390 protein-coding genes, 12 pseudogenes and 1 riboswitch (2 of these 403 cut by a window edge) are annotated in these 461,373 nt (G+C 70.6%); of the genes and pseudogenes, 189 read left to right on the top strand and 213 right to left on the bottom strand.

Annotation, left to right across the window (positions count from 1 at the left end; all coding sequences use genetic code 11):
• The 5 genes from OHT57_RS44815 to OHT57_RS44795 form a co-directional block, all read left to right on the top strand.
• Window positions 1-922: the 3' portion of a GDSL-type esterase/lipase family protein gene (locus OHT57_RS44815; protein ID WP_328752732.1), read on the top strand. The gene continues 1,265 nt to the left of window position 1, outside the view; only the last 922 of its 2,187 coding nucleotides appear in the window; the start codon falls outside the window, past its left edge; the stop codon is at window positions 920-922.
• 11 nt (window positions 923-933) lie between these two features.
• Window positions 934-2,358 (top strand): alpha-L-fucosidase, encoded by a 1,425-nt coding sequence (locus tag OHT57_RS44810; protein ID WP_328752731.1) that lies wholly within the window; start codon window positions 934-936, stop codon window positions 2,356-2,358.
• 5 nt (window positions 2,359-2,363) lie between these two features.
• Window positions 2,364-3,305 carry a hypothetical protein gene (locus OHT57_RS44805; RefSeq protein WP_328753508.1) on the top strand — a complete coding sequence of 314 codons (942 nt, stop codon included), beginning with the start codon at window positions 2,364-2,366 and terminating at the stop codon, window positions 3,303-3,305.
• Window positions 3,302-4,198: a beta-glucosidase gene (locus OHT57_RS44800; RefSeq protein WP_328752730.1), complete on the top strand. Its 897-nt coding sequence runs from the start codon at window positions 3,302-3,304 to the stop codon at window positions 4,196-4,198. Before OHT57_RS44805 ends, OHT57_RS44800 begins: the two co-directional genes overlap by 4 nt.
• A 67-nt stretch (window positions 4,199-4,265) precedes the next feature.
• Window positions 4,266-7,400 (top strand): alpha-N-acetylglucosaminidase, encoded by a 3,135-nt coding sequence (locus tag OHT57_RS44795; RefSeq protein WP_328752729.1) that lies wholly within the window; start codon window positions 4,266-4,268, stop codon window positions 7,398-7,400.
• A gap of 64 nt (window positions 7,401-7,464) precedes the next feature.
• Here the strand turns inward: OHT57_RS44795 and OHT57_RS44790 are convergent, their stop codons facing one another.
• The 4 genes from OHT57_RS44790 to OHT57_RS44775 form a co-directional block, all read right to left on the bottom strand.
• Window positions 7,465-10,263: a helix-turn-helix transcriptional regulator gene (locus tag OHT57_RS44790; protein ID WP_328752728.1), complete on the bottom strand. Its 2,799-nt coding sequence runs from the start codon at window positions 10,261-10,263 to the stop codon at window positions 7,465-7,467.
• A gap of 87 nt (window positions 10,264-10,350) precedes the next feature.
• Window positions 10,351-13,065, bottom strand: a complete 2,715-nt coding sequence (locus OHT57_RS44785) for an AAA family ATPase (protein WP_328752727.1) — start codon at window positions 13,063-13,065, stop codon at window positions 10,351-10,353.
• Between the two features lie 206 nt (window positions 13,066-13,271).
• Complete coding sequence (locus tag OHT57_RS44780) at window positions 13,272-14,093, bottom strand: SDR family NAD(P)-dependent oxidoreductase (RefSeq protein WP_328752726.1); 822 nt, start codon at window positions 14,091-14,093, stop codon at window positions 13,272-13,274.
• Window positions 14,090-14,899 (bottom strand): alpha/beta hydrolase, encoded by an 810-nt coding sequence (locus tag OHT57_RS44775; RefSeq protein WP_328752725.1) that lies wholly within the window; start codon window positions 14,897-14,899, stop codon window positions 14,090-14,092. The genes OHT57_RS44780 and OHT57_RS44775 overlap by 4 nt, the downstream gene beginning before the upstream one ends.
• A gap of 702 nt (window positions 14,900-15,601) precedes the next feature.
• Between OHT57_RS44775 and OHT57_RS44770 the strand changes: the two genes are divergently transcribed.
• The gene (locus OHT57_RS44770) at window positions 15,602-16,120 is read left to right on the top strand and encodes a hypothetical protein (RefSeq protein WP_328752724.1); all 519 of its coding nucleotides are present in this window, start codon (window positions 15,602-15,604) and stop codon (window positions 16,118-16,120) included.
• 353 nt (window positions 16,121-16,473) lie between these two features.
• On the opposite strand, the gene OHT57_RS44765 is transcribed toward OHT57_RS44770, so the two are convergent.
• Window positions 16,474-16,629, bottom strand: a complete 156-nt coding sequence (locus OHT57_RS44765) for a DUF6131 family protein (RefSeq protein WP_328752723.1) — start codon at window positions 16,627-16,629, stop codon at window positions 16,474-16,476.
• Between the two features lie 212 nt (window positions 16,630-16,841).
• Window positions 16,842-17,888 carry an Lrp/AsnC family transcriptional regulator gene (locus OHT57_RS44760; protein ID WP_328752722.1) on the bottom strand — a complete coding sequence of 349 codons (1,047 nt, stop codon included), beginning with the start codon at window positions 17,886-17,888 and terminating at the stop codon, window positions 16,842-16,844.
• 142 nt (window positions 17,889-18,030) lie between these two features.
• Here OHT57_RS44760 and OHT57_RS44755 point away from each other — a divergent pair, with 142 nt between their 5' ends.
• Window positions 18,031-19,575, top strand: coding sequence for an MFS transporter (locus OHT57_RS44755; protein WP_328752721.1), 1,545 nt, complete (start codon window positions 18,031-18,033; stop codon window positions 19,573-19,575).
• Window positions 19,576-19,698: 123 nt separating this feature from the next.
• Here the strand turns inward: OHT57_RS44755 and OHT57_RS44750 are convergent, their stop codons facing one another.
• The 4 genes from OHT57_RS44750 to OHT57_RS44735 all read right to left on the bottom strand — a co-directional run bounded on the left by OHT57_RS44750 (window position 19,699) and on the right by OHT57_RS44735 (window position 22,504).
• Window positions 19,699-20,379, bottom strand: a complete 681-nt coding sequence (locus OHT57_RS44750) for an alpha-glucosidase C-terminal domain-containing protein (protein WP_328752720.1) — start codon at window positions 20,377-20,379, stop codon at window positions 19,699-19,701.
• 143 nt (window positions 20,380-20,522) lie between these two features.
• Window positions 20,523-21,452: a sensor histidine kinase gene (locus tag OHT57_RS44745; RefSeq protein ID WP_328752719.1), complete on the bottom strand. Its 930-nt coding sequence runs from the start codon at window positions 21,450-21,452 to the stop codon at window positions 20,523-20,525.
• Window positions 21,449-21,745, bottom strand: coding sequence for an STAS domain-containing protein (locus OHT57_RS44740; RefSeq protein WP_328752718.1), 297 nt, complete (start codon window positions 21,743-21,745; stop codon window positions 21,449-21,451). Before OHT57_RS44740 ends, OHT57_RS44745 begins: the two co-directional genes overlap by 4 nt.
• Before the next feature lie 444 nt (window positions 21,746-22,189).
• Complete coding sequence (locus OHT57_RS44735; protein WP_328752717.1) at window positions 22,190-22,504, bottom strand: ATP-binding protein; 315 nt, start codon at window positions 22,502-22,504, stop codon at window positions 22,190-22,192.
• A gap of 321 nt (window positions 22,505-22,825) precedes the next feature.
• Between OHT57_RS44735 and OHT57_RS44730 the strand changes: the two genes are divergently transcribed.
• Together OHT57_RS44730 and OHT57_RS44725 are read left to right on the top strand one after the other, a co-directional pair.
• Window positions 22,826-23,191, top strand: a complete 366-nt coding sequence (locus OHT57_RS44730; protein WP_328752716.1) for an STAS domain-containing protein — start codon at window positions 22,826-22,828, stop codon at window positions 23,189-23,191.
• A 234-nt stretch (window positions 23,192-23,425) separates the two neighbouring features.
• Window positions 23,426-24,397, top strand: coding sequence for an aldo/keto reductase (locus OHT57_RS44725; RefSeq protein WP_328752715.1), 972 nt, complete (start codon window positions 23,426-23,428; stop codon window positions 24,395-24,397).
• A 76-nt stretch (window positions 24,398-24,473) separates the two neighbouring features.
• Here the strand turns inward: OHT57_RS44725 and OHT57_RS44720 are convergent, their stop codons facing one another.
• The 5 genes from OHT57_RS44720 to OHT57_RS44700 all read right to left on the bottom strand — a co-directional run bounded on the left by OHT57_RS44720 (window position 24,474) and on the right by OHT57_RS44700 (window position 31,679).
• Window positions 24,474-26,243, bottom strand: coding sequence for an RICIN domain-containing protein (locus OHT57_RS44720; RefSeq protein ID WP_328752714.1), 1,770 nt, complete (start codon window positions 26,241-26,243; stop codon window positions 24,474-24,476).
• Window positions 26,244-26,436: 193 nt separating this feature from the next.
• Window positions 26,437-27,258, bottom strand: a complete 822-nt coding sequence (locus tag OHT57_RS44715; protein WP_328752713.1) for a carbohydrate ABC transporter permease — start codon at window positions 27,256-27,258, stop codon at window positions 26,437-26,439.
• On the bottom strand, window positions 27,255-28,238 hold the full coding sequence (locus OHT57_RS44710; RefSeq protein ID WP_328752712.1) for a carbohydrate ABC transporter permease: 984 nt from the start codon (window positions 28,236-28,238) through the stop codon (window positions 27,255-27,257). The genes OHT57_RS44715 and OHT57_RS44710 overlap by 4 nt, the downstream gene beginning before the upstream one ends.
• A gap of 114 nt (window positions 28,239-28,352) precedes the next feature.
• A complete protein-coding gene (locus OHT57_RS44705) occupies window positions 28,353-29,600 on the bottom strand; it encodes a sugar ABC transporter substrate-binding protein (protein ID WP_328752711.1) in 1,248 nt (415 codons plus the stop codon).
• A gap of 93 nt (window positions 29,601-29,693) precedes the next feature.
• Complete coding sequence (locus OHT57_RS44700; RefSeq protein WP_328752710.1) at window positions 29,694-31,679, bottom strand: glycoside hydrolase family 127 protein; 1,986 nt, start codon at window positions 31,677-31,679, stop codon at window positions 29,694-29,696.
• A gap of 263 nt (window positions 31,680-31,942) precedes the next feature.
• Here OHT57_RS44700 and OHT57_RS44695 point away from each other — a divergent pair, with 263 nt between their 5' ends.
• Window positions 31,943-32,962: a LacI family DNA-binding transcriptional regulator gene (locus OHT57_RS44695; protein ID WP_328752709.1), complete on the top strand. Its 1,020-nt coding sequence runs from the start codon at window positions 31,943-31,945 to the stop codon at window positions 32,960-32,962.
• A 103-nt stretch (window positions 32,963-33,065) separates the two neighbouring features.
• Here OHT57_RS44695 and OHT57_RS44690 read toward each other — a convergent pair whose 3' ends face one another.
• From OHT57_RS44690 to OHT57_RS44670, 5 genes are all read right to left on the bottom strand, one after another.
• A complete protein-coding gene (locus OHT57_RS44690; RefSeq protein WP_328752708.1) occupies window positions 33,066-33,239 on the bottom strand; it encodes a hypothetical protein in 174 nt (57 codons plus the stop codon).
• A 111-nt stretch (window positions 33,240-33,350) separates the two neighbouring features.
• On the bottom strand, window positions 33,351-34,022 hold the full coding sequence (locus OHT57_RS44685) for a hypothetical protein (protein ID WP_328752707.1): 672 nt from the start codon (window positions 34,020-34,022) through the stop codon (window positions 33,351-33,353).
• Window positions 34,019-34,639, bottom strand: coding sequence for an RNA polymerase sigma factor (locus OHT57_RS44680; RefSeq protein ID WP_328752706.1), 621 nt, complete (start codon window positions 34,637-34,639; stop codon window positions 34,019-34,021). The genes OHT57_RS44685 and OHT57_RS44680 overlap by 4 nt, the downstream gene beginning before the upstream one ends.
• A 620-nt stretch (window positions 34,640-35,259) precedes the next feature.
• Window positions 35,260-36,297, bottom strand: coding sequence for a M56 family metallopeptidase (locus tag OHT57_RS44675; protein WP_328752705.1), 1,038 nt, complete (start codon window positions 36,295-36,297; stop codon window positions 35,260-35,262).
• Between the two features lie 4 nt (window positions 36,298-36,301).
• Window positions 36,302-36,727 (bottom strand): BlaI/MecI/CopY family transcriptional regulator, encoded by a 426-nt coding sequence (locus OHT57_RS44670; protein ID WP_328752704.1) that lies wholly within the window; start codon window positions 36,725-36,727, stop codon window positions 36,302-36,304.
• Between the two features lie 142 nt (window positions 36,728-36,869).
• Between OHT57_RS44670 and OHT57_RS44665 the strand changes: the two genes are divergently transcribed.
• Both OHT57_RS44665 and OHT57_RS44660 read left to right on the top strand, forming a co-directional pair.
• Window positions 36,870-38,258, top strand: coding sequence for an MGDG synthase family glycosyltransferase (locus OHT57_RS44665; protein ID WP_328752703.1), 1,389 nt, complete (start codon window positions 36,870-36,872; stop codon window positions 38,256-38,258).
• The gene (locus tag OHT57_RS44660; RefSeq protein WP_328752702.1) at window positions 38,255-39,037 is read left to right on the top strand and encodes a polysaccharide deacetylase family protein; all 783 of its coding nucleotides are present in this window, start codon (window positions 38,255-38,257) and stop codon (window positions 39,035-39,037) included. The genes OHT57_RS44665 and OHT57_RS44660 overlap by 4 nt, the downstream gene beginning before the upstream one ends.
• 5 nt (window positions 39,038-39,042) lie before the next feature.
• Here the strand turns inward: OHT57_RS44660 and OHT57_RS44655 are convergent, their stop codons facing one another.
• Window positions 39,043-40,290 carry an MFS transporter gene (locus OHT57_RS44655; RefSeq protein WP_328752701.1) on the bottom strand — a complete coding sequence of 416 codons (1,248 nt, stop codon included), beginning with the start codon at window positions 40,288-40,290 and terminating at the stop codon, window positions 39,043-39,045.
• A 132-nt stretch (window positions 40,291-40,422) separates the two neighbouring features.
• On the opposite strand from OHT57_RS44655, the gene OHT57_RS44650 reads away from it, so the two are divergent.
• On the top strand, window positions 40,423-41,091 hold the full coding sequence (locus OHT57_RS44650; protein ID WP_328752700.1) for a DedA family protein: 669 nt from the start codon (window positions 40,423-40,425) through the stop codon (window positions 41,089-41,091).
• Between the two features lie 283 nt (window positions 41,092-41,374).
• Here OHT57_RS44650 and OHT57_RS44645 read toward each other — a convergent pair whose 3' ends face one another.
• The gene (locus OHT57_RS44645; protein WP_328752699.1) at window positions 41,375-42,265 is read right to left on the bottom strand and encodes a COG4705 family protein; all 891 of its coding nucleotides are present in this window, start codon (window positions 42,263-42,265) and stop codon (window positions 41,375-41,377) included.
• Between the two features lie 298 nt (window positions 42,266-42,563).
• On the opposite strand from OHT57_RS44645, the gene OHT57_RS44640 reads away from it, so the two are divergent.
• The 4 genes from OHT57_RS44640 to OHT57_RS44625 all read left to right on the top strand — a co-directional run bounded on the left by OHT57_RS44640 (window position 42,564) and on the right by OHT57_RS44625 (window position 48,566).
• Complete coding sequence (locus OHT57_RS44640; RefSeq protein ID WP_328752698.1) at window positions 42,564-43,136, top strand: PadR family transcriptional regulator; 573 nt, start codon at window positions 42,564-42,566, stop codon at window positions 43,134-43,136.
• Window positions 43,137-43,234: 98 nt separating this feature from the next.
• Window positions 43,235-44,959: an acyl-CoA dehydrogenase family protein gene (locus OHT57_RS44635; protein ID WP_328752697.1), complete on the top strand. Its 1,725-nt coding sequence runs from the start codon at window positions 43,235-43,237 to the stop codon at window positions 44,957-44,959.
• A gap of 353 nt (window positions 44,960-45,312) precedes the next feature.
• The gene (ligA, locus tag OHT57_RS44630; RefSeq protein ID WP_328752696.1) at window positions 45,313-47,400 is read left to right on the top strand and encodes an NAD-dependent DNA ligase LigA; all 2,088 of its coding nucleotides are present in this window, start codon (window positions 45,313-45,315) and stop codon (window positions 47,398-47,400) included.
• A 314-nt stretch (window positions 47,401-47,714) separates the two neighbouring features.
• Window positions 47,715-48,566, top strand: a complete 852-nt coding sequence (locus OHT57_RS44625; RefSeq protein WP_328752695.1) for a hypothetical protein — start codon at window positions 47,715-47,717, stop codon at window positions 48,564-48,566.
• Between the two features lie 208 nt (window positions 48,567-48,774).
• Here the strand turns inward: OHT57_RS44625 and OHT57_RS44620 are convergent, their stop codons facing one another.
• Window positions 48,775-49,269: an NUDIX domain-containing protein gene (locus tag OHT57_RS44620; protein ID WP_328752694.1), complete on the bottom strand. Its 495-nt coding sequence runs from the start codon at window positions 49,267-49,269 to the stop codon at window positions 48,775-48,777.
• A gap of 162 nt (window positions 49,270-49,431) precedes the next feature.
• Between OHT57_RS44620 and OHT57_RS44615 the strand changes: the two genes are divergently transcribed.
• Together OHT57_RS44615 and OHT57_RS44610 are read left to right on the top strand one after the other, a co-directional pair.
• Complete coding sequence (locus OHT57_RS44615) at window positions 49,432-50,238, top strand: MEDS domain-containing protein (protein ID WP_328752693.1); 807 nt, start codon at window positions 49,432-49,434, stop codon at window positions 50,236-50,238.
• Complete coding sequence (locus tag OHT57_RS44610) at window positions 50,235-51,203, top strand: sensor histidine kinase (RefSeq protein WP_328752692.1); 969 nt, start codon at window positions 50,235-50,237, stop codon at window positions 51,201-51,203. The genes OHT57_RS44615 and OHT57_RS44610 overlap by 4 nt, the downstream gene beginning before the upstream one ends.
• Here OHT57_RS44610 and secD read toward each other — a convergent pair.
• The 4 genes from secD to OHT57_RS44590 all read right to left on the bottom strand — a co-directional run bounded on the left by secD (window position 51,181) and on the right by OHT57_RS44590 (window position 55,624).
• The gene (gene secD / locus OHT57_RS44605) at window positions 51,181-53,466 is read right to left on the bottom strand and encodes a protein translocase subunit SecD (protein ID WP_328752691.1); all 2,286 of its coding nucleotides are present in this window, start codon (window positions 53,464-53,466) and stop codon (window positions 51,181-51,183) included. The genes OHT57_RS44610 and secD overlap by 23 nt on opposite strands.
• Before the next feature lie 69 nt (window positions 53,467-53,535).
• Complete coding sequence (locus tag OHT57_RS44600) at window positions 53,536-53,940, bottom strand: hypothetical protein (protein WP_328752690.1); 405 nt, start codon at window positions 53,938-53,940, stop codon at window positions 53,536-53,538.
• Between the two features lie 68 nt (window positions 53,941-54,008).
• A complete protein-coding gene (locus OHT57_RS44595) occupies window positions 54,009-54,674 on the bottom strand; it encodes a response regulator transcription factor (protein WP_328752689.1) in 666 nt (221 codons plus the stop codon).
• Window positions 54,671-55,624, bottom strand: coding sequence for a HAMP domain-containing sensor histidine kinase (locus tag OHT57_RS44590; protein ID WP_328753507.1), 954 nt, complete (start codon window positions 55,622-55,624; stop codon window positions 54,671-54,673). The genes OHT57_RS44595 and OHT57_RS44590 overlap by 4 nt, the downstream gene beginning before the upstream one ends.
• A 343-nt stretch (window positions 55,625-55,967) precedes the next feature.
• Here OHT57_RS44590 and OHT57_RS44585 point away from each other — a divergent pair, with 343 nt between their 5' ends.
• The 6 genes from OHT57_RS44585 (at window position 55,968) to OHT57_RS44560 (ending at window position 61,160) form a co-directional block, all read left to right on the top strand.
• A complete protein-coding gene (locus OHT57_RS44585; RefSeq protein ID WP_328752688.1) occupies window positions 55,968-56,294 on the top strand; it encodes a TraR/DksA family transcriptional regulator in 327 nt (108 codons plus the stop codon).
• Between the two features lie 46 nt (window positions 56,295-56,340).
• Window positions 56,341-56,715, top strand: coding sequence for a TraR/DksA family transcriptional regulator (locus tag OHT57_RS44580; RefSeq protein ID WP_328752687.1), 375 nt, complete (start codon window positions 56,341-56,343; stop codon window positions 56,713-56,715).
• Window positions 56,716-56,738: 23 nt separating this feature from the next.
• Window positions 56,739-57,521, top strand: a complete 783-nt coding sequence (locus OHT57_RS44575) for a rod shape-determining protein (protein ID WP_328752686.1) — start codon at window positions 56,739-56,741, stop codon at window positions 57,519-57,521.
• Window positions 57,522-57,595: 74 nt separating this feature from the next.
• Window positions 57,596-58,219 (top strand): Rv1733c family protein, encoded by a 624-nt coding sequence (locus OHT57_RS44570; RefSeq protein WP_328752685.1) that lies wholly within the window; start codon window positions 57,596-57,598, stop codon window positions 58,217-58,219.
• A gap of 209 nt (window positions 58,220-58,428) precedes the next feature.
• Window positions 58,429-59,637, top strand: a complete 1,209-nt coding sequence (locus tag OHT57_RS44565) for a phospholipase D-like domain-containing protein (protein ID WP_328752684.1) — start codon at window positions 58,429-58,431, stop codon at window positions 59,635-59,637.
• A gap of 671 nt (window positions 59,638-60,308) precedes the next feature.
• Window positions 60,309-61,160 (top strand): YihY/virulence factor BrkB family protein, encoded by an 852-nt coding sequence (locus tag OHT57_RS44560; RefSeq protein WP_328752683.1) that lies wholly within the window; start codon window positions 60,309-60,311, stop codon window positions 61,158-61,160.
• A 177-nt stretch (window positions 61,161-61,337) separates the two neighbouring features.
• Here the strand turns inward: OHT57_RS44560 and OHT57_RS44555 are convergent, their stop codons facing one another.
• On the bottom strand, window positions 61,338-62,180 hold the full coding sequence (locus tag OHT57_RS44555) for an RNA polymerase sigma factor SigF (RefSeq protein WP_328752682.1): 843 nt from the start codon (window positions 62,178-62,180) through the stop codon (window positions 61,338-61,340).
• A 449-nt stretch (window positions 62,181-62,629) separates the two neighbouring features.
• Window positions 62,630-64,339 carry a glycosyltransferase gene (locus tag OHT57_RS44550; protein WP_328752681.1) on the bottom strand — a complete coding sequence of 570 codons (1,710 nt, stop codon included), beginning with the start codon at window positions 64,337-64,339 and terminating at the stop codon, window positions 62,630-62,632.
• Window positions 64,340-64,681: 342 nt separating this feature from the next.
• Between OHT57_RS44550 and OHT57_RS44545 the strand changes: the two genes are divergently transcribed.
• The 3 genes from OHT57_RS44545 to OHT57_RS44535 are packed head-to-tail and all read left to right on the top strand — an operon-like array spanning window position 64,682 to window position 67,318.
• Window positions 64,682-65,188 carry a SigE family RNA polymerase sigma factor gene (locus OHT57_RS44545; RefSeq protein ID WP_328752680.1) on the top strand — a complete coding sequence of 169 codons (507 nt, stop codon included), beginning with the start codon at window positions 64,682-64,684 and terminating at the stop codon, window positions 65,186-65,188.
• A 10-nt stretch (window positions 65,189-65,198) separates the two neighbouring features.
• On the top strand, window positions 65,199-65,576 hold the full coding sequence (locus OHT57_RS44540; RefSeq protein ID WP_328752679.1) for a hypothetical protein: 378 nt from the start codon (window positions 65,199-65,201) through the stop codon (window positions 65,574-65,576).
• Between the two features lie 41 nt (window positions 65,577-65,617).
• On the top strand, window positions 65,618-67,318 hold the full coding sequence (locus OHT57_RS44535) for a dolichyl-phosphate-mannose--protein mannosyltransferase (protein ID WP_443053653.1): 1,701 nt from the start codon (window positions 65,618-65,620) through the stop codon (window positions 67,316-67,318).
• Window positions 67,319-67,616: 298 nt separating this feature from the next.
• Here the strand turns inward: OHT57_RS44535 and OHT57_RS44530 are convergent, their stop codons facing one another.
• On the bottom strand, window positions 67,617-68,471 hold the full coding sequence (locus tag OHT57_RS44530; RefSeq protein ID WP_328752678.1) for a class I SAM-dependent methyltransferase: 855 nt from the start codon (window positions 68,469-68,471) through the stop codon (window positions 67,617-67,619).
• A 310-nt stretch (window positions 68,472-68,781) separates the two neighbouring features.
• Here OHT57_RS44530 and OHT57_RS44525 point away from each other — a divergent pair, with 310 nt between their 5' ends.
• Window positions 68,782-69,282, top strand: coding sequence for a hypothetical protein (locus OHT57_RS44525; RefSeq protein WP_328752677.1), 501 nt, complete (start codon window positions 68,782-68,784; stop codon window positions 69,280-69,282).
• 192 nt (window positions 69,283-69,474) lie between these two features.
• On the opposite strand, the gene OHT57_RS44520 is transcribed toward OHT57_RS44525, so the two are convergent.
• Window positions 69,475-70,392 carry a GNAT family N-acetyltransferase gene (locus OHT57_RS44520; protein WP_328752676.1) on the bottom strand — a complete coding sequence of 306 codons (918 nt, stop codon included), beginning with the start codon at window positions 70,390-70,392 and terminating at the stop codon, window positions 69,475-69,477.
• Window positions 70,393-71,076: 684 nt separating this feature from the next.
• On the opposite strand from OHT57_RS44520, the gene OHT57_RS44515 reads away from it, so the two are divergent.
• From OHT57_RS44515 to OHT57_RS44495, 5 genes are all read left to right on the top strand, one after another.
• Window positions 71,077-71,697, top strand: a complete 621-nt coding sequence (locus OHT57_RS44515) for an SRPBCC family protein (protein WP_328753505.1) — start codon at window positions 71,077-71,079, stop codon at window positions 71,695-71,697.
• Between the two features lie 36 nt (window positions 71,698-71,733).
• Window positions 71,734-74,046, top strand: a complete 2,313-nt coding sequence (locus OHT57_RS44510; RefSeq protein ID WP_328752675.1) for an FdhF/YdeP family oxidoreductase — start codon at window positions 71,734-71,736, stop codon at window positions 74,044-74,046.
• Window positions 74,047-74,448: 402 nt separating this feature from the next.
• On the top strand, window positions 74,449-75,522 hold the full coding sequence (locus OHT57_RS44505; RefSeq protein WP_328752674.1) for a hypothetical protein: 1,074 nt from the start codon (window positions 74,449-74,451) through the stop codon (window positions 75,520-75,522).
• A 2-nt stretch (window positions 75,523-75,524) separates the two neighbouring features.
• Window positions 75,525-76,634: a hypothetical protein gene (locus OHT57_RS44500; RefSeq protein WP_328752673.1), complete on the top strand. Its 1,110-nt coding sequence runs from the start codon at window positions 75,525-75,527 to the stop codon at window positions 76,632-76,634.
• A gap of 269 nt (window positions 76,635-76,903) precedes the next feature.
• Entirely contained in the window at window positions 76,904-77,272 is a 369-nt protein-coding gene (locus OHT57_RS44495; RefSeq protein ID WP_328752672.1) for a signal peptidase I, read from the top strand.
• 279 nt (window positions 77,273-77,551) lie between these two features.
• On the opposite strand, the gene araA (OHT57_RS44490) is transcribed toward OHT57_RS44495, so the two are convergent.
• The 13 genes from araA (OHT57_RS44490) to OHT57_RS44430 all read right to left on the bottom strand — a co-directional run bounded on the left by araA (OHT57_RS44490) (window position 77,552) and on the right by OHT57_RS44430 (window position 97,207).
• Window positions 77,552-79,072 (bottom strand): L-arabinose isomerase, encoded by a 1,521-nt coding sequence (gene araA, locus OHT57_RS44490; protein ID WP_328752671.1) that lies wholly within the window; start codon window positions 79,070-79,072, stop codon window positions 77,552-77,554.
• A gap of 51 nt (window positions 79,073-79,123) precedes the next feature.
• A complete protein-coding gene (araB, locus tag OHT57_RS44485; protein WP_328752670.1) occupies window positions 79,124-80,806 on the bottom strand; it encodes a ribulokinase in 1,683 nt (560 codons plus the stop codon).
• 153 nt (window positions 80,807-80,959) lie between these two features.
• Window positions 80,960-82,765 (bottom strand): RICIN domain-containing protein, encoded by a 1,806-nt coding sequence (locus OHT57_RS44480; RefSeq protein WP_328752669.1) that lies wholly within the window; start codon window positions 82,763-82,765, stop codon window positions 80,960-80,962.
• A gap of 107 nt (window positions 82,766-82,872) precedes the next feature.
• Window positions 82,873-85,020 carry a beta-galactosidase gene (locus OHT57_RS44475; protein WP_328752668.1) on the bottom strand — a complete coding sequence of 716 codons (2,148 nt, stop codon included), beginning with the start codon at window positions 85,018-85,020 and terminating at the stop codon, window positions 82,873-82,875.
• Between the two features lie 67 nt (window positions 85,021-85,087).
• Window positions 85,088-86,035: a carbohydrate ABC transporter permease gene (locus OHT57_RS44470; protein ID WP_328752667.1), complete on the bottom strand. Its 948-nt coding sequence runs from the start codon at window positions 86,033-86,035 to the stop codon at window positions 85,088-85,090.
• Window positions 86,032-86,970 (bottom strand): carbohydrate ABC transporter permease, encoded by a 939-nt coding sequence (locus OHT57_RS44465; protein WP_328753504.1) that lies wholly within the window; start codon window positions 86,968-86,970, stop codon window positions 86,032-86,034. Before OHT57_RS44465 ends, OHT57_RS44470 begins: the two co-directional genes overlap by 4 nt.
• An 86-nt stretch (window positions 86,971-87,056) precedes the next feature.
• On the bottom strand, window positions 87,057-88,418 hold the full coding sequence (locus tag OHT57_RS44460) for an ABC transporter substrate-binding protein (protein WP_443053559.1): 1,362 nt from the start codon (window positions 88,416-88,418) through the stop codon (window positions 87,057-87,059).
• Window positions 88,419-88,863: 445 nt separating this feature from the next.
• Complete coding sequence (locus tag OHT57_RS44455) at window positions 88,864-90,000, bottom strand: LacI family DNA-binding transcriptional regulator (protein WP_328752665.1); 1,137 nt, start codon at window positions 89,998-90,000, stop codon at window positions 88,864-88,866.
• Between the two features lie 551 nt (window positions 90,001-90,551).
• A complete protein-coding gene (locus OHT57_RS44450; protein ID WP_328752664.1) occupies window positions 90,552-92,756 on the bottom strand; it encodes a S9 family peptidase in 2,205 nt (734 codons plus the stop codon).
• Entirely contained in the window at window positions 92,729-94,513 is a 1,785-nt protein-coding gene (locus OHT57_RS44445) for an N-acetylglutaminylglutamine amidotransferase (protein ID WP_328752663.1), read from the bottom strand. Before OHT57_RS44445 ends, OHT57_RS44450 begins: the two co-directional genes overlap by 28 nt.
• A gap of 170 nt (window positions 94,514-94,683) precedes the next feature.
• Window positions 94,684-95,862, bottom strand: coding sequence for a carboxylate-amine ligase (locus OHT57_RS44440; protein ID WP_328752662.1), 1,179 nt, complete (start codon window positions 95,860-95,862; stop codon window positions 94,684-94,686).
• 335 nt (window positions 95,863-96,197) lie between these two features.
• Window positions 96,198-96,536 carry a DUF1360 domain-containing protein gene (locus tag OHT57_RS44435; RefSeq protein WP_328752661.1) on the bottom strand — a complete coding sequence of 113 codons (339 nt, stop codon included), beginning with the start codon at window positions 96,534-96,536 and terminating at the stop codon, window positions 96,198-96,200.
• A 368-nt stretch (window positions 96,537-96,904) separates the two neighbouring features.
• The gene (locus OHT57_RS44430; RefSeq protein WP_328752660.1) at window positions 96,905-97,207 is read right to left on the bottom strand and encodes a hypothetical protein; all 303 of its coding nucleotides are present in this window, start codon (window positions 97,205-97,207) and stop codon (window positions 96,905-96,907) included.
• Between the two features lie 276 nt (window positions 97,208-97,483).
• On the opposite strand from OHT57_RS44430, the gene OHT57_RS44425 reads away from it, so the two are divergent.
• Window positions 97,484-97,699 carry a DUF4177 domain-containing protein gene (locus tag OHT57_RS44425; RefSeq protein ID WP_328752659.1) on the top strand — a complete coding sequence of 72 codons (216 nt, stop codon included), beginning with the start codon at window positions 97,484-97,486 and terminating at the stop codon, window positions 97,697-97,699.
• Between the two features lie 172 nt (window positions 97,700-97,871).
• On the opposite strand, the gene OHT57_RS44420 is transcribed toward OHT57_RS44425, so the two are convergent.
• The gene (locus OHT57_RS44420; RefSeq protein ID WP_328752658.1) at window positions 97,872-98,834 is read right to left on the bottom strand and encodes a phosphotransferase family protein; all 963 of its coding nucleotides are present in this window, start codon (window positions 98,832-98,834) and stop codon (window positions 97,872-97,874) included.
• A 380-nt stretch (window positions 98,835-99,214) separates the two neighbouring features.
• Window positions 99,215-99,649: an ATP-binding protein gene (locus OHT57_RS44415; RefSeq protein WP_328752657.1), complete on the bottom strand. Its 435-nt coding sequence runs from the start codon at window positions 99,647-99,649 to the stop codon at window positions 99,215-99,217.
• A gap of 206 nt (window positions 99,650-99,855) precedes the next feature.
• Between OHT57_RS44415 and OHT57_RS44410 the strand changes: the two genes are divergently transcribed.
• The 8 genes from OHT57_RS44410 (at window position 99,856) to OHT57_RS44375 (ending at window position 113,892) form a co-directional block, all read left to right on the top strand.
• Window positions 99,856-100,221 carry an STAS domain-containing protein gene (locus tag OHT57_RS44410; RefSeq protein ID WP_328752656.1) on the top strand — a complete coding sequence of 122 codons (366 nt, stop codon included), beginning with the start codon at window positions 99,856-99,858 and terminating at the stop codon, window positions 100,219-100,221.
• 1,057 nt (window positions 100,222-101,278) lie between these two features.
• Window positions 101,279-105,550 (top strand): HAMP domain-containing protein, encoded by a 4,272-nt coding sequence (locus tag OHT57_RS44405; RefSeq protein WP_328752655.1) that lies wholly within the window; start codon window positions 101,279-101,281, stop codon window positions 105,548-105,550.
• Window positions 105,551-105,603: 53 nt separating this feature from the next.
• Window positions 105,604-108,045 (top strand): SpoIIE family protein phosphatase, encoded by a 2,442-nt coding sequence (locus tag OHT57_RS44400; protein WP_328752654.1) that lies wholly within the window; start codon window positions 105,604-105,606, stop codon window positions 108,043-108,045.
• Window positions 108,046-108,682: 637 nt separating this feature from the next.
• The gene (locus OHT57_RS44395) at window positions 108,683-110,368 is read left to right on the top strand and encodes a ribonuclease J (protein WP_328752653.1); all 1,686 of its coding nucleotides are present in this window, start codon (window positions 108,683-108,685) and stop codon (window positions 110,366-110,368) included.
• A gap of 188 nt (window positions 110,369-110,556) precedes the next feature.
• Entirely contained in the window at window positions 110,557-111,621 is a 1,065-nt protein-coding gene (locus OHT57_RS44390; RefSeq protein WP_328752652.1) for a LacI family DNA-binding transcriptional regulator, read from the top strand.
• A gap of 70 nt (window positions 111,622-111,691) precedes the next feature.
• Window positions 111,692-111,922: a hypothetical protein gene (locus tag OHT57_RS44385; RefSeq protein ID WP_328752651.1), complete on the top strand. Its 231-nt coding sequence runs from the start codon at window positions 111,692-111,694 to the stop codon at window positions 111,920-111,922.
• A 231-nt stretch (window positions 111,923-112,153) separates the two neighbouring features.
• The gene (locus tag OHT57_RS44380) at window positions 112,154-112,357 is read left to right on the top strand and encodes a hypothetical protein (RefSeq protein ID WP_328752650.1); all 204 of its coding nucleotides are present in this window, start codon (window positions 112,154-112,156) and stop codon (window positions 112,355-112,357) included.
• 296 nt (window positions 112,358-112,653) lie between these two features.
• Complete coding sequence (locus OHT57_RS44375; RefSeq protein WP_328753503.1) at window positions 112,654-113,892, top strand: PP2C family protein-serine/threonine phosphatase; 1,239 nt, start codon at window positions 112,654-112,656, stop codon at window positions 113,890-113,892.
• 177 nt (window positions 113,893-114,069) lie between these two features.
• On the opposite strand, the gene OHT57_RS44370 is transcribed toward OHT57_RS44375, so the two are convergent.
• Entirely contained in the window at window positions 114,070-114,273 is a 204-nt protein-coding gene (locus OHT57_RS44370) for a cold-shock protein (protein WP_053751759.1), read from the bottom strand.
• A gap of 502 nt (window positions 114,274-114,775) precedes the next feature.
• Between OHT57_RS44370 and OHT57_RS44365 the strand changes: the two genes are divergently transcribed.
• Window positions 114,776-115,135 (top strand): hypothetical protein, encoded by a 360-nt coding sequence (locus OHT57_RS44365; RefSeq protein ID WP_328752649.1) that lies wholly within the window; start codon window positions 114,776-114,778, stop codon window positions 115,133-115,135.
• A gap of 212 nt (window positions 115,136-115,347) precedes the next feature.
• Here the strand turns inward: OHT57_RS44365 and OHT57_RS44360 are convergent, their stop codons facing one another.
• Window positions 115,348-115,950: a TetR/AcrR family transcriptional regulator gene (locus OHT57_RS44360; RefSeq protein ID WP_328752648.1), complete on the bottom strand. Its 603-nt coding sequence runs from the start codon at window positions 115,948-115,950 to the stop codon at window positions 115,348-115,350.
• 89 nt (window positions 115,951-116,039) lie between these two features.
• Between OHT57_RS44360 and OHT57_RS44355 the strand changes: the two genes are divergently transcribed.
• Entirely contained in the window at window positions 116,040-117,179 is a 1,140-nt protein-coding gene (locus OHT57_RS44355) for an acyl-CoA dehydrogenase family protein (RefSeq protein ID WP_328752647.1), read from the top strand.
• Between the two features lie 326 nt (window positions 117,180-117,505).
• Here OHT57_RS44355 and OHT57_RS44350 read toward each other — a convergent pair whose 3' ends face one another.
• The gene (locus tag OHT57_RS44350; RefSeq protein ID WP_328752645.1) at window positions 117,506-117,955 is read right to left on the bottom strand and encodes a hypothetical protein; all 450 of its coding nucleotides are present in this window, start codon (window positions 117,953-117,955) and stop codon (window positions 117,506-117,508) included.
• 223 nt (window positions 117,956-118,178) lie between these two features.
• Complete coding sequence (locus tag OHT57_RS44345) at window positions 118,179-118,478, bottom strand: hypothetical protein (RefSeq protein ID WP_328752644.1); 300 nt, start codon at window positions 118,476-118,478, stop codon at window positions 118,179-118,181.
• A gap of 794 nt (window positions 118,479-119,272) precedes the next feature.
• Between OHT57_RS44345 and rph the strand changes: the two genes are divergently transcribed.
• Window positions 119,273-121,867: a rifamycin-inactivating phosphotransferase gene (rph, locus tag OHT57_RS44340; RefSeq protein ID WP_328752643.1), complete on the top strand. Its 2,595-nt coding sequence runs from the start codon at window positions 119,273-119,275 to the stop codon at window positions 121,865-121,867.
• Window positions 121,868-122,100: 233 nt separating this feature from the next.
• On the opposite strand, the gene OHT57_RS44335 is transcribed toward rph, so the two are convergent.
• A complete protein-coding gene (locus tag OHT57_RS44335) occupies window positions 122,101-123,018 on the bottom strand; it encodes a LysR family transcriptional regulator (RefSeq protein WP_443053558.1) in 918 nt (305 codons plus the stop codon).
• Between the two features lie 96 nt (window positions 123,019-123,114).
• Here OHT57_RS44335 and OHT57_RS44330 point away from each other — a divergent pair, with 96 nt between their 5' ends.
• The 3 genes from OHT57_RS44330 to OHT57_RS44320 are packed head-to-tail and all read left to right on the top strand — an operon-like array spanning window position 123,115 to window position 125,562.
• Window positions 123,115-123,969 carry an alpha/beta fold hydrolase gene (locus tag OHT57_RS44330; protein WP_328752641.1) on the top strand — a complete coding sequence of 285 codons (855 nt, stop codon included), beginning with the start codon at window positions 123,115-123,117 and terminating at the stop codon, window positions 123,967-123,969.
• Complete coding sequence (locus tag OHT57_RS44325; RefSeq protein WP_328752640.1) at window positions 123,966-124,778, top strand: LLM class flavin-dependent oxidoreductase; 813 nt, start codon at window positions 123,966-123,968, stop codon at window positions 124,776-124,778. The genes OHT57_RS44330 and OHT57_RS44325 overlap by 4 nt, the downstream gene beginning before the upstream one ends.
• Entirely contained in the window at window positions 124,759-125,562 is an 804-nt protein-coding gene (locus OHT57_RS44320) for a class I SAM-dependent methyltransferase (RefSeq protein WP_328752639.1), read from the top strand. The genes OHT57_RS44325 and OHT57_RS44320 overlap by 20 nt, the downstream gene beginning before the upstream one ends.
• Window positions 125,563-125,655: 93 nt before the next feature.
• Here OHT57_RS44320 and OHT57_RS44315 read toward each other — a convergent pair whose 3' ends face one another.
• The 7 genes from OHT57_RS44315 to OHT57_RS44285 form a co-directional block, all read right to left on the bottom strand.
• Window positions 125,656-126,459 carry a FadR/GntR family transcriptional regulator gene (locus OHT57_RS44315; protein ID WP_328752638.1) on the bottom strand — a complete coding sequence of 268 codons (804 nt, stop codon included), beginning with the start codon at window positions 126,457-126,459 and terminating at the stop codon, window positions 125,656-125,658.
• A 401-nt stretch (window positions 126,460-126,860) separates the two neighbouring features.
• Window positions 126,861-127,679 carry an ATP-dependent sacrificial sulfur transferase LarE gene (gene larE, locus OHT57_RS44310; protein WP_328752637.1) on the bottom strand — a complete coding sequence of 273 codons (819 nt, stop codon included), beginning with the start codon at window positions 127,677-127,679 and terminating at the stop codon, window positions 126,861-126,863.
• Entirely contained in the window at window positions 127,676-128,854 is a 1,179-nt protein-coding gene (larC, locus tag OHT57_RS44305; protein WP_328752636.1) for a nickel pincer cofactor biosynthesis protein LarC, read from the bottom strand. The genes larE and larC overlap by 4 nt, the downstream gene beginning before the upstream one ends.
• Window positions 128,851-129,525 carry a nickel pincer cofactor biosynthesis protein LarB gene (gene larB, locus OHT57_RS44300; RefSeq protein ID WP_328752635.1) on the bottom strand — a complete coding sequence of 225 codons (675 nt, stop codon included), beginning with the start codon at window positions 129,523-129,525 and terminating at the stop codon, window positions 128,851-128,853. Before larB ends, larC begins: the two co-directional genes overlap by 4 nt.
• Window positions 129,522-130,802, bottom strand: a complete 1,281-nt coding sequence (gene larA, locus OHT57_RS44295) for a nickel-dependent lactate racemase (protein WP_328752634.1) — start codon at window positions 130,800-130,802, stop codon at window positions 129,522-129,524. The genes larB and larA overlap by 4 nt, the downstream gene beginning before the upstream one ends.
• A 186-nt stretch (window positions 130,803-130,988) precedes the next feature.
• Window positions 130,989-131,843 (bottom strand): fumarylacetoacetate hydrolase family protein, encoded by an 855-nt coding sequence (locus OHT57_RS44290; protein WP_328752633.1) that lies wholly within the window; start codon window positions 131,841-131,843, stop codon window positions 130,989-130,991.
• A gap of 81 nt (window positions 131,844-131,924) precedes the next feature.
• Window positions 131,925-132,647, bottom strand: a complete 723-nt coding sequence (locus tag OHT57_RS44285; protein ID WP_328752632.1) for a FadR/GntR family transcriptional regulator — start codon at window positions 132,645-132,647, stop codon at window positions 131,925-131,927.
• 306 nt (window positions 132,648-132,953) lie between these two features.
• Between OHT57_RS44285 and OHT57_RS44280 the strand changes: the two genes are divergently transcribed.
• From OHT57_RS44280 to OHT57_RS44255, 6 genes are all read left to right on the top strand, one after another.
• Window positions 132,954-134,261: an enolase C-terminal domain-like protein gene (locus OHT57_RS44280; protein WP_328752631.1), complete on the top strand. Its 1,308-nt coding sequence runs from the start codon at window positions 132,954-132,956 to the stop codon at window positions 134,259-134,261.
• Window positions 134,258-135,016, top strand: a complete 759-nt coding sequence (locus tag OHT57_RS44275; RefSeq protein ID WP_328752629.1) for an SDR family NAD(P)-dependent oxidoreductase — start codon at window positions 134,258-134,260, stop codon at window positions 135,014-135,016. The genes OHT57_RS44280 and OHT57_RS44275 overlap by 4 nt, the downstream gene beginning before the upstream one ends.
• A gap of 69 nt (window positions 135,017-135,085) precedes the next feature.
• Window positions 135,086-136,156 (top strand): sugar ABC transporter substrate-binding protein, encoded by a 1,071-nt coding sequence (locus OHT57_RS44270; protein ID WP_328752628.1) that lies wholly within the window; start codon window positions 135,086-135,088, stop codon window positions 136,154-136,156.
• A 20-nt stretch (window positions 136,157-136,176) separates the two neighbouring features.
• Complete coding sequence (locus tag OHT57_RS44265) at window positions 136,177-137,682, top strand: sugar ABC transporter ATP-binding protein (protein ID WP_328752626.1); 1,506 nt, start codon at window positions 136,177-136,179, stop codon at window positions 137,680-137,682.
• On the top strand, window positions 137,675-138,715 hold the full coding sequence (locus tag OHT57_RS44260; RefSeq protein WP_328752625.1) for an ABC transporter permease: 1,041 nt from the start codon (window positions 137,675-137,677) through the stop codon (window positions 138,713-138,715). The genes OHT57_RS44265 and OHT57_RS44260 overlap by 8 nt, the downstream gene beginning before the upstream one ends.
• A gap of 365 nt (window positions 138,716-139,080) precedes the next feature.
• Window positions 139,081-141,774, top strand: coding sequence for an RICIN domain-containing protein (locus tag OHT57_RS44255; protein WP_328752624.1), 2,694 nt, complete (start codon window positions 139,081-139,083; stop codon window positions 141,772-141,774).
• Between the two features lie 190 nt (window positions 141,775-141,964).
• On the opposite strand, the pseudogene OHT57_RS44250 reads toward OHT57_RS44255, so the two are convergent.
• Window positions 141,965-142,258: pseudogene (locus OHT57_RS44250) on the bottom strand (helix-turn-helix domain-containing protein); the annotation flags it as partial.
• Window positions 142,259-142,667: 409 nt separating this feature from the next.
• Here OHT57_RS44250 and OHT57_RS44245 point away from each other — a divergent pair.
• Window positions 142,668-144,209: an RICIN domain-containing protein gene (locus OHT57_RS44245; protein WP_328752623.1), complete on the top strand. Its 1,542-nt coding sequence runs from the start codon at window positions 142,668-142,670 to the stop codon at window positions 144,207-144,209.
• A gap of 77 nt (window positions 144,210-144,286) precedes the next feature.
• Here OHT57_RS44245 and OHT57_RS44240 read toward each other — a convergent pair whose 3' ends face one another.
• A complete protein-coding gene (locus OHT57_RS44240) occupies window positions 144,287-146,470 on the bottom strand; it encodes an alpha-L-fucosidase (protein WP_328752622.1) in 2,184 nt (727 codons plus the stop codon).
• A 1,164-nt stretch (window positions 146,471-147,634) separates the two neighbouring features.
• On the opposite strand from OHT57_RS44240, the gene OHT57_RS44235 reads away from it, so the two are divergent.
• The 5 genes from OHT57_RS44235 (at window position 147,635) to araD (ending at window position 155,042) form a co-directional block, all read left to right on the top strand.
• Entirely contained in the window at window positions 147,635-148,171 is a 537-nt protein-coding gene (locus OHT57_RS44235; protein ID WP_328752621.1) for a hypothetical protein, read from the top strand.
• A 170-nt stretch (window positions 148,172-148,341) separates the two neighbouring features.
• On the top strand, window positions 148,342-150,894 hold the full coding sequence (locus OHT57_RS44230; RefSeq protein ID WP_328752620.1) for a CBM35 domain-containing protein: 2,553 nt from the start codon (window positions 148,342-148,344) through the stop codon (window positions 150,892-150,894).
• A 124-nt stretch (window positions 150,895-151,018) separates the two neighbouring features.
• Complete coding sequence (araB, locus tag OHT57_RS44225) at window positions 151,019-152,698, top strand: ribulokinase (RefSeq protein WP_328752619.1); 1,680 nt, start codon at window positions 151,019-151,021, stop codon at window positions 152,696-152,698.
• A 75-nt stretch (window positions 152,699-152,773) separates the two neighbouring features.
• A complete protein-coding gene (gene araA / locus OHT57_RS44220) occupies window positions 152,774-154,291 on the top strand; it encodes an L-arabinose isomerase (protein WP_328752618.1) in 1,518 nt (505 codons plus the stop codon).
• Between the two features lie 34 nt (window positions 154,292-154,325).
• On the top strand, window positions 154,326-155,042 hold the full coding sequence (gene araD, locus OHT57_RS44215; protein ID WP_328752617.1) for an L-ribulose-5-phosphate 4-epimerase AraD: 717 nt from the start codon (window positions 154,326-154,328) through the stop codon (window positions 155,040-155,042).
• Window positions 155,043-155,250: 208 nt separating this feature from the next.
• Here araD and OHT57_RS44210 read toward each other — a convergent pair whose 3' ends face one another.
• The 15 genes and pseudogenes from OHT57_RS44210 to OHT57_RS44145 all read right to left on the bottom strand — a co-directional run bounded on the left by OHT57_RS44210 (window position 155,251) and on the right by OHT57_RS44145 (window position 169,618).
• The gene (locus tag OHT57_RS44210; RefSeq protein ID WP_443053652.1) at window positions 155,251-156,474 is read right to left on the bottom strand and encodes a 4-hydroxybenzoate 3-monooxygenase; all 1,224 of its coding nucleotides are present in this window, start codon (window positions 156,472-156,474) and stop codon (window positions 155,251-155,253) included.
• A 175-nt stretch (window positions 156,475-156,649) separates the two neighbouring features.
• Complete coding sequence (locus OHT57_RS44205) at window positions 156,650-158,560, bottom strand: glycoside hydrolase family 97 protein (RefSeq protein ID WP_328752615.1); 1,911 nt, start codon at window positions 158,558-158,560, stop codon at window positions 156,650-156,652.
• A gap of 26 nt (window positions 158,561-158,586) precedes the next feature.
• Window positions 158,587-160,896, bottom strand: a complete 2,310-nt coding sequence (locus OHT57_RS44200; protein ID WP_328752614.1) for a glycosyl hydrolase family 95 catalytic domain-containing protein — start codon at window positions 160,894-160,896, stop codon at window positions 158,587-158,589.
• 415 nt (window positions 160,897-161,311) lie between these two features.
• Window positions 161,312-161,848 carry a GNAT family N-acetyltransferase gene (locus tag OHT57_RS44195; RefSeq protein ID WP_328752613.1) on the bottom strand — a complete coding sequence of 179 codons (537 nt, stop codon included), beginning with the start codon at window positions 161,846-161,848 and terminating at the stop codon, window positions 161,312-161,314.
• Between the two features lie 35 nt (window positions 161,849-161,883).
• Window positions 161,884-162,108 (bottom strand): hypothetical protein, encoded by a 225-nt coding sequence (locus OHT57_RS44190; protein WP_328752612.1) that lies wholly within the window; start codon window positions 162,106-162,108, stop codon window positions 161,884-161,886.
• Window positions 162,105-162,335 (bottom strand): DUF6980 family protein, encoded by a 231-nt coding sequence (locus tag OHT57_RS47585; RefSeq protein WP_443053651.1) that lies wholly within the window; start codon window positions 162,333-162,335, stop codon window positions 162,105-162,107. The genes OHT57_RS44190 and OHT57_RS47585 overlap by 4 nt, the downstream gene beginning before the upstream one ends.
• A gap of 375 nt (window positions 162,336-162,710) precedes the next feature.
• Window positions 162,711-163,709 (bottom strand): type I glyceraldehyde-3-phosphate dehydrogenase, encoded by a 999-nt coding sequence (gene gap, locus OHT57_RS44185; RefSeq protein WP_328752611.1) that lies wholly within the window; start codon window positions 163,707-163,709, stop codon window positions 162,711-162,713.
• Window positions 163,710-163,819: 110 nt separating this feature from the next.
• On the bottom strand, window positions 163,820-164,776 hold the full coding sequence (locus tag OHT57_RS44180) for a GlxA family transcriptional regulator (protein ID WP_328752610.1): 957 nt from the start codon (window positions 164,774-164,776) through the stop codon (window positions 163,820-163,822).
• Window positions 164,777-164,817: 41 nt separating this feature from the next.
• Window positions 164,818-165,246, bottom strand: a complete 429-nt coding sequence (locus OHT57_RS44175) for an OsmC family protein (RefSeq protein ID WP_328752609.1) — start codon at window positions 165,244-165,246, stop codon at window positions 164,818-164,820.
• A gap of 246 nt (window positions 165,247-165,492) precedes the next feature.
• Window positions 165,493-166,461, bottom strand: a complete 969-nt coding sequence (locus tag OHT57_RS44170) for a phosphotransferase enzyme family protein (protein WP_328752608.1) — start codon at window positions 166,459-166,461, stop codon at window positions 165,493-165,495.
• A gap of 355 nt (window positions 166,462-166,816) precedes the next feature.
• A pseudogene (locus OHT57_RS44165) lies at window positions 166,817-167,022 on the bottom strand (cytochrome P450); the annotation flags it as partial.
• Window positions 167,023-167,075: 53 nt separating this feature from the next.
• Entirely contained in the window at window positions 167,076-167,684 is a 609-nt protein-coding gene (locus OHT57_RS44160; RefSeq protein WP_328752607.1) for a GTP-binding protein, read from the bottom strand.
• Entirely contained in the window at window positions 167,656-168,036 is a 381-nt protein-coding gene (locus OHT57_RS44155) for a DUF742 domain-containing protein (RefSeq protein ID WP_328752606.1), read from the bottom strand. Before OHT57_RS44155 ends, OHT57_RS44160 begins: the two co-directional genes overlap by 29 nt.
• On the bottom strand, window positions 168,033-168,434 hold the full coding sequence (locus OHT57_RS44150) for a roadblock/LC7 domain-containing protein (RefSeq protein WP_328752605.1): 402 nt from the start codon (window positions 168,432-168,434) through the stop codon (window positions 168,033-168,035). Before OHT57_RS44150 ends, OHT57_RS44155 begins: the two co-directional genes overlap by 4 nt.
• Window positions 168,431-169,618, bottom strand: coding sequence for an ATP-binding protein (locus OHT57_RS44145; protein WP_328752604.1), 1,188 nt, complete (start codon window positions 169,616-169,618; stop codon window positions 168,431-168,433). The genes OHT57_RS44150 and OHT57_RS44145 overlap by 4 nt, the downstream gene beginning before the upstream one ends.
• Window positions 169,619-170,137: 519 nt before the next feature.
• On the opposite strand from OHT57_RS44145, the gene OHT57_RS44140 reads away from it, so the two are divergent.
• Complete coding sequence (locus OHT57_RS44140) at window positions 170,138-171,064, top strand: GNAT family N-acetyltransferase (protein ID WP_328752603.1); 927 nt, start codon at window positions 170,138-170,140, stop codon at window positions 171,062-171,064.
• 22 nt (window positions 171,065-171,086) lie between these two features.
• Here the strand turns inward: OHT57_RS44140 and OHT57_RS44135 are convergent, their stop codons facing one another.
• Window positions 171,087-172,259 (bottom strand): serine hydrolase domain-containing protein, encoded by a 1,173-nt coding sequence (locus OHT57_RS44135; RefSeq protein WP_328752602.1) that lies wholly within the window; start codon window positions 172,257-172,259, stop codon window positions 171,087-171,089.
• Window positions 172,260-172,663: 404 nt separating this feature from the next.
• Entirely contained in the window at window positions 172,664-174,712 is a 2,049-nt protein-coding gene (locus OHT57_RS44130; RefSeq protein WP_328752601.1) for a DUF1996 domain-containing protein, read from the bottom strand.
• A 264-nt stretch (window positions 174,713-174,976) separates the two neighbouring features.
• Between OHT57_RS44130 and OHT57_RS44125 the strand changes: the two genes are divergently transcribed.
• The 4 genes from OHT57_RS44125 (at window position 174,977) to OHT57_RS44110 (ending at window position 177,673) form a co-directional block, all read left to right on the top strand.
• Complete coding sequence (locus OHT57_RS44125) at window positions 174,977-175,546, top strand: 3'-5' exonuclease (protein ID WP_328752600.1); 570 nt, start codon at window positions 174,977-174,979, stop codon at window positions 175,544-175,546.
• 458 nt (window positions 175,547-176,004) lie between these two features.
• A complete protein-coding gene (locus OHT57_RS44120; protein WP_328752599.1) occupies window positions 176,005-176,682 on the top strand; it encodes a nucleotidyltransferase domain-containing protein in 678 nt (225 codons plus the stop codon).
• Window positions 176,679-176,951 (top strand): BON domain-containing protein, encoded by a 273-nt coding sequence (locus OHT57_RS44115; RefSeq protein ID WP_328752598.1) that lies wholly within the window; start codon window positions 176,679-176,681, stop codon window positions 176,949-176,951. The genes OHT57_RS44120 and OHT57_RS44115 overlap by 4 nt, the downstream gene beginning before the upstream one ends.
• Window positions 176,948-177,673, top strand: a complete 726-nt coding sequence (locus OHT57_RS44110) for a metallophosphoesterase family protein (protein WP_328752597.1) — start codon at window positions 176,948-176,950, stop codon at window positions 177,671-177,673. The genes OHT57_RS44115 and OHT57_RS44110 overlap by 4 nt, the downstream gene beginning before the upstream one ends.
• 39 nt (window positions 177,674-177,712) lie before the next feature.
• Here the strand turns inward: OHT57_RS44110 and OHT57_RS44105 are convergent, their stop codons facing one another.
• Complete coding sequence (locus OHT57_RS44105) at window positions 177,713-178,903, bottom strand: amidohydrolase (protein ID WP_328752596.1); 1,191 nt, start codon at window positions 178,901-178,903, stop codon at window positions 177,713-177,715.
• Between the two features lie 327 nt (window positions 178,904-179,230).
• On the opposite strand from OHT57_RS44105, the gene OHT57_RS44100 reads away from it, so the two are divergent.
• Window positions 179,231-179,794 carry a hemerythrin domain-containing protein gene (locus OHT57_RS44100; RefSeq protein ID WP_328752595.1) on the top strand — a complete coding sequence of 188 codons (564 nt, stop codon included), beginning with the start codon at window positions 179,231-179,233 and terminating at the stop codon, window positions 179,792-179,794.
• A gap of 48 nt (window positions 179,795-179,842) precedes the next feature.
• On the opposite strand, the gene OHT57_RS44095 is transcribed toward OHT57_RS44100, so the two are convergent.
• Together OHT57_RS44095 and OHT57_RS44090 are read right to left on the bottom strand one after the other, a co-directional pair.
• On the bottom strand, window positions 179,843-180,370 hold the full coding sequence (locus tag OHT57_RS44095) for a hypothetical protein (protein WP_328752594.1): 528 nt from the start codon (window positions 180,368-180,370) through the stop codon (window positions 179,843-179,845).
• A 127-nt stretch (window positions 180,371-180,497) separates the two neighbouring features.
• The gene (locus OHT57_RS44090) at window positions 180,498-181,292 is read right to left on the bottom strand and encodes a maleylpyruvate isomerase family mycothiol-dependent enzyme (protein ID WP_328752593.1); all 795 of its coding nucleotides are present in this window, start codon (window positions 181,290-181,292) and stop codon (window positions 180,498-180,500) included.
• A 76-nt stretch (window positions 181,293-181,368) separates the two neighbouring features.
• Between OHT57_RS44090 and OHT57_RS44085 the strand changes: the two genes are divergently transcribed.
• Window positions 181,369-182,016, top strand: coding sequence for a lipoprotein (locus OHT57_RS44085; RefSeq protein WP_328752592.1), 648 nt, complete (start codon window positions 181,369-181,371; stop codon window positions 182,014-182,016).
• Between the two features lie 234 nt (window positions 182,017-182,250).
• Here OHT57_RS44085 and OHT57_RS44080 read toward each other — a convergent pair whose 3' ends face one another.
• The 6 genes and pseudogenes from OHT57_RS44080 to OHT57_RS44055 form a co-directional block, all read right to left on the bottom strand.
• A complete protein-coding gene (locus OHT57_RS44080) occupies window positions 182,251-184,830 on the bottom strand; it encodes a tryptophanase (protein WP_328752591.1) in 2,580 nt (859 codons plus the stop codon).
• 325 nt (window positions 184,831-185,155) lie between these two features.
• Entirely contained in the window at window positions 185,156-186,520 is a 1,365-nt protein-coding gene (locus tag OHT57_RS44075) for a cytochrome P450 (protein ID WP_328752590.1), read from the bottom strand.
• A gap of 147 nt (window positions 186,521-186,667) precedes the next feature.
• On the bottom strand, window positions 186,668-187,048 hold the full coding sequence (locus OHT57_RS44070; RefSeq protein WP_328752589.1) for a DUF742 domain-containing protein: 381 nt from the start codon (window positions 187,046-187,048) through the stop codon (window positions 186,668-186,670).
• A 1,019-nt stretch (window positions 187,049-188,067) separates the two neighbouring features.
• Window positions 188,068-188,426 (bottom strand): annotated as a pseudogene (locus OHT57_RS47580) (transposase); the annotation flags it as partial.
• Between the two features lie 5 nt (window positions 188,427-188,431).
• Entirely contained in the window at window positions 188,432-189,610 is a 1,179-nt protein-coding gene (locus tag OHT57_RS44060; RefSeq protein ID WP_328752587.1) for a DSD1 family PLP-dependent enzyme, read from the bottom strand.
• Between the two features lie 58 nt (window positions 189,611-189,668).
• Complete coding sequence (locus OHT57_RS44055; protein ID WP_328752586.1) at window positions 189,669-190,307, bottom strand: helix-turn-helix transcriptional regulator; 639 nt, start codon at window positions 190,305-190,307, stop codon at window positions 189,669-189,671.
• A 190-nt stretch (window positions 190,308-190,497) separates the two neighbouring features.
• On the opposite strand from OHT57_RS44055, the gene OHT57_RS44050 reads away from it, so the two are divergent.
• From OHT57_RS44050 to OHT57_RS44035, 5 genes and pseudogenes are all read left to right on the top strand, one after another.
• A complete protein-coding gene (locus OHT57_RS44050) occupies window positions 190,498-193,203 on the top strand; it encodes a SpoIIE family protein phosphatase (RefSeq protein ID WP_328752585.1) in 2,706 nt (901 codons plus the stop codon).
• A 305-nt stretch (window positions 193,204-193,508) separates the two neighbouring features.
• Window positions 193,509-195,857 (top strand): annotated as a pseudogene (locus tag OHT57_RS44045) (SpoIIE family protein phosphatase); the annotation flags it as partial.
• Between the two features lie 51 nt (window positions 195,858-195,908).
• Window positions 195,909-196,301, top strand: a pseudogene (locus OHT57_RS47575) (ATP-binding protein); the annotation flags it as partial.
• 134 nt (window positions 196,302-196,435) lie between these two features.
• The gene (locus tag OHT57_RS44040; protein WP_328752583.1) at window positions 196,436-197,800 is read left to right on the top strand and encodes an FAD-dependent oxidoreductase; all 1,365 of its coding nucleotides are present in this window, start codon (window positions 196,436-196,438) and stop codon (window positions 197,798-197,800) included.
• A 140-nt stretch (window positions 197,801-197,940) separates the two neighbouring features.
• Window positions 197,941-199,095 (top strand): FAD-dependent oxidoreductase, encoded by a 1,155-nt coding sequence (locus tag OHT57_RS44035; RefSeq protein WP_328752582.1) that lies wholly within the window; start codon window positions 197,941-197,943, stop codon window positions 199,093-199,095.
• A 215-nt stretch (window positions 199,096-199,310) separates the two neighbouring features.
• Here the strand turns inward: OHT57_RS44035 and OHT57_RS44030 are convergent.
• The 3 genes and pseudogenes from OHT57_RS44030 to OHT57_RS44020 form a co-directional block, all read right to left on the bottom strand.
• Window positions 199,311-199,880 (bottom strand): annotated as a pseudogene (locus tag OHT57_RS44030) (ABC transporter substrate-binding protein); the annotation flags it as partial.
• Window positions 199,881-199,894: 14 nt separating this feature from the next.
• The gene (locus OHT57_RS44025) at window positions 199,895-201,085 is read right to left on the bottom strand and encodes an IS110 family transposase (protein ID WP_328743927.1); all 1,191 of its coding nucleotides are present in this window, start codon (window positions 201,083-201,085) and stop codon (window positions 199,895-199,897) included.
• Between the two features lie 228 nt (window positions 201,086-201,313).
• A pseudogene (locus OHT57_RS44020) lies at window positions 201,314-201,727 on the bottom strand (ABC transporter substrate-binding protein); the annotation flags it as partial.
• A gap of 163 nt (window positions 201,728-201,890) precedes the next feature.
• Here OHT57_RS44020 and OHT57_RS44015 point away from each other — a divergent pair.
• Window positions 201,891-202,208 (top strand): annotated as a pseudogene (locus tag OHT57_RS44015) (hypothetical protein); the annotation flags it as partial.
• Between the two features lie 250 nt (window positions 202,209-202,458).
• On the opposite strand, the gene OHT57_RS44010 reads toward OHT57_RS44015, so the two are convergent.
• Window positions 202,459-203,379, bottom strand: coding sequence for a peptidoglycan-binding domain-containing protein (locus tag OHT57_RS44010; protein WP_328752581.1), 921 nt, complete (start codon window positions 203,377-203,379; stop codon window positions 202,459-202,461).
• Window positions 203,380-203,663: 284 nt separating this feature from the next.
• Between OHT57_RS44010 and OHT57_RS44005 the strand changes: the two genes are divergently transcribed.
• The 3 genes from OHT57_RS44005 to OHT57_RS43995 all read left to right on the top strand — a co-directional run bounded on the left by OHT57_RS44005 (window position 203,664) and on the right by OHT57_RS43995 (window position 207,127).
• Complete coding sequence (locus OHT57_RS44005; protein ID WP_328752580.1) at window positions 203,664-205,004, top strand: jacalin-like lectin; 1,341 nt, start codon at window positions 203,664-203,666, stop codon at window positions 205,002-205,004.
• Window positions 205,005-205,173: 169 nt separating this feature from the next.
• Window positions 205,174-206,550, top strand: a complete 1,377-nt coding sequence (locus OHT57_RS44000) for a glycoside hydrolase family 43 protein (RefSeq protein WP_328752579.1) — start codon at window positions 205,174-205,176, stop codon at window positions 206,548-206,550.
• Between the two features lie 82 nt (window positions 206,551-206,632).
• Window positions 206,633-207,127, top strand: coding sequence for a lamin tail domain-containing protein (locus OHT57_RS43995; protein WP_328752578.1), 495 nt, complete (start codon window positions 206,633-206,635; stop codon window positions 207,125-207,127).
• Here the strand turns inward: OHT57_RS43995 and OHT57_RS43990 are convergent.
• Both OHT57_RS43990 and OHT57_RS43985 read right to left on the bottom strand, forming a co-directional pair.
• Entirely contained in the window at window positions 207,111-208,118 is a 1,008-nt protein-coding gene (locus OHT57_RS43990; protein WP_328752577.1) for a hypothetical protein, read from the bottom strand. The genes OHT57_RS43995 and OHT57_RS43990 overlap by 17 nt on opposite strands.
• Window positions 208,115-208,474 (bottom strand): PadR family transcriptional regulator, encoded by a 360-nt coding sequence (locus OHT57_RS43985; protein ID WP_328753502.1) that lies wholly within the window; start codon window positions 208,472-208,474, stop codon window positions 208,115-208,117. The genes OHT57_RS43990 and OHT57_RS43985 overlap by 4 nt, the downstream gene beginning before the upstream one ends.
• A gap of 375 nt (window positions 208,475-208,849) precedes the next feature.
• On the opposite strand from OHT57_RS43985, the gene OHT57_RS43980 reads away from it, so the two are divergent.
• Window positions 208,850-209,965 (top strand): hypothetical protein, encoded by a 1,116-nt coding sequence (locus OHT57_RS43980; RefSeq protein WP_328752576.1) that lies wholly within the window; start codon window positions 208,850-208,852, stop codon window positions 209,963-209,965.
• A 206-nt stretch (window positions 209,966-210,171) separates the two neighbouring features.
• Here the strand turns inward: OHT57_RS43980 and OHT57_RS43975 are convergent, their stop codons facing one another.
• On the bottom strand, window positions 210,172-211,167 hold the full coding sequence (locus OHT57_RS43975) for a hypothetical protein (RefSeq protein ID WP_328752575.1): 996 nt from the start codon (window positions 211,165-211,167) through the stop codon (window positions 210,172-210,174).
• A gap of 214 nt (window positions 211,168-211,381) precedes the next feature.
• Between OHT57_RS43975 and OHT57_RS43970 the strand changes: the two genes are divergently transcribed.
• The 3 genes from OHT57_RS43970 to tgmB all read left to right on the top strand — a co-directional run bounded on the left by OHT57_RS43970 (window position 211,382) and on the right by tgmB (window position 213,015).
• The gene (locus OHT57_RS43970) at window positions 211,382-211,699 is read left to right on the top strand and encodes a YkvA family protein (protein ID WP_328752574.1); all 318 of its coding nucleotides are present in this window, start codon (window positions 211,382-211,384) and stop codon (window positions 211,697-211,699) included.
• Window positions 211,700-211,831: 132 nt separating this feature from the next.
• Window positions 211,832-212,023, top strand: coding sequence for a putative ATP-grasp-modified RiPP (tgmA, locus tag OHT57_RS43965; protein ID WP_020134687.1), 192 nt, complete (start codon window positions 211,832-211,834; stop codon window positions 212,021-212,023).
• Between the two features lie 17 nt (window positions 212,024-212,040).
• Window positions 212,041-213,015: an ATP-grasp ribosomal peptide maturase gene (gene tgmB, locus OHT57_RS43960; RefSeq protein WP_328752573.1), complete on the top strand. Its 975-nt coding sequence runs from the start codon at window positions 212,041-212,043 to the stop codon at window positions 213,013-213,015.
• A 7-nt stretch (window positions 213,016-213,022) separates the two neighbouring features.
• On the opposite strand, the gene OHT57_RS43955 is transcribed toward tgmB, so the two are convergent.
• A complete protein-coding gene (locus OHT57_RS43955; RefSeq protein WP_328752572.1) occupies window positions 213,023-213,238 on the bottom strand; it encodes a hypothetical protein in 216 nt (71 codons plus the stop codon).
• A 115-nt stretch (window positions 213,239-213,353) separates the two neighbouring features.
• Entirely contained in the window at window positions 213,354-213,809 is a 456-nt protein-coding gene (locus OHT57_RS43950) for a hypothetical protein (protein WP_328752571.1), read from the bottom strand.
• A gap of 182 nt (window positions 213,810-213,991) precedes the next feature.
• Between OHT57_RS43950 and OHT57_RS43945 the strand changes: the two genes are divergently transcribed.
• Window positions 213,992-214,963 carry a GlxA family transcriptional regulator gene (locus OHT57_RS43945; protein ID WP_328752570.1) on the top strand — a complete coding sequence of 324 codons (972 nt, stop codon included), beginning with the start codon at window positions 213,992-213,994 and terminating at the stop codon, window positions 214,961-214,963.
• A gap of 38 nt (window positions 214,964-215,001) precedes the next feature.
• On the opposite strand, the gene OHT57_RS43940 is transcribed toward OHT57_RS43945, so the two are convergent.
• On the bottom strand, window positions 215,002-215,244 hold the full coding sequence (locus OHT57_RS43940; protein ID WP_328752568.1) for a DUF5133 domain-containing protein: 243 nt from the start codon (window positions 215,242-215,244) through the stop codon (window positions 215,002-215,004).
• Window positions 215,245-215,417: 173 nt separating this feature from the next.
• Between OHT57_RS43940 and OHT57_RS43935 the strand changes: the two genes are divergently transcribed.
• Complete coding sequence (locus OHT57_RS43935) at window positions 215,418-215,765, top strand: hypothetical protein (RefSeq protein ID WP_328752567.1); 348 nt, start codon at window positions 215,418-215,420, stop codon at window positions 215,763-215,765.
• A gap of 130 nt (window positions 215,766-215,895) precedes the next feature.
• On the opposite strand, the gene OHT57_RS43930 is transcribed toward OHT57_RS43935, so the two are convergent.
• Together OHT57_RS43930 and OHT57_RS43925 are read right to left on the bottom strand one after the other, a co-directional pair.
• Window positions 215,896-216,438: a hypothetical protein gene (locus OHT57_RS43930; RefSeq protein ID WP_328752566.1), complete on the bottom strand. Its 543-nt coding sequence runs from the start codon at window positions 216,436-216,438 to the stop codon at window positions 215,896-215,898.
• 28 nt (window positions 216,439-216,466) lie between these two features.
• A complete protein-coding gene (locus OHT57_RS43925; RefSeq protein WP_328752564.1) occupies window positions 216,467-217,018 on the bottom strand; it encodes an ATP-binding protein in 552 nt (183 codons plus the stop codon).
• Window positions 217,019-217,229: 211 nt separating this feature from the next.
• Here OHT57_RS43925 and OHT57_RS43920 point away from each other — a divergent pair, with 211 nt between their 5' ends.
• Together OHT57_RS43920 and OHT57_RS43915 are read left to right on the top strand one after the other, a co-directional pair.
• Entirely contained in the window at window positions 217,230-217,460 is a 231-nt protein-coding gene (locus OHT57_RS43920; RefSeq protein ID WP_328752563.1) for a DUF397 domain-containing protein, read from the top strand.
• Window positions 217,461-217,595: 135 nt separating this feature from the next.
• Window positions 217,596-218,513, top strand: coding sequence for a helix-turn-helix domain-containing protein (locus OHT57_RS43915; protein ID WP_328752562.1), 918 nt, complete (start codon window positions 217,596-217,598; stop codon window positions 218,511-218,513).
• Here the strand turns inward: OHT57_RS43915 and OHT57_RS43910 are convergent.
• From OHT57_RS43910 to OHT57_RS43900, 3 genes are all read right to left on the bottom strand, one after another.
• Complete coding sequence (locus tag OHT57_RS43910) at window positions 218,501-219,244, bottom strand: class I SAM-dependent methyltransferase (protein WP_328752561.1); 744 nt, start codon at window positions 219,242-219,244, stop codon at window positions 218,501-218,503. The two genes, OHT57_RS43915 and OHT57_RS43910, sit on opposite strands and share 13 nt — an antisense overlap.
• A gap of 297 nt (window positions 219,245-219,541) precedes the next feature.
• Window positions 219,542-220,360, bottom strand: coding sequence for an SAM-dependent methyltransferase (locus OHT57_RS43905; protein ID WP_328752560.1), 819 nt, complete (start codon window positions 220,358-220,360; stop codon window positions 219,542-219,544).
• 133 nt (window positions 220,361-220,493) lie between these two features.
• Entirely contained in the window at window positions 220,494-221,351 is an 858-nt protein-coding gene (locus OHT57_RS43900; protein ID WP_328752559.1) for an aldo/keto reductase, read from the bottom strand.
• A gap of 259 nt (window positions 221,352-221,610) precedes the next feature.
• On the opposite strand from OHT57_RS43900, the gene OHT57_RS43895 reads away from it, so the two are divergent.
• Complete coding sequence (locus tag OHT57_RS43895) at window positions 221,611-222,507, top strand: Gfo/Idh/MocA family protein (protein WP_328752558.1); 897 nt, start codon at window positions 221,611-221,613, stop codon at window positions 222,505-222,507.
• 9 nt (window positions 222,508-222,516) lie between these two features.
• Here the strand turns inward: OHT57_RS43895 and OHT57_RS43890 are convergent, their stop codons facing one another.
• Both OHT57_RS43890 and OHT57_RS43885 read right to left on the bottom strand, forming a co-directional pair.
• Entirely contained in the window at window positions 222,517-222,855 is a 339-nt protein-coding gene (locus OHT57_RS43890; RefSeq protein ID WP_328753501.1) for a hypothetical protein, read from the bottom strand.
• 109 nt (window positions 222,856-222,964) lie between these two features.
• A complete protein-coding gene (locus tag OHT57_RS43885; RefSeq protein WP_328752557.1) occupies window positions 222,965-223,861 on the bottom strand; it encodes a GNAT family N-acetyltransferase in 897 nt (298 codons plus the stop codon).
• Between the two features lie 337 nt (window positions 223,862-224,198).
• On the opposite strand from OHT57_RS43885, the gene OHT57_RS43880 reads away from it, so the two are divergent.
• Window positions 224,199-225,389 (top strand): beta-1,3-glucanase family protein, encoded by a 1,191-nt coding sequence (locus OHT57_RS43880; RefSeq protein WP_328752556.1) that lies wholly within the window; start codon window positions 224,199-224,201, stop codon window positions 225,387-225,389.
• Between the two features lie 44 nt (window positions 225,390-225,433).
• A complete protein-coding gene (locus OHT57_RS43875) occupies window positions 225,434-226,522 on the top strand; it encodes a PP2C family protein-serine/threonine phosphatase (RefSeq protein WP_328752555.1) in 1,089 nt (362 codons plus the stop codon).
• Here the strand turns inward: OHT57_RS43875 and OHT57_RS43870 are convergent.
• Window positions 226,479-228,728, bottom strand: coding sequence for an MMPL family transporter (locus OHT57_RS43870; RefSeq protein WP_328752554.1), 2,250 nt, complete (start codon window positions 228,726-228,728; stop codon window positions 226,479-226,481). The two genes, OHT57_RS43875 and OHT57_RS43870, sit on opposite strands and share 44 nt — an antisense overlap.
• 187 nt (window positions 228,729-228,915) lie before the next feature.
• On the opposite strand from OHT57_RS43870, the gene OHT57_RS43865 reads away from it, so the two are divergent.
• The gene (locus OHT57_RS43865; RefSeq protein ID WP_328752553.1) at window positions 228,916-229,122 is read left to right on the top strand and encodes a hypothetical protein; all 207 of its coding nucleotides are present in this window, start codon (window positions 228,916-228,918) and stop codon (window positions 229,120-229,122) included.
• A 51-nt stretch (window positions 229,123-229,173) separates the two neighbouring features.
• Here the strand turns inward: OHT57_RS43865 and OHT57_RS43860 are convergent, their stop codons facing one another.
• On the bottom strand, window positions 229,174-230,316 hold the full coding sequence (locus tag OHT57_RS43860; protein WP_328752552.1) for a sulfite oxidase: 1,143 nt from the start codon (window positions 230,314-230,316) through the stop codon (window positions 229,174-229,176).
• A 156-nt stretch (window positions 230,317-230,472) separates the two neighbouring features.
• Between OHT57_RS43860 and sthA the strand changes: the two genes are divergently transcribed.
• A complete protein-coding gene (gene sthA / locus OHT57_RS43855; RefSeq protein WP_328752551.1) occupies window positions 230,473-231,876 on the top strand; it encodes a Si-specific NAD(P)(+) transhydrogenase in 1,404 nt (467 codons plus the stop codon).
• A gap of 19 nt (window positions 231,877-231,895) precedes the next feature.
• Here sthA and OHT57_RS43850 read toward each other — a convergent pair whose 3' ends face one another.
• The gene (locus OHT57_RS43850; RefSeq protein ID WP_328752550.1) at window positions 231,896-232,381 is read right to left on the bottom strand and encodes a DUF5709 domain-containing protein; all 486 of its coding nucleotides are present in this window, start codon (window positions 232,379-232,381) and stop codon (window positions 231,896-231,898) included.
• Between the two features lie 354 nt (window positions 232,382-232,735).
• Here OHT57_RS43850 and OHT57_RS43845 point away from each other — a divergent pair, with 354 nt between their 5' ends.
• Both OHT57_RS43845 and OHT57_RS43840 read left to right on the top strand, forming a co-directional pair.
• Window positions 232,736-234,208, top strand: a complete 1,473-nt coding sequence (locus OHT57_RS43845) for an APC family permease (RefSeq protein ID WP_328752549.1) — start codon at window positions 232,736-232,738, stop codon at window positions 234,206-234,208.
• Between the two features lie 11 nt (window positions 234,209-234,219).
• Window positions 234,220-235,182, top strand: coding sequence for a hypothetical protein (locus OHT57_RS43840; RefSeq protein WP_328752548.1), 963 nt, complete (start codon window positions 234,220-234,222; stop codon window positions 235,180-235,182).
• Between the two features lie 164 nt (window positions 235,183-235,346).
• On the opposite strand, the gene OHT57_RS43835 is transcribed toward OHT57_RS43840, so the two are convergent.
• The 5 genes from OHT57_RS43835 to OHT57_RS43815 form a co-directional block, all read right to left on the bottom strand.
• Window positions 235,347-236,504: a HoxN/HupN/NixA family nickel/cobalt transporter gene (locus tag OHT57_RS43835; RefSeq protein ID WP_328752547.1), complete on the bottom strand. Its 1,158-nt coding sequence runs from the start codon at window positions 236,502-236,504 to the stop codon at window positions 235,347-235,349.
• 176 nt (window positions 236,505-236,680) lie between these two features.
• Entirely contained in the window at window positions 236,681-237,622 is a 942-nt protein-coding gene (locus OHT57_RS43830; protein ID WP_328752546.1) for a lysylphosphatidylglycerol synthase domain-containing protein, read from the bottom strand.
• A 174-nt stretch (window positions 237,623-237,796) separates the two neighbouring features.
• The gene (locus OHT57_RS43825) at window positions 237,797-240,154 is read right to left on the bottom strand and encodes a glycoside hydrolase family 65 protein (RefSeq protein WP_328752545.1); all 2,358 of its coding nucleotides are present in this window, start codon (window positions 240,152-240,154) and stop codon (window positions 237,797-237,799) included.
• Entirely contained in the window at window positions 240,151-240,888 is a 738-nt protein-coding gene (locus OHT57_RS43820) for a beta-phosphoglucomutase family hydrolase (RefSeq protein ID WP_328752544.1), read from the bottom strand. The genes OHT57_RS43825 and OHT57_RS43820 overlap by 4 nt, the downstream gene beginning before the upstream one ends.
• 43 nt (window positions 240,889-240,931) lie before the next feature.
• Window positions 240,932-241,363 (bottom strand): YybH family protein, encoded by a 432-nt coding sequence (locus OHT57_RS43815; RefSeq protein WP_328752543.1) that lies wholly within the window; start codon window positions 241,361-241,363, stop codon window positions 240,932-240,934.
• Between the two features lie 77 nt (window positions 241,364-241,440).
• Between OHT57_RS43815 and OHT57_RS43810 the strand changes: the two genes are divergently transcribed.
• Window positions 241,441-242,103 (top strand): nucleoside/nucleotide kinase family protein, encoded by a 663-nt coding sequence (locus OHT57_RS43810; protein WP_328752542.1) that lies wholly within the window; start codon window positions 241,441-241,443, stop codon window positions 242,101-242,103.
• 22 nt (window positions 242,104-242,125) lie between these two features.
• On the opposite strand, the gene OHT57_RS43805 is transcribed toward OHT57_RS43810, so the two are convergent.
• The 6 genes from OHT57_RS43805 to OHT57_RS43780 form a co-directional block, all read right to left on the bottom strand.
• Window positions 242,126-243,961: a hypothetical protein gene (locus tag OHT57_RS43805; RefSeq protein WP_328752541.1), complete on the bottom strand. Its 1,836-nt coding sequence runs from the start codon at window positions 243,959-243,961 to the stop codon at window positions 242,126-242,128.
• A 13-nt stretch (window positions 243,962-243,974) separates the two neighbouring features.
• The gene (locus OHT57_RS43800) at window positions 243,975-245,684 is read right to left on the bottom strand and encodes a hypothetical protein (protein WP_328752540.1); all 1,710 of its coding nucleotides are present in this window, start codon (window positions 245,682-245,684) and stop codon (window positions 243,975-243,977) included.
• A 2-nt stretch (window positions 245,685-245,686) separates the two neighbouring features.
• The gene (locus OHT57_RS43795; protein ID WP_328752539.1) at window positions 245,687-246,589 is read right to left on the bottom strand and encodes a carbohydrate ABC transporter permease; all 903 of its coding nucleotides are present in this window, start codon (window positions 246,587-246,589) and stop codon (window positions 245,687-245,689) included.
• Complete coding sequence (locus OHT57_RS43790) at window positions 246,586-247,506, bottom strand: carbohydrate ABC transporter permease (RefSeq protein WP_328752538.1); 921 nt, start codon at window positions 247,504-247,506, stop codon at window positions 246,586-246,588. The genes OHT57_RS43795 and OHT57_RS43790 overlap by 4 nt, the downstream gene beginning before the upstream one ends.
• Window positions 247,507-247,627: 121 nt before the next feature.
• Window positions 247,628-248,935, bottom strand: a complete 1,308-nt coding sequence (locus OHT57_RS43785; protein WP_328752537.1) for an extracellular solute-binding protein — start codon at window positions 248,933-248,935, stop codon at window positions 247,628-247,630.
• 275 nt (window positions 248,936-249,210) lie between these two features.
• Window positions 249,211-250,332, bottom strand: a complete 1,122-nt coding sequence (locus OHT57_RS43780) for an ROK family protein (protein WP_328752536.1) — start codon at window positions 250,330-250,332, stop codon at window positions 249,211-249,213.
• A gap of 309 nt (window positions 250,333-250,641) precedes the next feature.
• Here OHT57_RS43780 and OHT57_RS43775 point away from each other — a divergent pair, with 309 nt between their 5' ends.
• The 3 genes from OHT57_RS43775 (at window position 250,642) to OHT57_RS43765 (ending at window position 255,415) form a co-directional block, all read left to right on the top strand.
• Complete coding sequence (locus OHT57_RS43775; protein WP_328752535.1) at window positions 250,642-251,541, top strand: N-acetylglucosamine kinase; 900 nt, start codon at window positions 250,642-250,644, stop codon at window positions 251,539-251,541.
• Window positions 251,542-251,711: 170 nt separating this feature from the next.
• On the top strand, window positions 251,712-253,643 hold the full coding sequence (locus tag OHT57_RS43770; protein ID WP_328752534.1) for a phosphatase PAP2 family protein: 1,932 nt from the start codon (window positions 251,712-251,714) through the stop codon (window positions 253,641-253,643).
• Window positions 253,644-253,738: 95 nt separating this feature from the next.
• Window positions 253,739-255,415 carry a phospholipid carrier-dependent glycosyltransferase gene (locus OHT57_RS43765; RefSeq protein ID WP_443053650.1) on the top strand — a complete coding sequence of 559 codons (1,677 nt, stop codon included), beginning with the start codon at window positions 253,739-253,741 and terminating at the stop codon, window positions 255,413-255,415.
• Between the two features lie 29 nt (window positions 255,416-255,444).
• Here OHT57_RS43765 and OHT57_RS43760 read toward each other — a convergent pair whose 3' ends face one another.
• Window positions 255,445-255,846: a DUF3662 domain-containing protein gene (locus OHT57_RS43760; protein ID WP_328752532.1), complete on the bottom strand. Its 402-nt coding sequence runs from the start codon at window positions 255,844-255,846 to the stop codon at window positions 255,445-255,447.
• Window positions 255,847-256,044: 198 nt separating this feature from the next.
• On the opposite strand from OHT57_RS43760, the gene OHT57_RS43755 reads away from it, so the two are divergent.
• From OHT57_RS43755 to OHT57_RS43740, 4 genes are all read left to right on the top strand, one after another.
• Complete coding sequence (locus OHT57_RS43755; RefSeq protein ID WP_328752531.1) at window positions 256,045-256,968, top strand: MurR/RpiR family transcriptional regulator; 924 nt, start codon at window positions 256,045-256,047, stop codon at window positions 256,966-256,968.
• A 406-nt stretch (window positions 256,969-257,374) separates the two neighbouring features.
• Window positions 257,375-257,767, top strand: coding sequence for a hypothetical protein (locus OHT57_RS43750; protein ID WP_328752530.1), 393 nt, complete (start codon window positions 257,375-257,377; stop codon window positions 257,765-257,767).
• 47 nt (window positions 257,768-257,814) lie between these two features.
• Window positions 257,815-258,381 carry an antibiotic biosynthesis monooxygenase gene (locus OHT57_RS43745; RefSeq protein ID WP_328752529.1) on the top strand — a complete coding sequence of 189 codons (567 nt, stop codon included), beginning with the start codon at window positions 257,815-257,817 and terminating at the stop codon, window positions 258,379-258,381.
• 160 nt (window positions 258,382-258,541) lie between these two features.
• Window positions 258,542-260,905, top strand: a complete 2,364-nt coding sequence (locus OHT57_RS43740; RefSeq protein ID WP_328753500.1) for a SpoIIE family protein phosphatase — start codon at window positions 258,542-258,544, stop codon at window positions 260,903-260,905.
• Between the two features lie 35 nt (window positions 260,906-260,940).
• Here the strand turns inward: OHT57_RS43740 and OHT57_RS43735 are convergent, their stop codons facing one another.
• The 3 genes from OHT57_RS43735 to OHT57_RS43725 form a co-directional block, all read right to left on the bottom strand.
• The gene (locus tag OHT57_RS43735) at window positions 260,941-261,426 is read right to left on the bottom strand and encodes a flavin reductase family protein (RefSeq protein ID WP_328752528.1); all 486 of its coding nucleotides are present in this window, start codon (window positions 261,424-261,426) and stop codon (window positions 260,941-260,943) included.
• Between the two features lie 17 nt (window positions 261,427-261,443).
• The gene (locus OHT57_RS43730) at window positions 261,444-262,118 is read right to left on the bottom strand and encodes a peptidoglycan-binding domain-containing protein (RefSeq protein ID WP_328752527.1); all 675 of its coding nucleotides are present in this window, start codon (window positions 262,116-262,118) and stop codon (window positions 261,444-261,446) included.
• A gap of 77 nt (window positions 262,119-262,195) precedes the next feature.
• Complete coding sequence (locus OHT57_RS43725; protein ID WP_328752526.1) at window positions 262,196-263,059, bottom strand: hypothetical protein; 864 nt, start codon at window positions 263,057-263,059, stop codon at window positions 262,196-262,198.
• 136 nt (window positions 263,060-263,195) lie between these two features.
• Between OHT57_RS43725 and OHT57_RS43720 the strand changes: the two genes are divergently transcribed.
• Both OHT57_RS43720 and OHT57_RS43715 read left to right on the top strand, forming a co-directional pair.
• Window positions 263,196-263,885, top strand: coding sequence for a TetR family transcriptional regulator (locus OHT57_RS43720; protein WP_328752525.1), 690 nt, complete (start codon window positions 263,196-263,198; stop codon window positions 263,883-263,885).
• Between the two features lie 189 nt (window positions 263,886-264,074).
• Window positions 264,075-264,488 (top strand): Zn-ribbon domain-containing OB-fold protein, encoded by a 414-nt coding sequence (locus tag OHT57_RS43715; RefSeq protein WP_328752524.1) that lies wholly within the window; start codon window positions 264,075-264,077, stop codon window positions 264,486-264,488.
• Between the two features lie 54 nt (window positions 264,489-264,542).
• On the opposite strand, the gene OHT57_RS43710 is transcribed toward OHT57_RS43715, so the two are convergent.
• The gene (locus OHT57_RS43710) at window positions 264,543-265,895 is read right to left on the bottom strand and encodes a Gfo/Idh/MocA family protein (protein ID WP_328752523.1); all 1,353 of its coding nucleotides are present in this window, start codon (window positions 265,893-265,895) and stop codon (window positions 264,543-264,545) included.
• A 210-nt stretch (window positions 265,896-266,105) separates the two neighbouring features.
• Between OHT57_RS43710 and OHT57_RS43705 the strand changes: the two genes are divergently transcribed.
• Complete coding sequence (locus OHT57_RS43705; protein WP_328752522.1) at window positions 266,106-268,850, top strand: hypothetical protein; 2,745 nt, start codon at window positions 266,106-266,108, stop codon at window positions 268,848-268,850.
• Between the two features lie 93 nt (window positions 268,851-268,943).
• Here OHT57_RS43705 and OHT57_RS43700 read toward each other — a convergent pair whose 3' ends face one another.
• Window positions 268,944-269,324 (bottom strand): PPOX class F420-dependent oxidoreductase, encoded by a 381-nt coding sequence (locus tag OHT57_RS43700; protein WP_328752521.1) that lies wholly within the window; start codon window positions 269,322-269,324, stop codon window positions 268,944-268,946.
• Window positions 269,325-269,614: 290 nt separating this feature from the next.
• Here OHT57_RS43700 and OHT57_RS43695 point away from each other — a divergent pair, with 290 nt between their 5' ends.
• Window positions 269,615-270,982, top strand: coding sequence for a S1 family peptidase (locus OHT57_RS43695; RefSeq protein ID WP_328752520.1), 1,368 nt, complete (start codon window positions 269,615-269,617; stop codon window positions 270,980-270,982).
• Window positions 270,983-271,085: 103 nt separating this feature from the next.
• Here the strand turns inward: OHT57_RS43695 and OHT57_RS47570 are convergent.
• The 3 genes and pseudogenes from OHT57_RS47570 to OHT57_RS43680 all read right to left on the bottom strand — a co-directional run.
• Window positions 271,086-271,313 (bottom strand): annotated as a pseudogene (locus tag OHT57_RS47570) (multidrug DMT transporter permease); the annotation flags it as partial.
• Between the two features lie 356 nt (window positions 271,314-271,669).
• Window positions 271,670-271,855, bottom strand: coding sequence for a hypothetical protein (locus OHT57_RS43685; RefSeq protein ID WP_328752519.1), 186 nt, complete (start codon window positions 271,853-271,855; stop codon window positions 271,670-271,672).
• A gap of 100 nt (window positions 271,856-271,955) precedes the next feature.
• On the bottom strand, window positions 271,956-273,116 hold the full coding sequence (locus OHT57_RS43680; protein WP_328752518.1) for an ROK family transcriptional regulator: 1,161 nt from the start codon (window positions 273,114-273,116) through the stop codon (window positions 271,956-271,958).
• A 167-nt stretch (window positions 273,117-273,283) separates the two neighbouring features.
• Between OHT57_RS43680 and OHT57_RS43675 the strand changes: the two genes are divergently transcribed.
• Genes OHT57_RS43675 through OHT57_RS43660 form a run of 4 tightly spaced genes read left to right on the top strand, consistent with a single transcriptional unit; the run spans window position 273,284 to window position 277,796 of the window.
• Window positions 273,284-274,249, top strand: coding sequence for a carbohydrate ABC transporter permease (locus tag OHT57_RS43675; RefSeq protein WP_328752517.1), 966 nt, complete (start codon window positions 273,284-273,286; stop codon window positions 274,247-274,249).
• Between the two features lie 16 nt (window positions 274,250-274,265).
• Window positions 274,266-275,195, top strand: coding sequence for a carbohydrate ABC transporter permease (locus OHT57_RS43670; protein WP_328752516.1), 930 nt, complete (start codon window positions 274,266-274,268; stop codon window positions 275,193-275,195).
• A gap of 10 nt (window positions 275,196-275,205) precedes the next feature.
• Window positions 275,206-276,570: an ABC transporter substrate-binding protein gene (locus OHT57_RS43665; protein ID WP_328752515.1), complete on the top strand. Its 1,365-nt coding sequence runs from the start codon at window positions 275,206-275,208 to the stop codon at window positions 276,568-276,570.
• Between the two features lie 26 nt (window positions 276,571-276,596).
• Window positions 276,597-277,796: a Gfo/Idh/MocA family protein gene (locus OHT57_RS43660; RefSeq protein ID WP_328752514.1), complete on the top strand. Its 1,200-nt coding sequence runs from the start codon at window positions 276,597-276,599 to the stop codon at window positions 277,794-277,796.
• Between the two features lie 23 nt (window positions 277,797-277,819).
• Here the strand turns inward: OHT57_RS43660 and OHT57_RS43655 are convergent, their stop codons facing one another.
• Both OHT57_RS43655 and OHT57_RS43650 read right to left on the bottom strand, forming a co-directional pair.
• Entirely contained in the window at window positions 277,820-278,515 is a 696-nt protein-coding gene (locus OHT57_RS43655) for a L,D-transpeptidase family protein (RefSeq protein WP_328752513.1), read from the bottom strand.
• A gap of 218 nt (window positions 278,516-278,733) precedes the next feature.
• Entirely contained in the window at window positions 278,734-280,008 is a 1,275-nt protein-coding gene (locus OHT57_RS43650) for an MFS transporter (protein WP_328752512.1), read from the bottom strand.
• 121 nt (window positions 280,009-280,129) lie between these two features.
• On the opposite strand from OHT57_RS43650, the gene OHT57_RS43645 reads away from it, so the two are divergent.
• Window positions 280,130-280,675 (top strand): hypothetical protein, encoded by a 546-nt coding sequence (locus OHT57_RS43645; RefSeq protein WP_328752511.1) that lies wholly within the window; start codon window positions 280,130-280,132, stop codon window positions 280,673-280,675.
• On the opposite strand, the gene OHT57_RS43640 is transcribed toward OHT57_RS43645, so the two are convergent.
• The 3 genes from OHT57_RS43640 to OHT57_RS43630 all read right to left on the bottom strand — a co-directional run bounded on the left by OHT57_RS43640 (window position 280,666) and on the right by OHT57_RS43630 (window position 283,407).
• Entirely contained in the window at window positions 280,666-281,580 is a 915-nt protein-coding gene (locus tag OHT57_RS43640) for an SDR family oxidoreductase (RefSeq protein WP_328752510.1), read from the bottom strand. The two genes, OHT57_RS43645 and OHT57_RS43640, sit on opposite strands and share 10 nt — an antisense overlap.
• A 109-nt stretch (window positions 281,581-281,689) precedes the next feature.
• Entirely contained in the window at window positions 281,690-282,319 is a 630-nt protein-coding gene (locus OHT57_RS43635; protein WP_328752509.1) for an MBL fold metallo-hydrolase, read from the bottom strand.
• Window positions 282,319-283,407, bottom strand: a complete 1,089-nt coding sequence (locus OHT57_RS43630) for an S-(hydroxymethyl)mycothiol dehydrogenase (RefSeq protein ID WP_328752508.1) — start codon at window positions 283,405-283,407, stop codon at window positions 282,319-282,321. The genes OHT57_RS43635 and OHT57_RS43630 overlap by 1 nt, the downstream gene beginning before the upstream one ends.
• 163 nt (window positions 283,408-283,570) lie before the next feature.
• On the opposite strand from OHT57_RS43630, the gene OHT57_RS43625 reads away from it, so the two are divergent.
• Window positions 283,571-285,325 (top strand): ABC transporter ATP-binding protein, encoded by a 1,755-nt coding sequence (locus OHT57_RS43625; protein ID WP_328752507.1) that lies wholly within the window; start codon window positions 283,571-283,573, stop codon window positions 285,323-285,325.
• 312 nt (window positions 285,326-285,637) lie between these two features.
• On the opposite strand, the gene OHT57_RS43620 is transcribed toward OHT57_RS43625, so the two are convergent.
• Window positions 285,638-285,934 carry a hypothetical protein gene (locus OHT57_RS43620; protein WP_328752506.1) on the bottom strand — a complete coding sequence of 99 codons (297 nt, stop codon included), beginning with the start codon at window positions 285,932-285,934 and terminating at the stop codon, window positions 285,638-285,640.
• 174 nt (window positions 285,935-286,108) lie between these two features.
• Between OHT57_RS43620 and OHT57_RS43615 the strand changes: the two genes are divergently transcribed.
• From OHT57_RS43615 to OHT57_RS43605, 3 genes are all read left to right on the top strand, one after another.
• Window positions 286,109-286,474: a nuclear transport factor 2 family protein gene (locus tag OHT57_RS43615; RefSeq protein ID WP_328752505.1), complete on the top strand. Its 366-nt coding sequence runs from the start codon at window positions 286,109-286,111 to the stop codon at window positions 286,472-286,474.
• A 276-nt stretch (window positions 286,475-286,750) separates the two neighbouring features.
• Window positions 286,751-286,833, top strand: a riboswitch (ZMP/ZTP riboswitch).
• 22 nt (window positions 286,834-286,855) lie between these two features.
• Window positions 286,856-287,707: a bifunctional 5,10-methylenetetrahydrofolate dehydrogenase/5,10-methenyltetrahydrofolate cyclohydrolase gene (locus tag OHT57_RS43610; RefSeq protein WP_328752504.1), complete on the top strand. Its 852-nt coding sequence runs from the start codon at window positions 286,856-286,858 to the stop codon at window positions 287,705-287,707.
• Between the two features lie 92 nt (window positions 287,708-287,799).
• Window positions 287,800-287,967, top strand: a complete 168-nt coding sequence (locus tag OHT57_RS43605) for a hypothetical protein (protein WP_328753550.1) — start codon at window positions 287,800-287,802, stop codon at window positions 287,965-287,967.
• Between the two features lie 20 nt (window positions 287,968-287,987).
• Here the strand turns inward: OHT57_RS43605 and OHT57_RS43600 are convergent, their stop codons facing one another.
• A complete protein-coding gene (locus tag OHT57_RS43600; protein WP_328752503.1) occupies window positions 287,988-288,662 on the bottom strand; it encodes a TetR/AcrR family transcriptional regulator in 675 nt (224 codons plus the stop codon).
• 182 nt (window positions 288,663-288,844) lie between these two features.
• Between OHT57_RS43600 and OHT57_RS43595 the strand changes: the two genes are divergently transcribed.
• Entirely contained in the window at window positions 288,845-290,089 is a 1,245-nt protein-coding gene (locus OHT57_RS43595; RefSeq protein WP_328752502.1) for a YncE family protein, read from the top strand.
• A 149-nt stretch (window positions 290,090-290,238) separates the two neighbouring features.
• A complete protein-coding gene (locus tag OHT57_RS43585) occupies window positions 290,239-290,490 on the top strand; it encodes a hypothetical protein (protein ID WP_328753549.1) in 252 nt (83 codons plus the stop codon).
• Between the two features lie 56 nt (window positions 290,491-290,546).
• Here OHT57_RS43585 and OHT57_RS43580 read toward each other — a convergent pair whose 3' ends face one another.
• From OHT57_RS43580 to OHT57_RS43570, 3 genes are all read right to left on the bottom strand, one after another.
• A complete protein-coding gene (locus tag OHT57_RS43580; RefSeq protein WP_328752501.1) occupies window positions 290,547-292,400 on the bottom strand; it encodes a cellulase family glycosylhydrolase in 1,854 nt (617 codons plus the stop codon).
• 59 nt (window positions 292,401-292,459) lie between these two features.
• Window positions 292,460-294,436 carry a translation factor GTPase family protein gene (locus OHT57_RS43575; protein WP_328752500.1) on the bottom strand — a complete coding sequence of 659 codons (1,977 nt, stop codon included), beginning with the start codon at window positions 294,434-294,436 and terminating at the stop codon, window positions 292,460-292,462.
• 157 nt (window positions 294,437-294,593) lie between these two features.
• Entirely contained in the window at window positions 294,594-295,094 is a 501-nt protein-coding gene (locus tag OHT57_RS43570; RefSeq protein WP_328752499.1) for a metallophosphoesterase family protein, read from the bottom strand.
• Window positions 295,095-295,261: 167 nt separating this feature from the next.
• On the opposite strand from OHT57_RS43570, the gene OHT57_RS43565 reads away from it, so the two are divergent.
• On the top strand, window positions 295,262-297,208 hold the full coding sequence (locus OHT57_RS43565) for a glycosyltransferase family 2 protein (RefSeq protein WP_328752498.1): 1,947 nt from the start codon (window positions 295,262-295,264) through the stop codon (window positions 297,206-297,208).
• Between the two features lie 63 nt (window positions 297,209-297,271).
• Here OHT57_RS43565 and OHT57_RS43560 read toward each other — a convergent pair whose 3' ends face one another.
• From OHT57_RS43560 to OHT57_RS43540, 5 genes and pseudogenes are all read right to left on the bottom strand, one after another.
• On the bottom strand, window positions 297,272-298,075 hold the full coding sequence (locus OHT57_RS43560; protein ID WP_328752497.1) for a class I SAM-dependent methyltransferase: 804 nt from the start codon (window positions 298,073-298,075) through the stop codon (window positions 297,272-297,274).
• A 382-nt stretch (window positions 298,076-298,457) separates the two neighbouring features.
• Complete coding sequence (locus OHT57_RS43555; protein WP_328752496.1) at window positions 298,458-298,823, bottom strand: sugar phosphate nucleotidyltransferase; 366 nt, start codon at window positions 298,821-298,823, stop codon at window positions 298,458-298,460.
• A 74-nt stretch (window positions 298,824-298,897) separates the two neighbouring features.
• Window positions 298,898-299,074, bottom strand: a complete 177-nt coding sequence (locus tag OHT57_RS43550; RefSeq protein ID WP_328752495.1) for a hypothetical protein — start codon at window positions 299,072-299,074, stop codon at window positions 298,898-298,900.
• A gap of 249 nt (window positions 299,075-299,323) precedes the next feature.
• Window positions 299,324-299,428 (bottom strand): annotated as a pseudogene (locus tag OHT57_RS47565) (CBS domain-containing protein); the annotation flags it as partial.
• Between the two features lie 45 nt (window positions 299,429-299,473).
• The gene (locus tag OHT57_RS43540; RefSeq protein ID WP_328753499.1) at window positions 299,474-301,921 is read right to left on the bottom strand and encodes a SpoIIE family protein phosphatase; all 2,448 of its coding nucleotides are present in this window, start codon (window positions 301,919-301,921) and stop codon (window positions 299,474-299,476) included.
• Window positions 301,922-302,118: 197 nt separating this feature from the next.
• Here OHT57_RS43540 and lanKC point away from each other — a divergent pair, with 197 nt between their 5' ends.
• The 4 genes and pseudogenes from lanKC to OHT57_RS43520 all read left to right on the top strand — a co-directional run.
• Window positions 302,119-304,782: a class III lanthionine synthetase LanKC gene (gene lanKC, locus OHT57_RS43535; protein ID WP_328752493.1), complete on the top strand. Its 2,664-nt coding sequence runs from the start codon at window positions 302,119-302,121 to the stop codon at window positions 304,780-304,782.
• Window positions 304,783-304,841: 59 nt separating this feature from the next.
• Window positions 304,842-304,958, top strand: coding sequence for a SapB/AmfS family lanthipeptide (locus OHT57_RS43530; protein WP_328752492.1), 117 nt, complete (start codon window positions 304,842-304,844; stop codon window positions 304,956-304,958).
• Between the two features lie 88 nt (window positions 304,959-305,046).
• The gene (locus tag OHT57_RS43525; RefSeq protein WP_328752491.1) at window positions 305,047-306,756 is read left to right on the top strand and encodes an ABC transporter ATP-binding protein; all 1,710 of its coding nucleotides are present in this window, start codon (window positions 305,047-305,049) and stop codon (window positions 306,754-306,756) included.
• A pseudogene (locus OHT57_RS43520) lies at window positions 306,753-308,408 on the top strand (ATP-binding cassette domain-containing protein); the annotation flags it as partial. The gene OHT57_RS43525 and the pseudogene OHT57_RS43520, both read left to right, overlap by 4 nt.
• A 306-nt stretch (window positions 308,409-308,714) precedes the next feature.
• Here the strand turns inward: OHT57_RS43520 and OHT57_RS43515 are convergent.
• Window positions 308,715-309,323, bottom strand: a complete 609-nt coding sequence (locus OHT57_RS43515) for a response regulator transcription factor (RefSeq protein ID WP_328752490.1) — start codon at window positions 309,321-309,323, stop codon at window positions 308,715-308,717.
• Window positions 309,324-309,670: 347 nt separating this feature from the next.
• On the opposite strand from OHT57_RS43515, the gene OHT57_RS43510 reads away from it, so the two are divergent.
• A complete protein-coding gene (locus OHT57_RS43510) occupies window positions 309,671-311,818 on the top strand; it encodes a SpoIIE family protein phosphatase (RefSeq protein WP_443053556.1) in 2,148 nt (715 codons plus the stop codon).
• Between the two features lie 219 nt (window positions 311,819-312,037).
• On the opposite strand, the gene OHT57_RS43505 is transcribed toward OHT57_RS43510, so the two are convergent.
• Window positions 312,038-313,465 carry a S1 family peptidase gene (locus tag OHT57_RS43505; protein ID WP_328752489.1) on the bottom strand — a complete coding sequence of 476 codons (1,428 nt, stop codon included), beginning with the start codon at window positions 313,463-313,465 and terminating at the stop codon, window positions 312,038-312,040.
• A 186-nt stretch (window positions 313,466-313,651) separates the two neighbouring features.
• Here OHT57_RS43505 and OHT57_RS43500 point away from each other — a divergent pair, with 186 nt between their 5' ends.
• The 13 genes from OHT57_RS43500 to OHT57_RS43440 all read left to right on the top strand — a co-directional run bounded on the left by OHT57_RS43500 (window position 313,652) and on the right by OHT57_RS43440 (window position 326,906).
• A complete protein-coding gene (locus OHT57_RS43500) occupies window positions 313,652-314,065 on the top strand; it encodes a PaaI family thioesterase (RefSeq protein WP_328752488.1) in 414 nt (137 codons plus the stop codon).
• Between the two features lie 469 nt (window positions 314,066-314,534).
• A complete protein-coding gene (locus OHT57_RS43495; RefSeq protein ID WP_328752487.1) occupies window positions 314,535-314,750 on the top strand; it encodes a type A2 lantipeptide in 216 nt (71 codons plus the stop codon).
• 170 nt (window positions 314,751-314,920) lie between these two features.
• Window positions 314,921-315,727: an HlyD family efflux transporter periplasmic adaptor subunit gene (locus tag OHT57_RS43490; RefSeq protein ID WP_328752485.1), complete on the top strand. Its 807-nt coding sequence runs from the start codon at window positions 314,921-314,923 to the stop codon at window positions 315,725-315,727.
• The gene (locus OHT57_RS43485; protein WP_328752484.1) at window positions 315,724-317,946 is read left to right on the top strand and encodes an NHLP family bacteriocin export ABC transporter peptidase/permease/ATPase subunit; all 2,223 of its coding nucleotides are present in this window, start codon (window positions 315,724-315,726) and stop codon (window positions 317,944-317,946) included. The genes OHT57_RS43490 and OHT57_RS43485 overlap by 4 nt, the downstream gene beginning before the upstream one ends.
• Window position 317,947: 1 nt before the next feature.
• A complete protein-coding gene (locus OHT57_RS43480; protein WP_328752483.1) occupies window positions 317,948-320,761 on the top strand; it encodes an NHLP bacteriocin export ABC transporter permease/ATPase subunit in 2,814 nt (937 codons plus the stop codon).
• Window positions 320,762-320,856: 95 nt separating this feature from the next.
• Window positions 320,857-321,276 carry a GNAT family N-acetyltransferase gene (locus OHT57_RS43475; protein ID WP_328752482.1) on the top strand — a complete coding sequence of 140 codons (420 nt, stop codon included), beginning with the start codon at window positions 320,857-320,859 and terminating at the stop codon, window positions 321,274-321,276.
• A gap of 152 nt (window positions 321,277-321,428) precedes the next feature.
• Window positions 321,429-322,931, top strand: a complete 1,503-nt coding sequence (locus OHT57_RS43470; protein ID WP_328752481.1) for an MFS transporter — start codon at window positions 321,429-321,431, stop codon at window positions 322,929-322,931.
• 164 nt (window positions 322,932-323,095) lie between these two features.
• Window positions 323,096-324,103, top strand: coding sequence for a Ppx/GppA phosphatase family protein (locus tag OHT57_RS43465; protein WP_328752480.1), 1,008 nt, complete (start codon window positions 323,096-323,098; stop codon window positions 324,101-324,103).
• A gap of 74 nt (window positions 324,104-324,177) precedes the next feature.
• The gene (locus OHT57_RS43460) at window positions 324,178-324,348 is read left to right on the top strand and encodes a hypothetical protein (RefSeq protein ID WP_328752479.1); all 171 of its coding nucleotides are present in this window, start codon (window positions 324,178-324,180) and stop codon (window positions 324,346-324,348) included.
• A 116-nt stretch (window positions 324,349-324,464) separates the two neighbouring features.
• Window positions 324,465-325,478, top strand: a complete 1,014-nt coding sequence (locus OHT57_RS43455) for an iron-containing redox enzyme family protein (RefSeq protein ID WP_328752478.1) — start codon at window positions 324,465-324,467, stop codon at window positions 325,476-325,478.
• Window positions 325,479-326,177, top strand: coding sequence for a HemK2/MTQ2 family protein methyltransferase (locus OHT57_RS43450; protein WP_328752477.1), 699 nt, complete (start codon window positions 325,479-325,481; stop codon window positions 326,175-326,177).
• Window positions 326,158-326,361 (top strand): CDGSH iron-sulfur domain-containing protein, encoded by a 204-nt coding sequence (locus OHT57_RS43445; protein WP_328752476.1) that lies wholly within the window; start codon window positions 326,158-326,160, stop codon window positions 326,359-326,361. Before OHT57_RS43450 ends, OHT57_RS43445 begins: the two co-directional genes overlap by 20 nt.
• Before the next feature lie 137 nt (window positions 326,362-326,498).
• Window positions 326,499-326,906: an STAS domain-containing protein gene (locus tag OHT57_RS43440; protein ID WP_328752475.1), complete on the top strand. Its 408-nt coding sequence runs from the start codon at window positions 326,499-326,501 to the stop codon at window positions 326,904-326,906.
• A 131-nt stretch (window positions 326,907-327,037) separates the two neighbouring features.
• Here OHT57_RS43440 and OHT57_RS43435 read toward each other — a convergent pair whose 3' ends face one another.
• Window positions 327,038-327,472, bottom strand: a complete 435-nt coding sequence (locus OHT57_RS43435; protein ID WP_328752474.1) for a protease inhibitor — start codon at window positions 327,470-327,472, stop codon at window positions 327,038-327,040.
• 320 nt (window positions 327,473-327,792) lie between these two features.
• On the opposite strand from OHT57_RS43435, the gene OHT57_RS43430 reads away from it, so the two are divergent.
• Entirely contained in the window at window positions 327,793-328,356 is a 564-nt protein-coding gene (locus tag OHT57_RS43430) for a hypothetical protein (protein ID WP_328752473.1), read from the top strand.
• Between the two features lie 72 nt (window positions 328,357-328,428).
• Here the strand turns inward: OHT57_RS43430 and OHT57_RS43425 are convergent, their stop codons facing one another.
• Complete coding sequence (locus OHT57_RS43425) at window positions 328,429-328,605, bottom strand: hypothetical protein (protein WP_328753548.1); 177 nt, start codon at window positions 328,603-328,605, stop codon at window positions 328,429-328,431.
• Window positions 328,606-328,647: 42 nt separating this feature from the next.
• On the opposite strand from OHT57_RS43425, the gene OHT57_RS43420 reads away from it, so the two are divergent.
• Window positions 328,648-329,349: an alpha/beta fold hydrolase gene (locus OHT57_RS43420; protein WP_328752472.1), complete on the top strand. Its 702-nt coding sequence runs from the start codon at window positions 328,648-328,650 to the stop codon at window positions 329,347-329,349.
• 58 nt (window positions 329,350-329,407) lie between these two features.
• Window positions 329,408-330,595 (top strand): lactate 2-monooxygenase, encoded by a 1,188-nt coding sequence (locus OHT57_RS43415; protein ID WP_328752471.1) that lies wholly within the window; start codon window positions 329,408-329,410, stop codon window positions 330,593-330,595.
• A gap of 19 nt (window positions 330,596-330,614) precedes the next feature.
• Here the strand turns inward: OHT57_RS43415 and OHT57_RS43410 are convergent, their stop codons facing one another.
• The 3 genes from OHT57_RS43410 to OHT57_RS43400 all read right to left on the bottom strand — a co-directional run bounded on the left by OHT57_RS43410 (window position 330,615) and on the right by OHT57_RS43400 (window position 333,381).
• Window positions 330,615-332,228, bottom strand: coding sequence for an RICIN domain-containing protein (locus tag OHT57_RS43410; RefSeq protein WP_328752470.1), 1,614 nt, complete (start codon window positions 332,226-332,228; stop codon window positions 330,615-330,617).
• A 526-nt stretch (window positions 332,229-332,754) separates the two neighbouring features.
• The gene (locus OHT57_RS43405; RefSeq protein WP_328752469.1) at window positions 332,755-333,132 is read right to left on the bottom strand and encodes a toxin Doc; all 378 of its coding nucleotides are present in this window, start codon (window positions 333,130-333,132) and stop codon (window positions 332,755-332,757) included.
• A 3-nt stretch (window positions 333,133-333,135) separates the two neighbouring features.
• Entirely contained in the window at window positions 333,136-333,381 is a 246-nt protein-coding gene (locus OHT57_RS43400) for a hypothetical protein (RefSeq protein ID WP_328752467.1), read from the bottom strand.
• 270 nt (window positions 333,382-333,651) lie between these two features.
• Here OHT57_RS43400 and sigJ point away from each other — a divergent pair, with 270 nt between their 5' ends.
• Window positions 333,652-334,563 carry an RNA polymerase sigma factor SigJ gene (sigJ, locus tag OHT57_RS43395; protein WP_328752466.1) on the top strand — a complete coding sequence of 304 codons (912 nt, stop codon included), beginning with the start codon at window positions 333,652-333,654 and terminating at the stop codon, window positions 334,561-334,563.
• Entirely contained in the window at window positions 334,560-336,089 is a 1,530-nt protein-coding gene (qcrB, locus tag OHT57_RS43390) for a cytochrome bc1 complex cytochrome b subunit (RefSeq protein WP_328752465.1), read from the top strand. The genes sigJ and qcrB overlap by 4 nt, the downstream gene beginning before the upstream one ends.
• Here qcrB and OHT57_RS43385 read toward each other — a convergent pair.
• Together OHT57_RS43385 and OHT57_RS43380 are read right to left on the bottom strand one after the other, a co-directional pair.
• On the bottom strand, window positions 336,034-338,277 hold the full coding sequence (locus tag OHT57_RS43385) for a glycoside hydrolase family 9 protein (RefSeq protein WP_328752464.1): 2,244 nt from the start codon (window positions 338,275-338,277) through the stop codon (window positions 336,034-336,036). The two genes, qcrB and OHT57_RS43385, sit on opposite strands and share 56 nt — an antisense overlap.
• Before the next feature lie 148 nt (window positions 338,278-338,425).
• Window positions 338,426-341,524: a glycoside hydrolase family 2 TIM barrel-domain containing protein gene (locus OHT57_RS43380; RefSeq protein WP_328752463.1), complete on the bottom strand. Its 3,099-nt coding sequence runs from the start codon at window positions 341,522-341,524 to the stop codon at window positions 338,426-338,428.
• Window positions 341,525-341,792: 268 nt separating this feature from the next.
• Between OHT57_RS43380 and OHT57_RS43375 the strand changes: the two genes are divergently transcribed.
• The 3 genes from OHT57_RS43375 (at window position 341,793) to OHT57_RS43365 (ending at window position 346,411) form a co-directional block, all read left to right on the top strand.
• Window positions 341,793-344,174 carry a SpoIIE family protein phosphatase gene (locus tag OHT57_RS43375; RefSeq protein ID WP_328752462.1) on the top strand — a complete coding sequence of 794 codons (2,382 nt, stop codon included), beginning with the start codon at window positions 341,793-341,795 and terminating at the stop codon, window positions 344,172-344,174.
• A 232-nt stretch (window positions 344,175-344,406) separates the two neighbouring features.
• Entirely contained in the window at window positions 344,407-345,066 is a 660-nt protein-coding gene (locus OHT57_RS43370; RefSeq protein ID WP_328752461.1) for a DUF4232 domain-containing protein, read from the top strand.
• Window positions 345,067-345,154: 88 nt separating this feature from the next.
• Window positions 345,155-346,411 (top strand): arsenic transporter, encoded by a 1,257-nt coding sequence (locus OHT57_RS43365; protein ID WP_328753497.1) that lies wholly within the window; start codon window positions 345,155-345,157, stop codon window positions 346,409-346,411.
• A gap of 61 nt (window positions 346,412-346,472) precedes the next feature.
• On the opposite strand, the gene OHT57_RS43360 is transcribed toward OHT57_RS43365, so the two are convergent.
• A complete protein-coding gene (locus OHT57_RS43360; RefSeq protein ID WP_328752460.1) occupies window positions 346,473-348,383 on the bottom strand; it encodes an RICIN domain-containing protein in 1,911 nt (636 codons plus the stop codon).
• Between the two features lie 369 nt (window positions 348,384-348,752).
• Window positions 348,753-349,748, bottom strand: coding sequence for a helix-turn-helix domain-containing protein (locus tag OHT57_RS43355; RefSeq protein WP_328752459.1), 996 nt, complete (start codon window positions 349,746-349,748; stop codon window positions 348,753-348,755).
• Between the two features lie 63 nt (window positions 349,749-349,811).
• Here OHT57_RS43355 and OHT57_RS43350 point away from each other — a divergent pair, with 63 nt between their 5' ends.
• Window positions 349,812-350,603 carry a phytanoyl-CoA dioxygenase family protein gene (locus OHT57_RS43350; protein WP_328752458.1) on the top strand — a complete coding sequence of 264 codons (792 nt, stop codon included), beginning with the start codon at window positions 349,812-349,814 and terminating at the stop codon, window positions 350,601-350,603.
• Here OHT57_RS43350 and OHT57_RS43345 read toward each other — a convergent pair whose 3' ends face one another.
• On the bottom strand, window positions 350,604-351,575 hold the full coding sequence (locus tag OHT57_RS43345) for an aldo/keto reductase (RefSeq protein WP_328752457.1): 972 nt from the start codon (window positions 351,573-351,575) through the stop codon (window positions 350,604-350,606). It lies immediately after the preceding gene.
• A 52-nt stretch (window positions 351,576-351,627) separates the two neighbouring features.
• On the opposite strand from OHT57_RS43345, the gene OHT57_RS43340 reads away from it, so the two are divergent.
• Window positions 351,628-351,999: a hypothetical protein gene (locus OHT57_RS43340; RefSeq protein WP_328752456.1), complete on the top strand. Its 372-nt coding sequence runs from the start codon at window positions 351,628-351,630 to the stop codon at window positions 351,997-351,999.
• A 111-nt stretch (window positions 352,000-352,110) separates the two neighbouring features.
• On the opposite strand, the gene OHT57_RS43335 is transcribed toward OHT57_RS43340, so the two are convergent.
• The 3 genes from OHT57_RS43335 to OHT57_RS43325 form a co-directional block, all read right to left on the bottom strand.
• Window positions 352,111-352,626, bottom strand: a complete 516-nt coding sequence (locus tag OHT57_RS43335; RefSeq protein ID WP_328752455.1) for a flavoprotein — start codon at window positions 352,624-352,626, stop codon at window positions 352,111-352,113.
• Window positions 352,627-352,917: 291 nt separating this feature from the next.
• Window positions 352,918-353,130, bottom strand: a complete 213-nt coding sequence (locus OHT57_RS43330; protein ID WP_443053554.1) for a ferredoxin — start codon at window positions 353,128-353,130, stop codon at window positions 352,918-352,920.
• 12 nt (window positions 353,131-353,142) lie between these two features.
• Window positions 353,143-354,342 carry a cytochrome P450 gene (locus tag OHT57_RS43325; RefSeq protein ID WP_328752454.1) on the bottom strand — a complete coding sequence of 400 codons (1,200 nt, stop codon included), beginning with the start codon at window positions 354,340-354,342 and terminating at the stop codon, window positions 353,143-353,145.
• 318 nt (window positions 354,343-354,660) lie between these two features.
• On the opposite strand from OHT57_RS43325, the gene OHT57_RS43320 reads away from it, so the two are divergent.
• Together OHT57_RS43320 and OHT57_RS43315 are read left to right on the top strand one after the other, a co-directional pair.
• A complete protein-coding gene (locus OHT57_RS43320) occupies window positions 354,661-355,287 on the top strand; it encodes a LysE family transporter (RefSeq protein ID WP_328752453.1) in 627 nt (208 codons plus the stop codon).
• 102 nt (window positions 355,288-355,389) lie between these two features.
• A complete protein-coding gene (locus OHT57_RS43315) occupies window positions 355,390-355,839 on the top strand; it encodes a nitroreductase family deazaflavin-dependent oxidoreductase (protein WP_328752452.1) in 450 nt (149 codons plus the stop codon).
• 61 nt (window positions 355,840-355,900) lie between these two features.
• On the opposite strand, the gene OHT57_RS43310 is transcribed toward OHT57_RS43315, so the two are convergent.
• Window positions 355,901-356,896 carry a cation diffusion facilitator family transporter gene (locus tag OHT57_RS43310; protein ID WP_328752451.1) on the bottom strand — a complete coding sequence of 332 codons (996 nt, stop codon included), beginning with the start codon at window positions 356,894-356,896 and terminating at the stop codon, window positions 355,901-355,903.
• Window positions 356,897-356,988: 92 nt separating this feature from the next.
• On the opposite strand from OHT57_RS43310, the gene OHT57_RS43305 reads away from it, so the two are divergent.
• Together OHT57_RS43305 and OHT57_RS43300 are read left to right on the top strand one after the other, a co-directional pair.
• Entirely contained in the window at window positions 356,989-358,008 is a 1,020-nt protein-coding gene (locus OHT57_RS43305) for a glutathione S-transferase family protein (RefSeq protein WP_328752450.1), read from the top strand.
• A gap of 60 nt (window positions 358,009-358,068) precedes the next feature.
• Window positions 358,069-358,371: a DUF4235 domain-containing protein gene (locus OHT57_RS43300; protein WP_328752449.1), complete on the top strand. Its 303-nt coding sequence runs from the start codon at window positions 358,069-358,071 to the stop codon at window positions 358,369-358,371.
• 1 nt (window position 358,372) lies between these two features.
• Here OHT57_RS43300 and OHT57_RS43295 read toward each other — a convergent pair whose 3' ends face one another.
• From OHT57_RS43295 to OHT57_RS43285, 3 genes are all read right to left on the bottom strand, one after another.
• Window positions 358,373-358,765: a VOC family protein gene (locus tag OHT57_RS43295; RefSeq protein WP_328752448.1), complete on the bottom strand. Its 393-nt coding sequence runs from the start codon at window positions 358,763-358,765 to the stop codon at window positions 358,373-358,375.
• A 78-nt stretch (window positions 358,766-358,843) separates the two neighbouring features.
• Entirely contained in the window at window positions 358,844-359,311 is a 468-nt protein-coding gene (locus tag OHT57_RS43290; RefSeq protein ID WP_328752447.1) for a pyridoxamine 5'-phosphate oxidase family protein, read from the bottom strand.
• 25 nt (window positions 359,312-359,336) lie between these two features.
• Window positions 359,337-359,879, bottom strand: a complete 543-nt coding sequence (locus OHT57_RS43285) for a GNAT family N-acetyltransferase (protein ID WP_328752446.1) — start codon at window positions 359,877-359,879, stop codon at window positions 359,337-359,339.
• Window positions 359,880-359,971: 92 nt separating this feature from the next.
• On the opposite strand from OHT57_RS43285, the gene OHT57_RS43280 reads away from it, so the two are divergent.
• Window positions 359,972-360,334, top strand: a complete 363-nt coding sequence (locus OHT57_RS43280; RefSeq protein WP_328752445.1) for a DUF1304 domain-containing protein — start codon at window positions 359,972-359,974, stop codon at window positions 360,332-360,334.
• Entirely contained in the window at window positions 360,331-360,894 is a 564-nt protein-coding gene (locus tag OHT57_RS47560) for a TetR/AcrR family transcriptional regulator (protein ID WP_443053553.1), read from the top strand. The genes OHT57_RS43280 and OHT57_RS47560 overlap by 4 nt, the downstream gene beginning before the upstream one ends.
• 7 nt (window positions 360,895-360,901) lie before the next feature.
• Here the strand turns inward: OHT57_RS47560 and OHT57_RS43270 are convergent, their stop codons facing one another.
• Together OHT57_RS43270 and OHT57_RS43265 are read right to left on the bottom strand one after the other, a co-directional pair.
• Window positions 360,902-361,741, bottom strand: a complete 840-nt coding sequence (locus OHT57_RS43270; protein WP_328752444.1) for a hypothetical protein — start codon at window positions 361,739-361,741, stop codon at window positions 360,902-360,904.
• Between the two features lie 67 nt (window positions 361,742-361,808).
• Window positions 361,809-362,777: a GlxA family transcriptional regulator gene (locus OHT57_RS43265; RefSeq protein WP_328752443.1), complete on the bottom strand. Its 969-nt coding sequence runs from the start codon at window positions 362,775-362,777 to the stop codon at window positions 361,809-361,811.
• A gap of 71 nt (window positions 362,778-362,848) precedes the next feature.
• Between OHT57_RS43265 and OHT57_RS43260 the strand changes: the two genes are divergently transcribed.
• On the top strand, window positions 362,849-363,799 hold the full coding sequence (locus OHT57_RS43260) for an NADP-dependent oxidoreductase (protein WP_328752442.1): 951 nt from the start codon (window positions 362,849-362,851) through the stop codon (window positions 363,797-363,799).
• A 10-nt stretch (window positions 363,800-363,809) separates the two neighbouring features.
• Here OHT57_RS43260 and OHT57_RS43255 read toward each other — a convergent pair whose 3' ends face one another.
• Entirely contained in the window at window positions 363,810-364,916 is a 1,107-nt protein-coding gene (locus OHT57_RS43255) for an NAD(P)-dependent alcohol dehydrogenase (protein ID WP_328752441.1), read from the bottom strand.
• Window positions 364,917-364,938: 22 nt separating this feature from the next.
• Window positions 364,939-366,393 (bottom strand): aldehyde dehydrogenase family protein, encoded by a 1,455-nt coding sequence (locus OHT57_RS43250; protein ID WP_328752440.1) that lies wholly within the window; start codon window positions 366,391-366,393, stop codon window positions 364,939-364,941.
• A gap of 103 nt (window positions 366,394-366,496) precedes the next feature.
• Here OHT57_RS43250 and OHT57_RS43245 point away from each other — a divergent pair, with 103 nt between their 5' ends.
• The gene (locus OHT57_RS43245; protein WP_328752439.1) at window positions 366,497-366,934 is read left to right on the top strand and encodes a MarR family winged helix-turn-helix transcriptional regulator; all 438 of its coding nucleotides are present in this window, start codon (window positions 366,497-366,499) and stop codon (window positions 366,932-366,934) included.
• A 233-nt stretch (window positions 366,935-367,167) separates the two neighbouring features.
• Window positions 367,168-367,548 (top strand): anti-sigma factor antagonist, encoded by a 381-nt coding sequence (locus tag OHT57_RS43240; protein WP_328752438.1) that lies wholly within the window; start codon window positions 367,168-367,170, stop codon window positions 367,546-367,548.
• A 54-nt stretch (window positions 367,549-367,602) separates the two neighbouring features.
• Here the strand turns inward: OHT57_RS43240 and OHT57_RS43235 are convergent, their stop codons facing one another.
• On the bottom strand, window positions 367,603-368,556 hold the full coding sequence (locus tag OHT57_RS43235; RefSeq protein WP_328752437.1) for a ribose-phosphate diphosphokinase: 954 nt from the start codon (window positions 368,554-368,556) through the stop codon (window positions 367,603-367,605).
• A gap of 205 nt (window positions 368,557-368,761) precedes the next feature.
• Here OHT57_RS43235 and otr(A) point away from each other — a divergent pair, with 205 nt between their 5' ends.
• Window positions 368,762-370,615 (top strand): tetracycline resistance ribosomal protection protein Otr(A), encoded by a 1,854-nt coding sequence (gene otr(A) / locus OHT57_RS43230; RefSeq protein WP_328752436.1) that lies wholly within the window; start codon window positions 368,762-368,764, stop codon window positions 370,613-370,615.
• Window positions 370,616-370,660: 45 nt separating this feature from the next.
• On the opposite strand, the gene OHT57_RS43225 is transcribed toward otr(A), so the two are convergent.
• Window positions 370,661-371,854, bottom strand: a complete 1,194-nt coding sequence (locus OHT57_RS43225; RefSeq protein ID WP_328752435.1) for a cytochrome P450 — start codon at window positions 371,852-371,854, stop codon at window positions 370,661-370,663.
• 151 nt (window positions 371,855-372,005) lie between these two features.
• Here OHT57_RS43225 and OHT57_RS43220 point away from each other — a divergent pair, with 151 nt between their 5' ends.
• The 3 genes from OHT57_RS43220 (at window position 372,006) to OHT57_RS43210 (ending at window position 374,834) form a co-directional block, all read left to right on the top strand.
• Complete coding sequence (locus OHT57_RS43220; protein WP_328752434.1) at window positions 372,006-372,668, top strand: DUF4230 domain-containing protein; 663 nt, start codon at window positions 372,006-372,008, stop codon at window positions 372,666-372,668.
• Window positions 372,669-372,922: 254 nt separating this feature from the next.
• Entirely contained in the window at window positions 372,923-373,471 is a 549-nt protein-coding gene (locus OHT57_RS43215; RefSeq protein WP_328752433.1) for a VanZ family protein, read from the top strand.
• 142 nt (window positions 373,472-373,613) lie between these two features.
• Window positions 373,614-374,834: a ricin-type beta-trefoil lectin domain protein gene (locus OHT57_RS43210; protein ID WP_328752432.1), complete on the top strand. Its 1,221-nt coding sequence runs from the start codon at window positions 373,614-373,616 to the stop codon at window positions 374,832-374,834.
• Between the two features lie 9 nt (window positions 374,835-374,843).
• Here the strand turns inward: OHT57_RS43210 and OHT57_RS43205 are convergent, their stop codons facing one another.
• Window positions 374,844-375,080: a hypothetical protein gene (locus OHT57_RS43205; protein WP_328752431.1), complete on the bottom strand. Its 237-nt coding sequence runs from the start codon at window positions 375,078-375,080 to the stop codon at window positions 374,844-374,846.
• 262 nt (window positions 375,081-375,342) lie between these two features.
• Here OHT57_RS43205 and OHT57_RS43200 point away from each other — a divergent pair, with 262 nt between their 5' ends.
• The 4 genes from OHT57_RS43200 to OHT57_RS43185 all read left to right on the top strand — a co-directional run bounded on the left by OHT57_RS43200 (window position 375,343) and on the right by OHT57_RS43185 (window position 379,519).
• Complete coding sequence (locus OHT57_RS43200) at window positions 375,343-376,380, top strand: PHP domain-containing protein (RefSeq protein ID WP_328752430.1); 1,038 nt, start codon at window positions 375,343-375,345, stop codon at window positions 376,378-376,380.
• A gap of 38 nt (window positions 376,381-376,418) precedes the next feature.
• The gene (locus tag OHT57_RS43195; RefSeq protein WP_328752429.1) at window positions 376,419-377,075 is read left to right on the top strand and encodes an HAD family hydrolase; all 657 of its coding nucleotides are present in this window, start codon (window positions 376,419-376,421) and stop codon (window positions 377,073-377,075) included.
• A gap of 17 nt (window positions 377,076-377,092) precedes the next feature.
• A complete protein-coding gene (locus OHT57_RS43190; RefSeq protein ID WP_328752427.1) occupies window positions 377,093-378,262 on the top strand; it encodes an FUSC family protein in 1,170 nt (389 codons plus the stop codon).
• 297 nt (window positions 378,263-378,559) lie between these two features.
• Complete coding sequence (locus OHT57_RS43185) at window positions 378,560-379,519, top strand: SDR family NAD(P)-dependent oxidoreductase (RefSeq protein ID WP_328752426.1); 960 nt, start codon at window positions 378,560-378,562, stop codon at window positions 379,517-379,519.
• Between the two features lie 19 nt (window positions 379,520-379,538).
• Here OHT57_RS43185 and OHT57_RS43180 read toward each other — a convergent pair whose 3' ends face one another.
• The 6 genes from OHT57_RS43180 to OHT57_RS43155 form a co-directional block, all read right to left on the bottom strand.
• A complete protein-coding gene (locus OHT57_RS43180) occupies window positions 379,539-380,195 on the bottom strand; it encodes a M15 family metallopeptidase (RefSeq protein ID WP_328752425.1) in 657 nt (218 codons plus the stop codon).
• 218 nt (window positions 380,196-380,413) lie between these two features.
• Window positions 380,414-380,674 carry a hypothetical protein gene (locus tag OHT57_RS43175; protein WP_328752424.1) on the bottom strand — a complete coding sequence of 87 codons (261 nt, stop codon included), beginning with the start codon at window positions 380,672-380,674 and terminating at the stop codon, window positions 380,414-380,416.
• Window positions 380,675-380,732: 58 nt separating this feature from the next.
• The gene (locus tag OHT57_RS43170; RefSeq protein ID WP_328752423.1) at window positions 380,733-381,998 is read right to left on the bottom strand and encodes an ROK family transcriptional regulator; all 1,266 of its coding nucleotides are present in this window, start codon (window positions 381,996-381,998) and stop codon (window positions 380,733-380,735) included.
• A gap of 6 nt (window positions 381,999-382,004) precedes the next feature.
• Window positions 382,005-382,997, bottom strand: a complete 993-nt coding sequence (locus tag OHT57_RS43165; RefSeq protein ID WP_328752421.1) for a phosphotransferase family protein — start codon at window positions 382,995-382,997, stop codon at window positions 382,005-382,007.
• Between the two features lie 133 nt (window positions 382,998-383,130).
• Entirely contained in the window at window positions 383,131-384,042 is a 912-nt protein-coding gene (locus OHT57_RS43160) for a DUF3626 domain-containing protein (RefSeq protein ID WP_328752420.1), read from the bottom strand.
• Between the two features lie 70 nt (window positions 384,043-384,112).
• On the bottom strand, window positions 384,113-385,111 hold the full coding sequence (locus OHT57_RS43155) for a quinone oxidoreductase family protein (RefSeq protein WP_328752419.1): 999 nt from the start codon (window positions 385,109-385,111) through the stop codon (window positions 384,113-384,115).
• Window positions 385,112-385,251: 140 nt separating this feature from the next.
• On the opposite strand from OHT57_RS43155, the gene OHT57_RS43150 reads away from it, so the two are divergent.
• From OHT57_RS43150 to OHT57_RS43135, 4 genes are all read left to right on the top strand, one after another.
• Window positions 385,252-385,839 (top strand): CGNR zinc finger domain-containing protein, encoded by a 588-nt coding sequence (locus OHT57_RS43150; protein ID WP_328752418.1) that lies wholly within the window; start codon window positions 385,252-385,254, stop codon window positions 385,837-385,839.
• A 181-nt stretch (window positions 385,840-386,020) separates the two neighbouring features.
• Complete coding sequence (locus OHT57_RS43145) at window positions 386,021-387,298, top strand: FUSC family protein (RefSeq protein ID WP_328752417.1); 1,278 nt, start codon at window positions 386,021-386,023, stop codon at window positions 387,296-387,298.
• Window positions 387,299-387,328: 30 nt separating this feature from the next.
• Window positions 387,329-388,348, top strand: a complete 1,020-nt coding sequence (locus tag OHT57_RS43140; RefSeq protein WP_328752416.1) for a hypothetical protein — start codon at window positions 387,329-387,331, stop codon at window positions 388,346-388,348.
• Window positions 388,349-388,441: 93 nt separating this feature from the next.
• A complete protein-coding gene (locus tag OHT57_RS43135) occupies window positions 388,442-389,680 on the top strand; it encodes a lactonase family protein (RefSeq protein ID WP_328753493.1) in 1,239 nt (412 codons plus the stop codon).
• On the opposite strand, the gene OHT57_RS43130 is transcribed toward OHT57_RS43135, so the two are convergent.
• Both OHT57_RS43130 and OHT57_RS43125 read right to left on the bottom strand, forming a co-directional pair.
• Window positions 389,648-390,379: a DUF2470 domain-containing protein gene (locus OHT57_RS43130; RefSeq protein ID WP_328752415.1), complete on the bottom strand. Its 732-nt coding sequence runs from the start codon at window positions 390,377-390,379 to the stop codon at window positions 389,648-389,650. The two genes, OHT57_RS43135 and OHT57_RS43130, sit on opposite strands and share 33 nt — an antisense overlap.
• A 95-nt stretch (window positions 390,380-390,474) precedes the next feature.
• Window positions 390,475-391,083 (bottom strand): TetR/AcrR family transcriptional regulator, encoded by a 609-nt coding sequence (locus OHT57_RS43125; protein WP_328752414.1) that lies wholly within the window; start codon window positions 391,081-391,083, stop codon window positions 390,475-390,477.
• A gap of 106 nt (window positions 391,084-391,189) precedes the next feature.
• Between OHT57_RS43125 and OHT57_RS43120 the strand changes: the two genes are divergently transcribed.
• A complete protein-coding gene (locus OHT57_RS43120) occupies window positions 391,190-392,701 on the top strand; it encodes a cytochrome P450 (protein WP_328752413.1) in 1,512 nt (503 codons plus the stop codon).
• Here OHT57_RS43120 and OHT57_RS43115 read toward each other — a convergent pair.
• Window positions 392,663-393,484 (bottom strand): pentapeptide repeat-containing protein, encoded by an 822-nt coding sequence (locus OHT57_RS43115; RefSeq protein ID WP_328752412.1) that lies wholly within the window; start codon window positions 393,482-393,484, stop codon window positions 392,663-392,665. The genes OHT57_RS43120 and OHT57_RS43115 overlap by 39 nt on opposite strands.
• A 160-nt stretch (window positions 393,485-393,644) precedes the next feature.
• Here OHT57_RS43115 and OHT57_RS43110 point away from each other — a divergent pair, with 160 nt between their 5' ends.
• On the top strand, window positions 393,645-393,845 hold the full coding sequence (locus OHT57_RS43110) for a DUF5999 family protein (protein ID WP_328752411.1): 201 nt from the start codon (window positions 393,645-393,647) through the stop codon (window positions 393,843-393,845).
• 160 nt (window positions 393,846-394,005) lie between these two features.
• Here the strand turns inward: OHT57_RS43110 and OHT57_RS43105 are convergent, their stop codons facing one another.
• From OHT57_RS43105 to OHT57_RS43070, 8 genes are all read right to left on the bottom strand, one after another.
• Window positions 394,006-395,307, bottom strand: a complete 1,302-nt coding sequence (locus tag OHT57_RS43105) for an alpha/beta fold hydrolase (RefSeq protein ID WP_328752410.1) — start codon at window positions 395,305-395,307, stop codon at window positions 394,006-394,008.
• A 104-nt stretch (window positions 395,308-395,411) separates the two neighbouring features.
• The gene (locus OHT57_RS43100) at window positions 395,412-396,437 is read right to left on the bottom strand and encodes a LacI family DNA-binding transcriptional regulator (RefSeq protein WP_328752409.1); all 1,026 of its coding nucleotides are present in this window, start codon (window positions 396,435-396,437) and stop codon (window positions 395,412-395,414) included.
• Window positions 396,438-396,516: 79 nt separating this feature from the next.
• Window positions 396,517-397,944 (bottom strand): BNR repeat-containing protein, encoded by a 1,428-nt coding sequence (locus OHT57_RS43095; protein WP_328752408.1) that lies wholly within the window; start codon window positions 397,942-397,944, stop codon window positions 396,517-396,519.
• A gap of 43 nt (window positions 397,945-397,987) precedes the next feature.
• Window positions 397,988-398,308, bottom strand: a complete 321-nt coding sequence (locus OHT57_RS43090) for an L-rhamnose mutarotase (protein ID WP_328752407.1) — start codon at window positions 398,306-398,308, stop codon at window positions 397,988-397,990.
• A 34-nt stretch (window positions 398,309-398,342) separates the two neighbouring features.
• Window positions 398,343-399,422, bottom strand: coding sequence for a rhamnose ABC transporter substrate-binding protein (gene rhaS / locus OHT57_RS43085; RefSeq protein ID WP_328752406.1), 1,080 nt, complete (start codon window positions 399,420-399,422; stop codon window positions 398,343-398,345).
• A gap of 54 nt (window positions 399,423-399,476) precedes the next feature.
• A complete protein-coding gene (locus OHT57_RS43080) occupies window positions 399,477-400,478 on the bottom strand; it encodes an ABC transporter permease (protein WP_328752405.1) in 1,002 nt (333 codons plus the stop codon).
• Complete coding sequence (locus OHT57_RS43075; RefSeq protein WP_328752404.1) at window positions 400,471-401,511, bottom strand: ABC transporter permease; 1,041 nt, start codon at window positions 401,509-401,511, stop codon at window positions 400,471-400,473. Before OHT57_RS43075 ends, OHT57_RS43080 begins: the two co-directional genes overlap by 8 nt.
• On the bottom strand, window positions 401,508-403,025 hold the full coding sequence (locus OHT57_RS43070) for a sugar ABC transporter ATP-binding protein (RefSeq protein ID WP_328752403.1): 1,518 nt from the start codon (window positions 403,023-403,025) through the stop codon (window positions 401,508-401,510). Before OHT57_RS43070 ends, OHT57_RS43075 begins: the two co-directional genes overlap by 4 nt.
• 274 nt (window positions 403,026-403,299) lie before the next feature.
• On the opposite strand from OHT57_RS43070, the gene rhaI reads away from it, so the two are divergent.
• From rhaI to OHT57_RS43040, 6 genes are all read left to right on the top strand, one after another.
• Window positions 403,300-404,460, top strand: coding sequence for an L-rhamnose isomerase (gene rhaI / locus OHT57_RS43065; RefSeq protein ID WP_328752402.1), 1,161 nt, complete (start codon window positions 403,300-403,302; stop codon window positions 404,458-404,460).
• A 114-nt stretch (window positions 404,461-404,574) separates the two neighbouring features.
• Window positions 404,575-406,614, top strand: coding sequence for a bifunctional aldolase/short-chain dehydrogenase (locus OHT57_RS43060; protein ID WP_328752401.1), 2,040 nt, complete (start codon window positions 404,575-404,577; stop codon window positions 406,612-406,614).
• Window positions 406,611-408,047 carry a rhamnulokinase gene (locus OHT57_RS43055; RefSeq protein WP_328752400.1) on the top strand — a complete coding sequence of 479 codons (1,437 nt, stop codon included), beginning with the start codon at window positions 406,611-406,613 and terminating at the stop codon, window positions 408,045-408,047. The genes OHT57_RS43060 and OHT57_RS43055 overlap by 4 nt, the downstream gene beginning before the upstream one ends.
• Window positions 408,048-408,151: 104 nt before the next feature.
• A complete protein-coding gene (locus tag OHT57_RS43050; RefSeq protein WP_328752399.1) occupies window positions 408,152-408,907 on the top strand; it encodes a (Fe-S)-binding protein in 756 nt (251 codons plus the stop codon).
• Window positions 408,904-410,382: a LutB/LldF family L-lactate oxidation iron-sulfur protein gene (locus tag OHT57_RS43045; protein ID WP_328752398.1), complete on the top strand. Its 1,479-nt coding sequence runs from the start codon at window positions 408,904-408,906 to the stop codon at window positions 410,380-410,382. The genes OHT57_RS43050 and OHT57_RS43045 overlap by 4 nt, the downstream gene beginning before the upstream one ends.
• A complete protein-coding gene (locus tag OHT57_RS43040) occupies window positions 410,379-411,035 on the top strand; it encodes a LutC/YkgG family protein (protein WP_328752397.1) in 657 nt (218 codons plus the stop codon). The genes OHT57_RS43045 and OHT57_RS43040 overlap by 4 nt, the downstream gene beginning before the upstream one ends.
• Here OHT57_RS43040 and OHT57_RS43035 read toward each other — a convergent pair.
• From OHT57_RS43035 to OHT57_RS43025, 3 genes are all read right to left on the bottom strand, one after another.
• Window positions 411,008-413,983, bottom strand: a complete 2,976-nt coding sequence (locus OHT57_RS43035; RefSeq protein WP_328752396.1) for a family 78 glycoside hydrolase catalytic domain — start codon at window positions 413,981-413,983, stop codon at window positions 411,008-411,010. The genes OHT57_RS43040 and OHT57_RS43035 overlap by 28 nt on opposite strands.
• 184 nt (window positions 413,984-414,167) lie before the next feature.
• Window positions 414,168-414,785, bottom strand: coding sequence for a hypothetical protein (locus tag OHT57_RS43030; RefSeq protein ID WP_328752395.1), 618 nt, complete (start codon window positions 414,783-414,785; stop codon window positions 414,168-414,170).
• A gap of 40 nt (window positions 414,786-414,825) precedes the next feature.
• Window positions 414,826-415,470 carry a hypothetical protein gene (locus tag OHT57_RS43025; protein WP_328752394.1) on the bottom strand — a complete coding sequence of 215 codons (645 nt, stop codon included), beginning with the start codon at window positions 415,468-415,470 and terminating at the stop codon, window positions 414,826-414,828.
• 134 nt (window positions 415,471-415,604) lie between these two features.
• Between OHT57_RS43025 and OHT57_RS43020 the strand changes: the two genes are divergently transcribed.
• The 4 genes from OHT57_RS43020 to OHT57_RS43005 all read left to right on the top strand — a co-directional run bounded on the left by OHT57_RS43020 (window position 415,605) and on the right by OHT57_RS43005 (window position 420,090).
• Window positions 415,605-416,396 carry an ABC transporter ATP-binding protein gene (locus OHT57_RS43020; protein ID WP_443053552.1) on the top strand — a complete coding sequence of 264 codons (792 nt, stop codon included), beginning with the start codon at window positions 415,605-415,607 and terminating at the stop codon, window positions 416,394-416,396.
• Between the two features lie 3 nt (window positions 416,397-416,399).
• Window positions 416,400-417,710 (top strand): FtsX-like permease family protein, encoded by a 1,311-nt coding sequence (locus OHT57_RS43015; RefSeq protein ID WP_328752392.1) that lies wholly within the window; start codon window positions 416,400-416,402, stop codon window positions 417,708-417,710.
• A 179-nt stretch (window positions 417,711-417,889) separates the two neighbouring features.
• Window positions 417,890-418,747: an AAA family ATPase gene (locus tag OHT57_RS43010; protein WP_328753492.1), complete on the top strand. Its 858-nt coding sequence runs from the start codon at window positions 417,890-417,892 to the stop codon at window positions 418,745-418,747.
• Between the two features lie 50 nt (window positions 418,748-418,797).
• Entirely contained in the window at window positions 418,798-420,090 is a 1,293-nt protein-coding gene (locus tag OHT57_RS43005) for a vWA domain-containing protein (RefSeq protein ID WP_328753491.1), read from the top strand.
• A gap of 217 nt (window positions 420,091-420,307) precedes the next feature.
• On the opposite strand, the gene OHT57_RS43000 is transcribed toward OHT57_RS43005, so the two are convergent.
• The 3 genes from OHT57_RS43000 to OHT57_RS42990 form a co-directional block, all read right to left on the bottom strand.
• Complete coding sequence (locus OHT57_RS43000; RefSeq protein ID WP_328752391.1) at window positions 420,308-420,667, bottom strand: cupin domain-containing protein; 360 nt, start codon at window positions 420,665-420,667, stop codon at window positions 420,308-420,310.
• Between the two features lie 142 nt (window positions 420,668-420,809).
• Entirely contained in the window at window positions 420,810-421,787 is a 978-nt protein-coding gene (locus tag OHT57_RS42995) for a threo-3-hydroxy-L-aspartate ammonia-lyase (protein ID WP_328752390.1), read from the bottom strand.
• The gene (locus OHT57_RS42990) at window positions 421,784-422,497 is read right to left on the bottom strand and encodes a helix-turn-helix transcriptional regulator (RefSeq protein ID WP_328752389.1); all 714 of its coding nucleotides are present in this window, start codon (window positions 422,495-422,497) and stop codon (window positions 421,784-421,786) included. Before OHT57_RS42990 ends, OHT57_RS42995 begins: the two co-directional genes overlap by 4 nt.
• A gap of 143 nt (window positions 422,498-422,640) precedes the next feature.
• On the opposite strand from OHT57_RS42990, the gene OHT57_RS42985 reads away from it, so the two are divergent.
• The 4 genes from OHT57_RS42985 to OHT57_RS42970 all read left to right on the top strand — a co-directional run bounded on the left by OHT57_RS42985 (window position 422,641) and on the right by OHT57_RS42970 (window position 429,173).
• Entirely contained in the window at window positions 422,641-423,798 is a 1,158-nt protein-coding gene (locus tag OHT57_RS42985; protein WP_443053648.1) for an MFS transporter, read from the top strand.
• Window positions 423,799-423,829: 31 nt separating this feature from the next.
• Complete coding sequence (locus OHT57_RS42980) at window positions 423,830-425,587, top strand: glycoside hydrolase family 35 protein (RefSeq protein WP_328752387.1); 1,758 nt, start codon at window positions 423,830-423,832, stop codon at window positions 425,585-425,587.
• A complete protein-coding gene (locus OHT57_RS42975) occupies window positions 425,587-427,974 on the top strand; it encodes a beta-galactosidase (RefSeq protein ID WP_328752386.1) in 2,388 nt (795 codons plus the stop codon). The genes OHT57_RS42980 and OHT57_RS42975 overlap by 1 nt, the downstream gene beginning before the upstream one ends.
• A 131-nt stretch (window positions 427,975-428,105) precedes the next feature.
• Window positions 428,106-429,173, top strand: coding sequence for a LacI family DNA-binding transcriptional regulator (locus OHT57_RS42970; RefSeq protein WP_328752385.1), 1,068 nt, complete (start codon window positions 428,106-428,108; stop codon window positions 429,171-429,173).
• 10 nt (window positions 429,174-429,183) lie between these two features.
• Here the strand turns inward: OHT57_RS42970 and pdxR are convergent, their stop codons facing one another.
• Window positions 429,184-430,713, bottom strand: coding sequence for a MocR-like pyridoxine biosynthesis transcription factor PdxR (gene pdxR / locus OHT57_RS42965; RefSeq protein WP_443053551.1), 1,530 nt, complete (start codon window positions 430,711-430,713; stop codon window positions 429,184-429,186).
• Window positions 430,714-430,734: 21 nt separating this feature from the next.
• Between pdxR and OHT57_RS42960 the strand changes: the two genes are divergently transcribed.
• A complete protein-coding gene (locus OHT57_RS42960; protein WP_328752383.1) occupies window positions 430,735-431,691 on the top strand; it encodes a DMT family transporter in 957 nt (318 codons plus the stop codon).
• 5 nt (window positions 431,692-431,696) lie between these two features.
• Here OHT57_RS42960 and OHT57_RS42955 read toward each other — a convergent pair whose 3' ends face one another.
• From OHT57_RS42955 to OHT57_RS42940, 4 genes and pseudogenes are all read right to left on the bottom strand, one after another.
• A complete protein-coding gene (locus tag OHT57_RS42955; RefSeq protein WP_328752382.1) occupies window positions 431,697-433,097 on the bottom strand; it encodes an acyl-CoA reductase in 1,401 nt (466 codons plus the stop codon).
• Window positions 433,094-434,446, bottom strand: a complete 1,353-nt coding sequence (locus OHT57_RS42950) for a hypothetical protein (protein ID WP_328752381.1) — start codon at window positions 434,444-434,446, stop codon at window positions 433,094-433,096. Before OHT57_RS42950 ends, OHT57_RS42955 begins: the two co-directional genes overlap by 4 nt.
• A gap of 1 nt (window position 434,447) precedes the next feature.
• A pseudogene (locus tag OHT57_RS42945) lies at window positions 434,448-435,152 on the bottom strand (ABC transporter ATP-binding protein); the annotation flags it as partial.
• A 100-nt stretch (window positions 435,153-435,252) separates the two neighbouring features.
• Window positions 435,253-436,491, bottom strand: coding sequence for an ABC transporter substrate-binding protein (locus OHT57_RS42940; RefSeq protein WP_328752379.1), 1,239 nt, complete (start codon window positions 436,489-436,491; stop codon window positions 435,253-435,255).
• Between the two features lie 126 nt (window positions 436,492-436,617).
• On the opposite strand from OHT57_RS42940, the gene OHT57_RS42935 reads away from it, so the two are divergent.
• Entirely contained in the window at window positions 436,618-439,362 is a 2,745-nt protein-coding gene (locus OHT57_RS42935; RefSeq protein WP_328752378.1) for a branched-chain amino acid ABC transporter permease/ATP-binding protein, read from the top strand.
• A 52-nt stretch (window positions 439,363-439,414) separates the two neighbouring features.
• Here OHT57_RS42935 and OHT57_RS42930 read toward each other — a convergent pair whose 3' ends face one another.
• The 5 genes from OHT57_RS42930 to fabG form a co-directional block, all read right to left on the bottom strand.
• Window positions 439,415-440,209: an SDR family NAD(P)-dependent oxidoreductase gene (locus OHT57_RS42930; RefSeq protein WP_328752377.1), complete on the bottom strand. Its 795-nt coding sequence runs from the start codon at window positions 440,207-440,209 to the stop codon at window positions 439,415-439,417.
• A 16-nt stretch (window positions 440,210-440,225) separates the two neighbouring features.
• Window positions 440,226-441,434 carry an acetyl-CoA acetyltransferase gene (locus OHT57_RS42925; protein ID WP_328752376.1) on the bottom strand — a complete coding sequence of 403 codons (1,209 nt, stop codon included), beginning with the start codon at window positions 441,432-441,434 and terminating at the stop codon, window positions 440,226-440,228.
• The gene (locus OHT57_RS42920) at window positions 441,431-442,873 is read right to left on the bottom strand and encodes an OB-fold domain-containing protein (protein WP_328752375.1); all 1,443 of its coding nucleotides are present in this window, start codon (window positions 442,871-442,873) and stop codon (window positions 441,431-441,433) included. Before OHT57_RS42920 ends, OHT57_RS42925 begins: the two co-directional genes overlap by 4 nt.
• On the bottom strand, window positions 442,873-444,117 hold the full coding sequence (locus OHT57_RS42915; protein ID WP_328752374.1) for an acetyl-CoA C-acetyltransferase: 1,245 nt from the start codon (window positions 444,115-444,117) through the stop codon (window positions 442,873-442,875). Before OHT57_RS42915 ends, OHT57_RS42920 begins: the two co-directional genes overlap by 1 nt.
• A 70-nt stretch (window positions 444,118-444,187) precedes the next feature.
• Window positions 444,188-444,934, bottom strand: coding sequence for a 3-oxoacyl-ACP reductase FabG (gene fabG, locus OHT57_RS42910; protein ID WP_328752373.1), 747 nt, complete (start codon window positions 444,932-444,934; stop codon window positions 444,188-444,190).
• Between the two features lie 115 nt (window positions 444,935-445,049).
• Between fabG and OHT57_RS42905 the strand changes: the two genes are divergently transcribed.
• Window positions 445,050-446,276, top strand: coding sequence for an acyl-CoA dehydrogenase family protein (locus OHT57_RS42905; RefSeq protein WP_328752372.1), 1,227 nt, complete (start codon window positions 445,050-445,052; stop codon window positions 446,274-446,276).
• On the opposite strand, the gene OHT57_RS42900 is transcribed toward OHT57_RS42905, so the two are convergent.
• Together OHT57_RS42900 and OHT57_RS42895 are read right to left on the bottom strand one after the other, a co-directional pair.
• A complete protein-coding gene (locus tag OHT57_RS42900; RefSeq protein ID WP_328752371.1) occupies window positions 446,263-446,841 on the bottom strand; it encodes a DUF2889 domain-containing protein in 579 nt (192 codons plus the stop codon). The two genes, OHT57_RS42905 and OHT57_RS42900, sit on opposite strands and share 14 nt — an antisense overlap.
• Window positions 446,838-447,656, bottom strand: a complete 819-nt coding sequence (locus tag OHT57_RS42895) for an enoyl-CoA hydratase-related protein (RefSeq protein WP_328752370.1) — start codon at window positions 447,654-447,656, stop codon at window positions 446,838-446,840. Before OHT57_RS42895 ends, OHT57_RS42900 begins: the two co-directional genes overlap by 4 nt.
• A 168-nt stretch (window positions 447,657-447,824) precedes the next feature.
• Between OHT57_RS42895 and OHT57_RS42890 the strand changes: the two genes are divergently transcribed.
• Window positions 447,825-448,628, top strand: coding sequence for a FadR/GntR family transcriptional regulator (locus OHT57_RS42890; RefSeq protein ID WP_328752369.1), 804 nt, complete (start codon window positions 447,825-447,827; stop codon window positions 448,626-448,628).
• A gap of 126 nt (window positions 448,629-448,754) precedes the next feature.
• A complete protein-coding gene (locus tag OHT57_RS42885) occupies window positions 448,755-449,936 on the top strand; it encodes an amidohydrolase family protein (protein WP_328752367.1) in 1,182 nt (393 codons plus the stop codon).
• A gap of 34 nt (window positions 449,937-449,970) precedes the next feature.
• Here the strand turns inward: OHT57_RS42885 and OHT57_RS42880 are convergent, their stop codons facing one another.
• From OHT57_RS42880 to OHT57_RS42855, 6 genes are read right to left on the bottom strand one after another with little or no spacing between them, the layout of a single operon-like run.
• A complete protein-coding gene (locus tag OHT57_RS42880; protein ID WP_328752366.1) occupies window positions 449,971-451,068 on the bottom strand; it encodes a serine hydrolase domain-containing protein in 1,098 nt (365 codons plus the stop codon).
• On the bottom strand, window positions 451,061-452,524 hold the full coding sequence (locus OHT57_RS42875) for a class I adenylate-forming enzyme family protein (RefSeq protein ID WP_328752365.1): 1,464 nt from the start codon (window positions 452,522-452,524) through the stop codon (window positions 451,061-451,063). The genes OHT57_RS42880 and OHT57_RS42875 overlap by 8 nt, the downstream gene beginning before the upstream one ends.
• Before the next feature lie 5 nt (window positions 452,525-452,529).
• Window positions 452,530-452,952, bottom strand: coding sequence for a MaoC family dehydratase (locus tag OHT57_RS42870; RefSeq protein WP_328752364.1), 423 nt, complete (start codon window positions 452,950-452,952; stop codon window positions 452,530-452,532).
• Window positions 452,949-453,401 (bottom strand): FAS1-like dehydratase domain-containing protein, encoded by a 453-nt coding sequence (locus OHT57_RS42865; RefSeq protein ID WP_328752363.1) that lies wholly within the window; start codon window positions 453,399-453,401, stop codon window positions 452,949-452,951. The genes OHT57_RS42870 and OHT57_RS42865 overlap by 4 nt, the downstream gene beginning before the upstream one ends.
• 28 nt (window positions 453,402-453,429) lie before the next feature.
• The gene (locus tag OHT57_RS42860) at window positions 453,430-454,281 is read right to left on the bottom strand and encodes an enoyl-CoA hydratase-related protein (RefSeq protein ID WP_328752362.1); all 852 of its coding nucleotides are present in this window, start codon (window positions 454,279-454,281) and stop codon (window positions 453,430-453,432) included.
• On the bottom strand, window positions 454,274-454,795 hold the full coding sequence (locus OHT57_RS42855) for a PaaI family thioesterase (RefSeq protein ID WP_328752361.1): 522 nt from the start codon (window positions 454,793-454,795) through the stop codon (window positions 454,274-454,276). Before OHT57_RS42855 ends, OHT57_RS42860 begins: the two co-directional genes overlap by 8 nt.
• A 145-nt stretch (window positions 454,796-454,940) precedes the next feature.
• Here OHT57_RS42855 and OHT57_RS42850 point away from each other — a divergent pair, with 145 nt between their 5' ends.
• A complete protein-coding gene (locus OHT57_RS42850) occupies window positions 454,941-456,137 on the top strand; it encodes a CaiB/BaiF CoA transferase family protein (protein WP_328752360.1) in 1,197 nt (398 codons plus the stop codon).
• A gap of 84 nt (window positions 456,138-456,221) precedes the next feature.
• On the opposite strand, the gene OHT57_RS42845 is transcribed toward OHT57_RS42850, so the two are convergent.
• Genes OHT57_RS42845 through OHT57_RS42830 form a run of 4 tightly spaced genes read right to left on the bottom strand, consistent with a single transcriptional unit; the run spans window position 456,222 to window position 459,805 of the window.
• Complete coding sequence (locus tag OHT57_RS42845; RefSeq protein ID WP_328752359.1) at window positions 456,222-456,977, bottom strand: SDR family NAD(P)-dependent oxidoreductase; 756 nt, start codon at window positions 456,975-456,977, stop codon at window positions 456,222-456,224.
• Complete coding sequence (locus OHT57_RS42840) at window positions 456,977-457,480, bottom strand: nuclear transport factor 2 family protein (protein ID WP_328753490.1); 504 nt, start codon at window positions 457,478-457,480, stop codon at window positions 456,977-456,979. The genes OHT57_RS42845 and OHT57_RS42840 overlap by 1 nt, the downstream gene beginning before the upstream one ends.
• A 5-nt stretch (window positions 457,481-457,485) precedes the next feature.
• On the bottom strand, window positions 457,486-458,664 hold the full coding sequence (locus OHT57_RS42835; protein WP_328752358.1) for an acyl-CoA dehydrogenase family protein: 1,179 nt from the start codon (window positions 458,662-458,664) through the stop codon (window positions 457,486-457,488).
• Window positions 458,665-458,683: 19 nt separating this feature from the next.
• Complete coding sequence (locus tag OHT57_RS42830; RefSeq protein ID WP_328752357.1) at window positions 458,684-459,805, bottom strand: acyl-CoA dehydrogenase family protein; 1,122 nt, start codon at window positions 459,803-459,805, stop codon at window positions 458,684-458,686.
• A gap of 108 nt (window positions 459,806-459,913) precedes the next feature.
• Here OHT57_RS42830 and OHT57_RS42825 point away from each other — a divergent pair, with 108 nt between their 5' ends.
• Both OHT57_RS42825 and OHT57_RS42820 read left to right on the top strand, forming a co-directional pair.
• On the top strand, window positions 459,914-460,735 hold the full coding sequence (locus OHT57_RS42825; RefSeq protein ID WP_328752356.1) for an enoyl-CoA hydratase/isomerase family protein: 822 nt from the start codon (window positions 459,914-459,916) through the stop codon (window positions 460,733-460,735).
• A 26-nt stretch (window positions 460,736-460,761) separates the two neighbouring features.
• Window positions 460,762-461,262 (top strand): MaoC family dehydratase, encoded by a 501-nt coding sequence (locus tag OHT57_RS42820; protein WP_328752355.1) that lies wholly within the window; start codon window positions 460,762-460,764, stop codon window positions 461,260-461,262.
• Here OHT57_RS42820 and OHT57_RS42815 read toward each other — a convergent pair.
• Window positions 461,241-461,373 carry the 3' portion of a glycoside hydrolase family 1 protein gene (locus tag OHT57_RS42815; protein WP_328752354.1) on the bottom strand. Its footprint extends 1,268 nt past the window's final position, so the window shows 133 of its 1,401 coding nt (coding positions 1,269-1,401); its start codon lies beyond the right edge, outside the window — the gene reads right to left on this strand; its stop codon occupies window positions 461,241-461,243. The two genes, OHT57_RS42820 and OHT57_RS42815, sit on opposite strands and share 22 nt — an antisense overlap.

Here is a 461,373-nt window from a genome sequence, read left to right as displayed (position 1 = left end):
ACGCGACTGCCCCTCGACCCGCGTCCGCCTCACCCCGTACCGGCCGAGTCTGGGGACCGGCGGCCAGGGCACGAAGATCACGGCGACGCTGACCAACGACGGCTCCACGGTCGCCACCAGCCTCCGCACCCGGCTGGAGCTCCCGGCCGGCTGGTCCGCCGAATCGGCGGGCGGCGCGCCCCTGCGCACCCTCGGCCCCGGGCAGAGCACCACCGTCGCCTGGACCGTCTCCCCCGGCTCCGACACCGCCTGGGGCACCCACCCGTTGGGGGTCCGCAGCTCCTACCGCCAAAGCGGGCGCCAACGGTTCGACGCCGACGAGGTGGACGCCACGGTCATCCCCGTCCCCTCCGGCGTGCGAGCGCCGTACCGGACGACCGCGACCACCGACGACGCCCAATACGCGCAGAACGGCGACCAGTTCGCCATCTGGGCGGGCGGCCAGGACCTGTCCGGGTGGAAGGACGAGAAGGCCGCCGTCTATCTGCCCGGCGCCGCGCCCGCCGTCGGCTCCGTGACGGCCCGCGTCGTCGGGCAGAGCGGCAGCGGGCCCTCCGCCAAGGCCGGGATCGCCGTCGCCAACGACCTGACCGCGCCCGAGAAGGGCGGCTACGCCGTGCTGACCATGTCCGCGCAGTTCGGCCTGGAGTTCCTGACCGACAGCGACGGCGACGGCCGCCTGGACACCTGGGCCGGTGGCGGCTCCTCCTACCACCCCGCCTGGCTGAGACTCGTCCGCGACGGGACCACGTACACGGCCTACGCCAGTGCCGACGGAGCCGCCTGGCAGCAGGTCGCCGCCGCCACCGTGCCGTCCGCGAGCGGCGACGGCGACGCGGGTCTGGTCGCGAGCGCCGTCAACCTCAACTACCCCGGCCAGAGCACCACCGCGGTCTTCGACTCCTTCTCCACGACCAAGTGAGAGGCACCGAAATGGCAGTCAATCGCAGGGACTTCATGACCACGGCTGCCGCCGTCGGCGGCGCCGTACTCCTCGCCCCGCCCGGCACCGCCCAGGCCCTCACCGGCATTGCCGACTACCAGCCGACCAGGACGTCGCTCGACACCCACCCGGTGCCGCGCTGGTACAAGGACGCCAAGTTCGGCATCTTCGTCCACTGGGGCATCTACTCGGCCATCGCCGGCGCGACACCGAGAAGCGCCTCCGAGTGGTACCTGTGGTACCAGAGCACCAAGGACACCGCTGAGTGGAAGTACCACCGCGACACCTACGGCGAGAACGTCACCTACGACGACCTCATCCCGCAGTTCACCGCGCACGACTACGACCCGGACGCCTGGGTGCGGCTGTTCGAGCAGGCGGGCGCCGAGTACTTCGCGCTGACCAGCAAGCACCACGACGGATTCGCCCTCTACCCCAGCAAGGTGACGAACCGTCACTCCATGGCGTACGGCCCGAAGCGTGACCTCGTCGGCGAACTGATGACGGCGGCCCGCAAGCGCGGCACCGTACGGCCCGGTCTGTACTACTCGCTCGGCGAGTTCTTCAACCCGGCGATCGGCCGGCCCATGCGCAACTTCTACACCGACCAGGACATCCCGATGACCGGCTACAAGCCGGTGACGGACTACGTCGGCGACTACGAGCTCAAGCAGCTGTACGAGATCATCGACCGCTACGACCCGGAACTGCTGTGGGCGGACGGACAGTGGTTCCGCCCCACCGGCAACCCGCCCTGGCGCAGCGAAGAACCCATGGCCCACTACTACAACCGGGCCAAGAACCGTAAGCACCCCAAGGGTGTCGTGATCAACGACCGGTTCGACACCCACTTCGACTTCGCGACGTACGAGCAGCGCACCAACCCCACGATGGACCCGCAGAAGTGGGAGTGCTGCATGACCATCGGCTACTCCTGGGGTTACAACAAGCACGAGCCGGACGAGGACTACAAGACCTCCGAGTTCCTGATCCAGCTGCTCGCCGACGTGGTCAGCAAGAACGGCAACCTGCTGCTCAACATCGGCCCCAAGGCGGACGGCACGATCCCCGCCATCATGCAGGAGCGCCTGCGGGACATCGGCGCCTGGCTGAAGGTCAACGGCCCCGCGATCTACGGATCGGCGCCCTGGGTGCGGGCGGAGGAGGAAGGCAGCCCGCTCGGCATCCGGTACACCGTCTCGCCCGGCACGTTCAACATCATCGTCCTGGGCGCGCCCAGCGGCACCCTGTCCATACCCGGGGACATCCCGATCAGCGCCACCTCGCGGATCAGGCTCCTCGGCACGAGCGGCACCCTGAGGTGGACCCGCCGCGACGGAAAGATCCACATCGCCGTCCCGTCGTCCCTTCCCAGCCGTATCGCCAACGTCTTCACCGTCGACTGGAACCGGTGAGCCGCATGGGAGTCCGAGGCGGAACCGCGTTCGACACCCTGGGGCCCACGCTCACCGTCACCACCGAGCCGGCCGAGCCCACCGGCGGCGGCACGGTGACCGCGACGGCGGTCCTCACCAACGACTGCCCCTTCCCGCTCCGCAACGCCGTGCTCCATCTGATCGGCCCCGGCGCCGTCACCGCGGCGCAGACCATCCCGCTCGGCGACCTGCGGCGCGGCGCGCGGACCGTCCGCCGCTGGGAGACGACGATGCCGGCCGACGTGGCCGGGGACGTCGCGTTCACCGCCCACGTCGTCTTCGACGTCGACGGACGCAGCACCGACTGCGCGCGGTCCTCGAAGACGTTCACGGTGCCCTACGAGCCCAACGGGGTGCGGGACCCGTACCGCACGTTCACCACCGCGGACGACACCGGATTCGGCCAGTACGGCAGCCAGTTGGTGATCTGGGCGGGCGGCCGGGACCTGTCCGGCGGCACCGACGAGAAGGGCGTCATCCACCTCCCCGGCTCCTTCACCGAGTCGGGTGTGGTGCAGGTCGAGGCGGTCGGCCTCACCGGGACCGACAACCCCACCGCGAAGTACGGCATCGCCGTCGCCAACGACCTGACCGCACCCGAGAAGGGCGGCTACGCCGTCCTGACGATGTCGCTGCGGTACGGCCTGGAGTTCATGACCGACAGCGACGGCGACGGGCGTCTCGACACCTGGGCAGGCGGCGGCGGTTCGGCCCACCCATCCTGGCTGCGGCTGGTCCGCTCCGGCACCACGTACACGGCGTACAGCACCACCAACCTGCTGTCGTGGACCGAGGTCGCGAGCGTCACGGTGCCCTCGGCGAGCGGGGCCATGGACGCCGGCGTGGTCGCCAGCGCGGTCAACACCAACTATCCCGGTACGACCGTCCGCGCGGTCTTCGACCGTTTCACCGTGGAGGAAGCATGAGCCGCTACCGCCCCCAGGAGGACTTCCTCACCCCGCCCGTCTCGCTCACCTTCGAGCCGGCCGCCCCCGGTCCCGGTCAGCCGGTGACCCTGACGGCCGAACTCACCAACACCACGCGGATCGCGCTGCGCGGCACGGCACTGTGTTTCTCCGCCGACGGCGGCACCGGCCGGACGGTCTCCCTCGGCACGGTGGCGCCCGGCCGCTCGGTGACCCGGACCTGGCAGACCCGGCTGTCCGACGACGCCGAGGGCGTCGTCCCGCTCATCGCCCACGCGGTCTTCGACGTGCACGAGCACGGATCCGACTGCGCCCGCGTGACCTCGCTGCTCCACCTGCCCTACCGGTCACTGGCCGGCGCCTTCGACAACGCCGGGATCTCCTCCGACACCGCCACCTCCACCGCCGACATCGACGGCTCGCGCTCCAGCCTGTCCGCCGAGGCGCTCGCCTCGGCCGGCCTCACCCCCGGCGCCACGGTCACCCACGACGGAACCGCCTTCACCTGGCCGGACACCGAGCCGGGCGGCAAGGACAACGTGGTGTCGCTCGGCCAGAGCGTACGGCTGTCCGGCACGGGCCGACGGCTGGCCTTCCTCGGCACCAGCACCTGGGGCGCGGGCCAGGGCACCGGCAAGGTCGTGTACGCGGACGGCACCGAGCAGGACTTCTTGGTCGACGTCCCCGACTGGTACGGGGCGTACGCCTCGGCCGCGGTGGTGCTGCCCTACCGCAACCTCCCGTCGGGCCGCGACGACAACCCGGTCAGCCTCTTCACCTTCGGCGTCGACCTGCAGGACAGGGAGCTGTACTCCGTCGTGCTGCCGAAGGTCGGCGACGGCGTGGGCAGCAGTGGTCCCGCCCTGCACATCTTCGCGATGACCGTCACCTGATCCGAGCCGCGGTTCGGCCGCGCCGACCTGAGCTCGAAAGATCCGCAGAGTCCTGAGAGGAACGTCCATGACAGGCAATCAACCCCTCAGCCGCAGAGGTCTGCTGACGGGAGCGGCCGCGTTCGGCGGTGTGGTGCTGCTGTCCCCACCACAGGGCGCCCACGCGGCTCCGGGGCCGGCCGGCCAGGCCGCGAAGCCGTTCGACACGACCCCCGCGTCGGTGGCGCTGCGCCGCCTGCTGCCCGGTCACCACCGGCAGGTCACGCTCTGTGCGCTGGCCCCCGGCGGCGCCGACCGGTTCCGCGTCACGGGCCGGCCCGGTGCAATCACCGTGCAGGGCACCAGCCCCGCGGTGCTGCTCACCGGTCTCAACACCTATCTCGCGCGGGCGGCGCAGGCCGACATCTCCTGGAACGGCGAACAGCTGGACCTGCCCCGGCTGCTGCCCGCCCCCGACGGCGAGATCGCCGCGACGGCCAACGTCCCGCACCGGTTCGCCCTCAACGACACCAACGACGGCTACACCGGCCCCTACCGCGACTGGGACGCATGGCAGCGGGAACTGGACGTCCTCGCCCTGCACGGCGTCAACGAGGTCCTCGTCTACACCGGCGCCGACGCCGTCTACTACGACACCTTTCGCGCATTCGGCTACTCCGACGCGGAGTTGCGGGCCTGGATCCCGGCCCCCGCACATCAGCCGTGGTGGCTCCTGCAGAACATGTCGGGGTTCGGCGGCCCGGTGTCCCGGCGGCTCATCGAGAGGCGCGCCGACCTCGCCGCGAAGATCACCGATCGGCTGCGGGACCTGGGCATGACCCCGGTGCTGCCCGGCTACTTCGGAACCGTGCCCGACGGGTTCGTGGCGAGGAACGGCGGAGACGCGCGGGTCGTGCCCCAGGGCGACTGGGGCGCCTTCAAGCGGCCCGACTGGCTCGACCCTCGGACGACCGTGTTCGCAGAGGTCGCAGCCACCTTCTACCGCGCCCAGTCGGAACGCTTCGGCGACAGCTCGATGTACAAGATGGACCTGCTGCACGAAGGCGGAAACCCGGGCGACGTACCCGTGGGACAGGCCGCCAAGGCCGTGGAGGCATCACTGCGCAAAGCCCACCCCGGCGCCGTCTGGGCCATCCTCGGCTGGCAGAACAACCCGAGCAAGGACATCCTCGACGCCGTCGACAAGGCCCGGATGTTCGTCGTCGACGGCCTCTCCGACCGCTACACTACGGTCACCGACCGGGAGAGCGACTGGGGCGGCACCCCCTACGCGTTCGGCAGCATCTGGAACTTCGGCGGCCACACCCCGATGGGCGCCAACGCCCCCGACTGGGTGGAGCAGTACCCGAAGTGGCGGGACAAGGACAACAGCGCCCTGGCCGGCATCGCCGCCATGCCGGAGGGCGCCGACAACAACCACGCCGCGCTCGCCCTGCTCACCGACCTGGCCTGGACACCCGGCACGATCGACCTCGACGACTGGTTCGCCTCGTATGCCGTGTCCCGCTACGGCGCAGCGGACCCGCACGCCCTCGCCGCCTGGCAGACCATCCGCGACACGGCGTACGGCATGAGCCGCGCCGACGCCTGGAGCGAGGCACCCGACGGACTGTTCGGGGCCCGCCCGAGCCTCGGCGCGAACAAGGCCGCCGCCTGGGGCCCGGAGGCGGACCGCTACGACACCACCGTCTTCGACCGGGCGCTGACCGAACTGCTGCAGGTGGCGCCCGCGTTGCGCGACAGCTCCGCCTACCGGTACGACCTGGCAGACGTGACCCGGCAGGTGCTGTCCAACCGGAGCCGGATGCTGCTGCCACAGATCAAGGCCGCCTACGACACGGCCGACCGCGCCCGTTTCGATGAACTCACCACTATCTGGCTGGACTGGATGCGGCTCATGGACAAGGTGCTGGCCACCAGCGGGCAGCACCTGCTCGGCCGGTGGCTGGCCGACGCCCGCTCCTGGGGCGGCACGAGGGCCGAGAAGGACCAACTGGAGTACGACGCACGGTCGATCATCACCACCTGGGGCGGCCGGGTCAGCAGCGAGGAGGGGTTGCACGACTACGCCAACCGGGAGTGGTCCGGACTGGTCGCAGGCCTGTATCTGACCCGTTGGAAGACGTACTTCCAGGAACTGTCCCGGGCCCTGAAGGAGCACCGCGCCCCGAAGGCCTTCGACTGGTTCGCGCTGGAGGACGACTGGGCGCACCGGCACGACACCTACCCGACGAGGACCACCGGTGACGTCCACAAGCTGGCGCGGCGGGTCCACGACACCTTGGCCGCCGACCCGCACCAGGCCACGCTGACCGCTTCCTCCCCCAAGGGCGCGGTGACGGAGGGCGGTGCGGTCACCGTCACGGTGGCCTTCACCAACCGCAACGGGTTCGCGCCGGCCACCGGGGTGACGCTGTCCGTCCAGGCGCCCGCGGGGATGACCGCGAAGCCGGTCGGGACGGTGACCTCCGCCTCGGTCGCACCGGGCCGGACGTTCTCGGCGGACTTCGAGCTGACGCTCACCGGCACCGTTGCCGACCTGGTGACCCGCGTCCCGGCCACCGCCGCCTACCGCAGCGGCGCCTCGGCGGCCTCGCCCAGGGGGACGGCCACGGCGTCGGTGCGGCTCATGGCGGCGACGGGAGTGCGGGACCCGTACCGGACCGTGAGCTTCAACGACGCCGTCTTCGGCCAGTCGGGCACTGCGCTGGCCATCGAGGGCGCGGGCGCCGACCTGTGGGCCGGCACCAACCAGTTCGGTGCCATCCACCGTGCGGGCGCGTTCGGGACCGCTTCCACCGCCACGGTGAAGGTCGTCTCGCAGGACAGCACCGGCGGCTGGGCCCGCGCCGGGCTGATCGTGCGCAACGACCTGTCCGCCGACGGCTCGCCCGGGTACGTCAACCTGGCCGTGACGCCGTCCAACGGATGCGTGCTGTCCTGGGACTCCGGCCAGGACGGAACGTTCGACTCGATCAAGACGGCCGGTTCCTTCGCCGCACCGGTGTTCCTGCGCCTGACCCGTGCCGGCTCCGCCTACACGGGTGAGGCGAGCACCGACGGCACGACGTGGACCACCATCGGCACGGCCACACCGGGCGGCGCCGCCGGCACCCAGGACGTGGGGGTCTTCATGACGGCGGCGAACGGCTGGACCGGCACCCGCGGGATCGCGGAGTTCCAGGACTTCACGCTCTCCTGACCCCGGCCCCGACCCGGCTCGCTCACGGCCCGGCGTACGACGCGTGCTGAACGGTGCTGACCGCTCAACCGTCGGCCGCCGGGTCCGGTTCGCCGATCGCGCGAGGTATCTGCCTCCGGGAGGTGATGCCGAGCTTGCGGAACACCTTGTTCATGTGAAACTCGACGGTCGAGGTGGTGATGAACAACCGCGTCGCGATCTCGGCGTTGGTCAGCCCCGAGGCGGCCATGGAGCCCACCTGCCGTTCCCGCGGCGTGAGATCGAACCTGGTCTCCTCCGTCCGCCTGCGGGCCGTCTCGCCGGTGGCCAGCAACTCGACCCGGGCCCGCTCGGCGTACGGCACCGCACCGAAGGCGTCGAAGCTCTCATACGCGGCACGCAACTGCGTCCTGGCATCGGAACGCCGCTTGCGGCGACGCAGCCATTCGCCGAACAGCAGTCGCGCCCGGGCCTGCTCCAGGGCCGTCGGAACCGTTCCCAGCACATCGACCGACTCCTGGTAGAACCGTTCGGCCTCGTCGCCCTCGGCTGTCAACGCCCGGCCCAGAGCCAGGGTGCCCAGGGCCCAGGGCGTATCCGCGAGCGGGGCGCGCACCTCCAGCCGGGCCAGGGCCTCGGCTGCGCCGACTCGGTCGCCGACCCGTACACCGGCCTCGATGAGCAGAGGAAGAACGAGGTTGCCGCAGGCCGGGGGGTCGGCCACGAAAACCGCTCGGGCGTGCCGCAACGCCTGCCGGTAACGTCCCTGCCCCAGCTCGAACAGGGTCAGCGCGTGCTGCGCCAGCAACTGGAGCAGGCCGTGGCCGCTGCCCCTCATCTCCGCGGTCCGCCGCACCGCTGCCCGCAGTTCGGCCTCCCGGCCGGTCAGGGCGAACAGGTGGAGCCGGTTGATGTCCCCGCCGCCGGGAAAGCCGGTGTCCTCCGCAATGTCGTCGAACTCGGCGTAGCGGACCTCCGCCTGCGTGAACCGCCCGTCCCAGAGTTCACAGCGCGCTTCGACGAGCAACGTCATGCTCAGCGCGTACAGTGCGCCGGCGTCGCGGTCCGCCGCCGCCAGGCGATCGGTGAGTTCGCGCCCGGCCTCGATGTCCCACAGATCGTCACAGCCCATGGCCACCATCACCGCCAGCGGACTGTTCGTGTCCCCGAACTCGCCACCGGTGCGCAACCGTTCCAGGGCGGTGCGCAGCACGGGCGCGCCGTGCTCGTAGCCCTCGGCCACCCGACGGGCCAGACCCTCCATCAGCAGGTCACGGCCGGGCGTGGCAGTGTCCGAGGCTCGTTGCACTGCGACGACGGCCGCCGCGACCTCGGCCAACGACGTGCCGTGCGTGCGGCCATGGGCGACCAGCGCGGCGTGCAGCGCCTCACAGAGCAGTTCCCAGGTCAGCCGCGGATCCTGCGGACCGAGCCTGGCCACGGCGTCCATCAGCATGGCGGGGACGTCGGCGACGAGGATCTGGAACATCTGTGAGGTGGCCCGCATGCGCAGCTCACGAGTGCGCATGACCGGGCCACGGATGTCGGCTCCGGCCAGGTCGAGCGCGGTCCGTGCCGCCGATGCGTCGCCGGACATCAGATGGGCCTGCGCCGCGTCGAGCAGCCGCTCTGTCCGTTTGGCCGGGTCGCTGGTGAAATCAGCGGCGCGCGACAGGAACAGGGCCTGCTGGGAGTAGCCGCCGCGGGACCGGGCGCGTTCGGAGGCGGCCTCCAGGTCGGCGGCGACCTTCTCGTCCACTCCCTCGGACGCCTCGGCCCGGTGCCAGGCACGGCGGTCGGTGTCCCGCACGGAGTCGCAGGCGGCGGCGAGCGCCGCGTGCATCCGGCGGCGCTCGCCGGGATCGGCGCCGGAGTACACCGCGGAGCGGATCAGAGGATGCCGGAAGGCCGTCGGCACGCCACGGCCGAGGATGCCCGCGGCGACCGCCGGCTCGACAGCGCGGGGCGACAGGCCCAGCGTGCCTGCGGCGCGCCACATCATCGCCGCCTCGCCCGACGGGGCCGCCGCGAGCAGCAACAACAGGGTTCCGGTCTCCGGCGGCAGGGCTCGCACCCGGCGCTGGAAATGCTCTTCCAGCAGACGGCCCACCGGCAGTGGATCTGGCAAGGGGGCGATACCGGACAACTGCTCGGCCGTCAGGGCATCGGCGAGTTCCAGCAGTGCGAGCGGATTGCCGCCGGTCCCGATGACGATCCGGTCGGCCACGGCCGGGTCCACCCGCCGGGTGCCGAAGGAGAGCAGGACCTTGGCCTCCGCCTCGGGCAAGCCGGTGACCGAATGCACGCTCAGTGCGTCGAACAGGCCCGTGCCCGCGAGCCCTTCGCGGACGGCGATGATCAGGCCGAGGGAGTCGGCATGCAGCCGGCGGGCGGCGAAAGCGAGCGCCTCGGCCGACTCCCGGTCCAGCCATTGCGCATCGTCCACCAACAGCAGCAGTGGCTGATCGGCGGCCACCTCGGACAACAGTGTCAGTGTTGCCAGGCCGACCAGGTAACGGTCCGAGGGCAGCCTCGCCGCCAGACCCAGAGCCGCGTCCAGTGCGGCTCGCTGCGGGTCGGGCAGCCGGGCCACCCGGTTCAGGAACGGCCGCAGGAGCCGGTGCAGCGCGCCGAAGCCAAGACCGGTCTCCTGCTCGACCGCGGTCAGCCGGACCACGCGCAGTTCCGCGGCCCGGGTCGCGGCGTACTCCAGCAGCCGGGTCTTGCCGATTCCGGGTTCGCCGGTCAGGACCAGGGCGCCGCTCAGGCCGTCGCGCACCGCGTCGAGCAGCTGTCCGACGGCTGCCCGCTCGGCGTGACGGCCGACCATGGCGAACGTGGCCACAGGTCGGACGGATGCCTGCCGAGCCGCGTTCCACACCATGGGACCGCTCCCCCACTCGTCGATGCCCTCTACCTGGGGAACGCTAGGAGCGCCGCGCACACGTCGGCGAGCGTCATGTGACGGTGGTCAGCGCAGTGCGCTGACCACGGTCCGCAGCTCGGTGCGCGAGACCACGCCCAACTTGGGGAAGATCCGATGCAGATGCGAGCTGACGGTGCGGTGCGACAGGTAGAGCCGCTGGCCTATCTCGCGGTTGGTCAGCCCGTCAGCGGCGAGCCGGACGATCTGCAGCTCGTGGGCGGTCAACTGGTCACGGGCGTCCGGGGTCCGGCGGCGGCTGGTCTCACCCGAGGCACGCAGCTCCTGCCGGGCTCTCTCCCCCCAGGGGATCGCGCCGAGCGCGTCGAACATGTCACGGGCCGCCCGGAGATGGTCGCGGGACTCGACGCTGCGCCGCCGACGCCGTAGCCATTCGCCGTAGAGCAGGTGGGTCCGGGCCCTGATCAGCGGCCAGGCAGTGAGATCGGCACCCAGCGCAGCCGTGAAGAGGAGGTCGGCGTCCTCGTCGGCGGCCAGCAGGGCCCGGACCAGACGCAGGTCGGCGTGCAGCACCGGCGCGGTGGTCACCGTGGCGACCTCTTCCAACTCCATGACGATCGGAAGCGCGGCTTCCAGCTGCCCGCAGTGGGTCGCGGCGTCGACGAGGTCACCCACTGCGGTCAGCCGCAGGGCGACCTGGAAGGCGGGATCCGCCGGATCGTGAAGCCGTCGCAGATGACCGAAGGCCTCCTCGAACCGTCCGGCGCCCAACGCGGCCAGTCCACGTGCCATCGATGCGGTGGCCAACACCGGCCGCGCCCCGGCCGGAAGGCCGATCTCCTCCGCTTCCTCGGCCAGCCTCAGGGCGGAATCCACCTCGCCGCGCAGTGCGGCCAGTTTGGCCGCGGTGGCGGTCATCAGCCCGTACATCATCGTCTGGCTGGTCTCGCGCGCCAGCCTTCGTGACTCCTCGGTGGCGGCGATCGCCGCACCCAGGTCGCCGACCACCAGGGCGCTCCACGCGTCCGCGCCGACCGTACGGGCCAACAGTCCCAGGCGTCCCTGGGCGCGCAGCGGCGCGCCGCCTGCCGCCGAGAACACCCGGGCCAGGTCGAAGCCTCCGGCGAGCAGTGATGCGGTGCTGAGCATGCGGTAGGTGCGGCCGTCGTCGCCCTCCTTCGGCTCAACGTGTCGGGCGCGGTGCAGAAGGAAGGAGCCGCGGTCGATGGGGGCGGCGTAGGCGCAGATGGCCAGCCGCCACGGATCGCGCTCGTCCAGCTCCAACCGTTCCGCGGCCTCAAGGACCTTACGGCGGCCGCCTGGGCCGGGGTCGGACCAGAAGCACAACTGCGCGGCACTCCACAGGATCCGCAGCGCCAGCGCGTGGTCTTCCGCGGCCACCTCCTCGGCCAGTGCCGTCAGGGAGACGGCGCCGGACGCGTGGCTGTGGAGTCCCTCGTCGAAGCTGCCGCGCAGCCAGACCACGGTGGCGTGCTGCCGCCGCGACAGCGGCCCGGTGAGCGCCTGGTCCAGCAGTCGGGTCACGGTCTCGGGGCGACCGAGTTCGACGGCGAAGTCGGCCGCACGCAACAGGCGTTCCGCCCGGCGGCCGGCGTCCTCGCTGAGCACGGCGGCCTGTTCGAGGGCTGCGACGGCCGCCGCGATACCGCCGCGGCGTGCGGCCCGGTGAGCGGCGTCCTCCAAAGCGGCGGCGACCGACTCTTCCGGCTTGTCGGCCGCGGCGGCCCGGTGACGTAGCTGCCGGTCCGGATCTTCGTCGAGCACGGCGGCGAGGGCGGCGTGCGCGCCATGGCGGATGCCGGTGGGCATGGTCTGGTGGATCGCCGACCGCATCAGCGGATGCCCGAACCGCAGTTCGGTGCCGATGACTTGGACGAGCTGAACGCGCACTGCCGGGTCGACGTCATCGGGTCCGGCCGCCATACCCGTGAACTCCCGCGTCGCACGGTAGATCTCGGGCAGCGACCCGCTGTCGCTGAGGGCAGCGATCCGCAGCAGACCTCTGGTGAGGTCGGGCAGGGTCTCCAGGCGGTCGGTGAAGGCCCGTTCGAGCCGCTCGGTGAGGGGCAGTTGGGAGATGTGCGGATCGGCCGACGCACCGAGTGTGCGCGACAGCTCGGTCAGTGCCAACGGGTTGCCGGCCGCCTCGGCAAGGAGACGACGATGCGCGGTGGGACGCAGGTCGGGGGCGCGGTCCGCAAGCAGCTCCGTGGCCTGGCCGTCCGTGAGCGGGTCCAGGATCACGGAGGTGAGCTCGTCGGAGTTCAGCCGTGACCGGTATCCCTCCCGGGCCGCTCCCACCATGACCACCGGCTCGGTGCCGACTCTGCGCGCCACGAAGGCCAGGACGTCGGCAGTGGCGTCGTCGAGCCACTGGACGTCGTCGGCCAGGACCAGCACCGGTGCGACCGCAGCCGCGTCGGCCAGGAGGTTGAGGACCGCCAGAGCGACCAGGAAGATGTCGCGGACACCGGCCCCGGCGTGCCCGAGGGCGGTGTCCAGAGCCAGCTGGTGTGAGGCGGCGAGCCCGGCGCGTCCTGCGCCCAACGGACGGAGGACACGCTGCAGACCGGCGTAAGGGATCTCGCTCTCGGCCTCGACGCCACTGGTGCGCAGCACCTGATAGCCGAGCCCTTCGGCGACATGGGCGGTCGCGGCGAGCAGCGCCGTCTTCCCGATGCCGGGCGCGCCGCGGACGAGCACCGCGCTCCCGTAGCTCAGTGGCTCGGCCAGCAGCCGGCGTAACAGATCCAGCTGATCATCCCGGCCGACGAGTTCCACGGTCCCCCCATCAGCCGGGCCCCCACGCGGTCTGCCTGGAAGGTCAGGGTACTGCGCCGCGGCCGACGATCTGAGAGGGGAACGAGGATTCGGGTCGGGGTTGCTCCCTCCTTCGGTCGGGGCTGAAGCCTCAGCACCGGGCGGGAAGTCCACCGGCGGGCCCTGAGGCCGGCCGGTGATCAGGATGCCTATGTCACAGGCGCACGTCAGAGGGCGTCGATCATGCCGCCGTCGATCACGAAGTCCGCGCCGGTGATGTTCCCGGAGCGCCGGCTTGCCAGGTAGAGCACGACGTCGGCGACCTCGGCCGGGGTCGTGAACCGGCCGGTCGCCGCTGCTCCTGCGGCGTTGCGGGCCACCTCGCCCGGATCGACTCCCAGCGACTGCCCGACGGTGGCTGCGACGCCACCGGCTCCCTTCCACAGCGCGGTCTCGACCGGCCCGGGACTCACCGTGTTGACGCGGACTCCCTCCGACCCGACCTGCTTGGACAGGGCTTTGCAGAAGTTCGTCAAGGCCGCTTTGGCGGCGCTGTAGTCGATGACCAGCGGATCGGGCAGTCGGGCGTTGACCGAGGAGACGGTGACGATCCGTCCGTCGCCGCTCGTGATCAGGTGGGGCAGCGCGGCACGGGTGGCCCGCACGGCGGCCATGAAGTTGATGGTGAGGGCCCACTCCCAGTCGGCGTCGGACACGGCCTGGAAGCCGTCCACGCGGGGGCGGACCGCGCCGACGTTGTTCACCAGCACGTCGACGCCGCCGTATACGGCGACCGCCTCCGCGACCAGCGCGGCCGGGGCCTCGCGATCGGCCAGGTCCAGCTCCACGACGGTGAGTTCAGCACCTCCCTTGACCAGGGAGTCGAGGGCATCGGTGCGGCTCCTGGACCCTGCGACGACGCGGGTGCCGGCTCCGAGGAGGCCCTCGACGACCGCCAGACCGATCCCGCGCCCCGCGCCGGTGACCACGGCGCTCCGCCCGGCCAGACCGAGGTCGAAGGCGGAGGGCCGGAACGTGCTCGACGTCATCGCGCGACCTCCAGGTTCTGCCGTCCCAGCCAGGTCAGCACCGTTTCGGCGACTTCACGCCAGCCCCCGTCGATGGTCAGGGAGTGCCCCCGATCGGGAAAGCCGATGATGTCGGTGACCGCGTCGGAGTGCCGGTACTGCTTGAGGGTGGCGCGGGTGACGGTCTCGGGAACGGTGTGGTCCTTGCCGCCCGAGATCAGCAGCAGCGGGCCCCGTCCGGAGTTCTCGGTGGCGACCTTCGCCGGAGAGTGCGGGTTGAAGTTGGCCGACGCCGCCTCGTAGAGCGGCTTGCCCGGGGCGGGGATGGTCCAGCGTTCGTACAAGGCCGCGGATTCCTCCTCCGAGACCGCGTTGCCGAAGGCGAACCGGAACTGCTCGGCACTCAAGGACACCGCACGACGCTTGTTGGCGGGGTTCCGGAACACCGGAAGCGTCGCCTTGAGCGCCGACAGGGGCAGCGGCAGGACTCCCTTGATCTGCGCGGCGTCGATCGCTACGGCCGCCGCGGCGCGGTTCTGGCCGAGCAGCTTCTGCGCGATCATGCCGCCGAACGAGTGGCCGATCAGGACCGGCGGCGCGGGCAGCTCGGCGATCAGTGCCGCGTAGTGCTCCACGACGTCGTCGATGCCGTGGTCGGCGATGCTCTCCGGGTTCGCGCGGGCTTCCGCGACAGTGTCGGGGTCGCCGGGCCAGCCCGGGGCGGACGGCTCGTAACCCTCCTGACGGAACAGGTCGACCCACGGCTGCCAGGAGGTGCTGTGCAGCCACAGCCCGTGGATGAAGTAGACGGGGATCGGCGCGGTCATGGCTCAGCCCTCCGACGTGGCGACGTGTCGTTCCTGCAGTGGTCCACGCAACCCGGTTCCCGGCCCGCTCGCACCGTGGTGACACCCCAGTCCTTCGCGGCCGAACGCGGAACGGCGGCGGGCTCCCGGCGAGGCCACCGAAGCGACTCCAGCAGGGCCTCGTGCTGCCGACACAGGCGACGGAGCTCCGAGTCGGCTCGGCGTGCCGGCGGCCTGCTGCTCGGAACCAACCGTCCGGCGGGAGTCCGCGGGTACGGGAATCGTGCACCGCCCGCGGTCTGTGCCACGAAGGAAGCGTCTTCGGTGTCGCCGCATCCAGGTTCGGACCGTCTCCACAGCAACGCCGCCCCGGCCTGAACCGCGCACCCTGACGGGCCATCAGGGTTGGATGGGGGTTGGGGCAGGGACATCACGGATAGCGGTTGGCCGGTCCTGGCCAGCAGGCTGTTGGTCATGTCGAACACCACAGCGGATGTCTCCCGCCCGACTCTTGGCCGCCGCGCAGCGGTAACCCTCGCCGGGGCCGCAGCCCTGGCGGGCCTTGCAGGGGTGTGCACTGCGGGTCCCGCGTACGCCGGATCGAGTGCCGGCACCGCCGCTGCCCGGCCCGCGGCGGACTTCAGTGACTGCCCGCCACTTCCCGCCGGGGTCGATCCGGTCCGGTGGAGATGTGAAGTGCACACCGCGGAACCGAAGTTGACGATGGGCAAGGTCACCGTAGCTCTCGCCCCGATCACCATGACGCATGCCGAGGGGCCGATGCCGGACGGCGCCAGGGGGCAGGTGTGGGGTGCGATGCATACGGCGCCCACCGCCGTTCCGGGCGGACTGACCGGCACCGCGGCAGGTGAGTACCCGCGGCAGCTCCGACTGGCGATCAAGGCGGAGTACGGTGGCCGGTCCGACTTCTACACCGGGCAGTTCAGTCTGCGCTTCCGGCTGTTGAGCCCGCTGCTGGCGAAGGAATGCACTATCGGGGCGAACGCGCCGATCGACTTCCAGCTGAAGCGATCAGGTCCTTCGCAGTGGGTCTCCCAGGACCCGCCCCTGATCAAGTTCTCGGCGTATGACGACACCTTCGCCGCCCCCACCGCTGAAGGCTGCGGGCCGCTGTCAGCGCCGCTCAACCGGCGGCTCGGTCTGCCGGCATCGAGCGGAAATCTGATGGCCTACGACGCCACCTACACATTCCGGACGTATGACCAGTTGCCGGCGCTCTGAGGAGTAACGCAGGGCGCAATTGTCTGCGCAGCTGTCACGGGCGTCGGGACAACACCGCTGATGTTCCTGTGTACGTGCGGTGGATCCATAGCGCCGGTTGACCTCAGGGACGTGCGGGGCTTGGCGCTCGACAGCCACACCTTCGCGAAGGTCACCGTCCCGTGCAGGGTGAGGTCCGTGCCGGATCGAGCCGGGATCCAACCGTCCGCCGATGATCAGTGCCCCACGAGAAAAGGCGACAGCGTCCGGGCCGCCCGCCGGACTTCGCTGCGGGGGCCTCTGCGAAGAGGCCCCCACGGCAGGAAGCAGCGCGACGGCCGTCTTGGCACCGTCGGCGTTCGGGGGCTGCTGCGTCACCAATAGTGGCGTCGGCCGGCGACCGCGTGGCCCATGGACCCCATGATCCAGAACGCGGCGCCGATCACGGCGAGGATGATGCCGAGGGTCCACAGGATCGATATGCCGGTCAGGAAACCGATGACAAGCAGGATGATGCCGAGGGCGATCATTACGTACCTCCAGGCGTGGTCTGATGCGATGTCTGTCGAGTGCCCCGAAACCGCGATGCAACCCCACCCAGAGCATCGAGAAACAAGCGCTGCTGGACCCTCGCTGGATCTCGCCCCAGTCGCCCCAGTCGCCCGGGATCTTGCAGCTGTTGCCGATCCTGCTCGGCGACTCGACCGACCCGTGGGTGCCACCGCGCCGGGTGCGGCCCTGCTCAGCCGGTCCGCAACGTGGCAGCGGCCTTGTACGTGCGCAGCACCGGCGCGGTCTCGATCCGTGTGATCGCGTCCAACGCCACCTTCCGGGTCAGGTAGTGGTGCAGTTCCTCAGCATCACGGCACAGCGCGTGCGCGACCAGGTTCGTCGGACCGGTCGTCGCCGCGACCACCGCCAGCTCCTCGTGCCCGGCCAGCGCGGTGGCGACATCGTCCAGGCGGGATGGCGCCACCTGCATCCACAGCAGCGCTGAGACGGTGATGCCCAGCAGCGCCGGGTCGATGTCCACGTCGAAGAACAGCGCGCCGCGCGCACGCAGTTCGGTGAGCCTGCGGGCCACCGTGGGCGCGGTCGAGCCGGTCGCGGCAGCGAGGTCGGCGTAGCTGATACGGGCGTCGTCGCGCAGTGCGTCGAGCAGCCGCCGATCGGCGTCGGTGAGCAGGTACACGGGCGCCTCCGGTTCCGGCCCGGATCCTGCCGTCTGCTCGCCTCGGGCCACCGCGGTGACGTGCGCGGGAGCGGCGTCCGGTCCGGGACCTGCGCCGCTCTCGGCCCGCAGCCGCGCCTGCTGTACGGCGTCGAGGGCGTGGACACGGCCGCGCCACGCGGTCGGCCCGCCGAAGTAGGTGTGCAGCAGGTAGTGCGCGGAGACCGCGGTGATCCCTGCGGTGCGCGGGATGTCGCGCAGCAGCAACGCGTGGGCGTCCGGGCCTGCGGGCGTGGTGTGGATGATCGCCACGATTTCAGTGCCGCCGGAGGTCAGCCGTACCCACGAGGTGTCGGGGCGGCGCGCGAGCGCGACCGCGATGTCGTGCGCGGAACGCGTCGCGGCGGTCAGCCGCACGAACCACTGGTGGCTGCCGGAGCTGCGCGGCGCGGGCAGCGCGACCACGCGAAGGCCGCCCTCCGCGTACAGGCGGCGATAGCGGCGCACCACGGTCTGCGTGGAGGAGCCGAGCACGTCGGCGACGAGCGTGAACGGCGCCCGCCCGTCCACCTGCAGCGCGTGGATCAGGCCACGGTCCAGATCATCCAGTACGAGCATATTCACCGAACCAGCCGAGCTGTATGGAAGTAATCGCTCATCTACGGTTCAAGGATAGAAGCTGATGCGGGATGAGCGGCACGGTGGTCACCGGACGCCTCACCGGGGCGGCCACCGTCCCGGACACCGCAGGGGAGAGAGCATGTCCCGCGCCACGCACAGCAGCACACCCGCCGACCCGCGCCGGAATCGGGGTCCGGATGTGCGCCACGCACCGCCCTTCTCCGGGGCCCCGCGCGCGACCGAGCCGTCGGCTGAGTCCGTGCCCGGGCCGTCGGGGGCGGAGCCCGTGTACCGGTGGCGGTGGCTCGCCCTGGCCGCGGTGCTGGTCGCCGAGGCCATGAACCTCCTCGACGCGACGATCGTCCAGGTCGCCGGCCCGGTCATCCACACCGACCTCGGCGGCGCGAGCGCCGCCATCCCGTGGTTCAGCGCCTCGTACACACTCGCGTTCGCGCTCGGGCTGCTGACCGGCGCCCGGCTGGGCGACATCGCCGGCCGTCGCCGTGTCTTCCGTGTCGGCGTCGCCGCGTTCGCCGCCACCTCGCTCGCGTGCGCGCTCACCCCGGACGCCGAGGCGCTGATCGGACTGCGCGCACTGCAGGGCGCCGCAGCGGCACTGATCATCCCGCAGACGTTCGGGCTGATCCGCGCGATGTTCGACGGCGACGAACTGCCCAAGGCACTCGGCGCCATCGGCCCGGTCATGGGCCTGTCCGCGGTGCTCGGGCCGGTGCTGGGCGGAGTCCTGACGCACGCCGACGTGTTCGGGTCGTCGTGGCGCGCGGTGTTCCTCGTCAATCTTCCCCTTGCCGTCGCCGTGCTGGCGATCGCGCCGCGACTGCGTGAGGACCGCGCCCCGTCCCGCCCGCGCCTCGACCCCGCCGGGACCGTGCTGGCGATGACGGGCACCGCCCTGATGGTCTGCCCGCTGGCCACCGGCACCCCGGGCCCGGTGGCATGGGCCGTCGCCGCGGCGGGCACTGTCGTCCTCGCACTGTTCGTCGCCCATCAGCGCCGTACCGCCCGCCTGGGCCGGGCCCCGTTGATCGAACCGGCACTGCTGCGGGGCCGCGCGTTCCCGGCGGCGCTGGCCACCTCAACGCTGTTCTTCGCCGTCATGAACGCCGTCATGATCACCGTGGTGCTGCACCTGGAACTGGGCCTCGGCCGCGGCCCGCTCACCGCGGGTCTGACACTGCTGCCGTGGTCGACCGGCCTGGCCGTCGGGTCATGGGCCGCGGGGTCCTGTCTGGTCCCGCGCCACGGAACCCGCGTCATGCACGCCGGCATAGCCACCCTCGCCACCGGCCTGGCCGGGGCCGTCCTCGCCTACCGGGCGAGTGCGCCCGACGCGTACCCCGTGGCCCTGCCGTTCGCCCTTGCCGTCGCGGGCCTGGGCACCGGGTTGTTCACGCCACCGTTCTTCACCACTGCGCTGCGCGGTGTCGGGCCGCAGGAGACCGGCTCCGCCGCGGGGCTCCTCAACGCCGTCCAACAACTCGGCGGCACGCTGGGCGTCGCGGTCGTCGGCGGCATCTACCTCGCCGGCGCGGACGCGCCGCGCGCCGCCGCGCAGGCGGCCCTGGCCACAGCCGGGGCGATCCTGGCGGCGACCGCGATCGCCGCCGCCGTGATGACCTCCCGCCGCGCCACCGGTCCCGCGACGTCGCCGCCGCACTCCTGAGGGTGGGCCGTACCGCCGGCACCGACGGGGCAATGGGGCAATGGGGCAATGGGGCAATCGATGATCTCGAAGGAAGATCTCCTGCGCGTCGGCACGAGAGCCGACGCCGGTACGACGGGCAGGTCAGCCGCAAGCAACCCTTTCGGGGTCGTCCGCCGGGGTGCCGACACGGAGCCACCGGTAACCGTAGGCAGGCAGGTCGACGCGGAACAGATCGTCCTCGGACGCCTTGAGAGCGGTGTGTTTCTCGTCGAGCAGGTCCGTCAACTGCTCGCCCGCTCCGGCCTCGTGGATCTCCAGCCGTACGGTGAGGGGCCGGTCCGCGAAGTTGTGCACGGCCAGTACCGTGCCGTCGCCTGCACGGCAGACGTGTGCCAGCACCGCTTGCTCCCCCGTCTCCACCAGGCGGTAGCCACCCCAGGCCAGTTCGGGGCTCCCCCGGTAGCGTTCGATGAAGGAACGCATGCGGCTGAGCAGTGAGTCGGGGTCACGGCTCTGCTCGTACACGTTGATCTTCCGGGGACCGAACGCCCCGTCCACCAGCGGATTGGGCAACGTGTCCGGCGATGCGGTGGAAAACCCCGCGCCCTTCTCCGGGGTCCATTGCATGGGAGTGCGTACGGCTTGACGTCCCTCGGCGGCAAGGTTCTCGCCCATGCCGAGTTCCTCGCCGTAGAAGAGGACGGGGGTGCCCGGCAGGGTGAACAGCACCGCGCGCTCGCCCTGTTCGACGCAGGCGTCCGGCGGGATGTTCGGGGCGCGGAAGCCCTCAGGGGTCAGCCGCCGGCTGCTCGGCGTGCGCACCGCCCGGTCCACGAGCTCGGACAGCGGAGTCGTCCCGTCACCGTAGGTACTTCCTGCCCGCCCGACACGTCGTACCCCGCGATCCGAGGACCCGGCAGTGCGCCGAGAAGCCGGCCGCCGGCCCCCCACCTGCCGAGGCGGGGTCAGTGTTGGCTGATGTAGCAGCGAACGATGGTGCCGTCGGGGCCGGTGTGGATGCGCACGAGGTGGGCGAGGGAGTTCACCAGCAGCAGGCCCCGGCCGCCGAGTTGGTCCCGTGCGGGTGGGCGACGGCCGGCCAGCGGATCGTTCAGGTGCCCGTGGTCGCGCACCTCGCACACCACCTGGCCGCCGTCGGCCCACATCCGCAGGGTGCCAGAGCCGCCGCCGTGCACGACGCTGTTGGTGGTCAGCTCGGCCACGACGAGGGCCACGTCCTCCAGGCTGACAGCGGACAGACCGAACCGCGTGGCCTGTTCGACCGCGAAGTGCCTGGCGCCCGGCAGCCGGTCGGCGTCGAAGACGAGTTCCGTGGCCTGCGCCGGCTGCTCCAGAGGCTGGTTGTAGCGTGCGACCACGTGTTCGGGGTCGTAGGCGGAGCTGGTCCGTTCCTTGCCTCCGGAGATGACCAGGGGATGCGTCGCGTACGCGTCGGTGAGTACCTGCTCTTCGAGCCGGTCGGCGTCGTAGGGGCACAGGATGGTGACGTCCCGGCCTTGGAATGCCGGGTTGATCAGTGCCTCGTGCTGCACGCACGCCGGGTATTCCACGGTGCTGCGGCCGGCCCAGATCGGTTCACCGATGATCCGCACCCGCGTCTGGCGATGTGCGTCCGCGAAGGCGCGCAGCACCTTCGGGATGATCCGTCCGGGATTGCGTCCCGCCTCGGTCATGTCGAGGAACGTCACGTGTGCGGCGTCCTCGCCCAGGGCGGTCCTGAGGATGGCGAGGTTCGGTCCCGGCACGGCCACCGCCACCGGCTCCCCGGCCTTCAGACCGGCGCGGACGAAAGGCACCGTGCCGTGCAGGTACTCCCCCTCGCCCGAGTAGAACAAGGCGGGGTGGACGAACAGCTCGGCGCTGAGGGCCGTCATCGGGTCATCACCTCGACAGTGGGCAGGTCCGGCCAGAACATGTCCAGAACGCGCCGCAGGGTGGCGGGCGGCTCTTCGAGCACGATGCGCCGCCCCTGCCGAAGGCCCTGGGCGGTCACCGCCAGGGCCGAGACGCCTGCCACGTCGACGAAGGTGACCGCGGAAAGTTCCAAGTGGCACGCCTCTTCGTCGCTCACTGCAAGGTGATGCAGCGTCTGTTCCCAGGCCGGGCGGGTGAGCAGACCGACCTCGCCGACCGCTTGCCAGCCCGGCCGGTCCGTCAGCGGGAGCACACGCAGGGCACCTGCGGACGGGGCCGTCGATGCCGACGGCGCGTCGGCCTCCCCTGGACTGTCCACGCCGCCGCCCCTGGCTGTTCCGCTTGTCCCGCTTCACGGTCTCTCTACCGGTGAAGTGTAGGCGGCGGCAGCACGGTGGAGGCGACGTCCACGATCCGCTCCGGCGTCGGCGGCAGACCGGCGTACGGTCGCGCCTGGGCCCTGCTGTGGGTGGGCGCCAGGGCTTGGCCCGGGATGCGTTCCTGCGGACGTCGGCTCGGGAGCCGGCGACGTCGACGGAATCGGTGATCGGTCCGGTGGGCCGGGCAGGGATACCCGGATCGACGGGATGTACCTCAGGGCGCTCGGCGTGAACCGCCCTCCTCGGAGCCGAGGACTCACGGGAGCCCAAGCCGACGCTCTCGCCCGATGAGGCAGCGGTCGGCAGGGCTATTTCGCTCAGCGGCGTTCGGTGTCGTCGCCGAGCGGGTCGGACAGAGCGATGCGGGCCGTGACGCGTTTGCCGACCGGCTCCTGCTCGGTGAAGAGGTCCTGGGTGACGGCTCTGACGATCTCCAGGCCGTGCTGGCCGATCCTGGCAGGATCGGCAGGCAGGACAGCGGGAACAGTGGGGTCGCTGTCCCACACGACGACGTCCAGGGCGTGGGCGGCGATGCGCAGTTCCATCAGGACGGGGCCGGGGGCGTACTTGAGCGCGTTGGTGACGAGCTCGCTGACCACCAGCCGGGTGTGGTCCGTGGCGCGCTCGGACACCGGTAGGTGACAGCCGGTGCGGGCCCGGTCGAGGAAAGCGACAGCATGTTGTCGGACTTCGGCGATACAGCCGACGTCTCCTTTCAGTGCATAGTCGGCTCGCATCAGGTACTGATCTCCGGCACAGCGGTTACGGTCGCCCTGGGATCCCACGTATCTCGCCCTCACTCCCCCCGTGACGTGCGCAGGTACCCGCGCCGGCGCCATACATGTCACCAGGAAAGATGTCCGGCAGCTGTTCGGGCGCGTGCCGCCGCGGCGGTGGGGCAGAATCGTACGGGCAAGCCCTGGGTGGACAAGCCCGGGCCCGGTCGGAAAGACGTGAGCGACATCCACCAGGAAAACTGGCCGGGGCGGCTCTCCACCCAGCACGCAGTGGTCGACGGCGTCCTCGTCGTGAGCGTGCGCGGCGAGATCGACCACGACGTCAAGGACGTCCTCAGCCAGGCGCTGCTGTCCCAGGACGGCACGCCACCGCCACGGATCGTGGCGGATCTCAGCGGCGTGACCTTCATGGACTCCAGCGGCATCAACACCTTCGTCACCGTCCACCGACGCGTGAGCGGTGCTCAGGGATGGCTGCGCATCGCGGGCGCCCAGGACTCCGTCGGGTATCTGCTGCGCCTGGTCGGAATCGACGAGATCATCTCCTGCTTCCCCACCGTCGAGCAGGCCCTGAGCACCTGACCTCGGCCCCGCGCGGCCACCGCGCGTCCGGCGCCCGTGCCGTGCGACAGCCCCAGGGCCCTCGCCTCCTGCTCGCGCGTTACCCGGAGATACGGTGGTCCTGCCGAGCGGGCCTTCACACGCCGCCGTCTGCAGCGTTCCTCGGTCAGGTCGGTCAGATCGGTCATGGCGGCGGAAGGCGCACCGATCGGTACCTCCGTCGTCGGCGTGTCATCCAGGGGAGCTGAACAGCACATGCGTCATCGGGACCTCGGCCGCACCGGACTGTCCGTGTCAGAGATCGGGTACGGCGCCTGGGGGCTGGGCCAGGGAGCCTGGGTCGGCGCGGACGACGACTCCGGTGTCAGAGCCCTGCACCATGCCCTCGACCTGGGCCTCACCTTCATCGACACCGCCCGGGCGTACGACCGCAGTGAGCGTGTCGTGGGCCGTGCGCTGCGGGAGCGCCCTGGGGGCGGTGACGGGGTGCTCGTGGCGACCAAGGTCGGGCCGAAGGTCCCGGTCTCCCTGGCCTCCAGCGGGCTCCACCCCGACGAGGTCTTCCCCGGCTCGCACCTGCGGGAGAGCCTCGAGACGAGTCTGCGTGAACTGGGCCGCGACCACGTCGACCTCCTTCAGCTGCACACCTGGGAGGACGAGTGGACCGGCCGCGGTGACTGGCTGGAGACGGTGGGCGCCCTCAAGCAGGAGGGCAAGATCAGGGCCTTCGGGATCTCGGTCAAGGATCATCAGCCCGAGAACGTGCTCACGCTGCTGCGCACCGGGGTACTGGACGCGGTCCAGGTCATCTACAACATCTTCGAGCAGGCCCCGTCCGACGCCCTGTTGCCGGCCTGCGAGGAGTACGGCGTCGGCGTGATCGGGCGGGTCGCTCTCGACGAGGGAGCCCTGACGGGCTCGGTCCGGGCGAGTGTCGCCTTCCCCGAAGGTGACTGGCGCAACTGGTACTTCAGGGACGACCGGCCTGCCCAGGTCGAGGAGCACGTGGACGCGCTCATCACCGACCTGGGGATCGGCATCGACGAACTCGCTTCCACAGCGCTGCGGTTCGCGCTCGCCGGGCAGGCGCTCTCCACAGTGATTGTCGGGATGCGGTCCCTGACGAACGTGGAACGCAACGCCGCCGTCGCCGACGCGCCGCCCCTGACCGGCCACGAGCTGGAGCTGCTGGCCAAGCACCGCTGGCCGAAGAACTTCTACAGCTGATCGGGGCTTTGTCAGAGACCTGGGGGCCCCGCGCCCGCCGCACGGGCGGCGGGCGCGGGGCACTGGTGGCCGAGGGTCAGCGGGCGGTCAGTTTCCAGAGGTGGTCGTCGGTGCCGTTGTCGGACCACTGCAGGACCTGCGCACCGGAGGACGTGCTCATCTGGTCCACGCCGAGCAGACGGCCGCTGTTGTAGTTGGCGATCTTGTAGTAGCCGTTGCGGGCCGGGATGAGCTGCCAGAGATGGTCTGCGGTGCCGTTGTCACCCCAGATCAGGGCGGTGCCGCCGTCGGCGGTGCCCGCGTTGGTGATGCCGAGCAGCAGCCCGCTCTTCTGGTTGACGATCTTGTACAGGCCCGAACCCGCGGCTACGAGGGTCCAGTTCTGGTCGGTACCTGTGGTGGACGTGGCCTGCACGACCGAAGTGCCCTGGGCGGTGCCCGCGCCGCTGGTGTCCAGGGCGAGGCCGCTGTTCTTGTTGGTGATCTGGTAGCGGCCGGCCAGCGAGGTGTTGGTGCCGCTGGGGGTGACGACCAGGTGGTAGCCGTCGGTGGCGTTCATGGCCACCGGCACGGTGATGGAGCCGCCCGAGACCGTGTAGTCGGCGTCGGAGACGGTGATCGGGCCGGAGGAGGCGGTGGTGCGGCCGGTGTTGGGGCTGTACTCCAGCTTCACGTGGACCGTGGAGCCGAAGGCCGACAGGGAGGAGAGGCCGTTGACGGTGACCGCGCAGGAGCCGCTGCAGCCGCCCGCTATGACGCTGATCTGATTGCCGGAGCCGTTGAGGGAGGCGAGCCCGTCGATGCCGGTCTGGGCGGGAGGGGTGGTGGTGAGCATGTTCCCGGACATGTCGCCGTACCACTTGTACGTCCAGTACGAGCCGTTGGGCGAGCCGCCGGTGTCGGTGAGGGTGTCGCCGAGGGTGCCGTAGTGGTTCCAGAAGGCGAGTTCGGCGTTGCGGACGCCGCCGCGCTCGAACTTGGCGGCGTAGCCGATGAGGGCGCCGGAGTTGCCCATCTCGGCGGGTGTGCCGTACTCCTCGATGTCGATCGGCCGCGGGCTGATGCCGAGGCTGGTCTCCAGGGCGCGGTAGTCGGCGATGTGCGCGGCGATGGTCGAGCTGGTCTGCAGTTCGTGCCAGGCGATGACGTCGGGGACGGCATTGTTGGCGATGGCGTCCTGGAGGAACGTCTGCATCTTGGCCCGGGTGTACGTCGCGAAGCTCGGGCCCTGGATCGGGGTGGTGGTGTCCTTGGAGCGGATCTCCTTGTACGTCGTGTTCCAGGCGGCGTCGAAGGGGCCGGCCTTGGCGGTGTCCCAGTTCCCGTCCGGTTCGTTCCAGATGGCCCAGGCCGAGATGTTGGTGGCGCTGGAGGCCTTCACGGCGGCGATCTGCTTGTCCACGGCGGACAGCCAGTCGCTCATGCTGACCCACTTGTAGGGGAAGTCGGGGTACCAGTCCGGCATACGGGCGACGACCTTCGCCCCGGCGCGGGCGGCCTTGGGCGCCACGACCAGGGCGTCACCGGCGGGCTTGGGTTCGCCGTTGGGCAGTTGGGAACCGCCCGGTGCCATCTGCACGAAGGTGTTCGGCTTCAGCGCCTTGGTCAGGCTGTCGGAGGGGGTGCTGTCGTCGGCGAGGCCGTAGAGGCTGCCCGTGCCGACATGGGTGACGGACCGCAGGGTCTGCGCGGCGTTGACGACCAGGGTGGTGGAGGAGGAGGGGGTGGCCTGGGCCGACGGGCCCGACAGGGCGACGGCCGTGGCGGCCAGGGTCGTGGCGAGGGCGGCGGCGCTCACGCGGCCGAGGGTTCCTCTGAGGCGGTGGCGGGAGCTCAGGTATGACATCAGCGGCTCTCCTGGGCTGGAGGGGATCTTGCCGTGGCGCGGTGCGCCGGGGAAGGCGACGGCTCGGGGCCGGCCGGTTACGCGGGACGTGGGCCCTCGTGACGAAAGACAGCTCTACGGGGTGTGCCGAAGGGACGGGGGCGAAGCGCGGTCCCGGCGGGTCGGTGGACCGCGGGCGGCGGGCATCCGCGGATCAGTCCTTGACCGCGCCCGCGGTGACGCCCGCGGCCACATAGCGCTGGGCGAGGACCAGCAGGACCGCTGCGGGCAGGGACGCGACGACGGCGGTGGCCATGATCGCGTTCCACTCCTGGTTGTTGTTGCCGATGTAGTGGTAGATGCCGAGTGTGATCGGCCGCCAGTCGCCGCCGCCGTCGAGGGTGTTGGCGAAGACGAAGTCGGACCAGGCCCACAGGAAGCTGAACAGCGAGACCGTGACGATCGCGTTGCGGCTCACCGGCAGGACGACGGAGCGGAAGGTACGGAAGGTGCCGGCGCCGTCGATCCGGGCCGCGGCGATGAGTTCGCCGGGGATCCCGGACATGAAGGCCGTGAAGATCATGACGCCGAACGGCACGGCGATGGTGGAGTCCGCGACGATCAGGCCCCACCAGGAGTTCAGCAGCCCGAGGTCGAGGAAGATGCCGTAGAAGCCCATCGCCATGACGATTCCGGGGATCATCTGGGCCACCAGCAGGACCAGGCCGAGCGAACTCCCGCCCCAGGGGCGGAGCTTGGCCAGTGCGAAGCCGGCCGGGGCGGCAAGTACCAGGGTGAGGACGACCGTGCCCGCGCCGATGAGCAGGCTGGTGCCGAGGTAGGGCATCTGGTCGTTCAGGACGGCGCGGTAGCCCTCGAAGGTGGGGTGCAGGGGCAGCAGGTCGGGTGGACTCTTGCGCATGTCCTGCTGGGGGGTGAGGGAGACGTTCACCATCCAGTACACCGGGAACAGCATCACGGCGGTGAGGACGAGGCCGATGACGGTGTAACGGCGCTTTCCCGTGGGGGACTTCACGCTTCCTGCCTCCTCTGGACACGGATGTAGAGCAGTCCGAAGACAAGGGCGATGAGGATGAGGACGTTGCCGACCGCGGCACCGGGGCCGAACTTCGGCAGCAGGGTGCCGAATCCGAGCTGGTAGGACCAGGTCGCCAGGGTGGCGGAGGCGTCGCCCGGGCCGCCCTTCGTCATGATCCAGATCAGGTCGAACACCTTGAGGGTGTAGACGAGGCCAAGGAGCAGGGTGATCGCCGAGACCGGGCGCAGCAGCGGGAAGGTGATCCGCCGGAACTGCTGCCAGGCGCTCGCCCCGTCCAGGGAGGCGGCCTCGTACAGCTCGCCGGGGATGTTCTGCAGCCCGCTGTAGAGGATGACCAGGTTGAACGGGATGCCGATCCAGATGTTCGCGATGATGACCGACGCCAGCGCCCAGTGCGGCGAGTTGAGCCAGTCGACCGGTGCCACGCCCACCGTGTGGAGGGCGTAGTTGAGAACGCCGGACTCGCTGTTGAACATCCACGACCAGGTCGACGCCGACACGATCAGCGGCAGCAGCCAGGGGATCAGGAAGAGCGCCCTGAGGGTGCCGGCCAGCCGGAAGTGGCGGTTGAAGAAGACCGCGAGCGCGAGCCCTGCGGCGTACTGGAAGGCGATCGACACGAAGGTGAAGATCATGGTGTGGCGCATCGCCGGACCGAACGTGGGGTCGTCCAGGACGGTCCGGAAGTTGTCGAGCCCGGAGAACGGCGCGTCGCCCGCGACGAAGGAGCGGACCGTGTAGTCGCGCAGGCTCAGGTCCAGGTTGCGGTAGAGGGGATAGACGTAGAACGCGACGAGGTAGAGGGCCAGCGGCGCGAGGAACGCCAGTGCGGTCAGCCGGCTCCTGAGGCGCTGGCGGCGCCGCAGTGCCGGCCCGGCCGCCGGGGCGGCGGTGCCGGCCGCCCCGGGCTTGGCCGGGGACCGCTGTGCGCGGCGGTCGACGCGGGCGATGGTCATACGGACTCCTGGAGAGGGTGGCCCGCCCGGGACCGGCGATGGTGTCCGGGCGGTTGCGGGTGCCGTGCGGCTGCCGGAGACGTGGCTCCGGCACGTGCCGCGAGGGCGTCGAGGTCAGCCCTTGCCGGCGGCCGTCTGGGCGGCGTCGAGAGCGGCCTGCGGGCTCTGGCCGCCGGACAGGGCGCTCTGCACCGCGGTCCACATCGGCTGCGAGATGGTCGGGTACTTGGTGCCCAGACCACCGCTGGTGCGACCGCGGGCCACGGCCACCGCGTCGACCCACGGCTTGAGCCCGGGGGTGGCCCTGACCTGCTCGGCCTGCACCGCGGCGGTGGGAGCGACGTAGGCCAGGGTGGTGTCCGTGGCCAGCAGGTTGGTGGAGCTGGTCAGGCAGGTGACGATCTTCTTGGTGACGTCGTACCGGCCGCTGTCCTTCTGGACCGGCATGGTGACGAACTCGCCGCCGGTCGGCACCGGCGCCGATCCGCCGCTCTGGCCGGGGATGCTGATGACGCCGTAGTCGAAGCCGGCCTTGTCGGCGTTGCCGAGCTGCCAGGTGCCGTTCTCGCTGAACGCGTAGTCGCCGGTGGCGAACTCCTGCCAGCTGGTGGTCTGGGTGTTCTGCAGGACGTCCTTGGGGGCCAGTCCGTCGTCCACCCAGCCCTTCCACAGGGACAGTGCGGCCACGCCCTTCGCCGAGTTGAGCTTGGTCAGGTCACCGCCGGCGCCCCAGAACCACGGCAGGAACTGGAAGCTGCCCTCTTCGGTGTTGATCGCGGAGAACGTGATGCCCTTCTTGCCGGCCGCCTTGACCTTCTTCAGGGCCGCGGTGAGGGAGTTCCAGTCCTTGATCGAGGCGGGGTCGACGTTCGCGGCCGTAAGGACCTTCTTGTTGTAGTACAGCGCGAGGGTGTTGGCGCCGATCGGCACACCGTAGGAGGAGCCGTCGATCGTGCCCGCGCCGAGGATGTTCTGCTGGATGGACTTCGTGTCCAGACCGAGGTCGCTCGTCTTGTTGAGGATGCCCGCCTCCACCAGCGTGGAGACGACCGGGTTGTCCACGAGCATCACGTCGGGGGCGTTGCCCTGCTGGGCGGCGAGCAGGGCCTTGTTGCCGAGGTCCGTGGTGTCCATGGCGGTGCGCTTGACCTTGACCCCGGCATCGGTGCCGCACTTGCTGACGAGCTTGCCCCACGCGGAGGAGGCGTCGAACTGCGGGTACGGGTCCCAGAAGGTGTACGTCCCGCCGGTGCTGTCGGATCCGGAGGCGGAGGAGCTGGAGCCGCCTCCGCAGGCGGCGACGGAGAGAAGTGCGCCGACAGTGGCGACGGCGGCGATCAGGGTGTGACGGGTGTTTCTCACGGCGACCTCGTTGTCTTGGGGCGGCTCATAGGGAGGGCAGGACGCGGGGGGAGGTGGGGACTGCAAAAGGCCCTGGGGGAAGGCCGAGGGGGCTCAGGAGATGGGCAACCAGACCCGCATGCTGCCGTCCTGGCGGTTGGCCCAGGCGTAGTACGGGACGGCGGTGAGTTCGACGGGGGCGGGGTCCGCTGCGGGGGCCCGGCCGCCGGTGGGGGTGTACGGCCACCAGCCCGCGTCGGGACCGGGGCGGCGGTGGCCGGCGGCCGTCACGGTGGTCACGCCGCCCAGCAGGTCGGGGCGGTGCGTCACGGCGAGCGGGCCGGTGACGTCGAGGACGATGTCGTCCAGGCCGCCGCCGGGGTGGTCGACGCCTTCCAGGCAGTAGACGAGCGGTCCGCGTTCGATGGCGACGCAGCCGCGTACGGCGTCCACCCGGGGGTCGGCGGCGGTGAGGCGGGGTGCCAGCGAGAGCTCGAGGACGACCCGGTCGCCCGGTGCCCAGGTGCGCTCCAGGCGCAGCCAGCCGTCGGTGACGGGCGCGTCGCTCTGGTCGTACACCGTGTCCTGGCACCGGACCCGGTACGCGTCGCACCACTGCGGGATCCGCAGCGAGAGGGTCCAGGGCCGGTCGGCCGGGGACTCCTCGACGGTCAGGCCGATCGTGCCCTGCCAGGGGTAGTCGGTCTCCGCGCGCACCGCGACCGGGGTCCCGTCCAGGTCGCCCGCGTAACGGCCGGTGACGTACTGGTGGATCTGGAGGCCGCTGCCGTCGCCGGAGGCGAGGTAGTGCTCCAGGGAGGCCAGCAGCCGCATCACGTTGGGCGGGCAGCAGGCACAGCGGAACCAACGGGTACGGCGGGCCGACTGGTCGCCACCGGGGTCGGTGTGGCCGTCGCGGACCTGGAGCGGATTGACGTACAGCCAGCTCTCGCCGTCCAGGGACACTCCGGCCAGGAAGCCGTTGAACAGGGTGCGTTCGATCAGGTCGCTGTAGCGGGCCTCGCCGGTGAGCAGGGCCATGCGCCAGCTCCACTGGATTGAGGCGATGGCGGCGCAGGTCTCGCAGTAGGCGCGCTCGTTGGGCAGTTCGTAGGGGTCGCCGAAGTCCTCCTCGTCGTGGTGTGCGCCCAGGCCGCCCGTGAGGTGGGTCTTGGTGGCGGTCATCGCGGACCACAACCGCTCCGTGACGGCACGCAGCCCGGCGTCCCCGTTCTCGGTCGCGAGGTCGGTCGCGCCCGCCAGCAGGTACAACTGGCGTACGGCGTGCCCCTCGACGTGGGTCGCGTCGCGCAGCGGGACGCGGTCCTGGCAGTAGGCCTCGCCGCCCAGCAGGCCGTGGCCGAAGCGGTCGACGAAGTAGCCGGCCAGGTCCAGGTAGCGGCCCTCCCCCGTCTCCCGGTAGAGCTCCACCAGGGCCGTCTCGATCTCGGGGTGACCGTCGATGCCGTCGATCGGCTTGCCGCTGCCGGGCAGACCGAAGACCGAGTCGACGTGGTCGGCGAACTTCACGGCCACGTCGAGGAGTTCACGCCGTCCGGTGGCCCGGTGGTGGGCGACGGCGGCCTGGATGAGGTGGCCCGCGCAGTACAGCTCGTGGCCCCAGCGCAGATCCTGGTAGCGCTCGCCGCCCTTGAGAAGCTGGAACCACGTGTTCAGGTAGCCGTCGGGCTGCTGGGCGTCGGCGACGAGGGAGACCAGCCGCTCCACCTCGGCCGCGAGCGGGCTGTCCTCGCCGGGCGTCTGCCGGGCGAGCTGCCAGGAGGCGGCCTCCAGCCACTTGTAGACGTCGGAGTCCACGAACGGGTAAGCCCCCTGGAACTCGCCCTCCGCGAGACCGGCCACCACCCGCAGGTTGCTCAGGTTTCCCGCGGACTCCAGCAGCGCGGGGCCCTGGGGGATGGAGGTCCGCTCGTTCACCTGGCGCCGGGTGCTCCAGAAACCGCCCCGCACGTCGACCGTGGCGGGAGCGAGCGTGGTCTTGGCGCCCGGGCCCGGGCGGACCGGGCCCACGGGGCTGACCGGCTGTTCGGACAGGGTCGGGGACTCGGAGGAGGGCACGGCGGAACGGGGGTGGGGCATGGCTCTCCGAACAGTTGGATGAGGAGCGGGTCCGGGGATACCGGTGCGCTCACGGCGTCACGGTGTCCCGGACTTCGGGCAGGCGGTGGCCCACCTCTCGAACCCGTTTGGGAAAACGTTTTTCTGCCGGAAAAGTAGAGAGATGGGGAGCCTAAGTCAAGAGGTACGCCGAATGTAATCTCCGCATCCCCCGCAGACTGGTCAGTCGGCGCGAACGATGTCAGGATGTGCAGCGCCTCCATCACCAAGGAAAAGGGTTGCGCGTGTCCGATGTTCCAGGTTCTCCCCCCGCCGGACGGGCAAAGCTCGCCGATGTGGCCAAGCTGGCCGGCGTCAGTGTCGGGACGGCCTCGAAAGCACTCACCGGGAACGGCAGGATGCGGCCCGAGACGCGACAGCGGGTCCTGGCCGCCGTCGAAGAACTCGACTTCCGCCCCAACCAGCACGCGCAGAGCCTGCACACCGGCCGCAGCTGGACCGTCGGCCTGATGACCACCGACGGCATCGGCCGCTTCAGCACACCCGTGCTGCTGGGCGCCGAGGACGCGCTCGGCGCCGGAAAGATCTCGGTGCTGCTGTGCGACACCCGCGGCGACGCCATCCGCGAGCAGCATCATCTGCGCAACCTCATGGACCGGCGGGTGGACGGGATCATCGTGACCGGCCGCCGCACCGACCCGAGGCCGCCCCTCAAGGGCATAGAGCCGATCCCGACGGTCTACGCACTCTCGCCCTCCACGGACCCGGACGACATCTCCGTGGTCTCGGACGACCGCAGCGGAGCGCAGCTGGCCGTCGAACACCTGCTGGCGACCGGCCGTACCCGCATCGCGCACATCACCGGCCCCGCCCACCACGCGGCCGCCCAGGACCGGGCCCGCCACACCGTCGAACTGCTGGAACGCTCCTCACTCGAACTCGCCACCGGCCGCGTCCACTTCGGCGAATGGAGCGAGGCGTGGGGACGCCGCGCGGCGGAAGCGGTCCTGCGCATCACGTCCGACACGGACGCCTTCTTCTGCGGCAACGACCAGATCGCCAGGGGGGTCGCCGACACCCTGCGCGAGAGAGGACTGGACGTGCCCGGCAAGGTCGCGATCGTGGGCTACGACAACTGGGACATCATGGCGCTGGCCTGTCGCCCGCCGCTCACCACGATCGACACGAACCTCTCCGAGATCGGCCGCCAGGCCGCCCTGCGCCTGCTCGACGCCATCGGCTCCCGACCGGAGCCCGGCCGGCACACCGTCCCCTGCCGCCTCGTGGTGCGCGAGTCGTCCTGAGCCGCCCGACTCCCACGGGGCAGGACGCGCCGGCCGTCCGCCGGCGGACGGATCTCGAGGTCTCCGAGGTCGGCGGCCGGGGCAGTTCGGGTTCTCCCGTCGCTCACATCCGGTGTTCGGCCCACATGAAGAGCAAACCGACGGCCCCGGTGCCGGCGCCGTAGCAGGCGCCGCGCAGCAGCTGGGCGAGGGCGGTGCGCCTGCGTCGTGCGAGCCACGTCCAGGCGGCGGTGAGTCGTTCGCGTCCCGCGCGGGGCGGGCGGGGGTCGGCGTGCATGGCTGAGGTCCCTTTCTGATGGCGTCCTGACGGGGAGTCCGTCCGGCCGCGGCCCGAGAACCGGCGGCCGGCGGAGGACTCCCCTTCGCTGGGTCCTGCTGGGCCCGAGGGTCAGCGGCCCTCGGCGAACTCCGAGAGCCGGTCCACGAGTTGGCGGTCGGGACGGGCGACGATGACGGAGGAGTGCGGGGTGCGGGCGGCGAGCCGGTCGACCTCGCTCTCCAGGCGGCCGGTCGGCGCGTGCGCGCCGCAGCCGTTGGCGCGCACGTACCGGGCGAAGATCTCCAGGCCGTCGAGGAAGGCGGCGTCCGGCGGGTCGGTGTCGGCCATGGAGTGGGTGAGCTGGTGGAACCAGTGCCGTGCCCGCCTGGACTCGCCCTCGCAGAGGTGGTGCAGATGCAGGCAGTAGGCGGCGGCGCGGCTGCCGGCGCCGGCGGCGAGCTGCCACCAGAACTGTGCGGATTCGGGGTGTCCGGTCAGGGAGAGCAGACAGGCGAAGACGAGTGCGCCGTCGACGTCGAGTTCGTCCTCGGTCAGCGCCCCGCGGTCGGGGCCTTCGGCGATCTTCGCGACGTGGGCGGCGGCGTCGGGTTCGTTGAGGACCCACCGGGACACCACCGCGAGACGTTGTCCGGCCTGGGCGGCGCGGGTGACCTCGGTGGCGGGGGTGCGGCGGGAGGCGTCGGCGGCCAGGCGTCGCAGGCCCGCGGCGACGTCGGTGCCGCGACGCGGGGTGACCGGGAGGCTGGCGCCTTCCAGGAGGGTGTCGATGGTGGCGGTCATGCTCCGGCTCCCTTCTGTTTGGGCTTCTTGGGGGTGTCGGGCAGGCCCAGCTTGACGCGTAGGCGTTCCTTCGCGCGGCGCAGGTGGTGGCCGACCGTGCGGTCGTCGATGCCGATGTACCAGGCGACCTTCGCGGTCGGGTAGCCCAGCACGTAGCGCAGCACGATCACCTCGAACTGGCGGTCGGGCAGCTCGGCGATCGCCTCGTACAGGCCGCTGCTCGACTCCATCTTGTGCAGCTTGTCGCGGGCCGTGACCAGCGCCGTGTCGAGGGCCTGAGCGATGGGTCCGTTGATGACGAACGCCGGTCCCCGTCCCTCCCGGTCCAGGCGGTTGTGGACGACCCGTCGCACGATCGCCCACGCGCCCTGTTCGAGATTGCCCGCGCTCAGCAGTTGCGACCAGCCGGCGTGGATCTCCAGGAAGACCTCGTGTATGACCTCCTCCGCGGTCTCCCGGACACCGAAGTGCACCTCCGCATAGGCGTGGAAGGCTTCCTGGTGTCCGAGGTAGAAGCCCTCGAAGTCCAGCGGCAGGTCCAGGGGCACGAACATCGACTGTGTCAGCCCGGCGCCGTACTCCGCCGAGGCGCCCTCGGGAGAGTCGTCGTACCTCACGTGCGGCTCCTGTCGGCAGGGGACATGAGCAAAGTTCCTCTCCATCGAGGCATTCAGGGACCCGGCGCCAACTCGCATGCGCCGAAAGGCCGTTGGGCCTGACCCCTAGCTAAGTGATGTGCGGGGCGGAACACTCACGTCCCTTTGAAAAATTCACGGGGCGTGCCCCCGGGGCGGCGCTGTGCAAGCTTCAACAAGCACCGCTAGTCACCCTCCGTAGCCCTCTGGCCAGGCGTAACCCACCCGAGCGACACGGCGAACACGCCTGCGTATCCGGTTCGTGTTCTGCGTCACACCACCCGCGCCACCCGCCACATGCGCCGGGCGCATTCCCGCACCTTCGTCGCCGCGCGCACCCCTCTCACCTGCACCGCACCGGTGCCGCCGGAGGGCCTGCCGGTCGCACGAGGAAGGGGACGGCTACTCAGCAATCGGCCTGAAGACCCGCCCCCGTCGCTGCGGGACGGGGCATCACGATCGTTCGGGTCTCCTTTTCGGAAGGCCCACACCGCACTGCCGAACCAACACACGGTCACCGACAGGCATGGCCTGCGGGGTCGCTCAGCCGGGGGAGGACGACCGGTATCCCTCCGGCGGCCGTGTCCGCGCACAGACCCCGGTCACTTCCTGGCGGCCTCGGCGGGAGGTGCCGGGCGCTCCCCGCCCGGGTGGGACGAGCCGGGCGGACCGCAGCAGATCTCGGGGCCGCCCCACCGGTGGTCTGTCACCGTCCTACCCGTGGAGGTCTCGGCCTGCCGCGCGCACTGGGCACTGTCGACCATGTGGTCGCTGTCCGATGCCGCATGGGCGAGGCTCGTGCAGCACGCGGCGAGCAGGACGCCGCCCGCCACCAGGGGCAGGGTCCGGCGCCGGGGCGGCGGGCCCAGCAGGGCGCGCACCCGCTGCGGCACCACGCCGCCGGTCGCGGCCAGGGCGACAGGACGTGCCACGCCGGCGGATGCCAGGGCGGCGCGACCGACGGCGCGGGCGACGACCGTGCGATCGCCGACCTGGGCCGCGGCCTCCTCGTCGGCCCAGCGTTCCAGGACGAAGTCTCCGGCGACGGCCAGTGGCCGCAGCAGCGGGTTCAAGGCCGCGGTGAGGCGCCACAGGCTCTGGAAGAGGTGATGGCGACCGCGCAGATGCGCGCGCTCGTGCGCGAGCAGGGCGACGCGCTCCTGGCCGCCGAGGCAGTGCAGCATCCCGCGGGACACCACGATGCGTCCCGGGTTCCCGGGCAACGCGAAGGCGATCGGGGCGTCGTCGTCCAGGACCGCCAGTTCCGTCTCCGCCGGCAGCCGGGCGCACTCCCGCCACGCCCGGGCCAGGTGGCGTGTCTGCCGTACGGCGGCCACGCCCAGCGATACGACACCCGCGGCCAACATCAGGGCACTGGCGGCCGCGACGACCACATACACCGGGTCCTGGGCGCGCAGTGCGGCCACCGACCAACTGCCTTCCTCCGCGACCTCCGGGATCTGCGCGACGCCGGTGAAGGCCAGCAGCGCCAACGAGCCTGCCCAGCCGGCCGCCGTCACGAGCGCGGCACAGGCCAGCGCCCAGGCAGCGGGGCGCGGGGGCAGCATGGGCGCGAGTCGGGGTGCGAGTACGGCGAGGACGGCCGTGACGGCGAGCGGGACGTAGACGCTGATCAGCACGGAGCTACGACCTCCGGCCCGGGCGGCCGTCCTCGGGTCGGGCGTCGTGCCCGGACAGCAGCTGCTGCAGCACGTGCTCGTCCTGTGGGGAGAGCTCCGACACGAAGCGGGCCAGCACCGCCTCTCGGTCGGAGCCGCCCTCCAGCAGGGAGTGCATGCATTGGGCGGTGTGGGACGCCTCGTCGCGGGCGGGCTCGTAGGCGTAGCCCCGGCCCTCGCGCCGGCGGACGAGCATGCCCTTGTCGTGCAGCCGGGTCAGGATGGTCAGGACGGTCGTGTAGGCCAGGTCGCCCGGCAGCGTTTCCCGGACCTGGCCGGCGGTCAGGGGGCCGTCGGCAGCCCAGAGCGCGGCGAGCACATCGCTCTCCAGTTCGCCGCGCGCCCGCCTGCCGGACGCTTCGCGGGCGCCCCCGTCCCCTCGTTCGTCCACCAGATGCCTCCGTTCGCCGTCCGTTCGCACAGACTACCCAGCCATCTCCTACTAGTCGTAGGAGGTATGCTCCGGGCTTCGAAGCGCGAACTACTACAACTCGTAGAGTTCCGTCGCTCCCGTCACCCGCGGAGGATGACCCATGCCCCACGCCGCACCCACGGCGCCCGGACCCGCGCACCCGGTCGCCGTTCCTGCGCAGCGCCCCGCGACGCCCGGCCAGGGGCGGGTCGCGATCGTCTCCGCGAGTGTCGGAGCCGGTCATGACGGCGCCGCCACCGAGCTCGCCCGGCGCCTGGGCGCGCAGGGCTACGCCGTGGACCGCTTCGACCTCCTGGACCTGCTCCCCGCCCATCTGGGCCGCACGGTCCAGGAGGGGTATCACCGGATGCTGGTGCGCGCCCCGTGGGCCTACCAGCGGATCTACTCCAGCACCGAGCGCGCCGGGGGCGGCGGCACGGTGGCGCGGACCTTGCTGCGCTCGGCGCAGGACCGGGTGCTGCGCGCCCTGCCGCCGGGCACCGGAGCAGTCGTCTCCACCTACCCGGGAGCCAGCCGGGTGCTGGGGAACCTGCGCCTGGACGGGCGGTTGGCCGTGCCCGTCCTCACCTATCTGACCGACTTCTCCGTGCATCCGCTGTGGGTCGCACCGGGTGTGGACGTCCACCTCGCCGCCCACGCCGTGCCCGCCGCACAGGCGCGAGCCGTCGGGGCGCGGGACGTGCGGGTGCGCGGGCCGGTGACCGACCCGCGCTTCGGTCCCTGCGACGCACGGCAGCGCGCCGACGCACGGGACCGGTTCGGGCTGCCGCGCAACGCCCCGCTGGCGTTGCTGGTCGCCGGGTCCTGGGGGGTGGGGCCGGTGCGCACCGTGGCCCGGGAGCTGCGTGACTGCGGTGCCGCCGTGCCCGTCGTCGTGTGCGGGCACAACGACACCCTGGCCGAGCAGCTGCGCGCGGACGGTATCGAGCACGCCTTCGGCTGGGTCGACGACATGTCCTCCCTGATGCACGCCGCCGATGTCCTCGTCCAGAACGCCGGCGGGCTCACCTCGCTGGAAGCGTGCGCCTCCGGCCTGCCCGTGGCCAGTTACCGTTGCATACCGGGCCACGGGCTGACCAACGCCGCCGCCCTGGACGAGGCCGGCACGGCCGTGTGGATACGCGAGCCGGCCGACCTCAAGGCGGTACTCCACGATCTGATCGACGGACCGCTCGGGCATCGGCAACGGGCAACCGGGCTCGCCCTGTTCGCCCGGACCCCGGACGGCGGCCCGGCGGCCGAGATAGCCCGCGTGCACCGTGCGGGGCTCCCCGCCCCGGAGGGGCGTACCGCCGCACGGCGCCCTCGTGTCCCGCTCCGGCTCGCCGCCACCGCCGCCCTCGCGTCCGCCGTGTGGGCGGGCACCGCCGCCACAGGGATCGCCACGACACACGACGCTCCGGACCTCTTCCACGCCGTCAGTCACCGCCTCGACCCGGACGGCCCCGCGCCGGGCCGCACCTCCCCGCGAGGAGGCCGCCACTCGTGAACACAGCCCGCACGCTGCGCACGGCTGCCCTCGCCGCCCTGCCTGCGCTCGCCGCCGTCCATGCCGCGCCGGTCCTCTCCACCTTCGGACCGCTGCGCAACCGGGTCATGCCCCGCCTCGCGGGCCGGGGCCGCCCGGACCACGTCGCCCTGACCTTCGACGACGGTCCCGACCCCCGCTCCACCCCGCAATTCCTGCGTCTGCTCGCCGGGCGCCGGGTGCACGCCACGTTCTTCCTGCTCGGCAGCGAGGCACACCGCTCCCCCGGCCTGGTCCGCGAGATCGCCGCGGCCGGCCACGAGATCGGCGTCCACGGCTGGCAGCACCGCCCCCTGCTGCTGCGCGGCCCGCGCGCCACCTACGACGACCTGCGCCGGGCCCGCGACACCGTCGCCGAGATCACCGGGCGGCAGCCGACACTGTTCCGACCGCCGTACGGCGTCATGTCGACGGCGGCTCACCTGGCGGCCGGCCGTCTCGGCCTCGACCCGGTGCTGTGGACCTGCTGGGGAGAGGACTGGACGGCACGCGCCACCCCGCGGTCCGTCCACCGCACCGTCACCGCCGACCTAGACGGCGGCGGCACGATTCTGCTCCATGACTCCGACTGCACCTCCGCGCCCGAAGCGTGGCGCTCGGCGCTGGGCGCCCTCCCCCGGATCCTGGACACCTGCGCCCAACGGGGCTACGGGGTAGGCCCGTTGAGCGACCACGGACGCCCTCCGCTCCGCTCCCCCTCGCGTATGCTTCTCGCTCTTCGAACGCCCGCGACTCTGTGAGCTCTCTACCTCCCTGGAGTCGTGTGCGCGGCCCGAGTGCTCCACAGCAGGACGAGCGCGGCGGCCTGGATCCCGGCGACGGTGAAGACCAGAGCGGGAACGGAGACGTCGTACAGGGCTCCGGTCAGTGCCCCGCCGACCAGCGCGGCCGCGCCCAGGATCCCGGCGAACAGGCCATACGCGGTGGCCCGTCGGCCACTCGGCACCAAGTCGGCGACGGTCGCGCGCAGCGTGGATTCCTGTACACCGACGGCGGCGCCCCACACCAGGGAACCGGCCATGGCGATCCACAGCGTGGAGGTGAAGGCAAGGGCCGGAACGACGGCGGACAGCAGTGGCAGCACGATCAGAACACGGGCGCCGAACCGGTCGTACAGCCAGCCCGTCGCCAGGGCCGCCAGGGCGTCCGCGGCCATGGCCGCCGCGTACAGCACGGGCACCGCCGCGGCGGACATGAGATGGCGGGTCACCAGGTGGTAGGAGAGGACTCCGAAGGTGGCGAACCCCGTCAGCGTCGCCGCCGTGAAGGCCGCGTACGCCCAGAAGGCGCGCGGCAGCCGTACGTCCTCGGGCGGGACGGAGTACGGGACGTCGGACACCGGGACAGGGACGCCGGCGGCCCGCTCGTAGTCGATCGGGTCGGGGACCCTGGCACGCAGCCACACGAGCAGGGCGATCGCGGCCGCGCCGGGCAGTGCGAGCACGCCGAGTGCGGGCGCGTAGTCGTCACCGGTGAGGGCGAGGATGCCGGCCACCGTGAGCGGACCGAGCAGCGCACCGACCTGGTCCATCGCCTCGTGGACGGCGAAGCCACGCCCGCGGCCCGTGGCGGCGGTGGCGTGCGAGAGCAGCGTGTCCTTCGCCGGGGAGCGCACCGCCTTCCCGACCCGTTCGGCGACCACCAGAGTGCACGCCACCCACAGGATGCCCGCCAGGCCGAGCACCGGGACGCTGACCGCGGTCAGGACGTAGCCGGCGATCGTCCACGCCCAGAACCGGCGGCTTCGGTCGGTCAGCGGTCCGGACACCAACCGCAGTCCCAGCGCGGCGGCCTCCCCCGCCCCCGTGACCACGCCCACCACGGCCGCCGAGGCGCCCAGATGGGCGAGCAACGGACCGGTGACGGAGCGCGCGCCTTCGTAGGCGAAGTCCATCAGGAGGCTGACGCTCCCGAACACCACGACGAAGCGCCACGGCGACAGGCGCGGGGCGGGTCGGCCAAGCGGTGCGGACGCGGAGGGGGTGGGTCTCACGTCTTCTCCTTGGGGCTGTCCTCGTCGACCCGGGAAACATCTACTACATCATGTAGAGGTAGGCTCGGTGGGGAAGTTCCAGCAGAACCGTGGGTTCGTGGGAAATTTCGTCTGCCGGAAAGGCCTCTGTCCATGTCCGCACCGCTCCATCCGGCGTCGTACCTGGCCGTGAACGTACTCGACGCCCACTCGCTGCTGGCGGCATTCGGCGTGCTGGGGGTCGGGGTGGTGCTGTTCGCCGAGACGGGCCTGCTGGTCGGGTTCTTCCTGCCGGGCGACTCGCTGCTGTTCACGGCCGGACTGCTGTGCACGGGGTCCGCCGACAAGAGTGTGCACCTGTCCCTGGGGCCGTTGCTGGTCGCGGCCGCGGCGGGTGCGCTGGCCGGCGCCCAGTGCGGCTATCTGCTCGGCCGCAAGGCGGGCGGAGCACTGCTGGCCCGCAGCCGCTCAGGGCGTCTGCACGACGGCGCGAGACGGGCCGAGGAGTTGCTGGAGCGGTACGGGCACGCCAAGGCCATCGTGCTGGCCCGGTTCGTGCCGGTGGTGCGGACCGTGCTCAACCCGATGGCCGGCGCTCTGGAAGTGCCGGTGCGGACGTTCACGCTGTGGCAGGTCGTCGGCGGACTCGCATGGAGCATCGGACTCACGCTCGCGGGGTATGCGCTGGGCTCTTCGATCCCGAATGTCGACCGCTATCTGCTGCCGCTGGTGGCGCTGGTCGTTGTCGTGTCGCTGATTCCTCTCCTGGTCGAGGTGTACCGGGCCCATCGGGGCGCCAAGCCCGAGGGAGGCGACAGGTGATCATGTCCTTCGACGGGGCGTAGACCGACGGCTGGACGTGTCTGGACGTGGCGCGTCCGGCCCGGCATGGGCCGGACGGCACGTTTCTTTTGGTTGACGTACTGCCTGCCGGTCGGTCGCCACGCGCCTCAGACCGTTGCTGTACGCCCACGGACACGACGGCGCGGGCCCGCTGCCTCTCGCGCGAAGCCTGCCCCTCGTCGTCGACGGCGAGGTGTCCCGCGATAGCGGGCACACCCCAGGCGTACGCCCCCCGGTCGATCCGCCTGCCGGGTGACCCGACTCAGCCGACCTGCCGGGCGACCGGCTTCCGCTCCGCCGTACGCGAGGCGACGTTCCGGCGCTCCCGCAGCTGCGCGTAGCCCGTCAAGCCGAGCAGGAGGGCGAGCAGTACGGCCGACGAGCCCGCGGTACCAAGGTCCAGACCCCCCTTGACCACCGGCTTGGTCAGGAAGTCTCCCGCGGTGGCTCCCAAGGGGCGGGTGAGGACGAACGCGGCCCAGAACAGCAGCACGTTCGGCACCGCGGCCACCTTCATCAGGACGACGAGGACGGCCAGCGACCCGGCCACGAGCAGTGCGCCACCGGCGTAGCCGAGGCCGGAGCTGTCGGAAAGGAAGTCACCCATGGAGGTGCCCAGGGTGTTGGAGACGAGGATCGCCGACCAGAACAGCGCCTCGCCGCGGAAGGTGACGATGTCACGAATCCGGAAGGTCATGCCGGTCGCCCTCCAGACGGCGAAGACCGCCAGCAGGATCGAGAAGAGGATCGCGGCTCCTGCCGGGTAGCCCAGCCCCAGACCCTGCGGACCCCAGCCGAGCGAACCAGCCCCGCTCGAGAGGTACTTCGCGCCGGCGTCACGGTTCATGAAGTCGGACATCGTGGTACCGGCCATGCTGGTCGAAAGGATCACGGTCCAGTAGAGGTACGGCCTGTAATGACCGGACCTGAGCTGGACGACCAGAGTCACCACGAAGATGAGGAACAGCACGATCGTGGTGAGGAAGTAGCCGAGCCCGAGGGTCTGCGAGAAGAGGTCGCCGGCGGTCTCGCCCAGGGTGGTCGCGGCGATCTTCATGATCCAGAAGGCAAGCGTCACTTCCGGGAGTTTCTTCATCACCGACTTGGTCGTGCTCGCGACGTCGAGGCCGGTGAGGAATTCGGATTGCTGCAAGGTGGGGGCTCCTGTGCGGTCGTACGGCAGGACGCGGCCCCGCGAGAGGCAGCAGCCCTGTGAGCAGCAGCGACCGCGCAGCGGCCATCGCCACGAGGGACTTTGCCAGCGCCGGGATGAACGCATCCTGAACGTCGCCAGCGTGTCCCCTGCGCCCCCCGGTCGGGTGACAAAGCCGCAGGGCGCGCATCGAGCAAGGTCGTGACGGCGACGCAGGGTTCACGTCCGGGCGTGAGCCATGTCGCATCGGGGTGCGTGACACTTGCTATGCAACGAGTTGCATAGCACGATCGTCGCCATGGCGCTCGAACACGCGATCCTGGTATCGCTCTTGGAGAAGCCCGGATCCGGCTATGAGCTGGCCCGGCGTTTCGAGCGGTCGATCGGCTATTTCTGGACCGCGACCCACCAGCAGATCTATCGCGTACTCAAGCGCATGGAGAACGACGGCTGGGTCGACGCCCATGACGTCCCGCAGCAAGGCCGGCCGGACAAGAAGGAGTACTCCGTCGCCGGCCTCGGCCGGACCGCGCTCTCCTCGTGGTTGCACGCCCCGATCGAACCGGAGAGCGTCCGTCACGACCTGGCGGTGAAGATCCGCGGCGCCGCCTTCGACGACCCGGCCGCCCTGATCCGCGAGGTGGAACGGCACCGGCAGGCCCACCAGGACCGACTGGCGCACTATCTCGCGGGCCAGAAGCGGGACTTCACGGGCCCCGAGGCGTCCGCGGCCGCCGCGGACGCACCCCTTGACGCCGAGCGAGAACTCCAGCACGCCGTACTGCGCGGCGGCATCGCCTACGAGCAGATGATGGCCGGCTGGCTGGACGACGTGCTCGCGACGCTGACCCGGTTCGATCCGGCCCACTGACCGCCACCGCACCGGCCGGCCACTCCTCCCCTACGGCTGCCGCAGCCGCCGCACCTCCCGATCCCCCTCCGTCCACCAGCCGAAAGGGACCCCTCACCATGGCGGACCAACTGCTCTTCAACCCGCGCACCTACGACCCCGCGCACTTCGACCCCGAGACGCGCCGCTTGTTGCGTGCCACCGTCGACTGGTTCGAGGAGCGTGGGAAGCGGCAGTTGATCGAGGACTACCGCACCCGCGCGTGGCTCGGCGACTTCCTGGCCTTCGCCGCTAAGGAGAACCTCTTCGCCACCTTCCTGACACCTTCCTCGGCCGCCGGGGAGGGGGAGCCGGACAAGCGGTGGGACACCGCCCGTATCGCCGCGCTCAACGAGATCCTCGGCTTCTACGGCCTGGACTACTGGTACGCCTGGCAGGTCACCATCCTCGGCCTCGGCCCGGTCTGGCAGAGCGACAACGCCGCCGCCCGCGCCCGCACCGCGGAACTCCTCGCCCAGGGTGAGGTGTTCGCGTTCGGACTGTCCGAGAAGACCCACGGCGCCGACATCTACTCCACCGACATGCTGTTGGAGCCCGACAGCGACGGCGGCTTCCGCGCCACCGGTTCCAAGTACTACATCGGCAACGGCAACGCCGCCGGACTCGTCTCCGTCTTCGGCCGCCGTACCGACGTCGAGGGCCCCGACGGCTACGTGTTCTTCGCCGCCGACAGCCGTCACCCGGCCTACCACCTGGTCAAGAACGTCGTGGACTCGTCCAAGTTCGTCAGCGAGTTCAGCCTGGAGAACTACCCCGTAGCCTCCGAGGACGTCCTGCACACCGGCCGCGCAGCCTTCGACGCCGCCCTCAACACGGTCAACGTCGGCAAGTTCAACCTGTGCACCGCCTCGATCGGCATCTGCGAACACGCGATGTACGAGGCCGTCACCCACGCCCACAACCGCATCCTGTACGGCCGCCCCGTCACTGCCTTCCCGCACGTACGACGCGAGCTGACCGACGCATACGTCAGGCTCGTCGGCATGAAGCTGTTCAGCGCCCGCGCTGTCGACTACTTCCGCTCCGCCGGCCCCGACGACCGCCGCTACCTGCTCTTCAACCCGATGACGAAGATGAAGGTGACCACGGAGGGCGAGAAGGTCATCGACCTGATGTGGGACGTGATCGCCGCCAAGGGCTTCGAGAAGGACAACTACTTCAGCCAGGCGGCCGTGGAAATCCGCGGTCTGCCGAAGCTGGAGGGCACGGTCCACGTCAACCTGGCCCTGATCCTGAAGTTCCTGCGCAACCATCTCCTCGACCCGGCCGACTACCCCGGGGTGCCGGCCCGCCTCGACGCGGCCGACGACGACTTCCTCTTCCGTCAGGGGCCGGCCCGCGGCCTGGGCTCGGTGCGCTTCCACGACTGGCGCCCGGCCTTCGAGGCGTACGCACATCTGCCCAACGTCGCCCGCCTGCGCGAACAGGCCGACGCGCTCTGCGAGTTCGTCGCCACGGCCGCCCCCGACGCGGAGCAGAGCCGCGACCTCGACCTGCTCCTCGCGATCGGCCAGCTCTTCGCGCTCGTCGTACACGGTCAACTCGTCCTGGAACAGGCAGAGTTGACCGGACTCGACGAGGACGTACTGGACGAACTCTTCGGCGTCCTCGTACGGGACTTCTGCGTGCACGCCGTCGAACTGCACGGCAAGGACTCGGCGACCGAACAACAGCAGGCCTGGGCGATCGCTTCACTCCGACGACCGGTCATCGACGAGGCACGCACAGAGCGGGTCTGGCAACAGGTCGAAGCGCTGTCCGGCGCGTACGAGATGGCCCCGTAGGAACGCCGCGCGCTTGCACCGGCGGCTGCGCCCCCACGGGCCCGGCCACCGGTCCGACGGGCCCTTTGCTGAAGCGCCTCCGTTCATGTTCGTCCGCAGGGCCCGCCGCCAGGGCGGTCCGTGAGGCCGAACAGAATCGCTGACCGCACTCTCCGCTCATGAGCGGCCTCGACGGCATTCCGAAGGCCGCCTCGTCGCGAGCGGGGAAGCCGCCAGGAGTGGGGGCATGCCCGTGTTTGCTCTGCCGTCGTCTCGCGGACCGGTGGTACCGGTTCTCCGACTCTCGAAGCACTGCTGCCACCGGCTCGCAGGTCGGCGGGCCGTTGTCAGTGGTGGCAGGCAGGATGACGGACATGACCACACCCACTGCTCAGATCGTGGACGCCGCCGCCTACGCCCAGGCGGTCGAGGATGCCGTGAAGGCCGCAGCCGCCTACTACACGGGCGGCACCTCACCGCTCGGCGACGACGCCTACGACCAGTTGGTGCGCGGCATCGCAGCGTGGGAGGCCGACCGTCCGGACGAGGTCCTGCCCGGCTCGCCGACCGGGAAGGTGGCCGGCGGGGCCGTGGAGGGCGATGTCCCGCACACGGTGGCGATGCTGAGCCTGGACAACGTGTTCTCCCCGGAGGAGTTCACCGCCTGGACCACGTCGCTGTCCCGCCGCATCGGTCACGAGGTCGAGCAGTTCAGTGTCGAGGCGAAGCTGGACGGCCTCGCGGTCGCCGCCCGCTACACCCGCGGCCGGCTCACCCGGCTGATCACCCGCGGCGACGGCACAGCCGGGGAGGACGTCAGCCATGCGATCGGCACCATCGAAGGACTGCCCCTCGAGCTGACCGAGCCGGTCACGGTGGAGCTGCGCGGCGAGATCCTCATGACCACCACCCAGTTCGAGCACGCCAACGAGGTGCGCACCGAGCACGGCGGTCAGCCGTTCGCGAATCCCCGGGGCGCCTCGGCGGGCACCCTACGGGCCAAGGACCGTGACTACACGGTGCCGATGACGTTCTTCGGCTACGGCCTGCTGCCCCTGCCGGAGACCGAGAAGGGGCTCGCCGTACAGCTGGGCGAGGCCGCGCACAGCGAACTGATGGACCAAGCTGCCACCTACGGCGTGAACACCACCGCCACCACCGCGGTGCCCGGCATCACCACCACCGGCGTCGAGGAGACCCTGGCCCGGGTGCAGGAGATCGCCGCACTGCGCGCGGACCTGCCGTTCGGCATCGACGGAGTCGTCATCAAAGCCGACCTGGCCGCCGACCAACAGGCGGCCGGAGCGGGGTCGCGGGCCCCTCGCTGGGCTGTCGCCTACAAGCTTCCGGCCGTCGAGAAGATCACCCGGCTGCTCGCAGTGGAGTGGAACGTGGGCCGGACCGGAATCATCGCCCCGCGCGCCGTCCTTGAGCCGGTCATCATCGACGGCGCCACCATCACCTACGCCACCCTGCACAACCCGGCCGACATCACCCGCCGCGACCTTCGCCTGGGCGACCACGTCATGGTGCATCGGGCCGGCGACGTCATCCCCCGCGTCGAGGCCCCTGTGGCGCACCTGCGCACCGGTGAGGAGCAGCCGATCGTCTTCCCGGAATCATGCCCGCACTGCGGGTCCGGCATCGACACCAGTGAGCAGCGCTGGCGGTGCGAGAACGGTCGCAACTGCCACCTGGTCGCCGCCCTCTCCTACGCCGCCGGCCGCGACCAGCTCGACATCGAAGGCCTTGGCGCCACGCGCGTCGTCCAGCTCGTCGACGCCGGCCTGGTCACCGACCTCGCGGACCTGTTCACCCTCACCCGCGAGCAGCTCCTGGATCTGGAGCGGATGGGCGCAACCAGCACCGACAACCTCCTGGCCGCGATCGCAGCGGCCCGGAGCCGGCCGCTGTCCCGGGTGCTGTGCGCGCTCGGCGTACGGGGCACCGGCCGCTCCATGTCCCGCCGGATCGCGCGGTACTTCGCCACCATGGACAACATCCGGGCCGCGGATGCGGAAGCGATGCAGCAGGTCGAGGGCATCGGCACCGAGAAGGCCCCTTCCATCGTCGCCGAACTCGCCGAACTCGCCCCGCTCATCGACAAGCTCGCCGCCGCCGGGGTCAACATGACCGAACCCGGCGCCACGCCCCCTGCCGTCACGGTTGTCGATGCCGACAGCGGCGCGGGAAGTGCGGAGACAGCGGACGGGCCGCTGGCCGGAATGACGGTGGTCGTGACCGGCGCAATGACCGGCGCCCTGGAAAAGCTCAGCCGCAATCAGATGAACGAACTCATCGAACGGGCCGGGGGTCGTTCTTCCTCCAGTGTCTCCCGCAAAACCACCCTGGTTGTCGCAGGCGAAGGCGCCGGATCCAAGCGCGCCAAAGCGGAAGACCTCGGTGTCCGGCTGGCCTCGCCGGACGAATTCGCCACCCTCATCGCCGCCTTCCTCGAGTAACTACGCGAGGTCGCCTCGGGGCGCTCAGACAGGTGACGTGCATACGGGGCGGTACTTGCGTGGCGAAGTGCGTGGTTTCACGGATGCCGCACCATGCCCTGTGGCACGTACTGTCCCGATGTGGTTCACGCCCTTCAACCAGCTGCTCGGCCTGGGATTTCTCGACGGCCGCAGCAGTGTGTCGCGGGGCGCGCCTGCGCCCGACGGCGGAAGTGCATCATTGCCGATTTTCCACAGGCTTTACGTACATACCACGTCAACAGGCCCGACCGGGAAGGCAGTTCGGCGGGTCCCTTCGTACCAAAGGTAGTCACATGCGTATACGTGTCACAGCCGCCATGTTCTCCGCTGCCGTCGTTGTGTCCGCACTCGCTCTTCCGGCAACCGCTCAGGCGGCGGAGCGTCCGGGTGCACCGGCAGGCCTCGGCGTCTTCGCCGCGAAGTCAGTCCATCCGTACGACTCGTTGGGCAGCATGAAGTTCTCGAAGGCTGTCATCAACGGCGGCAAGGACATCGTCCTGGGCGTCACGACCAAGAAGAACGTCACCGTCACGTATGTCGCCACCAGTTCGAGCGGGGTCGCGCTCACGGAAGCCTTCCTCTGGCAGGGCACGGACAGCTCCAGTACGGACACCATCACCGGTTCCCTGGGCACCGACGACGATCCCGCCTGCGTCGAGTCCACGTCCCAGACCGGCGTCTACGCCTGCACAGCCGTCTTCCACATCAACGCCGCCTCGGACTTCAAGGACAACGGTGCGGCCGGGACCTGGAAGCTGTTCCTCGGCGGTTACGACCTCTACGCGAATGCCAGTTACGACGACAACGTCGCCACCACCAAAATCAAGAGAGCCTCGCAGCTGACCGTCAACGCCAGCCCGGAGCCGGTGAAGAAGGGCAAGACCATCACCGTCGTCGGCAGCCTGAAGCGGGCCAACTGGACCAACGGCACCACCGCCGGCTATGCGGGGCAGAAGGTGTTGCTGCAGTACCGCAAGAAGACCAGCCAGACCTACACCACCCTCAAGTCCGTTACCAGCGGCACCGGCGGCGCCCTCAAGTCGACCACCAAGGCCACGGCCGACGGCTACTACCGCTACTCGTTCCCGACCAACACCACGACCGGCGCGTCCTCGGCGGCCGGCGACTACGTCGACGTCAAGTAACGTCCGGCGCACACCCTTTGGCACAGGCTCCACGCGTTCACTGCAGCCGTCGGCCGGCGTCAACGCGTGGAGTGCGCCACGGCGATCGCGCTGCACACGGGGCCGGAAGCTGGGCAGGCTGCCAGGCGAGCAGGTGCACGACACCGTCGTCGCGCATCCGCGTGGGGGGGGCAAGGTCGACGGCCTCAAACGCCGCCCGGACACGGCGTCAGAGCCCGAGCAGGACCGGCTCGGCCGGAACACCGGAGGTGATCAGGGCCGTCAACGGAGTCGCGAGGTCGCGGGGCGAGAACAGGTCGGGACCGTCGTAGCCGGCGATCTCACGCGGGTGCCACCACTTCAGGCCGCTGATGTTCTCGGCGGCGAGCTCGTCGTCGGACAGCGTTCCGCGAGGACTGAACCGGGCCGTGCGTACGAGGAAGTAGTCGTTCACGACGCCGTCGTAGCCCGCGGCGTGTCCCGGTGCCACGACTTCCTGGTGCCACACGTGGGGTGGAGGGGTCGTGACCGTGAGTCCCACCTCCTCCTGCAGTTCGCGGTGCAGTGCGGCGAGGAGGGTCTCCTGCGGCTCGACGCCTCCGCCGGGAGCTGCCCACACGACCGTTCCCACAGGTTCGGGAATCGCGAACCGGCAGAGAAGGATGCAGTTGTCCGCATCGAGGATGATCGCGCGCACTGCGTGGCGCAGACTCACGGACGGCATTCGGACACGCTATCCGACTGGGCTACGGAACAGGCGAGGGACAGATTTTCTGCACCGGCGCAGGCCCGTGACCTGCCCGATCTCCGTACTGCTTAACGATCTTCTGTTCGGACCAGTATTCTCGGTGTCCCAGGACGGGTTGGAAGGTCGGAAGGGGACCAGGTGAGATCGGCGCGGACGTTGGCCACGTTCGACGACGTCGAGCTCGGCGACCATGTCTGCTGGCACACGGACCCAGCCGCCGCGGCCCCGGCCGACGTACTCGCCTACGTGGCCGACGGCGCCCTGTACGGCGACAAGATCGTGGTGGTCGGATCCGCCGGTGCCGTCTCCGGTCTGGCCCGTGACGCGGTGCCGTCCGCCTCGGTGATTCTCGACTTTCCCCGCGTTGCGGATCTCGACTCCGTCCTGGCCGCGGTGCGCCGGGAAGCCCGTACCGCGGCCCGCGAGGGCTACCGGTCGGTGCGCGTGCTGACGGAGCGGGTGCCTGCGACAGCGCCCAGCGGGACCGAGGACCTGCTGGCCCAGGAACTGAAGCTCGACGAGTTCGCCTCGGAGAGCAACGCCATCGTGCTCTGCGCCTTCCAGCCGTCACAGTGGGACGCGCCTACTCTGGAACATGTGGCAGGTGTGCACCCGCACGAGATGGGCAGGCGCGCTGCACGTCCGGCTTTCCGGATGTACAGCACGGGTGCCGACAGCTGGAGCGTTGACGGAGTGATCGATTCGGAGTGCGCGGACACCTTCAACCTCGCGGTACGCGCGGCGGTCCGGTTCTCACCCAAGATGACGCTGCGCTTCGACACTCTGGACATGATCGACGCCGCTGGTATGCACGCCCTGGTCGACGCCGCGCGTCACCTGCCGGACCGCCGGATCGTCGTGGAGGGCGCCAACGAGACCGTACGGCTGTGCTGGGACCTCGCCGGCTACGCGACACCCGGACTGCCGGTGGTGATGGCCGCATGACCTCGATCTCGCCGTCAATGCCGCCCGGGGAGGCCGAGCCGTTCTTCCGCCACGAGCTCTACCCCTATCGCGGGGACGCGCAGTTCCTGTCCGGGACGCTGGGATACATCCACGAGGCCCTGGAAGGCGGCGAGGCCGTGGTCGTCGCCGTCCCTTCGGACAAGGTGTCGCTCCTGCGCGGCGAACTCGCCGAGGAGTCCGCCGTCACCTTCGTCGACACCACGGCGCTCGGACCCAACCCCGGCCGGCTCGTCGGCGCCTGGGTGGCGTGGATGGAGGAGCGCGGCGCGGGCAACAGGCCGGTGCGGGGCATCGGGGAGACGGCCTGGCGCGAGGCCCGCAGCGCCGCGCACCTCTCTGAACTGCGCTACCACGAGTGGCTCTTGAACCGGGCCTTCGCCCGCAGCTCCGCCTGGTCGATGCTGTGCCCTTACGACAATGCCGACGACGACCAGAGCGCTCTGCAGTCCTTGTCCCGCTGCCACCCGCTGATCCGCCAGGACAGCCACTACGTCCGCAACGAGGGCTACCTCACGGCCGGCGAGTATCCCTTCGACGCCCTGAATCCCCCGTGCGATCCCTTCCAGGAACTGAGCTACACACATGGCGACCTGGCCGCGATCCGCTCGAAGGTCGCCCAGTGCGCGGCGGACGCGGGCGTCCGGGAGGATAAGCAGCACAAGCTGGCCGTCGCCGTCACAGAGATCGCCACGAACAGCATCCGGCACGGTGGGGGCGGCGGGACCCTGCGCACCTGGACCCAGGACTCGACGTTCCTGTGTGAGTTCCGCGACGCCGGCTACATCGCCGACGTGATGGCCGGCCGTGCCCGCCCCACCGTCGACCAGATCGGCGGCCGCGGCCTGTGGCTGGTCCACCAGCTGTGCGACCTGGTCGAGATCCGCTCCACCCGGGACCACGGCACCACCATCCGCATCCACATCAACGTGCCCCACCACAGCTGACGATCCCGGACTCCGGATGCGGTGAACGCGCCACCTGGGTGCGGTGCCTGTGCAGTTCTATGGCCAGTGGTGTGGCTGTGAACATCGAGGAGTAGGTGCCCACCACGAGGCCGATGAGGAGGGCGAGAGCGAAGTCGGTCAGGGTGTCGCCGCCGAGGACGGCCAGTGCGCTGAGGATGAACGCGGCACCCATGCCGGTGTTGACGGTGCGGGGAAGGGTCTGCACAAGAGCCTGGTTGGCGTTGCGCGCGAATGACCTCTTCTTCTCGCTCCGGCCCAGTTCCCTGAGCCGGTCGAAGACGACGACGGAGTCATTGACGGAGTAGCCGATGACCGTCAGCAGCGCGGCCAGGAAGACGCCGTCGACGGACTTGCCGAGCCAGGCGAAGACGCCGATGAGGATCACGACGTCATGGGCGAGGGCGGCGACCGCGGAGGTTCCCAGCAGCCAGCGGAAGCGTGCCGCGAGATAGACGAGCTGGGCGATGAGGGCGACGACGAGGGCGGTCAGGGCGCCGTGCCGCAGTTCCTTGCCGAGGCTGGGCCCGATGGCCTCGTCGCGGATCTTGTCGGCTCGCGGCGCCAGGTCGGTGACGGTGTCGGTGATGGCCACTGCTTGGGCGTTGGTCAACTGGTGGGTGCGGACGGTGAGTTGGTTGTCGCCGGAGCTCTGCACGACGGCCCGGGGGAACCCTGCGTCGGCGAGCGCGCTGCGGGCCCGGTCGGCGTCGACGGGGGTGGCCGTGGTGTATTCGATGAGGCGGCCGCCGGTGAATTCGACACCGAGGTCGAGGCCGCGCGCCACGATGCCCGAAGCAGCGAGGACGAGGACGCCGGCTGACACGGCCAGCCATCGCCGCGGATGGCGCATCAGGTTCGGGTCGGCGCGGCTCAGGCGGTCGCGGACGGTGCCGGTGTGCGCGATGCCGGTGAGGCGGGGGCGGCGTCGCAGACGGGGACGGGCGACGACGTACTCGGCGAGGGCACGGGTGACGACCAGAGCGCTCAGCATGGAGGCGAGGACGCCGATACCCAGCGTGACACCGAACCCGCGTACGGGGCCCGAGCCGAGGAAGAACAACAGGCCGGCGGCGATCAAGGTGGTGATGTTGGAGTCGGCGATCGCGCTGAAGGCCCTGCGGAACCCGGCGGCCAACGACGACCTCGGGGTGGGCCGGCCGTGGGAGGCGTACTCCTCGCGAGCGCGTTCGAAGACGAGCACGTTGGCGTCGACCGCCATGCCGATGGCCAGCACGAAGCCGGCGAGGCCAGGCAGGGTGAGGGTGGCGCCGAGGGCTGCGAGGGCCGCGTAGGAGATGAGGCCGTAACAGGCCAGGGCCACCGTCGCCAGGACGCCCATGATCCGGTAGACGGCGATGATGAACAGCGAGGTCAGCACGGTGCCGATGACGGCGGCCCAGGCGCTGGCGGTGATGGCTTCGGCGCCCAGCGTGGGGCCGACGGTGCGCTGCTCGATCGTCTCGACCGGCACCGGGAGGGCGCCTCCGTTGATGAGCAGCGCCAGGTCCTTGGCTTCGCGGTCGTCGAAGGTTCCGGTGATCCGGGTGGAACCGCCGCTGATGCCGGACCCGCAGGCGATGGACGGGTCGACCTGCGGCGAAGAGATGATTGTGTCGTCCAGGACGATGGCGACCCGGCGGGACGGATCCCCGGCCGCGTGGCATGCGGCCTCGCCGGTCAGGCGGGCCCAGCCCCTTTCACCCGCTCCTTCGAAGTCGACGGTGACGTGCCATCCGCCGCCCTGCTGGTCGAAGCGGGCGGCTGCCTTCTCGACGTCCTTGCCGGTCAGCGCGGCCGTCCCAAGGCGCAGGTGTCGGCCGGACTCGTCGGCCAGCACCTGCTCGCGGGGCCGTTCGGGCAGCGGTTCGGGCAGGCTGTCCGGGCCGGCGGCCGCACCGAGTACCTGGTGGAAGGTGAGCTGGGCGGTGCGGCCGAGCACGTCGGCCGCCTCACGGGGATCCTGCAGGCCGGGCAGTTCGACGACAATCCGGTCGTTGCCGGAGCGCGCGATGGTGGGTTCGGCGACACCGAGCGCGTCGATACGGCCGCGCAGCACCTCCACGGTGCGGTCCGTCGCCTCTTCGCCGGCGTCGGCAGCGGCGGTGGGGCGGGTTTCCAGCACGATCTGGGTGCCGCCCCGCAGATCGAGTCCGAGGTGGACGGGCACGGTGAGGGCGACGTACAGGGACAGGGCTACGGCAGCGAGGGCGATCAGTCCTCTGATGTGCGGGGATCGGTTCACTGGGGGCCTCCGGCAGGCACACCTCGGCCGGGAGAAGAGTGGCCGAGGTCGGGAAGGAGAGGGAAGGGTTCAGATGCCGGAGGACAGGGGTGGTGCGCGCACCCCGTGACGGTGTGCCGGTGGCTCCGGCACGGGTGGGCCTGCTGCCGCGACCGGAGACCGTGCGGGCGGGAGCGGGGCCGTCCCTGTGGCGGGCGACGCACCCGGGGCGGAGACCGGCGGAGCATGACGCTCACCGGCGGCATCCCGGTGGCTCCGAACGGCCGCGGCGGAGACGGCCGGGTCAGCGTTGTCCGCGTAAGACTCGCCGTGCACGGAGTCGGCCACGACCACCGCGCCGCCCCGGACACCGGAGGGCTCACCGCCCGGGACGCATGGGCCGAGCAGGGTGATGAGGACGGCGAGCAGGACCACCCACACCGCTGCCGCGCCCGGGCCGCGCGTACGCGGAACGGAGTGCGTGAAGCGGGCCATCCCCTCTCTCCCTTCCCTCCTCGATACCGGTGGCGGCCCCGCCCGCAGCTCTGCGGCAGCCGTTCGGTTCAGGCTTCGATCAGGCCGGCGCGGATCGCGTATCGGGTGAGTTCCAGCCGGTCACGCAGCCCGAGTTTGTGCAGCAGGTTCTCCCGGTGCCGGTGGACGGTCTTGATGCTGATGAAGAGCATCTCGGCGATCTCCTTGGAGGAGTGGCCCTCGGCCACGAGTTTGAGGACCTCTTCCTCGCGCGCGGTCAGGATCTGCTCGGGCGGCTCCTCACCGTGGCGGACCCGGTCGAGGTAGTTGCGGATGAGCGCCGTGACCGCACCCGGATACAGGAAGGGCTCGTCCCGCATGGCGGCCCTGCACGCCGCCACCAGGTCGCGGTCGGCCACCGACTTCAGCACATATCCGCCCGCACCGGCCTTCAACGCCTGGAAGAAGTACTGCTCGTTGTCGTGCATCGTCAGCATCAGCACCCGCACTCCGGGTTTCAGCGCGAGAAGTTCCCGGGTGGCCTGCAGTCCGGTCATCCGGGGCATGGCGATGTCCATCACCGCCAGGTCGATCTCGTGGGTGCGGGCCAGGTCGATGGCCTCCGCGCCGTCCCCGGCCTCGGCGACGACCTCGAGGTCCGGCTCCCGGTCGAGGATGAGCCGCACTCCGCGCCGTACCAGGGCGTGGTCGTCGGCGAGGAGGATACGGATCACGGATGTGTCGGGCGTGGTCATGGCTGCTTCCTGAGGTGGGGCACGGTCAGCCGGACCGTCGTACCGGCCTGCGGCTGCGAGGTGACATCCAGGGTGGCTCCGATCAGCAGGGCCCGTTCCCGCATTCCGCGCATCCCGGCACCTTCGCTGGCGGCCCCGGTGCCACGGCCGTCGTCGACGACGGCCAGCGTCACCTCCTCGCCGGTGTGCCGCAGACTCACCTCGACCTGGCCGGCCTCGGCATGGCGGGCCGCGTTGGTCAGCGCTTCCTGTGCGACGCGGTACAGCACCAGTTCCGTCTGCTGGTCCAGCAGGGGCAGGCCGGTGTCGAAGCGGCGGACCACGCGCAGCCCTACGTGGGTGGCGAACTCGCCGGTCAGGGAGGTCAGGGCGCTGACCAGACCGAGGTCCTCGAGCACGCCCGGCCGCAGCCGCCGTACCAGACGCCGTACCTCGTCCAGGCTCCCCCGGGTGATCTCCTGCGCCTGCCGCAGTTCACCGCGCAGGGGTTCGTCCGCCTCGGCGGCGGCCCGCTCCAACGCGAGCAGGATCGCGGTCATGGTCTGGCCCACCTCGTCGTGCAGTTCCTGGGCGATGCGGCGCCGCTCCGCTTCCTGTGCGAACAGGGCGCGGGCGCTACTGGAGGCCCGTTCGTGTTCGAGGCGCTCGATCATGGCGTTGAAGGTGCGGATCAGTTCGGCGGTCTCGCCACGGCCCCCTTCCGGCAGCCGTTGCCCGGGGCGCAGCAGATCGACGGTGGTCATCAGCCGTGTGAGACGGTCGAGCGGTGCCAGGCCGATCCGCAGCAGGGCCGCGTTGGCGACGAGCATGACGACCAGACCGGCCACGAGGATGATCGCCTCGGTCAGCACCACCGGCACGGACACCGTCACCGGAGCCCACAGCAGCAGCGCGGTGGCGCTTCCCAGCACGACCGCGTTGAGCGCGAAGATCCGCCAGAACAGGGACACCTGGATGACGCCTTTCCTCGTGAGACACGGTTTTGTCTCCACGGTCGGCCACCGCGCAGCCTGGACGCGAGCTGCGCGTCCACTGGCCCTGACCGGCCTGCTGTCCAGGTTGCCCGCTGTCTGTTCCGCCGTCGATGGGCTCCAATGCCCATTTCCCGATCCTCGGCTGCCCACGTGGTGATGGGTCCTGGGCCGCGCGAGAGATGGGTATCGCACCCGATGGGTTTCACACGGCATCGCAGCCACTGTGGAGGCATGCACCGACCGGCGCGTCTCCCCCGGCTCCCGCCTTCGACGACTGCCTCCACCACGCCCACCGTTCTCGTGGAAAGAAGGAACCGCCATGTCACTCGACACGCCCCGGACCGAGACCCGTCCTGAGCGGCTGACGGCGCACGAGGCACTTCAGCGCCTCGAACACGAACGTGCCGCCCGTCTCACCCAGTTGCACGCCATCGTCGAGGCCGCGCCCGACGCGGAGGAACAGGTGATGTGCACGCAGAAGGACACCGTCCGGCGAGTCCTCGCCGAGGTCGAGGCCGCCTTCGCCCGCGTTCAGGACGGCAGTTACGGCGTCTGCCGGACCTGCTCCAGGCCGATCCCGGTCGAGCGCCTGGAGATCCTGCCCTACACGCCGTTCTGTGTGCCCTGCCAGCGCAACGCCGCCTGACAGGCATCCGTCCGCCGTCCCTGATCCGCCCTGCCCAGGGGGTGACTTGGTGCAACACCAGACTATCGACGACCTCAACACCGCTCTGTCGATCGAGGACTTCGCCGTACTGCGCGAGAGCCTGCACGAGCAACGGCTGTTCCGCCAGGAGCAGTTGCAGCAGCTCTCGACCGCCGCCACGACCTGCGCCGACGCGATTCTCGACCGGCAGACCGCCTCGCAGGTCGAAGTCCGCGTCCAGCTCGCCGCCTCCGCACGTATGGTCCTGACCGACGTCGAAGCCGCCCTCCAACGGATGGACCGGGGCCGCTTCGGCAGCTGCCACCTGTGCCGCGGTCCCATCGCCCGCGAGCGGCTGATGATCGTGCCGCAGGCCCGCTACTGTGCCCGCTGCCAGCAGGTCAGGGAGGCCGACCGGTGATCACCGCCTCCGGTCCCGGTCCTATGACCGCCCGACATCGCTTGTGGCCCTCGTGCCGACGGTGCACCGGCATCGCCCTCGATCTGGGCAGCGCCCGCACCCGAGCCTGGACATCCGGACGGCGGATGATCCTCGACGTGCCCTCGGTGACCTTCCCGGGCGTCGGCGGCACGTGTCCCATCCAGCGCGGGGCGATCGTCGACACCCCCGGAACAGCCCGGATGCTCGACCGGCTGCTCGGTCACCGCCTGCCCCGTTTCGGACGCCCGCTGCTCGTCCTGACCACGCCCGTACTGGGCGGCATCGTCTACCGGACCGAAGCACGCACAGCCGTCGAGGTCCTTCGCCCGCGCGCCGTGCTGACCGTCCCCACCCCCCGTGCCGTGGCCCTGGCCGCGGACGCCGACCTGACCCGTCCACTCCTCGTCGTGGACCTCGGCGCCCACCTGACCGAGGTCACGCTCCTCACCGACGGCGCGGTGACCGACGCCCGCTGCACCGCCCTGGGCACCAATGATCTGGACAACCTCACTTCACCTGCACGGATCACCGACGCCGTCGTCGCCATGGTTACCGGCATGCTGGACCAGGACCGCACCTCCCAGACGCTCGACGCCCTCCAGCGGGGTGCTCTCCTGGCCGGCGGGGGCGCGCTGCGCCCGGACATCACCTACGGCCTCGCCGGCCGACTCCGCACTGCCGTCCGGCCCGTCGCCGCCCCGCACACCGCCGCGGTCCGCGGCGCCGCGAAGCTCCTGCACGCCGCACACAACCACCCCTCGACCACCGCGCACCTCCACCACTGATCCGCCGCCCCTCCCCCGTCCCGCCCCCGCGAGCGCTCAGCGGGGCTGCCCTGCTCTGCGGAAGGAGAGACATCGTGACCCGCCCGACACCCTCGGATCCCCCTCCCGAAGAACCGCCGCACCACCTGTTGTTGTGGCGATGGCGGCGCAATCCTCTGCGCCGTCGCACCGACCTCGCACAGGCATGGATCGCCGTCGGTTTCCTCCTGGCCGTGTCGGCCGCCCTTCCCACCACCGCGTTCCTGGTCGGCGACACCGCCCATCGCCACTACACGGCAGCCGCCCGGGAGCAGACCACCAGGTGGCATCACATCCCCGCGGTCCTGGTCCATGACGCCCCCCGCCATCCAGAGCCGGGATCGCACGAGTCGAAGAAGGCCCTTTATCCGGTGACCGTCCGCTTCACCGACCCCGACGGGCACACCCGCACCGACGAGACCGACGTCGAACCCGCTCTGCCCGCCGGGAGCACCGTCCGGGTATGGGTGAACGCCGAGGGGATGATCACCGACCCACCCCTGACCACCGAGCAGATCCGCAACCGTGTCGTGGGCTGGGTAGTCCTCACCGCACTGGTTGTCCCCCTCCTCGGCGCCGCCGCACACGGCTACGCCCACCGCAGGCTGGAACGGCACACCCTCGCCCGGTGGGACGCGGCTTGGGCCGCTACGGCCCCCCGCTGGACCACCTCCCGCTGACCGGCCGGCTGACCCACCGTCACGGCTCGGTGACGTACGACTGCCCGCAAAGGGCGCCAGGTTCCGGCATGTGGTCACCAGCCGGAACCGGCGCCGAACGCGCATCACGACGGCTGGAGTGCCGCGGCTCCGACCGGGAATGCGGTTGTTCGGGCTCACTCTGCAGCCCTGAGGTTCTCTGTTCTTCATGGCCCAGTGGGAGACTCGACGTGACACTCGGCGGTAGACCCGCACCCCCGGCTCGCGACACCGTGCCCGACGCGGAGGCGCGCAAGCAGCGCCTACGACGTCGCCTGGAGCGGCTCATCGGCGTGGCCGCCACCGAAGACAACGCTCTGGTACCGCTGCGCAACGGCGATGAGATCTTCCCCGCGATGCTCGGGGCGATCCGCTCGGCCCGGCACACCATCGACATGATGACGTTCGTGTACTGGCGGGGCCAGGTGGCCCACGACATCGCCGTCACGCTGGCCGATCGCGCCCGCGCGGGAGTGCGGGTACGCCTGCTGCTGGACGGCTTCGGCGCCAAGGAGATCGAGCGGCAGTTGCTGGACCTCATGAGCAGTGCGGGCGTTCAGGTGGCCTGGTTCCGCAGACCCGCGTGGCTGTCACCCTTCAAGCAGAACCATCGCTGCCACCGCAAGGCTCTCATCGTCGACGAGCACACCGCCTTCACCGGTGGCGTCGGCATCGCCGAGGAATGGTGCGGTGATGCGCGCAACCCGGCCGAATGGCGCGACACCCACGTCCAGGTCCGCGGTCCGGCCGTCGACGGAATCGCGGCCGCGTTCGCGCAGAACTGGGCGGAGTGCCACGACGAACTCTTCGACGACCGCGACCGCTTCACGGAGCACCCGCAGGCCGGATCATCGGTGGTCCAGGTCGTCCGGGGCTCCGCGAGCATCGGCTGGCAGGACATGCAGACCCTCATCCGGGTCATGCTCAGCTCCGCCGAGGAACGCTTCCGGCTGGCCACCGCCTACTTCGCTCCGGACACCTATTTCATCGACCTGCTGTGCGAGACCGCTCGTCGTGGCGTATGCGTCGAGATCCTGCTGCCCGGCCCGCACACGGACCAGCGTGCCTGTCAGCTCGCCGGTCAACACCACTACACGCGCCTGTTGCAGGCGGGAGTGCACATCCGTCAGTACCAGCCGACAATGATGCACACCAAGATCATCACCGTTGACTCGGTCGCCTCTCTGATCGGCTCCACCAATTTCAACCGTCGGTCCATGGACCACGACGAAGAAGTGATGCTCGCCGTCCTCGACGAGGAGTTCACCGCCGCACTCGACCGGGACTACGAAGCGGATCTGAAGAGCAGTGTGGACATCGATCTCACCCGATGGAGACGGCGGACGGCACTGCAACGCGCCAAGGAAGTCACCGTCACCCCGATCCGACGCTTCCTGTGACAGAACCACTTGGCCCCCGCCCGGATGATCTCGTCGCCGCGAGGCCTGGGCGGTGGACCAGGCAGTCAGCGGGTGCGATGTTCACCGCCGTCGCAGCGTTCGCCGTCACCCGCGACGTCGTGTTCGGATTCTTCGGACACAGGCTGCCCGAGCACGCGTCAACGTCTACGTCCACGGTCCTCACGGGACGTGCAGTGTCGGCTGTCGCCTACGCTCTTGCCTCGTCCTGGCTCAGGCGATTGCCCCAGTAGAGCTCCCGTCACCGCGGCCACGGCAGGGGTACGTCTGTCGAGGCCCAGGTCCAGCGCACCGTTCTTCGACCATGGCCGCCCTTCTGCACGGCCAAGCCGATGGCCGTTTTCCGACTGCGCTGGACCTGGGCCTCGGAGGAGGAGCAGCGTGAGAGGCAGAACCTGGACGTCCGTCCGCCCTGCAATTCGACCACCATTCACCAAAAAAGCTCTGTTTGCGCAGGGATCCTCGGGGAACCAGCCGACTATCGCGTGCCTCCAGGAAATTGCTGCGCCTTCTTAACCGAGCACCACGAAATGGTCGGGCCCGAAGCGCGTTTGAGAAGTCCCCATGTAGAGGGCGCCGCCCAGGGATCCGGTGACGCGGTGAACCGGCACAAGATGTCGTGCCCGAGGACGGAGAGTGAGAACATCCGCGCCATGGATGACGCAGGCAGTCGTACGGCGCGTTGGTGGGCGGCACTACGGCGGACGCCGGTGACCGTCTGGGACGACGACGTCACGGACTGGGCCGCCGCGCTGACGTATTACGCGGTTCTGGCCCTGTTCCCGTTGCTGCTGGTGCTGCTCTCGATCCTGGGGCTGACCATGCCCACCGCCAAGCCGGACGTCATCGACCGCATGGTGCAGGCCGCTCCGACCGCGTCCCACGCTCTGCTGCGCAGCACCCTGCAGCAGATGGCGGAACAGTCGTCGGCGGCATGGACGTTGATCTTCGTCGGCGGTACGGGAGCCCTGTGGTCGGGGTGCAGCTATCTGAGCGTCTTCCGCCGGGCGCTGTACGCCATGCAGCGGAAAAACGCCGCCCGGCCGGTCTGGCGTACCGCTCCGCGCATCATCGCCACGGCCCTGGTCCTGATCGCCCTGCTCCTCACATCGACCCTCGCATTGCTTCTCACCGGTGACCTGGCCCGGCATCTGGGCAGGGCGCTGGATCTGGGCACCGGACCCCGCTCGGCATGGGACACACTGCGCTGGCCCGTCATAGCGGTGGTCGCCGTCGCCCTGGTGCTCGTTCTGTACCGTTCGGGCCCGACAGCCTCGCGCCCTGTCCGGCGGATGGCTCCCGGGGGCACCTTGGCGGTGCTGCTCCTGCTGGCCGTCTCGCTCGGATTCGCCGTCTACACGTCACACGTCAGCACCTACAACCGTCTGTACGGTTCGCTGGCAGGTGCCGTGATCTTCCTGATCTGGTTGTGGCTGTCCAACCTGGCACTTCTCGTCGGCGCTCAGTTCAACGCGGAGTTGGCGAAGTCCGCTCACAGGGAATGAGCCAAAAGCCCTCACCGCACGCCGTACCTCTAACAGGTACGGCGTGCGGTGAGGGCTGTCCGGCAGCGGTGCCCTGCCGGAAGGCGGCTACAGCGGTCGACGCCTTCTCATGCTCTGCGGGCCGTAGCGGCTGCAGGAGACTTACGGGAGCAGCGTCGACTGCCGGACCACCACCCGTCAGTGGGTACTGAGCATGCCTTCGCGCAGCCGGGCCAGGAGGCGCGTGATCAAGCGCGACACGTGCATCTGGGAGACGCCGAGACGCTCGCCGATCTGGGCCTGGGTGAGTTCGTCGACAAAGCGCCAGTGGATGATCTGCCGGTCACGTTCGTCCAGTTCGGCGATCATCGGTGCGAGGGTGTGGAAGTCCTCGACCAGTCCGAGGGCGGCGTCCTCGTTGCCGATGAAGTCCGCCAGTGCGGCCTCGCCGTCCTCACTGCCGCTGATGGCCGCGTCCAGGGAGGCCGACTTGTAGCCGTTGGAAGCCAGCTGGGCCTCGACGACCTCCTGCTCCGGAAGGCTCATCAGCTCGGAGAGTTCCCGGATCGTCGGCGTACGACCCAGCCGGGTGTGCAGTTCCTCATTGGCGCGCGCCAGTTGGACGCGGGCTTCCTGCAGTCGCCGCGGCACGTGCACGGCCCAGGAGGTGTCGCGGAAGAACCGCTTGATCTCGCCGACGATGTAGGGGACGGCGAAGGACGTGAACTCCACCTCGCGCGTCAGCTCGAACCGGTCGATCGCCTTGATCAGGCCGATCATGCCGACCTGGACGATGTCCTCCATCTCCTCCGGGCCACGGCTGCGGAACCGGCCGGCCGCGTATCGGACGAGGGACATGTTCATCTCGATCAGCGTGTTGCGCGCGTACTGGTACTCGGGCGTGCCCTCGTCCAAGACCGTGAGCTGATCGAAGAACAGCCTCGACAACTCTCGTGCGTCCTTGGGCGCGACCTTGGACGGTTCCGCGATCTCGGGAACCTCCAAAATCGGCTGAGCGGCTTGCACGGTGGCCGTCGTCATGATGAGCCCCTCCCGGCTGATCGGTCTCGTCCTTGCCGGACCAGCATCCGGCAAGCACGCGTATACCCCGGTCACCGAACGACATTCCTCGAACTTTCGAAATATTCTGCGAGACCCCGGCCCGGCCCGGCAGCCGCCTTCACGGGAGCGGGGATCTCACCAGGAAGAACGGAGTCATCCAGCAGGACCGGGCCCGCGGTACGGACCATCCGGTGCATGCTGCCGAGCGCCGAGGCCCGCCAGCCGGGTATCACGGTTCGTCTGCTCACCGAGCCGGCGGTCAGCACACCGGGTCGCGGCCTCCCTTCCCCGGCGATAGGCGCTGCCGCATCGGGCCGTCCGCCCATCGCCTCCCCGCAGCAAGAGGCGACCGTCGCTCCACGAGCATCTGGCGCGGCGCGCGGAGGGCCCGACAGGGGCCGGGAAGCCTGGCGTCCTCTCCTCTTTCCTCAGCCGCCGCTCCAGGGATCCGCCCTGCGCGCCAGCTTCCTCGCCCGGCGGCGTACGTCCGGGGGGAGTTGGTCGAGGACGGTACGGGCCGTTCGGCGCAGGTGCGGGGCCGATGTGGTGCGCAGGAGGATGCGGTGCGCGAGCGTGGCCCGGCCCGGAGGGCGCACGGCGAGGCGGAGTTGGCCGGCCGGGCCGCCACCCCAGCCCGAGATCACCAGGTGGGGCGAACTGCCGACCCTGACCGAGCCGAAGCCCGGACCGAGACCCGCCCCAATGCCCGGGCCCGCACGGCGCGTTGCGTCGTCGCCGCGGGTCACCCGCGCCCTGCGGCCCACCCCGAGGAGTTGGGCACTCGCCCACACCATGTGGGTGCCGGGCGCCATCGGCCGACCGCCTGCCAGGGTGAGCGGGTCGATGACGGTCTCGCCGGTGAGTACGACACGGTGGCGGCCGCCGCCGAGCGGTTGTGTGCGCGGGATCAGGTCGGCATCCGGGTACCACCACAGGTCCTGGGCCGTGTCGTGGACGAGGAGTTCACCGTGGGCGTGCCCAAGGGGGTGCGGCGCCTCCCAGCCCTCGGCGCCACGGATGCCGGCCAGCAGGTCGGGGTCGAGGAGCATACGGCCGTAGCGTTCGACGAGGGTGAGGGGTTCACCGTCGGCGCGGCGCATGCCGACCGTGGTGGTGACATGGAGTTTTCCGTCACGCCAGCGGATGTCGTCGACGGTGACCTCGGGCCTGATGCCCTGGACGCGGCGGGCCAGTTCGACGAGGGAGTCCAGATGGCCCTCCTCCAGCAGGTGTCCCCGCAGCCTGGTGAGGGCGGGGAGGCCGTCGCGGACACCGGGCGGGTAGGCCTCCAGGGCCATGCCGCGTACAACGTCGAAATGGCGCTCGAGATTCTTGCCGGTGCGCTTGAGGACGCGGGGTTCGCCCACCGGGCGCAGGAGTTCGACACGGTAGGAGCGGCGGAGCAAGTGGTCCTGCAGGGGGCCGGATCGGGTCTCCTGCTTTATGGCGTCGACAACCGTGCGCAGGTGGCCGTAGTAGTCCTCCGGGGTGGTGCCGCGGCTGCTGGTGTTGCCGCCGTCGTCCCGGCGCTTCCATACGTAACAGGGGTGGTCTGCAAGGATCGAGACCGTCTTGGCGCGCAGATAGGCGCGGACCATGAAGAGTTGGTCCTCCAGCCGCACCGGGCCCTCGGGGAACCTGAGGTCGTGGGCGAGCAGGAAGTCGCGGCGGAACATCTTGTGCGGAGTGAGGCTCTCGATGAGAGGCGCGTCCTCGACCGTGCAGCGCTCGACGGTGCGCTTGAAGACGTTGCTCGGGCCCTGCATGGTGCCGATGACCTTGCCCAGCACGATGTCGGAACGGTTGCGGACGGCCAGTCGATGCAGATGTTCGAGGGCCGCCGGTGTCAACTCGTCGTCCTGGTCGACGAATTGGACGTACTCGCCGCGAGCCTCCCGGACGCCGACGTTGCGGGGTTTGCCGGGCCAGCCGGAGTTCTCCTGGTGGACCACGCGCACGTGCGCGTGTTTGCCTGCCAGCGCGTCGAGCCTCTGCCCGGAGTCGTCGGTCGACCCGTCGTCGACGTAGATGATTTCGTACGCGCCCTTCCCCAGGGTCTGGTGTAAGAGTGACGGCGCGCACAGGTCGATGTAAGGGCCCGCGTTGTAGACGGGTACCACGATGCTGACCTTGAGCATGAACGTGAACACTCCCCCCGTGGGAGGCAATGTGCCTCCTGTTGTTCATTGGACGTTCAGGCCCTGGCAAAGGTTGTCCTATGCGAAACAATTCGGACGAATGCCTTCAGGGTCGCCTCTCCACCGCACCGTCAGGCGCCGCATGAACGAAGCCTCCCTCGCGACATGTGATCCACGCCACACAGTGGGGGTGCATAGCAAGGTGGGGTCCAGCGTCTTAGAGAAGGTGTAGGGGGTCCGCGGTCGCCCGGCGGCGCACGGGGCGATGAATGTGTCCGCCGCCTGCGCCACGACGACGGGGTAGAGGCCGGCGAGTCCGGCAGGGGGCAAGGGGCGACGCTGATGGGGCAGTTGCGGGCCGATGAGTTCGACCGCTTCGTCGCGGATCGATGGTCGGTGTTGCTTCACCTGGCGCGCCTGCTGACCGGCGGAGACCGGCACCGGGCCGAGGATCTGCTGCAAGAGGCGCTCGTCAAGCTGTGGTTCGTCTGGCCGAAGGTGGCCGAGCAGGCACCCGAGGCGTATGTGCGCAAGGTGCTGGCCCGTGCCGCGGCACGCTCGGCACGGCGTCGCTGGTGGGGCGAGCGTCCCGTGGATCAGCTGCCCGATCCGCCCGAGGTGGCGGACGAGACCGCCGCCGTGGACGAACGGACCCGGCTGGAAGCCATGTTGGCGTTGCTGCCGGCGCGACAGCGAACCGCCGTCGTACTGCGCTACTACCAGGATCTGCCCGAGCAGCAGGTCGCCGAGGTGCTGGGGTGCCCCGTGGGCACCGCCCGCTCTCTCACGGCACGCGGTGTCGCGCGATTGCGCCGACTCCTGCCCGATGCGGTCGAACCAGTGGAGTGAAGAGGAAGCCATGGATCACTTCGAGCAGGACCTGGCGCGGATGATGCGTGACAGCCGTCAGGACACGCCGTACGAAGACCGGCACCGACACCGCCTGCGAGCCGGCGTGCGCGCCCGGCAGCGGTCCCGGACGGCATGGATGGCCACCGGTTCCGCGCTGCTGATCGCCGGTCTCGGGGTCGGGCTGATGGCCCTGTCGAGCTCCTTCGCTCACGGGGGCACTGCGCCCGGGCCCCGCCCCGGCATTTCGGCCGAGCCCATCCCGGGGCCGTCGGTGGTCCGCCCCGCGTCGACCGCCCAGGAGGGTTCGGCATCCGTCGTCACTGCCACCACTCGGCCGCTGCCGATGCCGTACCGCCTCACGACAAGCGGGAAGCCCACCACGTGATCCATGAGAACGCGCCCGTGTCCGCCTCCGTGACACAGAACGTGGCGGATCGCCGGCCGGTCTCCCGGCAGCACTCCTGGCAGCACTCCTGGCAGCGGCGGCTACGGGATTTCGGGTACGTCGGACACGTCAAGAACGCGCACGGGTCCGTACGCGACCGCCTCGTCCCACCGTTTCCCGCACCACGGCCGCAGTTGTGGCACATGCTCGGGCTGTCCCCGGCGGCGGCGCGCTGGTCGGGGTGGGGCGGGCCGCTGCTGGTGGCATTGCTTGCCGGGCTGCTGCGCTTCTGGCGTCTGGGCAGCCCACGGAGGGTGGTGTTCGACGAGACGTACTACGCCAAGGACGGCTGGTCCTTGCTGCGGCTCGGTTACGAGGGCACCTGGCCGGAACGCAAGATCGCCGACCCGCAGATCATGGCCGACCCCCAGGTGATCCCCCTCTCCGACACCGGCTCCTTCGTCGCACACCCGCCCACGGGCAAGTGGGTGATAGCCGCCGGTGAGTGGATGTTCGGGCTGACGCCCTTCGGCTGGCGCTTCATGACAGCGGTACTCGGCACCCTGTCGGTGCTGATGCTGTGCCGGGCAGGGCGCCGTCTGTTCCGCTCGACCCTGCTGGGCTGCCTCGCCGGGGCGCTGATGGCGATGGACGGCCTGCACTACGTCATGAGCCGCACCGCTCTGCTCGACCTCGTCGTCATGTTCTTCGTCCTGGCGGCGTTCGCGAGCCTGCTCATCGACCGCGACCACGCGCGCGCCCGGCTCGCGGCAGCCCTGCCGGCCGACGAGGACGGCCGGGTACGCCCCGACGCGCACACCGGTGACCACGCAGGGACGGGAGTACGGCCCTGGCGAGCCGCGGCCGGCCTGTTCCTGGGTCTGGCGGCGTCGACCAAGTGGAACGGTCTGTACTTCCTCGTCTCCTTCGTGATCCTCACCCTGCTGTGGGATGTCGGCGCGCGCCGCGTGGCGGGAGCGCGCCACCCCTACCGCGCCGTGCTGCGCAGGGATCTGGGCCGGTCGGTGCTGACCATCGTCCCGGTCGCCGTCGTGACGTACCTGGCGACCTGGACCGGCTGGTTCCTGTCCGACGACGGCTACGGACGCCACTGGGCGGACGGTCGCGGCGGGGCCTGGTCGTGGATTCCGGCGCCGTTGCGCAGTCTGTGGCACTACGAGTCGGGGGTGTACCGGTTCAACATCGGGCTGCACATTCCGCACAAGTACGAGTCGAATCCATGGAGTTGGCCGGTCATGGGCCGACCCGTGCTGTTCCACTACGAGTCACCCCGCCCCGGCACCGACGGCTGCCACACCACGACCAACTGTGCGCAGACGGTCCTCGCCCTGGGCACGCCGCTGCTGTGGTGGGCGGCCTGCTGCGCGCTCGGCTATCTGCTCTACCGGTGGGCGCTGCGCCGCGACTGGCGCGCCGGTGCCATCCTGTGCGCGGTGGGCGCCGGCTATCTGCCGTGGTTCCTGTACCAGGACCGCACGATCTTCTCCTTCTACGCGATCGTCTTCCTGCCGTACCTGTGCCTGGCCGTCGCCATGATGTCGGCAGCCCTGCTGGGACCGCCGGGCGCGGCCCACGGGCGCCGGGTACGTGGCGCGGTGGCCGCGGGTGTGCTCGTCCTGCTCATCGCCTGGAACTTCATCTATTTCTTCCCGATCTACTCCGGGCAGACGATCCCGTACGCCGACTGGCACGCCAGGATGTGGCTCGACACCTGGATCTGAGCCGTGCCGGTCGGCCGACGCCCCATGCAGTCCTGTGCTCGCGATGAGCGGCTTCAGCGCGCCATCGCCTCAGGCCGACCGGATCCCTAACCGGTTCCGAGCGCGGCAGCCATTGCGGGCACGCCCGCGGGGCTTCGACAAACAGCTCCGCGAGCGGCACAACGTGGCCCGACTCTGGTTCGGCCGCTCGAAGCAACGCCGCGGCATCTCCTCCCGGCACGGCAAGACCACCGAGACCTGTCAGGCAGTGTCACCCTCGCATCGCACCTGATGTGGGTGTGATGGCTGCTCCCAATTCCTAGCGGCGCACCGCCGAGATCAGCCCGCCCGGGCCCTCGTCCAGTTGCGGCGGGGTGCTGATCGGGCGGCCGTAGGCAGCGGCACGGTCGCGCAGGGTGAAAGCCTCCGCGTCCCAGCCGAGGCCGGAGAGCCAACCCACCGGGTCCTCGGGCATCTCCGAGACCCACATGGAGGCCGCCGAGCCCGGTGCGGCATCGTCGGCGAAGCGTGCGAGCACCCCGCGGGAACCCAAGGTCAGGCCCATCCTGCTGCCCGTGGCGGACAGATCGCCGACCCGGTCGAGCAGGAGTTCCACCGCGTCCTCCGGCAGGTAGATCAGCAGCCCCTCGGCGATCCACACCGTCGGCAGCGCCTGGTCGTGCCCAGCGGCAGCCAGTGCGCTCGGCCAGTCCTCGCGGAGGTCCACGGCGACGGTGATCCGCTCGCAGCCGGGTACAGCGCCCTCCTGGCGCAGCACCGATGCCTTGAAGTCCAGCGGCTCGGCGGTGTCGACCTCGAACAGCCTGGTGGCCGCGGGCCAGCCCAGCCGGAAGGCCCTGCTGTCCATTCCGGCGCCGAGCAGAACGACCTGCCGGATGCCGGCCTCGGTGGCCCGGTCCAGCAGGTCGTCCAGGAACCTCGTCCTGATGATGATCGAGGAGGCCACCCCGAGCCAGCGCTGCCGCTCGGCCTCGTTGGCGCGCTCGGGCCGTGACGAACCCGGGCCCACTCCCCCGGCGGTGGCGAATGCGACCGCCAGTGGATCCCGGAACAGCGGGTCTTCCCGTGCCGTCTCCAGGGCCCTCACCCGCGCAACACCCACAGCTGTAGCCCATACACCGGACGGCTTCAACGGGCCCCGCTCCTCAGTCATACGAGCAGCCTAACTTGCGTGGTGCATCCGACTTCGCCGGGTGTCAGCCCATGGCTGGTGGTCCCGGGACGACACGTCGACTGCGGTCGGGCGCGGCCCTGGGCGCGGCGATGTTCCTGCGGACACTCCTGAGTCTCGGCCCGCCCGCCGTCCTTCGCCCAACCGCTCTACAAGCGGCGCAACGTGGTTCGACGCTGCTTCAGCTTCATCCGCTTGTCCACTCGTAGATGATCAATTCCCGGGACAGCGGCGTTGAGGAGACCGCTAGCATCAGGAGCTCGGGTGAGGGGCCGTAGGGAGAACGGGTCTTATGGGCGGCTTCGCGGGTCCGAGACGTCGGGGCGTGCTCGCGCTGGGCGCGGCGACGGTACTCGGGGCGTGTACGTCGACGGCGCAGGGCACCGATGGAAACAAGGTCCGTACGGACTCCGAACCGCTGGAGCGGCGGTTCGCCGCGCTGGGCCCGCTCTCCAACGCCCATTGGCTCGGCGTCGTTCTGGGCACCGATTCAAGGGGGTCCGTTCCAGGGCCCACCGATGTTCGCGTGGTGGGCCTCGCCCAGCTGAGAGCGGGTGGCGCCGCCATCATCGCAGGGACACCGCAGCATGGTTTCCTGCCCGCAACGCCGAACCAACTACCGGACGTACTTACGCAGTTCATGCCCAAGGGCGCCCGGTGGGTACGGAGCGAGTCCTTCGACCGCGCTGTAACAGGCGGGAGGTATTCCGGCGCCTTCTACGTCGACCCCGACACCGACTGGGCCTGCTTCGACACGACCAATCCGAGTGCTGTGCCCAGCTCCGGCCCGTAGCTACTGCGCCAGCCACTCGCGGTCCTTCCGAGGCCTGAGGTTGCACCTGATGCGCACCATGCAGGGCCTGCCGGTCATGCACCCTGCAGGCCCTGCCACCGCTTTCGCTCACAGCCGCGACCTGGCACACCGGCCACACCGGCCATGCGTGCACTGACCGCCGATGACCACCAAACCCTTGGGATTGATCATCTAGACCGTCCGCAAGGTCTTCCGGAAGACCGTGGAGCTGCGACGCACGGTCATGCCCACGCTCAGATACAGCGCGAGTGCCCCGGTGTCGGAGTGCGTGCCGAGGGTGCACGTGGGCCGGCCCTGCCGGTGGAAGGCATGGAACGTGTGTCGCAGCAGCAGGCGGGCGATGCCCTTGTTGCGGTGGTCACTGCGTACGGCGACCTGCTCGATGTACCCCTCCCCGGTCTCGGGCAGGTCCAACGCGAGGACCGCACCGACCAGTTGACCGTCGGCGAACGCCAGGGCGGACATCGCAGGGGCGAAGGTAGGACGGTCGACGGTGTGCTGAGCCCACTCCTCGTAGGACTTGCGGCGCTGCTGCCATTCGTCGAAGGCATCCTCGATGAGCTGGTACGCGTCGTGCTCGTCGCCGGAGCGGAAGGGCCGGACCGTGATGCCCGCGGGCGGCTCGGGCATCGTCGGCTCATCGGGCATGGTGAACTCCAGCAGCCATTCGCTCACCATCGGCTCGTAGCCGCGGGAGCGCAGCAGGGCGACGGCGCCCGCGTCGTCGGCAGGCACGGTCTGGACGATCTGTTCGCTCCCTGCCCGACGGGCCCGGCTTTCGGCCCAGGCCAACAGCACGGCGCCCAGACTCCGCCCGCGGTGGCGGGGATGGACGTCCACCTCGCAGCGCCGGTTCACCCAAGCACGAGCGGCCAGGTGCCCCGCCTGGTCGTGGATCAACAGGGTGTCCAACTCCGGGACCAACCCCGGTCGGGCGAAAACGGCGGCGACGCCCCCGGAGTCGGTCTGCACCCGGCCGTACAACTCGCGCTCGCACGCCGAGACGAGGTGATGGACAGAGTTGATGTCGTCGGCTGTCGCGGAGCGTGCCCAGTAGCCGCGAGAAAGTTCCGGCACGAACTCTGGCATCGACGGGCACTCCCAGGGCATCGAAATTGCCATGCCCTGCGATGGCACGGGCACCAGGACGCCAGTCTTCCCCTGGCTCTGGGGCGGATCAAGGGATTGACCGAGCCGGGCCGCAACCACCGCCGAACCGGCATTCACCGCGCCAAGAGGCCATGACCTCCGGATCCCGTCCGTCCGACTCGGCGTGGGCCACCCGCCGCTGGGCAGCGAAGGACACGGGCGAGCTCTGCCTCACCCCGGCCTACGGTCTCCTGGCAACCCAACCCGATCGGGGCCCACTCCGACCGGTCGGCTGGGATCCCCTCACCGACTTCGACGACCCCCGCCACCCGCGTAGACCCGGGCCCTGCACAGCGTCCATCTGCGTCGGCGTAGCGGCAACGCCCGCCTCCGGGTCCCCTGAGAATGCGGCCGCCACAGCACGGGTGCGGGTGCGCTCGTGTGAGGGCTGACGATGATCAGCAACAGCTCCACCGGACGGAGCCCAGCCCTGATGCGTTCGGTCAGAGTCTCTCGCAGGCGAGCCCTTGTGCCTGCCCGACCCCCGAAACCGGGCCCGGACAGGACGCTGGAGCATTCGGGCGACTCGAAGACCGCGATATGGGAACCGGTAGAGAAGCCCTGACGCACGAGAGGGAGCCGGGTACGTGGATGCCCTCCTCCCTCACCGGAAAAGAGGCCACGATGGCGCGCGAACACGACTCCCGGCAGGCCGTCCCGAACACGCCGGGGATGCGCCCCGACAGCGCAGGTGTCACGCGTCGCAGGCCGCTGCGGGAGCAGCACGTCGAGGAGACGGTCGACATCGCGGTGCCGGTGCGGACCGCGTACAACCAGTGGACGCAGTTCAAGACCTTCCCCCGCTTCTCGACCGCGGTACTCGGCGTCGAACAGCTCCGGCCCACCGTGACGGCCTGGACCATCGGCTACGGACCGCTGCGCCACCGTTTCGCGGTGGAGATCGTGGAGCAGGACCCCGACGCCTACCTGGCCTGGCGTGGCCTGGAGCAGCATCCCTCCCACCAGGGCGAGGTGGAGTTCAGGCCGACGGAGTCCGGCGGCACGTCGGTCACCGTCCGACTGCTGCTCGAACCGCGCGGAGTGGCGAAAGTGCTCACCGGATCATCGAAGGCTGCGCAGGCGACCGCCCGGCTCGTGCGCCGCGAACTCCAGAACTTCAAGCAGTTCATCGAGGCTACGGGGCAGGAAGGCGGGGCCTGGCGAGGCACCATCCGGAACGGGCGAGTGCAGCACGACCACCCGGAACCGCCCAGGAGCCGCGTGGCGCAGTGGCCCGTCGGCTGAACCGCGGACCGGACACGGCAAGAGAAAGGCGAAGCGATGCAGAACCCGCCCGGTGAGGAGCCGGAGACCACCCTCTCCGTGACTCCGCCGAAGAAGTGGGCAGCCGGAGTCCCCGCGGTCGTGCACGCGTTGGAGTACTCCCTGGAGCAGACCTCCGCGCGCAGGACCGGGGTGGATCTGCTCACCATGAACCAGGTGGGCGGGATCGACTGTCCCGGCTGCGCCTGGGCCGATCCGGCCCCTGGGCGCCGTCATCGCAACGAGTACTGCGAGAACGGCGCCAAACACATCAACGACGAAGCCACGACACGCCGGATCACCACCGACTTCTTCCGCGAGCACAGCGTCTCCGAGCTCGCCGGGCGCTCCGACATGTGGCTCAACCAGCAGGGACGGCTCACCGAACCGCTGATCAAGCGTCCGAACTCCGACCACTACGAACCCATCGGCTGGAACGAAGCCATGGGCGTGCTCGCCGAGGAACTGACCTCGCTCCACTCCCCCGACGAGGCCGTCTTCTACACCTCCGGCCGGGCCAGCAACGAAGCCGCCTTCGTCCTGCAGCTCTTCGCCCGCGCCTTCGGCACCAACAACCTGCCCGACTGCAGCAACATGTGCCACGAGTCCAGCGGATTCGCCCTCAGCGAGACGCTGGGCACCGGCAAGGGCACCGTCAGCCTCGACGACCTGCACCACGCCGACCTGATCTTCCTGGTCGGCCAGAACCCCGGAACCAACCATCCTCGCCAGCTCTCCGCCCTGGAGGAGGCCAAAGGCAACGGCGCCCGCATCGTGGCGGTCAACCCGCTGCCCGAGGCCGGGCTCAGGCGCTTCAAGAACCCCCAGAAGCCGAGCGGCGTCATCGGACGAGGCACCCAGATCGCCGACCGCTTCCTGCACATCAAGCCCGGTGGCGACCTCGCCCTCTTCCAGGCCCTCAACCTGCTGCTGCTCGAAGCCGAGGACGCCCGTCCCGGCACCGTCCTGGACCACGACTTCATCGACGCCCACACCGCCGGCTTCGAGGAGTTCGCCCAACACGCCCGCACGGTCGACTGGGACGACGTCCTCACCGCGACAGGACTGACCCGCGCAGAGATCGAGAAGGTCCGCGACGACGTCCTGCGCAGCGAACGGGTCGTCGTCTGCTGGGCGATGGGCATCACCCAGCACAAACACGGTGTGCCCACCATCCGGGAGATCGTCAACTTCCTGCTGCTGCGCGGCAACCTCGGGCGCGCAGGTACCGGCGTCTGCCCGGTCCGCGGTCACAGCAACGTCCAGGGCGACCGCACGATGGGCATCTGGGAACAGATGCCGGACTCCTTCCTCGACGCGCTCCAGCAGGAGTTCGGCTTCGATCCACCGCGCCCGCACGGACTCGACTCGGTGAACTCGATCAGGGCGATGCGCGAAGGCCGCGTCAAGGTGTTCCTCGCCCTGGCAGGCAACTTCGTACGCGCGGCTCCCGACAGCGCGGTCACCGAAGAGGCGATGCGCTCGTGCCGGCTGACCGCCCACATCTCCACCAAGCTGAACCGGTCCCACACCGTCTGCGGTGATACGGCGCTGATCCTGCCGACCCTCGGCCGCACCGAGCGTGACATCCAGGCCGACGGCGAACAGTTCGTCACGGTGGAGAACTCCATGAGCGAGGTGCACACCTCCACGGGGCGCCTCGAACCGGCATCCCACCAGTTGCTCAGCGAAGTCGCCATTCTGTGCCGACTCGCCCGCCGTACCCTCGACGGCAAGGCGGACATCCCCTGGGGCCAGTTCGAAGGGGACTACGGCACGATCCGTGACCGCATCTCCCGTATCGTGCCGGGGTTCCACGACTTCAACGCGCGGGTGTCGCGCCCGGGCGGCTTCCAACTGCCCAACCCCGTCAACGAGGGCGTGTTCAACACCTCGGCGGGCAAAGCGCTGTTCACCCGCAACGAGCCTGTGGTCCCGAAAGCGCCCGAGGGCCATCTGCTGTTGCAGACCCTGCGCTCGCACGATCAGTGGAACACCATCCCCTATACGCTCAACGACCGCTACCGCGGCATCCACGGAAGCCGCCACGTCGTCCTCGTCCACCCTTCCGACATCTCCGCGCTCGGCCTCAGCCAGGGCGACCGCGTCGACCTGGTGAGCGTCTGGGCGGACGGCATCGAACGCCGGGCCGAGAACTTCGAGGTCGTCCCCTATCCGACCGCGCCGGGCTCCGCAGCCGCCTACTACCCCGAGACCAACGTCCTGGTGCCGCTGGACAGCGTCGCCGACATCAGCAACCAGCCCACGTCGAAGGGCCTCGTCGTCCGCCTCGAGCCCACGCCCGACCAGGCGACAACAGCTCCCGCCTGACCCAAGCCGACGAAATCGGGCAGCCCGCGGCGACGGCGGGCTCCACCCGGCGGACCGTGCACGCTTCGACATGCTCCAAGCCGGGACAAGGACGAGCTCGGTCGGGCGCTCACCCAGTAGCGGCCCGCCGCCAGCATGCGGTCGGGCGGACATCTGCAAAACCGCCGGACGGCCGCCAGGTGACAACTCCCAGCCAGGCAGGCGAAGTTGTCCACAACGCGGCCGCGCGCATACGACGCCTCGCGTCGCGCCGCTACGTCCCCGATGACAGGTGAACCGAATGCGCTCGCGCCTACAGCGGCCCCACGTCCCTCGACAGTCGCCACGATAGGCCGAATGAGGTCTGTCCACGGCTCGGTGAAGGCCAATAGCCTGCGCGGCCTTCACGCTCTGGGAGGTCCCATGAACGGTCTCCGTGCGGTGATCGTCTGCCTGGTGATCGCGTGTGTCACGGCGGTGTCGTCGGCTGCGGCCGTGACACCGGGAGATGCCGCAGTGCCGCCGAGCTGGACGGTACTTCCGGTACCCGCCGCGGCCCCGCCGGTGACCGTGTCCGATCTCGCCGCCCGCGGGCCGGGGGAGGCGTGGGCGACCGGGTACGAGCAGGCCACCAATGGTCTGCGGCCGATCCTGTACCGGTGGGACGACACGGCGTGGAGCCGGGACACCACGTTCCCCGGCACTGGTGAGCCGGGCTGGCTCGGCAAGGTGCAGTTCGTCGGCAAGGAGGCGTGGATCTTCCACAACCGCGCGGGGAACGGTGAGATCCTGCGCCGGTCGGCGGGAGGGTGGAGCACCGTCCCGCTACCGCAGACCCTGTGGACCTACCAGGACTTCACCGCGGTTCAGGGTGGCGCGTGGGTGGTCGGTGAGGACGACACCGGGCTGAAGGTGCTGCACTACGACGGTTCCGGCTGGACCGCACAGGCCGCCCCGGACGATGTGCTGTTCCTGATGGGGATCACCGCGCGTACCGCCACCGACGCCTGGGCCTGGGCGGACACCAGCGACGGGACCGGCGTCCTGCGCTGGGACGGCACGGCGTGGCGGGACGCAAAGGTGCCGCTGCCACCGAACAGCAACGTGCACACGATCCTGCTCGAACCGTCGGGCCGGGTCACGATCGGCGGCAGCCGGTACGTCGACGGCGTGGCCCGCACCTACCTGATGACCTGGACCGGACATGGAGCCTGGCACACGACGTACCCACCGCTGGGCGACACCTATACCGAGTGCATGGTGCGCGGCCCGGACGGTGCACTGTGGCTGCCCGTGCGCAGCGACCGGGCGTTCCAGTCGAAGTACGCGCGGATCGCCGGCCCGCACACCACCTTCTCCTACGGCCCGGAGCGCACGAACGCGATCGACGTCAAACCGCGCGCTCTGGCGAGCACGGGACTGTCACTTCTGTCCTTCGGGACCGTCGAGATCTACGGCTCGAAACCGAACCTGATGAGCGAGCGGCTGGGAGGCTGACCATGGCACGAAGACTCCTCGTCGCGGCCCTCACCGTCGTCATGACCCTCGTGGCGATCATGAGCTCGGCCGCGGCGGAACCCATGTCCTGGCAACACGTCCCCGTGCCGGCGCAGGTACGCCCACAGGCCGGGCTGAACGAGGCCGTGGCCTTCGGGCCGGACCGGGCCTGGGCGGTGGGCACCGACGCCGTCGGCCGCGAGGCACCGGGCTTTCCACTGGTGCTGCGCTGGGACGGAACCGCTTGGCAGCGCCAGAGTCTGCCCGGGATCGGCTGGCAGGGAGAACTGCTGTCCATCGCCGCGACCTCACCGACCGCGGTCTGGGCGGCGGGCCGTGACGCGGCGGGTGGCGCCCGCCTGCTCCGCTTCGACGGAATCGCCTGGTACGAGAGCCTCCCGCCCCGCGGTGTCGTGCCGACGAAACTCGTCGCCGGCGGCGACGAGACCTGGCTGATCGGTTCGCGCGACGGCGCACAAATACTGCTGCGCTGGGACGGGAACGGCTGGCAGGACCTCCCCGTGCCACCGGGGTCCGTGTACGGACTGCACATCCTGGCGGCGGACGACGTCTGGGCGGCGGGTGCCACCGCCTCGGGGGCGACCGTGTCGCACTGGAACGGGCAGGCGTGGCAGCAGACGATCGTGGACGGGTTCCCCCGGTCGGCGGTGGGCAGTGTGCTGGCGGTCTCGCCGACGGAGGTGTGGGCGGGTGGCACGGCCGGGTTCGTCGGCGGTCCGCCGGGCCGGCCGATCCCGCCCCTGCTGGTCCGCTGGGACGGACAGAGCTGGAGCCGGGTGACAGTGCCCACCGATTTCGGCTCGATCACCTCACTGGCACCCACCCCGTCCGGCGAGTTGGCCTGGGTCTCGGTGGCCCGCTCGCAGAAGTGGGGCTCGCCGGGAAGCACTCCCCCGCTTGTCTCCGGCCCGGACTTCCTCGCATGGAACGGACAGTCCTTCACCGAGTACAGCGAACCGGCGGTGGCCGGAGAGGGTGACTCCTGGACGCCACGGCTGGCGCCGGTGCCGGGCACGGCGACTGTGTGGTCGGTCGGCCGCGCCGACGGTCCCGAAGGCACCTTCGCCCCGCGCATCCTGAGGTTCGGCTGAGCTGACGTATCGGAAAGGGCAGAGGGCCGGCCGGGGTACTGCCGGTTTCAGGAACGAGCCCCGACAGTGCCGTAGTGGCAGCTGGCCATGCCTGTTCCGTGTCGGGTACCTCTGCACCACCGGGTGGGACTGTTTTATGCCCAACGCCTGTCTATCCATCGCCGATTCAGTCGCGCAGTCACCGCGATTTAAGTGGAACAGTCCAGGCACGGATACGGATGAGGATTTATATACTTTGATTCCCTTCATGCCTGATATCGTTCCGCTCCATGGAAGGCAGCGTATATACAGGAAATGCAGGCGAGGACGCCCCACTGGATCGAGGGTGGATTCTCGGACACTTCAAGGATATCGGTGACCCTCGTCACACTCAGGCCGTGGAGGTCAAATGGGGTATCCATCCGCGCGGTGACGAGCGTTTGGAGTGGGTAAGGGGTGAAGAGCGCACCGCACTCCTGGTGCTCATCAGCGGCCGGTTTCGCGTGGAATTCACAGGACGCAGCATCGTTCTGGAAAAACAGGGAGATTACGTTGTCTGGGGGCACGGAGTCGACCACTCTTGGTTCGCGGAAGAAGAATCCGTGTTGTTGACGGTTCGATGGCCGTCTGTGCCCGGCTACGCAGTCGCACAGGAATAACCCGGATTTCCCCCCCCTTTCCACTCCTGACAGGGTCCGCTCGTGGCCATTTCCAGCGAAGGTGCTCCGGTCCACCGGAGCACCTTTCGTTGTCAGGTGGCGGGTTTGAGGGCGAGGGTGTTCAGGGCGATAGTAGCGACGGCTTCGCAGATGACGGCGTGTTCGAGAGGCCGGCTTGGGGGATGGCCAGGTTGGCCTCCAGGACTTCCTTGTGGAGTCCGTCCTGGGCGGTCGTGGTCATCTCGTGTCTCCTTGGGTGGGGGTGGGGTTCATGGGGGGTTAGAGGTTTTGGGCGAGGCGGTGGTAGGCGGCGTTCCAGCGGAGTTCTTTGGCGAATTGGTTGGTGGTGGTGTTTTCGTCGATGGTGAGGAGTTCGACGTTGGTCATGGTGGCGTAGTCGGTGAGGGTTTCGAGGTCGAGGGCGGTGCTGAGGACGGTGTGGTGGGGTGCGCCGGCCAGGAGCCAGCTTTCGGCGGATTCGGCGAGGGAGGGGTGGGGTGTCCAGACGGCGCGGGCGACGGGGAGGTTGGGGAGGTCCTGGTCGGGGGTGACGACGTCGATGGTGTTGGCGGTGAGGCGGAAGCGGTCGCCGAGGTCGGAGAGGCCGACGACGACGGCGGGGCCTTCGGCGGCGTTGAAGACGAGGCGGACGGGGTCTTCGCGGTCGCCGATGGACAGGGGGTGGATTTCGCAGGTGGGCCGGTCGGCGGCGATGGTGGGGCAGACTTCGAGCATGTGGGCGCCCAGGACGCGGGGGGTGCCGGGGCCGAGGTGGTAGGTGTAGTCCTCCATGAAGCTGGTGCCGCCGTGCTGTCCTGCGGCCATGACTTTCATGGTGCGCAGGAGGGCGGAGGTTTTCCAGTCGCCTTCGCCGCCGAAGCCGTAGCCGTCGGCCATCAGGCGTTGCACGGCCAGGCCGGGGAGTTGGCGCAGGGCGCCGAGGTCTTCGAAGTTGGTGGTGAAGGCGGTGAAGTTGCCTTCGGTGAGGAAGGTGCGCAGGCCCAGTTCCTGGCGGGCGGCGTAGACGAGGGAGTCGTGGCGGTCGGCGCCGGGGCGCAGTTCGGGGGCGACGTCGTACAGGTCGGTGTATTGGGTGGCGAGTTCCCGGGCGCTCTTGTCTTCTACGGCGTCGACGACGGCGACGAGGTCGTTGACGCCGTAGGTGTTGACGGAGTAGCCGAAGCGGAGTTGGGCTTCGACTTTGTCGCCTTCGGTGACGGCGACGTCGCGCATGTTGTCGCCGAAGCGGGCCAGGCGCAGGGTGCGGGAGGCGTGGCGGCCGGCGGCGGCGCGGGCCCAGGCGGTGATCCGGTGGGTGACGCGGGGGTCGGTGGCGTGACCGGCGACGATCTTCCGGTTGACGCCGACGCGGGCTTCGATGTGGCCGAATTCGCGGTCGCCGTGGGCGGCCTGGTTGAGGTTCATGAAGTCCATGTCGATGCTGGGCCAGGGCAGTGACTGGTTGTGCTGGGTGTGGAAGTGCAGCAGTGGCCGGTCCAGGGCGGACAGGCCGGCGATCCACATTTTGGCCGGGGAGAAGGTGTGCATCCAGGCGATCACGCCGACGCAGGCGTCGGAGGTGCTGGCCTCCTGGCACACCCGGCGGATCGCCTCGGCGTCGGTCAGGACCGGCTTCCACACGATCCGGACCGGGATCTGCGCGTTCTCGTCCAGCAGACCGCAGATCTCCCGGGACTGCGCGGCCACCTGCTCCAGCACATCATCGCCGTACAGGCCCTGACTACCCGTCAGAAACCAGATCTCCTGACCCGGAAAAGAAGACGTGCTGTCGTTGCTCATGAAGGTGTTCCTTCCAAAAAAAGGGGATCGACTACAACGGACGGGCCGGTGTCAGGCCATGGCTTGGGCGCGGAGGGTGCGCAGGCGGTGCATGACCTGGTTGGTGCCGCGGCCGAAGTAGTCGTGCAGGAGCTGGTATTCGGCGTAGAGGCGGTCGTAGGCGGCGGCCCGGTCGGGGTCGGGCTGATACACACCGCGTTCGGCCTTGCCCATCGAGCGGGCGCAGGCCTGGATGTCGGGGTAGGCGCCGGCCGCGACCGCGGCGTGCATGGCCGCACCCAGCGCGGGACCCTGCGTGGAGGCGATCACGCTCAGCGGCAGCCGGGTGACGTCGGCGTAGATCTGCATGAGCAGGGCGTTCTTCGTCAGCCCGCCCGCGATGATCAGCTCACCCACCGGCACCCCCGAGGCTTCGAACGCCTCGATGATGGTCCGCGTCCCGAACGCGGTCGCCTCCAGCAACGCCCGGTAGATGTCCTCGGGACGGGTCGACAGGGTCTGGCCCACGATCACACCGCTCAGATCGTGGTCGACCAGGACGGAACGGTTGCCGCTGTGCCAGTCCAATGCGACCAGACCGTGCTCCCCCACCTGCTGCCCGGCCGCCAGCCCGGTCAGATACTCGTGCGGATCCTGACCCAGCGCGGCAGCCTGCTCCGCATAGGCGGCGGGGAAACCGGTCCGGATGAACCAGCCGAAAATGTCGCCGACCCCGCTCTGCCCTGCCTCATACCCCCACAGCCCGGGCAGGATCCCCCCGTCCACGACCCCGCACATGCCCGGCACCATGCCCTGCTGGTCCGAACTCATCACATGACACGTCGAGGTGCCCATGATGGCCACCATCTGCCCCGGCTGAACGGCTCCCGCCGCGGGCGCCGTGACATGCGCGTCCACGTTGCCGACACACACCGCGATGCCCTCCGGCAGGCCCGTCCACGCCGCCGCCTCCGCCGTCAGCGACCCGGCCCGCCCGCCCAGCTGACCGATCGGATGCTCCAGCTTGTCCGCCACAAAGTCCGCGAACTGCGGGTTCAGCGCCGCCAGATACTCCCGCGTCGGGTAGACACCCTCCTGGAGCTGGCCCTTGTACCCGGCCGTGCAGGCGTTACGGACATACGTGCCGCACAACTGCCACACGATCCAGTCCGCCGCCTCCACCCACCGCTCCATCCGGTGATACAGCTCCGGATCCTCCTCCAGCAACTGCAACGCCTTCGCGAACTCCCACTCCGAAGAAATCTTCCCCCCGTACCGCTGCAGCCAGGCTTCCTTACGCTCCCCCGCCAACGCGGTGATCCGGTCCGCCTGCGCCTGCGCCGCATGATGACGCCACAACTTCACATACGCATGCGGACGCCCCGCCAGACCCTCCACCTCACACAACGGCGTCCCGTCGGCCAGCACCGCAACCATCGTGCACGCCGTGAAATCCGTCCCGATCCCCACCACCTGCTCCGCCCGCACCCCCGCGGCCGTCAACGCCGCCGGCACCGCATGACGCAACACATCCACATAATCCGACGGCACCTGCAACGCCCAGTCCGGCCCCAACCGCGTCCCGTCCGGCAACACACGGTCCAACACCCCATGCGGATACACATACTCCGCAGAACCCAACTCCGCCCCATCACGGACACGGACCACCACAGCCCGACCCGACAACGTCCCGTAATCCACCCCCACCACATAGGTATCGGAGAGGGAGGGTCCTACGTTCTCGTCATTCGCCATCGCACAGCCCTCTGTTCGGCATTTCGTATGTTGTTCGACTTCATGAATGGAAGCTCAGTGTCCCTCTGAACCGGCAGGAACAGTGGTCGGGCCCGGCTGGATCGCCGGACCTCCGACCACTGTTCCTATTAAAGGATCTGAAGAGCAGAGGGTCTAGCGAACGAGCTTCCACTCCTGTGAGCCGTCGGCGGCCGTGTTCTGGAGGGTCAGGGGTGCTCCGGTGGACGCGCCGGTCAGGTAGAGGGCGGTGTTCTTGACGGCCTGGAGCCGGTAGTAGCCGTCCGAGGTCTTGACGAGGTTCCAGCTGCCCGTCGAACTGTTGTCGACCCACTGGCCGATGCGCTGGCCGACCGTGGCGTTGCCCGTCCAGATGGCCGCCGCGCGCCCGCCCGACCTGTTCAGCAGGGTCGTACCACCGTTCGGCTCGTCCACCACGTGCCACTGCTGGGTGTCCGGGTCGGCCGCCGCTCCGGAGTCCTCCAGGACCACGTCCGGTGTGTCCGCGTTGCCGAGGTTGGCGTCGTTGGTCTTGTTGCCGGTGCCGATCACCTGGCCGGTCTTGCGGTTGACCAGCCGGTAGTAGGTGCCGGCCGTGTCGCCGAGGTCGACCTCGGCGTAGGCGATCGTGGACGTGCCCTGGTTGTTGAGGATCGCGATGCGGCCGGTGGCGTCGACGTACTGGAGGTTGCGGCTGTAACCGGCCGGCGAGGTGGTCTGGTACTCCGTCCAGACGCCGTCGCTGCGGCCGCTCTCGTTGACCCAGACGTCGCCGCTGTTCGACGCGTTGTACACCAGGCGGCCGTCGGGGAGCCGGATCAGAACAGGGCTGCCGCCGCCCGCGAGGGGGTGGGAGCCGGCGACGACCGGGAGCGAGCCGACGGACATGCCGGTCTGGGGGCCGCGGAAGAACTTCAGCGGGTTGTCGGCGATGACGTACCGGGTGTTGGCCCCTCCGCCCCAGTACTCGAAGGTGAGCATCCACCTGCCGTCGGTGGTGGTGACGACGTTGGTCATGCCCGGCCTGCCGCCGCCGATCTCGGTCTTGCCACCGCCCATGTCCTGGACGGAGCCGGATATGTCGACGACGGGACCGCTCCAGTCGGCCTTCCTGCCGTCCCAGGTACGGTGCACGAGAATCTGGCCGTGCGAGTCGGTCGCCGTGTCGTTGGCGGGGTCCTTCTTCGGGACGCCGGTGACCGGGTCGAAGCCGGTGTAGTCGTTCTCGTCGGAGTAGTAGCAGACCAGTTTGCCCTGGTAGACCATCAGGTACGGCTCCCAGAGCGGGTCCACCTGCTGGTTCTTGTTGGCGGTGGCGATGTTCTGCCCGACCGCGCCCGCGCTGCCTCCCTGCCAGCCTCCGGTGGCGATGACGTTGACGACCTTCCAGCTGCTGCCCTGGTCGGTGCTGGAGTACAGGGCGATGGCCAGGTCGCTGCGGTCACCGTCGTTGGACGGCGTCCAGTTCGGATCGGCCGCCTTGTGCTCCTTGTAGTAGTAGTCGTCACCGGAGACGACACTCGCCAGGAGCAGCGTGCCGGCCTTGAGCCCGCCGACGCTCTGCGGGAGCACGTAGAGGTAGGGGTTGGTCCAGTTGCTCGTGTACTTGGCGTACTTGGGGTCGGTGGACAGGTACGCCGGTGCCTTGACCTCGGACAGCGGCTGCCAGCTCGTCCCGCTGTCGTCGCTCTTGTAGACCGGCAGGGTCTGCCCGTCCGCACTGCCCGACTTCGGTACGACGGTGGACTTCTCGAACGACGCCACCAGCCGCCCGCCGGGCAGTTCGGCCGTCTTCGGGTAGACCGCGCAGTTGCCTCGCCCCTTCAGGCACGCATCACTGCCGAGCTGGTAGAGGATCCCGCCGGTCGGGTTGTAGGCCTGCGCACCGGATGCGGGGATGGCCAGCAGCGCGGCCGCTGCGCCGAAGGTTCCCAGTGCCCTTCTCAGGTTTCTTCTCTGCATAACTCCTCCTTCAAGAACGATCACGGTGATGCGGGGGGCTTCGGTCACCGGCGCGGTGCACTGCGCTGTGGGGCCGCTCGGTGACCCGGTCGGGGAGGGACGCCCGCTCAGGCGTCCCGGGGGGTGCCGTCGTCCTCGGCGACCAGGACGCGGACATCCCACGGGCCCAGGTCCACCTCCGTACCTGCCGGTACGGCGTCGCCGTTCAGGACGTCGGACAGGTGCACCGGAGAGGGGACCCGTGCGGGCTCCCAGCTCCAGTTGTGGATGATGTGGACGTGCCGCCCGTCCGGCGAGGTCCCGGTCGTGACGGTCACGGACTCGGGCAGTTCCCGCCAACCTCCGCGCGGGTCCGGCGCCATCCAGGCGGCCAGTGACCTGGCGAGGTCACGGCCCGGGACCGTGCCCACGCAGGTGACACGGCCGGCTCCGTGTACACGGGTGGTGACGGCGGGCCAGCGCCCGAAGTGCGGGTGCTCGTAGGTGGCCAGCGCCTCGGCGTCGACCGGCGTGAGCCCTTCGAGCCAGTGCGTCGCCGTCGCGTCGACGGGCACGTCGAGGAGACCGCCGTCCACACCGCGGACCGGTACGGTCCCCGTCAGGTTGCTGAACTCGTCGTAGTGCACACCCGCGGCCTCGGTGAGACGGCCGGGGGCCCTGTCGATCCGGGCGCGGGCCTCGTGGTCGGCGTATCCGGTGCGGGGGCCGAGGACGAGGTGACCGCCGGCGTGGGCGTAGGAGGTGAGCCAGTCGAGGGCGACATCGGTGGCGATGTACAGCGCCGGCACGACCAGTACGGGGTGGCGGCGCGCGGCCTCCTCCGGTGCCGTGTCCTCGACCAGCTGCGCGACGTGCACGATGCGTACCTGGCGCCCGGCGTCGAAGGCGCCGCGGTAGAAGGGGTCGAAGATACGGTGGTAGGAGGCCGGGTCCGGTGAACCGTCCGGCTTGGACAGCGGCGGGTACTTCTGCATCAGCCACTTGCTGGGCGTCGAGTAGACCATCGTGATGTCGGCATCGGGTTCGAGCCCGGCGACGAGCGGGCCCGCCTTGTCGAACTCGGCGCCCAGACGGGCGACTTCGGCGTAGGTGCGGCCCGGCCGGCCGCTGTGCGGCAGGACTCCGCCCCAGTAGGTCTCCGCGCCGAAGCGCAGGGTCTGCCACTGCCAGTACTCGATCATCCGGGCACCGCGAGCCACGTGTGCCCAGGCGGTCTGGCGCCACTGGCCGTCGTAGCCGGGGCGGTTGTCCCAGGGGAAGCCGATGGAGTTCGCGTTGGTCTCGGTGACCAGGAAGGGTGCCTGGCGGGAGGAGAACATCCAGTCCGCGGTCTGGTACATCGACCACACACCGGTGGTCTTCCAGATCTGCTCGTGCTCGTCCGGGGTGGGGTCGGGCAGCAGCAGGCCGTCCTGCATGTCGTAGTACGGGTTGCCGGAGGCGATGTCGAGGCGGTCGGTCATCTCGTCGTCCTCCACGCCCTGCCGGGTGTAGGAGATGCACGTGGTGACGAAGTGCTCGGGCCCCGCGTACTCACGGACCAGGTCGGCCTGCCAGCCGATGAACTCGGTGACCTGGCGGGCCTGGAACTCCCGCCATGCCACGTCGTACTGGGGCTGTTCGTTGCCGTCCGGTGTCCACAGGTCGGCCCACGTCGACAGCTGGTGCGACCAGTAGACCAGGCCCCATTCCCGGTTGAGGGTCTCGACGTCGCCGTACTTCTCGCGCAGGTGGTCCACGAAGCGCTGGAAGACACCGCGGTTGTGGAAGAGGTGCAGACCGGGCTCGTTGTCGACCTGCCAGCCGATGATCGCCGGGTGGTCGGCGTAGCGTGCGGCGATCTTGCGGATGATCCGCTCGGCGTGGAAGCGGAAGGCGGGGTGGGTGAAGTCGACCTCCTGCCGGGCGCCCCAGCCGAGCCGTTCGCCGGTGCGCCGCTCCCCCGTGATCTCCGGGTACTGCCGGGCCAGCCACAGCGGTGCGGCGTATGTCGGCGTGCCGAGGACGACGGAGATGCCGCGCTCGTGGGCGCCGTCGAGGACCGGCTGCAGCCAGTCGAGGTCGAACGTCCCGTTCTGCGGTTCCCAGGTCGACCAGACCGACTCGCCGACCCGGATCACGGTGAAGTTGGCCTCGGCCATCAGGTCGAGGTCGGTCTTCAGCTGTTCGTCGGGCTGCAGTTGGGGGTCGTAGGCGGGCGTGTACTCGTGGTAGTACGCGGCACCGAAGAGGACACGGGCGGGCAGAACCGCCATGGGGGAACCTCCGAAGAGTCGTTGGGGGGAAGCGGGCCGGTGCGTCGGCGCTGTCGTCGGCCGGCAGTTACTGCTTGACGCCGCCGGTGGCCAGGCCGCTCTGCCAGTACCGCTGCAGGAGCAGGAAGGCGACGACGAGCGGGATGATGGAGATGAGGGAGCCGGTCACGACGAGCGCGAGCATGTTGCTGTTCGCGCCACTGCCGCCGCCGACGGCCTGGGACGCCCAGGAGGAGAGGCCGACCGTCACGGGGTACAGCTTCGGGTCGTTCAGCATGATCAGCGGCAGGAAGTAGTTGTTCCAGGTCGCCACCAGCGTGAACAGCACCACGGTCACCAGGCCCGGGGCCAGCAGTCGCATCGCGATGGTGAAGAAGATCCGCAGTTCGCCGGCCCCGTCGATGCGGGCGGCCTCCAGGAGGCTGTCCGGGACGGCGTCCGCCGCGTAGACACGCATGAGGTAGAGGCCGAACGGGCTGACCAGGGAGGGCAGGACGATCGCCCAGGGAGTGTTGACCAGGTCCACCTTCGCGAAGAGCAGGTAGGTGGGGATGGCAAGGGCGGTGGTCGGGATCATGATGGCGCCGAGTATCAGGGCGAAGGCCGCGTTGTTGCCACGGAACCGGTACTTGGCGAACCCGTAGCCTGCCGCGGCGGCCAGGAGCGCGGCACCGATGGCGCTGCCGACGGAGTACAGGACCGTGTTGAGGAGCCAGTGCAGGAAGACGCCGTCGTCGTGCGTGAACGTCTCCCGGATGTTCTCAAGGAGTTGCGGCGTGTGCGAGAACCACAGGCCGAAGCTGGTGAACAGGTCCTGGGTGCTCTTGGTCGCTGAGATGGCGAGCCAGAACAGCGGCAGGAGGAAGTAGGCCAGGACGGCCAGCATGACGATGGTCAGCGGCGTGCTGCGGCGCCCGGTCGACCGGCGGCGGGGTCGTCGAGCTGTCCGCGAGGCGCCGGTCGTGGTGGCGCTGGTGGCCGACGGGGACGGGGATGTGGGGGTCGTGGTCGTCACGAGGTCCTCCTGCGGTTCGCGAAGAACAGGACGGCGTAGGAGAAGATCACGATGATCAGGCCGAGGAAGAAGGACACCGCGGCCGAGTAGTTGACCTGCTGGCCGGTGAAGGCGAGGGAGTAGGCGTACAGGTTCGCGGTGTACGAGTTGTCGATGACGTCGGGCGCGATGGGCTGCAGCAGCTTCGGTTCGTTGAAGAGCTGGAAGCTGCCGATCACGGAGAACAGCAGGGTGAGCAGGAGCGCGGGGCGCAGGGCGGGGAGCTTGATGGACCAGGCGGTCCGCCAGGCACCGGCGCCGTCCATGGCCGCGGCCTCGTACAGTTCCTGGGGGACGGTCCGCAGGGCCGCGTACAGGATGATCATGTTGTAGCCGACGAACTCCCAGGTCACGACGTTCGCCAGGCTGCCCAGCATCCATCCGTCGCTGAGGAAGTGCGGGACCGGCAGGCCGAGTTTCTCGCTGAGCTGGGCGAACGGCCCGTAGTCCGGCCCGTACAGATAGCCCCACATGAGGGTTGCGACCACGCTCGGGACGGCGTAGGGGACGAAGATGCCCAGACGGATCACCCGGGCCAGGCGCAGCAGGCCGCTGTCGAGGGCGAGCGCGAAGACCAGGGCCAGCACGAGCATCAGCGGGACCTGGATGACGAAGAACGTCGCGACCCGCACGACCCCTTCCCGCAGGAGCGGGTCCTTCAGGGCCGTCACGTAGTTGTCCAGCCCGACGAACGCGTTGCCACCGATGAGCTTTTCCCGGAACAGGCTGAGATAGGCGGCGTAGCCGAGCGGTGCGAGGAACACCAGCAGGAACAGCACCATGAAGGGTGCGACGAACAGCGGACCTGCCGCACCTTGACGCAGGCCACCGAGTCGGCGACTCTTCGGCCCCGCTCGGCGCGGCTCCTCGGTGGAGGCCACGGTTGTGGCAGTCATCATCGGGCCTTTCTTGGGGGAAGGGCTGGCCTGGGGGCGGGCCCCGCGTCGACACCTGAGGGCATCGATGCGGGACCCGCCGGGCATCACGGGGTCTTGACGGTGAAGCCCTGGGCCTTGGCGTAGGTGGTGAGGCGCGACTGCCACGCGTCGAGCGCGGCGACGGCGTCCTTCTTCCTGGTGAGGGCCGTGCCCACGGTCTCGGTCCAGTCGGTGACGGCCTGGTCGAGGAAGGGCGGCCACTGGAAGTCGGGGCTGACCGTCTCGCCGATGTCGGCGAACTCCTGGTTGACCTTCTGTCCGCCGTAGAAGGAGGCGGCGGCACCGGTGAAGGACGGGTCCGCGAGCAGGGGCTTGGTCGCCGGGAAGAACGACTGCTTGGTGTTGAACAGCTTCGCGCTGGCCGGGTCGCTGTTCAGGAACTGCGCGAACACGGCGGCCGCGATCGGGTTCTTGCTCGCCCTGATGACCGCGCTGGTCGAGCCGCCCCAGTTGCCCGAGCTGGGCTTCGACGCGTCCCACTGCGGAAGGGGGGCGGCGCGCCACTTGCCCGCGGTGGACTTGGCCGAGCCGGCGAGGAAGACCGGGCCCCAGGCGGCGGTGATCCAGGTGGCGTACTTGCCCTTGTTGAGCGCGGAGAACCAGGCGTCGGTGAAGTCCGGCTCGACACCGATGACGCCCTCCTGAGCCAGCCCGCCCCAGTAGGCGGCGAGCTTCTTGGAGATCGCGTCGTCGACGTCGATGGAGACGTTGCCCTTGCCGGAGGTGGCGTAGGGCTTGGCGCCCGCCTGCCAGAGCAGGCCGTGCCAGGCGGCCGCCTCGTTGCCGGCCAGGTTGGTCAGGTAGATCTCCGGGTCGGCCTTGTGCAGCTTGCGGGCCGCGGCGGCGAAGTCGTCCCAGGTCTTCGGCGGTTCGATGCCGTGCTTCTCGAAGATGTCCGCCCGGTACAGCATGCCCATCGGGCCGGTGTCCTGCGGGATCGCCCAGATCTCGCCCTTGGGGCCGCTGACCTGTCCCCAGGTCCAGTCGACGAACGTGTCCTTCAGCTTGGCCGCGCCGTACGGGCTCAGGTCCAGGAGGCTGTCCGTGATCGTGAACGTGGGGATGGCCTGGTACTCCATCTGCGCCACGTCCGGGGCGCCGCTGCCGGCCTTGATCGCCGTGCGCAGCTTCGTGTAGTGCTGCACGCCCTGGCCCGCGTTGACGACCTTGACCTTGATCGCCGGGTACTTCTTCTCGAAGAGCGCGACCTCCTGGTCGATGTCCGGAACCCACGTCCAGAACGTCAGCTCGGTGGGCTGCTTCATCGCCTTGTCGATATCGGCCTGGCTGACCGGCTTCGAGGACGAGGAGGCGGATCCGCCGCCGCTGTCACCGCCGCCGCAGGCGGTCAGGGCGGCTCCCAACGAGACCGCTCCTGCGGCGGTGAGGAGGAGCCGACGGCTCATCTGGGACCTACTGGGGGTGGAGTTGGATCTGTGCATGACGAACTCCCGCCGATGGCTGAGGGAATGGCACGCCGATCGCGGGCGTGCCACGAGGGTGAGGAGAGTGATGAGGAGACAGGTGGCTCCGACGCGACGGCCACGACACGGAGGTCGGCATGGCACGGGTGTGCGTCTTCGCGGACGCCGCCCGGCGGGAGTTCCACCTGCTGCAGAGGAGGAGACCCGGGGACGGGGAGGTTACGGGTGGAGCGGAGAGCTGTGGCAGCGAGGTCGTTCAGTGGCTGTCGTCCAAAGGGGAGGACGGGGCACCTTGTTCGTGTGACGGGCTGTCCGAGAGTGCACGGACAGCGTGGGGAAAACAGGGCGGAACAGGTCCGGTACGGCGGCTCGCCTCACGTCTGCCTGTCCGGCTGGGAAAGCTGTTCCTCGCGCCGGTCGGTACCGATCAGTTGTACGTGGATGCACCTCCGTCCCCGGGCGGGCCGGATCGGCCCCCCATCGGAAAAGAAGCCAGGGCCCTATGCCGCCCCGGGGTCGTCCGGGGTGGCGGCGGGGGCCCGGTCGAGGCGCGGACCACGAGGTCCACCGGGGGTTCGGCGGCCGACAGGGGTGGCGCGTCCGGGTTCTCGATGGAGTGCACGAGCCGTTCGAGTCCCTCCTGGGCCACGGTGTCGAAGGGCTGGCGCATCGTGGTGAGCGGAGGATTCACATAGGCGGCGACCGGGATGTCGTCGAAGCCCACCACGCTGACGTCCTGCGGTACCCGCCGGCCGGCTTCCGCCAGTGCGCGGATCAGCCCGATCGCCATGTCGTCGTTGGCGGCGAACACCGCGGTCATGTCACCCTCTGAGGCCAGCTTGCGGCCTGCCGTGTAGCCGGTCGAGGCCGACCAGTCGCCCTCGACGACGGGGGGTATCGCCCTGCCGTACGCGGTGAGCGTCGACCTCCAGCCCTCCAGCCGGTCCCGGGCGGCGTACCACTGCTGCGGACCGGCGAGGTGGTGCACGGTCGCGTGTCCCAGTTCCAGCAGATGCTCGGTTGCCGTGCGCGCCATCAGATCGGCGCCGACGCCCGCGGCCAGTGTCCTGGCCGTGGACAGGGGTGGCGAACCGAGGACGAGCACCGGCACGTCGACACGGGCGGCGAGGTCTTCGCTGTGTCCGTCGTCGATCGGCTCGGAGATGACGATGCCGTCGACGCCCTGCTCGAGAAGTGAGTCGACGGCACCGGCGACACCCGCCGGGTCGCCTTCCAAGGTGTTGACGACTCGGAGGGCGTACCCCGTGTCCCGCACGGCGCGTTCGACCCCCATGATCAGTGAGGCGGGTCCGTACAGGGCGGTTCCCAGCGTCACCACGCCGATGGACCGCGTCCGTCCGGAGGCCAGAGCCCGCGCCGCGTTGTTCATCCGGTAGCCGAGTTCCTCGCCGGCTTCCAGGACGCGTCGGCGCACGTCGGCGGAGACGTACGGCTCGTCGTTGTAGACCCGGGACACGGTCTTCTGCGAAACGCCCGCCAACTGGGCCACATCCACACTGCGTGGTGCGCCGGAACTCCCGCTCCGCCGTGTGCCTCGCCTCATGGTGTCTCCAGATGATCGCGTCCGGCGTTGGCCGGGTCTCGTCTGACTGCGCTGCCATGTCTACGCAGTCATACGGTGCTCGTCAAGCGCCCGAAACGGATTCGTAATCTTGCGCGGGCGTCGACCGAGGGTCGGTCGGCCCGCTGCCGAACTCCCCGGACGAGCTGAATTCCGAGTACGTCCCAAGCCTTGACGTTCCCGCTCTGACTGCGTAGACAGAGCGGGAACTCCAGCCACTGGACACGTAGGTCAGGACGCAGACGCGGCAGGTATCGGCCACCGAGGGAGCGGGAGGCCCCACCAAGAAGGGACAGCGGGCGCCGGCGCCCTTGATGCCGTGCGTCGCTCGACGGGGTGACGTGCCTCGCGGGAGGCGGAGGCGTGCGTCGTCGGACGACAAGGTGTGCGTCGCTCGACGAGTTGACGTACCTCGTTGGCCGAGGTGCCGTGAGTGCCGTGATCGGTGTCAGAGGCAACCTCAGGCACTGAAGCCGTAATGGCCGGGGCAGGGGCGCGCATGCCCCTGAGACCGACGTCCCGCGGCGAGGGGATCAGGCGGGATGCAGGTGGCGTTCCATCCAGTCCGCGGCGGCCCGGCGGAACAGTCGCCGGTTGTCCGCGCGCAGGAAATCGTGCCCCTCGTCCCGCAGGACCAGGAGCTCGGCGGGGACACCGCGGTCCCGCGCGGCCCGTACGAACTGATCCGACTCCCCCAGCGGCACGTTGGTGTCGTGCTCCCCGTGGACGGCTAGCAGCGGGGCCCGCAGCGCGTCGACGCGGCTCATCGGGGACAGGGCGTGCAGCAACTCGCGGTCGCGCTCCGGGTGCCCGTACTTGTGCGCCGCCGACTCCGCGATCCAGGGTTCGGTGCCGGCGAAGAAGGTCAGAAGGTCGGACATGCCGCAGACCGCGACCCCGGTGCGGAACAGGTCCGGATGCCACACGAGCGAGGCGAACGTCAGATAGCCGCCGTACGAGCGGCCCATCACCGCCAGCCGTGCCGGGTCCGCGGGACCCTCCGCGACCGCGTGGGCTGCGCAGGCCGCGACGTCGTCGAGCGCGGCGAAGCGCCCGGTGCCCAGATCGGCGTCGACGAAGGACCGGCCGTGTCCGCCGGACCCGCGGACGTCGGGGGCGAACACGTCCAGCCCGCGCCCCAGGAGCTCGTGGTAGAGCGGGTCGAACACCGGGCGTTCCTGGTCCTCGGGGCCGCCGTGCAGGTGGATCACGCAGGGCGCCGGCTCGCCCGAGGCACGTCCCGGGGCCCGGTAGTACCAGCCGCTGAGGGGCAGCCCGTCCCGGGCGACGAGACGCGAGAGCACGGGGCGTACGGGCGGGCGGCCCGGCGGGACGGCGTCCTCGTCCCGGGAGGACCACGGGGTGCGCAGCAGGGACACGCCTTCGTGGGTCCACCACACGCCGGGACGGCGCTGCGAACCGGAGAGCGCCAACAGCAGCCGCCCCGACCCGGCCGACACGACCCGCGTGACGACCTCATGGGGCAACGGCACCGGCTGCGCCGGTCCGGGAGCGCCGGGGGTACCGGGGGTGCCTCGTGCCGGGGAGATCTCGATGACCTCGAGGTCGCCGGCGCCCTGCATGTTCCACGCCAGTACGGCCGTGCGGCCGTCGTGCGCCACCTCCAGCAGTTCGAGGTCACCGTCCTCGCGTTCCGACACGACCGTCCTGCGGTGCGGTGTGCCGTCGGCCTCGAGAGCGACGGCGAGCAGGGCCGCGTACTCCCGGTGGGCGTCGCTGCGCAGCCACAGCGTCCGCCCGTCGGGCGAGAACCGGCCGATCCACGGGTCACCGTCGGCGACCGGCAGGGTGAACGTCGTCGCCGCGTCGGCCGTGCGCCGGACGACCGCCTCTCGCCGTCCGCGCGGTCCCCGGCGCAGCAGCGCGAGCCCGCCGTCACGGCTGAGGTCGCACACCCGGAGGGTCGGGGCGTCCGTTTCCGTGGCGAGCAGCACGGGAGATGCGACACCGTCGGGGTCGACCAGGTAGGCGGACAGGCCCCCGCCCGGCCGGGCCGCCGGTGTCCCCGCGGCGAGGACACCGAACGGCGTCCCGCCCGGCCCCACGTCGTACGCGGTCCCGCCGAGGAGGGTCGCTCGGCCGTCCCGGGTCGCCCACAAGGCCCGGTCGCTGTCCGCCGGCTGCCACGCGCGGTCTCCTCCGACGCCGACGCCGACGCCGACGCCGAAGGTGGCGGTGGCGGTGGCCGGTGCGGCGAGGGTGACGGCGACGGCCGAACCGTCGTACGCCCAGCAACCGAGGTAGGCCGAGCTGTCCGGATCGGCGCCGGCCAGGAGGCGACGGCCGCTCCCGTCCGGCCGCACGCACAGCACCCGCGAGTGCTCACCGCCGCCCGGTGCGGTGGTGTAGGCGATCCAGCGGCCGTCGGGCGACCAGGACACCTCCTTGACGGGATCCGGGGTGGAGTCGAGCAGCCGGATCCCGTCCCCGTCCACGGGTCCGGCCCACAGCTGTGGGACACCTCCCCGGTCGCAGATGAAGGCCGCCCGGGTGCCTTCGGGATCGGCGGAGGGGTACCAGCAGCCGTGCGCGTGGAGCCTGGTCACGGCGTCCCGCGGGCCTGCCGTCGTGGGCAGCAGCACCGGAGCGGGGGCCGCGGCCCAGGCGGGCGGGTGCATCGGCATCGGTCGCACTTCGAACGGCTGCGGAGCCGCCGCGATGTGCGGAGGCCCGGTGCCGTGCTCGCCGGTCACGTGATCCCGTGCGTCTGCAGCCATATCTCCAGGAGTGCCACCTGCCACAGGGCGTTGGCCCCGCGCTTGGTGCGGTGCTCGTCGGGCGCCGCGAGGAGTTCGGCCACGTACGGCTCCCGGAAGATCCCCCGCTTCTTCGCCTCAGGTGCCTCCAGGGCCTCGCGCACCCGGTCCAGGACGGGGCCCGCCATGTGCCGGATGGCCGGGACGGGGAAATAGCCCTTGGGGCGGTCGACGATCTCCTGCGGCAGGAGCTTGCGGCCCGCTTCCTTCAGCACGCCCTTGCCGCCGTCGGCGAGTTTCAGCTCCGGCGGGCAGGCCGCGGCCAGCTCCACCAGTTCGTGGTCGAGGAAGGGCACACGGGCCTCCAGGCCCCAGGCCATGGTCATGTTGTCGACCCGCTTCACGGGGTCGTCGACGAGCATGACGTGCGTGTCGAGCCGCAGCGCCGCGTCCAGGGCGGTCTGCGCGCCGGGCACTGCCATGTGCTCCCTGACGAAACGGCCCGAGACGTCGTCCCGAAGCAGCATGTGCGGCTGGAGGATCTTCGCGAGGTCGGCGTGCGGACGGTCGAAGTACGTCTCGGCGTATCTGTCGGGCTCCTCCTCGCGCGAGGCCGAGGCCAGGTCGGGATACCAGTGGTACCCGGCGAACACCTCGTCGGCGCCCTGGCCGCTCTGGACGACCTTGACCTCCTTGGAGACCTGCTCGGACAGCAGGTGGAAGGCGACCACGTCGTGGCTGATCATGGGCTCGCTCATCGCGGCGACGGCATCGTCCAGAGCGGCCGAGACCCGGCTGGAGGGAACCATCATGCGACGGTGGTCCGTGCCGAACTCCCGGGCGACCCGGTCCGAGTAACGGAACTCGTCGCCCTCCTCCCCGCCCTCGGCCTCGAACCCCACGCTGAACGTCTTCAGGCCGCGCTGCCCCTCCTCCGCGAGCAGCGCGACGATCAGGCTGGAGTCCAGGCCGCCGGAGAGCAGGACGCCGACCGGCACGTCGGAGACCATCCGACGCCGTACGGCGGTGCGCAGCGACTCCAGCACCGCGTCACGCCATTCATCGGGCCCCATGTCCGCGTACTCGGCGCGACGCGTGTACGACGGCTGCCAGTACCGGTGGTCTCGGTGACCGCCGTCCGGTTCGACGACCCGGACGGTGGCCGGCGGCAGCTTGCGTACGCCGTTGAGGATCGTGTGCGGCGGGGCGACCGTGGCGTGCCAGCTCAGGTACTGGTGCACGGCCACCGGATCGACGGAGGTGTCCACGTCGCCGGCGGCGAGGAGGGCGGGCAGGGAGGAGGCGAACCTCAGGCGGCCCGGCGCGGGCGCCAGATACAGCGGCTTGATCCCGAGCCGGTCGCGGCCCAGCACGACTCGGCCGGTCCGGTGCTCGACGAGCGCGAAGGCGAACATGCCGTAGAAGCGCTCCACACAGGCGGTCCCCCACTGCCGGTAGGCGTGGAGCACCACCTCCGTGTCGGACGTGGACTCGAAGCGGTGGCCCAGGCGCCCGAGCTCCTCGCGCAGCTCCCGGTAGTTGTAGACACAGCCGTTGAAGACGCCCGTGATCTCGCCGTCGGCGTCGGTCATCGGCTGAGCACCGAGGTCGGACAGGTCGATGATCTTCAACCGCCGGTGTCCCAGCGCCACCGCGCCCTGTGTCCACATGCCCCGGCCGTCGGGCCCGCGGGCGGCCAGCCGGTCGGTCATGCGCCCGACCGCCGCAAGGTCCGGTCGCCGGCCGTCGAATCGGATCTCCCCGCTCAGACCGCACATGAGTCGCCACCCCCTTTCCTCGCACCGTCATTCGCGAGCTGGGACGGAGGCGCCGGGTCGCGCCTGCCGGCCGCGACGAGGGCGGAATTGCTGGAAGACATGCCGATACCTCTCCTGGGGGGCTTGTCGGGTGACGGACGGGCAGCGGGTGTACGCCCCGCCGGGCCGGGTCAGCTGCCGAGGGCCCCCGGGGCCCCGGAGCCCGCCGCGCCCGCGACCGAGGGCGGGATGTTCCTCCGGGCGGCGAGGGGCGGCCTGCGATGTCGCCGCTCACCGCGCGTTTCCGCGATCAGCATGTCGGTGCAGGCCAGCAGATCCTCTTCCCGCGCCCTGCGACGCATACGCTCGGCGGCACTGCCGTCGGCCAGGGCCCCCGCGGTCAGGTCCCTTACGGTCCCCCAGTCGCCGTGCGCCTCGAGCGCGGGACGCAACCGGCCGAGCAGCTTGAGCACGACGTCGGCGGCAGGCGCCTCCCGATGGGTCCCGGGATCCACCAAAGTGCCCTCCAGACCCGACCGGGCAGCCCGCCAGGAGGCCCCACGCAGCCATTCGTGACGGCCGTCGCACCCCGCCGCACCGGCAGTGAGCCGTTCGCCGGCCTCGGTCACCAGGGCACGGAACAGACCGGCGACGAGCACGACAGTCTCCGCCCGCGGGCAGGCGTCGCAGATACGCAGCTCCAGCGTCGGCAGGTGCGCGGAAGGACGTACGTCGTAATAGATCATCCCCGGATCGCTGATGATCCCGGCTCGCACGAGGTCGCGTACTGCGGCGTCGTAGTCGGCCGCGCCAGGGAAGCAGCCGACGGGTCCCGCGGTGGGCCAGCGCTGCCACAGCAGCGTGCGCCAGCTGGCGTAGCCGGTGTCGGATCCCTGCCAGAAGGGGGAGCTCGCGGACAGCGCCAGCAGCACGGGAAGCCAGGGAGAGACCGCGCACATCACACCCACCGCGGTGTCGCGATCGGGTACGTCCACATGGATCTGGGCACCGCAGATGAGCTGTTCGTCGGCGACCCGGCGATACTCCTCGACCATGTGGCGATAGCGCGCGTCGGCCGTGGGAGGTCCTGAGACGCAGGGTGCCAGTGGGGCGGTGCCCGCGGCCACCGCCGCGAGCCCGAGTGAGGAGGCGGCCACGTCGAGCCGCCGTCTGGCTCTGGCGAGGTCGGCGTACAGGTCGTTCAGGGACGCGTGCACCGCGCTGTTCGATTCCACAGTGGACCGGTGCAGTTCCGTGGTGAAGGTGCGTCGGGGAAGCCGTCGCAGGACCGCTTCGGCACGCGGCACGAGCAGCCCGCTCTCGACCTCCAGGCCGTGGAACTCCTCCTCGACTCCGATGCGTGTGGTCACGGTCGCTCCTTGGGGTGTTTCCGAAGGTCCGATCCGCCCGTCTCCGGGGTGCTCCCCCAAGTTCCCAGGACGTCTGCGGATAACCGCAGCGCCGCACGCCCGGAGCGGGCGCCCCGCAGACGAGGGGGATTCCGTGCTTACGGGACGCGGCTGGGGCGTCGAGGGCGGGGCAGGCCCGGTTTGCAGTCGGGACACGGGTGGAACGACCGCGGGAGACCGAGGCACGCCGTCGGCCCGGGCTGTACCTCGGTTCGATTCCGGCCGCGAGGGCACCGCGGTCGGAATCGCACCCGAGTGCCGGGTCCCGGGCCCGCGAACTTCGTCCGCGCGGGTGGTCAGGCGCCGGTTGTCCGGTCCGTCAGCGCGGTGTACGTCAGCTGCAGCACGTCCGCACCGGCCAACGCGGCGAGCGCCCCCATCGCGGTACGCGTCGCGCGAGGCACCAGCAGCCGACCGGCGGTCAAGGTCGAGGCCACCCGGACGCCCCTACAGAACGGGCAGGGCAACAGCTCACCCACGGTGTCCTTGCCGGCCTCGGTCCGCGCCTCCTCATGCAGCTCTGCCGGACCCTGCGGACCGACGTACGTAGTGAAGGGGGCCCGGAGCGGGCTGCTCACGGACGCCTTGCTGAGCAGCCCGCTGAGCCGGAAGGTGGCCCCCGAGGTCAACAGCACGTCCCAGGGTTCCGGCCGGTCCGGAAGGGGGCGCCCGCGAAGCCGTACCACCGTCGCCCAGCTCGCCGTGTACACGCTGAACAGACCGCCGGCCCTGCCGCCCGGGGCAGGTGTCGGGCAGGGCCGGCTCGTGGGGCGCCCAGGGACGTCTTGGCGACACGGGCTGCGTTTCAGTAGCGCGCCTCGCACTCGACGACGAACCGACTCGGCGCCACCCGCCCCTATCGCGCTGCGCCCGGTAGTGCGGCCGCAGGCGCACGGTGTCCGCCCTCGCGTTGTCGGCACACCGGTTGGCGGGAATCCCGCTGCTGGACGCCGTTGTGTCATCCGACGTCGGTGCCTTCGGAACCACTCGTCCCGAAGTGTGTTCAGGACCCGGAAACCGCGTGGCGCCCGGACGCGCGGCGAGGTGCGACGTGGTGCGCGGGCCGGGGCGCGTCCGCGGTCTCGAGGTGCCGCAGCCACCAGCCGGCCATGAACAGCAGGGAGCTGAAGACGACCAGGAGGAGCACCGATGTCCACATGGGCCGACCGCCGGGAGAGTCCCACGCCGTCCACGCGGTCGTTGCCGCCCACAGGACGACGCCTGCCGCGTAGAAGGCGCGAATGCGGCGCAGTTGCCTCGCGGCCCGCACGGTCCTGAGGCCATGGTCATGAGTGTGCAGTGCCATGCCGCTCCGTGTACCCCGATCCCCGCCGTCCACCGGACGGAAGAACATCAAGGTGGGCCGCTCAGCGGTCCGTTGAGGGAAGGCGGCCTGTCCGTGGAACCGACGGCAGTTGGCCGGCCCACGGTCGGGAACTCCGCTCCCGCCCGATCTTCAGACGGATGTTGACGAACCGAGAGGCTCTTCCGCTGGACGGCGACCGGCCTGCCACGCCTGCTGAGCTCCATGATTGGCTGACCCCGATCACCACAACCGCCACACGGGAAGGACGGTGCAGCCATGAGCCACGGTTACGCCTACGAGTACAAGGTCGTCACCTTCAGGGAGTCGCTGATCGGCGACGCACTGGACAGCGACAAGCTGGAGAAAGTCCTCAACAAGCACGCGGAGGACGGGTGGCAGCTCAAGGCCATCACGTCCGCCGACGTCAAGGGCCGTATCGGTCCCGGCGCGGTCGAGGGCCTGCTCCTCACCCTTGAACGGCCCCGCGCGTAGCGGACGTCTGCGCTCACCCGCTCTTCGGATCCCGCCAGATCACTCACGCGGCGCAGGGGGTTCGGCTACCGGAGCGGTCACAGGTCGCCGCGGGTGAGTGCCGTCGCCTGATGCGAGGCAGGGCGCGGGCAATGGCGTTTCGACGCCGTGCCCGCACCCGAGCCTCCTTGGTTCAACTCGCCGCGTTCAGCAGGGCGGTGACGTAGGCATCCAGCCGTTCCTCCACGGCCCGCGTCGTCAGCTCCGTCCTGCCGGCCTCCCGCCACGGCTGCGACGCCACCCGCACCTCTTCCGAGAACGCCAGCCCGTCACGCACCTGCCAGTACAACCGCTCGCTCGCGTCCGCGGCCAGCACCCCGCCGGCCTCCTCATAGGCCTCAGCGAACCGCAGACCCCACTCCGGACCGAGCAACAGCGCAAGATTGGTGGAGCAGTGCGCCACATCGAGATCGGCCGGGCCCCAGGAAGCCCCCGCCCAGTCGACCACGCCGGTGATCCGGGGACCGGCCGGGCCTGAGGGCGTCACGTCGAACAGCACATTGCCGGGGTGGAAGTCCCGGTGCAGAAACCGCCCCGCAAAGGGCGGAACGGGCCCTCGGATCACATCGATCGCCGCCGCCCACACCGCCGCGTCGGCGCCCCTCGGCACCACTACGGTGTCGGCGGTCGTCAGCGTCACGTAGTCCCTGGGCCGGGTGGCAGGTCGCACCGCGTGGATGGCCACAAGTTGACGGGCCAGCAGCGGAACGCACGCCTCCAGGCCCCCGTCGTCGATGACGGTCCGGCCCGCCAGATGCGTCATCAGGAGCGACGGATACTCGCACTGCGCGGCAATCGGATCCACCGCGACCAGTTCAGGAGCAACCACGCCGGTCCCCGCGAGCAGGGTCAGAGCGGCGGTCTCCCGGTGCAACAGGTCCTCGGCGTGCTCCACGTAGAACGGGTCGACGTAACTCCGCAGCACCAGGGCACGGCTGCCTCCGCCGCGCGCAGCGACGGTCAGCCGCCGTATCTCGGCAGTGACACCGCCGTGCAACACCTCGGTTCCGACGATCCGCTCTCCGGCATCCAGATGCCGACCGACCCACGCCAGGGTCAACGGTCGAACGGCCCCCGCCGCGTCGTGGTTTGTCACCGAGCCACCCCATCATCCGGGCGGCGACCGCGCAAAGGGTTACCAGCCACCGTGCCCGACCGGATCATGGACCTCGACGCCACCGGCGACGCCACCCGCACCGACCGGGCCTTCCGCGACTTCCTCGGCGCGGTCGAGCACCTGTCCCCCGGGCAGCCCTCAAGCGTCGGCCGCTCCCAGGAGCACCCCGACAGCACGGCCGACGCCGACACGTCGTCAGGCAGGGCCGCGCCTTCGGACGCGACCATGGCCAACGAACGGCACGGCGGGGTCGAGTGCCTCACCGCGGCCGAGCCACCGAGAGCGGAACACGTAGGTCGTCGTCGTCGTGATTCACCGCGTCGGCCCGGGCCCGATCGAGACTCGGTCCCAGCTCTCGTTCAGCCGTCGAAGCCCAGTAGCGGATCGTCGAACAAGGCGAGCCGGACGGTGACGCACTTGCCGACCGTCTCGCGCCGCACCTCGAAACTCTGCACCACCGCCATCACGATCTCCAGACCGTGCTGTCCGACCCGTCCGACATCGGCGGCCCGGGCCAGCGGCAGCACGGGCTCGGAGTCCCAGACGGCGATCTCGAGTGAGCTGTCGACGATGCGCAGCTGCAGCAGCACGGGTCCGGGCGCGTACTTCAGCGCGTTGGTGACCAGCTCACTGACGACCAACTGCGCCAGGTCCATGGTGCGGGCCGACACGGGCACCCCGTGCTCGGACTGGGCCCGAGTCAGGAACACGGCAGCCTGGCTGCGTGCGCCGGCGATACAGCCGTCCGCCCCGTCCAGTGCCACGGTTACCTCGGCAGGCGTGGCATCCGGCATCCGGGAACACTCCTCGGGCGGGACAGGCTCCCTGCTGGTGATCTGCATTACCCCGTTCATGGCGGCGCATCTACCCTGCAATTGCCGTACTACTCCTGCGCCACGAGTAATGAATGGGCCTCTTGGGGGCATCACACCGGGATCGCGGGGCAGCGGTGGCAACAAGGGACGCGGCACAGCCCCCACCGAGCGCGTGGAGGACAGAAGTGGCAGACAACCAGGAAGCAGTGGGCCGCGGCGGACTGTCCGTGATCCGCACCGACACCGACGGTGTCACCGTTCTCGACCTTTACGGAGAGATCGACTACCAGACCGTGGATGCCCTGACGCAGGCCATGCCGTCGGCGGACGCCGCCGCCGTGCAGCGCATCGTGATCGACATGAGCCAGGTGACCTTCATGGACTCCAGCGGCGTGAATGCCCTGATCGTCGCCTACCAGGCCGCTACAGGCGGAAAGGGTTGGCTGCGGCTCGCGGGGGTCCGTGGGGCCGTGCTGCGCACCCTGCAACTAGTGGGGATCGACAGTGTCATCACCTGTCACCCGACCGTTGAGGACGCGCTCACGCCGTGACCGACCACGACATCGCGCGCGGGGAGAGCATCGGTACAGACCGATGCCCGGCGATGACTCCCGTAGCTCACCGGTGGGCATTTCGGCCAGGGGGCGGCCGGGTTCAGGCCTTTCTGCGTCTGGTGACCGCGCAGGCCGCCGCTGGATCGACGAGGCGTCCGCGTGCGGTGGCGAGCGCTCTACGACGCGCACCGGCCGCCCGTGACCGTCGCCGCCCGCAGGTGACCGCCGGTGCCGGGGCGGACCACCGCCCGCGGCCGGGCACACGGCCGCACTGCGTGCCGTACTGGGTGGTGTCGACCGTCTTTTCCACGCCTCGGCGGGCGCGCAGCTGTGGCGCGATCACGGCGCGCCGAGAGACCACCGGCCTGCCGTCGTGCCCGGCCTCGGCGCGCATCTCGAAGCAGCGCGGTTCGCGTCCCGTCCCGGCACGGCGTGCCGTCGGCAGTCGTCGGCCCGTAAGTGGCCCTTACGGGTCGTCGCGGCCCGCCGTTGGTCCTGGGCTGCCGTCGCCCTGGAGGGGGGTGACATTCCGGAGCGGCCGCGCCGGCAGCCGCGGATTGCCTGCGTACGCCCCTCTCGTCCCCCTGGGTGCCGTCGACGACCGTGAAGAGCCGACCGCCGACGGCATCCGGTGCGGCGCCGCGGTCCCGAAATCGAACATCGTGCCGACGGGCTCCCTCGCGAGCATCGCGTGTCCCGCCGGACTGCCCTGATCACTGTCCCCAGCAGGGGCTTCTGCCCGCCCCACCAGGTGCCACTCCCCCGCGCTCGGGCCCCGCGCCGACCGGTGCACAGTCGGCAGGAACCGCAGGGCGAAACCTCTAGGAGTACCCCGGCCCAGCCGTGCCATACCCAATTCCTTCACACTTTTTTCGACGGGTTCAGCCGCCCGCGCCGAGCGTTGGTGGCGGCTCGGGAACTGCGTTAATCTTCGACGGATTTCTCAGCGGGCATATTCGCAATCCGAGGGATCATCGCAGGTGAACGGGTTCTAGCACGGACCCGGCGCGGTTCCGAGTCCTCGGGGTGGGGACTCTTGGGGAACGGAACGAGGATGCGCATGAGCGGCAAGACGGACGTCCAGGAGAAGGCGTCGGGCGAGCAGGAGCTGCGGCAGTTGCTGGCGGGTCTGACCGCCGTGCGGGACGGCGACTTCGGTACCCGGCTGCCGTCCGACGGACAGGGACTCCTCGGCGACATCGCCACCGTCTTCAACGGCATGGTCGACCAGCTGTCCGTGTTCACCTCGGAGGTCACCCGCGTGGCCCGCGAGGTCGGCACCGAGGGGACGCTGGGCGGTCAGGCGGAGGTGCCGGGGGTCTCCGGCACCTGGGCGGATCTCACCGACTCGGTCAACGCCATGGCAGGCAACCTGACCACGCAGGTCCGCGACATCGCCCAGGTGGCGACGGCCGTGGCCAAGGGTGATCTCTCGCAGAAGATCGACGTTCCCGCGCGCGGGGAGATCCTCCAGCTCAAGGAGACCGTCAACACGATGGTCGACCAGCTGTCGTCGTTCGCGGCGGAGGTCACCCGCGTCGCCCGCGAGGTCGGCAGCGAGGGACGTCTGGGCGGTCAGGCCCAGGTGCCCGGGGTCGGCGGCGTCTGGCGCGATCTGACAGATTCCGTCAACTTCATGGCGGGCAACCTCACCTCCCAGGTCCGCAACATCGCCCAGGTGACGACGGCGGTGGCGCAGGGCGACCTCTCCCAGAAGATCACCGTCGACGCCCGCGGCGAGATCCTCGAACTCAAGAACACCATCAACACGATGGTCGACCAGCTCTCCGCCTTCGCCGACGAAGTCACCCGCGTCGCCCGCGAGGTCGGCACCGAGGGACGTCTGGGCGGTCAGGCCGACGTCAAGGGCGTCAAGGGCACCTGGCGCGACCTCACCGACTCAGTGAACTTCATGGGCGGCAACCTCACCGCGCAGGTCCGCAACATCGCCCAGGTGGCCACGGCGGTCGCGCAGGGCGACCTCTCCCAGAAGATCACCGTCGACGCCCGCGGCGAGATCCTCGAACTCAAGAACACCATCAACACGATGGTCGACCAGCTCTCCGCCTTCGCCGACGAAGTCACCCGCGTCGCCCGCGAGGTCGGCACCGAGGGCAACCTCGGCGGACAGGCGATCGTCCGGGGCGTGTCGGGGACCTGGAAGGACCTGACCGACAACGTCAACGTGATGGCGTCGAACCTGACCGGGCAGGTCCGCTCGATCGCCCAGGTGGCCACTGCCGTGGCCCGCGGCGACCTCTCGCAGAAGATCACCGTCGAGGCGAAGGGGGAGGTCGCCGCCCTGGCGGACGTCATCAACACGATGGTCGACACGCTGTCCGCGTTCGCCAACGAGGTCACCCGGGTCGCGCGCGAGGTCGGCACCGAGGGACGCCTGGGCGGTCAGGCGCACGTACCGAACGTGGCCGGCACGTGGAAGGACCTCACCGACAACGTCAACTCGATGGCCAACAACCTCACCGGGCAGGTGCGCAACATCGCCCTGGTGACGACCGCGGTGGCCAACGGCGATCTGTCGAAGAAGATCGACGTCGACGCCCGCGGCGAGATCCTCGAACTCAAGACCACCATCAACACGATGGTCGACCAGCTGTCGTCGTTCGCCGCCGAAGTCACCCGCGTCGCCCGCGAGGTCGGCAGCGAGGGGCGGCTCGGTGGACAGGCCGAGGTCGAGGGCGTCGAGGGCACGTGGAAGCGGCTGACGGAGAACGTCAACGAACTGGCCGGGAACCTCACCCGGCAGGTGCGCGCGATCGCCGAGGTCACCAGCGCCGTCGCCGAGGGCGACCTGACCCGCTCGATCACCGTGGAGGCCTCGGGCGAGGTCGCCGATCTCAAGGACAACATCAACTCCATGGTGGAGTCCCTGCGGGAGACCACACGGGCCAACCAGGAGCAGGACTGGCTCAAGACGAACCTCGCCCGCATCTCCAGCCTGATGCAGGGCCATCGTGACCTGCCCGTGGTCGCCGAGTTGATCATGGACGAACTCACGCCGCTCGTCGCGGCGCAGTACGGCGCCTTCTACCTGGCGGAGGACGCCGAACGCGGTCCCGAACTGCGGCTGGTGGGCTCGTACGGCTGTCCCGACGACGAGGACCGTCCCACCCGCATCCCCGTCGGACGGTCGCTGGTCGGCCAGGCGGCGCGCAATCGCCGTCCGGTCACCGTGGAGGAGCTGCCGGAGGGCTACGTCACCATCTCCTCGGGCCTCGGGCAGGCGGTGCCCAATGCCCTGGTGGTGCTGCCCATCGTGGCCGAGGAGCAGGTCCTGGGCGTCATCGAGCTGGCCTCCGTCAGCCGCTTCACCCAGATCCACCAGGACTTCCTGGCGCAGCTGATGCCGACCATCGGCGTCAACCTCAACACCATCGTGGCCAACGTCCGTACCGACGAACTGCTGGACGAGTCCCAGCGTCTGACCGGGGAACTCCAGGCCAGGTCGGAGGAGTTGCAGGTCCAGCAGGACGAACTGCAGCGCTCCAACGCGGAACTCGAGGAGAAGGCCTCCCTGCTGGTCTCGCAGAACCGCGACATCGAGGCCAAGAACCTCCAGATCGAGCAGGCACGGCAGGAACTGGAGACCCGGGCCCAGCAGTTGTCGCTGGCGTCCAAGTACAAGTCGGAGTTCCTGGCCAACATGAGCCACGAGCTGCGCACCCCGCTCAACAGCCTGCTGATCCTGGCCCAGTTGCTGGCGCAGAACCCCTCGCGCAACCTCACCCCGAAGCAGGTCGAGTACGCGGGCATCATCCACTCGGCGGGCTCGGACCTGCTCCAGCTGATCAACGACATCCTCGACCTGTCCAAGGTCGAGGCCGGCAAGATGGACGTCACTCCCGAGCGGGTGCCGTTGCGCAAGCTCCTGGAGTACGTCGAGGCGACGTTCAAGCCGATGACGACGCAGAAGAGCCTCGACTTCACGGTGGCCATCGCGCCCGGGACACCGGCGGACCTGCTCACCGACGACTCCCGGCTGCGCCAGATCCTGCGCAACCTGCTGTCGAACGCGGTGAAGTTCACCGAGCGGGGCGGCGTGGAACTCCGTATCGAACCCGCCGCCGACCGTGAGGTGCCCCCGAGCGTGCACCGGGGCGGGCCCATCGTGGCGTTCCGGGTCAAGGACACCGGCATCGGCATCCCCCACCAGCAACTGGAGACCATCTTCGGGGCGTTCCAACAGGCAGACGGCACCACCAGCCGCAAGTACGGCGGAACCGGCCTCGGGCTGTCGATCACCCGGGAGATCGCCCAACTGCTGGGCGGCGCCGTCGCCGTCGACAGCACACCCGGTCAGGGCAGCACGTTCACCATGTATCTGCCCGTGGCGCGCGCCGACTTCAAGGAGGTCCTGGACGGCAACGGCCGACCCTTGGAGCAGCTCGACGTCACCATGGCGGCCGAGACCTCGTCGGCGCCCCGTGCCCTGTCCGGTCCCGCGCCCGAGCACCGCCGGCGCCGTCTGCTGGTCATCGAGGAACGCCCGCGCGGTCTGCTCACGCTCGTCGCGGAGCGCGCCGTCGCGGACATCGCGCAGGACCCCGGCGATCCGCACGGGGCGATCGACATCATCACCGCCGTCGGTGCCCAGGAGGCGGCCGCCACCCTGGCCGCCGAGCCCTGCCACTGCGTCGTCCTCGAACTGGGCATGCCCGACGACGAGGGCGCGGACTTCCTCGCGGCCATGGGCGGCGACTCCGCGCTCGCCAGCGTGCCCGTCCTCATCCACACCGGCCATCGCGTCGACCTCGCCCACGAGCAGACACTGCGCTCCCGCGCCGGCGACCGGCCGCTGGACTTCCTCGCCAGCCTGGACGAACTGCGCGAGCGCATCACCCTGCACCTGTCGGCCGAGCAGCCGGGCGACGTGCTGTCGCTGGTGCGCGCCGAGGACACACAGCGCCCCACCGCGCAGGTCGTGGACGACTCCTTCGTCGGCCGTACGGTCCTCGTGGTCGACGACGACGCACGCAACCTCTTCGCGCTCAGCGGAGTGCTGGAACTGCACGGCTTCCAGGTCCTGCACGCGGACAACGGCCGCAAGGGCATCGAGATGCTGCTCGCCCACCCGGACATCTGCCTGGTCCTGATGGACGTGATGATGCCGGAGATGGACGGCTACGCCGCCACCATGGAGATCCGCACGATGCCCCGGTACGCGGAGCTTCCCATCATCGCCGTCACCGCGAAGGCGATGCCGGGCGACCAGGAGAAGAGTCTCGCCTCGGGAGCCAACGACTACGTCACCAAGCCCGTCGACACCAACGACCTCATCAGCCGCGTCCGAAACTGGCTGCCCGCGTGACCAGGTGTCACAGCCACCGCGCCCAGCAGCCGACCGCGTGAGGAACAGCCACCGTGAGTGATCCCCAGCAACCGCCCGAACCGCAGGGCACCGCTCAGGACCCGTGGGAGAGCGGACCAGCAGCCAACGGTGAGGCGGACCGCCTCGGACAGACCTCCCGGGTCGGCAGGCTCGCGGCGACCGTGGAGCGACTGCGCCGCGAGGTGCGGGAGGCGCAGGCCGAGGCGGACGGGCGCGCCCTGATCGAACTGGCCAAGGGCATCCTGGTCGAGCGGTTGAGGTGCGGGCCCACGCAGGCCGCGCGGCAGCTCGCCGAACTCGCCGGGCAGGCAGGGGTGTCGCCTCTCGAGTTCGCGGTCGACGTCATCAACCAGGCATCCCGCGACCGGCTCTCCGAGGTGACCAACGCCTTCCTGGCGACCACCACGGCGGTCACCGGGCCCGACGCCTCGCCGGACAGCCCTTCCTCCGCCGTACGGCTGCGGGCCGCCGAGAGCGGTGCGCTGGCCGCCCAGGACACCCAGGCCGTCGCCGACTCGCTGCTGGAGCACGCCCTGACCCCGCTGGGCGCGGAGGCGGTGGCCATCTGGACGCTGGAGGCCGACGGCTCTCTCGCCCTGGCCGGCAGCGCCGGGTTCTCCGCGGCCGAGGCCGAGCGCTGGCGGCATGTGCCGCCCGGTGTGGCGACCGTGGCACGGCGCGGACTCGGCGAGCGGTCGGGGCACTGGGTCCGCAGCCTGTCGGAGACGGGCCTGCCCTCCATCGGCCGGCACCACCACCCCGACGGCGGCCGGTTCGCCGTACCGGCCGGGACCGGCGGGCGTATCCACGGAGTGCTGGAGATCTCCTGGCCCACTCCACTGGAGCATCCCCGCCCGCAGATCGTCCGCCAGATCGAGGCCCTGGCCGAGCTGTGCGCGCACACCCTGGAGACCTACACGCCCCACCACGGCGACGCCGACCCGGGCCCCGGGCCTCTGCCGGAGGTCACCGAACTCATGGACCTGGCCGACGGGCTGCATGATCCGACCCTGGTGCTGGTACCGCACCTGGACGCGGACGGTGAGCTGGTCGACTTCCGCATCCACCATGTCAACAGCCGCTTCCTGGACCCCGCAGGCCGCCCGCGCGGCGTGATCAACGGCGCGCTGCTGCTGGAGACGTATCCGATGGCGGCCGGCCAGAGCGAGCTGTTCGAGCGCGTCGAACGTGTCTACGCCACCGGCGAGCCCTACCGCGCCCGCCGCATAAGGCTCACCGCCCTGGTCGACGACGTCCCCCTCGCGGCGGTCGCCGACATCAACATCAGCCGCCACGGCGGCAGCGTCCTGCTCATCTGGCGCATCGAGGACGAGACGGCCCGACTGGCCAGCCTCCTCCAGCACGCCCAGCGCCTGGGCCGCATCGGCGGCTTCGAGGAGAACCTCCTCACCGGCGAGATCACCTGGAACGGACAGCTCTACGAGCTCTACGGCAGGCCCGCCTCCAGCTCCCCCGTGTCGCTGGAGAACCTGCCCGCCCACGCCCACCCCGACGACGCCGTCGCCATCGGCCGCTTTGTGCGCACCGTCCTCCACCACCACCGTCCCGCGTCGGCCTCCTTCCGCCTGCAACGACCCGACGGGGTCACCCGCCACATCCGCGTCGTGGCCGAGCCGGTCCTCGACTCCGACGGCCAGGTGAACGTCCTGCGGGGCGCCTACCAGGACATCTCCGCCCACCACTGGACCGAGGTCGCCCTCGCGGCCACCCGTGACCAACTCGCCCACAGCGAGCAGCAGTCCAGTGAACGCAACCGGCTCGCCCTTCAGTTGCAGCACGCCATCATGCCCCCGACCCAGGCTCCGCTGGAGGTTCCAGGACTGCAGGTGGCCGTGCGCTACCGCCCCGCGGAGACCCAGCACCTGGTCGGCGGCGACTGGTACGACGCGGTCGTGCTGCCGTCCGGTCTGGTTCTGCTGTGCGTGGGGGACGTGGCCGGGCACGGCATCGAGGCGGCCACCGGCATGGTCGTCCTGCGCAACGCGCTGCGCGGACTCGCCGTGACGGGCGCCGGCCCCGGCCAGTTGCTGTCCTGGCTCAACATGGTCACCCACCATCTGACGGGCGCCGTCACCGCCACGGCGGTCTGCGGCCTGTACGACCCCGACCTGCACACTCTTCGCTGGGCTCGGGCAGGCCACCTGCCGCCCGTCCTGGTGCGCGCCGCCGAGGCGGCCCCGCTTCCCCTGGTCAAGGGCCTGCTGCTCGGCGCCCTGCCCGAGGCCACCTACGAAGAGCACGAAGTCCAACTCGCCGTGGGCGACACCCTGCTGATGTACACGGACGGTCTGATCGAACGCCGTGACCGGTCCGTCGAGGAGTCCCTGGCCCAGCTCCTGACGGCCGCCCGCACGGGGCTGCACGCACTGGACCAGCAGCTGGACCGCCTGCTCACCCACAGCAGGTCGGACACCGACGACGACACCTGCATCGTGGGCATCCGCCTGGCCTGAGGTGGGCGCACGTCGGGCCCGATGTCCGCGAACGGCTGCGGGCGTTCGTCCACGAGCTGCGCCGCGCCGCTTCTCCCCCCCCTCGCACCCTTCCTCGGCGGGCGGGCCGTCACGGACCTGACGCGGCGAGGAGAACCCGTCCCCTCCGGTGCACCGGTCGCGCTGCTGCGGGCCCTGGCCGCGGCCGGACCGGCTGGAACAAGCGGTGCCCCGGCAGGACCTGCGGATCCCGCTGAACCACATACCAGAACGTGTGCGCACACATGCGCAGTGGATTCGTCACCGCGGCCATCCGTGTGCGGAAAGCGGTTCACAGATCACGACGGGACCCACCGCGCGAACGGTGAACGGCGCAACACGGGACGAGACAGGAGAAAGGCGACGGCCGCCGTCGCCCTGACCTCCACGAACTCGGCGCCGAGGCCCGTCACCGACCCGACCACGGGCACCGGCGACACCAGCGGGACGCACCGCGGATCCGACTGAGCCGACGACGCGATCGCGGCCGTTCAGGACACATGTCCGGTGCCTCGCCCCGCCGATTAGCCCCAGTTCTCCGGCATCGTCCCCCGCCGGTTCGGCGGAGAGCACAGGGGCAATGGATCACCACGTCCCACTCTCCGGGTAACGTCAGGGTATGAGTCATCCGCACCCCGAACTGAAAGCCGCCCCGCCTCTTCCCGAGGGAGGGCTGCGGGTCGTCGCCCTGGGCGGCCTTGGTGAAATCGGCCGCAACATGACGGTCTTCGAGCACGCCGGCAAGTTGCTGATCGTCGACTGCGGCGTGCTGTTCCCCGAGGAGAACCAGCCCGGCGTCGACGTCATCCTGCCGGACTTCACGTCGATCCGGGACCGGCTGGACGACATCGTCGCCGTGGTGCTCACCCACGGCCACGAGGACCACATCGGCGGCGTGCCGTACCTGCTGCGCGAGCGGTCCGACATTCCCGTCGTCGGCTCCAAGCTGACACTGGCGTTCCTGGAGGCCAAGCTCAAGGAGCACGGCATCCGGCCGCGCACAGTGCGGGTCCGGGAGGGCGACCGGCGCAGCTTCGGGCCCTTCGACTGCGAGTTCGTCGCGGTCAACCACTCCATCCCGGACGGCCTCGCGGTCGCGATCCGCACGGGCGCCGGGATGGTGCTGCACACCGGCGACTTCAAGATGGACCAGTTCCCGCTCGACGAACGCATCACCGACCTGCGCGCTTTCGCCCGCCTCGGCGAGGAGGGTGTGGATCTCTTCCTCACCGACTCCACCAACGCCGAGGTACCCGGCTTCACCACCTCCGAGCGTGAGCTGAACCCCGCGATCGAGCAGGTGATGCGCACCGCGCCACGCCGCGTCATCGTATCCAGCTTCGCCAGCCATGTGCACCGCATCCAGCAGGTCCTGGACGCCGCCCACCAGCACGGCCGCAAGGTCGCCTTCGTGGGCCGGTCGATGGTCCGCAACATGGGCATCGCCCGTGACCTGGGTTATCTGAAGGTCCCGTCGGGTCTGGTCGTGAGCACGAAGGAGCTGGAGAAGCTCCCGGACCACAAGATCACTCTGGTGTGCACCGGTTCCCAGGGCGAGCCGATGGCCGCGCTGTCCCGCATGGCCAATCGCGACCACGTGATCCGCATCGGCAAGGGCGACACCGTCCTGCTCGCCAGTTCCCTCATCCCCGGCAACGAGAACGCCATCTACCGGGTGATCAACGGGCTCACCCGGTGGGGCGCCCACGTGGTCCACAAGGGCAACGCCAAGGTGCACGTCTCGGGGCACGCCAGCGCCGGCGAACTCGTCTACTGCTACAACATCGTCAAACCCCGCAACGTCATGCCCGTGCACGGCGAGTGGCGTCACCTGCGGGCCAACGGCGACCTCGCCATCCGGACCGGCGTCGACCCCGACCGGGTCGTCATCGCCGAGGACGGTGTCGTCGTCGACCTCGTCGACGGGCGCGCGTCCATCACCGGCAAGGTTCCCGCCGGCTACGTCTACGTGGACGGCATGGAGGTCGGCGGCGCCACCGAGGCGTCCCTCAAGGACCGCCTCACCCTCGCCTCCGAGGGCGTGGTCACGGTCGTGGCGATCGTCGACGCGGACACCGGGGCCCTCGCCGAGACCCCGGACTTCCTGGCCCGTGGTTTCGTCCACGACGACGCCACGTTCGAGCCGGTGATCCCCGTCATCGAGAAGACCCTGGCCACCGCGGCCCAGGAAGGTGTCGGGGACGCGCGCCAACTCGAACAGCTCCTCGCCCGCGCCGTGGCGAACTGGGCGTTCCGCGCCCACCGCCGCAGGCCCCTCATCATCCCCGTCATCATCGACGCCTGAGGAACAGCCCGGCAGCACGGACCCCGGTTCCCGCCGGGGTCCGGCACGGGAGTGCGCCGGTTCGGAACCCGCGCCGCCCGAACCCTTGACGTACAGCTTCTGGCTACGTAGACATGATCACGCGGTCAGACCGCGTGGTCATACGGATGAGCTCAGTGGATGCAGACGTACGGCCGTCGGGAGACTTCATGGCACCAGTGGTGGGACGCAGTGAGGGCTCCTCCGTGCCGCGCAGCGCGGACGTGGCCCGGCTGGCCGGGGTGTCGCGCAAGACGGTCTCGCGTGTCCTCAACAACGAGCCGTACGTCTCCGAGGAAGCCCGCACGAAAGTCCTCGCGGCCGCCGAAAGCCTCGGCTACCGGCTGAACCAGGCGGCCAGGACACTGGCCTCCGGGCGTACGGGCTCCATCGGCGTGGTCGCCCTGGGCACGGCCGGGTACGGAACCGCCTCCCTGCTCGTGCACATCGAGCGGGCCGTGCGCGACGCGGGTTACGCACTCCGCGTGGTCAACACGCCGGACGGCGACCCGACGAGCATCGCCGGTGCCGTGGAGGCGCTGCTCGAGCAGGGCGTGGACGGTGTCGTCGTCTCGGAGCCCATCGTGGAGGGCGATGTCGGCGTACGCATCGACGTGCCCGTCCTCTTCCTGGGGGCGCCGCCCTCCTTCACCGCCTCGCGCACCGTGACCATGGGCGTGGGTGCCCACGCCCTGGCTCGGGCCGCCACCGAGCACCTGCTGGATCTGGGGCACGCGACCGTTCACCATCTCGCCGGACCGCGGCGCTGGTACGCCACCAAGGACCGCATCGAGGGCTGGCGGGCGGCACTGGCCGCGCGGGGCGTACGCGAGCCGCCGCTGCTCAACGGTGACTGGTCGGCGGCCTCCGGCCATGCCGTGGGCCGTTCGCTGGCCTCGGACCGTTCTGTGACGGCCCTCTTCGCGGCGGGCGACGAGATGGCCATCGGCTTCATCCACGCCCTGCGGGAAGCCGGGCGTCGCGTGCCCGAGGACATGAGTGTCGTCGGCTTCGACGGAAATCCCGTCTTCGCCTACGTGTCCCCTCCCCTGACCACCGTGCGCCAGCCCTTCGAGGCCGCGGCCCGGGAGGGAATCCGCCTTCTCGTGCACGCGATCGGGCAACCCGACACCGACCTGCCGCGGGCGAGTGACCCACCGGTCGAACTCGTCCTCCGCGGCTCGACCGCGCCACCGCCGTCCCGCCCCGACACAGCGGGCAGACACACCACCTGAGAGCGCCCCTGGCAGAGGCGGGGAACACACCCGCCGCCAGGGCACCGCTCCGCCACTCACCGGCTGCTGTTTGAGGGGCCGGCCGGTCCCGGTCCACACCCCGCCCTCGGGTGCGCCGTCATCCGGTTCGCTGTACTTGCGGGCGCTGCGCCTGCAGCCCGACGGATCGGCCGACGGCACGGTTGTGTCGACGTGCGAGCAGTACACCTCCGGCACGCCCGTCTTCCCGATCTACGGCAGCACCGACAACGGCACCTCCTGGAGGAAGCTCACCGGCATCGCCGACACCCAGAACGGCTGAGGCACGCGCTGGGAGCCCGGACCTTTCGAACTGCCCACGGCAATAGGCGACTTCCCGGCAGGGACCATCCTGGCCACGGGTGCCTCGGTTCCCAGCGACCGGTCGGCGATCAAGATCGACGTGTACGCAAGCACCGACCGCGGGCTGAGCTGAAGCCTCGTCAGCGACATCGCCGCTGGTGGCGCCGTCTTCGACACGAACCGGAACACTCTGGTCCGGGAGGCGTACTTTGTGCCCCAGGGACCGCTCCGCGAACGAAACGAGGCGCTCCTCACCCTGCGGGAACAGGACCGAGGCGAGTACACCCGCACCTGGAGGGAACTCACCGACGTCAACGAGCACTTGGGGACCACGTTTCCCAGACCTGCCCGAGCCGTTGAACGGACCGACACCCCGCCCCTGCACACCGCCCGTATCCGCGACGAACCCACCTGACACATCAAAGCGACCGCGTGCGCCGACGGTGTCAACACCGTCGAGCCTCATCCGGTCAGATCCAGTCGGCAGCCGGCGTGAGAACCGGCGCTGGGCCGACAGGAACACCGTTCAGGGGTACTGCGGTGCACTAACATCTGCCCGACACCAGGCTTGACGCGGGCCCTTGTCCAGCCGGACCGGAACCTTGAACAACCAGCGAGCGGCGAGGAGCCACCGTGACCGCATGCGGGCCTGACGGGGAGGGTGCGCCGACCACCCGTACTCCGGAGAACGGAGAGGGCCGGGGCGGGTCGATGACCTTGGCGGGGATGCTGGCGGCCGCGGAGACCGCCTCCCCCGTGGAGTCACTCGATGTGGTGGCACGCATACTCAAGGACGATCTCGGGGCCGCGTCCGTGTCGTTCCTCATCACCGACTTCACCGGCGGCTCGGTCGTACGGCTGGGGGCGGCCGGCAGCGTGGAGACCGACAAGCCCGCCCAGCGCATCGCGCTGCTGGGCACCGTGTACGACGACGTGATCCGCACCCAGCGGCCGCGCGTGGACGACAGCGACGAGGGCGCGCTGGTTCGGATCGTCGCTCCCGTGACCAATCGCGGGGACGCCATCGGGCTCCTCGAACTGTTCCTGCCGACGACGCCGGACGCGGCGGTGATGCGGGAGATCGGCGAGGCCGCGCACGCCCTGGCGTACATCGTGATCGCGAACCGGTCCTTCACCGACGTGTACCAGTGGGGTCGCCGTACCGTCCCGCTGAGCCTGGCCGCGGAGATCCAGCACCGGCTGCTTCCGGCGTCGCTGGCGTCCGAGGCGGCGCAGTTCGCGGTGGCCGGGGCACTGGAGCCCGCCGACCACGTGGGGGGCGACACCTTCGACTACGTGATCGACCGGGACACGGTCCAGCTCTCCGTCACCGACGCCATGGGTCACGAGGTGAACGCGGCGCTGCTTGCGACCCTCCTGGTGGGTGCCCTGCGCCGGGCCCGGCGGGCCGGTGCCGATCTCGTCGAACAGGCCCGTCAGGCCGACCGGGCGATGCGAGAGCACAGCCGCGGGAGCTACGTCACCGGGCAGCTCCTGCGTATCAATCTGACCGACGGCAGTAACGAGTTCGTCAACGCCGGGCACCCCTGGCCGCTGCGGATGCGGGACGGCGAGGTGCGTGAGCTCGCTCCGAAGGTCGATATGCCGTTCGGATTCGACGCCCCTCACAGCTACCGGGTCCAGACTCTGGACCTGCGTCCGGGCGACCGGCTGGTGATGCTGACCGACGGCATGCTGGAACGCAACGCCAAACGGGTCGACCTACCCGACCTGATCGTCCGCACCCGTGCGCTGCACCCCCGTGAGGCCGCTCGCACACTCATCGCGGCCGTCGTGGACGCCCACCAGGGCCACCTGCTCGACGACGCGACCGTCATGTGCCTGGACTGGCACGGCGTCGGCCACTCCCATCGGGATGCCGCCACCGGCGCCGACCTCGGCGACGCCTCCGCCGTGTCAGGGTCGAGGCGGACCGATCCCGGGCGATGACGGGCGACGACTCGGTGGACCTCTCCGGTCCGGTTCCGGTGTGCTCCTGGCCGGACCGAACCGGCGGGGTCCGCTCCGAGTGATCGTGTCCCCCGGAGCACCCCAACAGATCGGGGCCGCGCAGCCATGGCTGCGCGGCCCCGATCCCGTTCACGCTGCTCGGGCAGAGCCCCGAGGTCAGGCCGGGGTGATGTTCTCGGCCTGCGGGCCCTTCTGACCCTGGGTGACGTCGAACGTCACGATCTGACCCTCCTGGAGCTCACGAAAGCCCGAGGAGTTGATCGCGGAGTAGTGCGCGAAGACATCCGGGCCGCCGCCGTCCTGGGCGATGAAGCCGAAGCCCTTTTCCGCGTTGAACCACTTCACAGTTCCCGTTGCCATGTCAATGCCTTCCAGTCGGTAACGCCTCCCACTCCATGTGGCAGGCGGAGGTGATCGCCCTGGTCCCTGCGGCACAGCACAGCAAAATGCCCACACCAAAGGCGCGGGCTAGAGAGAACTCCGAACCACGACAGCTGACGCTGACGCTACACGCCCACACTCCGCGTCACCATAGAAAACGATCACCTTGCACACGAGACTCTGCGCATGATCCCCACCGACACGGACGAACACACCCATCTCCCACTCCTGCCGCCGGGTTCACCCATCTGACGACGCGGCGGGACGGGCGGTGCCCCGCTGCCGTACGACAGCTACACCTACGGAACCGAGCAAGTACCCCCGGCTCGAACGGGCGGCCCCGGCGGGTTCGGCCGACCCGCTGTCGGCCACCTCGCCCGCGGGCATCGGCCCCACCTCCGGGGCGCAACCGTGAGCGCCTGCAATTCCCGGTCGTGCCGCCTGGTCATCAGCGGGACGGCCGGTAAATATAATCTGCGTCATGCCGAAGCCTGACGAACTGCTCGTTGACATCGCCACCTTGGTGGAGTCCGGGCACAGCAATCAGATGTCCCTGACCGTAGTGACCGGTGGCGCTGTCATCACCGGCCGGCTGGCTCCCGAAGCAGTGTGGAGGCAGAGGGTGTCGGACGTACTGATGGATTCCGCCCGTCTCAGCGAGTTCTCCCCCGCGTTCGCCACCCCTGCGAAGAAGGACGACCCACCCACTTACCTGCACTTCCACGTCGCCCGCATCCTGCAGGGCACGGTGGGGATCCCGGAGACGGGCGGGATGTACCGCGTGGCCATCGAGGACGTCAGCGCCTGGACGATGGGCGACTTCAGCTATTCCGACCGCTGAGCGGTCACTGCGACCGTAGCCCTCCACTACCGGTAGCACTGTGGCTTGTTGGAGCAAGCCGGCCATCGAGAATGCGGAGAGATACGGCCGTGGCGTAGCCCGGCAGGTGAAACCCTGCCGGGTCATGGCCCGGAGGATTTCGGGGTACTGAAGTCCTCCGGGCTGCCCGCTGCGCCAGAGGCCGCTCATGAGCTGTCGGCCCGGCAGCTCGGCTAGCGGGTCAGGCCTCGCAGCAGGAGCTCGGAGAGCTGGGCGTAGGCCTCGGCGTCGCGAAGGCCGGTGGCCGCGGTGACCCGGCGCTGCTGGATGCGGACCATCACCGAGGTGATGACGTCGGCGGCGAAGGCCACGTGCACATCGCGGAACACGCCCGCCGCGACGCCTTCGTCGATCAGCTGCTCCACCCGGCCGGCGGCTGCTCGTGTGTTGCGTTCGTAGACCTCCGCAGCCGGCTCGAACCCGGCCACGTCGTCGAAGAACCGCGGAGACAGGGGGCCGAGCTCCGCCGCCACGGCGTGGAGATAAGCCGCCAGCCGGGCCGCCGGATCACTCTCGGCCGCCAAGGCCGCATCGACTCGTTCGGTGGCCCCCCGGAAGAAGTGCACCACCACGGCCCGGACCAGTTGTTCCTTGCTACCGGCCAGCCCGTACAGCGTGCGCTTCGAACACCGCAGCCGTGCCGCGAGGTCGTCCAGGGTGAAGTGGACGAAGCCTTCTTCGGTGAGCAGCGCCACGAGCGCCTCGAACAGCTCGGAGCGCCGGGCGGCACCCCGGCCCGCGGGCTTCGGGCCGGTTGGGGTGGAGGCCTTGATCATCCGGTCAGTATCCCAGGCGTGACATCCCGCCCATAAGAGCTACGCTAAGCGGTACTGACGTACCTCTCTGAGTACCGCTTGGAGTTTCGATGACTGTCGACCGCATGCTTCCCACTCAGGAGGCCGAGGACCTGATCGCCCTGACCCGCGAACTCGCCGAGAAGGAACTCGGCAAGCGGGTCGAGGAGCACGAGGTCGACGAGGCCTACCCCGAGGGCCTGTTCGCCGTCCTCGGCCGGGCCGGTCTGCTGGGCCTGCCCTACCCGGAGGAATTCGGGGGCGGGGGCCAGCCGTACGAGGTGTACCTGCAGGTCCTGGAGGAACTGGCGAGTCAGTGGGCGGCGGTCGCCGTGGCCACCAGCGTGCACACGCTGGCCTGCCACCCGGTGCACGCCTTCGGCACCCCGGCACAGAAGGAGGGCTGGCTGCCCCGGATGCTCACCGGTGAGCTCCTCGGCGGCTACAGCCTCTCCGAGCCGCAGGCCGGCTCGGACGCGGCAGCCCTGACCTGCAAGGCAGAACACACCGCGGAGGGCTACCGCATCACCGGGACCAAGGCATGGATCACCCACGGCGGCAAGGCCGACTTCTACGCCCTCTTCGCCCGCACCGCGCCGGGCAGCCAGGGGATTTCCTGCTTCCTGGCCCCGGGTGCGGCCGAGGGCCTCTCGTTCGGGCGGCCCGAACGCAAGATGGGACTGCATTCCATCCCCACCACCTCGGCCATGTGGGACGGGGCGGTCATCGGCACCGACCGGTTGATCGGTGCCGAAGGCCAGGGCCTGGAGATCGCGTTCAGCGCCCTCGACAGTGGTCGTCTCGGTATCGCGGCGTGCGCCACCGGGCTCGCCCAGGCGGCCCTGGACACGGCCGTCGCCTACGCCAACGAGCGCACCACCTTCGGCCGCAAGATCGTCGACCACCAGGGGCTGGGCTTCCTCCTCGCAGACATGGCCGCGGCGGTGGACTCCGCCCGCGCCACCTACCTGGACGCCGCCCGCCGCCGTGATCTCGGCCGTCCCTTCAGCCGCCAGGCCAGCGTCGCCAAACTGGTGGCCACGGACGCCGCCATGAAGGTCACCACCGACGCCGTCCAGGTACTGGGTGGCTACGGCTACACTCGCGACTTCCCCGTCGAGCGCTACATGCGCGAGGCGAAGATCATGCAGATTTTCGAGGGAACGAACCAGATCCAGCGGCTGGTCATCAGTCGCCACCTCGCCCACTGACACAGCCCCGCCGACATCTCGGGCACAGGCACCCGCAGCGCGGAACCACGGACACCTACCCCTCCCTCCGCCCCTCCCCTCGTCCAGGTTCACCCGCTCGGTGCGGTGTCAGGGGGGCGGGCTGTCCGAAGCGTTGCTGCAACCGCTTCGGGGCGGCTGATGCCGAGGCCGTTGCCGACGAGAACTCCTCCTGGCACACCGGAGCCGAGAAACTGGGCGCCGGCATGCGTGTGTGAACCTCGAAGTCCCCTTCAGGTGAGCGTCTCGTACGACCCCATCGGCAACGCCCGCCGGAGCAACACCTCGTGACGGACCGTCAGTTCTGGTCATCCGTCAGCGCGGACTTCGCTCTCGCGGTCCCGTTCGTCCAGTGGCTCCTGCCACTCCATCGCCGCACTGCCGATCGAGAACTCCTGTCGGCCGAAGGGCCGCAGTCGACGGCCGGTGGCCACCACCACTCCGTTCTCGAAGTAGTACAGCCGTGATGTCGGGCCGCCCGGACGCCGCAGGTGTCGGAGCCAGAACATCATCGCAACGCATTCCACTGCCACCGCCATGGCGAGAACCACGAAAGGAAGCCGCAGCCACCAGTGACCGTCGTCAAGCCCGCGGAGAAGATATGGCGCGTCGTATCCGCACACGACGGCCAGCGGAACGAAGAGTATCCATGACGAACCGCCGGGTCTGCTGGGTGAATTGTCGGGGCACGCGAACTCCGTGTAACGGCCGAAGCCGCGCGCGGCCGCCATCTCCAACGCCTGCTCGTGTTCCCGCATGACGTCCCCGATCTCTTGCCCCCCGGCGAGCCCCCTGATGTCAGCGTGCCAGCCGCACTGCCACCAGCCATCCGTGAAACCACATACCTCCGCCGACCCGCTGAGTGCTGAGCTCGGCCGGCCTTCAGAGGGGCGGCCAGGGCACAACTCCGCGGTGGGCCGCCCCTGGCCCTCACCCTGACTCAGCGTCGCTCCGGTCAGGGTCGGCCCACCGAGGTGCGGCTCAGCCGACGACCTCAAGACGGCCGGCCGAGGTCATGAGCTGCGGAGTGCGGTACTGCAGCGTGACCGTCTGACCGGCCGCGACCTGGACGGTGGTGCCGGCCGGGCAGCAGCGGGCTTTGAAGAGGTACCGGAAGTAGACGTCGACCGTGTGCGACCCGGGGGTCAACGGTACAAAGCGGTCCCGCCAAGAGCCGCTCTGGGCCTTTCCGTCGATCTCTATCGTCAGGCGTACGAAAAAGAGAAAGAACTGCATGGGGTTGTGCCGCCCCTGCACAGCGATGCCTGTTCGCGTGGACAAGTCGCCCCTTCCGTTGTGTCGAGTTCGTCGAAGCGTGCAAGCGAGGGCAGTTCACGTGGAGCCGTCGGCGCCACAACGGCAGCCTCCGGATCGCGGGAGGGATCACCCACCCGGCGATGCCCACGCCGGGCAATTCTCCCCGCCGTCCCGGCCCCGGCAATCCGTGGAACTACGTAGCCCGCTACGCGTGTGTCTACGGACGGCAGGGCACGTCTGCGGGTGCCGCCGGTCAGAGACCGACGGTGAGTTCACAGCTGAGTGTTCTGTGCGGAGTGGCGCCGGGCCGGTCCAGGCCGATGATCTCGACACTCTTGCCGCACTGGGCTCACTTGGTCTCGATGCCCCGTCACCGGGTTGCCTCAGGACTCCTGTGTCAGCTGTGCCCGCCTGTCGAGGCTGAGCCAGACCTGCCCTGCGGGCGGCACATGGCAAAGGCAAGGAGAGAACTCTCCTTGCCTCTCCCAAGTTATAGCGCGTAGGGGGGCTTGCGGCAAGGCCCGGGTGACAGCGCAGAATCGTCGGCCGAGACCACAAGCTGCGGAAACGGGGTACGACGTGCGTGTGTTGTTGTCGGCGTATGGGAAACGCGGTGACGTCGGACCAGTGGTGTCACCGGCAGTTCCCTTGCAGGTGGTCGGCGCGGAGGTGCGGGGGTGGCCACCGCCCGACTCGTCGGAAGGAAGGCAACGGGGGATGAGGACGTACCGGGCAACGGGCTCGGCACAGTGGGAGCAGTCCGTGATCCGATCGGGCTTCGCCGTACAACTGAGCACCGCTGCCACGGAGGTGTCCAAGTGAGCGAGCAGTATGTGCTCGGTCTTCAGGACGTGGACGAGACGCAGGTCGAACTCGTCGGTGGTAAGGGCGCACATCTGGGCGCACTTTCGCGGATCGAAGGCATCCGCGTGCCGGATGGTTTCTGCGTGACCACGGACGCCTTCCGGCGGCTCATGGCGGAAGCGCCCTCCATCGACGAGCAGCTCGATCAGCTGTCGCGACTGAACCCCGACGACCGGGAGGCCATCGGCACGCTCAGTGCGCGGATCCGCGGGACCATCGAAGGGATCGCCATGCCGGGCGATCTCGCGGCGGCGATCACCCGCGCGCTCGCTCAGTCCGGCGAGCGACTTGCCTACGCCGTCCGGTCCAGCGCAACGGCGGAGGACCTGCCGACGGCCTCCTTCGCCGGCCAGCAGGACACGTACCTGAACGTCGTGGGGCCGGAGGCGATCCTCCAGCACGTCAGCCGGTGCTGGGCCTCGCTGTTCACCGAGCGGGCCGTGACCTACCGCCGGCGCAACGGCATCGACCACCGCACGGTTCACATGGCGGTGGTCGTCCAGCAGATGGTCTTCCCGCAGGCATCCGGCATCCTGTTCACGGCCGACCCGGTCACGGGCAACCGGCGGGTCTCCACCGTGGACGCCGGGTTCGGCCTCGGCGAGGCCCTGGTCTCCGGCCTGGTGAACCCGGACGTCTTCAAGGTGCGCGACGGCGAGGTCGTCGCCAGGACGATCGCCGCGAAAGCACGCGCCATCCACGCTCTGCCTGCGGGCGGAACGCAGGAAGTGGCGATCGACTCGCAGCGGCAGGAGCAGCCGTCGCTGACGGATGCGCAGGTCGTACGGCTTGCTCAGCTCGGACGGCGGATCGAAGCGCACTTCGGCCGCCCTCAGGACATCGAGTGGTGCCTGGTCGATGACGGCTTCCGGTTCGTGCAGAGCCGGCCGATCACGACGCTGTTCCCCATCCCCGAGGCCGAGGACCAGGAGAATCACGTCTACGTCTCCGTCGGCCATCAGCAGATGATGACCGACCCCATGAAGCCGCTGGGGTTCTCCATGTGGCAGCTGACGGCCATGGCGCCGATGCACGAGGCCGGCGGGAGGCTCTTCGTCGACGTCACCCGGCGCCTGGCCTCGCCGGCGAGCCGGGCCGGCCTCCTGGACCTCATGGGGAAGGGCGATCCGCTGGTCAGGAATGCTCTGGAGACCGTCCTCGACGAGGATTTCGTCCCGTTGCTCCCGGACACGGGTCCCGTAGCGCCGTCGGCCGGCGGTAGGCCCACCCCGGTCGAGGCCGATCCGGCCATCGTCACCGAACTGATCGAGCGCAGCCAGGTGTCCAACGCCGCCCTGGCGCGCGATATCCGGACGAAGACCGGCCCCGCGCTGTTCGACTTCCTGACGGAGGCCTTCAGGGAGCACAAACGCGTACTCAGTGATCCGCCGAACCTGCAGGCGATCATGGCGGGGATGGAGGCCACGTGGTGGCTCAACGACAAGCTGCAGGAGTGGCTCGGCGAGAAGAACGCGGCCGACACGCTCACACTCTCCGCTCCTGACAACGTGACCTCGGAGATGGGGCTGGCGCTCCTCGACGTCGCCGACGTGATCCGCCCGTGGCCGGAGGTGGTGGCGTTCCTGCAGGGCGTCGAGGACGAGGACTTCCTGGACGAGCTGGCGAAGCTCCCGGGCGGGCCCGAAGCACGCGACGCCATCGAGGGCTACCTCGACCGGTACGGCATGCGCTGCGTCGGCGAGATCGACATCACGAGGCCACGTTGGCGCGAGCGTCCCACCACCCTCGTGCCCGTGATCCTCGACAACGTCAGGAACTTCGAGCCAGGCGCGGCCGAGCGGCGCTTCGAGCAGGGGAGGTTGAAGGCTCAGAAGAAGGAAGCGGATGTGCTGTCACGGCTGCGGGCGCTGCCGGACGGCGACCGGAAAGCCGACTTGACGAAGCGGATGATCGACCAGGTCCGGGCGTTCGCCGGATACCGGGAGTACCCGAAGTACGGCATCGTCAGCCGCTACTTCGTCTACAAGAAGGCCCTGATGGAGGAGGCCGACCGCCTTGTACGGGCAGGCGTACTCGCTGAGCGGGAGGACGTCTTCTACCTCACCTTCCAGGAATTTGACGAAGCGGTGCGCTCGAACCAGGTGGACGACCGGCTCGTCCAGCAGCGCAAGGACGCGTTCCGGTCGTTCCAGGCGCTCACACCGCCCCGGGTGCTCACCTCGGACGGCGACGCGCTCACGGGCGCGTACCAGCGTGACGACGTGTCGGACGGCGCCCTGACCGGCCTGCCGGTCTCCACCGGGACCGTCGAGGGACGGGCCCGTGTCATCCTCGACATTGCGGACGCCGATCTCGAAGCGGGCGACATCCTGGTCACGACCTTCACGGACCCGAGTTGGTCGCCGCTGTTCGTCGGGATCGCGGGTCTGGTGACGGAGGTGGGCGGCCTGATGACCCATGGCGCAGTGATCGCCCGGGAGTACGGCTTGCCTGCGGTCGTGGGCGTGGAGCAGGCGACCCGGCTGATCCGGGACGGGCAGCGGATCCGCGTGCACGGAACGGACGGGTACGTCGAGATCCTGCCCTGACCGGCCATACGGAGGAGTCCGGCCGCCACGGCCCCGCTGCGAGGCCGGCTCCTCCGGCGTGTGGACGCCGCTGACAGGAGCCGGCGCGCCGACTGCGCCCCGAGCCGCAACCGGGAAGGGCGACGGCTCTCTGATCGTAGGGGGCACCTTCCCCCGAGGACGGGCATCGGGAGCTTGAGGTCGACGGTGAATCACCGTACCGATCAAGGGCTTTGAGCCGGTGGTACAACGGGTCACGCGGAGGGCGTGGCCCATACGCCCGGCGGCGCGAGGTCGGCTGCGACCTCTACGGCGATGTCGACGGCCCGGGCGGCAAGCGGGGAGTGGATGCGGCCGGCCCGCCAGTGCAGGTAGATCTCCCGTGGCGGCAGGGACGGCCGCAGCTCGTGGATGCGGAGCCGGTCGTCGGAGGGGACGTCGGCACCGCGGACGGCGAGCCAGGGCAGCACCGCCGATCCCAGGCCGGCTCGCACCATCGACAGCAGGGTGTCGTTGACGGCCGTGCGGAAGACGATCTGCGGACGGGCACCGCCGCGGGCGACGGCCTGCTCCATCACGGGCTGGTCGCAGGTCAGTGGCCAGGCGACCATGGGCACGCCGTCGAGCCGCTCCAGCGAGACAGGGCCTTCGGGAAAGGTGCCTGCCTTGGCCACCAGCAGATACGGATCGTCGAGCAGCTTGCGGTGCTCGACGTCGCCGTCGATGCGGCCGTCGTAGAACAGCAGGTCGAGCTCGCCCATCTGGGGCTGCTCCGGCTCCTCCTCGAACAGCCTGATGTCGCAGCCGGGTTGCTCGTCCCGCAGCCGGCGTACGACCGCCGGCAGGATCACGTTGGACACACTCTGGAACGTGCCGATGTCGATCCGGCCGTCCCCCGCCTTGAACCGGTCCACGGCGTGGGTCAGTGCCGCTGCCCGCTCCAGCAGTGCGCGACCGTGCTCCAGGACAACGGAGCCGAGCGGTGTCAGCCGCACGGCCTTGGGACCGCCCGGCCGGTCGAACACGGGACCGCCGACGGCCCGCTCCAACGCGGCGATCTGCTGGCTCACCGTCGACTGGGTGTACCCGAGACGGACGGCGGCCCGACCGAACGAGCCCTCCTCGGCGATGGCGGCCATGGCCGCCACATGGCGCAGCTCGATGTTGCTCACACGTTCCAGCGTAGCGATATCCATTGGCATAAGCGATTGAATCGATCAGAAATCATCGCTTTTCACGATGGAGTCGCGGGTTCTAGCGTGCTGGACATGACCTCATATCACTCTCACGGCGAGCAACTCCTGGAGATCAACGGCATCGAGCTGTGTGTCGAGGCCTTCGGAGACCCTGCGGACCCGGTGGTCGTGCTGGTCGCCGGGGCCGGCGCCTCGATGCTCTGGTGGGACGCCGACCTGTGCGAACGGATCGCCGCCTGTGGCCGGTTCGTGGTCCGCTACGACCATCGCGACACCGGCCGCTCGACCTGCTACCCGCCGGGGCAGCCGGCCTACTCGTTCACGGACCTGACCCGCGACGTACTCGGCGTCCAGGACGCCCTGGGCATCGGGCGCGCCCACGTGGTCTGCCAGTCGATGTTCGGCGGGGCCGGGCTCATCCTCGGTGTGGACCATCCCGACCGGCTCGCGTCCCTGACATTCCTGTCGAGCTCGACCGGGGCCGACGGCCTGCCGCCACCGTCCGGCGACCTGGCCATGGCGGCCGAGCCGGACTCCTCCGACGCGGCCGCCGTCGTCGAGTACGTCGTCGCCGGCTCCAGGGCCTACGCCGGTGGCTCGCCGTACTTCGACGAAGCCGCGATCCGGGCGTTGGCCGAACATGATGTGCCACGCGCCAGGAACTACTCGTCCACCCTCGTCAACCACTACTGCGTCGAGACCGAAGGGCCGGTGCGAGGCGGCTTCGGCGACATCGCGACGCCGACACTCGTGGTCCACGGTGACCACGACCCACTGCTGCCGCTGCCGCACGGTGAGGCGCTGCGCGACGCGATCCCCGGTGCGGAGCTGCTGGTCCTCCAGGGGGCCGGACATGACCTGCCGAGGCCGGTGTGGGACGACTTCGTGTCGGCTCTGGTGCGGCACACGGAAGGGCACCGGCCGTGAACCGGCTGCGCTCGGCACTCTGGCTGCCCCTCTTCGACGACCTCGCCGACCCGCGGGTGGTCTCGCGTCTCGCCGCCGAGGCGGAGGAGGCCGGATGGGACGGCGTCTTCGTGTGGGATCAGCTGTGCTGGCGGACTCCGGTCCGGCAGGTCGCCGATCCGTGGATCGCGCTGGCGGCGATCGCGACCGCGACCGAGCGGCTACGGCTCGGTCCGATGGTGTCGGTGCTCGCCCGACGGCGGCCCGCCAAGGTCGCACGGGAGACCGCGAGCCTGGACCGGCTGAGCGGCGGCCGTCTCACGCTCGGCGTCGGCCTCGGCAGCGACCGGTTCGCCGGTGAGCTGTCCAGGACCGGCGAGCAGCTCGACGACCGGAGGCGAGGGCGGATGCTCGACGAGTCCCTGGCGATCCTGGCCGGGGCCTGGTCGGGAGAACCGGTGCGTCATCGCGGCGAGCACTATGTGGTCGACGACATCACCTTCCTGCCTCGACCGGTCCAACGGCCGGGTGTGCCGGTGTGGGCCGCCGGATTCCCGGGCAATGTCAGACCGATCCGCCGCGCCGCTCGGCTCGACGGCTTCTTCCCGGCCAATCTCGAACACCCGGACCAGCTCGCGGAGGCCGTAGGCACCGTCGCCGGTCTGCGCCGAGGCGAGATGACGTCGTACGACATCGCGGTCGGTCTGCCGTTGGGCGTGGATCCCGAACCGTATGCCAGAGCGGGGGCGACATGGTGGCTGCCGGAGTTGGATCCGGGGGTACGGCTCGACACCGTGCGGGGTGTGCTCCGTGACGGCCCCGCGACGTGAGGAGGAGGTCGCGTTGTTCGACTACGACTCGGAGCTCGCCCGGTACCACCAGCGGCTGTCGGAGTCCCTCGGTGTCCGTCCCGGCGCTCGGGTCCTCGACATCGGCTGCGGCACCGGCCGGGCCACCCGGGACGCGGCCCGGGACGCGTCGCCGGGCAGCGCACTCGGCATCGACGTCTCGCGGCCGATGCTGGCGCGGGCCCGTGCGCTGGCCGAGGCGGAGGGGATCCGCAATGTCGGCTTCGTGCAAGCCGATGCTCAGGGCCATGGCTTCCGGCCGGATTACTTCAGTCTCGGCATCAGCCGGTTCGGCACGATGTTCTTCTCCGATCCGGTCGCCGCGTTCGCCAACATCGGGCGAGCCCTGCGTCCGGGTGCGCGCTTCGTGCAACTTGTCTGGCAGGCCGCCGACCGCCAGGAGTGGCATGTCGCCGTGCGGGAGGCGCTCTCCGGTGACCACGCGCCAACGGTGCCGGCCCCGGTCTCGGGCGACCCCTTCACGCTGGCCGATCCGCATGTCGTCAGCGATGTCCTGACCGCGGCCGGCTTCACGGCCGTGGACGTCGTCGACGTGCGCGAGCCCGTCCGTTACGGGCCGGACGCCGAACGCGCATGTGCTGCCGTGCTGCAGCTGCGCATGGCGAAGGAGCTGATCGCCGATCTCGATGCCGCGTCCGTCGAGCGCGCACTCGGCCGGCTGCGCGTGACGCTCGACGCGCACGACACGGGCGACGGCGTGTGGTTCGGCTCCCGCGCCTGGCTGGTCACCGCGCTCCGCCCCTGACCGCCGCCCGCAACCGCTTCGGCTTCGGCTTCAGCTTCGGCTTCGGCTTCGCGGACCATCGCCCCCGAGCCACGCGGCACCCAGCAGGCGGCCCTAGCCGAACAGCCGTCGCTGGATCTCCCGCCGGTAGTCCTCCAGCGTCCTGTCCAGGTGTACCGCCGTGGCCTTGCCCGCCTCGTCGGGGCGGCCGTCGCGGATGGCACGGTAGATCGCCTCGTGTTCCTCGACCGCCGCCTCGGTGTGGTCGCTGAACGTGTCGTGAATGCCGATCGCGCTGGACTGTCGCTGCAGACGACGCGCGTCGCGCACCGCGCTGACGAGGAAGGCGTTGTGCGAGGCCGCGGCCACCGCCATGTGGAAGTCCTCGTCCCCCTGGTTGAACTCCTCGACCTGACCGTGGGTGAACCCGTGCCGGCACTGCTGCATGGCGACTTCGACGGTGCGCAGTTCGGCGGGCGTGGCCCGCGTGGCCGCCAGGCTGCTCGCGGCAACCTCCTGAACCCTGCGGAACTCGAACAGCATGAGGACGTGATCGAGGTCCACGGGCCGGAAGAATCCGCCCCATCGACTGGTGATGAGCATGCCCTCGTCGTCCGCGACGAACAGTCCGCGCCCCTTGTGGGCCCGGACGCGGCCCAGTGCCGAGAGGATCTTCACGGCTTCGCGCACCACTGCTCGGCTGGTGTCGAGCCGCTGGGCCAGATCGTTCTCCGTGGGCATCCGGTCGCCCGGCTCCAGCCGCGACTCAGCGATGAACTCGATGATTCGCTCCGCCACGATCTCGTACCCGGGCCGGTAGTCACGCCGCTCTTCCTTGCCGTTGGCCTGCGCAGTCGCGGCCGTGGCCGGAGGAGCCTGCGCAGGCAGGGCCGCTTCAGGCGCGGGCGTGTTCTCCATCTGTGCTGCCTCCGGGTGACTGCGTCGAAAGCGGTGGACCGCTGTGAAGCCGCAGTCATCGTACCTCAGCACACGATAAGTCGTACTCATCAATGTCAGCCTTGACAGGCAAAGCCAGGCCATCGGCGCGCCAGAGAGCAATCTATGGGCACGAAACGCGCGAATATGCCCACACGATCGCTGGAGGTTGCCCCAATGAAGCGATGCATACCCATGACTTGTCCAGATATAAGGCGGCTCATTTCTTCGCAGCGGCAGGGTTTCAGCTGTCCGCCGCCCTCCCGGCAATACTGGTCGCCTGTGCCTCGCCCAGGTGGCTGGCCGGACGTCGTCTTCAGCTCTCAGAACAACGAGGCCAGTTGGGCGGTCGACGCGGGCCTCGCCGCCCGGCACCGTCCGGGCTACATCTCGGAGTTGAGCCGTCCTGAGCGGAACGCCTCGACAACGTAGGGCAGTTCGGCGAAGCCTGCGTCGGCGAGCGCTCGGGCCATCTCAGGGAGCTGCGTGACCCTGTCGACGATCGAGGCGTCGACTTCGACGCGGACCGCGTCGCCCAGGTCGCGGACCCGGAGGTCACTCACGTTCAGGCCGACGTTGGCCAGGAGCGCGCGTACGGCGACCTCGGCACGGTCGACGCGGGCCAGACGGTGCGGGGTGACCTCGACGCCGTAGCGGATCCGGCTGGCCAGGCAGGGGGTCGCCGGTTTGCTCCAGGTCGGCAGCGCCCAGGACCTGCTGAGCCGGCGTACGGCCGTCTTGTCCAGGCCGGTGTCGAGGAGCGGGGTGTGGATCGCGCGCTCCCGGCCCGCCCGGATGCCCGGTCGGTGGGGGTCGCGGGCGTCGTCCGCATTGGTTCCGGTGGCCACCTGGTCGAAGCCGTGGTCGCGGGCCAGCACGGCGATGGTGTCCAGGACCGTCGACTTGCAGAAGTAGCAGCGGTCGGGGCCGTTGGCCCGGTAGCCGAGGCTGGCGAGTTCGCTGGTGCGCGGCGTCAGATGGGTGACTCCCAGTCCGTCGGCGAGAAGGCGTGCGCGGTCGAGTTCGCCGTCGGCGAGGCTCTCCGACACGGCGGTGACGGCGAGCACCCGGTCCGCACCCAGAGCTCGTACGGCCGCGGCGAGGACGAGGGCGGAGTCCACGCCCCCCGAATAGGCCACGGCGAGCGGGCCGATGGCTCGCATACGGTCCAGCAGGCGCTGTTCCGGGCTCTGTTGACTCATCCGTCTTCCTCCTGCTCCTGCTGGACGGGGCCTCGGTCGCCGGTCAGGCGCAGGGCGCGGGCGGTGACGGCTCGCAGGGGCAGGCCCAGCCTGGTGGCGGCGGCCACGACGTCGTCGTGCTCGGGCTTGGAACCGTGGGGGCCGTGTTTGATGCGCACTTGATGTCCGTCGACATCGACGGTCTCGAAGCTGCGGGGCGACGTGGTGCGGGTGGCGGCCACGCGGCGGACTCCGAGGGTGCCGGTCTCGGCCAGGACGAGGTCTCGCAGCCGTTGTTCCTGATGCGGAGTGGTCAGCACATGCAGGATCTGGGCGGGCCGGCCCTTCTTCATCACGGCAGGTGTGGCCCAGGCGTCGAGGGCCCCGGACTGCATCGCCCGGGCGATGGTGTGGCCGAGGACTTCGCCGGTGACGTCGTCGAGGTTGGTCTCCAGGACGACGACCTCCTCTGTCCGTTCGGCCTTCGAGGGGCGGCCGAGGGTGACGGAGATGACGTTGGGGCGGTCGGGGAGCCTGCGGGTACCGGCGCCGTAGCCGGTGGGGCCGAGGGTCATGACCGGCGGCGGGTCGTACGTGGCACCGCAGGCGCGCAGCAGCGCGGCGCCGGTCGGTGTCACCGTCTCGCCGGGCAGCTCACTGCCGGTGACCGCCGCTCCGGCCAGCAGAGCGAGGGTGGCCGGAGCAGGGCAGGGCAGGACGCCGTGGGCCGCGTCGATGCGTCCCCGGCCCAGGGGCAGGGGGGAGCTGACGACCTGGGTGACGCCGAGTGCGTGCAGAGCGGCGGCGGTGCCGACGATGTCGACCAGGGTGTCGTGGCCGCCCAGTTCGTGCAGGTGGACGGTGGCCGGGTCGGTGCCGTGCAGGCGGCCCTCCACTTCGGCCACCGCGCGCACGGCCGTGACCGCGAGGGCCGCCACGGGTTCGGGGACGGCCCGGGAGGCCAGTTCGATCACCTCGGCGGCCTGTCGCTCGGCGCGGGTGTCGGTGACGTGCACGTGGACCCGGGTGGCGGTCAGCCCGTGGTCGGTGACGCGCTCGGCGGTCAGGTCCCAGCCGGTCAGACCGGTGGCGGTGATCGCCGCCCGGATCGCGTCGAGGGGAGCCCCGGCGTCGATGAGCGCGGCCAGCAGCATGTCCCCGGCCAGTCCGGTGAAGGGGTTGATCCAGCAGATCACCGGGCGGCTCCCCGGATCTGGGCGATGCGGTGGACCGCCATGGCGGCCGAGAAGCCGGAGTCGATGTTGACCACGGTCACTCCGGCGGCGCAGGAGGCGTGCATGGCGAGCAGCGCGGTGACGCCCTCCAGGGAGGCTCCGTATCCGGTGGAGACGGGTACCGCGACGACCGGTGCGCGGACCAGTCCGCCGACGACGCTCGCGAGGGCGCCTTCCATACCGGCCACGACGATCACCGCGTCGGCGGACCGGAGTCGGCCGCGTACCTGGAGGATCCGGTCGAGGCCGGCCACGCCGACGTCGTGGACGGCCGTGGTGTCCAGTCCGACCGCCGAGGCCACCGCGACGGCCTCGGCGGCGACCGGACGGTCGGACGTACCGGCGGCGGCGACCGTGACGGCGAAGTCCCCGGTGATGGCCGGCCGCCACAGCAGCAGCCTGGCCTCGGCGTCGTAACCGCCCTCGTCGACGTGTGCCAGGACGGCCTCGGCGGCGTCCGCCTCGATGCGCGTGACGAGGACCGGTCCGGTGTTGTGCTCCAGCAGTCCGGTGACGATGCCGACGATCTGGTCCACCGTCTTGCCGGGCCCGTAGACGACCTCGGGGAGTCCCTGCCGTGCCTCGCGGGCCAGGTCGAGGCGGGCGAAGCCGAGGTTCAGCACGTCGTTCATGGCCGGGCCCCTTCGATGTACGGGATGGTCTGGGGACCCTCGGGCAGGACGCACACCCGCGCTCCGGGTCCCGCGGTGGCCAGTGCCTCGGCCACGGTCGCCGAGATGTCCCGCGTCTGCTCCAGATGGGCGGTCGCGAGGTCGGCGTCGCTGAGGAATCCGGTGCGCATGATGACCCGGCTGTTCGACTGGATGCGCGCCTGGATCTGCACCTGCCACTGGTCGGGCACGGTCTCGGTGCGGGCGCTGATGTCGTCGAAGAGTGCCTGTGGCGAGGCGGCGGAGGCGAGCACTTCGCGGTAGGAGCCGTGGTCGGGGAATCCGTCATGGCACTCGGCCGCGCAGATGATGGTCCCGCCGGGCCGGACCACCTGGTATGCGGCGGACATGCCCTTGACGGCCTGGTAGAGGTTCTGGTCCAGCGGGAAGCCGGAGTTGGTGGTGACGACGACGTCGAACGGCGCCTCGACCGGTCGCATCGCCATGCGTCTGGCCGTCGCGGCGGCGGCCTCGTGCATCGGCAGGAGATCGCCGCCGAAGGCGGCCACGATGTCCTTGTCGCGGTTGAGCACCACGTCGAGGGAGAAGGTCACGCCGGTGGCCGCGGCGATGGCGCGTACATCGTCGTGGACCGGGTTGCCGTGGATGACGCCCCAGGTGGCGCGTGGGTCGCCGATGCGGGCCGCGTCGTGCAGGACCAGCACGGTCTCCAGCGCGGCGAGGCCGGGGGCGACGAGTTTGGGGCCGCCCGAGAAGCCCGCGAAGAAGTGCGGCTCGACGAATCCGGTGGTGATCCTGACGTCCGCCTCGACCCACTCCCGGTTCAACCACACCGGTACGCCGTCGCCGTACGTCCCCATCCAGGTCAGCTGGCCGGGGTCGCGGGAGTCGTGGTTGACGATGCGTACGCCGTCGACGATCTCGTCGCCGAACATCTGGCGCAGTTCGCTCTCGCTGTTGCCGCGGTGGGTGCCGGTGGCGATGAGGATGACGACGTCCTCGGGGCGGACGATGCCGTCGAGTTCGTCGAGGACGGCCGGGATCATCAGGTGACGTGGCTGGGGCCGGGTGCCGTCGCAGGCCGAGATCGCCACGGTCTGTCCCGGCCGTACCCGCCGGCGCAGGGGCGGCCCGGCGACCGGGGTGCGCAGGGCCGCGCGCAGTGCGGCTCTCTGATCTGCGGCGGCCTCGTGGTGGACGGGTTCGACGACGGTCGCCGTTCTCGGGTCCACGTCGATGTCCAGCCCGGACCGCCCGTAGGCCAGACGTACTTTCACGGTGTGTCCTTCTGCAGTCGGTAGGTGCGGGCCGCCGTGCCGCCGAGGACCTCGGCGCGTTCGGCGTCGCCGAGCGCGGAGGTCAGCTCCTCGGCGGTGCGCACGACCTCGGGGTAGGACAGCTCACGGTGACGCCGGAGCTGCCGAACGGGACCCTCTCTGCGTACCGGGGCAGGCCGGAGGAGGTCATCGGGCCTGTCCGATGACGTGCCGCTGACGGCCGAGCCGGTCGATCTCCACCTCGACCACGTCGCCGGCCCGCAGATACGGGAAGTCGTTGGCACCGAAGGCGACGCCTGCGGGTGTGCCGGTGTTGATGACGTCGCCGGGGTCCAGCACCATGAACTGGCTCAAGTACCAGACGATGTGACGCACCCCGAAGATCATGTTCTTGGTGTGGCCGTCCTGGCGCAGTTCCCCGTTGACCCACAGCCGTGTCGCGAGCCCCTGTGGGTCCCCCACCTCGTCGGGGGTCACCAGCCAGGGTCCGAGCGGGTTGAAGGTCTCGCAGGACTTGCCCTTGTCCCACTGTCCGCCCCGCTCGTGCTGGAAGGCGCGCTCGGAGACGTCGTCGGCGACGGTGTAGCCGGCGATGACCCCGTCGGCATCGTCCGGGGAGTCGAGATAGCGGGCGGTGCGGCCGATGACCACCGCGAGTTCGATCTCGTAGTCCGTCTTGGTGCTGGTGCGCGGGATCAGCACGGTGTCGTCCGGGCCGACCACGGTATTGGACGCCTTCATGAAGAGCACCGGCTCCGCGGGCGGCGGGGTGCCGGTCTCGGCGGCGTGGTCCACGTAGTTGAGGCCGACGCAGACGACCTTGCCGGGGCGGGCGACGGGTGCGCCGATCCGCTTGCCGGTGATCCCGATGCGCGGCAGCAGCCCTTCGCCGAGGGCGGTCCGGGCCCGTTCGAGGCCGTCGCCGGCGAGAAAGGCGCCGTCGATGTCGTCGGTGAGCGAGGTGAGGTCGTGGGCGCCGCCGTCGGCGTCCAGGACGGCGGGGCGCTCCAGGCCCGTCGGGCCCACACGCAGCAACTTCATCGGGTACTCCTGAATGCTCAGAGCGGTCGGACAAGGAGGGAAAGGAAGGGAGTCCCGCGGGCGAAGGCGCACTCCCCAGGGTCAGCGGTCGCCCTCGGCGGCATCCTGCGGAAGGGCGTTGGCCTCCCGGTCCCAGTGCTCGCGCAGCCACCGCTCCGTGGTGGTGACGTGCAAAAGCGCGGCGGCCTGCGCGAGTACGGCGTCCCGGTCGGCCAGCGCCTGGTAGATCGCCTCGTGCTCGGCGACGGTGCGGGCGGCGACGTTGTCGTCGACCAGTCCCCGCCAGATGCGGGCGCGCACCGTACGGCTGGAGATGCCCTCCAGGAGGGTGGCGAGGGTGGCGTTGCCGGTGGCCGCGATCACCGTGCGGTGAAAGGCGGCGTCGTGCTCGTTGAGCCGCTCGACGTCGTCATGAGCGGCGCGCATCGCTTCGAGGTGCCATCCCACCTCGGCAAGCTGGTCGGCCGAGATCCGGGGCGCGGCCAGTGCCGTGGCGAGCGGTTCCAGCAGCCGTCGTACCTCGGTGAGCTCCAGCAGGGTGTCGCCGTGCAGCAGTTCCACGGCCGACCCGATGCCGCTCAGCAGCAACTCCGGCTCCAGGCTGGTCACGTAGGTGCCGTCGCCGCGCCGGATCTCCAGAACCCGCGAGACGACCAGCGCCTTGACCGCCTCCCGGGTGAGGTTGCGGGACAGCCCCAGCTCGGCGGCGAGCAGCTGCTCGGGCGGCAGCTTGGCACCCGGGGACAGCTCACCGGACTGGATGAGCTCCCTGATGCGGTCGATGGCCTTGTCGGTCAATGACATACGTGGCTGCTCCCTCCGGTGCGTACCCACGGCACCGTAGCAATACATCCCATGGATACGGAAGAGATGGGATGGCTCACTCCCTCATCACCACTTTCCCGTTGTCTCTATAAGCGCAGGTCGAACGAGTCCACGCCAACAATCTTCCTTCCGGCTATGGACATCGACGCCGGACTCACCCTTAAATCCATCCCATGTCCGATACCTGTTGTTGCGCAGGGGACATGCCTACGACTCATGACGACAGGTGGTTTGCCATGACCTCGAACAGACACCGCGGCCCGCGGCTCGGAACGGCCGGGCGCCATGACTGAGCTGATCAGCTCAGTCGAAGCGGTGGACGTACGGTTCCCGACGTCACTCGAACTCGACGGCTCCGATGCCATGAACCCCGAACCCGACTACTCGGCCGCCTATGTGACGGTCCGTACGAGCGGCGGGGAGGAGGGCCACGGACTCGCCTTCACGGTGGGACGTGGCAACGACGTCGAGGTCGCTGCCGTACGCGCCCTCGCCCCACTCGTGGTGGGCCTGCCGGTGGAGGAGGTCCTGGGTGATCTCGGTGCCTTCTCCCGGCGGTTGACCGGCGACAGTCAACTGCGCTGGCTGGGACCGGAGAAGGGCGCCATCCACATGGCCGCGGCGGCGGTCGTCAACGCCGTGTGGGACCTGTACGGGCGCCGGACCGGCAAGCCCGTCTGGCGGCTGCTGTCCGAACTGTCCCCGGAGCAACTGGTGGACCTGGTCGACTTCCGCTATCTGGAGGACGCGCTGACCCGTGAGGAGGCGCTGGACATCCTGCGCCGCGCCGAACCCGGCCGCGCGGAACGCACGGCGCACCTGCTGGAGCACGGCTACCCGGCCTACACCACGACGCCCGGATGGCTCGGCTACGACGACGAGAAGCTGGTGCGGCTCTCCAAGGAGGCGGTCGCCGACGGGTTCTCGCAGATCAAACTGAAGGTCGGTGCCGACCGCGATACTGACGTACGCCGCATGCGGCTGGCCCGTGAGGCGGTCGGAGCGGACATCCGCATCGCCGTGGACGCCAACCAGGCGTGGGGAGTCCGGCAGGCGATCGACTGGATGCGCGCCCTGGCACCCTACGACCCGTACTGGATCGAGGAGCCCACCTCACCCGACGACATCCTCGGACACGCCGCCATCCGCAAGGCGGTGTCACCGATCAGGGTGGCCACCGGCGAACACACCCACAACCAGGTGATGTTCAAGCAGCTGCTGCAGGCCGAGGCGCTCGACATCCTGCAGATGGACGCCAGCCGAACCGCCGGTGTCACCGAGAACGTCGCCATCCTGCTGCTGGCCGCCAAGTTCGGCGTCCCGGTCTGCCCGCACGCCGGCGGGGTCGGTCTGTGCGAGATGGTCCAGCACCTGGCGATGTTCGACTACGTGGCCGTCAGCGGAACCACCGAGAACCGGGTGATCGAGTACGTCGACCATCTGCACGAGCACTTCACCGACCCGGTCCGCATCCGGGACGGCCACTACCTCGCGCCGGCCGCGCCCGGTATCGGTGCCGAGATCCACCCCGCCTCCGTCGCCGCACACCGCTACCCGGACGGGCCCGTGTGGCAGGAGGTGACCGCCTCGTGAGCAGGGACGAGTTCTCCGGCCTCAAGGCCGTCGTCACCGGCGGCGCCTCCGGGATCGGCCTGGCCACCGCGCAGCTCCTCGCCGACCGCGGGGCCCGCGTCGCCTGCCTCGACCTGAAGCCCGACGACGTCCCCGAACCGCTGCTCGGCGTCCGGGCCGACGTGACCGACGACGCCGGCGTGCGGTCGGCGATCGAAGAGGCGGCACACCTGCTGGGCGGGATCGACATCCTGGTCAACAACGCCGGGATCGGCGCCCAGGGTGCCATCGAGGACAACCCCGACGACGAGTGGCGCCGGGTCTTCGACGTCAACGTCTTCGGAATCGTCAGGGTGACCCGGGCCGCCCTCCCCCACCTGCGCCGCTCCCCCAGCGCGGCCATCGTCAACACCTGCTCCGTCGCCGCGACCGCGGGACTTCCCCAGCGGGCGCTGTACTCCGCGACCAAGGGGGCCGTCCTCTCGCTCACCCGGGCGACCGCCGCCGACCTCGTGCGCGACGGCATCCGCGTCAACTGCGTCAACCCCGGCACGGTCGACACCCCATGGGTCGGAAGACTCCTGGAACGTGCCGAGGACGCGGAGGCCGAGCGTGCCGCACTCGAAGCCCGCCAGCCCATGGGGCGTCTGGTCGCCACCGACGAGGTGGCCGCCGCCATCGCCCACCTCGCGAGCCCGCTCTCGGCATCCACCACCGGTACCGACCTCGCTGTCGACGGCGGCATGCAGGGACTGCGGCTCCGCCCGCGCAACTGACCCCGTCCCCCTCCTCATCCACCAGGTCTCACCAGGTCTCACCAGGTCTCACCAGCAAGGAGACGAGCAATGACGCTCAGACACCACCGCTACGCCTGTTTCGCGACCCTCGCCGCACTGGCCGTACCCGCTCTCGCCGCATGCGGGGGCTCGGGTTCCGGCACCGCCTCCTCCGGCGGCAAGCCGGTCATCGGGGTCGACTACCCCCGCTCCGACACCGACTTCTGGAACTCGTACATCAAGTACACCCCGCAGTACGCGAAGGAACTCGGGCTCGACCTGAAGACCACCAACTCGCAGAACGACGTCGCCAAGCTGACCGCGAACGCCCAGACGTTCATCAGCCAGGGCGTCAAGGGTGTCGCGATGGCCCCGCAGGACACCGCCGCCATCGCCCCCACCCTGGCCCAGATGGAGGCGAAGAAGATCCCGGTCGTCACCGTGGACACCCGCCCCGACACCGGCAAGGTCTACATGGTCGTCCGGGCCGACAACCGCGCGTACGGCGAGAAGGCCTGTCAGTACCTCGGCACGAAGCTCGGCGGCAAGGGCAAGGTCGTCATGCTCCAGGGCGACCTGTCCTCCATCAACGGCCGTGACCGCACCGAGGCGTTCAACGACTGCATGAAGACGAACTACCCCGGCATCAAGGTGTTCGGTGAGGCCACCAACTGGGACGGCGCCGTCGCCGCGCAGAAGCTCCAGACCGACCTGACCGCCCACCCGGACATCAAGGGCGTCTACATGCAGTCCAGTTTCGCGCTGGCCGGCACCCTCCAGGTCCTCAAGCAGAAGGGACTGCTGGTCGACCCGAAGAACAAGAAGCACGTGTTCGTCGTGTCCAACGACGGCATCCCCGAGGAGCTCAAGGACATCGGGGCCGGGAAGATCGACGCCACCGTGTCCCAGCCCGCCGACCTCTACGCCAAGTACGCCCTCTACTACCTGAAGGCGGCGATCGACGGCAAGACGTTCAAGCCCGGCAAGACCGACCACGACAGCACGATCATCCAGGCCCGTCCCGGGCTGCTGGAGGACCAGCTGTCCGCTCCGCTGGTCACCTCCGACGGCGGCACCTACGGAGGCGTGTCCAGCCTCAAGAGCGACGACACGTCCCTCTGGGGCAACAACCTCGGCTGACCGGAAGGCGATACGCAGACATGGTTACGGCACCGCCCGTCGCCGAGGCGGCGGGGATCACGAAGCGGTTCGGCTCCACGGTCGCCCTGAGCGACGCGCGGATCACGATCGCACCCGGGCAGACACACGCGCTGGTCGGACGCAACGGCGCGGGCAAGTCGACCCTGGTCTCCATCCTCACCGGCCTCCAGGCGCCCGACGAGGGCACGGTGACCTTCGGCGGCGAACCGGCTCCCCGGCCCGCCGACCGGGACGCCTGGCGGCGACGGGTGGCCTGCGTCTACCAGAAGTCCACGATCATTCCCGAACTGACCGTCGCGGAGAACCTGTTCCTGAACCGGCACGACCGCGGCAAGAGCGGCCTGATCAGCTGGCGGACCCTCCGCCGCAAGGCAGCGGGCCTGCTGCAGACCTGGTCGGTCGACGTGGACGTGCGCACTCCCGCAGGTGAACTGGACGTCGAACAAAGGCAGTTCGTCGAGATCGCCAGGGCGCTGTCCTTCGGGGCACGCTTCATCGTCCTCGACGAGCCGACCGCCCAACTCGACGGAGCCGCCATCACCCGGCTGTTCGGCCGGATCGAGGACCTCCAGCAGCAGGGCGTCACCTTCCTGTTCATCAGCCACCACCTTCAGGAGATCTACGAGATCTGCGACACGGTGACGGTGTTCCGCGACGCCCGGCACATCCTCACCGCTCCCGTGGCCGACCTGCCCCGCGCCGAACTCGTCGCCGCGATGACGGGTGACAGCGCGACGGAGTCCTCGGGCGACCGCCGCCCGGCGGACACCGCGGCCGCGGATGTCCTCACCGTCGACGGCGTGTCCCTCGACGACACGTACGACGACGTGTCGTTCAGCATCGGGGCGGGCGAGATCGTCGGTCTCGCCGGCGCCGCGAGCAGCGGCCGTATCGAGGTCGCGGAGACGGTGGTGGGACTGCGCGGTTCCACCACCGGCACGGTGGAGATCGCGGGCACCCGGCCCCGGCCGGGCAGCGTCCCCGCGGCGCTGCGGGCAGGCGTCGGATTCGTCCCTCAGGACCGCCACCACCAGGGCCTCGTGCCCGGGATGTCCATCGCGGACAACGGAACCCTGACCATTCCCGAACGGCTCGGCCCGCCCGGCTTCATCGACCGCCGACGCCGTGACGGCCTCGCCAAGTCCATGATCGAGAACCTGGCCATCAAGACGCCGGGCCCCGAACTGGCCGTCTCCGGCCTCTCCGGAGGCAACCAGCAGAAGGTGGTCATGGCACGCGCCCTGGCCAACGACCCCAGGCTGTTGGTGCTCATCAACCCGACCGCAGGCGTCGACGTGCGGTCCAAGGAGTTCCTCCTCGGCAAGGTCGAGGAGACCGCCGAGTCCGGCACCGGAGTCCTCATCGCCTCCGACGAACTCGACGACCTGCGTAGGTGCGACCGGGTCCTGGTGATGTTCCAGGGCCGCGTGGTCGCCGAGAAGCCCAGCGGCTGGCACGACCACGAGCTCGTGGCCGCGATGGAAGGAGTGGAACTCGATGCCTGAGACCGCGACCGCGGCCGCCGCACAGACCCCGGCCGACGAACAGCCGGCCGCAGCACGGGCAGGAGGGCGCAGGATCGCCTTCGCCCGGCTGCGCGACCTCGCCCTCATCCCCGCGATCATCGTCATCGCGATCGTCGGCCAGATCGTCAACCCGGTGTTCCTGCAGACCGACAACCTCATCAACGTCCTGCAGACCATGTCCGAGATCGCACTGCTGGTCCTGGCCCAGACCCTGGTGCTGATCGTCAAGAAGATGGACCTCTCCCTGGAGTCCACCGTCGGCCTCGCCCCCGGGGTCGCGGCCTGGCTCACCGTTCCGGCGGGCGCGACGCATGGCCTCGGGCTACTCCCGGGCGCCTGGTCGGTCCCCGTCACGCTGACCGTCGGCCTGCTGATCGGCGTGGTCAACGCCCTGTTCATCATCCGGTTCGGCCTCAACGGCTTCATCGTGACGCTGGGCATGCTGATCGTGCTGCGCGGCATCCTCACCGGCATCTCCGGCGGCCAGACCTTCTTCCAGCTGCCCGGCTCGATGCTGTACCTCGGGACGGTGCAGTGGCTGGGCATGCCGGCATCGGTGTGGGTCTGCCTGCTCCTGTTCGCCATCGGGATCGTGGTGCTCGGCTTCACCAGCTTCGGCCGTTCCCTCTACGCCATCGGCGGCAACGTCGATGCGGCGAAGGCGGCCGGTATCCGCACCGACCGGGTGCTGTGGATCGTCATGGTGACCGCGAGCCTGCTCGCCGCGCTGAGCGGCCTGCTGCTGTCCGGCCGGCTCGCCTCGGTGGCCTCCGCGCAGGGCAACGGCTACATCTTCACGGTGTTCGCCGCGGCAGTGATCGGCGGCATCAGCCTCAACGGCGGCAAGGGCACGGTGTTCGGCGCCTTCACCGGCATCCTGCTGCTCTTCCTCATCCAGAACGTCCTCACCCTCGGCGGCGTCCCCGCACAGTGGATCGGCGCTCTCAACGGCGCGATCATCCTCATCGCCCTCGCACTGTCCCGGGTCACGGGAGGCAAGGTCCAGGAATAGGGGGAGCATGGTCGCCGCTCCTCTCCCCCGCCACCCTCGCTCCCTCGGCTCCCGCCGCCCGGCCTGCACCGCCGGGCGGCGTTTCCACTGGAAAATCCAACCCTGAATGAATCGTACTCATTTCTGAAGCAACACGAGGCGGCAGGGAGCCGATCCAACGCCCAAGTCCCGCCACACCGCCACCACCTGCACATTCAGACGCCACCGGGCATCTTCTCCTGTCGAAGCAAGCACATACGCAAGCGGCATCCTTGCCACGCCCGTTACGCCCGCGAAAATTAATTCTATCCATCACCTTGACGCGACCTCTGGTAACCGCCGATAAATGCTACTCATAGCGGGGGCTACAGGAGGGACACCCACACATGAGACCCCTACGCGCCGGCGCAGGGCTGTACAAGGCGCTCGCGGCAGCCGCCATCGTCTTCGCGGCCGTGCTGCCCGCTCAGCCCGCCTACGCGGCCACGACGAACTTCTACGTCGACCCCGTCAACGGCAGTGACAGCAACTCGGGAACCAGCACCGCCGCCGCCTTCAGGACCATCCAGGCGGCCCAGGCGGCGGTCCGCGGCGTGGACGCGAACATGTCCGCCGACATCGACGTGAACCTGCGCGGGGGCACCTACTCCCTCACCGGCCCGATCACGTTCGGTGCGAGCGACTCGGGCACGAACGGCCACACGGTCGTCTACCAGGCGTACAACGGCGAGGCCCCCGTGATCAGCAGCGGGAAGACCATCAGCGGCTGGAGCGCCGGCGGCAACGGCGAGTACAAGGCCTCGGTCGGCTCACTGAACTTCCGCCAGCTGTACGTCAACGGCGTCCGCGCCACCCGCGCACGCTTCCCCGATCTCGGCTCGGACTTCCAGCTGCAGGGCAACGACAAGACCAACAAGCTGCTCCAGGTGCTCAGTTCGCAGGTCTCCAACTGGGGCAACCTCAGCCAGGTCGAGATGGTGCTGGAGACGCAGTGGGCGGAGAGCTACCTGCGGCTCAAGTCGTTCACCGCAGGCAACGGCACGGCCAACGTGTCCATCCAGGACCACGAAGCGGGCATCCTCTTCCAGCGCCCCTACCCGGTGCTGGCCAACGGCTCCCCGCTGCACTTCGAGAACGCCCACGAATTCCTCAACGAGCCGGGCGAGTTCTACGTGGACACGGCCGCCCGGACGGTCTACTACAAGCCCCGCTCAGGCGAGGACATGTCCACGGCCACCGTGCAGGCGCCCACCCTGCCGACACTCGTCGACGTCAAGGGCGGCAGCCTGGACACCCCGGCCCATGACCTGCGCTTCTCCGGCATCACCTTCGCGCAGACCACATGGATGGAAGCGACCGCGGGCGGCCTGCTCAACGCCCAGGGCGGCAACTACAACCTGTCCGCCGACACCTCCAACAACCAGTACGTCGCCCGTCCGCCGGCCGGGGTCCAGGTCGCCGACGCGGACGACGTCTCCTTCACGGGCAACACCTTCACGCAGATGGGCGCAACCGCCCTCGACCTGTCCCACGGTGTGCACGGCAGCACCGTGACCGGCAACGTCGTCCACGACATCGCGGGCAACGGGATCATGGTGGGCAAGTTCTCCGATCCCACGGTGGAGTACCACACCGTCTACAACCCGCCGACCTCCCCGGCCGGTGAGGATCCTCGTGAGGTCGTCAAGAACGTCACGGTCAACGACAACCTGATCACCCGCGTCGGCGAGGACTACCTGGGCACGGCCGCCATCAACGCGGGCTTCGTCAACAGCACCACCATCAACCACAACGACATCACCGACGCCCCGTGGGCCGGCATCTCGCTCGGGTGGGGCTGGCAGGCCGCCGCCAACGCCGAGGGCAACAACAGCATCAGCTACAACCGGATCGGCAACGTGCTGAACCGGCTGTGCGACACCGCCGGCATCTACCACCTCTCCAACGACCCGGGCACCGTGATCAACGGCAACTACATTCACGACGTGGTGCGGTCGGAGGCCGCCTGCAACAGCGCGGTGGCGGGCATCTACCTGGACGAGGGGTCGGACAACATGACCGTCTCGAACAACGTGCTGTCGCACACCGACGGGTTCATCAACCAAAACCGCAACGGCACCCATGTGACGCTGTCGAACAACACAAGGTCCGGCACCTCGGTGATGAAGGCCTCCGGGCTGGAGCCCGCATACCAGGGTCTGTCGGCGAGGCTCAACCTGGCCTCCAACAGGCCCGCGTCCGCCTCCTCGGTCCTCAACTCCGGCACGGACGCTTCCCATGCCGACGACAACGACGGTTCGACCGGCTGGTCTCCCACCGGGAGCGACACCTCGGCGTGGTGGCAGGTCGACCTCGGGAAGGCGTACCAGCTCGGGCAGTACTCCCTGACGATGCGCCAGGACATCGACCAGCCCGAAACGCGCGCCAACTTCGAGATCCGCGCCTCCAACGACCCGTCCTTCGCCACCTACACCGTGCTGGGACGCCAGGGGGCCACGACGCTGCCACTCGCCTCGACCCTCACGGGCAACGTCGACGTCCGTCAGAAGTTCCGCTACGTCCGCGTCGCCAAGACCGACGGCGCCTACTTCTACCTCGCCGACTTCAGCGTGCAGCAGGCCGCAGGCGCTCTGGAGGACTCGACCGGTGCACCGAGCGTCAACCCGTCGACGTACTACACGCTCAAGAACGTCAACAGCGGGCAGCTGGCCGACGTCTACCAGGCCTCCACCGCCGACGGCGCGAGCGTGGTCCAGTGGCCGGCCAACGGCGGCACCAACCAGCAGTGGAACATCGTGCAGGTCAGCGGCCAGCTCTACAAGATCGTCAACAGGAACAGCGGCAAGGCTCTGGACATCGACCAGTCGAGCCACTCCAGGGGGGCCAGTCTCGAGCAGAACACCTACAGCGGCAACAACAGCCAACTGTGGTACTTCGAGCCGACCAGCGGTGGATACGTGATCCGCAACTTCGAGAGCCGGCAGGTCCTGGAGATCGGCGGCGCCTCGACGTCCAACGGCGCCGCCATCGGTCAGTGGATGCCGCTGAACCAGCCCAACCAGGCGTGGACGATCCAGTGACCGGCTGATCCAGCGCCCGCGAGAGCACGGCCCCCTCACTACGAGTTCTCGGCGCCACGGCCCACCGCCGTGTCCGCCGACGGCTGGTGAACGCCCCGCGCTCCTTCGGGAACTCACCCCGGCTACGGCAGGCGTGTGCGGAAGCCCCATGACGAGAGCCGGTCCCCGGGTCCAAGCCCGGGGACCGTTCTCACTGTTGCCCTTGGTGGGCCTGCCGGAAGGAACCCGGAGTCTCGCCGGCGTGGCGGGTGAAGAACGTGCCGAAGTTGGTGGGTTCGGGAAAGCCCGGGCGGCGGGCGATGGTCGCCACCGGCTCGTCGGTGTGGGCGAGAAGCCGCCGGCCCTCCAGGGCGACTCGACCGTCGATGACGTGGTTGACGGGCTGTCCGGCAGCGGCTGTGCAGGCGCGGGTGAGGGTCCTGACGGCGGCTCGGCGGGTGGTGGCGTAGGAGCGCTCCAGCTCGGCTCGGAGGCGGGCGTGCAGAGTGGCGAGGTCGATGATTCTCGAAGCCGGGGACCCGCTCCTCGGGCGGATCGAAGTCGAGCCGAAGGACGGCCCCGCCCGGCGCGGGGTCGCCGCCTGGGCCTCGGGGTCAGATGATCATCGATTTCGGAGCGCCCGATACCGCCCGCCCCTCCCGGCACTTGGTCACCATTTCCAATAGACCCGGAGCTACCGCCGGTAACGTTTCGAATTCCCCAGACTTTGAAGATAAGTCAGTGGAAGTTCTTGTTTCCTGTGTGGCGTACATGCGAAGGTGAGGCTCCCCTTAGGGCAGCCTCGGCTTGACCAGCCGAAGAGGCTGCCCTGCAGGTATGCACCAATCACTCCCCGCTTTCCGACAGGGCGTCAATTGGCATGCCGTTCTGCGCCTGGAAAGGAAATTGGTCACGTGCCGTCCTCTTACCCCCCACGCCCGCCGCACCCGCCCCGCCCCGGTCTGACTCCCGGGGAATCGGACCGGGACCTGTTCACACAACTGAGCGGCCAGGACACCGAACGACAGCACGCCACGGCCCTGCTCCTCGCACGGCACTGGTCATCGGCTCGCGACTACGCACTGCTCTGCCTGGCCTCCGCGACACCCGCGGCCCCGCTCGCGGCGACCAGCGCCTTCCACCAGGTGCTCAACCGGTTCGAGGACGGCATCCCGGACGGAGCCCTGCGCCCGCAACTCCTCGTGGCCGTCCGCGAGACCGTCCGCGCCTGGGCCGCGGACGAAGGAGCGTGCGCGGCCATGCCGGAACTGCGCAAGCCCACCGGCGGCCGCGGCCTGTACACAGCGAAACCCGGAGTCGCCACGAGCCGCAAACTCGCGGAACGCGCCTTCGTCGCGCTGCCCGCAATTTCCCAATGCCTGTTGTGGCACACCGAGGTCGAGGCAGAACCCATTGACATACCCGCCGGTTTGTCGGGATTCGACACGGCCGTCGCGACCAGTGCGCTGGGACAGGCCCGCGAACAATTCCGGGCGGGTGTCGTGCGTGCGCACCGGGAACTGGCACCGTCCTCGGAATGCCGCTTCCACAACCGTCTCATCGACGTCGCCGCACGCAAGGACGGCTCGCTGCCTCCCGATGTCCGTCTGCATCTGGGGCAATGCCCGCACTGCCGGCATGCTCTTGAGCAACTCGGTTATTTCGAGGGCGGTTTGGGAGTTCTGCTCGCTGACGCAGTACTCGGCTGGGGCGGTCGCCGCTATCTCGCCTCTCGGCCCGGCCGCAGCGACCCCGCGGACTGGTCGGCCACGGAGGCGACGGCCGGCTCGACGCCCGGCGGCCGGCACCGGACCGGAGCGGACAGCAGACACCGTACGGCGGCGGCCGTCGGTGCGGGTCTCACCTCACTCGCTCTGCTGGTAGTCGTCCTCGCTGCGCGGGGCTGGTCCGACGACGGCCAAGGCATGCCTGGCGTCCCCGCCTGGGGTGTCCCCACTGCCGTCTCGACAAGCCCCGACCCCAGCGCGCTGCCCGTCGGCGCCGCCCCATCCACTGCTTCCCTGTCCGGGCCGGGCACGGACACCGACGGCAGCCTGCGCAATGCCGCCACCGGGCTCTGCCTGGACGTGGCCGGTCCGGTCGACTCCGGGGCCGAAGCCGATCTGGCGCGGTGTTCGTCCGCCGTCTCCCAGCAGTGGTCGTACCAGTTCGACGGCACGCTGCGCAGCGGCGCCGACCCTTCCCTCTGCCTGGCCACCGACCCCGGCGGGCAAAGCGTCCGCCTCGCTTCCTGCACGGATCAGCCCGGCCAGGTGTCGTACGTCCTGACCGCCGGCGGAGAACTCCTGCTGGGCCGGCACCAGGATCTCGCCCTGGCCGCCGAGCCCGGTACGGAGACCCGGCACGTGGTGGCAGCGCATCGGGACGGGTCGGGGGAACAACTATGGGCGTTCCAGAAAGCACGCCCGAAGGAAGGCTCCAACTCCCCCACGTAGCAGGCTTGTTGGAAAGTGCCATGGCCGCCCGCGACGTCGTTCCGCGCGGGCGGCCATCTGTCACTGCGGGGTGATCCTCACAGGGTGGTGAAGGTCCACATCAGATGGGTGCTGCCGTCGTACGTCCACTGCTTGGTGAGGGAACCGGAGGCGACGTTGCCGCCCCCGTCGAGGACCAGACCGGTGGTGCGGTTGGCGAGCGAGTAGCGGCCGTCCCCCCGGTGGGTGATCGTCCACTGCTGGTTGCTGCCGCCGTTCCAGGGGGCTTGGCGAGCGGCGGCGCCGTTGGCCGCGTCGCCCCAGCCGTCGGCGACCATGCTGTTGGCGATGTTGACCAGCTTGTAGTAGCCGTCACCGACCTCGACCGCCTGCCACTGAAGGTTGGGGCTGCCGTCCCAGGCCCACTGCTTGAGGTGCGCGCCCGACGCGACGTTGCCGCCGCTGTCCAGGGCGAGTCCGTCCGCGACATTGGTGATCCGGAAGGAGGCGGACGGGCTGAACTGCACCTTCAGCGAGGCGATCTTGTCGTTGCCGCCGGTGGCCCGCAGATCGCGGGTGTCGGCGGTGAACGTCCAGGAGGTCCCCGTGAAGTCGTCGCCTGAGAAGCCGACCACCTGGTACCCCGGCGCGAGCCGCAGAGAGGAGAGGCTACGGCGGTCCAGACCTGCGAGTTCCAGGTCGTCGCTGCCGTACCGGCCGACGGCAAGGACCGCGCCGACCCCGTGGTAGTCGGCCTCGGGGAAGGCCACGGCACCGCGCAGCGGACGCAGCCCGGGAATGCCACCGGAGAACCGGAACTTCAGGACGTACGCGTGCGCGCTGAAGGGCGCAGCCGACGGCAGCGTCACACGCAGCCCCGTGGAGTCCTGCACCGGTTCGGCCAGGGTGACGCAACGACCGTCGTCGGCGTGGAGCAACTGCACCGACTTCAGCGAATTCAGGTCGATTCGGTCCGAGTTGAGGGTGCTGACCGTCAGGGAACTGCCGGGCCACCCCAGGACAGTGGCGTACAGAACGGTGTTGGCCTTGTCGCGGGTGAAGCGAATGTCCTGCGGCGTACCGGCGGTCGGGTTGGTGAAGGCGCCGCCGCCCATCTTCGTCGGACCCTCGCCGTACGTCGTCCAGGCCCGGGTTCCGTACACCGACTCGCCGAAGTGCTTCAGGTAGTCGCCGATGCCCAGCAGGACGTCCTTCTGCGCCTGGGGGATGGTGCCGTCGGTCTGCGGCGCGATGTTCAGCAGTACGTTGCCGTTCTTGCTGACCCGGTCGATGAACGAGTGCAGCATCTGCTGGACGCTGTAGTAGCCGATGCCCTGCGTGCAGCACCAGCTTGAGTCCGAGATGCTGTCGTCGGTCAGCCAGTAGGGGGCGGTGAGGTCACCCGGCCCACCGCGCTCGTAGTCGAAGACCTCGCCTTTCCCATTCATCCCGTCCTTGTAGGTGGCGACGACCTGCTTGCCCCACTTGTCGGCCTGGTTGTAGTAGTACGACAGGAAGTTCAGCCGCTGCTGTTCGTCGACCTGGTCCAGCGTGAAGTCCTGCCAGACGATGTCGGGCCTGGCCCGGTCGATGACCTCTTTGAGCTTGTCGTACCAGAGCTGGTTCTCCGCCGCCGAACCGAGTTGCCCGTACAGCTTCTTCAGACTGGCGTCGGTCTGGGCGGGAACGTGGTCGTAGAAGCCGTTCATGTTGTACGCGTGGTGCATCGCCACCAGCAGCTTCAGTCCCTTGGCACGAATTGCCTTGGTGAACAGGTGCAGCAGGTCGAGCTTCGGTCCCTTGGCCACCGAGTTCCACTCGTTGACCCGGCTGTCCCACATCGAGTAGCCGTCGTGGTGCTCGGCGACGGGGCCGGCGAATCGTGCGCCCGCGTCCACGAACAACTGCACCCACTCATCGGGGTCGAAGTTGCCGCCCGCCGACTTCAGTTCGGGCGCGAACTGCGCGGGATTGCCTGCGAGGTCCTTCGCTCCGTTGACGAAGTTGTGGTACGGCCAGACCGCGGGCCGGCCGTAGGTGGCGATGTGGTGGGTGTTGGCCGCAGTGCCGTCGATGTACATGTTGCGCGGGTACCACTCGCTGTCATAGGCCGGGACGGCGAAGACACCCCAGTGGAAGTAGATGCCGAACTTTGCATCCTTGAACCATTCCGGAGCCGGCGGATGCTGGTCCACCGAGTCCCAGTCGGGCGTGTAGGTCCGGTGCGCTGCCTGGGCGTTACTGATGCCGAACACTCCTCCGGCGGCCGTCGCCGCGGTCACGCCCGTCGCGATGGCGAGGAACTGGCGGTCTGTTGGTCCAACTCGACATGAGCATCCCTGGTACAGAGGGGAAGGGGGTGCACTCGACGGGCTGGAGCGCCCTGGTGCCACGAATGAAGTTCGACCATGCAGACCGCCCACGTCAACCAGCCGGGCATCCGATTGATGGGATCGATCACTCCAGACCGTAAGTCTTCGGTGTCCAAATAGCCAGTTTGGCCTGCAACCTGCCGCCGTGCATGCCGACGCGAGTCACCTCACCGACGGAAACTCCGACAACACATCCCATGTATCGGCGGGCTCGACGAGCGTTGGCCTACAGCGTCGACAGCGACGAGAACGAACCCGCTACCGGCAGCGCACAGCGACAGAAGAACGAACTACCGAAGCCGCCGCCGACGAGTCCCCTGGAGGGACTTGCGGCCAGGGGGCGCACGGTGAAGCCGGGATCGACATGTCCGAACGGCACGCCGAGGACCCGGGGTGGGGACCTCCCTGCCTCCCGGCCTCCCAGCCCCCCGGGTCTTCTCCACTTCTCGGCCTCCCAGCTCCTGGGCTTCTCCGCTTCTCTGCGTTCTCGGAGCAGGCACGCCCCGCCCGTCCGACCTCGCAGTCGAGGCGCGCGACCGCCTCAGCGGCCGACCGGTGCGGCGGGACGCTCCAGCACTCCAAGCCGCGTCCGCCCGGCGTTCGGGAAGTTCGAGCAGCTCGGAGACCGTCAGGACCGGACCGGTGTCGAAGAACGTACGCACCTGACGAAGCTCCTGGCAGTCGAGTTGTCGACCACGACCAGGCTGCCGGTTCGGGCGTGCGGGTACTCGTCCCCTCATCGGGACTCGACATCCTCAGGGCGATACAGGAGAGACCTGAGCTACGCCGTCGCCTCACATCGACACCGGGCACCGGGCACCGGGCACCGGGCACCGACGACATGCAGTCCCACCCGACACTGCGACCGGACATGCGATCCCCCGACCCGGCCCCGATGGAAGTGGTCAACTTTTTCCCTCGCGTCATACAAGGCCGCACCGGGGACCCCTCGCGGGCCTGAGCTGGGCACTCGCCAGGCGGACGGGATGCGCCGACGCCACCTGCGCGGCTCGGTGTGTGAATCCCATGTGTCCGTCTCTTGACGCCCACGTTGTGACCGCTCACAATCCTGGCATGCATGTGACCGGTCACAAAGATGAGGCAGGCCTCTCCTGCTCGACCACGTCGCGAATCGTCGACGGCCACGCGAGCGTGAACGAAGAGACCCAGGAGCAGGCCCAGGCAGTCGTCGAGCCGCTGGCCTGCAGTGGCGGCGCGACCGCACGGGCGCCGTTCGGCAGCATGAACCGGTCCGCCGGCCTCCTCGTGTCCGACATCGCCCTCGCCGGTCGCTCGACCACCCGGCAGGGCGCCTGCTCGCCCCCTCCCCCGGCGTCCGGCGGAGACCGGGATGCACCGTCCGGCAGAGTCCGGGGTACGCAGGCCGGCAGAGTCCGGGACGCGCAAACCGGCGCGAAAGTCACCACCAAGCAGTACGTCACCGCGCACCCGAGCGACACCGCTGGTGCCGGTGCGGTCGACGACCTCGCGGCTGTCGCGATCGGCATCCCGCCGCCCACCCCGCCCCCGGCGGAGGGGAGGCGGTCACCCTCCCGCTCGGCCGCCCCCAGGTCGCCGGCGTCCAGCCGTACCCCGGCCACCGGCATCTGATCTCCGCCCGCGTCGTGACGACGAGCCCTGCCACGGTGTTCGTCTTCGTCATCCTTCGGCGCCGCGCCCTCTCCGGCATCACCAGCGGCACCGTCAAGTACCCCCGGCCCACGCCGGATCCACCCAGCCCCGCACGCCTCCCGCAACGCCGCGGGAGGAGGAGGACCGTCATGCCTCGAACAGCCACCAGATCCGGACGCTTCCGCACCCTCGTGGGCGCGGGCGTCGTCGCCGCAGCCCTCCTGGGCACGGCTCTGACCATCCCGGCCGCGCAAGCGGCGACACCCCAGCTGACAGTGGACCTCGGCCGGACCACCGGCGCCGTCATGCACGGCGCCAACGGAACGCTCTACGGGCTCAGCGACGACGGCGTTCCCGGCGCCAGTCTGCTCGACCCCCTGCACATGACCTCGATCGTGCAGAAGGCGCCCGACGGCCTGCAGCACCCCAACGGCGACGCGTTGACGGTCAAGCCCGCCTACGACCGCGCCGGCGGCGGCGAGGTCCAGATCTACATGCAGGACTACTACTCCCAGTGGCCCTACGAGAACCTCGGCCTGGCCGACTACCTGGCCAAGGTCGACACCATGGTCCGCAAGGTCGCCGCCCGCCCCGACGCGGACGACTTCGTGTGGGTGCCGTTCAACGAGCCCGACGGCATCTGGTATCAGGGCCTGGGCAGCTCCGACACCGCCACGTACACCAGCGCACGTGACAGGTTCGAGAGTGACTGGGCCACCGTCTACAAGAAGATCCGCTCGATCATCCCGAACGCCCGGATCGCCGGCCCCAACGAGACCCACTACGACGCTCGGCTCATGGGCGACTTCTACCCGTGGGCGAAGGCCAACAACGTCCTGCCGGACGTCACCACCTGGCACGAGCTGGACCCAGGTTCCCTGCAGAACTTCGAGTCCAACCTCGCCGCCTACCGGACCATCGAGAAGAACGCGGGCATCTCCGCGCGGCCGGTCAGCATCAACGAGTACGCCAACCGGCGCGACCAGTCCGTCCCCGGGCAGATGGTCCAGTGGCTGTCGATGTTCGAACGGAACAAGGTCTACGCCGACCAGGCGTACTGGAACGTCGCGGGCAACCTCAACGACAACGCCGTCCAGACCAACATCCCCAACGGCAGCTGGTGGCTGCTGCGTTGGTACGCGGGACTGACCGGCAAGACCGTCGAGACCACCCCGCCGCAGGCCAACACCATCGACACGCTGCAGGGCATCGGGTCGCTGGACGCGCGCCGCAAGCAGGCCCAGGTCCTGCTCGGCGGGACCTCCGGCTCCGTCGACACCGTGCTCCAGCACATACCCGCCTCCTTCGGACACAAGGTCGACGTGACCGTGGAGCGAGTCGGCTGGAGCGGCTACGAGGGTGCCGCCGCCGCACCGAGCGTGGTCTCCCGCGCCACCCGTACCGTCGGCAAGGACCACGGTGTCACCGTGCCGCTGACCGGCCTTGACCCCATGGCCGCGTACCGCGTCACCGTCAACCCGGCCGGCCACGGCACGTCCGCCGCGGCGAGCCTGCCCTGGTCGGCGTCGTACGAGGCCGAGGACGCCACGATCACCGCGGGCACGGTCTACTCCCAGGGGTCGCGCTCCAACCCCTATGGCTTCGCCACCTCCGGCACCAAGGACGTGGGCAGCCTCAACCAGCCGAGCAGCAAGGTCGCGTTCGACGTCACCGTCCCCGAGACGGGCACGTACGACCTGGACGTCTTCTACGGCAACCAGTCCGGCACCCCCTCCACCCAGAACCTCACGGTGGACGGCGGCTCCCCTGTCACCCTCACCTACGGGTCCACTCTGAACTGGACCTACCGCTCCATCGTGCGCACCCCGGTCACCCTGTCGGCCGGCACCCACACCCTGGCTCTGGCCAAGGGCACCAGCGAGGTCACCCTCGACAAGATCGACCTCACCGCGTCGGAAACACCGCAGGCCGTCTACCCGGCGACGTACGCCGACATCACCGGCTCGCCGTCGTACGACTACTCCACCTCGGGCGTCAGCGGCGCCGGCACCCTGGTGCTGCGGAAGAGCGACAAGGCCGTCTTCGACGTCAGCGCACCGGCCGACGGGTACTACACCGTGCGCGCCGCCTACACCGGAAACGGCACCCTGAGCCTCGACGGCGCCACCGCCGCCACCCTGACTCCGGCCAAGGGGAAGAACACCGGTAAGACCCTGAGGCTGTACCTGTCGGCGGGCAACAACCGCATCACCGCGGCCGCACAGGGCTCAGGGCACCTCTCCCTGCGCGACCTGAGCGTCACCGGTGCGCCGAGTACCGAGGGCGTGACCGCCTACGAGGCCGAGGACGGCGTCCTCGCAGGCAACGCGGCCGTCACGGGCAACGCCTGGACCTCGGGCGGCAAGTACGTCGGCAACATCGGCAACGGCTCGGGCAACACCCTCACCCTGCCCGTGAAGGCCACGAAGGCCGGCCGGTACGTGATGAGCGTCCGCTACGCCAACAACCAGGTCTCGGGCTCCGGGAACTACAACACCAACGTCGTGTCCAGGGCCGCCGACATCACCGTCAACGGCACCACGCAGACGGTCATGTTCCGCAACAGCTACAGCTGGTCCAACTACTGGTACCTGCCGGTTCCGGTCACCCTCAAGGCCGGCTCCAACTCCATCACCTTCGGCAACGCCTCGGCGTACGCGCCGGACATCGACCTCATCACGGTCGCACCGCTGAACGGCTGACGTCATCTTCCGTCCAGAGCCCTTACCGGGCTCTGGACGGGGCCTGGCAAGTACTTGCTAGAATGAAGACAATCATTCGAAATCTCGAACGTGGTTCGATACTGCGACAGGAAGGCTCCTCGCCGTGAATTCCGAGCACCAGGAATCCTCCTCTTCCGACACCTATGTCGTCGGTGTGGATTACGGGACGTTGTCGGGGCGGGCTGTGGTGGTCCGTGTCCGTGATGGGGCGGAGTTGGGTTCTGCGGAGTATGTGTATCCGCATGGGGTGTTGGACCGTGTGTTGCCGGACGGGACGCGGTTGGGGCCGGACTGGGCGTTGCAGGTGCCGTCGGATTATGTGGATGTGTTGCGTCATGCGGTGCCGGCGGCGTTGTCGGTGGCGGGGGTGGATGCCGGTCGGGTGGTGGGGATCGGGACGGATTTCACGGCGTGCACGATGGTTGCGGTGCTGGCGGACGGGACGCCGTTGTGTGAGGTGGAGGGCCTGTCGGGGCGTCCGCATGCGTATGTGAAGTTGTGGCGTCATCATGCGGCGCAGGCGCAGGCGGACCGGATCACGCAGTTGGCGGGGGAGCGTAAGGAAGCCTGGCTGCAGCGGTACGGGGGGAAGATTTCTTCGGAGTGGGAGTTCGCGAAGGCGTTGCAGTTGCTGGAGGAGGATCCGGAGCTGTATCACCGGATGGAGCGGTGGGTGGAGGCGGCGGACTGGATCGTGTGGCAGTTGTGCGGCACGTATGTCCGTAACGCCTGCACGGCCGGGTATAAGGGTCAGCTTCAGGACGGTGTGTATCCCTCGGAGCAGTTCCTGGCGGCGCTGAACCCGGAGTTCGCGGGGTTTGTGGCGGACAAGCTGGAGCATCCGATCGGTCAGCTGGGCGGGCGGGCCGGGTCGCTGACGGCCGAGGCGGCGGCGTGGACGGGCCTGCCGGAGGGCATCGCGGTGTGTGTCGGCAACGTGGACGCGCATGTCACGGCGCCCGCGGCCGGAGCCGTTGCGCCGGGGCAGATGGTGGCCATCATGGGCACCTCGACGTGTCATGTGATGAGTTCGGACCAGCAGGGTGTGGTGCCGGGCATGTGCGGGGTCGTGGACGGGGGGATCCTGCCCGGGCTGTGGGGGTATGAGGCAGGGCAGAGCGGGGTCGGCGATATTTTCGGCTGGTTCATCCGGACCGGTTTCCCCGCCGCTTATGCGGAGCAGGCTGCCGCTCTGGGTCAGGATCCGCACGAGTATCTGACCGGGCTGGCGGCCGGGCAGAAGGTGGGGGAGCACGGTCTGGTCGCGCTGGACTGGCACAGCGGCAACCGTTCCGTCCTGGTCGACCACGACCTGAGCGGTGTGATCGTGGGCCAGACCCTCTCGACCCGTCCGGAGGACATCTACCGGGCGTTGCTGGAGGCGACCGCGTTCGGGACGCGGACCATCATCGAGGCGTTCGAAGCCTCGGGGGTGCCGGTGGGTGAGCTGATCATCGCGGGCGGGCTGACGAAGAACGCCCTGCTCATGCAGATCTACGCCGATGTCACGCGGCTGCCGCTGAGTGTGATCGCCTCCGCCCAGGGTCCCGCGCTGGGTGCGGCCATGCACGCCGCGGTCGCGGCCGGCGCCTACCCCGACATCCAGGCCTGCGCCCGCTCGATGGGCAAGGCCGAACGCGGCGTGTATCAGCCCGACCCCGACCGGGCCGCCGCCTACGACCGCCTCTACGCCGAATACCAGCTCCTGCACGACTACTTCGGCCGCGGCACCAACCAGGTCATGCACCGCCTGCGCACCCTCCGCGCCCAAGCCATGGCCTGACCCGCCACGCCCGCCTGCCTGCCTGCGCCTGCGTGCGCACGGTCGATTTCCCTCTGTGTGAAAGGAACACCCCTTATGAGCAGCGACACGTCTTCTTTTCCGGGTCAGGAGATCTGGTTTCTGACGGGTAGTCAGGGTCTGTACGGCGATGATGTGCTGGAGCAGGTGGCCGCGCAGTCCCGGGAGATCTGCGGCCTGCTGGACGAGAACGCGCAGATCCCGGTCCGGATCGTGTGGAAGCCGGTCCTGACCGACGCCGAGGCGATCCGCCGCGTCTGCCAGGAGGCCAGCACCTCCGACACCTGCGTCGGCGTGATCGCCTGGATGCACACCTTCTCCCCGGCCAAAATGTGGATCGCCGGCCTGTCCGCCCTGGACCGGCCACTGCTGCACTTCCACACCCAGCACAACCAGTCACTGCCCTGGCCCAGCATCGACATGGACTTCATGAACCTCAACCAGGCCGCCCACGGCGACCGCGAATTCGGCCACATCGAAGCCCGCGTCGGCGTCAACCGGAAGATCGTCGCCGGTCACGCCACCGACCCCCGCGTCACCCACCGGATCACCGCCTGGGCCCGCGCCGCCGCCGGCCGCCACGCCTCCCGCACCCTGCGCCTGGCCCGCTTCGGCGACAACATGCGCGACGTCGCCGTCACCGAAGGCGACAAAGTCGAAGCCCAACTCCGCTTCGGCTACTCCGTCAACACCTACGGCGTCAACGACCTCGTCGCCGTCGTCGACGCAGTAGAAGACAAGACGGCCCGGGAACTCGCCACCCAATACACCGACCTCTACGACGTCGCCCCCGAACTGCGCCCCGGCGCCGACCGCCACGACTCCCTCGTCTACGCCGCCCGCCAGGAACTGGGCCTGCGCACCTTCCTCACCGAAGGCAACTTCACCGCCTTCACCACCAACTTCGAAGACCTCGGCGCCCTGCGCCAACTCCCCGGCCTGGCCGTGCAACGCCTGATGGCCGACGGCTACGGCTTCGGCGGCGAAGGCGACTGGAAAACCTCCGCCCTCCTGCGCACCATGAAAGTCATGGCCGCAGGACAGCACGGCGGCACCAGCTTCATGGAGGACTACACCTACCACCTCGGCCCCGGCACCCCCCGCGTCCTCGGCGCCCACATGCTCGAAGTCTGCCCCACCATCGCCGCCGACCGACCCACCTGCGAAATCCACCCCCTGTCCATCGGCGACCGCGAAGACCCCGTCCGCCTCGTCTTCAACGCCGCCGCAGGCCCCGCCATCGTCGTCGGCCTCTCCGACCTCGGCGACCGCTTCCGCCTCACCGCCAACACCATCGACGTCGTCACCCCCGACCAGGACCTCCCCAACCTCCCCGTCGCCCGCGCCGTCTGGACACCCCACCCCTCCCTCGCCGAATCCGCCGAAAGCTGGCTCCTGGCCGGCGCACCCCACCACACCGTCCTCAGCACCGCCCTCGACCTCGAAACCCTCACCGACTACGCCACCATGACCAACGTCGAACTCCTCACCATCGACGAAAACACCACCACCAACCAATTCGCCAAAGAACTCCGCTGGAACGCCGCCTACCACCGCCTCGCCCAAAACCTCTAACCACCACCACCAACCACACCCAAGGAGACACGAAATGACCACGACCGCCCCGGACGGACTCCACAAGGAAGTCCTGGAAGCCAACCTGGCCATCCCCGAGGCCGGACTGGCCACCCTGACCTGGGGCAACGTCAGCGGCATCGACCGCACCGCCGGCGTGTTCGTGATCAAACCGTCCGGCGTGCCCTACGACCAGCTCACCCTCGACCACCTCGTCACCGTCCGCCTCTCCGACGGCATCGTCGTCAACGGTGACCTGCGCCCCTCCACCGACACGGAAACCCACCGCAGCCTGTACCAGGCCTTTCCCTCCATCGGCGGCATCACCCACACCCACTCCACCCACGCCGTCGCCTTCGCCCAGGCCCACCGTGACATCCCCGTCCTGGGCACCACCCACGCCGACACCTTCAACGGCCCCATCCCCGTCACCCCCGACCTCACCGCCGAACAGTGCGCGAAGGACTACGAGTACAACACCGGCCAAGTCATCGTGGACCTCCTGGAAGGCGACGATCAGCGGGCTCTGGAAGTCCCCGCCGCCCTCGTCGCCCACCACGGCCCCTTCACCTGGGGCGCCAGCGCACGTAAATCCCTCGAACACGCCATCATCTGCGAAGCCGTCGCCGACATCGCCCTCCACACCCTCGCCCTGTCGCCGACGGCTCCCCCACCGCCCCACCTCCTCAACCGCCACTACACCCGCAAGCACGGACCCGACGCCTACTACGGCAACCCCACCACCAGCTGACGCTCGCTCTACAGCAGGCGTGTGCAAGGACCGTTCCGTCATGACGGTGACGTTCGGCGGAACGGTCCCTGGTCAGGGCCCCATGCCCGGCTGTCGAACCGGGCCCTGGACGGGGGCGGCGAGCTTCGCGAACGCCTTTGGACCGAGGTCGAGTTGACCGGGTGCGCAGAGTAGGGGCGGTCCTCCGCCGGAGGGACCTTCCGAATCGTCAGTCGCCGCCGACGCCGGAAAGGTTGCCGGGGAGGTTCTCAGTGACCGTGCGGCCGGTCGGGTCCAGGCCCGTCATGAGTTCCGCGAAGGCGCCGGCCGAGGCCGGGGAGTTGAAGAGCCGGTCGAGTCGGGCGCGCGCGAGGTTGCGCAGGAAGGGCTCGGCGTCGCCCGCGTCGTGGAGGGTCCGGGTGAGCCAATGGGAGAACTCCTGGTCGTTCCAGACCCGGCGCAGACAGCGCGACGAGTAGGTACGCAGGGCGGTGTCGTCGTCGCCTCGGACGACATCGCGCACGGCTCGGGCGAGGAGATCGGCGTCGTACAGGGCGAGGTTCATGCCCTTGCCGCCCATGGGGGACACGATGTGCGCCGCGTCGCCGACCAGGAAGAGACGGCCGTACTGCATGGGGTCATGGACGAGGCTGCGGAGCCGGAAGATCTCGCGGTCGGTGATCGGGCCGGAGGCGAGGGCGGGGTCGCCGAGCCTGGTGCGCAGGGCGTCCCAGACGCGGGTCTCCGACCAGGCGTCGGGATGGTCGTCGGGCGGGCACTGGAGGTAGTAGCGGCTGGAGTGCGGGCCGCGGGGGAAGTGGGCGGCGAAGCCCTGTCGGCTGACGGCCAGGAGGGGGTGGGCCGGGGGCGGGGCGTCGGCGAGGACCGTGAGCCAGCCGATGCCGTGGTCGAAGGCGTGCGCGGTGAGCACGCCGTCGGGGACCGCCGTACGGCTCACTCCGCGGTCGCCGTCGCAGCCCGCCACGAATGCGCAGGTGATGGCGCGAGGCGTGCCGTCCGGAGCGCGGTAGCGGACCGTGGGCCGCTCGCCGGTCAGGTCGTGCAGGGAGACGTCGGCGGCCTCGAACCGCAGGTCGCCTCCGCCCTCCAGGAAGGTCGCGGTGAGCTTCTGCACGAGAACCTGCTGGGGGCACAGGCGGGCCGCGGGGCCTTGGGAGCCGTCGCTGTCGGAGACCAGATGACTGTGGCCGTCCACCCGGAACTCCAGGATGCCGTCATAGGGGACACCGCCGAGGACACGGTCCGTCAGTCCCCAGGACTCGAACATCCGGACCGCGCGGGTCTCGACGATCCCGGCGCGCTGGCGCTGCGCCACGTGGTCGCGGGAGCTGCGTTCGAGTACGACGCAGTCGATGCCGCTGTGCTGGAGCAGGGTGGCGACGGTCATCCCGGCCGGACCCGCGCCTATCACGACGACCGTCGTGGACGTCATGGACTCGGGAACTTCCTGCAACTGCCGTGCCTCTTCGGCCACTTGGGCACCTCCGGGACCCAGCCTAGCGAGGCCCGGTGATCTGGCGGGGCCCGGTGCGGAAGTCCGGCGTCCGGGAGCCGTGTCCGATCGGCGACATCACCGACCGGACACCACTCCCGGAACGACCGTGCGCTCAGCGGTAGCAGGTGGTGACGCCTGCCCGCCAGGGGCAGGCGAGCGCGACGAAACCGCCGTTCGCCACGACGTCGACGCTCAGTGTGCCGCCGCCGCGCAGCACATGCCGGTCCTGGACGAGGCCGTCGGAACCGTCTCGGATCGTCTCCACCAGCCACCGTCCCGGACCGAGGGTCAACGGCACCTTGCCGGTGCGGGCGGCGCCGGCGTAGACCCCACCCAGGAACCAACGGTCACCGCTGCGGCGGGCCAGCACGGCCTCCTGGCCGGGTTCACCGGCGAGCAGTCGCGTGTCGTCCCAGGCGGCGGGGACCTGGTCGAAGTAGGCCCGGGCGAGCGGCCGGGCGTCGTACGACTGCGGGGTGCCCGCGTACATCTGGAGCCCCGACTCGTAGGCGACGGTGAGGCCGACCTCGGCCGCGTCCGAGTTGGGGCGCAGTCCGACGCGTTGGAAGGCGCCGGGGGTGAAGTCCATGGAGCCGATGACGTTGCGGGTGAAGGGCAGGGTGGTGAGGTGGGCGGCGGTGTTGGTGCGCTTCTCCTCCCCCGCCACGCCTTCCAGGGTCATCACCTGCGGCCAGGTGCGCTGGATGCCCTTGGGGATCGTGGACCCGTGGAAGTCGACCATGAGGTGGTGGGCGGCCGTCTCCGCGAGGATGGTGTCGTACCACTGGAGCATGGGCTGGGCCTCGGAGTTCATGAAGTCGATCTTCACGCCCTTGATGCCCCACTTCTCCAGGGTGGGCAGCCACTGGGCGCGTTCGTCGGCGGTGTCGAGGTCGCGCTGGTGGATCCAGACGACGATTCCGACGCCCTTGGCGCGGGCGTACCGGACGAGTTCCGGCATCCAGCTGTCGGTCTGCCAGTCGGGATCGGTGACGTCCCACTCCCCCGGCCGGTAGTACCAGCCGGCGTCAACTGCCTCGTACGGCCAGTGGCGTTCGGCCGCGTAGTCGACGTACGCCCTCTGCGCGGCGAGGCTCTGACCCGCTTCCCTGCCGCCGGCGAGCCAGGTCCACAGGACGGTGCCGGGCTTGATCCAGGAGGTGTCGCGGACCTTGGAGGCGGGGGCGAGGTCGTCGGTGAAGGTGGAGCGGGTGACGGTCGCGAGGTCGCCGGTGACCATGGCCCGCCACGGGGTGGCCAGGGCGCCGGTGGAGGCGACGCGGTCGTCGGCGAGCTTGATGCGGTAGGTGCCGGAGCCCTGCTGGTGGGCGAGGCGGGCGCCGGAGTACGTACCGCTGACGCCGGACTCGGCAAGCAGCGTGTAGCCGCCGTCGGTTGCGAACAGGGCCTGGTCGGAGTAGTCGGCGGTGGGGGCCGTCGCTGCGGTGTACTGGGCGAACTGGCCCTCGTTGTCGACCCGGTAGGTGCCCAGCCAGGCGCGCGCGTCCGGCGGGAGGTCGAAGGCGGAGGTCTCGGCGAGGACGTCACCGGATCCGGTGGGCAGGACGTACCGGTAGGCGACACCGTCGGCGGAGGCGCGGACGACGAGGTCGAGGCGGGCCCCCGCGGTGGTGGCGAACGACAGACGGGTCTCGTTCATGCGGACGTGGCGGTCCAGGCGTTTGCCGGACTTCGTCCGGTAACGCTCCTGCACCTTACGGTTCTTGACGTGCAGGAAGCGCAAGTCCTTGGACAGGTCAGCCTGTTCGGTGACGATGCCGACGGGGGACGGTTCGATGACCGTACGGCCGTCCCGGGACACCGCGAGAGTCAGTGTGCCGGTGGCGTCGTCGAGGGTGATCTGTGCGCGGGGCGCGTGTGCTCCTGTGGACACGGACCAGGCTTGGTCGTGCTGGACGTTCTGGTCGTCGGGCTGGTCGGCACGTGCGGGGACGGTGGTGAGGAGTGCGGCCGCCAGCGAGGCGCAGAGCGCGGCGACCGCGGTTCTGATCGGAACAGCCATGGAATCCCTCCGAGGTGTGTGGCCCTCTACGGCAGGCCCCACGCCGGTCCCGGCTCGCTGACGGCGACGGGCGCGATGCTCAGGTCGGGGCGGGAGCCGGAGTGGACGAGCACCTCGTGGCCGCGGGGCAGGTCGATGGCGAGGGTGCCGTCGCCGAGGTCGTGGGTGCGGGCCGGGGTGCCGTCGTCGAGCAACACGGTGAGATGGCCGGTGAGGCCGTGGCGGAGCCGGAGGGGCTCCCCCGCCAGACTTCTGACCCTGATGAACCGGGTCTTCCCCGCCTTGCGGACGGCGGTGACCAGGAAGGCGCCCTGGGTGCGGAAGTTGTGCAGGGTGAGGTCCGTCCAGGCGGCCGGCACGGCCGGGAAGACGCGGACCACTCCGCCCCAGCTCTGGCAGAACATGTCGTGCAGGGACTGCGAGGCGGACAGCGGGGTCTCGATGACCGGGCCGGCCTCGGTGTAGTGGGTGTTGACGCGGCAGGGGTAGCGCGTGGTCGGGTCGAAGAACTTGCGCAGATAGGTGATCGCCGTGTCGCCGTCGCCGGCCATCGCGTACATCGAGGCGGCACCGGTGTAGCTGTAGCCGCGGTGGGCGCCGGTCAGCGCGTGCCAGCGGACGATGGACTTCGTGATCAGGTCGCGGCTCTCGGGCTGGTCCCAGTTGACGAGGTACAGCGGGTACACCATCAGCAGGTGCGAGTAGTGCCGGTGGGACTGCGCGTACGGGGTGTCGGCGCCGATCATGAAGCCGTTGTCGTCGACCGGGTACGGCGTGAGCTTGGCCAGCACCTCCTGCCAGCGCGGCTTCAACTCGTCGTCCACGCCGAGCAGTTCGCAGGACTCGATGAGTGTCTGGCAGCCCCAGCGGATCAGTGCCAGGTCGTAGTTGGTGTCCTGCGGCGGCACGACGGGGTATTCGGGCGAGAGCGTGCTCGGCAGGTGGAGCTTGCCGTCGCTGCCCGGGGTGAGGAAGTGCAGGTAGTAGTTGACGGCCCGGCGCAGTACCGGGTAGACGGTGTCGCGCAGCAGGGACTTGTCCATGGAGTGGCGGTAGGACAGCCATACGTTGTGCAGGGCCCAGGTGAGGTCGCCGGTCTCGGCACCGGTGCCGGGCCGGCCCACGCCGCGGTTGGCGAACATGTCGGAGCTGCGACCGACACCGGAGCTGTCGGCGCGGTAGGCGGCGGGCACGTTGGCGATGAGCTGTTCCTGGTTCTGGCGCAGCGTGGTGGCCAGGGAGTCCAGTTCCGGGTGGTTGAAGCCGTGGATGAGCCAGTACTCCAGTTGGACGTTGAGGTTCCACCAGACCGCGGGCCAGGGAGTGGGCTCCAGCCAGGGCCCGGAGGTGGCCATCACGGGGCCGCCGGCGCGGCTCGCGGAGGCGACCTTGTAGAGCTGGATCCAGTGGAAGCTCTGGAGCCGCTGGTCGGGGAAGGAGACGAAGCTCTTGCGGTAGAAGGCGTGCCACCACTGGATGTGCCGTTGCCTGAGCGCCTTGTAGGACTTCGCGCGACCGAGGTTGCGCAGTGAGTCGGCCGCGGCGGCGGTGTCGGACGGGTGACTGTGCCCGACGCTGAGCAGCAGGTCGTCGCCGGTGCGGCGGTGGGCCGTGGCGGTCTGGCCACCGCCGGTGAGGGGCTGGAGGACCTGCTCGGTGCCGTCGGTGGTGGTGCGGGTGGTCCAGGGCGGGTTGGCGGTGTAGTCGGCGGGCGGCGCCTCGCTGATCTTGCGGGGGCTGATGGCCTCCTCGGGGTGGAAGGTCCAGGTGCCTCGTTCGCCTCCGTCGGCCGTCACACGCACGGCCAGGACCTCGTCGTGGATGAGGGCGGCGAGGGTGAGGGTGCCGGCGGTGGTGGTGACGGTGCCGGTGAGTTCGGCGTTCCACAGACTCAGTCGCCAGTCGACGGCGGTGATGGTGCCGACCGGTTCGAGGGTGAGGTGACCGACGGGCAGCCGGCAGGTGCCCCAGCCGCTGCCGAACTCGGGCCGGTGGTCCTGGACTTCGCCGTGCTGGACGGTGAAGCGGATCCGGTTGGCGCCGGGCTCCTGGTAGATCATGCTGCCGAGCAGACCGTCGCCGAGGAACGGGCCCTCGTACCAGAGTGTGGGCAGCCTGGTCCACAACAGGTCCTGGCCGCGCAGGAATGCGGCCCAGGCCCTGTCGGTGGTCATGGTGTCGCGGAGCACCCAGGGGTGCTTGCCGCCGCTTTCGGCGTGCACGGGCTGTCCGGCGTGGGCCGTCCCGGGTAAAACGGTCGTCGCCACTCCACCCAGCGCGGTGCCGATCACGGCTCTTCGGGGTACCTGCGAGTACTGCCCCGGCTCTGAGGTCATCTCGTCCTCCAGACCTGACGGATCATCGATACATCGGGTGTATCGGGAACCTAGGAGGCGCCTGTGTACCTGTCAATAACTTCAGCAGGACGCGCATCTCATGCAATTTCAAGCGCTGATCGAACCAGTCAGCCACTCCTCCCTCACCGGCAACCCGCAACAGAGGCTTGACTCATCCGATGTATTGCTACAGGGTCACATGGTGGCGAACGGCGACCGCCCGTGGCTCGTGAATTCCCTGGGAGGTGATCCGTTCGCTTCCGCCGCGAGTGTCCGGGACACCGAACGTCCCAAGCAGGTGGCGGGCGCGAGCGTGCAGAGAACATCTACTGATCGACGACGCCATAGCCGAGTTCGACCAGGTGGCGCACAAGCGCGGCTTTCCCCACTCCGGACAGGGGCCTGTTCTTCGCGGTCAACTGGGCCTGGTTCGGCGGTAGTAGAGCATCCCCTCGTGGTCCGGTTCGAGGTCGGGGAGGGTGAAGCCGGCGGACTCGGCGCAGTTGCGACTGGCATGGTTGTCGGCGTCGATGCCGCAGAAGAACGTCTGGACATCGCCGGCGTCGGGCTGGGTGAGGACGGCCTGGAGGACGGAGCGGCCGTGTCCCTGCCGCCATCGGCCGGGGTCCACCAGGTAGGCCAGGCCCATGGCGAGCCGGGCGTCGGCGACGGACAGAACGGGGCCCTCGGCACCTTCGCCGTGGTAGCGGACCCAGCGGTCGTAGACGTCGCCGCAGATGAACGCGACCGGCGTCCCGGCCTGATCCAGGCCGATCCACCCGTGGGAGCGCAACACCACCGCGCCGCGGAAGGTGGCGCCGACGTCCTGGCCGATCACCTGCAGCTGACGGCGGATCCACGAGCGGCCGCCCAGGCGCCTTTGGACCTCAGGGTGGTCGAACCAGTGCTCGATGCGGTGTGCCCCGGTCTCGGTCAGGGGCTGCAGCCTCATCCCGGGGCGGTCCGGCTGGGCCTGCGAGGGCCGGCTCATGTCGCCGCCCGGCGTTCGGCAGGGACGCCACTCTTGGACGTGGCGCCTGTACGGACCAGGGCGACGAGGTGGGCTCCGATGATCGCGCCCCGGCGGGCCCCGGCCGATTCGACGAGCTTGGACAGCATCGCGGGTACCGCGGCCGGTCGCCGCACGTAGACGTCGTTCCACATCGTCCGGTCAGGGTACGGGCCGAAAGAGGCGGAGCAGAGTTGGCTCATTCTTCCCTGGGTAGTGAGGCGAGCCATCTGTCGTCAAGGAACTCGGCGGGGATTTCTTCCTCCTGCGGATCGATCCCGCGGCGTTCCAGCTCGTCGAACCACCGGTCACGCTGCGACTCGGGGAGGCGCCGGCCGCACCAGGGGCAGAAGTCGATCCCGACACTCGCTGTGCCGCCGTCATGGATGATCAGCCCGTACTCCTGGAACCTGGGGTCGAAGCCGACCAGAGCGTCCGGTCAGTCAAAGGGGTCATCGTGCTGGTCACAGGTCGCCTTCACGTGGCTGTCCAGCGCCTCGCAGCAGTGGTTGGTCATGACCTCGGTCTCACGTCGATCGGGTACCAGGAGCAGAAGTAGATCACGACCTGTGACGATCACGGAGTGGCATGGGGAGACCTGGCTGATGCGCCCGGCCAGTTGCCGCCGCCATGTCGTCGACTTGGGTCGGCCGCTGGGGGAAAGGCATTCCCCCCTCAGCTTCTGATCGTCCCGGGGCGGCAGGCGCCGACCGGCAGCGCCCGCCGGGCCGCGGTCGCTGGGATCGTCAACGCGGTTGACTCGACCGCCCGTTCGCCTGCGTACCGGTAGGCCCTGCCGTCCGGCTCAGCCCTGCGCGAGGAGCTGCAGTGTGTCGATCACGCGGTTCGAGAAGCCCCACTCGTTGTCGTACCAGGCGACCACCTTGACGTGACGGCCTTCCACGCGGGTGAGAGCCGAGTCGAAGATCGCCGAGGCGGGGTTGCCGGTGATGTCGGAGGACACCAGGGGGTCCTCCGAGTACTCGAGGACACCTGCGAGAGGTCCCTCGGCGGCGGTGCGGTACGCGGCGAGCAGGTCCTCGCGGCTCACCTCGCGGGCGACGGTCGTGTTGAGCTCGACGATCGAGCCGACCGGGACCGGAACGCGGATCGAGTCGCCGGAGAGCTTGCCGTCCAGATTGGGCAGCACGAGGCCGATCGCCTTGGCGGCGCCCGTCGTGGTGGGCACGATGTTGACGCCGGCAGCGCGGGCGCGACGGGCGTCGCGGTGCGGGCCGTCCTGGAGGTTCTGCTCCTGGGTGTAGGCGTGCACGGTCGTCATGAAGCCGTGCTCGATGCCGGCGACGTCGTCCAGCACCTTGGCCAGCGGAGCGAGCGCGTTGGTCGTGCAGGAGGCGTTGGAGACGATCGTGTGCACGTCCGGGTCGTAGGCGTCGGTGTTGACCCCGTACGCCAGGGTGACGTCGGCGCCGTCCGAGGGCGCGCTGACGAGGACCTTTTTCGCGCCCGCGTCGAGGTGGGCGCGGGCCGCCTTGGCCGAGGTGAACCGCCCGGTGGCCTCGAGCACGATGTCGATGCCGAGTTCGGCCCAGGGCAGTTGGGCCGGTTCGCGCTCGGCGAGCACGGTGATACGGCGGCCGTCGACGACCAGGGTGTTTCCGTCGACGGTCACCGGACGCCCGAGCCGGCCGGCCGTGCTGTCGTAGGCCAGCAGCCTCGCGAGAGTGGCGGGCTCGGTGAGGTCGTTGACGGCGACGATCTCCAGGGCGCTGTCCCGTTCGAGCAACGCGCGCAGCACGTTGCGTCCGATGCGGCCGAATCCGTTGATGGCGATGCGAGTCATGAATCTGTGTCCCGTCCCGATGTCCACTGTCTGTGTCCACCAGGCTCGCGTGCGGCATGCTCCGCTGCCAGTGGCGCGATCGCCATGGTTCAAAAGGATCGCGCCACCGGCTACTCGCCTGTGGTGAAGGTGCGCCGGTACTCGCTCGGGGTGGTGCCGAGGATCCGCTGGAAGTGCGTCCGCAGATTCGCGCCGGTTCCCAGCCCGACGTCGGTCGCGATCTGCTCGACACTGCGCTGCGAACGCTCCAGCAGTTCGCGGGCCATGTCGATGCGGGAGCGCATGACCCACTGCATCGGCGTGCACCCGGTCTCCTCGACGAAGCGGCGCGAGAAGGTGCGCGGCGAGACCGCGGCCTGCTGCGCCAGTATGTCGAGCGTGAGGGGGTCGCCGAGTCGGTGCAGGGCCCATTCCCTGGTGGCGGCGAAGCGCTCACCGAGGGGTTCGGGCACGCTGCGCGGCACGTACTGCGCCTGCCCCCCGCTGCGGTACGGGGCCGCGACCAGGCGCCGGGCCGCATGGTTGGAGGCTGACACCCCGAGGTCGCCCCGCAGGATGTGCAGGCACAGGTCGATGCCGGAGGCGGCGCCCGCCGATGTCAGCACTCTGCCCTCGTCGACGAACAGCACGTTCTCGTCGACCCGGATCAGGGGGTGTTTCGCCGCGAGCGCCCTCGTGTAATGCCAGTGGGTCGTGGCCCGCCTGTCGTCGAGCAGGCCGGTCGCGGCCAGCGCGAACGCCCCGGTCGAGATGGCGGCCAGTCGCGCCCCCCGGCCGTGCGCGGCGACGAGCGCACCGAGGACGGGCGGGGGTGGGTCCTCACGGTCCGGGTGCCGGTAGCCGGGGATGAAGACGATGTCCGCCCATGCGAGCGTGTCCAGACCGTGGGCGACGTGGTATGACAGTCCGTCGCCGCCGCTCACGAGCCCGGGCGCCGCGCCGCACAGTCGTACCTCGTACGGCATGCTCGCGCGTGTGGTGAACACCTGCGCGGGAATCCCGACGTCCAGTGGCTTCGCGCCTTCGAGGACGAGAACGGCGACGCGACGCAGGCGGGAGGCTGACACGGGGACAGCGTACGCAGCTGCGGTCGGAGTGAAGGAGGAGGTCAGGCGTCCTCGACCCGCGCGGTGACGGGCGTGCCGATCTCGACCGTGCGGCTGACCGTGCAGAGGCGGTCGTGGGAGGTCTTCACCGCCCGGGGCAGGATCGTGCGGGCCCGGTCCGCGCCCTCGCCGTCCGGGAAGGTGACGGTGAAGGTGACCGCGAGGTCGGTCAGCCGGTTGCCGAGCGCGTCGTCGACCTTGTTGCCGGTCACCTCGACGGAGAAGGATGCGGGTTCGGCATGCCGGCTGGTGGCCAGGTCGACGTCCACCGCCGTACAGCCGCCGAGCGCGGCCAGGAGCAGCTCGACCGGGGTGAACTCGCCGTCGGAGCCGGTGCCGAAGTCGATCGTGCCGCCTCGGGTGTTGGTGGCGACGAAGTGGCCTGTGCGGGTGCGCTCGACGGTGACGGACCGCGCGGGGTTTTCGCTCATGCCGAAGACACTAGTGCCGGGTGCCGGGCGACGCCCGGGGGCCCGGTGCCGTCCCCGGGTCGAGCAGGCCCCGCCGACCCGAAGCGGCCTTGACCACGCGGTTGAGGGCCGTCGGTTCCGGACCGGGCCCCCCGTTGTCCGGTGATGTGACGCAGCGCCGTCCTGCGCCGCCGCGGATCGGGTTCTCATGCACTGCCGTCGACGTGGGCGGTCAGCGGGAGACTGCGGTCGCTTGCGGCACGCCCCTCATGCGGCGGCCACGGCTTCCGTCAGGCGGGTGACGGCGGCCAGGTCCGGCAGGCGCCGCAGCGCGGCCACGGTCTCGCGGCTCGCGAAGTCGCGCTGGTCGGCGGTCACTTCCGGGTCGACCGCGCATTCGGCCTGTACGTACACGTAGTTGAGGTCCGTCGCGAACAGCATCGAGAAGGCGTCCAGGCTCCTGACGGCCGCGGGGCCCCCGGCGTCCCGGTAGGCGCGCAGCAGGCGGCGGGCGGACGCGTCGTCGAAGCGGTTGCCGCCCGACCACACGTAGACGGCACGGGCGAGTTCACGCTCGGCCGAGACGGGTCCGGTGTTGTCCCAGTCGAGGAGGACCGGCCCGTCGTGTCCGATCAGGACGTTCTGGGGCCGCATGTCGAGGTGGGACGTCACCACGTCACCGGGGGCCGACGGCGAGACATACCGCGCCAGTTCGGCCCCTGCGGTGGCGATGAACCGGCCCAGTTCCCCTGCCCAGGGCGTACCCGTCCGCTCGGTCCTGTCGTGCAACTCGGCCCAGTCGTCTGCCTGGTGGCATTCCTCGTACCAGGCGTCCGGTGTACCGCTCGCGCCCTCTCCGGCCTGGTGAAGGAGGGCCAGGGTCCGGCCGCACCACTTCACGGACTCCGGGTCCGTGGGGTCCGCGGCGCTACCGTCGACCCAGTCGTACAGCTTCGCCCAGGAGCCTTCGGGCAGTCGTACGACATGGGAGCCGGTGCGGTCGGGCATGAGTCGCGGCGCGGCGATTCCCCGCTGCTCCGCCGCGTCGCGCAGTGCGGACTCGGCACGGACGTCCGGCTCGTCCTTCTCGAAGAGGAGTTCCTTCACCGCCCACGACGTGCCGTTGCCGGACAGCTTCCAGATCTGCCCCAGGGCGCCGCGGGCGACGGGCGCCAGCGTCCACGTTCCCGCGCCGAGCGCATAGGCGTCCGCGATGAAATCGGCGGTGTCTCGCATGAACTCCCTCTCCGAACAGCTCTGTTGCTGAGTCCCAGCCCTACCATCGAGCCGGCCGAGGGGACACCTGTTTTCGATGCTCAGGGGGCTGCCGTGCAGAAATGGGGGGGCGACCCGGTTCGTGTCGAGGTCGCAGGACGACCCCGCCCGAAACGAACGCTGGTGCCGGAGAGGGGACGTGAACAGTCGCCAGTCCCCGCGCCGGCACCAGGTGGCCGAAGCTGAGCCGTCAGACACGGAAGATCTCGAGGAAGCTGCTCCAGAACTCCTTCTTCACGGGCGGCTGGACGACAGCCGGACGGGGCGTGCCCGGTACGCCGTACGCCGATGCCATCCGGGTGGCCGGGGTGGGGCCGAACTGGACGGGGTTCTGGAGCACCCGCAGGGCCGTCTCGTGACCGACGACGAGCGTGGCGTCGACACCGGGAGCGAGTTCGACCGGGCCGGCCCAACCGTGCGCCCGTATGTACTCGTAGACCTTCTGCAGGTCGGCAGCGAAGGAGCCGTCGTAACCATGGGGCATCTGGCCGCACCGGCGGCGGCCATGTCGTGAACGTCCATGTCTGTGTCTTTTGGTGGCCCGGACCGTACGGTCCGGGCCACGGGGTGGTGGTTCAGGCTGCGCGGTCGAGCAGGTGACGCACCAGGGCGATCAGGGCCCGGGCGGAGGACCGTTGGTCGCGTGCGTCGCAGTAGATGACGGGCGTGTCCGGGAGCAGGTCGAGTGCCTCGCGGATCTCGTCCTCCTCGAAGTGACTCGTCTGCGAGAAGGTGTTGACGGCGATCGCGTACTCGAGGCCGTACTCGTCGATCAGGTCGATGACCGGGAACGTCTCCTCCAGCCGTGACGGGTCGACCAGGAGCAGGGCGCCCAGCGCGCCGCGGGCCATGTCCTCCCACAACTGCATGAAGCGCTGCTGCCCGGGGGTGCCGAACAGGTAGAGCACGAGCTCGTCGCTCAGTGTCAGCCGGCCGAAGTCCAGCGCCACGGTGGTGGTCGCCTTGTCCGGCGCCCCACGCAGGTTGTCGACGTGCATGGACGCCTGGGTCATCTTCTCCTCGGTGCGCAGAGGAGTGATCTCCGACAAGGACCCGATGAAGGTCGTCTTGCCCACGGCGAAATGCCCGACCACCAGGATCTTCGCGGCGGTGGTCACCTCGGCGGAGACGTAGATGGAGCCGTTCGCCGTGGAGTCAGCCGATGTTGAGGGTTTCGAGTCCATGCAGAACCTTCTCGAGAATCGCTCGGGGAACATGCTGGGCGGGGGCCGGTTCAGCGCGGCGCAGGAGGTGCCCCTGCTCGAATAAATCGGTCAGCAGCAGCCGGGCCACACCGACGGGCAGCCCGAGGTGCCCGGCCACTTCGGCGACCGACAGGTAGCCGCCCGAACAGAGCTCCCAGATGGCCCGCACTTCGGGGCCCGCCCCCAGCGGCTGCGCCCGGTCGGGGGCCAGGCAGACCAGCGTGTGGAGGGCCAGGTCGTCGTCGGAGGGAAGACGGCGGCCGCCCGTGATGACGTACGAGCGGACGAAGTCGCTGGTTACCGGAGCGCCCTCGCCGCCGGGCCAGGTCATGCGTCTGCGCCGGTGTTCTGGCGCGGCGTGGCGCTCATCGCCTTGGTCAGCGCGCCCACTGTCTTCTGCATCCGGATCGACATCGCCTCCATGTCGACGTCCAGCGCGGTCGAGACGGCGAGGTAGGAGCCGCTGCCCCCGGCGATGAGGAAGATCCAGCCTCCGTCGAACTCGATCAGTGTCTGCTTCCAGAGGCCCTGGCCGCCGCCGACGAAGGGGGCGACGCTGCGGCACAGGGACTGCAGAGAGCTCATCGCGGCGGCGTTGCGCTCGGCGTCGTCTCGGACGATGCCGTCGGACCGCTGCATCAGCAGGCCGTCCGCCGAGACGAGGATGGCGTGGCGGGCTCCGCGCACCTCGAGCACGTCGTTCAGCACCCACGACAGGTCGGGATTCACTGGTTCTGAGGTCCTTCCATGTTGTCTGAGTCCCGCCCGAGCAGGGTTCCGCGAGCGAATGCCTTGAGCCGGGTGGCGGTCTCCTCACCGATCTCGTCCAGGTCGGGCACCTCCGAGCCGGGCGAGGCCACCACGGAGACGGCGCCGTTGCGGCGCCGGCGGCGCTTGGGGAGACCTCCGGCCGTCTGTCCCACGACGAGGGAGGCGACCGGGGCCGCCTTGGCCGCCGCCGGCTCGTCGTCGAGGTGGTCGAGCACGACGGGCGCGGGTGCGGGCACGTCCGCCGTCAGAAGGTTCTCGGGCACCCGGATCACGGCACGCACGCCACCGTAGGGGGAGACCGCGTCGACGGAGACGTGGAATCCGTAGTCGGCGGCGAGCTTCCCGGACAGGGCGAAGCCGAACTTGGGCGGGTCGCCGAGGCTGGTGATGTCCACGGACCCGCCCGTCGTCAGCAGGGCCGCGGCGCGGGTCTTGGTCTCCTGGTCCATGCCGAGGCCGGCGTCGTCGACGACCAGACAGATCCCGGTGGGGACGGTCTGGATGTTGATCTCGACGGGGGTGCCGGGGGCGCTGTATTTGGTGGCGTTGTCGAGCAGTTCGGCCAGCACCATGGCGACCGGTTCGACCGCCCGGCTGGTGATCGCGACACTCGCCTGGGAGTGGACGGTGACCCTGTCGAAGTCACGGATCCGCCCCTGGGCGCTGCGGGCGACGTCGTACACCGAGGCGTTGCGGTCGCGTCGGCCGAGCCAGCCGCCGCAGAGCACCGAGATGCCCTTGGTACGACGGCTGAACTGGCTGCCGGTGTGGTCGACCAGCATCAGGTCGGCGAGGACCGCGTTGTCGTCACCGTACTTCTGCTGAAGACCGTCGAGCAGGGCCAGCTGCTCCTCGGCGAGGGTCGCCAGGGTGCCCACAGCCGACTTCAGGGTCGCCTTGGTCGCCGACTCGGCGTCCTTGCGCACCTCTTCCAGATCCGCGGCGTGCCGTGAGCTCGCCGACGAGTATGTCGTCTGGAGCTCGGCGAGCTGACCCCGCACGGAGGCCACGTCGCCGTGCAGTTTGTTGTTGTTCGCCCGGAGCTGGATGCTGGTTCTCCGTGCGCGCATCACTGCGAAAATCGCAGCGATGACTATCACGAGCAGGACCCACATGAGTGGATCTTCGAACAATGACGTCATGAGACTCTCTTCAAGTCGCCTCGCGTCGGGAGACTGACCGTGCATGAGACCGCCGGAAATCCCCGCAGCTGTGCGCTGGCGGACCTTACCGACGGACCAACCGTCACTCCATTCACGATGGGGCCGTTTTGGCTGTCCCCCGTACGCGCGTATGACGCGTCATCAGCCTACTGAAAAGTGTAATGATCTTATCAGCCGTCACAGTGTCAACAGGCGTATCAGGTGCCACACTTGACGACTCTCCACAAAGGTCCCGCACCAGGGCCTCATCGCCGATGCCGGGGGTCACCGCAGCCGGTGCCGCCGACGAGGAGCCCTGACGTCAGGGACCGCACCCCGACAGGGCGACGACGGTCGGCACGGTGGTCACCTCGGTGCCGGCGGTCCGCATCGGATCCCCTGCTCCGGCCACTCGTTCATGATCAACAGAGGCAGCCCAGCAAGGCCCCCGGAGCGCTTTCCCCCGGCTCGGCGAAAACTCGTTTGCGGCCCCGGGCTCCCGGCCCGGACCCTGGCCCCATGCCCTATCTCCTGCGCGCTGCCGCGCTGACCGACGCGCCGGCCGTCACCGAGTTGCTCAACGAGATCGACCGGATCGAGATCGGGCGGCCCGAGACCGATCTGCACGAGGTGGAAGCCGATCTGCGACACCCCGGGGTGGACCTCGGCCACGACTCCTGGCTGGCCTTCGACGGTCCGCGACTGGTGGCGTACGCCCTGGTGTGGGACGACTCCCAGGGCGAACGCATCGACGCCGACCACTACGTACTGCCCGACCACCAGCAGGCAGGAGAGCTTCTCCTGACCGCGATGGAGACCAGAGCGCTGGCGAAGGCCCGGACGAACGGCGCCTCCAAGGCCGTGGTGCATCTGCACCTGAACGTGGCGCCCACGATCGACCTCGCGCTGATGCGCGCGCGGGGCTGGTCGGTCGTGCGGCGGTACCACGTGCTGGAGCGGCCGCTGCGGAGCGGCGAGGACCCGGCACCCGAACCTGACGCGGGGGTGCGGGTGCGCGCCTGCGTCGACGAAGCGGACCGGAAACAGGTCCACGCCCTCTATCAGGCCACCTTCGCCGAGCACTTCGACTTCCAGCCACGCGCGTACGAGCAGTGGCTGCACGACGTGGCCGCCGACCGGCTCGACTGGTCCCTGGTGTGGATCGTCTCCACCGAGGACCTAGGGGACGTCGGCTTCCTCCTCGCCCGCGACGACCGCGAGGCCATGGGATGGATCCGCAGCCTCGGGGTCGTACGCGAGGCCCGTGGCCGCGGCCTGGGCGGTCTGCTCCTGCAGCAGGCCTTCACGGCGTTCACGGCCCGTGGGCGGGACACGGTGGGCCTCGGCGTGGACACCCAGAACACCACCGGGGCCCCCGCGTTGTACGCGCGCAACGGAATGTCGGTCCATTACGCGGTGGACACCTGGGAAAACGTGGTGAAGTGAATCGCAGGGCGGCGCGATAACGCTATTCGCTCTTGCCCCGCAACAATGCGCAGACGAAATTCTCCTGGACAGCGCGCATTCTCCGCAGTTGTTCGGCGTCGGTGGACTCGTTTACCTGGGACGTGACCGAGAAGGTCAGTGAACGGCGGCCGTCGGGGGTCGCCGCGATCAACTGGGTATAACCGAGCGTGTTCCCCGTGTGCCCCAGGACGACCCCGCACCGGGTCTCGTACCGGAAGATGCCGAGACCCGCGGAGTTCCGGCCCGGCCCGGCGGGCTCGGACGCCCCCTCGACCCACTGCCGCTGCTGCTCGACGACCCTCCTGCCGTAGAGCCGTCCGCTTGCATAGCCGCGGACGAAGCGGGTCATGTCGGCCGGCGTGGAGACGATGCCCCCGGAGGCCCAGACGCCCGACATGCCGATGACCTCGCTGACGTCCTCCGGAGGCGGCGGGCTCACGTCGTAGCCGTGGAGGTAGGGCTTCGGCATCCGGTAGCCCTGCGGGAGGCTCGTGGAGTGCAGACGCAGCGGCGCGTAGACCAGTTTGCGCAGGAGCTCTTCGTACGGCGTGCCGGTGGCCGCCTCCGCCATGAGCGCGACGGCGATGTTGTCCGAGTTCGAGTAGCGGTACTGCGTGCCCGGCTCGAAGCGCAGAGGTTCCCGGGCGACGTAGTCGAGCAGACGCCGGGAGTCGAACTGATGGCGCGGGTCGGCTCTGAGCACGGCGAGGAATCCGGGGCTCTGCGAGAAGTCCGGCAGCCCGCTGGTGTGGTTGAGGAGTTGACGGAGCGTCACTGATCCCCAGGCGTCAGGGAGTTGCGGGAGCCGTTCCCGCAGGGTGTCGTCCAGCCGCAGGACGCGGTGGTCGACGAGGGTGAGGGCCACCGCCCCGCTGAAGGCCTTGGCCGTGCTCGCGACACGCATGTGGTCGTCGGGGCGGGGCGGGCGGCCCGTACGGACGTCGGCGACACCGGCGCGCACGACTCGGGTCCCCTTCTCGGTCCGCAGGAGGGCGATGGCTCCGGGCGGGCCGCCGGACCGGTGCACGAAGTCGTCGAGTTGGCGCTGCAGCGACGGATGCCCCGGCGGGTCGGACGCTGCCCCGGCCGGGGCCGGGGACAGAGCGGCGAGGCAGGCCGCGATGACGGACGCCGCTCGCAGGCGTGGGCCGAGGACGGCATGGCGCAGAGGCATGAAGGCTCCGGGGAGGGGGACGGTACGGCCCGTCCAGCCTCACCGGGAGTGACCGTCCCCTGCTTCCCGTACTACTGCATACGGACCAGCGACAGAGCTTCGGACGCCGCTCGGAATTCGCTCCGCGGGGGTCGGTGAGCGGCCTTGTCCGGCTTAGTTTGCCGGTACAACGGTATCTTCCGGGACGGCTTCCGGAGGTGGCCGGAGGGGGTCCGGAGGGGACCCGTCCACATCGGTTTCCCGGATCAGGAATGGCTCACGTCAATTTTCGAGGTGCCGTCTCGGCCACCCTTTCGCGCGCGCTTCGTCCGTGCCTGCCTGGGGCGCCCGGATGGGGTGGCTGTCCGCCTGCGGATCCGCGGCGGCGGACAGCCGTCCCTGCTTCTCGGTGGTGCCGATCGGTGTCACATGGAGCGGCGGCTGGTGCGCCGCAGGAGCACGAAGCCGGAGATCAGGAGGATCGCTCCGAGCGCGGCCGGCCACAGCTGCGTACCGGTCTCGGCGAGGCTGCTCTGGCTGCCCTGAGGCTCGGTCTGCGCGCCGAGCGGGGGTTGGGCGACGGCTCCGGCGGAGCCGGTTCCGGGGTCGTTGGATGCCGTGTCGTCCTGGGGGCCGGGCGGGGTTGCCTGCTCGTTGCCACTGCCACTGCCGTTTTGGGTCTCGGGTGTGGGAGCGGTCGTGCTGTGGGCTGTGGGTGAGCTGTAGGTCTTCGGTTCGTCGGCGGCGGGAGCGGTCGTCACAGTACCGGCGGGCGCTTCGACGGTCGGGGTCGGCTGCTGCTGGGGCTCGTCGTTTCCGGGGGTTTCCCCGGAGCCGTTGCCGTTGCCGGTCCCGTTGCCCGGGTCCTGCGTGGCGCCGGGGTCGGGGCTGGAGCCGTTGCCGCCGTTGCCGGTCCCGGCGTTGCCGTTACCGCCGTTGTCGTTCCCACCGTTGTCGTTACCGCCGTTGCCGGTCCCGCCGTTGTCGTTACCGCCGTTGCCCGGATCGTCCTGCCCCGTTCCTGCGCCGCACTGGCGGCCGGAGTTGACGCAGTCGACCATCTGGTTCATCAGGTTCTCGTCGAAGACGTTGATGAAGTCACCGTGGTCGGTGACGGGCTTGTGCAGCTGTTCCGGGAAGGAGTCCACCGCGAACAGCGGAGTGGTGCGGCCGCCGTCGGCGAGGCTCGGCGCGTCGACGTCGTAGACGATCCGCTGGACCAGCTGAGGAATGGCCTTGAACCCGGCGCCACAGGAGCCGTCGGCCTGGGCGAACGCCACATGGGTGCGGTGGTTGGCGCTGTCGATGTTGCGGCCGTCCCAGCAGCTCTGGAACTTGAACGTGCGGACCACGTCACTGCCCTGCGGGCACAGCGGGTACTTGTCCTTCAGCTGCCGGTCCTCGAACCCGGTGCAGCTCCAGGACGCGTTGGCGTTCGCGTTGCCGTTGACGAAGGCCTTGGCATCGCCGGTGATGATGCGCAGGAGCCGCGGCATGGCCGTGACCTTGCTGCGGGGGTTCCCCACGAACGTCAGCGTGACTTCCTTGGCGGTGACGATCTTGCCGGCGTTGCCCTCGATGCCACCGCCGGGCGACTTGGCGTCCTTCTCCTGCGTTCCGTTCTGGAGCCGGATCACGGGCCAGTAGTACGTGGACTTGTCACCCTGGTCGACACAGCTCGTCTCGGCGTTCGCCAGGTCCTCATCGCTGGCGAAGGCGGTGTTGGACTGGTTGCCGATGTAGTCGTGGAAGTGGTGGGCGCCGTTGGAGACACCGGGGGCCACGATGACGTTGTCCGAGTTGAACAGGCCGTTCGCGTTCACACCGCAGCTGGTGACGAAGGTTCCGCGGGAGGCGTCGCCCTGGGGACTCGGGGCCTGTGCGACGGAAGGCGCGGTGGTGATGTCGGCGTAGTCGGCGGCGACGGGACCGTTGCCGGCCTGCCCGCCGTTGCCCTGCTGCTGGCCACCTTGGTCCTGACCGTCGCCCTGCTGCTGACCGTCACCCTGCTGACCGTTCTGACCCTGGCCGTCACCTTGCTGAGCGTCCTGGCCCTGGCCGCCGTCCTGCTGACCCTGCCCGCCACCGTTCTGGTTCTCGGTCTCCTGCAAGGTGCAGGCGGCCATGGCGTCGAGTCCGTCCGGGCGCGCTCCCGTGCGTTCCAGGGCGGCGGAGATGCGCTCGATCGTGGCCGCGCGGTTCTGCTGCAGAGGGTCGACGATGCGGCTCTGCGCGTCCTCCCGGCTCTGCACCGACGGGTCCTGGAGCTGCTGGTAGGCCTCCGCCGTCTGCTGGTCCAGCAGGGCGAGTTCCTTGTCGACGTCCGACCTCGACCCGTCGGGCACGCTGGTGAGCGTGTCGCCGACGTCCGGGCAGTCGATCGTGACGGCTCCCCACGACGTCTGCTGCGGCGGGCCCGCCTCCGTGGCGGAGGCGTACACGTTCACCGCGACCAGGCCACCACCCCCGAGCATCAGGGCTACTGCGGCAAAGGTCGCACGTCGTGCGCCTGTCGGGCGTCTGCGATTGCTGCGTCCCACGGAAGTACTCCTGCGCGTGTCGGCTCTCCGGGCATGCAAGTCCCCCGCCTCATACGGATGGAGACCACCCGGTGTTCAAGCGCCTCGTAAATTCACAGTGACCTCATATGCGACGCCGACCGCCCGAGCCCCCTCCCGACCCGCTGTACAGGGAAAACGAGGTGCTCGGCACGCGCCTTCACCTCTACGGTTCTCGTCATGAACAGCCCGGGTACGGACCGTCTCCTGAACGTCGTGGACGTCGAAGCCACGTGCTGGCCGGGCTCTCCTCCCCCGGGTGCGGTCGGCGAGATCATCGAGATCGGGCTCACCGTCGTGGACCTGGCGACCGCCGAGCGGGTCGGACGGCACCGCATCCTGGTACGGCCCGCCCGTTCCGAAGTAAGTCCCTTTTGCACGGAGTTGACCGGCCTGTCCCAGGAAGAGGTCGACGGTGGCCGGTCGTTCGCGGATGCCTGTCGGCTGCTGGCCGCGGAGCACCGCGCCGGTTCCCGGCGGTGGGCGAGTTGGGGCGACTACGACCGTCATCAGTTCACCCGTCAGTGCGGGGCCACCGGGACGCCGTATCCGTTCGGCCGTCGCCACACCAACGCCAAGGTCGCCTTCACCGAGGCGTACGGCCTGCGCAAGCGACCGGGGATGGCACAGGCCCTGGAGATCGCCGGGCTGCCCCTCGAAGGACGCCATCACCGTGGCGAGGACGACGCGTGGAACATCGCCGCTCTCGTGCTCCATCTGGCAGGCAGAGACGGTTGGCCCGCGCAATGAGCGACAACATCATCGCGTCCGGCGACGGCCGCGCCTCGTCGTGGCCATCGCCGTGATCTGCGAGACCGGTCGTCTCCTCGTCGTCAGCGGAACGACGGAACCCGACCCCTTCTACCTCCCGGGCGGCCCGCGGAAGGACCTGGAGACGGCTCCTGCGTGAGCCGCCGGGAGAGGTCGGTCTCGTCGGGTGGCCCGGCGCCGACTCCAGGAGGTCAGGGCGCTCACTATGCTGGAGCGGGCTCCCGTGACGTCGCCGGCCCACGACACGACGATCACCGGCAGGCCTGTCCTGCTGCCGGGCTGACGTCGGTGTGCCGACAGGCGTGCGACTCGGTGGACCTGCCGCCGACCCGACCGTTCACCTGTCGTCTGTCGTCGTGTCGAAAACGGCGCCCCGGGTACTCGGGGTTCGCCGTCACGGCCCCCGCGGTGCGGGCCGGGCCAGGAAGGGGGCAACGATGACGCAGCACGCCGAGGACGACGTCGACCGTCATGGGGGCGTCGCAGGACTGCGGCTGGCGTCGGGGCACACCACCGGCGACGCGCTCGCCGGGAGCCTGCCCGTCGACCGCAACCAGGCGATCCTGGAGGCGGCCAAGCAGGTCGGCGCGATCCTGAAGCGGGAAGGACACGCGTTCGCGCTCGCGGGCAGTGTCGCCGTCTACGCGCACGGCGGTGCCCAGAACCTTCAGCACGACGTCGACTTCGCCATCCGTCCCGAGGACGCGCAGGCGGTGGCCGAGACTCTCCGTGGGGCGGGTCTCGCGGTCCGCACGCCTCCCGAGGACTGGCTGCTCAAGGCCGACTGCCTGGGACAGCAGGTCGATCTGATCTTCGAGCTGGCGCACCAGCCGGTCACCACGGAACTGCTGGCGCGGGCGGACGAACTCTCGGTGGACTCGGTGTTCATGCCCGTACTGTCGCCGACCGATCTGCTGCACAGTCTGCTGTCCGCGTTCTCCGAGCACCACTGCGACTTCGGGGCCGTCCTGCCGATCGCCCGCACGCTGCGGGAGAAGGTCGACTGGGCGGCGGTGCGCCGAGGTTGCGGGGACGCGCCGATGCCGGACGCGTTCTTCTACTTCCTGGAACGGCTGGACGTCATCCAGCCCGCCACGAAGGAGGGACGATCATGACCGGCGCCGGGCCTGAACGCTCCGGGGAGAACGTCGAGTACCGCGTCGCCCATCTGCGCGACCGGCTGGCCGCGGAGGAACTGGGCGAGCTCGGGGTCCGCGCCGAGGTGCGGGCCGGAGCGGTCGTCGTCACCGGTACGGTGCCGTCCACGCAGTGCCGGGACACCGTGCTGCGGACCGTCCGCGAGGAGCTGACCGGACTCGACGTGCACACCGACGTGGTGGTGGCGCAGACCGCCACCCCCGATCATGCCGAGGAGCTGCCGTGATCCGCGTCGCCGCCGTGGGTGACATCCACATGGGCCTGGAGAGTCAGGGCGTGCTGCGGCCCGCCTTCGACACACTGCCCGACTGCGCCGATCTGCTGCTGCTGGCCGGGGACCTCACCCGGCACGGCACGCCGGAGGAGGCCCTGGTGGTGGCGCAGGAAGTGCGCGGCCTCGCGGTGCCGGTCGTGGCCGTCCTCGGCAACCACGACCACCACGACGAGCAGCCCGAGAAGGTCACGGCCCTCCTGGAGGACGCGGGAGTGCGGGTGCTGGAGGGCAAGGGGACGGTCGTGGAGTGCGGCGGGACCCGGGTCGGTGTCGCGGGGACCAAGGGGTTCGGCGGCGGCTTCGTGGGCCGCAGTGCCGGGGAGTTCGGCGAGCCGCTGATGAAGGAGTTCGTACGGTACTCACGGCGCTGCGCGGACGGGCTGCGCACAGCGCTGGAGGAACTGGACCGGCAGGGCTGCGCGACCCGGGTCGCGCTCACCCACTTCTCCCCCGTCGCCGACACCCTTGCCGGTGAGCCGCTGGAGATCTATCCGTTTCTCGGCAGCTATCTGCTGGCCGAGGCGATCGACACCGCCGGTGCCGACCTGAGCGTGCACGGACATGCCCATGCGGGCACGGAGCACGGCATGACGGCCGGCGGGGTGCGGGTGCGCAACGTGGCCCAGCCGGTGATCCGGCGGGCCTTCAACGTGTACCACCTGCACACGGACTGACCCTCGACGGATGCCACCGGCACCCGGGCCGGCAGGGCCTCAGCGGTGGGCGACGGCCCGGTCGTGGCCGTCCCAGGCCTCGTCCCGCAGCTCCGGGCGCAGCAGGACCTCCACCGCCGTGCAGGCCAGTGCCTCCGCTGCCGCGAGCATGACCTGACGGCCGCGCTCGGAGCCTGCCGCGACGGCGAACTCGGGTGTGTGGTCGGAGCCGTCCTGGTCCATGATGGCGACGAACGGGTGGATGGCGGGCACGCGCCCACTGACGTTGCCGACGTCGGAGGACCCGAGGTAGACGCCCGGCGCGGGCGGTGTCACCGAGATGCCCGTCCCCGCCAGATGCCGGGCGAACCGGGTCGAGAGCACCACGCTGTCCCGGAAGTGCTCATAGCGCGGGGTGGCCCGCTCCACCGTGACCGTCGTGCCGGTGGCGCGCGCGATCCCCTGGGCGCAGGTGAGCAGTTCGCCCGCCAGGTCCTCCAGCGCGGCTGTCGTCACCGCGCGCAGGCCGAACAGGCCCTCCGCGTACTCGGGGACGATGTTGGTGGCCCTGCCGCCGTCCGTGACGATGCCCTGCACATGCGAGCCCTCGGGCAGCCGACGCCCGATCACGGCAAGGGTGTTGAACAGCTGGAGGAGCGCGGCGAGGGCGTCGACGCCTTCGGTGGGGTTGCCGGTCGGGTGGGCGGCGCGACCGTGGAAACCGACCCGGTACTGGGCCTGCGCGGTCAGCGGAGCCCACTGCCAGCTGTGCACACCGGGATGGAACATCAGTGCCGCGTCGACGTCGTCGAACACCCCGGCGTCGGTCTCGGCGACCTTCCCTCCGCCCCCCTCCTCCGCGGGAGTGCCGACGGCCCACACGGTGCCCGCGTCCCGGTCGAGCACGGCCCGCGCAGCGAGGGCGGCGCCGAGTCCCGCCGCGGCGATCAGATTGTGGCCGCAGGCGTGACCGAGGCCGGGCAGGGCGTCGTACTCCAGCATCAGGGCCACCGCGGGGCGGGACCTCGTACCGGAACGTGCGGTGAAGGCGGTGGGCAGGCCCGCCACGTCCCGCTGCACCGTGAACCCGGCCCATTCGAGTTCCCCGCACAGCAGGGCCGCCGCCCGGTGCTCCTCGAAGGCGTACTCCGGGTCGGAGTGCAGCATGCGTGCCATGTCCCACAGCCGATCCGCCCGTGCGGCAACTTCCCCGCGCACTCGCGCGAGCACCTCGTCCACGGCGTCGGTCACGTCGGCCTCCTGGGCAGCTGGATACGCGTCTGTCCCGGTCCGGGTTCCATCGTGCGGGCCCCCTTACACCCGGTGAACGTCGTCAACGGGGCCGGGTCACGGGGCTTGCGAAACGATCAGTGGGCGTCGGCAGGAGAGCGTGACGACAGCGGACCGGACCGTCGGGCCCTGGGCCTGGAGCTGGTCTCCGCCTCTCCTCCGCGGACGCTGCGGCAGATACGCCGGGGCGACACCTTGATCAGTCAACCGTCCCCGCAACTCCTGACGAGCCTGTGACCAGGAGTGAGCAGTGCGGCCGGGGGCACTCGGGGGCCGGAGGTGATGACCATGGGACACGGAGGAAACGTCATCGACGAGCTGGTGACCGATCACCACGAGGTCGAGGAACTGTTCGGGAAGATCGAGGCGCTGGCGCCCGGTGCGAAGAGCCGGAAGGTGTATGCCGACCAGGCCACCATGGAGCTCGTCCGGCACTCGGTGGCCGAGGAGGAGTATCTCTACCCGGCGGTGCGGGAGTACCTGGTCAACGGGAACACCATGGCGGACCGGGAGATCGAGGACCACTCCAAGGCCGAGCAGCTGATGAAGGACCTGGAGGGCTGTGCGGCGGACGATCCCGAGTTCGACCGGCTGATCGGCGAGTTGATGAGCGAGGTCCGCTCGCACATCGCCGAGGAGGAGGAGACCCTCTTCCCGCAACTCCGTGCCGCGTGCTCGGAGAAGGAGCTCGACGAGCTCGGCGAGAAGGTACGCCGCGCCAAGAAGACGGCGCCGACCCGCCCGCACCCGTCGGCCCCGGACACTCCGCCGATGAACAAGCTGCTGGCCCCCGGGGCGGGACTGGTCGACCGGCTGCGCGACGCGCTCTCGGGCCGCGGGAAGCACGACTGAGTCACGGAACGGCGGCGGACGGGGCCAGCGCCTGCACAGCGGGCGCGCTCACGCGATGAGCGCCTCGTCCGACCCCAGCCGGGCAAGCAGCTCGTCCCGGTGCAACGCGGTCACGGCCGCGAGCAGGTCGGGGTGCCGGAGCAGGGCCGCCGCGCGCCGGTCGGTCGCGTCGGGGGTGAGCAGGCGGCGGAACGCGGCAGGTGTGCCCGCCGTGTGCTCGCCCCCGGCCACTTCGGCCACCGCCAGTTCGGCGAGTTCGGGGGCGGTGAGCAGACAGGCCGCCCAGCTGGCCACCACCTCGTCCACCCAGGTCCGCCAGGCCTGCTCCCCGATGTCCCGGTCGGCTGCGCCATCCACGCCGATGACCCAGTCGAGGCGGGCGGAGCCGCCCGGGCCCGTCATGCCGAGCAGCGCGGCGTCCATCGCCGTCGGATAGCGCAGCCACGCGGCGGCCGTCACGGCCTGCCTGGCCTGCACCTCGCACAGCGCGGCGGCCAGCGCTCCGCCTGAGGGCGGGTAGGCACAGGTCAGCCAGTGCGCGGTCGCCGCGATGACCGGGGAGAGATCTGCTTGCACTGGCGGACCGCCCGGGCTGCTGGTGGAAGAGGGGACTGCGCGAACGGTAGCCCGCGGGCCCGGGAGGGCGACATGCCCCGCGCCTCCCCGAGCACGTGGCTTCGGCCACACCGGCCCCTTCGCGCGCCTACGCCTCAAGCCAGAACCGGGTGCGCCGCAGCCACAGGTCCAGCAGCTCCGAGTCGCCGCGCGTCCCGACGCCGGGCGCCGGACGGGCGTAGAGGAACAGAAGCAGGTCCGTCACCGGCCCCCGCACGGTCACCGTGGCCTCGCCGGATCCGCGCCGCCATTGCGGCCGTTGTCCGGTGAGGTCGAGCAGCCACTGCCCCGCCGTCCCCGCGTCGAAGAGGAGGGCACGCCCGGGACCGAGCAGGTCCGGCTCGTCCGGTACGGGTTCGTAGGCCTCGGGGACGGTCGAGAACTCCAGCCACTCCTCCACGGCGTCCACCGCGAGCCGCTCCTCGACGGCGAACTGTGCCCCGGTCGCCAGCGCCGCGTCGGCGCGGTGCAGCAGGGTCTCGTACGTCATGCGCCGGGCCCAGAACATCACCGACTGCTCGACCACCTGCCCGTCGGCGGGGGTCCACACCGGCGTGTCCGGCCCGGCGTCCCGCAGGATGCCGGCGAGCTGCCCGGCGCCCTTGACGAGCCAGTCTCCGACGGCGGAGTCGTCCAGGTAGGTGTAGCCGGCGGGGTCGTTGACCATGCCGTCGTCGATCGGCTCGGTGGCCCGGGTCTCCACGATGTCCGCAGCCCAGCGATGGTCGCCGCCCACGTGCCGCAGCAGCCGGCCGAGGTGCCAGCCGGGGCAGGTGGGCACCGGGGCGGTCGGGTCCGCGCCCTTGGTGTGGTCGGCGAGCAGTTCGGTCTGGGCGACGATCGCGTCGCAGTAGTCCTCGAAGGTCAACAACGCTTCCCCCATCGCTGCACGTTTCGTTATCCCTGCCACCTAACCTGACTCGTCCGGGAACCACCACGGGATACAGGGAGACGCGGACATGCCGGTCGGGGCGGGGAACACATGGCGGGGCATGGCCCACGTGGCGTTGTTGGCGGGGGTGCTGACAGGCTGTTCGGAAGCTTCCGAGGGGGACGACACGAAGGCGTCCGGGCGACCGTCGGCGACGGCGGAGACGTCCGGCAAGGACAGCAAGAACGGAAAGGCCGCTGTCACGGGCGGCACGATCGGTGCGGCCGGTTCCGCGTGTGAGCTGCCCGTCCGTTTCGACATCGCGAAGAGCTGGACGGCGGAGGCCGTCGAAGCGCCTCTGCGTCAGGGTCCGGTCTCCCTCGCCTGCGAGATCGACGCGAAGCCCGCGGGCAACATCGGCTTCCTCCGCGTGTGGACCGGTACGTCCGGCGACGCCGACGCCGACGCACGGACCGTGCTGGAGGCGTTCGTGGCGGCCGAGGACGGGGCGGACAAGGCGCGGTACCGCTCGTTCCGGTCCGGGGAGCTCCACGGTGTGGAGGTCGAGTACCTGTACGCCGGCGAGCTCCTGGACGAGAAGAAGGAGGAGAGCGCCTTCGCCGTCGTCACCGCGGACGGGCCGGTGGTGGTGCACCTCGGCGGGCTGGACACCGAGGAGCACGAAGAGATGCTCCCGGCGTACCAACTCGCCGAGCGCACTCTGAGCACCGCCTGACCGGGGGCTTCGGCGTCAGGCCTGCGTACCCGTGCAGAACGCGATCGTCGCGGCCGCTATGCCGCGCGCTCGCACATGCTGCTTTGGGATGCGGCGGCCCGTGCTGGTGTGCCGACCTGCGGTCGGTGGTACAGCACGGGCTGAGTCATCATCGATTGATTGGTACGCGGCAGGGCCTGTGGCCCATCATCACTCTGTCGCGGTCAGACTTGGCGGTCGCAACAGATCCCACATTCACGCTCGCGCCAGCTCGATGCTGAAGTGGCGCAGGATTGGGGACTGCTTCACTATTCGGAAGCCCTGGACGCTCTCCGGGTTCGTCGCGATCCGGTGCAGCGTCGCGGCGACGTGGTCATAGTGGCTGCGCGTGTAGACCCGTCGGGGCAACGCAAGCCTGACCAGTTCGTAGGGAGCACTCTTAATGGGATTGCCCTCCTCGTCTTCTTCGCCGAGATAAAGGGAACCCAGCTCAGCCGAGCGGATGCCTCCCTCCAGGTAGAGCTGGCAGGCCAGGGCGTGGCCCGGGTACCGATGCGGTGGTATGTGGGGCAGCAGGCGGCCGGCGTTGAGATACAGGGCGTGCAGGCCGGGGGGTTCGAGAATGTCGACTCCGGCGGCACGGATCTGATCGGCGAAGTACCGGGCGATGTCGGCTCGTTCCTCGAGATAGGCCGGCTCCGTCACCTCCCACAGCCCCTGAGCAATCATGGCGAGGTCACGACCGGCCAGGCCCCCATAGGTCGGGAACCCCTCGGTCGCGATCAGGAGGTTCTGGCACTTCTGAGCGAGTTCGGTGTCGTTGAGCGCAACGAAGCCGCCAATGTGGACGATCCCGTCCTTCTTCGCGCTCATGACGCAGCCGTCAGCCAGGCGGAAGGCTTCTTCCGCGACCTGGCGGGGGGTGCGGTCGCGGTAGGACTCCTCGTGCTGGGTGACGAGCCAGGCGTTCTCCGCGAACCTCGCAGCGTCGAGGATCAGAGGAACGTCGTACCGTCGGCAGAGGCTGGCGGTGTCCTTCAGATTCCGCATCGAGACCGGCTGCCCCCCGCCTCCGTTGTTGGTGATGGTCATCACCACAGCGGCGACCGGCGCACCACCCGTTGCGTCGAGTTCGCGCTGCAGGGCATCCAGGTCGATGTTCCCCTTGAATGGCTCCTTGCTGTCCAGATCGGCTGCCTCCGGGCAGGGCAGGTTACGAGCCTCGCAGCCCGCCAGCTCCACGTTGGCTCGCGTGGTGTCGAAGTGGGTGTTGGACAGGACGACCGAGCCGGGGGACAGCAGCGTGCTGAACAGGATGCGTTCCGCAGCGCGCCCCTGATGGACCGGCAGGATGTGCTGGAAGCCGGTCAGTTCAGCCACTGTGTCGCGGAACTTGTAGAAGGATCGCGATCCTGCGTAGGACTCGTCGCCTTCCATTGCCGCCGCGAGCTGCGCGGCGGACAGAGCGCCGGTTCCCGAGTCGCTGAGAAGGTCGATGGTCACCTCCTCGGCTCGCAAGTCGAAGAGGCTGTAGTGCACGCGTTGCAGGGCCTGCTCGCGTTGATCACGGGTTGTGATCGGGATAGGTTCGACGACCTTGATTCGGTAGGGCTCCACCGTGGTTGTGCTCCTGTCTTTGTCTGTTGCTCCGCAACGGTTGTGCTGACTGGCGAGGGTCATCGGGCTGGGCGCTGCTTGCGACGGCGGCAGCGGGGTGGCCGAAGGGAAGGTGTACGCCTCAGCGGAGATGTAGGCGGTCACGCGCGGTGCTTGGCGATGTTCGTGGACAAGGGCCAGATAGGCGATGAGCCCTGGTCCAGCTGCCAGTTGTCGCGAAGTGACGGCGGACAGAGCACGTGTCAGTGGCGTGGCGTCGATGCCGTGCTGGTTGAGTGCGGCGACAGCCCGTGTCCGTGCTTCTCCGTCGTGCTGTACATAGGCCCTGATCGGTATGTGGAGGGTGAAGCCGCTGGGGAGGCCAGTCGTGGTCTCGGTGAAGGAGTGACAGGTCAGTGCGGGTAGCTGGTCAAGGCACAGCTCGGCGCGCGACTCCGACTGCTCCGGTGTGGGTGCAGGGGAGCCTGCCGCCGTCCGGAAAAATTGCTCTACAACTGCTGGTGGCGGGCCGTCCTGCATGCGCGAAAGAAGGGCGGCGCCTGCGGCTGTCAGGTTCTCGTGGCGGAGATAGACCTTGGCTCTGGGCGCGTCCCAGTTGCCCAGGTCAAGGGCGAAGAACGGGTATCCGTCGCCCGGAGGTAGAGCGGCCAGGCCTTGGTCATAGCCGAGGCGGCGCAGCGCCTCTCGCACCGTCGCACCAGCTGTGTGTGCCCCAGATGCGGCGGGGTTCAAGTACACCTTCAACCGGGGCACACCACCAGGACACAACTCCAGTGCGCACCACAGGGCCAGCGAACCTTGGGGAGAGGGTGGCAAGAACAGGTCTTCAAGGAGGTCAAGTTGTTGAACGCCGAACCCCCAGCGTTGCGCAAGCCTATGGAGAACGTGCCAGCCTGTCCGGCCGTTCTCGAAGAGGTTGTCCGCGGCGCAGCCAGGCTCAAACAGCAGGCGCAGCGACGGAACCTTCCCGGGCTGGCAGGAAAGCGAGAACTCGAACGGCGTGTGGTCGTCCGAAAGGAAGCTACGGGAGGGGGGCGGAAGTGCCAGTGACCGTTGGGCGGCATTGCCCAGCGACTCCACCAGTACATTCGCGTAGGCCTCGGTGTCGCCGCGCGGCAGGCCGACGATATCCCCCAGCAGCCGCAGCTGACTCTCTGCGAGAGCTCCGAGTGTCGCGGGCCTCCCCCGGCCTGCGGCATCGAAGTCAGGGGCCCTCACCCGGACCTCCGGCGCGACGCGGAGGGCAGGCCGGAGCGGTCGTGCACGCGGGGAGTTCCCAAGTGGGTGCTCCCCTGCACGAGGCCGGGATACGCGCCTCGTAAAGCGCATATCCCGGCCTCGATGGAGCGGGGCCGATCAGTTGGTATCGGGAAGCTGAACTGGGTGATCCTCCGTGGAGCAACTGCGTATGGACGTTGAGCCGAGTGGCGGCACAGGCGGGGCACCACGTCTCCTTCGGCTGGAAACCGACGAATGCCGCGATTGACTACCCGTGTGGTTCAACGTTCATGCGAGAGGCAGCAGTTGACCCATGTTGCCTACGTCACCTCTTCCACCACTTCAGGAACGAGCTCCACACTCCACCCTGCTCCGGCTGCAGTGAAGCAACGTCGCGGCCGGCAGTTGGGGCAACAGAGGTGTGGGCGGGCATCGGGCGGGGATGCACGGACGCCGTCGGCGGACGAGGTCCAGGCGCGGAAGGGATGGGGGTGAACCGGGCGGGCAGGGCCGCCAGTGCACGGTTGAACGGGCCAGGGCGCCAGGTGAGGCTGTCCTCGGGCACCGCCAGTTTGATGTCAGGCAGCCGATTGAGCAGGTTCTCGACGGCCGTGTGGGCGATGATTCGGGCAGGCTCTTGGGATGGGCAGGCATGCGGGCCGGCGCTCCAGGCCAGGTGAGACCGGTCACCGCTGGCCTGGCGGGCCGTCGCGAGTGCAGGGCTGGTGTTGGCGGCGGCGAAGCTGACCAGCATCAGGTCGCCTGCCCGTACCTTCTGCCCGGCGAACTCCATGTCCGAAGCCGCGTAGTGCGGTGCATAGTTCGACATGGGAGGCGCTTCCCAAAGCGTGTCCTCGATGGCTTTGTCCAACAATCCGTTCATGGCGTAGTGCTCATCTGTGAACAGAAGGTGCAGCGTGTTGCCGATAAGGTTGCGCTCGGGTTCTCCACCGGCGCCGAGGAGAAGGACCAGTTGATGCGCCATCTCTTCATCGCTGAGCTGGCTCGGATGCTGCATCAGCCAGGAGGTGACATCCTCTTCGGGCTTCCGTCGCTTGATGGCCACCAGCTCGGTCACGGCCTCAACAAGTACCTGGTTGGCCTGCTCTGCTTTGACACCGTCGAATATCCCCGTTATCCCGAACAGGACGCGGTCGCCAATTTCTGCCGGGCACCCAAAGAGGTCGTTGAACACGAACAACGGCAGCTGCTTGGCATAGTCATTCATCAAGTCGACTGAGCCGCGAGCGGAGAACTGGGCTATCAAGTAGTCAGATATTTTGCGCGTGTTGTCGCTGAGTCGGCGGGAGTTGATCTTCGCCAGAGTATCCGTTACTGCCTGACGAAGTCGCAGGTGTTCGGCACCGTCACTGAACATGCAGTTGGGCCGGTACGCGAGCAGGGGAAGCACAGGGCTGTCAGGACTGACCTTGCCCTCGTTCAGGTCCCGCCAGCGACGGGAGTCCTTCCGGAAGGAATGGGGGTCCTGCAAAAGTCGAAGGGCTGCGGTGTAGTCAGTGACGAGGGTCGCCTCCACCCCAGGCGCGAGCTCGACGGGGGCAGTCGGGCCGTAAAGCCGCATATATTCGTAGTAGGCCTGAGGGTTAGCGGCGAATTCGGTACCGTACAGGGGGACGCGGCCTCCGTGAGCCGGGCAGCCGGGCGGGGGAACGGCTTCAGTGTCGGTCATTTTTACTCCTGATCACTCATGTACAAAAAATGTGAGCGGCTGGGCATGCGTCTCTTCATCTCAGTGCCGCGATTGAATAACGAGAAGTACCCTCAGGCCTTTGGAGCCCCCGAAATGGCCAGCGCCCCGTTCGAGCGACGCCAGGGTTCACCCGAATTTAGCCTCAAGGCCACCCAGGACATGCCGGAGAGTTTGTGCGCCGGATCCCACCCCGTCAGCCCTTGACTGGCGAACCGTGATGTATCCGGTTTCGAGTAACGAAGCAAGAAAAGTTCTCACCACGCTCAGCGGTAACTGGCTGGTGTGCCCCGCTACTTCAGCCACCGATAGGCAGCCACCCTGGCACAGCTGAAGGATGTGCTTTTCTTCGGGTGACAACCGGCTCGGGAGATGCTGCTTACCCTCGACGGTCGCGACGAACGCGGTGAGCGGAAGCTGCGTCCCCCCGGAAAGTTTCCGCCCTTGCGTGACGACATAAAGCCGAACAAACTCTGCTGACTCGCCGGGATCCAAGCGGAATTCAGTCATGACACCGACCCGGGGATCCCGCCGCGAACGGTCAATGTCCACCCATGGGCACCGAATTTGCCAACCTGAGACCGTTGAAGCAGAGCTCCAGATTTCCCGCCTCGCCAAGCGACGGAGGCGGTAGTCACGGGGAATTCGGCAAGCACGACCCAAGATGTCGGGTCTTCAGTGTAGTGCCCCATATGACTCTCTTCGGAGGGCTGAGGGTCAACCGCTTGATCTCATCGACGCGAGTGGAGCACCCAACGGGCGATACCCGATTCCAGGTAGGCGCCCGACGGTCATGCAGTCGTTCGCGCCCCACCCCACCGCTTGACAAGTGCCGAGATCATAACATCGGGCCGGACCGACACAGGGTCTCAACTTGCGAACCATTGGCAAAGGTTGACACTCAGTCAGCGAACCCAGCTGCCCGGCTTGGACGATCCATGGGTGCCTGGCGCCACGACCTGCCGCCGGTTTCTGTCACCGCCTCATGCGTTGGACGCGGTCCTCTATCACGGGTTTGACGAACACCGTGACAGCTGTGTTTGTACACCCGTGACGTCGACGAGGACGACCCGATCTGATGGATCTCACCGCCCGGCGAACTACGTAACCGGGCTGCGCCTTCCCGTCACAGGTTGGTTCGGTGACGGGCATGGCCCATACCCGGCTGACCGGCTCCGCCTCACAGCGCTGGCTTCGGGTTTTGTCCGTCGCCTTCCGGCATGACAAGTGGGTGGTGTCCCGAAGCGGAGGCGGCGCCAGTGCGGCGGGCCCACCGTATGCGCTGAGAGCAGTACGGCCCACAGACGCACTCGTCGTGGGCGCGCTCCCAGTAGTGCGGTGTGACGTCTCCACAGAGCGATGACGGCACCACGACCGCAAAAGCGCACCGATCGGGCGTCACAGGCGAGTTCGGTCCCCCAACACCACCCGATGTACAACAGCCGGAGCCCACCTGCCGCAGAGCCGCCAGGGCAGCGGCAACCACGTGGCCGCCAGAACTGTCGGGAGCATCCCAGCGGCCTGGGACCGGACAGGACATGGTCGATACGCCAGCTCCTCGCAGGCAACTTGACCTGCTGCGACCTGGGCACTGCCAGCACATGGCCGACACCTGCTTCCTCCAGCATCCGCCGGAAATGCCACTCCTGCCCGTAGGCCGCATCCGCGGTCACCCATGCAATCGGCAGAGCAGAGTCCAGCGCCCGCTGAACAATGACGCGTGCCAGGTCGGGCTTGGTAGCGAAGGGGCCGTCAGGCTGCCCGAGCCGCTCGGTCACATAGTCCTGCGGGTCGTCGCGGATCTGGTCCGGATCCCACTGGCACATGACAGCAACCGCTGGAGCCCATGCAGCGTGCCGTGGCCTGCGTACTCGGCTATCTGCCGGCTGGGGATCACCACCCGCTGACGCGGTTCCAGACGGCCTCGACGGCAGGCGCGCCCTTCTCCGGCCGAGAGCTGTCGACGACGTGGTAGCCGTGATGCTGGGCCGCGGTGGCGCAGGCGTGGTTGGGCAGGATGCGCAACCGGGTTCCGATCGGCAGGTCGGGCAGGTGGCTGCCCTCGCGGGCGGTGAGAGTGCCGTGTTCCTGGCTGGCGGCCGTCATGACCAGGCCCGGCAGGAGGTTGCCGACGAGGTCGGTGACCAGGCCGTAGCCCTGGTCCTGTGCCTGGGCGGCGGTCCCGCGATCGCGGGACATGGCCATCCAGCCGCCGTCGGTGACGACCCACCCGTACTCGGGGCGATGGCCGATGACGGTGACGACGACCGACAGGGCGAGATCCTCCAGGCGGCAGACACCGAGGCCGGCCATCACCAGGTCGAAGAACACGTAGTTGCCCGCGCGCAGTTCGGTGACCCCGCTCAGGTCGTCGGCGGCGTGGGCGGTGGGGGTGGAGCCGACGCTGACGGTGGCCACGGGCAGGCCTTCCGCCCGCAGTCGCTCGGCCGCGGCGACGGCACTGTCGCGTTCGTTCTTCGCGGCCAGCCGCTGGTCCTCCGCGGTGCGGGCGAAGTACGACTCGCCCGCGTGCGTCAACACCCCGTCCAGGCAGCCCTGTTCGTGCAGGACGTGCCCGATCCTCGCAAGGACCGGGGCGTCGGGCCTGAGGCCGCCGCGGTGGCCGTCGCAGTCGATCTCGATCTGGGCCGGTACGGGAAATCCGGCACGGCGGGACGCGTCCGCGACGGACTCCGCCTGTTCGACGCTGTCCAGCAGGACACGCAGAGTCACCCCGCGACGCAACAGCGCGACGACACGCGGGAGTTTGTGGGGGTCGATACCGACCGCGTAGGTGATGTCGGTGTAGCCGCCGTCGGCGAACGCCTCGGCCTCGGCCAGCGTGGAGACGGTGACCGGGCAGTGACGGTCGCCGGCGTGCAGCAAGGCGGCGACGTCGAGGCTCTTGGCCGTCTTCACATGGGGACGCAGGGTGACGCCGAGCCGGTCGGCCCTGGCCGCCAGCCGTTCGATGTTGCGCCTGGTCCGGTGGACGTCGACGACCGCGAACGGGGTGTCGGGGTCGGCCAGGGTGAGCGCGGTGGCGCTTGCGGGGAGGTTCTCGGGTGTCACAGCAGTATGTCCGTCTTCTTCAGGAGGGCCGGGCCCGGGTACAGGTCGGAGAGGTTCCTCACTTGCTGTAGTTGTAGACGGTCGCCCGGGACACGCCGAGCAGGTCGGCGATGGTCTGCGCGGCATCGCGCGAGTCGAAGTAGCCGTCCTGGTGGAGCTGTCGTACCAGCGCCTTCTTGTCCTGTCTGCTGAGCGACCTCGGTGCCGCGGCCCGCTCCGCGGCCAACTCCTCCACCACGCGCCGCAGTTCGCGCGTATTGCGATCCCGCAGGGTCTCCAGGGGCTGCTCGCGGTGCTCGGTTCCGGTGGCCACGAGGTTGGCCAGCGCGAGCGTCACGGGGGACAGCACCGACACGTCGAGGTTCAGGCAGAGGGCCGCGATGTACTCGCCCGCGGAGTTCTTGATCCCGATGGACGTGCTCTTGGCCGGGCGGCCGTCGGGGAACCTGTTGGGGTAGTTCTGGATGACGCTCGGGTACTCGGGGTCGGCGATGCGGGCCAGTCCGAGCTCCGTCGCTGAGTCCCCGACCTGGCGGCCGGAAAGGCTGTTCTCGATCGCCCGGACCGCGTGCCGCGGATCCCGCAGGTCGTGCAGCACGACCTCGCACAACCCCGGGAACATGCGGCCGAGCGCCGTGGCGATCTTCTCGGCCTCCCCGATGAGGTGCTCTTCCGCACCGTCCACTGCACCTTCCACGACCGCGTACCCTCCTCGAGATTCTTTGGACTCATTGTCCAGATCTAGATATTTAGACTAAGAGTCCGTCCGACAGTTGTCCAACGGGGCTGGGAGGTATACACATGAGCCGCCCGGGTGCGGGCCGGTGGCCTGGTGGCGCATTCTTGCTGTGTCGCCCGCAGGACGGCGCACGGACGAGGTAGGGCCGATGACTGGGAGCGTCGAGGACGCACACTCCACGGCCGGGCGGCTGGCGCCGCTGCTGATCGACGCTTCCACGGAGGCGATCAGTGCGGCCGGTGGCCACGCCGGAGGGGTCTATCTGCGGTCCCGCACGCCCGGGCTGCTACGGCTCGCCGTCCTGGCGGGGCTCCCCGGGCCACTCTTCCGGCCCTGGTGGCGGCTGCACGTGGACCGGCCGTTCCCCGTCGCCGACGCCTACCGGCTCGGTGTCCAGGTGGTTCTGCCGAACGCCACGGAGACCATGCGCCGCTACCCCCAGTTCGCGGCCGGACTGCCCTTCCAGTTCGGCTCGCTCTACGTTCCCGTCGTGGACGGTTCGACGACCTACGGTGTGCTGACCGTGCTGCGCCCGGCCGTCACCGACGCCGCCGACGTGCTGTCCCACCGCGACCGCGTGATGCGGCTCGCCCAGGAGCTGGGCGCGGCGCTTCGGGGTCTGGAGGACGAGAACGCCGACCTGGTCGCCTGGGACAGCGCGCCGATGTGCCTGCGGCCGCCGACGGCCTCCACGTCCGTGGGGCGCGCCGGGCGCTTCGCGTGGGACCCGAAAGGGACCGCCGTCACCCTGGACGAGGATCTGCACACCCTTCTGGGCGTACCGCCCACCGAGTTCCCCGGCACCGTCGAGGCGTTCGCCGACGCCGTGGCACCCTCCGACGCGCACCGGATCCTGGCCACCATGCGGGACACCGCCGCCGGACGCCCCCCGGCCCTGCCCCTCTACCTACGGGCCGAGGACGGCGCCCTGCGGCTGCTCGACCTCTGGAACGCCTTCGACCCGCCCTCCGCACCTGCGGTCCGGGGCGTCGTCGTGGCTCCGGGCCCCGCCCCCACGGCGGACTCGGCGGCCGACCTGCTGCCCGACGGTGTGTTCTGCCTGGACCGGCTGGGCCTGGTCGTCTACGCGAATCCGCGCGCCGCCCAGCTCCTGGACCGCCCCCGCGCCGAGCTCGTCGGCCGCGACCTGTGGGAGGCGGTGCCCTGGCTGGGCCGTCCCGACTTCGAGGACCACCTGCGAGCGGCGCTCCTGGCACCGGACCCGGTCCACTTCCATCTCGTACGGCCGTCCGCGCAGGACACCGGGTCACAGCCGTCCCCCGAGACCGGCACGTCGCCTTCCGCTGCGCAGGAAAACGGGCCACAACCTTCCGGACAGACCGGCACACCCCCTTCTTCTGCACACGACACCGGGTCGAAGCCGTCCGGACAGACCGGCGTGCCCCCGTCGCCGGCCGCGCAGGACGCCGAGCCACGGCCCTCCATCGGGATCGCCGAACCGGTGTCCTCCGCGCAGGACGCCGAATCCGCCCCGCAGCCGTACGTGGGCGACTGGCTCGCCGTGTCCGTGTATCCCGGTCCTGACCGCCTGACGTGCACGATCCGGCCGGCGAGCCGCGTGCCGGACAGTCCCGCAGGACACGAGGCCGATGCGGGCGCGAGCCCATTGGCCCCGCTGTATCGGCCGATCGCCCTGGCCATCGCGCTCACCGAGGCGGTCACCGCCCGGCAGGTGTCCGCCGTGGTGATGCGGGAGCTGCTGCCCGCGTTCGGCGGGCGACGGCTGGCGATCTACCTGCTCCAGGAACGGCATCTGTACCTGGAGTGGGAGACCGGCTTCCCGAAGGGCTTCCTCGCGCCCTTCGACGGAGTGGGCCTTGATGAGCGCCTGCCCGGTGTGGAGACCCTCACCAGCGGCCGGCCGCTGTTCTTCGACTCGATGCAGCAGCTGACGGCCGCCTATCCCGGGATCGCCGTGGACGCGGCCGAGGGCGCCCGGACGTTTCTGCCGCTGATCGCCTCCGGGCGGCCGGTCGGCTCCTGCATCCTCGGCTTCGACCGGCCGCGCAGTTTCACCACCGAGGAACGCACGGTGCTCACCGCGCTGGCCGGGCTCATCGCCCACGCCCTGGAGAAGGCGCGGCGCTACGAGTCGGAGTCCGCGCTGGCCCGAGGTCTGCAGCAGGCCCTGCTCCCCCGTCGGCTGTCGGCGCATCCGCAGCTGGAGACGACCGGCCGGTATCTGCCGGGAACCGTGGGGATGGACGTCGGCGGCGACTGGTACGACGTCGTCGAGTCAGGTGACGGGTTGGCCCTGGTCATCGGGGACGTACAGGGACACGGCGTGCAGGCAGCGGCCACCATGGGCCAACTGCGTAGCGCGGTAAGGGCGTTCGCGCTCGGCGACCGGCCGCCGGACGAGGTGATGAGCAGCACCAACCATCTCCTCATCGACCTCGACCCCGGACTGTTCGCGAGCTGCTGCTACATCCGGCTCGACCCCGCCACCGGAGTGGCCAAGGCGGCCCGCGCCGGACACCCGCCCCCGCTGCTGCGCCGCCCCGACGGCCGTACCCAGGTCCTGGACCTGCCCGGCGGGGTCGTGCTCGGAGTGGACCCGAAGGCCCGCTACCCGGTCACCGAGCTCCGGATGGAACCCGGCGCGATCCTGGCGTTGTACACGGACGGGCTGGTGGAGCGGCCCGGCGTCGACATCGACGAGGGGATCACCGCGCTGCGGGTGGCGCTGGCGAAGGCCGGTGCGCCCGCCGCCCGTACGGGCGGCCGGAACCTCGCGGGTGTGGCGGACCGGCTGACGGCGATCGCCCGGCACGCCGTGGACCGCCCCGACGACATCGCCCTGCTGCTCGCCACCCGGCGCGCGACGCCGTAGCCCGGCATCCGGCCGCCCGGCGCGCAAACCCCCTGGGCCGACACCCGCCCACCCGTCGTGCAACCCCGTACCCCGAAATCCGCCCATCCGGCGCGTGCCCCCGTAACGCGGCATCTGTCCGCCCTGCGCACGACCCCGTCCCCGATACCCGACCCCGCCCACCCGGTCGGCGTCGCCGGGACACGCCGGGACACGCCGGGGCTGCCGGGGTGAATTCAGGACGTGATGGGGAGGGTCTGTCGCCGTTCTGTCACACCGTGTGACGCCCCTCGCCTCCTGCGGCGCAGCAGTGTAGACATGGGCACATGGTCCGACTCCTGGGCCGCTCCGGGGGCGGGTCGGCCCGTCGCCCCGACGGCCCCCGCCCACCGCACACACCCGACCGCGCTCACGACCGGCACGACGGCCCCGTCCTGGGCAGTTCGCCCACGCGGACGGATCGCGACGCAGAGCGGACGGCGCGCGGGCAGGGGGCCCTGCGGGCGGCGCTCGGCGGGCGCAGTGTGGCCGGACAGGTGTTCGTCCTGCAAGTGGTGATCGTCCTTCTGCTGGTCGTGGCCGCGGTGGGGGCGCTGGTGCTCCAGGTGCGGCGCGACAGCACGGTGGAGGCCCGCAACCGTTCCGTCGCCGTGGCCGAGGCCTTCGCCAACGCCCCGGGCACCGTGGCGGCCCTCAGCAGCCCCGACCCCTCGGCGGTGCTCCAGCCGCGCGCCGAGGCGGCCCGGGTGGCGACCGAGGTGGACTTCATCGTCGTCATGAACACCGACGGCATCCGGTACACGCACCCCAAGCCCGACCGCATCGGCAAGAAGTTCGTCGGGGACATCACGGACGCGCTGGCCGGGCACGTCGTGACCGAGGACATCACGGGCACCATCGGACCGCTCGTGCAGGCCGTCGTCCCGATCAAGGCGGCCGACGGCAAGGTCGTGGGCCTGGTGTCGGCCGGCATCACCACCGCCAAGGTGGGCGGCACCGCCGACCAGCAACTGCCGCTGCTCCTGACGGCCGCCGCCGTGGGTCTGGCCCTGGCCACGGCGGGCACGGCTCTGGTCAGCCGGCGGCTGCTGCGTCAGACGCACGGTCTGGGACCGCACGAGATGACCCGCATGTACGAGCACCACGACGCGGTCCTGCACGCCGTACGGGAAGGCGTCCTCATCGTCGACGGCGAGGGCAGGCTGCTGCTCGCCAACGACGAGGCCCACCGGCTGCTCGACCTGCCCGCGGACGCCGAGGGCCGGCACGTGCTCGACCTCGCGCTGCCTGCCGACACCGCCGGGCTGCTGGCCTCAGGGCGGGTGGCCACGGACGAGGTGCACCGGGTCAAGGACCGGCTCCTGGCGGTCAATCAGCGACCCACGGACATCCAGGGCGGCCCGCCGGGAAGCGTCGCCACCCTGCGCGACTCGACCGAACTGCGCGCCCTGTCCGGGCGCGCCGAGGCGGCCCGCGAGCGCCTGGACATCCTGTACGACGCCACGATGGGCATCGGAACGAGCCTGGACGTCACCCGCACCGCCGAGGAACTGGCGGAACTGGCCGTACCGCGGTTCGCGGACTTCGCCACGGTCGACCTGTTCGACCCGGTACTCAGCGGCGGTCAGCCCGAGGCGGCCACCACCCTGCGCCGCACCGCACTCAGCGGGATCCGCAAGGATGCCCCGCTGTACCAGGTCGGCGAGAAGATCCCCCTGGTCGACTCCGCTCCCCAGACCCGCGGCATCAGCAGCGGCCGGGCCGTCCTTGAGGCCCGCCTCGCCGAGGCCACCGGGTGGCGCGCGCAGGACCTGGAGCGCTCCGCCAAGGTCGTGGGGTACGGCATCCACTCGCTGATCACCGTGCCCCTGCGGGCCGGCAACCTCGTCCTGGGCACGGTCAGCTTCTGGCGTTCGGAGAAGCCCCAGCCCTTCGACGCCGAGGAGGTCGCCCTCGCCGAGGAACTCGTCACCCGGGCCGCGGTCTCCATCGACAACGCCCGCCGCTACACCCGCGAGCACACCATGGCGGTGACCCTGCAGCGCAGTCTGCTGCCGCGTCGGCTGCCCGAGCAGGACGCGCTGGACATCGCCTACAAGTACCTGCCCGCGCAGGCGGGGGTGGGCGGCGACTGGTTCGACGTACTGCCCCTGTCCGGTGCGCGGGTCGCGCTCGTGGTCGGTGACGTCGTGGGGCACGGGCTGCACGCCGCGGCCACGATGGGGCGGCTGCGCACGGCGGTGCACAACTTCTCCGCCCTCGACCTGCCGCCCGACGAACTGCTCGCCCTGCTGGACGAGTTGGTCGCCCGCATCGACCAGGACGAGGCGGAGGAGAGCGACAACTCCCCCGTCACGGGCGCGACCTGCCTGTACGCGGTCTACGACCCGGTGTCACGGCTGTGCACGATCGCCCGCGCCGGTCACCCGCCGCCCGCCCTCATCCACCCCGACGGCAGCGTCGAGTACGCGGACGTGCCCGCAGGCCCGCCCCTGGGCCTGGGCGGTCTGCCGTTCGAGACGGCCGACCTGGAACTGGCCGAGGGCAGCCGACTGGTGCTGTACACGGACGGACTGGTGGAGGACCGGGAACGCGACATCGACGTGGGCCTGGAACTGCTGCGCACCGCGCTGGAACAGGCGGGCCCCTCGCCCGAGGACACCTGCCGGGCCGTGCTCGACGCGCGGCCGCCGACCCGGGCCACCGACGACATCGCCCTGATCGTGGCCCGCACCCGGGCGCTCGCCGCCGACCGGATCGCCGAGTGGCAGGTCCCCGCCGAACCGGCGGCCGTCGCGGACGTCCGGGCGGTGGTGTCCCGGCAGCTGGCCCGCTGGGGCCTGGACGATCTCGCGTTCACGACGGAGCTGATCCTGAGCGAACTCGTCACCAACGCGATCCGCTACGGCGGCGACCCCATCCACGTGCGCGTGCTGCACGACCGCACCCTGATCTGCGAGGTCTTCGACAGCAGCAGCACCTCGCCGCATCTGCGGTACGCGGCGATGACCGACGAGGGCGGCCGCGGACTGTTCCTGGTCGCCCAGCTGAGCGAGCGCTGGGGCACCCGGTACACACCGGCGGGCAAGGTGATCTGGGCGGAACAGCCGCTGCCGTGAACGGCGTCGACGTTCCTCACTCACTCATAAAGCGGTCTTATGAGTCCATAGACCGGACCCGCGTACCGACTTAGGCTTGCCTTAACTTAGGCTTCCCCCGAGTTGATCTGTTGTCGCTCGAAGGGAACCTGATCATGCCCCGCCCCCTGCGGGTAGCCATCGTCGGAGCCGGCCCCGCCGGGATCTACGCCGCCGACGCGCTGCTCAAGTCCGGTGTGGCCGCCGACCCCGGCGTGTCCATCGACCTCTTCGAGCGGATGCCGGCCCCGTTCGGACTGATCCGTTACGGCGTGGCACCGGACCACCCCCGGATCAAGGGAATCATCAAGGCCCTGCACCAGGTGCTCGACAAGCCGCAGATCCGCCTGTTCGGCAACGTCGACTACCCGGCCGACATCAGCCTGGACGACCTGCGCGCGTTCTACGACGCCGTGATCTTCTCCACGGGCGCGACGGCCGACCGCGAGCTGCGCATACCGGGCGTCGAGCTCGACGGCTCGTACGGCGCCGCCGACTTCGTGTCCTGGTACGACGGCCACCCGGACGTGCCGCGGACCTGGCCGCTGGAGGCCGAGAAGGTCGCGGTGCTCGGCGTCGGCAACGTCGCCCTGGACGTGGCGCGCATCCTGGCCAAGACGGCCGACGAGTTGCTGCCCACGGAGATCCCGCCGAACGTCCACGAGGGACTCAGGGCCAACAAGGCGCTGGAGGTCCACGTCTTCGGGCGCCGCGGCCCGGCGCAGGCGAAGTTCTCCCCGATGGAGCTGCGCGAGCTGGACCACTCCCCCACCATCGAGGTCATCGTCGACCCCGAGGACATCGACTACGACGCGGGCTCGATCGAGACCCGGCGCGGCAACAAGCAGGCCGACATGGTCGCCAAGACCCTGGAGAACTGGGCGATCCGCGACGTCGGCGACCGTCCGCACAAGCTCTTCCTGCACTTCTTCGAGTCGCCCACCGAGATCCTCGGCGAGGACGGCCAGGTCGTCGGCCTGCGCACCGAGCGCACCGCCCTCGACGGCACCGGCAACGTCAAGGGCACCGGCGAGTTCAAGGAATGGGACGTCACCGCGGTCTACCGCGCGGTCGGCTACCTGTCCGACAAGCTCCCCAAGCTGCCCTGGGACATCGACTCGGGCACGGTCCCGGACGACGGTGGCCGCGTCCTTCAGGAGAGCGGCGAGCACCTGAAGTCGACGTATGTCACCGGCTGGATCCGGCGCGGCCCGGTGGGTCTCATCGGCCACACCAAGGGCGACGCCAACGAGACGGTGTCCAACCTGCTGGACGACTTCGCGAACGACCGTCTGCAGAGCCCCGGTTCGCCCGAGCCGGAGGCCGTGGACGCATTCCTCGCCGAGCGCAACGTCCGCTTCACCACCTGGGAGGGCTGGTACAAGCTGGACGCCGCCGAGAAGGCGCTGGGTGAGCCCCAGGGCCGCGAGCGCGTGAAGCTCGTCGAGCGCGAGGACATGCTGCGGGAGAGCGGCGCCTGATCCGAACGCGACGCCGGTCGTGCCACGGCCCCGCAGGGGCGCGGCGCGACCGGCGTCGCGCTGTTCACGGAACCCTCGCCGCCGTCCGGTCGTTCCTTCCCTGTCTGTGCGACCGTGCGGGCGGACACGGAACGAACGGGGTGGGTGTGGCACGCGTACTGGTCATCGGCGGCGGTATCGCCGGTACGGCGACGGCTCTGGCGCTGCACAAGGCGGGCTTCGAGGTCACGGTGCACGAGGCCCATCCGGACTCGGCCGAGGACATCGGCGCCTTCCTCACCCTGGCGAGCAACGGCATGCGCGCCCTCGCCCAGCTCGACGCGTCCGCGGCGGTCACCGCGACCGGCTTTCCGCTGACCTCGCTGCGGGTCCTTGACGACACCGGCACCGAGGTGGCGCACGCGCCGATGGGCGACACCGGTGACCCGCGGCTGCACTACCGCTGCCTGCGCCGCGGCGACCTCAACACCGCGCTCCAGGCGGAGGCCGTGCGCCGGGGCATCACCGTCCGGCACGGCGCCCGGTTCGCCTCCGCCGAGGGCGGCCCCGACGGGACCATCGCGCACTTCACCGACGGCACCACCGCGATCGGCGACCTGCTGATCGGCGCCGACGGCCTGAACTCCGCCGTACGGCGGTCGTTCTCACCCGGGACCCAGCCGTTCCACGCCGGCCAGTACGTCTTCTACGGCTACACGCGCGCCGCTGCTCCTTCCGGCCCGGACGCCTGCATCACCATGGTCCGCGGCAGCGGGGCCGCCTTCGGGTACGCGGTGTCGCCGGACGGCGAGACGTACTGGTTCGCCCGGGTGACCGGTGACCCGCTGTCCGCCGAGGAGTTGGCGCAGGGGACGCCCGCCGACTGGCGTGAGCGACTGCTGCCGCTGCTGCGCAAGGACGCCACCCCGGTCGCGGGCATCGTCGCGGCCACCGCCGACGACCTGATGGTCACCAACGCCAGCGAGATCCCCACCGGCACCCCGTGGCGCTCCGGACGGACCCTGCTCATCGGCGACGCCGCCCACGCGGCCTCGCCTGCGACCGGCCAGGGTGCCTCGATGGCGCTGGAGGACGCGGTCGTCCTCGCCAAGTCCCTGCGGGACGCGCCGGACACCGATGCCGCGCTCGCCCTCTACGAGACGCTGCGCCGTCCCCGCGTGGAACACAACATCACCGTCAGCGGCAACATCTCCCGGGGCACCCACACCCCCTCCGCCGCCTCCCGGCCCTCCGACGAGGACCTCGCCCGGCTCATGGACTGGGACACGGACCTCTGGGCCGAACAGCAGGCATAGAACGGCTAGCGCGTGCTTCGACACCGGATGGGTCGGGGCGCGCGTGCCAGGCGTCGCTGGACAGGCGGGACTTACGAAGCGCACCCCGGCCACCGCCGAGAAGCCGGCGCCGGAGCCCGACGGACGGGCTCCGGCAGGTCGTCCTCCAGACCGAGGAGCACGGCGAGGGGCCCCAGCCGCGAACCGCCGACCGGTGACCCGAGCCGTGAGTCGGGTCAGGAGAACAGGGCCTGGATGTCGGGCTTCTTGCCGCTGAAGATGCCGTCCTGCTCACCGAGGGCAGCGAGCTTCTCCAGGGAGGCCGTGTCCACCTGGGCAGGCCAGCTGGGGAGGATGAGCCCGGTCAGCACATCGCCGCTGATCTTGGTGTAGGTGGTGAGGATCTGCCGGGCCTCGTCCGGATGGCCGGTGGCGTACTGCAGCGACTCCGTCATGGCTTCGGTGAAGTTCTTCACCAGGGCGGGGTCCTGCTGCACGATCTTCGTCGAGGTGAAGTACGTCGCGACGGTCAGCTTCGGGTCGGTCTCGGCGAAGGGCGAGGCGATGACCCGCGCGCCCTGCGCCTTGGCCACGGTCTGGGCCGGTTCACCCATCCACGCGGCGTCCACGCGACCGCCGTCCAGGGCGGCCGGCATCTGGTCGAAGGGGATCTCGACGAACTTCACCTTCGCCGGATCGCCGCCGTCCAGTCGCACCGACTCACGGACCGTGGTGTCCCCGATGTTCTGGAGCGTGTTCACGGCGACCGTGCGCCCGGCCAGGTCCTTGGCCGACTTCACGGGACTTCCCAATGCTTATGTCAAGCCGCTTCTGTGGTGGGAAGTGAGGAGTGATAGCACTCGCTGTCGCGGATCATCGCCCACAGAACGTTGATGCGTCGACGTGCGAGGGCGAGGAGAGCCTGCTTGTGCCCCTTTCCTTCGCTCCGCTTTCGCTGGTAGTACGTCTTGGAGGCGGGGCAGGACTTGAGGCTGGCCATCGCCGACAAGTACATGGCCCGCAGCAGGCCGCGGTGGTAGCGGCGGGGTCTGCGCAGGTTGCCGCTTACGCGGCCGGAGTCGCGGGGCTGCGGGGCCAGGCCGGCGAAGCCGGCCAGGCGGTCGGCACTGCCGAAGGCATCCATGTCGCCACCCGTCGCGGCGATGAACTCGGCGCCGAGCCTGGGCCCCATACCGGGCAGGCTGCGGATCACCTCGGCGTGGGGATGTTCGCAAAACCGGGCCTCGACCAGGGCGTCGAGTTCCGCGACCTCCTCGTCGAGGGCCAGCACCGCCTTCGCGAGGCGGGCCACCATCGCGGCGGCCAGTTTCTCGCCGGGCAGCGTGGTGTGCTGGGCCCGGGCGGCTTCCACGGCGATGTGAGCGAGTGCGGCGGCACCTTTGACCTTGCGGTTCTTCAGCCAGGTCTCGATCCGCTTCGCGCCTGCGCGGCGGATCGCTGACGGCGTCTGGTAGCCGGTCAGAAGGATCGCAGGACCCTTGTTGGTCAAGTCCAGCGCCCGTTCCAACGCAGGGAATATCTCCAGCAGTTGGGCCCGGAGGCGGTTGATCTGCCGGGTGCGGTCGAAGACCACGTCAAGGCGCCGGGTGGTCAGGGTGCGCAGGTCGACAGCGATCTCTTCCCCGGGCCTGAGCAGTCCCAGGTCCCGGCGGACGCGGGCCTGGTCGGCGATGACGAAGGCGTCTTTCGCGTCGGTCTTCCCCTCGCCCCGATAGGTGGCCGAGGCTCGGTGAACCGCCAGGCCGGTGAGGTAGGCGACTGGCTGGTCGTGGGCGATGAGCAGGCCGATCAGCAGGGCGGCGCCCCCGTGGTTGAGATCGACGGCCCAAAGCGCATCGTCGGATATCGCCAGCACTTCGCCGATCAGCGCCAGCAGCTCACTCTCGTCGTTCAGGGTCCGGCGGGACAGCAACCGCTCGCCCTCTGCATTGATCACCACGGTGTGATGATGCGTCTTGCCGATGTCCACCCCGGCCCAGATCTCGGACATATGCCCCTCCGCCAGTTCGTCTGACATTGATCCCGCAGACGACCTCGCCGACGTTGTCCTACAGCAGCGATCGAGTCGCGTCTCCCAATCAGCGGTCGAGTCGTCGCGGGGCTCTGGGCGGCCAAGTCCCGTAAGCCATCTGTCGGCTCAGCCTTTACAGCCATACCCGGAGCCCCCGGGCCCCTCTGATCCTACGAACGATCAGATCAGACCCACGCCTTGAAAGGTAGGACTGTCCTTCTTCACCAGGACGCCGGTGACGTCGGCCCCCACCTTGCCGTTGGAAGCGGCCCCGTTGACCACGGACTTCACGGGAACGCCCTTGGTCTGCGCGAGCATCAGAGACGTGGTGTTGCTGAAGCCGAACTGGAACTGCCCGCTCACCACACCGGGGATGATCGCCGCGCCGCCCTGCGCGGTCACCATCTTCAGCTCGATCCCGCGGCTGGCGAAGAACCCCTTCTTCTGTCCCAGGTAGAGCGGCGCCACGTCGACGATGGGGATGACCCCGACCGTGACCTGTGTCTTCTTCGCTCCGCCGGCGGACGAGGTGCCGCCGCTGCCGGAGTCCGACGATCCGCACCCGGCGGCGCCCACGAGGGTCACCACCGCAACGGCGAGTCCGAGCAAGTGCCTGTGCATGGGGCCCTCCTGACGAGGCGGCAGAACACCTCACGACCCGCCCATTGATGTTGTGCACATCATTGACGCCCGCAATGTACACGCCTACCTTCGCGGTGTCAGCGCCCCCGACCGAAACAAAGACGGACTGCACCGAAGCAGCCCCCACCTCGTGAAGCCCCGCATCCACACCCGCACGATCCTCACCGTCGCCGTACTGCTGCTCGTCACCCCCATCGCCCCAACCGCCCACGCCGCCACGGACGTTCACGTCGAAGGCCGTCTGCCGTCGGGCGCGACCTGCCTCATGGACGTACCGGCCGGCTGGAACGGCACGGTCCTGCTCCACAGTCACGGCTACACCCCGGCCGGCATCCCCAACCCCGCGCACAACGCGCCCGACGACGCCACGAAGTCCCTGTTGCTGCACCAGGGTTACGCACTCATCGGGTCCTCGTACGCCATCACCGGCCGGGCGGCCACCGAGGCGGTGCCAGACCAGCAGTCGCAGGGCCACGCAGGTTCGCTGTCCATGTGCGGCTGGTCCAGGGCGGTGTCGCCAATGCGGGCCACTGCACGTTCAGTCGCGGCGAGCAGATCGCCGCCCTGCACGCCCTGGAGGACCGGATCAGGACGGGCCAGTGGCGGGGCATTGATCCCATCACTCTCAACTCCCGTGCCACCGAGCCCGATCCCGCGCCCCCACGACTGGGCGCATCCGTCCGACGGGCACCGGAGGTAGTTCCCGGCGCTCACGGCTGCGAGGTCTCCGATTCGAGCAAGGCGCGCGTCGCCGCGCCATACACGCCGGACTCGTCCTGAAGGACCAGGCGGGCGACCTGGTAGGAGCGGACCCCGCTCTCGACGTCCTGGTCGAAGTCGCCGTCGGCGTCGCCGTCGTAGAAGCCGATCTGCCGCAGGCGGAGCTGGAGTTCGACGACCTCGGGCCCTTGGTCGCCGAGGCGGAGGACGAGCGGCCTGCTGTTCGACGCGGTCGGCCTCGGTGCCGCCGTGGCGGTGGCGGCGACGCTGGACGGGATGCCGACGGGAGTGGTGGTGGCGGTGGCCGTCGGGCTCGCACTGCCGCCCGGTTCCGCGCTCGCCGAGGAGGTGGGCGGCGCGGACGACTGCGTGGGGGTCGCCGTGGGAGAGGAGGCCATGGCGGACGGCCTGCCCGAGGCAGGCGGTTCCTCCGGAACACCGGCCCGCACGCCACCTGCCACGGAACCGTCCCGCTCCGGGCCGTCATAGGTGAAGAGCCCACTGATGAATCCGCCCGTCACCAGGACGGCAACGGCCGCCCCCACTCCGGCGACGAGCACCGTGCGCCGCTTGCGGCGGTCCGGGGCGCCGGAGGCCGGGAGGTCCGCGGGCGGCCCGTCGAGCGGCGAGGCCTCGGTTCGTACCACGTCGGTGGACATCAGAGGGGTTCCGGTCAACTCCCCTGCCTCGTCCGGACTTTCCGGATCCCCCGCCGGCTCCGTCGGTTCCTCGCCGACCTCCACGAACGGTCGTATGCGCACCGGATCGAAGTCCTCGGCGGCCGCGGCCTCGGCCGCACGGGACTCCAGATGGGCCTCGGAGGCGCGGTGGGCGCAGGAGCAGGCAGGAGTGCCGTCCGCCGCCCGGGGCGTCCCGCATTCCGGGCAGACGAGGACCGGTGGTTCAGTCACGCGCCACCCCTCTCCGTACGATCTTCATATCGTAGACAGATATGCCGCGCAGAAATTCCACAACTCTTATTGATCTGGAGCCACGGCGTCCGCGGGGCCGGGATTCAGCCACGGCGCGTGACGCGGAGATGAACGTCGGCGAGCGCGGGGCCCCAACGTCGCTCAGCCTTAGGCAAATTGACGATCCAGATACGTGCGAGACGGCGACAACCTGGGATGACCGGCGGTAACTTCTGTCCCGCTCGCACCACTCACCCGCGCCACTCCATCAGGAGACACTCCCCATGCGCAGACTCTTCGCCGCTCTGGCGGCGACCACCGCCGTGCTCGGCGGACTCACCGTGGCGGCCCCGTCCGCCTCGGCGGCCGACTCGGGCAGCTTCAACGTCCTCACCTACAACGTGGCCGGCCTGCCCTCGGCCCTCTCCAGCGCGTCGACCCCGCGCGACACCAGCACCACGGCGATCGGCCAGCGCATAGCGCCGTACGACATCGTCCATGTGGAGGAGGACTTCAACTACCACTCCTACCTCTACGCGGGCGACACGAACCACGCCTACCGCACCCCCACCAGCGGTGGCGCCGGCATCGGCAGCGGTCTCAACACACTGTCCAAAATCCCGTATGACGAGGACGACTTCGAGCGGGTGCACTGGAACTCGTGCCAGATCGACTCGGGTGACTGCCTGACCCCCAAGGGCTTCAGCTTCATGCGCGAGCGCCTGGCCGACGGCGTCTACGTCGACTTCTACAACCTGCACACCAACGCCGGCACCAACGACGGCGACGAGGCCTCACGCGCCGACAACCTCAACCAGCTCACCGCCTTCATCAACAGCCACTCGGCCGGCAACGCTGTCGTGGTCATGGGCGACACCAACACCCGCTACACCCGCAGCGCCGACACCATCGCCGAGTTCGGCGCCGCCAACGGCCTCACGGACGCCTGGGTGAAGCTCATCCGCGGCGGCACCCCGCCCACCAAGGGCAGCGACGCCCTGGTCTGCGACCAGACCGGGGCCACCGTCCCCAACACCTGCGAGGTCGTCGACAAGGTCCTCTACCGCAGCAGCAAACTCGTCTCGCTCAACGCCACGTCGTACAACAACGAGCACGCCAAGTTCCTCACAGACGCCGGCCTCATGCTCTCCGACCACGACCCGGTCACCGTCGGCTTCACCTGGTCGCGCAGCGCCGCCTACCAGCTCAGCGACCAGTACGGCGGCCCGCACGGCGACTACTACAACGACATCACCAGCGTCCCCGCCGGCGCCCGCGCCACCACCATCGGCCTGCGGGCCGGCGCCCGCGTCGACCAGATGAACCTGACCCTGGCGAACGGCACCACGCTCGCCCACGGCGGCACCGGCGGCACCGCGTCCTCCCTGACGCTCGGCAGCAGTGAGTACGTGACGACGGCGAACCTCTGCCAGGCCGACAAGGACGGTCACACGCGGATCTTCTACGCCAAGTTCACCACCAACCTGGGCCGTACGCTGGCCGGCGGCACCACGACTTCGGACTGCGTGACCCGCACCGCCCCGTCCGGCTGGCAGATCGCCGGGTTCCACGGACGCGCCGCCGACGAGGTCGACAAGATCGGCTTCATCTACACCCAGCGCTGACCCACCCGCCCCGGGGCACGTCACCGTGCCCCGGGTGCACAGAAATCACAAAGTACTGGCAGGACGATTGACGCGCTCATGGCCAGGGCCTACTTTCTGATCGATTTACCGAACTCTGTTCGAAATACCGGTCATTGAGGTGCCCCCGCACGTCACCTTGGAGAACAAGATGAGCGCACACCCCCACCTGTCCCGTCGTGGCCTGCTCGGCATGACCGCCGCCGTCCCCCTGGCCCTGACCCTCGGCTCCGGAACGGCCCACGCCGCGGACTCGGCGTACGCGATGGTCTACTTCACCGAGTCGACCAACCTCGGCGACGGCACCGACTACGGCCTGCACCTGGCCGTCAGCCCCGACGGGCTGAACTGGACGCCGCTCAACCAGAACAACCCGCTGGTCACCCCCACCGCCGGCGCCCTGGGCCTGCGCGACCCGTTCCTGATGCGCAAGCAGGACGGCACGTTCGTGGTCCTCGCCACCGACCTCAAGGGCACCGACTGGAGCTACAACAGCCAGTACATCCACGTCTGGGACTCCGCCGACCTGCGCACGTTCACCGGCTACCGGCGCCTCAAGCTGCACGACATGACCACCCACAGCTGGGCACCCGAGGCGTTCTGGGACGCCGGCCGCGGCCAGTACGCGGTCATCTACTCCTCGGTCAACAGCAGCGGCCACAACGTGATCATGGTCAACTACACCAGCGACTTCGTCACCGCCTCCGCCCCACAGGTCTTCTTCGACCCCGGCTACGACGTGATCGACGGCGACATGGCCGTCGGCGTGAGCGGCTACAACTACCTCTACTTCAAGAAGAACCAGACCCTGGTCAGCGCCAGGTCCACCTCCCTGAACCCGGGCAGCTTCACCGAGTACAGCGCGGGCGTGGCGCACGGCGGCACCGAGGCCCCGACCGTGGTCAAGTCCCTGACGTCGGGCACCTGGTGGCTGTGGGGCGACACCTACACACCCAACGGCGTCTTCTACGCCTGGCAGTCGAGCAGCCCCGCCACCGGGACCTGGACCGCCCTGGACCAGAAGACCTACACCCAGCCGGTCAACTCCAAGCACTGCGGCATCACGACGATCACCACGGCCGAGTACAACAACCTGCTCACCAAGTGGGGCGCACCCGCATGGAACAGGCTCAAGTCCTACAACTACCCGGCCCGTTACGTCCGTCACTCCAACTACGTGGGCCGCATCGACGAGTACCCCGTCGAGCCCTACAAGGACTCCCTGTGGACCCTCGTCCCGGGCCTCGCCGACAGCTCCGGCGTCTCCTTCCGGTCGGTCAACTACCCCACGCGCTACCTGCGGCACTACAACTACGCACTCCAACTGGACGTCAACGACGGCACGTCGACGTTCGCCGGTGACGCGACCTTCTACCGCACGGCGGGCCTTGCGGACGCGAGCTGGGCCTCCTTCCGCTCCTACAACAACCCGACCCGCTACATCCGGCACTCCGACTACGTCCTGCGCATCGACCCGATCTCCACGACCACCGAGAAGCAGGACGCCACATTCCGAGTAGGTTACTGATTCAACCGAAAAGCCCCCTTGGTGCTCCGCGTTGTATACGCTCCAGGTCGTCTTCACCAGACCTTCACAGGGGGGCTTTTCCATGCGCAGAGGACACATAGCCGCCGTCGCGGCCGCGGGCGCGCTGACCGTGCTGGCCACGATCCCGGCCCACGCCGCCGAGTACTCGTCGGCGCTGAAGATCAAGGGCGTGCAGTACGACGCCCCGGGCCGGGACTCCAACAGTTGCGCCACCGGCAACACCGACGAGGAGTACCTGACGATCAAGAACTACTCACGGACCGCGACGGTGAACCTCAAGGGGTACGTCGTCAGGGACTCCACCAGCACCAACAAGTTCACGTTCACGAAGAACCACACGCTCCAGCCCGGCGACTACGTCAAGCTGCGCGGCGGCCGCGGCACCGACTCCGACGCGCACAACGTCGTCTACCGCAACAACTGCAACTTCATCTGGAACAACGACAAGGACACGATCCGCCTCTACAAGCCCTCGGGCGCGCATGCCGACACTCACGCGTACACCGCGAGCGCCAACGACCCGGACGGCAACGGGTACATCACCTACCACGGCTGAGCAGGTCGCGACCGCTCACGACGGCCAGCGCGGCGGTCAGCACCACGAGGGCGGCCACCTGGGTGAGGACCCCCACGCGCAGCGTCCCGGGCAGGACGTCGAGCCAGGGGTAGACGGCGGTGATCCGGACCGCCAGGAGGAGCAGGCCGAGCGCCGCGAGGGCGGCGGCGCCGCCTGCGACCGGGACGCGGTCCGCGCTCCGGGCCCGGTACAGCAGCCAGGCGAGGGCCGCCGCGAGGTAGCACGTGACGAGGGCCCAGGCCGTGTCGACCCCGTCGGGCAGCGCCACGATGGACCCGCCCATGAGCACACAGGACGCGGCCAGGACCAACCCGGGGGTTCCCGCGGGCAGGGTCGCCGGCGGCGCGTCCCGGTGGTGGGACGCACACAGGGTGAGCGCCGACGACCAGGCCAGCAGCGCGGCGGCGGCGACGTAGGCGGAGTCCGAGGGAGCGAAGCCGAGGGTCCAGATCTGGATCAGCGGAAAGAGCGTCGGCACAGCCGCGCCCAGTGCGGACACCCGGGCGAGGCGCCGGTGGTCGCGCAGCAGGGCGAAGTAGGCCACCGTCCACAGCAGCGGCAGGACCCATCGGGCGACCGCGACGGCACCGGCGAGCACGCCATGGCCGGTGAAGTCCCCCACGAAGATGTTCCATTGGCTCGCGCCGCCGGTCCTCGCCCATGTCAGTGCCAGAATCCGGTCGACCAGGGCGGAGGCGGCCTGGAGCAGGACCGCGAAGAGCGCGAAGTGGCGGACCGCCGAGCCGAGCACGGCGTACCGGCGGGGTGCGCCGCCCGCGCCGAGCCTGCTGCGCACGGCGAGTGCGGCGATGCTCGCCACCTCGCCGAGGGTGGGACGGCTCTGGTCCTGGACGTCCGGGTCGACGTCCCAGAGGTAGATCTCGACCATCTCCTCCTCACGCTCACGCCGGTAATAGGCCGGGAGCAGTCGCAGGACGGAGCGGTAGCGGGTCTCGAGCAGAGTCGTCATGCCAGACCTCCGGCGAGTCCGCGGCCCGTGGGGGCACTGCCGGGGGCACGCCGCCCCTGGGCGATCCGTTTCTTCGCGGCGCTCGCTCCGGCGGCCAGCCGCTCCGCCTCGGCGTCCAGGGCCGCGGTCCCCGCGTCGGTGAGGCGGTAGTAGCGCCGGAGCCGGCCCTGCTGCACCTCTTCACGGTCCAGCACGATCAGAGCGTCGGCGGTGAGCCGGTCGAGTACCCCGTAGAGCGTGCCGACGCGCATCTGCACGCTTCCCGCGGAGAGCTCCTCGACCTCGCGCAGGATGCCGTAGCCGTGCCGCGGCTGATCGGCGAGGGCGGTCAGGACGAAGAACGCCGCCTGTGTCATGTTCCTGGGTGCCATGAAACAAGAATATATCGGATGCCGATATATTCAGCGAGCCGAAACACGAGGCGGGCCTGCGAGCGCGAACAGGGCCCGCCCCGAAGCGGATGGTGGGCGGGCCCTGTTCGAGAGGCCATTCTGGCGTCCGAGCACCGAACTGGGCACGGGTGAAAGGCGGTTGTCCGGTGCGGAGCATGTGCGCCCCGTGTGCGCTGCCAGGACCGGACCGGCCGCGCGCTCCGACGGCCGGCCGAGTCCCCTCTTCCCCGGGCCGTACGCAGGCATTCTGTCCGGCTGCCGGACCCCGCCTGGTCCGCACGGGCCGGCGGCGACGATACTTGGCCGTGGCAAGCACCGCCCCCTCTCACAGATGGACCCATGTCACGCACTCCCACGGCAGACTCCACGGCACCTTCCACCGTCTGGCTGGCCCGCGGCCGCCATCTCGGATCCGACGCGAGTGACGTCCTGCGCCGAAGTCTGGGGCAGCTCAAGGAGAGTGCCGTCCTCGACGACTTCCAGGAACCCTCCGAGACCGCGGACGCCCCGGAGCGGATCTTCGAGGCCCGCTGGCGGGTCGCCGACGAGGTGACCGTCCGGGCCCGGCTCTCGCTGGCTCCGGTGTCGAGCGGCAGCCAGGAGTGGGTGCTGGCGGCCGAGGCGGAACAGCCGTGGGACCTGCGCTGGCCGTCGCCCGCGACGATGTTCTGGCCCGAGGACGCGGACGTCTTCTGGGACCGTGACGCCGACACGGGGCTGCGACTGCGCGAGCTGAGCGTCCTGCCCGAGGAGGACAAGGACGTACGGCGGCTGCTGCGGCAGGCCGTGCGCGGCAGCTGGGCGGTGCATGTCGTCGTCCACGAGGCCATGACCACCGGCCCGGGCGGCCGCCGTCCGCTGTCGGACATGCTGCCGCCCAGCCTGCGCCACCGGATCGTCGAGCACCGGGCGCAGCCGCATCAGCTGCGGGTCCTGAACTGGGCCGTGAAGGACTTCGGTGTGGAGGTGCCGCGCGGCGGCGCCGTGGTGCTGCCCGGGACGCCGGTGCCGCCCGGCTACGAGGGCCGGGACTTCTCCGTGCGCAGTGTCTTCCTGGACGGTTCGGAGCCCACCGAGCTGATCGCCACCGTGACGCGCTACGCCGCGATGCCGAAGCCGCTGCCCGACGGCGCCGAGGCGGCCGTCACCGCCCTGCGGGAACAGTGGCAGCTGCTCACACCGGCGGAGGAAGTCGAACGGGCGCAGGCGCTGGTGGCGATGTACGCCGAGGCGCTGGACGCCATGACGAAGTCCCGGGATCTGTACCGGGAGGCCGCCGAACGGGCGAACGAGGCCCTGGCCATCTACCGCGAGAACGCGCCGGCGCCGCTGCCCCCGGCGGACCCGCAGGCCACCACACCGTTGCAGCAGCTGTCGCGGACGTTCGGGCGCTGGAAGGGCACCCTGCGGCCCTCTGCCGCCCATGACGACGACTCGGACCAGCAGATCAGCTGAAGCGCGGGAACCTCCCGCGTCGGCCCCGAGAGCGACGCGTCACCGGAGCGGCCGGCGGGCCGCCAGGACTCCTCGTAGGCGGCTCGCAGCCCTTCGGCGAGCCGGGTTCGGCTCATGGCGTCGGCCCAGGCGGGGGCCCGGGGGCCCACGCCTGGGCATGTTCTCAACTCCCGTACCGGACGCCGCAGTACGCGGACACGGCCCGCCTATCGGACCGCCTCAGCCATCCGCCGCTCCGTCAGCACGCTCTCGGGCCGTGCCGGCACCGCCAGGCGCACCACGAGTGCGGTCAGCGCGGCCAGGGACGCGCACACGGCCACCGTGCCTGCGAGCCAGGCCGGGGCGAGCGGAAGCTCCAGGGCCCGGGACAGACCCGCCGAGCGGAAGCGGCCGTCGAGCAGTTGGCCCGCGGCCACGCCTGCCGGTACCAGCACCGCCAGGGCGAGCAGCACGACGACCGGCCGGATCGCCAACAGGAGGGCCAGCAGGGCGCACAGGGCGGACACCCCGACGGCGAAGCCGTACACCCGCAGGGACGCCCCGTCCCGGTGCGCGGGGAAGCAGAGCAGGCCGCACACCAGCAGTGCCAGGGCGGCCAGCCGGCCCGGCCAGGCCGGTACCCTCGCGGTCCGTCGTCGCGCGGGGGGATGGGGCGGTGGGGCCGGGAAGACGTCCAGGCCCGCGATCTCCTGCTCCGGACGGCCTGCGAACTCGTACGACCCGGGCGCCTCGTAGGACGGCTGCTCGGGCCTCTCCACCGCCAGTCGGCCGATGAGCTCGACGAGTTCCTCGACGGGGCGCCCGGTCGCGGCCGCCCGCACCGCCTCCTGACCGCAGTGGGGCTGCAGCTCGGACCGGTTCAGCAGTGCCACCAGCCGGGTGACGTCCTCTATGGGTCGCGTCTCGGCGGCGGCCCGGATCGCCTCGTCGGCGCTGTCCGCGTCTCTCGGCGGCCGGGTCAGCAGGGCAACGAGCCGGGTGACGTCCTCCACGGACCGGTCCACGCCGACCGCGCGCAGAGCGGCGGCCGTGGCCTGGGCGTACTGGGGCGACTGTTCCAGCAGCGTGATCAGGTGAACGACGTCCTCCAGGGGACGGTCGGACACGGCGGCGCGCACCAGGTCGCCGACGGGATCGCCGTACGACCGGTCCATCGGTATGGCGGGTTCGTTCGGGTGAGCTGCTGACGGGCCGGTGGTCATGCTGTGCTCCAGACAATGAGTGCGGTCGCCTCCGTGCGCCCCCCGCGTGCGACCACGAAACTGAGGTGAACCAATTCGTAAGCGGGTACGCGGCGAGGTGCCACTCGGATGAGCCACGGGTGTGAGTGGCGGACCTCGGCGAGCCTTAGGGGGGCCGGATGCGGGAATCCGTGAGACAGCGCGCCGTACGGCGCCCCGAGGAGGAGGTCGGCCCGTGGATTCGACCACAGCACTGATCGTCGTCGCCGCGGTGCTCGCGGCGCTGGCACTGGCGGTGGCCGTAGGACTGCTGGTACGGCTCGTCCGAACCCGGCGCGGTCTGCGGCGGGCCGGGCTTCCCACCGGGCCCCGCTGGGTCTTCTGGGGCGCCCTGTTGTACTTCGTACTGCCTACCGATCTGGTGCCGGACCCGGTGTATCTCGATGACATCGGTGTCCTGCTGCTCGCGTTGCGGACCCTGCGCGTCTCTCCCGACGACCGGGCCGCGCTGCGGCTCGCCGAGCGGGACCCGGAGCCACCGCGCCGCCCGTGATTACGCAGTGTGAGGAAACCAATCACTCGTTCGATTCGTATAAGTCTCTGGAAGCCGAAGGAACTCGGCTGACCTGACGGCGTCCTGGGGTGACGTCCGTCGGCGAGAGGCAGTACCGGCGAGGGAGAGACGATGCAACCGTTCGCGCTCAACTACGCACGTCCGGCAGCGGCGTTGGAGGCGACCACTCCGTACGTCTACGACTCCGGACGGCAGTTGAACGTGCTCATGGACGGCCGGGTCGCGGCCCGCGACCATGCCTTGATGAGGGAACTGGGGACCACCACGTCCACGGCGGGCTCCAAGACTCACTTCGACGACTGAACACAGGTCGACGACTGATGACCGTGTTGATTCTGACCTGCGAAGAGGACGTGACGGCCGACATGGTCGTCGTGCACCTCGACGCCATGGGGGTTCCGGTGGTCCGGCTCGATCCGGCGGATCTCACCGAGGGGGTCGCGCTGTCCGGCGAATACGTCCACGGCGCCTTCCGCGGCCACCTCTCGGCCGGCGGGCGACTGGTGGGCATCTCCGGGCTGCGTTCGATCTGGGTCCGCCGGCCTGGCACACCCGCGGTGCGGGCGGCGCAGCCCTCCGACTGGCTGACCGAGGAGTCCGCCCAGGCGCTGTACGGCATGCTCCGCGGCAGTGACGCCCGGTGGATGAACCATCCCGACGCGGCCGGGCGGGCTCGTCACAAGCCGTGGCAGCTGCGGCTCGCCCAGCGCTGCGGCCTGCCCGTTCCGGCGACGATCGTGACAACGTTTCCGCAGGCCGCGCGCGAGTTCGCCGAGCGCTACCCCGATCTGGTGGTCAAGCCGGTCTCCGGCGCGCATCCGCAGGATCCGCCGCGGGCGGTGCCGACCAGCCGGGTCGAACCGGACACCGACTTCGCGGCCGTCGCGTTCGGCCCCACCCTGCTGCAGCGGCGGGTCGCCAAACGGGCCGACATACGCCTGACCGTCGTCGGCGAGACGATGCTGGCCGCGCGGAAGGTCACCGGTGCCGACGACGAGGTGGACGTCCGCTTCGCCGCGTCCGACGCGTCCTGGCACCCCACCGACGTTGCGCCACGGGTCGCCGCGGCCGTCCTCGACTACCTCAAGAGGGCCGAACTGGCCTACGGCGCCTTCGACTTCGCGGAGGACGGGGACGGGACCTGGTGGTTCCTGGAGTGCAACCAGTCGGGACAGTTCGGCTTCGTCGAGGTGGAGACGGGCCAGCCGATCGCGCGCAGCATCGCCGAATGGCTGGCCCTGCCGGGCCCGGAGCAGCGCGCTTCCGCCAACGGAGCGAACACCACGGTGTCCTGAAGAGGGGTCAGTACGGCCGGGGGCCGGGGGGAAGTGCGGCGGGCACCCATCCCTGGCCGGGCGAGGCGGGGCGTTCGGGGGCGGGCGGGGGCATGAGGGGCTGAAACGGCCGCATGACGTACTCCAGTTCCCTGCGTACGCGCTCGGCCTCCCTGCGGGCTACAGCGGGGACGTCGCCGCGCTCGGCGACGAGTCGGTCGTAAATGGGGGAATCCTGGAACACCCGTCAACGCGCCTTTCGTTTTCTCGGCCCACGCGCATGGGCACGGCTGACGAGTCTAGGCGCCCCCACGCACCGACGTGCGATTTCCGGTGCCGGCCTTGACGGGCCGCGGGCGTCACGCCCCCGTGGTGGACCCCGGCCGCACGATCATCAGGACGGTCACGGTCGCCCACAGAAGATTGAAGACGCCGGTGAACATGGCCAGTTGAACCGTGCTGCGGTGCTCGACGCCTCCCTGCCCGGCCAGTTCCTCCAGGAGCTCGCCCTGCCGGGGCAGGACAAAGGCGGCGAGAACTCCGGCGGCCGCGGCGGTCAGGGCGATGGAGGCGGTGAGCCAGCCGTCACCCAGGACGCCCATCGCGCCCGCGGTGGCGAGACCGAGGACGGGGACCGCGATGCCGACGCCGGAGTAGATCCGGCAGACGCGGTGCAGCAGCCGTACCGTGCCGACCTCTGCCTCCTCCGTGTGGGCCCGGCGGACCGCCGGCGGGAACATGCTGGCCGCCACGGTCACCGGCCCCACGGCGACGATGGCCACGAGGACGTGCAGGGTCAGCAGGAACTTGGTCATGGGGTGGCGTGTCCTTCTCGGGTGCGGTCGGCAGTGCCCGCCCACCCTAGGAAAGCTCCCCGGTGATCACACAGAGGCTGAAACGACAGGTTCCAACGGATTCTCGCCAACAGGCCAGACAGCCACTTTTACGTTCTTCCCGTGGTCAGGTCCATGGCGGGAACCCGCTTATCGTGTCCCTCATGCACTCCGTGGCGATCCTGGTCCTCGATGACGTGGTGCCGTTCGACATGGCGGCCCCCATGCAGGTGTTCGACTGGACGCATCTGCCCGACGGCCGCCCCGCCTACCGGGTCCGGCTGTGCGCCGAGTCGCCCGAGGTGCGGGCGGACGGGGGGTTCACCCTGCAGGTCGAACACGGCCTGGAGGCCCTCGCCGAGGCGGACACGGTCATCGTGCCGGGCTGCTCCCCCGCGGCCGGCCCGCCTTCCCCGCGCGTCCTGACGGCCCTGCGAGAGGCCGCCGCGGCGGGGACCCGCATCGCGTCCGTGTGCGCGGGTGCCTTCGTGCTGGCCGAGGCGGGGCTGCTGGACGGGCTGCGTGCCACCACCCACTGGGTGGCCGCCGAGCAACTCGCGCGGCGCTTCCCCGCCGTCGAGGTCCAGCCGGACGTGCTGTACGTCGACAACGGTCAGATCCTGACCTCCGCAGGTGCGGCCGCCGCCCTCGACCTGTGCCTGCACATGATCCGCCGGGACCTGGGGTCGTCGGTCGCCGCGCACACCGCCCGGATGTCGGTCATGCCGCTCGAACGTGAGGGCGGGCAGGCCCAGTTCATCGTGCACGACCATCCGCCCGTACCCCGCGGTTCGGCACTGGAGCCGCTCCTGGAGTGGATCGAGGACCGTCTCGCTCAGGAGATCACCCTCGCTGCGATGGCGGCCCGCTCCGGGATGAGCGAACGCACCTTCAGCCGCCGCTTCCGCGAGCAGACGGGCAGCACACCCCTGCAGTGGTTGCTGCGGGCCCGGGTGCGGCGCGCCCAGTACCTGCTGGAGAACACCGGACACCCGGTCGAACGGATCGCGCGGCAGGCGGGGTTCGGCTCCCCCACGGCGTTCCGGGAGCGCTTTCGCCGGGTGGTCGGCACCACACCGCAGGCGTACCGCGCGGCCTTCCACGCGAAGGACGCCGTCCCCACGGCGCATTCCTGACCTGTCTGCCGGGGACGGCGTCCTGTTCCTGTCGCGTGTCACACGGCCAGTGGCAGGCCGGTCTCACCGTCCGGGTCCGTACGCCCGGCGGCCGACAGCAGGGCATCCGCCCTGGCAACCGCTTCGGCGACATCGGTGGTGTGCATCATCACGCACAGTGTGTAGCTGACGTCGTCCAGCTCACGAGCCGTCGTCGGCCTCATCCTCTCCGCCTGCGCGATCCTCAGCGACGCGTAGCGGGTCAGCAGCGTTCTGACAGTCTTCGGGTCCGGAACGAGCACGAAAGCCCCTCTCTCGATTTTTCGCTGCGTATGCCCCGTCTGCCCAGGCCCAATCCCATCCGCCGCCACCCGGCACGCAATTGGCGCAATACCGTGCGACCCGACCCGCTTCCACAAGGGGCCGCAAACCGTTGGACAAGGGGCATCCCTCGCACCCTGAACGGTATACGCCCATGAACCGCTCCGCAGGTCTCCTCAGTGCCCTCTACCTCGCCACCAGCACCGGACTCGCCTGGACCGGGGTCCTCGCCCTGCACCACGGCCCGCCGTGGGCCGCGTGTCTGTTCGCCGCGGCGAGCCTGGTCCCGGTGATCGCCGTCGTGCGCGAGTGCGTGATCTGCGACCAGCGGCGCGCTCTGGCCGATATGTGGAGGCGGGTGGCCGGGCCGGGTGCGGGGGGCGCCGACGACATCGTCCGCGCCGAGCTCGACACCGCGTGCTGCGAACGCTGGTGGACGAGCTGCGGCACCGACCATGACTCGACGTGCCCCCGGCGGGTGCCAAGGAGCAGTGCGGCGTGACGGCTCACCGGCGGCCCGGGTCCCGGACGGTCCGTCCGGGGTGCGGCGCGGCGCGGGAGTTCCTCGACCGAGCAGTCGCGCCACCCCACGGGTCGTCGTCCGTGCGGCGACCGGGCGTACCGATGGCTTTCTACTCGTCCAGCGTGCGGGCCAGCTCCGTGGTCGCGTGGGCGATCTCCGTGTCGTCATCTGCCATCAGCCGCCGGAGCGCGCCGCTCTTGGCCCGGACCGCCCGACGGGCCTGACGCTCCCACACCACGGGGTTCTCACGGTGGTTGAGCAGCTTGGGGTAGACGGCCGCCGTGCTCTCCCACTGGCGGGCGCACGCGATGCTTCTGAGCAGCTGGATGATCTCCGCCCGGCACGTCACCTGGGGCAGTTGGGCGAGCTCCCACAGGAAGGGGACAGTGGCGGCGGTGGCCTGCTCCACGACGAAGCCGTACTGGCAGATGCGCTTGCGGAGGTCACCGAGTGCGGCGCTGGCGGTGTCGGGGTCGCCCCAGGCCACGCTGTTGAGAAGGAGGGGGATGGCCGCCGCGGAGCCGGTGGAGTCCTGGATCTCGCCCCAGGGGACCTGGCTCAGCGCCACCAGGGGCGTGGTCCGCGACAGCCCCGTCGTGGGCCCGGGGCAGGTCGTGCGCTCGTTGCTCGGCTGGTCCGGAGCGATGCGCATGGCGTGAGGCCTTTCCGCGGCAGTCATGTCAGGGAGGAGGGGAGGTCGACAGCTTGGCCCAGACGGACTTGCCGGCCGGGGGCCGCGAGGTCCAGCCCCACTCCTCCGCCAGGGCGTCGACGATGTACAGGCCACGGCCGTGCTCGCGCAGATCACAGACATCGGCGGGCGTGTACGCGGGCAGTTCGTCACCGGGGTCCGAGACGGTGACCAGGAGATGTGCCTGATCCAGGGCCAGCCCCAGCCACACCTCCGCCGCGCCGCCCGCCGCGGGCCGGAGCACCGCGTGGGCCACGGCGTTGGCCGCCAGCTCGGTGATCACGAGGGTGGCGTCGTCGCTGCGGTGGCCGAGGGACCAGCAGCTCAGGGTTTCGCGGGTGAAGGCGCGGGCCCGGGCGAAGCCCTCCCCGCTGCAGCTGACGAGCAGCGCGGCGGAGACGAGGGGACCGCCCGACGGTGGTCGCTGTCTCCCGACGGCGGCACTCGGAGGGCGCACCGTCTCGCCGAGGGTGTCCGCACCGCCCGCCGTCGGCACAGCTTGGCCCGGCGGCCGGAGCACGTGATTCACAGGTGATGACACGGCATCTCCCTGATGCGACGTCAAGGCGGGGGCGCAACCGCGGGGGTTGACGCCGGAGCTATTATCCACGCTGAAGGCGCCCGCGTGCAATTGCACGAGAAATTGCGCGAACGGCGGGTGGGGCCACGGAGGTTGTGGAGGTGTGCCCTCTCCCGCCCGGACGGCCGGGCACAGCGCCCGGCAAAGCACGTGAACAGCAAGGAGACTGACAGTGCCACCCATGCAGAACGGAGTGCGGGCGAGTTCCCTGGACGCCCGCTGGGTCAAGAGCCGTCACAGCAACGCCGAGGGCAACTGCGTCGAAGTGGCCTCGCTCGTCGGCGGCGGTGTCGCGATGCGCAACTCCCGTGACCCCGACGGCCCCGCACTGGTCTACACACCGGCCGAGGTCGCGGCGTTCGTCGCCGGGGCGAAGGACGGTGAGTTCGACCACCTCCTGTGACCCCCGGATCCCGGGCCCGGATGCGGAGGCGGCTCCAACTCCCGTGCCACCCACGGCATCTACGGAATGATGCGGAACGACCACACTGCGTGCGATAGTGTGAGACGTCTCTGTGCCGGTTTACTGGGAGTCAGGATGTCTGCCGCGTCCCACCGCATCTCCCGTCTGGAACCGTATCTGGACCGGTCCGAACCGGCTCCCACCCTGCTGAAGATGCTGGTCGGCGTCCAGTTGGCGGGATTCCGCGAGGATGCCGGGCTCGCCCAGGACCAGGCGGCACGCGCCCTCGGGTTCAGCCCCGCCAAGCTGTCCCGGATCGAGTCGGGCAAGGGCCGAAGGCCCCCGTCGGAGAACGACGTACGGGCCCTCCTCCAGCTGTACGGCACCGAGGGCTACGAGTCCTCGGTGCTGCTCAAGCTGCTCCAGCGCGCCGGCGAGCCGGGCTGGTGGCAGCGGTACGACAAGCGCCTGATGCCCGAGTGGTTCGACCGGCTGGTCGGACTCCAGGAGGCGGCCGCGACGATCCGTACCTTCGAGATCCAGTACGTCCCCGGTCTGCTCCAGACCCCGGACTACACCCGCGCCGTGGTGGAGCGCGGGCTGCCCACGGCGGCCGCCGGCGAGGTCGGCCGCCGCGTGGAACTGCGCACCCGGCGCGCGCAGTTGTTGCGGCGCGCGGACCCTCCGCAGCTGTGGGCGGTGATCGACGAGTCGGTGCTGCTGCGGGTGCTGGGCAGCCGTGGGGTGATGCGGGAGCAGCTCGCGCACCTCATCGACATGGCCCAGCGTCCCCATGTGACGGTGCAGGTCGTGCCGTTGGACGTGACGAACGCCTCGGCCCCCGCCATCCCGATCACCTATCTGCGCTTCGGCGGCCTGGATCTGCCGGACGTCGTCTACCTGGAGCACATCAAGAGCGCCAACTTCCTGGAGGACCGGGACGAGACGGAGGAGTACCGCCTCGCACTGGACCGGCTGGCCGACGACGCACTGGAACCCCGGGCTTCGCTGCGGCTGCTGCGCGAGACAATGGTGCAGCGCTACGGCGGCTGAGGGTCGTCGCGGCCGAACAGGCCTGCCCAGAGGAAGGGTTCACCGAAGCGGGGAGACTCGGGCGGCTCGTCGTGCATGCGCCGCAGTTCGATCTCGGTGAGGTCGCAGAAGATCCGGCGCAGCGACTCCGCCGGGTAGGCGAGTCCGCCGTCGAGCCGGCCCTGCCGGTAGAACTCCGTGTCCGGCAGTTGGGATCCCATGGCTCCGTCGGCGAAGCAGACGATGCCGAAGCGGCCGGTGGGCGCGAGGTGCCGTTCGAGGAGTGCCAGGTAGCTGACGCGGCGGTGCGGCGGCAGATGGTGGAAGCAGCCCGAGTCGTAGATCAGGTCGTAGGTGCCCGTGAGTTCGGTGTCGGCCATGACGAAGACGTCGCCGCACAGAAAGTGCACGCCGACACCCGCCTCCTGCACCCGCTCCCGGGCCCAGGTGACGGCCGCGGTCGAGAGGTCGACGGCGTCGACCTCGAAGCCGAGAGAGGCGAGGTGAAGTGCGTTGCGGCCCGGGCCGCAGCCCAGGTCCAGGGCTCGGCCCCCGGTGACGAGACCGCGGTCGAGGTACGACACCAGGTTTTCGTCCGGCTTCGCCGTGAAGAAGGGGACCGGCTTGGAACGGTCGGCGTAGAAGCCGTCCCACCACGAGCCGGCGTCCGCCGTCCAGCGATCGGCGTGTGGTGCGAACAGCGTGTCGAGGAGTCGGAGTACGTCCTCCGTCGTGCGTATGGTGCGGTCCATCAACGCCCCTTTCCGATGGCGTCGATCGTAGGGCTGACCAGCACGAAGTCCCAGACCGCCCCGGCGTCGCGGAGGCTACCGCGGGCCGCGTGACCGGCTGCCGGAAGGGCGAGGGGAGCCCCCGCCCGGGCACTGGGTCCACGACTCCTCGGGTCGCGCCATGAGCCGCTTCGGAGCAGTTCTCGGCGTGGCTGCCGTCTCTTTTTTCGCTGTTCCCGGTTCCGCGGGTACCCGCCGGCACGACGACGCCCCTGACGCGGGATCTTCCCGGTCGCGTCAGGGGCGTTTCGTGTCGGGTCAGACGATTCGGGCGACGCCGCCGAACTCGATCCACTCATGGGTGAGCTGACGGGGGGCCACCTCGGAATCGGGCCGCCAGGTGGAGACCTCCACGAGGCCCGGTTCGAGGATCTCGAGGCCCTCGAACCACGCGGCGACGTCCTTCTCCTCACGCACCCGGCCCCAGTGCCCCTGGGTCGCCTGGTCCATGAAGTTGGTGACGAAGTCGCGGACTTCGGGGTCCTCGCTGACCAGCTGACACATCAGCATGAAGCTGCCGGGCGCGAGCTTCTCGCGCACGCGGCGGGCCAGAGCGGCCGGCCCGTCCGTGTCGCTGTCGGGGATGCAGTGCATGACCGAGTTGAAGAGGACCGCGACGGGCTGGTCGAAGTCGATCAGCCGCTGGGTGTCCTCGTGCGCGAAGATCGCCTCGGTCTCCCGCATGTCCGCGTGGATGACGGTGGTGCGCTCGTCCTCCTCCAGCAGTGCCCGCCCGTGGACGAGGACCATCGGGTCGTTGTCGACGTAGACCACGTGCGTGGTGGGGTCGATGGCCTGGGCGACCTGGTGGACGTTGTCCTGGGTCGGCAGGCCGGATCCGTGGTCCAGGTACTGCCGGATGCCGTACTCCGCCGAGAGGGTCCTGACGACCCGCTGGAGGAAGCGCCGGTTGTTCACGGCGAGCCTGCGGGTGCTGGGGACGACCTTGTCGAGTTCTTCGCAGGCGGCCCGGTCGGCCGCGTAGTTGTCCTTGCCGCCCAGATAGTGGTCGTACATGCGTGCGGCTGTGGGTACGGAGGCGTCGATCGCCGTGGACAGCTTCTTACCGGTGCTCATCTTTCCCCCAGCTCATCTGCCAACTGGCCTGGCAGGACAGGGAGTCCATCCTAGAGACAGCACGATCGCCGAGGCCAGTCCGCACACGGATCCGACCACGGAGGAGCGACATGGCGGGCCGGCGGGCGAGGTGTCAGGCGGCGTCCAGTTCCGCGAGTTCGTCCGCACCGAGCACGAGGTCGGCGGCGGCGAGGGAGTCACGGATCGTCTCCGGGCGGCTCGCACCCGGGATCGGCACGACGACCGGCGACTTGGCGAGCATCCAGGCCAGGCAGACGCGCTGCGGGCTGACCTCGTACTTCTCGGCGATCCGGGCGAACGGAGCGTGCGCCGAGCCCAGTTCGCCCGCGCGGGAGATGCCGCCGAGGGGGCTCCACGGCAGGAACGCGATGCCGAGTTCGTCGCACAGGCGCAGCTCCGGCTCGCTGGAGCGGAAGGCCGGGGAGAACTGGTTCTGCACGGAGACCAGCCGGCCGCCGAGGATCTCGTTGGCGAGCCTGATCTGGCCGGGGTCGGCGTTGGAGATGCCCGCCGCGAGGATCTTGCCCTCGTCGAGCAGGTCGCGCACCGCGCCGACGGACTCCGCGTAGGGGACCCGGGGGTCGGGGCGGTGGAACTGGTAGAGCCCGATGGCCTCGACACCGAGCCGGCTCAGGGACGCCTCGCAGGCCTCCTTGAGGTGCCGGGGGCTGCCGTCGAGCGTCCAGCTGCCGTCCCCGGGGCGCAGGTGGCCGCCCTTGGTGGCGACGAGGACGTCACCGCCGCGCTCGTGTGAGGCGAGGGCCTTGGCGATCAGGGTCTCGTTGTGACCGACCTCGTCGGCGCCCTGGTGGTAGGCGTCGGCGGTGTCGATCAGGGTCACTCCCGCGTCGAGCGCGGCGTGGACGGTGGCGATGGAGCGTTGCTCGTCCGGCCGTCCTTCGATGGACATGGGCATCGCGCCCAGACCGATCGAGCTGACGTCGACATTACCGATGCGGCGGGTGTGCATGATCTTGGACCTCTTTCGGCTGTCGGGCGGCGGAGCAGGGCTCCTACCAGGGTGGCCGTCTCCCGCTCCCTGGGTCCAATAGAAGAATGAGAACGGATTCAGCGACGCAGCAACTGAATCGCCGCTGGCGTCGCTCGTGGGCGTCCGAGGCGCGGAACCGGGGTTGCGGGGCAGCTGAGCTCGTGTGACACCCTCACCTCGACCGGCGGGTGATCCGGACCGGTCTCGTGACGTTCGGCAAGGCGAAAGAGGCGGCGGCATGCGTATCGGACTGCTCGGCACCGGCCCCTGGGCCCGGATGACCCACGCCCCCGCGCTCGGCGCGCATCCCGAACTGGACTTCGCCGGGGTGTGGGGCCGTCGCCCGGACGCCGCCAAGGAGCTGGCCGACGAGCACGGCACGCGTGCGTACGACGACGTCGACGCGCTGTTCGCCGACGTGGACGCCGTCGCCATCGCCCTGCCGCCTGCCGTCCAGGCCGATCTCGCGGTGCGGGCGGCCCGGGCGGGATGTCATCTGCTGCTGGACAAGCCCCTTGCCACGACGGTTGAGCAGGGGCGGGCGGTGGTCGAGGCGGTCCGGGAGAGCGGGGTCGCCTCGGTGGTGTTCTTCACCTCCCGCTTCCTGGCCGAGACCGAGACGTGGATCGGTGAACAGGCGGGCGTGGAGGGGTGGTTCACGGCGCGGGCCGAGTGGTTCGGGTCGGTGTTCACCACCGAGAGCCCGTTCGCCGACTCGCCGTGGCGCCGGGAGAAGGGCGCCCTGTGGGACGTCGGACCGCATGCGCTGTCGGTGCTGCTGCCGATCCTGGGCGAGGTCCGTGCGGTGGCGGCGGCCGCGCACGGCCCCGGGGACACGGTCCATCTGGTCCTGCGGCACACCGGCGGTGCGTCGAGCGCCCTGACGCTGAGCCTCACGGCTCCGCCGGCGGCCGCGGGAGCGGGCGTGGAGCTGCGGGGCGCGGGTGGCGTCGCCCTGCTCCCCGAGTCGTCGGAGGGCGTCGTGCCCGCCGTGCTGCGGGCCGTCAACGGCCTGCTCGCCGCCGCACGCACCGGGCAGGCTCACCCGTGCGACGCCGCGTTCGGTCTGCGGGTCACCGAGATCCTGACGGAGGCGGAGGCTCTGCTGGAACGGAGCGGGGGAACTGGGGCGTAGGGCGTCGGATCAGTCGTCGGGCGCGTCGTCGAACGGCTCGTCACTCCACCGGAACCAGGCCCGGTCGCCCTTGATGTGCAACAGGAACTCGGGCACCGGCCCGTCCGGAGCGACCAGCGACACACGACGGCCGATCTCTTCGTAGACCGCTCCCCACTCCTCCTGTCTCGCCTCGGCGTCACCCTCCAACAGGGCGAGTTCCCGCGCGAACAGCTGCTCCACGGCAGCGAACGCGGGACCGGCCGTGAAACGCCCTGACAGCCACGGGAAGTCGGCGTCGTCGATCACGATGTCCCCGACCGGTTCGTCCCCGCTGCGCACCTTCCAGACCTCGCCCACGAACCCCACGCCGCCCCCTCCGTCCGCCGACGCCCACCCGTCGGTCAACCCTGTGACCAGGATGGCATCCGGTACTGACATTGATCCTGATGCTCAGTTCCGGTGGTCGCGTCTCAGGTCACCGGGTGTGCGTCGGCCGGTGGTTCAGGCGTTCCCGGACCACCGGATAGCCCGCCTTGGAGAAGTTCGCGGCCATCGGGAAGTTCCCCTGGTCCGTCGCACCGGAGACGAACTCGGCGCCCCGCTCGACGAGATGATGGGTGCACTCGGCCAGCAGGTCGTAGGCGTAGCCGTGCCCCCGCTGTTCCGGTAGGACCCCGATGAACCCCACGCAGGGACCCGACGGATTGTGCGTCGGAATGTGGATCCCGGCGACGTCCCCCTGAGGCGTGTGGGCGATCTGCCACCACTCGCGGGGCGAGGGACACCAGTGGAAGAAGTCCAGTTCCTCCTGGGCCGCCGTGTCGAGTCCGCCCTCCTCGATGGCTTTGAGGGCGTGCGCGTCCAGGGTGGCGGAGTGGATGCGGCGCAGCAGGTCGAAGAAGACCGCGTCGTCCGGTTCGGACCGGAACGTGAGACGTCCGGGCCGCTCGGGCAGCCCGCACTCCGGTGTCCACCGGTACAGGAACCGCTCCACCAGGAGCTCGTATCCGGCCGCCTCCAGGGCGCTGAACCGGGTTGCGGCAGCGGCGCGCAGCTCCGGGTCCTCGCGCCAGCCGGCGGGCAGGTTCATCTCCAGTTCGACCTGCCAGGGTGCGGTGCGCAGGAGTTCGGCGCCGGCCTCCTCCTCACCCTCGGCGACGTCGAACCAGTTGACGTTGAGGGGCTCGGTGTCGTCGGGGCCGCCCCACCAGGCGCCGCGGGCCACGACCCTGCCGTCGCGGAGGGCGACGCGTTTCCAGTCGGGGCGGTGGCGGGTGAGCCGGTGGGACTCGCCGTTGCCGAGGGGGTCGGGAAGGGTGTCGAAAAGGTGTGCGTCGCGCTCGCCGAGCGCGCGGATGACCAGATCGGTCATGGGTTGGATTCCTCCGGGGTGCGGACTGCTTGGAGCGCTCCCGGCCGGTCAGACGAGGTACGCCGGGACGGCGCAGAGGGAGCGCGGGACGGTGGTGGACTGCACGGCACTCGCCTCCTTTCGCCGACTCGGGGCGTGGCGGTTCACGCTACGGGATCTCCGGGAGCGGCGTCCATCGGTTTGGCGGCACGCGCGTCTGGTCCTCCCCGCCGCTTAAACGGTTCTTAAGGCCGGGTTAAACGCTGTCCGCTCGGTATGCCGCAGTCTCCTCCGTCCGTAGCATCGGTGCCCGTCCACGACATGAGAGCGCTCTCAACCAGCCGAGGAGACCCCCCACATGACACCTCGTCACCAGCGCGATCCCGGCCGGCGCACAGTCCTCTTCGGCCTCGGCGGGGCCATGGTGGCCGTACCGGCCGCAGCCGTACTCGCCCCGCACGCCCTCGCGGACAGCAACCGCGTCACGGCGGCCGGGGCACTGCCGCTGACCGTCGTCAACAACACCGGCGCCTTCGACAACGCGAACGTCCACCTCTACATCGTCGGCAACCAGGACGGCAGGCAGGTCCGCGTCACCCCGGACGGCGCCCTCGCTCCGGTCTCCCTCTCCGACAACGGCGCCGACGGCTACACCGACTACGCGATAGGCCTGGCCGGCAGCGGCGGGACCAGCCTGTCCCTCCCCTACATGTCCGGCCGGATCTACGTCTCCCTGGGCGCGAAGCTGAAGTTCCGGGTCGTCACGGACGGCAACGGGAACCCGGCCCTCCAGTACCCGGCCGGCTGGGTCAGCTCGGATCCCAACTACCCGGTACTGCACGACTGCGTCGAGTTCACGCACAACGCGGCGGGCATGTTCTGCAACACCACCATGGTGGACATGTTCAGCGTGCCGATGGGCATCCGGCTCACCGGGGCGCGGGACCAGACGACGGGTACGCTGCGCGCCTCCGGGCGGGCGGACGCCTTCGCCGCCGTACGGCAGGTCGAGGAGTTCGCGCCGCTGGTCGTGGCCGACACGCGGGTCATCGCACCCGGTCACGGCCTGGACGCCGGACTGTTCCCCTCGGACTATTTCGCGCCGTACGTGGACGAGGTGTGGAGCACGTACACCGGCAAGGACCTGACCGTCAGCACGAACGCGGGCGCCTTCACCGGCCGGGTGCGCGGCGGGCGACTCGTGTTCGACGGGCCCGCGCAGGTCTCCTTCGCCCGCCCCACGACGCGGGACGTGCTCTTCTGCGACGGCGCGCTCGCCGCTCCCAACGACGGCACGACCGGACCGGTCGCCGCCGTGCTCGGTGCCGGGTTCAACCGGTCGACGCTGCTGAGCTCCGCCGCCCAGCCGGCCACCGACCCCGCGGTCTTCTACCGGACCTCGCTCACCAACCACTACGCCAAGGCCATGCACGCGGCCACCGAGGACGGCAAGGCGTACGGCTTCGCCTTCGACGACGTGGCCGACTTCGCCTCCTACGTCCAGGACACCGCGCCGACGGGTGTCCGGCTGACGCTCACGCCGTTCTAGCGGCTCGGCGTGCGGGGCCGGAAGGGTCGTAGCAGCGTAGTGGTGTGAACGGAGCGCGCGACGGGGACCGGCGGAGCTGGCTGACGGGCGCGCCGCCGCCCGGCTGGGTGCGGGTGCTGCCGGCCGCGATGCTGGCCGGGGTGTGCGTGGCGACTCTCGTGAGCCCCGGTCCGCTCGACATCGGGTTCCTGCTGGGCGCGATCCCGCCGCTGGCGGTGCTGTCGTACGGGCCGGCGGCGACCGCGGTGCTCGGGACGCTCGTTCTGGTCGTGCTGAACGTTCCGGCCTTCCAGCTGAACGATCCCGGCAGCGCCGACGTGCTGACCGTCGGTTTCGTCGCGGCGCTCAGCGTGATCGTGTCGTTCGTTCGGAGCCGGCGTGACGCACAGCTGGTGACCGAGCGCGCGGTCGCCGAGGCCGCGCAGCGTGCCGTCGTGCCGCCGCTGCCGGAACGGGTGGGGCCGGTGCGGTGCGCGGGTCTGTACCGGGCGGCGCAGCGCGGGACGCTGGTCGGCGGTGACTTCTTCGACGTCCGGGAGGGGCCCTGCGGGGTGCGGGCGGTGATGGGCGACGTGCAGGGGCACGGGCTGTCGGCCGTCGCCACCGTCGCCTCGCTGCTGGGGGCGTTCCGGGAGGCCGTGCTGGACCGGCCGGACCCCGAGTCGGTGGTCGCCCGGCTCGATCGCAGACTGATGGTGGACTCCGCGGCCGTACGGCACTCGGAGCTGTTCGCAACGGCGGTGGTGCTGGAGTTCGGCGTCGGCGCGACGGCGGTGCGGATCGTGGCGTGCGGTCAGCCGGGCCCGGTACTGCTGCGTGGCGGACGAGCCGTGGAGCTCGACGTCCCGGTGGGCACGCCACTCGGTCTTGGCCTGTCCGACGCGTCGCCGCCGACCGGGGTCACGGTGCCGCTGCACCCCGGCGACCTGCTCTTCCTGGCCTCGGACGGCGTGTGGGAGGCACGGAACGCCGCCGGTGTCTTCTACCCGCTGCTGGAGCGGATCACCGAGTTCGAGGGTGACCTCCCCGGCCTCGCCGAGCGGGTGTGGGCCGATCTCGTGCGCTGGGCCCCGGTGCTCCCGGACGACGTCACGATGCTCGTTCTCGCGCCCGGCGCTCCGGAGCCCCGCTGACCGTCCCGGCCCCCTCGCCGTCCCCCTCGGCGTCGATGTGCGGGAGGATCCGGTCCAGCCACCGGGGTGTCCACCAGGCGCGGGGGCCCAGCAGGGTCATGACGGCCGGGACCATGAGCAGCCGTACGACCGTCGCGTCGATCAGCACGCTCACGGCGAGGCCCAGTCCGAGCATCTTGACCACGATGTTGTCGCTGACGACGAAGGCGGCGAAGACGCTCACCATGATCAGCGCGGCACAGGTGATGACGCGTGCGGTGATCTCCAGGGCGTGGGCGACGGAGGCCTTGGCGTCCCCGGTGCGCAGCCAGGCCTCGTGGACCCGGGAGAGCAGGAAGATCTCGTAGTCCATGCTCAGTCCGAAGATGATGGCGAACATCATCATCGGCACATAGCTCTCGAGGGGCACCTTGCCGGAGACGCCGAGCGCGGGACCGCCCCAGCCCCACTGGAAGACGGCGACGACGACGCCGTAGGAGGCGGCGATCGACAGGACGTTGAGGACGGCCGCCTTGAGGGCGACGAGCAGTCCGCGGAAGACGGCGAGGATGATCAGGAAGGCGAGGGCGACGACCACGCCGATGATCAGCGGCAGCCGGCTGGAGACGATGTCCCGGAAGTCGACCTGGGCGGCGGTGGTGCCGGTGACGTACCCCTTGGCGTCCGTGCCGGAGGCCGCTGCGGGCAGGGTGGTGTCGATCAGCCGGTTGGTGAGGTCGGTGGTGCCGGCGCTCTGCGGGGACTGCTCGGAGTAGACGGTGGCCAGGAGGACGTCGCCGTCCTTGGTGGGGTTCAGCTGGGTGACGGTGGCGGCGCCGGGCACGCCGTCGAGGGTCTTCTGGGCCTGAGTGGTGAGGGCGGAGCGCTGGGAGGACGGTACGGAGGTCTGGTCGATGACGACGGTGAGGGGGCCGTTGGATCCGGGTCCGAAGGCGTCGGTCATCCGGTCGTAGGCCCGCCGGTCGGTGAAGGAGGTGGGGTCGGCGCCGTCACCGATGTGGCCGAGCTGCAGGGAGAGGACGGGGACGGCGAGGACGACGACGGCCGTGACGCCCGCGGCGAGGTAGCGCCATGGGTGCCGCTCGACCCGCTGGGCGTAGCGGTGCCACGTGCCGTGGGGTACTTCGCCCTCGGCGGCGTCGGTCTCGGCGACCGGGCGGCGCACCCGGTAGCGGTCGATCCGGGTGCCGATCAGGCCCAGCAGGGCCGGGACCAGGGTCAGGGCGCCCAGGACGGCCGAGACAACCGTCACGGCCGCGGCGAGCCCTAGTTTCCCGATGAACGCCACCCCGGAGGCGGACAGCCCGGCCAGGGCGATGATCACCGTGCAGCCGGAGACGAGTACGGCACGGCCGCTGGTGGCGGTGGCACCGCCCGCCGCGTGCACCGGGTCCTTTCCGTCCATGAGGCTCTGCCGGTGGCGGGTGATCTGGAAGAGCGCGTAGTCGATGCCGACGCCGAGCCCGATCATCGTGGCCAGGGTGGGCGAGACGGTCGCGAAGGTGAACGTGGCGGCCAGCAGGCCGAGGCAGGCGAGTCCGCCGATCACGCCGATCAGGGCGGTCACCAGGGGGATTCCGGCGGCGATGACACTGCCGAACCCGAGGAGCAGGACGACGATCGCCACGGCGAAGCCGATCAGTTCGCTGACCCGGTCGTCGGCGGCGGGCCGGGCGAGTTCGCCGAGCGGACCGCCGTACTCGACGTCCGCCCCGGCCGCCCTGAGGGGCTGTACGGCGTGGTCGACCCCGCTCAGGTAGCCGTCGCCCAGGGTCGAGGGCTGAACGTCGAAGCGGATGGTGATGTACGCCGTCCTCCCGTCCGACGACAGCGGCCCGACCTTCGAGGCGGGCACGGAGAGCGGGTTCTGCGCCGACAGCACGTGGGGCAGCTTCTGGAGGTCGGCGACGGTCGTGGAGAGCTGTGAGCCGAGCGAGGTGAGCGGCTTGTCACCGTCGTGCAGGACGATCTGGCCGCTGTAGCCGCCGGCTGCCGGGTCGTGCCGTTTCAGGACGTCCAGGCCCTCCTGGGACTGCACGCCGGGCAGGGAGAAGTTGTCGGAGTACTCCCCGCCGAAGGACCGGTTGAGCATCTGCAGGGCGACCAGGGCCACGAGCCACGCCACCAGCACCGTCACGAAGTGCCGGGCGCACCACTCCCCCAGTCTGCGCAGGGCGCCCTTCGGGCTGTTCCGGGTGGTGGTCATGGCGTCGTCTCCCTGCCGGCCCCCCAGAGATCGCTCTCCCATTACACGCCCGTCCGGTGGCCGGGGCATCCCGGGGGCTCATCCCGGCGCTTCCGGATGCAGGGTCGGCCCGGGCGTTGAATGGTGATATCGGACCCGTTGACAGCACCGGGACCGCACAGCGATCCGGATCCGAGGAGCAGAGATCATGCCGACGTCACAGCCCGACGCGTCCGGGCCGTCCGAGGACCGTGCCACCCCGGACGACCTGCTCCACACCCGTACCGGCACCGAGGTGTCGCCTGAGGACATCGTCCTCGCCTCGGGCAAGGACATCACCCCGCACACTCTCGAATGGGCCCGGCGCAAGCTGGAGGCGGAGGGCCCCGCCGCGCTCGACAAGCTGCTGCCCTAGCCGTGCCCGGGCGCCCGGCTGTCCGCGAGGGCAGCCGGGCGGGGTCGTGCCTCAGCCGCTGGACTCCTCCGGCTCCACGTCCAGGCACAGCACCTCGACCCGCTGCACGAGGTTGTTGACGAAGCCGCCCCGGTTCCACGGCTGTTCCAGCGGCTGGGTGTGGCCCTCGGCGTCGGTGGCCCGTGCGCTGAGGACGTACTCCCCCGGCTCCGCGGTCCAGGGCAGCCGCCAGCGGCGCCACGCCCACCGGTGGCCGGTGTCCGGTTCGAGTTCGGCCCGGTGCCAGGTGTGTCCGGCGTCCGTGCTCACCTCGGCCCTGGTCACCGGCGCCATCCCCGACCAGGCGCGCCCCTCCAGCATCACCGTGCCGGGCCGGACGACGCGGGTGCGGGACATGAAGTCGGGGAACCCCGGCGGGACCAGCAGGGCCCGCGGTGCGATCCGCGTGACCGGTTCGCCCTCGTCGCCGGGGTGCTGCCTGAGCCGGTAGGCGACGGTCTGCTGGAACCCCGTGAACGGGGTGTCGGTGACGGTGATCTCGCGCAGCCACTTCACATGGGCCATTCCGTACCAGCCGGGTACGACGAGCCGGAGCGGATGGCCGTGCTGCGGGGGCAGTGGGGCGCCGTTCATCTCGTAGGCCACCAGCACTTCGGGTTCGGTCCCGGTGGCCACGTCGACGGGCAGGGACCGCTGGTAGTCCTGTTCGACGCCGCGTTCCACTCCGTGGTCGGCGCCGGTGCACACGATGTCGACGGCGTCCCCGTCGACTCCTCCGGCTTCGGCGAGCAGCAACCTCAGCGGTACGCCCGTCCATTCGGCGGTGCCCACGGCCTCCACCAGCCAGGGCTGGCTGACCGGGCGGGGCGCGAGCAGGGCGCGGCCGTTGCCCGCGCACTCCAGCGTGACCCGGGTGGTGACCTGCGGGAGGGCCCGCAGGTCGGCCGGGGTCAGGGTGAGCGGGCGGCGGACCCGGCCTCCCAGGGTGAGTTGCCAGGGGGTGTCGTCGGGGACGTAGGGGATGTCGTAGTGCGTGAGGAGGTAATGCAGGCCGGGCGGGCTGAGGTCGTGGCGCATCGCTTCGAGCGGCAGACCGTGGTTGCGGGTGGCGAGCGCCAGTTCGTCCCGGCTGATGCCCTCGTCGGGGGCGGCCAGCCGGGCCGGGGTGCTCGCGTCGGCGAGTCGATGGCCCATGGGCGTATTGTCCCGCGGTCCGCGCGGGCTGTCGCGGTCTGTGGGACATCTCCGGCGGCTTCCGGGCAACTTCCGCGCGACCTGAGCCGGTTCGGGGACGGCCGGTTTACCGTTCACCCTTTCGGAAGAGGCCTCCCGACTGCCAGACTCCCGAGGGTGCCCGACTTCGACATGCTTGTCATCGGATCAGGTCCGGGTGGCCAGAAGGCCGCCATCGCCGCGGCCAAGCTGGGCCGCCGGGTCGCCGTCGTCGACCGCCCCGACATGGTCGGCGGGGTCTCCATCCACACCGGCACCATCCCCTCCAAGACCATGCGCGAGGCGGTGCTGTACCTGACCGGCCTCTCCCAGCGCGACCTGTACGGCCAGAGCTACCGGCTCAAGGAGGACATCACCGTCGCCGATCTGACCGCGCGCACCCAGCATGTGGTCGGCCGGGAGGTCGACGTGATCCGCAGTCAGCTCTCCCGCAACCACATCGCCCTCTACGCCGGCACCGGCCGCTTCGTCGACGACCACACGATCGCCCTGCGCGAGGTCACCGGCAACGAACGTCTGCTCAGCGCCGAGCACATCGTGATCGCCACCGGCACCCGGCCCGCCCGGCCCGACAGTGTCGAGTTCGACGGCCAGACCATCATGGACTCGGACAACGTCCTTGATCTGCAACGGGTTCCACGCTCCATGGTCATCGTCGGCGCGGGTGTCATCGGCATGGAGTACGCGTCGATGTTCGCCGCGCTCGGCAGCAAGGTCACCGTCGTCGAGAAGCGTGCCGGGATGCTCGACATGTGCGACGTCGAGGTGATCGAGTCGCTCAAGTACCACCTGCGGGACCTCGCCGTGACGTTCCGGTTCGGGGAGACCGTGGCCGCGGTCGAGCGTCATTCCCGGGGCACGCTGACCGTGCTGGAGAGCGGGAAGAGGATCCCGGCCGACGCGGTGATGTACTCGGCGGGCCGGCAGGGGCTCACCGACGACCTCGACCTCGACAAGGCGGGCCTCACGGCGGACCCGCGCGGGCGGATCACCGTCGACGAGCACTACCGCACCGAGGTGCCGCACATCTACGCCGTCGGCGACGTCATCGGCTTCCCCGCGCTGGCGGCGACCTCGATGGAGCAGGGCCGGTCGGCCGCCTACCACGCCTGCGGGGAGCCGGTCCGGCAGATGCACGACCTCCAGCCGATCGGCATCTACACCATTCCGGAGATCAGCTTCGTGGGGCGGACGGAGGACCAACTCACCGAAGAGCGCGTGCCGTTCGAGGTCGGCATCTCCCGCTACCGGGAACTCGCGCGCGGCCAGATCATCGGCGACTCGCACGGCATGCTGAAGCTGCTGGTGTCCTCCGAGGACCGCACCCTGCTCGGCGTGCACTGCTTCGGCTCGGGCGCCACCGAACTGATCCACATCGGGCAGTCCGTGATGGGCTGCGGCGGCACCGTCGACTACCTGGTCGACGCGGTCTTCAACTACCCGACGCTCGCGGAGTCCTACAAGATCGCCGCCCTGGACGCCACGAACAAGCTCCGGCAGATCGACCGGATCGGGGACTGAGCGGGCCCAGGGGCGGAGGTCAGGACTCGTCGAAGGGGTCCTCGACGATGTGCACGGCGGCCTCCTCGGCGCCGGCGGCGCCCGCGTCGATGCCCACGTCGGTGGCGATCTCCTCCTTGGTGGTGGCGGAGTGGGCGCCCTCGTCGGGGGCCACGAGGCGTCCCGCGCGGTCGGTTCCGGCCTGCGGGTCGACCGGCTCGCCCTCGCCGCCGGGCAGGTCGCCCACCTCGTCGCCGACGGGCCCGGCCACCTCGGGGGCCTCCTGGGCGAGCCGTTCGTCCAGGCTCTCGCCGTCGTGCTGTTCGGCGGCGGTGGTGCCGTGCCGGGTGACGCCGAGCGGCTTCTCCGGCGGGGAGTAGCCCTCGTCGAGGATGTCGTCGTAGGTCCGTTCGTCGAGGGCGTCCTGGAGGTCGAGCGGGCTCGCGTCCTCCTGCTCCTCGTTGGTGCCGGTGGGCTGGTAGGCGTCGTCGGCCATCGGTTCGGCGGGTGTCTGTTCGGCGCCCATGGGCTGCCTCCCTCGCGCGTCGGGTGTGCTGTGCGGTGTCCTGATCCGCGTTTCCCGGTACGCGCTGTCCAACCTCAAAAGTCCGCCGGAGCACGGCATTCCACGGGGCGGAAGGTTACCCCCCAGTTAATCTTGAAGGGTCAAGGAATAGGGCTATCATCACTCGCACACACGGAGTGACCGTTCCTCGACGCAGCGGCTGCACGGTCCCCCGCACCCCTCGTTGTACCGCTTCACCGCACCTGTCCGAGGCCATCCCTCTCCGGACCCGGGCGGAGCCACCCCCCCCCACCTCTTTGCGCCGTACCGGGCCCCTCCGTCCGTGCGTCGTGCCCTACGGAAAGCAGCGCAACCATGAGCATCAACAGGGGCAGAGGGCTGCAGGCCAATGCCCTCGGTACGTTCGACACGGTGGTGATGGCCGTCGCGGGCAGCGCGCCGGCGTACTCGATCGCCGCGACCAGCGCGGTCCTGGTCGGCTCGGTGGGTCTGGCCAGCCCGGCGGCTCTGCTGTACTGCGCGATACCCATGCTGGGCATCGCGCTGGCGTTCAGCTATCTCAGCCGGATCGACGTGAACGCGGGCGCCAGTTACTCCTGGGTGGGGCGCACACTCCATCCCTTTCTGGGCTTCGTCAGCGGCTGGGCCCTGGTGATCTCGGCGACCATCTTCATGGTGGCCGGCTCACTGCCTGCCGGTTCGATGACGCTCGCCCTCTTCGACGAGGGCCTCGCGGACAACACCGCACTGTCGACCGTGGTGGGCGCGGCCTGGTTCGTGCTGATGCTGGTGGTGGTGCTCGGCGGCGCCCGGCTCACGGTGCGCGCCCAGCTCGTCATGTCCGGTGTGGAACTGTCGATACTGGCCCTGTTCGCGGTGCTGGCGCTCTTCCACACCGGCAACGCGCGGGCCTTCGACTGGTCCTGGCTGGGCTTCGGCCACTTCGACGGCATGGCCGGTTTCGCGTCGGGCGCGCTGATCGCCGCCTTCTACTACTGGGGCTGGGACGTCACCAGCAACCTGAGCGAGGAGACCCGCAACAGCCGCCGCACGACCGGACTCGCGGGGCTCATCGGGGTCGGCATCGTCTTCCTGCTCTTCGAGGTGTTCACCATCGCGGTGAACGTCATCCTCACCTCGAAGCAGATCGAGGACAACGACGCCAACGTGCTGGCCGTGCTGGGTGAGGAGATCTGGCCGGGCTGGGGCGGCAAGCTGCTGATCGTCGCGGTGATGCTGTCGACCATCGCCACGCTGGAGACCACGCTGATCCAGGTCACGCGTTCGCTGTTCGCGATGGGCCGGGACCGTACGATGCCGTCCGCGCTGGGCCGGGTGCACCGGCGCTGGAACACACCGTGGGTGGCGATCGTGGTGGTCGGCGGCGTGGCGCTGATGATGTTCATCGCCTCCAACGCCCTTGGCTCGGTGGGCGACATCCTCTCCGACGCGATCTCGGCGATCGGGCTCCAGATCGCCGTCTACTACGGCCTCACCGGCCTCGCGGTGGTCGTCGCGTACCGCAAGATGCTGCTCAAGTCGCCGACCGACTTCCTCCTCGGCGGGCTGTGGCCGCTGCTGGGCGCCCTGTTCATGTTCTGGATCTTCGTCGAGTCGCTGAGCGAGCTGAGCACCGCCGCGATCTCGATCGGCGTGGGCGGGCTGGCGGTGGGGCTGGTCCCGATGCTCTGGTACTGGAAGCGGGGCAGCGACTACTACCGGCCCGCGAGACTTGACGCGAGCCGTACCGTCGAGGCGGACTACGTGCCCGACGGCCAGGAGGCCGGGCCCTCGCTCGTCCACGAGGGTCTCCCGACCGACTTCTGAGGGGTTCTGCGATGGCGCGCGACCGTTTCGCCCCCGAGTTCGACCCCGACTGCGGGGACGTCCCCCTCACCACCGCCCGGCAGGACATCGTCATCGGCCGCTGGCAGGGTCTGCGCGAGCTGCTGCGCGCGACCGGGCCCGACTGGATGGCGCGCGGTCACCGGGTGCGGGTGCTCGCCCAGACCTGTGCGGGCAGTTCGACGGTGGAGTCGTGGCTGGCGGCCGAGCCGAACAGCGGGGACGCGCTGGTGCTGCGCGCGGCCACGGAGACGGCACGGGCGTTCAACCTGGCCATCGCCGCGGGCCGGGGTGTGCCGATCGACCAGCGTCGCATCGACGCCGCGGTGATGGCCTGCCTCAACGCGGCGGAGGCGTTCGTCGACGACCCCACGCCGTGGATCTCCCTGATCTCGGTGGCGCGGCTGTACCCGGCCGGGGTGCGGCGGCAGGAACTGGGGCGCTGGTGGGACGAGTTGCACGGCCGGGACCCGTACAGCGTCGAGGGGCACCTGCAGGTGCTGCACTACTACTCGTCGCGGTGGCACGGCTCGCACGGCCTGATGTACGACTTCGCCCGTGACGCCGCCGGGGTGGCACCGCCGGGCTGCGCGCTGCCGGTGCTGGTGCAGTACGCGCGCGTGGAGGAGTACCGCGCCGCGGTGGACGCGGCCGAGGGGGACCGGTCGGCCTCCGCGGCGCTCGGCCAGCACTGGAAGCACGACGGTGCCGTCAGCGACGTGCGCCGCACCTGGCAGCGCTGGATCATGGGCCGTGCCGACCACACCGTCGTCCCCGGCGAGTTGCGTGACCTCAACTACCTGACCCACGCGGCCTACCACGCCGGCCTCCCCGAGGTCGCCGTCCCCCTGCTGCGCATGCTGGACCGCCGGGGCACACGCACCCCGTGGTCGTACACCGGGGATCCGGAACAGCAGTTCGCCAAGTCGCGCAAGGAGTTCAAGGTGCGGGCCTGAGCGGCGGGAACGGGGCGTCCGCCTTTCCGGCGAGCCGAGTGGGCGCAGAACTTCGAGCGCGTCGCCGTGCGGGTGGAGGGCTCGGCGGCCACGGTCCTCATGGCGTCCGCCCGGCCCGGTCGTCGGCCACGGACCGGCACCCCGTCCGAGGTCCCTGAGTGCGGTCAGTCGCCGGCCGGCTCCCCCGCCGGCCCCGCCGTCCACTTCTCCTCGATCCGGCCGGCCTTCCACACCACCAGGGCGACGATCCACGTGGCGAAGAACAGGCCCACGATGACGAAGCCCAGGAGGTTCAGGTCGAGGCCGCTGATCCAGTTCCAGAAGGGGCCCTGGAGGCCGAGTTTCTCGGCGAGGAGGCCGAGGAGCTCGGCGGTGCCGATGAGGAGGGCCACGGCCACGGAGAGACCGGTGATCGTGAGGTTGTAGTAGACCTTGCGGACCGGCTTGGAGAAGGCCCAGCCGTAGGCGAAGTTCATGAAGGAACCGTCGATGGTGTCGAGGAGCGACATGCCGGCGGCGAAGAGCACGGGCAGGGTGAGGATCGCGTACCAGGGCAGCCCTGAGGCGGCGCCGGATCCGGCCAGGACCAGCAGGGCGATCTCCGTCGCGGTGTCGAACCCGAGGCCGAAGAGGAGGCCGAGGGGGTACATCTGCCACGGCTTGGTGATCGACTTCATGACGCGGCCGAGCAGACGGTTCATGAACCCGCGGTTGTTGAGCTGCTCCTCCAGCGCCGCCTCGTCGTAGCGGCCGGTGCGCATCCGCCGGAACACCTTCCAGATCCCGACCAGGACGACCAGGTTGACCGCGGCGATCAGGTAGAGGAACGCCCCCGAAACCGTCGTACCGATCAGGCTGGTCACGTCATGGAGGCGGGAGTCGTCGTTCTGCACGGGGCCCGCGAGGGCCTTCACGCCGAGCGAGAGCAGCAGCGCCAGGACGAAGACGACGCTGGAGTGGCCGAGCGAGAACCAGAAGCCGACCGACAGCGGCCGCCGGCCCTCCCCCATCAGCTTGCGTGTGGTGTTGTCGATGGCCGCGATGTGGTCGGCGTCGAAGGCGTGCCGCATCCCCAGGGTGTAGGCGGTCACGCCGATGCCGATGCCGAAGGACTTCTCGCCGACGGCGTAGTGGTGCGGGGCGACGATGGCGACGAGGGTGAACCAGCCGATCACGTGCAGCGCCAGCACGACCGCGGTCATACCGCCCGCCCTGATCCACTCCTGACGCGTCATGGAGCCACGGACGCGGTGCCAGACCGAGCCCCTCGCGGGGGCGGTGGCGGGGAGGAGGGGCGGAGCGGAGTCAGGGGCGGCCGTCATCGGGCGGAGGAATCCTTCTTCAGAGCTACGGCCGCGGTCAGCAGCCTTACGCCATCCTCCAGTACCTGCAAGTCATGTGCAGTAAAGCCCGCGGCAGGTCTTTTCCACGACTGGGGAAAGTTCCCGGTCAGGGCTGCACAGCGGTCCGTCCGTGGGCCGGGAACGCCGACCGTCGATCACAGCGCCTTGCGGCGGACGAGCAGAGCGAGCACCAGCAGACCGGGGAGCAGAGGCAGCCACACGGTCAGCAGCCGGTAGCCGAGCACGGCGGAGGCGGCGGCCACGGCCGGTGCTCCGCCGGCGGTGAGTGCGAAGGTGAGCGCCGCGTCGAGGGAGCCGATCCCGCCCGGGGTGGGAAGCAGGGCGGCGGCGCTGCTCGCGGCGAGGTAGAGCAGGGCCACCAGGGACGGGGCCAACGGCAGGGCGACAGCGCGGGTGACGGCGATCAGCACGCACGCGTGCAGGACGGCGCACCCGAGCGAGCCGCCCCACAGGGCGGCCGCCCGGCGCGGTCGCGCGTGGATCGCCCTGATGTCGGCCAGGACGAGGGCCAGGGCGGTACGGCCCCGCGCCCACAGTGCGGCCGTCAGTGCGATTGCCAGCATGGCGCTCACCCCGGCCAGGGCCAGCCATCCCGCGGAGCGGGGTGGGAGCCCGAGGACGCCGGGGCAGGCCGTCGCGAGTCCGGCGATGAGGGCCGCCCGCACCAGCCCGCCCGCCGTGGCCTTCACCGCGAGCGCGGTCGCCGAGCGGGAGGCCGACATCCCGCAGCGCATGAGGAAGCGCAGGTTGACCGCGCCGGAGCCGAGCCCGGCGGGCAGCAGTTGGCCCGCGGCGGAGGCGGCGAACTGGGCCGCCAGCAGGCGCCCCGAGGGCAGCACCCGGTGCACCGCGCCCTGTTGGGCGAGGGCCGAGCAGGCCCAGGTCGCGGCGGCGGCCGTGGCGGCGACGAGCAGCCAGCCCTGGTCGGCCACGGCGAGCCGCAGGGCCCCGGTCTCCAGTACGGGCCAGTGGCGCCAGGCCAGACAGCCGGCCGCGATCAGGACGGCGAGCGTGAGGGCGAGCTGCCAGTAGCCGCTTCTACGGGTGGCGGTGACGGCGATCCGCTCGGACGTCATGGCCGTCCGTCCGCGCTGTCGCCGTCGGCCATCGTCCACCCCTCAGCCCCGCGCGCCGCGGGAACCTGGTCCAGTCACGCAAAACATGGACAAAGTAACCCGCGACGGGAGGGAGCGGGGGGTGGTGTTCGGCCAAGCGGCCGCCGGGCCGCCGCCTGGACCGCCCGTCCGGGGTCAGCGGGCGTGCGGGGCGCGGTGCGGGGGCTGCCGCGGGACCGGACGGTCCTCGGGAGGCGGGACAGGGCGCACGACGGGACCGTCACCGTTCAGGGTCAGGGGGGTGCCGTGGTGACGGATCGTCAGAGGGGAGCCCGACATCAGGGTGTACGTCGCCTTGTCCGGGCCTATCTCGACCCGCAGGCAGCGGTCCAGGAGCCGGAGGTTGAAGGCGAGGCGGCTGAACCGCTCGGGCAGCCGGGGCGCGAAGCGGAGGGAGTCGCCGTCGCGGCGCATACCCCCGAACCCGGCGACGAGAGCGGTCCAGGTACCGGCGAGGGAGGCGATGTGGAGTCCGTCGCGGGTGTTGTTCGCCAGGTCGGCGAGGTCCATCAGTGCCGCCTCGGCCGTGTAGGCGTAGGCGAGGGACAGGTGTCCGGCGCGGGCGGCGACGACCGCCTGGACGCAGGCCGACAGGGAGGAGTCCCGTACGGTCAGGGGCTCGTAGTAGGCGAAGTTGCGGGCGATCTGCTCCTCGTCGTGGAACTCCTCGAACCAGCTGCTGCACAGGTACATCGCCAGGACCAGGTCCGCCTGTTTGACGACCTGCTTGCGGTAGATGTCGAAGTAGGGGAAGTGCAGCATCAGCGGGTACTGGTCGGCGCCGGTGCCGGCGAAGTCCCAGTGCTGGTGGCGGGTGAATCCCGCGTGCTGTTCGTGGACGCCGAGTTCGTCGTTGTAGGGGATGTGCACGGCCTCGGCGGCGTCCCGCCAGGCGGCGCTCTCCTCGTCGTCGACACCGAGTTCGGCGGCCTGCTGGGGGTGGCGTGCGCAGGCGTCGGCGGCCGCGAGGAGGTTCGAGCGGGCCATGAGGTTGGTGTACGTGTTGTCGTCGGCGACTGCGCTGTACTCGTCGGGTCCTGTGACGCCGTCGATGTGGAAGACGCCGTGGTGGTCGTGGTGGCCGAGCGAGCGCCACAGCCGGGCGGTCTCCACGAGGAGTTCGACGCCGGTGTCGCGTTCGAAGTCCGTGTCGCCGGTGGCCGCCGTGTAGCGGACCACGGCGTCCGCGACGGCCGCGTTGATGTGGAAGGCGGCGGTGCCGGCGGGCCAGTAGGCGGATCCCTCCGAGCCCTCGATGGTCCGCCAGGGGAACGCGGCGCCGTTCAGACCGAGTTGTGCGGCGCGCTCACGGGCGGCGGGCAGGGTGTTCTGCCGCCAGCGCAGCGCCTCGGAGACGGCGCCGGGTTCGGTGTAGGTGAGCAGGGGCAGCACGAAGGTCTCGGTGTCCCAGAAGGCGTGCCCGTCGTAGCCGGACCCGGTCAGCCCCTTGGCGGGGATGGCCCGTTGTTCCGCGCGGGCACCCGCCTGGAGCACGTGGAAGAGCGCGAAGCGGACCGCCTGCTGGATCTCCTCGTCGCCGTCGACCTCGACGTCGGCGCGGGTCCAGAAGTCGTCGAGGTAGCCGCGTTGTTCCGCCAGGAGCCCGTCCCAGCCGCTGTGGTCCGCGGCCGCCAGGGCCGCGTCGACCTGGTCGCTCATCGCGGGCCGGGAGCGGACGCCGGACCAGCCGTGGGCGACCAGCTTCTCCAGCCGCAGCCGCTGGCCCGGCTCCAGGACGGAGGTGACGGTCAGCCTGGCCAGGTCCACCGTGGACTCGCTGGCTGTGGTGGTGCGTTCGGGGCCGTCGACGACATGGCCGGCGGCCACCGCGACCCGCAGACCGCTAAGACGGGTGCGGTGCACCAGGCGCAGGCGGGTGCCGTCCGCGTAGCCCTCCTCGTGTTCCAGCGGCGACTTGAGGGCCTTGGAGGCGCGCGGGTCGCCGTTCTTCGGGGCGGGGAGGCTCTCGTTGGTGACGAGCTCGGACTGGATCACCACCCGGGTGCGGCTGTCGACGGGCTCGACCTCGTAGGCCACGGCGGCGATCGCCCGTTGGGTGAGCGAGACGAGCCGGGTCGAGCGCACCCGGATCCGGGAGCCCGCCGGTGAGATCCACTCGCAGGACCGTTCCAGCACGCCCCGGCGCAGGTCGAGGCAGCGTTCGTGGGCGACGAGACGTCCGTAGCGCAGGTCGAAGGGCTCGTCGTCGACGAGGAGCCGCACGATCTTGCCGTTGGTGACGTCGATGGCCGTCTGGCCGGACTCGGGATAGCCGTAGCCCGCCTCGGCGTACGGCAGCGGGTGCAGTTCGTGGACGCCGTTGAGGTAGGAGCCGGGCAGGCCGTGCGGTTCGCCCTCGTCGAGGTTGCCGCGCCAGCCGACGTGGCCGTTGGACAGGGCGAACACGGACTCGCTCTGGGCCAGGACGTCGAGGTTGAGGGCGGTCTCGCGCACCGCCCAGGGCTCGACGGTGTAGTTCCGGTGGGTGATCATGCGCGGTCCCCCAGTTCGGCGAGGCCCTTCACGACCACGTCGGCGCCGTGCGCGTAGAGGGCGTCGGCCTGTCCGACGCGGTCGAGTCCGACGACGTATCCGAAGTCGCCCGCACGGCCCGCGTCCATACCGGCGAGGGCGTCCTCGAAGACGGCGGACCGGGGTGCGTCAAGACCGAGGTCGGCTGCGGCGGCGAGAAAGGTGTCGGGGTGCGGCTTGCCGGGCAGCCCGCGTTCGGCCGCGACCACGCCGTCGACGCGTACGTCGAAGAGGTCCTCGGCGTCGATCGCGCGCAGCACGTCACGGCAGTTGGCGCTGGAGGAGACAATCGCGGTGCGCAGACCCTGTGCGCGGGCCGCCCGGATGTAGGCCAGGGTGTCGTCGTAGGCGTCGACGCCGTCGGTGCGGATCTTCTCCAGGACGAGGTCGTTCTTGCGGTTGCCGAGGCCGTGGACCGTCTCGGCACCGGGCGGGTCGTCCGGGGCGCCTTCGGGCAGGTCGATGCCGCGGGAGGTCAGGAAGGTGCGCACGCCGTCGGCGCGGGGGCGGCCGTCGACGAACTCGTCGTAGTCGTTGTCGTCGAAAGGCCGGAAGTGTTCGCCCTCGCGTTCGCGCAGGAACGCGTCGAACATCTCCTTCCAGGCGGCCGCGTGCACTACGGCCGTCCTGGTGACGACCCCGTCGAGGTCGAAGAGGCAGGCCTTGATGTCATCGGGTAGACCGAGCTTCGTCATACAGGACCCGGTTCCCTGCAAGACGGCTTGCCAACAGGTGGATTCAGTCGTGCGGGAACGAGTGGTGCTCGTGTGCCACCAGCCAGCGGCCGCGCTCCTTGCGCAGACCGAAGGTGAGCCTGAGCAGGAAGCCGGGGTGGGCGGCGAGTTCCTCCGGGGTGGCGCAGCGCACCAGGGCATGGGCGAAGGCGACGTCGGTGCCGGCAGTGATGTCGAGGGACTCGATGTCGAAGCGGGCACCCTGGGCCTGCCACTCGAAGAAGGGCGGCCACGCCGCGCGGTAGGCGGCGAGGCCCCGGATGCCGTGGTGGGGCGGCGGCACGTTGAACATCACGAGGTCCTGGGCGTGGTCGGCGATCACGCCCGCGAGATCGCCGCGGTGGACGGCGGCGGCCCACCCGGTGATCAGAGCGCGGATCCGGGCCTCGTCGTCAGCGGCGTCGGAGCCACGGGAACCGTAGAAGTCGTGGGACATGACCGGCCCTCCTTTCTCCCCCTTCCCCATCAAGGGTGCCTGGCCGACCTGAAGTCCTCGAATGACACACTCGGCGTGTGCCGCTGACCTTCGACGACCTCCTGGCCCGCGCCCGCTCCCTCGCCGAGCACGGGGGCCGGGCCGTCCTCGGGCTCGCAGGCTCCCCCGGCGCGGGCAAGACGACGCTTGCCGAACACCTGGTGCGGGCGCTCAACGGCCCCGGTGAGCCGTGGGTGGCGCACGTCCCCATGGACGGCTTCCATCTCGCCGACGTGGAACTGGACCGGCTCGGTCTGCGCGACCGCAAGGGGGCTCCCGAGACCTTCGACGCGGCCGGGTACGCGGCCCTGCTGCGGCGGCTGCGTGAGGAACCGGACGGCGACATCGTGTACGCGCCGGGCTTCGAGCGGATGCTGGAGCAGCCGGTCGCCGGGGCGATCCCGGTGCTCCCGGCCGTCCGTCTGACCGTGACCGAGGGCAACTACCTGCTCCTCGGCACGGGCGCGTGGTCCCGGGTCCGTCCGCAACTGGACGAGGTGTGGTTCTGCGAACTCGACGAGGGTGAGCGGGTCCGCCGACTGGTCGCCCGGCACGAAGAGTTCGGCAAGAACCACGAGGAGGCGCTCGCCTGGGTCCTGCGCTCGGATCAGCGCAACGCGGAGCTGGTGGCGGCGACCCGGAACCGGGCCGACCTCGTGGTTCCGTGGTCGGCGCTGCCGCGCGTCGCCACGGAGACCTGAGACGAGGTCGGTCCCCTGGCCGTCAGCAGGCGGACAAGGTCAGTTCCGGCTCGCCGTGGGCGTCGCCCGCCGGGTCGCCGATCCGTGCGGTGAACGCCTCGGTGCGTACCGTCAGTGCGGCGCCGTCGCGTGCGAAGGCCGCCGTGAGAGGGGCGCCTGCAGGTCCGTAGCGGACGGCGAAGGCGTGCAGGTCGTCCGGGGCGTCCGGGGCCGGGTCCGCCTCCAGCGCCGTGGAGCTGACGAGGTGGCTCCAGCCCTCGTCCGGGTTGCCGTAGCCGCGCGGGTCCGCGGCCAGCGCGAATGCGGCCTGCTCCTGGGTCGTCTCCGAGCGGGCGTCGAAGTGGTCGACACCCTTCACCTCGGGGTGCGTCAGCCGCAGCGCGCCCACGGAGGCCACCTCGCCCTCGGCCGTCCGGCGCACCCGGTCGCCGTCGTCCTCGGCGTACGGCAGCCCGGCCAGCAGGTACGGCGCGCCGGGGAGCCGTTGCACGGTCACGGTGGTCCACAGGCTCGTGCCGTCGGTGACGTACAGGGACTGGATGTGGCGCAGGACGTGGTCGCGGCCGACGACGGGCTTGGTGACCAGCTTGGCGGTGAGGCCGTCGGTGCGGACGTCTCGGACGCGGACCTCGCCCATGGGGCGGCACAGCAGGAAGCCGTCGACGACGGGACCGAAGCCGTGCTGGCGGTTGACGGCCGCGGGCAGGTAGTAAGTTCCTGCCGCCTCGACCACCGCCGGAGTCATCCGGGAGTCGAAGGCCACCGACACCGTGCCCGCGCGCAGTTGGTGCCGTGCGGTCGCGGTGGGGGGCTCCCGGTGCCAGTGCGTGGTGTCCTGGATCTGCCAGACCAGCATCCAGGCGAAGTGGCCGTCCACTCCCCCGTCGTCCTTGACCGCATGCCGGCCCCAGCGGGTGTCGCCCCGGTAGCGGCCCAGGTCGGCGCCAACACGGGCGCCGAAGTAGCGCAGGCCGAGGACCGACTCGAAGGCGGAGTGCTGCTCGCTGTAGCGCGCGCCGCCGTTGTCGAAGCCGCCATTGGTCAGGCGGGCGTCGATGTAGCGGGCCAGGCTGTCGCCGTCCTCGGCGAAGACCTCCTCGCCGCTGACGCGGTGGGCCTGGGCGAGGAAGGACAGGGAGATCGGGCCGTAGTTGTTGTCGTAGGCGCCGCCGTGCTCGGGGGGCAGCAGGGCACCCCGGTCGCCGACCCGGTGGGCGCGGATCTCGTCGGTGTACAGCCGCAGTGCCCGCGCGCGGACGGACTGCGCCTCCGGGCCCGGCAGATGGGCCGCCAGCATCAGGCCGCCGACCACACAGCCGATCGCCTGGTTGCCGGCCTCCTGCGGGTTGAAGAAGGTCGCCTCGGTCAGCCAGCGCCAGTATCCGCGGGCCACGTCGAGGAGTTCGCCGCGCTGCCCGTCCTCGACCAGCCCCTCGGCCGAGTCGAGGATGTTCACCGCCTGGAGCAGCGCCCACACCGTGCTCGGCCAGTCGCCGATGGGGTGAGCGCCCGCCGCCAGGGTGTAACGGGCGTACGCCAGACCGGAGTTGCGCACCCTAAGGTTCGGGTAGCCGGGGTTGTCCTCGGTGTAGACCCGCTCGCGCAGATGGAACGCGAGGCTGCGGCTCACCGCCTGCGGCAGCCGCGGATCCTTGGTGCGCTGCCAGGCGAACGTGAGCAGCGAGGTGATGCCGAGCGAGGTGTCACCGATGTCGTCGACACAGTCGGGGTGTTCGAGGTTGCCTTCGGGCGTCACCCGGGCGAGGGCCTGCTCGGTGACGTCGGCGAGGACGGCGTCGTACGCGTCCGGAGTGTCCGGCAGGTCGTGCAGCGGCCCGAGCTGGCGTGGGAGGTGCAAGGAGATCAGCCCTTCATGCCTGAGATGTGGCGCGCAGTGCGAGGGTCAGTGTCTGCGGTCCGTGCCCACCGAGGTAGACGCGGTTCCCGGTCGTCTCGTCGGTGCCGCCGACCACGGTGTAGTCCTGACCCGGGTCGTAGCGCAGTACGTCGCTGCGGTCCGGCCCGGCGAGCGGTTCGCCCGTCTCGACGTCGGCCTCGACCCGGATCCCGTCGTCGCCGACCCGGTAGGTCATCGGCCCTGTCGTCAGGCACCAGCGTCCGTCGCCGATCGGTACCGCGCCCTCAGTCACGCCGCCCGGCCGGAAGGTCAGTTCGAGGGCCCACGGCACCGTTGGGCCGCTGATGTCGATCCGCAGGTCGGCGCCGTCCTCCCGCAGGTCCACCTCGACTCGGGTCGTGTGGGAGACCTCGTCCTGAGGGCGGTCGGGGAAGGCCATCGCCGCGGAGAAGCGGCCCTCGTCCACCAGACGGTAGGCGCCGTCGTCGCGCCTGAGGTCCTTCGGGAGCGGCTGGTAGTAGGCGGCTGTGAGGGTTTGGGTGAGCCGGTACCGGTTGTCGGCGATCCGGTGCATGTCGGCGGCGCGGAACGGGCCGAGGTCGAAGAAGCCCCGGGAGAGCCGGACCGCGTCGAGGACGGCGCCGCCGGCGAACAGACGCAGGAAGGTGGGATTGCAGGCGAGGCCCGAGCGGATGCGCCGGTGGCCGGGCACGTCGGAGCCGCCGTACACCACGGTGTGCGCGTCGGCGGAGGTGCGGGCGGCGAGGCGGGCGGTGGTGAGGTACCGGTCGCGGGGCAGGGTCTCCGCACTCGATGAGGGCAGTGCTCGGCACAGGTCCGGGGTGAGGAGGGTCTGGGCGAGCAGGTCGGGGTCGTCGATGCCGCCGGCGGCCGCCAGCCGCGCCGCCCTGCTGAAATCGCCCCGGCCGGTGCGGACCGCGAACAGCCGGTAGTGCGGGAGGTAGTGGGCCAGCGGGAACGGGTGGCTCTGGTCCTGCCGTCGCGAGTGGACCGTCTCCACCGTGCCGTCCGGCCTGATGAGGTCCAGAGTGGCGGCGAGGTTGCGTTCGACGGCGTCCAGCAGGTCGGTGCGGTCGAGGACTTCGGCCAGCAGCAACAGCGACGGGTTGGTCACGTGGCACGCGTAGACGGCGCTGCGCTCCGAGTACAGGCCCTCCGCGTCGATGTCGACGCCCTCGGCGAGCCATTCCTCGACGCGGTCGAGGAGCCGGTCGTCGGGGAACGAGCCGTGCAGCCGGGCCAGCGCCGCCGACAGCTCCCAGCGGTGGTTCGGGGTGTGCACCCCGCCGGCCAGGAGGCTGCCTGAGGCAGCCCCGGCGATCTCGGCGAGCGCGGCCGTCACCTCGCGCAGTTCCGGCCCCGCGCCGGCGGCGAGGACGTGCGCGTCGCACACGTCGCCCACGGTGAACGCGGAGTCGGGCGGTGACTGGACGTTGTCGCCGCCCGCGAAGAGGCCGGTCGTGGTCTGCACGGCCCGCAGGGCCCGCAGGTGGGTCATCGCGGCGGCGACGGCCTGTCCGCTGCCGTGCAGTGCCGAGTCCGGAGAACGATAGGCCGCGACCAGGTTCTTCACCCGCCGCGCCAGACCTCGGTGCGGCACACCGGCGGGTTCCTCGTCGGGACCGGCCGCGAGCTGAGTGGCCAGCCGGTCGGCGGCGAGCGCCGCCGACCGGACGAACTCGTGGTCGAGCGGGGTGAGCAAGGTCAGTCCTTCAGTCCGGCGTTGATGTCGGCGCCCATGACGTAGCGCTGGAAGACCAGGAAGACGAGGATCAGCGGGATCATGGAGATGACCGAGGCGCCGAGCAGCACCGACCAGTTGATGTTCTGTGCGCCGACGATGCTCTGGATGCCGATCTGCACGGTGAACTTGTTGGGGTCGTTGAGCATCAGCAGCGGCCAGATGTAGTCGTTCCAGCGCCACTGGAAGGACAGGATGGCCAGCGTCAGCATGATGGGCCGGGAGATCGGCACCATGATCCGCGCGAAGATCGCCAGCTCACGCGCGCCGTCGATGCGCGCGGCTTCCACGAGTTCGTCGGGAACCGTCAGGAAGAACTGGCGGAACATGAAGCAGCCGGTCGCGGTGAGCACGGCCGGAAGGATGATGCCGGCGAAGGAGTTGTAGAGGCCGAGGTTGCGGACCACCAGGAACTCGGGGGCGAGCATGACCTCGCCCGGCAGCATCGTGGTGGCCAGGATGCAGATGAAGAACGCCTTGAGCCACTTGTTGTCGTACTTGGCGAGGGCGTACCCGGTGCAGCAGCTGACGCCCACCGTGAGGATCGTCGTGATCACGCACACGAGGGCCGTGTTGATGAAGTACTGGGAGAAGTTCGCGCTGTCCCAGGCCGCCTTGAACCCCGACAGAGTGGGGTTGTGCGGAACCAGCGTCAGCGGATACGAGAACAGGTCGCTGGACGGCTTGAAGGAGCTGAGGACGAACCAGAGCACCGGGAACCCGTACAGGCACGCCACGATCCACAGCAGTGTCGTCGGGGCGATCGCCCGCCGGAGCCCGCCGGTGGCCGCCCTGTGGGGGCGCTTCTTGGCGGCGGGCCGCTTGGGGTCGCCGTCGAGCGGGCGTGGCATGTCTGTGGTTGTCATCGGTTCTCCACCCGCCGGTTGACGATCAGCTGGACGATCGCGACGGCCATCAGGATGAGCATGAGCACGAATGACGCGGCGCTCGCGTAGCCGATCTGGCCCCGTTTGAAGCCGGTCTCGTAGATGTACTGGACGAGCAGGTTGTTCGAGGAACCGGGGCCGCCGTTGTTGAGGGCGACGAACACCGGATACTCCTTCATCGCGTTGATCGTGTTGAGCAGGATGACGATGAACGAGGTGGGCGCGATGCTCGGCAGCGTGATGCTGAAGAACTGGCGCCAGGGGCCGGCGCCGTCGAGCGAGGCCGCCTCGTAGTAGGACACCGGTACGTTCTTGATGGCCGCGATGAACAGCAGCATGGTGAAGCCCGTTCCGGCCCAGGACGCCGCCATCACCACCACCAGCAGCGACAGGTCCGCGTTCGACTGCCACGGAACGGCGCTGCCGCCGAACTTCTCGATGACGTAGTTGACCAGTCCGAAGTTCTCACCGAACATCCACCGCCACAGGACACCCACGACGATGGGCGACAGCAGCCACGGAATGAAGAAGATGACCCGGGCGACCGACCCGCCCTTGGCGCTCTTGCTCACCACCAGGTTGGCGGCGAGCAACGAGACCACGAAGTTCAGCGGTACGACGAGCACGGCGTACAGCAGCGTCCGGCTCAGCGCGTCGTAGAAGGTGGAGTCCCCGAACAGGTTGTGGTAGTTGTCCAGTCCGATGAACTGGAACGCCCCCACGCCCGTGTAGTTCGTGAAGCTGTAGACGAGCCCGATCACCGCCGGCCAGACGAAGAACAACGCGAAGAGCACGACGTTGGCCGCGATGAGGACGAGCGGCGCAAGGGTGTACTTGTTACGTCTCGTGGACCGGCTCGGCGGGCTCGCGGACACGGCCGAGGCGCGTTTTGTCATCTTCCTGACTCCGTGCTGGTGGAAGGGATTCCTGTGGGCTCACGCCATGAGCCCGGCATCGCGTGGATGCCCGGTCCGGGCGGCGGCGTCAAGACACCGCCGCCCGGACCCCGGCCCACGATCAGCCGCCGACCTGCTGGTTGTAGCCGGCCACGATGTTCTCCAGGGCCTTGTCGGCCGACTGCTGGCCGTTGATCGCCTTGCCGAGTTCCGTCTTGGTCGGGTCCTCGGTGAGGCTCTTGCCCTTCAGCACCCAGCTCGTCTGCGCGCCGTTGAAGTAGCCGGAGATCGGGGCGTACAGCGGGATCGACTCGTTGTAGAGCTTGAACGCCGCCTGCGCCGCCTCGGACTTGAAGGGGTACGTCGGGTTCAGACCGCTCTCGACCGGCAGGAAGCCGGACGCCTCGCACAGCGCCTGGTAGTGGGCCGGCTCGTACAGCCAGGACAGGAACTTCTTCGCGGCGGCGGACGCGTCGGCGTTGTTGTTGAAGCCCACGACGTTGCCGCCGCTGTTCACGTCACTGGCCTGCACCGGCTGGGCCGGAGTCGGGACGCTCGCCCACTCGAACTTCTTGATGCTCTCCGCGAAGGCGGGCACCTGCCACACACCGGACCAGTAGGCGACGACGTCACCGCTCTGGAACATGGCGGACGGGTCGGCGCCGCTGGTCCACACCGACTTCGGCATGATCTTGTCGTCGTTCCAGCCGACGAAGGTGTTCACGGCCTTCTTGGTCGCCGCGTCCACCGAGAACTTGCCGGAGTCGTCCGCGTGGACGTACTGCCCGCCCATCTCGTACACCATGGCGCGCAGTCGCGACGGCGACTGGTCGAAGGTCAGGGAGTACTTGGCCTTGGTCTTCTCGCGGACCTTGTTCGCCGCGGCGATGAAGTCGGTCCAGGTCCAGGTCTTGTCGGGCGAGGCCGGGAAGGAGACGCCGGCCTTCTCGAACAGCGTCTTGTTGATGTACAGGCCGGACGCGGTGACGTCCGAGGGGATGGCCAGCACCTTCCCGGACGAGTCCTTCGCCAGGAAGTTGGGGTTGATCTTGTTGGTCTTGTTGTTGGCGATGGAGGCGAGGTCGATCAGCTTGCTCGACCAGATCGGGTCCAGCGCCGGCACGGCGGCCACGTCGGGCAGGGAGTTCGCCTGCGCGGCGTTGTGCAGCTTCGTCGTGTAGCCGTCGTAGGGGATGTTGACGAGCTTGACCTTGACGCCGGTTTCCTTCTGGTACGCCGCCACCGACTTCTTCCAGCCCGCGTCCTGTCCCGGAACCGTGGAGATCCAGAACGTCAGCGACTTGGACGTGCCGCCCGAGCCGGAGCCGGAGCCGCAGGCGGAGAGCAGCAGGGCACCTGCCGCGGCGACGGCAGCGAGCGGAACCACGCGGCCGAGTCGGCGAGAGCGCCGCACACCCACAGTAGTCATCTTGGATCCCTTTTCGTCATGGGGGACGGAACACGGCGCCGACCGATGCGGCACAGGTGCATCTTGCAGGAAGGTTTGCTTTCCGAGGGCGCGGCCTCGCCCGGCCGCGTCATCCTGACGGGCGAGGATCCCCGGCCGTCGTGGCCGTCACCGCACGAGCACGCCCTGGTGCGGTTGCCGTACGTCGAGTACGGGCGGGACGCTCGCTCCGAGCCGACGTCCCGGTCGGCTTAGAAAGCGCTTGTCCGGACATTGGCAGACCGAGTCCGAAACCGTCAATCCTTCGTCCGGGCCGCACGGGTCACGGTTTGGACTCCTCGGGCGACGGCGAGGCGGGCGGCGCCCACGACGGTGCCGAGATCGCCGACCTGGCTGCTGACCACCTCGGTGGGCCAGCTCAGTCGCTCCAGCTCGGCCCGCACACCGGCCAGGAGCTGCGGATACGCGCCCGTGCTGCCGCCCAGCACCAGCAGTCCCGGGTCCAGGACGGCGGTCACCGCGGCGGCCAGCCGGCCCACGTCCACGGCGTGCCGGTCGACGATCGCGCGGGCTGTGCCGTTGCCCTGTGCGGCGAGGGCGAAGAGCCGTTCGGCGGTGCGGGGGCCGGCACCGTCGGCTTCCGGCCAGGTCTGGGCGGCCCGGCGCAGCAGGGAGCGGGACCCGATGTACTCCTCCAGGGCCTCGTGGCGCGGCTGCAGGGTGTCGTCCCAGGGGTAGGGCAGCCGGGCGACCTCTCCGGCGGCGCCGTTGGCCCCGGCCAGCACGTGTCCTCCTACGACGATGCCGAGACCGATTCCGACGCCGATCCGCAGGTAGCCGAAGGTGTGGCGGCCGCGTGCGGCGCCCTCGTGGAGTTCGGCGAGAGCGGCGCAGTTGACGTTGTTCTCCAGGTGTACGGGCACTCCGGCCGGCAGTGCGACGGTCACCGCGTCGAAGACGGGGCCGGCTTTGGCTGTGGCGGGGCGCATCCGCTGGGGTGCGGTGACGTCACCGACGGCGACGACGATGGTGCGCAGCGGGGCGTCGGCGGGCAGCGCGAACAGCGCGTCGCGCACCACGTCGGCGGCTTCGGCGCGGGGCCCGGTGGCCTCGGCGAGCAGGGTGCCGTCCAGGGCGCACGCGCGGACTCTGGTGAGGGCAGGGCCCAGGTCGACGGCGAGTACGGCACCTGCGGCCGGGCCCAGGCGGTAGACGGCGGCGCTGCGGCCCGTACCGCTGGAGGTGGTCCCGGAATGGGCGGCGAGCTGGGCGCCCTCCAGTTCGGCGACGGCGGCGGAGACCGTCGGCTTGGACAGCCGCGCAAGACTGGCGAGCTGCGGACGGGTAGCGGTACCCGCCTGGGCGAGCACGGTGAATACGGCGTTTGCGCTTTCGGTCAGACGGGGGGCTCTTGCCACGTCGTGTTCCACAGTTCCCCCAGGTCAAGGGCCATGCTCCGGGGCCGATCGGCTCGGCGGGAGGTGGCGGTGGGTTGCCCTGGCGGCACGCGTTCCGACCCCTGGCGAACGGCCTGGGAAGTCGGGGGCGTGACGCCTATTGACACGCACTGTACTTCGTTAGTTAACTTCCTAACGAACGTCACGGTACTCGCCTGCCGTGGTCCGTCAGAGGCCCGTCCCGGGGCTTCCCTAATGCTCCAACTACCCTGCCTCCAGGCACGGTTCGCCCACCGTCGCAGCACACAGCGCATCGACGAAAGAGGTTCCGTGCAGGACACCGCACCCCTGGTGGTCGGCATCGACGTGGGCGGCACCAAGACGCAGTTCCGCGCGTTCGCGGGCGACACTCTCGTGGCCGACCACGTCCGTTCCAGCAGCGGCTGGCGGCCGCACGACCCCGTGACCGCCGCCGGCTGGCTTGCCGCTCTGGCCGCAGACGCGCTTCCCGCCGGCACCCGCCCGTCCGCCCTCGCCGTCGGCGGGCACGCCTGCGAGACCCCGCGCCAGTGCGCGCAGATCCGCACCGCTCTCCAACTGCACTTCGACGCGCCCGCGCTGGTCGTGGGCGACGCCGAACTGCTGGTCCCCGCAGCGGGACTGGACAAGGGTGTCGGCCTGGTCGCCGGTACCGGATCCGTCGCGGTGGGCCGCTTCGCCGACGGGACCGCCGTCCAGGTCGGCGGCTGGGGCGCGCTGCTCGGCGACGAGGGCGGGGCCGCCGGTCTCGTCCGCGAGGCCGTACGGGCCGTATGGGCGGCGCACGACCGCGGTGAGGAGCCCGACGCGCTTGCGCACGGTCTGCTGGCCGGGTTCGACGTCCTGGAGGTACCCGCGCTCGGCGCCGCACTGGAGCATGTCTCGGCCGCCTCCGCCGAGTGGGGCCGGCACGCGCCGGCCGTCTTCGCCGCCGCCGAGGCGGGCTCCCCACTGGCCCGTACCGTGATCGCGGAGGCGGGCCGCGCCCTGGCCGGGCTCGTCGAACGTCTCGCTGCGCGCGGGGTGGTGGTCGACGACGTCGTGGTGGCAGGCAGTACCGTCCTCGCCCAACCCTCGCTGTACGACGCCTTCGTGACGGCTCTGGCGGCCACTGTGCCCTCGGCCCGGCCGACCCCCCTGCGCGCCCCGCCGGTCGACGGAGCCGTGGCGCTGGCCCGTTCACTTGCATGACATGTCCTGGTCGACGAATCTCCTCCACTCCGACATGACTCGCCCGTAGATGTTCGCTCGTACGAATTAGGAAAGCGCATTCGACACGCGCGTCGTCCGGCGCATCATGAGTCGCATCCGCACCAGCTTCCCCGGCCGTACGGCCGTAGAGCTCAAGAGAGGCCACACCCATGCCGTCTTCCGCCGGGCAGCACTCCCCCGCGCCGGTCACCGAACGCACCATGCGACGAAGGGGATTCCTCAAGACGTCCCTAGGCGCCTCGGCCGGCGTCCTGGCAGCGCCGACCCTCGTCAGCTGGCTGGCCGCCGCGGACGCGAAGGCCGCCACCGCGACCCTCGCGTTCGTCGACGACTACAAGACCAACCTCTCGGCGAACCGCACGCCCGAGACCAACGCGGTCGTGCGGGCCCTGGGCGGCTTCGCCCAGATCTGGAAGACCGGCGACGCCTGGAACACCGGCACGCCGCTGCGGCCCGACATCCTGCGCGCCAACGTGCGTTACTGCATCGACATCACGACCCGGCGCACCCCGGCCGAGGCGAAGCTGGCGTTCCTCTACGACCGGATGCACCAGAGCTACTCGACGATCGACGGCCTCGGCCCGCTCGCCGCCCTGTACAAGACGGGAGCCAAGGCGGTCACGTCGATCACCAGCGCGCCCGACGGCACTCCCGCCACCACCATCGACGACGCCGTGCCCGCAAACGCTCCCGCAGGTTCCGCGCTCGGCGCGGGCTCGCACGACTCGGCGCTCGGCAAGGTGGCCGAACTGGTCGACACCGTGCGCGGCAACTGGGCGTCGGGCAACCCGTCCAAGTACGCCTACCTGTACCCCCGCCCGTGGCGCATGAACGAGGACAGCCAGGTCGTCGACACCGGACAGAAGGACGCGCTCGGCTACCCGGTCTACGACTCGAAGGTGGTCGTCGCTCCCCAGCTGCTGCGCCAGCGCAGCGCCTCTCCGGCGGACGACGGCGGCTTCCCCAGCGGTCACACCAACGCCTACCACCTGGCCTCGCTGGCCTACGCCTACGCCGTCCCCGAGCGTTTCCAGGAGCTGGTCACCCGGGCGCTGGAGCTCAGCCACACCCGGATCATGGCCGGCATGCACTCCACGGTCGACGTCCTCGGCGGCCGCATCATGGCGACCGCGCTGTCCGCCGCCACCCTGGCCGACCCCGCGAACGCCGCTCTCAAGGCCGCCGCCCGCGCCCAGGCACTGGCGTACTTCACCCAGCAGACCGGCACCACGGCCGACACCCTGTTCGCCTACGCCCACTCGGACGCCTCCGACCCCTACGCGGACCGGAAGGCCAACGAGCGCGCCGTCACACCCCGGCTGACCTACGTGCTCAAGCGGGAGGGCGGCAACAAGCCGTTCACCGTGCCGAAGGGCGCGGAGGTCCTCCTGGAGACGCGACAGCCGTACCTGAGCGCCGAACAGCGCCGTGAGGTGCTGCGCACCACCGCGCTGCCCTCCGGGTACGTCCTCCTCGACGGCTTCGAGCAGTGGGGCCGCCTCAACCTCTTCGCGGCCGCGGACGCCTACGCCTCCTTCGACTCCGACGTCTCCGTCACCCTCGACGCGAAGTCCGGCGGCTTCCACGCGGCCGACAGCTGGCGCAACGACATCGACGGCTGCGGCGGGCTGACCAAGCGGGGCAGCGGAACGCTCACCCTGACCGGCCACAACCGGTACACCGGCGGAACAGTGCTCAAGGACGGTGGCCTGGTCGCCGGTTCGGCCCACGCGCTCGGGCACGGCGACGTGCGCGTGCAGGGCGGAAAGCTGACGCTGAGCGACAAGTCCCTTCAGATCCACGGCACCTACAGCCAGGAGGCCGGCACGCTGGAGCTGACTCTGCTCTCCGGCCAGGAGCCGGTCCTGGAGGTGACGCGACGCGCGGCGCTCGGCGCGGGCAGCGTGCTGTCCCTGAAGCTCGACGCGCACAAGCCGCCGAAGGCCGGGCACACGGTCAGGGTCCTCTGCTCCCAGGGACTGCGCGGCCGGTTCGACCGTGTCGAACTGAACTCCGACACGCTGCGGGCCGTACCCGTCTACACGGCGGAAGGTCTGTCGGTACGACTCGTTAAGCGGTGACGCCCTCGGGGGCGGGAGCCGGTGCGAGAGTGACCCTCATGAGGTGGCTCCGCATCGCTCCCGCCCACCGCCCGGCCGGTGTCACCGCGGGGCGGATGATGGCGAGCCAGCAGCAGACGGTCCCGGACACGGCACCCGCGTCCGGGACACGCGACGAGGAACAACGGCCCCGACCGGCACGGCGGTGGCTGGTGCCGCTACTCGTCGTCGTGCTGCTCGCCCAGATGGCCGCCGCCATGGTGACCACCGCCGTGCAGCAGACCCCGACGATCGACGAGCCCGTCTACGTGGCCACGGCCGCCGAGTACCTGCACGGTCAGGGCATCCGCTACAACCCCGAGCACCCGCCGCTCGGCAAGCTCGTCATCGCCGCCGGGGTGGCGGTCGCCGACCCGCACGTCGACACGTCGTACCGCGGCCCCCAGATCGGGCTCGGGCCGCATCTGCTCTACGAGTCGGGCAACGACCCCTGGCAGCTGATGTTCTGGGGCCGGCTCCCGGTGATCGTGCTGACGCTGCTGTTCGGGCTGGTGGTGTTCGCCTTCGCCCGGGAGCTCGCCGGAAGGGCGGCGGGCCTCGCGGCACTCGCCCTGTACGCCTTCTCCCCCGACGTCGTCGCCCACGGCTCGCTGGCCACGCTCGATGTGCCGACGGCCGGCTTCCTGCTGACCTCGGTGTGGCTGTCGTGGCGGGCCCGCGTACGGCCGCGGCTGTATCTGCCGCTCGCCGGTCTGGCCCTCGGGGCGGCGCTGGCGACGAAGATGAGCGCACTGGCGGCGGTTCCGGTGCTGCTGGGGCTGGCCGCCGTATCGGTGTGGAGCGCCTGCAGGGATGCCGGGATGCGCCGGAGGCTGCTGCGGGCGCTAGCCGGAGCAGCCGTCGTGGCGGTGGCCGCGACCGCCGTCGTGTGGGCCTCCTACCTGGTGGTGGATCCGCGGCTGCGGTGGACGTCCCAGGATGCGGTGCCGGTCGTGCACGGGCTGCGGGGGACGCTCGTGGAACTGCTGCCGTTCCCGCAGGCCTACGCGGACGGGATGCGCCTGCAGTTCCACTTCGAGAACTACCCGTGGGAGGGCTTCCTGTTCGGGCGGGTGTACACCGGGCATCTCTGGTACTACCTGCCGGCCGCACTGCTGGTGAAGACCCCGCTGGGCCTCCTCGCGCTGTGGGCTCTCGGTGCCGTCGTGCTGGTCGCGGTACGGCGACTGCGGCCCGCCGCCCCGTATCTGCTCGTGCCGGCGGGCGTGTTGCTGGCCTCCGCGATGACGGGGTCACGGGACTTCGGGACCCGGTACGCGCTCTTCCTGCCCATGTTCCTGACGGTGGCGGCCGGCTGTGTCCTCGCAGTGCGCCGACGGTGGGCGACAGTCGTGACCGGGGTGCTGGTGCTGTTCGTCGCGGTCAGTTCGCTGCTCGCCTTTCCCTACTATCTGCCGTACGCCAACGAGGCGTTCGGCGGCCCGTCCCGCACCCATCTGCGGCTGCACGACTCCAACGTCGACTGGGGCCAGGACCTAGGCCGGCTGGCCGACCGGCTGCGCGAGCGCTACCCGGACGAGCGGATCTGGCTCGTCTACAAGGGCAGCGGGGTACCGTCCGCCTACGGCATCGAGGCATCCGATCCGCGTGCGGCGCCGATCGACGACGTGCGCGGACTGCTGGTGGTCTCCGACTCGTCGGTTGCCAAAGCGAAGGGCCGACTGGCCGAGTTGATCGACAGCAGCCGTCCGGTCGACGAGGTCGGCCACTCGATCACGATCTACCGCCGATGACCACCCCGGCGGATGCGGCCCGCGCGGGTTCAACGGGTCGCGTGCTGGAACGCCTCGGCGCTCACGTGCGGCATCGCCCTGCTCGCCACGCGATAGCGGCCGTTGGGCACCCGGTTGGCCCTGGTCAGGTGGACGGTCAGCGGGCCCGCCCATTCGTAGCCGTGCCGCTCGCCGTGCCGGGCAAGGGTGTCCGCGAGTTCCTGGCCCACGTCGCTGCCCCGGCGGGCGAGTTCGTCGTAGGCGAAGTCCGCGAGCTCGACGTCGTACGCGTTGGGGACCACCACCCGGTTCTCGCTGCACACGACCACGTTGCTGTCGCACTCACGCCGCAGCGCTTCCAGGAGTTCGACGGGCTCCCGGTCGACAACACGCGACCACAGCGCCTCCCACCCGTGCTCCATTGCCTGTTCCAGCGTGCTCAGCGCGCCCATTACCTCTCACCTGCCGAAAGATCCGGTGTCGTGTACGGCGTCGTCACCCGGGCCTTCTCCGACGCCCAGAGGCGGGTGCCCGTCCGGCGGCCGGATATCCGTCGTTTCCGGCGGCCGGCGGATGCCTTCGTACAAGCGCTGGTCACCGGGGTGGGTGAGCTATGTTGACTCACCGTGGGAGACAAAGGAGGCGCCTCGGTGCCATCGCCGCAACAGGCACGCGCACAGGCATCCGCGATCACCTCGGGCAGGACCGCACCGGAAACGGAGGCCGCCCCGGCCTCCCAGCTCAGGACGCTCTTCGACAGGCCCCGGCTCTCCCCGGGGCAGCGGCGCATCGCGCAGTACCTGATCGAGCACATCACCGAAGCGGCGTTCCTCTCCATCACCGACCTCGCGGAACGCGTCGGTGTGAGCCAGCCCTCGGTGACCCGGTTCGCCGCGGCCGTGGGCTTCAGCGGCTACCCCGCGCTGCGGGAGAAACTCCAGGCCATCGCGCTCGGCACCCTGGCAGGCGGCCCGGTGGCGGACGAGGAGTCGCGCGGCAACGAACTCCAGTCCGCGGTCGACGCGGAGATCGAGAACCTGGAGAACCTGCGCCGCGACTTCGCCGACCCCGACCAGATGATCGACCTCGGCCGCAAGTTGTCGGAGTCGACCCCGCTGACCATCCTGGGCCTGCGCATCTCCGCCTCACTGGCCGAGTACTTCGCCTACGCGGCCCGCCGTATCCATCCCGACGTACGGCTCGTCACCCGCGGCGGCAGCGTCGCCTACGACTCCCTCCTGCAGTCCCGTGAGGCGGGCGGCACCTGGGTGCTCGCGTTCTCGATGCCACGGCACGCCCAGGAGACCCTCACCGCCCTGCGGGTCGCCCGCAGCGCCGGTCTCAAGGTCGCCCTGGTCACGGACCTGGCACTCGGTCACGTGGCCGACGAGGCGGACGTGCTGTTCACCACCGGCACGGGCTCCCGCCTGGTCTTCGACTCCTACGCGGCCCCCGGTGTGATCGCCGCCGCCCTGCTCCAGGCGATGACCGACGCCGATCCCGAGCGCACCCAGGCACGCCTGGAGGAGTACGAACAGATCTCCGACCTGCACCAGTTCTTCCTCCGGGACTGACCTCGCCGGCCCGCCGGCCGGTGCGACAACGGGACCATCCACAACAAATCGCGCCTGAATGTTTTCATACCGCTTGCAAAGCGGACGGCATATATAAATACTGCTCACGGATCACCCCGGAAACCCCACCGGGACCCTTTCCGCACCCCTGTCCCCATCTCCACATCCGCCCGAGAAAGCCGACGGACCGCCCATGCGCACGCTGCACCATCCGCCGCGCAGGCCCCGTACCGCCTTCCAGGGCTCCTGTACGAACATCCCGAGCCGTCGTCACCTACCCGCGTCGGCGCCCGGGGTGTTCGGTAGGGCCTCGCCTGCACGCGAGCCCATGGCGGCCCCGGTCATCCCCTAGACCGGGGCCGCCCAAACCGTCGACCACCCGCACGACGCCGCACACCCGGAAGCGATGACCATGCCCCTGACGACCACGCGGACCACCACCCGCCTCGGCCCGGACTGGCCCTGCCAGGTCAAGGCCCCCGGCAGCTACGACTGGGAGCGCTCCGCGGCCAAGTGGCTGCGCGAACTGGTGCCTGCGCGATACGCCGGCTACCCGGCGCTGATGCGGCACACCGTGCTCCTCGCCCGGCACGCGCAGATCCAGGTCCAGCACGAGATCAGGGTCGCCCGCACCGCGCTCCAGACCGCCCGGGCCGACCTGCCCTCGCTCGGACTGCCGGAGTCGGTCATCGAGCACACCATCAAGCTGTACGCGGCGGAACTCCTCCAGCTCCAGCACATCGCCCGCAGCGTCCGCGAGGTCACCCAGGCCCTCGTCGGCCACCACCACGGCCGCTGACTTCCGCGCGGGCATGATCCCCGCCGTACGTGGGACCCGTGGTGAGCATGAGCACCACCGACGTACGGCGCGGCGACCCGGTCACCACGGTTCTCACCTGGGAGGTGCGACCTGGCCGGGAGCGCGACTTCGAACGCTGGACGCACGGCATCACCCGCTGCGCACGACGCTTCCCCGGCAACGAAGGGGTGTCCTGGCTCCGCCCCGAGGGCGGCCACCGCTTCCACGTGGTACTGCGCTGGTCCGACGCGCATCGGCTCACCGCCTGGCTGGAGTCCGGGGAACGGGCGGCCTGGCACGCACGGATCGAGGACATCGCCGCGGAACTCGGCAGCGAACGGCAGTCGACCACGGGGCTGGAGACGTGGTTCAGCCTGCCCGGCACCACGGTGCGGTCCCCGGTCCGCTGGAAGATGGTGCTCACCACGTTCCTCGGCGCCTTCCCCTGCACGCTGCTGATCCAGTGGCTGGCGGCGCCCCGCACGGCGGCCTGGCCGCTGCCGCTGCGGGCCGCGGTGTTCCCGGTGGTGCTGCTGCCGGTGCTGACCTATCTGGTGATGCCACTGCTGAGCCGGCTGCTGCGGAGGTGGCTGTACCCACCGCCGGACCGCTGAGGCAGCATGGACCGGTGGCCGTTCCGGTTCCATGAACGGGCGGTGTCACCGATGTGTGGGGCGTGTGCGCAAGGGTGTGATCGACGTGCGTCCCATGTGCGATGCTCGACGCGTGACGAGCGAGCCCGCCGGCCTTTCGCCCGCCGGTACCACGCCCGACATGGCCGCGCTGGCCAAGGTCGTGGCCAGACAACGTGCCGAAATGGACCGGTTGCGGGACCAGGCCGCCACCGAGGCGGTACTGGAGCGGGCCAAGGGTGTCCTCATGGCGCTCAGCGGCTGCACTCCGGACGCGGCGGGTGAGGATCTGCAGCGGCGCGCCAAGGCCGCCAACCGCACCCTGATCGAGGAGTGCTGGATCACCCTCGGCTCCCTGGTGCCCCCACTGCCCGGCGCCGATCCTTCCGCCACCCCCCTGTCCGCCGTCCCCGCACCTGCCGGTCCGCAGACCGTCCGGCCGGTCGCCGCCGGCCGGGACACTTCCGACACGGACGACGGCTTCGCCGTGCTCGCCCGTCTCGGCAGGTCCCTCGCGCACGTCGTCTCACCCCACGACCTGGCCGGCTGCCTGCTGGAGGAGCTCGCGGCGGAGGTCGACGCCGACGCACTCCTCATCTTCCGGTCCCGGCCCACGGGCGGACTCTCACTGATCGGTCACGCCGGCGTCGACGACACCCTGGCCACCCAATGGGCCCAGGTCCCCCCGCTGAGTGGCATCACCGCGCTTGAGGCTCTCCGCGCGCGGGAGCCCTACTGGCTGGAGGACTTCGCGACCGACCGGGAGAAGTTCCTGCTCATCGGCGACCCGCCCGAGCGCTGGCTGTCCCGCGCCTGGCTGCCGGTGCCGACCGGCGACGGGGCCGAGGTATGCATCGGGATCCTGCGCACCCGGAGCGGACCGTTCTCGCCACGGGTCCGGCAGCTCCTGTCGGCCGTCGTCCGGCTGTGCGCCGGCTGGCTGCGGTCCCTCGGCACCCGCCCGGAACGCAGCACAGCTGCCGCTGCCGCCGCCACGCAACCCGTCTTCGACTCGCTGCCGGGCTCGGCGATGCTGCTCACACCACTGCGCGGCCCGTCGGGTGAGGTCGAGGACTACCGCATCGACGCCGCCACCAGGCAAGCGGTGGACGTCGTCGGCCGCACCGGCAGGCAGCTGCTCGGCCGGCGGATCTTGGAGTGCTTCCCGAGCATGGCGGACGAGGCACTGTGGCAGGGCTGTCTGCGCACCCTGACCACCGGGGAACCCTTCGAGGGCGAGCCCTTCGCCCACCAGGAGGTCGTGGACGGCACCGCCGAACTGTCCACGTACGCGGTGCACTCGGCCCGGCTGGGCGGTGCCCTGGTCGTCACCTGGGTCCGGCAGGACTCCTCCGACCGGCAGGAGCAGCGCCTGGCGGACGTACAGCGGTTGGGGAACCTGGGCTGGGCGAGCTGGAACCTGGTCACCGACGAGGGCAGCTGGTCCTCCCAGGCCTTCCTGGTGCTGAACCGGGACCCCGCGCTGGGGCCGGTCCGCCTCGCCGACCTGCCGGAGCTCGCGCTGCCCGAGGACGCTCCGATGCTGGCCCGGGCCGTGCGCGAACTCGTGCGCACGGGGCGGCAGTTCGACATCCCGTTCCGGGTCAGGTCGGGGACCGAGGTCCGTCATCTGCGGATGGTCGCCGAGGTGGTGACGGACGCCGAGGACAGACCCGTCGAAGTGCACGGCTTCGTCCAGGACCTCACCGCGCAGCGCAGCGCCGAACTCGCCCTCGTCGAGAGCGAGGCGGCGATCGTGACCCAGCACGGCGTGCTGCGCGCGGAACGCTCCCTGGCAGCCCGGCTCCAGCACGCGCTTCTGCCCCTGCCCACCCGTCCGGTGAACCTCGCCGGACTGCGGGTGGAAGTGGCCTATCTGCCGGCCGAGTCGGGGATCCACGTCGGCGGTGACTGGTTCAGCGCCATCGAACTGCCCGACGGTGACGCCCTGTTCGTGGTCGGTGATGTCGCCGGGCACGGCATCGACGCCGTGGCCACGATGGCCCAACTGCGCTTCACCGCGAAGGGCATGGTCATCACCGGTTCGTCACTGACGGGGGCGCTGACCCGTCTCAACACCCTGCTGTTGCACTCACGCGATTCGCACGGCACCGCGACCATGGTGCTGGCCCGCTACGACCCCGACGAGCGCTGCCTGGTGTGGGCCCAGGCCGGTCATCCGCCACCGCTGCTGGTGCGCGGCGGACAGGTGCAGTATCTCGACCGCCCGGTCGGGATGCTGCTGGGGGCGTGCTCCGATCCGGACTTCGAGGAGGCACGCTGCGTCCTGGAACCGGGCGATCGCGTCCTGCTCTACACGGACGGCCTGGTCGAGCGGCCCTCGGAGGGCATCGATCCCGGTCTGGAGCGGCTCGCCGCGGCCGTCGCGGCCCACCACAGCACCGATCCCGGCTCCCTGGCCCCGCTGCTGGCCTCGGTGCTGGACGGCGACGGGCGTGACGACGTCTGCGTCGTGGACATCCGGGTGCCGGACGTGCCGGACTGAACCGCCCGGCCCCCCTTCCTGTGCTCCGGCCGGGCTCAGTCCGCCGGGTGCCCGGGCGGGATCGAGGTGGCGTCGGAGAGCCGCAGCAGCCGTGTGCCGTCGGTGCCTTCACGCTCGCCCCATGTTTCCGGTTCCAGGACGAACCCGACATGGTCGCCGCCGTCCGTGCGCAGGACGACCGTACCGACGAACCAGGCCGCCGCGTCCTCCAGTACGACGGCCCCGCCGGGCTCCTCCCGCCAGCGGGCCCGGGCGAACTTGTCCGTCCGGTCCCCCGTCTCCCCTCCGAACAGTTCGGCGAGGCCGCGCTGTTCGCGAGTGAGCAGATGGACGGCGAGACGGCTCGCGGTGCGGGCCACCCGGTAGGTGCGGTTGGCCTTCGACAGCCACACGACGTACCGCACGGGCCGGATCGAGCACTGGGAGGCGAACCCGACCAGACAACCCGCCCGGTCGCCGTCAGCGGATGCGGCGGTGACGACGCACATGTCGGGGTCGAGCCGGTCGAGGAAGGCGTCCATGCCTTCATCGTCCTCGATCAGCCGCCCGTACGGGACTCCAGGTCACGCCGGGTGTCGTTCCCGTACACACCGCTCTCGTCGCCACGGATGCCGTACCAGAGCTGGAAGCGGGCCACGGCCGCGGTCAGGGCCGCGTCGTAGGTGCCGGACGTCGATCCGCCGGCGTAGACGTCAGGTATGCGCAGCAGGCGTTCCTGGAGGTCGGTCACCTCGGGGCCGCTCGCCCCCTCGCGGAGGGTGCCGGCGCCGTCGGGGTCGGTGGCGCCGGACGCGGTCGGACTGGGGGTGGGGGCTACCGAGGCGGGGGCGGGGGCGGTGGCGGAGGCTTGGGGAGCGGCCTCGGCGGCGCTCTCTCCTCGCCCGACGAACAGCAGCGCACAGCCGAAGCCGATCACCGCGGCCGCGGTAACGGCCGTCGCGATCGCCGTTCGGCGCAGCCCCGGCACCCGTCCGCGGGGAATGTCGCGGGCGCGGGCGCGGCCGCGGTCCCTGACGGGCGGCAGCTCCTCGGTCGCGTCCTCCGCTCCCGGCTGCGGGCCGGGCAGCGCGATGGACTCGTAGCCGACGGCGCCTCGGGGCGGCAGGTCCTTGAGCAGTTCGGCGAGCGCGTCGGTGCGGCGCGGGCGCAGCACCACGATGGGTTCGATGGGCCGCTTGTCCGGCGGCACCCCTCGGTCGGACGGCGTGGGCATCCCGGTCTCCTTCCGTCCCGTGCACAGGGGTCTGTGCCGATCCCCGGAGAGAGATACGGGGCCGCGGGGCCGGGAGTTCAGCGCTTCGCGGGTGTGGAGGCAGCTCCTCCGGTGCTCCCTGAGGCGAGGAACCTGTGCAGCGAGGTCTTCATCGCGCTGACGAAGGCGTCCCTGCCCCGGTCGTCGAGGGCGTCCAGGGACAGGTACGGGTTCAGGTCCTCCAGTTCGACCAGCAGGAGTTCGCCGCCCGGGGCCCGGCAGGCGTCCACGCGCTGGATGCCGTGGCCGAGGGCGTTCCAGTCGATGAAGCGCTGGGCGAACTCCAGGTCGTCCGGGGTGGGTTCGTACGGCTCCAGTTCCCAGCGCCGGTCGGTGTGCGGGGCGTACAGGGCGTACTGGAACTCGTGGTCGACGAAGTAGAAGGACACCTCGTAGGCGAAGTCGACGCAGGGCTGGACGAGCACGTGCCCGTCGATGTGGTCGCGCACCTCGTGCTCGGGCACGACCCGCAGGCCTATGGAGTCGGCGCCGATCCTGGGCTTGACGACGTACCGGTCCGCCCTGGGCAGCCGGTGCAGGTCCTCGGCGCGGTCGACCGTGGGGATGACGGGGTGGCCCGTGGCCGTGAGGTCGAGCAGGTACTGCTTGCCGGCCATGTCGGCCTTGCCCGAGAGCGGGTTGTAGACGCGCGTGCCGACGCGGAGTGCGCGCTCGCGGAACGCGTCGTACGCCTCCTGGTGGCCCAGGACGGGCCCGCTGTTGCGGACGACGACGGCGTCGAAGGCGTCCGCCAGCGCGGCGGCGTCCCGGGGGTGGCACAGGGCGAGGTCGAACTCCTCCCTGAGGCGCGAGGTGAGGACGATGTCCTCGTCGCAGTAGCGGCGCCCGCGGGCGGGGTAGGCCAGGTCGGTCACGTACAGGAGAGCGGGGCGGCGGGGCATGCGGGGCTCCTCGGCGGGCGGGGCGCCGATCGTATGCGGCGGAGCGCCGACCGGACAACAGGAATAAAAGCACTGAGTTCCCTCGCTCGGCAGCACCCAGTGCCATGCGAGTGGTCCAGGTGCTACGTTCGCGACCATGAGCTCCACTAAGCCCCCCATGCGGGACGCGCTGGTCGCGGCCGCCTTCCAGCTGTTCCTGGAACGGGGGTACGAGCAGACCACCGTCGACGACATCGTCGCGCTCGCCGGAGTCGGACGCCGCTCGTTCTTCCGGTACTTCCCCTCCAAGGAGGACGTGGTCTTCCCCGACCACGAGCGCTGCCTGACCGACATGACGGCCTTCCTGGCCGCGAGCGATCCCGGGTGCGACCCGCTCGAACGGGTCTGCCAGGCGGTGCGGCTGGTCCTGCGGATGTACACCGAGAACCCGACCTTCTCCGTGCAGCGCTACCGCCTCACCAAACAGGTGCCCGGCCTGCGCGCCTACGAGCTGTCCGTGGTGTGGCGCTACGAGCGCTCCTTCGCCGAGTACCTGCGCGGACGCCTGAAGGGCCTGCACGACGGGACGCTCCGGGCCGACGTGATCGCCGCCGCCGTGGCCGCCGCGCACAACAACGCCCTGCGTTCCTGGCTGCGCTCGGACGGTCAGGGGGACGCCGATCAGGCGGTGGAGCACGCGCTCGGCTATGTACAGGCGGCCTTCGGGGACGCTGCCGCGCCGGCCGCCGACGAACGGCCCGAGGACGTGGTGGTGATCGTGTCCCGTCGCGGCGCCCCGCTGTGGCGGGTGGTCCGGGAGATCGAGTCCACGCTCGACGACGTCTGAGCCGCACCCCGGCCCGGCGCCCGAGCGTGCCACGCCGCACCGCCCGAAAATGAGGGTACCCAGTACCTTTACTCCCGGCACTGAGTGCCATACGCTGACGCCGTGCACGGTGGCACAGGGAGCCGCGCACATCCGTGCCCGGTGTCCCGCGCACGGAGGTTTCCGGCCGAGCGCAGGGAGTTGACCAGCGTGTACCACCACTCAGGAAGCATTGCTCGTCCGGCAGTCGGCTCCGGGACGGGCGTGCTCGATCCCGTCGCTCCGGCCACGAACGCGATCCAGTTCCAGCGCTGCACCTGGTGCGCGACGACGATGTACCACCGCCTGCTGTGTCCGGTCTGCCAGGGCGGCGACCTGCGCACGGAGCGCAGCGAGGGCGTGGGCACGGTCCGCCACTCCACGGTGGTGAACCGCAACACCCCCGGCGCGCGCAACGTGTCGCTGATCGAGCTGGCCGAGGGCTTCGTCGTCCGGGGCCGGGTCATGGGTCCGCCTGCCGCGATCCACAGCGGTGACCGGGTGCGGATGTCGACGGCCAAGGACCCGGTCCGCGCCGAGCCGGTCTTCCAGCTGCTCGACGAGCCCTACCGCGCCTGGAGCTGACGGATCACCGACTCCGTTCGGGGTTGCGGGACTTCGCCGCTCACCGCGCCCCGCTCACCACGCCCCGGGTATCAGGTCCCGCACCCTGACCGGCTGCCCGGTCTCGAAGCACCGGTTGGCGGCGAGACCCACGCCGAGCGCCAGGGCACCGTCCCGTTCGGTGGCCGTGGGATGGGTGGCGGCACCGGCGTCCGTACTCCCGGAAGGCGCCGGCGGGTCCACGGGCCCGAAGAGCGCGTCGAGCATGCGCGGGTCTCCCCCGCCGTGCGCCTCGTGGGCGGTGACGAGCGGCACGTCGACCGGGGGCTGCCACAGGGGGCGCAGGGTCAGACGCGCGCCGCCCGCGTGATCGGCCGCGGTGTCGCCGTGCAACGCGCCGCTCGCCGAAGTGATCCTGGTCAGGGGTGCCTGCCAGCGGCTTTCCTCCACTTCCAGTTCCAGGCGGCCCGCGCTGCCGTTGAACATGACCCGGTAGCCCTCCCACGGGGAGTAGGCGGTGAGGTGGTACGTCATCGTCGCGCCGCGGGTGTGGCGGACGAGGAGCGCCATGTCGTCCTCGATGGTGACGGGCCCGTCGAAGACGTTGCGGTCGCGGAGGTAGCCGTCGTCCTGCTCGGCGTCCAGATACAGGGCACGCAGGGTGTCGTCGGCCGCGAGGTCGAGGGCGAAGGGGTCGTCGGCGGCCGGGCCGGCGCCGTGGGCGCGGGTGTAGTCGCGGCGCAGACCGTGGCGTTCGCCCGCCTCACGGCCGTAGAAGCCGAGCCGGCCGTAGCCGAAGACGTCCTGCGGCTCGTCGTCGAGCCACCAGTTGACCAGGTCGAAGTGGTGGCTCGACTTGTGGACCATCAGGCCGCCGCTGTACCGCTTCTCGCGGTGCCAGCGGCGGAAGTAGTCCGCTCCGTGCCGGGTGTCGAGGAGCCATTCGAAGTGGACCGAGAGGATCTCGCCGATCGCGCCGTCGGCGAGCAGGGCGCGGACCTTCTCGTGCACCGGGTTGAACCGGTAGTTGAAGGCGACCGTGAGGGAGTTGCCGGTGTCGCGGACCGTGTCCAGGATGCGCGCGCAGCGTTCCGCGTCGACGGTCATCGGCTTCTCCGTGACCACCCGGCAGCCCGCCTGGAGGGCGGGGACGATGTAGCGGTCGTGCTCGGCGTCGACAGTGGTGACGACGACCTCGTCGATGTCCCCTGCGGCGAGCAGGTCGGCGAAGCGCTCGGGCTCCCACTGGCCGGCGGTGGGTTCACCGGCCTCGGTGAGCAGCCGGTTGTGGAAGGCCATGCGGGCGGGGCTGGGATCGCACAGGGCGACGACGCGGTGTCCGGGGCGGGCGGCGAGGGCCCGGGTGAACAACTGGGCGCGGTGGCCGGTACCGACGACGGCCGCGCGGAGGTGGGGAGTTCGGCTCATGGACAGCGCTTCCCCCGTCCGGTGATGCACCAGTCCCCGTGAACGCGCTGGCTTGATCACGTCGTTCGGGGCGCGGCCTGTCCTGCGCACAGACAACCCACAGACACACCTCTCCCGTCCTACGTGACGCGAGAGACGCCCGGTACAGACGGGACGTCCGCGCATGGGGTTTTGAGGAGAGAACCATTGATCCGTGCCCGGCGAATATGTGTGACCGCCGTGGCGGTGCTGGCGGCCCTTGCGGGCTCGCCCGGACTGGCACAGGCTGAACAGCCGGCTCACGCGGGAGTGTTGAGCGCGACGGACGACAGCGGGCTTCCGCCGGGGTGGCGGATCGACGGGCGGAGCGGGACGCGTCAGCTGGTATGGCGTGCGCCGAGACCGGTGCCCATCGGGGACGCGCGCGTCGAGTTCCGCACCGGGGACCGGCTGCTCGGGGTGCCGAAGCCGGCGAACGACGGGCGGACCTTCCGGCTCGCCCTCGACGAGGCACGTCCCGCTCGGCTGGCGGACCTGCAGGTGACGGCCGCGGGGCGGCGGTTGGACGCGGCGGCCGACGACACGACCGAACGCGGCCTGAGCGGGGCACGTGTCCCTGCCCGGATGCCCGCGAACAGCGTTGATCCGGGCAGGCCCGGCTCGTACCGCACGGTCACCGGGGAGTACGACCTCGCCCCGGTGCGCCTGCCAGGGTTCGCCACCCCGGTCGAGATGCGCGCCGAGGTCGTGGCCCCGAAGGGAGCCACCGGCAGCCGGCCGCTCGCACTGTTCCTGCACGGCCGTCACGCCACCTGCTACAAGCCGGGCACCGAGGACGACGTGACCCTCGACTGGCCCTGCGCAGCCGGCTACAAGCCGATCCCGAGCTACCTGGGATATCTGCGTGACCAGCAACTGCTGGCCTCCCAGGGCTACGTGACGGTGTCGATCTCGGCGAACGGCATCAACGCCCAGGACTGGAAGCCCGAGGACGCCGGCGCCCAGGCGCGCTCCTCGCTGGTGCGCCGGCACCTCGCCCACTGGGCCGACTGGGCCGCCCACCCCTCCACCGCTCCGGCCGTCGTACGCGAGGCACCGAAGGCGGACCTCTCCAAGGTCCTGCTCGTCGGCCACTCACGCGGCGGCGAGGGCGTCAACCGGGCCGCCATGGACAGCCTCTACCCGCCGCCGGCCGCCGAGGACGGCTATCGGGGCCCGGTGCGCTGGAAGGTGCGCGGGACGGTACTCATCGGACCGACGATCTTCGGCCAGAATCCGGTCGCCGACGTGCCGTCCGTGACGCTCCTGCCGGGCTGCGACGGAGACGTGTCCGACCTCCAGGGTGAGACGTTCGTCGACGGGACGCGCGGGATCAGCCAGGGTGCCGCGCTGCACAGCGCGGTCTACGTGGTCGGCGCCAACCACAACTACTTCAACAGTGAGTGGACCCCGGGCGAGGCCGAGGCGCCGTCCGAGGACGACTTCTACGCCGAACCGGAGCAGCCGGACCCGGTGTGCTCGCCGGGTGCCGCGACCCGGCTGACCGCCGCCCAGCAGCACAAGGCGGGCGCCACGTACATCGCCACCGCGGCCAGGCTCTTCCTCGCCGGCGACGACCGGGCCCGTCCGCTGCTCGACGGTTCCGGCAAGCGGGCCCCGTCCGCCGACCCGGCCCGGGTATTGACCCACGCCGTCGGCGGTCGCCGCAGTGGCGGTTTCCTGCCGGACGGCGGGGCGAAGGTGACCGGTGCCCGAGTGTGTTCGGCGGTCGACCCGGACCCGGCCGTTGCCTGTCTGGACCCGGAGACCCCCGGCTCGTCACCGCACTTCGCGTCATGGGAGACCGGGCAGGAGACGGGTCGCAGCGCGGTGGCCCTGAAGTGGTCCGCGCCGGGTACGGCCGCACGCGTCACCGCGGCCCGGCCGCTCTCGCTGCGGGGCTCCCAGAAGCTCGCCCTGCGGGTCTTCGTACCGCCGAACACGACCGGCACCAAGTTCGACGTGTCCGTCACCGACGCCTCGGGGCGCCGGGCCACGCTGGGCCGGGCCGAGGTGGCGGGACTGCCGGGCTCCGCGAACACCGCGTCCTACTGGGCGCAGGAACTGCGTGTCCCGCTGACAGCGGCCACCCGGGCCGGGCTCGACCTCAGGCACGTCAAGTCCCTTGAGCTGACACCCCGTTCACGGTCGGGACAGGCCTGGCTCATGGACGCCTGGGGCTGGGCACCGGGCACTCCCGCAGTGAAGGCGGCCGCGCTGCCACGGGTCGACGTGGGGCGCACGACCGTCAAGGAGGGCGACTCGGGCACCCGCACCTACCGGATCCCGGTCAGGACCTCCGGGCACGGCAGCGGCCAGGTCCGCGTGTACGTCCTCGACCCGGCCGGCGGCCCGACCCGGAACAGCGTCGTGACCGTACGGCCGGGAAGCGACGCGATCGACGTGCCGGTGAAGGTGAAGGGCGACACGTCCTACGGCGACGACGTGGACCACGACATCGCCGTCAAGGCCGTCCACAACGCGGTCATCGGCCAGGTCCGGGGCGGGGTCACCGTCGAGAACGACGATCCGGAGCCGGTGGTCACCATGACTCCGGTCGCGGACCGGGTGACCGAGGGAGAGTCGCTGACCTGGCGGCTGTCCTTCGACAAACCCGCGTCCGTGGACATCTCACAGCCCGTACTGGTGGTCCCGGTCACCGAGGGCACCGAGCTGTCCACCAAGGACGTCGACCCGCAGTGGCTGACGGACACGTCCGGTGACCTGCCCGACCCCGAGCGGCCGCTGTCCTCCGCGAGCCTGTGGGTATGGCTGAACATCCCGGCCGGCAGCAGCGGCATCGACTTCGTCGTGCCGACCGTCCGCGACCAGGTGGCGGAGCCGACCGAGTCGATGCGCCTCATGCTCACCGACTACTACGACAACCCGCTGCCCGACAAGCCGGTGCTGACGGGGACGGTGCTCGACCGGCCGTGAACCGGCGTCGTACGGCCGGCGGCAGAAGCCGTCCCGTACGACGGTTCGTGATCGACCTCTTGAGCGGGGCCCGGTTCGGCCGGGCCCCGTTCTTCACAGCGTCACACGGATCCCGACCGTTCCGTCCAGCCCCCGGCGCAGCCTGCTGCCGAGCAGGGTGAGCCGGCCGAGGATCCCGTACTTGCGGGACAGGAGCTGCCGGTAGCGGGCCGTGGTCTGCGCGTCGCAGATCTCCGCGCTGGCCGGGATCTGGTCACCGGTCGGATTGCCACGCACATCGCAAGGGCCGACGAGGACATCCGCGCGAGCTCGGATCCGCTTCACCTTCCAGGAGTCGGCGACCGACCACACGCCGAGCGCCTCCTCGTCGCGGACCACCCAGACGGGGGTGGCCACCGCGGTGCCGTTCTTGCGGTAGCTGGTGAGCAGCAGGTATTTGCCTGCGCCGAGCCGGTCCAGCGGGGTGTCGTCCATGGCGGGAAGTCTAGGCGGAGGCGCCCGAGGGGCCCAGGCGAGGTGCACGATGAAGTCGCTGGCGCACACGTTCCCGTGCCGGGTGCGCGCCCGCCTGGCCCGGAACCGCGGGGAATCGGCCAACACGGGGCCGGACATGGCCGGTTGGGACACCTCGGCGGAATTCTCCGGCACAGGATCACCGCGATGCGGTGAACGCGCCCTGCCCGGGCCACGTACTCAAGGAGGGCACTCGACGATCAGAGGGCCCTGCGGTGCAGACACCGCTTGTTCAGGTTCGGGAGCCATGCATGAGGCACGCACGACGACGGGTCGTCCGGCGAGTGGCACGGCTGGCGGCCGTCGGCGGACTCCTCCTGGGAGGAACGATGGTCACGCGGGCCGTCGCGAGCGAGACTCCCGCCACCACCGCCCTGCCGCGCACGTTCGCCATGGAGGCGGGACAGACGGGGGCGGATCTCGTGGCCCGGCTGGGCAGCTCCCGCACGGCCGGCACCTGGATCGGCGCGGACGGCAAGCCGGTGGTGGCGGTCACCGACGAGAACGCGGCCGCCGAGGTGCGCAGCGCGGGCGCCGTGGCCAAGGTCGTCGACCACAGCATGAACGAACTCAAGTCGGCCGCGAAGACGCTGCGTTCGGCGCCCCGGGTCGCCGGCACCGCCTGGTCGATGAACTACCGGACCAACGAGGTGGTGGTGCAGGGCGACAACACCGTCTCCGCGTCCGACTGGTCCGCGATGACGAAGGTCGCGGACGGCATCGGCGGCTTCGTGAAGACGGAGCGCACCGAGGGCACGTTCACGCCCCAGCTGAACGGGGCGCAGCCGATCCTGTCGACCGGCGGGCGCTGTTCGGCGGGCTTCAACGTGACGAACGGCCAGAGCGACTTCATCCTCACCGCCGGGCACTGCGGCCCCACCGGTTCCATCTGGTTCTCGGACACCGGGGGCACCAACCAGCTGGGCAAGACCGTCACGCAGAACTTCCCGGGCAACGACTTCTCCCTGGTGCAGTACGCCAACGGGAAGGCGGGCGACGGGGCGGGCGTCGTGTTCATCGGCAACGGCAAGGGCGTGCAGATCACCGGCGCGGGCGATCCGTCCATCGGCCAGCGGGTGTTCCGCAGCGGCAGCACCAGCGGACTGCGCGACGGCAAGGTGACCTCCCTCAACGCGACGGTCAACTACCCGGAGGGCACGGTCACCGGCCTGATCGAGACGAACGTGTGCGCCGAGCCCGGAGACAGCGGCGGCCCTATGTTCTCCGAGGGGATCGCGCTCGGCATCACCTCGGGCGGCAGCGGTGACTGCAAGCAGGGCGGTACGACGTTCTTCGAGCCGGTGACCACGGCGTTGACGGCGCTCAACGTGAAGCTGCTCGTGACGAACCCGGCCGCGGCCGGCGCCCCGTCCCCCGCGCCGTCGGCCACCTCCGCGCAGGGCTCGGTCGCTCCCGGTGCCGCCTCTCCCGGTTCCTCGGCGGCGGTCGAGGGGGCGCCGGGCACACCGCTGCTGAGCCGGCTCACGGACACCCGGAACATCGGGCCCGGGCTGCTGGTCGTGGGCGGAAGCCTGATCGCGCTGGTGGCCACGCGGTACATCCGCTCGGAACAGGACCGCAGGGCCTATCAGCGGTACTACTCGGCGACTTGGGGCTGAGGAGGCCAGGGCCGAACAGCCCTCCCCCCGCTCTCACCCCCAGGCTGAGCAGAACCGTGGCGAGCGCCGCCCCCACCAGTCCGGCCAGCTGCATCCGGCTGAGCCTCTCGTGCAGGAGAGCCGGCCCGAGGATCACGGGAAGGGCCGGATACAGCGAGGCGAGCACGACGGCGACCGCCGGCAACTGCCGTTGGGCGGCCAGGAGATACGGGATGAGTCCGAGGGCCGCGCCCGCTCCGACCAGCAGCGCCTGAAGGGCTCGCAGAGGCGGCAGGCGCAGTCGTCCGGGGTGCCGCGCCGCAACGGGGAGCAGGACGAGTACGGCCGCCATGCGCCCCGCGGCCACCGGCCACAGCCCGCTGGAGGCGCCCGCCTGGGCGAGCGCGATGTACTGGAGCGCGACGCCTGCGCTGGCCGGCAGCCCGTCGGGCACTCCCCCCGCCGTCGTCCACGCCGCCGCCGCAGACCATCCACAGCGCGCCCCACAGGAGGTCGACGGGCCGTACGGCGTCGGCGGGCAGGAGAAGCGCGGCCGCGGTGGCGAGGAGGCCGCCGAGCCGGCCGAGGAAGGTGACGGCGGCGAAGTGCGCGCGACGGGACAGCAGACCGCTGAGGCCGGCGCGAGGAGAGGACCCATCCCGTCAGGGATGCCCCGGGAAGCCGATGCGAGTCCCGCCGACGGGACTGTCAGGCCGCCTGGACCGGCTGTGGAGCGGCGAGGGCCCACTCCAGGACGAGACGCTGGTACTCCTCGCGCTGCTCGCCGCTCAGTGTCCCGCCCGCCCGGCGCCACAGGGCCCGGATCTCCTCGTTGACCTCGTCGGCCGATCGATCGGTAACGGGTTCAACAGTGGTGCACATGGTGTGAAGCATACGGTTCAGGAAGTGAAGGCACCGTGAGCGATCACAGAACAAAAGGGCATATCGGACCGTGTTACTGATCACGTCCTTCTGTCAAGGAGCGCGGCCCGCTTCACACCTCGGCCACACCCAGGACCAGCACCTGGATCGCCAGCACAGCCGCTCCACGGGCCCAGTCGTGGAAGTCGGACACCTTCGTCTCCACGTCGATCGGGGTGGCCAGCGGGTGCCGGTGGGCGCGGATCGTGTCCTCGACGGTCTTGCCGGCCACGTCCATGAGTCCGACGCCCTCACCGGCGAGCAGGATCTTCTGCGGCATGGCGAAGTTGGCGATCTGGGCGACCAGGACACCGAGGGCGCGCCCCGCCTCGTCGATGACGCGGGCGGGCATGGGCTCACCGGCCGCGGCGAGGGCGAGGATCTCCTCGTAGGTGTGGTCGCGGCCGGTGGCGGCCCGGACCTGGTAGCGGATGTTGGGGATGGCGAGGAGGGAGACGGCGCTTCCCCGGGTGCCGTCGGGGGTGAGCGGGCCGCCCGGGTCGATGATCCAGTGCCGTCCGAAGCCGCGGTCCTCCTCGGCGTAGGGGACGCGCCGGCCGCCCAGGACGAGGCCGTAGCCGATGCCCGCGCCGATGGTGAGGACGACGAAGCGGTCGAGCCCGCGCCCGGCACCGAACCAGGTCTCGGCCTCGACAAGGGCGGAGACGTCGTTCTCCACGACGACCGGCAACCCCGTGCGCTCCTCGACGAGTTCACCCAGAGGGACGTCCCGCCAGTGCAGGAACGGGGACTCGCCGACCACGGCCCGCTCCTGGACCAGTCCGCCGACCCCGATGCCGATGCCAGCGAGCCGCGGATGCGTGCGGGCCAGTTCGGCGGTCATCTCCGCGAGCAGGTCGGCGACCCGAGCGGGGTCATGGTCGGCGAGGGGGCGGTCGTGGCGGGCGACGATCTCGCTCCTAAGGGTGGTGACGACGCCGTAGACCATGTCCTCGGTGATCTTGAAGCCGATGAAGGACCGGGACTCGGCGACGACGTCGAGGGGCTGCGAGGGACGCCCCTGGCGCACCTCGGCCGGGGTGCCCGCCTCGGGGACCTCGACCAGCAGGCCCGACTCGATGAGCGGTTTGGTCAGCCGGGTGAGGCTGCCCGCGGAGAGGTCGAGGCGCCGGGCGAGTTCGGTGCGCGACAGAGGGCCGTGGACGAGCACCTCGATCGCCACCGAGCGTTCGCCGGTACTCAGGGGGAGCCAGCTGGCGGCAACTGCGGTCATGAAGGTCAGACTCCCACATGATTTCTTTCATCACGAAAGCAACATGGACATGTTACAACCGCCACCTCGGCCCTGAAAAGATATCTGCGCACCCCTTGACGCTTTGATTCTTCCGCCACAAAAGTAAGTGGTCGAGGATGAGCCGCAGCAGACAAGGGAGTCTCCCGATGACGATCGCCTCCAGCAGTCCCCCGTCGCGTCTGCCGACAGGCAGCGCGGAAGGGGCCCGGACCATACCGAGGGCCGACCGGGGCGGGGGCGGTCACAGTCGTGGGGACGGGCGGCTCGCCGCGGTGTTCATAGCTCCGGCCCTGCTGGGATTCGTGGTCTTCCTGCTCTGGCCGACACTGCGGGGCATCTATCTGAGCTTCACCCGCTTCAACCTGCTGACCCCGGCGAAATGGGTGGGCCTCGCCAACTACGAGCGGATGATCCACGACCCGATCTTCTGGGACTCGCTGAAGGTCACCGTCGAGTACGTGGTCATCAACATCGGTGTCCAGACGGTGTCCGCTCTCGCCATCGCCGTCCTGCTGCAGCGCCTGACGCAGTCCGCGGTGCTGCGCGGGGTCGTGCTCACCCCGTATCTGATGTCGAACGTCGTCGCGGGCCTGGTGTGGCTGTGGATCCTCGACAACCAGCTCGGCATCGGCAACGAGATCATCGCCGGGCTCGGCTTCGACCGGATCCCCTTCCTCGCCGACGAGACCTGGGCGATCCCGACGATCGCGCTGATCAACGTGTGGCGGCACGTCGGCTACACCGCGCTGCTCCTGTTCGCGGGGCTCATGGCCATCCCGAACGACATGTACGAGGCGGCGAAGGTGGACGGCGCGAGCGAGTGGCGGATGTTCTGGCGGATCACCATGCCGCTGTTGCGGCCGGTTCTCGCGGTCGTGCTGATCATGACCGTGATCGGTTCGTTCCAGGTGTTCGACACGGTCGCCGTGACGACCGCGGGCGGACCGGCCAACGCCACCAACGTGCTCCAGTTCTACATCTACCAATCGGCCTTCGGCCGCTTCCAGTTCGGCTACGCCTCCGCGATGTCCGTCGCCCTGCTGGTCGTGCTGAGCGCGATCACTTTCCTCCAGTACCGGCTCACCCGAGCCGGTCAGACCGACCTCGGCTGACCCGGAAGGAGTCGACATGGCTGCCGTGACCACCACCACCACCACGACACGCGTACGGCCCACCGGGCGCCGTCCCCTCACCCCCGGCCGGGTCCTGGCCTGGGCCGCACTGGGCGCGATCATGCTCGTGACCCTGCTGCCGTTCTACTGGATTCTGCGCACCGCGCTGTCCACCAACTCGGGGCTCGCCGCCCACGCCTCCGACCCACTGCCGGTGGGCCTGACCGGAACCGGATTCGCCCGCGCCCTGGGCCTGGAGTCCACCAAGGACGCGATCGCGCAGGGCGGCGCGGGCGGCGGACTGAAGTTCTGGCGCTACCTGCTCAACTCGGTGATCGTCTCGACGCTGGTGACCGCCTGCCAGATCTTCTTCTCCGCGATGGCCGCCTACGCGTTCGCCCGGCTGCGCTGGCGGGGCCGCGACCAGATGTTCGCGCTGTTCCTCGCCGGTCTGATGGTGCCGACCATCTTCACCCTGCTGCCGAACTTCGTGCTCATCAAGGAACTCGGCCTGATCGACAACCTGTTGGGCATCGCGCTGCCGACGATGTTCATGACGCCGTTCGCGGTGTTCTTCCTGCGGCAGTTCTTCATGAACGTGCCCCGTGAGGTCGAGGAGGCGGCCCTGCTGGACGGCGCCGGGAAGGTGCGGATCTTCTTCCGGGTGCTGCTGCCGATGGCGTCCACGCCGGTCCTCACGCTGGCCGTGCTCACGTATATCACGTCCTGGAACGACTACTTCTGGCCGCTGATGGTGTCGTACAGCGACAACTCACGTGTGCTGACCGTCGCCCTGGCCATCTTCCGGGCACAGACCCCGCAGACCGGCGTCGACTGGTCGGGCCTCATGGCGGCGACGCTCATCGCCGCGCTGCCGATGCTGGCGCTGTTCGGGATCTTCGCGCGCCGCATCGTGTCCACCATCAGCTTCACCGGCATCAAGTAGGGGACCACCCATGCGACTCGGTACACGACGGATGCGACCGCACACCCGGCTGGCCGGTGCCCTCGCGCTGGGCCTGGTGGCGCTGACCGGCTGTGCACAGGGCGGTACGACGGGCTCGGCGTCGGACACGGTGACGTACTGGCTGTGGGACTCCAACCAGCAGCCCGCCTACCAGGCCTGCGCCAAGGACTTCGAGAAGCAGAACCCCGGACTGCACGTGAAGATCACCCAGTTGGGCTGGGACGACTACTGGACCAAGCTCACGGCGAGTTTCATCGCGGGCACCGAGCCGGACGTGTTCACCGACCACATCCAGAAGTTCGGCCAGTTCGCCGACCTGAAAGTCCTCGAACCGCTCGACAACCTGGGCGTCGACGACTCCGCCTACCAGCCGGGCCTGGCGGCCAACTGGATGGGCCAGGACGGCCACCGCTACGGAGCGCCGAAGGACTGGGACACCGTCGCCCTCTTCTACAACAAGAAGCTGGCCGACGCCGCCGGGCTCACGGCCACGCAGCTGAACGACCTGTCGTGGAACCCCGGGGACGGCGGCACCTTCGAGAAGGCCATCGCCCACCTGACCGTCGACAGGAACGGCAAGCGGGGCGACGAACCCGGCTTCGACAAGAACCACGTCAAGGTGTACGGCCTCGCCACCAACGGCGGCGGGGACGGTGACGGCCAGACCCAGTGGAGCACCTTCGCGGCCTCCGCGGGCTGGAACTACACCGACAAGAAGCGGTGGGGAACGCGGTACCAGTACGACAGCAGGACGTTCCAGTCCGTCATCAAGTGGTACTTCGGCCTCGCGAAGAAGGGCTACATGGCGCCCTTCACCGACTACAACTCCCAGTCCAACCAGGCCAACACCCAGATCGCGGCGGGCAAGGCGGCGACCGCGTTCGACGGAGCCTGGATGATCTCGACGTACGCCGGGTTCAAGGGCCTCGACATGCGTACCGCCGTCACGCCCGAGGGCCCCACAGGCAAGCGCGCGACCATGATGAACGGGCTCGCCGACTCCATCACCAAGAACGCCCGCAACAAGGAGGGGGCGCGCAAGTGGGTGACATACCTGTCCTCGCAGGAGTGCCAGAAGACGGTGGGAAGCTACGGCATCGTCTTCCCGGCCACTCCTGACGGCACCGCCGCCGCCGTGGCCGCCTACAAGAAGAAGGGCATCGACGTCACGGCCTTCACCGAGCCGATCGCCGACAAGAAGGACTTCACCACCTTCTCCTACCCGATCACCAACTACGCGGCGGACGTGTACGCGTTGATGCATCCCGCCATGCAGGACATCTTCGGCAACGGCAAGTCCGTGACCGGCCTCGACCGGACCAACGACCAGATCGACCTGATCCTCTCCCAGTGATCTCTCCCCTGAAGGGCACGCACGTCATGACGTTCTCAATCGGCATCGTCGGCGCCGGACAGTTCTCCGGCCAGTTCGCCACGCTGTTCCAGGCCCACCCCGGTGTCAGTGACGTCTACGTCACCGATCTGCTGCCCGAACGGGCCGAGCGGCTCGCCGACGCACAGCAACTGGCCGGCACCTTCCCCACGTACGAGGCCATGCTGGAGTCGCAGGACGTCGACGCGGTCGCGATCTTCACCCAGCGCTGGACCCACGGCCCCCTGGTCCTCCAGGGCCTGAACGCCGGCAAGCACGTGTACTCCGCGGTCCCCATGGCGATCACCACGGAGGAGATCGCGGCGATCATCGACGCGGTCCGGGCGACCGGGCTGACGTACATGATGGGCGAGACCAGCCAGTACAACCCGGCGACCGTGCACGCCCGCAACCAGATCGCCGAGGGCGCCTTCGGACGGCTCTTCTACGCCGAGGGCGACTACGTCCACGACATGGACCTCGGGTTCTACGAGGCGTACCAGTACAGCGGCGGCGAGAAGTGGAAGGAGACCGCCAGCTATCCCCCGCTGCTCTACCCCACGCACGCGGTGGGCGGGGTGCTGGGCGCCTGGCAGACGCACGCGGTGAGCGTATCGGCGATCGGTGTCGTCGACGACCGCGGGGACGGGGTGTTCGACAAGGACGTCAGCAAGTTCGGCAACGACATCTCGAACGCGACGGCACTGTTCGAGGTGGCGGGCGGCGGGTCGTTCCGTACGAACGAGTTCCGGCGGGTCGGTTATCCGTCCCACATCCGGGAGTCGCGTTTCCGGTTCTTCGGGACGGAGGCGAGCATGGAGCAGCTCGCCACCGTCGCCTTCTGGCAGGACAAGAAGGGCGTCAAGGACATCAGCGAGCTGCTGGAGCCCAAGCCCACCATGTCTCCTGACGACCCGTCACTTCAGCACATCGCGCCGGATCTCCGGGCCGCGTTCACCTCGGGCTCGGCTCCGGTGCACGACCGGGCGCGGCTGCCTCGGGTGTTCGACAACCTGCACAACGGTCACGAGGGCAGCCACCACTTCCTGGTGGACGACTTCGTGACCGCGGTGAACACCAGGTCGCTGCCCTCGGTCAACGCCTGGGTGGCGGCCCGCTACACCCTGCCGGGCATCATCGCGCACGATTCGGCGCGGCAGGGTGGGGCCAGGCTGGAGATCCCGGACTTCGGGGACGCGCCCCAGTAGCGGGACGCGAGCCGGGTGCCCGCTCAGGTGCCCGGCTTGCGGCCGTACACGAAGACGTCGTCGCCCGTCTTCAGCAGGGACCAGTACTTCTTGGCGTCCTTGGGGGTCATGTTGGTGCAGCCGTGGGAGCCGGGCGGGTTCCACATGCTGAGGTTCACCGAGTGGAAGGCCTGGCCGCCGTCGAAGAACTGGCTGTACGGCATGGGCACGTTGTAGATCGACGAGACGTGGTTCTTGTCGCGCCAGTAGATCTTCTTCAGGCCGGTGCGGGTCTCGTAGCCGTCGCGGCCGGTGCGGACCGGGACGGGGCCGTAGACGAGCCTGCTGCCGTCCTGGATCCAGCTCAGCTGGAGGGTGAGGTTCACGCAGGCGATGCGGCCCTTGTTCACCGGGCACGTGCCGGCCCTGTTGGGGTTGCTGCCGACGGCCTTCTGCTTGTTCATGAGGTCCATCACGCCCCACGTGACGGAACCCGCGTAACCGGCGTTCGGCGTGATGCCGTGCTTGGTCTGGAACGCCTTGATCGCCTTGCAGTCGGCGGTGGACTGCCTGCCGTCGACCGGACGGCCGAGGAACTTCTCCACCTGCTTCTGGTACGGCCCCGCCTGCGCGGTGCAGCTCGCCGCCTGTGCGGGCGCGGCGCCCAGCACGAGTGTCAGCGGTGCGACGAGTCCGGTGATCCCGAGTGCGATTGCACCCCGTCTGCGTATGTCCCCCATGGCCTGTCTCCTCAGTACGGTCCTGCGATCTCTGCCCTGTAGACCGGTGTCCGCACGACTTCGTTGTACCGCCGGGCACCCTGCGACGAAACGGTGACAAACCTCGGCGTTCGCCCGGGCCGCGAGGCGACGCTACCCGCCGGGTACCCGGCGCGGGGCCGGGTGCGGCACGGTTGTGGCTGATCACACAGGTCTACGGCGGCGGGTGATCCGTGCGATCACTTCGGTGCCGGGGCCGCCACGGGCGGTGCCGTCCGCTGGGCCGGGAGACCGCGCCGTGAGCGGACGGGCGAGAGGAACACCGGCAGGAAGGCCACGGCGATCAGGGTCCCGCCCAGCCACAGCGTCACGCGCACTCCCGCCAGCTCACCGACCAGGCCGGACAGCGCGGCACCGATCGCGAGGGACCCGGTCAGCACGAACCGGAACGTGGCGTTCATTCGGCCGAGCAGGTCGTCGGGGGTCATGTGCTGGCGCAGGCTCACGCCCAGGACGTTGTCCGTGCCGGTCTTGAAGAGGGCCAGCACCCAGCCCGCGCCCGCGAGCCACAACCAGGGGCCCCGGTCGATCAGCGGCACGAGCAGCGCGGCGGGTGCCAGTACGGCGCCGACCAGGCCGAGCGTACGGCCGTACCCCAGTCGCGCGGCGAGCGGGCGGGCGCAGCGGGCGCCGATGAGCAGACCGACCCCGCCGACCGCCCAGAAGACGCCCAACGCGGCTGCGGGCAGACGCAGTTCGCGCACGAACAGGATCGGGAGCATGGTGTTGACGGTCTGCATGCCCAGGTTGGTGAGGGCGGCAGTGAGCGCGAGGGCGCGCAGTTCCGGGTTGCCGAAGACGTGGCGTAGCCCTTCGGCGATCTGGGCCCGCAAGGGTGTGCCGCCCGCGGGGCCGGGTGCGGCGGCCTCACGGCGGAGAAAGGCGAGTTGGACGGCCGAGGCGAAGTAGGTGAGCGACGCGCAGAGGACGGCGACGGGGGCGGTGAGCATCTGCACCAGGGCGCCGCCCACGCTGCGTCCGGCGATGGTGCCGACCGCCTGGAGTCCGACCATGGCGGTGTTCGCGGGCACCAGGGCCGCACGGTCCACGAGCCGGGGCAGGAAGCTCTGTGAACCGACGTCGAAGAACACGGTCGCGCAGCCGCTCAGGAGGACGACCGCGTACAGCTGGCCGAGGCTGAGCGTGTCCGCCCACCAGGCGAGCGGGACGGAGGCGAACAGGGCCGCGCGGGCCAGATCCGCCCCGACCAGCACCGTGCGCTGCCGCATCCGGTCCACCCAGGCCCCCGCGGGCAGCCCGATCAGCAGGAACGCCAGGGTGCTGAGCGTGGCCAGGGCGCCGACCTCGCCCGGGTCGGCGTCCAGGGCCACGACGGCGGTCAGGGGTACGGCGACATAGCTGACGTTCGTCCCGAGCTGGCTGAGCGTGCTGGCGGCGAACAGGGTGCGAAAGTCTGCGGTACGCCACGGCGACGCGGAAGGGGGTGTCGGCACACGAGAACGCTGCCCGAGAGATCCTCGAAGGACAAGTGAAAAGATCTACAGCAACCTTTAAGCACCTCTGAATGGATGGACTGTCCCTCGGACTGATCAACCGGGCGGATAGGTTGCGTCCATGTCCGCGTTCTTGCAGCAACTCCCCGCGCTCATAGGCGTTGTCATCGGTGCGCTCGGTTCCTATCTCGCGGTGGTGCGGGGCGAGCAGGTCCGCTTCCAGCGGGAGCAGGCGGCCCGCTGGGAGGACCGTAAGTTCGCGGTGTACGCCGAATACGCACGGGCGTTGAAGAGGTCCGTCACGCTGACCTACCGGGTCGCCGCCCACTTCGGCAACGATCCGCACCCGCACCCCTTGACGCCCCAGGAAGCCGAGTCACAGCTGGCCGAGGCGACGATCGCACGGGACCCGGCAGGGGAGTCGCTGATTTTGCTCGGCAGCCCCACGGCGGTGGAGCAGGCCCGAACCTGGGTCGTCACCGTGATGGAGATGGAGGCCTTCCTGCGGGCGGAGACCCGTGACCCGGCCGCGTGGCAGGCACTGATGGACCGTCAGCGCGCCGGACGCGAGGGGTACTACCGGGCCGTTCGGGAGGATCTCGCGCTGCCGCCGGGCCACTCTGCGCGCTGGGCACTGACGTCGAGCGGCCCGCCGCCTCAGCGGTAACCGGTCGCGTCCGCCGGTTTGCCCGCGTCCTGGACCTCCACCAGATAGCGCCAGGCGTCGGGGCGGCTGCCGTCGAGGTCCGTGAAGCCGTACGTGCGCGCCAGCGAGCCGCTGTCGAGGGACTCGCCGTTCCGGCGGGCCACGTCGGGGTCGGCGGCGAGCGCGGCCACGGCGCGGCCCACGTAGCGCGGGGTCTCCGAGATGGCGAAGTGGGGGACGCGGTCGAGGGCGTCGTGCCAGTTGTCCTCGCGCACCCCGAAGGCGTCGAGCATCATCTCCGAGCGCAGCCAGCCCGGGGTGAGCGCGACGGCGGTCGCGCCGCGCGGGCCGAGTTCGTGGCCGAGGGAGAAGGCCATGCGCAGGACGGACGTCTTGGCGAGGTCGTAGAAGAAGGAGTTGCGGTAGTTCACGCGGTTGTAGGCGTCGGTTCCGTCGGTCATCTCGACGACCAGGCCGCCGGGCCGGCGCAGCAGCAGGGGCAGGGCGTGGTGGCTGGTGATCGCGTGGGTCTCGACCGCGAGCCTGAGCAGCCTGAGTCCCTTGTCGAGGTCGTGCTGCCACACCGGGCTGTCCCACTCGAAGAGGTTCTCGCCGCCCCAGATGTCGTTGACGAGGACGTCGAGGCGGCCCTGCTCGTCGCTGACGCGGTCGACGAGTGCGCGGACCTGCGCCGGGTCCAGATGGTCGGTGGGGACGGCGACGCCGTGGCCGCCGGCCGCGGTGACGAGGTCGGCGGTGTCCTCGACGGTCTCGGGGCGGTCGTACTCGGAACGGCGGGCCCGTGTGCTGCGTCCGGTGACGTACACGGTGGCACCCGCCGCCCCCAGCTCCACGGCGATCCCGCGCCCGGCCCCCCGTGTCGCTCCGGCGACCAGCGCGACCTTGCCCTCCAGCGGCTGTGACATGTCCGACCTCCCGTTGTGCCCGATGTCGTTTTCGCTTCTCGGGACGAGCATGACGGGGAAGTCGGACAACCTCTGTCGTGTTTTGTACGGCGTCTCTCACCTGTCCGCGTCAGTGGCCGCGGGCGATCCACTCCTGCAGGTTCGGGGCTTCCGCGCCGATGGTGGTGGGGTCTCCGTGGCCGGTGAGGACCTTCGTCTCGGGCGGCAGGGCCAGCAGCCGGTCGCGGATCGAGTCGATGATCGTCGGGAAGTGGGACCAGGAGCGGCCGGTGGCGCCGGGGCCGCCCTGGAACAGGGTGTCGCCGGTGAAGACGGTGGCGAGGCCCGGGTCGTAGAGGCAGACGGCGCCCGGGGCGTGGCCGGGGGTGTGCAGCACCCTCAGGTCGGCGCCCGCCGCCTCGATGACCTGACCGTCACGCAGGTGCGCGTCGGGGTCGCGGTCGGGGTGGGTCTGCTTCCACAGCGGCAGGTCGTCGGGGTGCAGCCAGATCGTCGCGCCGGTACGGTCCGCGAGGGCGGGCGCGGCGTCGATGTGGTCGTTGTGGGCGTGGGTGCAGATGATCGCGGTGAGCCTGCGGTCGCCGACTGCCTCGGCGATGGCGTCGGCGTCGTGCGCGGCGTCGATGACAATCGCCTCATGGTCGTCGCCCACGATCCAGACGTTGTTGTCGACGTCCCAGGTGCCGCCGTCGAGGCTGAACTGCCCGGAGGTGACGAGGCGTTCGATGCGGGCGGCCATCAGAGCACCACCACCGAACGCAGGACGTCGCCGTCGTGCATGCGCTCGAACGCCTTCTCCACCTCGTCGAGTTGGATGGTCTCGGTCACGAACGCCTCCAGGTCCAGGCGGCCTTGCAGGTGCAGGTCGATCAGCATCGGGAAGTCGCGGGAGGGCAGGCAGTCGCCGTACCAGGACGACTTGAGCGAGCCGCCGCGGCCGAAGACGTCCAGCAGCGGCAGTTCGAGCTTCATCTCCGGGGTGGGGACGCCGACCAGGACGACGGTGCCGGCGAGGTCGCGGGCGTAGAAGGCCTGCTTGTACGTCTCGGGGCGGCCGACCGCCTCGATGACGACGTCGGCGCCGAAGCCGCCGGTCAGCTCGCGGATCGCCTCGACCGCGTCCGTGTCCTTGGAGTTCACGGTGTGGGTGGCGCCCATCGTGCGGGCCTTCTCCAGCTTGCGGTCGTCGATGTCCACGGCGATGATCTTCGCCGCGCCCGCGAGGTTCGATCCTGCGATCGCCGCGTCGCCGACGCCACCGCAGCCGATGACGGCGACGGTGTCGCCCCGGCCGACGTTCCCGGTGTTGATCGCGGCGCCGATGCCGGCCATCACCCCGCAGCCCAGCAGCCCCGCCACGGCCGCCGAGACCGAGGGGTCGACCTTGGTGCACTGTCCGGCGGCGACCAGCGTCTTCTCGGCGAAGGCGCCGATGCCCAGGGCGGGCGAGAGCTCCTGGCCGGTCGAGGCGAGGGTCATCCGCTGCTTGGCGTTGTGGGTGTCGAAGCAGTACCAGGGCCGCCCGCGCAGACAGGCCCTGCAGTTCCCGCACACCGCACGCCAGTTGAGGATCACGAAGTCGCCGGGCGCGACATCGGTGACGCCCGCCCCGACGGACTCCACGACACCGGCCGCCTCGTGGCCGAGCAGGAAGGGGAAGTCGTCGTTGATCCCGCCCTGCTTGTAGTGCAGATCGGTGTGACAGACCCCGCAGGCCTGCACCTGTACGACAGCCTCTCCCGGACCCGGGTCCGGCACCACGATCGTCTCCACCCGCACCGGCTCGTCCTTGCCGGGTGCGATCACCCCGCGTACCTCCTGCGCCATGGCCTGACCCCTTCTGTCGCCCGGTGCACGTCCCGTCCGACCCTACGCGTGACTGATCGGTAACGGCACTCGGACCAGGACGAAGAGGGCTGGGCGACCGCACCGCGCGAGAGCGCCGACGTAGCCTGAAGGCCCAGCACGTCACCAGGTACGAGGGAGCACCGTGAGCACAGCCGAGACGGAGACCGGCCCGCCCACCTGGCGGCTGCTCCTCGGATATGTCCGGCCGCACCGGTGGACCCTGCTGGCGGGTGCCGTGCTCTCGCTCCTGACCGGAGCCACCGGCCTGCTGCTGCCCCTGGTGGCAAGGGAGTTGATCGACGACCTGTCCCACGACCGTACGATCACCGGCGCGTTGCTCATCATGTCGGGGCTCGTCATCACCAACGCGGCGATGGGCGGGCTTGGTTCGTATGTACTGCGGCGCACCGCGGAGTCGGTGGTGCTGGGCGCTCGGCGCGCACTGTCGTCGTATCTGCTGCGGCTGCGCATCACGGCCGTGGACCGTACCGAACCCGGCGATCTGATGTCCCGGATCACCTCGGACACCACCCTGCTGCGCGAGGTCACCACCGACTCGCTGGTGGGCCTGGGCACCGGCGGCCTCACGCTGGTGGCGACCGTGGTGATGATGGGCCTGGTCGACCCGGTGCTGCTGGGCGTCACACTGGCGGTGATCCTGGCCGCGGGCACGGTTCTCGGTGTGATCGTGCCCCGCATCAACCGGGCGAGCCGGCAGGCACAGGACGCGGTCGGTGTGATGGGCGCGTCGCTGGAGCGGATCCTCGGGGCGCTGCGCACGGTGAAGGCGTCCGGGGCCGAGCACCGGGAGGAGCGGACGCTGCACGCGGCGGCCGAGGAGTCGTGGCGGCAGAGTGTGCGGGCCGCCAAGTGGTCGGCCGCGGCGGGCAACACGGCGGGCCTCGCGATGCAGATCGCGTTCATCACGGTGCTCGCGGTGGGCGGGGCACGGGTCGCGACCGGGGCGATCGACGTCGGCACGCTCGTGGCGTTCCTGCTGTACGTCTTCTATCTCATGTCGCCGATCCAGCAGGTCGTGGGGGCGATCACCCAGTACCAGACGGGTGCGGCGGCGCTCGCCCGCATCCAGGAGGCGCTGCAACTTCCTGCCGAACCGGCGGCTCTGCCCGCGCCGCTGCCCGCCGACGGGGCGGCACCGGCGGCCGTCGCCTTCGCGGACGTCCGGTTCCGGTATGCCGACGATCTGCCGTACGTCCATCACGGGGTGACCTTCGATGTGCCGGCGCGCGGGATGACGGCGTTCGTCGGGCCGTCGGGGGCGGGCAAGACGACGGTGTTCTCGCTGATCGAGCGGTTCTACGATCCCGAGTCCGGGGCGGTGACGCTGGACGGGCGGGACCTCGCCGAGTGGGATCTGCCCCAACTCCGTTCCGCGATCGGGTATGTGGAGCAGGACGCGCCCGTGCTGTCGGGGTCGCTGCGGGAGAACCTGCTGCTGGGCAACCCGGCGGCGGACGAGGACGCGGTGGCGCGGGTGCTGAGGACGACGCGTCTCGACGGTCTGGTGGCCAAGCTGCCCGGCGGGTTGGAGACGCTGGTCGGGCACCGGGGGACGCGGCTGTCGGGCGGTGAGCGGCAACGGGTGGCGATCGCCCGTGCGTTGTTGCGGCGGCCCCGGCTGTTGCTGCTGGACGAGGCCACGTCCCAGCTGGACGCGGTGAACGAGGCGGCGTTGCGGGACACGGTGGCCGATGTGGCGCGTACGACCACGGTGTTGGTCGTGGCCCATCGGTTGTCCACGGTGACGATGGCCGACCGGATCGTGGTGATGGATGCCGGGCGGGTGCGGGCCGTGGGGACGCATCAGGAGTTGGTCGCCGGGGATCCGCTGTACGCGGAGCTGGCGGCGACGCAGTTCCTCGCCACCGCGGCGTGAGTTCGCGCCGCCGGTTTCCCGGCCTCTGCAGTAGATCGGCATCTCCCGTTCGCGGGCATGCCTCGCAGGCGCCGGCCGGCCGCCGCTGGACGTCACCGAGAGCGCGGGCGACCTGGTCGTCGGCTGGGTCTTGAGGGCCATGGCCGACCGGCACTTCTGCACGGAGAACTGCGGAGGGGTGATCGCGTGCTGTTCTCCCTGGTCGCCGCCTACTCGTGGAACATCTCGCACCACGACTTCCTGGGCGTGAGGGAACACGCGTCGAGGGCCGCCCGGTGATCCGGGCGGCCCTCGGTGTGCATGCGGGAGCGGTCAGGCCTCGACCGCGGGCACCAGCCCGGTGACAGGGGCGGCGAGGTCGGTGACCTGGTGCAGCTCGTTGAGCTTGTACAGGTCGTTGGCCTTGTTCAGCTGCGCGGAGACCTTCGGCATGTCGGCCTTGTGCTCCGCGGGGATGTCGCTGGCCGCGAGCGAGTCGAGCATGGCGATCGGGCTGAGCGGACTCGCCTCCGGGGTGGCCGCGTCGGCCGCGTTCGCGAGGGGGGCGGCGAGGCCGGTGACACCGACGGCGAGACCGACGGCGGCGACGATACGTCGAGTTGAGATCATGTTGTCAGCAACGCCCGCGACCCCCTCGCGGACACGGCCGTCCCGCGCCGCTCACTCATCAGGCGGAGCGCCCGTACTGGGCTTGCCGTGACCGCCGAGGCGGAGGAGTCTCGTAGGAAAGAGGCCCTACGCGGCCCGCTCCTCGTCGGGCCGCGGCCCTCGAAGGAGGTCACCATGGGCACAGCGGCACGCTCCGGTTTCGACGCCGACGCACTGCGCCGGGGCATCGAAGGACACACTGCGGCGACTCTTCTGTCGCTCTACGCGGACGACGCCGAGATACGCGTCGTGGACCGCAACAGCCAGCCGAGCCACCCCACGGTGCTGCACGGCAGGGACGAGATCAGCGCGATGCTCGACGACGTCTACAGCCGCGACATGACGCACAAGCTGGAACAGTGCGTCGTCGACGGCGATCACGTCGCCTTCAGCGAATCGTGCGAGTACTCCGACGGGGTACGCGTCCTCTCCGAGTCGATGCTGACCCTGCGGGACGGCAAGATCACCGAGCAGACCCTGATCCAGGCGTGGGACGAATAGCGAGAAAGAAAGGGGCCGAGGGTCCAGATCACGACGACCCCGTTGACCTGGACTTTCTCGGCGCGGCGGTGTCTGCGCGGCACGCTCTACCCCAGAGGCTACGACCGGATTCCCAGCAGATCCGCGAGCGCCAGCCGCTCTACCGCGGTCGCGGAACGCGCCGACAGGGCCGCAAGGCTCACCCACCTTCCCGAGACGGCCTGCTGTTCGAACGCAGCGGGCGCTGACCGCCGTGGCACCAGCAGCAGTCGAGCAGTGGCACGTCGGTTACTGTGACGTCCGGACCGTGACTGGCGCTGAGGTGGAGCACCACCGGGGAGCGGTTCGCACATTCGATGCCGTGCGCCTGGGCGATTCCTTCGATCGGCTCAGGAGTGGATCATGTCTCAGGCACGGCTCATGGACGGCACCGCGCCGGCCCGACGTATCGGCGAGGACACCGCCGAGCGGGCGGCGGACCTCACCGGACGCACAGGACAGGCCCCCTGCCTGGCCACGGTACTGGTCGGCGAGGATCCCGCGTCCGTCACCTACGTGCGCATGAAGCGCAACCGCTGCCGCAAGGCCGGCATCGAATCCCGGCACGTGGAGCTGCCGTCGACCACCACCACCGAGGAACTCGTCGGCACCCTGCGTGGCCTCTCGGACGATCCCACGGTGCACGGCATCCTCCTCCAGCACCCGATGGGCGCGCACATCGACGAGCGGGCGGCGTTCGAGGCGATCGCGCCGGAGAAGGACGTCGACGGCGTCACCTTCGCCTCCTTCGCGACGATGAGCTTCGGCCTTCCGGGCTTCGTGTCGTGCACGCCCGGCGGGATCATGCGGCTGCTCGACGAGTACGGCGTCGACCCGGCCGGCAAGCGCGCCGTGGTCGTGGGCCGCAGCGCGATCCTCGGCAAGCCGGTCGGCATGCTGCTGCTCGCCCGGGACGCCACGGTGACCTACTGCCACTCCCGAACGACGGACCTGTCGGCGGCCGTACGGGAAGCGGACATCGTGGTCGCCGCGGTGGGCCGGCCCCGGCTGATCCGGGGCCAGGACATCAAGCCCGGCGCGGTCGTGATCGACGCCGGCTACAACGCGGGCAACGTCGGCGACGTCGACTTCGACTCCGCGGTGGAGCGGGCCTCGCTGATCACTCCGGTGCCGGGCGGTGTGGGCCCGATGACCATCGCCACCCTGCTGGAGCAGACGGTGGAGGCCGCGGCCCGGCAGCTCGGGGCCAGGTGACAGGTTTCACGGTGGGGTGATCTCGAACGAGTGAGGGCCTCGCGGGTTCGGTGCGGATTGCGACATCAGCATCGACCGATCAGAAGGCCCTCATGCCCCACCGCGATGCGCTCCCGACCGGGACCGGGCGCCCGCGTCCGGCCCGCTGCGTCGTCGAGGGCGGCTGGGCCCTGCGCCGAGCCGGGTACCGGGTGCGGGCTCAGCTGTCGGCGACACATATGCGCGCGAGGACGGAGTGGTGGCGGCCCTGGACCACATGACCGCGTAGGACCGTGGACGGTCAGGCGGAACCCTGGGCGGGCGGTGCCGTCCAGCCCGGCGGCTGGAGAATCCCCAGCAGTTGCCGGACCAGTTCCTCGACGACCTCCTCCAGGGTCGCGTCCACCCATCCGGCGTTCCAGTCGTGGAGCAGACCGTTGACGCTGCCGATGAAAGCCGTCGCGGCCAGCCGGAAGTCGCGTGGCGCCGCCTCCCCGCGGGCCACCGCGCGCTGTGCCTCGGCGCACACCAGGTCCACCCAGTGCGCCCGGCGGGCCAGTCGCTGCTCCTCCAGCCGCGGGCTGACTCCGATGATCTCGACGAAGGTGATGCGCACCCGGCACCGGTCGGCGGTGACGTTCGCCGCGTACGCGCGGAAGATCGCCGCGGCGCGCTCGGCGAGCGGCAGGTGGTCCCCGCCGGCGACGGCCTCCAGCACGGCTGCCGTCGCCCAGTCGTTGACCTCCAGATGGAGCGCCGCCAGGACGTCCTCGAGGGTGCGGAACTCCTCGTAGAACTGCCGGGTGGACAGGCCCGCCGCCTCGCTGAGGGCCGCTACGGTCGTGGCGCGGTAGCCGGGGGTGTCCCCGAAGAGCTGGAGTGCCGCGTCCAGGAAACGCCGCCGCCGCTCGGCCTGCCGCTCCGCGGCGGTCTTGCCGCCGTAGCGACCGGTCGGGGCCCTGAGCCTGCCCGTCACCGCACCTCCTACCCGGGGCCGGACGCTCCGGCCTTCCGTATGCCGCCCAAGTTTGTCGTGCACGCAGTCTTGTGGAGAAGGGCCCCCCTTCCTTACTTTGCAGTAAGTTAACTCTGAATCCGAGCATCTTCAGATTTTCCGATGTGTCATGCCTCCTTCATGAGCCGCAAAGGAGCCCCCTCATGCCCGCTCTTCGACCCAGACACCTGTGCGCCATGGCCGCCGCAGTCGTCCTGACCCTCACCGCCCCCGCGACCTCCGCGAGCGCCGCGGACGCCGCCGCCCTCCGCGAAGTGCTGTTCGTGGGCAACAACTGGGACGGCACGGCCGACGTCCTGAAGTCCTCCGGCGACCTGGCCAAGATCGGCCGGATCAACGTGATCCCCGACAAGGACGCCCGGATGGCGGAGATCAACGCCGATCCGATCAAGTGGATCTACTTCATGGCGATCCGCAACAGCGTCGGCGAGGGCCACGACCAGTTCACCGACGACATGTACTCCACACCGGACGGCAAGTCGATGGTCGTCTCCCGGCCGAGCTTCGCGGACGTGGTGTCGATCGACCTGGCCACCGGGAAGATCAACTGGCGTTTCCGGGTGTCGGGTTACCGCGCGGACCACATGGCCGTCTCCCCCGACGGGCTCCGGGTCGCGGTGTCTGCCTCGACCGCGAACACCGTGCACGTGCTCAACATCAACACCGGCCAGCAGCTCGGTTCGTTCGCCACCGGCGACAAGCCGCACGAGAACATCTTCACCAAGGACGGCAAGTACATCTGGAACATGGCGATCGGTGACGTCAACACCGACTCCGACGCCCCGTGGCAGGACTTCACCAAGGGTGACCGGCACATCACGGTCGTCGATGCCACGACGTACAAGCAGGTCAAGATCATCGACATGCGGGACAAGCTGGACGCGATCGGCCTCAAGGACTACTCGGACGCGGTCCGCCCCGCGGTCTTCTCGCCCGACGACTCCAAGCTGTACTTCCAGGTGTCGTTCTTCAACGGCTTCTTCGAGTACGACGTCGCCACCGACAAGATCACCCGGACCAAGGTCCTGCCGAAGAACCCGGCGACCAGCGACGACCGCACCACCATGGTCAACGACTCGCGTCACCACGGCCTTTCGATGAGCCCGGACGGCAGCAAGCTGTGTGTCGCGGGCACGATGGACGACTACGCGACCGTGGTCAACCGCACGACCCTCCAGGAGGGCCCGCTCGTGCCGGCCTCGAAGCCGTACTGGGCCACCGTCAGCGGCGACGGCAAGAGCTGTGTCGTGTCCGAGAGCGGCGCCGACCAGGTCACCGCGATCGACTTCGCGACCGGGCAGAAGACGGTGTCCGTGGCGGTGGGCGACCATCCCCAGCGGGTGCGCCTGGGACATGTGGCCGCGGACTGGACGAGCCCCGCCTCATAGAGATCTCCACAGGGACCGTTCCGTCAGCCGTGCCACGGCCTTGACCGTCTCCCCCGCGCCGTCCTCGCCTGCCATGTGCCGCGCGGCGCCGACCGCGGCCAGAACGGCTGGTCCGCCGTCACCGGCACGGGTACCGCGGGCACCCCGGCGTGCAGTCCGACCGCCGAGGTGCCCGCTCCAACGTGGTGGACCACCTCGAAGCGCTCCTGCGGGGTGAGGGTCACGCCGGTCTGCCGGACCTCGATGGCCCGCTCGGCGACCTCTTCAAGCCGTTGGAGCCGGGCCGGGTGCCGCCTCGTCGTAGAGGCGGCACCCGGCCCGGCTGCGGGTGCCGGGCCGGGTGGTGGTGCAGTGTGCGCACCACCACTCCCGCCCAGGACGCGACCTGGCTCGCGGAGTAGCTCATTCAGCTGCCCCTTCGTCGGGGTCCGGCTTCGACCCCGACGCAGGGAGAGGGTCAACCGAGCTTCTGGGCCACCCAGGTCGCGAGCTCGGACTTGGCCGCACCGAGCAGGGACGCGGAGGGCGAGGTGGCCCCGTTGGTGACCAGCGCGTAGTGCAGGACGCCGGAGTCCGAGTCGGTGAGGAGGAGTCGGCGGCTGCCGGTGCCGCCGGGTTCGAGGGCCGTTCCGACCGGGGTCGACGAGGTGTACGCCGGCGGGCCGTAGACGGTGCCCAGGTCGGAGACGACCGTGGTGGTCGCGTTCGGGAAGGAGGCGGGCAGATGGAGTTCGGTGGGGGCCGTGCCGCTTCCCGACCGCCACACCAGCACCGAGTACTGGCCGGACCCGACCAGCGACGACACGTTCGGCAGGGTGCTCGGCACCGGGTTCCAGGTCAGGGTCGTGGAGCCGTCCCTGGAACGGTCCTCGTAGGTGAAGGCGGCCGTCGTACCCGAGGTGGCGCTCGGGTAGATCCGGTCGAGGAGCCGGGCGTCCTGGCGGAGCACCGGCGTGCCCGAGTCGTCGAGCTTCACGGCCGACAGGTCCTCGTCGTTCCAGCCGTCGCCCGAGGTGATGACCTTGTCCGGGTTGTCGTTCATGAGCTCGTGGTGGCGGCCGTTGTAGATGTCCCACTGCCACTGGCTACCGGACAGGACCGGTCCGGAACCCGCGGGCGCGGACCACCAGTTGGCGCCCTTCACCCGGGAGTCCATGGCCTGGTACATGGCTTTGAGGACGGTCGGCGCCTTGCCTGCGGTGCTGCCGTTCAGCGGGTGCCCGAACTCGCTGACCACGGCCGTCGTTCCGGCCGCCGTGGCGCGGTCGCGGACCGTTCCGAAGTCGGTGACGTACTGGCCGTCGGAGGCGTTGCCCCACATCAGGATGCCGGAGATCGCCTTCTGGTCGTAGAAGTGGGTGTTGAAGACGTACCGGGAGCCGAGTGTGCCGACGTCGAGGAGGCCGCCCTCCTCCTTGCTGACGTTGCCGTTCCAGAAGAGGTTCGGTTCGACCATGGCGGGCTTGTCCGTCCAGCCGGCCGTGTCCATCCGGGCCCGGAACTTCACATAGAAGGGCCACAGCACGTCGCGTTCCCAGGTGCGGCTGTTCTGGCCGGAGTCGTAGGTGCCGGCGTAGGGCTCGTTGTAGGGGTCGAAGCCGACGACTCCGGCGAACTCCCCTGACGTGAGGTTCGCCTTGATGTACGTCATGGTCTTCTGGGCGGTGGCCAGGAAGTAGTCCTGGAGACCGTAGTTGTTGTGCCAGAAGTCGTACTGGCCGGCCTTCACCGCGCCGTTCGAGGTGATGTTCTGGCCCCACACGAAGCAGATGCCGCAGGACTCGGCCGAGTAGTTGCCGAGCGCTACCGCCCACGCGGGTGCGCCGTCGCCGGTGTACCAGCTGCCCGAGTTGAACAGCCAGCGGGAGTACAGGTCCTGATGGAAGTCGGGGTAGACCCGGATGCCCGCGTCGAGGAACGCACGCATCTGCTCGGTGGCGTTCGCCAGATATGTGGTGTCGACCTGCCCCTTCACCGGTTCGGCGTAGGCCCAGGACAGCAGGAAGCGGACGGAGTTGCCGCCGCCGAGGGCTCTCAGCGCGGTTGCCGACTTCTTGGCGTCGGCGACCGAGGCGAAGGGCAGACCATGGTTCTCGGCGAGCTTGGTCTCGCCCGAGACGTTGTAGCCGCGCAGGACGACCTCGCGGCCGCCCGCGTCGACGAAACGCCCGTTCGCCACGGTGAGGGCGGTTCCGTCGAAGGGGAGGGAGTCGGCAATACCGGCGGCGGAGGCGGACGGGTTTCCCGCCACCGTCAGGAATCCACAGAGGACAACCAGAACAACGAGCAGACGCGCGCGCATATTCGGCATGTCCCTTACAGTCCGACTCATCCGGCACACCGTCAACACTTATGACTGATGAGTAAGTTTCAGCTTTTCCGGGTAGTCGCCGGACGAATCGGAACAATGCCGTGAGTGATCCGCGCGTAGTGGTCGAAGGCGCTTTCCAACTCGCCCTCGCCGCGGGTGAGTGAGGGCAGCCGCTGCTCCAGCTCATGGAGCCGGGCCGCCGGCACCGCACCTTCCACACCGGCCCTCTCGCCGCGTGTCTCGGTGGTTTCCGGTACGGCCCGCAACGCGGCCAGCGCGGGCAGCAGGGTCCCGAGGGTGTCGGCCGGGGCCTCGACACGGAACCGGTGCACCGGCTCGTGGACCAGGGTGCCCGCCCGCCGCAGCGCCTGGACGAGGACCAGCGGGGTCACGCCGCGGAAGTCGGCGCCCGTGCTGGACATGCTCTTGTTGAAGCCCTGGTGGGCGTGGCTCTGCCGGGGTGAGTACCCGCAGTGGGTCATCGTGACCGTGCAGTCGGTGACCTGCCAGCCGTACAGGCCCTGCCCGAGGCTCTCGTGCACGGTGTCCTCGACGGCCTTGAAGAACGCGTACGGCATGGCGCCGAGCTCCACCTCCAGCCGGAAGGACACGCCGGAGCCGACCGGAGCCGGGTCGACCCGCAGGCCGACGGTGGCGAGGAAGGGGTTGGCGTCCTTCTTGTTGAGCTCGACGGCCGCGCCCGTCCCGGCCGGTCGCTCGATGCACAGCGGCGTGGTCTCGCGGAAGGAGACGTCGAAGCCGAACTCCTCGGCCAGCGTGGCCTGGATGACCTCTTTCTGGACCTCGCCGTAGAGGGAGACCGAGGTCTCCTGGCGGACCTCGTCTTGCCTGAGGGCGATCAGGGGGTCCTGCTCGGCGAGTTGGGTGAGGGCGAGGTGGAGGGACCGGCTGTCGGTGCCGGGCGCCGGGACGACGACCGTTTCGAGGGAGGGCGGGGCGAAGAAGTGGTCGTGGGCCGTGCGGGGTTCGCCGAGGGCGTCGCCGATGCGGATGCCCGACAGGCCCCACAACTTGGCGATCCGGCCTGCCGGGACTGCGTCCTGACGGACGTCGGTGCCACTGTCGAAGACGCTGATGGCGGTGACCCGACCCTCCGCACGGGCTGTGTGCGCGCGGCGTTGTTGGGTGGGGCGCTGTACCGCGGCGCCCTGGACCGCGCGGGGCTCGCCGAAGGGCACACGGTCGCGGGTGCGCAGGATGCCGGAGAACAGGCGGGCGTACGCGATCTTCTCCCCCGCCGGGCCACGGTCGACCTTGAACACCGTCGCGGACACGGGCCCTTCGGGGTCGCCGTCGGCGGCGGGCAGCAACTCACCGATTCCCGCGACGAGTTCGGGAACACCCGCGCCCGTGGCGGCCGAGCCGAAGTACACCGGGTGCACCAGGACCTGCCGGGTCTGTGCGACGAGCGCGGCGTGCAGCAGTTCCTCGGGGACCCGCCCTTCGACACAGGCGGCCAGGAGGTCGTCGTCATGGTCGGCGAGGACGTCGTAGGAACCGACCCCGGGGAGGAAACGGGCCTGGCGCGTGCCGAGTGCGCCCACCGTGCCCATCGGCACCACCGCCGGGGTGAGCCGCTCGGCGATGGCCCGCAGGACACCGTCGTAGCGGGCCCCGCGTCGGTCGGTCTTGTTGACGAAGACGAGGGTCGGAATGCGCAGTCGCTTCAGGGTTCGCATGAGGACCCTGGTCTGCGCCTGGACGCCCTCGACGGCCGAGACGACCAGGACGGCTCCGTCGAGCACGCCGAGGACCCGCTCCACCTCGGCGATGAAGTCGGGGTGGCCGGGGGTGTCGATGAGGTTGACGGTCACGTCGTCGACCGTGAAGGAGACGACGGCGGACTTGATGGTGATACCGCGCCGGCGTTCCAGCGCGAGGGTGTCGGTCCGGGTGCTGCCGGCGTCGACACTGCCGATCTCGTCGATGACTCCGGCCGAGTGCAGCAGCCGCTCGGTCAGGCTGGTCTTACCTGCGTCGACGTGGGCGAGGATCCCTAGGTTGAGCAAGTGCACGAAGCGTCATGTCCTTAAGAATGGGGGTCATTCCTTCCTGGGCGGACATGGGCGAAGTGCGCATTGCTGCTCCTGGCTCCTACGACGGCGTGGACATCCGAAGTCCAGCAGATGTGGGCCCACGACGGCAACGGATTAACGCTCGTGCGGGGCTGCGTCAGCGCGGCGGCAGCCGGTGCAGGCGTACGTCTGTGAGGCGGCCGTCGGAGGCGGTCGCCGTCATGTAGGTGCAGTGGGGCTGACGGCGGCGGTCGGTCGGCGAGCCGGGGTTGAGCAGGCGCAGTCCGCCCGGGGCGGTGGTGTCCCAGGGGATGTGGCTGTGGCCGAAGACCAGGACGTCGGTGTCGGGGTACCGCGCGGCGCAGCGGGCCTCGCGGCCCTGGGCGGTGCCCGTCTCGTGGACGACGGCGAAGCGCACACCGCCGAGCTCGGCGTACGCCACCTCCGGGAGCCGGGCGCGCAGATCGGGTCCGTCGTTGTTGCCGTACACCCCGACGAGCCGTGCGCTGCGGCTCTCCAGCAGGTCGAGCGTGGCGGTGTCGACCCAGTCACCGGCGTGGAACACGACGTCGGCGCGCGGGAGTTCGGCAAGCAGCGGGGGCGGGAGTTCCTTGGCGCGCCTCGGCAGGTGGGTGTCGGACATCAGCAGCAGGCGCACGCGGACCACCCTAGAGGAACCGACCTGCGGGAACGACGACCCGGCGGGCCGGCGCCGCTCGCCAAGACGGCCCGCTGACGCGGCACTTGTCCGGCGGCGTTAACATCGGCGCACAAAGCGTCTATCCGTGACGCAAGCCACAAGCCACCCAAGGAGTCCGGACACCGATGCCGGTCAAGGTCAGCGTCGTCATCCCCGTATACAACCCGGGGAACTACATCGAGGACTGCATCGCCTCGCTGCTCAGGCAGTCACTGCCCCCCGACGAGTACGAGGCGATCTTCGTCGACGACGGTTCGACCGACGGGACGCCCGCCCGGCTCGACGAACTCGCCGCCTCGGACTCCCGCGTCACCGTCGTGCACCAGGAGGCCTCCGGCTGGTCCGGAAAGCCGCGCAACGTCGGGATCGAAGCCGCCCAGGGCGAGTTCGTGATGTTCGTCGACAACGACGACTACCTCGGTGACGAGGCCCTGGAGCGGATGTACGACTACGCGGTCGCCAACGGCGCCGACGTGGTCGTGGGCAAGATGGCCGGCCAGGGGCGGGGCGTGCCGGTGGAGCTGTTCCGCCGCAACCACCCGCGTGCCACCGTCGACAACGCCCCGCTGATCGACAGCCTCACCCCGCACAAGATGTTCCGGCGGGCCTTCCTGGACCGGATCGGGCTGCGCTTCCCCGAGGGCAGGCGCAGGCTGGAGGACCACGTCTTCGTGACGGAGGCGTATCTGCGCGCGGACAACGTCTCCGTGCTCAGCGACTACGTCTGCTACTACCACCTCAAGCGCGACGACGCCTCCAACGCGGGCTTCCAGCGCTTCGACCCGGTGGGCTACTTCGCGAATCTGCGCGAGGCGCTCGACGTCGTCGAGAAGTACACCGGGCCGGGGCCCTCACGTGACCGGCTGCTGCGCCGCTGGCTGCGCAACGAGATGGTCGAGCGGATGCGCGGCAAGCGGCTGCTCAACGCGCCCGAGGACTACCGCAAGGAGCTCTTCACCGAGATCCGAGGAGTGGTCGTCGAGCGCTTCGGTCCCGGTGTCGCGGCGGGTCTGCAGCCCACCCAGCAGGTCGTCGCCGCCCTGATCGCGGACGGCCGGCTCGACGACCTGGTGGCGTTCGCCGAATGGGAGTCCTCCGTCTCGCCCAAGGCGGAGCCGGACGGCGTCGAGTGGGACGGCGGTGTGCTGCGGATCGGGCTGTCCGCCGAGCTCGTGTCCCGCGGGGCGCCGATGACGTTCCCCGCCGAGGGCAGCTCGGCCCCGCTCGACGGGCCGCCGGCCTCCGTGCAGGACGCGGTGGACTGGGTGGGATCCCACAGCGTCGCCGGTTTCGGCCGCGCCACGGTGGAGCTGCTGCTGCGCGAGCGTGCGAGTTCCGCCCAGTACTTCCAGCCGGTCGAGTTCACCCGGGAGACCGTCCCTGCGGAGGGGGACGGTCGGGTCCGGCTCGTGCTGCGGGGCACCGCGGCCGTGGATCCCGCCACCGCGGCCGACGGCAGCCCGCTCGGTGCCGGGCTGTGGGACGTGTACGTCCGCGTCAAGCTCGGCGGCTGGACCAAGCAGAGCCGGCTGGGTCCGGTCTCCCTCAAGGGACGTACGGCCGCGGACGCCGGTGTGGCCGGCGGCCGGGTGGTACTGCCGTACTGGACGACGAAGCAGGGCACGCTCGCCCTCGACATCGACACGGCCGGTGAGCGTCTGCGACTCGGGCGCCTGACGGCGGATGCGGTCACCGTGTCCGGCGACCGTGTCGAGGTGTCGGTGCCGTTCCACGTGTCCGGTGAGACTCCGGTGCTGCTGCAGCTCACCCGGGGTTCCGGCGCCGCGCCCGTGCAGGTGTCCGCAACGCTGCGGCCCAAGGGCTCCGCGGCCCTTCTGGAGGCGGTGATTCCGGTCGGCGAGCTCCAGGGCACGGCCTGGCGGGTCGCGCTGAGCGCGGCGCCCGACGTGTCGGAGCCGCGCTTCCATCCGCTGCCGTTCGCCGTGCAGGCGAAGGCGGGCAGCGTGCAGATCGTGCACCCGCCCCGTCCGGGGGCCGCGCGGCGGCTGGTCCGCAGGGCGAGGCGGCTGGCCGGGAGGCTGGTCGTCAAGGTCAGGGCACGCCGCAAGTAGCGGCGGGGAACACGACGGACGGGGAGGACGCCGACGCGTCCTCCCCGTCTCACCGCATGCAGCTCAGCTTGCGTCGTTGAGCCGCTGGAGGCTGCTGCGCAGGTGCTCCCAGCTGCGGGACCGCTTGCTTCCCCGGTTGCGGGCGTTCACCAGCGCCTTCCAGAAGGACGCCTCGATCAGCGTCTCCGGCTTGATCGCCGAGGTGCGCTCCAGGACCGTCTCGGGCACCTTCTGCGGGTCGGGGACGACGTACTCCGCGATGATCTCGTCGTACTTGTCCTGGAGCACCGTGCTGGTCGGGTCCGCGCCGAAGACGAGGAGCTGGCCGGTGGGCTCGGTGTCGACCAGGACGGTCACCAGGTCGGGCCGGTAGCGGTTCAGGACCTCGATCACCTTGTAGACGTCACCGGTCCAGGCGTTGGTGTGCCGGTCGCGGGCCGCCTCGTCCACGTTGCGCGGGAGCATGTCGTCGAAGACGATCACGCTGGCCCAGTCCGCGTACTTCTCCACGTTGATGAAGTCGCGGAGCGCGTACTCGAACAGGTGCATACCGTCGATGAACGCCAGGTCGAGCGTGACGTCCTGCCAGTAGCCGAACGGGCTGCGGTTCCGGATGATGTTGCGCAGCGGGTGGCGGCCGCCCTTCAGGTGCTGGAGCGGGTTGTCGCGCGCGAAGAAGTCGTCGCTGGTGGCCTTGGCCAGATGGACGTCGCAGCGGATCTCGGAGACCACCTTGAACGCCGGGTCGATCGCGATACTCGGTACCCGGGAGAACGTCAGGCTGCGGCCGTCATTGACGCCGATCTCCAGGTAGTTGCGGTTCGCGCTGGCTTGGTGGAGCCCCCGCAGGAACTCGTGACGTTTCACTGGGAAATCTCCTTGCGGATGTGTGGCAGTGCTTCGTGCAGGGCGGACCGCCGGTGCCGGTGCGAGGCCGAAGCGGCCCCCGTCCCCCGGTCGTGCCCGAGGGCGCGGAGGGCGGGGCGTGGTGCGGGCCCGATACGGGCCTCGCTGCTGGTGGGGCCGACCCTGTCCGGGCCGGCCGCTGTGGTGCCGGAACGCTTCCCGCACCGGTCCGTCACGGCTGCCCGCGCTGGATCCGGTGTCCTGGAACATACCGTCTGTGCCGGGTTCACGGCAGCGCTTCGCGCCGAGCGGCACGATCCCGGCGGGAGGGCCGCGCACGCCGCGCAGGGGCGGGGCACGGTGCTGGACGCGCGGGAGCGGTCGTCGTCGGCGGCGAGAGGACTCATGAAGGAATCTGCACCTTGCTGCCGGACTCGACGCGGGCCATGCCCTCGCTCGGGGCGCCCCGCGGTACGAGGGAGGAGCCGGCCTCGCTGTCCACGATCAGGCGGTTCTCCGCGACGGATGTGAAGGGGCCGATACAGGGGTGGCGCACCTCATGGCGCGGCTCGGTGTCGACGGCTTCCCGGATGTGCGCGGAGGCGACGCCCACGGTCACCCCGACGTGGGTGAGCCTCGCGTCGGCGATCGACGCGAGGCCGTGGAAACGGAGAGCCTTGGGGGCGACGGGCACAAGTCGTTCGGCCGAGGCGTGCGTGAGTGGCCACAACCGTGTGCCGGCCTCGCCGGACAGCACGAGAGCCTTCATCTGCGTCACCTTAGCCCGGATTCACAGCATCGGGCCATGGTGGGGGGATTGCCCGGGAGTTGCGCCCGGGACGCTCAGTCCTCGCCGCGGAAGATGTTGCTCTCCATCGTGTGCGCGGTGGTCGCGCCGACTCGGTCCTCGACAGCGGACAGGCAGGTCCGCAGGTCGTCCCTGCCGTGCAGGCGGCGGGCCCTGGACCAGCCCGTCTCGGGCCGGCGTACGAGGGGTTTCTCAACGGTCTGCGGGGTCACGGTGGTTCACCGTCCTTCCATCCTTTCCTCCGGGTCCCCGGTGACGGTCGGGCCAAACGGACCGGGTCGGCCGTCAGGGCGTCGGCACCGCACACGCGTGCAGCGGGGATCCGCTCCCGAGTCGCTTGACGGCCTCCCGGACCAGCGGCTCAACGGCTGAGCCGAACTCGCCTGCCCGGCTCAGGTGTTGGAGCGGGCCGCGCTGATGTCGCCCAGGACGGACTCCGGGTCGCGTTCCATGGCGGCGTCACCGAGGTCCTGGTCGCGCATGATGCGCGCGACGGCGGTCACGGAGGTCTGCGGTTCCACGGCGACCGGGGCGCTGGTCATGATGTCGCTGACGTGCTGGGTCATGGCGTACCTCTCCGACAGGGGATTCTGCGGCGCGGGTACCCCGGCTCAGGCATCGAGTGCGATTTCGCTCCACACCTGTTTGCCGCCGCTGACGGGGACGGTGCCCCAGGCCGCCGACACGGCCTCGACCAGCAGGACCCCGCGGCCTCCGGTGGCCTCCCAGCCGATGTCGGTGGGCTTGACGGGAGTGCGGGGCGAGGCGTCGGCGACGGACACGCGCAGCCGCCGGCTCACGAGGGTGAGGTCGAGACGGACCTGGCCGTCGGTGTGCACGAGGGCGTTGGTGACGAGTTCGGAGACGACGAGCAGAGCGGTGTCCAGGGCGCCGTTCCGTACCCCCCATCCGCGCAGGACGCGCCGGGTGAAGCGGCGGGCGTGTCCGGAGGCCTGAGGGACGCGCCACACCGTCCAGCCCTCCCTGAGCGGGTGGGTGGCCATGCCGTCGTACCGCAGCAGGAGCAGGGCCACGTCGTCGCTGCGGCGGGCGCCGCCGAGCAGGGCGTCGGCGACGAGCCCCAGGTGGGCGGGGTCGGAGGCGGCCAGTCCGCGGGCCAGGCGGTCCATGCCCTCGTCGATGTCGGCCTCGTTGGACTCGACCAGGCCGTCGGTAGTCAGGGCGACCAGGGTGCCGGGCCGCAGCCGGAGCGGGGTCATCGGGAAGTCGGCCTGGGCCACCACGCCGAGCGGGGGGCCGCCGTCCGTCTCCACGATCTCCGCGGTGCCGTCGGGATGGCGCAGGACGGGCGGCAGATGACCGGCCCGGACGCACCACGCGGTGCCCTCCTCCATGTCGAGGTCGACGTAGGCGCAGGTGGCGAAGAGGTCGGTCTCCAGGTCCATCAGGAGCCGGTTGGCGCGGGCGACGACGACGTCCGGAGGGTGGCCCTCGACGGCGTAGGCGCGCAGGGCGGTGCGCATCTGGCCCATGACGGTGGCGGCGGCGGCGTTGTGGCCCTGGACGTCGCCGATGACGAGGGCGACGTGATTGTCGGGCAGGGGGATCACGTCGTACCAGTCGCCGCCGAGTTCGAGGCCCGCGGTGCTCGGCAGGTAGCGGGCGACGGCCGTCGCGCCGGGCAGTTCGGGCAGCCGGCGGGGCAGCAGCTGGCGCTGGAGCATGCCGACGAGTTCGTGTTCGGCGTCGAGGGCGTGGGCGCGGGTCAGGGCCTGCCCGGCGAGGCCGGCGGAGGCGGTGAGCAGGGCGCGTTCGTCGGGGCCGAAGTGGTGCGGTGTGTCCCAGCCGATGAGGCAGGCGCCGGCCATGCGCCCGGCCGCGGGCAGCGGCAGTACGGCGAGGCCGCCGGGACCGACGTCGGCGAGGGCGGGTTCCAGGACGGTGCCGGCGGGCCAGATCTGGGCGCGGCCCTCACGCAGGGCGGTGGCCAGGGTCGGCATCGCCCGCACCGGTGCCTCGGGCCACTCGCCGCGCCACTCCAGGCGCCACAGCTCGGGCCAGGACTCGGGTTCGGGCGGATCGAGGACGGTGACGACGAGCCGTTCGTTCTCCAGCTCGGCGAGGGCGATGCGGTCGGCCCTCAGCGGGGCGCGCAGGGCGGAGACGACGGCCTGGCTGACGTCCCGGACCGTGCCCGCCATGGCGAGGGCGGCGGCAAGGCGCTGCACACGGGCCACGTCGGTGACGTCCGAGCGCAGCGTCGACGCGTCGGCGACCGAGCCCACGAGCCGGGCGGGCCTGCCCTCTGTGCCGGGCAGCATGCGGCCGCGCAGTCTGAGCCACCTGGGCGGACCCGACGGCTGCAGGACGCGGAACTCCAGCTCGCGGTCGCCGAGGGACATGTGGCCCGCCTCGAACAGGGACATCAACGAGGGCAGGTCCTCGGGCACGGTGAGGCCGAGCAGGGTCTCGACCTTGCCGTCGAAGGCGGCCCTGCTCATGCCGAACAGTTCCAGGAGTTCGTCGCCGACCTCGACCCGCCCGGTGTCCATGGCGAGGCTGAACGCGGTGGACCTCGGTTCGGCGTCCTCCGGGGCCGCGTCGGGGGCGGGACAGACGATCGCGCCGGCGATCAGTTCGAGGCACTTGCGGTCCTCGTCGTCGAAGCCGCCCGGCCCCTGGCCGACGGCCACGAGACAGGCCCTGCCGTCGTCGCCGTGTGCGGGCAGCACGGCGAGGTGGACGTCGCGCTGGGGCACTGTGCAGGCCTCGGCGCGGGCGGCGAGTTCCTCGGGGCCGAGGAAGAGTGGCCGTCCCGAGCGGTGCGCGTCGGCGGCCGGGGAGCCGCCCGCGCTCGGATAGCTGTCGCGCAGCCCGTACAGCGTGTGGGGGACGCCGGCCGACTCGGCGAGGCACAGCTGCTCCCCGTCGTCGTCGGGGACGTACACGGCCGCGAGGGCCGCCCCGGCGAAGACGAGCGCCTGTTCGAGCACGCGGCGCAGCCGTTCCGGCGATCCGGGGCCGTCCATGAGCGATGTCAGGGCGTCCTCGGCACGCAACGCTCTCGTTCCGCGTTCCGCAGCGTCCTCACTCACCACGTTCGCCATTACAGCGCTTATACGGCACGTGCGCAGCCCCTGGGGGCGGTACGTGGGGCATCCGCGGGGGGCCGTGCTCGAAACCCTCCGAACACTTCTTGACGCATGCGTTTCGCACGGTGATCTCGTGACAGCCGTGACTGTCCGTGGCCACCGTCCCGCTGGAAAGCTCGACAGCGGGCCACGGAGGAGGACGCATGGACAAGCGCTACGAGGTGTACGCGCTCGCCGACAGACACTTCTACGAGACGCCCGACCGGATCTCCGCGGGTGAGGCGCCCGTCTACGAGACGACGCGGCGTGAGGTTCCCGAGGGCTGGGACGCGGCACGGATCGGCGACTGGCTGACGCTGACGCCGCTCGGTCCGGACGGGAAGCCGGCGGCGGGACCGTCGCAGGGCTGGAAGATCCACGCCTCGGCCACCCGGGCGAACGCGGAGCGCATCGCCGCGACCGTGTGGGACTACTGCGTGCCCCGGCGCATCTCGTTCAAGTTCGTGCCGGCCCCGCATCTGCTGCACCTGCGCAACACCAAGTACGCGGGCCGCGACACCAGCGGCAAGTTCGTCACCGTCTACCCGGCCGACGAGGAGCAGCTGCACGTCGTGCTGCGGGAGCTGGGCGAGCTCCTCGACGGCTGCGAGGGGCCGTACATCCTCACCGATCTGCGCTGGCACGACGGGCCGCTCTACGTCCGCTACGGCGCCTTCGCACGCACCTTCGTCGTCGACGAGCGGGGCTCGCTGGTGCCCGCGGTGCGCAACGGCGAGGGGACGCTGGTGCCGGACCGGCGGGCGCCGTCCTTCCAGGTGCCGGAGTGGGTGACGCTGCCCGCCTTTCTTGAGCCGCATCTGGCGGCCCGGAACACCACGACGGTGGGCGAGCTGCCGTACCGGATCGAGAAGGCGCTGCACTTCTCCAACGGCGGCGGGGTCTACACGGGCACCGACACCCGCGACGGACGCAAGGTCGTCCTCAAGGAGGGCCGGCCGCACGCGGGGCTCGCGGCCGACGGGGCGGACGCGATCGCCCGCCTGGAACGCGAGAAGTACGCCCTGGAGCAGGTGGCGGGGACGGGTGTGGTGCCCGAGGTGCGGGACTGGTTCACGCTCGGCGACCACAGGTTCCTCGTCATGGACTTCCTGGAGGGGCGCACGCTGAACTCGTTCTTCGCGGAGCGGCATCCGCTCCTCACCCCGGACCCCGACCCCGAGGCGGTCGCCGCCTACACGGCATGGGCGGTGCGCATCCACGGGGCCGTCGAGCGGGCGGTTCAGGCGGTCCACGCGCGCGGGATCGTCTTCAACGACCTGCATGTCTTCAACATCATGGTCGGCCCCGACGAGGAGTCGGTGTCCCTGCTCGATTTCGAGGCGGCGGCGCCGGTCGAGGAGAACGGCCGCCAAGTCGTCGCCCACCCCGGTTTCTTCGCCCCGCCGGACCGGGTCGGCATCGACGTCGACCGCTACGCCCTGGCCTGTCTGCGGCTCGCGCTGTTCATGCCGGTCACCACGCTGTTCGTGGTCGACCGGGGGAAGGCCGCCCACCTGGCCGAGGTGATTCTCCGTCAGTTCCCGGACGTGCCCAAGGAGTTCCTCGACGAGGCGGTCGCGGAGATCACCCGGGACATCGCCACGCGGCCCCCCTCGGGTGAGGGCGGCGAGCAGTCGCCCGTCCGCACCAAGATCGCGCCCTCCTTCACCGAGCCGGGCGACTGGCCCCACAGCCGTGACTCCATGGTCAGGGCCCTTCTCGCCTCGGCCACCCCGGAGCGCGCGGACCGGCTGTTCCCCGGCGACATCACGCAGTTCAACGACGGCGGCGGACTCGGGATCGCGCACGGCGCGGCCGGCGTCCTGTACGCACTGGACGCGGTCGGCGCCGAACGGTACGAGGAGGGCGAGCGCTGGCTCCTGGACCGCACCGCACCCCCGCCGACGGGCACACCGCTGGGCCTCTACGACGGTCTCGCGGGCGTCGCCCACGTCCTGGAGCGGCTCGGCCACCGGCAGCGCGCACTCGACCTGGTCGAGCGTGTCCTCGCCGAACGCTGGCAGAACCTCTCCTCCGACCTGCACGGAGGCCTCGCCGGACTCGGGCTCGTACTGGGCGAGTTGGGCCGCACGACCGGCGAGACGGAGCTGCGGGACAGGGCCGCCGAGGCCGCCGACATTCTCGTACGACGACTCGCGCAGCCCCTTGCGGACACCCCCAAGCGGCGCCGGGCCGGGCTGTTGCGAGGGTGGGCCGGGCCGGCGCTCTTCATGCTGCGACAGTACGAACGCACCGCTGAACCGCTGCTGTTGAGGGCGGCCGACGTCGCGCTGCGACGCGACCTGGAGTGCTGCGTGACGCATCCGGGCGGCTCGCTGGAGGTCGACGAGGGCTGGCGGACGCTGCCGTACCTCGGTGAGGGAAGCGCGGGCATCGGGATGGTCCTGGACGACTACCTCGCCCAAGGCGCCGACACCGAGGGCGAGTTCGAGCGGGCGCGCGCCGGGATCCTGATCGCCGCGACCAGCCGCTTCTACGTACAGCCCGGTCTCTTCCAGGGCCGCGCCGGGATGATCCTGCACCTCGCCCGCACGGACACACCCGGCGCGAGCCGGCAGCGGCTCGCCGAACAGATCGACGGGCTCGGCTGGTTCGCCATGGACTACCAGGGCCAACTGGCCTTCCCCGGCCACCAGATGATGCGGCTGTCGATGGACCTCGGCACCGGAACGGCAGGGTGCCTGCTCGCGCTCGGCGCGGCCCACGAGGACCACGGGTTCCGGGTGTCCTCCGACGAGGCCGCCACCGCACACCTGCCGTTCCTCCCGCCGCTCAGGCGGCCCCACATACGCGGTTCCGTCACCTGACGGAGCCGTGACCCAACCCCGTCCCCACGGGTGGACGACACCGAAGGAAGGAAAACGAGATGGCACTTCTCGACCTGCAGACGATGGAGTCCGACGAGCAGACCAGCACCGGCGCCAACAGCACCCTCAGCCTGCTGTCCTGCGTCAGCGCGGCGAGCGTCACGCTCTGTCTCTGACAGACACCGTGCGCCCATGACTCCGGGCGGTCCACTCCCGCGAGGGAGGGGCCGCCCGGGGTTCTGCACACCTGGGGAAGGCCACCGCATGACGACTCGCACAGCAGGATCCGGCCCGTTGGGCCCGGCCCCCGCCCGCGCTCTGGTGCTGTGCCTGGTGAGCACGGCCGCGACCGGTGCCGGACTGCTGCTGCCCGCCGCCCTGGGCCGGACCCTGGACCTGCTGCTCGCCCAGCAACCGGCGACCCGCTGGGTGCTGTACTGCGCCGCGCTGGTCCTCGTGACCGCTCTGCTCGACGCGTCGGAGACCGTCCTCGGTGGCACGGTCGACGCCCGCACCACCGCCTGGCTGCGCCACCGCCTCACCGGCCACATCCTGGCCGTCGGCCCGCGCGCCACCGCCCGCTTCGGCCCCGGAGACCTCGTCGCCCGCCTCGTCGGCAACGCCGCGCAGGCCGGCACCGCCCCGACCGCCCGTGCCGCGCTGCTCGCCGCGCTCGCCGGACCCGTCGGCGCCGTGGTGGCCCTCGGCCTCATCTCCCCATGGCTGGCGGCCGTGTTCCTGGCCGGAGCCCCGGTCCTCGCCCTGCTGTTGCGCGCCTTCGCCCGGGACACCCGGGAATGCGTGACCCGCTATCAGGAGGTGCAGGGCCGGATCGCGCAGGCCCTCACGGAGGCCGTCGGCGGACACCGCACCATCCAGGCCGCCGGTACGGCGGACCGGGAGACGGCCCGGATCCTGCGACCGCTGCCCGAACTCTCCGAGGCCGGTCACCGCATGTGGCGGGTGCAGGGCCGCGCCTCGGGCCGGTCCGTCGCCGTCGCCCCCCTGCTCCAGCTCGGGGTCGTCGCCGTGGCCGGCGTCCTGCTCGCCCGGCACCGGGTGACGGTGGGCGAGGTCCTCGCCGCCTCCCGTTACGCGGTCCTCGGGACCGGCGTGGGTGCCCTGGTGGGACAGCTCGCCGGCCTGGCCCGGGCCAGGGCCGCGGCCGGACGCCTGGACGAGGTCCTCGCGGAACCCGCCGTCGCTCACGGCGAACGCGGACTGCCGCCCGGCCCGGGGCGGCTCGAACTGCGCGGCGTCACCGCCCTGCGCGGCGGACGGGCCGTGCTCGACGGGGTCGACCTCGTCGTGCCGGGCGGGACGACACTCGCCGTGGTGGGCCGGTCCGGGGCGGGCAAGTCGCTGCTCGCCGCGGTCGCCGGAAGGCTCACCGACCCGGACGCCGGGGACGTCCTCCTCGACGGCGTACCGCTGCGCGAGCTCACCCACGACGAACTCCGCCGCGCGACCGGCTACGCCTTCGGACGTCCCGCCCTGCTCGGCGGCACCGTCGCGGAGGAGATCGGGCTCGCCCTGACGTCCCCCTCCCCCGCACGCGTCCGGGAAGCCGCCCGCACGGCCCACGCGGACGACTTCGTGCGCCGGCTGCCCGACGGTTACGACACCCTCGTCGCCGACGCCCCGCGCTCCGGCGGGGAGTCCCAACGCCTGGGCCTGGCACGGGCGTTCGCCCACGGCGGCCGCCTGCTGATCCTGGACGACGCCCTCTCCAGCCTCGACACGGTGACGGAGGCGCGCATCACCGAGGCCCTGGTGAACGGCCGCGCGGGCGGCACCCGCCTCCTGGTCGCCCACCGCGCCGCCACGGCGGCCCGCGCAGACGCCGTGGCCTGGCTGGACGGGGGGCGGGTGCGGGCGGTGGGGCCGCACGAAACGCTGTGGGACCTGGCCGAGTACCGGGCGGTGTTCGCAGAGGGGACGGACACCGCCGCGTCGGACGGAGGGCCCTCATGACCCTCCGCCGGAGCGGCCCCGTCACCCCCGGGATCCACGCACGCGGACTCCGGTTCCTCCGGCTCCGCCGGCGGGCGCTGGTACGGCTCGCCGGGTGGTCCGTGCTGGAGACCGGACAGACCTTCCTCACCGGGTACGCGCCCGCCCGCGCGCTGGACGAAGGGTTTCTGGCCGGGCGGCCCGGCGTGGGACTCGCCTGGCTCGGCGTGGCCGGTCTCGGGGTGCTCGTCGGCGCCTACGGGACCATCCGGGTGTACGCCGCCGTCGCCGCGTTGGTCGAACCGCTGCGGGACCTGCTGGTCAAGCGGGTGGTGGGGCGCGGGGTGCGGGAGGCGGACGCGGGGTCGCTGTCCGGGCTGACCCAGCAGGTCGAGATCGCCCGGGACACCTTCGCCGGGCTGGTGCTGGTGTCGCGTTCGTTCGTGTTCACGGCCGTGGGGGCCGTCGTCGGACTGGCCTCGCTCGACCCGCTGCTGCTGCTGGTCGTGGGACCGCCACTGGCCGCGGGACTGGGCTTGTTCGCGGCCACGCTGCGACCGCTGGCCCGGCGTCAGGAGGAGTTCCTGGTCGCCGACGAGGCATTGGCGGAGGGTCTGGGCAGGGTCTGCCCGGGGTTGCGGGACATCACGGCGGCCGGGGCGGAGGAGCGCGTCGCCGCCGACGCGGGGCGACTCGTCGACACCGAGCAGCGGGCCGCCTGCTCCCTGGCCCACTGGTCCGTCCTGCGCGTGGCCTCCCTCGCCCTCGGCGGCCAGCTCCCGGTCGTCCTCCTCCTCGCCTGCGCCCCCTGGCTCCTGTCCCGGGGCGTCACCACGGGCGCTCTGGTCGGCGCCCTCGCCTACGTCACCCAGTCCCTCCTCCCCGCACTGCGCAACCTGGTCCACGGCCTGGGCACCAGCGGGTCGAGGCTGGTCGTGGTCCTGCGCCGACTGACCCGCGAACCGGCCGACGGGGTGAGCGAACATGCCGGGGGCCACCTGCCCGAGAAGACCCCCAGGGCCCCCGCGACGGCGGCACCCGCACCGAGCGCACCGGACCGTGCCGGATCGCAGGGCACAGGTCCGCCGCCCGACGCCGCCGCACCAGCGGGGAACGTGACCGACGGCCCCGGCCTCGCGGGATCGCCTCGCTCCCGGCGCGGCCCCGCGCCGGTGGCGCGGGCCGCCGCAGGCACGGGCGACCCTGACGCGACGCGCGCCGCGTGCGGCGGGGCCGCACGCGCCCCCGCGCTCTCCCTCACCTCCGTCAGCTTCGCCTACGGCCCCGCCGCCACCCCCGTCGTCGACGATCTCGACCTCACCCTCCCGCCCGCCGCCCACCTGGCCGTCGTGGGCCCCAGCGGGATCGGGAAGTCGACGCTCACCGCTCTCGTCGCCGGCCTCCTGCGCGCCACCGACGGCGAGATCCAGCTCTGCGGACACCCCGTGCCCTCCCCCGGGGCCGCCGCGCGGCGCGTCCTCATCCCGCAGGAGGCGTACGTACACTCCGGCACCCTCGCGGAGAACCTCGGCCACCTCAGACCGCACCCCGTGCCGGAGTCGGAGCTGCTCGCGGCGGCCCGGGCGGTCGGGCTCACCCCGCTGCTCGAAGCGCTCGGCGGGCCGCGGGCGACCGTGGACCCGGCCGTCCTCTCCGCCGGTGAGCGGCAGCTCATCGCGCTGACCCGGGCCTATCTGTCGTACGCCCCGCTCGTCCTGCTCGACGAGGCGACCTGTCATCTGGACCCCCGGGCCGAGGAGCGCGCCGAGCGGGCCTTCGCGGAACGGCCGGACACCACGCTGGTCGTCGTCGCCCACCGGATCAGCTCGGCCCGGCGCGCCGGGAGCGTGCTGCTGATGGACGGCCGCCGCACGGCGCACGGCACCCATGACGAGCTCGTGCGCGACTCGGCGGCGTACCGCGAACTCGTGGGCGGCTGGGCGGCCGCAGCCCCGAAGCGGGCCACCTCCCCGGAGCGGTCAGAGCCAGCCCTGCCCCTGCGAGATGCGGATCGCGTCGATGCGGTTGCGGGCGCCGGTCTTGCGGGTGATGGCGGCCATGTAGTTGCGCACGGTCCCGTGGGACAGGTGCAGGTTCCCGGCGATCTCCTTGATGGAGGCACCCTCGGCCGCAAGGGTCAGCACACTCAGCTCCCGTCCGGTCAACGGCATCTCGGCGGCCTGGAGGAAACCGAAGCCCAGTGAGTCGTCGACGAAACGTTTCCCTTCGGCGACGCGTCGGATCCCGCGGACCAGGCGCTCCGGCGAGCCCTCCTTGTCGACATAGCCGAGGGCTCCCGCCTCGGCGGCCCGTTTCAGCAGCCCGGGCCGGTTGGCCGTGGCCAGTACGAGGAGGCGCGGCGGACTCCGGTCCGGCTCGCGCACCGATAACTCCCCCAAGGGCGGGATCCCGTAGGCGTCCGAGCACTCGAGATCGGCGGCGCACACATCGGGCCGCACGGATCGCATACGGCCCGGCGCGGTGTGCCACGGGGTGTCGAACACCCCGAGGTCCGGTTCCCGGCCGAGCCACTCCGCCAGCACCGATCTGACCAGACACGCGTCGTGCACCAGAAGCACCCGGATCACTGCTCGTCCCCCTCGATTCGCCGTACTCGGTTTCATGGCGATGAACGCGTGCCCCATTGTTCGGGTCCCGGACCTCCGGCGGGCGCGAAGAATTGGCCATCGGGGTGCGCGGGGGCGCACGCACGGCGCCCGTGAGCCGCGGCGCGCTTCGACTGTGGGGGCATGGGCCGGGGGCAAGGGGGTACACAGCCGACCTCGCCGTCGCGCGGCTACCCGTGTGCCCACGCCCGGTCACCGACGCGGAATCCTCGCCGTGCGGGACGCGCCGGGAGGGGGGAGATTTGATCCCTGGGGTTCGGCGCGCGTCAGCGGCTCGTGCCCCTTCCGGGACGCGCCCGTGCGAGGAGGTGGTCGGCGTGTCCGACGGGCACATGTCCGCCCCGGCGCCGACGAGCGCCCGGACGCGGGTGGGCCGTCCGCTGCTCTCCCTGGCGCTGGCGTCGATGATGGACGAGGTGCACGCCCACTCGGGCGCGGTGTATCTGCTGGCCGCCGGCGAACCGGTACTGGAGATGGCGGTGATGGCGGGCCTGCCGCGGACTTTCGCGGCGCCCTGGGAGCGGGTGGGGCTGAGCGCGCCGATCCCGGTGGCTCAGGCGGTGCGGGAGCGGCGGCTGGTGTGGGTCGGCGGCGAGCAGGAAATGGCGCACCGCTATCCGCGGATCGCCGTGGTACTGCCGTATCCGTTCGCCCTGGCCGCCGTACCGGTGGCCACCCCGTCCACGGTGTACGGCGCGGTCTTCGTGACCTGGCCCGGTTCGCATCCGCCGGAGCTGACCGACCGGGAGCGGCACCATCTGACCGCCGCCTGCGGGCGGCTCGCGATGCGGCTGGAGCGGGCGGTGCAGGACAGCCGGCCGCCGTACGCCGAGCCGGATCTGCTCGCCGCGGCGCCGGCGGGAGGCGTGGCCGGGACGCTGGGCACGGTGGAGGCGGCACGGATGGTGGCGCGGCTGCCGTACGGGCTGTGCTCGCTCGACCTGCACGGGCGGGTCTCCTTCGCCAACGCGGCGGCGGCCGAACTGATCGGGGTCCCGGTCTCCCGGCTGCTGGGCTCGCAGCTGTGGGCGGCGGTGCCGTGGCTCAACGACCCGGTCTACGAGGACCGTTACCGGGCCGCGCTGCTCAGCCAGCACAGCACGTCGTTCGTGGCGTTGCGACCGCCCGGGGACTGGCTGTCGTTCCGGCTGCACCCCAGCACGACCGGGCTGAGCGTCCGGGTCGGCCGGGCCCGGGCGGTGGCGGAGATGAACAGGGCCGGACCGCGGCCCGGGGACCCGCCGGCCCGGCTGGTCACGATCTCGCAGGTGCTGAGTCTGGCGGGGGCACTGACCGAGGCGGTCGGGGTGCAGGACGTGGTGCAGCTGGTGGCGGACGAGATCGCCCCGGCGGTGGGGGGCCAGGCGCTCGTGGTGCTCGGCGCGAAGGCAGGGCGGCTGCACGTGCTCGGGCATCGCGGCTATCCGGACGCCCGGGTCGTCGAGCGCTTCGACGGGCTGCCGCTGGCCGAACCGACGCCCGGCACGCATGCCCTGAACACCGGGGTGCCCGCCTTCTTCGACTCCCGGGAGCAGCTGGAGCACCTGTATCCGGGGCGGAACGCCACCCCCGACGGGTTCGCGGCCTGGGCCTATCTGCCGTTGATCGCCTCGGGGCGCCCGGTGGGCACGTGTGTGCTGGCCTACGCGGAACCGCACCCCTTCCCCGCGGACGAGCGGGCGGTCCTGACGAGTCTCGGCGGACTGATCGCCCAGGCCCTGGAACGGGCCTTGCTCTACGACGCCAAGCACCAGCTGGCGCACGGTCTGCAGGCCGCCCTGCTGCCGCACACCCTGCCCCGGCTGCCCGGCATCGACGCGGCGGCCCGCTATCTGCCGGCCACCCAGGGCATGGACATCGGCGGCGACTTCTACGACCTGGTGCCGGTGAACGGGCAGGCGGCCGCCGTGATCGGGGACGTGCAGGGGCACAACGTGACGGCGGCCGGCCTGATGGGGCAGCTCCGGACGGCGGTACGGGCGTACACGACCGTCGGCCAGCCGCCCGAGGAGGTCATGCGCTCGACCAACCGGCTGCTGATCGACCTCGGTGCCGACCTGTTCGCGAGTTGTCTGTATCTGAGGCTCGATCCCGGGCGGGGGCGCGCGGTGATGGCCCGGGCGGGACACCCCCCACCGTTGCTGCGGCGGCCGGACGGGCGGGTGCGGGTGCTGGACCTGGCCGGCGGCCCGCTGCTGGGGATCGACGGTTCGGCCGTCTACCCGACGACGGAGGTGGAGCTCGCTCCGGGTTCCGTCCTCGTCCTCTATACCGACGGTCTGATCGAGTCCCCCGGCGTCGACATCGAGGACGCGCTCGCCGATCTGGGACAGCGGCTCGCCGAGGCCGGTGACCGTCCGCTCGACGACCTGGCCGACGAACTCGTCGGCCGCAGTGGTGCCGCGCGGGAGCGGATCGACGACGTGGCGTTGCTGTTGCTGCGGGCCGACGGCTGACGGGGCCGACGCCTCACGGCTGCCGGCCGCCTGCTGTCGGCGGGGCACAACGCGCCGGTCCGGCCCTCCCGCCGGAGGGCCGGACCGTTGCACCTTCCGGCCCGCCTCGCGGTGTGGCAGGAAGGCGGTCGTGCGGACCGACGTCGGCAGCGGAGGGTGGGGGCGGACCGCTGCCGACGCGGCCGGTACAGGGGATCTGGTGTCAGACCGCCTGAGGGATCAGTGGGACTCCGTCACACCGGTGCCGTCACCGGCGCCGTTGCCCGTCGCGTCACCGTTGCCCGTCGCGTCACCGTTGCCGGCCGCTTCGCCGCCGATCTGGTCACCGCCGACCTCTTCGCCGGGGCTGACACTGGCCTCGTCACCGGGGCTCGCGCTCGCGCCTGCGTCGCCACCTGCGCCGACCTCGTCACCGGGGTTCGCGCCTGCGTCGCCACCTGCACCGGCCTCGTCACCGGGGCTCGCGCTGGCGTCGCCACCTGCACCGGCCTCCCCGCCGCCGGCCGCGTCACCCGCGCCGAGCGTGGCGCCGACCGCCTGGAGAGCGGTGGTCACCGGCTGGAAGAAGGTCTCGCCGCCGACGGTGCAGTCGCCGCTGCCGCCTGAGGTCAGGCCGATCGCCGAACCGTCCTGGGTGAACAGCGAGCCGCCGCTGTCGCCGGGCTCGGCGCAGACGTCGGTCTGTATGAGCCCCGTGACGGTGCCCTCCGGGTAGTTCACGGTCGCGTCGAGTCCGAGGACCTGGCCGTCGGCGAGGCCCGTGGTGGAGCCCATCCGGAAGACCTGGGCGCCGACCTCGGCGTCCGCGGCCTGGTTGATCGCGACGGTCTGGCCGCCGCCGGCGTTGACCTCGCTGGGCGCCACGGTCGCCGGGTCGTCGTACTTGACCAGGGCGAAGTCACCGTCGCCGGGGAAGGTCGCCTGGTCGACGGTGGCGATCGGCTGGCCGTCCTGTGTGTCCGACCACTGTTCGGCCGCGACCCCGCAGTGACCCGCGGTCAGGAAGGCGGGGCTGCCGTCGCCCGCGGTGACGTTGAAGCCGAGCGAGCAGCGGGCACCGCCGCCGAAGATCGCGTCTCCACCGGAGACGAAGGTCTTGAGGGTGCCGGCCGACTTCTTGATCGTCGCCATGCCGGAGCCGAGGCTCTTCACGGTCGACTCGATGGTGTTCCACTTGGCGCCGGTGACCGTGCTGTCGGCGGTCACGAGGATCTTGTTGGTGCGCGGGTCGACGGCCCAGGAGGTGCCCGGGATGGTCGCGTCCTCCTTGAGGGTCTTCGCGCCGGCAGCCAGTTCGGGGAGGCTGTTGTCGACCTCGCGGACCTCTGCGCCCGCCTTCTTCGCCTGCACGACGACGTTGTTGCTGTCGCCGGAGATCACGTTGTTCACGACGTTCACGACGAGCTGCTGCTTGTCGGAGTCGTAGTAGGACCCGGCGAAGGCGTCGCCCAGCATCTTCTCGAGTTGCGAGGCGAGGTCCGAGGCATCCGTCGCCTTGAGCGTCTTCGGCGCGATGGCCGCCGCGTCGTTCGACGAGCCGTCCTGGGACGCGTTGGCGTTGGGCAGCAGAATCGCGGCCGCTCCGAGCGCTACGACGGTGCCTGCCGCGAACGCGGCCTTGCGCTTCGGAATTCGCTTGTGACTCAAACTTCTCGACCTCCTGGGGGGACCGGAGTCTTTACCGCCGTATGGCAGTTGTTCGGGGCGCCTGGATGGTCATGGGTACGCAGGGTGCACGCGGTGCGTTCAATGCCGTTTCTTTACGCCGTGATTGCCACGCCGATTCGGCCACGGGCCGTGCCGGTCGCGCGGCGGGCGGGAACAATCCCCCATATGACGATGACGCCCGCCGAAGCCGACAAGATCCTCACCGGCAGCTTCGCCCCCTGGGTCCTCGACCTCGGCCTCCTGGTCGAGACGCTCACGGACGACCACGTGGTCCTGCGTCTTCCCCGGTCACAGCGGTTGGCTCGGGAGGGTGGCGCACTGTCGGGCCAGGCACTGATGGCCGCCGCCGACACCGCCGCCGTGATCGCCGTGGCGGCGGCCCGGGGCAGCTACGGGCCCATGACGACGGTGCAGCAGTCCACGGCTTTCCAGCGGGCGGTGACCGGTTCGGATGTCCTGATCAAGGCGGTCGTCACCAAGCTGGGCCGCCGTATGGCGTTCGCCGACATCACGATGACCGACTCCGTGTCGGGCTCACTCGCGGCCCGCGCGAGCACGGTCTACGCACTCCTGGGCTGACACACCCGCGGAAAAACACGCTCAGCAAGCGATCGACAACGGTCCGTTGTGGATACGGCCCCGAATCCCCCCTTCAGTGAATCTGCACATCGAATGCTCAACGAGGTCACCGGAAGCGGAAGTTCTGCACACTTGGCGGCCGGCGCCCATGCCATTGGAGAGGTGTGTCGCATTCGCCGCACCAACGGCAAGGATCACCGCACGCCATCACGGCATCACATGTGAAGAAGTCGATCCCAAGGCGTGCACAACCCTGCACCGATGGAAGCTTCTGTGACTCAAGTTCCCTGGTGGGGCCGGTGATTGATTGGAAGCGCGGCGCCGCAGCGTGCTTTGATCCATCGCACCGCAGGGTCGCCAGGCATTCCCGGAAACGGGGAGTCAGGCGTCTGCGATCGCGGCCGTCATCTGTCCCCAGAGGGGGCCGCTCCCCCCTTGCTGAGATATCCACACGAAGGGAAGTTCCATCATGAACTCCACCCCCCAGGTTGAGACCGTCGAGATCTCGGACGCCGACCTCGACAACGTCTCCGGCGGCCTCGCCCTCAACGCCCTCGGCACCGTCACCGGCCTGGTGGACGGCGTCGCCCCGGTTTCCGGCGTGGTCAACACGGTTGTCGGCACCGTCGAGGGTGTCACCGGCCTGAGCACCGCCCCGGTCACCGGCCTGGTTTCCGGTCTCTGATCACACTCCATGTGATCTGATCGCACCACTTGTGATCACCCTGTCCCGGAGCCGTTTCCTGGCTCCGGGGCTTTCGGGTTTCGTAAACCAGCCGGCTCACGGGCCGGGGGTCGTACACCAGCCGGCTCGCGCGAGCCGGTCCTCTCTCTTTCGCAGGTGAGGGAAGTTCCGTGCAGTTCCGCCAACAGGCCCTCGCCAAGCTCCAGTCCCCGGAGGAGCTCGACCTTCCGGTGCGTTTCGCCCGCCCGCAGGGCTGGCTCGTGATGTCCGTGACGGTGGTCGTGATGGCCGCCGCTGCCGTGTGGGCGGTGACCGGCTCGGTCGCCTCCACGGTGAGTGCGCCCGCCATCCTCACGCACGGGCAGGGCAGTTACATCCTGCAGAGCCCGGTCGCCGGCCAGGTCACGCAGGTGCTCGCCGCGGAGGGGCGGCAACTGCCCGCCGGCTCCCCGGTACTGAAGGTCCGCACGCCCAAGGGCGACACGGTCGTCCGCACGGTCGCCGCGGGCCGGGTCACCGCGCTGGCGGCCACCATCGGTCAGATCATCTCCACCGGTGCGAACGTCGCTGCCGTGGAGAAGGTCGCCCACAGCTCCGACCCGATGTACGCCACGGTGTACGTGCCCGCCGAGAACGCGGCCTCCATCCCGGCGAACGCCCCCGTGGACCTGACCGTCTCCTCGGTCCCCACCCAGGAGTACGGCGTGCTGCGCGGCCATGTGAAGTCGGTGGACCGTTCGGCGCAGTCGGCACAGCAGATCGCCGCGTTCCTCGGGGACAGCCAGCTCGGCGAGCAGTTCTCCAAGGACGGCCGTCCGGTCGCCGTCCTGGTGAAGCTGGACAGGTCCCGGGGCACGAAGAGCGGTTACAAGTGGTCCTCTGCCGAGGGCCCGCCGTTCGTGCTCACCTCCATGACCGTGGCCTCGGGATCGATCCGGCTGGCCGATCAGCGCCCCGTCGATTGGCTGCTGCCATGAGCACCGCACAGGACACCCGGGGCAGACGCCGCTCCGCCCCGCCCAAGCGCCCGGTCCCCACGGGGAAGGCGAAGACGGTCCGGACCCCCACCGTCCTGCAGATGGAGGCCGTGGAGTGCGGGGCCGCGTCCCTCGCCATGGTGCTCGGCCACTACGGCAGGCATGTGCCGCTGGAGGAGCTGCGCATCGCCTGCGGCGTCTCCCGGGACGGCTCGCGCGCCAGCAACCTCCTCAAGGCGGCCCGCAGTTACGGTCTGACGGCCAAGGGCATGCAGATGGACACGGCCGCGCTCGCCGGGGTGAAGACACCGGCCGTACTGTTCTGGGAGTTCAACCACTACGTCGTGTACGACGGCATGGGGCGCCGCTTCGGCCGCCGCGGTGTGTACATCAACGACCCGGGCAAGGGCCGCCGTTTCGTTCCCATGGAGGACTTCGACGGCAGCTTCACCGGTGTCGTGCTGGTGATGGAGCCCGGTGAGGGCTTCTCCACGGGCGGCCGCAAACCGGGGATCCTCGGCGCGATGCCGGCCCGGCTGCGCGGCACCGCGGGCACCATGCCCGCGTCGGTCCTCGCCAGTCTGCTGCTGGTGCTGGTCGGCGCCGCCACGCCCGCGCTGAGCCGTACCTACATCGACATGTTCCTGATCGGCGGCCAGACCTCCCTGCTCGGCGTGCTGTTCGCGTCGATGGGCACGTGTGTGGCCCTCACCCTCGCCCTGACCTGGCTCCAGCAGGCGAACCTGCTGCACGGCCGCATCATCTCCTCGACCCTCTCCAGCGCCCGCTTCCTGCGCCATCTGCTGCGCCTGCCGGTGACGTTCTTCTCCCAGCGCAGCCCCGCCGACCTGGTCCAGCGACTCCAGTCGAACGACCAGGTGGCCGAGACCCTGTCCCGGGACCTCGCGGCGGCGGGCGTCGACGCCGTGGTCGTCGTCCTGTACGCGATCCTGCTCTACACCTACGATCCCCAACTCACGTACGTCGGCATCGGCGTGGCCCTGCTCAACGTGGCGGCCATGCGGGTCGTCATCCGGCTGCGCGCCACCCGTACGGCGAAGCTGCGCGCGGACAGCGCCCGGCTCACCAACACCGCTTACACCGGGCTGCAGTTGATCGAGACGATGAAGGCGACCGGCGGCGAGGACGGCTACTTCCGCAAGTGGGCCGGGCAGCACGCCACCACGCTGGAGGAGCAGCAGCGGCTCGGGGTGCCGAGCGCCTGGCTGGGCGTGGTCGCTCCGATGCTGGCCACCTTCAACAGCGCCCTCATCCTCTGGATCGGCGGCATGCGAGCCGTGGAGGGCGGGATCTCCGTCGGCCTGCTGGTCGCCTTCCAGGCCCTGGTCACCCGTTTCACCGCGCCGATCACCCGCCTCAACGGCGTGGCCGGCCGCATCCAGGACTTCGCGGCCGACGTGGCCCGCCTGAAGGACGTGGAGAACTTCAAGGCCGACCCGCTCTACGACCGCCCGGGCGCCGGCGATTCGACCCGACGGCTGCAGGGGCATGTCGAGCTGCAGAACATCACCTTCGGCTACAACCCCCTCGACAAGCCGCTGCTGACCGGCTTCGACCTGACGGTGGGGCCGGGCCGGCAGGTGGCGCTGGTCGGCGGCTCCGGCAGCGGCAAGTCGACCGTGTCCCGGCTGATCTCGGGTCTGTACGCGCCCTGGGAGGGTGTGATCCGCATCGACGGACAGCGCCTGGACGACATCCCGCGCGGCGCGCTCGCCTCCTCGGTGTCCTTCGTCGACCAGGATGTCTTCCTCTTCGAGGGCTCCGTGCGCGACAACGTGGCGCTGTGGGACCCGTCGATCCCGGACGACGCCGTGGTGGACGCCCTGCGGGACGCGGCCCTGTACGACGTGGTGCTGCGCCGCCCCGGCGGCATCCACAGCAGGGTCGAGCAGGACGGCCGCAACTTCTCCGGCGGGCAGCGCCAACGCCTGGAGATCGCGCGGGCGTTGGTGCGCCGGCCCAGCATCCTGGTCCTCGACGAGGTGACCAGCGCGCTGGACGCGGAGACCGAACTGACCGTCATGGACAACCTGCGCAAGCGCGGCTGTGCCTGTGTGGTGATCGCGCACCGGCTCAGCACCGTGCGCGACAGCGACGAGATCGTCGTACTGCAACACGGCACGATCGTGGAGCGCGGGCGGCACGAGGAGCTGGTGGCGCGCGGCGGCGCGTACGCGGCGCTGGTCAAGGAACGGTGACATGACTACCGCACACGAAGGGGACGTGGTCCTCACCGCCCTCGGTCAGATGGGCACGCGCGTCGACTGCGCCGGGTTCAGCCGCATCGACCTCGAAGGCCCGCAGGTGCTGTGGCTGGTGGTGTCCGGTGCCGTGGACCTGTTCGCGGTGGACGCCGGACAGCAGGGCCACTGGCATCACCTGGGCCGTCTGGAGCCGGGCGCCCTGCTGCTCGGGCCGGTGGCAGGGCCCCATCACACCCTGGTGGCACGCCCCCTCAGGGACTGCGTGGTGCACCGCATCGGCCTGCGCGAGCTGTACGAACCCACGAACACCCAGACCTGGTCGTACGACGAGTACGGCAACCCCCAGTACGTACCGCCGACGACGAGCCCTCTGGAGTACGCCCTCGCGCTCGGAGTGGGCCGGAGTCTGTCCATCCTCTTCCAGGCGCCGATGGCCGACGAGCGGGCCGCCGCCCCGACCGACGACGACGTCTTCTGGATGCAGGTGCCGCCGGGCAGCGTGCAGTACGGCTCGCTCTACGGCGCCGAGGCAGCCGCCGACCTGCTGATGGACCCCGGGGTCTGGCAGAGCATGGTCGACCAGCAGTACCGGCTGCTGACCACGCTGGACCGCTGGATCGAGGAGCTGGAGCGCACCCACGAGACCCGGACGGCCGCCGGTATCAGGGCCGGTGAGGCGGTGCGTGTCCAGGCCGACCGGACACTGCTGGCGTCCATCGGCCGGTCGAAGCAGCGGGCGACGGCCGCCGACGCGGACGCAAGTTATGCGGCGTGCAAGCTGGTCGCCGAGGCCGCCGGGATCCCCCTCGCCGAGAACGCCCAGAGCGGCACCGAGAGCGAGCGCCTGGACCCGGTCGAGCGCATCGCTCTCGCCTCCCGGGTCCGCATCAGGTCCGTACGCCTGGAGGGCAGTTGGTGGCACGACAACATCGGTCCCCTGGTCGGTCACCGCGCCCTGTCGGGTGCACCGGTCGCGCTGCTGTGGCGGCGCGGCGGTTATGTGGCGGTGCACCCGGCGACGGGACGGGAGACTCCGGTCGAGAAGGACAACACGGAGGAGTTCGAGCCCCGCGCGGTGATGTTCTACCGCCCCCTTCCCGACCGGAAGCTCGGCTTGCCCGGACTTCTCCGGTTCAGCATGCGCGGCACCGGCGGCGACGTGTCGAACCTGCTGCTCAGCGGTCTGGTGACGGTGGCGATCGGCGCCCTCGTCCCGATCGCCACCGGAAAGGTGCTCGGTGAGTTCGTACCGAAGGCGCAGACCGGTCTGATCGTCCAGGTGTGTCTGGCCGTGATGGTCAGCGGTGTGGTGACGGCGGCCTTCATGCTGCTCCAGAACCTCACCATGCTCCGCCTGGAGGGCCGTATCGAGGCGACCCTCCAGCCGGCGGTGTGGGACCGGCTCCTGAGGCTGCCCACGAAGTTCTTCACCGAGCGCTCCACCGGTGAACTGGCCAGTCAGGCCATGGGCATCAGCTCGATCCGCCGGATGATGGCGGGCATCGGCCCGGCGGTCGCCCAGTCGGTGACCGTCGGCGCGATGAACCTGGGGCTGCTGTTCTGGTACAGCGCGCCGATGGCCATGGCGGCGATCGGCATGCTCGTCGTGATCGCCGCGGGGTTCCTGGGGCTCGGGCTGTGGCAGGTGCGCTGGCAGCGACGGCTGGTGGTCCTCGGCAACAAGCTGAACAACCAGGCCTTCCAGACCTTGCGCGGTCTGCCCAAGCTCCGGGTCGCGGCGGCCGAGAACTACGCCTACGCGGCCTGGGCCTCGGAGTTCGCCCGCAGCCGCGAACTCCAGCAGAAGGTCGGCCGCATCAAGAACCTCACCACGGTGATGGGCTCGGTGTACCTCCCGCTGTGCACCCTGCTGATGTTCATGCTGCTGGCGGGCCCGGCGCGCGGCTCGATGTCGGCGGCGGAGTTCCTCACCTTCAACACCTCGGTGACGATGCTGCTGACCGCGGTCACCTCGCTCACCGGCTCGTTCGTCTCGGTGGTGGCCGCGCTCCCGCTGTTCGAGGAGATCAAGCCGGTCCTGGACGCCTCCCCGGAGGTCCGCACCGCGAGCACCCGACCGGGTCCGCTCACCGGGGCGATGGAGGCCCGCAAGCTCTCCTTCCGCTACTCCGACGACGGTCCCCTGATCCTCGACGACGTGTCCTTCGAGATCCGGCCGGGCGAGTTCGTGGCGATCGTCGGCCCGAGCGGCTGCGGCAAGTCGACGCTGCTCAGGCTGCTGATCGGCTTCGACCGCCCGGTCTCCGGGAGTGTCCTGTACGACGGCCAGGACCTGGCGGCCCTCGACCAGTCGGCGGTGCGCAGACAGTGCGGTGTCGTCCTCCAGCACGCCCAGCCGTTCACGGGCTCCATCCTGGACGTCATCTGCGGCACCGAGCCCTACACCCCGGAGGAGGCGATGGCGGCGGCCTCGATGGCGGGGCTCGCGGAGGACATCCAGCGGATGCCGATGGGTCTGCACACCATCGTCTCGGGCAGCGGTGCCATCTCCGGCGGCCAGCGCCAACGCCTGATGATCGCCCAGGCGTTGATCCGTCGGCCGCGGATCCTCTTCTTCGACGAGGCGACCAGCGCCCTGGACAACGACACCCAGCGCACGGTCATCGAGTCCACCAAGGCCCTCAACGCCACCCGGATCGTCATCGCCCACCGTCTGTCCACGGTGCTGGACGCGGACCGTGTGATCGTGATGGAGAACGGCAAGGTCGCCCAGCAGGGACCGCCGGCGCAGCTCCTCGCGGACACCGGCGGGCGGCTGCACGAGCTGGTGCGACGGCAGATGGCGTGACGGTGTGACGGTGACGTGAGGGGCCGTCGGGCGCTCGCGATCATCGGTGGAGAAACCGTTCGCCGGACAGCCCGGCGCTCTGCTTGGCTGACCCCATGAGCGATCTCCACATCCGCCACGCCACCCCTGCCGACATCGACGCCGTGCTGCGGTTCTGGCGCGACGCCGCGGAAGGAACGAGCATCAGCGACGACCACGACGGAGTGGCCCGACTCATCGCGCGCGACCCCGAGGCCCTGCTTCTCGCAGAGCGGGACGGCCTGCTCACGGGAACCGTGATCGCCGGCTTCGACGGCTGGCGATGCTCCGCCTACCGGCTCGCCGTACATCCGGACCACCGCCGACGGGGCATCGCGACCGCCCTGCTGGCCGCAGCCGAACAGCGCTTCGCCGATCTGGGCGGGCGACGCGTCGACGCCATGGTCCTGGAGGCCAACGAACAGGCACACCACGCCTGGGCCGCCGCCGGCTACCACCGCGAGGACCACTGGCGCCGCTGGGTCAAGCCGCTGTAGGTCCGGCGGCCCCGCTCCTGACCACCGCCCCGCCCCCACTCCAACGAAACGTTGCCGTTTCGCTGCGAGTGGTCTAATCTCGATGTGTACGAAACGGTTTCGTTTACACATCGGTAACGCCCAGCCGACTTTCCCTGGAGTGGTGGATTCCCATGTCCGAGAAGACTTTGACCGAGAGCAGCCGGGAGGACGCCGTACAGGCGCACCCCGACGCCTCGACCAAGCGGTGGTGGATTCTCGCCGTCGTCGCCCTCGCCCAGCTGATGGTGGTCCTCGACGCCACCATCGTGAACATCGCACTGCCCTCGGCCCAGGCCGACCTCGGCTTCTCCGACGGCAACCGGCAGTGGATCGTCACTGCGTACGCGTTGGCGTTCGCGTCCCTGCTGCTGCTCGGCGGCCGGATCGCCGACCTGTTCGGCCGCAAGACCGCCTTCCTCATCGGTGTCGTCGGCTTCGCCGCCGTCTCCGCGCTCGGCGGTGCCGCCACCAACTTCGAGATGCTGGTCACCGCCCGCGCCCTGCAGGGTGCCTTCGGCGCGCTCCTCGCGCCCGCCGCGCTCTCGCTGCTCAACACGACGTTCACCGACGCCAAGGAACGCGCCAAGGCGTTCAGTGTCTACGGCGCCATCGCCGGTGCCGGCGGTGCGGTGGGCCTGCTGCTCGGTGGCGTCCTGACCGACGCCCTGGACTGGCGCTGGACGCTCTACGTCAACGTCGCCATCGCCGTCGTCGCCTTCGCGGGCGGCTGGCTGCTGCTGCACAACCACCGCGACGCCGCGAACTCCAAGCTGGACGTGCCCGGCACGGTACTGGTCGCCGGCGGTCTCTTCTCCCTGGTGTACGGCTTCTCCAACGCCGAGACCCACGACTGGAACTCTCCCCTGACCTGGGGCTTCCTGATCGCGGGCGGAGCGCTGCTGGCCGCCTTCACCTGGTGGCAGACCCGTACCGCGCACCCCCTGCTGCCGCTGCGCATCCTGCTGGACCGCAACCGTGCCGCATCCTTCCTGGCCGTGCTGATCTCCGGCGGCGGCATGTTCGGCGTCTTCCTCTTCCTCACCTACTACCTCCAGCTGAACCTCGGCTTCAGCCCCACGAAGACCGGCGTGGCCTTCCTGCCGATGGTCGCCGCGCTGATGGTCGCGGCCCAGGTCGGCACCACGATGCTGGTGCCCCGGATCGGCCCGAAGGCGATCATCCCGCTGGGCTTCGCGGTCGCCGCGGCCGGCATGGCCTGGCTCGCCGGGATCGACGTCGGCTCCGACTACGTCTCCGCGGTGCTGCCGCAGCTGATCGTGATCGGACTCGGCCTCGGCCTGGTCATGCCGCCGGCCATGCAACTGGCCACCGGCGGGGTGGCGTCCGAGGATGCCGGTGTCGCCTCCGCCACCGTCAACGCCATGCAGCAGGTGGGCGGTTCGATCGGTACGGCGCTGCTGAACACGCTGGCCGCGAGCGCCGCCACCGACTACCTGGTCGGCAGGAACGCCGCGAACAAGCTGGTCCAGGCCCAGGCGACGATCGAGAGCTACACCACCGCCTTCTGGTGGTCGGCGGGCCTCTTCGCCGTCGGCGCCGTGATCACCCTCCTGCTCTTCCGGAGCGGGGTGCCGGAGCAGGACGCGGACGCCGCACCCGTCGTCCACATGTAGCCGCCGCAGCACGAGCCGCTCGGCCGAAGGGCCGCCGTCCGCAGGGAGACGGCGGCCCTTCCCGTTGTCCCGCGCGGCTCGCTCCCCGGGGGCGGTTGCCGGGAGTGACGCCCCGGTGCGGCGGCCGACGTTGAAGCGGGTCGCGCATGGGTACCCACAGGTCCATGCGGATAAGCGTGGTGGATGTGGGTTCGAACACGGTACGACTTGTGGTGGCGGACGCCGAGGACGGGGTGCCGCTGCCGGTGCACACGGCGAAATGGCGGCTGAGACTCTCCGACCATGTGCGGCCGGGTGGACCGGTGCCAAAGGAGGCCGTGGAGCAGCTGGTCGAGGCGGTGGAAGGGGCGAAGCGGACCGCCGCGAGGTGGGGTGCGGCCGGACCGCTCGCCTTCGCCACCGCCGTCGTGCGCTCCGCGCCGAACCGCCAGGAGGTACTGCGTGCCGTCCGGACACGGACCGGCGTCGCTCTCTGCACGCTGCCGGGCGAGGTGGAGGCCGAGCTCACCTTCCTCGGGGCGCGACGGTGGATGGGCTGGCGCTCCGGGCCGCTCGCGCTGTTCGACATCGGCGGCGGCTCACTCGAAGTCGCCTTCGGACGCGGCCGGTTGCCGGACTACGTGGCCTCGCTGCCGCTGGGCGCGGGCCGGCTGACCCACGAGTTCTTCATCGGCCAGGACCCGCCTCCCCTGGAGGCGGTGCGGGCGCTGCGCCGCAAGGTCCGCCACCAGCTGCGGGACGTGGCGTCGCGGATCCGCTGGGAGGGACCCCGCACCGCGGTGGCCACCTCGCGCACCTTCGAGCAGCTGGGGCGGCTCTGCGGGACCTCGCCGGGGCGGCACGGCCCGTTCGTGGAACGGCGGATGCACCGCGCCGACCTGGGGGTCGCAATCGAGCGGCTGGCCGCGCTCCCGGCCGCACGGCGCTCCGAACTGCCCGGCATCTCCGCTCCGCGCGCCGCGCAGAGCCTGGCGGGTGCGGTGGTGGGGCACACCGCGATGAAGCTCACCGGCATCAGGACGGTCACCATCTGCCCCTGGGCGATCCGCGAGGGCGTACTGCTGCGGCACATCGAGGACGGCCCGTCCTGGTGGGCGGAGATCGCCCACCAGGGCGAGGAGAGCACTCCCCCGGACCCGGTGCCGCTGCGCATCGCGGCCGCCACGCGCTGAGCCAAGGCGCCGCATCCGTACACCGAGAAGGGCCACCCGCCGCCGGACGGTGGACAAGGGGAGAGGAGCCGACCGTGTCCGAGAAGAGGCAGAAGCCGGACACCGCCCTGGAGGAGGTCCTGCGCGAGTTCGAGGACGCCGAGACGCGCACCCAGGACCCCGACGAGAAGCGCGGACACGAGGGCGAGGCCGGAGAGGCCATCACCCCGAACACCCGCGCCCAGGAGGAGTCCGGGGGCGAGTGACCTCGGGGCAGCCGATGCCGGCCGGCGCACCCGAGATCTCCCTGGTCACGTGGTGCGCGCCGGCCCCGCTGTGAACGCGGCAGGGTGACGTCGCGTTCCCCGGGTACCCGGGGCGCATGGATCACGACCTCCAAGGACCTCTGCTGCCGCCGGCCCGGGGCCCTGTCTCCGCGGGCGTCGAGGAGTATCTGCTCGGCGCCGGGCCGTTGCCGCGCCACGAGGAGGTCGCGGCGGCAGCCGTGTACGGCGACGACTTCCAGCTCGCCCTGTACCTCTGCTACGAACTGCACTACCGCGGCTTCGCCGGTGTGTCCCCCGACCACGAGTGGGACCCCGACCTGCTGCGCACCCGAGCCGCCCTGGAGCACCACTTCCTGTCCGCCCTGCGCACGGACACCCGAGGTCACGACAGCGTCGAGGACGCGCTGGCCGGACTTCTCGTCGAGCCGGTCGACGGCACGGGTGTCAGCCACTTCCTGAGCAAGGAAGGTGAGCTGTGGCAGGTGCGCGAGTACGCGGCCCAGCGCTCCCTCTACCACCTCAAGGAGGCCGACCCGCACGCATGGGTGCTGCCCAGGCTGTGGGGGCGCGCCAAGGCGGGCATGGCGGCGGTGGAGTTCGACGAGTTCGGCGGCGGCCGCCCCGACCGCGTCCACGCCCTCCTGTTCGCCGAGTTGATGACGGACCTGCGTCTGGACACGACGTACGGGCACTACCTGGACGCGGCCTGCGCGGAACTGCTCGCGACGGTGAACGTCATGTCGCTGCTGGGCCTGCACCGCAGTCTGCGCGGGGCACTCGTGGGTCACTTCGCGGCGGTCGAGATCACCTCCTCGCCCGGCTCCCGGCGCCTGGCGGAGGCGATGCGCCGCACCGGCGCGGGACCGGCCGCCGAGCACTTCTACGACGAACACGTCGAGGCCGATGCCGTCCACGAGCAGGTCGTACGCCATGACGTCATCGGCGGTCTGCTGGACGAGGAGCCCTGTCTCGCCGCCGACATCGCCTTCGGTATCGACGTCACCGGTCATGTGGAGGACCGGCTCGCGGAGCGTCTCCTGAGTGACTGGCAGGCCGGGCGGTCGTCCCTGCGCGTGCCCCTGCCTTCCGAAAACTCCCATATTTCCTGAATGCCGGGGTACTTGGGCCAGGTGAGATCACCGATTCCACCTCTCATCCTCCCCGGCGTGTACACCCCGCAGGAGGACACCGCCCTCCTGGCCGGGGCCTTGTCCGAAGAACCGCTGCCGCCGGGCGCGCACGTCCTCGACGTGGGCACCGGCACCGGCGCGCTGGCACTGCAGGCAGCACGCCGGGGCAGCCGGGTGACGGCGGTGGACGTGTCGTGGCGGGCGGTCTGCACGGCCCGGCTGAACGCCTGGCTGACCGGAGCGTCCGTCCACGTCCGGCGCGGCAACCTCTTCACCCCCGTGCGGGACCTGTCCTTCGATCTGATCCTGAGCAATCCGCCCTACGTACCCGCACCGACACCGGCGGGCCGGCCGCCGCGAGGCAGGGCCCGGGCCTGGGACGCGGGCCACGACGGGCGGTTCGTCCTGGACCGGGTCTGCCGGGAGGCGCCCGCCCTGCTGCGCCCCGGAGGGGTGCTGCTGATCGTGCACTCCGAGCTGAGCGACTCGGCGCGGACGGTCGGACATCTGCGCGAGGCCGGCCTCAAGGCCGCCGTGACCCGCCGTCACCGCATCGCGTTCGGTCCGGTGTTGCGTACCCGGGAGGACTGGCTGCGCCGGCGCGGACTGCTGTCCGCCGCCGACGCGGCCGACGAGAAGGAAGAGCTGGTGGTCGTCCGTGCCGAACTCCCCCTCTGAGCGACCGTGCCGCATCCGGGTCCAGCAACGCGGACCGCTCCTCATGGAGGGTCCGGTGGAAGTGGAGCTGGAGGACGGCAGCACGGTCGTCTCCGACCGCTTCCAGGTGGCCCTGTGCACCTGCCGGCGCAGTCGCCGCTACCCCTGGTGCGACACCAGCCACCGGGAGCGGACCCGCCTATAGACAAGAAGTCAACGCTATTGACTGAAATTCACCGGGTCGAGTGAACCAGATCTTGCGGACCCCGCTGGATGGATGTTCCGGGCCGCTCCGGGGTAGCTACCGAGATCACATGCGTCCCTCGCCGAGGTGGAGCGGCCATGACGCCGGAGTTCGAAGACCGCGTTACCGGGACGCCCACGGCGAACCCGTATGCCCGCACCCGGGCCGAGGGTGGTTTCACCGTGGTGGAGGCCGCCGGCGAGATCGACCTCGCGACGGCGGGCTTTCTCTCGGAGCATCTGGACGCGGCGACCGCGACCGCCCGACCGGACGTGCTGGTGGACCTGCGGCAGGTCGAGTTCTTCGACTGCTCGGGCCTGCGGGTGCTGTGCCGCGCCGACACCCGGGCCAGGGGGCGCGGCGGACGGCTGCGCGTAGTCACCGACGAGCCACGTCTGCACCGATTACTGCGCGCCGCGGGCCTGTGGCGCCGCTTTCCGCCGCTTCCCGGGTTCCCGGAGTCCCCGGAGCCTCTGGCGCCCTCGGAGTTCCCCGAAGCGGAATGACCCGAGGGGCCGGCGGACGGCCCCACACCGTCCGCCGGCCCTCGGTGCGGGATCACAGAGTTCCGTGAGAGGGGCGACTCCCCAACCGCGAGCCCCTCGGGCAGATCACGGGACCGCGTGATCCCGGTCTCTCAGAACGTGAAGACGCTCGCCCCGTAGGAGTTCTTCACGCACTCGTTGGCGAAGGTGTGCTCATAGGAGACCCGCTTGCCCCGCCACACGCCGTCGACGGTGACCACCACGGGGGCGTACTCCTTGGTGCACTGCACGTCGCTCCTGTCCGCCAGGGCGTCCAGGTCACCTCCTGCGGCACGCAGTTCGGCGCAGGCCCGGGCCGCTGCCGGGTGGGTGCCCGACGAGGTCGGGGCACAGGTCAGGGTCACAGCTCTTTCCGGGGTGACGGTGGCGGCGCTGTCGCCGTGGCCGAGGGTGAGCACGAGCGCGGACGGGGCGTAGAGGCCCATGGGAGCGGCGGCCGGTTCGGCGAGAGCGGCCCCGGTCAGGGGTCCGCAGACGGCGGTGGCCGTGAGGCCGAGGGTCGCTGCCCAGCGCGCGGTGTTCCGCATTGTGTGCATCCTTCCGCTGGATTCGAGGGTGCCCTCCGACTCGGTCGGTGCCGGAGCGGCGAGCGTGAGTCTGCCGAGTTCTGGCCCGAACTTCACATCGACCCCACAGGTTTCAGTAACCTTGCGTGTTGAATCAGTGGCGTGAAGTCACATCATCCGAACACTCGATCCCCTCAACTGTGCGGTTCTTGATCGTCCGATCCGGCCGGATGGCTTGATCACCCCGCCTCGGCAATAGGCCTGAAACATTCCGCTTCAGCCGTCAGCGCACACCGTCTCGATCCCTTGCGTTCACGCGATGGCGGAGTAATCGTCATTACATGATTACCAACGAACAGCGAGAGAAGCTGCGCGGCTGGTTCGCCGGCCGACTGCCCGACGACCTCTTCGACGCCCCGGCCGAGGTGATCGTCGACCGCGAGGAGATCACCGTGATCGGCCGCATCCCCGAGCCCCGGCTCGCCGAGGACGTCTCGGCCGCCGAGCGGGAGGCGGCGGTACAGAGCCGGATCCAGGAGTTCCGGGAACGCACCCGGGACGAGCGGATCGCGGTCGCGCGCGAGGCGGAGCACACGTTCCGCCGCAAGGTCTCCTGGGGTGTGGAGTGCGGCGGCGAGCGCGTCCTGTTCACACATGTGGCGGCGCCTGTCATGACCCGGCTGCGCCAGCCCGAGCGCCAGGTCCTGGACACCCTCATCGCCGGCGGGGTCGCCCGCAGCCGCAGTGACGCCCTCGCGTGGTGCGTCCGGCTGGTCCAGCGCCACAGCGACGACTGGCTCGTCGAGCTGCGGGATTCCCTGGAGCACGTCCAGCGGGTGCGGGCCCAGGGACCGGACGCCGAGGAGGTGGCCGACACCTCCACCGAGGACACAGAAGAGGGCTGAGACGTCCACCGGCTGGGGCGCCGCCGTCGGCCGTACGGTCGGCGGCCCCCAGCAGGACGGCATCCGCGGCGATCACGGACCGTCCGCCCGCACCGCCGATTCCCTCGCCGGTGCCTCGTTCGCCGTCAGCGCGCCGGCCGTCACCGGGTTCGCGCACCGCTCGAACCGGCGGCCCTGACCGCGAGCCGTGTACGGGCCCGAGGGAGCGCGGCTCGCCCGCACCGTCGAGGTGCCGACGTCGCCGGTCACCGGGCCCGGGGCACTGTCGGTGCCCTCGACTACATTGCAGTCATGACCAACTTCGTACTGGTGGCGGGCGCGAGGCTCGGGGCGTCGGCGTGGGACGAGGTCGCAGCCGAACTGCGCACGGCCGGGCACCGGGCTCATCCCCTGACGCTGTCGGGCCTCGCGGAGAAGCAGGGGGTCCCGGCGGGACAGCAGACGCACGTTCAGGACATCGTCGCCGAGGTCGAGCGGCTGGACCTGCGCGAGGTGGTGCTGGTGGGGCACAGCTACGCGGGCGTACCCGTGGGACAGGCGGCCGAGCGGATCGGTGGCCGGCTCACGCGGGTGGTGTTCGTGGACTCCGACGTGCCCGTCGACGGGAAGTCGTTCCTGTCGGGGTGGCCGAGCGACCATGTGCGCAAGGAGATCGAGGAGAACGACGGCTACTGGCCGCTGGTGGGCGCCGACCACTACGCCGACCAGGGGCTGACGGACGAGCAGATATCCCGGATCCTCGACGGCGCGACCCCGCACCCGGGCGCGACGCTCACCGAACCGGCCGTCCTCACGCGTCCCCTCGGCGACCTGCCGGCCACCTACATCAAGTGCCTTCTGGACGGCGCCGAACCGACGCCCGTCGTGGCCGAGTTGCTGAAGAGCGAGCGATGGGACCTGGTCGAGATGGACACCGGGCACTGGCCGATGTACTCGCAGCCGCGCGAACTGGCCCGGATTCTCGCCGAGTCCGGGACGGCCACCCCCTCCTGACCTGCGCCCGCCCCCGGATATGGTCAACGCACTCGACGGCGAGAGGCGGTTCGGACGGATGGCCAAGCACTGGGCGGACTTCCAGTACGAGATCTATCTGAACGGCATGTCCGGCACGGTGCCCCGGCTCCCCACCGACCTGACCCGGCTGGAGGAGCTGACCGAGCAGCGGCTCGGGCCCGGCCCGGTGGGCTATGTGGCGGGCAGCGCGGGCGACGGCAGTACGGCGCGGGCCAACCGGTCGGCTCTGCAGCGGCGCCGGATCGTTCCGCGCATGCTGCGGGACGTCCACGAACGCGATCTGTCGGTGGAGGTGCTGGGGCGCTCCCTGCCCGCCCCGCTGGCCCTGGCGCCGGTCGGCGTCCTGTCGATCATGCACCCGGACGCGGAGCCGGCCGCCGCCCGGGCCGCCGCGGCGCAGGGCGTGCCGTACATCCTGTCGTCGGCGTCCAGCACGCCGATGGAGCAGGTCGCCGAGGCGATGGGCGACGCCGAACGCTGGTTCCAGCTGTACTGGCCGAAGGACCCCGAGGTGGCCCTGAGCTTCCTGAACCGGGCGAAGGCAGCCGGGTTCACGGCCCTGTTCGTCACCCTGGACACCCCGCTGCTGTCCTGGCGGCCACGCGACCTCGACCAGGCGTACCTGCCGTTCCTGCACGGTGTGGGCACCGCCAACTACTTCTCCGACCCGGCCTTTCAGGCGGGCCTGGCCAAGCCGGTGCACGAGGACCCGAACGCGGCCGTGCTGCACTTCGTCGGGATGTTCGCGGACCCCGGCAAGACCTGGCCCGACCTCGCGTTCCTGCGGGAGCACTGGGACGGGCCGATCGTGCTCAAGGGTGTCCTGCACCCGGACGACGCCCGGTCGGCCGCCGACGCCGGGATGGACGGGGTCGTGGTGTCCAACCACGGCGGACGGCAGGTGGCCGGGTCCGTCGCCGCGGCCGACGCGCTGCCGCGGGTGGTGGAGGCGGTCGGTGACCGGCTGACCGTGCTCTTCGACAGTGGGATCCGCACCGGCGACGATGTCTTCAAGGCCCTCGCGCTCGGCGCCCGCGCGGTCCTGCTCGGACGGCCCTACGTCTACGGCCTCGGCCTCGACGGGCAGCCGGGCGTCGAGCACGTGATCCGTTGTCTGCTCGCCGAGTTGGATCTCACGCTGGCCCTGTCCGGGCACGCGACACCGGCGACGATCGGCCCCGACGACCTCATGGAGGGCCCCGCCTTGGGGGGAGGCACTCCATGAGGGAAGGCCTCCCCCGTTCCTAGATCCGGTCCGTGAGTTCGGCGGGCCGCGCCTGCGGGGCCTCGCTGCCGGTGACCGACAGCGAGCCGGGGCTGGCGTCGGTGGTCGGGTCGGTCAGCCAGCGCTGCTGGTCCGAGTGGTCGCGGACCTTGACGACGATGTCGGCGCCCGGGGCCTCAGTGGTGGTGGCGAGGGCCAGCTGCTCGTCCCAGCGGGGCAGCAACTCTCCCTGCACGGTGAGGTCGTAGCGCACGTCTCCGCCTCGCTTCGCCTTGTCGTCGGCGCACTTGCCGAGGATGACCACCCCCGCGTCCACGTGGGAGTCCAGGCACAGCTCGGGCTGCGCCTCGCTGCGCAGCAGGCCGTCGGTCTCGTACGACCACTGCTGGGTCCGGTCGGTCGAGCATGCGGCCAGTTCGGTGGCGGCGCCCTCCTTGGGGATGCCCCGGATGTCGAGGCAGAGGCCGGCGGCGGCGTTGCGAAGCCGGGTCACCGCCGGTGCGGTGGGCAGCTGGGCGGTGCCCGGGGTGCCGGTCCCGGCTCCCGGGATCACGCCGCCGTTGGTGGCGCTGGTGGAGGCGGCCGGGTCGGCCCCGTCGTCGTGCGACCACAGGCCGGAGGCGAGCAGGACGGCGACGAGTCCCGCGGAGGTGAGGCCCACGCCGGTGAGCAGCGTCCGTGAGGACCGCAGACCGCCGCCCGTGCCGGGATCGCGCCGACCGGGTGTGGGAATGCGCTCGAGGATGCGGCGGCGGGCCGCCCCGTGCCGGCCGCTGCCCCGGCGCCCCGTTTCCTGGGGCGTACGCCCGGCGCGCAGTTCGAGGTAGCGGCGGGCACCCCAGCCGAGCACCGCCTCGGCGAGCAGTATGCCCAGGCCGCCCTCGAAATGGCTCAGTTGTTCCGCGGCGGAACGGCAGTAGCGGCACTCCGAGAGATGCTGCTGGACATCCGGCAGCAGGGTTCCCCCGCGACGAATCGGAACGTCTAGGAGGCGGTTGTAGAAGCGGCAGTCCTTGGTCGGCGCGAGTTCCCGATGGGCATGTACACATCCTTCCCGGAATTTTTCACGCGCCTGTTCGAGGGCCGCCGACGCGGTGTCGGTGGCCATGCCGAGGAGTGCGGCGGGCACGGTAATCGAGTCCGCCTCCACCTCGGTGTGCCACAGCAGACAGCGGGCGAGTCCGGGAAGGGCCTGGAAAGACCGCTCGGCGAGCTTGCGGTTTTCCGGTGTCATGGACTTCGCGGCCCGCATACCGCGGCCGCCGTTCGGTTTCACCAGGTCCGGCAGAACGTCGGTTATCCGGTCCTCGGCCACCCACTCCTTGACCGTGTCCCGCACGGCCACCAGGGTTCTGGGGCGCAGCGCGAGGGCCGGTTCGCCGAGCGCGAGCCGGTCCAGGACCTGGTGGAAGGCGGCGGTGGCCACCATGGATGCGGTCTCGGACGGGGAGGCGAGACAGATGACCGCGTATTCGTGGGCCGGTTTCCAGTGGCGCGCCATGAGCAGCGCGATGGACTGGGCGGCCTCGCCGTCGGGACGGCCTCTGAGCCGGGCTGCGAGGTCCTCGTCGGATTCGCCGGACGCGGCACCCGGCGGCGGGTAAGGCGGAAGCGGTGGGTGGGGGGTTGGCACTGAGCGGATTCCTTCCCACGGGCATGGGACTCACAGAAGTTCTCGTTGCCGAAATGAAAGCGACAAAGGGCGCATCCCTTTCGGGCGGGCGTGGGAAGCACGAATTCACCGACGCCTGTCCATCCCGGTTCCCCACGGGACGAATGCGGCCCGGCCCCTGCCCCCCACACAGGTGGTTCACCATTGCACAAGTCACTCGTGACCAACAAGGCACCCGGGCAAGATCGCGGACACGGGAAAGTTGGCCGCAGGCCCTCACAACTGCGTCAGCCCGGACCGGCTTTCGACATTCCATGCGCCCCGTGTGAAACCCGCGCACGCGCCGGAGCGCCGCGCACGCTCCCTTCGCACGGCGACCGGTGGTCCACTGGAACCGGCCCTCCTCGAAGGCCGCGCGCGGCACGGCGGCTCTCCCGCGCGCAACCCCGGCCGCCGGCCCAGTTCCTCCCGCCCTCGGTCGGCGGCCCCGGGGGCGGGTTGGCCGACGTCCGGCCGGGGCGCCTCGCTCCTGACCCGCTCGACGGCCTCAGATCTGCCAGGCGCGCAGCCGGTCCGCCGCTGCGTACACGTCGGCCTTGCCGGAGATCAGGTCGCGGGCGAGATCGACGAGGGCGCCGTAGGGCGGGTCGATGCCGACGCCGCTGACGAACATGTAGGCCACGGCGGTGGCGCAGGCGAAGCGGGCGTTGGCCGACGGTAAGGGCTTGAGCAGCGCGAGAGTGTGCAGCAGGGCTGCGGCCCGCCAGGCCGGGTCGGAGTCGACGCCGAGCCGCGGCGGATCGACGCGGTGCCGGGCGACGGCGGCGACGAGGGCCGAGAAGTCGTTGATCGTGGGCTGGTCGGGCAGGACCTCTTCGTGCCGTTGGAGCAGCCACGGCACGTCGATGTGGACGACGGAAGCCATCGGTCAGCCGACCCGCCCCGCGCCCTTGGCCGCCGGTTCGTCCTCGGGGAAGGCGGCGGCGAACTCGTCGGCATGGGCGGCGAAGAACCGCCGAAAGGCCTCCGCGCCTTCCTGGAGGGCCCGGTGCCGGGCGATGTCGGCCGCGGCGGCTTCCCGTACGAGGGCCTTCATCGACGTACCGCGCTCCTTGGCGATCTGCCGCAGGTCCTCTAGCTCGCGATCGCTGAACTCCACGTTGAGAGCTGGCATGTCCTCACGGTACCGCGCGGGTACTCACCCGTAAATACTCCCAGTTCAAGCCATGTTTTCGGCGGTACCGCAAGCCCAGGAGCACGCTGCCCGCGTCCCTCCGGACGGGCCGCCGCCTGCGCGCGCTCGGCATCGCCTTCCACGGCGTGTCCTGGCTGCTGCCGACCGGGCCCCGATGAGGCGTGGGTCACATTCTGGCCGTCCGATGTCACATTCCGGTGCCCTGAAGGCCTCGCAGTGGTGAGCGCGCCATTGGGGAGGCCACACGAGATGCCCGAGATACCCGTTCCCGACGTCGAGGACGCGACCGGTGTCTTCGTCGAGCACCGAGAGCTGCTCTTCGGTGTCGTCTACAACATGCTGGGCGGTGTCGCCGACACCGAGGACGTGCTTCAGGACACCTGGCTGTCGTGGTCGCGCCGGGGCACCGGCGGGATCGACAACCCGCGTGCCTATCTGGTCCGGATCGCCGTCAATCACGCGCTCCAGCGGCGGGCGGTGGTCAACCGCCGCCGTGAGACCTACGTCGGCCCGTGGCTGCCCGAGCCGCTGGTCACCGACGAGGCGAGCGCCGACGGACCGGCACTGCGGACCGATTCCGTGTCGCTCGCGATGCTGGTGGTCCTGGAGTCCCTGTCCCCGCTGGAACGCGCGGTGTTCGTGCTGCACGAGGTGTTCGGGTACGCCCACACCGAGATCGCGGAGATCATCGACCGCGCCCCGGCCGCCGTACGGCAGTTGGCGCACCGGGCGCGGGCCCATGTGCAGGCTCGCCGGCCCCTGTACGAAGCGCATCCCCGGGTGCGCCGGGAAGCGACCGAACGGTTCGTGCAGGCGGCGGTCGGCGGGGACATCGCGGAGCTGATGGAGATCCTCGCGCCCGACGTCACGGTGTGGACGGACGGCGGCGGCATGCGCAAGCAGGCCCTGCGTCCGGTGCACGGCCGGGAGAAGGCGGCCCGGCTGCTCTCCGGGTACGCGAAGCGGGGCGGAGCGCAGGCCCTGGGCCTGGAGTTGCGCTACCGGTGCGTCAACGGTGACGACGCGGCCGTGCTGTTCGAGCAGGGCTCGCCGTACGCGGTGATCGTCCTGGACCTCACGCCGGAGGGCGACCGGGTCTCCAGCCTCTTCGTCGTCACCAATCCCGACAAGCTCACGCACGTCCGGAAGGAGGAGGCGTGAGCGCCGCACGGCGTCCGGCGCGGCCGGAGAGGGGCGAGCGTCTGGCGGGCTGGCTCGACGGGCGTCTCGGCACCCGCACGCTCGGCGCGAAGTACCTGCGCAAGGTCTTCCCGGACCACTGGTCCTTCCTGCTCGGCGAGATCTGCCTGTACAGCTTCGTCGTGCTGATCCTGACCGGGGTGTGGCTGACGCTGTTCTTCCATCCGTCGATGAACGAGATCACGTACCACGGCAGTTACACCCCGCTGAACGGCGTGCGCATGTCGCAGGCGTACGCCTCGACGCTGGACATCAGCTTCGACGTGCGCGGCGGACTGCTGATCCGGCAACTCCACCACTGGTCGGCGCTGGTCTTCGTGGCCGGGATGCTCACGCACATGATGCGGCACTTCTTCACGGGCTCGTTCCGCAAGCCGCGCGAGGTCAACTGGCTGTTCGGCTGGCTGCTGCTGTTCCTGGGCCTGTTCGAGGGCCTCTTCGGCTACTCGCTGCCGGACGACCTCCTGTCGGGCACGGGCATGAGGTTCGTCTACGGCGCCACCGTGTCGGTGCCGATCGTGGGGACGTATCTCGCGCTGTTCCTGTTCGGCGGCGAGTTCCCGGGCCATGACATCGTGGCCCGCTTCTACTCGCTGCACATCCTGGTGATCCCCGGCATCATGGCGGCCCTCGTGGTGGCCCATCTGATCCTGGTCGTGTACCACAAGCACACCCAGTTCGCGGGCCCCGGCCGGACCGAACGCAACGTGGTCGGGGCGCCGTTCTTCCCGGTGTACCTGGCGAAGGCGGGCGGCTTCTTCTTTCTGGTCTTCGGCACGCTCACGTTCATCGCCGCCGTGGCGTCCATCAACCCGGTCTGGTCGTACGGCCCTTACCGCGCCGACCAGGTCTCCACGGGCGCCCAGCCGGACTGGTACCTGGGGTTCGCGGAGGGGCTGGTGCGGGTGATGCCGGGCTGGGAGGTGACTCTGTGGGGCCACACACTGGCCCTCGGGGTCCTGATCCCGGTTCTGGTCTTCCCCCTCCTGCTGGTCTTCATCGGCGTCTACCCGTTCCTGGAGGCCCGGTTCACCAAGGACCGGCGGGAGCACCATCTGCTGGACCGTCCGCGCAACCGTCCGGTCCGTACGGCGATCGGCGCGTCCTGGATCAGCCTGTATCTGATCCTGCTCGCGGGCGGCGGCAACGACATCGTGGCGACCCGGCTCCATCTGTCGATCAACACGGTCACGTGGGCCGTCCGGATCGGGATGTTCGTCGTCCCGGCGGTTGTCTTCGTCGCCACGCGGCGCATTTGTCTGGGGCTGCAACTCCGCGACCGGGAGCTGGTGTTGCACGGTCGGGAGACCGGTGTGATCAAGCGGCTGCCGCACGGTGAGTACGTCGAGGTGCACCAGCCGCTCGATCGGGCCGAACTCCACCAGCTCACCGCGCACGAGCGGCCCGGTGAGCTGGTGGAGCACGCGGACGTCAGCCTTGATCCGCCACGAAGGACGCCATCCGGGTCAGGGCCGAGTTCCAGTTGATGGTGTGCTCGTTGGTCGACCAGGACTGGATGTCGTCGATGTAGCAGAACTGGCCTACGCAGCCCTGGAGTTTGCTCTGTGCGTAGGGGTCCTGGATACCCGAGTTCGGGCCGCCTGCGAGGGTGCCCCTCGGTGGGTTCGGCATGTTCGGGTCGAGCTGGTGGGCGTACCAACGGGCGTGCTGGTTGTGGGAGTTGACCTCGCCGTAGCCGGTGACGTAGGAGATGTTCAGCGCGTTGCGGCCGAAGATGTAGTCGATGCCCTGGAGGGCGCCGTCACGGTACTTCGAGCCGCCCGTGATGTCGTAGGCGGTGGCGATGACGATCCCGTTGTGCAGGATCTGGTGGTTGGAGCCCCAGTCGTAGAGGTTGCCCTCCGGGGCGTACGGCATGCCGTACGGGTGGGCGTTCAGCGTGGCCAGGTAGCGGTCGGCGCCCTTGACGACCGACTGCCGGACCTTGTCGCGGCCGGGCAGCTTGCTCGGCACGGTCGCCAGGTCCAGCCGGGCCGCGGCGGCGGTGCGGGCCCAGTCGTAGCCGACGGGGGTGAAGATGTCGGCGGTGTGGACGGGTGAGGCGAGCACGTGGTCCCGGAAGGCCTTCTCTCCTGTGGTCAGGTACAGCTCGGCCGCCGCCCAGTAGAACTCGTCGGTGACGTTGTTGTCGGCGTAGGTGCCGCCTCCGATGCCGTCGCTCTCCGAGGCGTACAGGTCGGGATGGGCGAGCGCCGCGGTCCAGGCCTTGCGGGCGGCCGCCAGCGCCTTCGCCGCGAACGCCTTGTCGTACGGCTTGTACAGGCGGGCGGCCTGCGCTGCCGTCGCCGCCAGGTTCAGGGTGGCCGCGGTGGACGCCGGGTGCAGTTCACGCTTCTGAGGGTCGTCGCTCGGCAGCAGGGGCAGGCCGGTCCACTGCTCGTCATGGACCTTGTGATGGGCCATACCGGCCAGCGGCTGCCCGTCCGGGACCTGCATCTTCAGCAGGAACTCCAGCTCCCAGCGGGCCTCGTCGAGGATGTCGGGCACCTTGTTGCCGCTCTCCGGGATGGCGAGGGTGCCGTCGCCCAGCTTCGCGGGCTGCCCGGTGCGGGCCAGCAGCTCGCGCTCGTACGTGCTCAGCACCTCCCAGGTGGAGATGCCACCGTTCACCACGTACTTGCCGTGGTCGCCGGCGTCGTACCAGCCCCCGGTGACGTCGAGGGTGTAGTCGCACACGCCCGGCTGGCAGGGCACGTTCTTGTCGCCCTGGTTGGGGGCCGCGTTCACGTGCCCGGCGGCGCGGCCGTAGCCCGGGCGCAGATCCTCGCGGATCGCGATGCCGCTGCGCTGCGTGTAGTAGTACTTCGCGGCGTCGAGACGGAGTTGCTCGTAGGCGCTCGTGCCGATGTCGAAGGGCCGGCTGGTCTGGCCGTCCGCGACCAGGGTGAGGCCCGCGCCGCGCTTCTTGTAGGCGCCGAAGTCGATGGAGTGGACGTTCTGCCCGGACGAGACGTCGACGCCCCGCGGCACGGTCCAGCCGTGGGCGACGACGCCGCCGGACGCGCTCTTCAGCTGCCAGGGCAGTTTCGTGACGGCGTCGGTGACCAGGGTGGCATTCTTCGGTCCGGCGGGCAGATAGGCGACCTGGTTGACGCGCACGCGCGGTCCGGTGTCGGGCACGTACACCTCCGGCGGGACCCCGCCCAGCAGGGACACGTCGTCCATGCAGAAGCGGTACGGGTCGGCGCTGCCGCCGAGCTGGAAGCCGACCTGGCCCTGGGTGGTGTCGACGGGCGAGGTGAACGTGTAGGAGTAGTAGTTCCCCGACACGCTCAGTTGCGGGCTCACCTCGAAGTAGGTGTCGTAGGGCGCCACTTGCAGCCCGACGATGGCCCGCAGGACGTGCCCCTCGGGCGACCCGTTCGCGGTGAAGGAGAACTTGTACGACTCCCCCTTCACCAGGGCGACGTCGTTCTGGCCGACGGCGGCGTCCCAGCGGTTGGCGGTGCCGCCGGGCACGTTCGCGCAGAGCTGCCCGTCGGACAGGCCGGCGGTGACGTTGCTGCTCGTCCACCAGGGCTCGGTGACGGTGTCGAAGGTGCCGTTCTTCAGCTGTTCGACCTCGTCGGCCACGGCCGGGGACGCCGGGGAGGCCACAAGTGCCGCTCCCAGCAGGGCCGTCAGGCACAGCAAGGTGGTTCTGCGTCGTTTCACGTCTGGGCTCCTCCGGTGAGGTGCGGGTGACGCTCGCGATGGGAGCGCTCCCAGATGCGGACCGAGGCCATGGTTGTTGCAGTCATGACATTCCGTCAACGGTCCGGACAGGACATATTCCCGGCCGGACCGTTGTCCGGGGCCGCTCTCAGACGGCCGGTATCCCCAACTTGCTGATGCGCACGGCACCCTTGGGCCCGCCCGGTGCGGCGCTGGTCATGGTCAGCCGGAGGCGGGAGCCCTGAACGGCGGCGAAGGTGATGACCGTCGGTTCGTCGGAGGCGGTGGCCCAGGCGACCGACGCACCCTCGACCGGCACATACCGTTCGCCGTCCCACACCTCGGCCTCGACGGAAGCGGGCAGGCTGTGGGACGCGCTCAGAGTGAAGGAGACCTCGGCCCGGTCGAGGGTCCTGGTACGTCCGAGGTCCACGGAGACCCAGTCCGAGGCCCTCGCGCCGCTGAAGGCGGGCAGCAGGGCGGTCGCGGCCTTGCTGAAGGCGTTGGACCAGCCGGTGGCGGGGTCGCCGTCGATCATCGCGGCGGGCAGGGTGTCCGGCCGGCCGGAGTAACCGGCGTCCGCGTGAGGGTAGTTCGCAGGCGCCTCAGGGTCGGGGGTGAAGGCCGTCGGCTCGGTCACGGCGGCCGACCGGGAGGGGGTGGTGCGCACCTTCGCGGTGCCCGTCCGCAGACCCTCGGCGCTCGCCCTGACTCTCAGGACGCCCGGCTCGGATCCGGAGCGCACGATCGCGAGGGCCTTGCCGTGGAAGGCGGTGCGGGTGCTCGCCTGGTAGCGCTCGGCGCTCTCCTCACGGCCGTTGTCGAGCCCGGCGAGGGAACCGCCCGTGACCTCGAAGGAGATCAGATGCCCGGCGTCGGGCACCACCACGCCCCGGGCATCGACGACGTCCGCGGTCACGAAGACCAGCGAACGGCCGTCGGCGGCGAGCGAGGCACGGTCGGCGGTGAGCCGTACGGCGTGGGCGGCGCCGGTGGTGCGCAGCACGTCGGTGGCGACGACCTTCCCCTTCCTGCGGGCCACGGCCTTCAACTCGCCGGGCACGTAAGGGACTTTCCAGGTCAGGTGAAGCTTGCCCGCGCTGCCGTTCGGGCTGGTGTAACTGCCGGGGTAGGGGCCGTCGGTGAAGGTCTTGTCGTCGCCGGTCGCCTCCGTGGTCTCCAGGTACTCCCGGCCGTCGGTGGTCTTCTTCGTGTCGAAGCTCCGAGTGCCGAGCGACTTTCCGTTGAGGAACAGCTCGACGGTGGGGACGTTGGCGTACGCCCAGACCTCGACCGTGTCCCCCGCCTCGTGGTTCCAGGTCATCGGCACCAGATGGACCATCGGCTCCCCGGCCCACTGACTGCGGAAGAGGTGGTACATGTCCTTCGGGAATCCGGCGGTGTCGACCGCGCCGAAGAAGGACGCCTTCACCGGGAACACGTCGTACGGCGTGGGCTCCCCGATGTAGTCGATCCCGGACCACAGGAACTGCCCGGCGAACCACTTGCGGTCCCGGTCCTTCTTGTGCCCGTACTCGCCGCTCATGGTCCAGGAGGCGAGGTTGTTGTCGTAGGACGAGGTCTCGCGTCTGCCGGGGGTGTGGTTCTCGCCGGTGTTGAGGTGCCCGGGCTCCTGGTAGGCACCGCGCGTCGAGGTCTCCGAGGAGGACTCCGACTCGAAGAGGAACAGGTGCGGGTAGGCGGCGTGCAGTTGGTCCACCGACTTGGCGGTGTTGTAGTTCAGCCCGAGACCGTCCAGCTTGGCCAGCATCAGGTCGGCCGCCGAGCCCTTGGCGGGCGGACGGCGGTACTTGTCGGAGCCGATGATCAGCGGGCGGGTGTCGTCGACGGCCCTGATCGCGGCGATGATCCGGTCGGCCATGGCGAGTCCCGCGGTGGACGTGGAGTCGGGGATCTCGTTGCCGATCGACCACAGGAGAACCGCGGGCGAGTTGCGGGCCGCGAGGACCATCTCGGTGGCGTCCCGCTCGCACCACTCGTCGAAGAACCGGCCGTAGTCGTAGCGGGTCTTGGGGGTCCTCCAGCAGTCGAAGGCCTCCACCAGCATCACGATGCCCAGTTCCTCGCAGACCCGGATCATCTCCGGGGAGGACGGGTTGTGGGAGGTGCGGAAGGCGTTGACGCCCATCGACTTCATGATGGTCATCTGCCGGCGGATCGCGTCGATGCTGACGGCCGCGCCGAGCGCGCCCAGGTCGTGGTGGAGATCGACGCCCCTGAGCTTGTGGTGGGTGCCGTTGAGGTGGAAGCCCTCGTCGGGATCGAAGCGGAAGGTGCGGAAGCCGAAGGGGGTGCGATGGGTGTCGGTGGTGCTGCCGGCGACCCGCAGTTCGGTGTGCACGGCGTAGCGGTGGTGCGGGGTGTCGAGGTCCCACAACCGCGGCGCGGGGACCGTCAGTTCGTGGGTGGCGGTCGCCTTGCCGGTGACGGCGACCGTGGAGGAGGCGCGGGCGACCGTACGGCCGTCGGGGGCGACGATGCGTGAGAGGACCTCGACGTCCGCGGCGGCGCCCGAAGCATTCACCACCGAGGTGCTCACCTGGACCACGCCCCGCTTCCCGGTGATCTCCGGGGTGGTGACGCGGGTGCCCCAGCGCTCCACGTGCACCGGTTCGGTGACGACCAGCCGGGCCTCCCGGTAGATGCCGCTGCCCGAGTACCAGCGGCTGCTGGGGAGCCGGTTCTGCACCTTCACCGCGATCACGTTCGCGGTGGTGCCGTCGGTGTGCAGCAGGCCGGTGAGATCGAAGGCGAAGCCGGTGTAGCCGTAGGGGTGGCGGCCCACCTCGGTGCCGTTGCAGTAGACGTACGAGTCCATGTGGACGCCGTCAAACTCCACCGAGATCCGCTTGCCGGCGAGGGCCGGCGGCAGGGTGAGGGCGAGGCGGTACCAGCCCAGGCCGCCGGGGAAGAACCCGGTGCCGCTGGTGGTGCCGTTCCCGGTGGTCGGGGCCAGCTCGATGCTCCAGTCGTGCGGCACCGCGACCTCGCGCCACCCCGAGTCGTCGTATCCGGGAGCGGCGGCGTTCTCGTACTCTCCCGTCGGGTCGGTGATGCCGCCCGGATCGACCAGCGCGAAGCGCCAGCCGTCGCGCAGCGCTACCGTGCGGCGGCCGGGCGCGCTCCCGGCGGACTCGGCGGCCCGGGCCACCGGTGCGGCCGGGAGGACGCCCGCGGCCGGTGCGGCGGTGGAAGCGAGCAAAACCGATCTGCGAGTGACCGACATGGCGGCTCTCCCTCATCAGGGCCCAGAAGTACTCACAACTGATCGTGAACAAACACAATCTGATGGTGAGCCACACAAAGCCGTCAAGGGTTCGGTGAGCTGCTTCTGCCCCACGCGCCACCTCGGCCGGATTTCACCCTTGACGGCGGCCCGGCGACGAGCTGGGCCCCCGCCGGGGTTCACCGTTCGTGCGCGAGCACGACGCACTAGGCTTGGCACCCAAGTGGCGTGATTGTTCACTGAGAGTGCGCGCAATGGAGTGGCGACGATGACCCTCGTGTACCCGTTCGACGACGCCGCGACGGCACGGGCCGTCGTCGGTGAGGACGGCACGCTGGTCGCGTGGAATGCCGGCGCGCAGCGACTGCTGGGCTGGTCGCCCGCCGAAGTCGTGGGCAGACCCGTGGCGAACCTCCTGGTCAACGGGGGCGAAGCGGTGCCCGACGGGCCCATGGACGGCCGCTGGGACGGCGACCTCACGCTCTGCCACCGGGACGGCACCGCCGTGTCGGTGTGGCTGCTCGCCCACCATCAGGACTCGTCCGACGGCGGCCCCGGGCACTGGCTCGTGGTCACCCCGCTCGACCCCGGCGGCCCCCGCTCCCCCGACGACCCGCTGGGCACGGCCGTACTGACCCAGTCGCCCTGTGCCGTCGCCGTGTACGACGACCAACTGCGGCTGCGCCGGGTCAACGACGCCATGGCCGACGTGATCGGGCTGCCCGAGAAGCGCATCCAGGGCCTCAGACTGTCCGAGATCGGCGGCAAGCAGCAGAGCGAGGAGCTGGAGGAGCACCTGCTCCACGTGCTCAGCACCGGCCGGCCCAAGGACGTGCAGACGTACATGCGGACCGGCGGCGAGGACAGCGCACACGCCTGGCTGGCCAGGATGGCGCCGATCACCGACCCCGCGGGCCGGGTGCGGGGCGTCTGCCTGGCAGCCCACGACTTCACCGACAACTTCCTGGCCCGTGAACGCCTCCAGCTGCTCAACGAGGCGAGCGTGCGCATCGGCACCACCCTGGACGTGACCCGCACGGCCCAGGAGCTGGCGGACGTGTGCAGTCCGGCGCTCGCCGATTTCGTCAGCGTCGACCTGCTGGACCCGCAGGAGCACGGCGAGGCCCCGGCAGCCCTGTCCGCGCCGGTCGAGCTGCGCCGCGCCGCCCACCAGTCGGTGGATCCCGGCAATCCGATGGCGGTGGTGAAGCCGGGACACTCGGAGCTGTATCCCGCCACCTCACCACAGGCCGACTCCCTGACGGCCGGCCACACGATCGTCGCCACGGTGGCCTCCGGACGCCTGGACCAGTGGCTCAACTGGAACAAGACCCGCGGCGAGCGGGTCAAAGAGTTCGGCGTCCACTCCACGATGTCCGTGCCGATCCAGGCCCGCGGCCACACCCTCGGGGTCGCGGTCCTCACCCGGTACCGGCGCCCCGATCCCTTCACCCCGGACGACGTGCTGCTGGCCGAGGAGATCACGGCGCGGGCCGCGGTCTGCATCGACAACGCCCGCCGGTTCTCCCGCGAGCGCGAGACGGCCCTCGCCCTCCAGCGCAGCCTGCTGCCCCGCTCCCTGCCCCGCACGGCCGCCGTGGACGCCGCCTCCCGGTATCTTCCGGCCGCGCGCGCGGGGGTGGGCGGCGACTGGTTCGACGTGATCCCGCTGTCCGGGATGCGGGTCGCGATGGTGGTCGGGGACGTCGTCGGACGCGGCATCCAGGCCTCGGCGACGATGGGCCGGCTGCGTACCGCCGTCCGCACCCTCGCCGACATCGACCTGGCCCCGGACGAACTGCTCACCCACCTCGACGACCTCGTCGTACGGCTGTCCGTGGAGGCCGGCAACGAGGGCAGCCCGGGCGAGGTCGGAGCCACCTGTCTCTACGCGGTCTACGACCCGGTGTCCCGGCGCTGCACACTCGCCCGGGCCGGGCATCCGGCGCCGGTGATGCTGACGCCGGGCGGAGCGCCCCGCGAGGTGGACCTGCCCGCGGGGCCGCCGCTGGGCCTGGGCGGCCTGCCGTTCGAGTCCGCCGAGCTGAGTCTGCCCGAGGGCACCGTGCTGTCCCTGTTCACGGACGGGCTGATCGAGTCCCGGGAGCGGGACGCCGACGCCAGTCGTGGGCTGCTGTGCGACGCCCTGGCCGTCCCCTCCGGATCCCTGGAGGAGAGCTGCGACCGGGTGCTGCACGCGCTGCTCCCGTCCGGCGGCTCCTCCGACGACGTCGCCCTGCTGCTGGCCCGCACCCTGGGCCTGCCCGCGTCTCAGGTGGCGACCTGGGACATCCCGGCCGACCCGGCCCTGGTGGGGCCCGTCCGCAAGCAGGTCGTGGGGCAGCTGGGCCGCTGGGACCTGAGCGAGGCGTCGTTCACGGCCGAGCTGGTGGTGAGCGAGCTGGTGACGAACGCGATCCGGTACGGCGCCCACCCCATCCGGCTGCGACTCATCCACGACGCCGCCACGCTGATCTGCGAGGTCTCCGACACCAGCCACACCGCCCCGCACCTTCGGCGCGCCAAGACCTGGGACGAGGGCGGCCGGGGACTGCTCCTCGTCGCGCAGCTCACCCAGCGCTGGGGCAGTCGGCACACGCCCGACGGCAAGACGATCTGGGCGGAGATCGGACTCCTGGACGAGGAGTGAGAGCGCCGGTCCGCGTCGGTGGGTGCCTCCGCCGGGCGGCCAGGGGCGACGACCACACGTGGCGCCGAGCCGATCCGGTGCGGGGGCGGCGGCTTCGGACTCGTCCCGGAACCCGTCCCGTCCCCGGTCGAGTGAACTTTTCCGGCTCGCGCCGCATCGGACCCCTGTGACGGGGCACGACGCACAAGGCGCCGTACGCGCGCGTACGTGAAATCTCCGGGAGTGTGGAGACATGACGAACAGGTCCCTGGGTGCCCGGCGGGCGGCCCTGCTCGCGAGCTCGGCCGCCGTGCTCGGTCTGCTGGCAGGCTGCGGCAGCGGCGACAGCACGGCGAGCGCCCCGCGCACGGAGCCCGGCACGACAGTGTCCACGAACAGCACCACACCGTCCGACTCCGGCACGGAAGGTGACACCGGTGCGCCGAGCGGCGTCCCGACCGACGCGGTGAGCAACTCCCTCACCCCGTCCCCGGCCTCCCGCTGCCACACCTCCGAGCTCGGCGCCTCCGTCGGCCGCAACGACCCGGGGGCCGGACAGGAGAACTTCCCGGTCGTGCTGACGAACACATCGAGCCGCACCTGCACGCTTCACGGCTACCCGGGCACCGCCTTCGTCGATGCCGCCGGCAAGCAGCTGGGCCCGGACCCCAAGCGTTCCTCGGCCGGTCCGCAGACGGTGACCCTGGCGCCGGGCCAGAGCGCCTGGGCCGGACTGTCCTTCGCGAACCCCGAGGTCAGCGGGGCGGGCACCGCCACCCCTGTCGCGCTCCTGGTGACCCCGCCGGACGAGGAGGACCCGCTGAAGGTGGTCTGGAAGGCCGGGGAGGTTCCCGTGTCCGGTACCGAGGCGTCGGTGCGGTTGATCCCCTTCAGCCCCGGCACCGGGGCTTGAGCGGCCCGGATCGGGGTATTGGCGGGTTTCTTACCCCCGCCTGGTTTCATGACCCGGCACTGTCTGCTCGCGCCTCGAAGGATCTGCCCTGAACACCCCGCTCGCCGAAACCCTGTCCGTCGCACTGCTCGTCGCCGTACTCGCGTGGGCGGTCATGCGCCCTTTCGGCTGGCCGGAGGCGGCGCTCGCCGTGCCGGCGGCGGGACTGACGGTCGTGACCGGAGCGATCTCCCCGGAACACGCCTGGGCGGAGGTCCACCAACTGGGCCCGGTGGTGGGGTTCCTGGCCGCCGTGCTGGTGCTCGCCCACTTCTGTGACGTGGAGGGCCTGTTCCAGGCCTGCGGGGCCTGGCTGGCCCGGCGGGCGGCGGGGTCCCCGACCCGGCTGCTGACCGGTGTGTTCGTGCTGGCGTCGGCGATCACGGCGGTGCTCAGCCTGGACGCCACCGTGGTACTGCTGACGCCGGTGGTGCTGGCCACCGCCTTCCGGATGGGAGCCCGCGCCAAACCGCACGTCTACGCGTGCGCGCACCTGTCGAACACGGCCTCACTGCTGCTGCCGGTGTCGAACCTCACCAACCTGCTGGCCCTGGAGGCGAGCGGGCTGAGCTTCACCCGGTTCGCGCTGCTCATGGTGCTGCCCTGGCTGGCTGCGATCGCCGTCGAGTACGTGGTCTTCCGGCGCTTCTTCGAGGCCGACCTGGCCGTCGTCGACCACTCCCCCGAGTCGGCCGACGAACCCGCGCTGCCGCTGTTCGCCCTGATCACCGTCGGCTGCACGCTGGCCGGTTTCGTGGTGGCGTCGGCCTTCGGCATCGACCCCGCCTGGGTCGCGTGCGCGGGGGCGCTGGTGCTGGCGGGCCGAGCCCTGGTCCGGAAGAAGGCCACCCCGGTCTCGGTGGTGCGGGCGGCGGCACCGGCCTTTCTGGCGTTCGTGCTCGCCCTCGGCGTCGTGGTGCGTGCGGTCGTCGACAACGGGCTGGCGGACGCACTGCGCCATGCTCTGCCCGACGGGACGGGACTTCTCGCGCTGCTCGGGATCGCCGCGCTGGCCGCCGTCCTGGCGAACCTGATCAACAATCTGCCCGCGGTCCTGGTGCTGCTGCCGCTCACCGCCACGGCCGGCCCCGGCGCGGTCCTCGCCGTGCTGCTCGGGGTGAACATCGGCCCGAACCTGACCTACGCGGGGTCCCTGGCCACGCTGCTGTGGCGGCGCATCCTGCACCGGCACGACCATGAGGTCGGGCTCGGGGAGTTCAGCCGGCTCGGTCTGCTGACCGTGCCGGCCGCGCTGGCCGCCGCCGTTGTGGCGCTGTGGGCTTCACTCCAGCTCGTCGGAGCGTGAAGGCCGGGCGTGAAGGCCGGGCGTGACGCCACGTCGGCGAACGTCGGGGCGTGCGGCCGGATCAGCGATTGCCGCCGTAGGGACCCCCGTAGCCGTAACCGCCGCCGTAGGGGCCCCCATAGCCGTAACCGCCGCCGTACGGGTTGCCGCCCCCGTTGCAGTAGTACGGGTTGGGGTAGCAGGGGGCGTTCGTGGTGGCGCTGCTCGTCGGGGTCGGCGTGGCCTGCGGGGTGGACGGCGTGGCGGACGCCTTCGGGGTCGCCGTGGACGTGCTCGATGGTGCGGGAGCGGACTTCGGCGTGGGCGTGGAACTGCTTTCCGCGTCCCAGTTGACCGCCTGCATCTGGACGTCGGTCTTCGAGGTGTCGAACACCCAGCGCTGCGCCGAGCCCTCGTCACGGGTCTTCAGGACCAGCGCGCCGGACCCGTCGGTGGCGGCGGGCGTCAGGGCGAGGTCCTGGTCCCAGCGCGGCACGAGGGTGCCCTGGAGGGTGAAGTCGTAGCGGACGCTCTTGGCGTCGGGCGTGGTGGCGCCCGTGCAGGTCGCGAGCCGCACCGAGAAGCCGAGGTGGGAGTCGAGGCACAGGTCGGGGTCGGCGGCGCTGCGCAGCAGTCCGTCGGTCTCGTACGTCCACTGCTGGTCCGGGGAGGCCGAGCACTGCGCGAGCTCGGCCTCGGCGCCCTGGGTGAGCTTGTGTCCGCCGACACCGACGCACAGCCCGGAGTCGACGTTGTGCAGACGACCGCTCAGGTCGCCCTTGCGTGCCTCGCCGGCCCCGGCCCAGGACGGGTCGCTGCTCGCGGAGGCCGTGTCGGTGCCCGGTATCTCGGAGGGCCCCGCGTCGGCCGACGTGTCGCCGTCGGACGGGCCGAACGAGGACCACATCACCAGCGGCAGGACGATGAGCCCGCTCACCGTCAGGACGGCTGCGGTGAGGTTGCGCCGGGAGGTGCGCCGGGCGGCCTTGTGGGCCGAGCGGCGGGAGGCGGAGCGGGCCCGGGAGCGGGGCCCGGGAACGGCGAGGCCGGAAGCGGTGGCCCCCTCGGCCGGGGCGCCGGACCACAGCGGAATACCGAAGGCCTCCCCCACGAACGGCCTGGCCATGGCGTGGTCTTCGGCCTCGTCCGGCGCGCCCCCCTCGGCGGCGCTCATCCGTGCGTCCACGTAGGCGGCGGCGCCCCAGCCGAGTACGGCCTCGGCGAGGGCCAGGCCGAGCCGGCCATTGAACTGGTGCAGCTGGTCCGCGGTGTGCATGCAGTGCCTGCACCGCTCCAGGTGCTCGCGCAGATCGGGGTCGAGGTCGACCCCGCCGCGCCGATAGGTCACGTCGAGCAGCCGCAGGTAGTGCCGGCACTCCTGCTCGGGGGCGAGTTCGCGGTGGACCTGGAGGCACTCCTCGCGAAGCCGTTCGCGGGCCCGCCGGAGTTCCACTCCGGCGTCCTCCTCGTCCAGGCCCAGGAGCGCGGCGGGGACGCCGAGGGGTTCCGCCTCGACCTCGGTGTGCCACAGCAGGCAGCGGGCGGACTGCTGCACCCGCTGGAAGGCGCCGGACAGCAGACGCCGCTCGGTGGGCGGCAGCAGGCGGGCAGCGGCGCGTTCACCGCCCGCCTCGGTTCTCAGCGCGGGGTGGAGCATCTCCCGTCGGCCGTCGGAGTCCCACTCGGCTGCGATCCGGCGGACGGTGACGAGCAGATGAGGACGCCACGCGGCCGTCGGCCCGGTCTGCCGCAGGGACTCCCCGAAAAGACGGGTGAAGGCGGCGGTGGTCAGCATGCCAGCGGGGCGGGGGCCGTCGGTGCACAGCCGCGCGTACGCGAAGGCGGCTTCCCAGTGACGGTCGAGGAGTTCGCCGACGGGTTGCAGGGCGGGTGTCGTTCCGCTCCACTTCTTGAGCTCGGCGCTCAGCTGCTCGTCCGTGACGTCGTAGGGGCGAGCCGGAGACGGAGAATTCCACAGACCTGCGTCATTCACGGCGGCATTTCCTCCCGAGGCATGCTGCATTGCTTTAAGTCCATACCAATGGGTACGTCCGCCTGCGCCAGCTCTTTTGAAGCGTGTAGGGCGTCCGGAGGGGGGTCGAGAGCGCACAGGGGGAATATGCATTGTCCGTGCGCCGACAAGGCACACCTTTGCACAGGTCAGGGACGCCTAACAAGAGATCCCACGGTTTTCTGCATTGGACTGACCGGGCATGGATTTGACGATTCGTCAAGCCGAGCACCTCGACGATTGCCGCGTTCTCGATTCCCTAATTGGAAACAGGATTCAGTTAACTCCGCGAAGAGATCCAGAGAACCATTGAACCTCCACTACACAGCGCATCCGGCCGGACCCATGACGTCACGCCCCAACCATTGAACCGGCGGTCCGGTAGACGCCGGGCGGCCTCCCGTAGCGGGCGCGGAAGACTCTGTTGAAGTGGAAGGGGCTGGCGAAGCCGGAAGCCGCGGCGACGCGTTCCGCCGAAAGGTCGGTGCTTTCCAGCAGCCGGGCCGCGTGATGCAGACGCGCCTCGCGCAGCACCCGCATCGGCGAGCGGCCCAGTTGCTGGGTGAAGAGGTGGGCGAACCGGGACGGCGACAGCGAGACTTCGGCGGCGAGCGAGGCGACGGTGTGCGCGGCGCCGGGGTCGGCCGCGATCAGCTCCTGGGCACGCTGCACCCGGGGATCCATCCCGGCGGCGGTCCGCGTCCGGCGCGCGGCACCCGCGGTGAGCAGGACGACCTCCTCCAGCGCGCACAGGGCGAGTTCACGGGCGGTGGCACCGTGGGCGACGGCCACCGCGACGCGGTCGTCGGCCGGGGTGCTTGCGGACGGGGCGGTCGCAGGCGGGACGGTCATGGGCGGGATGCCGGTGCCGGTCCAGCGGGCGTCGGCGAGCATACGCAGGAAGGCCGCCTCGATCCTCGCGTACGGCCCAAATGCCCGGGTGTCCGCAGCTCCTCCCCTGTCTTCGCCGGAGGGGTCGCGAGGGACGACGTACATGCCGTCGGCGCGGGCGTGCGGTCGCAGCCAGGTACTCCAGGACGGCCTGGCCGGGCAGTGTGCCCACCAGAACTCCCAGTGGTCGGCACCCTGTTCGACGCCGTAGCGGTGCGGGACGCCGGGGGCGAGCACCACCAGGTCCCCGGCACCCGCCCCGGTCTCGGCCCGGCCCTGACGCAGGGCGCCGCGGCCGCTCACCGTCCAGGTGAACAGCCAGCTCTCGGCGCCGTGCGGCCGCTGGACGGCGTAGCCCGGGAGTTCGTCGTAGCGGCCGACGACCACGAGGCCCGGTGGTGGATCGGGGGTGCCGGTGGCGGCAGTGACGGGCAATCCGTCGGCGGTCACGGGCATCCTCCTCGGACGGCGGGCGGCCTAGCGTGACGAGTGGACCACATCCCGGCGAAGGGCGGACACATGACAGTGACGGGCATCGAGACAGGGGTGCGGCAGTTCGAGGAGAACGGCTTCACGGTCGTCCGGGGGCTCTTCACCCACGACGAGATCGATCAGCTGTGCGGCGAGTTCGCGGCACTGCATGCGGGCGGGCCGGTGCCGGGGCACTTCGAGCCGAGCGAGTCCGCGGACCCGCTGCGCAGGTATCCGCGCGTGATGCAGCCGCACGAGATCAACGGCCTCGCACTGCAGGTCCTGCTGGACGCCCGGCTGCGGGAGGTGCTGGAGACGCTGCTCGGGGAGGAGGTGCTGGCCGCGCAGAGCATGTTCTACTTCAAGCCGCCGGGGGCCCGGGGGCAGGCGTTGCACCAGGACAACTTCTATCTGCGGGTCGAGCCGGGGACGTGCGTCGCGGCCTGGGTGGCCTGCGATGTGATCGACCGGGACAACGGGGGGCTGGAGGTCGTACCGGGTACGCACCGGATGGACCTGTTCTGCCCCGAGACGGCGGACTCCGAGCTGTCCTTCGCACGCGAGTACGTGGCACCGCCTCCCGGGCTCGCCGCGGTTCCCGTCGACATGGAGCCGGGAGACGTCCTGTTCTTCAACGGCAGCCTGGTGCACGGATCGCAGCCGAACCGTACGGCCGACAGGTTCCGTCGCTCGTTCATCGGGCACTACGTGGGGGCTTCCACCGAGCGGATCGGGCACTTCTACCGGACGTTGTCGATGCGAGGTGCCCGGGTGCCGTTGCCGGAGAGCGAGGGGTCGGGCCCGTGCGGCACGGAGTTCGCACCGCAGGGCCCGCACTAGTCAGCTGTGACCGACGATCGGACGGGCCGTGTAAGGCCCTTCCAGCTCCTTGATCTCCTTGTCGCTGAGCTCCAACTCCACGGCGGCCACGGCGTCCTCGATGTGGTGCGGCCTGCCCGCTCCCACGATCGGGGCCGCCACCGTGGGCCGCGACAGGATCCACGCCAGGGCCACCTGGGCGCGCGGGACGCCCCGGTCGTCGGCGATGCGGGTGACGGCCTCGACGATGGAGCGGTCGCCCTCCTTGTACAGACGGCTGCCGAAGTCGTCGGAGGAGCTGCGGTCGGTGACCGTGCCCCAGTCACGGGTCAGCCGGCCGCGGGCCAGCGGGCTCCACGGCAGGGCACCCACGCCCTGGTCGGCACAGAGCGGCAGCATCTCGCGCTCCTCCTCGCGATAGAGGAGGTTGTAGTGGTTCTGCATCGAGACGAACTTGGTCCAGCCGTGCCGCTCGGCCGTGTACTGCATCTTGGAGAACTGCCAGGCGTACATCGAACTCGCTCCGATGTAGCGCACCTTGCCCGCCTTCACCAGGTCGTGCAGCGCCTCCATCGTCTCCTCGACCGGGGTGTGGGGGTCGAAGCGGTGGATCTGGTACAGGTCGACGTAGTCGGTGCCGAGGCGCCTCAGGCTGTGGTCGATCTCCGTCATGATCGCCTTGCGGGACAGCCCGGCGGCGTTCTGCCCCGACCGCATCCGCCCGTGCACCTTGGTCGCGAGGACGATCTCGTCGCGGTTCGCGAAGTCCGCGAGGGCCTTGCCGACGATCTCCTCGCTGGTGCCGTCGGAGTAGACGTTCGCGGTGTCGAAGAAGGTGACGCCGGTCTCCAGTGCCTGCCGGATCAGTGGCCGCGACGCCTCCTCGTCGAGGGTCCACTCGTGCACGCCGCGGTCCGGCAGGCCGTAGGACATACAGCCCAGACAGATCCGAGAGACGTCCAGGCCCGTCGAACCGAGCTTCACGTACTGCATCGTTGCTGCTCCTGCCTCAAGAGGGGTCCGAGAAGGGAGCGTACGACTTCGCGTGCGCCCGGTGTCCCTGTACGGCTCCTCGGCCCCGGGGGATCCCGCGGTCCGGCACGCGGCGGCACCCCCGGCCGGTGACGGGCGAACCCCGGGCCCTGCCCGAGTCGCCGGGAACGCCCGCTGCGTCGATCCACTGACCGGCCGCTGCACCACGACGACGGGACGGCCGTACGACCTCGCCTGCGCGCTCACCCGACTCCGGCGCCGGCCGCCTTCCACGGTCGTGGTGCGGGTCGTACAACAGAGCATCGGCCCGACGGCCGTCTCCGAGCCGGGCCGCTGCGCCGGACAGTTCCCGAAGGGCGTTGATGTGATCCTCAAGGGACGGACCGAGGAACGGCAGCGGATCGGCGGCCTGGGCAACGGGTAACGGGTAACAGGGGTCACTCACTGCGAGAGGCGCGGCTCCCGGCGATCCGCAGGCCCTTCGCTCACGCTTCCAGGGGCTTCCCCCGGCTTCCTGCCGGGGGGAGCCGTCCGCTCACTCCACCAGGTCCAGCGCCCGCTCCCAGCCGAAATCCTCGCCTTCCGTGCCCTGGTAGGGGTATCCGAACCGCACACCCATCCCCCGCAGCCGGATCAGGCTGTCCTGGTAGGCGGGGTGGCCGGCGAGGTCGTCGGCGACACAGGTGAGGACGCCGACGGGGACGCCCCGGCCGGACACCTCGCACAGGGTGCCCACGGCGAGAGTGTCGGCGATGCCGGCGGCCCACTTGTTGATCGTGTTGAAGGTGGCCGGGGCGACCACGACCGCGTCGGGCTCCGGGAAGGGGCGCGGCTCACCCGGGCGGCGCCAGGACGAACGGATCGGGTAGCCGGTCTGCGCCTCGACGGCAGCCGTGTCGAAGAAACCGTTCATGGCGGTCGGCGTCGCGATGACGCCGACGTGCCACTCCCGCTCCTGCGCGGCGGTGATCAGCTTGCCCACGTCCGCGGCAATGCCCGCGGCGCAGACGACGACGTACAAGAAGGGCGGTATCTCGTCCTGTTCGCTCACGCCGGAACCCTACTGAAGAAGCGGGAACGGCAGCCGACGGGCGCCGTACAGGAGCCTGGCCGGTCCGGAGGCGCGTGGGACAGAGAACCTGCGGGCCGGCCGACGACGTTGGTCTCCCGGATCTGCCCGGGCATCCTGCGCTCGCGCGCGACACGACGGGATGAGCCGTACCGCCACGGGCCGCCGGCGCGCGCGGGTGTGCTGAGCCGGCCCTTGGCCGGACAACCAGCCGACACGGCGTGCCTCCCGCGCCTAAGGCCGGCCGACCTGATCGCGCACCGCGCCCGCCGGTCAGTCGGCCGTCTCGGACACCGTGATCGCCGTCACCGGGCAGGCCCGGGCCGCCTCGCGGGCCATCGGGTCGCCGGTGCCGTTCTCCCGGCCGGGCAGCAGGGTGCTGAATCCGTCGTCGTCCTGGGTGAAGACGCCCGGGGCGGCCAGGGCGCACTGGCCCGCCCCGATGCAGGCGTCCTTGTCGATGGCGATGTGGATGTCGGTCTGCATGGGCGGAGCCTCTTACCAGGTCACGGGGAGTTCCAGCATCCCCTGGATCGTGTCGCCGGGCTTGAAGGGGATCTCGGCGGCGGGTGCGGCGAGGCGGAGGGTGGGCAGCCGGTCGAAGAGGGTGCGCAGGGCGATCTCCAGTTCGGCGCGGGCGAGGTTCTGGCCGAGGCACTGATGGATTCCGAACCCGAACGCGATGTGGTGCCGGGCGGGCCGGTGCCAGTCGAGGGTGTCCGGATCGGCGTAGACGTCCTCGTCCCGGTTGACGACGGAGGTCGAGAAGACGACTCCCTCACCCGCCCTGATCGTCGTCCCGGCCACCTCGATGTCCTCCACGGCCGTCCGAAGGAGTCCGTCCGCGATCGACAGTATCCGCATGAGCTCTTCGACCGCGTCCGGGATCAGAGCGGGGTCGGTCCTCAACTCGGCCAGCCGGTCCGGGTGTTGGAGGAGCGTGTAGGTGCCGAGGGAGATCATGTTGGCGGTCGTCTCGTGTCCGGCGACGAGCAGGATGACCGCCAGCGCGATCACTTCCTCGCGGGTCAGTTCGCCGTCCCGCAGCTGCCGGTGGACGAGTTCGTCGAGCACGCCGTCGCCCGGCTCGGACTGCTTCTGTTTGTGGTCGATCAACTTCTCGAAGTACGACTCCAGTTGGTCCCGGGCGTCCATGACGTCGGCGCCCTCGGGGCCGCGCAGCAGCCGCCTGGACTGTCCTTCGAAGAAGTCGTGGTCGGCGTAGGGCACGCCGAGCAGGGCGCAGATCACGGTCGAGGGGACGGGCAGCGCGAAGGCGTTCACCAGCTCGGCGGGCGGGCCCTGGGCGATCATCGCGTCGATGCGTTCGTCGACGATCCGCTGGATGTGCGGACGGAGTCCGGTGGCCCGGCGGAGTGTGAAACTGGGGACCATCATGCGGCGCTGGACACGGTGTTCCGGGTCGTCGACGCCCAGCAGTGCGGTCTTCCGGTTCCTGACCGCCGCGAAGCGTGCCGTGGGCGCCGGGAAGCCGTCGCGGGTGCGGTCGGTGGACAGCCGGGCGTCGGCGAGCAGGGCGCGGGCGGTGTCGTGACCGCTGACCAACCAGGCCGGACGGCCGTCGAAGAGCGTGATCCGGGACAGCGGGCGGGCGGCCCGCAGGGAGTCGTAGGCCGTGGGCGGGTGGTAGGGGCAGGTCCGGTCCTGGGGGAAGGCGACGGGTTCCGTTTCCGTCATGGAAGACCTCACAGACGAAGGGTGCGCCGTACAGATCTCCATTAGATGCCCAGAGCATCTATAGGGCGACGGCAAGTTCGGCCAGATCGGTGGCGGGGGCGATCTGGCCGGAGATCGTCGCCCCGGGACGACGAAACAGACGGCGGCCTTCGTGACGGGGCGGCCGTACCTGGAATTCCGGTTGCCCTGGGTTGTCGGTCGCCCCCATTATCTGGCCATGACGACCGAAGCTTTCCTGCCGCCGACCGCCACCGCCGCTCTTCCGGTGCGGGTCCAGCAGCAGCCCGGCCGACCGCGGAGGCCTACGCTTCCGCGCTCGTGACCGCCGCGCTCGTCGCGGGGCTGCTCGCGGGGTACGGCATCGCCGTTCCCGTCGGCGCGGTCGCGACCTACCTTGTCTCCCTCACCGCCCGGACCTCCCTGCGCACCGGTGCCTGCGCCGCGCTCGGAGTGGCGACCGCGGACGGCCTGTACGCCCTGGTGGCCACGATCGGCGGCTCCGCCGTCGCCGCACTGCTGCGGCCGGTCCTCGGGCCACTGCGCTGGGCGGCCGCCCTGGTCCTGGTGACGCTCGCGGCCCGCGGCGCGGTCACGGCCGTACGGCAGTACCGCCTCCACCGGCTCACCACCCGGTCCGCTCCGCCTCCCCCGAGCCCCGCCCGGGCGTATCTGGGTCTGCTCGGCATCACGCTCCTCAACCCCACCACCGTGATCTACTTCGCGGCCCTGGTCCTCGGTACCCGTGCCGAGGAGGCCGTACGGCCCCTGGAACAGGGCGTGTTCGTCCTCGCGGCGTTCGCCGCGTCCGCGAGCTGGCAACTCCTGCTCGCCGGGGGTGGCGCTCTGCTGGGGCGGGCGCTCACGGGTCACCGGGGGCGCCTGGTGACGGCGCTCGTGTCGAGTGCCGTGATCACGGCACTCGCCGTTCGGATGGTTCTGCCGTGACGTGGCCGGGTCCGGGGGAACCCTGTGGGTATGAAACTCGCGCCGGACTGTGTTGAGTCCGGTGCGAGACCCTCCGCAGCAGACGACGAGGAGACGGAAACCATGCCTCTTGAGGGCGAGTACGAGCCCAGCCCGACCCAATGGGTGCGCGACCAGGTGGAGTTGTACGAGAGCTCCGGCGGCACCAAGGGGAACACGCTCATGGACACGGGGATGCCGGTCATCCTGTTGACGACCCGGGGCGTGAAGAGCGGCAATCTCCGCAAGACGCCCCTGATGCGTGTCGAGCACGACGGGCGTTACGCAGCGGTCGCCTCACTGGGCGGGGCGCCCAAGCACCCGGTCTGGTACCACAATGTCAAGGCCGATCCGCGGGTCGAGCTCCAGGACGGCCCGGCGAAGCGGGAATTCACCGCCCGTGAGGTCACCGGCGCCGAGAAGGACGAGTGGTGGGAGCGGGCCGTCGCGGCGTACCCGCCGTACGCCGAGTACCAGGAGAAGACGGACCGGGTGATCCCCGTCTTCGTCCTGGAGCCCGTCGACGGGGACTGACCGCTCTCGGAAATTCTCGGCACGAGGGCGCATGGACCGGTTTCGGCCGGGAACCTGAGCCTCAGGCCCCGCCGCGTTCCCCCGTCGCGGCGGGGCTTTCCCTTGCCTCCTCGGCCGGCCGGTCGGTGACGTCGAGGAAGATCTCGCCGGCCTCGGACACCGTCCGGGAGACGGAGCGCTTGATGCGCACGGCGGCCTCCTCGACCTGCTCGCTGTCCATGCCGGGCACCAGATCGACACGGGCGGCCACCAGGATCGAGTCCAGCCCCATCTTCATGGTGAACAGCGCTTCCACGCTGTCGATCTCGGGCTGCGCGTCCAGCAACGCCCTGATCCTGGCACTGGACTCCGGGTCGGCGGCCTCGCCGATCAGCTGGCCCTTGGCCTCGCGGCCCAGCCGGTAGGCCACGTAGACGAGCAGCACGCCGATGGCCAGGGAGGCGGACGCCTCCCAGACGACCTGCCCGGTGACCATGTGGAGCGCCATGCCGGCCATGGCGACACTCACACCGAGCACCGCCGTGCCGTCCTCCGCGACCACCGTACGCAGGGCCGGGTCCCGCATGCCCTGGGCGACCCCGCCCTGCTTGTGCACCTGGTGCAGAGCCCGCACCAGTGAGATCCCCTCGGCGAGGAAGGCCACGCCGAGCACGATCAGGCCGGCCACGTATCCGCTGAGTTCCTCCTCGGCGCCGTTACGGAGCGCCTCGATGCCCTGGAAGACGGAGAAGCAGCCGCCCATCACGAAGATCCCGACGGCCGCAATCAGCGACCAGAAGAACCGCTCCTTGCCGTAGCCGAACGGATGGCGCCGGTCGGCCGGGCGACGGCTGCGGCGCAGCGCGGCCAGCAGGAAGACCTCGTTGAGGCTGTCCGCGACGGAGTGTGCCGCCTCCGACAGCAGCGCGGGCGAGCCCGCGAAGAGGCCGCCGAGTGCCTTGGCGACAGCGATCACCAGGTTCGCCGCGAGCGCCACCAGGACGGTCACGCGCGTCTTCCGGTCCGCCTCGCTGTTCGTGGATGTCCCGCTCTTGTCGTTCGTAGATGTCCCGCTCACCTTCGCCGACTGCCCGGCTCGTCGGCACTCACACCGTGCCGTCGGCCGAAAACGGGGAACGCGTCCAGGACAGACGTACGACGGGAGGAAAAATGGGCAGTGCCGACGACGGCAACAGCGCGTACGGCCAGAAGGCGTTCAAGCGGTCCAAGAGCCACTTCGCGGACCGGGTCACCGCCGACGGACGGGACGGCTGGCCGGTGGAGGCCGGCCGCTACCGCCTGGTGGTCAGCCGTGCGTGTCCGTGGGCGAGCCGGGCGGTGATCTCGCGACGTCTGCTCGGCCTGGAGGACACCCTGTCGATGGGGATCACCGATCCGGTCCAGGACGACCGCAGCTGGCGTTTCACCCTGGACCCGGACGGCCGCGACCCGGTTCTCGGCATCCGCTACCTCAGCGAGGCCTACGACCGGCGGGAGAGCGGCCATCCCGGCGGGGTGAGCGTGCCCGCGCTCGTGGACGTGCCCAGCGGGAAGCTCGTCACCAACGACTACCAGCAGCTCACCCTGGACCTGGCCACCGAGTGGACGGCCCTGCACCGCAAGGGGGCGCCCGACCTGTATCCGCGGGCGCTGCGCGACGAGATCGACACGGTGATGGCGGACGTCTACGAGGACGTCAACAACGGTGTGTACCGTGCGGGTTTCGCCACCGGGCAGGAGGAGTACGAGAAGGCGTACGAGGGTGTGTTCCGCCGGCTCGACCTGCTGAGCGCGCGCCTGGCCGGGCAGCGGTATCTGGTCGGGGACACGATCACCGAGGCGGACATCCGGCTGTTCACCACACTGGTTCGTTTCGACGCCGTCTACCACGGTCACTTCAAGTGCAACCGCTGGAAGCTGACGGAGAACGCGGTGCTGTGGGCGTACGCACGCGATCTCCACCAGACGCCGGGCTTCGGTGACACGGTCGACTTCGACCACATCAAACGGCACTACTACCAGGTGCACACCGGCATCAACCCGACCGGCATCGTCCCGCTCGGCCCGGACCTGGCGGGCTGGCTGACGCCGCATCATCGTGAGGAGCTGGGCGGCCGTCCGTTCGGCGACGGCACCCCGCCGGGACCGCCTCGCCCGGACGAGCGGGTCCCGGAACGAGGACGCCCCTGAGCGTTCTCCTCATCGACCGCTTACTCGGACTGCTCGGACTGCTCGGACAAGGAGATCCACATGGCAAAGAAGAAGAAGATGAAGCTCCCTCTCGCCTACCAGCCCCTCGGGTTCGCCCTCGGCTGGTCGAGCGGCTGGCTGGCGGGGCTCGCCTTCCGTAAGACCTGGATGGCGATTCGCAACGAGGAGGACGCGCCGGACGCCCTGGACCAGGACCGCGGCTGGGGGGAGATCCTCCTGGCGGCCGCGGTCCAGGGCGCCATCTTCGCCGTGGTGCGCAGTGCGGTGGACCGCACCGGCGCGAAGGCCATCGAGCGGTCCACCGGCGTCTGGCCGGCCTCCGAGAAGGGCGGCCGGGACTGACTCAGCCCTGCTTGGGCGCGGTCGGGGTGACCAGGCGCAGGGTGAAGGAGTGGCCCGCCGGATCGGCGTACCCGCGTTCCTCGTACGGCCCTGAGATGTCCTTCGCCTCCAGCGGGCGGCCGCCGAGTTCCACCACCTTGCGCTCGGCCGCGTCCAGGTCGTCCACAACGAAGTCGATGTGGGCCTGGAGGGAGTTCTCGGGCCGTGGCCAGCTCGGCGGCGTCGCCTTCACGTCGCGACGGAATCCGAGGCGGAACCCGTCGGCGCCCCTGATCTCGACGCGGTTGGCGGTGGCGTCCGTTTCCTCGGCGTCCAGTAGTTCCTTGTAGAACACGGCGAGTTTCTCGGGCTCGGCACAGTCGAGCACGACGACCCCCGTTTTCACCAGTGCCATGTCTCCTCCGAAGGGTCCGGCCGCGGGGCGTTGGCGCCCCGCGGCCTTGTACCTTGCGGATATCCCGGCGCGGCCGATTCAGTCGGCGGGCAGCCACTCCCCGTCCCGCATCAGCTCGCGGCCCGTGAGTTCGTTCTCCTCGCGCCAGGCTTGCACGCGCTGCGGCCGGACGCGGAAGTACAGGTAGGGCGTGGTGAGCCGGCGGGGGTCGAAGCCGGTCCGCGTGGCGAACCCGTCTCCCTCTTCCTCGGTCAGTTCGGCCTGGGTGACGGTGTCGACGGTGCCCTCGATCATCACGACGTCCCGGGTGGGTCCCAGACCGAGCCGCACTCTGCCGGTCGCCTTCAGGTTGCGGCCGGTGGGGCTGTTGGCCGGGGTGGCCAGCAGGACGGTGGAACCGTCCCACACGAACGAGAGAGGAACGAGATAGGGCACACCCGATCCGTCGTCAGGGGCCGTGGCGACCCAGACGTCCGCGTCGTGTTCGAGTCGGTGCAGGGCGTCCTGCTTACGCTGCTTGGCGGGGCGTGCGGGCTGCGCGGCCATGAGTGGGCGTCCTCCTGCTGGATCATCAACTGACGTTGTCAGTCTTGCCGTTCGCGGCGGGTTCCACCTCCGGCTTTCCGCCGCCAGGGTGCCGCAACGGGTGTCGCAACGTCAGGAACTGGGCCGTGAAGCCCTGCCGCTCGTAGAAGCGGATCGCCTCCGTGTTGGCGCAGTAGGCGGTGACCTCGACCTGGGCGGCGCCCTGCGCGGTGGCCCAGGCCAGGAACTCCTCCACCATGCGCCCGCCGGCGCGTGCCCGCCGATGCGCGGGCCGGACGTACATGCTGACCAGCGTGGCGGCCTTCACGGGCCGCATGGCCGAGGGCTCGGTCACCGATCCCGTCAGGTGTCCGACCACTTCGCCCCGGTGGACCGCAGCCAGGACCAGTCGCGCCGGGTCCGACAGGGCCGCCGTGAACGACGCCGCCCCGTGCTCGCGCGGCCAGTCGATGTCCACGTTCGTGTCCCTGGTACCCGCGTCCTCGGCGAAGAGGCCGGTACTGGAGGCGACCAGTCCCGGGATGTCCTCGGGGCGGGCGCGGCGCACGGTCAGGTCCTGATCGGTCATGCGCGCACGCTATCGGGCGGGACTGACAGCGCGACTTTCTGGACGACTGTCCTGCTATGGTGGACACCTGTCCAAGAAAGAGGGAGAACCCGGTGGAGATCCTGGCGAACGTGCTGGTCGGCCTGGTGGCGGCGCTGCACCTGTACATCCTGGTGATGGAGATGTTCCTGTGGCAGAAGAAGCCGGGCATGTCCTTCCACGGGTTCGACCCCAAGATGGCCCGGGCCACCGCCTCCATGGCCGCGAATCAGGGTCTCTACAACGGGTTCCTCGCGGCGGGCCTGGTGTGGGGGCTCGTGGCCGCGGATCCGACCGGGTTCCGGGCGCAGATCTTCTTCCTCGCGTGTGTGATCGTCGCGGGGGTCTACGGCGCCGTGACCGCCAACATCCGGATCCTCGCCGCGCAGGCGTTGCCCGGCGCACTCGCCCTGGCCGCCGTCCTAGTCGCGCGGTGACCCGTCCCGCACCCGAGGACCCGCGGGCGGCCCGCACCCGGGCGCGGCTGCGGGAGGCGCTGCTCGCGGAGTGTGCCGAGCGGCCGCTGGAGGAGGTCGGGGTGGCCGCGCTGGTGCGGCGGGCCGGGGTCGGACGGGCCACGTTCTACGTCCACTACGACGGCCTGGAGGCGCTCGCGGTCGACGCCTGCGCGGACGTCGTACGGGATGCCGTGGAGGCGCTGCACGCCTGGCGCGGGCGGCCCGATCCGGTGCACGCGCCGCCCGCGCTCGCCGAGTTCTTCGCCTCCCTCACCCCGCGCACCGAGCTGTACCGGGCCCTGCTCACCCCGGGCGGCGGAGGCCCGCTCGGCCGGGTCCTGCACCGTGATCTGAGGGCCTACAGCCTGCGGGAACGCGAACTCGCGGGCGCGGCCGACGCCCCGCTGGTCGCCTCCGCGGTCGCGGCGACCTTCGCCGGTGTGCTGGGCGACTGGCTGCACGGCCTGCTCGACGCCGACGCGGCCCACATCGCCGACCAGGTCTGGCAGTTGCTGGTCGCGCTGCACGCCAGCCGCTGAGTCACACCTACTTGCAGGCCACCTGTTCCCTGAGAAGGGGCCAGGCGTCCACACCTTCGGGGGTGCGGACGTACGCCGTCCGCCGGTCGTTTGTCAGCCACACCCGCCAGTCCTGGTAGCGGTATCCGGTGTCCCGCGCGGCGGCCGGCAGCTCGACCCCGTCGTCGTAGCGGGCCGTGGCCATGCCGGGCTCCAGCAGGCCCTCCGGGTTACGGGCGTACGTCCGGTCTCCCAGCGCGAGGAAGTGCACAGCCCGCCAGCCGCAGTGGTCGTCCCCCGCGGAGCCGGTGACCTCGGTGGTCGACACCCGGCCGCCGTCACGGTCCGTCCAGATCTCGATGCCGTGGGAGTCGGTGTACGACGCCGGGAGTTCGGACGGGTCGCAGGACGCACTGGTCTCCGGGCCCCAACCAGGCCTGCCCTCCTGGTCCTTGGCAACCACTACCGCCACCTTGGTGCGGCCGTCCACGTCGTAGGAGTACAGCACCCGGTCCGGCTCCCGGCGTTCCGCGCGGTAGCCGGAGCGAGGGTCGCCCGGGTCGAACAGGTCGAAGTACAGCGCGAGCCCTTCCTCCGGGCTGTCCCCGCCGTCGTCGCCGCTCCAGCCGTCGGGACCGTTGCCGAGGTGGATCTCCCCCTCGCACTCCAGGGCCCGGCCCGCGGCCCCGGAGGCGAGCCGCATGGCCTGCGGGGTGTGCTCGTCCAGCTCCTTCGTGGGGACGTTCAGCGGTCCGTCGTAGGGCGTGGCGGGTGCGGTGCCCTCGATGACGACGCCCTCCCCGGACTCGCATGCCACGACCGCCACGGCCACCGTCGCCACCAGTACCACCCACAGCGCTCCGCGCATCCCCGCTCCCCGTCCACCGGCCGTCCTCGTGATCCTTCGACGCCGAGGGGCCCCGGAACGTTCGCGGTCAGCGGGCGGCGGTCCGGAACGTCCGCCGGTAGGCCTGCGGCGACACCCCGATGGCCGCGTGCAGATGCTGCCGCAGGGACGCGCCGGTGGCGAAGCCGACGCGGCCGGCGATCCGGTCGACCGGCAGGTCGCTGGACTCCAGCAGGTGCCGGGCCCGGACCACGCGCTGCTGGATCAGCCAGCGGCCGGGGCTGAGCCCGACCTCGTCGTTGAAGCGGCGGGCGAAGGTGCGCAGGCTCATCCGGGCGTGGGCGGCGAGATCGGCGAGGGTCAGGGGCTCGTCGAGGCGTTCCAGGGCCCAGGCGCGGGTTCCGGCGGTACTGGCGGCGCCCTGCTCGGGGACCGGCTGCTCGATGTACTGGGCCTGGCCGCCGTCCCGGAAGGGCGGGACCACGCAGCGGCGGGCCACCGCGTTGGCCAGTTCGCTGCCGTGGTCCTCGCGGACCAGGTGCAGGCAGACGTCCACGCCGGAGGCGGCTCCGGCCGAGGTGAGGATCCGGTCGTCGTCGACGAACAGGACGCCGGGGTCGAGGTCGATGTGCGGGAACATGCGCCGGAACTGGTCCGCGAGCTGCCAGTGGGTGGTCGCCCGGTGGCCGTCCAGGAGACCTGCCGCGGCGAGCACGAAGGCACCGGTGCAGATGGAGACGATCCGGGCGTCCGGGCGGATGAAAGAGAGCGCCCTCAGCACCTGCTCAGGCAGGTCGGCGGTCACCCGTTCCGGAGACAAGGGGGCGATCACCACGGTGTCGGCGGTGGCGAGGACGTCGGGCCCGTGCTCGACGCCGATGGTGAAGTCGGCGTTGCTGCGCACCGGTTGGCCGTCGACCGTGCAGGTCAGCACCTCGTACCGGCCGTCGGCGGCGCCGAGGATCCGACTGGGGATGCCCAGCTCGAAGGGATACACGCCGTCCAGGGCCAACACCACGACCCGTTCGGTCCGCCCGGTCTCGTCTCCATGCCGCATGGCACGATCCTATCGAAGGTTGGCAATCGTGCCATTTCCCGGGCAGGCCGACCCGGGCAGGCTGGACGACCATGAGCACTGTGAACACGATGCGAGCCATCAGTCAGGACGTCCTCGGCGGGCCCGAGGTCCTCAAGGAGATCGAGGTGGAGCGCCCGGCACCGCGGGCGAACGAGGTACTGGTGCGGGTACGCGCCGCCGGCCTGAATCCGACCGACTGGAAGCACCGCGCGACCGGCGGCTTCCTGGGCGAGCCGCCGTTCGTCCTCGGCTGGGACGTGTCCGGCGTGGTCGAGGCGGTCGGCATCGGGGTCGCCACGTTCGAGCCCGGCGACGAGGTGTTCGGCATGCTGCCGTACCCGTGGGGCCACGGCTCGCACGCCGAGTACGTCGTCGCGCCGGTCCGTGCGCTCACGCACAAGCCGTCGTCGATCGACCACACGCAGGCCGGCGCGCTGCCGCTGGTGTCCCTGACCGCGTGGCAGGCGCTGGTGGAGATCGCGGATCTCCGGCCGGGGCAGCGGGTGCTGATCCACGCGGCGGCCGGCGGGGTGGGTCACGTGGCCGTGCAGATCGCCAAGGCGCGGGGCGCATATGTGATCGGTACCGCGAGCGCGGGCAAGCACGACTTCCTGCGCGGTCTGGGGGCCGACGAGGTGATCGACTACCGGGAGACGGACTTCGTGGACGCCGTGAAGGACGTCGACGTGGTGCTGGACACGCTCGGCGGCGAGACGTCCGTGCGCTCGCTGCGGGTGCTGCGGCCGGGCGGGGTCGTGGTGTCGATCCTGCCGGTCGGTTCGGACGAGTTCGGCGAGGAGGCCGAACGGCTCGGCGTACGGGCCGTCCGCATGCTCGTGGACGCCGACCGCGCGGGGATGCGGGCGATCGCCGACCTCGTCGACAAGGGCCTGCTGCGGGCGACGATCGCGGGGACGTTCCCGCCGGCCGATGCCGCCGAAGCGCATGCGCTGGGCGACACCGGCCGTACGACGGGCAAGCTGGTCCTGGTGATGGACTGACCGACCGGGGTCAGAACGTCAGGACGGGCTTGATCGCCTTGCCCGCGCGCATGTCCCGCACCGCCTGGTCGATCTCCGCGAACGGATAGGTGCTGATCAGGCGGTGCAGCGGCAGGCGTCCCTCCTTCACCATGCGGACCAGGGCGGGGATGAAGCTCTGCGTCTCGGCGTCGCCGAGGGTGAGACCGACGACCCGCTTGCCGCCGAGCAGCCCGTTGACGTCGAGGGAGACCTCGGTGCCGAACGGCGGGGCGCCGACGACGACCACGGTGCCGCGTGCGGCGAGCGCGTCGACGCCCTGCCGCAGGACACTCACGTTGCCGGTGGTCTCCACGATGCCGTCCGCGCCCTGCCCGCCGGTGATCGTGGCGAGCGCCTCACCGAGGTCCTCGTCCGCCGCGTTGACGGTGTGGGTGGCGCCCAACTCCCGTGCGAGGGAGAGCCGTTCGCCGACCCGGTCGACGGCGACGATCGTCGTGGCGGGAGTGAGGGCGGCGGCCATGACCGCGGACAGGCCCACGGCCCCGGCACCGAGGACCACGATCGTGGAGCCGGTGACGGGCTTCAGTACGTTCCACACGGCGCCGACACCGGTCTGGACTCCGCAGCCGAGCGGGGCGATGGACTCCAGCGGCACGTCCCTGTCGACCCTGACGAGGCTGCGCTCGTCGACCAGGGCGCGCTCGGCGAACGAGGACTGGCCGAAGAAGTGCCCGCCGAGCGGTTCGCCGTCGCGGCTGATGGTGCTGGTGCCGTCGGCCCGGCGGCCGCCGAGGAGGTTCAGCGGCAGCCAGGTGCCGCAGTAGGCGGGGTGGCCGCCGTCGCAGTTGCGGCAGTCGCCGCAGGAGGTGAAGGACAGCACGACGTGGTCGCCGGGCGCGACGCCGGTGACGGCAGGGCCGACGGCCTCGACGACTCCCGCGCCCTCGTGCCCGAGGACTCCGGGCAGCGGGAAGGGCAGTCCGCCGCTCGCGACACCGAGGTCCGTGTGGCACAGGCCGGTGGCGACCATGCGGACGAGCGCCTCATGGGGTCCGGGCTCGTCGAGGGTGACGTCGGAGAGGGTGAAGGGTGCGCCGCCGGACTCGACGACCGCGGCACGGGTGGTGATGGACATCGCAGGAACTCCTTGGAAGTGCTCAGTCGAGCGAGACGACGACGGACTTGACCCTGGTGTAGGCATCGAGCGCCTCGGGGCCGTACTCGCGGCCGTAGCCGGAGTCCTTGACTCCGCCGAAGGGCACCGCCGGGTCGAGCATCGCCCAGTCGTTGACCCAGACGACGCCGGCCTGGAGGCGGTCGGCGACCCGGTGGGCGCGGGCGAGGTTCGTCGTCTGGACGCCCGAAGCCAGGCCGTACGGTGTGGAGTTGGCGAGGGCCACGGCCTCGTCCTCGGTGTCGAAGGGCTGCACGGTCAGGACCGGTCCGAAGATCTCCTCCTGTACGACCCGGGAGTCGTTGGAGAGGTCGGCGATCACGGTGGGCTTGTAGTAGAAGCCGCCGTCGAGGTCGAGGCGTTCACCGCCGCAGACGATGCGGCCGCCCTCCTTGCGGGCCAGGTCGATGTACTCCTCGACCTTCTTCAGGTGCTTCTCCCCCGCCATGGGACCGACGACGGTCTCGGGGTTGCGCGGGTCGCCGACCGGTACGCCGGGCACGGCGTCGGCGAGGATGCCGAGCACGGTGCTGTATACGGACCGGGCCACGAGCAGGCGCGGGCCGCCCATGCAGAACTGGCCGGTGTTGAAGACGAAGGCCTTGATGATCGCGCCGATGGCCTTCTCCAGGTCGGCGTCCTCGAAGACGAGGTTGGCCGCGTTGCCGCCGAGCTCCATGGTGACGGGCTTGAGCGCCTCGCCCGCGGTGACGGCCACGTGGCGGCCGATCGCGGTGGAGCCGGTGAAGGCGATCTTGTCGACCCCGCGGTGGCGCAGCAGGGCCTCGCCGGCCACCGGACCGGTGCCGGTGACCACGTTGACGACGCCGTCCGGTACGCCCGCCCGCTGGAACAGTGCGGCCATGTAGAGGGCGCTGAGCGGGGTCTCGTCGGCCGGCTTGTGCACGACCGTGTTTCCGGCCGCGAGCGCGGGGCCGATCTTGGAACCGGCGAGGATCAGCGGGAAGTTGAAGGGGGTGATCGCGGCGACCACACCGAGCGGCTCGCGTTTGGTGTAGGCGAGGGCGTTCATCGGGGTGTTGCGGACCGAGCCGTCGATCTGCTGGGCGAGGGCGGCGAAGTACTCGTAGTCGTTGGCCACGTTGGTCACGTCCACTGCCTGGCAGAGGGAGATCGGCTTGCCGACGTCCAGGCTCTCCAGCTGGGCGAGTTCGTCGGCGTTCTCGCGGATCAGCTCGGCGACCCGGTGCAGGATCCGGCCCCGCTCGCGTCCGCTCAGGCCGGACCAGGTGCCGCCGTCGAAGGCCTCCCGGGCGGCGCGGACGGCCGCGTCCACGTCGGCGGCGCCGCCCTCCGCGACGGTCGTGAGGACCGCGCCCCGGGACGGGTCGACCACCTCCGTGCGCGCGCCGTCGGCGGCCTCGCGCCACTGACCGCCCATGAACAGCCGTCCGGGTTCGATCTCGATGGGGGACATCACCGCTCCTCAGCATCGTCGCCAAGATTTCAATCAACAGGATTCCTGTTGGTTCGCAGTCTCTTTACGGACAGGTTTCCTGTCAATGCTCTAGCCTGAACCCATGCTCGACACACAGGTGACCAAGGCACCCCCGTCTCTCCTCTACATGGTGAAGCAGGTGGAGCTCGTTGTCCGCTCCCACCTGGACGAGCTGGTCAGACCGTCCGGGATCACCGCCCTGCAGTACACGGCCCTGACCGTGCTGGAGCGGCACGACGGACTGTCGGCGGCGCAGCTGGCCCGGGACTCCTTCGTCACCGCCCAGTCGATCGCCGATCTGGTGCGCTCCCTGGAGACGCGTGGAGTGGTGCGGCGCGAGCGCAATCCGAGCAACCGGCGCGAGCTGCGGATCCTGCTGACCAAGGAGGGCCGCGCCCTGCTCGCGCAGCACGAAGCCCCCGTTCGGGAGCTGGAGGAGCGGATGATGCGGGACCTCACCGCGCACCAGACGGAGCAGTTCCGGCAGGCACTGACCAAGGCCTGGCACGCCCTGTCGTGAGCCGGGCGGGAGCCCCGCGTGAACCTGTTGCGAACCGACGGTCGCAATTCGAAGACATATGTCAATCGAACATGCTCAAATTCACTCCAACGAGGGTAACTTGCAGGGCGGGGAGCGGATTTGCACGCCCTCGGGGCCCGGTGACACCTCTACGCTCACAGCGCGTCGTCACCCCGGCCCCCGGTGATCTGCACCCTTTGTCGTTCGTGGATCCGGTTGGAGGCGATGTCGTCGTGCAGCATGAATCTGCACCGCCGTCCCGGTATCTGCGCGTCCGTGAGGACCGCGGGCACACGGTGCTGGAGTTCCGGGGGGAGATCGACATCGCCGCGGCCACGGAGGTCATGCCCCATCTGGACCGGGTCACCGGACAGCCGGACGTACGGCTGGTGATCGACCTCAGTTCCGTGGAGTTCTTCGACTGCTCCGGGCTGCGACTGCTCTACCGCGCCCGGTCCCGCGTGCTCGACAACAACGGCTGTCTGCTTCTGGTCTGCACGCATCCGCTCACGTTGCGGGTCATCCGGGTGACCGGCCTGGCCCGGCTGCTGCCCCCGCTGCCGTCACTGGACGCGGCCCTGGGACAGCCCGAGGCCACATCCGGCTCCTTGTGACGGCGTCCCGTTCCACGATGTCGGCGAGCCGACCACGCGCTCTCGGTGACCCGTCTACTCACTTCGCGGCGCGTCGAACAGGGCGCTGACGGACTCACCGTTGTGAATGCGCCGCACGGCCTCGGCGAGCGCGGGGGCGATGGACAGGATCCGCAGCTTGTCGGTGCGTTCCTCGTCGGGGACCGGCACGGTGTTGGTACAGACGATCTCCAGCACGTCGGGCTGCTCGCCGATCCGCTTGAGGGCGCCGTCCGCGAACAGCCCGTGCGTACAGGCCACCCGGATCGACCGCGGCCCCAGCTCACGCAGCCTGTCCAGTAGTTCGAGGACCGTGGAGCCCTTGGCGATCTCGTCGTCCAGCACGATGACGTCCCGGCCGGTGATCTCGCCGATGACGTCGCTGATGCTCACCCGGTCGTCGGCGAACCGCTGCTTGGCACCGGCGGCCACCTGGGCGCCGATCAGCCGGGCGAAGGCGGCCGCCTCCTTGGCGTTGCCGAGGTCCGGGGAGACGACGGTGGTGCGGGAGAGGTCGTACTGCCGGAAGTGCGCGGCCAGTTCACGCAGCGCGTGCAGGTGGTCCACCGGGACCGAGAAGAAGCCGTGGACCTGCGGCGAGTGCAGGGTCATGGCGAGGACGCGGCTCGCGCCGGCGGAGACCATCAGGTCGGCGACGAGCCGTCCGCCCAGCGAGATGCGGGGCGCGTCCTTCTTGTCGGAACGGGCGTAGGAGTAGTGCGGCATGACGACGGTGATCCGGCGGGCGGAGGCGCCGCGGGCCGCGTCGCACATCAGCAGCAGTTCCACCAGGTGCTCCTGGACCGGCCGCACCAGCGGCTGGATGAGGAAGACGTCCCGCTCCCTGCAGTTGGCCTGGAGCTGCACCTCGAGACAGTCGTTGGCGAACCGGCTGACCCGGGTGGGACTCAGCGGCACACCGAGATGCGCGCAGACCTCCGCCGCCAGCTCGGGGTGGGCGCTACCGCTGAACATGGCGATGTCTCGCACGAACCTGCTCCTCGGATGATCATCTGGGCTGCCCGGCTCATGCTACTGGCCGCTGACCACCGAAATTCGGTTGCGGTGCCCCGACGGCAGGGCGCCATGATGGCCCCGTCCGTGTTCCCTCCCGTCAGGACCTCTCGCATGCGCCGACTCCTCGAACCCACCCAGTGCCCCCTTCGGCCTACGGTTCTCGAGGACTCCACCCGCCATGCGCACCCTGAACATCGGAATTCTGGCCCACGTCGACGCCGGTAAGACCAGCCTCACCGAGCGGCTGCTGTTCGACCACGGCGCGATCGACCGGCTCGGCAGCGTCGACGCCGGTGACACCCGCACGGACGACGGCACCATCGAGCGGCAGCGGGGCATCACCATCCGCTCCGCGGTCGCCTCCTTCACCGTCGGCGACACCCGGATCAACCTCATCGACACACCGGGACACTCCGACTTCGACGCCGAGGTCGAGCGCGCCCTGGAGGTCCTGGACGGTGCGGTGCTGCTGCTGTCCGCCGTGGAGGGCGTGCAGGCGCAGACCCGCGTGCTCATGCGGACCCTGCGCGGGCTCCGGCTGCCCACGCTGATCTTCGTCAACAAGATCGACCGGGCGGGCGCCCGCTACGAGGGCCTGCTCACGGACATCCGGCGCCGGCTGACGCCGTACGTCGCCCCGCTGACGGAGGTGACGTCCCTCGGCACGGACGACGCCCGGGTGGCGCTCCTCCCGAGCAGTGACCCGCGACTGGCCGAGACCCTCGCCGACGTGGACCCGGACATCCTCGCGGCGGTCGTGGACGGCCCCGAGCCCACCCCGGACGACCTCCGCAAGGCCCTCGCCGCCCGGACCGCCGACGGCTGCCTCCACCCGGTCTACTTCGGTTCCGCCCTCGGCGGCCAGGGTGTCCGCCACCTGGTCGAGGGCATGCTCCGGCTGATCCCGCCCGCTCCCCCGGCACCTGAGGGTGATCCACGCGGGACGGTGTTCGCCGTGCGGCCGGGACCCGGCGGCGAACGCACCGCGTATCTGCGGCTGTACGGCGGTGCGGTGACGGAGCGTCAGCGCCTCACGTTCCTCAGACGCGAGGCCGACGGCACCACCACCCCGGTGTCCGGGCGGGTCACCCACCTCGGCGGGACCGGGCCGCTGACCGCCGGGAACATCGCGGCGCTGACGTTCTCCCCCGGCCTCCGTGTGGGCGACCGGCTCGGCGAACTCACTGACCGCGCACCACAGTTCGCGCCCCCGACGCTGGAGACCCTGGTCACCGCCCGCCGTCCCCGACAGGCGGCCCGGCTGCGCTCCGCGCTGCTGGCCCTCGCCGACCAGGACCCGCTGATCCACGCCCGCCCCGCAGTCGACGGCGCCACCTCGCTGCTCCTGTACGGCGAGGTCCAGATGGAGGTGCTGGCGGCCACTCTCGCCCAGGACTTCGACGTCGAAGCCGACTTCGCACCCGGCCGGGTCCGGTACCTGGAGCGTCCGCGCGGCACCGGCGAGGCCTGCGACGAGCTGCCGTGCCACGATCACGTGCGCTACTGGGCGACGATCGGACTGCGGGTCGAGCCGGGCGAGCGCGGCTCCGGTGGGGTCTTCGGGTACGAGACCGAGCTCGGCGCACTCCCCCGGGCCTTCCACCAGGCCATCGAGGAGACCGTCCGCACGAGCATGCGGACAGGACTGACCGGCGCGACCGTGACGGACTACCGGGTCACCCTCGTGCGCTCCGGTTTCGTCGGGCCGCTCAGCACGGCCGCCGACTTCCGCGGGCTCACGCCGATCGTGCTGCGCCGGGCCCTGGAGCGGGCCGGGACCCGGCTGTTCGAGCCGTGCCACGCCTTCGAGGCAGAGGTGCCGCTGGACGCGCTGGCCCCGGTGACGGCTCAACTGGCCGCGGTGGGAGCCCGGTTCACGGGGACGACGGACAGGCGCACGGCCTGGTCGATCACCGGGGAGCTGCCGGCCCGGAGAGTTCGCGAGATCGAACTACGGCTGCCGGGACTCACCCACGGAGAGGGGATGTGGTGGTCACGGGTGGCGGGCGACCGCGAACTCAAGACCCTCTAGCCCCTCCTCAAGTTCCTCCAGCCCCTCACCGGTTCACCGCACGCCTCACCACGACACGGGCAGCCGACGGGGCCCCCGTGTCATCTGCCCCTCGCGCCACTCGACGGTCTCCGGGGTGAACTCCGCTCGCAGCCCCGGGAACCGGACGGCCAGACGGTGCAGCGCCAGGCCCAGTTCCAGACGGGCCAGCCAGGCGCCGAGGCAGTGGTGGGGACCGGCGCCGAAGACCACGCTCGGTGTGGTCAGCGGGGCGAACAGGTCGGTGTCGCCGGGCTGCGGGAAGACGTCGGGGTCCCGGTTGGCCGCGTTGGTCTGGACGGCGACGACGGCTCCCGCAGGGATCGTCACGCCGCCGACCTCGACCTCCTCGACGGCTCGGCGGATCAGGCCGGGCAGCACCCTGCCCTCGCTCAGCGGGATCGTGCGCAGGAGCTGTTCGACGGCGGCCTCGGCCGCCTCCTGGCTCTCGGCGAGTCCCGGCCAGGCGCCCTGCCCGTCGGAGAGGAGGTGGACGACGATGTTGCCGAGTGCCGTCATGGTCGTCTCGTGTCCGGCGACGACCAGCCCCAGGACGAGGATCACCAGCCGTGGCTCCTCGATGCCGAGGCCGTCGCCCGCGGTGACCAGCGCGCTGACCAGGTCGTCGCCCGGTTCCTTGCGCCGCTCGGCGACCAGTTCCGCGCAGAAGAGGCCGAACTCCCGCATGGCCGCGCCGACTTCCTCGGCGGTGTGCGCGCCGCCGGACAGGGCGTGGTCGGCCCAGTCGCGGATGCGCTCCCAGTCGGCGTGCTCCAGACCCATCAGCCGCGCGATCACCGACACCGGCAGGCGGCGGGTGAACCCCTCGACGATGTCGGCGGGTTGCGGCTGCTGTGCCAGGTCGTCGAGGAGCAACTCCACCACCGAGGCGGTCCAGGGCCGCCAGCGGGCGATCGCGCGCGGGGTGAAGGCCCGCTGGACCGTGCCGCGCAGCAACTGGTGGGGCGGGCCGTCCTGGTTGATGAGGCCGTCCGGGGAGTCCAGCAGGTTCGGTACCACCAGCAGCGGCGGGGCGTCCGCGTCCTTGAGCGACTTCCGGTCGAAGCGGGGGTCCATGAGGACCTGGCGGACATCGGCGTAGCGGGTCACGAGCCACACCGGGGTGCCGGTGGCCAGGGCGGTCAGCCGTGGCGGGCCGGACTCGGGAAGGGGGATGCGGTGCATGGGACGAAGGGTCCGGGACGTACTGTCTGCACTCATCCGGGTCTCCAGACACGCCGGTACGCGAAGTTCCCCACGCTAGTGCGCCGGTCATGCCTGTGACAGTGTCCCAATCAGCCAACAAGACGATGCAGGAAGGCTTTTGGGGATCGTCCCTGGGCATCCGTGCAGTAGGAAGGAGGGCCGTCGCATGACGACTCCCATCAGGCGCGTGTCCAGGCGCATGCCCGGCTGGGCGAAGGCGGTGAGCGCCGTGGTTCTGGTGCTCGTGGTGTTCTTCGCCGGGATCCGGCTCAGTGTGCTCCCCGGTCTCAAGGACCTGTTCGGCACGGAGACCCACGACCGTTCGGGTCCCGCACTTCTGGAATCGATTCAGGACATCAGCCGTTACGACGCCGCCTCCGGCAATTTCCAGGTCGTCGTGGACCTGGAGAAGGACACCAAGTTCCTGCCCGACTCGATCCGCGGTTCCCGCACCCTGTACGTCGGGGCGGGCGCGGTCGACGCCTACGTCGACCTCGGCAAGGTCGCCAAGAACGACGTGACGGTCAACGGGGACCGCACGGCCGCCACGCTCCATCTGCCGCACGCCCAGCTGGGCAAGGCCACCCTGGACGCCGACCGCTCCTACGCGGTCTCCAAGCAGCGGGGTCTGCTGGACCGGCTCGGCGACTTCTTCTCCGACAACCCCAACAGCGAACAGGCCGTGCAGAAGCTCGCGGTCAGGCACATCACCGAGGCGGCGAAGGAGAGCGAGCTGACCAAGCGGGCCGAGACCAACACCACCAACATGCTGAAGGGCCTGCTGAACTCGCTCGGCTTCACAAAGGTCGAGGTCACCTACGGCACCTGATCAGCCGCGGAACATGACCGCGGCGCGGTGAGGGCACCGAGCGCGCCGGCGCCGGCCGGCACCCACGCCGGGTGCTGGTCGCCGCCGAACGCGGGCAGGTCCGGGGCAGCGGCCACGAAGCGGGCGGCCCGGCCCGCCCGGAGTGCCCCGACCGTACGAAAGAAACCGGGGGACGATGGGGGCGCGATGGCATTCTCGGGCTGTTCAGGGGTAATCGCCCCACCACGTAAGTAAGTTGCAGAGTGGAGGACCGAATGGCCTGGGCGCCCTCACGTTCGCGAGCGGGGTCAGACAGCGGCACGGCCAAGACAGAGCGCGTGGTGAAACCCGCCCGCCCGCGGCGCAATCCGCTCTCCCTCGTCGTCCGCTTCGTGGCGATGGTGTTCGCCTTCGCGTTCATGGTGGCGTTCGCCGTCGTGCTGGCCCGGCTGACGCTGGAGCCCTCGCCCGCGTCGGTGGACCTGACCCACACCAACCTGCATCCAGGCGCCTCCCTCAAGGCCTATCTGGACCAGCCGGAGATGCGGGACGCCTTCAAGCAGATCGGCGGGAACATCCTGCTGGGCGTGCCGTTCGGGATTCTGGTGCCGATCATCGCCCCGAAGACCCGAGGACTGCTGCGGATCCTGCTGCTGACGGCCGTGGTGATGCTGCTGGTCGAGTTCGCGCAGGGCGCGCTGGTGGAGGGCCGGGCCTTCGACGTCGACGACGTCATCCTGAACACCTCCGGGGCCCTGATCGGCTATCTGCTGCTGGGACGGCGCCTGAGCCGGGCCGTGCACAAACCGGCGAAGAAGGCGTAGGGAATCCTCGATCGCTCAACTTCTGGTCCGTACCAATGTATTGACGACCCCTTACCTCACCCCTTAAATCAAGAGGCGACACCTTCACCCCCCACCTCGGCCGGCGCGCCCGTCCATGGGCCGCCGCAGGGAAGGAAGAGCCGTGGCCGCCTCACGCCTGCTGCGCAGATGTCTCCTCGCCGCCCTCGCCGCCGTCCTCGTCGGGTCCGGGACCGCACAGGCGGATCCGCCCGCTGTCCCCGCCGCCGCGGTGACCTTCTCCGACACCTTCGACGGGCCCGCCGGGGCCGCGGCCGACTCCTCGAAGTGGCAGGTCGAGACCGGCGACAACGTCAACAACCACGAGCGGCAGTACTACACGGCGGGCAACAGGAACGCCGCCCTCGACGGCCAGGGCCACCTCGTGATCACGGCCCGCCGCGAGAACCCCGCGAACTACCAGTGCTGGTACGGCACCTGCCAGTACACCTCGGCCCGGCTGAACACGGCCGGGAGGTTCACCGCGCAGTACGGGCACGTCGAGGCCCGGATGAAGATCCCGCGCGGACAGGGCATGTGGCCGGCCTTCTGGATGCTCGGCACCCCGGTCAACTGGCCGGACTCGGGCGAGATCGACGTCATGGAGAACGTCGGCTTCGAGCCCTCGACCGTGCACGGCACGATCCACGGCCCCGGCTACTCCGGCTCGGGCGGCATCGGCGCCGGCTACTCCCTGCCGAACGGCCAGGCCTTCGCGGACGCCTTCCACACCTTCGCCGTCGACTGGGCGCCGGGATCGATCACCTGGTCCGTGGACGGAAACGTCTACCAGCGGCGCACACCCGCCGACCTGGGCGGCCGGACCTGGGTGTTCGACAAGCCGTTCTTCCTGATCCTTAACCTCGCGGTCGGCGGCTACTGGCCCGGCGACCCGGACGGCTCCACGGCCTTGCCTCAGCAGCTCGTGGTGGACCACGTCTCCGTCACGACCGGCGAGACGACCACCGGGGCGGCGATCCGGGGGCTGGCCGGCAAGTGCGTCGACGTCGCCGGGGCGAACCCCGCGAACGGGACGGCCGTCCAGCTCTACGACTGCAACGGCAGCGCGGCCCAGCAGTGGGCCGTCGGCTCGGACGGCACGATCCGTGCGCTCGGCAAGTGCCTGGACGCGACGGGCGGCGGCACCGCGGACGGTACGACCGTCCAGCTCTACGACTGCAACGGCTCCGCGGCCCAGCGGTGGACCGTCACGGGCGCGCACGACATCGTCAACCCGCAGGCCGACAAGTGCCTGGACGTCACCGGCAACAGCGCGGCCAACGGCACCCGGCTCCAGCTGTGGACCTGCACGGGCGGCGCCAACCAGAAGTGGACGGTCGGCTGACCCGGTGGGTCAGTGCCGGTGCCAGGTGAACTTGTCGCCACCGACCCAGCGGACCACGTCCGGGTCGTCCAGGTCGTGCACCGTGATGCCGAAGGCGGCGGCCGCCTCCAGGACGTCGGTGACGGCCCTGGCCTCACCCACCACCTCGCCGTCGATCTCCACGATCCGGAACGGCGGTGTTCCCGGCTGCACCCCGAGCACCATGATCCGCGGGCTGGTGATGTGCGGACTCGCGATTTCGGTCATGAACCGAGCGTAGAACGCTTCCCCCGTAAGGGAGAGGCGGACGTCATCCGCCGAGCAGGGTGAGGACCGCCGCCTCCACCGCGCCCTGCGCGGCAGGACGCCCGAAGTCCCCGTGTTCGCCCAGCCGGGTGAGCACGGGGGCTGTCGCTTCCTCCTACCCGGACAGCGGGAAACCGGGGTCCCCGGCCGCGTGCCCCGGTTCGACCACCGGCCCGTCGTGCGGGCGCCGCGGGCCTGGGGAACCCTGGAGGAGGAGGTGACCATGGATCCCGTCACGTCTCTGGAGCGGATCGCCTTCCTGCTGGAGCGGTCCCTGGCACCCACGTACCGCGTCCGTGCCTTCCGGACGGCGGCCCGGGTGCTCACCGGGATGTCCCCGGACGAGGTGCGGGAGCGGGCCCGGTCCGGGTCGCTGGAGTCGCTCAAGGGCATCGGCCCGAAGACGGCCCAGGTGGTGCGCGAGGCGCTGGCCGGAGACGTGCCCGGCTACCTGGAGAAGCTGGAGGGCGAGGCCGACGCGCCCTGGACCGGGGGCGGAACGGAGCTCCGGGCGCTGCTGCGCGGCGACTGCCATCTGCACTCCGACTGGTCGGACGGCGGCAGCCCGATCGAGGAGATGGGCCGCACCGCCGCCGGACTCGGCCACGACTGGGCGGTGCTCACCGACCACTCGCCCCGTCTGACCGTGGCCCGGGGGCTGTCCCCGGAGCGGCTGCGGCAACAACTGGACGTGGTGGCGGCACTGAACGAGACCTGGGCGCCGTTCCGGCTGCTCACCGGCATCGAGTGCGACATCCTCGACGACGGCTCGCTGGACCAGGAGCCGGAGCTCCTGGAACGCCTGGACGTCGTGGTCGTGTCCGTGCACTCCAAGCTGCGCATGGACGCCCGCTCCATGACCCGGCGCATGGTGGCCGCCGTACGCGATCCGCACGCCGACGTCCTCGGGCACTGCACGGGACGACTGGTGACCGGACGGGGGCGGCCCGAGTCGGAGTTCGACGCGGACGAGGTGTTCGCCGCGTGCGCCGAGTCCGGCACCGCGGTGGAGATCAACAGCCGCCCCGAACGGCTGGACCCGCCACGCCGGTTGCTGCGCGGCGCCGTCGAGGCGGGCGTGCTGTTCTCCGTCGACACCGACGCGCACGCGCCCGGCCAGCTGGACTGGCAGATCCTCGGGTGCGCCAGGGCGCAGGAGTGCGGGGTGCCCGCCGAGCGGGTCGTGACCACCTGGCCGCTTCAGGAGCTGCTGGCCTGGTCCCGTGAAGGCAGGGTGCCGCCCCGAGTGGCCGACGCCTGACGTGGTACCCGTACGGCACGACAAGGGAGGAGCGGTACATGGAACGGGCGGCAGTGTTCGACGTCGACGGCACCCTGGTGGACACCAACCACCTGCATGTGACGACCTGGTGGGAGGCGCTGCGGCAGGCAGGGCACCGGGTGCCGATGCACGCCGTGCACCGGGCCATCGGGCTGGGCTCCGACGACCTCGTCGCGCATCTCCTCGGTGAGGACCGCGACAAGGACCTGGACGCCCAGTTGAGCGGGGCCCACAAGGCCCTGTACGGGCAGTACTTCGACCGGCTGCCCTCGCTCCAGGACGCCGGCCGGCTGCTGCGCCACCTCGACCGCAACGGCTGGCGGGTTGTCCTCGCGACCTCGGCGGGCGGTGCCGAACTGTCCGCGCTGCGCAGGGCGATCGACGCGGACGAAGCGATCACCGCGACGGCGAGCGCCGACGACGTCAAGGAGGGCAAGCCCGCCGCCGAGCCCGTGGAGCACGCCCTGGAGCTGGCCGGGGTGCCGGCCGAGAACGCCGTCTTCGTCGGCGACACCGTCTGGGACATGCAGGCCGGCACCCGCGCCGGAGTCCACTGCGTCGGTGTTCTGTGCGGCGGCATTCCCCGCGCCGACCTGCTGGAGGCGGGCGCGCAGTCGATCTACGACGATCCCGCCCACCTGCTGGCGTCCCTGGCCGCCAGTCCCCTGGCGTGACGGGCGGGAACCCGGGGATGACTCGTGCGACGGAAGCGGTCCGGCCACGGTCCCGGTCCGCGCACGCCCTGCGCCAGGAGGCCCATGGCGTCGGCCGGGCCGCCCGCGCTGCCTGGGACGGCCCCGGCCGGGAGCGCGATCTGGTGGTGCAGTCACTCAAGGCCTCGGCGGCCGCACTGCTCGCCTGGCTCGTGGCGGGTGTGTGGATGGGCGACCCGATGGCCCTGATGGCGCCCTGGGTGGCGGTGGTCCTGGTGCAGGCCACCGTGTTCAGCTCCCTGATGCAGGCGGCACGGCAGTTCACCGCGATCTGCGTCGGCGCACTGCTGGCGTCGATGGCCCTGGCCGTCACGGGGCACACACTGGGTGCGGTGGCGCTGTCCGTGCCGCTGCTGATGCTGCTGGCGAACTGGCCGCGCTTCGGCGACCAGGGGATCTACGGCGCCACCACCGCGCTGTTCACGCTGGCCACTGGCGCCGCCGGGGCGACCGCGGTCGGCCACCGGGTGGGACAGGCCGCGCTCGGCGCGGTCATCGGTCTCGCCGTGAACGCGTTCGTGCTGCCGCCGATCCATCTGCGGGACGTACGGGAGAACCTCGCGGCGCTGGCCGAGGAGGCGGCCGACGTCCTGTACCGGGTGGCCGGTGACCTGCGGGACCGAGCATCGGACGCGCAGGGCTGGTCGCATGCCTCGGCCCGTCTGGAGCACCGCCTGGAGGCGCTGCGCTCCGCCCGGCGCTGGAGCCGGGAGAGCCTGCGTCTGACGGCCGCCCCGCTGCGTGCCGTGCGGCGGTCGCCCGCGCAGATCCCTCCGCAGCAGGACGACGAGCGCTGGAGCCGGGTCACCGGGCACATCCGCGCACTCACCCGCACCCTGGCCGTCGCCGCCGACGACGGCCGTGTGTCCTCGGCCCCCGACGGGCCGGTGCTGGACGCCTACGCCCGGCTCCTGGAGCTGATCGGCGGCGTCTGCCACGCGCACGGCAGCCGTTTACGGGACGGCGACGGCGACCTGTCCGTGGGGGACGCGGCGATGACGGAGATGTATGACCTGCTCGGGCGGTTGCGGGACGGACTGCGGGAACACGCGGGGCAGGAGGCCGCCGGCACGACCGTGCTGGGAACCCTGCTGCTCCAGGCGGAGAACCTGTGGAGCGAGACCGTTCCGACCGGTCGGAAGGGGTGACACAGCTCACCCGGAATCGCCCCCTGTGACGGAACACCACAGGGTCATTGCCCGTTGAACAAACCGTGGGTATGGATGGGACAGTGTCCCCGGGCCTCACCTTTTGCCCACAGGGACGATCGTTCGGCTGAAGCCCTGTGGAGCCTTTCGCCGAGAGGCGACCGCCATCCATACCCACCACAGACCAGCCCCGACCGTGATTCCCCCGTCCGGTCGGGGCTTCCCCATGTCCGGGTCGTGGCGCCGGAGCGCGGCGGACTTGACTTCGAGCGCACTCCAATTCGTAGCGTTCCCGTCATGAGTACCGCACAGCACAAGATCGGTTCGGGATTCGGCGCCCACAGCACCGCCGACGACGTCCTCGTGGGCGCAGACCTCTCCGGGAAGCTCGCGATCGTCACCGGCGGCTACTCCGGGCTCGGCCTGGAGACCACCAGGGCGCTCACGAAGGCGGGTGCCCGGGTCGTCGTACCGGCCAGGCGCCCCGACACCGCGCGGGAGGCCCTCGCCGGCCTCGACCGTGTCGAAGTGGACGAACTCGACCTCGGGGATCTGCAGAGTGTGCGTGCCTTCTCCGAACGCTTCCTCGCCTCCGGCCGCACGGTCGACCTCGTCATCGACAGCGCCGCGATCATGGCCTGCCCGGAGACCCGGGTCGGGCCCGGCTGGGAGGCACAGTTCGCGACCAACCACCTCGGCCACTTCGCCCTGGTCAACCGGCTGTGGCCGGCCATCGAGTCCGGCGGCGCCCGCGTGGTCTCGGTGTCCTCGCGCGGCCACCACTTCTCCGGGATGCGCTGGGACGACGTCCAGTGGCGGACCGGCTACGACAAGTGGCAGGCGTACGGCCAGGCGAAGAGCGCGAACGTCCTGTTCGCCGTCCACCTCGACGCACTCGGCGCCGACCGCGGGGTGCGGGCCTTCGCGCTTCACCCGGGCGGCATCCTCACCCCGTTGCAGCGCCACCTCCCCAAGTCGGAGATGGTGGAGCGCGGTTGGATCGACGAGCAGGGCAACCCGCTCAACCCCGCCGGTTTCAAGAGCCCGGAGCAGGGCGCGGCGACACAGGTGTGGGCGGCGACCTCGCCCCAGCTGGCCGGGATGGGCGGCGTCTATCTGGAGGACTGCGACATCGCCGAGCCCGCGGTCGACGGCGACGAGAGCGGCGGCGTCAGGGCCTGGGCGACCGACCCGGAGCAGGCGGCACGTCTGTGGACGCTTTCGGCGGAGCTCACGGGCGTGAACGCGTTCGCGTGAGCCTTCGCCGGCCGGGACGTCAGGACACGCCGAGGTCCTTCGGCCCGTACAGCGCGGCGGGCGCCCCGGTCTCCAGTGCCCAGTACCGGTCGCCGTAGGACCAGTGCCACCACTCGGTGGGGTAGTTGACCAGACCCGCCGCGGTCAGTGCCTCGCCCAGCACGGCCCGGTTGGCCTTGGCCTCCTCGGTGATGTTGCCGGCGCCCGTGTAGCAGGCGCCGTCGCTCTCCTCCGGGTTGGCGTTCATCGCGGTGCCGAGGTCCAGTTCGCGGCCGTCGGCGTCCGCGAGGGTCAGGTCGACGGCCGCGCCGGCGCTGTGCGGGGCTATCTCGGGCGGGGAGACGTAGCGGCTGGCGGCCGCGCGGACACGGTCGGCGGACCAGTCCGGGTGGGCGGCGCGCAGCTCGTCGGAGTACGACTCGAAGTACCGCCGCTGCAGGGCGGGCGGCCGGTATCCCTCGACGAAGAGCAGGCGCAGGCCGCCGGGCAGCAGGGCCTCGGCCTCGGTCAGCCGGGCGAGGACGCCTTCGCGCAGATGGACCTCGGCGCCCAGGGAGTCCTCGTTCTTGCGGTCGTCGAGGAGGAGCCGGTCGCGGACGTCCACGAGGGGTTCGCCGTTCTCCTCGACGGGGACGGCGGCCACTCGGGCGTCGGACATCAGGATGATCTCACTCATGGGCCGATCATCCCGCGCCCGGAGGCCGGACCGTGCACCGCGTGGGCCGCCGGAGGCCGGGTACTCGGGTGGCCCCCGCCCCAGCGCCCCAAGGTGACGTGGTCACGGGCGCCACCGGCACCGTGGGACCAGCGTGAAGCGCCGTTCGCGGGCTCGGTGGTCCATCCGGCGACGACCGCACCGAGCCGGGGAGGAGCCGACAGGTCGGCCGGCGGCGGTCAGCCCGAGGGCTCTTCGGGCTCCGGGTGTTCCGGGTGCACCGCGTCCGACTGCTGCGAGCCCTGCCTCCCGGTACCTGCCTCGTCGGTGGGGGGCACGTCCTCTTCGGCCTCCCCGGTCTCGGTGGTGTCGACGGTGTTCCCCCGGGCCCGGCCCTCGCCGACCTCCCAGGGGTCGTCGCCCTCATGTGCCTGCTGGTCCGGAAGGTCCCGTGGCACCGGCGTGCCGTTCTCTCCGGGTCCTTCGAGTCGGTGGTCCATGGCGTGTTCCCTTCGTCCTGGCGGGCACGCGGGTACCTTCGCGCCGACCGGCGAAACGTCAGCGCGGGGCGCGCTCCTCCAACGCCGTCCGCCAGGCCGGTGCCGGTCCCCGGGGCACGGGTTCGGGACGCCGGCCGCCACGGGCGAAGAAGTCGGCGAGCGGGACGATGGCTGCTCCGACGGTGACCGCGTCGGGGCCGAGGCGTCCGAGGTCGACGGTGACCTTCTCGGCCGGGTACCGGAGCGCGTACGCCGTCGCGTGGCGTCGTACGGCGGACAGGAACTGTGCGCCCAGCCGGAGCCCTGCCCAGCCGCCGACGACGATCCGCTCGGGCTGGAAGAGGTTGATGAGATCCGACAGGCCGGCACCCAGGTACTCGGCGCTCTCCTCCAGGACGGCGAGCGCGGCCGGGTCGCCCTCGGCGCCCTCGGCGGCGGCGAGCATGGCGGCCAGGGCGGTCTCCTCGTCGGCCCCCTCGGGCGGACGGCCGCCTTCCTCGCGCCAGCGCTCCAGCAGTGCTTCGGCGCCCGCGTAGGCCTCCAGGCAGCCGAGTGCCCCGCAGCGGCAGCGGCGCCCCCTGACCCGCACGGTCAGATGCCCCCACTCGACCGCCCGGCCGTGCTCCACCTCGGGTGTCACCACGCAGGCGCCGACACCGGAGCCGAGGAGGACCACGACGGCGTTGCGGGCGCCGCGGCCGCCGCCGAACCACATCTCGGCCTGGCCGAGGGTCTTGGCGCCGTTGTCGATGAAGTACCGGATGGGGAACGGGGAGCCGGCGCGCAGCAGCTCTTCCAGCGGAACGGCGTCCCAGCCGATGGTCTGTCCGTGCACGACGGCCCCGCTGTGAGGGGTGTGCGCAACGATGCCTGGCACTCCGACGCCGACGCCGAGCAGCCGCTCGGGATCCGTGCCGGCGGCGGCGAGGACCTCGGCGACGCCGTCCCTGATGTGTCCCACGATGAGTTCGACGTCGTACCGGCGGTCGGTCAACGGGCGCTCGGCGCGGGCGAGTTCGGTGAGGGTCAGGTCGAACAGCTCGACGCGCACCCGGGTCTCACCGACGTCGACGCCGATCATGTGTCCGCTGTCGGGCACCACCCGCAGCAGTGTGCGGGGGCGTCCGCCGTCGGAGTCGACGCTGCCGGCCTCCTCCACCAGGCCGTCGGCCACCAGGTCGGCGACGACGTTGCTGACCGAGCCGGAGCTGAGCCCGGTCACCGGGCCGAGTTCGAAGCGGCTGAGGGGTCCGTCGAAGTAGAGGCGCTGGAGCACGGCCGTGCGGTTGGCGCGTCTGAGGTCGCGTACGGTGCGTCCGTTCATGGCGGATCAGGCTCCGGCGATCCGGGTGAGGGCCTCGATCTCGTCCAGGGCGGCGACGAGTTCGGGTGCCACCACGGTCTGGACCCAGCGCTGTCCGTCCTCGTCGACCGCCCGCGGGACCGTCTCGGCGAGCATGATCAGGTAGAGGTAGGCGCGGTAGAGCGCCAGACGCAGGCGGGCCGGGACGTCGAACTCGGCCCGGCCGCCCGCCTCCCGGTAGCCCGCGAGGAACGCCTCGTCCTTCTTGATGTCCCCGAGCAGTGCCAGGGAGACGAAGTCGGCGAGGGGGTCGCCCCAGAGCATCCGCTCGCCGTCGATGAGTCCGCCGATGCGCAGCTCGCCGCCGGCCGGGCGGTCCAGCAGGATGTTGCCGTCCCACAGGTCGAAGTGGACCAGCGCGGGGACGGTGACCTCGTCGAGCGCGGGGAAGCCGGCCCGCAGGGTGCCCGCCACCTGGTCGGCGGACCGGGGCAGCCGTGCCCCGTAGTCCCGGGCGTCGTCCAGGACGGCGTCGATCATGGCCGTGAACGCGGTGCGCCAGTTCGGGGCGAGCGGGCCGAGGGCGCCGGAGGGGTAGCCGTAGCCCGGCCCCGTCACGGTGTGCAGCCTGGCCACCTGGCGGCCCAACTCCCTGCGCAGTGGGGGTCGTTCGGCCTCGTTGACCGATCCGTCCCAGGGCTCTCCGGGGCAGGCCGTCATCAGCAGATGCGGTACGGAACTGTCGTCACCGAGGGCCACGACGTGCGGGGCCGCGACCTCCGCCACGGCGGCCGCGCGGTAGAACTCCGCCTCGGAGAGCAGGAGTTCCCGCTCGTAGCGCAGGCCGGGAACGGTGGCGGCGGGCGGGGTCTTGAGGACGTAGCGGGTGCCGTCGGTGAGGCGGAGTTCCTCGACGGTGTTGTACGTCCCGCCGCTCAGCGGACGGACACCGGCGAGCAGGCCGGGGTCGAGTCCCGCGCCCGCCAGGACCCGTCGGGCCCGTTCCCAGGAGTCCACCAACGCCCCGCACCTTCCCTCACCCCGTGCCGTACACAGAACCGGCGTGTACTCCCGGAACAGCCTACGGAATACGTCCCGCACGCCGGGAGCCCTTCGTGATCCTTCTTGCGGACCTGTGGGACCGGGGTCGCGCCTACGCGCTCGGCGTGCCGGCCACCGGGATGTGGTCCCCTGCGGCCTGCTCCGGACCGGCGGTCCCCGCGCCCTTTGGCGCCCCGAAGCGGGCCAGCGTGTGCCACACCATCTTGAGGTCCTGGAGTGCGTACCGGCCGCTGCGGGCGGCGTCGCCGATGATCCGGGGGTCGACCAGTCCGTCCTCGGCGATGCTCGCGCCCAGGTCCGCGTACTCCTGCCCGCGATAGTCGGCGTGACGATGCAGTGCGGCCACGGTGATCCGGTAGCCGGGGTGCCATTCGACGGGGACCGGCAGCAGGCGGGCCGCCGCCTCGACGGGCGTGTTCCGGTAGCTCGCATCCAGGACGAGGGCCTCCACATGCCGGGCCAGGGCGACGCCGCCGTGCACCTGGGCCTCGATGTAGTCGTCGAGGGCGTCCTGTTCGTCCGCCTCCGCGAGGGCGATCAGGGACATACCGGCGGCGACTCCGAAGTGGACCGGCTCGGCGGCGCTGTCGGGGTAGCAGAAGGTGGCGCGGGCCAGGGGCGCGCCGGTCAGCCGGAAGTGCGAGGAGCCGAAGCGGGGGGCCGCGCCGACCACTTGACGGCGGAAGTTCAGGGCGCCGTACACCGGCCGGTCGTGCGGGGTCGCGTCGTCGTAGGCGCCGCCGAAGATCCGGCTCTCCCAGCGCCAGCGGTCGCCGCCGGGGTGCGCGGTCAGTCCGCCGTTGCTGGTGCCGGTGACGAACTGTGAGTGGTAGGCCCCGTCCCGGGCCAGCGCCTCCAGGACGGTCAGGTCGCCCAGCGTGCGGTCCGGATGGAAGTTGAGCGTGATGCGCACGTCAGGGGCGACGGCCGGCCCCTGCGAGACGGCGGCGACATGGCTCAGCGCCGCCCGCGCTCGCCCCGACCCGAGTGCACCCACTGGCATTCCTCCCCGACGGCCTACCGCATGATCACCCGCCGAGGAGGCCCCCGCACCCCGTTTTTGACCGGTGGGACTACTCCGGTCCGACGGCGAGCACGATCTTGCCACGGTTGTCGCGTCGCTCCAGCCGCTCGTGGGCGACCCGTGCCTCCGCCAGGGGTACGACGGTCTCGACCGGCACGCGATAGACGCCGACGGCAACCCGCTCGACCAGTTCCCGCAGGTCGGGACGTGGGTCGTAGCCATGGATCTGGAGATTGGTGAGCTGGAAGCCGAGGATCGACGCGTTCTTGGGATAGAAGTCGCGGGTGTCCACGGTGCTCGGCTCCAGGGCGACGTTGGCGAGCGCGACGACCCGGCCGCCGTGGCCGACCTCGCGCAGACTCCGCCCGAAGGCCTGCCCGCCGACGGTGTCGAGGACGACCTCGGCACCGTGGCCGCCGGTGAGCCGCAGCACCTCCTCGACCTCGGCCTCGTCGGGGTGGACGGAGGTGTCGACGGTGATGTCTGCGCCGAACTCACCCGCCCAGGCGGCCTTCTCGGCCGAGCCGGCGAGGGCGATGACCCGTGCCCCCACCTCGGCGGCGATCTGCACGGCCGCGGTACCGACGCCGCTCGCCGCCGCCTTCACCACCACCGTGTCGCCCTTCGAGACGCGGGCGAGGTGGCGCAGGCAGTACCAGGCGCTGAGCCAGGCGATCGGAAGGGCGGCCGCCCGGGTCAGGTCCACCTTGTCGGGAAGAGGTACCAGGAGAGTGGCGGGCACCGTCGCCAACTCGGCGTAGAAACCGGACGACTTGCCACCGTCCATCGCCATGACCCGCTGTCCGGGCGCGAACCCGGTCACTCCCTCCCCCACCTCGACGACGATCCCCGCCGCCTCGGCGCCCGGGATCAACGGCGGGCGCCCGGCCCGGTGGTAGACACCGGCACGGAGCAGGGCGTCCGCCCGGTTCACCCCGGCCGCGACGATCCGCACCAGCACCTCCCCGGGCCCCGGAACCGGGTCGGGAACCTCGACCGGGACCAGTACTTCCGGTCCGCCGAACCTGTCGATCCGCACCGCGCGCATTGCGTACCCGCTCTCTGCCGTGACCGCCCGAGCGGCCGACACCGGTTGAAGTGGTGTCACCATCCGACACCACATCAACCGGTGTCAAGAGGGCTCACACCCGGATACGACACCGCATGAACCGGTGTACGCTCGACGTCATGACCGGCAGCCCCGCTCCCGCCGACCCCGCCCTCGCTTTCCCGTTCATCGGCGGGCGCCCCTGTCTGGACTTCGCAGCCACCCTCGGCAAACGGCATGCCACCGCGCTGGAGCGGCTCCCCGACCCCGCCGCCCTCGCGCGCTGGTTCGCGGAGGCGGAACTGGCCGTCGACAAGGGCCCGGTGCGGGTCACCGCGCGGGACCTGGCGGAGGCCCGTCTGCTGCGTGAGGCCCTGTACGGCCTGGTCCGCGCCGCGATGGCCGGGCGGCAGCCGGACGCGGCCGACGTCGAGCGGGTCAACGCTTCCGCCGCCCAGCCCGACCTCGCGCCCCAGCTGGGCCCGGCCCGCTGGAGCGCGCGCAGTCCGGCCCGCGCGGCCCTGGCGACGGTGGCCCGGGACGCCGTACTCCTGGTGCGAGGCCCGCTTCTCGACCGGGTCAAGGAGTGCGAGAACCCGGGCTGCTCGCTGCTGTTCCTGGACGACTCCCAGGCGCGGCGGCGCCGCTGGTGCTCGATGGACCGCTGCGGCAATCTGGCGAAGATCGCGGTCTACCGGTCCCGCAGCCGGGCCGCCTCCACGCGCTGAAGGCGGGCGTCGGCGGCTGAGGTGCTCCCCGGAGTCACTCCAGGTCATTCCGGGTGTCTGCCGTCACCTGCCCGGTCCCTTGCCGTCGACCGGCCGTACCCCACACTGTGGGCACGCTCGCGGACAGTTACGGTCCGCAAGCGTGCACCGGGCGCTTACGTGGAAGAGGAACACCCTGAGGATGCGAGATGTACGTGAGTGGACGGCGTCCCTGGTGCGGTTTGTGAAGCGGCGCCGGGACCCCGTGGTCGTGCAGACGCTGCGGTCGGCGGCCGCGGCGACGATCGCGTACGTCATCGCGCTCCGGCTCAGCCCCGAGGCGGCGCCGCTCACCGCGCCCCTGACCGCGCTGCTCGTCGTCCAGGTCACCCTCTACTCCACGCTCACCACCGGCATCCGCCGGGTGAACTCGGTGGTGACCGGGGTCCTCGTCGCCATCGCCTTCAGTCTGCTGGTGGGTCTGACCTGGTGGAGCCTGGGCCTGCTGATCGTGGCGTCCCTGGTGGTCGGACGGCTCGTGCGGGTCGAGGAGTTCGTGCCCGAGGTGGCGATCAGCGCGATGCTGGTCCTCGGCGTGACGACGGTCGGGGACACGGCCTGGGCACGTGTGGTGGAGACGCTGATCGGCGCGGTCGTCGGTCTTGCCTGCAATCTGCTGCTGGCTCCCCCGGTGTGGGTGGACGAGGCGGGCGAGTCGATCGAGGGGCTGGCCCGCCGGGTGCGCAAGCTGATGCTGCGGATGGGCGAGGAGGCCGCGGGCCGTACCCCCGTGGAGCTCGCGACCGCCCGACTGCACGAGGCACGGGCGCTCGACCACGACATCGTCGGGGTGGACGCCGCCCTCAAGCAGGCCGAGGACAGCCTGAAGTTCAACCCCCGGGTGAAGGAGGGCCTGCTGCACCGGGTGGTGCTGCGCACCGGCCTCGACACCCTGGAGATCTGCACGGTCGTGCTGCGGGTCCTCGCCCGCACCCTCACCGACCTCGCCAAGAAGCGCGACCCGTTCGCGGAGGAACCGGACCTGCTCGGCGAGGGACAGGATCCCGAGCCGCTGTTCGGTCCGGAGACCGGACGCACCGTCGAGCAGCTGATGTCGGAGATCGGCGACGCCGTGGTCAGCTTCGCCGTCCTGGTCACCACCCATGTGAGTGTGAGCGCCGAGTCGGCGGAGGCCCGGCTCACCGCGGAGCTGCGCCAGGCCACGGCGACCCGGGACAAGCTGGCCCAGTTGCTGCTGGAGGAGATCCAGCGCGACGCACGCCACTGGCAGCTGCACGGGGCCGTCCTGACCGAGGTCAACCGCATCCTCGACGAGCTGGACACCGACCACCGCTCGCGCCGCCTGCTGGAGGAGCTGGACCGGTCCGCCCGTGAGCAGCGTGAGCGGATGCCGCATCTGACGCGGCTCCAGGAACAGTGGCGCAGGAACCGATCGGCGCTCGCCGGTCGTTCTAGGTGACGTGGGTACAGCGATCAAGGGGGCGGGCCGATGACCGACACGAGCGTGCGGATCGACGGGAACACACTGCGACTGCCGGGCGGTGCGGCGGTGCGGTTCGTCCGCACCCTGCGACTGCCGGAGACGGGCACGCATCCGCTGCCGCCGGGGCTCGGCGAGTTCCCGGTGCGCCGGGTCTCGGACTATCCGGACACCGTGCCGGAGCAGTGGCGGGCCCGCGGCGGGGTGATGCTGCCCGTGTACCTGCGCGAGGCGATGTGGCTGAGCTTCGGGAGCACCACCGAGCCCGCCGCACTCCAGGTCGGGGTGGGCAAGGTGTGCGCCGTCTCCGGGAAGCCGTGGAGCGACCGACTGGTCCGCGACCCGCAGAACTACGTGGTCCTGCCCCGGCAGCCGTGGCTGGACGGCATCAACTCCGGCAAGGGGACGGTACGCCAGTTCGTGGCGGTGCCACTCGGGCTGGGCGCGACCGTCGAGGGGCAGGTCACGGGCGAGGAGGTGTGGGGCGGCGTGCAGCTGCAGTCGTTCCCGCTGTCCGAGGCCCGGCTGGCCGAGTGGCGCGAGGCGCAGCGGCGGATGCGGACGGCGAGGCCCTCCATGGGATACGGCGCCGCCATGCCCATGGCGATGGCCGCGCCTGCCGCTCCGGCGGGGGCTCCTCGGGCCGCCGCGGCCATGGGGCTGGGCGTCGGCGGTTCGATGCGCCAGGAGGTGTACCGGGACGACCGGCCCCTGTCGGACTGGGCGGACACCCCGGCCGGGCGGGTCTTCGTGCACCTGGTGACGCCGCCCGAGTGGCGCCGCATCACCGGTGAGGCTCCCCCGCCGTCGCCCGTGGACCGCGCGGCGTACACCAGGGCGGGCCTGCCCTGGTACGACTACTACGACCAGGACGCGGAGGATCTCACCCCGACGGACACGTTGGAGGGCGTGAAGCCGGTCGGCGACTGGCTCGGCGACGACCACGAGCCCTGGCAGCAGCCCACAGCGCCCCAGGTCAAGCCGTTGGGGGACGCGCCGGGCAAGCCGGTCGAGGACGGCGACTGGTAGCGGGCGGGCGGGGCCCGGGTTGCATCGGGCGAGTGATCCAGGTGAAGGTGGTTGTCCGACGACGAGACGACCGATCACCCGGGGTGCGTGGAGATGGCCGGTGCGGACGACGGCTGGAGCAGGCGTCGCTTCGTCGGCGCCCTCGCGGGAGCAGCCGCCGCGTCGGGCCTCGCGGGCTGCGGCTCGTCCCCGGAGGAGTCGTCGCCCGGCTCCGCGTCGGAGTCGGCGCGGAAGGAAGCCGCCACCTCCTCGCGGACCCCGAGCCCCAGCCCGACGGGAACACCGTCGTCCGCGGCTCCGACCGGCCCCCGCCCTCTGTACGTCGGCACCTACACCTCCGTCGAGGGCGGCGGCACCGGGATCGGCCTGGCCACCTACGACGCCGGCAGCGGCCGTGTCACCGCCGCGGGAACGCTCACCGGTGCCACCAACCCGTCCTATCTCGCGGTGCATCCGAACGGCCGGACGCTGTACGCGGTCGCCGAACAGGACGCCGGCGCGGTGACCGCCGTACGTCTGTCCGACCGCGAGATCCTGGGGAGCCGCAGCACCGGCGGGGCGGGGCCGTGTCATCTGTCGGTGCATCCGGGCGGGCGCTGGCTGCTCAGCGCGAACTACGCCTCCGGCAGTGTGGCCGTGCATCCGATCGACGCCTCGGGCGCGCTCGGTGAGCGCAGGGAGACGGTCACCCACTCCGAGCCGGCGCCCGGCCCCGGCCAGGAGGGACCGCACGCCCATCAGTTCGTCACCGCTCCCGACGGCGGTCATGTGCTCGCTGTCGACCTGGGGACCGACACCGTCTACAGCTACCGCCTGAACGAGCGGACCGGTGCGCTCACGGAGGTCTCGCGGGCGCGGACCCGGCCGGGTGCCGGTCCACGCCACCTCACCTTCCATCCCGGCGGCCGGTACGCGTACCTGGCCAACGAGGTCGACAACACGGTCGCGGTCTGCGCCTACGACCGGAAGACGGGCCACCTCTCCGTCGGGGCGGCGCAGTCCACGGGAACGGGCTCGGGCACCAACTACCCGGCGCAGTTCCTGGTCACCGCGAACGGCTCCTACGCGTATCTCGCCAACCGGGGCCACAACAGCCTCACGCGCTACGCGGTGGAGGCGGGCGGCGCCCGGCTCAGGCTCCTCGACACGGTGCCGGTGGGCGGTGACTTCCCGCGGCAGATCGCCTTCTCGCCGGACGGGGCACTGCTCTTCGCGGCGAATCAGAGGTCCGGAACCGTCACCGTCTTCCGCGTGGACACGATCAACGGTGAACTGCGGCGCGCCGGCGAGGCGTTCGCGTCACCCGTCGCTGTCTGTGCGCTGCCGCTGTAGGGCTCGTGGACAGGACGCCGCGCTCGCCTGGGTCAGCAGGACGTGCATGCGCTCGGTGAGCTGGGCGACGTCGTCGGCGGGCGCGTGGAAGGGCAGGCGTGCGTCGCCGTGGGCGCGGGTGCGCTCGATGCGCAGGGTCAGTCCGTGCCGGTCGACCGCGAGGGGCTGCACGCGGACCGCGCCGTGCAGGGTCTCGGGCTCGACGAGCCGGGTCAGCCGCTCTATGGCGTCCGGGTGGCTGTCGGCGAGGTGGGTGAGCAGCCGGGCCTCGGCCATGGCGAGCGGGTCGGGCGCGGCGCCGGCGAAGTCGTCGAGGTCGACGACGACGGCGCCGGACGGGCGGCGCAGCACCACCCGCGTGGCGTTGAACTCCAGCCGCCGCTCCCCGTCCCCGGGGGCGAACCAGCCAGCGATCCACAGACGGGCGCGGATCCGGCTGCGGACGGGGACAGGAGCCGCGTCGGCGAACTCCAGGACGGCGGACGGCTCGCCGCGGGGCGCGCAGATCGCGGCTTCGAGCAGGGAGCTGTCGTCGGGCACGTCCAGCGTCACCCGCCCGTTCCCGGCCACGGTGTGCGCGCCGACGATCTCCTCGCGGCCGCTCTCCGCGGTCACCGCGCAGGACCACGAGGCGGCGAGTACCGACCGGGCGTGTTCCGCCGCGGAAGGGGCCGCCGTCCACGCTTGACTGTCACCCATCCATTGCCTCCTTAGGTAAGCCTTGCCTAACCTATCGAAGATCGGCGATGAAGCCAACCACCGGCCGCCCACCGGTCGGGGCGAAGGGGTGTGAATCAGAGGGCGAGGACACCGAGCAGCGCCCGTGCGCACAGATCGCGCACCTGCTCCCTGGAGAGATCCGAGCCCCGCAGCCACTCCAGGCAGACCGCGGTGGTGAAGGCCAGCCAGCCCCGCACGGCCAGCTGAAGGTCCACACGCTCCTGCACCTGCGCCCCGAACTCCGGATCAGCGGCCAGCGCCGCGAGGATCTGCCGCTCCTGCAGCGCCAGCGCCCGCTGGTAGACCCTGCGGACGGACTGGTCCCCGGCGGCGTCGGCACGGTGGAAGGCCCGGTAACCGTGCGCGTGCGCCCGGACGTGCACCAGGTAGGCGTCCAGGCCCGCGGAGAGCTGCTCGCGCACCGGGACACCCGGCACGGCCGCGGTCAGGGCCAGCATCCGCTCGCTCTCGCGCTCGACGACCGCGGCGAAGAAGTCCCGTTTCGTCGGGAAGTAGTGGTAGAGCAGTCCGCGCGAGACACCGGCGATCTCGGCGACCTGCTCGATCCACACGTCGTCGTACGGACTCTCCGAGAACAGCCTCGCCCCCACCGACAGGAGCTGCTCCCGCCGCTCCCCGGTGCTGAGCCTGCGGCGCACGCGCTCGCCCTGTTTCCCGGCCATGCCCGCACTTTACTTGACGCCGGTTCAACAAGGGGATCAGACTGGACGCGCTATTGAACCGACGTACAACGCGCTCAACTGCCGCTGGATCAAGGGAGATCGCGTCATGGCGGAGACGACGACGGCCACGCGGCCGACGGGGTTTCGCAGTGCCGAGCTGGGCTGGCCGGAACTGCACCGCATTCCGCATCCGCCGCGTCGGCTCCCGCTGCTCGGTGACGTCCTGGGCGTCAACCGGGCCACCCCGCTCCAGGACTCACTGCGCTTCGCCCGCCAGTTGGGGCCGATCTACCGGCGCAAGGCCTTCGACCGGGAGTTCGTGTTCACCTGGGGCGCCGATCTGGTGGCGGATCTCGCGGACGAGTCACGGTTCGCCAAGCACGTGGGCCTGGGGGTCGCCAACCTGCGGCCGGTCGCCGGCGACGGGCTGTTCACGGCGTACAACCACGAGCCGAACTGGCAGCTGGCGCACGACGTGCTGGCGCCCGGCTTCAGCCGGGAGGCGATGGAGGCCTACCACCCGATGATGCTGGCCGTGGCCGGCCGCCTGACCGACCACTGGGACGGCGAACTGGCCGCCGGCCGGTCGGTGGACGTGCCCGGGGACATGACCAAACTGACCCTGGAGACCATCGCGCGCACCGGCTTCGGCCATGACTTCGGCTCCTTCGAGCGGGACCTCCCGCATCCCTTCGTGACCGCGATGGTGGGCACGCTGAGCTATGCGCAGCGGCTCAACTCGGTACCGTTCGCCGCTCTGCTGAGGCGTGCCGCGAAACGCAACGCCGCCGACATCGCCTACCTCAACCGTATGGTCGACGACCTGGTCCGGGCCCGGCGTGCGTCGGGCGGGGACGGCGATCTGCTGGACCGGATGCTGGAGACGGCCCACCCGGAGACCGGTGAGCGGCTGTCCCCCGAAAACGTCCGCCGACAGGTCATCACCTTCCTGGTGGCGGGCCACGAGACCACGTCGGGTGCGCTCTCCTTCGCCCTGCACTACCTCTCCCGCCACCCCGAGGTCGCGGCACGCGCGCGGGCCGAGGTGGACCGCGTCTGGGGTGACACCTCGATGCCCGGCTACGACCAGGTGGCGAAGCTCCGCTATGTGCGAAGGGTCCTCGACGAGTCGCTGCGGCTGTGGCCCACGGCACCCGCGTTCGCCCGGGAGGCACTTGAGGACACGGTGCTCGCCGGCCGGTACCCGATGCGGCGCGGTGCGTGGACGCTGGTGCTCACACCGATGCTGCAGCGCGATCCCGAGGTGTGGGGCGCGGACGCCGAGCGGTTCGACCCGGACCGCTTCGACCCCAAGGCCGTACGGTCGCGCCCCCCGCACGTGTTCAAGCCGTTCGGCACCGGGGCACGGGCCTGCATCGGGCGGCAGTTCGCACTCCATGAGGCGACGCTGGTGCTGGGCCTGCTGCTGCGCCGCTACGAACTCCTCGCCGACCCCGACTACCGGCTCACCGTGACCGAGCGGCTGACGCTGATGCCGCACGCGCTGCGGCTGCGCCTGGAACGGCGACAGGGCGGGCCCGCCACCGGGACCGTGACGGAACTCGACGAGGCCCCGCCGTCAGAGGCGCGCTGTCCAGTGCGCGGGGCGGGTGACTGAGTCCGGCAGCCGGGTGCCGGCGCTGCCCCGGGCCGCGTTCAGCTGGGGCTGGGTGACGAAGAACGCGCCGGTCAGGTCCGCGTCCGTGAGGTCGGCGTCGCGCAGGTCGGCACCGATCAGATCCGCGCCCCGCAGGTCGGCGCCGGTGAGGTCGGCAGCGATGAGGTAGGCACCTCGGAGAGTGGCGCCCCGCAGGTCGGCACCCCTGAGGCGGGCACCCATCAGGTCGGCGCCCCGGCGGTTCTTCTTCTTGCCGCCGATGCCGGCCCGCACCAGCTCGCTGGTCCTCAGCAGCAGGACGTTGACGTCCTGCCGGTGCGCGGAGACGTCCAGCACGGCAAGGTCCTCGGCGGTGCCCAGGGTCAGCGCCTCGGTGCGCTCCAGCAGGCGGCGCAGGTCCGCGTGGACCGGGCGGGCCGCGGTCAGGGTGAGCGCCTCGGTGAGGTACCAGAGCAGTTCGTGGAGCTGGCGCACCACGGGGAAGACGTCGAGCATCAGGCGGGCTTCCGCAGGCGGCGCGGTGCGCCGGTCCCGGCCGCCGAAGGTGATCTGCGAGACCTTCTGTCCGGCGCCGAAGCAGTCGTAGACCGTGCATCCGGTGAAGCCCTCGGCCCGCAGCTTCGTGTGGATGCCGCACCGGTGGTCGTCCCGGAGGTTCGGGCAGGGCTTGCCGGCCGGCTTGTCGAGGGCGAAGTCCGCGGAGGCCGAGAAGGGCAGGGCCACACAGCACAGGCCGAAGCACCGCTCGCAGTCGCCACGCAGGTCGATCATCTGTTCTTGCATCACCGTCCAGCCTAACCGCGCGCCCGACCACTGCCCGCACCCGAACTCACCGATGAATCCGCCGCGGTGTGGGGGTCTGCACATCCAACGGCAAACAAAGTCGGCTACCACAGAGACACCGGCCGAAAGACGCAGGAGCCGAACGCATCGAGGAGACGTCATGTGCAGCCACCAGCCCCCGTGCCCCACCGTCGACAGCGTCTCCCACCTCACCGCGGTGATCGTCTCGTCCCATCCCGAACAGGGCTGGAGCCTGCTGTCCGACGGCACCATCGTCTTCGACGGCACCGGTGAACTCCTGCCGGACGGGCGGGTCGTGAGCCCGCACCGCCCGCTCGGCACCCTGGCCGTGGCCGCCTGAGCCGAGCCGGGCGGGTGGCTCCGCGTCGGCGACACCGCCTCCTGTTCCGCCGCGTGCGGCAGGTGAGCGCGGCCGGTCCGGGGCGCTGCGGCCGAGCCTGGGCCGGGCCGCCTCGACGGCCTCCTGGGCATGCCGTCCCTCACCGGCCGCCCCGGTCGCGTCAGGCGTCGTTCCGGGCGAGAGCGAGCAGCCGGTCGAGGACCCGGGGGCCGCCCGCGCGGACGCCGTCGTGCTCGAACTCGTCCGTCACCCAGGTACGCAGGCCGCGGATGGCGCGGGCGGTCCGCAGGGAGTGGGCCGTGTCGACGTACATGTCGTCGTGGTAGACGGCCGCGGCGACCGGGACCTCGTTGACGGCGAGGCGGGCGGGGTCGTACAGGGGCTGCCAGTCGGTGCGGGCGGCGAGTTGTTCGGCGGTCTCGCGCAGCGGGCGCAGGGCCGGGTCGCAGTCGAACAGCCAGGGGTGGATGGACTCGCCGGTGAAGAGGAGCGGTTCGTCGCCGGCGAGCGTCTTGGCCGCGTCGAACTGCGGGAACTCGGCGCGCACACGTTCGGCCGACCAGGCGGTGGGCCGCTCGTCCTGGCCGTAGGTCGCCTCGTGGACGAGGGCGTAGAGCGGGTGGGACGCGTAGGAGAGGAGTCCCTGGACCTCTTCCTGGAACGCGTCGGAGAGCTCCGGGCCGTTCGGGGTACGGACGAAGGCGTGCTCCAGCAGGTAGTGCAGGCGGTGGCTGCCCTCTCCGCCGCCGAGCAGGATGCCGAGGGACTGGAAGGCCTCGACGGTGAGCCGGTAGCCGTTCGGCAAGGTCACTTCGCGGGTGAGCAGGTGGTCGGCGATACGGCGGGCCCGCTCGACGTCCTGCGGATAGCGGGCGTAGTGCGCGCCGACCTTGCGCTCCACGCGCGGGTAGGCGGCCCGGTACACGTCGTCGGCGTGGGCGTCGAGGGAGGGCAGACCGCCGGTGATGACGGCGGCGGCGAGGCCCTCGGGGGCGGTGGACAGGTAGGTCGTCGCGCAGAAACCACCGAAGCTCTGGCCGAGGACGGTCCAGGGGGCGCCGCCGGTGACCTGGGCGCGGATCGCCTCGCAGTCGCGGACGATGGAGTCGGCGCGGAAGTGGGCCAGGTAGTCGGCCTGTTCGGCGGGGCCGCCGCGCAGCGGGAGCGTCTGACGGTTCGCGGGGCTGGAGTGGCCGGTGCCGCGCTGGTCGAGGAGGAGGACGCGGTACTCCTTCAGGGCGCGGCCGAACCAGCCCCCCTTGCCGACGAAACGGTTCGCCCCGAAGCCCGGGCCGCCCTGGAGGTAGACCAGCCACGGCAGGTTCTGGCCCGCCCTCTCGCTCGCGACGGCCTCACGGGCGTAGAGCTCGATCGTCTCACCCGCCGGGTCGGCGTGGTCGAGGGGGACGGTGAAGCGCCGGTCGGTGAGGACGAGGCCGGGCTGGCGGTAGGTCGCGGTCAACAGGGCTCCCGGGACGGACGGATTCTTCAGGACGCTTCCCAGTTCAGCACAAGTCCGGCCGCCGTCCGACCCTCTTCGATCATGAAGACGTACTGAATCGCGGATCAGCGCGCCGCGAGGCTGGAGCGGCGCACCACCAGTTCGGGCTGCAGGACCACGCGGCGGTGCTCGTGCCGCTTGCCGGTGGTCTCCGCCTCCGTCTCCTCCAGGAGCAGTTCGGCGGCCAGGGCGCCCATGGTGACGGCGGGCTGGCGGACGGAGGTGAGCGGGACGGCCGCGGCGGCGGCGAACTCGATGTCGTCGTAGCCGACGATGGCGAGGTCGTCGGGGACCGTTATGCCGGCCGCGTACATGGCCTGCAGGACACCGAGGGCGAGGAGGTCGTTGGCGCAGAACACGGCGGTCGGGCGGTCGGCGAGGCCGAGGAGGCGGGCACCTGCGTCCCGGCCGGCGGCCACGTCGAGCCGTTCGGTGGGCAGCTCGCGCAGGCTCTGCGGGTCCAGGCCCGCCTCGGTGAGGGCGTTCAGGGCGCCGGTGCGGCGGTCGCGGACCTGGTTGAGGCCGGGCGGGCCGCTGACATAGGCGATGGAGCGGTGGCCGGCGTCCACGAGGTGGCGTACGGCCAGGGCGCCGCCGGCCACGTCGTCGACGGAGACCGAGCACTCGGTGGTGCCCTCGGCCACCCGGTCGACGAGGACGAAGGGGATGCCGTGGCGGCGGAAGGATTCGATGTTGCGGCCGGACGCGTCGCTCGGGGTCAGCAGCACACCGCGGACCCGCTGTTCGGCGAAGAGGGACAGGTACTCGGCCTCCTCGCTCGCGCTCTGGGCGCTGTTGCAGACCATCACGCCGAGGCCGTCGTCGCGGGCGGCGCGTTCGGCGCCGCGCGCCACGTCGACGAAGAACGGGTTGCCCATGTCGAGGACGAGCAGGCCCATGATCCGGCTGCGGCCTGCGCGCAGCTGACGTGCGGACTCGCTGCGGACGTATCCGAGCCGGTCTATCGCCGACAGGACGCGCGCCCGGGTCTCCGTGGCGACGGAGTCCGGGCGGTTGATGACGTTGGAGACCGTGCCGACGGAGACTCCGGCTGCACGGGCGACGTCCTTGATACCCACCGACTGGGCCATCGGGCAGGGACCTCCAGGAGACGAGGGGTGGGGGGACGACCTTCACATTATCGTCAGGCCGTCCCCGCACCGGTCACGATCAGGCGGGCAGCGCGAAGTCGACGACGTGCAGTGCCGACGGCGTCGTCGTACCGGTGGACTTCTCCTGGTACATGAACGACAGCACGTTGTCCTGGGCGACCCGCATCTCGTCGATCACGACCTCGCCGAAGGCGTTCAGCCCGCTGCCGTCGAACAGGACCGTCCAGTCGGTGTAACCGGACGCCTTGGAGGCGGCGGCGATCCGGCCGAAGGGGAAGATCGCGTAGGCGTTGTCGTACTTGTCCAGGATCAGCTTGGTGCGCTGGCTGGAGCCCAGAGCGACCGGGATCTCGGTCTTCTGCCAGCTGCCCGAGGAGTTCCTGCGCAGGTGGAACGCGCGGCCGTTGGCGGTGCGGTCGGAGACGTAGTTGGTCGTGCACTGGCCGAAGCGGCCGGGCACGTACGAGATGATCGCGTGCGGCAGGCCTGCGGAGTCCGTGAACTGGCTCTCCTGGTTCATCAGGGAGTGGTCCGGGTTCAGCGCGTCGACCACCAGGCCGGTTTCGCCGACGGTGACCTTGTCGGAGCCGCCGGTGGTGCCGACCGCCGTCCCGGCGGCGTTGCGCCAGGTGCGGCCGCGGTCGTCGGAGTAGACGTAGCCGGTGTCGTGGTTGGTGATGCCGCCACTGGAGCACATCACCGCGCCGTTCTGCTCGCGCCAGGTGAAGAAGGAGTGCAGCCGGCCGTTCCTGTCGTAGTCGATGCCGTGCAGGTACATGTTGCGCACCGTGCTGGAGCCGTGCTCGCTGGTGTAGGTGCCGGTGGAGGCGGACCACTCGCCGAGGTTGGTCCAGCTCGAACCGTCGTACTCCGCGAGGGCGTTGCGGCCGTTGCCGGAGATCCCGACCCGGTAGCTGAGCTGGAGCTTGCCCTCGGGGGTGGAGACGAACTGGGGGTAGGTGAACTGGCTCGTCAGGGCCACGCCGTCCAGCGTGGACTGGGGGGACCCGAAGCGGGCGGCGGTCCAGCTCAGGCCGGCCGGGTTGTCCATGAGGCCGGCGACCGACTTGACGTAGGTGAAGCCGTCGCTGTGGGAGTCCATGTTGAGGTGGAGGCGGCCGTCCACCTTGGAGACGCCCATGGAGATGACGTTGTGGGAGTCGCTGGACTTCAGGGTGTGGCCGACCTGGACGGTGGACCAGGTGCTGCCCCCGAGGACACGGCGGCCGACGACGGCGTTCTTGTCGGCGGTGTACCAGACCGCGTACTGGTAGCCCTTGTAGGTCAACAGGCCGTTCTTCTGGAACGAGTTGTTGTTGACCAGGCCGTCGTAGGACACGAAGAAGACGGCCTGGGTGTCGAGCGTGGTGGTGCCGGTGCGGGTGACGGAGGGACCGGGGTCGGCGGCGCGGGCTGTGCCGCTGGTGAAGGCAGGGGTCATCACGGCTCCGGCGAGGGCTGCGCTCAGCAGCGTACGTCTCTTCATCTCGGGGGACTCCATTGTCGGCGAGGGTCGAGCGGGGGTGCGGTCAGGCGAGGTGGAACACTTCGGTGAGCGGTTTCATGGCTTCGTCGGGGCGGGCGCCGTCCAGCGACTCGAAGAACGGCGCCATCTCCTTCTGCCAGCGGGCGTTGACCTCGGCGGCCGCCATGCCGGCCTGGGCGGCGGCGAAGTCCTCGGTCTCCAAGTAGCCGACCAGCAGGCCGTCTTCGCGCAGGAAGAGCGAGTAGTTGTGCCAGCCGGTGGCCGAGAGCGCCTGAAGCATCTCCGGCCACACGGCGGCGTGCCGCTCGCGGTACTCGTCCAGACGGTCCGCACGGACCTTCAGCAGGAAGCACACGCGTTGCATCAACGACCCTCCAGGGCCTGGAAGTCGAACTGACCTAGAAGTTGAACTGGTCGATGTTCTTGGCGTCGAACACGGTCGGCTTGCCGAGGTTGATCACGCCGTCCTTGCCGATGGTGTACGTGGTGCCGCCGGCCTTGAAGGTCTCGCCCTCCTTGCCGGAGATCTGGCCCGAGACCAGCGCGACGGCCGTCTGCGCGGCCAGCGCGCCGAGCTTCGCCGGGTCCCACAGCTCGAAGCCCTCGACGGTGCCGTTCTTGACGTACTTGCGCATGTCGTTGGGGGTGCCGAGGCCGGTCAGCTTGACCTTGCCCTTGTACTTGGAGCCGGACAGGTACTGCGCGGCGGCCTTGATGCCGACGGTGGTCGGGGAGATGATCCCCTTCAGGTTCGGGTACTCCTGGAGCAGGCCCTGGGTCTGCTGGAAGGACTGCTGGGCGTCGTCGTTGCCGTACGCGACCTTGACGAGCTTGATGTTCTTGTACTTGTCGCCCTTCAGTTCCTCCTTCATGAAGTCGATCCAGGTGTTCTGGTTCGTCGCGGTCTGTGCGGCGGACAGGATCGCGATCTCGCCCTTGTAGCCGATCTGCTCGGCGAGCAGCTGGACCTCGGTGCGGCCCAGGTCCTCGGCGGAGGCCTGCGAGACGAAGGCGTTGCGGCACTCGGGCTTGGTGTCGGAGTCGTAGGTGACGACCTTGATCTTGTTGGTCATCGCCTGCTTGAGCGCGGTGCACAGGGCGCCCGGGTCCTGCGCGGACACGGCCATCGCATTGACCTGCTGCTGGGTGAGCGTGTTGACGTAGGAGACCTGGCCCGCGGTGTCGGTGGCGCTGGAGGGGCCGACCTCCTTGTACTTCGAGCCCAGTTCCGTCAGGGCCGTCTCGCCGCCCTTGTCGGCGGAGGTGAAGTAGGGGTTGTTGACCTGCTTGGGCAGGAAGCCGACGGTCAGGCCCTTCTTGGTGGCCGCGTTCGGATCGGCCTTGGCGGTCGAGGCGGCCGAGGCGCCCTCGTCCTGCACGTCCTTCTTGGTGGTTCCGCCGCAGGCGGTCAGGGCGAGAGCGAGAGAGGTTCCGGCGGCGAGGGCCGCACAGGCACGACGGATCGATGACTTGCGCATGATGAGGGTCCTTTACGAGGGTGAGCGGGGGTTGCAGGGCGGGTCGGGTGGGAGCTAGGGGGCCGGAGTCGAGGCGGCTCTGCGGCCCGCCCTCGCCACCGCGATCTGCCGTGCGACCCGGGGGCCGAGCACGGAGAGAACCAGAAGTACGCCGGTGACGACGATCTGGGACTGCGCCGAGACGTCCTGAAGGCTCATGACGTTCTGCAGGGCGCCCAGCAGGAACACGCCGGCGATGGCGCCACCGAGGGTGCCCTTGCCTCCGTCGAAGTCGATGCCGCCGAGCAGCACCGCGGCGATGACGGACAGTTCGAGCCCGGTCGCGTTGTCGTAGCGGGCGCTGGCGTAGTGCAGCGCCCAGAAGATGCCGGTGAGCGAGGCCATCAGCCCGGTCACCGTGAACAGGATGAGCTTTTGGCGCTTGACCCGGATGCCCGCGAACCGTGCGGCCTCCTCGCTGGCACCGGTCGCGAACGTGGACCGTCCGAACGGTGTGGCGTGCAGGACGACCACGGCGATCGCGAACAGCACGAGGAAGGGCAGGAAGGCCTGCGGGAGGAAGGTGTCGCCGATCCGCCCGGCCGCGAAGTTCAGGTACTGCGTCGGGAAGTCGGTCACCGCGTCGGAGCCGAGCACGATCTGCGCGATGCCCCGGTAGGCGGCGAGGGTGCCGATGGTGACGGCGAGGGACGGCAGGCCGAGCCGGGTGACGAGCAGGCCGTTGACCAGGCCGCACACCACGCCGAGCAGCAGGCAGATCGGGATGATCATCTCGATCGTCAGGCCCTGGTTCCACAGGACGCCCATCACCGAGCCGGACAGTCCGGCGGTGGAGGCGACGGAGAGATCGATCTCGCCGGAGACCACCAGGAGGGTCATCGGCAGGGCGATCAGGGCGATCGGCAGGGTGTTCCCGATCAGGAACGACAGGTTGAGGGCGTTGCCGAAGCCGTCGACCGTCGTGAAGGACAGCAGCAGGACGACGACCAACAGGGCGCCGACAGCCCCGTCCCACCTCAGGGACCAGCGGCTCGCGCGGCCGGAGGACTCAGGCATGGCGGGCGTTCCTCTTCTTCAGGGCGGAGGCCACGCGCAGCGCGACGACCCGGTCGACCGCGATGGCGAGGATGAGCAGGATGCCGTTGATGGCCAGCACCCAGACCGAACTGACGCCGAGGGCGGGCAGCACACTGTTGATGGAGGTCAGCAGCAGGGCGCCGAGGGCGGCGCCGTAGACGCTGCCGGAGCCGCCGGTGAAGACGACGCCGCCGACCACGACCGCGCTGACGACGGTCAGTTCGTAGCCGGTGCCGGTGCCGGAGTCGACGTTGCCGAACCGGGCCAGGTACATGGCGCCGGCGAGACCGGCCAGGGCGCCGCAGAAGGTGTACGCGGCCAGGATGCGCTTGCGCACCGGGATGCCGGCGAGCCGTGCGGCCTCGGGGTTGGAGCCGAGTGCGTACAGCTCGCGTCCGCTGCCGAAGTGCTTGAGGTAGTAGGCGGTGGCGACGAGGACGGCCAGCGCGATCAGGGCCAGGTAGGGCACGGCCGAGATGCCGCCGGAGCCGAAGTCGATGAACCCGTTGGAGAGGTTCGCCGCGGTGATCTGGCGGGATCCGACCCAGATGGAGTCGATGCCCCGGATGATGTACAGCGTGCCGAGGGTGACCACCAGCGCGGGCACCTGGCCGAGGCTGACGAGGAGGCCGTTGACCAGGCCGCAGCCGATCCCGAGCAGGATCGCGAGGATCACCGCGAGGACGGGGTTCCCGCCGCCCTGCAGATAGGTGCCGGCGGCGAAGGCCGTGATGCCGAGTGTGGAGCCGACCGACAGGTCGACGTTGCGGGTGATGACGACCAGGGACTGGCCGGTGGCGACCAGGACGAGGATCGTGGCGTTGAGGAGCAGGTCCTTGATGCCCTGTTCGGACAGGAAGTCGCTGTTCCCGATCTGGGTGACGACGATCATCACCAGGAAGACGGCCAGGATGGCGAGTTCGCGCATCTTGAACACGCGGTCGACGAGCCGGGTGGCACCGGCCTTGGGCACCTCCGCGGGAGGGGCCTGCTGAGGAGTGGTCACCGTCATGCGGCGGCCCTCCCGGTGGCTGCGGCCATCACGGTTTCCTCGGTGGCGTCGGAGCGCGGGATCTCGGCGGCGAGGCGGCCCTCGTGCATCACGAGCACGCGGTCGGCCATGCCGAGGATCTCGGGCAGGTCGGAGGAGATCATCAAGATGGCCACCCCGTCGGCGGCCAGCTCGCTGAGCAGCCGGTGCACCTCGGCCTTGGTGCCGACGTCGATGCCACGGGTCGGCTCGTCGACGATGAGCACCTTGGGGCCGGTGGCCAGCCACTTGGCGAGGACGACCTTCTGCTGGTTGCCCCCCGACAGCGTGTTGACGGTGTCGGCGATCCGGGCGTACTTCACCTGAAGCTTGACGGCCCAGTCGAGGGAGCGGCTGCGTTCGGCGCCGCGGTCCATGAGGCCGGCCTTGACGGTCGTACGGAGTCCGGTGAGGCCGATGTTCCGCTCGATGGACATGTCCATCACGAGGCCCTGGGCGCGCCGGTCCTCGGGGACCAGGGCGAGTCCCGCGGCCATCGCGGTGGAGGGCGCGCCGTTGACCAGCGCTTTCCCGTCCACGGCGACCTCGCCGGCGTCCCAGCGGTCGATGCCGAACACCGCCCGGGCGACCTCGGTACGGCCCGCTCCGACGAGCCCGGCGAGGCCGACGATCTCACCGCGCCTGACCTCGAAGGAGACGTCGGTGAAGACGCCCTCCCGGGTCAGCTGGCTCACCGTGAGCGCGACCTCGCCCGGCCGCACGTCCTGCTTCGGGTAGAGCTCTTCGAGGTCGCGGCCGACCATACGGCGGACGAGGTCGTCCTCGGTCATGCCCTCGACCGGCTCGCTGGAGATCCAGGCGCCGTCGCGCAGGGTGGTGACCGTCCGGCAGATCTGGAAGATCTCCTCCAGGCGGTGCGAGATGAACAGGACGGCGGCGCCCTGCTCGCGCAGTGCCCTGACGACGCCGAAGAGGCGGGCCACCTCGCTGCCGGTCAGGGCCGCGGTCGGCTCGTCCATGATCAGGACGCGGGCCTCGAAGGACAGCGCCTTGGCGATCTCGACGATCTGCTGGTCGGCGATGGACAGGCCGCGTGCCGGGCGGTCGGGGTCGAGCTCGACGCCGAGGCGCTGCATCAGGGCCAGGGTCGCGACGTGCGTGGCCCTGTGGTCGATCCGCCCGAGGGCGCGCCGGGGCTGGCGGCCCATGAAGATGTTCTCGGCGATCGACAGGTCGGGGAAGAGCGTGGGCTCCTGGTAGATCACGGCGATACCGGCGTCGCGGGCGTCGCCCGGGCCGTGGAAGACGACCGGCTCGCCGTCGAGCAGTACCTGGCCGGCGTCCGGCCGGTGCACTCCTGCGAGGGTCTTGATGAGGGTCGACTTGCCCGCGCCGTTCTCGCCTGCGATGGCGTGCACCTCCCCGGAGAACAGCTCCAGGGAGACGTCCCGCAGGGCGCGGACCGCGCCGAAGGACTTCGAGATGTCCTTGAGCGCGAGTACCGGGGCCGGACCCGTGGTGGACGGGTGGGTCATTGGGGGCTCCTCGACGACGCCGGCGGGACGGACCTCACTGCGTCGTGAAAGGTTTCAACTGGGTTGCCGGGACGTTAGACATGCAGCGCATGTCACGTCAATGGGTACGTGTCGAAAATCTTTCGATGAACTCAGATAACAGCAGTGTCACGGGCACCGGGCTTGGTCGCAGGGGTTGACACCTCTGCGGCAGCCTCATACTTTCCCCTCTTGAATCGTTTCACAGTAAAGCCGTTCGGAAGCCCTTCGGACCCGACGTCACAGGAGCCCTCAAGTGACCGAGCTCGCCGCGGTGAAGGCCGCTCTCAAGACCCAGGCAGTCGAGACGCCGTCGTGGGCGTACGGGAACTCGGGAACCCGCTTCAAGGTGTTCGCCCAGCAGGGCGTACCGCGTACGCCGCAGGAGAAGCTGGCCGACGCCGCGCAGGTCCACGCGGTGACCGGGGTCGCGCCCACGGTCGCCCTGCACATCCCCTGGGACAAGGTCGAGGACTACGCGGCGCTGGCCAAGTACGCCGAGGAGCGGGGCGTGCGGCTGGGCACCATCAACTCCAACACCTTCCAGGACGACGACTACAAACTGGGCAGCATCTGCCATCCGGACGCCTCGGTGCGCCGGAAGGCTCTCGATCACCTGCTGGAGTGCGTCGACATCATGGACGCGACCGGGTCGAGCGACCTGAAGCTGTGGTTCGCCGACGGCACGAACTATCCCGGCCAGGACGACCTCCGCGCGCGGCAGGACCGGCTCGCCGAAGGCCTGTCCGAGGTGTACGACCGTCTGGGTGACGGACAGCGGATGCTGCTTGAGTACAAGTTCTTCGAGCCGGCCTTCTACTCGACGGACGTGCCGGACTGGGGCACGGCCTACGCCCACTGCCTGAAGCTGGGCGACAAGGCCCAGGTGGTCGTCGACACCGGGCACCACGCTCCCGGCACCAACATCGAGTTCATCGTCACGACCCTGCTGCGGGAGGGCAAGCTCGGCGGGTTCGACTTCAACTCCCGCTTCTACGCCGACGACGACCTCATGGTGGGCGCCGCCGACCCGTTCCAGCTGTTCCGGATCATGTACGAGGTGGTGCGCGGCGGCGGGTTCTCCTCCGACGTGGCGTTCATGCTCGACCAGTGCCACAACATCGAGGCGAAGATCCCGGCGATCATCCGGTCGGTCATGAACGTCCAGGAGGCGACCGCCAAGGCGCTCCTGGTCGACCGGGACGCTCTCGCCGTGGCTCAGCGCGAGGGCGATGTCCTGGAGGCCAACGCCGTGGTGATGGACGCGTACAACACGGATGTGCGGCCGCTGCTTCGTGAGGTGCGCGAGGAGATGGGGCTGGACGTGGATCCGATGGGTGCGTACAAGCGGTCCGGGTGGGCCGAGAAGATCGTGGCCGAGCGGGTCGGTGGGGAACAGGCCGGGTGGGGGGCGTAGGCGTCTGCCGGGTTCTGTCGTATGCGGGGTGCAGGCCGTTTGTGGCTGGTCGCGCAGTTCCCCGCGCCCCTAGGTAGGAAAAACTTCCCCTCTCTTCAGAAGGAACCGAACGTCATGGCAACCCATCCCGAAGCCGCCGCTCTCCTGGCCCGGTCCAACCGACTCGGCGCCGACCCCCGCAACACGAACTACGCCGGTGGGAACACGTCCGCCAAGGGCACCGACACCGACCCCGTCACCGGCGGTGACGTCGAGCTCATGTGGGTCAAGGGGTCCGGTGGTGACCTCGGGACCCTGACCGAGGGCGGGCTCGCCGTGCTGCGGCTGGACCGGATGCGCGCGCTCGTCGACGTCTACCCGGGTGTCGAGCGCGAGGACGAGATGGTCGCCGCCTTCGACTACTGCCTGCACGGCAAGGGCGGTGCGGCCCCCTCCATCGACACCGCCATGCACGGCCTCGTCGAGGCCGCCCACGTCGATCACCTGCACCCCGACTCCGGTATCGCGCTCGCCTGCGCGGCCGACGGGGAGAAGCTGACCGCCGAGTGTTTCGGGGACACCGTCGCCTGGGTGCCGTGGCGGCGCCCCGGATTCCAGCTGGGGCTGGACATCGCCGCCATCAAGGAGGCCAACCCGCAGGCGATCGGCGTCGTTCTCGGCGGGCACGGCATCACCGCATGGGGCGACACCGCCGAGGAGTGCGAGCGCAACTCCCTGCACATCATCCGGACCGCCGAGAGGTTCCTGGAGGAGCGCGGCAGGGCCGAACCCTTCGGCCCCGTCATCGAGGGATACGACGCCCTTCCCGAGGCCGACCGGCGGGTCCGGGCCGCCGCCCTCGCGCCGTACGTCCGGGCCGTCGCGTCCCAGGACAGGCCGCAGGTCGGGCACTTCACCGACTCCGAGGTCGTGCTGGAGTTCCTGGCCCGCGCCGAACACCCGCGCCTCGCCGCGCTCGGCACCTCCTGCCCCGACCACTTCTTGCGGACCAAGGTCCGGCCGCTGGTCCTGGACCTGCCGCCCGCCGCGCCGCTGGACGAGGCCATCGCCCGGCTCGACGAGCTGCACGCCGCCTACCGCGAGGAGTACGCCGCCTACTACCGGCGGCACGCCCTGCCCGACTCCCCCGCCATGCGCGGCGCCGACCCGGCGATCGTACTGATCCCGGGTGTCGGCATGTTCTCCTTCGGCAAGGACAAGCAGACCGCGCGGGTCGCGGGCGAGTTCTACGTCAACGCGATCAACGTGATGCGGGGCGCCGAGGCCGTGTCGTCGTACGCGCCCATCGAGGAGTCCGAGAAGTTCCGCATCGAGTACTGGGCCCTTGAGGAGGCCAAGCTCCAGCGGATGCCGAAGCCCAAGCCGCTCGCCACCCGTGTGGCCCTGGTGACCGGCGCGGGCAGCGGGATCGGCAGGGCCATCGCGCAGCGTCTTGTCGCCGAGGGCGCCTGTGTGGTCGTCGCCGACCTCAACGCCGAGAACGCCTCCGCGGTCGCCGAAGAACTCGGCGGGCCCGACAAGGCCGTCGCCGTGACCGTGGACGTCACGTCCGAGGAGCAGATCGCCGCATCGTTCCGGGCCGCGGTGCTGGCCTTCGGCGGCGTGGACCTGGTGGTCAACAACGCCGGCATCTCCATCTCCAAGCCTCTGCTGGAGACCACCGCCAAGGACTGGGACCTCCAGCACGACATCATGGCGCGCGGATCCTTCCTGGTGTCACGGGAGGCGGCCCGGGTGATGATCGCGCAGAAGCTCGGCGGCGACATCGTCTACATCGCCTCCAAGAACGCCGTCTTCGCCGGGCCCAACAACATCGCCTACTCCGCCACCAAGGCCGACCAGGCCCACCAAGTGCGCCTGCTCGCAGCCGAGTTGGGCGAGCACGGCATCCGCGTCAACGGTGTCAACCCGGACGGTGTGGTGCGCGGCTCGGGCATCTTCGCCGGCGGCTGGGGTGCCAAGCGGGCTGCCGTGTACGGCGTGGAGGAGGAGAAGCTGGGCGAGTTCTACGCCCAGCGGACCATCCTCAAGCGCGAGGTGCTTCCTGAGCACGTGGCCAACGCCGTCTTCGCGCTGACCGGTGGGGAGCTGACCCACACCACCGGTCTGCACGTCCCCGTCGACGCCGGCGTCGCGGCCGCCTTCCTGCGATGAGCGCGTCCGTGAAGTCGTACGCCGCGGTCGACCTCGGCGCGTCCAGCGGACGTGTCATGGTCGGCCGCGTCGGCCCCGACAGCCTGGAGCTCACCGAGGCACACCGGTTCGCGAACCGTCCGGTCCGGATCCCGGAGGGCCTGCGCTGGGACATCCTCTCCCTGTACGGCGGTGTCCTGGACGGGCTCAGGGCGGCCGGGCAGGTGGACTCCGTCGGCATCGACAGCTGGGCCGTGGACTACGGACTCCTGGATGCCGACGGGGCGTTGCTCGGCAACCCGGTGCACTACCGGGACTCCCGTACGGAGGGTGTCGCGCAGAAGGTGTGGGCGACCGTGCCCGCGCCCGAGCTGTACGCGGCCACCGGACTGCAGTACGCGCCCTTCAACACGCTGTACCAGCTTGTCGCCGATCAACTCCTGGGTGCCGAGAGGCTGTTGCTCATCCCCGATCTGCTCACCTACTGGCTCACCGGTGAGCAGGGCACCGAGCTGACCAACGCGTCGACGACCCAGCTGATCGATCCCCGCACGCGGGAGTGGTCGTACGACATCGCGGAGCGGCTGGGCATCGGCCTGGAGTTGTTCGCGCCGCTGCGCCAACCCGGTGATCCGGCGGGCCTGCTCCGGCCCGAGGTGCTGGAGGAGACCGGGCTCGCGGGCCCGGTGCCGGTGACGGCCGTCGGGTCGCACGACACCGCGTCCGCGGTGGCCGCCGTCCCCGCGTCCGGTGAGCGCTTCGCCTACATCTGCACCGGCACCTGGTCCCTTGCGGGCCTCGAACTGAACGCGCCGGTGCTCACGGAGGAGAGCAGGGCCGCCAACTTCACCAACGAGCTGGGCCTCGACGGCACGGTCCGCTACCTGCGGAACATCATGGGGCTGTGGCTGCTCCAGGAGTGCCTGCGGGCCTGGGGCGACCCGGATCTGGGCGAACTGCTCCTCGACGCGGCCAAGGCGCCCGCGCTGCGGTCGGTGGTGGACGCGGGGGACGCCGCCTTCCTCGCGCCGGGCCGGATGCCGGAGCGGATCGCCGAGGCGTGCCGCGCCTCGGGGCAGCCGGTGCCCGTCTCCCCCGCCGAGATCACCCGCTGCATCCTCGACTCGCTGGCCCTCGCCCACCGCAGGGCCGTCCAGGACGCGCAGCGGCTGGCCGACCACCCCGTCGACGTCGTGCACGTCGTCGGTGGCGGTACCCGCAACGCGCTGCTGTGCCAGCTGACCGCCGACGCCTGCGGGCTGCCGGTGGTGGCGGGGCCGACCGAGGCGGCCGCTCTCGGGAACGTCCTGGTCCAGGCCCGGACCCACGGCCTCGTCGGCGACCTCGCGGGCGGCCGCGAACTGCTCACCCGGACGCAGCCCCTCACGCGGTACGAGCCGCAGGGCGACACCTCCCGCTGGCACGAGGCGCAGGCCCGCCTCGCCGGGAAATGACCTGAATCTTCCCCGGGCCTCCGCCCCGGACCACTCCCCCACTACGCTGAACGCGTGGGGGTGGTGCCCCACACTCATCCGATGACCGACCACAAGGAGCCGCGATGCGTGTCGCCCTGTTCCTGACCTGTGTCAACGACACGCTGTATCCGGACACCGGGCGCGCTGTGGTGAAACTGCTGACCAGGCTGGGCGTCGACGTCGACTTCCCGATGTCCCAGACCTGCTGCGGGCAGGCGCACTACAACACCGGCTACCGGCATGAGGCGGAACCGCTGGCCCGGCATTTCTCCGATGTATTCCGGGAGTACGAGGCGATCGTGACGCCGTCCGGCTCCTGCGGGGCGATGGTGCGGGAGCTGTATCCGCGGATGGGTGAGCGGGCCCGCGCTGAGGGACGCGGGAGCGGCCTCGCAGCCGCGCTGGCGCCCGTGGTGCCGAAGACGTTCGAGCTGACGGAGTTCCTGGTGGACGTGCTGGGGGTGACGGACGTGGGGGCGTACTACCCGCACACGGTGACCTACCACCCGACCTGTCACGGACTGCGTGGACTGGGGCTCGGTGACCGGCCCCGGCGGCTGCTCCAGGCGGTCAAGGGGCTTGAACTGAAGGAGCTTCCGGGCGCCGACGAGTGCTGCGGCTTCGGTGGCACGTTCGCGCTGAAGAACCCCGACGTCTCGGCGGCGATGGGTACCGACAAGGTGCGCAACGCCGAGTCGACGGGCGCCGAAGTGCTGTGCGCGGCCGACAACTCGTGCCTGATGCACATCGGCGGCACGATGGGCCGGCTGGAGTCGGACATGCGGCCGGTGCACATCGCGGAGATCCTGGCGAGCACGGAAGAGGAGCCGACACCATGAGCGGGACGTTCGTAGGAATGCCGGCCTTCCCCGAGGCCGCACACGAGGCCGTCAACAACCCGACGCTGCGCGGCAATCTGCGCCACGCCACGCACACGATCCGCGCCAAGCGGGAGAAGGCCGTCGCCGAGGTGTCCGACTGGGCTCAGCTGCGGGAGGCCGGCAAGCAGATCAAGGACCACACACTGCGTCATCTCGACCGCTATCTCGTGCAGTTGGAGGAGTCGGTCATGGCTGCGGGCGGCACGGTCCACTGGGCCGCCGACGCCGACGAGGCCAACGACATCGTCACCCAACTCGTGAAGATGACCGGCGAGTCGGAGGTCGTCAAGGTCAAGTCGATGGCCACGCAGGAGATCGGGCTCAACGAGGCCCTCGAAGCCGAGGGCATTCGCGCCTACGAGACCGATCTCGCCGAGCTGATCGTGCAGTTGGGCAAGGACCGGCCCTCGCACATCCTCGTCCCGGCCATCCACCGCAACCGGGGCGAGATCCGGGACATCTTCGAGCGGGAGATGAGCGAGTGGGGCCGCCCGGCCCCCGAAGGGCTCAGCGACACGCCCGCCGAACTGGCGGAGGCCGCACGGCTGCACCTGCGGGAGAAGTTCCTGCGCGCCAAGGTCGGCATCTCCGGCGCCAACTTCATGGTCGCCGACACGGGCACCCTGGTGGTCGTGGAGTCCGAGGGCAACGGCCGGATGTGTCTGACCCTGCCCGAGACGCTGATCTCGGTCGTCGGCATCGAGAAGATCGTGCCGACCTGGCAGGACCTGGAGGTCTTCCTCCAGACGCTCCCCCGCTCCTCGACCGCCGAGCGCATGAACCCGTACACGTCCACGTGGACCGGCACCACGGACGAGGACGGCCCGGGGACCTTCCATCTCGTGCTGCTCGACAACGGCCGCAGCGACACCCTGGCCGACGAGGTCGGCCGCCAGGCCCTGCGCTGCATCCGCTGCTCCGCCTGCCTGAATGTCTGCCCGGTGTACGAGCGAGCCGGCGGACACGCCTACGGCTCGGTCTATCCGGGCCCGATCGGCGCGATCCTCAGTCCTCAACTCCGGGGCACGGGAAGCGAGATCGACGCCTCACTGCCGTACGCCTCGACTCTGTGCGGGGCCTGCTACGAGGTCTGCCCGGTGGCCATCGACATCCCCGAGGTGCTGGTGCATCTGCGGGAGCGGATCGTGCAGGGCGGCCCGGTGGTCCACGAGGGCAACAAGGTGGTGCTGAAGCCCGCCAAGGGGCACGCCGCCGAGCGCGCGGCGATGCGGGCGGCCCGCTGGGCGTTCGCCCACCCCGGTGCCCTGCGCACCGGCCAGCGCCTCGCCTCGCGCACCCGGCGCCTGCATCCGCGCACCCTGCCGGGTCCCGGCAAGGCGTGGAGCGACACCCGGGATCTGCCTCCCGTGCCGGCGGAACCGTTCCGCGACTGGTGGCAGCGCACAGGCGGCGGCAAGGAGGGCGGCAAGTGAGCAGCAGGGAACGGATCCTGGGCCGGGTGCGGCGCGCGCTGGCCGACAGCCCGGGCGAGGACACCCCGATCGAGCGCGCGTATCTGCGGGAGCACGGCGACCGGAGCGTCGAGCAAACCGTGGAGCTGCTGGCCGAGAACCTCGCGGACTACCGGGCGATCGTGCACCGCTGCACGGCGGCCGACCTGCCGGCGACGCTCGCCGGGATGCTGGCGGCCCGCGGGGCGAAGACGGTCCTCGTGCCGCCGGGCCTGGAGCAGGCCTGGCTGGCGGACGCCGACGCCGAGCAGATCCCGGACCGGGCCGTCACCACGCCGCACGAACTGGACCGGATCGACAGCGTGGTCACGGCGTGCGCGGTGGCCGTCGCCGAGACCGGCACCATCGTGCTGGACGGCGGCCCGGACCAGGGCCGCCGCCGTATCACCCTCGTCCCGGACCACCACATCTGTGTCGTACGGGTCCCGGACCAGGTCGTCTCCTCCATCCCGCAGGCCCTCGAACAGCTGGACCCGGCCCGCCCGCTGACGTGGATCTCCGGACCTTCGGCGACCAGTGACATCGAACTGGACCGGGTCGAGGGGGTGCACGGTCCGCGCACCCTGGAGGTCGTACTGGTCGGCAGTCAGTCGAGTGCAGAGGTCAACTCGTAGCGGCCCGAGGGAAGTTCGAAGGACGCGGTGCCGTCCTCGAACCCCAGGTACGTCACCCCCCTGACGCGTGACAGGGGGGTGTGGCCCTCGCACACGGAGCCGGGGTCGGCCGTGGGGACGCGCAGGGTCGCGGTGCTGTTGGCGGGGACCGCGACCCGGTACGCGAACTCGCTGTCCCGCACCGCCCATTCGCTGAGGATCTCGCCGTAGGGCGACCGGTGCGAGCCGGAGACCCGGGTGATCTCGCCGGTCGGGTCGAGGTGGGGCCGCAGGAAGAAGTGCTTGAAGCCCGGGTGGGCGGGATCCCTCGCGATACCGGCCATGCTCTCGTACATCCACTCCACGATCGCCCCGTAGGAGTAGTGGTTGAACGAGTTCATCTCGACCGGACCGAAGCCGTTCTCCTTGGAGTACGAATTCCAGCGCTCCCACACCGTCGTCGCGCCGTTCTTCACCGAGTACAGCCAGGACGGCATGGCGTCCTGGTGCACCACCTTGTACGCCAGCTCCGCCTGACCCTCCGCGGTGAGGACGGGGGCCAGGACGTTCACGCCGAGGAAGCCGACGGAGAGGGTGTTCTCCGCGTGCCCGACACGGGTGCTGTCGGGATGAGCGGCCTTGTAGGCGGCGTCGTTGCCGATGTTCTGCGCGAGGAGCTCGACCAGCCGGCGACGCTGCTCCTCGGTGTCGTACAGGCCGAGTTTGAGGATCCAGAGCAGCGCGGTCTGGGTGTCGTCCTCGGTCCGGGTGGGGCTGTCGCCCGGAGTCCACGGCGGCGGGGAGCCGAGGCTGGAACGCACCGTGAGGCGACCGCCCTCGGTGCTCAGGTACTTGGTGATGAAGGCCCTTTTGACGTGTCCGAAGAGCTCTTCGTAGGCGTGGGCCTCGGCGGTGCGTCCGGTGGCGCGGGCCATGTCCGCCATGAGCCGGGCGCTGTAGCCGTAGTAGGCGTCGCTGATGAGCTGGGTGCTGGTCACCTGGAAGGCCAGCCAGTCACCGAAGACGGCACCCTGTCCGCAGTGGCTGTCGCCGGTGCGCGCGCGGATCCAGTCCATGTAGGCCGTCATCGCCTCCCAACTGCGGTCGACGATGGTGGTGTCACCGCTCATCTGCCACACGGTCCAGGGGACGACGACCCCGCAGTCCGCCCAGCCGCTCGCCGGGTCCGGATCGTTGAAGCGGGCTCCGGGGGCGATCCAGGTGAACTGGGCGCCGTCGGCGCCGTAGGTGCGCTGCGAGTCGATCAGGATGTCCTGGAAGTGGCTCAGGAAGGCGACCGCGTCGGCGTTGTAGAGGCCTGTGGCGGCGAAGAGCTGGGTGTCGCCGGTCCACCCGCAGCGCTCGTCGCGTTGGGGGCAGTCGGTGGGTACCCAGAGGTAGTTGCCGCGCTGGCCCCAACGGACGTTGCTGATCAGCTGGTTGACGTCGGGGTCGTCCGTGGTGAGGTCGCCGATGTCGTGGAGGGCGGAGGTGGCGACCCTGCCGGTCAGTTCGGTGAGGGTGACGGTGGTGGTCGTCGTGACGGAGAGGTAGCGGAAGCCGTAGAAGGTCAGGGAGTCCTGGTGGGTCTCGCCCTTCGGGTCGCCCTTGAGGACATACGTGCTGGCGGCCCCGGCGGTGCGGAGGTTGGCCCGGTACACGGAGCCCTCGGGGCCGTCGGCGCCCGCGCTGCTGTCGTTGAGCATCTCCCCGGGCGCGAAGGTGACCTGGGCGCCGGCCGGCCCGCGCAGGGTGTAGCGCGGGACGCCGACCATGTTCTGGCCGAGGTCGATCACCGCGGTGTCGCCAGGGTGCAGGGTCAGCGGGGCGGTGGCGGCCTCGGCGGGATCGGTGACCGTCCGGGTGGGGTCGAGGACGAAGTCGCTTCCGCCGGTGTGCACGGTGATGGACTGCGGCCTGCGGTCCCATCGGGGCATCAGCCGGGCCGACTCGCCCGGGTGGGCGACCAGCCGGGAGCCGGGGAACCTGGTGGTGAAGTCGTGTTCCTCGACTCCGGACCAGGCGGCGGCGTCGAAGCCGTTCGCCGTCCAGCCGGGCAGTTCCGCGCGGGCGTCGTAGGTCTGGCCGTCGTAGATATCGTCGGCCCGGTAGGGGCCGGTGTCCGTGGCCCGCCAGTCGTCGCCGGGCGTGGTCACGACGCTCTGCTGCGAGCCGTCCTCGTAGCGGATCAGGAGCTTGGCCTTGAGGGCGAGGCGGTTGCCGTCCGGGGAGTGGTAGACGCTGTTGTCGGAGACGCGGCCGTTGTACCAGCCGTTGCCCAGCACGGCGGCGAGGGTGACCTGCCGCTCCCGCTCGCCCACGAGCAGGCCGGTCACGTCGTAGGTGAAGTAGTTGACGGTGGTGTCGTAGTTGGTCCAGCCCGGGGTGAGGAGCTCAAGGGTGGTGGTGCCGCCCTGGGGCACGGTGACCCGGCGGCCGTTGACGTAGGCGTCGTACACGCCGAGTGCGGAGACGTAGAGCCGGGCTTCACGAACGGGTGCGTGCGCGAGTTCCGCCTGCGTCCGGAGCAGGGGTGCGCCCGCGCTGCCTGCCGCCTTGCCCGCCATGGTGATCCACCGGGCGCCGTCCCAGCCGGTCACGCCGTCGGTGCTGAGCAGTCCGGTCTCGAAGCGCGCGGTCGGGGCCTCGGGCAGCGGCCGGCCGTTCTCGTCCCAGAGCTGGACCGTCCAGTGGTAGCGCGTCGAGGCACGCAGGCCGGGGCCCGCGTAGCGGACGGCCACCGAGTCCGCCGAGTCGGTGCGGCCGCTGTCCCAGACGTCCGCCCGGCCGTCGGTCAGACGGTCGGGCGTGGAGGCCACGAGGATGCGGTACGCCGTCTGGCGCCGGCCGCGGACCCGGGACGCGGTGCGCCAGCCGAATCTCGGGCGGGCCGCGTCCACGCCGAGCGGGTTGGCTCGGTGCTCCACGGTCAGGCCCTCGACGGCGGTGCGGTCGACTCCGTCGGTCATCCCGGTGTCCCTTCGACTGCTCGGAGTTGTATCGATTCAACCCATCGGTCGGGTTGATGATGATGCCTGTTCCGACACGTGTCCACTGATGCGGCGGGCTCATGTCCGCCAGGCGCGCATGGGAACCGTTCAAAAACGGATTGCCTGCCTCATCAGCCGGTGGACCGTCGTGCGACGCGGGACGTCAGCAGTAGACGATCGGGCAGCCGCGGCGCAGGGAGTGCTGGGCGGCTCGCAGATACAGGGCCACATAGAAGGCTGCGTCCAGGTCCTCGCCCCACGGTCCCGGCCGGGCGGCGGCCGCGTCCTTCGCCGGGCCGTCCAGGAACCACATGGTCAGGTCGAGGTTGTCGCAGGCCGCCGGTATCTCGTCCACCGGCAGGGCGACGACCGTCGCGAGCCGTTCGGCGAGGGCGAGGACCTGAGGCGCGCCGGCCACCACGGCCGTGTCCGTGTAGGCGGTGGCAACGGGCAGCCGGATCGCCTCGTCGAGGGAGAACGGCACCAGCACCGACCATCCGCAGAGCACGTCATGCTCCTCCGGCGACAGATGCGTACGGCACAGTGCTTCGAAGCCGTCCATGGAGGGCACGAGCTTCTCCTCGAACGACATCCCCGCCCCGCGCACCATCCGCTCCGGTGCTTCCGGCACGGACCGGTACGGCGGCAGTCCGCGTCGGCTCAACTCCGCGCCGAGCGCCGAGGCGAGAGCGCCCCTGCCGCCTTCTTCCTCGTCGTCGTCCTCGTCCTTGGCCTCGTCGAACCACTCCCGCGCGCCGACGCTCACCAGATAGATCCCCATGCCCGAAAACGTACAGCGCGCCACTGACAACGCCCTCTGGTCAGGGCGCGGTCAGCAGGAGCGTGGGCAGCGCCCCCTCCACGATCCGCCGCCTGGGCAATGACAGACCGAAGTGCTCCTGGAGGACCTTCAGCGAGGTGCGGTGCACGGTCCGGCGGTCCAGGTCGTGGTCGGGGAGTCCGGCGGCGGTCAACCGGTCCTGCACGGCGGACGCCAACCCGGGCTCGCCCTGGACCCCGTCGTATCCCCAGGAGCCGTCCAGGTGCAGGTTGAACGCGCACATCAGGCGCTCGTCGTGGCAGTAGGCGAAGTTCGGCGGCACCGGTTTGCCGTTCTCCTCCTCGAACTCCAGCTGGAAGACGTGGAGTTCGCCTCGGTCGACGCGGGGCGCGGGACCGAACTGGGCCTGCCAGCAGCCGTACTTGACGACGTACGACCACTCGCCGACCTCTCCGTGGCGCAGGGCGATCTCTTCGTGGCCGCTGCCGAAGACGCCGTCCAGCACGTCCTGGGTCTGGCGGCCGGTGAGCTCTCCGATGAAGCGGGTGCTGGTTCTGCCCCGGAACCCGGTGGCGGCGACCCGCCGTGCCAGGGACTCCGATTCGAGGTCCCGCGCCATCACGATGCCGTATCCGCCCCAGGCGATGGACCGGGGCTCGGCGAGCCAGGTTATTCCGTCGGTCATGGCGATCACCCTGTCGTATCCGCCGGGAGGTGTCACTGGGTACACCCCGCAAGACGGGTTCTGCGCCCCATGTGTCCCGAGCCCACGCTGCGTAGCTTTTTGGGCGAGGCACACGGCGTGCCGGACGGAGGGCGATGACGATGTTCCGCACGACTGCACGGCGTACGCACGACACGGGACCCGCCACCGAGGCGTTGCGCCTGGTCAAGGTCAGCAAGACCTACGGCACCGACGACAGTGCCGTGACCGCCCTGGACGGGGTCACGCTGAGCCTGGCCCGGGGCACCTTCACCGCGGTGATGGGGCCCTCGGGGTCCGGCAAGTCCACGTTGCTGCAGTGCGCGGCCGGTCTCGACCGGCCGGACAGCGGGATCGTGCGGGTGGACGGCACGGAGCTGACCGGTGGTGGCGAGGCGGAGCTGACGAGGTTCCGGCGGGGCCGCGTCGGGTTCGTGTTCCAGCAGTACAACCTCCTGGAGACGCTGACGGTGGCGCAGAACACGGTGCTGCCGCTGAAGCTGGCCGGGCGGCGTGTGGACCGGCGGCGGGCCGGGGAGGTCCTGGCCGCCGTCGGGCTCGGTGACCGGCTCGGCCACCGGCCCGACCAGCTCTCCGGCGGTCAGCGGCAGCGCGTGGCGATCGCCCGCGCCCTGGTCGCCGACCCCCGGGTGATCTTCGCGGACGAGCCGACGGGCGCCCTGGACACCCGTAGCGCGCGGGATGTGCTGCGGCTGCTCCAGGAGGCGGTGCGGGTGCACGGCCGGACCGTGGTGATGGTGACCCACGACCCGGTCGCCGCGTCCTGGGCCGACTCGGTGCTGTTCCTGGCGGACGGCCGGCTCGCGGGCCGGCTGGACGCGCCGACACCGGACGCAGTGGCCGAGCGCCTCGCGCACCTGGGCGACGACGTGACGGCGGGGGTGTGAGGGATGTTCATGCTGGCGATGCGGTCGATACGGCAACGGCCCGGACGGTTCCTCGCGACACTGCTGGCCGCCTTCCTCGGTGCGGGGATCATCATGACGTTCAACTCGCTGTACGACACGGCGGGCCGGCCGGGCGTCGACCCGGTGAGCGCGGACACGCTGACCACCTCCGCGAGTGTCGTCGGCGGTTACGGCACCCTCCTGGTGTTCTTCGCCGTGGCCTCGACGCTGACGGTCAACGTCCGGCAGCGGGCGGGTGAGCTGGAGCTGCTGCGCTGCTCCGGGGCGACTCCGGGCCAGATCAGGCGGATGGTCGTGGGTGAGGCCGTGGCGGTCGCTCTGATCGGTGCCGTGCTGGCGATCGGACCGGCGATGCTCGGCGGGCGTGCGCTGGTGGGCGCCTTCCAGGACAGCGGGCAGGTCGCTCAGAGCGTCGACCCCTCATTCGGGGCCGTCGCGCTGATGTCGGGCGTCGACATCACTCTGGTCGCGGCGGCGGGTGCCGCGTTCCTCGCCGTACGACGGGCCACGCGCGGGCGTCGGCAGCGGGGCCGGGCCCGGACGGTCTTCGCGTACGCGGCTCTCGGTCTCGGTGCCGTGTCGGTGATGTCCACCTTCGCCTTCTCGGCGACGGACGAGGCGCTCATGGCGACGCCGGCGTACGGGGCGATCCTGTTGTCCGTGGGGTTCGCGCTGCTCGCGCCGCGGCTGCTGACAGGTGTGCTGGACCGGCTGCCGCTGACCGGTGCGAGCGGCTGGCTGGCGGTGCGGAACCTGCGTCGGCGGGCGGAGCACCTCTCCGGGATCCTGATGTCGCTGATCCTCTTCACTGCGGTGTCCGTGGCCACGCTGTACATGCAGGGCGTGGAGAGTGACGCCGTGCGGGCGTCGGGCGCGGTCAGGACCGTCGAGGCGAAGAACCTGCAGACGCTGAACCTCACGGTCGTCGGCATCATCGTGGTGTTCGTCTGCGTGATGCTGGTCAACTCGCTCTACGCGGCGACGACCTACCGCGGCCGGGAGTTCGGGCAGCAGCGACTCGCCGGGGCGACGCCCGGGCAGGTGCTCGGCACGGTGGGCGTGGAGGGGCTGGTCCTCACGGCCGTCGGGGTGTTCTTCGGCACGGTGGCGGCGCTGGCCGGGATCGTGCCGTTCACCGTCGTGCGCAGCGACTCGGTGCTGCCCCACCAGGGGCTCGGCATCTGGCTGGCGGTGGTGTCGATCGCGGCGGCGGCGACGGTCGGGACGAGCCTGGCCACGGCCCACCGGGTGCTGCGTACCCGGGCGGTGGAGGCGGTGGGTCTGGCGGCGTGACGACTCCGGCCAGGGGGCGGCCACTTCGGTGGCGGCCCCCTTTCGCCGTGCGTGCCGGCCGCATCCGGCGGGGTCGGCATCGTCGCTCCCCCACCCTGCGGTCGCGTGACAGAAGCGGTGAACAAGCGCTTAGATAGTTACCTGGACACCTGTTCGCACCCGCGCCGGAGGCCCCGTTGCTGTTCACATCCGTCGACGACGTCTCCGCGCGCCTCGCCGAGACCGGCTACCTCGCCTCCCCCGCGATCGCCACGACCGTCTTCCTCGCGGACCGGCTCGGCAAGCCGCTCCTGGTGGAGGGCCCCGCCGGGGTCGGCAAGACGGAGCTGGCCAAGGCGGTCGCCGAAGTCGCCGCCGCACAGCTGGTCCGGCTGCAGTGCTACGAGGGGGTCGACGAGTCCCGGGCTCTGTACGAGTGGAACCACGCCAAGCAGCTGCTGCGGATCAGCGCCGGTCGGGACGAGAGCTGGGACGAGGCGCGCACGGACATCTTCAGCGAGGAGTTCCTGCTCCCCCGGCCCCTGCTGACGGCGATCCGCGGCGACGAGCCCAAGGTCCTCCTCATCGACGAGACCGACAAGGCGGACGTCGAGGTCGAGGGCCTGCTCCTGGAGGTGCTCAGCGACTTCCAGGTCACCGTTCCCGAACTCGGCACCATCACCGCCACCCGCCGTCCCTTCGTCGTCCTCACCTCCAACGCCAGCCGTGAGCTGTCGGAGGCCCTGCGCCGCCGCTGCCTGTTCCTGCACATCGGCTTCCCCGAGGAGGAGTTGGAGCGGCGGATCGTACGGCTGAAGGTGCCCGGCCTCGACGAGACCCTGGCCAGGTCCGTGGTCCGGGTCGTCGGTGCGCTGCGGGCCATGGACCTGCGCAAGGTGCCGTCGGTCGCGGAGACCGTCGACTGGGCGCACACGCTCCTCGCGCTCGGCGCGGACCACCTCGACGAGACGGTCGTACGGGACACCCTGGGCGTGCTCCTCAAGCACCAGGACGACATCCTCAAGGCCGGGGCCAAGCTCGACCTGGACGCGGTGTGAGCACCGCCGAGCGGCTCACCTCCCTGGTCGGCGCCCTGCGCGCGCACGGGATGCGCATCGGGACGGGTGAGACCGTGGACGCGGCGCAGGCGGTCGAGGCGCTCGGGCTGGCGGACCGGGAGCGGCTACGGGAGGGGCTGGCGGCGACGCTGCTGCACGGGACCGCCCAACGGCAGGTGTTCGACCCGGTCTTCGACCTGTACTTTCCGCGCGGCGTCGGCGCGCCCAAGGAGGTCTCCGCAGGCCGGGAGGACATGCGGACACGCCTTTCCGAAGCCCTCGCCGCGAACGACGAGGCGCTGATGGCCCGGTTGGCGGCGCAGGCGGTCGACGGGTTCGGCGGCTACGGCAACTCCCCCGGCTCGGACGGCTGGTCGTCGTACCAGACACTCGAATGGCTTCGGCCGCAGACGCTCCTCGCGCCCGTCCGCGACACCCTCCGCGCACAGCACGGCGCTTCGGACTTCGCCGACCGGCTGCTGGAGGACGAGATCCGGCGGCGCATCGCGGTGTTCCGCGCCCTGGTGGCGACGGAGGCACGGCGGCGGATCGCGGAACGGCGCGGCAGGGACGAGCTCGCGCGGCGGGCGGTGGCCACCACCACCGACCGGGTCGACTTCCTGTTCGCCGGGAAGGACCGGCTGGCCGAACTGCGGCGCTCGGTACAGCCGTTGGCCCGCAAGCTCGCCACCCGGCTCGCGGCCCGCCGTCGTCGTGCCGCGCGGGGCAGCATCGATCTGCGGCGGACTCTGCGCGGTTCCCTGTCGACGGGCGGGGTGCCGATGAAGCCGGTGCTGCGGCGGCGTCGGCCGGCCCGTCCCGAACTGGTGCTGCTGTGCGACGTGTCGGGCTCGGTGTCGGGGTTCTCGGACTTCACGATGCTGCTGGTGCAGGCGCTGCACGACCAGTTCAGCAAGGTGCGGGTGTTCGCCTTCGTCAACCGGCTCGACGAGGTCACCCGGCTCCTCGAACACGGCGCGGCCGACCCGGAGGGGCTCGGCGCACGCATCCGCGCCGAGGCCACCCTCACCGGCTGGCACGGCAGCAGCGACTACGGCGTCGCACTGGGCGAGTTCGCCGGGCACCACGGCGACGCGGTGAGCCCGCGCGCCACGGTGTTCGTGCTCGGTGACGCCCGTACCAACATGAGCGACCCGAACCTGTCCGCCGTGCGGGAGATCGCCGAACGGGCGCGCCGCGTCTACTGGTTGAACCCGGAGGCGACTGCGCAGTGGGGCACGGGGGACTCGGCCGCGTACGAGTACGCCGGGCTGGTGGAGATGCACGAGTGCCGCAATGTGCGACAGCTCAGCGCACTGGTGGGACGGTTGCTGCCGATCTGACGGCTGCCCGTCCCGTCCGTCCTCCTGCGGCGCGCCGGGCGGGACCGGCGGTCACCAGGCCCGCCCCGGGCGCACCGATCGGACGGCTCAGGCCGCCGACTGCGGGTACGGCGCCCCGAGATCGCGGCGAGCCCGGCCGTCACCTGCCGGCTCGGGTCGTCGGCGAGCGAAGGTCGTCGTCACGGTGTGAGAGGTGACGGCCGGGAACGGGCGTGCCTCACCTGCTCTTCGCGTAGTCCTTCGCCATGCCGCCCGCGAAGTCGTGGACCACGCACTGTTCGTCGCCGACGACCCAGGCGTCGTGTCCTGGCGCCGCCACGAAGATGTCACCGGGCCCCACTTCGCCCTCGCCGCCGTCGTCCATCACGATGTGCATCCGGCCCTGGACCACATAGCCGTTGTGGTGGACCTCGCAGCTCCTGGTCCCCGCGATCGGCCCCACGGACTCGGACCAGCGCCAGCCGGGCTCGAAGGTACCCACGGCGAAGTCCAGTCCGGTCATGTGGACCGCTTCGAGGTGCCCCTTGGGGAAATCCCTGCGCTCGTCCGGCTTGTCGAGCGTCTTGACCTCAAACATGACGGCTCTCCCTTCCGGCCGTGTTCGATACGGCCGGGGCCGGTCTCCGTCTCCCACCCGCTCCCGGGCGGCACCGGCGGGGTCCGCGCCCCATCCCCCCATCGTCCGCCCCTCCGCCCGGGGCTGCCATTCGGGGCCGGTGTCAGTCCTGGCCCGCGCACAGACGCGCGAAGCGCTCCGCGTCGACATTGCCGCCGGAGACGATCACGCCGACACGGTCCGGCAGGTCACCCGCCCTGCCGCCGAGCAGGGCGGCCAGCGCGGCGGCGCCACTCGGCTCGAGCACGATCTTCAGCCGCTCGAAGGCGAACCGCATCGCGTCGCGGATCTCGTCGTCGGAAACCAGGGCGATCTCGTCGACCAGCCGCCGGTTCACCGAGAAGGTCAGCTCGCCGGGCGTGTGCACGGCCTGTCCGTCCGCGATGGTCCTGGGCACCGGCACGCTGATCCGCCGCCCCGCCTCCAGGGACCGCTTGGTGTCGTCGCCGACCTCCGGCTCCACGCCGATCATGCGGATGCCGGGGTGTCGTCCCTTGGCTGCGGTGGCGCTTCCCGCCATCAGTCCGCCGCCCCCGACCGGCACGAGCAGAGCGTCCAACTCCCCTGTCTCCTCAAGGAGTTCGAGGGCCGCCGTGCCCTGTCCCGCCATCACGTGCGGGTGTTCGTACGGCGGGATGAGCGCCAGGCCCCGCTCGGCGGCCAGTGCCTCGGCGATGGCCTCGCGGTCGCCGGTGTAGCGGTCGTAGGTGACGATCTGGGCGCCGTAGCCCTCGGTGGCCGCCCGCTTGGAACGCGGGGCGTCCTCAGGCATGACGATCACCGCGGTGGTGCCGAGCTCTCGGGCGGCCAGGGCGACGGCCTGGGCGTGGTTGCCGGAGGAGTAGGCGGCGACACCCCGGGCGAGCTGGTCCGGGGTGAGCCGGGAGGCCGCGTTGTAGGCGCCGCGGAACTTGAAGGCGCCGACCCGTTGGAAGTTCTCGCACTTGAGGAAGACCTCGGCGCCGACCAGCGCGTCGAGCGTCCGTGAGCGCAGCACCGGTGTGCGGTGGGCGACGCCCTTGAGCCGGGAGGCCGCGTCCAGGACGTCGTCCAGGGTGACCGGCGGGGTGGTGGTCGTCACGGGTGTCCTCCGGTGTCCGGCTGTTCTCGGTTCGGCTGATCTCGGTGCGGCTGCTCCCGGTTCGACTGCTCCCGGTTCGGCTGTTTTCGCGACTGGGACAGGTAGCTGTACGCGGACGCCCGCGAGATCCCGAGCCGTCCGGCCACCTGCTCGATCGCGCGCCGCACCGCGAACACGCCCCGTTCGTCCAGGCTCCGGAACAGGTCCAGGCGCCCGGTGCGGTCGAGCAGCGCCCACGACTGGTGCCGGTGGGCGTCGAGCATGACGTCGACGACGGAGTCGATGTCGTCGCCGAAGGTGGTGACGGGCGGCTCGGCGGGGGCCGCGCCGAGCCCGGTCAGCGCTCCCAGCAGGGCGTGGACCTCGCTCGCCGCACCGATGTCGACATTGACGCACAGGGCACCGAACACCGCGCCCGAGGAGTCCCGCAGTGCCATGGTCGACGACTTGACCAGCTTGCCGGTGTCCGTGCGGGTGACGTAGTTCAGCTCGTCGGCAGCCTCGTCGCCGCGGGCGACCATCCGCATGCCGATCTCGCTCATCGCCCCGCCCACCGAGCGCCCGGTCACCGAGCCCGCGATGGCCACCACCGAACTCTCCTGGCTCCGGTAGTCGTGCAGCACCACCTCGCACACCGGGCCGAAGGTCGCCGCGATCCCGTCGACGACCGGTGTGAGCGCGGCGAGGATCGCATCCCGCTCGGCCTCCATCACACCCCTCCTCGGTTCAGTGGATTATCTAGACTACCAATCCAATGACTGGACCACCAGTCCAATCATGGCCACTCCTCCGCGTTTGTCCATGGATCTTGACGGGCCGGATGTTACCGGTAACATCAACGTTCATGTCCTCGATGACGACGCCTGTGCGCACTCCGGTCTTCAGCCCGGCCGCAGTGGTCGCCTCCTGCGTCGGCTTCGTCCTCATCGGCGTGCTCCAGGCGCTGTACGGCCCGGCGATCCCCGCGTTCCGCGCGGAGTTCGGGCTGTCGCCCTCCGGGGCGGGGCTCGGGCTCAGCGCCCACTTCGCCGGCGGCGTCGCCGGTGTCCTGCTGTTCGACCGGCTCTACGGCCGGATCGGCAACCGGCGGCTCCTCGGCGCCTCGTACCTCCTGATGGCCCTCGGCGCCGCGGGCTTCGCACTGGCACCCAACTGGCCGACCGCCCTGACCGCGGCACTGCTGGCCGGCCTCGGCTTCGGAGGCATCGACTACGGCCTCAACCAGTTGTTCGCGGTCGGCTTCGGCCACCGTTCGACCGCGATGCTGAACATCCTCAACGCCCACTTCGGCGTGGGCGCGATCCTCGGCCCGGCACTCGTCGGGATGGTGGGCTCCGGGCACTATCCCGCTGTCTTCCTCGGATTCGCCCTGGTCACCCTCCCGTTGCTGCTGTGCCTGAAGGGCGTGCAGGACCGGGCGCCCCGGCCGTCCGACTCGGCTCCCGACACCTCGGGCACGCTCAGCCGCAGCCTGGCCTCGGTGCTCTGCGTGTTCGTGGCGCTCTACGTCCTGCACGTCGGCATCGAGGCGGGCGTCGGCGGATGGGAGCCCACGCATCTGGAGACCGTGGGATACGGCGCCGGGGCGGCCGCGACCGCCACCTCCGTCTACTGGCTGATGATGACCGTGGGCCGTTTCCTGGTCGCCCCGATCGCGCTGAGGTTCTCCGCGCAGGCCATCATCACCGTGTCCTGCGCGGGCATGACGGTCTGTCTCCTCCTCGCATCCGTACGGGAGTTGGCGCCGTTCGCGTACGCGGGTGTCGGCCTGTTCATCGCGCCGATCTTCCCGACGGGCCTGCCCTGGCTGCACCGGGCCGCCCCCGGCGCCCGCCGGGCCGGCGCCCTGGTCATCGCCGCCTCGATGGTCGGCGGTGTGGCGGCGGGACCGGCGCTGGGCAAGGCCATCGAGTGGTCCGGGATCCGGGCCGTTCCGCTCCTGCTGAGTGGTGTCTCGGCGCTGTGCCTGGCCGCCACGCTCTGGCTCATCCGCACCACCCGTCCGCACTGAACTCCCCACCCATGTGAAGGGAAGCTTCCGCATGCCCGCTCTGACGACGTCCTTTGACGGTTTCCTCCTGCACGGCGAGCCGTTCCGGATCATCTCCGGAGCCATGCATTACTTCCGGATCCATCCCGACCAGTGGACCGACCGGCTGCGCAAGGCCCGCCTGATGGGCCTCAACACCATCGAGACGTATCTGCCGTGGAACCTCCACGAGCCCGAGCCGGGCGAGCTGGTACTGGACGGCATCCTCGACCTGCCCCGCTGGCTGCGCCTCGCCCAGGACGAGGGCCTGAACGTCCTGTTGCGCCCGGGTCCGTTCATCTGCGCCGAGTGGGACGACGGCGGCCTGCCCGCCTGGCTCCTCGCGGACCCCGACATCCGGCTGCGCAGCAGCGACCCCCGCTTCACATCGGCGTTCGACGGCTACCTCGACCGGCTCCTGCCCGCACTGCGCCCGTTCATGGCGGCGCACGGCGGTCCGGTGATCGCCGTGCAGGTGGAGAACGAGTACGGGGCGTACGGCACCGACACCGCCTATCTCAAGCACGTCCAGCAGGCGCTGCGGGAACGGGGGGTCGAGGAGCTCCTCTACACCTGCGACCAGGCCAACGCCGAGCACCTGGCGGCCGGCAGCCTGCCCGGCACGCTCTCCACGGCCACCTTCGGCAGCCGGGTCGAGGAGAACCTCGCCGCACTCCGCGCCCACCAGCCCGAAGGGCCGCTGATGTGCTCGGAGTTCTGGATCGGCTGGTTCGACCACTGGGGCGGCCCGCACCACGTGCGGTCGGCCGCCGACGCCGCGGCCGACCTGGACCGTCTGCTGTCCGCGGGCGCCTCGGTCAACATCTACATGTTCCACGGCGGCACCAACTTCGGCTTCACCAACGGCGCCAACCACAAGCACGCCTACGAGCCCACCGTCACGTCCTACGACTACGACGCCCCGCTCACCGAGAGCGGTGACCCCGGCCCCAAGTACCACGCGTTCCGCGACGTCATCGCCCGTCACACGGCCGCCGCCGCCGAGCCGGCCCCGGCGCCCGCGCCGAAACTCCCCGTGACGGACGTCGACCTGGACCACCGGGCGCCGCTGCTGCCGTACCTGCGCGGACTGCCGTCGACGAGCACCGAGACCGCCGTGACGATGAACGAGCTCGGGCTGCACACGGGTTACGTGCTCTACCGCACCACGCTTCCCGGCTCGGGCGACGGTCTGCTGCACTTCCCCGGCGGGGTCGGCGACCGCGCCCAGGTCTTCGTGGACGGCGCCTGTGCCGGCGTACTGGAGCGGGAACGGCACGACGAGACGCTGTCCGTGCGCGTGCCGCATGCCGGGGCCGTCCTCGAAGTACTCGTGGAGAACATGGGCGGGGTCAACTACGGGCCGCGTATCGGAGCACCGAAGGGCCTGCTCGGCCCGGTGTCCTTCCAGGGCACCGCCCTGCGGGGCTGGGAGTGCCGGGCCGTTCCCCTGGACGGCCCGGACACCGTGCCGTTCGGCCCGTCCGGCGCGAGCACGGACACCGTGCCCGCCTTCCACCGGGGCACGTTCGAGGTGGCGAGCCCGGCCGACACCTTCCTCTCGCTGCCCGGCTGGACCAAGGGACAGGCCTGGGTCAACGGCTTCCACCTCGGGCGCTACTGGAACCGCGGCCCGCAGCACACGCTGTACGTCCCGGGCCCCGTGCTGCGCCCCGGCACCAACGAACTGGTGCTGCTGGAGCTGCACGCCACCACCGGGACCCGCGCCCAGCTCACCGACACGCCGGACCTCGGACCGGAGAGCGACTGATGACCCACCCCCACCACCTACGCCTCCCCTCCCCCGCCGGGCCTGCGCTGACCGGGCACCTGCCCTTCGCGGACGCCCCCGGGGTGCCCGACCCGATCGAGGTCACCAGCCGCTGGCTCACCAGGGGCGGCCGTCCCTGGTTCCCGGTGTCCGGCGAGTTCCACTACTCCCGCTACCCCGCCGCGGAGTGGGAGGAGGAGCTGCTGAAGATGAAGGCGGGCGGCGTCACCGCCGTCGCCAGTTACGTCATCTGGATCCACCACGAGGAGACCGAGGGCCGCGTCCGCTTCGACGGCGACCGCGATCTGCGCCGCTTCGCCGAGCTGTGCGCCCGGCACGGCCTGGACTTCGTCCCCCGGATCGGCCCCTGGTCCCACGCGGAGGTCCGGGGCGGCGGGCTGCCCGACTGGGTGCTGGCACGGGACTGCGCACCCCGCACCGACGACCCGGTGTACCTGGACGCCGTACACCCCTGGTTCGCGGCGATCGCCGAGCAGTTGAGCGGCCTCGATCGCGCGCACGGCGGCCCGATCGTGGCGGTCCAGATCGAGAACGAGCTCTACGACCAGCCGGGCCATCTGCTGACGCTGAAGCGGATGGCCCAGGAGGCCGGCCTGAGCGCGCCCCTGTGGACGTCGACCGCCTGGGGCGGGGTCCGGCTCCCGCCGGACGAACTGCTCCCCCTCTACGGCGGCTACACCGAGACCTTCTGGACCGAGGCCGACGGCGGCTGGCCCGACACCTGCCGCAAGCACTTCTTCTTCACCCACCAGCGCGACGACGAGGGCATCGGATCCGACCTCCGGCCCGTGACCGTGCGCGGCAGCGAACCGGACGCCTTCGCGGACCGATTCCCCTGGGCCACCTGCGAGTTGGGCGGCGGCATGGCGGTGTCCTACCACCGAAGGCCGCACGTCGACCCCGACGACATCGGCGCGCTCGGCCTCACCAAGATCGGCTGCGGTTCGGTCTGGCAGGGCTACTACATGTTCCACGGCGGCACGAACCCGACAGGTGAGCTCAGCACCCTGCAGGAGTCCCACGCCACCGGCTACCCCAACGACCTGCCGGTCCTGACGTACGACTTCCAGGCGCCGCTCGGCGAGTACGGCCAGTACCGGCGCACGTATCACGAACTCCGGCTCCAACACCTGCTGTTGGCGGACTTCGGGCACCTGATCGCGCCCATGGAGTCCGCGCTGCCCGAACGGCGGCCGGACGGACAGTCGGACCGGGACACCCTGCGGTGGGCGGTGCGCGGCGACAGCGGTTCGGGCTTCCTGTTCGTCAACAACCACCAGCCGCACGAGCCGCTGCCGGAGCACCCGGACACGTCCTTCACGGTCGAACTCCCGGACGGCGGCGGGACCTTGAGCCTGCCCGGCACACCGGTCACGGTTCCCACCGGCGCGTACTTCTGCTGGCCGCTGCGCCTGGACCTGGCCGGGCTGCGGCTGGAGTGGGCCACCGCCCAGCCCGTGTGCACGGTCGACGTCGGCGGCCGTACGGTTCTGGTGCTGGCCGCGACCGACGGCATCGAGCCCGAACTCGCCCTGGACGCCCGCACGGTGGCCGCCGTCTCCACCCCCTCCGGGGATGTCACCCCGGCCGACGACCGGCTGATGGTGACCGGATTGCGTCCCGGCACCGACGCTCTCGTCGAGGTGGACACGGCCGGCGGCGAACGGGTCGGGCTGCTGGTCCTGGACGCCGCGACGGCCCGTACCGCCTACCGGGGCACGGCGTGGGGTGCCGAGCGGCTGGTGCTGAGCACGGACGGGGTGGTCTTCGACCGGGACGAGGTACGGCTGCACGGGTCGGGTGCGGCCACGTCGTTCGCCGTACTGCCCGCGCCGGAGCGGGCGCCCGCGGTGGACGGAGTGCCGGCCGAGGCGGTCGCGGACGGGGTGTTCACCCGGTACGCCGTCCCGACGGCGTCGGGCGTCGGGGACTTCGACGCCGAGGTCACCCTCGTCCGGGCCGCCGGTCCGGCCCCCGGGACCGTCACCGGTGTCCAGGGCCGGGCGAGCGCGCCGGACGACAAGTACTTCGACACCGTCGCCGCCGAGTACCGCGTCGAGGTGCCGGACGCGCTGCCGCCCGGGACGCTGCTGCGGCTGCACTGGAGCGGGGACGTGGGGCGGGCCTACGTCGGAGACACACTCGTCGCCGACCAGTTCTTCTCCGGGCGCTGGTGGGACATCGGACTGGACCGGCTTCCCGCAGACGCGCTGCGGGCCGAAGGGCTGCGGCTGCGGGTGCGGGTGCTTCCGCTGCCCGCCGGGGCACCGGTGCACCTGCCGGAACAGGCGGGCGGCGCGGAGCGGGCCGCCGTCACACGCGCGGAGTGGATCACTCGCCGCTCCCGGTCCGTACGGGCGGGCTGACCTGCCCATTGTCCGCTCCGCGGGCCCGGTGCCGTCGCCGGGTCCGCGGGACCGGCCCGCCTATGCTGTGCCCCCCGGGCGGGCCGGGACCGTCGCAGCACCGCCTCCATCACGTCGACGAAAGCGTCACCATGACCCCAAGCGCCGCCGAAGGAGCTGCTCCCAAGGGGCGCAGCCGACGCAACTTCGCCGGCTCGCGCCCGGTGATGGACGACGTGGCCCGGCTGGCGGGTGTCTCCAAGCAGACCGTGTCCCGGGTCCTCAACGAGCATCCGTCCGTCCGCCCCGAGACCCGTGAGGTGGTCCTGACGGCCATGCGGACCCTCGGGTACCGGCCCAGCCGCAGCGCCCGGTCGCTGGCCAGCGGCCGGACCCGGATGGTCGGGGTCATCACCTTCGACGCGGCCCGCTACGGGCCCTCCGCGATCCTGACGGCGATCAACACCGCCGCCCAGGAAGCCGGTTACCTGCTGAGTTCCATCTCCCTGGACACGGCCGAACGCGACACGGTCGTCGAGGCCGTCGACCGGCTCTCGGCCGAGGGCGCGGACGGGGTGATCGCCATCGCCCCGCAGCTGTGGGTGGGCCACGCCCTGGCCGACACGCGTCTGGACACCCCCCTGGTGGTGCTGGAGAACGGCTTCGATGCCGAGACCGAGCAGGTCACCGGCGACTCGCGGGAGGGCGCGCGCAAGGCCACGGAGCATCTGCTGGGCCTCGGCCACCCGACCGTCTGGCACATCGCGGGCCCCAGCGGCTGGACCTCCGCCGACCACCGGCTGGCGAGCTGGCGGTCCACCCTGGAAGCGGCCGGCGCCCCGATCCCCGAGCCGCTGTTCGGCGACTGGAGCGCCGACTCCGGCTACCACCTGGGCCGCCGGCTGGCCCGGCGCGCGGACGTCACCGCGGTGTTCGTCTCCAACGACCAGATGGCCCTCGGCGTTCTGCACGCCCTGCACGAGGCGGGCCGCTCGGTGCCCGGCGAGATCAGCGTGGTGGGCTACGACGACATCCCCGAGGCGGCACATCTGCTGCCGCCGCTGACGACCGTGCGCACCGACTTCGCGGAGATCGGCGCCCGGTCGCTGCAGCTGCTGCTGAGCCGGATCGACGACTCGGCAGAACCGCCCCGGCCCGAGTCGCTCGTGCCGGTCGACCTGGTGATCCGCGCGAGCAGCGGCGCGGCGCCCAAGAGGTGACCCCGGCCCTTCACGCCCCCGCCGCACGTCCCTCGTTCAGGGCGTCGCCGATGAGGGCGATGCCCTCGTCGATCTCGTGGGTGGCACCGGCCGCGTAGCCGAGGACCAGGCCGGGCGCTCCGGGACCGATCCGGTGCCAGGACAGCGGGTGCGCCTTGACGCCCCGGGCGAGTGCGGCAGCGGCGAGGTCGGTGTCGCGGAAGCCGGTCCCGAGATCGTCGAAGGTGACCATGAGGTGCAGGCCGGCGGCGGCGCCGTGCACGCGGGCGCCGGGCAGGTGTGCCTCGACGGCCCGCAGCATGGCGTCCCGGCGCCTGCGGTGGCGCAGCCGGACATGGCGCAGATGCCGTTCCAGCTCGCCGGAGTCCATCAGCCGCGCGAGGACCAGCTGGGTGAGGATGCCGTTGCCGAGGTCGGCGTACCGCTTGGCCGTCACGACGGCGTCCAGGCGCTCCGGCGGCACGAGCAGCCAGCCCACCCGGAGGGCGGGCGCGAGCAGTTTGGAGACGCTGCCCGCGTAGCAGACGCCGTCCGCCATCAGCGAGCGCAGGGCCGGCACCGGTGGCCGGTCGTAGCGGTGCTCGGCGTCGTAGTCGTCCTCGATGACCACCCCGCCCTCGGCCGCCCAGTTCAGCAGCTCGCGTCGGCGTTCCCCGTCGAGGACGACTCCGGTGGGGAACTGGTGGGCCGGGGTCGACAGCACCGCCCGGGCACCACTGGCACGCAGCGCGCCGACGTCGAGACCGCCCGCGTCCACGGGGACGGGGACGACGGTGTGGCCGCCGTACTCCAACTGCTGGCGCGCGCCCAGTGATCCGGGGTCCTCGACGGCGATACGGCGGATCCCGTCCGCCCGCAGGAGCTGCCCGACCAGGCCGAAGGCCTGTGCCACACCGGCGACGATCACGACCTCGTCCGGGTCGGCGCGGATGCCGCGGTTGCGGGCCAGCCAGCCGACGACGGCCCGCCGCAGGGCGGGGGCACCCCGGGGATCGCCGTAGCCGAAGTCGGCCGGGGTGACGCCCGCGAGGACGGCCCGCTCGGCGCGCAGCCAGGCGGCGCGGGGGAAGGCGGCCAGGTCGGGCAGGCCCGGGGAGAGGTCGATGCGGCACGGGAAGGCGCGCAGGGCGTCGACGACCCCCTCGCGGTTCGCCGAGCCGAAGAGCGGGTGGCCGGGCTCGGCGCGCAGCCCGGCGGGGTGGACGCGGCCGCGGGGCTCGGCGGGTGCCGCCACGACGACCGTGCCGCGCCGGCCGCGGCCGGCGATCTGGCCGGACTCGGCGAGCCGTCGGTAGGCCTCGGTGACCACGCCTCTGGTGACGCGCAGCTCGTCGGCGAGGACACGGCTGGCGGGCAGCCGGGTGCCGACGGGCAGCCGGCCGTCGGCGATGGCCGACCTCAGGGTGTCGGCCAGCCAGGCCGTACGGCCGCCGGGCGGCGCCTGGCCGATGTCCAGCTGCAGGAAGTCCGAGCCGATGCCCGGCTGCGGCTCTTTGGACCCCTCGGACTGCGGGGTTGTGGATCTGCCCATGACGTCCATTGTGCGGGCAGGGTGGACGGCATGGACACCCCTTCCGCCTCGTTCGCCCGGCTCGTCCCCGGCATGATCGGGATGACGCTCGTCGGCGCCAGCGTCACCGTCTCGCACACCCTCGTGGACGCCCCGCTGTTCAGTACCCAGGCCGTCAGGTATGTGGCCGCGACGGCGATCCTCGTGGTCCTCGCCCGGCTCGCCGGGGCCCGCCTGGTGTGGCCGCGCGGACGGGAGTGGCTGTGGCTGGGCGGGCTCGCCGTCACCGGACTGGTGCTGTTCAACGTGGCCGTGGTCCGGGGTGTCGCGCATGCGGAGCCCGCGGTGATCGCCGTCGCGGTGGCGTGCGTACCCCTGCTGCTCGGGGTGATCGGCCCGCTGCTGGAGCGGCGCAGGCCCAGCCGGCAGGTCCTGATCGCGGCGCCCGTGGTGATGGCGGGCGCGGTGCTGGTGGAGGGGACGGGCCGCACGGACGCGGTCGGGGTGGCCTGGGCGGCGCTGGCCCTGGGCTGCGAGGCGGCGTTCACGCTGCTGGCGGTGCCGGTACTGGGACGGCACAGCCCGTGGGGCGTGTCCGTGCACGCGACATGGCTGGGCGGAGCGCTCCTGGCCGTGCTCGGCATGACGCGGGAAGGACCGTCCGCCGTAAGGGAGTTGACCGGGGTGCAGTGGGCGGCCGTCGGCTATCTGACGCTGCTGGTGACGGCGGTCGCCTTCGTCCTGTGGTACTCGACGGTCCGGTCCGTCGGGGCCGGGCGGGCCGGGCTGCTCACCGGCATCGCACCCCTGGCGGCCGCGGTCGTCGGTGCCGTCTCGGGAACCGGTGTGCCGGGACCCTCGGTCTGGCTGGGTATCTCCGTGGTGATCGTCGGCCTGGTCGTCGGCCTGCGGCCACGAGCGGTGCCCGCCGCGGAGATACTCCCCGTCGGCCGCGGGCACACCCCGGCATCGGACGGCAGGAGCCCTCGGACTCCTGCCTCCCGGTAACCGGATCACTCGTCGTTCACCCAGCGCATCAGCCGCTGCAGCGGGTAGAAACCGTCGTGGGAGAGCCCCGGCGGCATCCCGCCCGCTCTGCCGAGGGACACCACGCGCTGGACTCCGGCGCAGGCGAGGGCGTCACGCAGTTCCGGTTTGCGGGCGTCGGGGTAGACGCCGACCGTCTGGGTGGCGACGCCTGCGTGCGGGACGGCTTCGGCCAGCGTGGCGACCGGGACGACGTTGACGATCTTCCCATCGGGATGGAAGTCCACCGGTTCCGGGGAACGGATGACCAGGCCCCGGCCGTCGTAGCCGCCCCACACCCGGTAGTCGGGGGCGAGGGAGCGCAGTACGTCGATCTCCTCGCGGAGTTCCGGGGCCACCCGCGGGCCGTCGGCCGAGCTGAACTCCCGGGCGACGCCGAGGCGTTCGCACAACAGCGCGGCGTACCGGTCGGCGTCCTCCTCCGTGCCCTCGACGAACTGGAAGCGGCTGGCCACGCACGCCTGCTGGTTGAAGAACGTGGCGTCGGCGGCGCCTGTGTCGGCAGCCAGCGCCAGCGATTCGGGCGAGTCGAAGGCCTCGCGGCCGATCAGCGAGATGGAGGTCTTCGGGTCGAAGGACACCAGCTCGAAGCCCGGGCCGACGTAGCGCAGTGCCCCGCGGATCGTGGCCTCGCCGCCCCAGGCGACCAGCTTGTCGAAGAACTGCGGGCGGAACAGCACGCTCTCCACCGTCTCGTCGCCGCCACGCCAGTAGGCGGCGGAGAACGAGCGCACCACGGGGTGGCCGGGGGCGACGGCGGCCATCGTGCGCAGGATGGCGGTCGCCGTGAACAGGTCGTTGGAGGGCAGCTTGAGCAGGTTGACGCCCTTGGTCAGCGCTCCGCGTACGACCGACATCGCGGCGACTCCGGGTGCGTTGCCGGCGATGATGTGCACCAGGCGCGGCGGGAACGCGCGGGTGGCGGCGATGCGCTGCTCGGGCAGCCGTACCTCCCGCCAGCCGTCCAGCACGTCCGCGCCGCCGAGTTCGTGCTCGATCTGGGCGTCCAGGCCGGGGCGTCGGAAGGTACGCCACAGGGCGGCGTAGGCGCGTTCCAGGACCTCGGCGGGGAGCGGGCTGAGCCGCACCATGCGGTCCAGGGCTTCGGCGAGCAGGCCCTCGCGGTCCGCCCTGAGTGCCTCGCCGGTCTCGACGAGCAGGTCGATGATCTCCGCCACCGGCACGTGGAAGGCCGGGCCAGGTTCGGTGCGGGGCCACACCAGACGGTCCAGGTCGAGCGCGGGGGCGGTGAAGGTGGCGTCGGCGCGGCCGTGGCTGGTGCGCGGGCCCGCGTCGACCTCGCCCCGGATCACGTGGACGACGGCCACCGGGTCCGCCGCCGTGCCGTCGAGTGCCGTGGGCGTCATCCGTGGATCATCCCCCGCACATAGGAGTCCAGTGTCGCGGCGCAGGTGATCTTGTCGTCGTCGCCGAGGTCGCCGTAGCGCCGGATGTCCGGCAGGACGGCGGGACCCGCTCTGCCGCAGTCGCACGGCGAGAAGTCGACGAAGACCCGGTCGCCGCTGATCAGTCCGCCCCAGCGGCCCTCCAGGGAGACGTCCAGGAAGGCGAACCGCCCCTCCACGACGCCGTGTTCCGGATTCAGCAGTGTCTCGCCCGGCTCGTCCAGGACGAGGGGGATCACCCACGGCGGTATGTGGTAGTTGCCCTTCTCGCAGGCGAGGCAGGAGCCCTGGAGTTCCGTCATGCCGTAGCTGCGGACGCGCCGCACTCCGGCGTAGAAGGCGGCGAACTGCGCCTGGTAGTCGTCGGGCAGCGCGCGGCCCTTGTTGCCGCCGCCGCTGAGCACCAGGGTGTCGGGGTGCAGGCTGCCGTCCGGCACGCCCCGGGCGCGCAGGGCCTGGATCAGGGTGAACTGCTGGTTGTTCATCCCGGCGATCAGCAGCGGCTCGTCGCGGTGGGCGGCGATGTCGTCGACCATGCGGGCGACGGCCGCTCCCAGTACCTCCTCGCGGTCCCCGGACGCGGACTCGAAGGAGCCGATCTCCTGAGGGGTCGCGGTGCCCTCCGCCATCCGGCGGCGCAGCAGCGCGCTGCTCATCAGCTCGGACACCCGCATCGGGTCCTCGGTGAGCAGCCGGGTCTCCTCGGGCCGGGCGAAGACGTCCGCGTGCCACCGGAAACCGTCGATGGAGCGCATCGGGCCGCTCGCCGGCGCGAGGAGGTAGCCGCGGCGGGTGGGCCTGGGCGGCAGGGGGTCGGGCCAGCAGGTGAGGTGTTCGAGGATGTCGTGCAGGAAGCGCAGGTCGCTCGCGGCGCAGTTGAGGAAGGACACCTTTCCGGAGGTGCCGCTGGTGATGTAGGGGCGGTGGCCCGCGGCCGTGATGCGGTCGGTCCACTCGTCGATGTCGCGGACGCCGTCCACGTCGACGTCGCCCGGTTCGACCGCCGACACGGTCGTGTACCAGCGCAGGAGCCGGTCCCACCGCCCGGCGGTGATGAGGGAGACGGGGTACGACTTGTAGCTGGTGTGGGAGAACAGCAGCGGCACGAGGTCGTCGAGACCGGTGATCTCGTGCACGCTGGTCTCCTCGGCCCGGGTGCGCAGCAGCGGGACGCGCACCCGGTGGGCGGCGAAGGCCTCCCGTGCGGCTTCCAGCTGCAACTCCCGCAGCTCTTCGCGGGGTTGGTCGAAAGCGTCGCCGGACAGGACCAGGGATCGGATCTGTTCGCGTGTGCTGGGCAGGGCACCCACCTCAATCGGTTGTGGCAGTGGTCTTCTCGGCGAGGGTCTTGTCGGCGCGTGTCATCGCGGCGCCTGGCTTCTCGGCGCGTGCCCTTTCGGCGCCTGACTTCTCGGCGAGGTAGGACGATTCGATCGCGGCCAGGTCGCCGCGCAGTTCGCTCGGGGTGCCGGTCATCGTGATGCGGCCGCGGTGCAGGACGTACACGCGGTCCGCGATGTCCAGCACCTTGCGCACATGCTGTTCGACCAGCAGGGCGCCGAGGCCCCGGTCGGCCGCCTCGCGCACCGCGCGCAGGAGACGGTCGACCACGAGCGGGGCGAGACCGAGGGACAGTTCGTCCGCAAGGAGCAGCTTGGGGGCGCGGCCCAGGGCGCGGGCCAGCGACAGCATCTGCTGCTCGCCGCCGGACAGCATGCCCGCGCCGGTGTTCAGCCGTTTCTCGAGTTCGGGGAAGAGGTCCAGGGCGTGCCGGGTCGGCACCCGGCCGACCCGCAGGTTGTCGGCGGTGTCGAGCTGGGTGAAGACGGCCCGCTCACAGACGTACGCGAGGCCCTGCCGGGCACGGCGGTGCAGCGGTGCCCGGCGGGGATCGCCCAGCCAGCGCACCTCACCGCCCATCGGGGCGAGGTCGCCCGACAGCGCCCGGAGTGTCGTCGTCTTGCCCGCGCCGTTGGGGCCGAGCAGGGCGACGACCTCGCCGGGCCGGACCTCCAGGTCGAGATCGCGTACGACGGGTTGCGTGCCGTATCCGGCGGACAGGGCGTGGGCCTCGATCAGGGGTTGTGCGGTGTCGTGCACGGCCGTCCTCCTCCGGTCAGCCGGCCGACATCGCCGTGAGCATCTTGCGGACGTCGACGAAGGTCGACCCCTGCTTGGCCCATGCGATCTTCCCGTCGCGGATGGTGAGTTCGGTGGCCGTGGTGTTGTGGATCCGGTTCAGCCCCTTGATCGGCAGGGCCGTCGACGCCTTCCAGGTCAGGGGCGGGGTCAGACCGCCGGTGTCGATGCCCGAGGTGCTGTTCAGCTCCTGCACGAGGGCCGCGGAGGACACCGTCGGCAGCTTCTTGGCCGCTTCGGTGAGGACCTTGAAGGCCACCCAGGTCGTCTCGTTGGCGCCGTTGCTGGTGTCGATGTCCGTGCCCTTGGCGGCCTGGACGAAGTCCTTCCAGACGGCGTCGGAGGTCGGCGGGTAGTAGCCGGTGATCGCGGCGCCCTCCAGCGGGCCGCCGCTGCCGCCCGTGCTCGCGGCGAGCTCCGGGGTGAGGTTGCCGACGACGCTGGCGAGCTTCGTCTTCGCGCCGGACTGTACGTACGACTTCACGAACAGGCCCGAGGCGGTGCCCATGATGACGCTCACGCAGTCGCTGCCCTTGGTCGCGGCGGCGACCTGTGGCGCGAGGTCGGTGGCGGTGAGCGGCACCTTGATGTCCTTGGGTGCCGACCCTCCGGCCGAGACCGCGCCGAGGGTCAGGAACTGCGAGACGACGGCGGCTGCGGCCACGTCGTAGCGCACCCCGGAGATCTTCTTGCAGCCGTCCTGCACGAGCTGCTGCCCGTGCGCCGCGAACACCGCCGGGGTGCCGCCGTTGACCGGGAACGACAGCGGGTTGGAGAACTCCGCCGCCGAGACGCCGGTCCCGCCGAGGTAGGGGATGCCGGCCTTCTGCAGGATGGGCATGTAGCGGTCGCCGGCGAGGCTGTAGGAGCCCACCACGGCGACCACCTTCTCGGCGACCGCCTGCTGGGCGCACTTCTCCGCCTCGTCGGGGTCGTTCTTCTCGTTGCAGGTGAGGACCTTGAGCGGGCCGCCCTTGATGCCGCCGTTGGCGTTGATCCACTTCTCGTAGGCCTGGGCGGTCTGCCGCACCCCGGGCTGGGCGCTGCCCTGGGTCTCTTCCGGGTCCCACACCATCACCTTGACCGGTGCGCCCTTCAGGGCCGAGGTCTGCGTCGCGCTGTCGGACGCCTTCCCGCCGCAGCCTGCGGCCAGCAGGGCTCCGGTCACCGCGAGACAGGTCGCTGCGGCGGTTCTGCGTCGGCGTGAGTCGTTCATGGTTCCTCCGCGGGGCTCTTCTTCGAGTTGGCGAACAGCATGGGGTGCGTTTGGAGGTTAGTGAAGTACTCTCGGCACAATTATTTAAATGAATGCACTTTTCAGCTCGCCTCTGGGAGGTTCCCGATGGACGACATCCTGCGTTTCGCACTGCTCGGCCTGGGGCTCGGTGCGCTCTACGCGCTCACCGCGCACGGCATCGTCCTGGTCTACCGGGGCTCCGGCGTCCTCAACCTCGCGCACGGCGCGATCGGCATGGCGGGCGCCTACGTACAGTGGGAACTCGCCGACCGGCACGGCGTCCCGTACTGGCCCGCCACCGCCTGCGGGGTGCTCGCCGCCGCGGCGCTCGGCGTGCTCACCCATCTGCTCGTGCTGCGCCCGCTGCGCCGGGCGTCCGTCCTGGCCCGGCTGGTCGCCACGCTGGCGGTGTTCATCGTGCTCACCGCGATCGCCGTCAAGCGCTACGGCGACAGCCTGCAACTGGTGCCGGGCCGCTTGCCCACCAAGCTGCTGACCATCGCCGGGGCGACGGTCTCCGAGGACCGGCTGTGGCTGCTCGGCATCGCGCTCGCCGTGACCGCCGTCCTCCATCTCCTCTACCGGCGCACCCTGTTCGGGCTCGGCACCACCGCGGTCGCCGAGAACGAGGGCGCCGCGGCATCGCTCGGCTGGTCCCCGGACCTGATCGCCACCGGCAACTGGGCGCTGGGCTCGGCGCTTTCGGGACTGACCGGCATCCTGATCGTGCCGGTCATCGGCCTTTCGGTGACGGGCCTGACCACCCTCCTGCTGAGCGCCCTGGCCGCCGCCCTGGTCGGCAGGTTCTCGTCGTTCCCGGTCACCCTGGCGGGCGGTCTGGTCATCGGGGTCGTGCAGTCCGAACTCACCCGGTTCGGCTCCGGCGTCACCGGTCTCGCCTCCTCGGTGCCCTTCCTCTGCATCGCGCTGGTGCTGGTCGCACGCGGCCGGGCGCTGCCACTGCGCGGAACCTTCCTGGACCGGTTGCCGGCCCTGGGCACCGGACGGGTGCGTCCCGTGCCGCTGGCGCTGGCCGTGGCGGTCGGGCTGCTCCTGGTGAGCCTGTCGACACCGCTGTGGGCCGACGCCGTCACCAGCACGCTGGTGATGTCCCTGATCATCCTTTCGATCGTCGTGGTCACCGGGTACGCGGGACAGGTCTCCCTCGCCGCCTACGCCCTCGCCGGGACAGGCGCCTTCATCGCGGGCCACGCGGCGGCCGACTGGGGCTGGCCGTTCGAACTCGCCCTACTGGCAGGCGTGTTGGGGACGGTTCCGATCGGTCTGCTGTTCGCGCTGCCGGCGGTCCGCACCCGCGGCGTCAACCTCGCGATCATCACGCTCGGGCTCGGCACCACGCTGGAGGCGATGGTCTTCCAGAACACCGACCTGTCGACGACCACGGGCAGCGACGGCATCGCGGTGGGCAGACAGACCCTCTTCGGCATCAGCATCTCCGGGGTCGACCACCCGCAGCGGTACGCCGCCGTCGTGCTCGTCCTGTTCGTCGCCACCACCCTCGTGGTCGCCAACGTACGGCGCAGCCGCACCGGGCGCCGGCTCATCGCCGTACGCGCGAACGAGCGGGCCGCCGCCGCACTCGGCATCGACGTCCGCGCGGCCAAGCTCTACGCCTTCGGCCTGTCCTCGGCCATCGCCGCGCTCGCCGGCGTGCTCACCGGCTTCCGCTCGACCTCCGTCGTCTTCTCCGACTTCGCCTCCTTCGACTCCATCACCGCACTCGGCCTCGCGGTGATCGGTGGCGCGGGCTTCCTCGTCGGCCCGCTGTTCGGCGCGACCTTCGCCGCCGGCACGGTAGGCGCACGGTTCGGGGACCTGGTACTGCCCGGGCTGAGCGACTGGATGCCGCTGATCGGCGGGATCATCCTGGTGCTGACCCTCGTGGGCAACCAGGACGGCATCGCGAAGGACGCCGGCAGACAGGCGGAGGGCATCCGCCGCAGGCTGCTCCCCGAGCGCGGTCACCCCGGCGGCAGTCGGACGGGAGCGGACGGGCGGACGGGAGCGGAGATCCTGCGCACACCGGTGGGCGAGGGAACCGCGCCGGACCTCACCCGCGCCGCGCCCCTCTCCCTCCACGTCCGGGACCTGACCGTGCGCTACGGCGGTGTCGTCGCCGTCGACGGGCTCTCGCTGGACGTCGAGCCCGGCCGGGTCGTGGGGCTCATCGGTCCCAACGGCGCCGGCAAGACCTCCGCCATCGACGCCGTCACCGGCTTCACCCGGGCCGCGTCCGGCGGGGTGCGCCTGGGCGACCGGGACGTGACGCGGCTGCCCGTGCACCGGCGGGCCGCGGCGGGCCTGAGCCGGTCCTTCCAGTCACTGGAGCTGTTCGAGGACATGACGGTCCTGGACAACCTGTACGCGGCCTGCGACCGGCCCGGCCGATGGGCCTGGCTCACCGACCTGATCCGCCCCGGCAGCCGCCCGCTGCCCTCCCATGTACTCGTCGCCGTAAGGGAGTTCGGCCTCCAGGACAGTCTGGACCGGCCGGTGGGCGACCTGTCCTACGGGGAGCGGCGGCTGCTGGCCATCGCCCGTGCGGTGGCGGCCTCGCCGTCCGTGCTGCTCCTCGACGAACCGGCCTCGGGGCTCTCGGACGACGAGACACGGGAGCTGGCCCACCTGGTGCGGCGGCTCGCCGAGGACTGGGGCATGGGGGTGCTGCTCGTCGAGCACGACGTCGACATGGTCATGAGCGTCTGCGACCAGGTCGTCGTGCTGGACTTCGGACGCCGGATCTGCGCCGGTACACCGCAGGAGGTGCGCAGCGATCCGGCGGTGCGGGCGGCCTACCTGGGCGATCTGCAGCCGGAGCCCCTGTCCTGAAACGGCTCGGAGGCGCCTCCCCTGGGGGAGGCGCCTTCGGCATGTACTGCTCTCAGGCGTCGCGCAGATCCGCGACGTAGGGCTGGTGGGACAGCAGGCCGCCGTCCACGCGCAGGGTGTGCCCGGTGATGAAGGCCGACTCGTCGCAGGCGAGGAAGACGACCGCCGAGGCGACGTCCTCCGGGCGGCCCAGGCGCGGGGTGAGGTGATGGCGCAGCATCGCCTCCCGGATCGCCCCGTGGGCCGAGCCGGAGCTCGCCGGGGTGACGATGAACCCCGGCGCGATGGCGTTGCAGCGGACGCCCTGCTTGCCGTACTGCGTGGCGACGTACTGCGTGAGGTTGATCAGGGCGGCCTTGGAGGCGCCGTACGCCGGGTTGCGCAGGTCGCCCGCGAGGCCTGAGCCGGACGAGGTGTTGATGATCGAGCCGCCGCCCCGGGCGATCATGTGCGGGACGGCCGCCTGGATGGCGACCATGGTGCCGCGCAGGTTGATCCGCATCGTGTCGTCCCAGACCGCCGGGTCGGCCTCGGTGACGGCGAGGTCCTGGTGGGCGGCCAGATGCGTGGCCGCCGCGTTGTTGTGCAGGATGTCGAGACCGCCGTACGTGGCGACGGCCGTGGCCACCATGGCCCGCACGCTGTCGATGTCCCCCAGGTCGACGGTGACGGGCGTGGCGGAGCCTCCGGCGGCGCGGATCTCCTCCGCCACCGCCTCGGCGCCGCCCGTGTTCAGGTCGGCGACGACGGTGTGGGCTCCCTCCGCCGCCACGCGGCGTGCGGTGGCGGCGCCGATGCCGGAGGCGGCGCCGGTGACGATCGCGATCTTTCCTTCGAGTCGTCCCATGGCAGGATCACCTTTCTCAGGGCGTGAGTTCGCTGCCGACGATGGACACGAAGGAGACGCACTCGCCGGGTCCGCCGCCGAGGTTGTGGGTCAGGGCGAGCGAACGTCCCTCGGCCACGGATTTCACCGTCCGCTCGGCCGGTGCCTCGCCCCGCAGTTGCAGCCACGCCTCGAACATCATGCGCAGGCCGGAGGCGCCGATGGGGTGCCCGAAGGCCTTCAGCCCGCCGTCCGGATTGACCGGCAGTGAGCCGTCCAGGTCGAACGAACCGCCGGTGACGTCCTTCCATGCCTCGCCGCGTCCGGAGAACCCGAGGTCCTCCATCAGCACCAGCTCCGTGGGCGTGAAGCAGTCGTGCACCTCGGCCAGGGCGAGTTCGGTGCGCGGGTCGGTGATGCCGGCCTGCCGGTAGGCCTCCCGGGCGGAGGCGACGACCTCGGGGAAGGTGGTGAAGTCGTACTGCGGGTCGAGGAGCCCGTCCGCCGGTCCGGCGACGAGGGACAGCGCCTTCACGAAGATCGGCTTGTCGGTGTACTTGTAGGCGTCCTCGGCGCGTACGACGATCGCGGCGGCCGAGCCGTCGGAGACGCCCGAGCAGTCGAACACGCCGAGCATGCCCGCGATGATCGGGGCCGACCTGATGCGCTGCAGCGGCACCTCCTTGCGGAACTGGGCGCGGGGGTTGCGGGCCCCGTTGACGTGGTTCTTCCAGGCGATCCGGGTGATGACGTCCTTCATCTCCTCCTCCGCGAGGCCGTACTTGGCTGCGTAGGCGGGCGCGAGGAGGGAGAAGTTGGCGGGAGCGGTGATCTCGCCGCGGCTGTCGTCGCCGGCCCCCGGGATGGCGGTGCCGGACAGCCCGGACATGCCGGAGTCCTTGAGCTTCTCCACGCCGACGGCCATCGCCACGTCGTACGCGCCGGACGCGACGGCGTAGCAGGCGTTGCGCAGGGCCTCGGAGCCGGTCGCGCACATGTTCTCGACGCGGGTGACTGGCTTGTGCGGCAGGTGGAGCGCCCGGCTCAGGGTCAGTCCTGACACCCCGGAGGCCTGGGTGCCGAACCAGTACGCGTCGATGTCGTCGAGGGTGATGCCGGCCGAGGTGACCGCTTCGCCCACGGCGTCGATCAGAAGGTCCTCGGCCGAGCGGGTCCAGTGTTCGCCGAAGGGCGTGCAGCCCATGCCGACGATCGCGACCCGGTCCCGGATTCCGTGCGAGCTCATCCGTGTGTCTCCTCGGTCTCGCCGCCGGTGCGCACCGGCCGGGCCTTCCAGAAGTAGTTGTGGACGCCGGCGGCGGTGACCGTGCGCCGGAACGTCATCTCGACCCGGGCGCCGATGACGGCGTCCGCCTCGGTCGCGTCGGTGAGCTGGCAGCGGAAGCGGCCGCCGCCGTCGTAGTCGACGACCACGACGAGCATCGGCGGGCTGGGGGTGTGGGCCAGCCGGTCCACGGTGAACGTGGCGACCGTGCCGCGCACCTGCTCCATCGGCTCGTCGGTCATGGCGTCGATGCTCCGGCAGGAGGCGCACACCCGGTCCGGCGGCAGATGCCGGGTGCCGCACTTCTCGCAGCGCGAGGCGACGAAGCCGTACTTCCAGGCCGTACGGCGGTGCGCGGGCGGCGCGTAGGGCGGCTCGGGGTCCGGACGCCGTGGTGGCTCCCGGTCGAGCAGGCCGCGCCAGGTGAGGTACGTGGCGTACGGCATCGGGGCGCTGCCCGCGGCGATCTGGGCGGCGACCGGGCGGGCGGCGCGGTGGGCCGGGAGCGCGTCGGTGGTGCGCAGCAGGAGGACTCCGGCGCCGTCGCCGAGCACCACGAGCGCGATGGTCTCGCCGGGTGCGGCACGGTCGAGGACGTCGGCGAGGAGCAGGCCCGGCTGGGCGGTACCGGCGTTGCCGATCACCTCGGAGAGGTCCGGGGTCACCGCTTCGGGCCGGGTGCCCGACCCGCGCCGGACGGCTGCGCACGCGCGCGCGTGCAGACCGGAGACGACGAGGTGGTCGATGGCGCCGCGCTCCAGGCCGGCCTGGTCGAGGGCCGCGGTGAGCGCTTTGTCCGCGAGGGAAACGTAGATCTCCTCGGCGAAGCGTTCCTCCCAGACCCGGGAGGCGGGCGCGCCGGGCAGCCGCCAACGGTCCATGATCTCGTCGCTGACCGTGTCGTGGGCGAGCAGTTCGGCGAGGACGGGGGCGCCGTTGCGGTGGCCGCCGAAGACGAACGCCGCCGCGCCGTCCCCGCCCGCGGCCTCGTCGTTGCCGCCGGGCAGCCCGGTGCGCAGGTCCGACAGGACGGCCAGGGTCGGCACGGCGGAGCGGGCGGCGGTGACCAGCGCGCCGAGTCCGGAGCGTACGGAGCCCGCCATGTCGACGGCGAGCACGTGCTCGTCGAGGCGGAGCGCGGCGTGGACGGCGGTCGCGTTGGTCTTGTCGAGGTAGGCGGGTGCGGCGGTGGCCAGGAAGAGCTGGCCGACGCGGGCGCGCAGGCAGTCTCGGGCGAGGGCGGTGCGGGCGGCTTCGACGGCCATGGACGTGGTGTCCTCGTCGTAGCCCGCGACCGCCCTCGTTCCCTTGGCCGCCGGGGTTCCGAGTGTCGCCGCGACATCGGCGCGGGCGAGGCGGTGGTACGGCACGTGGGCGCCGTACGCGATCAGTCCGGGCATCAGCGTCCTCCAGGAGCGTCGTTGCCGGTGCGTTCGAAGATGGCTGCCAGTCCCTGTCCGCCGCCCAGGCACATGGTCTCCAGGCCGTAACGGGCCTGGCGGCGGTCGAGTTCGCGCAGCAGGGTGGCGAGGATGCGGCCGCCGGTGGCACCGACGGGGTGGCCCAGCGAGATGCCGGAGCCGTTGACGTTGAACCGCTCGAAGTCGGCGTCGGTCAGGGCCCATTCACGGGTGCAGGCCAGGACCTGGGCGGCGAAGGCCTCGTTGAGTTCGATCAGGTCGATGTCGGAGAGCTTCAGCCCGGCTCGCTCCAGGGCGCGGGCGGTCGCGGGTACGGGCCCGATACCCATCGTCTGAGGCGGCACGCCCACGACGGCCCAGGAGACCAGGCGTGCCAGCGGGCGCAGTCCGAGTTCGGCGGCGCGTTCCGGGTGGGTGACCACGCAGAGCGAGGCTCCGTCGTTCTGCCCGCTGGCGTTGCCGGCCGTGACGGTGGCCTCCGGGTCCTGGCGGCCGAGCACCGGCCGCAGCCTCGCGAGCTTCTCCAACGAGGAGTCGGGGCGCGGGTGTTCGTCGGTGTCGACGACCGTCTCGCCTTTCCGGGTCCGAACGGTGACGGGCACGAGCTCGTCCACAAAGCGACCCGCCGACTGGGCGGCGACGGCCTTCTCGTGCGAGCGCAGGGCGAGTCGGTCCTGTTCCTCGCGGGGGATGGCGTACTCGCGTCGCAGGTTCTCGGCGGTCTCCAGCATGCCCCCGGACACGGGGTGGTTGACGCCTCCGGAGGTGACGCGGCCGCGGGCCAGCCGGTCGTGCAGGGTGGTGCCGGCGCCGCGTACGCCCCAGCGGACGTCGGTGGTGTAGAACTCGGCCTGGCTCATGGACTCGACGCCGCCGGCGAGGACGAGGTCGCTCGCGCCGGTCTGCACCTGCATCGCCGCTGTGATGACCGCCTGGAGGCCGGAGCCGCAGCGGCGGTCGATCTGGAGCCCTGGCACCTCGACCGGGAGGCCGGCGTCCAGGGCGGCGACGCGGCCGATGGCGGGTGCCTCCCCGTTGGGGTAGCACTGGCCGAGCAGGACGTCGTCGACGGCGGCGGGCGGTATCCCGGTGCGTTCCAGGACGGCACGGACGACCGTGGCGGCGAGTTCGGCCGCCGTCACGTCGCGGAAGACTCCGCCGTAGCCGCCGACGGGGGTACGCACGGGTTCGCAGATCACCGCGTCACGCAGGAGGGCGGGCATCGGCTGGGCCTTTCATGAGGGGGCCGTTTCTCTTGTCGGCCGGCTCGCGTGCACCGGCTCCTGGCGGGGCTCACATGTACCGGCCGCCGGTCACCTCGATCACCGCTCCGGTGATGTAGCTCGCCATGTCGGAGGCGAGGAAGAGGACGACCTGGGCGACCTCGGCGGGTTCGCCCGCGCGGCCCATGGGGATCTCGGCGAGCTTCGCGTCCCAGGCGGCCGGAGGCATCGCCTCGGTCATGGCGGTACGGATCAGACCGGGCTGTACGGCGTTGACGCGGACGCCCGCCTTGGCGAGTTCCTTGGCGGAGGCCTTGGTCAGGCCGACGAGTCCGGCCTTGGCGGCGCTGTAGTTGGTCTGGCCGAAGTTGCCGACCTTGCCGGCGATGGAGGAGATGTTGACGATGCTGCCGCCCTGTCCGTGCGCCCGCATCGCCTCGGCGGCGTACCGGGTGCCGTTCCAGGCGCCGGTCAGATGGACGTCGACCACGGCACGGAAGTCGGCGAGGGGCATCTTGCGCAGGGTCGCGTCCCGGGTGATCCCGGCGTTGTTGACCATGACGTCGACCGGACCGAAGGTGTCGGCGCAGTGGGCCACCAGGGCGGCGACCTCGCCCTCGTCGGTGACGTCGCAGCGCAGCGAGGTGGCGGCCACGCCGTTCTTGGCGAGGCGTTCGCAGGCCTCGGCGGCGGCGCCCTCGTTGATGTCACCGAGGACGATGCGTGCACCCGCGTCGCCGAGGATGCCGGCGATCTCGAAGCCGATGCCCTGTGCGCCGCCGGTGATCACCGCGTTCCGGCCGTCCAGCAGTCCCATGTCCGCCCGCCCCTGGCTCGACGCTATTCCTGTTAAATAGATAACCTATTATGCTGAAACAATCAATACAGCGACCAGCTGTGCGGGCGGGGCGTCGGACGAGGAGCGAACACAGGTGGACATCAGCTATCCCCCGGAGACCGGGACGTTCCGTGCCGAGGTCAAGGCGTTCCTGGCCGAGGCGCTGCCGGCGGACTGGAAGGGCATCGGCGCCCTGGACGAGGACTCGGCCTGGGCCTTCGCCCGCGACTGGCGCGGCCGACTCGTCGAGCACGGCTATCTCTCCCTCACCTGGCCGAAGCAGTACGGCGGCCGCGGCCTGTCCAAGCTCCACCAGGTCGTCCTGATGGAGGAACTCGCCCTGGCCGGCGTTCCGTTCGGGCTGCCGCAGGACACCTTCGGCGTGAAGATGTTGGCGAACACGCTGCTGCGCTGGGGCACGGAGGAGCAGAAGAGCCACTTCCTGCCCCGCATCCTCAGCGGCGAGGACACCTGGTGCCAGGGGTACTCGGAGCCGGACGCCGGTTCCGATCTGGCCTCCCTGAAGACCCGCGCGGTGCGGGACGGCGAGGAGTGGGTGATCGACGGCCAGAAGGTGTGGACCTCCGGCGCCCATCACAGCGACTGGATCTTCGTCCTGGCCCGCACGGACCGGGAGGCGTCCAAGCACCGGGGCATCTCCTTCCTCCTGGTCCCGCTCGACCAGCCCGGCGTCGAGGTACGGCCGTTCCGCATGATGAGCGGACAGCTGCACTTCAACGAGGTGTTCCTCACCGGCGCCCGCACCCGCGCCGATCTCGTCGTCGGCGGCGTCGACAACGGCTGGACGGTGGCCCAGAGCCTGCTGGGCGTCGAGCGCGGCGAGGAGGCGGCCACCAACCCGATCCTGTTCCGGGCCGAGGTGGAACGGCTCGTGGAACTGGCCCGGCTCCACGGGAAGGACCAGGACCCCGTCGTACGGCAGCGGATCGCCTGGTGCTGGTCCAAGGTCGAGATCATGCGCTGTCTCGGCTACCGGATCCTCACCGGCTGGCTCAAGGGCGCCGAGCCCGGCCCCGAGACGTCGATCGCCAAGCTGTACTGGAGCGAGTACCACACCGAGGTCACCGATCTGGCGATGGACATCATGGGCCTGCACGGCCAGGTGCCGGTCGGCCGGCCGCCCTTGCGCACCTACCGCACCGACGACCCCGGCGCCGCGAACTCCTCGGCGTCCTGGTCGACGACGTATCTGATCGCCCTGTCGGGCACGATCTACGCGGGCACCTCGCAGGTGCAGCGGAACATCCTCGCGGAGAAGGTTCTGGGGCTGCCGCGCGAGCCGCGGATCACGGCCCCGTAGGGCGCTCGAAGGTGCCGAGCTCCGGGACCGGACGCGGACCGGTTCCGGGGCGCCAGCCCGCGTCGAGTTTGCGCAGGCCCACACCGTCCGGTGCCCAGATGTGGCAGCTGTTCATCACCGCGGCCGAGGCACGCGGGTCCTCGGCCGCATCACCCGCCGCCCGCCGGCGCGCGTTGACGGACATGGCCGCCTGCACCACCGCCGGGCCGAGCGCGCGGCTCAGTTCGTAGAGGTGGGAGCAGCCCGAGACACCCCGGAAGCGCTCCTGGACGGCCCGGTTGTACCCGGCGGCGACACCCAGCCCCACCAGACCCTCGAAGGCCGGGGCGATCAGCGGGCACTCGGCGTGCGGGAAGTCACGCATCTGCGCGTCGGCGGCCACGACGACCATGTCGGCGAGGCGTACCCGCACCGCCAGGACCATCCGGTGGACGACTCCGCCCGGCGGCTGCTCCCACGGGCGTTCGTCGCACAGCTCCGCCTCGACCCGGATCTCGGCGCCGTCCTCCTCGTACGCGGTGACGGTGATCGTACGACGGTGCAGAGGAAGGGCGGAGCGCGTCATGACGTCACCTCCGGCACCGTCTCCCCCAGCCCCGCGAACTCCGGCTGCCGGCGCTCGATGAAGCTGAGCACGCCCTCCCGGTAGTCCGGGGCCCGCTTGGCCACGGCCAGCAGCGCGGCCGCGTTGTCGCGGCTCTCCGTGAAGGACCGCGCCTGATCGTCGACGAGCTGCCGTTTGATGAGGGACATCGCGTACGGGCTGGCCGAGCGGGCCAGTTCGGTCGCGTAGGCGAGGGCCTCCGCAAGGAGCTGGTCCGGCTCGACGAGACGGTTGACCAGCCCCATCGCGTGGGCCTCCGTCCCGGTGAAGCGGCGCGAGGACAGCAGCAGGTCGGCGGCGTTGCCGTGGCCGACCAGCCGCGGCAGGAGCCAGGACACACCGTCCTCGGCGACCAGGCCGCGCGCGCTGAAGGCGGCGGCGAACTTGGCGTGCGGCACGGCGAACCGGACGTCGCACATCAGGGCCTGGTTGAACCCGATGCCCGCGCAGGCGCCGTTCACGGCCGCCACGACCGGCTTGGGGAACGTCATCGGTCGGGTGCGCGGGGGCAGCCGGTCGGTGGGCCACGGGCGGGCGCCGGACGACGCCCCGTCCAGCACGCTCATGTCCATGCCGGGGCAGAAACTGCGCCCGGCGCCGGTGAGCAGCACGGCCCGGACCCGCGGGTCCGCCTCCGCCCGGTCGAACAGCTCGTTGTAGAGGAGCTCCATCTCCAGCGTCCAGGCGTTGTGCCGCTCCGGCCGGTTCAGGGTGAGGATCATGACCCCGTCGTCGGTGAGTTCGGTGAGGATCACCGGGGTCGAAGTCTCGGTCATCGAGGTCACTCCCACGGGCCTGTTCGGGTTATAGCTAGATGAATCATCTATATACCAAAGACCGCTCGGGGCACCAGATCCGCCGCTTCCGAGGGAAGATCAACCAACGCTTGACCTGGTACCCTCGATGCACTAAGACGATTCATTTTGCTATATGAGGAGCCCACCGTGGCCGAGGCAGCCCGCGCACGCGAAACGGCGACCGTGCCCGTCCCCGCCCGCACTCGCGTCGGACGCCAGGTGCGAGTACCGAAGACCGCCGAACTGGTCGCCGCACACCTGCGCCGCCAGATCGTGCGGGGCGAACTCATGCCGGACGACGCGCTGCCGCCGGAGTCGGGCCTGATGGAGCAGTTCGGCATCTCCCGGCCGACACTGCGCGAGGCGTTCCGCGTACTGGAGTCGGAATCACTGATCACGGTCCGCCGCGGCGCCCACGGCGGCGCCCGGGTGAGCGCGCCCGACGCCGACGTCGCCGCCCGCTTCGCCGGCCTGATCCTCGAGTACCGCGGGGCCACCCTGGGCGACCTCTATCGCGCGGCCGCCCTCATCGAGCCACCCTGCGCCCGGCAGCTCGCCACCAAGCACACCGCGGACGACATCAAGCGGCTGCGGGACGCGGTGGCGGCCGAGAAGGCGGTCCTGGACGACCCGCTCGCCCTGGTCGAAGCACAGGACACCTTCCACGCCCTGCTGGTCGAGCTCACCGGCAACCAGACCCTGATCCTGCTGTGCAGCATGGTCCGCAACATCATCGACCGGGCCAACGCCTCGTACACAGCGGCCGCCGTGGACGCCGAGGCCCAGAGGACACAGGCGCTCAAGGGGCACCGGGCGCACGTGCGGATGGTCGGCCTGATCGAGTCCGGCAAGGCGGACGAGGCCGAGAAGCTCTGGCAGCGGCACATCTCCAGCGCCGACGACGTGGTGAACTCCGCCGGACCCAAGACGGTGCTCGAACTCCTCGACTGACCCCGCCCCGGCCCCGCTCCCCCGCGCCCGCCCCACCCCGCTTTCGGCTACCCCCTTGCCTCAGAGAAACAGTTAGATAATTATAGGAGTCGTACCGATTAGCGACGGGGTCCGGAGGCGACGGCCATGGCCGAACAGCGCAAGCCCATCTTCGACTGCGACCAGCACATGTACGAGGAGCGGGACTCTTTCACCCGCTATCTCCCCAAGGAGTTCCTCGGCGCCGCGGTCGCACCGGTGACACTGCCGGACGGGCGGGAGGTGATCCTCGCCGGCGACCGGATCGTGGTCTGTCTGGAGCCGGAGTTCGGGCAGGTCTACCGCCCTGGGTCGCTGAAGGAGATGCTCAAGGCGATGGCCTCGGGCAACCCGGAGGAGACCTACCAGTTCGAGCCGATGCACGAGTCGTACCAGAACCGCGACGCCCGGCTGCGGGTCATGGACGAGCAGGGCCTCGACCAGTCGATCATCTACCCGGGCGGCTGGGCCCTGGTCGCGGAGGAGTACGTGAAGGGCGTGGAGCCGCTCTACGCCAACTACCACTCGTTCAACCGCTACATGAACGAGGTCTGGGGCTTCAACCACCAGGGCCGCATCTACGCCCCGGCCCTGCTGTCGCTGCGCGATCTGCCCAGCGCGGTCAAGGAGCTGGAGTACGTCCTGAACCAGGGCGCCCGCTTCATCCTGCTGCCCACCGGACCGATGTACGGCCGCTCGCCGGGCGACCCGTACTTCGACCCGTTCTGGAAGCTGGTCAACGAGGCCAAGGCCAGCGTCTGCTACCACATCAGCGAGTTCTACTACAACTCGCAGGTGGCACCCTCGTGGGGTTTCGACCCGCACCCCATCCACTTCCGGATGTCGGCCTGGCAGTGGCAGAACACCTACGGCCAGCGCCCCGTCGAGGAGACGCTGTCAGCGCTGATCTTCGACAACCTCTTCGGGCGCTTCCCCGACATCAACGTCCTGGTCTCGGAGTTCGGCTCCGAGTGGGTTCCGCACTTCGTGCGCCACATGGACAAGAGCCGGGGCATGGGCCGCAACGGCCCCTGGATCGGCGGGCAGTTGGACGAGCGGCCGAGCCAGATCTTCCGCAAGCACGTCCGAGTGGTGCCCTACCCCGAGGACGACATCGTGGGTGTGGTCAAGCGCCTCGGCTACCACGAGTCCATCGTCATGGGCTCCGACTTCCCGCACGCGGAGGGCCTGGCGCAGCCGGCCGACTTCCGCAAGCTCATCGCGGAGCTCGACGAGTCCGCGCAGGACGACATCATGTACAACAACGCTCAGCAGCTGATCAGCCGCTGAGCGTCGTACGACCCCGCCTGGCGGCGGGCCCGGTCTAACCGACCAGGCCCGCCGCCAGGTTCGCGATGTCGGTGAGCAGTGCGGTGCCGCGGGGCGAGTTGTCGTAGCCGGCGAGCGGATAGCCGTTGCTCAGACAGGCGAAGGACAGGCCCGACTCCGGGTCCATGAAGCCCAGTTGGTAGGCCGCCCCCGCGCTGCCGAAGAGCGCCTGCGAGCCCGTCGACGGAAGGTTGCTCCCCGCGTCGGGGCCCGCCACCGTCACGAACAGTCCCATGCTGGTACGGCGACTGCCGCCGCCCCCGTAGATCTGCTCCCCGTACGGGTGATCGGTCAGCCTGATCCGGGTGCCCTCGGCCACCGCCTCCGGCTTCCACAGTCCGGAGTGGACCAGCGCCTGGAAGTAGAGCGCGACGTCGGCGGCGGTGGCGACCAGGGCATGGCTCGGCTCTCCGGCCGCCAGGACCTTCGGGTCGGACAGGTACCAGGGCCCCCAGGGGTCGGGTTCCTGGTCGTCGCCGGTGCGGTCGGTGGCGAGCATCGGGGCGACGCTGCCCGGCTGCCGGTCCACCGGGACCCCCAGCTCGATCGACGACAGGCCCAGTGGCTCCACGACCTGCTCGCGCAGAAAGTCGGCGAAGGCCAGGCCCGTGCGCCGCTCGACGATCTCGGCGATCAACCAGGCCGCCGAGGTGAGGTGGAACTGGAAGCGGCTGCCCGGCGGGGAGTCCAGACGCCAGCGCCCGAAGGCGGCGAGCCGCTGCTCGCGGTCGAGCATCTTCGGGTGTCCGAGGGGCGCGAAGGGGAAGCCCGCGGTGTGCGTGAGGACCTGCTCGACCGTCACCGCCTCCTTCCCGTTGGGCGCGAACTCCGGGATGATCGCGGCGACTTGCTCGCCCACGTCCAGGAGCCCGTCGCCGATCAGCTTCCACACCACGCCCGCGACGATGGACCGTCCGACGGACTGCAGGACGTACCGGGTGCCGGGGCCGGCGTCGCCGTAGGTCTCGACGGCCACCAGCCGTCCTTGGTGGGCGACGGCGACCTGCGCGGACGGCAGGGGGCCGTGCTCGACCTCCCGGCGGATCCTGCCCAGAAGGGTGTCGAGGCGGAGCGGGTCGACATGGTCAGGCACTGGTTCCTCCTTCGTGCGGTTCCCGCAGCAGGCGGCGGACGACCTTGCCGTTGGCGTTGCGCGGCAGGTCGTCCACGAACCACCAGCGGACGGGAACCTTGAACCCGGACAGCCGGGCGCGGGTATGGCTGCTGAGCGCCGCCGGGTCCGGAGGGGCGCCGGGATCGGCCGGCACGACGAAGGCGACGACGGTCTGGCCGAGCCGCTCGTCGGGCACGCCCGTCACCGCGGCGTCCGCCACGCCGGGATGCGCGGTCAGGACGGTCTCGACCTCCAGCGGATGGACGTTCTCGCCGCCGCGGATGATCATGTCGGTGCGCCTGCCGAGGAGGTAGAGGTAGCCGTCCTCCGCGATCCGGCCGAGGTCGCCGCTGTGCAGCCAGCCCTCGGTGTCGATCCGGAAGAAGTGGTCGGCGCGGGCGTGGATCTCGCCGACGCCGTCGGGCCCGGCGCCGGCCACCCTGACCTCGACGCCGGGGGCGGGCCTCCCCACCGAGCGCAGCAGTTCGGTGCGCCCCGCGACCGCTTCACGGTGGCCCTCGGGGGTGAGCACGCTGATCGGTGAGCCCTCGGTCTGCCCGAACATGTTGAGCATGCGGACGCCGGGCATCGCCTCGTACGTCCGCCGCAGGGTGCCGGGGCGGACGGGCGCTCCCCCGTACTGGAGGGTCCGCAGGGTCTCGTGGCGTGCCTCGCCCGCGGCCAGCAGGGTCTCCAGCATCGCCGGGACCATGCTGGTGTGGGTGGTGCCGAGCTCCCGCAGCAGGGCCCAGCCCTCGACGGTGAAGCGGGGCAGCCCGGTGATCAGAGCGCCGGCGGCGAGGGCGACGGCGATGTTGCCGAGGCCCGCGATGTGGTGGAAGGGCGCGCTGCCGCCGTAGAAACTGTCGGGGTCGAGCGCGCACAGCTTGCCGTTGACGCGGGCGCGTGCGGCCAGGCGCCCTTGGGTCATGGGGACGGGTTTGGGCAGGCCGGTCGTGCCGGAGGTGTGCAGGACGGCGGCGAGGTCGCCCGGTGCGGCCGTCAACTCCCGCGGGACCGGGCGCAGTTCCGGGACGATGTGCAGTCGCCGTCCCGAGAGGGCGGCGACCTGCCTGCCGAGTTCGGCGAACTCGCTCTGTGCCAGCAGGGTCTGACAGTCCGTCGCCTTCACCACGGTGGCGATCTCGTGCGCGGTCATCCGGACACCGAGCGGCGCGAGCGGATGGCCGGACCCCGCGCCACCGATCACCAGCGCGAGGGCGTCGGCGGAGGTGGCGACCAACGCCGGGACGGGCGCGCCGGGTTCGAGGCCGAGCGAGTCCAGCCAGTGGGCGGCGCCGCCGGCCCGGTCGAGCAGTTCGCGGCCGGTCCAGGTCAGGTCGCCGAACCGGGCGGCGGGCCGGGCGTGGTCGTAGGCGCGGCTCACCATGGCGGTCCAGCCGGCCGCCTCTTCGGCCTCCCCTGCGCCGCCCACCGGCGTCACTGCTCCAGGCGGGCCGCCGCGGTACCGGTGACCACCTCGACGCCGTCCTGGTTGACCGTGCGCACCAGGAAGTGGGCGACCGGGCCCGTCGGTGTGTCCTCGACCGAGTCGACGGTGGCCGTGGCCGTGAGGGTGTCGCCGGGCCGGACCTGGGCCTTGAAGCGCACTCCGTAGCGCAGCAGCGACTCGGTTCCGACCCAGTCGGTCAGGACCCGGCCGGTCATGCCCATCGTGAGCATGCCGTGGGCGAACACCCCGGGGTATCCCGCGGCCTCGACGGCGAACTTCTCGTCCGTGTGCAGCGGGTTGAAGTCTCCGGAGGCACCGGCGTACTGCACGATCCGGGTCCGCTTCAGGTCGTCGACCAGGATGCTCTCGCGGGTCTCGCCGACCTTGATGTCGTCCGCGCTCAGGCTCATCGGGCGTCCTTCGGGGTTGCGGGGCCCTCGGGCACGACGGCCACGGTGACGGCGCTGACGACCGGGCTGCCGTCGGCGTCCCGGTACTCGGTGATGCGCTCGCTGAACAGGAGACGGCCGGTGCGGCCCTGCTTCTCCCAGCTGCGCCCGAGGACGGTGTGCGCATGGAGCGTCTCGCCTGCGCGTACCGGGCGGTGGTACTCGAAGTGCTGCTCGGCGTGCAGTCCGCCGCCGCCCTCGGTCATCACCCCGGGGCCACGGCCGGACCCGAACCACTCCTCGTCCGGCTTCGGCCGCAGGTGGTAGTCGGGGTCGTAGTGGGCGCTCGCCATGGTGAAGGTGGGCGGGGCGAGCGCGCTCGCGCCCTGGTGGTCCGGGTTCTCGTCGCCGATGGCGCGGGCGAACATCATGATGTGCCCGGCCTCGACGGGGAACGGTTGCGCTGTCATCGTCATGAGCTCCTCGGTCGGTGCGCGGTCAGTACGGCAGGAACGCGTCGCGGGTGGCCTCGTCCGGGTCGAAGTCCGGCGGCAGTCCCTCGAACTTCGGCTCCCGCTTCTCCGTGAAGCTCGCCACGCCCTCCCGGAAGTCGGGCGAGCCCGCGAAGAACTCCATGGCCGAGTAGGAACGGGCGAGGGCGTCGGTGAAGGTGCGATCGAGGTCGCCGTACACCTGATGGCGTACGACGGCCATGGCGCGCGGGGAGCAGTTGCGGGCGATGTCCCGGGCGTAGGCGCGGGCGGCGTCGAGCAGGTCCTCCGGTTCGACGACGCGGCTGACGAGGCCGAGGTCCTTGGCCTCGTCGGCGTCGAAGACCCGCCCGGACAGCAGCAGGTCCAGGGCGTTCTCCAGGCCGATGACACGGGGCAGGACGAACGGCAGGTTGTACTCGCCGGCCAGGCCGCGCCGAGTGAAGGCGGTGGTGAAGCGGGCGCCCCGGGCGGCGAAGCGGACGTCGCAGATGAGCGCCTGGATCAGGCCGATGCCCGCGCAGGCGCCGTTGACGGCGGCGATCATCGGCTTGGGCAGCAGGCGCCTGCTGTACATGGGGACACGGGCCTGGAGGTCGAGGGACTGGCCCGGCTGGGAGTTCTGCGCCAGGCGCTGGACGTCCATGCCGGGACAGAAGGCCCTGCCCGCACCCGTGATGATCACGACGCGGACGGCGGGGTCGTTCGCGGCCTCGTCCAGGAGCGCGAAGAAGCGGCGCTCCATGGGGATGCTCCAGGCGTTCTTGCGTTCGGGGCGGTTGAGGGTGACGGTGGCGACGCCGTCCTCGTCGACCTCGTACAGCACCAGGTCGTCGTCCTGGGCGGGCTCGTCAGTCATCGCGGTCATCCTCCGTCAGCGGTTCGATGGGGTCGGCGGGGGCTATCGGATCGCCGACGCCCTGCCGCTCCCCGGAGATGGTCACCACCACCTGTCCGCGCGCGCAGATGCGTCCGTCCGCCATCACGTCGACGTCGGCGAAGTGCACTCTGCGGCCGCGCCGGACACAGCGCGCGTAGGCGACGGCCTCCCGGCCCCGGGCGGGGGCGAGGTACTGCACCGACATCGACACGGTGCTGAGCCGGCTGCCCTTCGCGAAGTCGTGTCCGGCGATCACGGCGCCGGCGCCTGCGGTGTCGATGAGGGCCGAGACGACTCCGCCGTGGAAGAGCCCTTCGTGCGCGGAGAGCGTCTCGGTGTAGGGGAGCACGATCTCGACGCCGTCCGGGTCCCAGCGCGTCACACGCAGACGGCAGTACCGGTTGAAGGCGACCCCGCGCTCCCAGCGGGCCCGGAACCATTCGCGGCGTTCGCGCTGTTCCTGGTCGGTGAGGGTCCTCGCCGCGACGGTCATCAGCACGGCCTCCGGTCTCGGCCTGACGGCCGATCCATATAGTTACATGAATATGATAGTTGAAGCAATCAGGCGGGTGTGATCCCAGCACTAGATGTATTATTTATATAACTCATTCTCCGTCCGTGAACAGAGGGAGACCCCGATGCCGTCGACCGCCCTGGCCGGGATCCGCGTCCTCGACCTGTCCCGCATCCTCGCGGCGCCGCTCGCCACCCAGATGCTGGCCGACCTGGGAGCCGAGGTGATCAAAGTCGAACGGCCCGGAGCAGGTGACGACTCTCGGTCCTACGGCCCGCCGTTCGCCGCCGGCACGGACACCGCCGCCTTCTACCTCTCCTGCAACCGCAACAAGCGGTCGGTCACGGTGAACCACTCCACCGCCGAGGGACAGGAGTTGATCCGCGCCCTCGCCACCCGCTCGGACGTACTGGTCGAGAACTTCCGCACCGGAACGCTGGCGAAGTACGGCCTCGACCACGAGAGCCTGCGCGCGCTCAACCCCGGGCTGGTCTACCTCTCGGTGACGGGCTTCGGACAGAGCGGGCCCTACGCCGAACGTCCCGGCTACGACGGCATCTTCCAGGCCATGTCCGGGATGATGAGCGTCTCCGGGCACCCCGAGGAGCCGATGAAGGTCGGCATCAGCATGGTCGACATCCTCACCGGCCTGTACGCCTCGACAGCCGTGCTGGCGGCGCTGCGCCACCGTGACGTCACCGGCGAGGGCCAGTTCATCGACCTGTCGCTGCTGGACTGCGGACTGGCCTCGCTGTCGCACTTCGCGATGAACTACCTGGTCTCCGGGGAGGTTCCGCAGCGGCGCGGCAATGGCGGGTACGGCGGGATCCCCTCCCAGGCGTTCCAGTGCGCGGACAAGCCGCTCTTCCTGGTCGCGGGCAACGACAAGCAGTTCGCGGCGTTCTGCGCCGCGGCCGACCGCACCGATCTGCTCCAGGACCCCCGGTTCGCCACGACCTCCGCCCGGATCAGCCACCGTGAGGAGATCCTGCCGGTGCTGGCGGCGATCCTGCGGACCCGGACCCGGAACGAATGGCTGGCCGTGCTCGACCGGCACGACGTCCCGGCGGGCCCGTTCAACGAGCTGCCCGAGGTCTTCGCCGATCCGCAGATCCGGCACCGGGAGATGCTGGTCGAGGTCGAGGACCCTGTGTCGGGACGGCTGCCGCTGCTCGCCAATCCGATCCGGTTCGCGGCGACGCCGGTCGAGGGGTACGCGCCGCCGCCGCGGCTGGGGCAGCACACGGCTGAAGTCCTCGGCGCGCTGGCGGGGGTGACGGAGGACCGGCTGTCGGAGCTGCGGGGGCGGGGGGTGGTGTGAGGGTTTCCCTCGCCCCCGCCGGACGGGCTGATTCCAGCCCCTCCGGCGTTTGAGGAGTGGGGGTCCGGGGGCGGAGCCCCCGCTTCAGCCGAGCAGCGTGCGCCCGCCCTCCAGCATCAGCGTCGCTCCCGTCAGGTACGCCATGTCGTCGCTGACCAGTGCGGCCACCGCCCGCCCGATGTCCGTCTCCGGGTCGCCCATGCGTCCGAGCGGGATGCCGGCCAGCACCTGTTCGGCCTTCTCCGGGTGGTCGGTGAAGTACGCCTGCGCAGCCGGGCTCAGCGCGGCCGGGCAGACGGCGTTCACGCGGATCCCGTACACGCCCCACTCCCGGGCGGCGACCCGGGTCAGTCCCCGTATCGCCTCCTTGGCCATCGCGTACGAGGCGAAGCCCACCTCGCCCTGCACCGCGGCGGAGGACCCGAGGTTGACGACGCTGCCGCGGCGGGCCCGCAGATGGGGCAGGGCCGACTGCATCGCGTGGAAGGTCGCCAACGGGCCAGTGCGGTAGGCGAGTTCGACATCGTCGTAGGACGTCTGCTCCAGCCGGCGCTGGACGGACGCCTGCGCGTTGTTGACGAGCACGTCGAGGCCGCCGAACTCCCGGACCGTCTCGGCCACCATGCGGTCGACGTCGGCCCGTTCGCCGACGTCCCCCACCACGGTGTGGGCCCGGCCGCCGCGCGCGGTGATCTCCTCGGCGGTGTCCTTGAGCGTGCCTTCGGTACGGCCCGTGATCACCACCGCCGCCCCCTCGGCCGCCAGGGCGAGCGCGATTCCGCGGCCCACGCCCTGGCCTCCACCGGTGACCAGGGCTGTTCTTCCCGACAACCGCGGCATCACGTCTCCTTCCAGAAGGCGCCCCAGGAGGGGAAGGCGGCGGGCAGCGCCGGTGCTCCGGCGCCCTCCCAGCCCTCGAATCCCACCTGTTGGGGGCGCTCGGTCACGTCCGCCGCATACCAGTGCTGCTCGCGGCGCCGGGTGAAGTACCACTCGCCGTCCACGCGCGCGTAGTCGTCGAGGTAGCGGATCGCCATCACGATCCACCGCTCCCCCACCTCGTGTTCGGCACGGCAGTAGACGGAACCGGTGGCGGTGTCACGGCCGGTGAACTCGATGCGGTGGCCGCAGATCTGGTGGACCGAGCGGTTGAAGCCCCGCACGAGGGGTTCGATGTACGCGCGCAGCGCGTCCCGGCCGCGGCCGTGGCGCCCCATGTCCACGTCGGCCGGGAAGCAGTGCACCCAGGCGTCGAGATCGCGGGCGTCCACGGCCAGTGCGTAGCGGATGGGCAGTTGCTGGACGGCGAGATGGGACTCGATGCGCTCGACGCGCTCCTCCATCGATGTCACGGCCGGGGTTCCTTCGGCAGACCGAGCACCTGCTCGCCGATGATGTTGCGCTGGATCTCGCTGGATCCGCCGTAGATCGTCTCCGCGAGGGAGAGCAGGAAGGAGCGCTGCCGGGTGTCGAGGCCGTAGTCCTCGCCGACGATCTGCCCGGCGGGACCTGCCAACTCCTGGGCGAGGTGGCCGAGTTGCTGGTGCCGGGTGGAGGCGTACAGCTTGGCCGTGGTGGCCTGGGCGCCCGGGGTGCGGCCCGCGGTGAGTTCGGCGATGGTGCGGAGGTTGGTGGTGCGCATGATGCGTACGGAGATCCAGGCGTCGATGATCTGACGGCGCAGCATCGGATCGTCGAGCGCGCCGCGTTCCCGGGCCCGGTCGATCAGTGCCTCCGCCTCGCGCTCGAAGGTGAGCTGCTGGGGCAGGAGGGTCGTGCCGCGTTCGATGCCGAGCGTGGCCATCGCGGTGCGCCAGCCCTGGCCCACCTCGCCGACGACCATGTCCGCGCCGGTCCTGGCATCCGAGAGGAACACCTCGGCGAACTCGTCCTGGCCGGCGAGATTGCGGATGGGGCGGATCTCGACGCCCGGCTGGTCCGTGGGCAGGAGCAGCATGGTCAGACCCTTGTGCCGGACCGAGTCCGGATCGGTGCGGGCGAGGACGTAGAGCCAGTCGGCGTGGATACCGAAGGACGTCCACACCTTCTGTCCGCTGACCACCCACTGCTCGCCCTCGCGCTCGGCCCGGGTGCGTACCGAGGCCAGGTCGGAGCCGGCGCCGGGTTCGCTGAAGCCCTGACCCCACAGTTCCTCGACGGCGAGGATCGGCGGCAGGAAGCGCTTCTTCTGCTCCTCGGCGCCCACCTTGAGGAGCATGGGGCCGAGCAGGTCGAGGGCGTTGACCGTGGCCCGGTAGGGGGCGTTCACGCGGGCGTACTCGTACTCGAAGACGATCTCCTCGAGCAGCCCGAGACCGCGTCCGCCGTACTCCCCGGGCCAGCCGACGCCCAGCCAGTTCCCCGCGGACAGCTCGCGGTCCCAGGCGAGGCGGACCTCCCAGGCGGCGCCGTCGGTGGGACCGCCCACGCCCCGGTGCCCGGCGAACTCGCCCACGAGGTGGTCCGCGAGCCAGTCCCGCAGCTCGTCGCGGAAGTCACGTACGGCGGGTCCGAAGTCCAGCTCCATGCCAACGTCCTCCTGAGGTTCAGATGCCGAGCCGGGCGGCCAGCAGTTCCCGGTGGTACGACGGCGGGCCGAGCAGCGCCTCGGAGCTCTTGGCCCGCTTGAAGTAGAGGTGCGCGGGGTGCTCCCAGGTGAAGCCGATGCCGCCGTGGACCTGGATGTTGTCGCCGGCGACCCTGGTGAAGGCCTCCGAGCAGAAGACGTGCGCCAGTGCGGCCGCGACGGCGATCTCCGTCTCGTCCCCGGCGTCCAGCGCCCACAGTCCGCCGTACGCGGCCGAGCGGGCCGACTCGATGTCCGTCAGCATGTCGGCGCACTTGTGCTTGATCCCCTGGAACGAGCCGATGGGCCGGCCGTACTGCACCCGGATCCCGGCGTAGTCCACGGCGGCGTCCAGGGCCGCGGCCGCTCCCCCGACCTGCTCGGCGGCGAGCAGGACGGAGGCGGTGGCGAGGGTGCGTCGCAGCGCGGGCCACGCCGTGCCCTCGGTGCCCAGCAGCCGGGCGGGGGTGTCCGCGAACTCCAGGCGGGCCTGTTTGCGGGTCTGGTCGAGGGTGGGCAGGGGGGTGCGCGCCAGACCTGGTGCGTCGGCGGCGTCGACCGCGAAGAGGCTGACTCCGGCGGGCGTGCGGGCGGCGACGAGGAGCAGGTCGGCGAGATGGCCGTCGGGCACGTAGGTCTTCGTGCCGGTCAGTTGCCAGCCGGACGCCGTGTCGTGTGCGGTGAGGCGGATGCCGGGCTCGTCCCAGCGGCCGGTGTCCTCGGTGAGCGCCAGTGTGGCCACCGTCCCGCCGGATGCGATGCCCGGCAGGAGGTCGCGGCGGGCCTGCTCGTCGTCGCAGCGCAGCAGGGCTTCGGCGGCCAGGGCGACGGTGGCGAAGTACGGCCCGCACAGCAGCGCGCGGCCCGCCTCCTCGAAGACGATGCCGATGTCGACGTAGCCGAAGCCGGAGCCGCCGTACTCCTCCGGTACGGCGAGGCCCTGGAGGCCCAGCTCGCCTGCCATCCGGTGCCAGAGAAGGTCGTCGTGGCCCTTCGGGTCGGCGGCGAGACGGCGTACGGCCGCCTCGTCGGAGTACTTGGCCAGGAACGACCGTACGACTTTGCGCAGTTCGTCCTGTTCCTGGGTGAAGGTGAGGTCCATCGCGACCTTCCCGTCCTCGGTGCGACGCGGCTGCCGACCGCTTGCCGCGCTCCGCTCGATACAGTTAGATAATTATAGTATCCGCACTGATTCCACCAGGAGCGCGACGTGACCGATATCTACGCCCCGTTCACGAGCCTGACCTTCGAGCGGCCCTCCCCCGGCGTACTGCGCGTCGTGCTCGACTCACCGAACCTCAACGCGGTCGATCCCAGGATGCACGGAGAGCTGGCCGACATCTGGCCGGTGATCGACCGGGACGAGGAGACCCGGGTCGTGCTGTTCCAGGGCGCGGGCCGGGCATTCTCGGCGGGCGGGACCTTCGACTCCATCGATGCCATGACCGGGGACTACGCGGTGCGTGCCCGGGTGATGCGCGAGGCACGGGACATGGTCTACGGGGTGATCAACTGCTCCAAGCCCGTGGTCTCCGCGATCCACGGCCCCGCGGTCGGCGCGGGACTGGTCATCGGCATGCTCGCGGACATCTCCGTCGCCGCCCGCACGGCGAAGATCGTCGACGGGCACACGCGTCTCGGGGTCGCGGCCGGTGACCACGCGGCCATCTGCTGGCCGCTGCTGTGCGGCATGGCGAAGGCCAAGTACTACCTGCTGACCTGCGAGGCGCTCACCGGTGAGGAGGCCGAACGGATCGGCCTGGTGTCCAAGTGCGTGGACGACGCGGACGTGCACACGGAGGCACTGCGCGTGGCGACCGTCCTGGCCGCCGGCCCCACCAGCGCGATCAGCTGGACCAAGCGGTCCCTGAACCACTGGTACCGCACCGCGCAGCCGATCTTCGAGGCCTCCCTCGGGCTGGAGTTCTTCGGGTTCGGCGGACACGAGGTCGTCGAGGGACTGGCCGCCCACCGCGACAAGCGCACCCCGGACTTCGAGGGCGTGGGCGGCAAGCACCCGCTCGAACTCTGACCACCCACGAGAGGAACCGACCGATCATGACGCCGGAACAGATCACCACCGAAGTCCCGCCGCTGGTCAAGGGGTTGACGTACGAGGAGATGCCGGTCGGGCAGGTCTTCCGGACCGCCCGCCGGACCGTCACCGAGACCGACCTGGTCAACTTCGTCACCTGGGGCGGCTTCACCGAGCCCCTCTTCTGGGACGCCACGCACGCGGCGGAGGGCGGGTACACCGGCCGGCTGGTCCCGGGCGGCCTGACGTACTGCCTCGCCGAGGGTCTCGTGCTGCAGACGAACGTGCTGCACGGCACGGGTCTCGCCTTTCTGCACATGGAGCTGACCGTGCGGGGGCCGGTGTATGTCGGGGACACGCTGCACGCGATCGTGGAGACGACGGGCTGCCGCCCCTCCAGCAAGCCCGGCCGGGGCGTGGTGACCAGCCGGATCACCGTACGCAACCAGCGGGACGAGGACGTCCTGGTCTACTGCCCGGTACGGCTCATCCGTGGCCGCGACTACGAGGCGCCGACGCCCTGACTCCCGGGTACGAGGGACAGCCCGCCCTTCGGACAGGTGCCGGGCGCCGCGGCAAACGCTCCCCCGTGCACCCAGTCCGACGGCATCGGGGGGCCCGGCGCGACCTCGTGG

It is taken from the genome of Streptomyces sp. NBC_00285 (assembly GCF_036174265.1).
GTDB lineage: Bacteria > Actinomycetota > Actinomycetes > Streptomycetales > Streptomycetaceae > Streptomyces.
Note: the sequence above shows the minus strand (reverse complement) of the source record. Positions and strands in the feature narration are given on the sequence as shown.

Bases quoted from the DNA above. Each gene is read 5' to 3' on its own strand.
- OHT57_RS44810 (WP_328752731.1), top strand. From the start codon at position 934: ATGGCAGTCAATCGCAGGGACTTCATGACCACGGCTGCCGCCGTCGGC.
- OHT57_RS44805 (WP_328753508.1), top strand. From the start codon at position 2,364: ATGGGAGTCCGAGGCGGAACCGCGTTCGACACCCTGGGGCCCACGCTC.
- OHT57_RS44800 (WP_328752730.1), top strand. From the start codon at position 3,302: ATGAGCCGCTACCGCCCCCAGGAGGACTTCCTCACCCCGCCCGTCTCG.
- OHT57_RS44795 (WP_328752729.1), top strand. From the start codon at position 4,266: ATGACAGGCAATCAACCCCTCAGCCGCAGAGGTCTGCTGACGGGAGCG.
- OHT57_RS44790 (WP_328752728.1), bottom strand. From the start codon at position 10,263: ATGGTGTGGAACGCGGCTCGGCAGGCATCCGTCCGACCTGTGGCCACG.
- OHT57_RS44780 (WP_328752726.1), bottom strand. From the start codon at position 14,093: ATGACGTCGAGCACGTTCCGGCCCTCCGCCTTCGACCTCGGTCTGGCC.
- OHT57_RS44775 (WP_328752725.1), bottom strand. From the start codon at position 14,899: ATGACCGCGCCGATCCCCGTCTACTTCATCCACGGGCTGTGGCTGCAC.
- OHT57_RS44770 (WP_328752724.1), top strand. From the start codon at position 15,602: ATGGGCAAGGTCACCGTAGCTCTCGCCCCGATCACCATGACGCATGCC.
- OHT57_RS44765 (WP_328752723.1), bottom strand. From the start codon at position 16,629: ATGATCGCCCTCGGCATCATCCTGCTTGTCATCGGTTTCCTGACCGGC.
- OHT57_RS44760 (WP_328752722.1), bottom strand. From the start codon at position 17,888: ATGCTCGTACTGGATGATCTGGACCGTGGCCTGATCCACGCGCTGCAG.
- OHT57_RS44755 (WP_328752721.1), top strand. From the start codon at position 18,031: ATGTCCCGCGCCACGCACAGCAGCACACCCGCCGACCCGCGCCGGAAT.
- OHT57_RS44745 (WP_328752719.1), bottom strand. From the start codon at position 21,452: ATGACGGCCCTCAGCGCCGAGCTGTTCGTCCACCCCGCCTTGTTCTAC.
- OHT57_RS44725 (WP_328752715.1), top strand. From the start codon at position 23,426: ATGCGTCATCGGGACCTCGGCCGCACCGGACTGTCCGTGTCAGAGATC.
- OHT57_RS44720 (WP_328752714.1), bottom strand. From the start codon at position 26,243: ATGTCATACCTGAGCTCCCGCCACCGCCTCAGAGGAACCCTCGGCCGC.
- OHT57_RS44710 (WP_328752712.1), bottom strand. From the start codon at position 28,238: ATGACCATCGCCCGCGTCGACCGCCGCGCACAGCGGTCCCCGGCCAAG.
- OHT57_RS44700 (WP_328752710.1), bottom strand. From the start codon at position 31,679: ATGCCCCACCCCCGTTCCGCCGTGCCCTCCTCCGAGTCCCCGACCCTG.
- OHT57_RS44690 (WP_328752708.1), bottom strand. From the start codon at position 33,239: ATGCACGCCGACCCCCGCCCGCCCCGCGCGGGACGCGAACGACTCACC.
- OHT57_RS44685 (WP_328752707.1), bottom strand. From the start codon at position 34,022: ATGACCGCCACCATCGACACCCTCCTGGAAGGCGCCAGCCTCCCGGTC.
- OHT57_RS44665 (WP_328752703.1), top strand. From the start codon at position 36,870: ATGCCCCACGCCGCACCCACGGCGCCCGGACCCGCGCACCCGGTCGCC.
- OHT57_RS44650 (WP_328752700.1), top strand. From the start codon at position 40,423: ATGTCCGCACCGCTCCATCCGGCGTCGTACCTGGCCGTGAACGTACTC.
- OHT57_RS44640 (WP_328752698.1), top strand. From the start codon at position 42,564: ATGGCGCTCGAACACGCGATCCTGGTATCGCTCTTGGAGAAGCCCGGA.
- OHT57_RS44635 (WP_328752697.1), top strand. From the start codon at position 43,235: ATGGCGGACCAACTGCTCTTCAACCCGCGCACCTACGACCCCGCGCAC.
- ligA (WP_328752696.1), top strand. From the start codon at position 45,313: ATGACCACACCCACTGCTCAGATCGTGGACGCCGCCGCCTACGCCCAG.
- OHT57_RS44625 (WP_328752695.1), top strand. From the start codon at position 47,715: ATGCGTATACGTGTCACAGCCGCCATGTTCTCCGCTGCCGTCGTTGTG.
- OHT57_RS44620 (WP_328752694.1), bottom strand. From the start codon at position 49,269: ATGCCGTCCGTGAGTCTGCGCCACGCAGTGCGCGCGATCATCCTCGAT.
- OHT57_RS44610 (WP_328752692.1), top strand. From the start codon at position 50,235: ATGACCTCGATCTCGCCGTCAATGCCGCCCGGGGAGGCCGAGCCGTTC.
- OHT57_RS44600 (WP_328752690.1), bottom strand. From the start codon at position 53,940: ATGGCCCGCTTCACGCACTCCGTTCCGCGTACGCGCGGCCCGGGCGCG.
- OHT57_RS44595 (WP_328752689.1), bottom strand. From the start codon at position 54,674: ATGACCACGCCCGACACATCCGTGATCCGTATCCTCCTCGCCGACGAC.
- OHT57_RS44585 (WP_328752688.1), top strand. From the start codon at position 55,968: ATGTCACTCGACACGCCCCGGACCGAGACCCGTCCTGAGCGGCTGACG.
- OHT57_RS44575 (WP_328752686.1), top strand. From the start codon at position 56,739: ATGACCGCCCGACATCGCTTGTGGCCCTCGTGCCGACGGTGCACCGGC.
- OHT57_RS44560 (WP_328752683.1), top strand. From the start codon at position 60,309: ATGGATGACGCAGGCAGTCGTACGGCGCGTTGGTGGGCGGCACTACGG.
- OHT57_RS44555 (WP_328752682.1), bottom strand. From the start codon at position 62,180: ATGACGACGGCCACCGTGCAAGCCGCTCAGCCGATTTTGGAGGTTCCC.
- OHT57_RS44550 (WP_328752681.1), bottom strand. From the start codon at position 64,339: ATGCTCAAGGTCAGCATCGTGGTACCCGTCTACAACGCGGGCCCTTAC.
- OHT57_RS44545 (WP_328752680.1), top strand. From the start codon at position 64,682: ATGGGGCAGTTGCGGGCCGATGAGTTCGACCGCTTCGTCGCGGATCGA.
- OHT57_RS44540 (WP_328752679.1), top strand. From the start codon at position 65,199: ATGGATCACTTCGAGCAGGACCTGGCGCGGATGATGCGTGACAGCCGT.
- OHT57_RS44530 (WP_328752678.1), bottom strand. From the start codon at position 68,471: ATGACTGAGGAGCGGGGCCCGTTGAAGCCGTCCGGTGTATGGGCTACA.
- OHT57_RS44525 (WP_328752677.1), top strand. From the start codon at position 68,782: ATGGGCGGCTTCGCGGGTCCGAGACGTCGGGGCGTGCTCGCGCTGGGC.
- OHT57_RS44520 (WP_328752676.1), bottom strand. From the start codon at position 70,392: ATGCCAGAGTTCGTGCCGGAACTTTCTCGCGGCTACTGGGCACGCTCC.
- OHT57_RS44515 (WP_328753505.1), top strand. From the start codon at position 71,077: ATGGCGCGCGAACACGACTCCCGGCAGGCCGTCCCGAACACGCCGGGG.
- OHT57_RS44510 (WP_328752675.1), top strand. From the start codon at position 71,734: ATGCAGAACCCGCCCGGTGAGGAGCCGGAGACCACCCTCTCCGTGACT.
- OHT57_RS44505 (WP_328752674.1), top strand. From the start codon at position 74,449: ATGAACGGTCTCCGTGCGGTGATCGTCTGCCTGGTGATCGCGTGTGTC.
- OHT57_RS44500 (WP_328752673.1), top strand. From the start codon at position 75,525: ATGGCACGAAGACTCCTCGTCGCGGCCCTCACCGTCGTCATGACCCTC.
- OHT57_RS44495 (WP_328752672.1), top strand. From the start codon at position 76,904: ATGGAAGGCAGCGTATATACAGGAAATGCAGGCGAGGACGCCCCACTG.
- araA (WP_328752671.1), bottom strand. From the start codon at position 79,072: ATGAGCAACGACAGCACGTCTTCTTTTCCGGGTCAGGAGATCTGGTTT.
- araB (WP_328752670.1), bottom strand. From the start codon at position 80,806: ATGGCGAATGACGAGAACGTAGGACCCTCCCTCTCCGATACCTATGTG.
- OHT57_RS44480 (WP_328752669.1), bottom strand. From the start codon at position 82,765: ATGCAGAGAAGAAACCTGAGAAGGGCACTGGGAACCTTCGGCGCAGCG.
- OHT57_RS44475 (WP_328752668.1), bottom strand. From the start codon at position 85,020: ATGGCGGTTCTGCCCGCCCGTGTCCTCTTCGGTGCCGCGTACTACCAC.
- OHT57_RS44465 (WP_328753504.1), bottom strand. From the start codon at position 86,970: ATGACTGCCACAACCGTGGCCTCCACCGAGGAGCCGCGCCGAGCGGGG.
- OHT57_RS44460 (WP_443053559.1), bottom strand. From the start codon at position 88,418: ATGAGCCGTCGGCTCCTCCTCACCGCCGCAGGAGCGGTCTCGTTGGGA.
- OHT57_RS44455 (WP_328752665.1), bottom strand. From the start codon at position 90,000: ATGAGGCGAGGCACACGGCGGAGCGGGAGTTCCGGCGCACCACGCAGT.
- OHT57_RS44450 (WP_328752664.1), bottom strand. From the start codon at position 92,756: ATGGCTGCAGACGCACGGGATCACGTGACCGGCGAGCACGGCACCGGG.
- OHT57_RS44445 (WP_328752663.1), bottom strand. From the start codon at position 94,513: ATGTGCGGTCTGAGCGGGGAGATCCGATTCGACGGCCGGCGACCGGAC.
- OHT57_RS44430 (WP_328752660.1), bottom strand. From the start codon at position 97,207: ATGGCACTGCACACTCATGACCATGGCCTCAGGACCGTGCGGGCCGCG.
- OHT57_RS44425 (WP_328752659.1), top strand. From the start codon at position 97,484: ATGAGCCACGGTTACGCCTACGAGTACAAGGTCGTCACCTTCAGGGAG.
- OHT57_RS44415 (WP_328752657.1), bottom strand. From the start codon at position 99,649: ATGCCGGATGCCACGCCTGCCGAGGTAACCGTGGCACTGGACGGGGCG.
- OHT57_RS44405 (WP_328752655.1), top strand. From the start codon at position 101,279: ATGCGCATGAGCGGCAAGACGGACGTCCAGGAGAAGGCGTCGGGCGAG.
- OHT57_RS44395 (WP_328752653.1), top strand. From the start codon at position 108,683: ATGAGTCATCCGCACCCCGAACTGAAAGCCGCCCCGCCTCTTCCCGAG.
- OHT57_RS44390 (WP_328752652.1), top strand. From the start codon at position 110,557: ATGGCACCAGTGGTGGGACGCAGTGAGGGCTCCTCCGTGCCGCGCAGC.
- OHT57_RS44375 (WP_328753503.1), top strand. From the start codon at position 112,654: ATGACCTTGGCGGGGATGCTGGCGGCCGCGGAGACCGCCTCCCCCGTG.
- OHT57_RS44370 (WP_053751759.1), bottom strand. From the start codon at position 114,273: ATGGCAACGGGAACTGTGAAGTGGTTCAACGCGGAAAAGGGCTTCGGC.
- OHT57_RS44365 (WP_328752649.1), top strand. From the start codon at position 114,776: ATGCCGAAGCCTGACGAACTGCTCGTTGACATCGCCACCTTGGTGGAG.
- OHT57_RS44360 (WP_328752648.1), bottom strand. From the start codon at position 115,950: ATGATCAAGGCCTCCACCCCAACCGGCCCGAAGCCCGCGGGCCGGGGT.
- OHT57_RS44355 (WP_328752647.1), top strand. From the start codon at position 116,040: ATGACTGTCGACCGCATGCTTCCCACTCAGGAGGCCGAGGACCTGATC.
- OHT57_RS44350 (WP_328752645.1), bottom strand. From the start codon at position 117,955: ATGCGGGAACACGAGCAGGCGTTGGAGATGGCGGCCGCGCGCGGCTTC.
- OHT57_RS44330 (WP_328752641.1), top strand. From the start codon at position 123,115: ATGACCTCATATCACTCTCACGGCGAGCAACTCCTGGAGATCAACGGC.
- OHT57_RS44315 (WP_328752638.1), bottom strand. From the start codon at position 126,459: ATGGAGAACACGCCCGCGCCTGAAGCGGCCCTGCCTGCGCAGGCTCCT.
- larE (WP_328752637.1), bottom strand. From the start codon at position 127,679: ATGAGTCAACAGAGCCCGGAACAGCGCCTGCTGGACCGTATGCGAGCC.
- larB (WP_328752635.1), bottom strand. From the start codon at position 129,525: ATGAACGACGTGCTGAACCTCGGCTTCGCCCGCCTCGACCTGGCCCGC.
- OHT57_RS44290 (WP_328752633.1), bottom strand. From the start codon at position 131,843: ATGAAGTTGCTGCGTGTGGGCCCGACGGGCCTGGAGCGCCCCGCCGTC.
- OHT57_RS44285 (WP_328752632.1), bottom strand. From the start codon at position 132,647: ATGTCATTGACCGACAAGGCCATCGACCGCATCAGGGAGCTCATCCAG.
- OHT57_RS44280 (WP_328752631.1), top strand. From the start codon at position 132,954: ATGACTGAGCTGATCAGCTCAGTCGAAGCGGTGGACGTACGGTTCCCG.
- OHT57_RS44270 (WP_328752628.1), top strand. From the start codon at position 135,086: ATGACGCTCAGACACCACCGCTACGCCTGTTTCGCGACCCTCGCCGCA.
- OHT57_RS44265 (WP_328752626.1), top strand. From the start codon at position 136,177: ATGGTTACGGCACCGCCCGTCGCCGAGGCGGCGGGGATCACGAAGCGG.
- OHT57_RS44260 (WP_328752625.1), top strand. From the start codon at position 137,675: ATGCCTGAGACCGCGACCGCGGCCGCCGCACAGACCCCGGCCGACGAA.
- OHT57_RS44255 (WP_328752624.1), top strand. From the start codon at position 139,081: ATGAGACCCCTACGCGCCGGCGCAGGGCTGTACAAGGCGCTCGCGGCA.
- OHT57_RS44235 (WP_328752621.1), top strand. From the start codon at position 147,635: ATGCATGTGACCGGTCACAAAGATGAGGCAGGCCTCTCCTGCTCGACC.
- OHT57_RS44230 (WP_328752620.1), top strand. From the start codon at position 148,342: ATGCCTCGAACAGCCACCAGATCCGGACGCTTCCGCACCCTCGTGGGC.
- araA (WP_328752618.1), top strand. From the start codon at position 152,774: ATGAGCAGCGACACGTCTTCTTTTCCGGGTCAGGAGATCTGGTTTCTG.
- araD (WP_328752617.1), top strand. From the start codon at position 154,326: ATGACCACGACCGCCCCGGACGGACTCCACAAGGAAGTCCTGGAAGCC.
- OHT57_RS44210 (WP_443053652.1), bottom strand. From the start codon at position 156,474: ATGACGTCCACGACGGTCGTCGTGATAGGCGCGGGTCCGGCCGGGATG.
- OHT57_RS44205 (WP_328752615.1), bottom strand. From the start codon at position 158,560: ATGGCTGTTCCGATCAGAACCGCGGTCGCCGCGCTCTGCGCCTCGCTG.
- OHT57_RS44200 (WP_328752614.1), bottom strand. From the start codon at position 160,896: ATGACCTCAGAGCCGGGGCAGTACTCGCAGGTACCCCGAAGAGCCGTG.
- OHT57_RS44195 (WP_328752613.1), bottom strand. From the start codon at position 161,848: ATGAGGCTGCAGCCCCTGACCGAGACCGGGGCACACCGCATCGAGCAC.
- OHT57_RS44190 (WP_328752612.1), bottom strand. From the start codon at position 162,108: ATGAGCCAACTCTGCTCCGCCTCTTTCGGCCCGTACCCTGACCGGACG.
- gap (WP_328752611.1), bottom strand. From the start codon at position 163,709: ATGACTCGCATCGCCATCAACGGATTCGGCCGCATCGGACGCAACGTG.
- OHT57_RS44175 (WP_328752609.1), bottom strand. From the start codon at position 165,246: ATGAGCGAAAACCCCGCGCGGTCCGTCACCGTCGAGCGCACCCGCACA.
- OHT57_RS44170 (WP_328752608.1), bottom strand. From the start codon at position 166,461: ATGCGAGACACCGCCGATTTCATCGCGGACGCCTATGCGCTCGGCGCG.
- OHT57_RS44160 (WP_328752607.1), bottom strand. From the start codon at position 167,684: ATGGACTCGAAACCCTCAACATCGGCTGACTCCACGGCGAACGGCTCC.
- OHT57_RS44155 (WP_328752606.1), bottom strand. From the start codon at position 168,036: ATGACCTGGCCCGGCGGCGAGGGCGCTCCGGTAACCAGCGACTTCGTC.
- OHT57_RS44145 (WP_328752604.1), bottom strand. From the start codon at position 169,618: ATGACGTCATTGTTCGAAGATCCACTCATGTGGGTCCTGCTCGTGATA.
- OHT57_RS44140 (WP_328752603.1), top strand. From the start codon at position 170,138: ATGCCCTATCTCCTGCGCGCTGCCGCGCTGACCGACGCGCCGGCCGTC.
- OHT57_RS44135 (WP_328752602.1), bottom strand. From the start codon at position 172,259: ATGCCTCTGCGCCATGCCGTCCTCGGCCCACGCCTGCGAGCGGCGTCC.
- OHT57_RS44130 (WP_328752601.1), bottom strand. From the start codon at position 174,712: ATGCTCGGGGGTGGTGGCCTGGTCGCGGTGAACGTGTACGCCTCCGCC.
- OHT57_RS44125 (WP_328752600.1), top strand. From the start codon at position 174,977: ATGAACAGCCCGGGTACGGACCGTCTCCTGAACGTCGTGGACGTCGAA.
- OHT57_RS44120 (WP_328752599.1), top strand. From the start codon at position 176,005: ATGACGCAGCACGCCGAGGACGACGTCGACCGTCATGGGGGCGTCGCA.
- OHT57_RS44115 (WP_328752598.1), top strand. From the start codon at position 176,679: ATGACCGGCGCCGGGCCTGAACGCTCCGGGGAGAACGTCGAGTACCGC.
- OHT57_RS44100 (WP_328752595.1), top strand. From the start codon at position 179,231: ATGGGACACGGAGGAAACGTCATCGACGAGCTGGTGACCGATCACCAC.
- OHT57_RS44090 (WP_328752593.1), bottom strand. From the start codon at position 181,292: ATGGGGGAAGCGTTGTTGACCTTCGAGGACTACTGCGACGCGATCGTC.
- OHT57_RS44085 (WP_328752592.1), top strand. From the start codon at position 181,369: ATGCCGGTCGGGGCGGGGAACACATGGCGGGGCATGGCCCACGTGGCG.
- OHT57_RS44075 (WP_328752590.1), bottom strand. From the start codon at position 186,520: ATGACCGACACTGAAGCCGTTCCCCCGCCCGGCTGCCCGGCTCACGGA.
- OHT57_RS44070 (WP_328752589.1), bottom strand. From the start codon at position 187,048: ATGACTGAATTCCGCTTGGATCCCGGCGAGTCAGCAGAGTTTGTTCGG.
- OHT57_RS44050 (WP_328752585.1), top strand. From the start codon at position 190,498: ATGACTGGGAGCGTCGAGGACGCACACTCCACGGCCGGGCGGCTGGCG.
- OHT57_RS44040 (WP_328752583.1), top strand. From the start codon at position 196,436: ATGCCCCGCCCCCTGCGGGTAGCCATCGTCGGAGCCGGCCCCGCCGGG.
- OHT57_RS44025 (WP_328743927.1), bottom strand. From the start codon at position 201,085: ATGTCCGAGATCTGGGCCGGGGTGGACATCGGCAAGACGCATCATCAC.
- OHT57_RS44005 (WP_328752580.1), top strand. From the start codon at position 203,664: ATGCGCAGACTCTTCGCCGCTCTGGCGGCGACCACCGCCGTGCTCGGC.
- OHT57_RS44000 (WP_328752579.1), top strand. From the start codon at position 205,174: ATGAGCGCACACCCCCACCTGTCCCGTCGTGGCCTGCTCGGCATGACC.
- OHT57_RS43995 (WP_328752578.1), top strand. From the start codon at position 206,633: ATGCGCAGAGGACACATAGCCGCCGTCGCGGCCGCGGGCGCGCTGACC.
- OHT57_RS43990 (WP_328752577.1), bottom strand. From the start codon at position 208,118: ATGACGACTCTGCTCGAGACCCGCTACCGCTCCGTCCTGCGACTGCTC.
- OHT57_RS43985 (WP_328753502.1), bottom strand. From the start codon at position 208,474: ATGACACAGGCGGCGTTCTTCGTCCTGACCGCCCTCGCCGATCAGCCG.
- OHT57_RS43980 (WP_328752576.1), top strand. From the start codon at position 208,850: ATGTCACGCACTCCCACGGCAGACTCCACGGCACCTTCCACCGTCTGG.
- OHT57_RS43975 (WP_328752575.1), bottom strand. From the start codon at position 211,167: ATGACCACCGGCCCGTCAGCAGCTCACCCGAACGAACCCGCCATACCG.
- tgmA (WP_020134687.1), top strand. From the start codon at position 211,832: ATGCAACCGTTCGCGCTCAACTACGCACGTCCGGCAGCGGCGTTGGAG.
- tgmB (WP_328752573.1), top strand. From the start codon at position 212,041: ATGACCGTGTTGATTCTGACCTGCGAAGAGGACGTGACGGCCGACATG.
- OHT57_RS43950 (WP_328752571.1), bottom strand. From the start codon at position 213,809: ATGACCAAGTTCCTGCTGACCCTGCACGTCCTCGTGGCCATCGTCGCC.
- OHT57_RS43945 (WP_328752570.1), top strand. From the start codon at position 213,992: ATGCACTCCGTGGCGATCCTGGTCCTCGATGACGTGGTGCCGTTCGAC.
- OHT57_RS43935 (WP_328752567.1), top strand. From the start codon at position 215,418: ATGAACCGCTCCGCAGGTCTCCTCAGTGCCCTCTACCTCGCCACCAGC.
- OHT57_RS43930 (WP_328752566.1), bottom strand. From the start codon at position 216,438: ATGCGCATCGCTCCGGACCAGCCGAGCAACGAGCGCACGACCTGCCCC.
- OHT57_RS43915 (WP_328752562.1), top strand. From the start codon at position 217,596: ATGTCTGCCGCGTCCCACCGCATCTCCCGTCTGGAACCGTATCTGGAC.
- OHT57_RS43910 (WP_328752561.1), bottom strand. From the start codon at position 219,244: ATGGACCGCACCATACGCACGACGGAGGACGTACTCCGACTCCTCGAC.
- OHT57_RS43905 (WP_328752560.1), bottom strand. From the start codon at position 220,360: ATGAGCACCGGTAAGAAGCTGTCCACGGCGATCGACGCCTCCGTACCC.
- OHT57_RS43900 (WP_328752559.1), bottom strand. From the start codon at position 221,351: ATGCACACCCGCCGCATCGGTAATGTCGACGTCAGCTCGATCGGTCTG.
- OHT57_RS43895 (WP_328752558.1), top strand. From the start codon at position 221,611: ATGCGTATCGGACTGCTCGGCACCGGCCCCTGGGCCCGGATGACCCAC.
- OHT57_RS43885 (WP_328752557.1), bottom strand. From the start codon at position 223,861: ATGACCGATCTGGTCATCCGCGCGCTCGGCGAGCGCGACGCACACCTT.
- OHT57_RS43880 (WP_328752556.1), top strand. From the start codon at position 224,199: ATGACACCTCGTCACCAGCGCGATCCCGGCCGGCGCACAGTCCTCTTC.
- OHT57_RS43870 (WP_328752554.1), bottom strand. From the start codon at position 228,728: ATGACCACCACCCGGAACAGCCCGAAGGGCGCCCTGCGCAGACTGGGG.
- OHT57_RS43865 (WP_328752553.1), top strand. From the start codon at position 228,916: ATGCCGACGTCACAGCCCGACGCGTCCGGGCCGTCCGAGGACCGTGCC.
- OHT57_RS43860 (WP_328752552.1), bottom strand. From the start codon at position 230,316: ATGGGCCATCGACTCGCCGACGCGAGCACCCCGGCCCGGCTGGCCGCC.
- OHT57_RS43850 (WP_328752550.1), bottom strand. From the start codon at position 232,381: ATGGGCGCCGAACAGACACCCGCCGAACCGATGGCCGACGACGCCTAC.
- OHT57_RS43845 (WP_328752549.1), top strand. From the start codon at position 232,736: ATGAGCATCAACAGGGGCAGAGGGCTGCAGGCCAATGCCCTCGGTACG.
- OHT57_RS43840 (WP_328752548.1), top strand. From the start codon at position 234,220: ATGGCGCGCGACCGTTTCGCCCCCGAGTTCGACCCCGACTGCGGGGAC.
- OHT57_RS43835 (WP_328752547.1), bottom strand. From the start codon at position 236,504: ATGACGGCCGCCCCTGACTCCGCTCCGCCCCTCCTCCCCGCCACCGCC.
- OHT57_RS43830 (WP_328752546.1), bottom strand. From the start codon at position 237,622: ATGACGTCCGAGCGGATCGCCGTCACCGCCACCCGTAGAAGCGGCTAC.
- OHT57_RS43825 (WP_328752545.1), bottom strand. From the start codon at position 240,154: ATGATCACCCACCGGAACTACACCGTCGAGCCCTGGGCGGTGCGCGAG.
- OHT57_RS43820 (WP_328752544.1), bottom strand. From the start codon at position 240,888: ATGACGAAGCTCGGTCTACCCGATGACATCAAGGCCTGCCTCTTCGAC.
- OHT57_RS43815 (WP_328752543.1), bottom strand. From the start codon at position 241,363: ATGTCCCACGACTTCTACGGTTCCCGTGGCTCCGACGCCGCTGACGAC.
- OHT57_RS43795 (WP_328752539.1), bottom strand. From the start codon at position 246,589: ATGACAACCACAGACATGCCACGCCCGCTCGACGGCGACCCCAAGCGG.
- OHT57_RS43790 (WP_328752538.1), bottom strand. From the start codon at position 247,506: ATGACAAAACGCGCCTCGGCCGTGTCCGCGAGCCCGCCGAGCCGGTCC.
- OHT57_RS43785 (WP_328752537.1), bottom strand. From the start codon at position 248,935: ATGACTACTGTGGGTGTGCGGCGCTCTCGCCGACTCGGCCGCGTGGTT.
- OHT57_RS43770 (WP_328752534.1), top strand. From the start codon at position 251,712: ATGCCGTCTTCCGCCGGGCAGCACTCCCCCGCGCCGGTCACCGAACGC.
- OHT57_RS43765 (WP_443053650.1), top strand. From the start codon at position 253,739: ATGATGGCGAGCCAGCAGCAGACGGTCCCGGACACGGCACCCGCGTCC.
- OHT57_RS43760 (WP_328752532.1), bottom strand. From the start codon at position 255,846: ATGGGCGCGCTGAGCACGCTGGAACAGGCAATGGAGCACGGGTGGGAG.
- OHT57_RS43750 (WP_328752530.1), top strand. From the start codon at position 257,375: ATGACCATGCCCCTGACGACCACGCGGACCACCACCCGCCTCGGCCCG.
- OHT57_RS43745 (WP_328752529.1), top strand. From the start codon at position 257,815: ATGAGCACCACCGACGTACGGCGCGGCGACCCGGTCACCACGGTTCTC.
- OHT57_RS43740 (WP_328753500.1), top strand. From the start codon at position 258,542: ATGGCCGCGCTGGCCAAGGTCGTGGCCAGACAACGTGCCGAAATGGAC.
- OHT57_RS43735 (WP_328752528.1), bottom strand. From the start codon at position 261,426: ATGGACGCCTTCCTCGACCGGCTCGACCCCGACATGTGCGTCGTCACC.
- OHT57_RS43730 (WP_328752527.1), bottom strand. From the start codon at position 262,118: ATGCCCACGCCGTCCGACCGAGGGGTGCCGCCGGACAAGCGGCCCATC.
- OHT57_RS43725 (WP_328752526.1), bottom strand. From the start codon at position 263,059: ATGCCCCGCCGCCCCGCTCTCCTGTACGTGACCGACCTGGCCTACCCC.
- OHT57_RS43720 (WP_328752525.1), top strand. From the start codon at position 263,196: ATGAGCTCCACTAAGCCCCCCATGCGGGACGCGCTGGTCGCGGCCGCC.
- OHT57_RS43710 (WP_328752523.1), bottom strand. From the start codon at position 265,895: ATGAGCCGAACTCCCCACCTCCGCGCGGCCGTCGTCGGTACCGGCCAC.
- OHT57_RS43700 (WP_328752521.1), bottom strand. From the start codon at position 269,324: ATGGACGACACCCCGCTGGACCGGCTCGGCGCAGGCAAATACCTGCTG.
- OHT57_RS43695 (WP_328752520.1), top strand. From the start codon at position 269,615: ATGAGGCACGCACGACGACGGGTCGTCCGGCGAGTGGCACGGCTGGCG.
- OHT57_RS43685 (WP_328752519.1), bottom strand. From the start codon at position 271,855: ATGCTTCACACCATGTGCACCACTGTTGAACCCGTTACCGATCGATCG.
- OHT57_RS43680 (WP_328752518.1), bottom strand. From the start codon at position 273,116: ATGACCGCAGTTGCCGCCAGCTGGCTCCCCCTGAGTACCGGCGAACGC.
- OHT57_RS43675 (WP_328752517.1), top strand. From the start codon at position 273,284: ATGACGATCGCCTCCAGCAGTCCCCCGTCGCGTCTGCCGACAGGCAGC.
- OHT57_RS43670 (WP_328752516.1), top strand. From the start codon at position 274,266: ATGGCTGCCGTGACCACCACCACCACCACGACACGCGTACGGCCCACC.
- OHT57_RS43665 (WP_328752515.1), top strand. From the start codon at position 275,206: ATGCGACTCGGTACACGACGGATGCGACCGCACACCCGGCTGGCCGGT.
- OHT57_RS43660 (WP_328752514.1), top strand. From the start codon at position 276,597: ATGACGTTCTCAATCGGCATCGTCGGCGCCGGACAGTTCTCCGGCCAG.
- OHT57_RS43655 (WP_328752513.1), bottom strand. From the start codon at position 278,515: ATGGGGGACATACGCAGACGGGGTGCAATCGCACTCGGGATCACCGGA.
- OHT57_RS43645 (WP_328752511.1), top strand. From the start codon at position 280,130: ATGTCCGCGTTCTTGCAGCAACTCCCCGCGCTCATAGGCGTTGTCATC.
- OHT57_RS43640 (WP_328752510.1), bottom strand. From the start codon at position 281,580: ATGTCACAGCCGCTGGAGGGCAAGGTCGCGCTGGTCGCCGGAGCGACA.
- OHT57_RS43635 (WP_328752509.1), bottom strand. From the start codon at position 282,319: ATGGCCGCCCGCATCGAACGCCTCGTCACCTCCGGGCAGTTCAGCCTC.
- OHT57_RS43630 (WP_328752508.1), bottom strand. From the start codon at position 283,407: ATGGCGCAGGAGGTACGCGGGGTGATCGCACCCGGCAAGGACGAGCCG.
- OHT57_RS43620 (WP_328752506.1), bottom strand. From the start codon at position 285,934: ATGATCTCAACTCGACGTATCGTCGCCGCCGTCGGTCTCGCCGTCGGT.
- OHT57_RS43615 (WP_328752505.1), top strand. From the start codon at position 286,109: ATGGGCACAGCGGCACGCTCCGGTTTCGACGCCGACGCACTGCGCCGG.
- OHT57_RS43610 (WP_328752504.1), top strand. From the start codon at position 286,856: ATGTCTCAGGCACGGCTCATGGACGGCACCGCGCCGGCCCGACGTATC.
- OHT57_RS43605 (WP_328753550.1), top strand. From the start codon at position 287,800: ATGCCCCACCGCGATGCGCTCCCGACCGGGACCGGGCGCCCGCGTCCG.
- OHT57_RS43595 (WP_328752502.1), top strand. From the start codon at position 288,845: ATGCCCGCTCTTCGACCCAGACACCTGTGCGCCATGGCCGCCGCAGTC.
- OHT57_RS43580 (WP_328752501.1), bottom strand. From the start codon at position 292,400: ATGCCGAATATGCGCGCGCGTCTGCTCGTTGTTCTGGTTGTCCTCTGT.
- OHT57_RS43565 (WP_328752498.1), top strand. From the start codon at position 295,262: ATGCCGGTCAAGGTCAGCGTCGTCATCCCCGTATACAACCCGGGGAAC.
- OHT57_RS43555 (WP_328752496.1), bottom strand. From the start codon at position 298,823: ATGAAGGCTCTCGTGCTGTCCGGCGAGGCCGGCACACGGTTGTGGCCA.
- lanKC (WP_328752493.1), top strand. From the start codon at position 302,119: ATGGACAAGCGCTACGAGGTGTACGCGCTCGCCGACAGACACTTCTAC.
- OHT57_RS43530 (WP_328752492.1), top strand. From the start codon at position 304,842: ATGGCACTTCTCGACCTGCAGACGATGGAGTCCGACGAGCAGACCAGC.
- OHT57_RS43525 (WP_328752491.1), top strand. From the start codon at position 305,047: ATGACGACTCGCACAGCAGGATCCGGCCCGTTGGGCCCGGCCCCCGCC.
- OHT57_RS43500 (WP_328752488.1), top strand. From the start codon at position 313,652: ATGACGATGACGCCCGCCGAAGCCGACAAGATCCTCACCGGCAGCTTC.
- OHT57_RS43495 (WP_328752487.1), top strand. From the start codon at position 314,535: ATGAACTCCACCCCCCAGGTTGAGACCGTCGAGATCTCGGACGCCGAC.
- OHT57_RS43485 (WP_328752484.1), top strand. From the start codon at position 315,724: ATGAGCACCGCACAGGACACCCGGGGCAGACGCCGCTCCGCCCCGCCC.
- OHT57_RS43480 (WP_328752483.1), top strand. From the start codon at position 317,948: ATGACTACCGCACACGAAGGGGACGTGGTCCTCACCGCCCTCGGTCAG.
- OHT57_RS43475 (WP_328752482.1), top strand. From the start codon at position 320,857: ATGAGCGATCTCCACATCCGCCACGCCACCCCTGCCGACATCGACGCC.
- OHT57_RS43470 (WP_328752481.1), top strand. From the start codon at position 321,429: ATGTCCGAGAAGACTTTGACCGAGAGCAGCCGGGAGGACGCCGTACAG.
- OHT57_RS43465 (WP_328752480.1), top strand. From the start codon at position 323,096: ATGCGGATAAGCGTGGTGGATGTGGGTTCGAACACGGTACGACTTGTG.
- OHT57_RS43455 (WP_328752478.1), top strand. From the start codon at position 324,465: ATGGATCACGACCTCCAAGGACCTCTGCTGCCGCCGGCCCGGGGCCCT.
- OHT57_RS43450 (WP_328752477.1), top strand. From the start codon at position 325,479: ATGCCGGGGTACTTGGGCCAGGTGAGATCACCGATTCCACCTCTCATC.
- OHT57_RS43440 (WP_328752475.1), top strand. From the start codon at position 326,499: ATGACGCCGGAGTTCGAAGACCGCGTTACCGGGACGCCCACGGCGAAC.
- OHT57_RS43435 (WP_328752474.1), bottom strand. From the start codon at position 327,472: ATGCGGAACACCGCGCGCTGGGCAGCGACCCTCGGCCTCACGGCCACC.
- OHT57_RS43430 (WP_328752473.1), top strand. From the start codon at position 327,793: ATGATTACCAACGAACAGCGAGAGAAGCTGCGCGGCTGGTTCGCCGGC.
- OHT57_RS43420 (WP_328752472.1), top strand. From the start codon at position 328,648: ATGACCAACTTCGTACTGGTGGCGGGCGCGAGGCTCGGGGCGTCGGCG.
- OHT57_RS43415 (WP_328752471.1), top strand. From the start codon at position 329,408: ATGGCCAAGCACTGGGCGGACTTCCAGTACGAGATCTATCTGAACGGC.
- OHT57_RS43405 (WP_328752469.1), bottom strand. From the start codon at position 333,132: ATGGCTTCCGTCGTCCACATCGACGTGCCGTGGCTGCTCCAACGGCAC.
- OHT57_RS43400 (WP_328752467.1), bottom strand. From the start codon at position 333,381: ATGCCAGCTCTCAACGTGGAGTTCAGCGATCGCGAGCTAGAGGACCTG.
- sigJ (WP_328752466.1), top strand. From the start codon at position 333,652: ATGCCCGAGATACCCGTTCCCGACGTCGAGGACGCGACCGGTGTCTTC.
- OHT57_RS43380 (WP_328752463.1), bottom strand. From the start codon at position 341,524: ATGTCGGTCACTCGCAGATCGGTTTTGCTCGCTTCCACCGCCGCACCG.
- OHT57_RS43375 (WP_328752462.1), top strand. From the start codon at position 341,793: ATGACCCTCGTGTACCCGTTCGACGACGCCGCGACGGCACGGGCCGTC.
- OHT57_RS43370 (WP_328752461.1), top strand. From the start codon at position 344,407: ATGACGAACAGGTCCCTGGGTGCCCGGCGGGCGGCCCTGCTCGCGAGC.
- OHT57_RS43355 (WP_328752459.1), bottom strand. From the start codon at position 349,748: ATGCCCGTGACCGCCGACGGATTGCCCGTCACTGCCGCCACCGGCACC.
- OHT57_RS43350 (WP_328752458.1), top strand. From the start codon at position 349,812: ATGACAGTGACGGGCATCGAGACAGGGGTGCGGCAGTTCGAGGAGAAC.
- OHT57_RS43345 (WP_328752457.1), bottom strand. From the start codon at position 351,575: ATGCAGTACGTGAAGCTCGGTTCGACGGGCCTGGACGTCTCTCGGATC.
- OHT57_RS43330 (WP_443053554.1), bottom strand. From the start codon at position 353,130: ATGCAGACCGACATCCACATCGCCATCGACAAGGACGCCTGCATCGGG.
- OHT57_RS43325 (WP_328752454.1), bottom strand. From the start codon at position 354,342: ATGACGGAAACGGAACCCGTCGCCTTCCCCCAGGACCGGACCTGCCCC.
- OHT57_RS43315 (WP_328752452.1), top strand. From the start codon at position 355,390: ATGCCTCTTGAGGGCGAGTACGAGCCCAGCCCGACCCAATGGGTGCGC.
- OHT57_RS43305 (WP_328752450.1), top strand. From the start codon at position 356,989: ATGGGCAGTGCCGACGACGGCAACAGCGCGTACGGCCAGAAGGCGTTC.
- OHT57_RS43300 (WP_328752449.1), top strand. From the start codon at position 358,069: ATGGCAAAGAAGAAGAAGATGAAGCTCCCTCTCGCCTACCAGCCCCTC.
- OHT57_RS43295 (WP_328752448.1), bottom strand. From the start codon at position 358,765: ATGGCACTGGTGAAAACGGGGGTCGTCGTGCTCGACTGTGCCGAGCCC.
- OHT57_RS43290 (WP_328752447.1), bottom strand. From the start codon at position 359,311: ATGGCCGCGCAGCCCGCACGCCCCGCCAAGCAGCGTAAGCAGGACGCC.
- OHT57_RS43285 (WP_328752446.1), bottom strand. From the start codon at position 359,879: ATGACCGATCAGGACCTGACCGTGCGCCGCGCCCGCCCCGAGGACATC.
- OHT57_RS43270 (WP_328752444.1), bottom strand. From the start codon at position 361,741: ATGCGCGGAGCGCTGTGGGTGGTACTGGTGGCGACGGTGGCCGTGGCG.
- OHT57_RS43265 (WP_328752443.1), bottom strand. From the start codon at position 362,777: ATGCGGCATGGAGACGAGACCGGGCGGACCGAACGGGTCGTGGTGTTG.
- OHT57_RS43260 (WP_328752442.1), top strand. From the start codon at position 362,849: ATGAGCACTGTGAACACGATGCGAGCCATCAGTCAGGACGTCCTCGGC.
- OHT57_RS43255 (WP_328752441.1), bottom strand. From the start codon at position 364,916: ATGTCCATCACCACCCGTGCCGCGGTCGTCGAGTCCGGCGGCGCACCC.
- OHT57_RS43250 (WP_328752440.1), bottom strand. From the start codon at position 366,393: ATGTCCCCCATCGAGATCGAACCCGGACGGCTGTTCATGGGCGGTCAG.
- OHT57_RS43245 (WP_328752439.1), top strand. From the start codon at position 366,497: ATGCTCGACACACAGGTGACCAAGGCACCCCCGTCTCTCCTCTACATG.
- OHT57_RS43225 (WP_328752435.1), bottom strand. From the start codon at position 371,854: ATGAGTGCAGACAGTACGTCCCGGACCCTTCGTCCCATGCACCGCATC.
- OHT57_RS43220 (WP_328752434.1), top strand. From the start codon at position 372,006: ATGACGACTCCCATCAGGCGCGTGTCCAGGCGCATGCCCGGCTGGGCG.
- OHT57_RS43215 (WP_328752433.1), top strand. From the start codon at position 372,923: ATGGCCTGGGCGCCCTCACGTTCGCGAGCGGGGTCAGACAGCGGCACG.
- OHT57_RS43205 (WP_328752431.1), bottom strand. From the start codon at position 375,080: ATGACCGAAATCGCGAGTCCGCACATCACCAGCCCGCGGATCATGGTG.
- OHT57_RS43200 (WP_328752430.1), top strand. From the start codon at position 375,343: ATGGATCCCGTCACGTCTCTGGAGCGGATCGCCTTCCTGCTGGAGCGG.
- OHT57_RS43195 (WP_328752429.1), top strand. From the start codon at position 376,419: ATGGAACGGGCGGCAGTGTTCGACGTCGACGGCACCCTGGTGGACACC.
- OHT57_RS43190 (WP_328752427.1), top strand. From the start codon at position 377,093: ATGACTCGTGCGACGGAAGCGGTCCGGCCACGGTCCCGGTCCGCGCAC.
- OHT57_RS43185 (WP_328752426.1), top strand. From the start codon at position 378,560: ATGAGTACCGCACAGCACAAGATCGGTTCGGGATTCGGCGCCCACAGC.
- OHT57_RS43180 (WP_328752425.1), bottom strand. From the start codon at position 380,195: ATGAGTGAGATCATCCTGATGTCCGACGCCCGAGTGGCCGCCGTCCCC.
- OHT57_RS43175 (WP_328752424.1), bottom strand. From the start codon at position 380,674: ATGGACCACCGACTCGAAGGACCCGGAGAGAACGGCACGCCGGTGCCA.
- OHT57_RS43170 (WP_328752423.1), bottom strand. From the start codon at position 381,998: ATGAACGGACGCACCGTACGCGACCTCAGACGCGCCAACCGCACGGCC.
- OHT57_RS43160 (WP_328752420.1), bottom strand. From the start codon at position 384,042: ATGCCAGTGGGTGCACTCGGGTCGGGGCGAGCGCGGGCGGCGCTGAGC.
- OHT57_RS43155 (WP_328752419.1), bottom strand. From the start codon at position 385,111: ATGCGCGCGGTGCGGATCGACAGGTTCGGCGGACCGGAAGTACTGGTC.
- OHT57_RS43150 (WP_328752418.1), top strand. From the start codon at position 385,252: ATGACCGGCAGCCCCGCTCCCGCCGACCCCGCCCTCGCTTTCCCGTTC.
- OHT57_RS43145 (WP_328752417.1), top strand. From the start codon at position 386,021: ATGCGAGATGTACGTGAGTGGACGGCGTCCCTGGTGCGGTTTGTGAAG.
- OHT57_RS43140 (WP_328752416.1), top strand. From the start codon at position 387,329: ATGACCGACACGAGCGTGCGGATCGACGGGAACACACTGCGACTGCCG.
- OHT57_RS43135 (WP_328753493.1), top strand. From the start codon at position 388,442: ATGGCCGGTGCGGACGACGGCTGGAGCAGGCGTCGCTTCGTCGGCGCC.
- OHT57_RS43130 (WP_328752415.1), bottom strand. From the start codon at position 390,379: ATGGGTGACAGTCAAGCGTGGACGGCGGCCCCTTCCGCGGCGGAACAC.
- OHT57_RS43125 (WP_328752414.1), bottom strand. From the start codon at position 391,083: ATGGCCGGGAAACAGGGCGAGCGCGTGCGCCGCAGGCTCAGCACCGGG.
- OHT57_RS43120 (WP_328752413.1), top strand. From the start codon at position 391,190: ATGGCGGAGACGACGACGGCCACGCGGCCGACGGGGTTTCGCAGTGCC.
- OHT57_RS43115 (WP_328752412.1), bottom strand. From the start codon at position 393,484: ATGCAAGAACAGATGATCGACCTGCGTGGCGACTGCGAGCGGTGCTTC.
- OHT57_RS43110 (WP_328752411.1), top strand. From the start codon at position 393,645: ATGTGCAGCCACCAGCCCCCGTGCCCCACCGTCGACAGCGTCTCCCAC.
- OHT57_RS43100 (WP_328752409.1), bottom strand. From the start codon at position 396,437: ATGGCCCAGTCGGTGGGTATCAAGGACGTCGCCCGTGCAGCCGGAGTC.
- OHT57_RS43095 (WP_328752408.1), bottom strand. From the start codon at position 397,944: ATGAAGAGACGTACGCTGCTGAGCGCAGCCCTCGCCGGAGCCGTGATG.
- OHT57_RS43090 (WP_328752407.1), bottom strand. From the start codon at position 398,308: ATGCAACGCGTGTGCTTCCTGCTGAAGGTCCGTGCGGACCGTCTGGAC.
- rhaS (WP_328752406.1), bottom strand. From the start codon at position 399,422: ATGCGCAAGTCATCGATCCGTCGTGCCTGTGCGGCCCTCGCCGCCGGA.
- OHT57_RS43080 (WP_328752405.1), bottom strand. From the start codon at position 400,478: ATGCCTGAGTCCTCCGGCCGCGCGAGCCGCTGGTCCCTGAGGTGGGAC.
- OHT57_RS43075 (WP_328752404.1), bottom strand. From the start codon at position 401,511: ATGACGGTGACCACTCCTCAGCAGGCCCCTCCCGCGGAGGTGCCCAAG.
- OHT57_RS43070 (WP_328752403.1), bottom strand. From the start codon at position 403,025: ATGACCCACCCGTCCACCACGGGTCCGGCCCCGGTACTCGCGCTCAAG.
- OHT57_RS43060 (WP_328752401.1), top strand. From the start codon at position 404,575: ATGGCAACCCATCCCGAAGCCGCCGCTCTCCTGGCCCGGTCCAACCGA.
- OHT57_RS43055 (WP_328752400.1), top strand. From the start codon at position 406,611: ATGAGCGCGTCCGTGAAGTCGTACGCCGCGGTCGACCTCGGCGCGTCC.
- OHT57_RS43050 (WP_328752399.1), top strand. From the start codon at position 408,152: ATGCGTGTCGCCCTGTTCCTGACCTGTGTCAACGACACGCTGTATCCG.
- OHT57_RS43045 (WP_328752398.1), top strand. From the start codon at position 408,904: ATGAGCGGGACGTTCGTAGGAATGCCGGCCTTCCCCGAGGCCGCACAC.
- OHT57_RS43035 (WP_328752396.1), bottom strand. From the start codon at position 413,983: ATGACCGACGGAGTCGACCGCACCGCCGTCGAGGGCCTGACCGTGGAG.
- OHT57_RS43030 (WP_328752395.1), bottom strand. From the start codon at position 414,785: ATGGGGATCTATCTGGTGAGCGTCGGCGCGCGGGAGTGGTTCGACGAG.
- OHT57_RS43025 (WP_328752394.1), bottom strand. From the start codon at position 415,470: ATGACCGACGGAATAACCTGGCTCGCCGAGCCCCGGTCCATCGCCTGG.
- OHT57_RS43020 (WP_443053552.1), top strand. From the start codon at position 415,605: ATGACGATGTTCCGCACGACTGCACGGCGTACGCACGACACGGGACCC.
- OHT57_RS43015 (WP_328752392.1), top strand. From the start codon at position 416,400: ATGTTCATGCTGGCGATGCGGTCGATACGGCAACGGCCCGGACGGTTC.
- OHT57_RS43005 (WP_328753491.1), top strand. From the start codon at position 418,798: ATGCGCATCGGGACGGGTGAGACCGTGGACGCGGCGCAGGCGGTCGAG.
- OHT57_RS43000 (WP_328752391.1), bottom strand. From the start codon at position 420,667: ATGTTTGAGGTCAAGACGCTCGACAAGCCGGACGAGCGCAGGGATTTC.
- OHT57_RS42990 (WP_328752389.1), bottom strand. From the start codon at position 422,497: ATGGAGGCCGAGCGGGATGCGATCCTCGCCGCGCTCACACCGGTCGTC.
- OHT57_RS42985 (WP_443053648.1), top strand. From the start codon at position 422,641: ATGACGACGCCTGTGCGCACTCCGGTCTTCAGCCCGGCCGCAGTGGTC.
- OHT57_RS42980 (WP_328752387.1), top strand. From the start codon at position 423,830: ATGCCCGCTCTGACGACGTCCTTTGACGGTTTCCTCCTGCACGGCGAG.
- OHT57_RS42975 (WP_328752386.1), top strand. From the start codon at position 425,587: ATGACCCACCCCCACCACCTACGCCTCCCCTCCCCCGCCGGGCCTGCG.
- OHT57_RS42970 (WP_328752385.1), top strand. From the start codon at position 428,106: ATGACCCCAAGCGCCGCCGAAGGAGCTGCTCCCAAGGGGCGCAGCCGA.
- pdxR (WP_443053551.1), bottom strand. From the start codon at position 430,713: ATGGACGTCATGGGCAGATCCACAACCCCGCAGTCCGAGGGGTCCAAA.
- OHT57_RS42960 (WP_328752383.1), top strand. From the start codon at position 430,735: ATGGACACCCCTTCCGCCTCGTTCGCCCGGCTCGTCCCCGGCATGATC.
- OHT57_RS42955 (WP_328752382.1), bottom strand. From the start codon at position 433,097: ATGACGCCCACGGCACTCGACGGCACGGCGGCGGACCCGGTGGCCGTC.
- OHT57_RS42940 (WP_328752379.1), bottom strand. From the start codon at position 436,491: ATGAACGACTCACGCCGACGCAGAACCGCCGCAGCGACCTGTCTCGCG.
- OHT57_RS42935 (WP_328752378.1), top strand. From the start codon at position 436,618: ATGGACGACATCCTGCGTTTCGCACTGCTCGGCCTGGGGCTCGGTGCG.
- OHT57_RS42930 (WP_328752377.1), bottom strand. From the start codon at position 440,209: ATGGGACGACTCGAAGGAAAGATCGCGATCGTCACCGGCGCCGCCTCC.
- OHT57_RS42925 (WP_328752376.1), bottom strand. From the start codon at position 441,434: ATGAGCTCGCACGGAATCCGGGACCGGGTCGCGATCGTCGGCATGGGC.
- OHT57_RS42920 (WP_328752375.1), bottom strand. From the start codon at position 442,873: ATGCCCGGACTGATCGCGTACGGCGCCCACGTGCCGTACCACCGCCTC.
- OHT57_RS42915 (WP_328752374.1), bottom strand. From the start codon at position 444,117: ATGCCCGCCCTCCTGCGTGACGCGGTGATCTGCGAACCCGTGCGTACC.
- fabG (WP_328752373.1), bottom strand. From the start codon at position 444,934: ATGGGACTGCTGGACGGCCGGAACGCGGTGATCACCGGCGGCGCACAG.
- OHT57_RS42900 (WP_328752371.1), bottom strand. From the start codon at position 446,841: ATGACGCGCTCCGCCCTTCCTCTGCACCGTCGTACGATCACCGTCACC.
- OHT57_RS42895 (WP_328752370.1), bottom strand. From the start codon at position 447,656: ATGACCGAGACTTCGACCCCGGTGATCCTCACCGAACTCACCGACGAC.
- OHT57_RS42885 (WP_328752367.1), top strand. From the start codon at position 448,755: ATGGCCGAACAGCGCAAGCCCATCTTCGACTGCGACCAGCACATGTAC.
- OHT57_RS42870 (WP_328752364.1), bottom strand. From the start codon at position 452,952: ATGAGCCTGAGCGCGGACGACATCAAGGTCGGCGAGACCCGCGAGAGC.
- OHT57_RS42865 (WP_328752363.1), bottom strand. From the start codon at position 453,401: ATGACAGCGCAACCGTTCCCCGTCGAGGCCGGGCACATCATGATGTTC.
- OHT57_RS42860 (WP_328752362.1), bottom strand. From the start codon at position 454,281: ATGACTGACGAGCCCGCCCAGGACGACGACCTGGTGCTGTACGAGGTC.
- OHT57_RS42855 (WP_328752361.1), bottom strand. From the start codon at position 454,795: ATGACCGTCGCGGCGAGGACCCTCACCGACCAGGAACAGCGCGAACGC.
- OHT57_RS42850 (WP_328752360.1), top strand. From the start codon at position 454,941: ATGCCGTCGACCGCCCTGGCCGGGATCCGCGTCCTCGACCTGTCCCGC.
- OHT57_RS42845 (WP_328752359.1), bottom strand. From the start codon at position 456,977: ATGCCGCGGTTGTCGGGAAGAACAGCCCTGGTCACCGGTGGAGGCCAG.
- OHT57_RS42840 (WP_328753490.1), bottom strand. From the start codon at position 457,480: ATGGAGGAGCGCGTCGAGCGCATCGAGTCCCATCTCGCCGTCCAGCAA.
- OHT57_RS42835 (WP_328752358.1), bottom strand. From the start codon at position 458,664: ATGGAGCTGGACTTCGGACCCGCCGTACGTGACTTCCGCGACGAGCTG.
- OHT57_RS42830 (WP_328752357.1), bottom strand. From the start codon at position 459,805: ATGGACCTCACCTTCACCCAGGAACAGGACGAACTGCGCAAAGTCGTA.
- OHT57_RS42820 (WP_328752355.1), top strand. From the start codon at position 460,762: ATGACGCCGGAACAGATCACCACCGAAGTCCCGCCGCTGGTCAAGGGG.